Here is a 461,373-nt window from a genome sequence, read left to right as displayed (position 1 = left end):
AAGAGGTGTTGCCTGAGCCGTGTTGCCTGGCAGAACTGGCGATTGTTGATGCAGCTTATCATTAGCGCGGCTAAATATTTTTCGACAGTTGGCTTCTGATTTTCCTAATACATCGGCAAGTTCGCTATATTCGAAAGCGAAGGATTGGCGCAAGATGAAGACGGCTCTCTCGACAGCCGACAAATGTTCCAACATGACGAGCAGAGCGTAGGATACATTTTCATCGTGATCGAAAAGATCAGCAGGATTATCGCCGCCTCCATTCGTAAAGCTGACGAGCGGCTCCGGCAGCCATGTGCCGACATATTGCTCTCTCCTTATACGGGCGGATTGCATATAGTTGATGCAACGATTTGTTGTCATACGGATTAAGTAAGCTTTCGGATGGATGATATCTATTGTTTGTAGCTTGCTGTACTCAATGAATACATCTTGAACGAGGTCCTCTGCATCTGCTATAGAGCCGGTCATACGGTAAGCGATTGCTTTCAGCAGAGAGTGATAGTTGGTATATGCGACCTGAAAATCCATACGTGCTAGACTCCTTCCAAAGCTGTGCCTTTCATACCGTCACGGCTCACCGCGGCGTCTACATCGTTCAGCGGATGATCAACAATGTAGACGCTCTCCTAGTGCTTCATGTCTAGCCTATTTAGTGCACGCAGGAAAATATCCGGATGAGGCTTCTTAATGCCTTCTCAGCTTGAGATTAATATAGCATCAAAATACAACTAAATTCCAATTCCCTATGCTAGAATAACCTTGTTCAATATCCCTTGGTAGGCTGCTATCGGACGTAAGCCAACCAACTTTTCCATTGGCTGCCCATCTTTATATACAATGACTGTAGGCATCCCCATAACACCAGCTTCCCCAGCCAGATCCGGCAATTCGTCACAATTCACCTTCACAATAGAGACATCGTCTCCATATTCCTGATGAAGATCTTCCAAAAGAGGCAACAGCACCTTGCAAGGGGGACACCATGGCGCACCGTAATCTACCAAAACCGTTCCACCACCGCGAATCTCTGCTCGTACCCAATCAGCGCTATCTGCATTTGTAATAGCCATTTGTCATTCCTCCTCAAAGTTTTCAACTCCAGCAGTACCTACTCCAAACTCTCCGGTGTACATGCCTCTAAACTACTCTCGTTCTGCTCTTGCAAGATAGAGGCCATTCTTTCTTCCAAATTGCGTTTGATCTGATTCAGTTCTACAAGCTGACGTTCAATATCCTCAAGCTTGCTACGGTATAGTGGCATCACTTCTGCGCAGAAAGCTTCTTTGTTCTTCAAAACACAATGTAGAAAGCCCGCGATCTGCTCTGTGGACAGACCCAGGTTCAAATATAATTTTATCGTTTCTACCGTCTCCACAGCGAGCGGAGAGTACTCCCGATATCCGTTGGCCTGACGGATCGGCGAAATTAATCCCTGACTCTCATAATAACGAATTGAACGGACGCTTACGCCCGTCAGTTTAGCAAGCTCACCTATTTTCATAGCAATCTCCCCGGGGTTCATGAGAATTGTTCTACACCAGTATAAACCCTGACATCAATGTAAGAGTCAACAAAAAAATCCAACCGTGGTTATCCCACAGTTGGACTCATTTATAATCTTACAACAAGTATATCCGCCGCTTATATTCTACAATAATCCTGCTGCCCAAAGCCCACCTCTACGAATCATTTCGCGGAATGGTTCTACTGAGAATGATGGTAAATGATGCCCTGGCATTAAATAAACAACCCGGCCCAAGCCAAATTCGTGACACCAAGCCGCTTGGCGCATAGCTCCCTCATGAGAATATTCAGCGAGCACCGTTGTTTCGAAATAAGGATGCATCTCGAAATAATACGGCTCATCCTCAATTACAAATTCTTCAATTCCCTGCATAATGGGATGCTCTCGTGCGGGTATGGACATCTGCAGCGAAGTATACTCTGGATGATGGGTGAAATGTGCGCCCAGCATAGCACCAAGCTCCTGATTGCGCTGTAAGGAAATTCCGTTATGTACAACTAGTAGTCCGCCCCCGCCAGCCACATAAGATAGCAAAGCACCACTTTGTTCCGCGGGGATTTTGTCATCAGAAAATTCAGTGTAGGAGATTACCAGCTTGTAGTCAGACAACGTTTCTTTATTGAGAAGTGCATAATCCTCTGAAGAAAAAACCTGTAAGTCATTCGCAAGGATTTGTTCGATCTCCCGGTCCACGCCAGCAAAGGGGTGATATTTAACCTCCGAGTAGCTTCCGAGTGCGAGTGCTTTTAGTGTAGACATGTTATCAGCGCCTTTCTTCTTATCTATTTTGAAATATCCGTTCTACCACGGCCATGAGCTGCCATCCGTATCCAGATAGGCCGGTTCCTCGCCCATATATTTTTTATAATCCAGAACAAGGTCGATAATCTGCTCCGCGGACTGTTCAGGAGTCATTTCCGCTTGCTCATCCTTCTTACCATGCATATAAGTCTGCAGCCAGCCAGGATGGAACACCATTACTTGACCGCCAAGCGTTTTCAGATGATTATGCATCAAGGAGGACTGCATATTCAGTGCTGCCTTCGACATACAATAGCCATACATGTTGATACGCTTATTTCGGGTAATACTGCCTGCCTCCGATGAAATATTGACGATTAATTTATCCTCACTTTGTAGTAATAGTCCCATCAGTGCATTGCTGACTCTTAACGCGCCAAGTGTATTTACATTATATATTTCTGCCATGCCTTCATCATCCAGCTCCACCAGCACAGTAGCATTATCAGCAGAACGAATAATACCTGCATTATTAATAATCATATCGACATATCCAGTTTTACTGGCTATCACTCTCGCAGCCTGCTTTACACTATCTTTATTGCTGATATCTAGGGGGATAAGCTCCAACTGTTCAGGATATTGCTCTTTAAGCGCTTTCAAATCTTCTGATTCTTTCAAAAACTGTCCTGCAAATACTGAGAACTGGTTGGCCAGCAACGAACGTACAAGCGACAGTCCAAGCCCCCGATCAGCTCCAGTTACACATGCAACTCTCTTCATTCTTCTGAACACTCCTATCTCGTAGCGATATGGTTAGGCATGTTGCTTCTTTTCACCTTAGCATGCTGTACTCTTTTTTTCAACGCGATTGGTTTCAGGTATATCGCTTCTTGTGCAAGCCTTTCAGAATCCTTTTTGTTTTAATTTTGATATATGTTACAATCATGATTACAGGTTGTTAACAACACAATTGTTAGCAAAATAACGATCCCAGGAGGGTGATATCTATGTCTATTCAACAACTCCATACGCTGGAGGATCTTGAGCAATATGTAGCTAAGCCTGGCAAGAAGCTGCTGTTCAAACACAGCACGACCTGCCCGATTAGTGCTAAAGCTAATGAAGAGTTTCAGGCTTATCTGAAGGATGCGGATACTGCCGCTGCAGTGGTCTTAGTCATCGAGGATCGTTCCGTTTCCAATCAAATTGCTGAGGATTTTGGCATCAAACATGAATCTCCACAACTCTTCCTGCTTGAGGACAATGAGGTTCGCTGGAACACTTCCCACTGGAAAATTACAAGAGATGCTATCAAAGAGGCTGTGAACCAATGAGTGAGCCAGTGATTGTCTATTCAACCGCAGGGTGCAGTGACTGTAATTTGGTTAAAAATTATCTTACGGAGCAGGGTGTCCCTTTTGAAGTAAGAGATGTTATGACCAGCACAGTCTATCAAGAGGAAGTTGAGAAGCTTGGATTCATGGGTGTTCCTGTCACTGTAGCAGGGGATCAAGCGATCAAGGGATTTAATCTTCCTGCGCTCAAAGCACTCATCGAAGCTGCCCAATAATTAAGCCATTAAACTATTCAGTACATGATGTAATTCATAGCTGCAAAAAAAGGGTATCCTCATAGCCAATCGGCTTGAAGGTACCCTTTTTCAAAATATAAGAATCTATAATTTTCACGCTATACATTATTCTTATATTTCTCGCATAAACGCTTACCGTCCTTTAGGGACGCCGAAGGCGTTTTTACTTGTTAGTCATAGTCTATGCTTCCTCACGTATGAGATCTGCCACGACCAGCACATCCACGTTTCTGGCAGAACGCAGAATCTGCTTGGTAACATCGCCGCGGATACTTTTTCGCAGCCATGAGCGTTGTGATTGACCGATAATAATCTGAGTGCTCTGCAAAGCTTGAGATCTTTCAAGCAGCAAGGACGCCACTCGGGCGGGGAGCCCGCTCTCAATCATCTTAAACGTTCCACCCAGTCGTTCCGTCAATTCCTTTAAATCATTTATACGTTTATCATATACGGGTCCATTTTGTTTAAATTCCTGCACATACGTAACATACCAGCAAGCTTTTAGACGATATGCAATCCGAAAACCACGCCGAATTAAACGCTCCGCATGATCCCCCAAGGTGATACACACATATATAACTTCCTGACGCCGCCAAGGTCCCCGTAACGAACCAACACGTTCCCAAGATTCTAGCCTTTCATCAACATCATCAGCAATTTCCCGCAACGCCAGCTCCCGAAGGGCGATCAAATTCCCGATTTTGAAAAAAGCCCCCAGCGCCTGATCCACCTTGGCCATGGCATATATTTTTCCATCCTTCATTCGCTCTTGAAGTGTTTTGGGGGATACATCGATAAGTTCTACCTCATTTGCCCGCTGTAGAATGCTGTCCGGAAAAGTCTCCCTTACTCTAACTCCTGTAATTTGCTCTACGGCGTCATTCAGACTTTCTAAATGCTGCACATTCACGGTAGAAATCACAGATATTCCCGCATCCAGCAGCTCCATAACATCCATATACCGCTTCTTATGTTTGCTGCCTGGCATATTGGTATGAGCGAGTTCATCCACTAGCACGACTTCTGGATTACGCTTAATAATTGCTGCCGTATCCATCTCCTCAAGGATAGTCCCGCGGTACTCCATACGTAGACGTGGAAGGGTCTCCAAATCGCCGATTTGTTCAAGGGTTTCTTTGCGGCCATGTGTCTCCAGGAGCCCTATCACGACATCGATCCCTCTCTTCAAGAGATCGTTCCCTTCACGCAGCATCTTGTAAGTCTTGCCCACACCGGGAGCAGCCCCAATGTATACCTTAAAGGTTCCTCCGCGAATCGCGTCGATTTTATCCTTTACTTCCTGACTGCTTAACCTGTGATAGGCATCCGCTTTCCGTTCATTACGACTCTGCCGGGTTGGAAGTACACGTTCTCCTTCGCGGTCTGCGCGATCCGCCACGAAGAACACATCCACACCTCGGATTTGCTTCAGTAACGAATTGGCGATCGAGCCTTTCCATAATTCCTGCCAAGCGGTCTGCTTGGAGTGTCCCATAACGATTCGGGTAATATTATGCCGGGTTGCGTATTCTACCAACAGTCGAGGGATCTCCCGCTTCGTGCGAAAGGTAATCTCCTCCATAGAGGCACCAATCTTCTCGGTCAGCTTCCAGAGGGAACGCTTAAAGGTAGCTGCTTCCTTAGAGAGGGTGAGACCCTGCTTCCAGAATGAAACTACTGAGAGATCACCATTTAAACGTTTAGCGATCTGCTGTCCACGTCGGATATGAATCGAGCCATTCCAATAATACTGTGCGGACACCAGCACCTTCTCTGCAATCCCCGAAGCTCCCTGTAGCCCTTGTTCTTCCCGGTGTTTCTCCAGCGAGTCATTAACATCCTCAGCGACCATTCGAAGTGCCAGCTCCCGCAGCTTGCTTAAATTACCCTTATTAAAAAGCGATCTCTGCTGGCGCTTCCCTAAATGGCCATCGGACAAGCGCTGAAGTATTTTTTCAGGGGTCACATCAATTAGAACGATATCATCGGCAAGGGTAAGCACCTCAGCAGGAAGAGAATGCTCTACCTCAATCCCGGTCCATTTCCGTGCCAGATCCGCAGCACCTTCTAGTTCGTATACATTTACAGTTGTGATGACACTAATCCCACTGCTCAATAAGTATTTGATATCGTCCAGTCTTCCAGATCTCTCCGCACCCTCGCGATTCTGGTGGGCCAAGCCATCGGTTAACACAACTTCTGGATTACGTGCCACAATAGCTTCTACATCAAGATCCTTCTTCTCTATATCTTTCTGAAACCAATGAATACTTGGTATCCGTTCCAGATCGCCCAGCTGATCCTTAGTTTCTGGACTTTGATTCGTCGAAACCGCACAGATCACAACATCAATTCCCTGCGCTTTTAGTGCCTGGCCCTCACGCAGCATCTGATACGTTTTGCCCGACCCACTGACCGGACCGATATAGATCTTCAGACGTCCCCGATGCAGCTCATAGATAGAGAGCAGCAGCTCCTCCGGCGTCTTCCTCCGGTATGTTCCCATCAAGACCACTCCTTAATAACCCCGATCATGCATGTACCCTTCTGTTCCAAGAAGAAACGACGTTGTCGTCCTTCAAAGATGACAGCCGTTTCTCGTAGAAATATAAGGATGATGTATAATGTGAAACTTATACTTTCTTATATTTTAGAAAGCAAGATATCCCTGCCCGATTCTAGTAATCTGGCAGGGACATTTACTATATTTATTTGTTCGATAGTTTCAGTAGATCCATGTTCAGCTTCAACACATTGACCCGTTCTTCACCAAACAACCCTAAGTCACGACCCTTGGTATGCTTATTTACGAGCTCTTCCAGCTGCGATGCAGGAATACCGGTTAAATTGCTAATCCGAGGAATCTGCACCATAGCTGAAGCTGGTGTGATATGCGGATCAAGCCCCGAACCCGAGTTGGTGACCAAATCAACTGGCAATTTGTTCACAGACACATCCGGGTTATCGAGCTGCCACTGCGTAATGAAATCCTTTGTCCGCTGCAGCATATCCGGATTGGATGGAGCGTAGTTATTGGACCCTGAGGCTTCTGCTTTATACTCAATACTAGACACACGACCATGAAATAGTCCTGGGTTCGTAAAGTTCTGCCCGATGAGTTCCGAGCCTACAACTACTCCAGCATCATTCTTAAGCAAGCTGCCGTTCGCTTGCGACGGCATTAGAACCTGGGCAAGCGCTGTAGTTGTCAGAGGATAGATCATTCCGCAGAGAACAATAAATACTAAACTTAGTCGCACAATAATGAAGAAATAAGCACCTTTCGATGATGATAACTGCTCTTCAGTGTCCTCCATGGAGTTTCCGTTATTCACGATGCTCTCACCCTTTCAATGATTAGTCAATACGTCGTTAAATCCATACACTTACGATCATATCAATGAGCTTGATGCCAGCAAATGGAACAACCACTCCGCCTAGCCCATAGATAAATATATTGCGTCCAAGCAGCTTCGTAGAGCTCATAGCTTTATACGACACACCCTTCATAGCCAGTGGGATGAGCAGCGGAATAATAATCGCATTAAATATTAAGGCGGATATTATAGCCGAGCTTGGCGAGCCTAGTCCCATTACATTCAGGGCTTCCATTTCAGGAATGGCGAGCATGAACATCGCCGGAATAATAGCGAAATACTTCGCGATATCATTCGCGATACTAAAGGTTGTTAACGCACCCCGCGTCATCAGCAGCTGTTTCCCAATCGCTACGACTTCTATAATCTTCGAAGGGTCAGAGTCCAAATCGACCATATTTGCTGCTTCCTTAGCAGCTGTAGTGCCGCTATTCATGGCTAAGCCCACATCAGCTTGTGCAAGGGCAGGGGCATCATTTGTACCATCCCCGGTCATCGCAACCAGCTTGCCCTCGTTCTGTTCGCGGCGAATAACTGCTATTTTATCCTCAGGTGTACTTTCCGCGATGAAATCATCTACCCCCGCTTCACGGGCAATCGTAGCTGCGGTCAGCGGATTGTCACCCGTACACATGATGGTCTTGATCCCCATTTTCCGCAGCTCATCAAATCGCTCTTTCATGCCTGGCTTAACTGTATCCTTCAAGTAAATAAGTCCATAGATCCGATTGTCTACCGCAACCGCTAACGGGGTTCCCCCCATCCGAGCGATAGCATCAGAATTACTGTCGAGGTTATCGGGAATGACTCCGCCTTTCGACTGTACCCATTTCTTCACGGAGTCTACCGCACCTTTACGTACGCAGCGTCCATCTTGCAGGTCAATACCACTCATCCGAGTTTCGGCCTTAAACTCTACGAATTCGCCACCTTCAGCAAGCTTGCTGTCATAGCTGCATTCCAGCTTTTTGGCCAGCTCAATTACAGAACGTCCCTCAGGCGTCTCATCCTTTAGGGAACTGATGGCCGCCCATGCCGTAAGCTCCGCTTCGGATTCATTTCCCACTGGTACAAATTCACTCGCCATCCGGTTCCCAAAGGTAATCGTACCGGTCTTATCTAGGATCATCGTATTAATATCGCCAGCAGCCTCAACGGCCTTACCCGACATCGCGAGTACATTAAACTGGGTCACCCGGTCCATACCCGCTATTCCGATTGCGGATAGTAGTCCCCCGATTGTTGTCGGAATCAGACAGACCAACAAGGCGATCATGACGGGAATATCAAGATCAACACCTAGATAAGTTGCAATCGGCCGCAAGGTCACTACTACAATCAAGAAAATCAGCGTCAGACTGATCAAAAGCGTATTTAGCGCGATTTCATTAGGTGTCTTCTGACGTTTCGCCCCTTCAACGAGGGAAATCATCCGATCTAGAAACGACTCACCAGGATCACTAGTAATTCTGACTTTGATCTCATCACTGACGACCCGAGTGCCGCCTGTAACGGAACCAAAGTCCCCACCAGCTTCCTTGATTACAGGTGCAGATTCACCTGTAATCGCTGATTCATCTACGGAAGCCAGCCCTTCAATCACTTCACCGTCACCAGGGATGAGTTCACCCTGACTGACGATGACGATATCCCCTTTACGCAGTTCGGAGGAGGATACTGTTTTCACCGACCCTCCAACCAGTTTGTTGGCAGTGATATCTTGTTTCGTTTTTTTAAGCGAATCAGCTTGGGCTTTACCGCGGCCTTCCGCCAGTGCTTCAGCGAAGTTCGCAAACAGCACTGTAAATAGCAGAATGAACAACACTGTGATATTGAATCCTATCGATTGCTCAGCATTAAAATATCCAGGAGCCAACACCATGAGGAGTACAATGATCGTACCGACCTCTACCACGAACATGACTGGATTTTTGATTAGCGTTACTGGGTTAAGCTTTATAAAGCTATCCTTTACAGCGCTTAGGAGTATGGGTCCCGTCAGCAACTTTTTTCTTTTTACAGTACTCATCTTATTCTCCCTCTTCCTACCGTAAGGTTAGATATTCTGCAATGGGGCCGAGTACAATGACCGGCAGGAACGTCAACGCACCGATAATCACTACTGTACCAATCAGAATTCCCGTAAACAGTCCATTGTCTGTGCGGAACGTGCCAATCGTCTCAGGAACCGGCTTCTTCTGAAGCAGAGAACCTGCTACCGCCAACATTGCGATAATAGAAACATAACGACCTAGCAGCATGACAATCCCGGTTGTAACATTCCAGAAGGTTGTGTTGTCCGCAAGTCCTTCAAATCCTGAGCCATTGTTCGCGGCAGAAGAGACATATTCATATAACACTTGGCTGAGTCCATGGAATCCAGTGTTCGTAATCGCCCCTTGCCCCAAATCGGTCAGGAACGCAGCTGCAGTTGGTACAAGGATAATGAACGGATGCACAAGGATCGCAATGGCAATCAGCTTCATCTCCTTGGCCTCTATCTTCCGTCCGAGGAACTCCGGTGTCCTGCCGACCATCAGACCGCACAGGAAGACACCCAGAATCGCATACATCAGCATATTGATCAGTCCGACACCTTTACCACCGAAGACATTGTTGAGCATCATCAGTGCAAGAGGCGTAATGCCTCCCAGCGGCGTCAGCGTATCATGCATATTGTTAACACTACCTGTCGTAGCTGCGGTTGTTACTGAAGTAAACAAGGAAGACTGCGGTATGCCGAAGCGCACCTCTTTACCTTCCATGCTACCTTGTGAAGATTCGATTCCTAGTGCATTGATCGCCGGATTACCTTTTGATTCAGCATAGAAGTTTAGGCTTAATAGCAGAACAAACAAGGTCATCATTGCGGTAAAAATTACCCAGCCCTGACGTTTGTTCTTGGCAAACAATCCGTACATATAAGGGAGCGAAGCTGGCAGCATCCACATAGAGAGAATCTCCAGAACGTTCGTAAGTGGATTAGGGTTCTCAAAAGGATGGGATGAATTGGCCCCGAAGAAGCCGCCACCATTCGTGCCCAGATGTTTGATCGATTCCAAAGAAGCTACTGGACCGATAGCAATTTGTTGTGTTTGGCCCTCTAGTGTAGTGACTTCAAGTGATGGCTTGAGCGTTTGTGGCACATGCAGTCCTACCAACACCAATGAAACTAACAAAGCTAGCGGAATGAACACACGAATATGTGCTTTGACGAAATCCTCGAAGAAGTTCCCGACTGATTTCCGTCCCGTGATTCCTCTGACAAAGGCAACCGCAACAGAAAATCCGCTCGCTGCAGATGTGAACATCATCATCGTGATGACAGCCATTTGTGAAAAATACGAAAGCCCCGTCTCCCCGCTATAATGCTGCAGGTTCGTATTGGTCATAAAGCTGATCACTGTATTGAATGAAAGCGTCTGTTCCAAATCCGTAATTCCATTCGGGTTTAACGGCAATCCCCGCTGCAATCTAAGAACAATGTAACTGAAAGTAACCAATACGATATTTGTTAACACAAAGCTGAGCGCATACTTCTTCCAAGACATTCCGTCCCGTTTTTTCAGGCCAATCAGCTTATAAATTCCTTTTTCCATGCCTCCAAACCATCGATCCGTACGGTTCGGTTCATTAGAAAATACATAATATAAATACGTGCCCATCGGCTTAACCAGCAAGATAAGAATTACGATTACAGCAACTATTTGCAAAATGCCCATGAATGCCCCTCCTTAAAATTTCTCCGGATGAATCAATGCGTAAACCAGATATACAAACAACAGTAGGGTAACAGCGATTACTAGAATCACAACTTATCCCTCCCTGTATCCTCAACTACACCTGCGCACCAGCGCATAAATCCATAAAACAACCCGTAAATTACAGCTAACGAAGCCACCATATACAGATCCATCATATCTCCCGCACTCCTTCTTTTATCCTTGATGAGGTGATTTATCGATTAGAAAATCAGCATCACCACTGTGAGAATAGATTACATAACTTGCACCAAGCCTTTTATAGACCAATCTAGGATTTATTGAGCTTGTGATTACAAAAATCGGCTGTGTCGTCCAGGTGCGGCACATCTGAATGTAGCGGCAGCATAACGTAAAGCTGCTCTCGAACAGATATACCCGTCCTACCGGGAACGGCGGGCGAAACCAAGTATTCTGATGGCGGGTATCAACTAGAACGACTTGTTCAATCCCCATCTCTTCGAGTAGGGCCTTCTCAGGCAAGTTGTTGGTCAATCCGGCCATCTTAATGCCTCTGAATTTTAGAAGCTTAATAAAATGTTCGCCTGCCTTCGTTGGCGCACATACCAGTACATATTCATTCTGATCTGTCATCTCTTATTCTCCTCAAATGCTTTGCTTGTAAGATCAGAGCTTGATCACCCTGATCTTGAAAGAAAAGCTACCGCTAATGATGAATATAACGACCTCTTCGTGAGGTTTTCCATAAATGCTTTGCTTAAAAAAGCACAGCAAAAAGCCACAAAGGATTCTCCTCTGTGGCTCGCTAGCGGTCACATTGCACTCATCCTCTCTCCATACGCTTACGAGGTTAGCTGTCGGATTCGGGCGGTGAGAGTCGCCCTACCTGTATAGATGCGAGCTCACTCGCATCTTCTACAGGATTCACCCCATAACCGGCTTCCGACTCTCACATCGTCTGCCGATTGTTGGTTCCCCCGCTTTCCTTATCGGAAATTAAGCGGATCAAATATTCGATTGTTGTTGAAACAGGAGTAATCATACCCTTATGCAGGAAGAATTGTAAAACCTGATTGATGCCAAAATAATGCAAATTAAAAACTATTTTCGCGTTGGATAGCGCTTACTTGATATCCAATCTCTCTATATCTCTTGTTTACTCGAGTTTTAATCCATTAGCGAAAAGCGGGCATACCATGTGATTTTATTCACCACAAATGTAGATATCTCAAAAAATCGCCTTTATAGGTAAGAAAACAAGAAGTCGAGATTAAGCGAGGAAGAAGCCCGATAACTCGCAATAAATACCTATTTGGTTCCCTTTTCCGTCGTAGTAGGCAGGATTTGGTTTAAATCGCGCTCAAAAGAACACTTTCTGTTTTTACAGAAACACCTTGAAAAGAGTATGATTCGGGTTGAATCTATTTCACAAAATACATTCAACGCTGAGTTCCTGTATTTGCAGGGAACGGGGGAACCATCAGGCCACATGGCCTACTTGGGGTGAATCCGAAGGAGACTGTTCAAGTCTCACATAGGTAGGGCGACTCTCACCGTCCGAATCCGACAGCTAACCTCGTAAGCGTAAAGAGAGAGACCCTTGATCCGCCACGCTTTGGCACAGGTGTGTGTATACCTGTATTCCAAAACCGCAGCAGAGGTCCTCCTCTTGCTGCGGTTTTTGCGTTACCTGATTCTATAAGGTGATAGCATGCTGGACGGGGTGAAAGGAATGAAACACTATTATTGGGGAACTCAGCAAGGGCTACTTGAGCCGATAAGTCTAAATTATGTTTGCTTTGGAGCGTTGTGGTTCGAAGAGGATCATCACAGAACTATTGTCGGCTATGCTTTTGGTCAGAAGCAGATTGAATCACTTCGCCATTTCAGCAGCCCATCTACCTGTGAATACTGTATGGACCGAACAATTATATACGAAATATATAAAAGTATCCGAGAAAAGCAACAGCTGCAGGATTGGTCAGCACACCAACGTTTTCCGTGGCTCACCGCTTTTAAGGAACCGTGGAAAGATGTTGCAGCCGGTTGGTACGTAATGAGATCCCGCAACACCTTTCCCTTACATTTATCCGTTATACGCAAACAGAAATTCCGACTATGGCTAGAGCATGCCGCAGTCTGTGAGAATGAAGCTGAAATGCTCGCCTGTATAGAGAAGGTTAATGACATTCACCATGTAGATCTTAAGCTTTTGGAAACCTAAGGAGGAGAAAACTGTCATGGACCAGCGAAGACTATCTCGCATAGAAGTATTCGTCTTTGATTCACCTGAGCCTATTCATTATGGAATGGAGGCTGATCAAGGCAGCCGTTATGGCATCCTGAAACTTACCTGTAAAGGAGGTAGCAGCTGGGGGGCATGTCTTATCTCTGCCAATACCAAAACTTTCGACCTTATTAAATGGAGTTCTTTTCTCAGAATGATATACCATTGCCGGCTAGAGGAAGCGATAGATAAAGTACGTACCCATGGTTCAGAGTGGGATCAGACTCAGTTTGAGCTAGTGCAAGGTGCTTTACTGGATTTAAGAGCCAAGCTGCAGGGTAAATCCTTGGCAGGGCACATTGAGCAAGGTCGTCTCTATAGAGCTGTCGCTGGTGGGAGAGATTCCAAAGGAGGGCGGCTATATTATAAACCATCCAGTGTTGCGCTTCAAAAACATAGTTATCCAGAACCTGATACCGCCGAGCTTATCAACAAATCCATTTCTTACTTTTCTATATTATAGGTTTATCCCATAAACAATTCTGAAAGGATCGTGTTTATCATGCCTGACCCCTTACCTGCCGAATCCCCCCGTAGAACTATATTTGCAGAGTGTGTTCAAAAGTGTACGAATGATATCTATATGCTCAGTTACATGTTGTTACAACAATCAGCAGAAGCTGAGAAGGTTACTATCCGTACTTTTAAAGAGCTTCATAAAATATTCCGTCAAAAAAGCTTCGACAGCCAGCTATTCTCTATCGAAGCTTACCGCTCTTGTATCCGACAATGCGCCGATTATTACGCACGCCGGTCTCTTCTGTCTGCCAAGACATTGCCTTGGGAGGAACAGCTTATAAAAACGATGTGGTATGGCCTAAAGCTATCTTTACCTCAAATAAGCATCATTCTGCAAAAGAGTGTTCCTGTACTAAAAGCACAGCTTAGGCGTGTGCGGGAGCAACTGACTGCTCAAGAGGATTTGCTGCCTAGTGGTAATCTATCCGTTGTCTAATCCCTCAAAAGGAAAGACATTTGAGTGTACGGAGCATATATTGGACTCAGGAGTCCTGGAGTCCGCAACTATCTTCCAAATAACTTTTACGATACGTACACAAAAAATAAAAAAGCCACGGCATCTGCCGCGGCTTCCTTATTTCCTACTATTACGCTTTACTCTTACGCGCCTTACCGTACATCCACAATCCCGCAATCATCCCCACCATGGCAATCCCAGTCAATACACCCTGAGTGAAATCCATTAAAGCGGACCCATTGGTCGAGAGCATTCTACTAACCGTAGCCAGAGATACCGAACTCATTAAAAGCATCATATTGTATTGTTCACTTTTAGTCATGATTACCACTCCTTAAAAGTTTATATGAAGCCACTTAGATCTTGTAAGCCTTCATCGCTTTTCTGATCTCTTTAATACTTGGACGTTTGCCGTACATCAATACGCCTGTGCGATAGATCTTGGCAGCCAACCAGCCAAAGATGAACGTGGTAACAAGCAGGATGGCTAATGATACAATAACTTGCCAGATCGCTACTTCACCAACACCAATTCGGAGCAGCATGGTCAATGGAGAGGTGAAAGGCACATAACTCGCTACCTTAACCAGCAGAGTATCCGCATTAGAGATACTGAACAGTGGAACATAGAAGGCTACGAAGCCTAACATCATAATCGGCATAACCGCTTGGCCAAGATCCTCTGTACGGCTGACAATCGAACCTACAGCTGCATACATCAAGGCATAGAGGAAATAACCTAGTACATAAAGAACAATTCCATAAAGCAACAAGTTAATATTAAGCTGGCCTAAATCCAGGTCTAAATCTTTCAAAATCGTTGCATTATGCGGAAGCTTAAGATTGACAACTACCGCTGCGATAATGACGCCAATTTGTAATAATCCTACTAAGAAGACACCGATAACTTTACCGAACATTTGCGCTAAAGGTGAGGCACTTGTAATCAGAATCTCCATGATCCGTGAGCTCTTCTCTGAAGTAATCTCAGCCGCGATCATATTACCGGTCATCATGATAGACATGAAGAACAGCATAAGCATGGCGTATACAATGACGTAATTAATAGCTGGAGCGGATTCCTGCGACGCATCCTTATCTCCCGCAGTCCCATCAGGGTTGAGCTGCTGAGTAGCGATCTGTACCGGTGTTGACATAGCAGCAATCTGCTCCTGCGTCAGCTTGTCGCCAACGACGAACTGGGTGTTGGCCTGCTGAAGGGCATTTTGGAGATAGATTTGTACATCGCCCTTCAATTCACCATTCTCACTATAATAAGTAACGGGTGGAAGTCCTTCACCAGTCGGTTCTGCAAAAGTAACATACCCTTCTACAGTCCCTTCATCTAAAGCTTTCTTTAGCTCCGCATCATCGGCAGAAGTATACTGCACAACTTTTGCCTGCGGCATTCCCTCAGGTGAAGTATAGGCCTTCAACAACTCTGCCACCTGATTTCCTTCTTCCGCGATCACAGCAATTTGAGTCTCTGCGTTTGTTGTAGAATCACCCTTAAACTGATCGATGATGTACGGAAGATTCATCCCAATACTGAGCAGCAACACTAGAATTAACGTAGTAATCATGAATGATTTCGTTCTTACTTTATTTTTAAAGGTAAAGCCAATAATTGTCCCCATCTTATTCATGAGATTCACCCACCGCTCTGATAAAGATTTGATTTAACGTTGGTTCCTTAATTTCAAAATGCTCCACTTCACCCTGCGCCATCGCCTGCTGTAGGATACGTTGTGCTGCGCCGATCTCACTGATTGACAACAGATAACCTCGCTCCTGTCGCTGTAATGCTGTTACACCTGCAATTGATTCTAGACCGGTCACTTCGTTATCCGTACGCAACAATACTTGTTCACGAGGATACCCACTCTTAATCGTACGAATATCGCCCTGTACGACAGTATTGGAACGATCCAAAATCGTAATATTACGGCAAAGCTCTTCAACATGCTCCATCCGGTGCGTTGAGAATAAGATACTCGTTCCTTGATCACGCAATTCTTTTACCGTATCTTTCAGTAGTTCCACGTTAACAGGGTCCAAACCACTGAAGGCTTCATCAAGGATGAGAATTTGCGGCTTATGAACGACTGCGGCGATAAAGCCCATTTTCTGCTGATTCCCTTTGGAGAGCTCTTCAATCTTCTTATTGTAATAATCCGGAACCTCAAACCGATCGAGCCAGTAGCGAAGGCTCTTATCTGCATCACTAGCCGACATCCCGCGCAGACGTGCCAAGTAGACGATTTGATCGCTTACCTTTACCTTTGGATATAATCCTCTTTCTTCGGGCAGATAGCCCATGGTTTGCTGAAGTTCGCTGTTATACGGCTTTCCATTATACAAAATATTCCCGCCATCAGGGTAAATTAAGCCAAGCACCATGCGCATTGTGGTTGTTTTTCCTGCACCATTTGCCCCCAGTAATCCGTAAATTTCCCCCTTGCCTACCGTTAGGTTAATTCCGTTTACAGCGGTTTTTTCTCCATATTGCTTCATTACACTTTCCAGCTTTAAGGCTTCCATTTCTCTAGTCCCCTCTCTTGTGATCAATCAGGATAGGACGGTGTCCCTGTGTCCATAAACCCAATATTTCGTCCAATTCTAAACTGCGACTCTTGATAACCTTTACGCCCAAGTCCTGAATGCGTTTCTCGTTCTTAGAAAATTGTTCTATGATAAAAGAAGCTACACCCGGTGTATCCATGGTAAAGTTTATACCTCCCGGTAATTCCGCTGATAACTCAGCAAGCTCCTCTTCACCTGCAACCTGTACCCATACCTCGGTCCAAGTACCGAATAAACTGTCTTTCTCGGCCATACCCAGCAGTTCACCTCTATGCATAAGCACGATATAATCTGCCAACCGCCGTACCTCTTCCACAATGTGTGTGGAGATGATGATCGTAGCGTTGTTCTCATCCATATATTTAAGAAGCGTCTCGATCATAATCTTCCAGGCAAAGGGATCAAGACCTGATGAAGGTTCATCCAGTAGCAGCAGACTTGGGCGTGACGCAAGTGCTGCGGCAATTTCGAATTTCCGACGCTCACCCTTAGACATCTTAGAAAGCCTCATATGATATGGAACCTCAAAGCGATCCATTAGATCCTGAAAATACGGCTCATCCCAGTTCGGATACCAATGCTGTCGAAATTGAGCTGCCTCTTCTGCATTCCAGTGGTTCTCCTCAGTAATCGATGTCTCAGGAACATAGGCAATGGTCTGCCGCAGCTCCAGAGGCAACCCGCTATTATACCTGTTCTCAAACCAATATATCTCGCCTTCCTCTGGATTGGTCAGCTGCATCAGTAGATTCAGTAGCGTGCTTTTGCCAGATCCATTCTGACCTACCAAGGCTGTAATATATCCTTTAGGCAGATTCATGGTCAGCGGTCCTATCGTCTTGTTTCGCCGTTGTTTAAGTACATTCCGCAATTCTATAGCCATCTGTACCATATGAGTATGCGCCCCCCTTTCATTCCTGTGCTCTATACTTGCGTTCTACAATCTCCATAAAAATCTGCTCAAGTTCATCCTTGCTGCAATGTATCGATCGGCCGATATCCACAGCACTTTCAAGTGCTTTGCCTACCGTGTCCCGTTTGTATTCTTCCATTGCTCCGTCGCCTACATGGGATACAAAGGTACCTGTTCCTTGTCTCGTTCGCAGCAAACCTTCATTCTCCAGATCCTGATATACGCGCCGCACTGTAATTACACTGCATTTCAGATCTCCTGCGAACTCACGAATCGAGGGCAGTAGCGTACCTTCTGTAATGACTCCGCTAATGATTAAGGATCTAAGCTGAGTCTCTATCTGATGATAGAGGGGCTCTGCACTATTTTCGTTGATTTGTACCGGTATCCACATTATTTACACCTCGCCTTCCACTCTAGCGTGCTAGAGTGCAGTCCTTGCCATTCCGATTTTTTATACGAGATTGCGACTCTTCAGTCGATGTATAGTCCATTTAGAGAATAACTGCACAGATATTGTCCCCAGCAGAAGTGACCCCCACATGATCGGAGATAACAGCCCCCACTCCTTGGAATAGGAGATACTGTATAAAAACAAATTGCCTCCCCCAAGTGTAACTAGGAATGATATTCCCCACGATAACACTACGATAAGCAATGTTAGCCATAGATAAGCTTTGCCGCTAAAAAGATACTCAATAAAAATATATAGACCTGAGACCATGAATCCGAAGCCGAGCCATGTAATGGCAAAAGCTATATACGAGGGAACCGCCAGCTCTGTCCGGAAATTTTCTCCTAACAAGTAAACAATACCGAAGAATAACGTACCATTTAGAATAAAGGAGCCTACCCCCTGAAGTTTTCTCCGCGATAGTATTACTGCAGCTGGAATCGGTAAGGTTCTTAAGTAAACCAACATTTTTGTGTAAGAGTCTTCACTCCAATATTTCATGGAACGGCGAGAGAATGTTAATCCCAATAAGGGTATAAAGGAGAGAAATAAGAAATCTGTTATCATCGTCCGATCCTGCTCACCTAGTACGTCATTTGCTACCAGGCTAGTCATTCCACCAAGATAACACATAAAAATAACTGTTATTACGAGGGTCCCTAATATCTTTAATTTGTCTCCGCGAAAATCAGAGCGCAACATAAACCATGAATCTTTTAATGTTCTCATTAAAACTAACCTCGCTTTACAATGTCTTCAGCGTCTAGCAGAAGCAGGTGTTCATATCCTGTGCTTACTGTATATATCTATATACACAGTATATGTCCTTAATTTACCATTGTCAATCCTGTAAATGGAAAACATCCAAGAGGATTAGGAGGTATGCGCTCCCCCCCCTTTGGAGAAGGCTTTGCACGTATGGGAAACTGATCATTATCGGGATTAACTAATCAGAGGATTAAACATAACTTATGGAGAGGTTGAATGTGAGCGAAGGACGCGGAGTGAGGACAGCCTCATTGTTGCTTCGCCAATGGGTTGTAGGTGTAGGGCCAGATGTTGCGGCTCGGTGGGGTGATTGAAGGGCGGGAGCGACTCCTCGGTGGTTGTGACCACTAATGGATGCGACTCCTCGGTGGTGGTGTGACCGCTCGATCGATGAGAGGGCTCGGCGTGCGCTACCGCTGAGCGGATGTGACCGCTCGGTGGGTGTAACTGCTAGTAGAATAAACAATTAGGGAAAATCTCCCTCTAATTACTTGGATTTAGCCTGAAATCATCGTTTTTAGGGAATTCCTCCCTATAAATTCACCTATTTCTACGGTTTAGAGCTTAAACGGTTAAAATACAGGGAGAAATTCCCTAATTATCGATTTTTGAGCTCAAAACTCATCTATTTCAGGGAGGTTTTCCCTAAAAGTAAGCAAATAGATTGCTTTTGAGTACTTTCCTTCTCGCTTATCCTTCTCAACTCTTCTTCTCAGACTCCTTTCCACTCAGCCTTCTACCAGTTCTATCCCCTTCCAAGCTCCAATCCGCTCGGATCTCCTACCAAGTTCCATACTCCACTCCGCCGGCTCCTCTACCTAGTTTCATCCCCCAACTTTCCTCATCAGTCCACTTTTCGAAATTCCCCACTGTGCCTCTTCACGCCACTATTCAGACCACGAGTGATTTCACAGTACAATTTCACGATTTGAACACTCCCCAACTCCATAAACTAAAATAAGCCCGTCATCTATCATCCCTATTAAGGAACATACAGATGCACAGGCTTATTTCATTCCTATCATTACTATTCACACAAATTCACATACGATTCATACGCATACTCGCACGCCTTTTCACACGACATATTCTCATGCTCTATTCGCGCAGCTAATTCATATTGCTATCTTACGCGCCCAAAATAACTTCCCACACCGGCTTGGTGTGTCCACCTGGATAAAGAACATAAAGCAACACATACACCATAACGCCAGTAATCGCAGTAATGAACCAGATTATAGATGTCACTCTGCCCCACTTACGGTGCTTGGAGTACTTCGCCTTAAATCCAAGAGTTAAAGTAGTAAGTCCGAATACCGCAGCTACCGTTGCCAGCACGATATGGAAGATCAGAAACACTTGATAAATCGTCTGAAGTTCATCCGGTCCGCCCCATGAGGTGTTTCCCACGAACAACGTTCTAGATACATAAACAATAAAAAACAGGAGCGCAGCGATTGCGGCAGCAATCATCGTCTTCTTGTGCGCCTCGCGTTTGCCCTTAATGATGAGCCACCAGCCAATAGCTACGAGCACCGCACTGAGCACGATGAACGATGTGCTAATAGTTGGAAACACCGTAAAAATATCCATGATTCTCCTCCTTGGCAGTCTACCAGTTATGCACGGGTCAAGGTGCTCTCCTCGAGTGCTGAGGAAGGCGTCGATAATTCATCGCCCTCTTGTCCGTTCTCTTTTTTATACCAATGATAGAACACATAAGCAAGCATAGAGGCAAAAATAAATTCCTGAATGAACTTCATCGCGATACCTCCCACCTGCTGATCCACTTTTGGTGACAACAATGAAAAGAACGCAGGACCCCCAAAATTTTGAAGTAAGGCAGAAGGATCACCCGATATACAATAGCCCATGGCAAGTGCCCAAGTCTCCGGATCACTGTAAGTAGCATAGAGCGGTTGATCTGCAAAAATAATCAGTCCGCAGGCTGGTGTCAGCAATACCATGTTTAGAAAAATAAACCCAATCTTGCCCAGTCCACTCGCCATTCGACGCTCCGGTAGCGGATTGATCAATGTCCACCACATTAAGGCAGCTGTTAGGAATAAAACAATATAGTAGATTCGGTGAACGGTAAAATGCAGCATCACATAATCATGGATAACAGGAATATGGTACAAGGAAAATAGTCCATTAAACAGTAGCGCAGCTACCACCGGTCGAGCTAAAAAAGACAACCGGCGAAATGGATTTACTCTCAATATGCTGCGCCAGATAAAATCTGGAATCCCCAGCATAATCAGCGGCACCGCCACTAGGTATGACAAGGCCATACTAACCATGTGGAAGGAAAACATCATATGTCCTAATAGACTAACAGGACCGCCTTGTGCCAGATAAAGCGCAAGCATTCCGCACACAAATAGTGCTCTTCGCCAGATCGGAACCGGAACTGAATCGGCATGACGTCCAGCAATCGGACCAATCCAAACGAAATAACCCGCCGTCAGCAGCAGCATGACCGCCAGAAAAAGCGGGCTCCATAGTTCTGCAAAGCTAAAATATTGTAATCCGAGCATAACCCTAACCCCTCCTAGCGCAGGATCTAGTTAAACACCAAAAAGAGGGGGCATCTCAGCCCGCCTCTTTCTTTATAGACCGTTAATTCCACCAAACCCAATACAGCGACATAATAATACAGGTACCGGCGGTAAAAAAACCACCCAGCATGAAGATAATCGGTATTAGATGTCCTTTATCTTTCAGGTGCATCCAGAAGCCCATCTGTACAATGACCTGAATGACTGCCATCACCAGTAGTAGAATAACCGCAAAGGTGGCATTCACGCCTCCAGCAGCAACAGCGGCGAAAGCAATTAAGGTCAAGACAATGGACAGTATAAAGACAACAATATGCCTCTGTGGCCCTTCATGCCGATGACGATGCTTATACCCGTCATTCTCTGGCACATGCTGATCTGTCGTCATAGTGTCTAGCCCACCTTTCCAAGTAGGTATACAACCGTAAAGATGAAGACCCATACCACATCAATAAAATGCCAGTACATGGCTGACACATACACTTTTGGTGCAGTAACTACGGTTAATCCTTTACGCATGAGTTGCCCAATCAGGATGGCGATCCATGCAATCCCGAAAGCTACGTGCGCACCGTGGAATCCTACTAATGTATAGAATGCCGAACTAAATGCACTTGTAGTCATTCCGAAGTCTTCGTGTCTCACATATTGAGTAAACTCATAGATCTCCAGAATCAGGAAGCCAAGCCCTAAGACTACAGTTACCAAAAGCCAGTTACGAAGCACTGCCGGACGGTTTCTATGCATCGCTTGGATAGCAAACACACTCGTCAAACTGCTTACCAAAAGAATGAATGTCGCAGCAGCTACAAGCGGTAAGTGAAACAATTCATTCGCCGATGGCCCCTCATTCGTCTGATTCCGCAATGCGAGGAACGTAGCGAACAACGTACCGAACAATACCGCTTCCCCACCTAGAAACAACCAAAAGGCAAGAACCTTGTTTCGTCCTTCGAGCGTAGCTTTTTCCGGCTCGTGAGGAAATTCTTCCTTAGAAGCTTCTGCATGTGCCGTTGTCATGTCCGCTCACTTCCTTCCAGCTCTTCAGGTTCAATATGCCATCCATGATCATCATACAGCGAACGCAACAGCATAGATCCAAACGTGATGATAAGACCGATAGCTGTAACGATATAATTATTAAACATAAAGCTCATAAAGGCGTTGCCGAAGTCATCCCGACTGAACATGAAGCCAAGTCCAGCGATGAAAATCCCAACAGACATAGTAAACGGCAATATAGTTGCAGACGGCATATGGATCGAGCCGACCGGTTCCGCCGGAGTCATGCCTTTATTTCCTGCCATCTTTTCTTTCCAGAATGCATCAATACCACGGATAAGCGGGGTTTGCTTGAAGTTATATTCTGGCGGTGGCGAAGAAATCGTCCATTCTAGTGTACGTCCATCCTCCCACGGATCATCAGCTGCATCCATTGGCTTTCTTGAAGTTAGGAAGACATTGACTAAGAAAATAATCGTACCGACAGCCATCAGCCCAGCACCAATTGTACTGACTAAATTCAGCAAATCGAATTGCTGATTCGGCAAATACGTGAATACCCGGCGTTGCATCCCCATGAGTCCAAGGAAATGCTGTACAAAGAATGTCAGATGGAACCCGATGATAAACGTCCAGAAGGTCCATTTGCCCAGCTTCTCACTTAGCATCCGACCAAACATCTTCGGCCACCAGTAATGCAGACCTGCAAACAGGCCAAGCACCAAGCCGCCCACAATAACGTAGTGAAAATGCGCTACAACAAAATACGTATCATGGAACTGAAAGTCAGCGGGCGCAGAAGCCAGCATGACGCCAGTGACGCCACCCATCGTAAAGGTAGGAATGAATCCTGCCGCGAACAGGTTTGGTGTCGTGAAACGTACTTGCCCGCCCCACATCGTGAACAACCAGTTAAAAATCTTGATTCCTGTCGGAACCGCAATCAACATCGTTGATACAGAGAACAATGCGTTAGCTACCGGCCCAAGTCCGGTAGTGAACATATGGTGAGCCCAAACCATGAAGCCCAAGAAGGCAATCAGGATGGTAGCGAACACCATTGAGCTATATCCGAACAATCGCTTCCGTGAAAAAGTCGGGATAACCTCCGATATAATTCCGAAGGCAGGCAGAATGAGGATATATACTTCTGGATGACCAAATATCCAGAAGATATGTTGCCAGAGCACCGGATTACCCCCAGCCCCAACCTCGAAGAAATTGGCTCCAAGTATCCGGTCGAATGTCAGCAGTACTAAACCTACTGTAACTGCTGGAAATGCAAACAAAATAATTGCGGAAGTAATAAATGTAGTCCAAGCAAACATCGGCATCCGCATGTAGGTCATTCCCGGCGCGCGCATCGTAATGATCGTGGCTAGAAAGTTAATCCCCCCGATGAGGGTACCTAATCCGGCAATTTGAAGACCAATCGTATAAAAGTCTACACCGTGTGTAGTGCTGTATGTACTCGTAGATAGTGGGGTGTAGGAGGTCCATCCGGCATCAGGAGCGCCACCCATTATCCAGCTGAGATTCAGTAGAATTCCGCCGAACAGGAAGGTCCAGAAGCCAAGTGCATTTAGAAAAGGAAAGGCTACGTCACGTGCACCGATTTGTAGCGGTATGACGGCATTCATTAAGGCGAAGATGATTGGCATGACGCCGAGGAATATCATCGTCGTACCATGCATGGTAATAAGTTCATTAAACGTTTGGGCATCCAAAAAATTATTCATTGGCTTGATGAGTTGCCAGCGAATCAGAAGTGCTTCAATTCCGCCGATACCAAAAAATAATCCTCCGGCCCATAGGTACAAAATTGCGATTTTTTTATGATCGACGGTTGTTAGCCAATCCATAAGTCCTGTATGGCGCTTCACACTGTGGCCATGCCCCAGAGGCTTGGATGAATTCAAGGTATGCGCTGCTTGAGCCAAAGTTCGTACCCCCTTTTTCGAAAGTTCCGCCCGCCTTTAGGCTAAGGCATTAGTCCAGCTTATAGTTGGCCAGATACTCAGCAATGCCATCAATCTCCGCATCACTTAGGCCTAGATCTTTGGGGTTAGGCATCAGATTGCCCGGTTTTACGGATTGTGGATCATGCAGCCATGTTTTGAGATTCTCCTCAATTGGTGCACCATCCTCCCTCGTGTCGTCGTTGAGCAGGATCCCTGCAATCGACTCCCGAGAACCAATTCCGGTCAAGTTCGGCGCATTATTAATCCCTTGATCACCTACAGCGTGGCAAGTCAGACACGCCGCTTTGAACTTCTCAGCTAAAGCAGGATCCTCTGGCAGCACAGCTATGGGTGCTTTCATAGAATCTATCCACTTCTGAAAATCTTGTTCACTAACCGATTTCACCTTAAATTCCATGAATCCATGAGACGGCCCGCATAGTTCCGCACATTTCCCACGGTAAACGCCTTCATTAGGTGCACTGAAGCTGAAGCGGTTAATCGTCCCGGCTGGGTTGGTGTCGATTTTACCGGAAAGGGAAGGGACCCAGAAGGAGTGCAGCACGTCTTTAGTCTCCAGTTCAAAAGCAATATCTTTGCCCACTGGAATAATCAGATCCTGCGCTGTAGTCACCTTGTAATCGGTATACTCAAACTCCCACCAATATTGGTGGCCGGTTACTTTAACCTTAATCGCATCCTTGTCATTGGCATGATCATCTCCTGCGGCGAACACTGCTTTCACCGTTGGAACTGCCAGTACCACTACGAGGATAAGCGGAATGACCGTCCAGAGAATCTCAAGCTTGATGCTACCCTCAACCTGCTCAGGGATTTCATTCTGACCCGGCTTTCGACGGAAACGGATCAGTACATAAGCTGCAATCGTAAAGACAATCAGCAACACGACGATCATAATACTGATCGACAGCTCCATTAATCCATAAGACATTTCCGCCTGAGGTCCCTGTGGTCTGAGCACTGACAAGTCCTCACGACCGCACCCGGCAAGAAAGAGACCAAACATAGCGGTCATGGGAAGGAGTCGCTTTACAGCCTGCCACGTTTTCATCATTGATCTACCCCGCTTTTCCCGATTTCGTAGGTTCCTGTTTTTTTCTGTCAATTATAACAATCACTATTAATATAAGTTTAAGGGAAAGTTTTGTCAATCGTTCACAACTAGTTCACATTGTAATTTTCGACATAATAATTCCTTGTCCCACCTGCATTTATGCGCATTTTTTGAAAACGCAATCAAATAAAAAATGATCGGTAAAGCGCATTCATTGTGAAATGTGTCTATTAATTCATTTGACTATTTTATGAGAGACAATATTTCTTATTCATAAATGTACATACAAAAAAAACCGATTCCTGCAACAAACGTTGCTCGGGCACGGTTTATAAGAATCCTCGTGGATGTTATTACTCAAAATGATGTCAAAAGTAAGTGACACTCGTATCTGTTAGCTAGGAGACGGATGAATTAATCTTTACCAGCTCATGCTCCACGACCATGGTCAGTTCTTCTTCATAGCCTCCGGTAATCCGATATTTTCGGACGTACTCCTTTACGAATTTCTTGGGATCTTTGGGCCGGAAAATACGTGTCATTTCCCGTAAACTTTCCTTGACTTCGTTATGACCTTTACTTGCCATGATCAGTTCCCTCCCAAAACATTGAAAATGAATGCTCCGTTGTAGAGAATGCATGATGAAAAGTACGCCGTAACCTCGAATGCAAGTGAAGTAACCATTACACATACGTGGCTTGCATTATCCGCCAAAACGTAAAATTCAAAGCTTCAAAGCCTTGAGATACTGGTTCGCCGGTGAAGCAGGTTCGTCGTGATTTGGGCTGAGAGTAAGGACGCCTGTTGAACGAAAGCTCCTTGACACTTTTATTACCCGAAGAGCCACTTACTGAATCACCCCTTTCGGGCCTTATCGTTATATTGTATCATATTCCGGTCCAACTTCCACCTTTCCTTGTAAAATGTGCTAATTGGAAAATTTTTATTTTTTTACAATGTTCTTCGTAAGTCATATTGCTCGTGTCGGGTTAAAATACAATATGCTCTATAGCAGGCCTCACCTAGCACGTACCACAGCAAGAAAAGGAGATCATTATGGGCCAACCTACACCATTACTAACTTCATCTTATAACGTAGTTCCCGCGATGACTACCGCGCTACCCGAGGAAACTGCAACGCGCCGTGAGGGTCTTGAACAAGCTGATTATGCTATTCAGAAAGAATATCCAAAGATGCATAGTATGCTTATTGCTCGCCATGGCAAGCTCATCTTTGAACGTTATTACGGCAACCATCATGCCGGGGCATTAAATGATCTTCGATCTGCGACTAAAAGCTTTATCAGCGCAATTACCGGAATCGCTATCGATCGGGGAGATATCCCTGATATCGATGTCTCGGTTTCCAAGGTACTTCGTAAACATGTTCCATACCTGCACTCCCCTCATTTATCAAAAATCACTCTCCGTCATCTGCTTACCATGACTTCCGGATTTAGCTGGATCACGGGCAAGAAGCTGGGGGAGCCTTTCGTCCGGAATCTCCATCGTAGTCGCCGCTGGGGTTCCTTTGCTCTTAGTATGAACATAATTCCGGAACATATCGGTCAATTTCAATACCGTAGTATCGACACCCATCTGATTTCGATGATCCTTAGTGAATCTACAGGTCTCGATGCATTCACCTATGCTGCTGAGCATTTATTTAGCCCTCTCCGAATGACTCACACGGCTTGGTTACCGAGTCCCGAAGGACATAGTATGGGACATATTGGTCTGTACTTAAACTCAAGAGATATGGCTAAATTCGGTATGTGTCTGCTTAATAACGGCGTATTTGCGAAGCAGCAGATCATTCCGAAGCATTGGCTGCAAGAAGCACTAACTGCACAGACTACGGGATACCCGGCTTTTGGAGATTACGGATATCAGTTCTGGGTGGGTACGATGAGCGGCCAACCCTACAAGCTTGCCCACGGTCATGGCGGACAGCAAATCCTTATCCTACCCAATTTAGATGCGGTTGTGGTCTTTACAGCAGAGAGTAAGACAAACAATTGGAAGAGCCCCCGCAAGCTGTTGGAAAAGTATATTATACCCACAATGAGCTAAACATACTTTTTCCTGACAAGTCATAGGCTTTTAAGGAAGAAGGAGTAGCGAACTAACCCCCTTCTTCTCCAAGTAGAAGGAGAGTGAGCCCTTTGTCCCCTTTCAAATCATCCACCGGATTGCCCGATAATATTGCGGGCGCGCTGTGCTATTTTTTCCCTTTTATTGGCGGCGTTGTCTTTCTCGCTCTGGAGAAACGCAACCGCTTCGTGCTGTTCCACGCGTTGCAATCACTGCTTACGTTCGGCGTGCTGATGATTCTACATGTCTTAACCGGATTTATCCCTTTTCTCGGTTCCCTGTTGAGTGCAATCCTTTCTCTTTGCAGCTTTGCTATATGGCTGCTTATGATCTATCAAGCTTTAAGCAGCAGATGGTATAAGCTCCCTTGGGTTGGGGATATCGCAGAAAGTCAGATTCGGCATCTATAAACACCGCTGAACTTACACCTCTTATCGCTGAAAAGTATTCCCTTTTGCCCATCCACTCCTTACAATGGAAAGACGGGCATCAACGGAATTCTACAGGCTGGAGGAATTTAAATGTATCTATTCATCATAAACCCGCGTTCCGGCGGGGGCGCAGGCGGGCGGACCTGGCATACTGTAGAGGCGCTCATGAAAGAGCGGATGCTGCCATATATGACCTTGTTTACGCATAGCGCAGAGGGTGCAGAAGCCCTCGTTCTAAATACAATTAAGCACCGTGAGGACTGGAAAGCCACGATTGTAATCGGCGGCGATGGCACGCTGCACAGCATTTTGGGTGCCCTTCGAGGCAAAGATATTCCTATGGCAATCATCCCTGCCGGCTCCGGTAACGACTCCGCACGCAGCTTCGGCATTCCGCTTTCGACTGAAGCCGCGCTGGAAGCTGCACTTAGCGAACGGTATATCGAAGCCGATCTGATTTCAGGTGCAAACGGACTGACTTTAACAGCTGTTGCCAACGGCTTTGATGCTCAAGTGGCCGAGAATGTGAATGCCAGCCGTTACAAACGGCTGTGCAATGCCATTGGCGCAGGCCAACTGGCTTATATCATCGGCATATTGCATACGCTGATGACGTTTAAGCCATGTCGGGTGAGTGTTGCGTGCGACGGGACGGAGCACGTCTTTGAGAAGGCATGGCTGGTCTCGGTCTGCAACCTGCCCAGCTACGGCGGCGGGCTCTTGATCTGCCCGCAGGCGAAGGCCGATGACGGCCAGCTCGACGTCTGCGTCGTGCACGGGTGCAGCCGCGGGCAGCTGCTGCGGCTGTTCCCAACGGTACTGAAGGGCAAGCATGTAGCGTTGCCCTTCGTGTCGATGCTGCGTGGACGTAGCGTAGCCGTCAACTTCGCAGAGGCCCGGCCGGCGATCGGCGATGGCGAGAGCTTCGGCAAAGGGCCGCTTGCCGTGCGCTGCGAGCCTGGATCGCTGCGGGTGCTCTCGCCGCTGGCGGCGGTTAGCGTGCAGCGCCACGCCGATCCTGCAGCGGCATGCGGTAGCAACGGGTAATCCATACCAGTGCATCACAACAAAAAACAGCAAGAGACAGGCTTATAAACCTGTCTCTTGCTGTTTTTTGTTAACTTCATCCGAATCTACACCAAAGAGTCTTAGCTAAGTAGCCCTTCCTCTTCTTCCATGAAAGAGATTCTTCCGTCCTCCAGTGAAGCGATCCGTACGAGTGATTCTACCCGGTAACCAGCTTCCTGCAGTAACCGATTTCCTGGCTGGAACGCTTTTTCGATCACGATACCAATCCCAACCACACTTCCTCCTGCCTGCTCAACAATACGAGCAAGTCCGAAGGCGGCTTCGCCATTCGCCAAAAAATCATCGACAATCAGAACTCGCTCACCCGGAGCAATGAACTTCTTGGAAACGGTAATTTCATTCGTTTCTTTCTTCGTGAAGGAGTAAACCTTTTCTACATAAATATCCTCTGTCAGCGTCAACGATTTCTGCTTACGGGCAAAAATCAGCGGAACCTCCAGCTCTAATGCCGTCATAATCCCCGGAGCAATTCCCGAAGATTCAATCGTCAGTACCTTCGTAATCTCTTCGCCGGAAAAACGGCGGGTAAACTCACGGCCAACCTCACGCATTAGAAAGGGGTCCATCTGATGATTCAGAAAAGAATCTACCTTGAGCACGCCTTGCCCGAGTACAATACCTTCTTTTAACACCTTTTGTCTCAACAGCTCCATTGTGCTCCTCCTTCTCCCATCAATGAATCCTTTCTCCCCACCTTATAGACCTGTCGGTTTTTGTGGTAATAAATTTCCAACGATAGATTTTAAGTTATGATCATCTTTGCTCTTTTCTTGCCCATTATCATAACCCGTAATTCGGATCTCCAAGAAATCGCCCGGATTTACCGGCTTAAAGATCAATTTCTCGCGGTCTTCCAGTCTCACGTTAAATTTCATGTCCTTGAACATTTCAACTAGCTCTGCTTCTCCGGGACTTGCTCCTTTATCCAGAAACAGCAGTCCACGCAATTTTTTAGGACCATCCTCATGCACCACTTCAAAATGTACGATACATTCCATGCTTTTCACCTCCCTGTAATAGCTACTGCGCCTGTTCTTCCCCATCATCGCCTGGATCATGCATCACATATTTGCTGTGAATTTTGCTGTAACGCTCACCATAACGTTCTTCTAATTCTGCGCCCATATCCTGCTCCAGCTCGAACAGCACCATTTCCTGTGCAAAATGATTCAATAGCAGATCTACTAACACCGGGTGCTCGGTTACAACCGCTTGCGCCGATCCATCTTCATAGCGCATCCCGAGCATACACCAGCTCCGATCGATCACGAATGAGAACTTCCGTCCATCTGTTCGCTGAGAATCTCTTCCGAGAGGCGGCCATACCGGATAGGCGGCAGGAGCAGCATTGCCACCATCAAACGCCCACAAGAGTCTAACACCACGCAGCTCCGCCTGTTCAAGTTCACTCCGTAGAAGTGACGCTTCCTCACGCCACATATCCACTACGATCTCTTGCTCAGCCATATTAAGTTGGCGAATAAGAGCGCCCAATACATTGCGGTCACCTTCCACATTATAAAACGAAGGGCTAACAGGTCCACCGCGAGGCATCTCACTTTCCATATAAGCCAGTGAAGCTTGAACCCGTCCCGAGATCATGGTCGCAAGCTCCTCTGGATTGAGAACACTGTACCGCGCAGGTTCTCCTTCGCCACATCGTACATATCCCTGCTGCGTAAGGCGTTGTAACGCCGCATACACATTCGATCTTGAAACTCCGAGCTGTTTGGCAACCTCATAGCCAGAAGCCTGACCTTTTGTCGCAAGCTCTACCATAATTTTGGACTCCATCTCTGTGAAGCCCAGATTGCGCAGATGCAGCAGCAGCTGTTCCATCTTGTTGTCCCCCTAAGCTGACTGAAATCCGTTCTATATTTGCTCTGACCCACATCGCGGGCACCATAAGGAGCCCTTAGGTAATTCGTTCCGACAGATTTGGCACTGGATCATATCTCGTACACCATGGTCCTCAGTGACCGCAGATTCCTCCTGATGCTCATTCTTGTGCCATTCGCCGAAGCGACGGTCTAGTTCAAGTTGTCTTTTTCTTTCCCGTTCCAGCTGCTCGGCTTGTTTACGTTCCCGTTCAATCTCTTGCTCGCTCGCCTTATATTCTTCAAGTGGCAGCTCATCATCCGGATGCTGAACTTCAGCATATACGACACTCTGCGGGTGCAGCTTCATTGCAATTTCCTTCTCTTCATCCGTAAGCTCATCTGCACCATAATATTGATCTTCGTCATCTTCATTCACAGATTGAACAAATACCGGTGTAGAAGGCACCCTTCTCGAAGCGGACAATGGCTCCAGCTTACTTCCGCATTTCGGACAAAAGTTTGCATCAAGCGCCACAATATGACCACATGAACATAACCGCTCATTTTTCAGCTCAGCAATTCGTGTCCGCAGGACTTCGATTTTTTCCTGAAGTTTGGAACAGTTACGGGACAGCTCCACCATTTTACCTTCAGCTACCGACATATCCTTTGAACGATATCCTTCATAAAAAAGTCTGCCCATTTTCGTAAATTCAACTTCCATCTCTTGTTCAACATCGGAAATAAGTCCGTTCAGCTTGCCGATCTCTACTGAGTTTTGGGCTTTTTCGGTAACCCGGCTCGCGCTATCTTTAATTTTTTTGATAAAACTCATTACAGTTCCTCCCTCTCCAGCGATACGTGTTTCTATCATACCAAATGTATCGAGTAGATTCATTAATGTGCTTTAATACGCGATTTAGAGGAGAATGTTCCTATAAAATCCATACTAATTGATTTAAGCCACTTCCCCCTTACACTTATGGGTTATATTTCCTAATTTCGAATGTAATTTTGCGTCAGGGGATCTACTTCGGTTAATATAGAATTATCACAAATAACGAAATCGGGAGAGTTTCAGTGGAAGAACATGAGAGCACACAGCTTACGCTTAGTCAGCTACAGGTACACGTAAAGGATCTGCAACAGTGGCAAGGTAACAGCAACGAGGATTTCGCCAAACTGGTTAACGAATTCGAAGCCTTACCGGCACTCTATCGCCACGCGTTAAATGATCTTCAGAATAAAATTGATGTAATCAAGACGGAATGGCAATCCCGCGACGGCTTCAGTCCCATCGAACATGTCAAATGCCGGATCAAAGAACCAAAGAGCATTCTTCAAAAGATGGAGCGCAAAGGCTACGGTTTCAGCTTGGAAAATATGGAGCAATACATTCACGATATTGCAGGAATGCGGATTGTATGTGCCTTCGTTAAAGATATATACCGTTTAGTAGATCATCTTAGTACACGCGAAGACATCCGCGTGCTTGAGATTAAAGATTATATAGCTCATCCTAAACCAAACGGATATCAAAGCCTTCATCTTATAGTCGGTATCCCACTCGTCCTGCTGGAAGGAACACGCTGGGTCAAGGCTGAGATCCAGCTGCGCACCCTAGCTATGGACTTTTGGGCAAGCATGGAACATATTCTGTATTATAAATTCGATAAGCAGTTGCCTTCGCATGTCGCTGAGGAACTGAAAGAAGCCGCACGCGCCGCTGATGAACTAGATCAAAAAATGCTGCGTCTTCGCCGCGAAATTCTAGAGCTTTCAGAAGGAGAATTGCCTCCTGCTGGTCAGCATTAGAATAACTAACCAGATACTCTGTTAGATAATTAGGCAAAACAAGAGGCTGTTTCAAGAGTAGCATTCACTACTTTTGAGACAGCCTCTTTCGTATTTTCACTTACCGCTTAATCAGACCCTTATTCGCTCGACGTGCAGACGCTTCTGCAACCCGCTGCATAATCAAAGTTAATCCCTCAATGGCTTTCGGTGTCTGCGGTAGCAACGTTCCCCAGTCTTCTGTAACTTCAGCTACTACTACCGGCGAAGGAAACGGTCTAGCTGCAATCTCATGGAACTGTGGCCCAGGCTGATGTAGCGAACCTTCAGCAGCCGCTTCTGCCAGCCATTCGCCAGAGGAAATGGCCGGACCCTTGCGTTCAAGCCGAGCCAATTCTGTAGAAAGTTCACTAACCGAGGCCTCTTCTTCCTCTGTTTCAGCTTCTTCGCTAGAAATATCCCCTTCAGCCCAAAGGGCAAAAATTCCGTCCAAGAGCTCTCCTTTAGTAAATCCTCTCAGCGAAAGTGCCAGCAGTGGCTCTTCAGCAAGACGTTCTTTAATAAGCTTCAAAGTCTCCGCCTTATACTCCACACCTTCACCCTCAAAAAGGGCTTGCTCCAGCTCACTATCCGTAGGTAGAAGCTCAAGCTCTGCCAGCTCACCCGTCAAACGCCCTTGCAGCAGGGCAAATACTTCCCCGGGACTTAGTGCCAGACTTCGTAATATTTCTTTTCTTCGGGAAGCATGCCATACCGGAACCTTCAGAGAGAGAGGTCGATCCGCTTGTTGTTCCTGAGCAGGCGCGCTGGCGTTCAATTCACCCTTCGACCGAGACCCTCCCGTCACTTTCCCAGGTAGCACCGTCCATGCTGCTTTTACTAATCCAGGCACAACTTCCAGCCGCATCTCTAACCGTTCACTCATTGTTCGATCCCTCCGTAACACTCATATCTGTCTTACATCCAGTCCTGATCCTGCAGTTCAATAAGTTCCTTCAGCTCATGATTGGACATCTCAGTCAACCATGTTTCGCCAGAGCCAACAACCTGCTCGGAAAGATTTTTCTTACGCTCAATCAATTCATCAATACGTTCTTCCAACGTTCCTTGGCAAATCAACTTATGCACTTGAACATTTTTATCCTGACCAATTCGGAATGCCCGGTCTGTCGCCTGATTCTCAACTGCCGGATTCCACCAACGGTCGTAATGGATGACATGATTAGCTCTTGTAAGGTTCAACCCTACGCCACCCGCTTTTAAAGAAAGTACGAAGAAGGATGGGCCTTTTCCCTCTTGAAAATCATGAACCATCTCGTCGCGCTCTCGTTTTGGAATTCCGCCGTGCAAGAACAGCGGCGCTGTTCCATAACGCTTAGTCAGCTTGCTAACCAAGAGCTCACCCATCGCTACATATTGAGTAAAGATCAACACAGATTCTCCGACCTCCGCAATGCTATCCAGAATCTCGAACATGACTTCCATTTTACCGGAATGCTCACTTCGTGGACCCCTGCCTTCTTCTTTGCGGAATAGCTGAGGATGATTACAAATCTGCTTCAATTTCGTTAGAGAAGACAGCACGAGTCCTCTGCGAGCCATCCCGCTACTCTCTCCAATCACGCCAAGCATTTCATCCACGACACCCTGATATAGGACTGCCTGTGTTTCCGTCAGCGGACAATAAGACTTCAGCTCCAGCTTCTCCGGTAAATCTTTAGAGATATCCGGATCGCTTTTCAAGCGGCGCAACAAGAATGGAGATACCAAGCGATGCAATTCCCTTAGTCGCTCTCCACCCTCTCCAGATACATAACGCTGCCGGAAGGAATGGTAGGTCCCTAAATACCCCGGGTTTAAAAAGTGAAAAATAGACCATAACTCACCTAGTCTGTTCTCTACTGGCGTCCCCGTCATAGCTATGCGATGCGGCGCTGATAGCTTCATCACACTTTGCGCCTGTTTCGTCCGATGATTCTTAATATACTGAGCTTCATCCAGCACCACAGTGGACCACTGAACATTCGCTAAATCCTCGCTGTCACGACCTGCTAAATGATAGGTCGTCAATACAATATCATGACTGGCAGCCAGTTCTAAAAAGCTATCCCCCCGCACTCGGCGTCCACCATGATGAATGTGAACTTTAAGCGAAGGCGCAAAGCGCTGCAATTCCCGCTGCCAGTTCCCCAAAAGTGAGGTTGGGCATAGAATCAGTACAGGCTCCTGCTTCTCTTCAGGTGGAGCACTTAAAGCGCGGTCCAGCAGGCAGGTAATGACCTGCACCGTCTTACCGAGACCCATGTCATCGGCCAGACACACCCCAAATCCCAGACCACTGAGAACGGAGAGCCATTGATAGCCGCGCTCCTGATAAGGTCTCAGGGTACCGTGCAGACCTTCAGGTACGGCACGCACTGGAAGATTACGCAATATGTCGCCCCGCATCAGCGATGACAATAGTCCGGATGTTTCCATCCCCGTGACCGACATCCCTTTCCAGAGCCGCTCTTCACCATCCTCAGCCTCTAGACGCATCCAATCGGATGCGGTCATTTCCCCATTTTCATGGCGTTTCATATATCTAAGAACCTGGCGAATTTCTTTAGGATCTACCTCAATCCATTCTCCGCGGAAACGTACAAAGGGTACGCCTGCCTCCACTAGCGCGTTTAGTTCTTCTTCACTGATTGTACTCTCCCCAAGTGAGGCTTCAATGCGAAATGAAATCAGCTCTTCCATCCCAAGAGCCACTGGAGCAGGACTATCAATCCCACTCACTACCGGCTGCATTTTCATTTTCATGCCAATCCGGCGGCGTCCCTCACGGCTCCAGCGCGATGGCATCTGCACGGTTATTCCACGCTCACGCAGCTGCTGCACCGTCTCCTTCAAAAAGAAGTAAAGACGCTCTGGTTCCAAATCCGCTCCCGTAGGTGCAGGCATAGAAAGAGCGCGCTCTATGTCTGGAGAGATTCTTGCCGCTCGGCCCAGCGCTATAAGAAGCTGCTGCTGTATATTGCGATAGCGTTTCCCCCATAACGTAAACTCTCGTTCCTTACTGCTCCAAATCGATTTTGCCGGAATCCAGAATTCCCCTTCTTCCTTGTTCTCCGCCCAGAAGGTTAACCGCCAGATTTCATCATGATCTCCAGGTGGCTCAAGACGTAGCCCAAGACCCAGCTGTCCACTCCGCGCTTCTTCAGGTTCCGATTGCGGCACATCGCTACCAGCTGTCTCATTCACAGTAGCCAGAAGATCTGTCACCTCTGCTTGAGTTCCCTGCACGGGTATATCCCGGCTGCCTGTAAGAAGACTATTCCACCACAGCTCAGTTAAAGGGGAGTAACCCCGGCGATAATTGGCTTTGTAAGGGGTAAGTTCACTTTCAATACCCGCAATCACTTTCTTGATCTCTGCAGTCATTACCGCCTGCATAAAGGAGTAAAGCACATAGGCGCCAGCCTCTTCCCTCGAAGATAAATCCCCCGCTTCAGCAATATGCGTCCCTAAGGCCAATACCGGCATGGACGACGCCAGCTGCAGAAAGATCTCCTTATCCTCCTGCTTTCGAAAAGCTGGAGACCAGCAGACCGTTGCTGCCTGTTCGCCACCACGACGGCGTGAACCTACCGGACGTGGGGGCAAGGCTCCTGGCGTAACGCCGCCTGTACCCATCAATTCCAGCGCAAAGCGAGCTGCTGCCGCCCAATAGCGCAATTCGCCTCCAGGCTCTACTCCCTGATCTCGGCATAACGTCTCATCCCATGCCAGAAGCAGTTCAAATGCATCGCTAGGGACTAAGGCGAGCCCTTCGAATGTTCTTCCGGGCAATCCACGGCGTGCTGGCTTCCCCTCTACAGGAGGAGCCGGATATTTCACTTCTGCGAGCCGCAGAGCAGCACTCGCAAAAGGGCGAACTCCTCCCTGCAGCTCCAGCCGCTTCACCACTCGGGTCCAAGCGTCAACCTTCGGCTCCGAAGTTTCGCCAGAGAAGCAAAATAACACATCCCCCAACCATATTGCATAAAGATGCTTAGTCATCGGTGATCTCCTGTCTTTTAAGCAAGCAAAAAAAGAACCAGTCGCCACCATTAGGTGGTAACTGCAACCTTTTCCGCGAGAAATAAATTTTGAAGCTATACAAGTAGAAGTAGTTTCTCCATCCTTTTAGAGATGAGATACGCTCCTGTAAGAAATATAGGATAAAGAACTAGGATAAAACTAATCTGCTCTTGAATCTTCATCTCTTCATCTTATACGAAAAAGCGCTGATTTAAAAACGTTTCTGCATTTTTTCTGCAGATTTTTATGCAAATAAAGTTGAAGTACATAGAAACACCCATAAATTTGATTCATTTCAGCATATTTTCAATCAATGTTCTAGTCACTATCGTAAAATACCCTGCACCACTGCTATGCTATCCATGAATATTGTGACTCACAAGTCATTTATTTTCTCTTTATAGTCTTAATTGTGCTGAAAGCGGGTATATTTTAAGTAGGTATTACCCTATTAAAAAAAGCTAGGGAGTGAATTCTTTGAGACGTTATAATCCTTATAAATGGTGGAATCTTCTGTTCTTTCTAGGTGTGATCATTGTCAATGTACTCTCAGTGACCTTGCCATTAGGCGGAAACAGCACCGGTGAAATTTCCGACAAATATCATACCTACTTGACCCCTGCTGGTTACGCTTTCTCCATCTGGTCACTAATTTATCTACTCTTAGCCGGCTTCGTCATTTATCAATTCCGACCAAATACAAGCACTCGGGATTCTATACAAGCCATTGGTATATGGTTTGTTCTGAGCTGTATTTTTAATATGAGCTGGCTCTTCCTCTGGCAATATTTATACATTGAGCTCTCTCTGGTCGCTATGGTGCTCATGTTAATCACACTGATTGTCATTTATCGAAAAACACGCCTGATCGCAAATCCTACTTCAGGCGAGAATTGGCTGGTGAAGTTACCCTTCAGTATATACCTTGGCTGGATCTCTGTGGCCACTATCGTGAACGTCAGCGTTGTTCTGGAGAAGAATCATTGGGAAGGTTGGGGCCTTAGCGGTAGCACTTGGGCCGTTATCATGCTCTGCGTGGGGACTCTGCTTGCGGTTGTGGTCAGCTATCCTTACCGAGATAGCATCTATCCACTCGTATTCGTATGGGCTTTCATCGCGATTGCCTTGGAACAAAAAGAGGCCAGCAATGTCTATATCACTGGCCTGATTACAGCAGGGCTCCTGCTGCTTTACTGCATCTGGCTACTGCTTACACCGCGTCGTAATAGGTATAACAGATACAGAAGTTACTGATCCTAATATAACAATGGCAGGCTAAGGTTACCCACCTTAGCCTGCCATTGTTATAAATAATAAAAGTGCAAAAAGATAACGCCTTATTTCTTCCGAGCTACCGCTTCAATCTCAACAAGTCCGTCTTTAGGCAGACGCGCAACTTCAATGGCACTGCGGGCAGGATAAGGTTCTTTAAAGAAGGTGCTATACACCTCATTAACAGCCGTGAAATCATTCATATCCTTTAAGAAAACAGTTGTCTTTACTACATGGTCCAGCGTTGCACCAGCTTCTTCAAGAATGGCTTGTACATTACTAAGCGCTTGACGCGCTTGTTCTTGTACGCCCTCCGCCAAATTTCCCGTTTCCGGATTCAGACCAAGTTGTCCAGAAGTGTATACCCAGCTACCCGTGGTGATGGCCTGACTATAAGGACCAATTGCTCCGGGTGCTTTTGTTGTAGCTACTTGTTTTTTGCTCATTTTACTACCCCTTTCCATTATGCGCTGATCATTTATTGTTCATTGTAAGTCCTGTTCTCATCTTAATGCAAATTTATTAGAGCCCCTGAGAGCTTAGCGTTTCCCAATCACATGAATTACTTCATTCGTATAAATATGTAATCCATGGGTATCTGCAGACGCAATGTTCACCATAGCTCTTGCTACTGTAGTGCCAGGTATGGCACGATATTGAGCTGCTTTGCCCACCATTACGGGATCCAGCACTTTCATCAAACTGGCTCCGACTCTCTCCCCTAATCTGAATTCTTCACGTTGGCCTAGCAGCAAGGAGGGGCGAAATATATGCATACCTTGAAATCCAATAGCGGTTAAACCTTCTTCCGCTCTTCCCTTAGTCCGACTGTAGAAATTACGCGACTTCGCCTTTGCCCCTATTGAAGAGACGACCAAAAACTGTTTAACACCCTGTTCTTTCGCTATGGCTGCAGCATCAAGCGGATAGTGTAGATCGACTCGTTCAAACTTTTCTTGTGAACCCGCCTTTTTTATCGTAGTCCCTAAACAACAGAAGATGGAATGTACCCCTTCGAACGACTCCGTATAGTTTCTTAGGTTCTCCCAATCTACAACGATTTGTTTAAGCTTAGGATGCTCTATGGCTAACGGTGTCCGTACAAGCACCCTTACTTCTTCCCAGCTATCACGATTTAACAATTCCTCCGTAACCGCTTTGCCTACCAATCCGGTGGCCCCTAATACCATCGCTATTCTTAACAAGGAATAACCCCCTTTTACTTCTATTCGTCCTTTAGAATACGACGACCTAGCAGAAACGCAAGTGCAATCATCAGCGTGCCTACTACTAGCTGCATACCGTATACCTGAGTCCATTGCGGCCAGTGCGCAATTTTTTCATAGAGCTGACCGCCAATAAGCGGACCAAAAAAGGATGATAACCCGGTAAGCGCCGCATATGTGGCCATATACATCGGCCGTTCTTTTTTCGGCGTGTCTCCAATAATAAAGTTAAAGGCCAGCTGGTTGAAACCGCCTACACCAACACCAAAAACGATATGGGCCGCAAATAAGACCACCAGCATCGGCATCACAGACAAGAGTCCCCACATCAATGAGGACAACGCAATAATCGGCAAAGTAAAGAATAACAGTCGCTTATTGCTGTATTTCGCATTTAGATTGCCCCAAACGTAGAAGCTAGCCATCATAAACACGGTCTGGGACACATTAAGCAATGACAACGTTTCATAATTAATATGAAGTAACTGCAACATGACATAAGAGTATAGCGGAACCGTTAGGTTCTGCAACAACAGCCAAGCAGCCAGAAACAAGGTTGACTTCATAAATAATGTATCTTTAAGCGGTTTCTTAAACATGGGCAAAAATTTATGTTCTTCTGATTTCTCGAACGGTACATCCGGATAAAAAAAGAATACTACGACATTCGATATCGAGAAGATCCACACAACAATATATAGAATCAGAAAACCATGACCCCCGGGATAACGGTCCAGAATAATACCTCCGCCATACATAACCAAACTTCCAAGTGCATTCAGGACCGTGTTACGAATCCCAAAATAACGTCCACGTACCCGTGCGGGAACTAGATCACTAATCACAGAGCTCCACAGCACACCACCAGCAGTATTGGCAATAAAAGCAGTAGTATATAAAGCAATAAATGCGATGACCCAATATTCTTTAGGAAAAATAAACGGGATTAGTCCCGTAGAACCCCAAAGTATCCTATGCAGACCGATAAAAGTAACCATGGCCCATTTGCGACTTGGCAGCTTCTGAATCAGAAAAGCTACACCAATCTGTGCCACATTAACTAATGTAGTAAGCGCTAGCACAAATCCAATTTGACTAGAGGAAGCTCCTAAATATAGTAGGAACCCTGTTAGGAACTGCCCTTGCAGCAGTACCTGAAAAATAGTTGACGGCACACCTTCCAGCGTAGCTATACGCAAATTTCTGCGATGCACTGAAGGTTTACGAACACGTTTTGAAACCGTAACCTTATGCTTATTTTCCATGTTGTCCATAGAGGCGGTAACACTCCTTTGATGCGGCATTGGCTTCATTCTACTCCGCATCAATCTACTGTCAATACGCCAAATCACCAAATAATATTGGAGCTTTACTCACTATCCACTTCAAGGGGCAAATAAAGCGAAAATCGACTCCCCTTCTCTTCCTTACTCTCCATAGAAATGAACCCGCCGAGCAATCTGGCCAAGTCATTACTAATAGAAAGTCCTAGTCCTGTTCCACCATATTTCCGGCTAGTCGTTCTGTCTGCCTGTTGAAAGGCTTCAAAGATCATGGCATGCTTCTCCGGTGCGATTCCTATGCCACTATCCTCCACATCAAACACAAGCCAATGTTGCACGGCATCCCCTTCCCCGCCTTCCTGCTCGTGGATATGCAGCGATACGAAACCTGTCTTTGTAAATTTAAAAGCATTTGAGAGCAAATTACGCAAAATTTGCTGTACGCGATGTGGATCGGAATGAATCATTGGAGGGACATTCTCATCCATGGAGATATTAAAATCCAGTCCTTTTTGTTTGGCCGTCACAGCGAACTGCATTGCCAGCAAATCTGGGATCTCACTAACATTTAATTCTTCATTTATAATATCTAATCGACCTGCCTCCACCTTGGATAAATCCAGAATGTCGCTGATGATCATCAACAATTCATCACCCGAACGATGGATAATGGCTGCATACTCTCTTATTTCTGCTTCCGTAAGCAAATCATCATTTTCTTCAATTAATTGCGATAAATTAATGATGCTATTCAATGGAGTTCTAAGCTCATGTGACATATTGGCGAGAAATTCCGATTTGAATTGAGATGCCACCATTAACTGATTAGCACGCTCTTCAAGATCAAGCTTGTTCTTATGTAATTCTTCAGTCTGAGCAGACAACTGTTCGTTAGCATGCTGGATCTGCTCATTCCTTAGAAGACCGAGTTGAAAATCACGGATAATTAATGAGAACAAAATACTTAAAATTAGCCCCGCAGGGAACGTAATTGGCATGATCTCTCTTATGTACTCTTCCACAGGGATAACGCCTAAAGCCATAATGTTTATGGCATTCATAAGATTAACAATTAGAATAACGATCAGACCTTGATTCACAATACTGAGGGTTGAGCGTCTGACCCAGTAGCTAAGCGCCGCGCAAATAACTCCCAAAATAAAAAGATTTAGCATTCCTGCAACCGCTGCCTCTGTCACTCCAAAAGTTAACCTTGTAAGCCCCGTCCCTATACCGATCAATATAAGTGTGATGGGTCTAGGATACGCCAGCGTCGAGATGATTAGGGGTACAAACCGCAAATCAAAGATCACATGGTCGTCCAGATTATAACCAAAAAGAGTACTGATCCAACCAGCAAAGATCGCCAGGATCACCCAGCTCGCCTTCTTTATTCCTACACTTGCATTTGATATGGTATGTTTATAGATCAGATTAGCCAAATAGGCCACGGCAATAAGAATTGCGGTATTCCCGAAAAATATTTTAAGATACCCCATAGTTTTGCTCCTACCTGCACAAGATAAATTACAGATTTCATCTCACAATAATACCATAGCTTACCCTTCGCACACCTAATTGTTGCATAGGAAGAGCGCAAATCGTATACGATTTGCGCTCTTCCTATGCATTTTATATTTGGGTACTTAGCGTATAAGCTAATTTGAATTAATCGCGGTAGGAACGTCCCCAGCTTTGATACTCTTTTTCCGCGTCTTCTTTCGAATGGCCATAACGCTCTTGTAGTTTACCTACCAACTTATCCTTTTCACCATCAATCACATCAAGATCGTCATCTGTAAGCTTGCCCCATTGCTTTTTGGCCTCGCCTTTGAGCTGTTTCCATTTTCCTTTAAACACATTGTTGTCCATTATATGCTCATCTCCTTAGCTGAATTAAGTAGGGTAGAATACTATCCTGTGTTATCGTTATATTACCCTGTCCTATTCGCCATGAATCTTACCTTGTCTGTAGAAAGTCACAATTTGTCAAATAATAGTTTAAAAAAAGGTATTCAAATCCTTTAAAATTTGATACAATCAATGTATAAATTAAACATTTAATTTTTTAAGTGATTTTTTTCACATGAGTTATTTGCTCTATGTGCTAGAATGCCCTCGGAGATGAAACAACATCATTAAATTTTTTTCTATTGTATGCCGATATATGTCATGATACTGTTAGAGTTTGGCACTTCACCCTAAGATTAAAGTGACAAATATCATTTATAAAGTGATTTTTATCACTTCGCATTACTATTAAAATGTTTTACATTTTAATATATATATTTTAAACTATATTTTTGGAGGTCATAACAAATGAAAAAAACAACAGTAATCTTGTCGACTGCCCTTATCCTAGGTAGTTTGCTTGCAGGTTGTGGTAACAACACAGACAACACACCGGCGGCTACTAATGCTCCAACAGAAAACAGTACAGCAACTAATTCCACTAACACTGGAACTGAAGCGGCTAAGTACAAAGACGGAAATTACTACTCTGCTGCTGAAGTCGACGCTAAAACTGGCTGGCAGTATTATGCGCTTCTGACTGTAGAAGGCGGTAAGATTACTAAGGCTGACTGGGACGCTTTTAACGTAAATACTGCTGGTGACTCTAAGAAAAAACTTTCTGAAGATGGTAAATATGGCATGAAAGCTGGTGGTGCTTCTTCTGAATGGCACGAGCAAGCAGCAAAAGCTGAAGCTTTCCTGATTGAAAAACAAGATCCAGCAGCTATAACTTTAGACGCTGAGGGGAAAACTGATGCTATCTCCGGTGTATCTGTACACGTATCTGACTTTGTAAAAGCTGCTCAAGCTGCTCTGGCTGCTGGACCTGTTGAAGCTGGTCAATACAAAGACGGAGGTTACCATGCTGAAGGCGAAATGGATAAAGACTCCGGTTGGAAATCCACCGTTGACTTGACTGTTGCTAACGGTAATGTTGTTGCTGTTAAATTCAGTGGCGTAAATGCTGCTGGCGACGACAAGAAACAATTCTCCGTCGATGGTAAATACGGTATGAAAGCTGGCGGCGCTTCTGCTGAATGGCATGAAGAGATCGCAAAAGTTGAGCAATACTATCTTGAAAAAGGTACTGCTCCAGAACTTACAGCTGAAGGTAAAACTGATGCAATTTCCGGCGTGAGTATTCATGTTGGTGAATATTTTACACTTGCTGAAAAAGCACTCGAAGGCGCGAAATAATTTCGCATAACCTTTTGCAGTTAATCAGACGAATGAGGTGAATTTCTTTTGAAAAAAATAGTCATTTTGGGCGGCGGCTACGGCGGCGTACTCACGGCTAAGAAACTGGCAAAGAAATTTAAGAAAAACAAAGATGTTGAAATCACACTGATCGACCGGAATCCATATCACACTCTATTGACTGAGCTGCATGAGGTTGCCGCGAACCGTGCTCCAGAGGATTCAATCAAGATCGATCTAAAGAAAATCTTTGCTGGACTTAAAGTGAATGTTGTTCTTGACGAAATCAGCAATATTGATTTCAAGGGTAAGAAACTCAAATCCAATAAAACTACCTATGCGTACGATTACCTTGTAATCGGTACAGGTAGCAAACCAACCTTCTTCGGCATTCCAGGTGCAGAAGAGAATACCTTCTCCTTCTGGTCTTACGATGATGCGGTAGCATTGAAACGTCAAATCCGCGACATGTATACCAAAGCCGCTATGGAGAAAAATCCAACTGTACGCCGTGCAATGTTAACTTTCGTTATCATTGGTGCCGGCTTTACAGGTGTCGAGCTTGTTGGGGAAATGGCTGAGCAACGCGAGGAATTGTGCAAGGAGTTCTATATCGACCCATCCGAAGTAAGATTGATTGTGGCTGATATGGCTCCGAAGATTCTGCCTATCCTTCCAGATAAGCTGATTCAAAAAGCCGAAGCTCACCTTCGCAAGCTGAACGTGGAAATTGTTACAGGCGCCAAGATCACTGAAGTAGGCGAAGGTAGTGTTGCCCTTGGTGAGAAAAATGTTGTCGCTTCACAAACCATTGTTTGGACTGCAGGTGTTGAAGGTTCTGAAATCGTGGGTGGACTTGAAGTACAACAACAAGGACGCAAACGTATTGTTACGAATGAGAACCTTGAAAGTGTAGATCATAAGAACGTATATGTAGTAGGGGACAACATTTTCTTCATTCCTGAAGGTGAAACTCGTCCTGTACCACAAATGGTTGAGAATGCTGAACAAGCAGCTCCGATCGTTGCTGGTAACATTGCAGCTGACATTCAGAACACTGCTAAAAAAGCATACAAACCAGGTTTCCACGGTACCATGGTATCCATCGGTAGCCGCTACGGTGTAGCAAACGTTGGTTTGCCAGGCAAGTTCTTTATGCTTACTGGTTTTATGGCGATGTTATCCAAACACTTTATCAATATGTTCTACCTGTCTCAGGTTGTAGGCTTCAATAAGGTTTGGACTTACATGATGCATGAGTTCTTCCATGTTGAGAACCGTAAGAGCTTCTTGGGCGGACACTTCTCCAAGCGTTCACCTAACTTCTGGCTCGTTCCGCTTCGCATGCTGCTTGGTGGAATGTGGTTATATGAAGGTATAGATAAGCTACGGAAAATTTGGGTAGATCCTAACAAGATATTCCTAATTCCAGCCGCTCCTTTTGCAACGGATGCTTCATCAGCAGCCAGCGTAGCGGTGGATGCAGTTAAAACAACAGTAGATGCACAATCTGCAGCTTCAGCAGTATCCACTGCAAAAGAAGCGGTTGAAGCATTGCCAGTTCCTGGCTTCGTATATAATATTACAAACTGGTTCATGGATTTGATGTTCTACAACAACGACGGAAGTTATACTTTCCTCGCTAAATGGTTCCAAATCGGTATGGTATGTGCAGAAATCGTGTTCGGTATTATGCTCATCGTTGGTCTGTTCACAGCTATTGCTTCTATAGCGACAATAGCCATGTCCGTCATGATCTGGTCGACCAAAATGGCTTCTACAGAAATGTTATGGTATGTTGGTGCGGGTATCGCCTGCATCGGCGGATCGGGCAGCACATTTGGCCTAGATTACTATGTACTTCCTTGGCTTAAGAAACATTGGAAGAGAGTCCCGATCGTCAGACGATGGTATCTATACACCGACTGATTATAAAGCCCTGAATTCGTGTAATTTATTTTAAAGAAAATATGTAGATTGCATGTCAGTAAGCTAAATATGGATGTACTTCAGAGTAATGTGTCCCTAGGACACATTACTCTCCTTATTTACAAGAAGAAAATAATCTTCCTAATATCAGGAAATGGTCAATTTATTCTTTAATGAATGGTTTTGTAGGGATGATCAGGGGTATGGTTTCTTCCGGCAAAACCGACAAGAAGGAGAGAATCTTGTGAACAAACAACTCATAGAAGATACCCTCCGGTTGTTGCATACTGAAATGTCACCTATTGCCGGAATTGAGCTTAATCCCTCTCCGGCTGCATGTGAGCAGCTAATCTCGGTACTAGAACGCCATGATCTGGAATACAACCGCAAAGTCAATTTGCTGGGTATTTACACTATTCTCACTTTGGCAGCTGAGCGCCATATGGAATGTATCCCACATCATCCCGACCTTACACGCAACATTTTGGATGGAGATTATTTGTACAGCTTTTACCTTCAGTTTGCGGTGAAATGCCGTGAGCTCGACCTAGTTGCTTATCTAGCTCCTTCGATCAAAAAAATGCAAATTAGACGGTCAAATGGAGACTTCGCGGAACATGATCCAGCGGCTGGAATCGAACAGTTCTTGATTCAAGAGTGCAGACAGCGCAGTCGCACAAGCAAAGCCATTTGACAGGTGGGATCTATAAGATGAAGCTGCATAAGGCCTTAAACATAGACATAGATGAAATTAATCGTGAAATCGCAAATCTTGTGGCACGAGATAAGGATGTTCCTAAGAAATCACAACTCGGGCAGAGTGTTCTTGAGCTTATAAATTCTGGAGGTAAACGCCTCCGTCCTCTTATGGTCATTGTTGGCAGTCGTTTTGGCCGAAAGGATACAGGTCGAAGAGCGCTTCAATTAGCTGCTGCCGCTGAATTTATTCATGTTGCCTCATTAATTCATGATGATATCATCGACGATTCTGAGTTACGGCGGGGCAAACCCGCCCTACATACTAAGACGGGCACACTATCAGCTGTGCATATTGGCAATTATATGTCCGCTCGGGTTATCGAACTGTTAAGCAAATATACCGGAGACAAAAACAAATATGTTCATGACTTATCTTCTGTAGCTACTGCTCAGCTCTGTCTAGGTGAGTATCAGCAAATGGAACATGCTTTTGATTATGAGATTACAATGGAGCAGTATCTTGAGAAGTCCTTAAACAAAACAGCTCTTCTTATGGCTACCTGCTTACGTGTGGGTGCATTATCCACCGAAAGCTCAGAGGAAGTGGCCAACCTCCTATATACCTTTGGCGAAGCCTTAGGCATGTCTTTTCAAATACAGGATGACCTGCTGGATTTCACGCAGTCTGAGGCTGTGCTGGGTAAGCCCGCCGGCAGCGATCTGCGTCATGGTCAGGTTACCCTGCCAGTGCTTTATGCATTACAGGATCCAAAGCTTTCGCCTGTGATTCGTTCAATCGGCCCTGATTCTTCCGATGCTGAGGTAGCACATGTGCTTGCCCTTATTAAGAGAAGCGATGCCTTAGCTCGCGCAGAACAGTTCAGCCAGAACTATCTAGATAAGGCTGGAGCGATTGTGCAGCAGCTCTCCTCCTATCCGGCGCATGCCGATCTGGATACACTGCTGCAATATTTTGCCGACCGTGATCGCTAAGGTCAATCAAAAACGGATACCCCCATTTACTTGGGCAGGTATCCGTTTTTTTGTGTGGTTTAGCTAAACAAGCCGAACGTAGCGTAGCGCCCGTGAGCATGTTTAGCCTTTTAGCTTCCAGGCTCTACTATTCCGAACATATAGGGAAATCCTCCCTATAATTAGCTTAAAATCGCTTGTAATCCACGTTTATAGGGAATTCCTCCCTCTAAAAACCTGAATTTGTATGGTTTATAGACTAATCAGCCCAATTACAGGTAAATTTTCCCTATAACAAGATCTAAAGTCAATCAAGCTCGGAAATATAGGGAGGTTTTCCCTATAAGTCTGCCTTGAATAAGTTCAGCCCTCTTACACGGCTCTAGTCACCTTCGCAGATACCCACAAAAACAAAAAAAAGAAAGCCCGCTAAGCCAGCTTTCCGATCCCTTGTCTACCCTCTTTTGGGTAGGCTGTTGTCTTTTGTTGTTAGCTTAGAGGTTAGGACGGAACGGAGTGGAATTTTGGAACTGTAGAAGCGTAGCGCTCGCCTTTATTCTCGGATTTCTACCGCAGACAGCCGGTTCAAATCAAAGAAATCCGAGAATAACAGCGATCGAAAGTCCAACATTCCACGCAGTGCAGCTTCCTAACCTCCTAACCATCCATCGAACTAACTCTCCCTAGCTAACATAAAAAAAATCAATCAGCGTACACAATAAAATCACTATGCTGATCACCTGATTCAGATTATAAGAGGCCACCTTCATCAGCTTACGATTCGATGGTTTTATAATCTTATGCTCGGTCATCAGGAGCAGCGTCGCAATGCCAATTCCTACCAGATATATCCAGCCGAGATCACGCCATAAATATAGGAACAATAGCAGCATAATCATGATGAAATGTAGTCCTTTTGCAATGCGTAGCGCGTTCTCTAGTCCGAAAAAGCTAGGAATAGACCATAGACCATGCCGCCGGTCAAAATCGATATCCTGAGTGCCGTAAATAATATCAAATCCGGCAATCCACAGCATAACCACAGTACCGATAACAAACGGTGTAAATGCGATATTTCCGGTTACAGCGAACCATGCGCCAATCGGTGCAGAAGCAATAACAAATCCTAAATATAAATGGCTGAGAAAGGTAAACCGCTTCGTGTAGGAATAGGTTGATATCAATACGATAGCCACCGGTGACAAGATCAAGCAGAGCAAATTAAGCATGCCTGAAGCCACAATAAAAATGGCATAGTTGACAATAACAAAGACAACAACTTCTTTTTCCGCCAGTAAGCGTTGAGGCAGATGTCGATGTGCCGTACGAGGATTCTGTTCATCGAACGTACGGTCCGCCAGCCGATTGAATGCATTGGCGCCATTACGGGCGCCTATCAATGCAATCAATCCCCAGATCATCACATGTCCCGATGGCCAGCCCCCTGCGGCCCATACCATCGATATAATAGCAAATGGTAGCGAAAAAAGCGTATGAGAGAACATTACCAATTCGCTGAACATTTTAAGTTTTAGACCTGCAGTTTTACATATGTTTAGAATCGCCATTCGTGCATTCCTCTTTCTTCACTACTGTGTTTATGTCCATTAATGATTATGGTCTGCAAGAACTTCGTTCAGGACGTCAAGCATCCCGTCGATATCTTCTTCCGTAATAATCATCGGTGGCTGGAAGGCTAATACATTGCGCCCTATGCCATTTTTGCCGATTAGATAACCTCGGTCCTTCATCGCCTCCAGCACTTGATCTGTAAGTGCCGCTGCACCCTCAGCATCTACACCCGTTAGCTCCGCACCCAGCATTAGTCCAGTTCCCCGCACATCAACCATCAACGAAGGATAACGAGCTTGCAAAGCCTTCAGACCTGCCTTCAATCGTTCTCCTAGCTGTACCGAGCGTTCAGGAAGCCGTTCATCTCGAATATAATCAAGCACAGCCAGCGCTGTTGCAGCAGATACCGGATTCCCACCAAATGTGGAAGCTGAAGGACGGTTTAGAGCAAGGGCAATCTCATCGGTTGTAGCGAAGGCTGCAACTGGAATTCCGTTACCGAGTGCTTTGGCCATACTTATAATATCGGGTACAACGTCAAAATGCTCCATAGCAAACATCTTACCAGTACGTCCAAATCCAGTTTGGATTTCATCAGCGATTAGGAGTACACCGTATCTCTCTAACAATGCTTTTACATCACGGAAGTAGGTTCGGGTTGGCATAATCATTCCGCCGTTGCCTTGAATTGGCTCTACGATCATGGCAGCGATAGTATTCCCCTTCTCTTCAAGCACCCGCTCTAGCGATTCCAGGGATAACGATGCCGCTTCCTCCAGCGATAAATCCGGATGATAAGGGCGAGGAATAAACTCAACGTCATGATCCAAGTATTTATCGGTACGCCACATAGGCAGGCCTGTCACACTCATAGTTAGATTGGTACGGCCATGCAGGCCACTCTCCAGCGCTATAAACCCTTTACGTCCCGTATACATCCGAGCGAGCAGCAGAGCTCCCTCATTAGCTTCAGAGCCACTGTTAACAAAGAAGGTCCGTCGTAGCCCACCCGGCATAACCTCTTCCAAACGCTCTGCCAAATCTACACTCGGTTGAGTTAGATAGATGGTTGTCGTATGCTGCAGCTGCTGCAGTTGTTCAATCGTGCGTACTGTTATAGCCGGATTACAGTGACCACATGCGACTACGGATACGCCAGCGAAGAAATCCGTATAGGACTTTCCTTTTTCATCATAAACAAACTGCATTGAACCACGAACAAGCTGAGGTGCATCACGGTAAAAATGCTGTGTACAAGGATAGAAATATTGCTTACGTTTGGCTGCTACTGCTTCTCTTCCGATGAAGTCTTGTTGTTCCATGAAGGGTTCTCTCCTTTTTGTGAAAATAGTAACTTATTCATAGAATCCTGTGCACCGCCCTATCACTAGGCGATATTTATTTCCCATTAAAATACAATTAGTTGAACTGCAGCGAGCCCAAAGTATAACCAGCATAGACTGGCTTAAGGCCGCCCAGCATGTCATCCCCGCTATCAGATCCGTTGATTGCCTGTTGATAAGAAACAATAATTTCACGTAGCTGTTCGACGCTATAGGTTGCTCCTTCAATACGGAAGCTTGAAATCCCTAGTCCACTCATCTCACTCAACAAAGGTAAATAGCAAAGCTCTTTTGCGAATAAAAGATGGCAACGGCCGTGCTGATCACGATATACCGGATTCTCGCCTTGGTCTGTCTTTAGTACCAATACATTATTGTGTACATATTGATTATCCTCTTCAGCAATAGGCTCCATTAACTCCGTATTCTCATAAAGATCATGTTCCATATACATTAGTGCAGGTGTACCATGAACAACAACTTCCAAAGGCGTTTTGCAATGAGAGGCAAAGGTAGCAAAATGCTCTAGCGTCATTTCTGGCGATACCGAAAGCTGAGTTAAACCTAATTTAGCATATAATTGCGCTGAAAGATGATTGTATACATTTAAGTTACTGTCCCCAATTAGCGGATAACCTGTATTGTTATAACGACGAATGGCTCCTAAATTTGTAACGATAATACCGTCAATCGGCAAACGTTCTCCGCCAAGCAATTGATCATATTGGTCAAAATGCAGCTCGGTCATCATACGTGGTAAACCCAAGTAGATTTTGCTATCGCCCTTTAGCTCACCCAGTTCCTTGATGTCACGCTTTGTAAAAGGTTTATCTGGTTCAAAAACATCCCCTGGCAAGTACAGGCTATCTACACCAAGCTCTAAGACCATCCGTGCCTGTTCCATATTATTCACACGTACAGCTAACTTAGCTTTTGTCTTTTGCGGTTGCTCGACCTCAGCCAATCTTTCCCGCAACTGCTCAACTCGTTTCTCAGACAGCTCACGCTCTGCAGTTGGTGTACTGAATACTTTTCCAGTGCTATAGAATTTACCAGTTCCTTCATAACGACGGTTAATGTTAGTCAGTCCTGGTTTGCCGAAGGCATACGCCGTCGAAAAGTCACGTTTACGGTTGTTATAAAGCTCTTTCGTATCTACCGTACGATCAAAGCCAATCGGATCATCGATATACCGGTCAATGGCTTCGCCGTAGCTATTCGCCAGCATCACCATAAACTCCTTATCCCGCATGCGGCCCTCTATTTTGAAGGAGGTAATCCCTGATTCAATCAATTCCGGAAGATGTTCATACATGAACATATCTTTTACAGCTAGGGGGTATTCGGCCGGATATACATACCCGTCTTTTTTAACCCGATAATCCCAGCGGCAAGGTTTCATACATTTCCCACGGTTACTGCTCATACCGAATACATGGGAGCTGAAATAACAATTCGCACCGTGAACGGAGCACATATCCCCGTGAATAAAATACTCCAGTTCCATCCCACTCCGCTGACCTAGCAGCTTAGCTGTCTGCAAATCCATTTCCCGCGAAGTAACCACACGACTTACACCCAGATCACGCAATGCGTAGATCATTTCCAGATTGTGAACATTCATCATGACCGAAGAGTGAATAGGAAGATTAAGCTCCATCTCGCGAATTAGCTCCAGCACTGCCATATCCTGAACAATCAAGGCATCCGGACGAGCACCGTCAAGGAAACGCAAATATTCTCTAGCCTCTTCCACATCTTCTTCACTAAATAGGTTATTCACTGTGATATACACTTTTTTGTCTAGACGGTGAGCGATATCTAGCGCCTCTACGATCTCCTCATGAGACAGATTATATCCTTTACGCATCATTCTCATATTCAGTACTGGTCCACCAAAATAAACTGCATCACATCGTGCCTGGATCACTTCCTTGAAAATCTCAAACGTTCCTGCGGGTGCTAATAATTCAACTTCTCTACCGTTAAAATAACGTGCCATTCAAGTTCCCTCCCAAGTTGATACTCTTCATACAAGTTGAACTTCTACTTTACACCAAAGCTACTGCAATCCCCATTACAATAAACATAGTAATAAAAACAGTATCGAATATGCCCCACCTTAGGCGGTGATACTGACTACGCGGAGCATCCATACGAAAGCCACGAGCTTCCATGGAATATACCAGATCCTGCGCACGTCTAAACGCACTAGCGATAATCGGAACCAGCAAGGACACTAACATTCGCCCCTTTTCCTTTAATGGTAGCTCCTTCAGATCAGCACCCCGTGAGGCCTGCGCTTTCATGATAATCTGCGACTCGTCTAGAATCGTAGGAATGAAACGAAGGGAAATGCTGATCATCAGTGTGATACGGTCGGGCTTCAAGCCAAACTTTTTGAAAGGAGCCAAAATCCCCTCCAGCCCTTGATTCAGCTTACCCGGCGTTGTGGTGAATGTAAGTAACGCCGTGAAAGTGATCAGAAAGAACATGCGGATGACCGAAAATGCGCCTAATCTTAGCCCTCCCTCATAAATGGACCACGAACCAAGCGTCAGCACCGCCTCACCCGTCTTCACAGACAGCAGCTGTACGATAAAGATAAATAGCATTAAATACCGTAAAGGCTTAGCTGCTTTCAGGAAGTATTTAAGCTGAATCCGAGTGGAAGCCATAACCGCTATTGAGAAAATAGCCAGCAGCGCCATAGCCATCCACGAACGGGAGAACAGGATAACAGCTACGTATAATAGCATTCCGGTGATTTTGGCACGAGCATCTAGCTTATGTACCCATGAACCGGTCTCAATACTGCGCCCTATGATTAGCTTCTCATTCATGGCCATCCCTCTTTCCTTCGTGCTGCTCGCTAGAGTTGCCTGATCCAGATGGCAGCGAAGCGATTAGCTCTGCTAAGCTCTCTGCCGTTAAGCGAGGAGCTTCATCCGTAAGACCAAAGCGATCAGCTACTGCACGCCAGTAACGAAGGGACTGCGGAACCGTCAAGCCACACTGCTCCAGAATCGAAGGATCATCTGCCAGCGCCTTTACGCTGCCCTGAAACGCTGTGCTGCCCTCTTTAAGCACAAGCCAGCTATCCGCATAAGGCAATAGCTCATCCATCCGATGCGTGACGACGATGATCGTTCTCCCCTGCTCACGGCATAAACGCTCCAGCAAGTGGATTAGTTCTGCACGGCTGATGGGATCAAGCGTAGCCGTCGGTTCATCCAGAACGATGACTTCAGGGTCCATAGCTAGTACGGAGGCGATAGCTGCCTTACGCATTTGCCCACCGCTCAATTTAAAAGGATTCCGCTCTAGCAGCGCCAGATCCAGCCCCATATCCAACATGGCCTGTCTTGCGCGTGCCTTTGCCTCTTCGAGGCTCATGCCAAAGTTAAGAGGACCGAAGATAAGATCCTTTTCGACCGTATCTTCAAACATTTGCTGCTCTGGAAATTGAAATACCAATCCGACTCTACGGCGCAGCGGCATCAGCTTAGGTGATTTCTCCCCCGCCTGGATGGTTACATCGAGTACTTTTACCGTCCCCTCCGTTGGTTTCAGTATCCCGTTAAACAACTGCAGCAGTGTCGATTTACCAGAGCCTGTCGCTCCAGCAATACCAACCATAGAGCCTGTTGGAACACTGAGGTTAATGTCGCGGAGCGCTGTCAGCTTCCATAGGCTTCGGTCAGCATAGGAATAACTTACTTGCTGTAATTCTATGGCCATAACGTGTCTATAAGCTCCTTTTCACTGGCGGGAACATCCACATGGATGCCCTGATTCTGCAGCTCGCGTGCAAGACGCCAAGGATACGGCTCACACAGATGGCATTTTTGCAGAAGTTCCTCGTTCCGGAACAATTCCGCCGGTGTAACATCAGCAGCTAAACTACCTCCATGCAGCGCAAGCACCCGGTCCGATGCCAAAATCTCATCTGCATCATGCGTAATCATAAGGATCGTATACTTTCCTTCCGCTCGCATATCTTGCAAAATACCAAGAAGATCATTTCTGCTTCCTTCATCCAACATAGAAGAGGCCTCGTCAAAAATGACGATGCCTGGTTCCATAGCAAGAATGGAGGCGATAGCGACACGCTGCTTTTGGCCTCCAGACAGCTCACCTGGGTGTTTGGACAGCAGATGATTTATTCCCAGCCTCGTCGTATAAGAGTGTAATCGTTCAGCCATTTCTTCGTACGACAAACAAAGCCCTTCCAGGCCGAATAAGATATCTTCCTCTACAGTGGCTCCAATAAACTGATTATCTGGATTTTGGAACACCATACCAATGCATTGCCGAATGCTTCCGATCGTTTCCTCACTCAGTTGCATACCACTAACCACAATCTCGCCAGCACTCTTAGGCAGCAAAGCATTTAGTAGCTTAACTAGCGTAGACTTTCCGCAGCCATTAGGACCAACCAAGCTAACCCATTGTCCCTGAGAAATAGATAACGTTATATTTTGAAGAATCGGATGCTCAGGATCATAACCAAACGATACCCCATCCAGAGAGATGATAGCTTGTCCTTCTCCCTCTAATTCTTGACCTTCATATGATTCATTCATGTTAGTCATCCTTCCGCTGATGTGACTAATCAGTCCAAAAACTCTTCAAACAACGATATTTTTGACAATGAAGCCACCAAATAACGGACTGCATAGCCCACGGCAATTCCTGTTACTACCCCAGTGATCAGCAGCATGGGAAGATAATAAAAAATACTAAGTGATGCAAACACCATAGAAGCTGCCAGCAGCTGACCGATATTATGTGCAATCCCACCAGCTATACTAATGCCGATCAAGCTTATACTCTTGCCTTTGCCACTAATCAGCATTAACACGAACATTACAACAAAGCTAAACAGCGAACCGAATAAACTGAATAATAAGCTTGAAAAAGTACCTAGCAAAAATGCAGTAAGCAATGTTTTGAGGATGACAAGCAGGAATGCATCCCGTCCACGTAAAAAGTAAATACAAGTCAAAATCATAATGTTAGCTAATCCTAGTTTAGCACCGGGCACCAGTCCCATTCCTGACAACGGAATCTGCGCCTCTATTAAACTAAGCACTACTGCCACTGCGGCGAAAATCGCAATAATTACCGTTCTTTTTAAAGCTGTTGCAGATTCACTACTGGACATAGGCATCTATATCATCCTCCCCCGACGCACTTGTGATTTCCACTAATACTCTATGCGGTAGACAGACAATCGTCTGTTTGGGCAGGGTAATAAAACCAAAACCTAGGCATACTTGATCCGGGCAGTCGGCATCGTACATTTCAATCCCGTAATCATGCACCTTCAAGAGGTTATAGCCACGTTCGGTACGGACCTCAATGGTTTGTTCTTCTTTTGTAAGCTTTACCGTTTTAAATAACTCGCCGTCCACCGTTACATTGGCTACGAGATTTTTACCGGCCCCACCTTTATCATCATTGTCCGAAAACCATCTCGGTGCGAGAAAAGCGAGCGCAGCAATTAACACGATGGAAATCAACCACACATCTGCGCGTTTCATAAAAATCTCCCTTATTTTTTAATTAAAATCCAGACTTATTAATTATAACGGTCTACCCTCAATCCTTCAATCAATGTTGGAGTTTATTGTCAGTTTTAGAGAGCTGTTCACAAAATAGGCACGCAAAATAACCCCAGCAAACACAACCCATTCGTCTCTGACATTTTCAGTTGTAGTTTGTAGCGTTTGCAAAAATATCCAACTTACATTTTAGCCCATTTGCACCGAGATCCCCCATCTCCTCTGGTTTACTAGCTTTTCCGGAATAATTCACAATTAACCCAATTTAAGTTACTTTCAAAATCTAAGCGCTCCTTATCCAGGTTTGTTCCTCTCTAGAATCAAACAACCCTTATCTTGGAATTCATTATTATATTTGCCTTTTAAACAATACTGTGTTATATTTATATCGTATTTGTTTTCGATATATTGTATATCCCCATCAAGAAGATGTCAGGCCGACTATTTTACACTTCGGCAATTTGGACACAGAGGCTTCATGTTTTCTTGCAGAAACTTTCCTTTTTATGAGACTAAATTCGAAATATAGCATTCCGATTCACACTGGCGCGGTCAATGGAGCCGCAAGGGCAAAAGAGAGGTAGGGCTTTTGTCGTATTGGAAGGATTATTCTCGCCACACGGCTGCTGGAAATAACAAGGAATTAAGACACCCGTTACTCACGAACGGCGGGGGATGAATATAACGAAAAAGCATGGCTGTACGAACCTTACATAAGGACACATGCCATGTGTGGAAAAATATAGGCGCCCGATAACCGCTACCTAGCGGATATCGGGCGCTGTCTACGTTCAGGGCATCTAATTTACATACTGATTCACAAAAGCTGTTACTACGTTTATATACCCCGTCTTATCCATATCATAAGCTAACCCATGCCCTGCTTGCGGCACTACGAACTTCTCTTTGGGACTCTGACATGCCTCATACAATTCATTCATCATACTATATGGTACAAAATTATCGGCATCCCCATGAATAAAAAGAATCGGCACCTTCGCCTTCCTCACCTGTTTCAAGGCAGACGCTTCACTAAACCCATACCCTGCTTTCAAACGAGTAATTAGACTCGCACTTTGAATAAAAGGGAAACTTGGCAAGCGATACATACGCCGTAGTTGGTAGGCTAATTGTGCTTTAACTGAGCTGTAAGCGCAGTCCGAGACAATAGCTTTGACCTGCGGTGGGAGATTTTCACCTGAGGTCATTAGCACTGTAGCACCACCCATAGAGACCCCATGAAGCACAACTTGAGCACTGGGCCCAGTCTTTTCTATTATATATTCACTCCACTGCAAATAATCCTTGCGCTCATGCCATCCAAAACCAATATAATTCCCAGCGCTTTCCCCATGTCCCCTGGCATCGGGAATCAGAATATTAAAGCCCAGTCTCTCGTAATAGATTTTGGCGTACGCCCCCATATCCTTCCCTTTTCCAGAATAACCATGAGCTAGAATCGCTGTACGACCTTCAGCACGATCCGAAAGGAGCAAGTACCCTCTTAATTGTAGCCCGTCCTCAGATGTAATCTCCACATTCTCAAAGCTCTGACTGGAGATCCAATCCTTCCCCTCACCCCAAGAAGCCCCGGCAACCGGGGGATCAACCTTCAAATCACGATTATTACTCAGGAATTCCTTCGGTGCTCGTTTAATAGCAATTCCATAAAAGAAAAAGCCCGCATAGATCAGAGCTCCTATGACGATGACAGCGCTAATGAAGAACCATACCAATTCATCTTCCCCGTCCTTTCTTCATATCCGTTGTAAATCAGTATAACATCTACTTAGAAGCGCCAAAATATAACAATCATAACAAAAGAAAACCGCCATCGGAATATGTCCCGAAAGCGGCTTTACTATTCATGGTATAACTTGTGTTCAAGCTACAATCACCGTTTATTATTTCTTGCTCGAGAATCTATTTCTCATTAGCAATCCAATAAGTGCAAAACCTAGACCAGTTACATAATAAGGGACTGAACTTGATTCTCCCGTTTTTGGAAGTTCATCCACAGGTGGATTACCTAGCGGGATTGTATCATCCACTACAGCAATATCCTCTGGTGACGGCGTTGGTGTTACTGTCAATACTGGTCCTAATGGAATCTCATCATCATCAACAAGTACCTCTGTGTTGCTCGACGGTGTTGGTGTTGGTACTGGTGCTGGAGTCGACGAAGCTACAGGGCCCAGCGGCACAGGATCATCATTAACAATGATAGTACCAATTACAAATGATGGTGTTGGTGTCGGGAACACCGGAGGCTCCGGCGTTGGCGTCGGTGTTGGCGTCACTTCTGATGAAGGTGTCGGTGTCGGCGTTACTTCCGACGACGATGTCGGTGTTGGCGTCACTTCCGACGATGGTGTCGGTGTTGGCGTTACTTCCGGCGACGGAGTCGGCGTTGGTGTTGGCGTCACGGTCGGCGTTGGTGTTGGCGTCACGGTCGGCGTCGGTGTTGGCGTCACGGTCGGCGTTGGTGTTGGCGTCACGGTCGGCGTTGGTGTTGGCGTCACGATCGGCGTTGGTGTTGGCGTCACGGTCGGCGTTGGTGTTGGCGTCACGGTCGGCGTTGGTGTTGGCGTCACGGTCGGCGTTGGTGTTGGCGTCACGATCGGCGTTGGTGTTGGCGTCACGGTCGGCGTTGGTGTTGGCGTCACGGTCGGCGTTGGTGTTGGCGTCACGATCGGCGTTGGTGTTGGCGTCACGATCGGCGTTGGTGTTGGCGTCACGATCGGCGTTGGTGTTGGCGTCACGATCGGCGTTGGTGTTGGTTTTGGTGTGTGTGTTGGCTTTGGTGTGTGCGTTGGCTTCGGTGTCGGTGTTGGCTTTGGTGTGTGTGTCGGCTTCGGTGTCGGTGTTGGCTTTGGTGTGTGTGTTGGCTTCGGTGTCGGTGTCACGCACGGCGTAGGCGTCACGGTCGGCGTCGGTGTTGGTGTCACGGTCGGCGTCGGTGTTGGCGTCACGGTCGGCGTTGGTGTTGGCGTCACGGTCGGCGTTGGCGTTGGCGTCACGGTCGGCGTTGGTGTTGGCGTCACGGTTGGTGTCGGTGTTGGGGTCACGGTCGGCGTCGGTGTTGGCGTCACGGTCGGCGTTGGTGTTGGCGTCACGGTTGGTGTCAGTGTTGGGGTCACGGTCGGCGTCGGTGTTGGCGTCACGGTCGGCGTTGGTGTTGGCGTCACGGTCGGCGTTGGCGTTGGAGGTGGTTCTTCCCCTCCATATGGATACCAATGCATCTGCACCCCACCAGCAAATCCCTTTGCAATCAGCGTCCCATGCAGTTCACCGGAATTATAAGTTACTTTTGCAAGCGGAGCTAGGATAGTTCCTTCTATTGTTAAACTTCCAATGTCAACAGTGCTAGCTTCATAAAAATTAAATAATACCTTGTTAGGGCTACCTCCCCAGATTTGAAAGCTTGGAATGTTAACTGAACTTCCGCTAACGTTAATGATAACTGTGGCGCTATTTGCAATATTAAACTGTAAGCCATTAGCACCAGCGAAATCGGCAGCACTAAGATTAAGAACGTTAAATGGTTCCGGAGCATCAATCGTTATTTTCCCATATTCCTTTTTGAAAGTTCCTATTGTAGCAAGCGAAGAGAATTCATTAGAACGTCCAATAAGAAATTGCTCTTCAGCATCAAAATCAATAGGAGTCCCTTTTCTCGCTGGTTCTTTAAGATCTACACCGTTGCTGGAAAAAACACCACCATAAACGGATGCTCCATGAACAGTCCCATTAGTAAAACTGATGTCATTACCAGCAATAAGAACATCTCCACCTGGATTATCCTTGGATACGCCGTAATTCTGCAAAGTAATATTACCTTTGGCCGCAAGGCGCCCATGAACCTGATCATTAGATTGTTTGAAATCGCCAAAAATAAAAGTATTAAAATTCCCTGCAATACCTAACACAGGTGTAGGAGTATAGGGAAGCACCTCCCCAGCCGCATTTACCAAGTGACCTCCAGAAAGACCACTACCTACTGTCAAAATCCCCGCTAATATTAGTGCTAGCAGCGGTTTCATTCTTCTTTTCAAAAAGCACACCTCCTAAATCTATGATTTATATTCAATCAGAATAATTACCAGAAACTCTAAAGGACCTAACAACAAAAAAGACCGCCAAAAAAGAAGTGGAATTCCCTTCTCATGGCAGTCGGACGGTCATAGCGCATTTAAGACACTTTAGACTCCTGGACTTTGCGTCCCACCCTTTCAGGCGGTTTGCTATTATCATGATAATATATGTATTGACTTGCAGATTAGAACTAGCATTTTAAGCATCCTATTAAATAATCGTCTATGACTTTTAATACTTTTGAACTAATAATAGTTTAGCGCTCCATCCCCACAATTGTCAATCAATTCCTTTTGATATTCATACGCGTAAGCAAGCACAAAAAAAAGCGCCTAAAGGCGCTTCACACAAAGGTTTTCCTTTAATTTTAAAGTAACTTTATCCAACCTAATATCGATATCCATAATGGAATACTTAGAATCAAACCAAATACCATTCCACGGCGGAGACTTCCTTCCTCATTCATCCTAATTCTCCCTTTATATAAGTCTGAAACATTATTTTTTATTATTACAATTTTAATATATTTTATTCTTTCTAATTTAGTTGTGAATTAAATCACATTGGACTAGCTGTTTAGAAATACCATTGATTATTTTTGGAATATCGGGGTAGAATACGAATATACGTTCCTATTAGAGGTGATGAGATTCATGAATAGAGCTGAAAGCAGGGACAACATGCTGGTGAAATCTTATTTATTGCTTCCGATGATTTTATCAGCTTTCGAACGGGACTCCGCCATTCTATCTGCACATTTACGAACACCCACCCCCTATCTGGAGGTTCTTGAAACAGCCGCAGCAGTTGCTACAACAGATCTAAGAGATGTTCGTTCAGAGATGAGAAAACGGGGAATCAAGGTTTATGAGCAGAACAGACTTAACACGGGGATAGAAGCCAAATTTATATGTCGTGGCTACCATGAACGAATGCTGCTGTTAAACGACATTGTCGCTGCCCAAGCTGCCATTCATATGCGCAGATATCTCGGTCTGGATATTTCATCTTTTAAGAGCTATGAAGAGCAGTATCAGATTAAGTGAAGTAGCGAAGAAGCTGCCCCCCTCCCCCATTTAATTAGCGAACAAAAAAATAGGCCTTACCATGGGAGTTGGCAAGACCTGAGAGATTTATACCACAAAACACTGGGGGGTGTTTGGTGTCTTCAATATATACCTTGAACCTGAAAATAAGATGATGCTCACATGAAAATTACATTAAAAAACTTCAATTCGTAGCTTAGGCTATCCGATTGATAGTTAGCCACGAGTGCTTTGAACTAATCGTTTCAAAATGATATAGTGAGTTCGTTGCTCGCAGGATGACTTGATAGCAGGTTGAAAACATAATAAAGTCGGGACCTGAGTACGGAGCGACAACAGGCGTTTGCCTTTTCGTTGAATATTTTCTGAAGGAGGGTACTAGCCCATGAGTGATGAAATCTGTATACCACCTGGCATTCAGCAGAAGGACACTAGCTTTGGCTACACCTTGTCTATCATTAGTGGTAAATATAAAATGACTATTCTCTACTATCTCTCTGAAAACAAGATCGTGCGGTTCAATGAACTGCAACGGGGTATCGGCACAATACCTTTTAAGACGTTAAGCGTTATGTTGAAAGAACTGGAAGCCGACTGTCTCGTCAGGCGCGAGGAATTCCCCCAGATTCCCCCTAAAGTTGAGTATTCCTTGACCGAGAAGGGCCAATCGCTTATTCCGGTGCTGGATATGATGTGCACTTGGGGAGAGAAAAACTTCGTTCCAGCCGCGCAAGAGATAACCATACCTTTTACGATTTAACGACAACTTATGACAAAAGCAGCATTTCCATTAATGAAAATGCTGCTTTTTGTTTCAATTCTAATTACATATTTTCGATAAATTCAACATAGCCTTGCGAACTGATATCCAATTTCTTTAAGTAATCCGTACTTCCTACCGTCTCAGATTCCGTGCCATAAATGGCATAGAAGGAACGATAATCAGCGTTGCAGTACAAAAAAGTCGTGTCAAAGGGAGATAAAATACGGTCAAGCCCGTAGCCGAGTTTACCTTCTTCACTAAAGTCTTTTGCACTTCCTCCGGCAGTTACAGCTAATGCGATTTTTCGATTTCTTAATTTATCACTCTTCGAACCATATGCCCATCCGTAAGTAAATACTTCGTCCAGCCACTTTTTAAGCAGAGGTGGACTACTAAACCAGTAGACAGGGAATTGTAAGACGAGCTTATCATGCGCTTCAATCAGTTGTTGTTCCTTTTCCACGTTGATTTTTTCATCGGGATAGGCTTTGTACAGCTCGTGCACCGTATATTTGTCTGGATATTTACGGAGTTCTTCGATCCAGCGTTTATTAACGACGGATGTTTCGATGTTTGGGTGCGTGACGACAATAAGTGTTTTCAATGGTGTATCCTCCATGTTTGAATCAGATTTAGGACTTGAGTATACCTCCCACCATGCCATCGCGTAAGTATGCACTTTTAGTTCACGTACTTACCTAAAGGTAAGCACTGCAACCTGCCTGCACGTATGATTGATGTATAGTCTTCGGGGCGAATCTCGTCTTCGGTGTACACCAAATATCACACAAGAGAGACTGGGTCATTCCCCCATTTTAATTGAGTAAAGGTTAGACGAATGTTAGAAGATAGGTGATTTCAAGACAAATGGCACGGTCCCGAAATCCCGGAAACCGTGCCATTGCGCAATTCTTAGATATGCTGGTGAAGGGAATTGAACCCCCGGCCTACGCATTACGAGTGCGTTGCTCTACCCCTGAGCTACACCAGCTTAAGGCTGATTTTTCTGTCAAACAAAAAATATTATACAACTTTCAGCCAGAAACGCAAGCCTATTTCTCCCTATTTCCCTACTCTCCCAAACTGCTATTCCACCTGTAGTTTACGCTCCACAGACTCCAGCTTTCCACGGCTAGTGGAGGGTTTATCGCGGCGGTCGTCTATTTTAAGTGAGGTAGAGACACGCTCTGCACCTGCGGCAAAAGGAGACTCGTGCAGCGCTTCGACTGCAGCAAAAATACGCTGAAGAGGCCCTTCGATGATTGTACCCATGGATGTAAGCTCATAAGTAATCCCTTCTACCGTCTTCAGCACTCGCTGCATATCCGCAACATAGCTGCTAAGGCTCGTACTACCTGTTCCAATCGGAATAACGGTTACTTCAGCAATAGGCATGAGAATACCTCCTCGGAATTTTAAAGTATGTGTCTCCTTCTATTGTAACAACTCCACCGCTCTCCCACAAATGATCTCAGCTTTATTATGCCCCTTCTTCTTTCCCCAAAATTCTCCGAAATATGACTTTCGCCACAAGTATTTTTTCTAACATGAATTCTAGGGTCATCTGCACTACATTTATGGACTCTTTGTGGCATCTTTTCGGACAATTTATGAATCATTTTTTATATGCCTGTGGATCAATTGTGGATTACTTATGGACAGCCTGTGGATCATTTGTGGAGTACTTTTGAAGAACCCGCTCCCCGCGCGGGTTTTCTAAAAAACTGTTTACAAACACAACATCTTGGGTTATTTTTATCTAACGACAACAAAATATAGTGGAGACAGGCGCTTTGATCCTTTATCGGAATTAGAGCTTAATAGGGAAGTACGGTGAAAATCCGCTGCGGTCCCGCCACTGTAACCGGATGCCCCTTACAAGCTTTTAGAAGCTTAAGATGGGCAGATCTCCTGGCAGAAGTCACTGAGGGGTAAGAGCCCCCTTGGGAAGGCGCTGAGAGGTCCTACGGAAGCCAGGAGACCTGCCTGTTTCGACGACACCAACTATGAGTGCCTGCGAGGAACAGGAACGGTGTCCGCATGCGGTCATCTTCTTAGAGGCCACTACAAATATCTGTGTGGATATTTACATAACGCATCGGGCATTTTCTGCCATCCTCGCTAGAGGATGCTTTTTTTATGAGATCACAATGAATATACGGCCGCTCATGCGGCCCCACTTCTTAATGATAGGACGATAGACTGAGAGGAGAGCTATACAATGACGTTGTTGGAGAGACAATTTAACGGTACAACAAATGCACGAGAAGTTCTTTTAGAAGAGCTCATTGATTTAGGACGCGATATTATCGACAGCCGGGATTTGGACTTGCTGCGCGAGAATGCCAATTTGAACGGAGAGAGTTTCTCCGGTAAAATGAGCAAGTTCGGCAGTGAATATTCAAAATGGTACGCCCGCAACTTTACGATGCCGCCGCAGCTAGTGCAAGCCATTGATGACAATGTCGTCTATGTGCATGATCTGGATCAATACGCAATCGGAACGACTAACTGCATTTTTATCCCGTTTGATAAGCTTCTCCGCGAAGGCTTCAACACCGGCAACGGCAGTGTTCGTCCTCCGAACTCCATAATGACAGCTATGTCACTGGTAGCAATTATTTTTCAATCCCAGCAAAATGCTCAATATGGCGGCGTATCCGCCAATAAGCTCGACTATGATCTTGCACCTTATGTAACCAAATCCTTCGCTAAGCTGTTCCGCAAGGGTCTGGATTATTTTGATGAGGGACAAGCTAATGATTCTTTGGGCGAGATTACAATGAGTCGGACCGATCTGGCGGAGTTATATCCAAAAGCGTTTCGTTTTGCACTAAAGGAAACCGAAATCGAAACCCTGCAAGCGGCTGAAAGTATGGTACATAATCTCAACACCATGTCCAGCCGATCCGGTGGGCAAATTCCGTTTACCAGCATCAATTATGGTACTTGTACTTCACCAGAAGGTCAGCTTGTGATCAGCTCCCTGCTAACAGCAACGATGAACGGACTTGGCAGCGGAGAAACACCTGTGTTCCCGATTCAAATCTTCAAATGCAAGCAAGGAGTCAATCAACAGCAAGGCGATCCTAACTATGAATTGTTCCTAAAAGCGGCGGAATGTTCTGCACGCAGACTATATCCGAACTTCGCTAATCTGGACGCTCCGCTAAACTTGCAGTATTATGATCCAAGTGATCCTGATACGGAATTTGCTACAATGGGCTGCCGCACCCGAGTGCTCGGTGACCGTTTTGGGCGTAATCATTGCTCCGGGAAGGGCAACCTTTCCTTTAATACACTGAATCTGGTTCGGCTCGGTCTGGCACACGGCACAGTAACAGGCCGACGTACCGTCGCAGACGAAGCTGGCTTCTATGAGGATCTAAATCACTATATGGATATTGCGCTGGAAGGACTTCTTCATCGGTTCCACATCCAAAGCGCGCAAAAAGCTAAAGCATCCGATTTCATGATGCGAGAAGGCGTCTGGGAAGGCGGCGAAAATCTCGCTCCTGAAGACTCTGTAGGCGAACTGCTGAAACATGGTAGTCTGTCGCTTGGCTTCATCGGTATGGCGGAATGCATGAAAGCCATGTACGGCAAACACCATGGCGAGGATATTGAAGTCCATGCCAAGGCTGTGGCTATCGTGCGTCACATGCGGGAGTATTGCGACCTTAAAAGTGAGGAACTTAATCTCAACATTACCTTGTTCGCAACACCAGCAGAGGGCCTGTCCGGCAAATTCACCAAGATTGATCGCATGGTACTGGGTTCTATTCCGGGCGTAACTGACCGTGAGTATTATACGAACTCTTTCCACATCCCTGTATACTACGATCTAGGTGCTGCTCAGAAGATCAGCTTGGAAGCTCCTTTCCATGAATACTGCAATGCCGGGGCTATTTCTTATGTCGAATTAAATGGCAATGCCCGCAGCAATCCATCTGCTTTTATCAAAATCATTAAATATGCACTAGAACAACAGGTCAGCTACTTCAGCATTAACCATCCGATTGACCGCTGCTCCAGCTGCGGATACGAAGGCGTAATTGGGACAAACTGTCCTTCCTGCAACGCACATGAGAATGACGTGCACATCCGTCGTTTGCGCAGAGTTACAGGTTATTTAACTGGCGACTATCAGACCCGCTTCAATGCCGCCAAACAAGCCGAAGTACGGGATCGCGTTAAGCATCTATGAATATTTGCGGATACTATCCGGAGTCGATTAACGAGGGAGAGGGCATGCGGGCCGTCCTCTTCATCAGCGGCTGCCGTCATCGTTGCCCGGGATGCTTTAATCCCGAGACATGGAACTTTAAATATGGAGAAGTCTTCACCTTAGAACGTCAACATGAAATCATTGCAGAAATCGCCGCTAACCCTTTGCTGGATGGTCTAACACTGGCAGGCGGCGATCCTTTTTTCTCGGCAGAAGAGGTACTTGGGTTCATTCATGAGCTTCGCGCCGTGCTCCCTGGCTTCCCCATCTGGATTTACAGTGGTTATACGTATGAGGAACTAACCGCCCTTCCCGGTTCGCCGGAGTGGAATCTACTTACACAGTGTCAGGTATTAATAGATGGACGTTTTATAGAAGAATTGAAAGATACTACACTTCCTTACCGAGGAAGCTATAACCAACGCATAATCGACATTCCGGCCAGTACGAACGGCTCGGAGGTCTTTCTGTGGCAGCCTACTGCGCTATAATATATCAATTTTTGATATTCAAAATTAACCCAAAATAAGAAGGGATGAAATAACCATGCCACAATTCGTAGTAAAACCAGACAATCGCCAACTGGCTTTTGATGAGAAGCGCCTTTCCGTATACGCCGACCGTATCTTGGAAGGTCTTGATCAACTAAATAAAGAAACATTGCTACGGGGAGTAATTTCCAAACTGCGTCGTGACTCCGTAAGCGGAGAAGAAATTAGCAATGCCTTCACCATGAGCGCTCTAGAGCTTGTAACGAAAGAAGAGCCTACTTGGAAGTTTGCAGCTGCCCGTGCCCTTCTGACTACCCTTTATAAAAAAGCAGCCGTTCATCGCCGCTATAAAGCTTATCCAGAAGAGCCTTACGGTGAGCTGTACCCGCTAATTACGGATCTCGTAAAAAAAGGAATCTATCGTGAAGAGCTTCTAAGTCATTACACCAAAGAACAAATTATCGAACTAGGTGGGTGTATCGATTATACACGCGATCTTTTGTTTGACTATATCGGTCTGCTTACGCTATCCGACCGTTATTTGGCGCATGATTTTGACGGCCGTGTAATGGAGCTTCCGCAAGAACGTTATATGATTATCGCCATGTACCTCATGCACCGTGAGCCAGCCGAGAAACGTCTTGAGCTTGTAAAAGAAGCTTACTGGGCTATGAGCAACATCTACATGACAGCTGCTACCCCTACAATGTCCAATGCCGGCAAAAAGGTCGCTGGACAGCTCTCCAGCTGCTTCATCGATACGGTGGACGATTCCCTAGAGGGTATCTTTGATTCCAATACAGACGTAGCGCGCCTTAGCAAAATGGGCGGCGGTATCGGCGTCTACCTTGGTAAAGTACGGGCACGGGGTTCGGATATCCGTGGCCATAAGAACACTAGCTCCGGCGTAATCCCTTGGATTCGCCAATTGAACAATACAGCAGTCAGTGTAGACCAGCTCGGAACACGTAAAGGTGCAGTCGCTGTCTACCTTGATGTATTCCATAAAGATATTCTCGCTTTCCTCGATCTTAAACTAAATAATGGTGACGAGCGTATGCGTGCACATGACGTATTCCACGGTGTAACCCTGCCGGACTTGTTCATGGAAGCCGTTGAATCACGCAGCCACTGGAACCTCTTCTGCCCTCATGAAGTGAAGAAGGTTATGGGCTGGACGGATGAGAACGGTCGTCCGCTTGGTCTGGAAGACTTCTACGATGAAGAGCTTGGTAAAGGCACTTTCCGTGAAAAATATGCTGAAGCTACAGCCAATCTGGAATTGTCCCGTATTACTGTTCCTGCGATCGACATCATGAAACGGATTATGAAATCACAGCTTGAAACAGGTACTCCGTATATGTTCTACCGTGATACGGTTAACCGGACGAACCCGAACCGTCACCAAGGTATGGTCTTCTCTTCCAACCTGTGCACAGAAATTATGCAGAATCAATCCGCTACCGTTATTGAACAGGAAGAATTAGTAACCAAAGATGGCAAGACCCGGATTGTTATCTCCAAAATCCCTGGCGATTTCGTAGTCTGCAACCTGAATTCGATTCACTTGGCACGTGCGATTCCAGCTGGTGTGCTGGAAAGACTTGTACCTATCCAAGTACGTATGCTGGACAACGTAATCGACATTAATAATATTGAAGTTCTGCAAGCACAATACACGAACAGCCAATACCGCGCAGTGGGTCTCGGCACATTCGGCTTGCATCACCTATTGGCACTCAAGGGCATTCGTTGGGAATCTGATGAAGCCGTAGAATATAACAACCATTTGTATGAACACATCAACTACCTGTTGGTACGTTCGAGCATGGAGCTTGCCCGTGAAAAAGGCCGTTATCCGAAGTTCGCCGGTTCCGATTGGGAGACAGGTGCATACTTTACTTCACGTGGCTACGTTAGCGGTGAACAAGAAGGTAAATATGTAACGACTGAACAATGGCGCGAGCTGCAAGAAGAAGTGGCTAAAGACGGTGTTCGTAACGCATGGATGTTCGCGATTGCACCGAACGGCTCCACATCGATTATTGCCGGCTCCACAGCCAGCATTGATCCTTTGTATGAACTGCTTTCCTATGAAGAGAAAACAACTTACAAGATCGCTAACCCAGCACCCGATCTGTCCGACAAGACGATTTGGTACTATAAAACTGCGTTTACAATTGACCAAAACTGGTCGATCCGCATGGCGTCTGCTCGTCAGCGTCACGTCGATCAAGGTCAAAGCTTCAACCTGTATGTTCGTCCTGACATCAAGGCTACCGAGTTCCTTGAGCTGCATCTGAACGCCTGGAAGGGCGGATTGAAATCAACTTATTATGTGCGTAGCCGTGCTTTGACAATAGAAGAGTGTGATTCTTGCGCTAGCTAAGAGTCTTACTGCTTTAAAAAATTCGGTGATTTAATCGTAACTGCGAGCAATGTTTGGGCTTCCGGTCGCTGTTATCCTCAGATTTCTTGATCTATACCGTCTTCGCGGTAGAAATCCGAGGATAAAGGCGAACGCTATCGCTCCTACAGCTCCAAACTTTCTCTCCGTTACTTCATCAACCTAATTTAATTAAAGATCAGACAAGACGAATTACCCGCGCAAAAAAATGGAGGGAAAATAAATGCAACTACAAAAGATTTTTAACACTGAAGTACCCAACCAATCCACACGCATCATCGACGGTGAGTGCTCCGGTATTCTGAACTGGAACGATATTCGCATGCCGCATATGTACAAGCTGTACAAGGTGCTGCTGCTGAATCACTGGATCGCGGATGAAATCCCAATGTCCAAAGATGCGCAACAATTCCCTATGCTCGATGCTGAGGAACAACGCGTATTTAAGATTAATATCTCCCTACTCGCTGTGCTGGATTCGATGCAGACGATGTTCGTGAGCGACGTGAAGCGTTATTTTACTGACTCTTCTCTAGAAGCTATCTCTGCCATTATCGGACAACAAGAAGTGGTGCATAACCAATCCTATTCCTATGTTCTTTCCTCAATCGTGTCGGAAAGTGAGCAGAAAGAAATTTTTGAATATTGGAAAAAAGACCCTGTCCTGCTGGAACGCAATCAGTTTATCTCTGATATTTATCAAGAGTTCCGTGATAACCCTACGAGACAAACCTTTTTCCATGCGTTGGTAGCGGATCTCATCTTAGAAGGAATTTTCTTCTACAGCACCTTCGCCTTCTTCTACAATCTGGCCCGTGACCAGAAGATGATGGCGACCAGCCAAATGATCTCTTATATCCAACGTGACGAGAATCAGCACTGCTATTTCTTCGCAGAAGTATTTAAGCAGCTGCTTGTAGATTTCCCTGAGTTGAACACTAAAGAGAACATGGATTACGTGTATCGTACGATCGACCGCGCGGTAGAGCTTGAAACCAACTGGGCTTACTACACCCTTACTAATGTCCGCGGTATTGATCTTAACGAGCTTAGTGACTACATCAAATATACAGCGAACAAGCGCTTAACTTTGATGGGTATGGAAAAAGCCTACCAAGGCGTTGACGTTAACTGCATGCCTTGGATCAAACCTTTCTCCGATGATGCACTTAATGCCACCAAAACCGACTTCTTCGAAGCTAAATCCCGTAACTACGGTAAGGTTGGCGACGATAATGGATTCGACGATTTGTAAGACCGGATTATAACGAACCCTATATAAAAAAGAGGCCATTCTCTACTTTCACAGTGAGATGGCCTTTTTACTATAGCAAAAAGCGTCCCTTCACCCCTTGGATCAGGTATGAATGAGACGCTTATATAGTTGGTATGAATCCATCCGAAACAGAATGCTTGCTACTTAGTCTTAAGCCTTGCGTTCCACACGATGTGTAGTTTCTTCTGCCAGCTCAGCTAACGCATCATTCAGTCGCAGCTTCAGCTCCTCAGCAAGCTCTACCACTCCGTGATCATTACGAACCACCTGAGAATCCACGGCATACACTCCACCAAGAATGTAACGTGCACCGAGTACAGACAATACAGGTTTCAATGCATAATCAATCGTGAGAAGATGTGCAAGACTGCCACCCATGAAGAGCGGGAGTACGATTTTACCGGCCAATCCCTTTTGTGGAACTAGATCCAAGAAGGTCTTCAGCACGCCTGTATAAGAGGCTTTATAAACCGGGCTAACCACGATTACCGCATCCGCTTCGGCTACAAGGCCATTCGCTTTAACGATAGAATCACTCTCAAACTTGGTATGAATCAAATCTTCCGCTGGCAGCTCTGCTACGTTAATACGCTCAACCTCAAAGCCCTGATCCGTTAAGCTTGCCTCCGCATACTCTATAACTGCATTGATGCGCGATACCAAGGAAGGCGTTCCGTTAATCACAACAATTTTAGCCACTTCTCCACCTCTTTCATCCTATTAAGCAGCTCACACTGCAAGTATTTATCCCGACAGGAATACTTTAAATTAATATTAATCCTATCGCAGATTAGATATTATTGTCAAACCATAAACGCTTGCGCTCATCCCACTCTTGCGATATACTAAGCAACAATATTAAATCCAAGAATCAGGCCAATGATCGGCATCCAACCGTGAGGCGTCTGCGACCGGAGCCTATAATGACTCCCTAAGTTCACCGGGTTTCGCCCGTTACCGCGAAGACCAAAGAGGGTCGAATTCTTTCCTGCTGTTAAGGAGATTCGATCAACCTGGGTGGCACCGCGAGCTGACGCTCCTCGTCCCATGGATGAGGGCGTTTTTTGCGTTTTTTCAAGCATAAATACCTTCGTCGTCCTTATAAGGACGGTAAGTGTTTGTGCGAGAAATAGAAGGATAAAGTGAAGTGTGAAACTTACACTTTCTTATCTTTTAAACAAAAAGGAGCGAGCGATATGCTGGAAATGAACTGGATCAAGGATAATCAAGAACTTGTAAGAAACACTGCCACCTGGAAAAGAATCGACTTCCCACTGGATGAATTGCTGGATTGGGATGAGAAGCGCCGGGGCCTGCGACAAGAAACAGAACAAATGAGAGCCGAACGTAACGGGCTAACCAAAGAGGTTGAACGATTATTACGGCAGGGTGACCGCCCTGCTGGAGAGATCGTCAAAGCACAGGTACGGGAACTCAATCATCGGCTGAGCCTGCTGGAAGCAGATCTGAACGAGGCTGAACGCCGCTGTAGAGAGCTCATGCTGCTCGCACCGAATCCAGTGTCGCAGGATACACCCATCGGCCACGATGATAACGATAATGTAGAACTGCGGTTGAACGGAGCGGTGCCGGAATTCGGCTTTGCGCCTCGTGATCATGTGGAGCTAGGTGAACTCCACGATATTATTGATATTCCCCGTGGCGTCAAAGCAGGCGGTCCTCGCAGCTATGTGCTCAAAGGAGCCGGCCTGATGTTACATCTCGCTGTTCAAAGACTTGCCCTAGATGTGCTCACTACACGCGGATTCACCGTGATGGATGTTCCTGTGATTGTCCGCCCTGAAGCGTTGGAGCGAACCGGATTCTTCCCGGGTGGGATGGATCAGACGTACGAGCTCAGCGGAGATAATCGCTGGCTGGTAGGCACATCTGAAGTGTCGCTAGTTTCACTCTACAGCGACGAGATTGTAGAGCTCGACACACCCATGCGATTAGCCGGAATGTCGACTTGCTTCCGCCGTGAAGTTGGATCAGCGGGGCGAGATGTGCGCGGGCTGTACCGCGTACATCAGTTCTCGAAGATCGAGCAAGTCGTCTTATGCCGAAATGACGAGGGTGTCTCGGACCATATGCTTCACGAGATCCTCGCGAATGCCGAGCACATTCTCCAGCTCTTAGAGCTCCCCTATCGAGTTATGGCTGTCTGCACAGGGGATATGTCCCTAAAGACGCATAAGCAGTATGACATCGAGACATGGATGCCTAGCAGAAGCGCATACGGTGAGACCCATTCGGCTTCTAATCTACTCGATTTCCAAGCTCGTCGTTCGGGCATCCGTTATCGGGATGCGGACGGTCGCTTACAATACTGCCACACCTTAAATAACACCGCAGTGGCTACACCAAGAATTCTGATCCCGCTGCTGGAGAATCACCAGCAAGAGGATGGTTCTATCTACATCCCTCAGGCGCTGCGCAAATATATGGACGGATTAGAGCGGCTAGAGCTTCCACAACAGTAGTCTGTTTTATCCAAGTAAATTTGAAATAAATAATGCCTATTCACTTCTCAACAAGAAGCTGAATGGGCATTATTTTTTTCCAGAAACGTTATACCTGGGTCAATTGTTCATTCTCTATGGTTATTAAAATGTAAAGTTTAACATTAGACGACCTTTCATTTTACATATGAGTGCTAACATTTAGTAGGTTTCTAATAAAAGATTTGAGGGGAGAATACTTATCCAAATGATTATTTCTTCAAGAGTAAGGAAATGGTGGGCTAGTGGACTGGCAATGTTAATGCTTGTCGGCAGTGTGCTACCAGCTATTCAGACTGCCGAGGCAGCACCGGATAATAGCAATATTGTTATCTCACAAGTCTATGGTGGTGGTGGAAACAGCGGAGCAGAGTTTAAGAATGATTTTATTGAATTATACAATCCTACCAACAAACCAGTAGTTTTGACTGGATGGAAAGTTCGGTATACTTCCGCAACTGGAACCTTTAGCAGCGGAACAGAATTAACAGGAACTATTCCTGCAAATGGATACTACCTCGTCCAAGAGGCTGCAGGAACAGGAGGAACTGCTGCACTACCTACTCCTGATGCCGCAGGTATCCTAGCTATGAGTGGGACAAACGGTAAAGTCGACTTGGTTGACCCATCGAATAATACGATAGATTTAGTAGGCTATGGTACAGCTACAGGTGTTGAGGGAACTCCAACCCCTGCTCTCACCAACGCAACAGCCGCTATTCGTAAAGCCGCAGCTGGTGCACCAGCTGATAGCCGTGGTCTAGATACGGATAACAACGTTACGGATTTTGTTGTTCAAGCAGCAAGTCCACGCAATAGTAGTTATGGTAAAGCACCAGAGACAGCTAGCTCCGTAGTAGCTTCACCAGCCGCTAATGCGTGGCCGGTAGGCACAGAAATTTCTCTGAACTCTCCGACAGTTGGAGCATCCGTCTATTCAGCTGTTTATGGATCAGGTGGTTCAACTGATTTTCAACCTTATACAGGGCCTATTACCTTAACTGAGGACACTACGATTAAAGCGTATGCTTCAGAACCGAATATGCCAAACAGCGCAATAACGACTTTTGACTACACGATTCTTACCAAAACAGACGTCGCAACAGCACGCCTTGGTAATAAAGGTCAGAATATTTCAACAGAAGGTATCGTAACTCACATTAACGCAGCAAAAATGTATATTCAGGATGGAACCGGCGGGATCGTACTTTATGGATTCCCAGAGTTCGCAAACGTTGGAGATCGTGTTGCAGTTAGTGGCGAGATGGATATCTACAGCAACCTGCAAGAGCTTAAACTCCAAAGTGGACTTCAATACTCTGTCGTTGCGAGTGATGTAGGTGTACCCGCACCTAAATTGATTACAGCAACCGACTTGTCTGCAGCGAACGGCGAAAACCATGAAGCTCAGCTGGTAACTATGAATAATGTCACTATAGACAATGTAAATGGAAATACAGTGACTGCAAGTCAAGGCGGACAACAATTCACAATTTTCTCAACCCTGCCTAAACTAGTAAAGGATGCAGCCTTTGATAGTATCACTGGGGTTATCGAGCAATATAATACAACTTATCAATTCATTCCACTTAACGAAAACGCTTTGGTGGAAGAAACCTTTTCCGTAATGGCGAGCCCTGGTGCAGGTCGCATCATTAAAGGAAGTGCTGTGACCCTATCCAGCCCTACCCTTGGAGCACAAATTCACTACACGACCGATGGAACTGAACCGACAGCAGCAAGCAAGCTTTATTCAGATCCAATTACAGTTAATAAAGATCTTACCATCCGTGCAATTGTCGTAGCAGATGGCAAGACAAGTAAGGTATATACCTTTGCATATATAGCTTCTGATCTCCCTCGTATACATGATATTCAAGGAGAATCTCATGCCTCTGAGTATGTAGGTCAGAACGTTACTGACGTAGAAGGTATCGTTACCCAATACGGATACACATTCGCAACTGGCGCTTATAGAGGTTTCTTTATGCAGGACCCTCAGCCGGACAATAATGTGAACACATCGGAAGGGATTTTCGTTTACAGCACAAATGCATCCCTTAAACCTAAAGTTGGAGATTTAGTGCGCGTTAATGGAGCTGTTTCCGAGTATAACGAAGGAAGTGCGAGCAATCTAACCTCCACTCAAATTAATATGACATCACTAACAGTAGATTCCTCTTCTAGTTATACTGTGCCTGAACCTATCGTACTTGGCAAAGGTGGAAGAGCTATTCCTTCTTCCATCATTGATAATGACGGCATGGCTGATTTTGAACCTAGTGAAGATGCCATAGATTTTTATGAATCGTTAGAAGGTATGCTTGTAAAACTCCCTACCCCTACGATTATTAGTCCTTACTGGACAAGTGGTAGCGGAAATTCCATGCTTTATAACATCCCTACAAGAGTAGAAAATGATACTCCTGATGTCATCACACCAGCTGGTGGACTAGTTCTAAAAGAATATAACCAATTCAATCCTCAGCGCCTTATCATTGCTTATGGAAATCCGGGTCAAGAAGTAATCACCGGAGATAGGTTCGCTGGAGATGTTACAGGGGTCATCGGATACAACAATGGCAATTTCAAAGTAATTCCGGAGAACGGTAAGCTGCCAACCATTACCCCAAGTACTTTTAAACAAGAAACAACTACTCTTGAGGTTAATGAGGACAAGCTATTAATCGCTTCATACAACATTGAGAACTTCTACCCAGGCGTCGGAGCAACAAAAATCCAGAAACTTGCCGACTCCATCACGAATAATATGAAAAAGCCTGACATTATCGGCGTGGTCGAAATGCAGGATAGCAATGGTGAAACCAACAATGGAATCACTGAAGCAAGTGCTGACGAACTGATTAAGGCTATTGAAACTGCTGGCGGTCCTGTATATAAATACACAGACATCGCTCCAGTCAACAATCAGGATGGCGGAGCTCCAGGCGGAAACATTCGCGTAGGCTTCTTGTACAATCCAGCAAGAGTACAGCTTGCGGATAGTATAAACGGTCAAAAAGGCACTTCTACGCAATCCGTTGCTTATGATGCAGCGACAGACAAGCTGACCTACAATCCGGGACGAATTGATCCAACGAATGCTGCATTTGCTAGTTCACGTAAACCACTTGCTGCACAATTTATTTTCGGCGGCGAAAAAGTGATCGTGATCGCAAACCATTTCAATTCAAAAGGCGGCGATAATGGTCCTTTCGGGAACGTTCAGCCACCGGTATTGTCCAGTGAAACACAACGTCATAAAATTGCGGTGGTCGTAAACGGATTTGTCAAAGGGGTTCTGACTGCTAATCCTGAAGCCAACGTCGTAGCTCTTGGCGATTTGAATGATTTCCAATTCACTAAAACTGCAACTATTTTAAAAGGTACAGAGCTGGACAATTTGATTGACACATTGCCTTTAAATGAGCAGTATACGTACACCTATGACGGAAACTCTCAAGTACTGGATCATATTCTTGTCAGTAAAAATCTAACGACTTCTTCCAAAGTAGATGTCGTCCATCTAAATGCCGACTTCTCTCCATCGAAAGGTCGGGTATCCGATCATGATGCGGTTGTAGCACAGATTGATTTTAGTACTGCTGAAGATTTTCCATTAACAGTTCTACACACCAACGATACGCATGCAGGACTAGATACTGTAAGCTCACCAAACAACATCTTGCGCCGTGTAACAGCAATCAAAACTGCTAAGGCGACTACAGAAAACCCTATTCTTCTCGATGCTGGTGATGTGTTCTCCGGAACACTCTACTTCAACAAGTATCTGGGTCAAGCAGATCTGGCCTTTATGAATCTGGTCAAATATGACGCTATGACCTTCGGTAATCATGAATTTGATAAAGATTCTGATACGCTTTCCAAATTCATCGGCAACGCTAAGTTCCCTTTTGTCTCATCTAATGTAAATTTCTCTGCAGATGATATTCTAAGCAAAATGTTCACCAACGAAATTGGTCGATCGGGTAATGCGGCAACCATCTACCCTGCTCTAATCAAAGAAGTTGACGGCGAACAGGTTGGTATCATTGGTCTGACCACAGAAGATACTGCCAACATTGCTTCACCAGGTAAAGTGACTTTTGAGAATGCTGTAGTGAAGGCAAAAGAAACTGTCGCTATGCTGCAAAAAGAAAAGGTTAACAAGATTATTGTTCTCTCACACCTTGGCTACGAAGAAGATCTCAAGTTAGCCAAAGCGGTTAATGGCATTGATATTATTGTCGGTGGTCACAGCCACACGCAATTAGATCAAGCGGTTGTAGATAACAGCGATCCTAATGCACCGAAGCTTATTGTACAAACTGGTGAAAAGGGACTTTTCCTTGGACAGCTTGAAGTTAAATTTAACAAAGATGGCGTACTGACAAATTGGAAAGACCAATTAATCTCCATCGACGCTAAGAACGGCGCTAACTACGTTATCGCAGAGGATCCTGAAGCTAAAAAGATCCTGGATACCAAATATAAGCCAGGTATTCTAGAACTGAGCAATGAGGTAGTAGGAAACTCAGAGGTTATTCTGAACGGCGTTCGTAACGATGTTCGCACAAAGGAAACCAACCTTGGTAATCTGATTGCTGATGGTATGCTTTTTGCAGCTAAGAAAGCTGGCACTAATGCCGTAATCGCCCTGCAAAATGGTGGCGGTATTCGCGAATCCATCAATGTAGGACCAATTACACAAGGTGAAGTACTCGGAGTACTACCATTCAATAACGATCTGGTTACGATCACTTTGACCGGACAAGAAATTAAGGATGCAATGGAGAATGGGGTTTCCAAAACTCCAGCAGCAGACGGACGTTTCCCGCATGTTGCAGGGTTGAAATTCTATTATGACTCCACGAAGCCTGTGAACGAACGTGTATTACGTATCGAAGTGAAGAACGGAGACAAATACGTTCCTCTAGATCTAAAAGCATCTTATGAAGTAGCTACTAATGCTTTCACAGCTAAAGGTGGAGATTTCTATACTTCCCTTGAGAAGGCCTATAAAGAAGGCCGTGTGAATCTGCTGTATCTGCCGGACTTTGATGTATTTACGAAGTATCTTAAAGAAGTTGGAACTGTCACTGCGAACACTTCCGCTGTTGAGGGCCGGATTGTGGATCTGAAAGGTGCACCACTGCCGGAGACAACTGAAGACTTCCCATTAACAGTTCTACACACCAACGATACGCATGCAGGACTAGATACGGTAAGCTCACCAAACAACATCTTGCGCCGTGTAACGGCAATCAAAAATGCTAAGGCGACTACAGAAAACCCTATTCTTCTCGATGCGGGTGATGTGTTCTCCGGAACGCTCTACTTCAACAAGTATCTGGGTCAAGCAGATCTGGCCTTTATGAATCTGGTCAAATATGACGCTATGACCTTCGGTAATCATGAATTTGATAAAAATGGTGAAAGTTCTGAAGTGCTTTCCAAATTTATCGGCAACGCTAAATTCCCTTTTGTCTCATCCAATGTGAATTTCTCTGCAGATGATATTCTAAGCAAAATGTTCACCAACGAAATTGGTCGATCGGGTAATGCGGCAACCATCTACCCTGCTCTAATCAAAGAAGTTGACGGAGAACAGGTTGGTATCATTGGTTTGACGACAGAAGATACTGCCAACATTGCTTCACCAGGTAAAGTGACTTTTGAGAATGCTGTAGTGAAGGCAAAAGAAACTGTCGCTATGCTGCAAAAAGAAAAGGTTAACAAGATTATTGCTCTCTCACACCTTGGCTACGAAGAAGATCTCAAGTTAGCCAAAGCGGTTAACGGTATTGATATTATTGTCGGTGGTCACAGCCACACGCAACTGAATCAAGCCGTTGTAGATAACAGCGATCCAAAAGCACCGAAGCTTATTGTACAATCTGGTGAAAAAGGACTTTTCCTTGGACAACTTGAAGTTAAATTTAACAAAGATGGCGTACTGACAGATTGGAAAGACCAATTAATCTCCATCGACGCTAAGAACGGCGCTAACTATGTTATCGCAGAGGATCCTGAAGCTAAAAAGATCCTGGATACCGAATATAAGCCAGGCATTCAAGAGCTAACCAATGAGGTAGTAGGTAACTCAGAGGTTGTCCTCAACGGCGTTCGTGATAATGTTCGTACAAAGGAAACCAACCTCGGTAACCTGATTGCCGATGGTATGCTTTTTGCAGCCAAGAAAGCTGGCACTAATGCCGTAATCGCCCTGCAAAATGGTGGCGGTATTCGCGAGTCCATCAATGAAGGACCGATTACACAAGGTGAAGTACTCGGAGTACTTCCTTTCAACAACGATCTGGTTACGATCACTTTGACCGGACAAGAAATTAAGGATGCAATGGAGAATGGGGTTTCCAAAACTCCAGCAGCAGACGGACGTTTCCCGCATGTTGCAGGGTTGAAATTCTACTATGACTCTACGAAGCCTGTGAACGAACGCGTATTACGTATTGAAGTGAAGAACGGGGATAAATATGTTCCTCTAGATCTAAAAGCATCTTATGAAGTAGCTACTAATGCTTTCACAGCTAAGGGTGGAGATTTCTACACTTCACTTGAAAAGGCCTATAAAGAAGGTCGCGTGAATCTACTGTACCTGCCGGACTTTGATGTATTTACGAAGTATCTTCAGAAGATTGGAAATGTCACTGCTAACACTTCCGCTGTTGAGGGCCGGATTGTGGATCTGAAAGGTGCACCACTGCCGGAGATAACCCCAACTCCGACACCAGTGCCAACATCACCAACAGTTCCAACATCAACATCAACAGTAGCACCAACACCTACTGCAACAACAGCACCAACGGTTGCACCAACGGATGCACCGCAAGTAACAACAATTGATGCTGCTGATCTGACCAAACAACTTGCTGAACTGCCAACTGGTAAACATGAACTGGTTATTCCGGTTAAAGCGACTACTGGCGGCGCTCAAGTAGAACTCCCAGGCAGTGTGCTTGTAAAACAAGCTGCTGCACAGCCTAACACCATTCTTACCCTTACTACTGATGGCGCTTCGTATTCCTTGTCGCTCAGTGTTGTAAACAGTGTATCGCTTGCCGCTCAATTAGGCACCAGCGACTTTACAATTACAGTATCCATTCTATTAGCGGATTCGAAAACGCTAAGCAGCACAAACCAAGCTATCGCTTCACAGCTAGGTAATGCTACTTTAGCTGCTCCAGTAATCGAATTTAGTGTTTCAGCAGTAGCCGGATCTAAGCGTGTACCGCTGAACAACTTCGGCAGTACTTATGTTAATCGGACGATCAATGTACCTACTTCCTTAAATTCAAATAACGCAACGGCAGTCGTCTTCGATCCTGCTACAGGCAAGATTTCCTTCGTGCCTGCGATATTTGCCCCTAAGGCTAATGGAACAACAGATGTTACGATTAAACGGAATAGCAACAGCTATTACACCGTTGTTAAATCTTCCAAAACGTTCGGAGATATTAGCGGACACTGGGCTAAAGCGTCCATTGATCTGTTAGCTTCCAAACTGATCGTTAGTGGAACCAATAGCGAGACATTCTCTCCTTCACAGTCGATCACACGGGCTGAGTTCGCAGCATTAATTACGCGTTCTCTTGGACTTGTGACAACGGGTGGCGAGACAACATTTAAGGATGTAAATCCAAGCGCATGGTATGCTGATGCTATTCGCACTGCTGCAGAAGCCGAATTGATTTCCGGTTATACCGATGGCAGCTTTAAGCCAGGTAGCCCGATCACTCGGCAAGAAATGGCCTCTGTATTAGCTAAAGCCATCAAGTACACGGGCAAAACCTTAAATGCCGATCCTGCAGCACTAGCTAAATTCAGTGACGCAGCAAGCATTCCTGCTTGGTCCCAAGCAGCAGTAGCAGAAATCGCTGCTGAGGGCATCATTCAAGGAGCGAAAGACGGTTCCTTTGCTCCACAAAAGCTGGCAACTCGTGCTGAAGCCGTTACGATGCTGGAGAAGACCTTGAAATCTCTTCAGTTCATCAATTAATAAAGGCTCACAGCTCTGAGGACAAAAAGGCGGTTCCTAGGGTGCATAATGCACTCGAGGAACCGCCTCTTTTTCATATAACCTCTAGGATTCCATCCCAGCCTCATTCTCTTCATAATGACTTGTATCCCCGTGCAGCAGGATCTCCGGCACGCCATCCGTAAAATCAATCCTGGATAAGCAGGTTGGATATATGTAAGGCAGATCCCATAGTTTAGGCAACTCTCTGCCCTCAAAATAAGCCATCAAGAGCTTGATCACTACCGTATGCGTTACGATAAGAATCGTCTCACCCTGATGGGCAGTGAGAATTTCCTGAAGCTTCTCCAGTGCTCTTGTCTGCACCTCTGCGAAGGTCTCGCTGCCCTCCACTTTAAACCGGTCGGGTTCCTTCCAGAAATAACGATGCTGGTCTGAATACTGGGCTGCCAGTTCAGCAGAATCTCTACCTTCCCATACGCCCATGCCAATTTCTTTAAATGCATCGGAAATCTTCAGCGGAACATCCCGCTCTCCGCGTATAATTTCAGCTGTACGCAGCGCCCTTGGGCTAGAGCTTGCATAAATGACATCCAGATTTGTAGCCTGCATTCCCCGGCTCAACCATTCCGCCTGTTGTACGCCAAGCGTCGTCAGCGCAGAATCCATATGACCTTGCATACGATTCTGCACATTCCATTCTGTCTGTCCATGACGCGTTAGATATATCGTTGTAGTACTCATCCGTTGCTTCTCCTCCTAATCCCAAATTCAGAGATAGTCTACTTCCTGTTTTGCTCCATCCAGTTCACCGCATAGTCTACAATTTCACGCTGTGGAATCAATTGAGCTGCAGCTGAGGCGATATGACCATTTGTAATGAGCCCTGTCTCTTGCCCGAATTGCTCAGCAAGTTCAACGAAATCGTCAGAGTTCCAATCTAGCTCCTTGAATTCCACCCACTGTCTATGACCATCCACTAGTATAGGTGCCCCGCCAATAACTTCCTTCTTTCCTTCATAGAAGGCCCGGCATTCAGCAAGATGTAATGAAGTATTATTTAGATTCCCTACGCCTAGCAGCAGCACACTCCCCCCCAGATCATAAATACGAGCTAATGGAGAGTCATCCCCCAAACCGTATTCGAGGGAGTGACCATATATAATCTCATCCCTATGCTTGCCCCAAGCCGCAAATGAATGAATGGGGTGATCGCTGCGCTTTACCTCTTTTTGTCTACGGAAGCAATCCGGAATAACCCCCATTCCTCTCAGTGGGGTCAGGTCTGGATCATAAGCCGGCATCTGCTCACGGATACTCTGCCACCAAGATTCGGGCACCGGTGGGTTACTCCAGCCAGCAGGGTCCGTCAGATCACTAGAATGCGTGGGCATCACAAGTGTACCTGACTCTCCAAGGACCTCCTCAAGCGCCAAAATAACGGCAACCGGGCCACCTGCCACCCATTGGCCTAGTGATTTGAAGGACGAATGCAGTATAATCGTCATCCCCGCCTGTACACCCAGTCGCCGAAAGTCCTCTGCCAACGTCTGAACTGTAATCAAATTGCCTTGAATTTCTTCCACCCTTCATTCCTCCAAACTCTCTTGCTGCTAATCCTAGCAAAGCTTCTCACTGCCATTATATAGGAGGATCACTTCTAACGACACCCTTAACGCCCATCAAGGTACAGTACAGCAATGATATTTATACTAAAGCTACTTATCCTGCCTTTTACGACAGATCTTCAGACAGCATTTTGGCTCTATAATCCCCTGGAGAGATCCCTTCCAACTCTTTGAATACACGGGCAAATTGCTTACTGTTCTCAAAACCTACTTTCTCCGAAACCTCAGCAAGCTTGCCACAGTCTTTCGCTAGCAGTTCTTTAGCATGACGGATGCGTACCTTTTTTAAATAAATGACAAAATTCTCACCAGTATATGCTTTGAAGGCTTCGCTAAAATAAGAATAATTCAAAGAAACATGGTTACTAACCATAGCCATATTTAGTGGACGAGCATAGTTCGTTTCAATATAGTTCAGCGCTTCCTCCATGACAGCATGCTCCGTATGAGCAGAGCGCACCCCTACAATATAATCACTCACACTCAGGAGCAAATTCTCAAGCGCACGATAATAATCATGGAAATGGCGATAGTTATACATGTTACCAACCGTACGATATAGCTTTAACACCTCAACCGAGGCTTCCCCATGCACCCGAAATACTTCATCCAGCACTAATTCATTGATATTCTGTCCCACCGACTCCAAATAAGACAGGTCAAGCGCCTTCAAATGCTCGGTCTGAAAAATCTCAGCCAGAAGATGCTTCATCTCCTTCTCGCGTTCTGTTCCAAGCATATTGAGCAGCTTGCGAATTTCCTCCTTCGGTAAAGGGGAATTAGACCGTTCTTGACTCACATCCGCGTAATTCAACAAGTTCACTTGCGGATATACAAAAGTATACTGTAATGCCCGACATGCTTCCTTATAACAGGAACGAAGATCTGCAAGACTTCTTCCTTCGCTACTTATTCCAATCGACAATCCCATTATTTCTTTGGCTTCAGCTTGTCTGGACAGCTCTATAAAGTCCTGTTTTCTGGTTCCGAGCAATACTAGCTTACCGTCCCAGTCCGTTGTGATTTCCGAAAAAAATTTTTCAAGTGGTCCCATCAATCGTTCAACCAGCCCCTGAACATCCCCAGGCTTCATTCTTGTTCCGTCATTACAATAGTAATTTAACACACCTACTGTAAAAGGAACCTCCAAGTCATCTAGGCTCTCCTGCTGCTCTCGCTCCAACTGAACTTCCTGCTGCATAAGCAGCTCGCGTAAACGGCTAGAACGCAGCTCTCGGCGAAAACGTTCTGCTTCCTGTTCCTGCTGCCTTGCGCTGAGATTCTGCCCCTCCTGCTCCTTGTGTATGCACTTCAAGATTTCGAATAATTCATCTCTACGAATCGGTTTAAGTAAGTAATCCTTCACGCGATAACGGATCGCGCTTTTGGCATATTCGAAATCGTCATACCCGCTTAAAATTAGCACTGCCGGACTTTTCTCGCCCCCTGTCGCCGAAGACAACCGCTCCAACAACGTAATTCCATCCATTACTGGCATACGAATATCTGTAATAATAATATCTGCACCGTCGGTCTTAAAGATATCTAAACCCTCTGCGCCATTACTCGCCATTGTGATGGTATACACGGACGGAAATTCTCTTTCAATCATAGTTTTGAGACCGTAACGGATATTCTTCTCATCATCAATGATCAGTAGCTTCTTCATAGTTGTTTATCTCCCGTCAAAAGAACTTTCGGCAAGGTCAGACGTACCATCGTCCAACTTCCTGCTTCACTCTGTACTACAAGCCCATATTCATCGCCATAAAAAATTTGCAGACGCTGATGCACATTTCTCAGTCCGATGCCACCTGTTCGGCGGTCAGCCTCCCTCAGTTCAGCAGTGCTCTCACAGCGTTCATCTTTTGCATAAATCGCCTCGTTTAAAGCATGCAGACGCTCTGGTGTCAGCCCCATGCCATTATCACGAAGCTCTATGAAAATATCGCCTTCCGTTTCCGAAATATGAATATGAATGCTCGGGTCCTGTAAATTTTCTTTCTCACCACACCAAGCATGCTTAACACTGTTCTCCACAATAGGCTGCAGTGACATTTTAAGCACCTCCAGCTCCAAATATCGAGGCTCAATATGAAGCACCAGCTTAACCGGATATTCAAAACGAATATTCATCACTTCAATGTAGTTCTCAATATGACGAATTTCATCTCGCAGCTTCACATACTCTCCGGACCATTTGAAATTATAACGCATCATCCCTCCTAGTGAGGTTAATGCATCGGAGATCGTTCGTTGGTTCTCAATTTCAGCCAGCATTTTAATATTTTCCAGCGTATTATACAAAAAATGTGCGTCAATCTGGTTATGCAGCGTACGTAGCTCAGCCTCTTTTGACAATGCCTGCTTGCTCACTGCTTGAGCCACCAATGTATTGATCGTGTTCATCAGTTTGGAGAAATGATGGGCAAGCTCACCGACTTCCCCTCCACCACGAATCATAATTCCACTGTAGGCCTCACCTCTGCGTACTTTTTTCATTGTTTCGGTCAATCTACGTAGATTTTTTAGAATAAAGGCATTTGTCACATAAGCAATCAGCGTTAGCAAGGTAATAAACCCGACATTGGCTCCAATGATTAAGTTGCGCGTTCGGGAGATATCCTTCATAACTCCCTCCATGGACACTACATTTAACAAATAAGCATCAATACGTTCTAGCGGAGTGTTAATCAACAAAAACGATCGACCATTCTCCGAGTATTCACTGTCCCATGCTCCAGTTTCCCGAAAATGCTTATACCGTTCTGCAATCATATCGGACATCTTCAGATTATCCTGCAAAAAAGAATGGTCCGGTCTGGTGAAAACCTGCAGCTCACTATCCACAAGGAACATCTGGGTCTGATTATCCCGAACGTCTGTATACGTCTTGGGTGTAAAACGACTCAGCAGCATATCCACCTGTACCATACCGATATGATTGTCTGCTGGACGACTCTTCTCACGCAACAACGAAACCTTTGGCAGACTTTCCGCCGGTGCTTCCAAGTATCTCTGCATCAGATCAGGATCACTTTTCTGAAAAGACCAGTATTCCTGTCCCTTCAATTGAAGCGCTTTCTGAAACCATGGCTTGGAAGAAACCCGCTCTTCCCGAAAGATAATCGGCCAAATTTCATGCACTTTATTGCTTTTCGAATACAGCCTCAAATGCTCAATATTCGGATTATTAAATTGAATACGAGTCATATTCACATAGGCATTTGTATTGAAATTAATCAAATCTACTAGCTGGGGTTCAGTTTCATTCGCAAGGAATTCTTCTACATCGGTATCAGAATAAGCCATCTGCGCCGCACGTTCCATCGCCTCAATTTGATTATAGATATGTAATTTTTCCATTTGCAGCAAATAATCATTTTTCTCGACGGCATCTCTGAGATAGGTATTATTGATAGACTCATAGAAGTAGACGGATACCAGCAAGCACGGGCCTAAAATAATAAAAACATAGGCTGCAATTAAACGACTCTGGAGAGATCTTCTTCCCCACCAATAACTAAAAGAATGCCATAATGCTCTAGCTCGCTCACGCCTGTTCACACTATACACTTCTGTTCTGTCCACCTCGCTAAAATAGTGAATACTTAACCTATTTAATATCTATACCATATTTATAGATTGAAAATAACCCAATCGCCCGCATTAGCGGGCGATTGGGTCCTGTTTATTTTATTTTTTTGCGAGTTTTTGCTTATTCTCTTCATATTTTGTTTGTTGGAAGGCTTGCACTTTAGCCAGACCCAGATCCTCTTGCTTCTTGATGTAATCTGTCCAGATGGAATCAAATTCAGCATCGGATGGGGCCATCAAAAGCTTCGGTAGCGTTTTGCTGCGCAAATCTTTGATTTTAGATAAGATGACGCCCTCTGGGGAGCTTGCCAACGGATCGATTTGATCAAACTCGGAAATACTCTTTGTTTTTCCGCGAGTCCAGTCTTCAAGCTGTTTGAAAGGCTCTACAGCTTTTGGTGTCCATTGAGCTGTAATATTGGTATTCATCAGCATCCAGAACGTAAAGGAAGAACCATATTGCTTGTCGAATGCCGCACGGTCTTTATTCATCAGATCAAAGACTTCTGGTTTAAATTGGTCTTTGCCGTCAATGGTATCATAGCTGACGCCTTTTTCGCCAAGATAGAGGTCTTTATTACCTTCTTCACTGTTCAGGTAACTGAGGAATTTAATGGCGCGTGCTTTATCTTTAACATCTTTGGAGATCAGCGTTACTGTCCAGCCAGAAATAGCAGGGCCGTTCAGAGTAGGCGCATCCAGGTTGGTATTAGCCGGACCATCAACGGCGATATAAATTTTGTTCGGGTCTTGCTGGTACAGAGTTCCCAGTTGGGTTCCAAAGTCAGTACGTTGGTACAGCATCGCGAAGTAACGGCCTTGAGCGATTTTTTCTTCCATTTGAGGACGTTTGTCAATAAAGATATCTTTAGAAAGCAAGCCGTCTTGGTTCGCTTGACGCAAAGTTTTCATCCAGCGGATATATTCAGGGTCAGTCTCACGATTATATAACTTGCCGTCTTTTTCTCTTGGAATAGCTAAGAAGTTCTGAATGTATTGTTCCAGAGAATCGTTACCGGTTGCGGTAAATTCGTGCAGACCGAGCGGAATTATCGGTTGACCATCGATTGCAGGGAATTTCTCTTTAGCGGCCTTCAGCGCTGCCACGAATCCTTCCGGTGTGCGCATATCAGGACTGCCAATCGCTTCATAAATATCTTTGCGGACTACAAAGGTTTGGTTGGATACATAAGTGTCGCCATATTTCTCGTAATCTTTAGGGGAGGAAGAAGCATTCGGATAACCGTATACATTGCCGTCAGCTTGTGTGTACCAGCCCAGTTTGTCAGGGTCGGATACTTTGAAGAAGTAAGGATCATATTCTTCGGCCAGTTTGTTAAGAGGAAGCACGAGATTCCCTTCAATCATTTTCTTAACGGCATCTTCATACCATCCCAGTGTAATGAAGTCCGGCAGTTTACCGGAAGCAATCAATGTGTTCAGCTTTTCATTTTCATTACCGGCTGGAACGATAAAGTTAATGTCAACACCGGTTTTCTTAGTGATATATTGGGAAGTTGGATCCACACCCCATTTATTAGGGAACCAGGCAAAGTTCAGGTACCAGTCAAACGTAATTGGTGATGTGTCGGATTTCCAACCCGGCTCATCAGCGGACAGTGCTGTAGCTTCTGGCGCTGTTGTAGCTGTTGCCTCTGCTGTGTTACCTTCAGTCTTGGTTGCGGTATTACCTTTGTTTGCGGCGTTCCCATTGTTGCCGGAACAGCCCGCTACGGACAGAACCATGATTGTTGCCATAAGCAGCAGCATTATTTTCTTTGGCTTTCTTTTCATGTCCATGCTTGTTTACCCCTTTTCTGAGATTGATTAATGATTATAATTTGCAACTCCAAGACTGCGGGAGCAGTCTGGAGGAGATACCACTAGTTCGGGTGAAGTGCGACCGGCACTTAGCCCTTGATGGAGCCAATCATCATCCCTTTGACGAAATAACGTTGCAGGAACGGGTAAGCAAAGACAATCGGAAGTGTTGTAACCACCATGGTAGCCAGCTTGATAGACTGCGAGGTCACCGTCCTAGTCACGGCGCTTCCCTGTACGGCAGTCATCATCAAATTGGAACTAGACTGAGCAACAACCCGGTACAAGAATGTTTGAATCGGTTGCATGCTTTCATTGTTCATATAAATCATTCCGGTAAAATAATCATTCCATTGGTAAACGCCATGGAATAGCGCAATGGTAGCCAGTACGGGCAAGGATACCGGTAGGACAACCCGCAGGAAGATGGACCAGTCATTAGCTCCGTCAATACGCGCCGCTTCCTCCAGACCATCAGGAATATCCCGGAAGAAGGTCATGAAGATGATTAGATCGAAGAAGCTGAACATGACCGGAATAATATAGACCAGGAAATTTTCTAGCAGATGAAGATCTCTGATGAGTAGGTACGTCGGAATAAGTCCTCCTGCGAAGATCATGGTTATCGTGCCTAACAGGATGTAGAATTTGCCCCCAATCAGTTCCCTGCGGGAAAACGCATAAGCAACCATCGCCGTAAAGAACACATGCAGACCTACGCCGAGAAGTGTTTTGGCTACGGTAAGCCACATCGCCCTCATAATACCCGGGCTATTGAATACAGCACTAAAGTTCTCCAATGAAAACTTGCGCGGAAACCAGTAAATCCCACCCAACATAGCATCTTTTCCGTCATTAAAAGCATTAATCAGCACGTACCAGATCGGATACAGCGTAACGAAGCAAATACAAAGCATTCCAATATTGTTGACTATATCAAAGACGACTTCGCCCTTGGTTCTGCGATTCAGTGTAATCATATACAGGTCCTCCTTGGCCTAAAACAACGAGGTGTCGTTGAGTTTTTTGGATACTTGGTTGGCAATCAGCAACAGAATGAGCGAGATAACCGATTTGAACATCCCAATTGCAGTTGAATACGAGAAGCGGGCTGAAAGCAGACCGGTATAGTAAACATAATAGTCAATCACATTGCTCGCGCTGTCATTCAGCGAATTGCGCAGTACCAGAATCTGGTCAAAATTGGAGTTCAGTACACCGCTGACTGCCAGAATAAACAAGATGCTGATCGTTCCTTTAATGGTCGGTACGGTAACATACCACATTTTCTGGAATCTTCCGGCACCATCGATGGTGGCCGCTTCATACATTTCGGGAGATATGCTGGTAATGGCAGCCAGATAGATGATCGCTGACCAGCCCAGCTCCTTCCATAAATCCGAGGTAATAATAATAGTCCAAAAATATTTTGGTTCAGCCAGGAACGAAATTGGCTGGTCGATCACATGCAGCGCCATCAGAATATTGTTGATGATGCCTATATCTGCCAGCCAAGTGGCAAGAATCCCGCCAAGGACGACCCAGGACAGGAAGTGGGGCAGATACGATATCGTCTGAATACTCTTCTTAAAGCGAACGGATCGGATTTCATTCAGAAAGAGAGCGAATATGATTGGCAGCGGAAAGATCAATAGTTTGATTAAGCTGATGCCCAGCGTATTCTTCATTACATACACAAAATTATCGTCCGCCAGGAACTCTTTGAAATTCGCGAGACCGACCCAAGGAGCTTCTGAGATTGGCTTGACGATGTTGTACTCCTTGAAGGCGATAATAATGCCATACATCGGAATGTAGTTAAAAATAATCATCCATACTACACCGAGCAGTGCCATTGTCTGCAAATGACGTTGGGTAATGAACTTCTTCCAAAGCGGGGTACGATTTACTTTACCGGTTTCGAAATTGCCCGAAAATTGAGGCTTCATCGCTGGGCTTAATTCCCCATTTGTTTTTTTCTCCATCATATGGACCTCCAGAATCTCTATATCCGCTCTTGTATAAAGCGCTTACAAATATTATATATTCATTGTATTTGCTTTTGCCTGTCTCCGTAAGGTATTGAATTTCGGATTATAGGTTCCATTTTTCGGGTTCAAGCTAAAACGCCTTCGGTATCCTGTAAGGAATTTCTTATATTTGGAGAAAAAATAGGGGAGGGCCTAGGCCCTCCCTTATTTTCTATGCCATTATTGCTCGAATTTGCTTGATCTCTCCACGCCGCAGAGCCTCTGCCTCATCGCCACGAACGAGTGCTCCTGAAATTTCGGTCACTGTTCCATCGTGATAGACGAGCGTCATGCTCTGAATAACAACCTTCTTCTCCCCAAACGTATTCTCACATTGTGGGTTCGAATAAGTTACTTCCGTGCCACCTAGAAATGTGAAAGAGAGATTGCCTTGTTCATCAAATAGCCAGCCTGGTAGAACCGGATCCAAAGATAACGTAAGCTGTCCATCTTCTACTCTGAAAACATGGCTTCCGGCCATCATCGTTCTCCACATACTCAGGAATTCAGCGGTCGACCCACTTAATCTTGCAACGAACCCTCTACCGTGATTGTTCGGATCAGGATTACCTCCGGTAGCGATAAAGGATGAATTTTCAAGCGTGCTGCGTCCATAGACAGCCGGATCTAGGAACGGAACTAGCGAGGTCTTCAGTTCTCCGTAGAACTCCTCATAAAGCCCGCCCTTCAACAGCTCAAGCAAATATTTGTAGGACATATGCAGGAAGTTGGACTCCCGCTCTAGCCAGCCTGGCGTAAAGGCTCTCATTCGTCCGATCTCATGAGACTCACCCTCTAGACTAACCGAAGTTTGATACATAGACGTCGTCGGATCATATAGCTCTGTTTGCTTAATCAAATTATAGATTTCTTTGGCTTGCACCGGATCCTTCAGCGTCTTCAACAGGCGAGTAGGCCCCTCAAGGAAGTATGGCAATGCATAGACCTCAAACTCCTCTACCACAGCTTTTGGGAGGCCGTATCCGCTAAGTACTGGTTGACCTTCAGCATCTGTTACCTGCTGGAATTTCTTCGCCTCAAAGCGGAAATAGGTTGGGGTAAGTCCGTTACCAAGTTCTACTGCCTTGTTGATTCCCTCGTCGATTTTGACCAAGAACTTGGAGAGGGCCTCACGAATGTATTCTAAGGTTACTTCAGACTCAGTTCCAGTAATACCGAAACGGATACGTGCTCTATAAGCCTCACGCGCCGAAGCTACAGTATCCCAATAATTAAATTGTTCCAAATCTCCCGACAGAACCGCCGTGACCGCATGATATACCTCTTCAAGCAACTGTGCAATTTCTTCTGGCAGGTCTACAGCTCCTTGGACGCTTTCTTTGCTGTTCAGAGCATCTAACAAAAAGACTACGGTACGTTTCAGCTCAAAAGTCTCACTCATTCCGGAGCCGAACAATCCAGGCAGTCCATTCATAGCATCGTTCCAGCCCGGCTTATTGCCTTCCATTTCTACACCCATACCATAAGGATCAAGCGTAGCAAATTTATTCAAGGCAAGAGACAACATCTTCACGAACAGATTGGTGTGGTAAATGGCGCCGTGACCGCCTTCAGTACGCAGCCAATGGGTATCTCCAGCTTTCCATTTCAGCTTGTGCAGCTTCTCCTCATCCTCAAGGAGTGCACCATATTGCCGGGCCTTTCCGTCACTGATTACATATTTCTCACTACGTGGCAGCACATACGCTGGGCTGTCATAGAACGCATAGGTGTTATCCCCAAATAGAAGCTCCTGCTTTTTGTCAGGGAAGATATCCAAGTAACCTACTACCAGATCCATATTATATGTCCAGTGATCCGACCAGAAGCCTTCGCCAAAAGCTGCCTCAATGTTTTGCTTTGACAGGGCAAGTAATCCCGACAAAAATTGTTGTTCGCTTACCTTCAAGGCAACGTTATGATCCGCAATATAGTTCACTAAGCTACCTGGTGTGAACCGAGTGCTACACAGCTTTACAAGCTCAGCTTGATGATCTGCCGCAGCTTTTCCAATCCACTCCGCAGCTTGTGCCTTACTATCCGGTTTCACTTCAAAGGTTGTTCCTTGCACGCTCAGTGGATTGTAACCATCCGCCTGAATCAAGCTATAGAACATTTTGATGTTAAAGCTACCCACCTTCGGATTAAAAAACACATCATTCCGACGATTCTGATTCATATCACGGAAGTTTCCGTTCCCCTGTGAATAATATTCTGGGGCGAGTGAGAAGAAATTGTAGTCACGCTCCAAGTCACCGTGCTTACGCGAGTATAAGTGAACTACAAAGCCATCACCACCATTGTCAAAGACAAAAGGATAGCCTCCACGCAGGAAGTTATCGAGATAGGATTGACGGCAATACGCATCAAATACAGCCGATGAAGTGTGAGTAGCAATGTCTTCCGTTAATTCCTCCGTCAGACCTGCGGCCTCTTGAGATTTAGACAGGATATATTCATCGCGGCACAACTGCTCCGCCTTCTTATTGATTTTGTCGATGTCATTTACATGTCCAACCAGAGTGTTCAGGATCAGATTGCTACCTGGCGCTAAACGTCTTGCCACTCCGCTAAAACCGCACGGAACCTTGTTGACCGGGTATTGCGGAAGCTCGCCCAGTTCGGCAAGGGTTAATCCCGCAAAGCGGTCTGGGTACGTAAGCGAGGTATTGCCACCAAAGACTAGCTCGAAATCGACGATTGGCGAGACTTTTTCTCCTTCTCCAGTGAACGACAGGTAGAAATGGCCATTGGTAATTTCGCTAACCTGTGCATCATCATTGGTGCTGGAACGCAGCTTATAGAACGGAATACCATTCTCTAAGTTGTATACGTCCATCCAGCTGCGCAGCAGATTCCCTATTTCCTTGTATCCACTGTTCTCTACACCGTAAGGCAAAATTTCAGGCAGACCATCCATCAGCTCCAGCTCGATCTCTTTACCGCCGATGTTCTCAATCTCTACCCGACGTACTAATGCTGCATAATCGTCATTAGGCAAATTAAAATAGTGTACGGTCGTCTTCAGACCATGTCCGGCATGGCTTTCTTCAATAGTAAGCCCATTAGGCAAAATGGTCATGAGGCGCTTTGCAGCAGGATCTGGACGCGCAGATTGAAACGGTTCATAAATCTCTTGCTCGCCTTTAATTTTGATAAAGGTTCTGAAACCGGTCGTCCCTACGTTCTTATAAGAGATATTTGCAGGAGAGAATTCCATGATTGGCGAATTCTTATCGCGTACCCCGAAGCTGCAAATGGCCTGCCCCCGATTCACATAAAAAGTCCACATCGGAATTCCCTTCAGTCCGGCAAGACCCGGTAAGAAGCTGGAAAAAGGCTTTCCTTCATCAAATTGCTCCATTACAAATGTACCTGATTCGAAATAATAGTTGCTCATACTTATGTCCTCCTAGGTTGTAGATTATTTATGAAATCAAATGCGTTACGATGGAATGAGGCGATAGCTCGCAGTTTGCAATCTCTTCGCCTAGACCTAGCGTTACACTGTGCACTTCTTCACTTTCATTCATCAGTACGACAGCAATGCTACCGTCAGGATTGCGGAATGCTGTGGTTAAGATACCTTCCGCTTCAGAGGTAAATCCGATCCGTACCGCACCTGGCACAATGAATTTACTAAAATGCCCAATGTAATAATAGGAGCTGTTATAGTGCACTTCATCCGTTGTAGTATCTGCAATAATCGGCGCATCGCAGAGATTGCCTACATGGTTAGGACCTCCAGTCTCATCCAGTACCAGGTTCCAATCCAGGTATCCTTCTGTCCACGCATTGAGATCTCCAATCATGTTTCTGCCGTAACGTTCGCCTGTAAACCATTCTCCCAGCTTAACGCCGCCCTCTTGGCAGCCCTCTGTGAACAACAAATGCTTGTCAGGAAATAAATCATGTACCTTTTCTACTTTGTCGAACTCCTCGCCTCCGTACCAGTGAATACCTGTTCCCCACACATACTTTGCAGCTTCAGGATCAGATAATACTGCCGAAGCACGCTCGACCATAATATCGCGGTTATGATCCCAGATTACAATGTTCACATCTGAATGGCCGGTCTGATGCATCACCGGTCCAAGATAATTTTTAACAAAATCCCGTTCCTCTTCCGCACTATAAATACATGAATCCCAGATCTGAACGGCAGCCGGCTCATTTTGCACGGAAACTGCCCATATCGGTACTCCCTCTTTTCCATAAGCTTCAATGAATTTCGTATAGTAGCGTGCCCAAACTTCTGCGTATTCCGGCTTCAGTGATCCACCGTTATTCATTTCCCCATTTGTTTTCATCCATGCTGGAGGGCTCCAAGGAGAAGCCAGCATTGTGAATGCACCGCCTCTTACTTCCATGGCATCTTTTATCAGCGGAAGTACCCACTTATGGTCATGTGAGATATCAAAAGTAGCTAGCTCTGTGTCATGATCAGCAACATACGTATAATTTCCGAGGGCAAAATCACAGCTGTGAATATGAACACGACCCATGCTATAGCCTAATCCCTCTACTGGATGGAAGTAACGATGAATAACCTCTGCTCGTTTCTCGGAGCTCAGACGTGACAACGTATAAGCAGCAGCTTCAGTGAAAGCGCCGCCAAATCCAATCATCTTTTGAAACTCCTGCTCTGGCTTAATCTCCACATCGGCAGACCCAGATCCTGCTCTTGCGCTAAAAACAATTGCATCTTTTGGAGTTAAGCGTTCCCCTGTATCTTTTGCAGTTACCACAGTTTGAACTTTTGCCATTTCATCCATCTCCTCTGAATTGTTTTCTTACCAAAGCACTAGTCTTTACTGGATCATCTTCCGATGGTATAGATTCGGAGCAATAACCATCAAATCGAAACAATCGAAACCGGTTTCGATTGTTTCGAAAAAAAATGATCTTCCAAATCAATCGAAAGAGCATTTATAACAATGGGTCTATTATAGCTCCATCTCACTAAATAAGATGTGCCAAATACCACTATCTCATAAGAACAATTGAAAGCTATACTTTCTTTTACTTTAGCAGGACTCTTTTCAGTTCGTCAAGATTTATCAAACTACTTTCCGCTAATCGGAGGTGCACAGGATTCCCGTTCAACCACTTCCACCGGAACTAAAATCGCTTCCTTATCTAATACTTTACCTTCAATTGATGCTAAAAGAATGTCCGCCGCTTGGCTTCCAAGAAGCTCCGTATCCTGACGCACCGTTGTCAATGCAGGTGTAACGTACTCGGCAAGATCGATGTCATCGTAACCCATAACTGAAATATCCATTGGTACGGAAAGTCCACTATCTTTAGCGGCCATAATTGCCCCTAAGGCTAGTAAGTCACCCGAAGCAAAGACGGCGGTTGGACGTTCAGGGAGCTTAAGAAGCTCCAGCATCGCGTTATAGCCACTTTCCCGAGAATAAAAGGCTCCGTTTACAACATAGGACTTAGGCACTTTAAACCCTTGTTGCTTCATAGCGGTCTTGTAACCCAACTCCCGCATTTTACCTGGAAATGTGTTCATCCCTCCGGATATATGGGCAATTTTGCGATGCCCCATAGAGGCTAGATACTCCACCGCCAGCTGTGCCCCAGTTGTATTATCGGAGCATACCGTATGCGTCTCAGAAGTCTCAAAATCCATAATAACCGTAGGAATATCACTCTCAAGCAGTTCACGGAAATAAGGATCCTCATAATCGGACAAGAAGACAACTACACCGTCTACGCCACGAATCCTGCAATTCTCTAAATAACCGCTTTGCTTACCACCGACATCTTTGGAGATAAACATGAGGGCATACCCTTTTTCCACGGCAACCTTCTTAAAGCTCTCGATCACAGCGCTGAAAAAAGGATGGCGAATACCAAATCCCGTATTCTCTACGAACAGCACGCCGATGGTCCACGATTTCTTAGTGGTCAATGTACGGGCATGTGAATTTGGCAAATATCCCATTTCTTGGGCAACCCGGAATATTTCCTGACGAGTTTTCTCACGTACGTCGGAATAATTATTAAACGCCTTAGATACCGTTGTTGGAGAGTAACCGGTTCTTTTGGCAATATCGTATATCGTTGTCAAATCGGCTCGCTCCTTGCCCTGACAAATGAAATGCCTTTTGTTCACTGCAATTTTAACGTCTTTCCGTACCGCCGTCCAGCGAAAAGTAACTTTGTACAGAGGGGAGTAGTGTAACGGCCTGAATCAACAGCCCTAGACTCATATAGATCAGATGTATAATTGCAACACTATTCAGCATGTACGTCTGCACCGTTATCCAAATGATTTGCCCAAACCCGATATACAGAGACAAAGCCCAGAAGCTATATAATTTCTTGAACGGATTTAATCGTTCCACCAAGTGCCATTGAGGTCTCTTAATCAGACCATAAACAATGAGCAGAGGCAGTAAACCAAATACGATAAATAACAGAATACCCGGGAATAAAAAATCTGAGAATGGCGATCTTTCCAGCATAGAAGTCGGCATTTTCATTAGATCGCCGCTAGGATCTATTACAAGAGCACCGCCCCCTCCTAACGCTCCAACCCCCAAAAAAATAAGAAGAATATAAAGCCATGTTACTGTACCCGGCCTTCCCTTCGTTAATTCCATTTCACTACCCCATTTCAATATAAGAATTAGAGCAACCTTATTTTGATAACGATTTTACTCCCCTTCTATTTTACAAGTTTCCCCTGTTTACCGCCGAGATGCATATCACAAACTTAGCAGTGATTTCGCTTTTTTTACGTACGATGTGAACAGCAGCGCTTTACGGTATACTAAGTTTAGAAGCTAACCTTTCACCTGACGGATCTCATAAATAGAAACCATTGAATCACAAGTACAAACGCTTTCGTCGTCCCTATAAGGGCGGTAAGCGTTTAGCGAGAAATTTAAGACATAAAGTATGGTGTGAAACCTATAGTTTCTTATATTTAAAAAAACAAGGAGATAGGACATGCGTACACATGCGCTGCACCTAACATACTTATGAATGATACCGACCTTCTATCTACCAAACAGTGTGCTTATTGCCACAAACAGAAGCCGCTCTCTGAGTTTCGCAGACGTACAGGCAAACGTTCCAAGGGGCAGTCACGCCGTGGTGCCTGCCGTGAATGTAGGAAACAACGGGAAACACTAAATATAAACCTCACAGCAAACCCCTTACTGGTGAAACTTGATACGATCCAAACCCATCAGCACACTCTATTGGAGCGTCCCAAAGAGGGAAAGCCGTCTTCCGCTGCTGCTTCTTCAGGACAATCTAATCCGAACCGACGCGTACGAGGTTTGGAACAGCGAAGAAAACGGCAGCATTCTCAAGGCACAAAGCTAAATCCCGAAGATCCAACCCAATTGATTCCTTCTACCAAAGGGATGATTCTAATGCGCGGTCATAGCGACAAGGGACGGCGCTGGCATCAGGAGATTGATCTAGCGCTTGCAATTACCCTGGTCAGGGAACATGCCGCTATCGTTGTAAACCGTCGAACTATTCGACGATTGTATAGTAATAAGGATTTTCGCGCTTATATACTAGCCAGAGACAATTACACCTGCTACTTCTGCGGCGCTTATGGGGACACCATTGATCATTTACTACCTCGTGCTAAAGGTGGTCATACAACCCCAGATAATTGCGTCTGCGCTTGCACGTTATGTAATCAGACTAAAGCTGATAAATCTGTTGAAGATTTTATGGGCCGAATATAACAACTTAAACCAAAAAGCCCTAATTCGTAGGTTGTTCTGTTTCCGTGAACAGAACAGCCTACGAGATTAGGGTCGCTTTTTAATATGGAGAAGTGTAGTTTATTTAGTTGCCTGTAATATTCTTAACTCGTCCTACCTGTCCGCTAGTCAATCTGACCTTAATGCCATGCGGATGCCGAGGCGAGTTCGTGAGAATATCTTTCACCGTACCGTGTGTTAGCTTGCCTGTAGGCTGATCCTGCTTAAGTACAATATCCACTTCAAGCCCAGGACGAATATCCGCTCTTACTTGTCCGTTCATGATGGAATCCCCTTTCATGGGTTATAATGTTGTCAACTACAATAGATAAGGATGAGACGTTATGGCCTTCGGCATCAATAGAGAAGAATTATCCCGGTGGAAAAAAGCGGTCTCCGCAGGAGAGATCGCCTTCTTGACTCATTATTGGCTGGATCCACGCTTTCCCGGCATCACTACCGTCACCAAGGTGGGCTGTAGTGATCTTACCACACTGAAACACTGGTGCGAGGAGAATGGATTGCCTGCCCAATATATTCATAATCGTTCATCGTTTCCCCACTTTGACCTCATTGGACCTAGGCAGGCAGAAATCCTTCGACAAGAAGGTCAATGGGATCAGCTGGAACGTTTCAAACTGCTCTAAATACAATTTGTGATTTGAGACGTATTAATTACTTCTTTTTGCGTAAATCCTGCATGATTTTACGGCCGGTAGGTGTCTGTGCTAAACCGCCCCCTGCAGTCTCGCGGTGTTTCTCTGGCATAGCTGAGCCTACCTCGAGCATGACCTTGATAACTTCATCAGAAGGAATCACACTACGAACACCAGCCAGTGCCATATCTGCGGCAGCAAGTGCAGTAACTGCACCGAATCCGTTTCTAACAATACAAGGAATCTCAACAAGTCCGCCAACCGGATCACAAATCAGGCCTAAAGTGTTCTTAAGTGCTAACCCGACAGCATGCACTGCTTGTGCAGGCGTTCCGCCGCGTAGCTCGGTTAACGCGCCTGCTGCCATCCCAATGGCAGAACCTACCTCAGCTTGACAGCCGCCTTCCGCACCCGATACAAAGGAGTTATTGGCGATGACATAACCGATGGCCCCGGCTGCGAACAATCCGGATACCATGTAGTCATCATCCCAGCCAAACCGTTCCTGACAGCTGAGAAATACACCCGGAATAATCCCGCATGAACCAGCAGTAGGCGTCGCAATGATCCGGCCCATAGAAGCATTCACTTCGGATACAGCCAGCGCGTAAGCCATAGCTTGACCTGCAGGTCCACCTAGGCATGGCTCATTAGCCGCGTTGTATGCTCCTACCCGCTGGGCATCCATGCCTGTAAGGCCGCTGCGCGAAGTTGTATCTTCATGCATCCCGCGATGAACAGCCTCTTTCATCACGCCATAATATTCACGCATCGTGGAAAATTCATGATCACTGGAACGTCCAGATTCCGCGCTTTGCTCTTCGAGCATAAGTGCTCCAATCGTGAGACCACGTTCCTCACACAATACAGCCAGCTCGCTAAGTGTTTGAAAATTCATGTTAAACTTTCCTTCCCCTTCTCATCTTGCTTACCTTCGTTTAAATTAACCAACTTCACGGATTTCACAGCAGTGAGCGCTTTAAGCGCTTCAAGAAGCTCCGGTGTAGCCGCTTCATCCAGCTCCAGCACCGTTAAGGCTGCACCACTACGATTCTTACGATCCAGAGACATATGCCCTATATTAAACTGTCCGTTACGCATCACTTCCGTAACACTCGCCAGAACACCTAAATAATCCATATGATTAATCAGAACCGTCGGATAGATCCCCGTAAGCTTCACTCCAAAACCGTCGATATCAACAATCTCGATGTTTCCGCCACCAATAGATGTCCCTGTTAGTGTCAGTTCGCTTCCTGTTTCTTGTCCGATGAGATGCAGCTTAACGGTGTTCGGATGTGGGAACAGACCTGTTCCTTGCTTAAAAGAAACTTCCATCCCGGCTTCGACCGCCAGTTCTAGAGAATCTGGAAGCCGATGATCGTCAGTAGTGAAATCAAGTAACCCTCCAACAATCGCTCGATCTGTGCCATGTCCCTGATAAGTTGCTGCAAAAGAACCAAAAAACGTTACTTCAGCCACACGCGGTACTTCACCCAACACCTGCCTTGCAGCCCTCCCGATCCGTGCCGCCCCAGCGGTATGTGAGCTTGAAGGACCGACCATCGCCGGACCAATAATTGAAAATACATCCTTAAAACGCATAAAAGACCTCCTGCCTGCAAGAATAGGCAATTATCGTACTCCTATATAGTATACTGCACTAGCAGCCCTTAGTTCACCGTGACATTTGCTGTGATATCCAAATGCCTGACTTTGCGTATTCAAAGGCTAGTATTTCTATTTCATGTCCTGAGTATCACAAGATATCCTGGGAGCACAGCATAATTCCATCTCTATTCTGCCAGCCCATCCCTTCCCAGAACCCTCTTCCATGTTCATTGGATTCAATAACCATCAGGTGGCACTTAGCAATACCGGCTGCGCGGAGATTCTCAAGACAAGATCATACTTGTTCCCTCGCTTGAACAGAATGACATAAAGCATGAAGAGCGCTCCGAGGAAGCTTTTTCAGCTCCAGCAGCGCTTCGTAAGGATCGCCCTCTAATCCCATAGCTTTTGCAAAGGCAGGCTCTGTCTTCCATCCGCTTGATTTTAAAAGAATGATCCGTTCGCGAAAATCATCATCCATCTGAGCTAAAATTTCAGCTTCAACGATCATATGCAAATAACCATTCTGGAGCTCCGTTCGCCTCGGCTGTCCAAACAGTTCGATAGGCCAGCCCTTTACCATAAAGTTAATTTTCGTTCGAGGAATGCCTTGAACCACTCGTGATTCGCTAACAAACCCCTCCATGGCTCCAAAATATCGAACAACTAGCGCCTTAAACTTCATAGGATCATAAACCTCACAAATGATATCCAAATCGCTGCCCTCCACTTGAATTCCAAGCGGTATTGTCCCAACCAACAAAGGGTTATAGTCCTTTAGCAAATTCATAATATCGAGCTCTAAAAGAAGGTTATAGACCTCTTTCTGAACCGCGGTTCCATGAATCAAATCATCGATATTTCGCCAATCATTCATTTTGGACAAGTGCCTCCTCCGACTCGGGTTTATAAACGCATATGTATGTATTGATGACAGCGCACGCTTTTCTGGGCGCATGCATAGAAATATACGGAAGGTAGAACGCAAGGAGGTTACTTCAAAAAAATGAATCCCATCTACCCCCTATTATGGGGAGCGAACAGTATGTAAAGAGCAGCCTATTGCTTTTCCTCCACAGCATCAAGATCGTCAGCCAGGCCTGGAGAGTCTGATGAATCCTCGTCCCATCAGTGAAAACCCGGAAATTATCGGCAGTGGAAAACTGAAGGGAAAGGTTGCACTCATCACCGGAGGCGACAGCGGGATTGGTAAAGCCGCAGCCATTGCTTTTGCAAAAGAAGGTGCAGACATTGCTATAGCTTATTTATACGAAGCCTCAGATGCGGAAGTCACTCAAAAGCGGATCGAAGAATTAGGGCAACGCTGTCTAAGGATTGAAGTTGATTTACGCCATAAGGAGAATTGCTTCAGGGCTGTGGAGCATACGATCCGCACCTTCGGCAAGCTGGACATTCTGGTCAATAATCACGGGGTCCAATATCCACAAAAAAGTATTTTGGATATCACAGAAGGGCAATTGTACCAGACGTTCCAGACGAATATCTTTCCATTCTTTTACCTCACTCAGGCTGCACTTCCACATCTTAAAAAAAGTGCATCCATCATTAATACCGCTTCCATTACTGCCTATCAAGGAAATAAGGAGCTCATAGATTATTCCTCCACCAAAGGGGCGGTGGTCTCTTTTACCCGCTCTTTAGCCTTATCTCTCGTCGACGCTGGCGTCCGAGTCAACAGTGTAGCTCCCGGTCCGGTATGGACCCCACTGATTCCCTCAAGCTACTCTGCAGAGGAAGTTAGTATCTTTGGTACAGATACACCCTTTAAACGTGCTGCACAGCCTTATGAGCTAGCAGGAGCATATCTCTTTTTAGCGGGCCCTGATTCTTCATATGTTACCGGGACATGTATACATGTCAACGGTGGAGATATGGTCACCAGCTGATACACAACTCACCACGAGAGGAATGTATACCTATGAATAAGATGCCCGATTATGATATTCCTTCTGTCCGTTTAACAAGCGGCATGTATGCCTTAACAAAATTAGCCTGCGCAGGGCTAACGTACGTCCTTATCTCCTTACTTATGCTTGGGTTTCCACAACATAACGGCATACCAGAGGGTTGGCCACTTTCGATCCCCTATGCGATTTACGCTTATGGACTGCCAGCCGCACTAGTAGCCGATGTTCTGCTGCGCCTCCTGCGTACCACATCCCACATCGTTTCCCTTGTTGTATACGTAGCCGCAGGTTTCGGTGCAGGTCTATGGCTGGCAGCAGAACAAGGTGCAGAGCTACTGCTGTGGGGCCTGGCTGGAATTTTGGGACTGCTGCTGCTACGAGTGACGCAACTGGGTGTAGAGCGTTCCCCTCTGTTACTGCCTGTGTTTGCACTATTTCTACCGCTGCTCTGCTTGCTGCTGTTATAAGCTGCACTCAGAGTGCTTCTATGATATCACCGGCAATAATAGCCGCTGGATTATTCCGCTGACGGGCGGCTCTCTCACCTGCTAATCCGTGTAGATATACACCAAAAGCTGCTGCCTGCGCCTCATTCAGTCCCTGAGCCAGCAGGCTGGAAATGATGCCCGTTAGCACATCACCGGCTCCACCAGTACCCATGCCGGGATGGCCTGTGGTGTTTACATAAGCTTGCCCTTCAGGCGTTGCTATAACCGTATGTGCTCCTTTTAATACAAGCGTAACCTCATGCTCTTTCGCATATCCCATAGCCAGACTGATGCGGTCCCGTTGTACCTCAGCTGTTGTTATACTAGCAAGACGGGCCATCTCACCTGGATGAGGCGTCAGAATCACCGGATGGCGTCTACTTGCCCAGCTCTTGTAATCAGCGTCAGCTAATATATTTAAAGCATCCGCATCGATCACCAGAGGACAATCCGTCCCTTCCCAGAGATTGCGAAGCCATTCTGTATCAGCCTCGAATCGACCAAGACCGGGACCAATGGCAAGAACATCTCGTTCTTTACTTAGCTTCAGTAGCTCTGAAACGCTCCCTGCTTGCCAGGTTCCATCTTCATTGCCCCCAACATCGGCTAACATGAGTTCAGGGGCAGAACCGATGATACAGGGCAGGAGCTTTTGAGGAAGCGCCCATGTCACTAATCCGCAGCCTGCCCGGAGCGCAGCACGGGCAGAGAGCAGTCCGGCGCCGCTCATTCTTAAGGTGCCGGCAGCAAGAAGGACATGCCCATAAGTACCCTTATGGCCTTCAGGCGAACGCCGGCGGGCCAGATCTACGCCCAGATGGGCATGCAGCACTTCCGGTGTCAGCAGGTGAACCTGCACACCGCTTTCAGGGGCCAAAGAAGACGGAATGCCGATGGCCCGGACCTTCACATGCCCCGCTGCGCCTGCACCGGGGTATTGCAGGAGGCCTCGCTTGAGAAACGCGAGGCAAACCGTCACCGACGCATGAATGCAAGGCTCATGCGTCTCACCGGTGTCCGCGTTCAGACCACTCGGGATGTCCGCGGACACGATCACTTTGCCGCTGCTATTCGCTGCGGCAATCAGCTCCGCATAGGCGCCGCGCGGGGCTCCCGCGGCGCCGGTGCCGAGCAGCGCATCCAAGATGCCGCTGCACTCGGCAAAGTCCAGCCGATCCCTGCCGTATACCACGGCAGGAAGGCCCATAGCTGCAGCCGCATCGCGCTGCAGAGCTGCCTCGCCGGAGAGCGACTCCGGCGGCACCGCATAAACGAGCGTGACGGCGATGCCGGTCTCGCGAAGATACCGTGCGGCGGCGAGGCCATCGCCGCCGTTGTTGCCTTTGCCGACGAGGATGAACCATCGCTCGGTGGCGGCATTGTCCAAGGTCAGCGCATGATCTGCGCTGACCTGAAATGCATCCTTCCCGGCGTCTTCCCATCCGGCTGCATTTCTGCAGCCCTCTCCACCTCTCCGCCGGCACAGCGCAACGATCTCCTCTGCGATCACTCTTCCCGCATTCTCCATCAGCGCAATAGCTGGAATCCCCAGCCGCTGGATTATTTCTCCGTCCAGCCGCCGCATTTGCTCAGCAGTTACCAGATACATGGTTCGGCCCCTTTCCGCTACACTTCAATCCACAACTAGCTTGATATCAATAAGCTACAGTAAATCTCGTCCGGCTAAAATTCCCTTCCTCCAGCTCGTCCACCATAGCTACAGCAAAATCCTCTACACTGATTATACTTTCGCCATTCTCATCAAAAACGAGACGGTCGAGTCCAATGCGGAATTGGCCTGTACGTCGACCTGAATGAACTACCGCAGCAGGACTGGCATACGTATAGTCCAGTTCTGTGTTTTTGTAAATTTCATAAGCTTCCGCATGTGCCTCTGCCAGTGGTCTAATCTGAGCAGGGAAATCTGCCGTATCCATCAACAGCTCTCCAGATTCAGTCTTCAAACTCCCTGCACCACCCACAACTAGCAGTCGATTGAGCCCAGCTTCTTGCATCCCCTCTACAATTGCCTTAGCTGCTGTTAGCAAATCCTTCTCTTGGCCGAGTGCTGGACCGTATGCACTGATTACCTCTTCATGTCCACGGACCGCAGCTGCAACTGAAGCAGGATCTAGAACATCTACAGTCGTGATATGCAAACGTTCATGTTCAAGAGTTACTGATTCTGGATTCCGTACCGCAGCTGTTACCTCATGTTTTCTTTTTAAAGCCTCCTGTACAATCGCCTTTCCAATCGTTCCTGATGCACCCAATACTACAACATCCATCTGTTTTTTCCTCACTTTTTCCGGGTAAGGCCAGCGTGCGGCCTTCCTGCTTATTTATATTTTTCAATACTCGTCTCAATAGCCTTTCCCTTACAACCTTTAATCATTATTTATCCCCTGAGGTCCATTTGAAATCAAAACGCATCCGTTAACTTCCAAACGAAAAACCCCTTCACCAATACAAGGGGCACTCTCTACTAAGTAGCATGTCCTCACATTAAGGGCGCAAAAACATTCCCTGAGAACGTGGCATGACCGATTCAAAGCCATATTGTGCATATAATTTAGAGGCTTCCCCATCTGCAATCAAACTTACATAAGCCTTCTCCGGTACAGTATGAAGGAACTCTCTGATTTCTCGCATAATCAATTTCCCTAAACCCCGTCCTTGATGTGAAGGCTTAACCGCGATATCCGTAACCTGAAAAAAGCATCCCCCATCGCCAATCACCCTGCCCATCCCGACCAAGGAATCCTCCTCATACAAAGTTACCGCAAAAATAGAACGAGGTAGCCCTATTGCAGCACCTTCCGCGCTCATTGCACTCAATCCAGCCTCTTTTCTCAGCGCTAAATACTGTTCCACTGAAGGACATTCATGACGTATATCCAGCTTTCCTGTTGTCCCCATACCGTTCCCCTCCTAGCATCTTACAATAAAATAGAATTAGCGCCGTTCAGCATTGCTGTTCCAACTATATACGACTCAATGGTGCACAGGCAAGACTCGCCTCCGTCGAATATACAAAAGCCGCCTGGCACATAGGCTAGGCGGCTTTTTTTATCAACGATTTTCATTATTATGAAGTATTATCTTCTTATTAAATAGGCGATTACTCCCAATAATCTGGTTAACTGATCTGGTATATCGTTTACTACCACAAGAACAAGTCGTTCCCCTTTAACTTAAAAATAGCTTCCATAAAGTAATAATCGCCATAAATGATTGAAACATGAATGTCTTTATGATGATACGCTGCAGAACCGCCCATTAAAAGATGATCAAAATCTTTCGTCCAGTCGCAGCGAGTAGCGTCCACTGTTTTCAGGAGCTTCAGCGCAGCGTTCAGATAGACCTCCTTTTCGAGCTCGCCAACAACTTGGGCGATCTCGATCAGTCCGCAAGCTGCGATCACCGCTGCCGTGGAGTCTTCGTAAGCGGGCTCCTTCGGTTGCCGGAAATCGATTGGAATAACCCCGTTATCCGGAATATTAGCCATAAAATAATGCGCCACCCGTTTGGCCGCCTGCAAATACTCCGGCTTTCCCGTATGCGTATAACTGATCATAAAGCCGTATAAAGCCCAGGTCTGCCCACGTGTCCAGGACGAGCCATCCTCGTAGCCTTGGCCGCCGTAAGTTCGGACCACGCCTCCATGGAACGGATCGAACTCCACGATATGATTCACGGAACCGTCCGGCCTGATAAAAGCTTCTAGAGCAGTGTCCGCATGCCTCATTGCGATTTGCGCATATCGCGGATCTTTAGTCTCTTCGCTCGCCCAATAGAGAAGCGGGAGATTCATCATGCAGTCCACGATCGCCCACCCTCTTGTATCTTCGCTGGCCGTATCATCGTTCCAAGCCCGGATAAATCCGCCTGCCAGATTAAATCGTCCAGCAAGTAAGTTGGCGGCATGCATTGCCCTCTTACGAGATTCCGGATTTCCGGTAACTTTATAATTGGCCAAGCTCGTAGGCAACCACATAAATCCGACATCATGATGCAGACCGTAGAATTGATGGAAGCAGGCATCCAATGCATCCTCCGTGAAATTGGCGATTTCCTTGTACTTCTGAGCGCCGGTTTCATGGTGCATGAGCCACATCATACCGCCCCAAAATCCATTCGTCCACCAGTTGATATCTTTTTCGATCTGATTGTCGTGCGTGCCATTTCTTGTCGTGTATGGAATTTTGTTTCTTGATCGTTCACATACGACGTCCATTTTGTCCGTTAGTTTAGCTATGACATTATCTACCCAAATTTGATCATCAGCCTGAAGGTTCAACAATCTGCTCACTCCTATTTTTAACTTTCTAAGGGTCCCCCCTTTTCAAGCCCGTTTGCTTATGTGCATATCTCTTTCTTTTATCGAAACCAAGTACTGATCTCCAAGCTCGAAGCTAAATACACCTTCCTCTTCTTCAATAATCTGAACGGCAGGCTGTTGCCCCCCTTGAAAAGGAATAAGCACGGTCAAGAAAGTCATAGTACCGCTGTACCTATCCTGAAAGCGGACCCTTGTCGAAGGCCTTGAGAGATCGGTCTCATCGGATAATCTTCCCTCCAAGAGATTCAATTCTCCCGTATGGCTTGTCGCTATCGCCAGATTCGCAATATCACTTGTCGCGACCACACCGTTCTTGTTCTCCTCCACCTCGACAAAATCTAGATGGAAATAGCGCTGAACGCTATGGTCATTCAGCCCTTCTACCCGATCGGCAATAAGCACGAATCGATTATCCACTAGCGAAATATGCCGGTAATGAACAACCGGATCGTAGTTGGTATGACAAGCACTGGCGAGCCGGTAGAAGCCTCTATCTTCTACATTGTAGATTCCACCGGGCTTTTGCGGCCCGAATTTAAACGGAGAAATATACTCGAAATGATCTCGCTCATCGATCAGCAGTGTGGAGTGATAATTTGAGCTCTTAAACTGTTTGCGGTCTTCATCATCCCGATAACAAAAAAATCCGGGATCGCAAATCATGTCTTTTCCAAGCGCCGTAAAATCAAAGCTCATCAAATCGATATGGGCATGGGCATTCTGTATTGGGCTTTTACATGTAAATAAAAAGCTAAGAGCCTTCGAATCCCAGCCGCTGCGGATAATCGCTTGATCTAGCGTACGATTCCAGAATGTCGTCTGCTTATCTAATACAAATTGTCTGCCCTGCAGAGAATGCAGCTCTTCCACGAATTGGCGAACATCGAGTGCTCTCCATACATGCTTGCTTGCTTCCCGTACCACCTCAGTCACATCGATCAAGTTCGTTGCTAGCCCCAGCCAGGAAACATCATCCAACGCAAAATACCCATAAACACCGGACATTACAGCAAGCGGGTTCGCATAGGAATCACCTACAGGTACACATTTCCCGGTTGGTCTTAACGAGTAAATGGAGTAATCCAGATTTTTTCTAAACCGTTCCATGTACGCTGGGGAGAACTGAAACTGGAAACGCTTAGCCAGAACCACAGCCAGCCCAAACCAGAACATACAGCCATTATGATACGATGGGCAGCCCTCGATTTGACCGCCGTCCTCTGTCAGTTGCGCCATGCTGCACTTTTCGATGCCCTCGATCGCAAAAGCCTTCCATTCCTCAGCTTCTTTCAGCTCGGGAAAGTAAAGGGCAGTCGTCAGAAGGCCCAAACATTCCATTAAATAATGGTTATGATCTGCTTTAGGCCACAGCTGAGGCGACACGTTACGCAAAGCTTTTACTTGCTTGTAAATGACCGTTAAATACTGCTCTAATACTACCTCCGTAAACAGCTCCGAGCGGCCTAGATGCTCCAAGACAAGCGGCCAAATTTTGTAGCCCCGGATACCAATCTCCAAAACCCTCAGCGGATGGCATTCCGTAAAATAGCCAATCGGCTTATCCAGTAAGTCCTCAGGAATAGTGACCGTTTCGATCCAGTCCAGCATTTCGTCGATGACCTTTAGTCCGTATTTCGCGTCCTTGGTGAGCGAGTAGGCTTCCAGTAAATCCTGCCAATGCGTCATGCGGTTCAGCTGCCATAAATATTCATTGTCATTATGTCTGCGCTCTAGCCAGCTAGGCGGATTCCCGACAAACTCCCTGACTCCCCCTGTGCCAGGAAGCATGATCATTCCTTGATAGGCGAATTCAGCATTCGCGATCGTCTCACGCACGTGATCAGGCATATGTGCTGCGATATAGGCGGCCTTCTCATCCATCGGCTCCAGCCGCGAACGCAAGTTAGCTAATAGCTCCGTCGTAGTCATCTGCTCTTTCAGCAATGATTGCAGATTCATTTATCCATCTCCGTTATGTTATTTTCGATTATGAATGCTCCCTCCGAAATCATCTAGACTCCGGAAGGAGCGATGCCAACTATTTCATGTAACGGTCGTATGCAACTTGCTCTAACGCAAGCAAATCCTTGATGCCTAAGTCTTCCAATTCCTTGATATACTTACTGAATGTCTCATCGTTGACCGGTTCCACACCTAGCACCCATCTCTGCAGCTTTTCCTCAACATAAGTCAGTACGCCAGCATTTAACTCTTCAAATTCGCTCCGTTCCTCATCCGTATACGAAATCGGCGGATAAGCCTCCATAATATAGCCATTATCAATGTATTCCTTGATGCCTTTCAATGCAGTCGCGTTTGTCCATTGTTCTTCGTAAGCATAGTCTTGATGGAAGGCGAGCTCAATTTGTCCTCCCTCTTCCTGAAGCTGTTGAATCACTGTCTTTTCTTTATTTTCCAATATGGATTCTTTAAACTTCGGCTTGCCGTCCACGAGATCGTAGTGTTTTCCTTCGATACCAAAGTTCATCAATCTCCGGCCCTCCTCTGAGAACCAGAAATCCATATATTTGATCGCTTCGACGGGATGCTTAGTTGCCGCCGAGATTCCCCACCCGCTCGCATGCGTCTGCTTACGGGAGCTCTCTTCGACGACTTTGCCCTCGGTATTCGCTGGAGGCGTCATCGGACCAAAGGAGAAGCCAGGAATCTTAGTCGCAAGAATGTCATTGAAGTTAGCCGTGCTGGCGAACCAGTCGTGCGTTATGCCACCTATATTGTCTCCGAGCAAAATGTCACGCGCTTTCGCTCCGCGGGTGAAGATTTCTTTATCGATTAGGCCTTCCTTGTACCACTTCGCAATATTCTCGATTGCTGTCTTATAGCCCGGCTCATACATGCCGTACTTGACGACACCGTTGTCCGCGTAAAATCCGCGTTTTGCCGCATCGGCCCCGCCCCGCACGCCCCACTGGATCAACAAATCGTAAATCCCATCCAGCTTGGTTCGGCTAAAGTATGGAATTTCATCGTTTACTCCGTTACCGTTCGGATCTTTTTCTTTGAATGCTTTTAATAGTGCATGCAGCTCATCTACCGTTTTCGGCTGCTCAAGTCCCAACTTATCCAGCCAATCCTGGCGTACAAACCAGCCCTTGGCAGCCGGTCCATCTGGAGTAAAGTTTAGAAAATACGTCTTGCCGTTATAAGCCTTCATAAATTTGGCTGCATCTGGATGTTCGGACAAGAACTTTTTAATGTTCGGTGCATGTTCTTCGATCAATCCATCTAGCTCGAGAAAGGCTCCTTCAATCCCAAGGCTGTCGTACTGCTCTTTAATTTGATGATGAACCAGATCCGGAATTTTCCCTGAAGCCATCATTGTATTGAACAGTTCTTTACTATTCGTTGAGGCCTTAGATGCGGTTCCCTTCAGCTTAATATTGGTCATAGCTTCCGCTTCTTTAAAGATAGGCCAGTTATCATCGTATATAAACGTATCTGTGTAGTGCATGTGGATCGTCAGTTCAAGCGGGTCTTTGACGATCAGGTGCCCAGACAACTGGGTTGTGTCTGACTCTTTTGAATCATTCGCCGCACTTCCGCTATTTTGCGGAGCGTTATTATTACTACAGCCTGCCAGCAGCATACCGACTGTCATCATGATTATTGCAGATGATTTCATCCATTTTTTGTTACCCACATTCATGACCTCCCAATATTGGTTTCTTGCTTTCATAATAAAAAGTTGGAAACAGCCACTAGCCTTTGACGGAGCCGATCATGGTCCCTTTGACGAAATATTTCTGAATGAAGGGATAAGCTGCAACAATCGGAATAATGGAAATGATGATAGTCGCATAGATGATCGTTTCCTTTGAATATACCGCCATATTGCCCATCTCGTCATTCACGTTCATCTCAACAATCAGCTTCTTTAGCAGGACTTGTAGCGGCACCTTGCTCTCGTCGCTCAGTAGGATCATCGTCCAGAAATATCCATTCCAGCGGTGCACCGCATAGAACAATCCGATCGTCACAAGAGCGGCTTTGGACAGCGGCAGATACACCTTCCATAAGATCGTCAGATCATTTGCTCCGTCAACCTTCGCCGCTTCCTCGAGTTCCTCCGGAATGCCCTGGAAGAACGTTCTCATGAGGAACACATAGAAGGTCGTAATCGCGAATCCGATAACAATTGTGAACCTGCTATCGAGCATGTTCAAATCTCGGAAATTAAGATACATCGGAATCATGCCCGGTTGGAACCACATCGTCAGCGCGATAAAGAAGCTGATGGCCGTGCGCCCCATAATCCGTTTCTTAGACAAGGCATACGCACCGCAAATGGTGAGAATCAAGTTGGCCATTACGCCGAATATGGTGTAATAGAACGTGTTTAAGTAGGCAATCCAAATTCCCTTTTCCGATAATACCTTTGCATAGGAGTCAAAGTTAATATCTTTCGGCAACAAGATCACTTTGCCGGTAACGACCGCGTCGGAGGAGCTGATGGATGCGGATAAGACATACACAAAAGGGTACAACGCAAGCAAAGCAATAATCCCAAGAAATACGCAGTTAAAGATATAAAACAGCTTTTCGCCTCTGGTTTTTTTCATCTTCCATCACCTACCATAATCCAGTATCCGTTAACTTCTTGCTCATCTTATTGGCAAATACGACGAGAATAAATCCAACGACGGCATTAAACAGTCCCACCGCTGTAGCCAGATCGTAACGTGCATCCTGCAGACCAGCCCGATATACGTAGGTGTTAATAACGTCGGCCGCCTCATAGGTGGCTGGTTGATACAGAAGAATGATCGCCTCATAGCCAACTTCCAGCATGGAACCCACCTTCATGACAAGCATGATTGCAATCGTTGGAATGATGGCGGGAAGTGTGATATGCCACATTTGCTTCCATTTGTTAGCTCCATCGATAACCGCCGCTTCGTACAAGGCCGGATTGACGCCGGACAAAGCGGCTATATAGATGATGGTACCAAATCCCGCTTCCTTCCAAATATCCATGGACCCGATAAAAATAGTTCGGAAATAATCGGGATTGGTCAGAAAGTATTGCTTCTCGCCACCCATCATCTCAATCAGGATATTGATAATACCGTTACTAGGAGCCAAGAAGTTGGTAACAATCCCAGCTACGACAACGACCGAAATAAAATGCGGCAAATACGTAAAGGTCTGCACCGTTGTCTTGAAAATTCCATTCTTCAATTCGTTAAATAACAAAGCGAGGATAATCGGCACAGGAAACGCGAACAGCAATTGATACAAACTGAGCAATACTGTGTTTTTTAATAGCCGCCAGAAATATGGACTTTTAAAAAAGCTCTCGAAGTGTTCAAACCCCACCCAGGGACTCGCTTCAATTCCTTTATATACACTGAAATCCTTAAAGGCGATCTGCAGGCCGTACATCGGCTTATACGCAAAGATGATATACCAAGCCAGAAACGGTATCAGGAGCAGGTAAAGATAACGGTCCCTGATCAGGTTGGTTTTTATTTCTTTAAAGTTAAGCAGCACCCTCTTCTCCTCTCGCAACGATGTTTAGCTGATCCCTTCAGGAGCGCTCCTATTTGAAAGGTCAGCGTTGCAATTTAAACTATAGGAACGAATGTAAGCGCTGTCTATCGCCATTATTTCATCTAGCAGCAACTCTTTATGTCTGGGTTCATAATGTGCATTATTTTATGTATCAACAATTTCTCGTTATATAGAGAAATGCCCGTCGAACATACAATAGCCGCCTGGCAATTAAGCTAGGCGGCTTTGTTTTGAATCAACGGTTCTCATTACTTGAAGCCTCATTCCTTCTCGTTAAGCTTCTTTGCGTATTGGCCAGGAGCTAATCCTTCATACTTGCGGAACATGCGAATAAATGTATTCGCATTGTTGCACCCAACCATTAGTGCTAAATCTCCAATTTTGATATCTTTCTGCTGGCGCATAATTTCTTTAGCTTGCTGCACACGATAAAAATTCAAGTAATCTTTAAAGTTTTCTCCGGAATGATTTTTGAACGCGATGCTGACATAACCGGGAGAGAAGTTAAACTCCTCCGCTATCATGCTAAGCGATAAATCCCTATTGTAGTTGTCATGAATATATTCAATCATCCGCTTTACCGTACTGTTATCCATCATTTCATTCTGCTGATCAATCGTATCCATCATGGCGCCAAACAAGGAAGTAATGGCGGAAACCATTAGCTCCTTTGATTCGCCGTGCTGTACGATGTCCAGAGATTCCTTATGAGCTTGAACGAACTCTTCGAAAGGCATATTCAACTGCTGGATAATTCGACTCAGCGTAGCCAACACAAGCAGGCTGAACTGGTCGAGCTGCTGCCTGGTTAACTGCCTTTGCTCCAGATTTTCCGATAGCAGGCGATTTAGCGTATTTAAAGCATTCTCCCGCTTGCCGCGAATCACATAGCTGATCAGCTCTCGTTCCGTATCGATAGGATAATAATAGCTCACCATCTGAACTTGACTGAGTTGTTTATACGTAATGACGGAAGTCTTGTCCACTGCCGATCTCCTCTTCAGAATATCAAGGGCCTGGATAAAGGAGCGGTCAATTTCGCCAGCAGAGGCTACGGGCTGGCCTACTGCTGCAGTCAATCCGTATGCATGTGCGTCCTCGATTTGAGCCATCGCTTTCGTGAGCTTCTTCTGAATGGATTCCGTATCGGATTCACTGATTATGAAGACAAATTTGGTGAAATCGTGATCAAGCAACTCACAAGGAAAATGAACTTTCAACTGCTCATGAATAATCAAGGAAGTCTTTGATTTTATCGTAAGAATCGCATCTTTCGAATATTGCTCCTCCAATTCCTTAGCGTTCGAGAATGAAATCACACAAACGCTTAAGTTGCTAGAAAGGCTTTGCAGTTGATGTGCATTTAGCAGGTCATCCACCTTCTCAGGTGGAACGAGTCCATGGAGCAAATCCCGAAGGAACTTGTCTCTCATCGAAAGCTTGTGCTCATGTAGCGCGGATTTCATCTGTTCATTGGCTTTACTTATACTCGTCGCTGTCTCGTTCAAGAAAGCGAATTCGTCTGCTCCCACAGGCTCACCGTAGCTCTTGAACAATCCTACGAGATGACCCACAGGCCGGTACATGCGCCTGGAAACTGTATAGGCGAACGCAAGTCCCACAAAGATAAGAATGGCTAATAAAAGTACAGCCCCTTTTAAATTGGGGGAAAAGGAGTCCACCAAAGAGTAGTTCTGTGTAACATACATATACGACCATTGCGGCATTGTATTCGAGCGGATTAAATGGAAATCGAATTCATCATTGGATAGCTTCTTATAATCCACGGTTGCCTGTTCATCCAGTTGTGCCAGTGGATAGGCAAGCAATTGCTTTTCCCGTTTATCGTCAAAGCTTGATTTAAGCGTCACGTATCTACCATTCTCGATAATGGCAAAAGCTTCTTGCGTATCAGGGGATAGGGGCGGTAGCAGCAATTGTTCAAAGAAGGAGACCACAAAAAATAATGAATTCCCTATTCCTACCCGTTCCGGATTAACGATAATAATGGATGCGCTTTCATTATCTGTCGAAGTTGTCTTTTGGCGGCTCGATAGCGTTATGGTTGGACTCGTGCTGTCTGTGCCTAATTGTGCCAAATCCTCATTCGTCATTCCCATATCTTCCATATAGCGTCTTCTATCCGACGAAATTTGCGGAGTTATGACCAGATCGTCGTTAGTCTTCATTAAATCAATGCTATATCCGAATTCAGAGAATGCGTCTATATGATTTTGCAGTGCATAAGAGGTTTGTGTAATCTCATAGTAATTGCGTTCTTTTTCAGCGAATTTAACAACATGATCATTACGTCTCAATTGCGCAATTAAATTGAAAGAAACGCCGAGTTTCGTGTCAATTTTGTCGCGCGATTGCATGAGAAAATTCTGCTGGTTTTGACTCAATTCCGATCGCACTCTTTGACCGTCTTTAAAAAAAGAAAGGCAGACCGCAATCATCGTGTAAGCGAATACAATAATAAGATAAGCTATAAGTAGTTTTGTGAAAAAGGACTTTCTAAGCACTGTGATCTCCCCTTGATGATTCCTTTATAAATTGAAATTCACCCAATAGTAAAATTGGTATCCTTATTGGGTGAGCGTATATCTTTACACTCTTTTGGAAATATCTAACTCACACTATATATGAATATGAAAATGCCGTCCATTCCCAAAATTCATACACATCCACCAAAGTGGTAAGTATTATATTCTTGAATCCTATTACTCACTGTGTGGAATAGTATTTATAACAATATTCTAAAAAGGTTGGTGGCATAATGTCTCCTGTAGCAAAGCTGTTTAAATGGGGAACGTGTGTGTATGAGGCTTTTCTGGCTCTGCCTGTCCTCGGCGGTCTCTTTATTATAGCGAATGGTTGGGTCCCTCTTGCCGTTGCCTTTTTGCTCCACGCTGTAGCCATTGTAATCCTGCAAAGAGAGCGGAAACCCATCGTAGGGAATGTTCTAGGCATTATCACCTCGATTTTAGCGTTTATCCCACTCTTAGGTTGGATTATGCATGGCATCACTGCGCTCGTACTGCTCGTTGAAGGGATTTCCTCTTCACGTCAGGCAAATCGTTATTAATAAGAGCACCTAAATCGTCAGAAAAATAACCCGCCCCTATTCAGGAGTGGGTTATTAGCGTTTATTCTTAAATATGATCTATACCTTTATGATTGCCCGAGATTGTATCAACGTCCTGCCGATTGGGAATCGGCCCGCCGGGTTCCACTCTCATTAATGTAACGCCCGTTTGCGTTGCCATTGCCATTCTCAAAACGTTTGCGTTCCGTACGCTCCATCTGAACAATCTGACCTTCATGCACTACGATGTGCAAGGAGCCAAATTCCATATCATCCAGAAGCCCTGCAATCCGCGTAAGCCATAAATCATCCACTTTCAGCGGTTTAGCCATTCTCTAGCCTCCCTTTCCCCATCCAAAGGATTATATCCGCCTAATCTCCATAATTCCGTTATTACCAACCAGTATACTATGAATTAACTTAGCACGGAAGCAAAAGTACTGTCAATGGGCATTTTTTCGTGATAACCAGCTTTTAATAATCATCGTCACCAAAGCCAACAACAGGAGCAGAGATGCTACTGCAAAAGAGGCTGAAAATTGATATTCATTGTACAAAATCTCAACATGCAGCGGCAGTGTATTTGTCTCCCCACGTATATGCCCGGATACCACAGAAACTGCGCCGAACTCGCCCATGGCCCGCGCATTACACAAAATAATACCGTACAATAAGCCCCATTTAATATTAGGAAGCGTGACTCTGAAAAAGATTTGCCACCCATGTGCTCCGAGGGTAATCGCTGCCTCTTCCTCCTGTGTCCCTTGATCCTCCATCAGTGGAATCAACTCACGTGCCACAAAGGGAAAGGTCACAAACAGCGTGGCCAACACGATGCCTGGAAGCGCAAATACGATCTTGATATCATGGGCGCTCAGCCAAGGGCCAAACCAACCGTTAGCGCCGAAGACGAGCACAAAGATCAGACCGCCGATGACAGGCGATACTGCAAAGGGGAGATCAATCAAGGTAATGAGAAACCCTTTACCGCAAAAACGAAATTTGGTTACTGCCCATGCAGCCGCTACACCAAAAAAGGTATTCAGTGGTACAGTGATCGCTGCAACAAGCAACGTCAGCCGCAAAGCGGAACGGGCATCTGGATCGGTCAGAGCAGCTATATATACATCCCAGCCCTTTTTCAGCGCCTCGGTCAGCACAACAATCAAAGGCAAGGCAATCAGCCAAAAAAGGACTAGTCCAGCAGCTCCGATCAACACCCATTTTACAGCCTTGGTTTCCGTTGTCGCTGGCGAGGACGTATTCTTCTGTAGCCGGGGGGCTTGGAGTGGGATGGTGCCTGCCACAAGTTATTCCTCCTTTAAAGGGTTTTACGAAAGCATGATTAGCTTTTGAAAAATACTGAATCGACGGTAGATATGAAGTGTCTTCGAGTAAATTTGGGAGTTATCGGATGGTCTGCTATCTCCGAATTTGTTGACCCTAATTACTGGTAATGAGTCACTCCAAGGAATATTGGACTTCCGATCGCTGTTATCCTCAGATTTCCTGATTTGAACCGCTCCTCGCGGTAGAAATCCGAGGATAAAGGCGAACGCTGGCGCTTCTCCAGTTCCAAAATTCCTCTCCGCTCCTTTTTACCAGTCATCTGGTTTCAAAACTCGAGATCGCTATCGCTCCTCCAACTACAAAGCGAATTTACTCTGCAACTCCTCAATTCGCCTAAAGATTCTACATTTTACGGAAGCAAGTATGCTTCGTAAAATAAAGTCGTCATTTACCTGTTCGGTTATAGCTTCGCTAAGAATCGCGCAGCAAACAAAACTTCCAAATTAAATACTTGCAATATAGAGAGTCAAAACCTAAAACCTACCGAGAAGTCTTACGCACCCAACGCTGGAGCGTATTAATGACTAACAGCATTAAGAAGGAAATGAGCAGCAGGAGCAACGCAACGGCAGTAGCACCAGCGTAATCATACTGCTCCAGTTTGGACATAATAAGCAAAGGCGCAATCTCCGTTCTCATCGGCATATTACCGGAGATGAACACGACAGAGCCGAATTCACCGATACCACGGGCAAAGGCCAAAGCAAAGCCGGTTAACAACGGCGGGAACAGCTCAGGCAGTACTACTGAACGAAAGGTTCTCCAGCGGCCTGCACCGAGGGTTGCCGAGGCTTCCTCCATATCTCGGTCCAAATCCTCCAGCACCGGCTGTACCGTTCGCACGACGAACGGTATCCCGATGAACATTAAGGCAAGGGTAATGCCAAGCGGAGTAAATGCCACCTTTAATCCTAGTGGCTCAAGCCACGCCCCGATCCAGCCATTTGTGGCATAAAGAGCCGTCAAGGAGACACCAGCTACAGCTGTCGGTAAAGCAAACGGAAGATCGATCAGCGCATCAAATATTCTTTTGCCCGGAAATTCGTAACGCACTAGTACCCACGCCAGCAAGAGACCTAGAATAGCATCCACAAAAGCAGCAGCCGCTGCCGTAGACAGGCTGACACGATACGAAGCCAATACACGCGGATCGGTAGCTACATCCCAGAATTTCGCCCAGTTCAGCCCAGTAGAATTGAACAACAATGCTGAAAGTGGCAAGAGTACCACGAGACTCAGGTAAAGTACACTGTACCCCATCGTTATCCCAAAACCGGGTAGTATCTTTCGCCGCGTTGTCGCCGATACAGCTGTAGTCGTTGCGGTGACATTCATCCCCTATTCATCCTTTCTCGCCTTCGGCAGGTTAGCCGATCAGCCCCTTACTAAGGGACAAATCTCTTAAAGAAAAATATAATTTTCGTTTTATTAATCTGTTATTTAGCACCCGGCACATAGATCTTGTCAAAGATCCCGCCATCGTTAAAATGCTTCTCTTGCGTTTCTTTCCAGGTTCCGAATTTATCAGCCAATGTGAAGAGCTTTATTTCCGGAAACTTATCTTTATATTGTTCTTTCACGCTTTCTAGCGTTGGACGGTAGTAGTTCTCAGCCGCGATTTTTTGTCCTTCTTCCGTATAGAGATACTTCAAGTAAGCCTCGGACACTTCACGCGTATTTCTTTTATCCACAACCTTATCTACTATTGCTACCGGCGGTTCAGCCAGAATGCTCTCAGATGGATTTACGATATCGAATTTATCTGGACCAAGCTCTTCTACAGAAAGGTAAGCTTCATTCTCCCATGCAATCAGCACATCGCCAATTCCACGCTCTACAAAAGTGGTCGTAGAACCGCGCGCACCCGTATCTAGCACCGGAACATGTTTGAACAATTCTTTTACAAATTCCTCAGCCTTAGCTTCATCGTTATTGTTGTGGTCTAGCGCGTAACCCCACGCCGCCAAGTAGTTCCAACGTGCGCCACCTGATGTTTTCGGATTTGGTGTAATCACTTCTACGCCTTCCTTAAGCAAATCCGGCCAATCTTTGATTCCTTTTGGATTTCCTTTGCGTACTAAGAATACGATCGTCGAGGTGTACGGTGAACTGTTATGATCAAATTTACTTTGCCAGCCTTCATTAATAAGTCCCTTTTCCTGCAAGGCATCAATATCATAACCAAGTGCTAAGGTCACAACATCCGCTTCCAGACCATCAAGTACAGCACGGCTTTGTTTCCCCGATCCACCGTGGGATTGTTTAATGGTGACCTTCTGTCCTGTTTCTTTCTCCCAATAGGCAGCAAAAGCTTTATTATAATTCTCGTACAATTCGCGAGTAGGGTCATAAGATACGTTCAGTAGTTCTACTGGATCTTTAGATGGAGTTTTTGTTGCTTCAGCCGCATTTGTAGCCTCCGCTGAATTGGTTGTTGCTGGTGCGTCTGTTGCCGAACTAGCACTATTGCCGTTGTTGTTATTGCTGCCGCAAGCAGCAGTAAGCCCTGCCGTCAGCAACAAGCTAAATCCTACAAGAAGCCCTTTATTCATCTTTTTCTTCATCTTTTCCACTCCCCCATGTTTTTCTTGCCATCATTTCTTTCCTGTGGGTAACAAAAAGAACGGAGGAAAGCCCACGTATGGCAGGTCAAACCGGTCCTATGACACGTGTCTGCGAGCCTAATGCAGGCGTTCCTCCGTCTGTACGGTAAGAACTTTCTTCAATTATTCCTATCTACTTAGTTGGTTTATATGGATATAATACTGAAACCCTTTAACCGTGTCAAACCTTTTTTTCCAACCAATGACAAAGGAATCTTTCAAATCCCACGCTATACAGGCAATGGTGTGGGTTCCTGTAAGATCCACTTGTTATTGATGCTATAAAGTAATATTATTGCTACAGCTTATGGTCTAGAGAAATTACCGCTTAATGTCGGGAGTGAGAATCATGGGTATGGATTTAGAGTACGTCCCTGCGCCGATAAGACCACGGCTTCATAGGAGAATGACTCAAGAAATTAGTCGAAGAATTAGGGGAACTTACCGTTATGATACAACGGTCTGGAGGACAGCAATCGCTGGTCTTTGGATCGTTTGCTTTTTGGCCTTCACCACTGCCGTATTAGGTATACCCACTGGATTAGGGGTGCCAACAGATATTGCACTTGCTGCAGGTACGAGTACCATTCTGCTGGCCATTGCCAGCAATATCATTGCTGTACTGATCGCGTTGACCGGACTGCGCATCCCACGATTATTCGCAGGTTGTGTATTGAGCGATGTTGGAGCGATTCTACTAATCTTATATTACGCAGATTTTGAGATTGAAGCTGCGGTTCTCATTGCTGTTCTACTATCAGTATTAGGTGCATTGGGCGGATTAGCCATCGGTCTGCTGCGCAGCAAAAGAATAACCATGGGACTTCTGCTTACCATTACGGTGACTTTTTCCCAACTTGCTCTGGCAAACGGAGTGCAGGAAATACCTACTTTGGAACCCATTGATATCAGTGATTCCGATGTGATTCCATTGACAGCCGCAAGTCCATCACAACCTGGTAATCAAGCCTATCAGACCTTCACTTATGCCAGCGGTAAGGATCTGCATCGGACCGAATACGGCAAGGATACCAATGTGATCTCTTCTGCAGTAGATGCTTCTGCTTATATTAAGGATTGGTCAAAACTCCGCACTTTATTCTGGGGATTCGATTATAATGCACTTCCACTGAACGGCCGAGTATGGATGCCTGAGGGCGAAGGTCCCTATCCGGTAGTGCTGATGGTGCACGGAAATCATATGATGGAAGATTACTCTGAAGGAGGGTACGCTTATCTCGGTGAACTCTTGGCCAGCCGGGGGTTTATCGCAATTTCACTGGATGAGAATTTCCTGAACTATTCTGCTTGGTCCGGTATTCCGGACAATGATTTCAAAGTACGGACCTGGATCATTCTGAAACACCTGGAACAGCTAGCAGCTTTCTCGGATGAACCAGACAATCCTTTTTATCAAAAAATAGATTTCACAAAAACCGCCCTGCTCGGCCATAGCCGTGGAGGACAAGCTGTTGCTATGGCAGCAGACGCCGAACGTTGGTTCAAAAATGATCCCGTTATGAAGGCAGTAGATCGTTTTAATATAGCCTCTGTGGTCGCCCTTGCCCCTACGGACAAAACGATAGACGATCAGCAAGCCCGTCTCAAGGATGTCAACTATTTGACTCTGCAAGGGGCTCGTGATGGGGATGTACATGATTTCTATGGTGACCGGCAGTATATACGTACTTCCTATTCTCCAGGATCCTCCGCTTTCAAAAGCTCGCTGTATATTGCGGACGCCAATCACAGTCAATTCAACAGTGATTGGGGCGCGTATGATCAGACATTACCTGCTGGCCTCTTTTTAAATCGAGCGCAAATTATGGATGCAGACAAGCAGCGGCAAATCGCTAAAGTGTATGTATCAGCTTTTCTAGAGACCACTTTGCATGGAAAAGACGAATACCAGAGCTTGTTCCGGGATTACCGCAGCGGACTGAAATGGCTACCGGAGACCACTTACTACAATCGATTCCAGGATGGGGGATATCGGCCTGTAGCCACATTTGACGAGGACCGCAACAAGAATACCGTTAATCTCGGAACAGCAGAAGCATCCGGATTATCCTGGTCGGAAGAGCTCGCGAAGGATCGTGAATCGAAAAGCAAAGCCACATATGGTGTCGTTCTTAAACGCACAGCCAAAAAAGACGAGGAAGCTTATTACAACATTAAGCTTAAAGACAGTGTTGTTACTGAAATGGCCCTTTCAGACGCAGATGGCCTTACATTTTCCTTAGCAAACCTCAATGGTGATATCAAAGATGAACTAAGTATTCCGCTACCTCCCAATGTAGAGGTTGAGTTAACCGACAAAAATGATACCTCGGCACGCTTGCCGTTAAGTGAGGTAATGGATATTCTTCCACTTCCGCAAACTCAGTTCACGTTATTCCCATGGCTTGAAGAACGGATTAATGATGGGAAGTACGGTGATCTGTCCGAAGCTGTATTTCAGACCTATGAGATGCCGTTTGAACAGTTTCAGGAGGAAGAACCTGAGCTAGAGCCTGAGAACCTGACGGAAATCACCTTCTACCTTGAAGCCGAGGGAGATAAAATCATGCTAGATGACATAGGCTTTTACGATCTAGGAATTCGAAATATGTTTTAAGGTAACTTGCCATTATACCATTTAAGGCCTTCCCCTCAGCACATGTACAGCTGATTGGAAGGCCTTTTATTTTGATGAATTTCGGGGAATAGCCCCTAATATTGAAACATACAATAACCTATTCCCAGCCTACACGGCTTGAATACAGACCGGTGTCTTTATCTTCAGCTCGTTCCCTGTAGGAATTAATCTGCCACTGTCACTATCGATGGAGAACGAAGTAATAATATCACTATTTTGATTCGCAGCGAGCAGCTTGCCACCAATAATGGCGAAATTACGCGGAGTACGTCCGCCTGTAACCTGCCAATCTACCGCTTCAAGATGACCTGTTGAACCCTCAATATGGAACAAGGCGATACTATCTTGTCCCCGGTTTGAGACATACAAGAATTTACCACATGGCGATACATGAATATCGGAAGCTGTATCATCACTACCCGCATTATATTGCTCTGGAAGCGTGCTGACATGCTGTAAAATGCTGAGGTTTCCATTCTGCTCATCATTAGCAAATACCGTTACGGTACAGTTTAGTTCATTCGCCAGATAAATCCATTGTCCTGAAGGGTGTACCGCCAGATGGCGTGGGCCTGAACCTGGTGGAAGATTAATCTCCCGATGCTTAGACAACTTACCTTCTTCAAGGCGATAAATCAGGATTTGATCCAGTCCCAAGTCGCAAACCAGTATATGCTTGCCGCTTCCATCCGGAATGACGGAGTGTGGATGCGGAGCTTCCTGACGGTCTTCACGAATTCCTGAACCTACATGTTTCACTTGATCAGACATGACCTGAAGCGAACCATCCTCATTTACAGGAAATACGTTGGCATTGCCACCGGAATAATTAGAGACGAATATGTAATCTTGCTTAGGACTGATCGAGACATAACAAGGAGCGCCACCTTCCGTAGGACGACTTCCAAGTGGACTCAACGCTTTAGTAACAGGATCAATAGCAAAAGCATAGACCTCGCCCTCATCCTTCTCACTAACCGCATAGAGCACGCTGCCTGTGCTGTTTACTGCTAAAAACGATGGATTCTCAATGCCCTTAGTACCCTCAAGAATCTTCATTTCCCCTGATGAAGGACTAAGTGAGCAGAGTAGAATAGCTTCCTCACCTTCAGGGTTGTACGTTCCCACATAAAACAATACCTCATTAAGCCGTTCCATAGTAGCGACTCCTTTGTTTGTATAAATTGTATTCACTTCTTAATTACCCTTTACTGATAGCAACTCACTCAGTATTTTATAATATTTTTTCACTATAGCATGTTTATAGTTGTAATACATTATCGAGTTCAATTTTGAAGCCATTTCCTAACTCTCCCGGCAGTAGTAAGTTTTTACAAGTGGTTTAAACATGATTGGCAAGGTTAATAGTAGACATCGAAAACAACAAAACGAAGGAGTTGAAGTAACATGAGTTTTTTATGGATGTTAATTGTTGGTGGGATCATTGGTTGGTTAGCGGGTCTGATTATGGGCAGAGATATTCCAGGCGGGGTAATTGGTAACATTATCGCAGGTATTATCGGTTCATGGCTCGGTGGCGTGCTTCTGGGAAGCTGGGGACCTAAAGTAAGTGATTTCTATTTCTTCCCTTCTTTGATCGGGGCCGTTGTTCTGATCTTTATCGTCAGCCTTATTCTTCGCTCAACAAGTGGACGTAGCCGTTCATAAGCTTAGGCTGAACCAATAGTTATTGGACTACTTATATTATTAAAAAAATAGCAGGTCAAGGTTAACTACCTTGACCTGCTATTTGGTGTTTTTCTGTTATAATGAAGATACAAGTGACTCAAATCATAGAGAGGTCGTGAATCATGGGTAGCATTAACCCCTCACTCCTACATATCGGCTCCACTATAGGGACCTTGCTCATGGCGCTAATGGTTATTTTCATTCGTCTAAAAGCTAGCGCACGTCCGGTTACCATTCGAAAAATATGGATTCCACCTCTCGGGATGTCGACTGGCTTTGCCATGTTCGTTGTACCTGAAGTTAGGTTTCCTTTATGGTGGGCAGCACTCGCCTTTTTGATTGGCTGGTTCATCTTCGCGTATCCTCTAATGCGCAGCACAAACTTCGAACAACGGGATGGACAAATTTATGCTCAGCGTTCTAAGAGCTTTGCTTTCATTCTGCTCGGACTCCTTTTAGTTCGCACCTTACTTCATGAATTTATTAATAGTTATGTCAGTATCCCTCAGTCCGGTGGGTTATTCTTCATCTTAGCCTTCGGAATGATTCTTCACTGGAGATTCTTTATGTACAAACGTTATAAAGCTATGACCTCCTCGGAGGCACAGTCCTTACAGACATAAGTATATATTGTTATTCTAAGAAGCCATTTCAATTCATACGATTGAGATGGCTTCTTACGTGGATGAATACCTTGTAGGAAAAAACATTTTTCTGTGTCCGATGTTAGGTAACTTGTGGAGGGATACGTTAAAATATATGCATACCTAACAATAGAAAGCGAGGTCAAGGCAATTGAAAAGTAAATCAAGAAAAGTTGCCATCGTCGGTGCCGGGATGGTCGGTTCCAGCTGCGCCTACTCCATGGTCAATCAGGCAATTTGCGACGAGATCATGATGATCGACCGCACCTATGACCGCGCTATGGCACAAGCACTTGATCTCTCACACTGCATGGATTTCACAAACACACGCACCAAGGTGTACGCCGGAACCCATAGCGACTGCGCAGGAATGGATGTAGTTATCTTAACAGCCGGCGCTAATCCAAAGGCAGGGCAGACAAGACTTGACGTCCTGGAAGCTTCTGCAGTCATTACTAGAGAAATTATTACCAACATTATGGCTGGGGGATTCGATGGAATATTCGTAGTCGCCGCTAATCCAGTCGATATTGTCACTTATATGGTATGGAAAATATCAGGGCTGCCTCGCCACAGAATTATTGGTACAGGAACCTCCATTGACTCCTCGCGCCTAAAGACACTACTATCTGATGTTTTCTCCATCGATCCACGCAGCGTAAACGGCTACGCACTTGGAGAACATGGTGAATCCCAGTTTGTAGCTTGGTCACATGTGACGATTGGCGGCAAGCCCATCCTGCAAATTATGGATCAGCATCGTGAGCGGTTCCAGCATCTGGATCTGGAGGATATCTCCCGCAAGACCAAAGATGCGGGCTGGGAGATATTCACTAAAAAAGGCTCCACACATTTCGGTATTGGCAGCGCACTGGCTTACATTACTCGTTCCATTCTGAATGATGAGCATAAGATCATTGCCGTATCCGCAATTCTGGATGGAGAGTACGGGAAAAGTGGTATATGTACCGGCGTACCTGCCATTATTGGCAACACTGGAATTCAAGAACTACTGGAGCTTAACCTAAACACCGAAGAAGCGGAGAAATTCAACGCCTCCTGCAGCATTGTTCGCTCAGGCATTGAGAGCCTACACTTGGAAGACAGCATTTAATCTCCTGCAAACAGAAAAAATCGCTCTTTGGGGATCGGTAGATAACACCAATACCCTATAGAGCGATTTTTTTATCCTTGATCTTTAACCTTTAATGCTCGGATACTGTTCAGTACAGCCAGCACGGTTACCCCAACATCTGAGAATACAGCCTCCCACATCGTGGCAATCCCAAATGCGCCGAGAATAAGAAATACAGCTTTAACACCTAAAGCGAAAATAATATTTTGCCATACGATCATCCGTGTACGCTTGGCAATTCCGATAGCAACAGGAATCTTCGAAGGTTCATCGGTCATAATTACAATATCTGCCGCTTCAATCGCAGCATCGGAGCCCAGTCCGCCCATTGCGATCCCAACATCTGCTCTAGCTAGTACTGGGGTATCGTTAATTCCATCACCGACAAAAATAATTTTCTCGCGATGTGACTTTTCACGATCCAGCTTCTCGATGGCCTCTACCTTATGCTGCGGCAAAAGCTCCGCGTGAACCTCATCTACACCTAACTGCTTCCCAACATCTTCAGCTACAGAAGAAGCATCGCCAGTTAACATCACCGTTTTACGGATGCCAAGCTTCTTGAGGCTCTGAATAGCCTGCTGCGAGTCCTCCTTCACTTCATCAGCAATCACCAGATAACCCCCATACTGATGATCCACCGCGATGTGAACAACTGTACCGCTTTGCGCTGGCACCTCATAAGCTATGCCCTCTCGTTCCATCAGACGCGCGTTACCTGCAAGTACGGTCTTGCCTTCAATCGAAACCTCGATTCCATGACCGGAGATTTCGTTGTAATTCGAGATCGCTTCCTTAGAAATCTGTTCTCCATAAGCCGCCCTAATCGATTCGGCAATCGGATGGTTCGAATGGCTCTCCGCATAAGCAGCTGTCTGCAGCAATTCATCCTTAGACTTGCCACCTGACGGATAAATTCCTGTAACCTTAAATTGCCCCTTAGTCAACGTTCCGGTCTTATCAAAGACAACTACTTTCACATCATTCAACGCTTCAAGATAGTTGCTTCCTTTAATCAGAATACCACTGCGTGAAGCTGCTCCAATCCCTCCGAAGAAACCAAGTGGAATCGAGACCACAAGCGCACATGGACAGGAGATTACGAGGAATACAAGCGCCCGGTAAATCCAATCTGAGAAGGTTGCCCCGCTAATCACTAGCGGAGGAACGACAGCTAGCAGCACAGCTGTGATCACTACTATAGGTGTGTAAGCCCGTGCAAACTTAGTAATAAAGTTCTCTGTTTTGGCTTTGTTGCTTGAAGCATTCTGTACCAACTCCAGAATTTTGGATACGGCTGATTCACCAAAGGTCTGTGTAACTTGCATCGTAATAACGCCGTTCCGATTAATAAATCCACTTAATACTGTGCTTCCCGGTCCAGCCGAACGCGGTACAGACTCCCCGGTAAGTGCTGATGTATCCATCATGGCGCTTCCCTCAAGGATCGTTCCGTCCAGAGGTACCTTCTCACCCGGTTTCACAACAATCACATCACCGATCGACACTTCCTCAGGAGAGACTCGTTTTAGATCATTTCCAAGCTTAAGGTAAGCAAATTCGGGACGGATATCCATAAGTGCCGTGATAGATCGACGTGAACGGTTTACTGCTAGACCTTGGAACAACTCTCCGATTTGGTAAAAGAGCATAACTGCTACGCCCTCTGGATACTCACCAATCGCAAAAGCACCGATGGTTGCAAGAGCCATCAAGAAATTCTCATCAAATACCTGACCCCGGATAATGTTCTTAACCGCCTGCCAGACAACTTCACTACCCACGATGAGATAGGCTGCTAAGAAAATCAGCAGTTCTACTACACCCTCCACCGGTAAGAATATTCCGGCAAGCGCGAGTATCCCACCGCCACCTAACCGCAGTAGAATCTTACGGGTATCGCCTTCTCCATGCTCGTGGCTGTGGCCATGGCTGTGACCATCCGCATCATCATGCTTATGTCCGTCTGCAGCCTGATGATCGTGTTCATGGCCATGTTTGTGATCCTCTCCATGCTTATGACTACCGTTATTCTGCAGCTTGCGACTGCCCTGAGTCTTCTCTCTTACATTTACATGGGGCTCAAGCGCCTTCACCGTTTTCTTTGCTTCAACAATCGCCGATTCCTCATAACCTGCGGCGGTTTCCATCGTCATTGTCTTCGTAACAAAATTAACGGAACAAGACGATACGCCCTCGATTTTCTTCACTTTATCTTCGATTTTCCTTGCGCAATTGGCGCAATCTAAGCCTTCTAATTCCCACTGACGTTTTACTTTTCCTTGCATCGTATCCATACGGCACATCTCCTCAAATAAAAACCATATATGAGCACTTGTTCATATGTTTTCTTATTGCTATTATATTCTCTTTATTTTTGAAGGTCAATACGTCATATACACCATTTTTCTCCGCTCTCATAAAAATTAAATAAATTGATCTTTTCGTGAAAATATGGTAAATCATGTATGATCACACCCGAGATGAATTGGCAACTAAATTACACAGAAGGAAGGATGAATGTAGACCATGTCAAAGCTAGCCAAGACGTCTTCTTTTTCACAGAGACACCCTGTTTGGACCGTTGTTATTATTGAGGTGCTGTTACTTCTAGCTGTATCTGCCGCCGGGACTTACGCTACAATTAAAGAGCTTTCGTACACCGCCCCTGTACTGATCTCCTTTATTCCAATCGCGCTTGTACTGATCATCTACTTCACGATTAAGAACAAATGGAGTGATCTTGGCTTCCGTCCTCTGAATACCATTTCCTCTGGGAAGTGGATTTATTACGCACCTCTAGCTGTCGTCCTGATCACCATATCCTTTAAAGGTTTTCGTGAGATCAGTACGTCTGAGGTGTTGTTCTTTATCTTCTTCACCCTGCTTGTAGCCTTTGTGGAAGAAAGTATTTACCGCGGATTGATTTTCAAGACTTTACTCACTAAGGGCGCTAAAACGGCTGTGATTACTTCAAGCATACTCTTCTCTATTACCCACTTGCTTAATGCTTTATCCGGTACAGACATGACGCAAATCCTCCTACAGCTCGTATATTCTCTTCTGATCGGTTTTGTGCTTACCTTGTTGATGCTGAAAAATAATAATATTCTACCGCTGATATTGTTTCATTTTGTACATAATCTAATTCAGTTTGTTGGTAACGATAATACAAGCGAATATATGGGGATCGATCTATTCATCCTTCTCGTACTCGCTGTGCATTGTCTCTGGCTGGCTCTATCCTTTAGAAAACCAACCCTATCGAGCAGCCTAAATCAATCTAGTTAACGCAAAAGAGCGGTTCTCCAATAATCGGAGAACCGCTCTTTTTTGAAAAGTACAGCTATTCATGACGGACATGTTCATGCGTCTGCAGAAAAATCTGCTCTACATGCGCATCGTTGAGCGAATAGAATACCGTCTTTCCTTCTTTACGACGCTTCACAATTCGTAAATTCCGTAAATAACGGAGCTGATGGGATATCGCAGATTGTCCCATATCAAGGATCACGGACAAATCGTGTACACATAATTCTTTCTGGGACAAAGCGTAAATGAGCCGCACTCGTGTGGGATCACCCAACGCTTTGAACATCTCTGCCATTTTATCCGTTATTTCTCGGTCAGGCAGAATCAATGCAATGGATTCCGGTTCAAGCTCCGAACCCTTGCATGTGTTATCGCAATCTTCTAATGCCGTTGGCTCCATGCTATCGCCTCCTCCACCAGCTAGTCAGCTTTGCTGATTGTTTTCCTCAATTATATGAAAACCAGCTCTGGATGTCCATGGAGAAGGCGTTTATAAGAATCGCTGTAAATCAGACCGCTTTACGATAAAAGGAGAATAGTCCTGCCGCAAAAAACACAATAAAACTACCGCCCACTACCATCATCAGCGTTTCGAACGGTAAATTAAAAGCCCCAAACGTGTCATCACCATACGGCATCATAGCCAACATCGGTTGTACCCAAGGATAATAGGGGCCATAGGTTGAAGAATTGGCGATCAGCATATTAGGAATGGTCAGACTCACATTCAGCGCCAGCGGTGCGCCAAAACTGCTCCAGCCTTGAGAGATAGCCAGTTGCAGTGCAGCGAGTGGCAGACAGGCAATAAAGCCGCCAAATACCGAGCTAAGCAGCAGCGACCAAGGGATCGAATCCGGAATATTTCGGAAAAAACCCATTCCCAGCACCATCACCAGGAACGTTAGTTGAACCGCAGCCAGCAATCCGATAATCATCACATATTTTGAGAGGTACACTGATAACCGAGTCACAGGCAGAGACAGCAACATCTTCCAGCCTCCGTCATGATGCTCATAACGACAGATCAGCGCTGCGAAAATACCCGAAAGCACAGGTAGAAACAGCAAGGCATGCATCATGGACATCACATTTAACAACAGTTCCCAACTCATCTTCTCCCCTTGATTATCCGCCAATGCCCCGGGAAGTAATGCTAAAATCGGACTGCCTATAACTAAAAGCCAGACATATGATTTAGACATTTTTAATCGTTCTGCCGACAACACTCTCCAAAATGAATTCATCGTTAATCCACATCCTTTCGTGCGAAGTGCAGTGCACCCGGCAAAAGAATCAGCAGCCCCAGCAGCAACCCTGCACCGCTAAATAAGAGACGATGCGAAGATTCCCAAGCCATATATGGCCATGTTAAAGGAACCCACTCCGAAAGTAACATGGAGAAGATAGACACCAGAGATAAGGTTATTCCAAGAGCAACTGGCAATGTCTGATTACGGTTAGCCAGAGAAAGCCACAGCTGCAAAGCAATAACCGGCAATGCTGCAATATAGGACATTAAGCCAATTCGTAACACATCCAAATACGGAATCAGTTCGACCTTGAAGCCCAAAACAAGCCCTAAACCAACTGTACCCACCGAGAGCAACAAACAAGAAACCGCCACTAGCACCAAACATAACACCAGCTTAGCCATAAATACTGAAGTACGTGAGATAGGTAGTGCCAAGAGCTGCTTCCACGAGCTCATCTGATGTTCTACATTTGCAATCAACGAGCATACTAAGGTCCCTCCAAGAAAGAGAGCAATGGGCACAAATGCAGCCACATTGTTCAGAAGCCCACCCCATAAATCTGCACTATACTGCTCGCGAAGATAATCATAACGAAGGCCGAAGTTCAAGCCTTGCATGGCTACAAGTCCAAGCGGTCCAAGAAACACTAGAAACCAGAGTCCCTTGCCACGGATTTTGAGCCAATCCGCCGACAGTGCCCGCCACATCATGATTCCTCTCCTCCTACAACCTGCAGGAAGAAGTCCTCAAGTGATTGTCTCCGCTCCTCTACACGATAAATAGCATGCCCATTCTCTACCAAGGCTTTGACTAACAAGGCAACTCTTGCATCGATCATCCGGGAGAAGACTAGCTTTTGGTCTTGAAGTATCCCTGTGTACCCCCGTTCTTCAGCAAGACGCAGCGCGGCCTCCGGGTCCGAGACTGCTAACCGCATTTCTCCCCCGGCTTGCCGCTGCAGATTCGTTATACTATCTTGGTACACCATTTGCCCTTGACGAATGATCCCTACGGTATCCGCCATTTGCTCAATTTCACTAAGCAAGTGACTGGATACTACGACGGTAATCCCTTGCTCCTGCGGCAATCGTTTAATCAGTCCGCGAATTTCCTGAATCCCTGACGGGTCAAGTCCGTTCGTCGGCTCATCCAGAATAAGCAGCTCCGGTTCCCCGAGCAAGGCAGCAGCAATACCTAGTCTCTGCTTCATCCCAAGGGAGAACCCTTTAACTGGACGCTTCTCTTCCCCTGTTAAGGAAACAATATCTAGCACCTCAGCAATCCGTGACTTCGGAGCACCAAGGATACGCCGGATGGCTTCAAGATTATCCACAGCGCTTAAGTGCCCGTAATAGGATGGAGACTCGACAAGCGACCCTACCTTCCGCAAAATTTGCAGTTTATGCTTGCGAAGATCCTGGCCGAAGACTTCAATCCTTCCTGATGTTGGAGTGATCAGTCCAAGCAGCATACGAATTGTTGTTGTTTTCCCTGCCCCGTTCGGGCCAAGAAAGCCATAGATCTCTCCCTTGCGGATGTTCAAATTTAAATTTTCCACCGCAGCCCGGCCACGGTATTTTTTTAATAAATCCTTCGTTTCAATCACTGTTTCTTTCATGTTCCTCACCTCGGTAATTAGCATAACGTCCCAAGGTTAAGAACAAGGCGGCACGAAGTTTAAGTTTTGTTTAAATTTGACGATATGGATGTCCAATGAAAATAAAGTCCTAGACCGCCGCTGTTTAATCAGCAAGATTTCTTAGAACAACGGCATAAGGGTAAGGCTTGGACTTGGTAGCCACTCCGTCCTTCTGTAGTCTGCGGCTTCTCGCAAAGGCAACAGTATGGGCGGCGATCGACGAGCGCTGTGCGAATCAGGCATTCAACATTACGAACGGCGACCTGTTTCGTTGGAATGAGTTATAGCCGAAAATCGCTCAATACTTTGGCATGGAAACAGCGCCTCCGTTACAGATGTCTCTAGACGTTGTCATGGCGGACAAGGAGCAGCTTTGGAACAAAATGATTGAGAAGCATGGGCTTGCTCGGCATTCCTATAAAGACGTATCCTCTTGGCTATTCGGCGATTTCGTGTTTGCATGGGACTACGATTTTTTTGCCGACGGAACTACGGCTCGACGTTTAGGCTTTCACGAATTCGTCGATACCGAAGAAATGTTTATGAACATCTTTGACGACTTCCGCAAGCGTAAAGTCTCCCGTAAATTACCGTATAAATTAAGAATGCCTACCTTATACGTGCTCAACATTTGGTTTTGTTTTATGTGGTTTTAAGCTTTGCAGCGTTTCTAATTTTACGCCTAAGAATCTCCGTTCTGTCCATTCGTGCTTTTGATTAAACACAAATGACCCGCAGGAGGGGACACTTTTTAAAAGTGTTCCATCTTACGGGTCACCATTCAGAATCGAGGTTTTTGTACTCCTATTCTCCGACCAACCCAACACTGATTGTATTGCCTTGAACAAATACCTGGAAGAACAGTTTAGTTCAGTCCTTGTCCTTTTTAGTGTAATTCAACATGATCGTTTTTGGCTCTGGATTATCCATTGGGTTCTATACCTCATGCACCTTGACTTGTTATTTCTTCGATGGTGTTTCATTTTTGTGTTCAATAATTTGTAATACTTTTGGTTCAATTGCTTTTAACTGTTGTTCATTTGAACGATTACCTTTAGGAACTTCACCATTAATTTCACCTTGAATTTGTCCATCAACCTGTGTTTTTGCAATGACATCAATTACTTGTTGTTTAGAGACATTTTTAGATGCTGCAATCTCCACAACAGATTTACCTTTTGCTAATTCTTGTTTTAATTCTTCTGGGCTAATTTTTAGTAAAGAAAACAGTTTTGCATCATTTAGATAGGCATCAGCAGAATAATCAGGCTTACCATTTCTAGAGAAAAAACCTTCTACTTTAATGTTTGAAGGTGTAGTCTCACCTCCGATCAGAGAAACACTGATTGTATTGCTCTGAACAAATACCTGATAGAACGGTGTTTTTGATCCCTTTTTGGTGTAATTCAACATAAACGTTTTTTGATCCGGGTTCTCCATTTTCTCCATAGCAAATTCGTACTCTTCGATGTTGCCATACATTTTATCAATTAGATAATCAACCTTCGACTTGATTTCCTGATCGGATAAAGTAGTGAGTGGCTTCTCCTTAGGCTCCCAATTCTCTTGAATCACGTGTTCAATCGCACCCGTAATACCGTTTGTATGAAGGGTAATCTTTTTGCCGGTTCCTTCTTTTTCCTGCAGTATGATGCTTGTTTGGACACCTTGAACGCTGCTTGCATCGATTATCTCAAACGATTTTGTTTCGGGAAATGTGCTATACAGCTTCTCAAGTGTTGCTTTGCCAACCTCATCCACCTTGACTTGTTCAGCAGTCATTGGTGTTCTAGTAAACATTTCAATCAGGGTAGGGGCCGCATATGCTGCGGTTGGAATTAAAATCGCAGCAGCAACTATTCCACCAATTAATCGTTTTTTCATGGTTATTCCGCTCCTTTTTGGTTGTAAATATTGAAAATAAGACTGTTCTATACGTTTGGAAATAACCGGGGGGCACTCCATAGTTTCTGCCTCTTTGTGCAGATGTTCACGGATTTTGCGTTCAGTTAGCATTGATCTTTTCCATCCTTTCTGGGGGGAGATTCCATAAGTTTTTTCGAAGCGCCTGAAGGCCAGCATGATATCTGGACTTGACTGTACCCAGCGGAATATCAAGCAATGTCGCGATTTCCTCAAGAGTATAGTCGTGAAAAAAGCGGAGGATGATCACCATTCGTTGTTTGTCGGTCAGTTTTTGGATTGCCTTCGATATCATTTGGTTCGTCCCATCCATCAACACAGCAGGTTGATCCCAATGAGACTCTTCCCGAGAGAAGGCACGAATGCGTTCAAAAATTCGGAATCTCCGCCAGCTCTTGACCCGAAATCTCTGCACTTGACGGATTACCAAGCCGTGTAGCCAGAAGTGGAAAGGTCGGTTCGTATCGTAGTTAGCAAGTGATGTCCACATTTGCATATAGATCTCATTCATGACATCTTCCCGATCCTGCTGATGATCCACCAGAAAGGAGACTGTCCGGTAGACGTCCTGATAGGTGGCATCATACATCGTATGAAACGCCTGTTGATCACCGTCTTTCATTTTTATGAGTAACTGGTACATGTATTCACTTTGCATTCAGAGGGCCCTCCTAAGTAAGCTGCTTACACACTATATTGTCTCTCTATCAAAAAAAAGTTCGGTTTCCTTTGTTTTTTTTGCAAAAGGCTGATTGTCGGCGGCCATCGATCAGGAAGACTACCAGAAGTGCAACGCCCCATATGGCAGCCGTGGCCTGTCTAGTACTTTATTTTTCAGTCTAATCACACTGATCACTTGCTGTCGTAAAGGGATACTAAGTATTTGGATTGACTCATATACTTGCTTCCGATTTGCTGCATGTGGCAAATATACATTTAACGCAAAACAAACATTACGTCCACTACGAGAATAAAACAAAAGCCGGATTCCTTAGAGTAGGAAAACCCGGCTTTTTAACTATTGGATAGTCCTTCGAAATATTTCAACACAGGTCATTGATAACTCCTGAGAATTGGAACCATTAAATAGCCCTATTAAACATTATAACTACAACCAAATATATTACGCTATTCTGCTCGTTAGTTGTTAAAACAGATGCCGTTGAGCTCGTTTTTATTGACTATTTTTTCCCGTGAGAGCTTAATGACAATGGTAAGTCTAAGATTTTATTTTCTTTCTACAGTGGATTAAAGATTACTACGGAAGTTCCATCTCCTGTACTCTCCATATCCCACTCTAACTCCATATGCTTCATTAACAGATCCACGATGGACAGCCCTAATCCTGCTCCTTTGTAATCGGATGGACTCTGGATACCTCTGCCGTGATCCGTAATCAAAATAACACGTTGCCCATTACGGGACTCCGTAGAAATCCCTACATAAAGACCACTGCTGGCATGACGTACAATATTCTGAAACAGATTATCAAGAATACGGCGGAACCAGACCTCATCCACCATCCAGAACAGCGGATCAGCCTCCAAGTCAATATCGATCTCGAAGTTCTCTTTTTCCCATACGGGGTACCAAGCAGCAGCACTTTCCCGCAACAAGCGCAAGACATCTTTACGCTCCTTCTTCAAAGTGATCCGTCCGCTGTTGAGGAGATTGTAGGATAAAAGATTCTCGATCAAGACGCTAAGATCCGCTATACGCTTATCCATTAGCTCTAAGGACTGTTGTCCTTGCGGGGTTAAGCTCTCTTTAGTCATTACATGGATGTGGCTGCGAATAACCGTTAGTGGTGTACGCAAATCATGAGATAGGTTAGATACTAGACGCTTACGAAGCTCTTCCTCTTCGATTTCCCTCTTTCGACTTTCGTCAAGCTTCGCCACCATCGTGTTAAAAGCTTCCTCCAGTCTGCCAATCTCATCCAGCTTGCCCGTCATAATAGACTTAGGCATTCTATCCGGTCCCGTAATCGTCATCGCGGTTTGCAGCTGTAGTAGCCGTTTGCGTATTTTTCTAAAGAACAGCAAAGAAACCAGTGCAAACCCTCCAAAAAGTACAAAGAGCACAAAGTAATACAAAGCCCAAGCCCCGACTCCCCCATAAGCCCCTTTGTTGAGCAGCTTGTTTGGAATTTGCATTACCATAAACCCTTTACCCGCATCCACTCGGTCTCCCATGAAGGCGACGATGGCTAAAGGATCACGTTTTGTACTTTCTTTCATAAAAAAAATAGCCTCAGCCGCCGTCCACTGCTCCGGAACTCCGCTGCCATGATCCGGATTGCCTTCATCAGGTGTGAGAATCAACTGGGTCATTCCCTGCCCATCTACCCAAAACATAGTAGCCTCAGTGTATTTCCGGCTCATTTCATGTAGCCGCTCATTTATGCCTTCTGAAGAAGCATCTTCCAATTGAAGCGCCTCTTTATGCCACATGGTCTCCAGCGCTGCAACACTCGAATACAGAGAGGTGTCTACAGGTGGAGCCCCTTTAGTCACTTCATTAACCATATTGTAGAGAACAAAAGATAACGGCAGGACCACAGGGATAAAAAGCAGTGCAGAAACGATAATAAGCAAATATCCCGATAGCAAAGAGGAGTTACGCTGCTTGCGAATGCGCCCTAACCCCCTCATGCTCTTACCCGATATCCGATCCCCCGGACAGTTTCTATAATTTCGGGATTGCCCGGATCAAGTTCTAACTTTTCGCGCAAATATCGTATATGTACCATCAAAGTTTTATCCCCTTCGAGATAGGCTTCTCCCCAGACGGCTTCATAAATCTGCTCCTTCGTCATAATCTGGCCGAGATGACGCAGCAAATAAGAAAAAATCTGAAATTGCTTCCCCGTAAGCATGACTTCTTCCTGTGTCTGAGCATTTATTACTCGGTTATCCCCTTCATATACGACTAGGTGTTTAAGCGTGAGCGAATCCTGAACAGATGCCCCATTCCGCCTGAGCAGCACTTCAATTCTGGCAGCCAATTCATCCGGATGAAAAGGCTTCGTCAAATAATCATCGGCGAATTCAAGCCCCTGCAGTTTATCATCAATAGAGGTTCGCGCAGAGAGCATCAAGATCGGAAGCTTAGGGTACGCCCGCTTCAATCGTTGTCCGACAGTAAAGCCATCCAGGCCCGGAAGCATTACATCCAGAATGGCCAATTGACAAGGCGCCGCTTCCTCCGTCGCTCCCTCCCCGCTCCGCAGCCAACGCACACTATAACCACGCTCACTTAAATCCGCAGACACGACGCTGCCGATTTCATGATCATCTTCAATATATAACAGAGTAACGGTCATGTATTTTAAGTCCTCCCCTGAGAAATTACGTAAAAAGTTGAAGTCATTATAACATGTTTTAACAGGTCACTCAGGGACTTATCTTTTAAAAAAGCCCTCCTAAACCCGTGGGGGATAGGAAGGCTTTCGGAATCGATTTTAAATTGGTTTAGGGAGTCCACACGCCGTGCTCTTTATCACTGCCAACATACTCAATACGCGTTGGAGTAAGTTCAAGAATCACATAATTAGGGTCATCAGGCCCTGTAAACCATGGCTCCAGCTCTTTGTTCCACACCTTTGTGCGCAGCCCTTCATCCTTAGAAACGGTAGCGGTGGCTTCAATCTCCAGCACGTCTTTGCTTCCGCCTGACTCATATCCAAGCAGCAAAAAAGCATTCGGATTATTCGATAATTCCTCCACCTTATGAGTTTTGCGATTCGTAGCTAAATAAATCTTCAAATCCTCATGGAAAATGGCCATGTAACGTACTTTCGGCTTATTTCCTTCTTCGATCGTACCAAAGGAACCAAACTTGTTGTCATCCAATGCTCTAATAATGAGTTGCTCCAGTTGTTTGTTATCCATTACGTAAATCTCTCCCTTCAAGCATGTAAACAAAAGTTTATATATCCAAGCTCACCGTTTGGATTTATCATAACAATGGTGCTTATTATAATGTACCCTTCAGGTTCACATTGAATCCGACCTTACTCCATAAACTACTTTCAATATAAGGGGCTTACTTCGTGAAAAAACTGATCTGGATCGGCTGTCTTTCCTACTTTGTCATTGGCCTTGCTCATGTAGTGCTGGGATCTATTCTTCCCGTTCTGCTACAGCATTATGACCAAAATTATAGTGCCGGCGGGCAATTAATCTTTAGTCAATTTGCTGGTTTTCTGGCTGGTGTGCTTGTCTCTCCCCTACTCAATCGCCGTTTTGGGAAACGAGGAGGCATCATTATCGCCACCGCTCTTCTCCTGACTGCTGAGATTGCGTATGCTTTTCTACCCCCTTGGGAGTGGATGTATGTCATTGCTGTTGCGGCTGGCTTTGGTTTCGGTATGATCGAAGCCGTCATCGGCACCATCATTATCGGAGCTGTGACAGAAGGAACCGCGATTGCGATGAGCCGACTTGAAGTCCTATTTGGGATAGGAGCACTTGTAATGCCTCTTATCGCCAGTCCGCTCATTGCTAACGGAGCATGGAGATTGGCATTCCTAATTGTCGCTGGCTTCTCATTACTTTCCCTCATTCTCTGGGGAAGAGGCCATTTTGGGAATCTGCAGCTTATACTGGACGAGCGAGCACCTCGCAAAGTCTCAGCATCCGCACATTCCTCGCAGTCCAGCACACAGCTTCCGTATAAAGGGAAACAATGGATTCTGCTGGGCATCTTCATCCTTTTCTTCTTTCTCTATGTAGGTACGGAGATGAGTCTGGTCAACTTTATGCCCGCCATCTTTATCGCCAAGCTAGGGATGACAGAATCTGCGGCGGCGCTGACAGTCACTTTCTTTTGGCTAGCTATGTCTACGGGAAGATTGTTTGCTGGAGTGATTGCAGAGAAAATTTCTTACCGTTTATATATTTTAAGTAGCTGTTTACTGACCTTGTTACTGCTGGCTCTTTTTCCGTTCACAGATAATCGATTAGCTGCATTCATCGTAATTATGCTACTTGGGCTATTTATGTCCGGTATTTTCTCCATAGCTCTAGTCTTCTCCAGCAAAATGCTGCCAGGAGCGGAAGAATCAACACCCAGCATAATGATCGCTGCTGGAGGTGTCGGTGGAGCTCTGCTGCCCCTATTCATGGGCTGGTCTATGGACCATCTAAAAGTGGCACAAACTGCTGGATTACTTGCCGGTTTTTCCGCCTTCTTGTTCTTGCTGAGCATTGCCGCATGGAGGTTCCAATCCAGGCAAGCAGTGCAAAGAAAGAGTTCCAGTATTTAGAATGTTAGAATGGTATCAAACTAATCCTTTTAGGGTAAATGTCATCTATAAGCATATTCTGAGCACAAGGATGGACGATGAATGGATAAGCTTTCAACTGAGCCTTTATTACATACTGCGCTTATGCAGTTTATTTTTCCCTTTTCAATAAAAAAGGGCGATTCTAAGAAGCTTATCCAACAATTGCAGGATGATGGCTTCACACGTTTTTTTCTGGATAATAAAGAGTTAGAAAATGCCTATTACGGAGAAGGCCACTGTGTTTCCCATGAACGGATGGAGCGCACCTATTTACCGTTTGCTGCACACATTCTTTTTCCACGCAAGAAGGACGTAGACTCTTTCTGCCGCTTTTCCAGAGTCAATAATCTGGACTGTATTCTAGAGATTCCTCAGCAGTCTATATTTTTTAAAATTCTTTCGACGGATATATTCATATGTCCTTTTCAGCTTGGATTTGTGACGATACGTGTCCAGCTTGAGGGGGATTCGATTCCCTTTAGTATTGCACTGGAATTCGCGGACCGCTTCCGGACGCTTGAGAATACCTTCGTACAGGATGACTACACCTATATCCATTGCGGGGAACAGACCTATGAGATGGTAGAGGATTTTGTCTTCCGAAATCTGGTGGATGGACTGGAGCCTTTTCTGGATCACTCGGATATCAATGGGGCTTATTTCGAGACCCTTCCCTTTTTCGTAGATGAAAGAATGCAGGTGCAAGCCTTTTATGGCTTTCAGAATGAAGGAGATTCTGATGAGATTAGTATAAATCTGCGCTATCGCGCCTCTCAGCTTGATGGAATTGATCTGAACGGGAAGCCCTATGCCAGTGCCAGCGATCCAGCGTATATTGCGAACTACTGTCATGAGCATTCCTATAATCGATGGGGCCCAGACTCGTATTATATGATGAATGAGCAGACCTTTTGCTGTCTAACCCGAGCTGAACCAAAGATCGCCGTTAGCCTCGCCAACCAGATGTACGGGCAATATTATTACGGATTTCTACTCAATATTTTCCACAAAATCGTTCTGCTAAAGCTGGCAAATATGCATTCCCGACTACGCATAAACCACGATTATGATGAGATCGATAATTTAATCTACTCGATTAATAAATTCTCGGCAAAGTTCTATTTCTTGGAGCTGATTTCACAGTCGCAAGGACGGGAGATTTTTCTTCAGCTGCGTAAAGTATACGGGAACGATGCTCTGTTCGAGGAAGTAAAAGAAACCTTGACTGACCTGTTTCAGTATCAAGATAAGTTCCAATCGAAGCGCCGGGATAATCTGCTGATGATCCTCACTGTATTTACGGTGGTAAGTGGGATTTATGGCATGAATCAAGTCATTGACGATCTGGATGGAAAGATTCAATGGAGTAAGATGGTTAGCTATTCCCCCTTTGAGTTTCTTGCTCTTTTCGTGATTATGAGCGGGATAATGATCAGTGTTGTCCTTACGCTAGGTGCTCTGGTTACTGAGCTTAAGCGGCGTCATCGCAAGAAACATAAAGATCTGGATTAATGAAAACGGACGGAGAGATTCGAAAAATTTAGGAGCGTGCTACTAGACATTCCGAGAACAGCCGTCTATAATACACCGTATGCAAGCATAAACGCCTTCAGCGTCCTTATAAAGACGATTAGCGTTTAAGCGAGAAATACCCGTTAACTTCATAGAACCAGGGGTGCTGGAATTGGCCGGCTGAGATTGTATCCCACAAGATACTGACCCTTATACCTGATCTGGATAATGCCAGCGTAGGAATCGCCAATTGGTTTTGGTCCCTGTGACCTTTACTAACCTTGCGCCAAGCCAGCGTCCCGATCACTCGGGGCGCTTTTTTTGTGTAGATCACAAAAGATGTAGAAGAAATGTACATACTACACTTTATGGTTCATGTTGGATGACGGGATCTGGCAACCTTAAAGGAGAGAAGAAGACATGCAACTCAAAAAAGCACTTATGCTTAGCCTCACCTGTATGCTCATTCTTGCGATTGCCGGATGCGGCAGCAACAATGGGAATACAGCCGGAAACAAAGGAAATGCTGCGGATTCGAATGCTGCGACCGGATCAAATGCTCCGAAAGAGCTTACCAAAGTTAAGGTTGCACTGGATTGGACACCGAATACGAACCACACCGGTCTATACGTAGCCAAGGATCTTGGTTATTACGCGGAAGAAGGTCTGGATGTAGAAATCGTTCAACCTGGCGCAGCGGGTTCTGATACTATGGTTACCTCTGGCGAAGCCGCTTTTGGGATCAGCGCTCAGGAAGGATTGACTCTAGCCCGTCTACAAGGCGTTCCCCTTGTCTCGATTGCAGCCATTATTCAGCATAATACTTCGGGTTTCGCCGCTCCAGTAGACCGCAATATTAAATCACCAAAAGATTTTGAGGGTAAAACCTACGGCGGTTGGGGCTCTCCTGCTGAAGAAGCAGCCATGAAGGCGATCATGGACCCAGTTGGTGGCGATGTGAAAAAGGTGAAGCTAATCAGTATTGGTGAAGCTGACTATTTTACCGCAGTCAAACGTGACATTGATTTCGCTTGGATCTTCTACGCTTGGACAGGTATTGAAGCCGAACTGCGTGGTGAGCCTCTGGATATGCTCTACTTGAAGGATTATGCGCCTCAGCTCGATTATTACACCCCTGTGCTGACCACGAGTGAGAAGCAGATTTCTGAGAATCCAGATTTGGTGAAGGCTTTCCTGAAAGCCACATCGAAGGGTTATCAATATGCGATTGATCATCCAGAAGAGGCTGCCGCTACATTATCCAAGGCTGTGCCTGACCTTGATGCAGAGCTTGTCCTAGCTAGCCAAAAATGGCTTAGCCCGAAATATAAGGACGACGCCCCACGCTGGGGAGAGCAAAAAACCGAGGTCTGGCAGAATTACGGCGACTGGATGTATGATTTGAAGCTGCTGGACAAACCGCTGGATGCAGCTAGTGCATTCACGAATGATTTTTTACCGGCGGAGTAGACCGGACTTCCCAAGTTCGTTCAAGATTCGACGCTCAATCTGCTTCCTGAATTACTTCGTTATCAAAGTTGGCTTTTTGAACTTACCTATTTCAATGAGAGTTCAAAAAGTCGACTTTCAGAACCAAGAAGGTTGAACGTTACTTGAGGAAGGAGGAACGGAGCGTAGTGATGTGCTACGTGAGTACCGGACTTCCCAAGTTCGTTCAAGATTCGACGCCGAATCTGCTTCCTGAATTACATCGTTATCAAAGTTGGCTTTTTGAACTTACCTATACAATTTGAGAGGATTGATTATTGTGGCTAATACATTATTAAGCATTCAAGTAATTCCTAAGACTCCAAACAATGAGGACTCCATCCCATACGTAGATAAAGCGATTGAAGTTATTCAAAAATCCGGCGTTAAACATCAGGTGAATCCACTGGAAACTACTATGGAAGGTGAACTGAGCGAGCTCCTGGAGGTTGTACGTCAAATGCAGGAGGCGCTGATCGAAGCAGGTAGTCCAAGCGTGATCTCCCAAATCAAAATCGCTCATAATCCTAACGGAATCAGCATGGATAAATTGACGGAGAAATATCGGCCGTGAGATCGACCTGGAAGCTAATATGGCCGCCCCTTATGGCGGTCGTCTTCTTTTTAACCGTATGGCAGTTATCTGTTTCTCTATTCCATATCGAATCCTGGATTCTGCCGAGTCCTGCTGATATTGCTCGCGAATCCACCAGTAATGCCTCAGGTCTCTGGGCTCATACGATGGCTACGCTCCGACTCACATTAATCGGTTTTCCTATTGGTACAGGTGTAGGCTTGATCGTCGCTCTACTTTTGCATCTTTTACCTTGGGCTAGACGGGCTTTTTATCCACTCATTATTCTGAGTCAAAATGTTCCCTCTATCGCACTCGGACCACTGCTTATCATCTGGTTTGGCTTCGGTCTTTTGCCCAAAATCGTGCTGATTACACTGGTATGCTTCTTCCCGGTAGCTGTCGCTGCAATGGGCGGCTTGTCTCAAAGTGATCAGGTCATGATGAATTATATGAAAATGGCTGGCGCAAGCAAGTGGCAAATCTTCACCAAGCTGGAGCTTCCGTCTTCTATCCCGGCACTATTTTCCGGTGTGAAAATATCTGCTACTTATGCGGTTATGGGAGCCGTGGTCGCTGAGTGGATTGGCGCGGATAAAGGGATTGGCTATTATATGCTCCTGCAAAAATCGGCTTACCGTACGGATCGGATGTTTGTCGCTATTGTTATTATTGTGCTCCTTAGTCTTGTGCTTTTTGCGATTATCGCCTTGCTCGAAAAATGGTTAGTTCGCTGGAAACCGCGCCGTAACTCATAGAAAGGAAGATGCCTGTATGTCTCAAGTGACGCAAATAGAGCAAAGAACAACTGAAAACATAAGCTCTCCTGAAGCTCATACTGCACCACCTGCTCTTGAAGTAAGCGGCATCTCCAAGTCCTTCACCCATCGTCGCCGCGAGACGAACGTGCTTAACAACGTCTCTCTTAAGGTAGAGCAGCAAGAGTTCGTTTCGATCGTCGGTCCTTCCGGCTGCGGAAAAAGCACCTTATTCCATATGATCGGCGGACTAGTGAAGCCCGATGCAGGAACGATCCGCATGAACGGCAGAGCCGTTACGGGTCAACGTGGTGAAATCAGTTATATGCCGCAGCAGCCTGCGCTTTTTCCTTGGCGAACGATTGAAGATAATGTACTTCTAGCCGGGGAAATTAAAGGCGCTCTGCAGGATGGAGCTCGTGAAGAAGCGCGCCAGTGGCTCGCCAAGGTTGGTTTGAATGGATTCGAACAGGCTTATCCGCATATGCTGTCTGGTGGGATGCAGCAGCGTGCTGCTTTTCTCAGAGCATTGCTGGCTCCGCAGGAGTTGATGCTGCTCGATGAACCTTTCAGCGCATTGGATGCACTAACTCGCAGTGAAATGCAGCGCTGGCTGCTGGAGCTGTGGGAGGAGAATCGCCGCTCCGTGCTATTCATTACCCATAACATCGAAGAAGCGTTGCTGCTCTCGAATCGTATTTATGTATTCTCGGGTCGCCCCGGCTCCATCCTACATACTGTTGATGTGCCATTTCCACGGCCACGCCGCGATGAGATTACGGATTCCCCGGAATTCCTTAAACTCAAACGCCAGCTGTCACAGTGGATGCGAGAAGAACAAGCTAAAAGCGAGAAGTAGCTTTTTGAATAGAGGTCACTCCACTCACTTTAAACGAGAGATTAAACAAAGAACCGCCCGGGCTTCAATTAGCCCAAGCGGTTCTTTTGTTTTAACCAGAATAGCAGTTAAATCTTATTGTGCTTGTACAAACTCAGCAGATTTAATCCCTGCTTGACGGCCGAAAATAATGATTTCAGCTACAGAGTTACCACCAATCCGGTTTTGACCGTGCAATCCACCTGTAACTTCACCAGCCGCATACAGGCCAGGAATAGCAGCGCCGTCTTTATTTAATACTTCTGTGTTCGTATTGATCTTCACACCGCCCATGGTGTAATGAATCCCTGGGGCGATCTTAATAGCGTAGTAAGGACCCGCGGATAAATCGTTGTCCATCCCTGTTGTTCTGCCGAATTCAGCATCGTTCTTGTTCTTTACCGCGCTGTTCCAAGTATCAAGTGTCGCTTTTAGCTTATCGGCTGGAACACCGATTTCTTTCGCCAATGCTTCGATGGTATCCGCTTGGATCACGAAGCCCATTTTGTCATATTGTTCAATTGCTTTCACGCGTGATTTGACGCCGGAATCAAAGACAAGCGTTGCCGCTTTTTCAGGAAGTGCATTGATCGCTTCGGTAACTTTATCACGTGTAGTCAATTCGTTTACGAACCGTGTGCCTTCGCTATTCACGAGGATAGAACCTTCGCCGCGTACAGCTTCCCCGATCAGATAAGATTTTTCTTGTTGAACTGTTGGGTGAACCTGGATTTGATCCATATCAACGGTGGTTCCGCCAAGTGCCTCAATCATCTTGATGCCGTCGCCGGTACTGCCGATTTGGTTAGTCGTTACGTATCCTTCCAGATCAGGTCTAACTTTTGATATCATATCCATGTTGGATCCAAAACCACCTGTTGTTACAACAACTGCCTTCGCTGTAATGGTTTTTTCATCAGCTTGGTTAAAGAGTACTTTGACGCCGTTAGCCTTACCGTCTTTTTGAGTAATTTCTTTAACATCCGCGTTCACAAACAGTGGAATTTCTTTTTCTTGTACGTTTCTAACCAATCCTTTGACAAGGTATTGGCCTACCGCAGAGCCGTCTTCTGGACGGTGGGTGCGTTTTTCGCTCATGCCGCCTGTGATCGTAATATTGTTCAGCTTGATTCCGATCGAATCCAACCAATCGATTGCACTTGCGGAATTGTCAACGAAGAAACGAAGCATCTCTTTATCGTTCGTGTCATGGCCGCCCTTTAGTGTCTCTTCATAAAACTTATCATTGCTATCTTCAATGCTTTGCTCTTTTTGAAATTTCGTTTGGGAAGCGTTCATTCCTGAGGAGGATTTACTTGTATTCCCACCTGCAACCGGCATTTTTTCTAAAATAACAGGGTTCAAGCCTTTGGCCTTAGCTTCCAGTGCAGCAGACATTCCTGCACCACCAGCACCAACAATAACGATATCATAATTATCTTTTAATTGATCCAGTGGTGTGTAACTAGCTTCTGATGCACCTGATACGGCTTCAGCTTTATCATTTTTGGCCGTCTCATTTACCTTACTTTTGTTCTCGTTGCCATTACTATTACCTGCGCTGTTGCTATTACTGTTACCGCAGCCTGCGATTACGAGCATGACAGAGAGAATGAGAATGAGAGCAGTACTTGTTGTCTTCTTCATCTTTATAACGCCCCTTTGTGAATGTTTTCACATTTATGATAACGCAAAGATGCTGTTTTGGGAAGTTTTTTATGTAATTAGTTATGGTTACTGTTACATTTCCATGAATATTTTCATTTAAATTATCATAAAAATTCTTAATTTCAATATTTCCTCAGCTTACTACTCAAAAAAAGCCACCCTTTCCAGGGCGGCCATCTGCCTTATTTTCTAATCCTTTTTCCATACAGGGTGTGCAGGCTTAACTATCTGAAATTCTAAAGCAACCCGTAATTTGAGCGCTACTGGATCACTTATGGTATATAAGCTATAACTTCAATTTCTACGAGCCCATCCTTAGGCAGACGTGCTACTTCAACAGCGCTGCGAGCAGGGTATGGCTGAGCAAAAAACCTTCCATAAATCTCATTCACCTTAAGAAAATCATTCATATCCTTTAGGAAAACGGTCGTCTTTATTACCTGATCCATGCTTGTACCCGCCGCTTCCAGTATGGCTTTGACATTCAGCAGCGACCGTTCCGTCTGTTCCTCAACCGTAGCAGGAAAAGTCCCATTAACCGGGTCTAGTCCGAGTTGTCCTGAAGTATATAGGACGTTCCCAAGCTTTACAGCTTGAGAGTAAGGTCCAATTGCACCTGGTGCATCCGTTGTTATTACAGTTTCTTTATGCATATTTGTCATTTTAAAAGACTCCTTTATCCCGCTTGTTCATTAGTGTTACCGTCATATTCCTTTAGCATTTCTGCCTGTTGCTCTGGCGTTAACTTCGCGATACCGAATCCCGTGAAGCCCCATATCGTCGCAAAGATTATTCCTGTCCAACAGAGAACAGCCCAAGGTAAATAATCTAGCGTTGCAACACCCAGTGTACCTGCCATATAAGCACCTGCAGCTGTCCAAGGCAGAATAGGCTCGGTAATCGCCGCTGAATCCTCGATGGTACGTCCCAAGTTCTTCGGGTGCAAGCCCCGACGGATATATGCTTCACGCAGCATTTCACCTGGCATTAAGATGGATACCTGACCATTACTTGTAACTCCGATCATCGTAAGACCTGTAACAATTGTTGCTACGATCATTGAACCTGTGGAATGGACGAACTTCAAAAGCTTATTAACAATCAATTCCAAGGACTTCGTCAGAGATATGGTTCCAGCGAACGTGATTGCACAGAAGCAAATGAGAAGTGTACCCATCATGGAGTTCATTCCGCCACGATTTAGAAGACGGGGTACATCTTCAATAACGTTGGCAGAATCAAACCCAGCTACTTGAACCATAGAAATATTAAATCCATTAACAACAGAAGATACGACATCATTCAAAGTAAATCCCTGGAATACAAGTGCGTTAGCCATAGCGAACATAGAAGAGATCAGCATGACCGGTATTGTCGGTTTCTTCGTAATTGAACCATACAAGATGATTAATACGGGTACTATAAGCAGCAGATTAAAGTCATAAATTGTATTCAACGATCCCATGATTATTCCAACCTTCTCCGGAACAATAGCACCTGCGGCATCTGTGTTTAGGCCTGTAATAATAAAAACAACGCTTGCGACAATAAAGGAAGGAATTGTGGTATACAATAAATGTCCAATATGCTCATATAGATTGACACCTGTTGCTAACGCCGCAATATTGGTTGTGTCTGAAAGCGGTGACAATTTATCACCAAAATAAGCACCTGCAACTACAGCACCAGCCACTGCTGCTAGGTTTGAATCCATACCCGCGCCAACACCCATAAAAGCAACCCCGATCGTTCCCGCTGACCCCCAAGATGTGCCCGTACAAAGCGAAACGGCAGCTGTCGCAATAAATGCGGTAATAAGCAGAAATTGTGGACTAATAATTTTCAATCCATAATAAATCATCATCGGAATCGTTCCACCAACCATCCATGCCCCAATCATAAAACCAACCATGATCAGAATAAGAATGGCGGGCATCGTTTTCGCGATCTTACCAGCGATAGATTCTAGTATGTCGTTATAGCTATAACCAAGAATAATCGCGATAATACCAGCAACAACCGCTGAGGTAATAATAAGTGGTTCTGGTGGTAATTCAAACAACACATACCCTAAACTAAGTAGCACAATCATCGTAATAATCGGCAATAGCGCTAAGAACATCGTCGGCTGTTTCTTGACTCTTGGTGTTTCTGATTTGGACATGATTATTATCCCCCTTGATACGGATCTGAGAAAGGCTACTAACGAGGTCTTTCAAGGTCATTGATAAAAAGTTTTTTTATTATGAATTTTTTAATGGATAGGCTCGGTACAGCCGATGAAAAGCTTCTTGTAACATGGGCAGTGGCGTTGCAATATTTAAGCGAATAAAGCCTTCTCCTGATGCCCCAAAACCTGTTCCAAAGCTCACACTAACCTTCGCATCGGACTCAATCCACTGCTTTAGCTCTGCTTCGTTGGTGCTAATTGCCCTACAATCAACCCATAATAGATAGGTTCCTTCTGACTCGATCACGCGAAGCTCAGGCATATATTCAGCTATATAAGCTTTCACCCAATCGATATTGGCCGTGATATACCCTCGTAATTCTTCCAGCCATTCATCGCATTCCGTATAAGCCACTTCTAATGCAGGTACTGCAAAAAAGGTCGGGTTATGACAGCCTGCTTGCTGTAAGCAATGTCTGAATTTCTCACGCAGCTGATCATTCGGAATCACGATGTTAGCAATTTCAAGGCTTGCAAGATTGAAGGTCTTCCCTGGGGAGGTACAGATAAAGGATCGCTGCTCTGCCTCAGTCGATATCTTCCCGATTATCGTATGCTCATGGCCTTCATGGATAAAATCGGCATGAATATCATCCGATACAATATAAGCATCATACTTTGTACACAAGCTAACGATTCGTTCTAGTTCAGCTCGTGTCCATACTCGTCCAACCGGATTATGCGGTGAGATGAGCAGTACAATTTTAACCCCTGCTTGCATCCGCAACTCCATATCAGCAAAATCGATCTCATAACGCCCGTTTACTTCACGAAGTGGACTTTCCACTAATACGCGGTTATTTAGTTCTACCGATTTAGCAACCGGCTGATAGGCTGGAGTATGGATTAACACTTGATCACCTGGTTGAGTGAAGTTCTGAATGATCAGAGAAACCGCTTGCACAATACGAGGGCAAAACACGATCCATTCTTGCGGAACCTCCCAATCGTAAGCTTTTTTAATCCATCCCTGAACTGCCTCATAATAAGGTGGAAAAGGATCGGTATATCCATATATGCCATGCTTCGCCATCTCCGTTAATCGCTCTATCACCTGTGGAGGGGCTTGAAGATCCATATCCGCGACGGAAAGCGCTATCATTTCTCTGCCCAAAACTTGCGCCATACCATCCCATTTAGCGCAATTGGTCCCATATCGGCTAACAACCTTATCAAAGTCTAATGTCATCTAGCCCACTTCCTCTCTTGAGAGTTCTGTTTATTCTCACTTAATTTTTTGCAAATAACGATAAACTGTTGGCTCAGATATCATCAAGGTCTTAGCGACTTGAGAAACTCCGCCTTTAAGTAGAAACACGCCCTGCTCGTTAAGTACTTTCACAAGTTCAATCTTCTCTTTCGAGGACAATCGCTCTGCCGGGACATTAATTTTACCGAGCACCGAATCAATCATGTGCTGGAGTAGGTCATCTACGTTTCCTTGTAAATACTCTTCCGTCTGCTTCTCTACAACCTCTTGTTGTGGTATTAACGGTACTGGTGGAAGTGTTGATCCTCCTTGCAAAATGTTTTGTATCCACTCAGCTGCAACCTCCATATGCGTGACATCAATGTTAATACACATCATACCGACCAATTCGCTGCTGCTGTTTTTAATATAATAAGTAGCGGAGCGAAATACCTGACCTTGCGAACCACGCGCTTTATAGTTAGCAATAAACGGTTGCTCACGGTAGGACTCATCTTTCAACAGCTTAAGCACGAGATCTGTTGAACTATCGCCTACTTTACGCCCACTAATGTATCCGTTCTCAATAAAAATAATTGAACGCTCTGGATTGCTTATATCATGAATAACAACCTCACATTTTGAACCTATAATTGAAGCAATAAAAGAAGCGATTGGAAAATAGGACTCCAGGCAGCTGCGATCTTCTAACATGTGAGCATCTCACTCCTTTCGTTTTACGTCTTTTCTATTTTGATAATAATTTATTATCTTGATAAGATTTTATTACAACATTCTTAAAAAAGCAATCAGTAATATATTGGAATTGTTCCAGCCAATATTCTCTCTTAAATACTTAGGGCATATTTCCTGTAAAGCGATAACAAAAAAAGTCTTTCACTATTTCTACAAATTGCAGAAATAGTGAAAGACGATATTTACTGCTGTACCTTATTTCCTAATCATAGCTCGATACACGAATTTAGGAAGAACTGCTTGCCTGCGCCAGCGCGACTTTTGTCCTTTGGCCACAGGTGCGAATAAGAGTCGATGCAGCCACTCCAAATTGAGCTTCTTCCATATCGCAGGGGCTGGAGTCACTTTTCCCGCTATAACATCCAAGCTTCCCCCCACGCCAAACACAACCTTAACCTGAGAAAGCGCCTGTTTATGCTTATAAACCCACTTGTCAGAGTATGGAGCCCCCATCGCGACAATCAGGAAATCTGGCTGTGCGTGCTGAATCTCTGCCACAATGGCCGGTTCCTCTTCTTTAGCAAGAAAACCATTATGTCTTCCGGCAATTTTCACATTCGGATATAGCTCTGTAATCTTTTCGACCGCTTTACAGCTGGTATGCTCATCCGTGCCTAAGAAATAAAAGCTCCAGCCCAGCTTATTCCCTTGTGCGAGCAGCTCAAGAAGTAGTTCATACCCCGTAACTCGTTCAGCTATAGGGTCACCTTTTCTTCTCGATGCCAGCACAATGCCAATCCCATCAGGAGTAATCAAATCTGCCTCATGGAGTATGGTTCGAAGCAGCTCATCCGATTGGCTTGTTATCGTAATTTCCGGGTTCGCCGTAATCAAATGAAATAGCTTCGGATCTCCGGATTGAATATGTTTTGTTAGATGAAGTGTTGTCTCGTTTAGTGTTAGTTTTGAAAAAGGAACGCCTAATATAGAGACTGTCCCAGCCATTTAATCACCTCTTACTGAAAAGTTCATTCCAGTATACCTTACCGTAATCAAGAAGGATAGTCAGCGTCATTACTCCGTTTATTCATCCAAAAACTTCCACCACTCTATTAACCAAGGTTCATCGATCCCCCGCAGGCGGAATTCCTCCAAAAGTATCTTTCGAAATTGTTTTTCCATTTTGACAAAATTATTGTCCTCCTGGTACATGGGAGCAAAGGATTCATCCTCTCTAAGATAACTCCAAAAATCGCCTGCACACTCCAAAATCTTTCGACCTACGACCGTTTGCTGCGCTACGGGAACAAGCCATTTGTCATAGGGATACGGATAACCTTCAATAGTGATTGCACAGCGTAAAGCCTCTTTATAAAGGGAAACCGCTAAGAACAAGATTGGAAAGGCGTCGCCACGAACTACAGGATTATCTAGACTTCTGGCATAGCTTCTTAGCTGTATGTATGAATTCTTACGAATTTTCATTAGTACTTCAGGTTGGAGTGGAACATAGGAATGGAAAAGTGACTTCAGATCCAGCAGATCGTAGTAAATATAGGACACTGATGCATTCCACAGCCATTCCATATCCCCGCTCATTAAAGCTTCTTTGATATCAGATATTTTATGGAGTGTATAATGCCCTGTCTTCCCACTCGGAAGCCTTAAATCCATAAAAAAACTACTGTGCTCCGGAATCAGCCCTGCTTCCTCGAACCGATGATTAATACTGTTGTAAGACTCATCCTCACAAATAATGATTATATCTACATCCGACTGCCCATCTACCACCCCGAGTGCGGTCGATCCATCTAGGATAATGCTTACCCTCTGACGATCTTCTTGCAATAACGGATGATTCAGGATCTCTTGCGTAATGAACTTTCCAATCTCCTCTAGTAATTCGCGATGAAGTAGCAACTTATCAGGTGTTAGTAAAATATCCGACAATACTGATTTCATCATCATATCCATTAGCCTCCAATCGATCTCAACCCCACTATTAATATAGCGCTTACATTTAATCTCAAATGTAGATTCGGGAATATTATTCTACACTCCGAAGATACATCTTGCAACGATATATGTAGTACCCTTTTGCCTAAGCCTAAATATAATGAAGTATCTATTTACTTGAAAAGGGGTATAAGCATGGCGCAGCCAAAAGTGATTGCTACAGTCCGCTCTGCCGGACCGATCGGAGATATCGAAGTAAATGTCAGCACAAATAGGGTATACTTTGTTAACCCAGACACTGAGGCTGGAACTATCGGGGTACTCGATGGCATAACGAATCGAATTATCGCACGCATCAATGTTGGAAGACTGCCAACACAGCTTGGGATTAACCCCCAAACTAACCGAATCTATGTAACAAATTTTCGTGACGATACGGTTTCTGTTATTAACGGGCGGACAAACCAGGCGATAAAGACTGTGAAAGTGGGCCGCATGCCTGATAATATCGGAGTAAATGTTCGAAAAAATTTGATTTATGTAACTAGCATAGCAGGAATTATATTCGTCATCGATGGGAAAACAAACCAGATCAAAACGAAGATTGAAGTCGGCGGTCGCCCTTCCAGAATCGTTATTAATGAGCTTACAAATCGTATATATGTGACCAATACAATAAAAAATTCCGTCTCCGTCATTAATGGAAATACACAGGCTATCATTGCCACCATAAAAGTCGGTAATAACCCTGTGATACCACCCGCACTTAATGTAATCACAGGCCGCATTTATGTCGCTAATAACTTAAGTCGGTTTCTCTCGGTAATCAACGGCCGCAACAATAAATTGCTGCAAAATGTACAGCTGGGGCGTCTGCAAAGTGAGGTCGTTATCAATCCGCTGACAAACCGTATCTATGTCTCAAGTGCACAAGTTGAAGGTAAAGGAAAGCTATTCGTCATCAATGGAAGTAACAACAAAATCATCACTACAAAGGTTCTGCCTACCTCCTCCAACATAACCATTAATCCGAATACAAATCATTTGTTTGTTGGTAATTTCGATAAGAACCACATGTCCGTTTATAACGCCACCACGTTTAAAAGGCTCGTAAGATTCCCTTTAGTGTCAGGCAGTACTGTGCTAAACCCAGTCACCAATAGAGTTTATGTTGGAGGAAATGATTCCATCACAGTCATTCAGGATGTATCAGAACTTATATTTAAAAAAGGCGCCCACCATTAGGTGGGCGCCTTTCTATATAACAAATCTCGTAGAACTAATGCGTTGTAACTTGCTTAGCAGCTACTTTCTTTGCAGTCACTTTCTCTTCTGCCGTTTCCTTAGGCTGTACACCTCTTTTAATAAAGAAGGCTAGAATAAATGCAATAATCGCTACGCCTACAGATACCAAGAATGCATCGTTAATTCCTTCAATAGTAGCTTTCGCAATGACTTGATTTTGTATACCAAGCAATTGGTCTGCCGAAGGTTTAGCCGTTAATTTACTTACAGCATCAGCGACCATATCTTTCACATGTGAAGTGGTACTGTTAGACATAATGGTTACGAGCAGTGCCCCACCTATCGCCCCTGATACTTGCTGAATCGTACTGTTCATAGCTGTACCATGCGGCGTATATTTGGCTGGGATAGAATTCAAACCATTGGTCATAACTGGCATCATCACCATAGAGATCCCGAACATTCTCACCGAATATAGAATCATGAGTGTCGAATATTTAGTCGTTTCAGTCAGATCACTAAAGAAATACGTACTAATCACTACAATCGCTAGACCAATTAGCGCTAATACCTTACCGCCGAATTTATCGAACAATTTACCTGTGATTGGAGACATAACACCCATAATTAACGCACCAGGCAACATTAGAAGTCCCGAATCCAGTGGTGAAATCCCTCTAATATTTTGCAGGTAAATCGGCATTAGCATCATCGCTGAGAACATTGCCATATTCAGTGTAATCGAAATCGCTGAGGATAAAGCGAACATCGGATATTTGTACACTCTGAAGTTAAGCATAGGCTCCTTCATCTTCATTTGGCGCATAATGAAGATCACTAATCCAATCGCTCCGATAATAAGCGCGGAGTAGACCATTGGATCATCCCATCCTTTATTCCCAGCAGAACTGAAGCCATATAGGAGACCCCCGAAACCAATCGCTGATAGAACTACAGATAAGAAGTCAATCTTAATAGCCACATCTTTTTTAGGATCATGCAATTTGAAGAAGGCCAGAATGAACACCAATACGGCGATTGGGGCAATCATAAAGAATAGTACAGGCCATTCATAGTGCTGAATAATCCATCCAGATAATGTAGGTCCGATAGCTGGTGCAAAAATCATAACCAACCCGAACATCCCCATAGCTGAACCACGTTTCTCAGGTGGAAAGGTAGTGAACAATACATTCATTAATAATGGCATCATGATCGCAGCCCCTGAAGCCTGAACCATTCTGGCGATCAGCAACACAGGGAAGCTTGGTGCTAATCCGCCGATAAAGGTTCCTATCGCAAATAATCCAATCGCGATTAAGAACAACCGTCTCGCGGTATACTTTTGAATCAAAAAAGCTGTTGAAGGAATCATGATCCCGTTCACCAGCATATAGCCCGTTGATAGCCACTGTACCGTTGAGGCACTAACATTAAAATCCTTCATAATCGATGGTAAAGCTATATTGAGTAGGGTATTACTCAGTAAAGCAACAAATGCACCAATCATGAGGATTGCCAATATCCCGTAAGATGCTTTACTTTCTTTTGCTTTCATTTTGGAATCCTCCATTCTATAATCATACTAACGGTTCAATTTTGAACTCGTGTTATAATCCGGTGTAGAATATATTACTCCCTTATTTCTCGCTTGGCAAGACAAAAATCATTTAAAATTGAAATTGTATTAAGTGGAAATATACGCTAGTCTATATTGGAACAAAGAGTTCAGCTTAAAGGGGCAACTCAGATGATAAATAAACGAAAAGAGCAAGTGGTTCATAAAGCGCATGAATTATTTATTGAAAAAGGCTACCACGCCACATCCATTCAGGATATTTTGAATCATAGCCGGATCTCCAAAGGATCTTTTTATAACTATTTCCCTTCAAAAGGGGATCTCTTTAAGGCTGTATTTACGTCTATTCACGATCGACTTGAAGAAGGGCGAAATTCCCTGCTCATAGGTCAAGATCCTTCTGACATTAAGATATTTGCCGAGCAGATTCAGCTGGTCATGAAAATCAATAAGAAAAATAAATTGTTACAGCTCGTAGAAGATGCTTTGGTCTCCAATGACCCAGACTTAATAACATTTATCAAAAAAACAAAGTTCAACCTCCTTACCTGGGTACATGAACGTTTCCTTCATATTTTCCCTGAGGATAAGAAACCCTATTTACTGGACGGAGCCATCATTTTTACAGGAATTCTACAAAATATGCTACAAATCAACAGTGCTATGAATGAAGTCATCACCTCTAAGCAGATCATTGATTATTGCACTACGCTTATCCAAACCATTGTTGAAGAAGTAAGTCAAATGGGCATTCAACTCATCTCACCAGAGCATGTGGGCAAATTATTACCCGCAGCGGAATACAGTGATTTTTTCAATAATGATTTATCCTTTGCGACCATCAGCTTAAAAAAAGTAATAGAGAGATCATTTACAACTGGTGATGCGAACCTCACTAATTATCTAAAGCTGTTATACTTTATCCAGGAAGAAATCATGAACAACAAGGAACCGAGACAGTTCTTAATCGAAAGTGCTCTACTATCCTTAAGGACATGTCCTAATCTAAATGAAGCCAAAGAGTTTAAGCATTATCAGGATGTATTATCTAAAATGCTGTGAAGCTAACTAAAAGTGTGGTGAAGCATTTGTTCAAGCTATTATTAATCGAAGACGATTCAACGCTGTTTAATGAGATCAAAGAGCGACTTACCCAGTGGTCTTATGATGTATATGGCATTCAAGATTTCAGCAATGTCACACAGGAATTTATAGAGATCAAACCTGATTTAGTCATCATCGACATCCAATTACCTAAATTTGATGGGTTTCATTGGTGCCGAATGATTCGTTCCCACTCTAACCTTCCGATTATCTTCTTATCATCCCGGGATCATCCTACAGATATGGTAATGTCGATGCAGCTTGGAGCCGATGACTATATTCAAAAGCCCTTCCATTTCGATGTACTCATTGCCAAAGTACAAGCGATTCTTCGGCGCGTCTACAATTACAACACGGATAACCTTGAGCTCAAGACATGGTGTGGAGCAACCGTGGATTATGAGAGAAATGTATTGACGCATGATATGGGATCGATTGAGCTTACGAAAAACGAGATTTTTATATTGAAATTGCTTATTGAGAAAAAAAATAAAATCGTCACGCGCGAGGAATTAATCAATAGCTTGTGGGATGATAAACGTTTTATAAGTGACAACACCCTTACCGTCAACGTAAACCGGCTGCGAAAAAAGCTGGATGAGATAGGCTTGGGTAGTTTCATTGAAACGAAAGTAGGACAAGGGTATATGGCCATCGAAGAGGAAGCACTATGATTAAAAAGTATCTCTTGGAAAGAAGTAGCTGGATCCTACTAGTCCTCTTTACCAATCTTTTTATACTTTTTGTCACCTATATGGATTCATCAATCCCATTCTCTTCAGTTCTCTATCTGGTCTCCTTGTCGATGCTTTTTTTTGTGATGTTCTTAATCCTTCGCTATCCCAGAGAAACCAGGTTCTATAAAAGCTTGGTTGAGCGAGATGATGATCTGGATGTAACGAGTATCGCCACCCCCGAAAGCCCGTTTGAGCATATTATTGAGGAGAGTATTATCAATCAAGCTAAATGGTTAAAACAGGCTGCCTCGAACAATCAAATGACGTTAGAACAGGAAAAAGATGAACTATTATCGTGGATTCATGAAGTGAAGACCCCTCTGACAGCGATGCATCTAATGATGGAGCGAATCGAAGATGATGTAATGAGGAAACATCTGACCTATGAATGGCTGCGCATACATCTTCTGCTGGATCAACAGCTACATCAAAGACGAATTCCCTTTATCGAAAATGATCTATATATAGAACATATCGATTTAGAAACGCTTATTTTCGGGGAGATTAAGACGTTGCAATCCTGGTGTATTCAGAAGGGAATCGGCTTTGAGCTGAACTTGGAAGTAGCTGAAGTGCTTAGTGATGCCAAATGGCTGGCTTTTATTATCCGACAACTACTAACCAACGCCGTAAAATATAGTGAGGCTTCAGATATTACAGTGAGTAGCTATCAGCAAGCTGAGCATATCGTTCTTGAGGTGAAGGATGGTGGGCGCGGGATAGATCCAAAGGATCTGCCTCGGATATTTGATAGAGGATTTACTTCCACCACCGTGCATCGCGACAATGCCGCCACAGGTATGGGATTATATTTAGCCAAAAAAGCGGCGCAATCCTTGTTGATCGTCATCGGAGTTGAATCGAGGCCCGGATCAGGGACGACATTCACTTTAACCTTTCCGCTTAAAAATGAATTCGTGAAGCTCTCAAGCGTGTGACAACAATGTCACATGCTTTTTTATTTTGTTCGGGCAATCGAAGGATAAGAACGGCAAAGCCTTTTATAATAAAGCTATACAAAAAGAACGAGTATAAAAAGGGAGTGAATCATTTTGGCAATTCTTGAAGCCACTAAAATTCATAAAAGCTACGGAAATAAATTAAACAAACAATCCGTGTTGAGTGGATTGGATATTTCTATAGAAGAAGGCGAATTTGTTGGGATTATGGGCTCTTCCGGTTCAGGAAAGACCACCCTGCTTAACGTTCTCTCGTCAATTGATCAGATCAGCAACGGATCGATTACCATTGAGGGTACTGAAATTTCTAATATGAAAGAAAAGCAATTAGCTGAATTCCGGAAAAATCATTTAGGATTTATTTTTCAAGAATACAATCTCTTAGATACGCTGACGGTGAAGGAAAACATCCTGTTACCTCTATCCATTACCAACACCCCTAAGAAAATTGCCAATGAGAAATTCGAAAACGTCGCGAGGGAGCTGGGGATTTTAGAGTTGAAAAATAAGTACCCGAATGAAATCTCTGGGGGTCAAAAACAACGCACCTCTGCAGCTAGAGCCTTCATTCATGATCCAAGCATTATTTTTGCTGACGAACCTACAGGAGCCTTGGACTCTAAATCTGCTTCTGATTTGTTAAACAAGCTGAGTGAACTAAATCAAAGACGAAAAGCAACGATCGTTATGGTTACACATGATCCAGTGGCAGCTAGCTATTGCAGTAGAGTTATTTTTATAAAGGATGGTACGATCTATACGCAATTAAATAAAGGAGAACAATCAAGACAAGTCTTCTTCAACGACATCATAAAAACACAAGGTGTATTAGGTGGTGTGCAGAATGAGCATTAATGTACTGATGCTTCGAAATCTGCGAAAAAACATCAGAAATTACTATCTGTATGTATTTGCTCTCGTTTTTAGCGTGGCCTTATATTTCGCCTTTGTTACGTTGCAATACGATCCCTCGATGGATGCAGTAGAAGGCTCGATCAAAGGTGGCGCAGCAATCAAGGCTGCCTCGGTCTTACTGGTCGCGATTGTATCCATTTTCCTGTTATATGCAAACACTATCTTCATCAAACGCCGGGGAAAAGAAATTGGTCTGTTCCAGTTAATAGGGATGACCAAAAGTAAAATATTCCGAATCCTTTCGGCAGAGAATTTCATCCTATATTTTGGTTCTTTAATTCTAGGAATAGCCGTGGGCTTTTCTATTTCCAAATTAATTCTTATGATTCTTTTTAAAATAATGGGGATCGATGCGATAGCATCCCTTCGTTTTTCTACCCCAGCCCTGGTTCAAACGCTGATCGTATTCTTTGTAATCTATCTTTTGATCATGCTGATGAATTATGGATTTATTAAAAGACAAAGCATTCTATCCTTATTCCGGGTGACCTCAACCACAGAAGGCAACGTGAAAAAGCTGTCCTTCTTTGAAATGATTATAGGGATCGTTGGGATTGGATTGATTCTGCTTGGCTATTCGATTTCATCCCGATTATTTAGCGGAGACTTAACATCAATGACTGAGCTATCTATATCCATGATCACTATTCTGGCTTCAGTTATCATCGGGACTTATCTTTTTTATAAAGGCTCGGTAAGCTTTATCTTTCATCTCATTCGTAAAAAGAAAAACGGGTATCTGAATATTAAAGAGGTGTTGTCTCTCTCCTCCATTATGTTCCGAATGAAATCAAATGCCGTACTGTTAACCATCATTACAACGGTATCAGCTCTGGCGCTGGGTTTATTATCCTTGAGTTATATTTCGTTCTACTCTGCTGAGAAAAGTGCGAAGCTCTATGTTCCGTCAGATTTTATTCTTACGGATATCCAGGATGCTAAACAATTTAAAGAGGCATTAACGACTGAAAATTTGCTGTTTACGGAAAAAATAACCGAAGTCATTCAAGTGGATGTAAATATAGAGAATCTTCTGGCAGAAAATTCCAAGGCGCTCGGTATGATGTCGAATAATATGACTCTTCCCGTCATCAGTGAAAATTCGCTGGAGGGCATTGATCTATCCCCTGATGAGGCCTATTTTACGAAGACAAGTAGTGCAATGGAGAATCTGATTTCTATGAAGGACCAGGGTGGCATTGAATTCAAGGGACAACATGAAGTCATTCCGCAGTTTTATAAAAGAATTGATATGGAAGCCCCCGTTTTATACAATTTCACAGGTGGTGGCTTACCCCTTGCTATTGTAGACGACACGACCTTTGAACGCTTAAAGAAGGATCTAGATCCAGCCCTTCAAAGAAAGTCCTCTCTTAATATCGGCATCGATATGAAAGAACGGGCAAGCGTTGAGCAGGCTAATGAGCTTTTTCAGAACATGAAATTTGCAAAAGGCCACATAACCGACTCTCAACTGGAGACGATGAACAATCAAAAGCAAACTATGGGACTTATCATGTTTATCGTGGCCTTTCTGGGGTTAACGTTCCTGATTACCTCTGGATGCATTCTTTACTTTAAACAAATGGATGAAAGTGAGAATGAAAAGCCCAACTACACGATCCTCAGAAAGCTTGGTTTCACGCAAGGGGATCTGCTTAGAGGGATTCAGGCGAAACAATTATTTAATTTTGGGATTCCATTAGTCATTGGATTGCTTCACAGTTACTTCGCCGTAAAATCAGGATGGTTCTTCTTCGGTACAGAGCTTATGACACCAATGATTCTGGTGATGCTGCTATACACCGCTTTGTATTCTGTCTTTGCAGTGCTGTCCGTCTTCTATTACAAAAAGGTGATTAAAGATTCTCTTTAAAAAAAGAGGGGTTCCACAAGCCGGCATGGCTTAGGAACCCCTTGTTGTTATCATACCTCTATCTCCTATCTTCATATTCAATTCTAGTTAACCCGTAGAAGACTATATCCTCGAATTTATCCCATTTTAAAATATGCCGTTTAAATTCTCCTTCAAATCTCATTCCAGCTTTTTTCATAACGTTAGAGGAGGCAGGATTTCTAGTCATTGCCGCTGCCCATATTTTATTTAATGCGAGGTCTTCAAATCCAAAATCAATTAATCGCTTAGCTGCTTCAGTCGCATAGCCATCTCCCCAAAAAGGTCTTCCTACCCAATAAGCAAGCTCACCTCTTTTATGCGATTTGTCTATATTTAGACTCGTACAGCCTATTAAGGTATTACTCTCTTTACTAATTAAAGCAAAAGGAAATCCTTCCCCTTCGTCTGCGCTTTTCCTACAGGCACCAATCCAAGATTCAGCCGCTCCATCAGGGTATGGATGAGGAATAGACAGCGTTGTTCTAGCTACTTCTATATCCCCAGCAAGCTCTTGAACTTTACTTGCATCTGTGGATTGAAACGGTCTTAGTATTAACCTTTGTGTTTCAAATGTAGGTTGCATAGAAAGTACCTCTCACTATTGGATTTTCAATAGATTATATTACAATTGTTGGATATTGCAATACATATATCAGCTATTCACAATCCCCAATACGAAACCATCATACCCTTTACTTCCCACTGTCTGAATGGCAGTAGCCGAAATCTTAGGCTCTTCAGCCAACAGATCATAAAATTCCCGTACGCCTACTACACGAGGATCTTCGCTATTCTTGTTAATGATCTCGCCTTCACGAATCACATTATCGCCTATAATCACTGTACCGGGCCGGGAAAATTGAAGCGCCCACTGTAAATAGTTAGGGTTGTTGGGTTTATCGGCATCAATGAATATAAAGTCAAAGGGTTCCACACCCTCTTGTTTCATCTGAGACAATTGCCCCAAAGCATCGCCTATACGAAGTTCTATCAGATCATCTACTTGAGCAAGCGCGAAATTGGCCCCAGCCACCTGAGCATGCGATGGATCTAACTCCAAGGTAACGATATGTCCGTCAGACGGGAGCGCCCTTGCCATCCAAATTGTACTGTACCCACCCAAAGTGCCAATCTCCAGAATCCGGCGTGCACCTTTCATTTGAACCAATAGGTTAAGGAATTTTCCCTGACTAGGTGAGACATCAAAGGGCGGCAGCCCTGCCTGTTGATTCGCGGACAACACTTCCTCCAGCACGGAGTCCTGCGGAATTAAGCGCTCTGTAATGTACTGATCGACTTTATCCCATGTAGTCGGTTGATTCATATTTATCACTTCTCCTTTGAAATAAAATTTTCATTTCCACAATTAGGGATCGGTCGTAACTACGAGGAGTGTTTGGACTTCCGGCCGCTGTTGTCTCCAGATTTCTTCGATTAAAACCACTATTCTTGGTTGAAATCCGTAGACAAAGGCGGTCGCTGACGCTCCTACAGTTCCAAACCTCCTCTTCGGTACTCCTTTTCCCTAACTAAAGATTCAAGTTCAACTTCAACTTCAACTTCAACTTCATACCTGTATTGTAAATCAGTTATAATCATAAATATAATATATCTTTAAATCTAAACTATATATTAAATATATGAATTAAACGATAACAGATAGGAGCTTAACCATGAATCTACACGCCTTGCGCTTATTCCATGTAATCGCATCGACAGGAAGTGTGACACGCGCCTCCGAAACTTTAAATATCAGTCAGCCTGCGATTACGGCTCAGATCAAGAAATTCGAAAAGGAACTATCCTTCGCCCTATTCAAGCCTCAAGGTAGAGGAATTGCTTTAACGGATGCGGGTGAAGAGCTTGCCCTACTCGCGAAAAGACTGTTCGCTGTCGAACAGCAGATCGAACAATTCACTCAGGATTATGTTAACGGCACGAATGGAAGTATCCGCCTAGCCGCGACGTATTTACCTGCTCATTTCCTTATTCCTACCTGGATCGCAAAGTTCAAGCAACAATATGAGCAAGTGGAAATGGTGATTACTACCACCAATTCAAGCGATGCCCTGAAGCAGCTGTTAAATGTAGACGTGGATATGGCGATTTACGGAGGGATTACCGAAGCCTATCCAGATACGATCCGGACAGAAGAGTTATTTCAGGATGAGTTATGGTTTGTGGTCGCACCCCATCACCCCTATGCGAATCTGCAAATTTCTTTATCCGAAATGATGAAGGAGCCCTTTGTCATGCGTGAGGAAGGGAGTTCGACGAGAGAGAGATTATTATCGTTATGCCGTACATATAATACGCCAGCTCCCACGATCTCTTTGCAATTTAACGGACTTCATGAAGCGATTCAAGCCGTTATCGCCGGGTATGGCGCCAACTTCGTCTCTTCACTCGTTGTTCGCGAATATGTTGAACGTGGAGAGTTATGCCGAGTTTATGTTGAAGGCATACATCTGAAGAACAGCATTGCGATCTGTACGCGAAAAAATGAACCCTTATCCGCCTCAGCGGCAAACCTTATTCAAATGATTCGCCAAAATCCTTATACGATGTAGCATTAATGTTTAGGGAGGCTTATCGGAATCGAGGCAGGGAAGCATCCTGGAGCATACTTTTCGCTGCATACCTCTCGCTGGAATAGTGAAAACCTGCAATAGTGCAGCTTTTTGTACAGGCATCCTCATCATGCAGACCAAAAACTGCAAATGTGCAGGAAATATCCTCACAAATGGCTTGAAAGCTTCTTCTAGCGCAAAAATAACTGCAGATTCGCAGGAATAAGTGCTTCAGCTCTCCACGTATTATAAAAAGATGTACTTTTGCAGGTTTATCAACCGGTATAGTTACTAATTAGTCAATCATCACATTTTGAGCAACACTGTGCTGATTATGTCCTCGAGCCATCCTATATTTACGTAAAAAAGACTGCTCTTTAGGCTGACTATATCCAGCCCGGAGAGCAGTCCTTGTAAGTACAGGCTTTATTGGAACGCCTTACGCTTGCTTCTTCTCCGTTAAATAGTACAGAAAAGCCAAGATCGGCAGCGCCAGACCGATCAAGCTGGTCAGACTCCAGCCCCCGTACGCATATGCCCAGCCGCCTAGTGAAGAGCCAACGGCTCCGCCTACAAAAAATATCGCCATAAATAATCCGTTTAAACGTCCTCTCGCCTCGTTGCCAAGGGAATAAATTGCCCTTTGTCCAAGCACCAGATTACCCGATACCCCCATATCCAGCATAATAGCTGCTGCAACCAGCAATCCGAGCGTCACTCTTGAATCGTTCTGAAACAAGTAAGCAAGAAGAAAAGCCACAGCTGCCAGCACAAACGCAAGTCCGGTCAAAGGGCGGGTCCAGCCCCGGTCAGCCAATCTCCCAGCGATGGGAGAAGCGATAGCCCCAGCCACTCCGGCTAGCGCAAACAAGGCAATGCCTTGCTGACTTAAATGATACGTATCGGCCAGATGCAAAGAGACCGTCGTCCAGAACAGGCTGAAAGCTCCAAACAGGCTAGCCTGATAAATCGCCCGGCGGCGTAACACTGGCGTACTCTTCAGTAAAGTACCTAGAGAACGGATCAATCCGCCATAATTCATTGTAGGCACAGGTTGACGCTGCGGCAGCACACGGGACAATAGAAGTGTTAATAAGGCAATCACTACGGCGGATATGGCATAAATCGCATGCCAACCCCACAATCCAGAGACAAAGCTGGCCAGTGGCCGGGCGAACATAATACCGAGCAGCAGCCCACTCATTACATTACCGACCACCCGGCCGCGCTGCTCTTCAGCAGCCAGAAAAGACGCATACGGCACAAGAATCTGGGCAGCTACGGAACCGAGACCAATGAACAGGGATGCTCCCAAAAAGATCGCTGCATTCGGAGCTAGTGTGGCTGCTACCAGTGATACCACCACCACAGCCAGCGACACCACTGTCAGGCGGCGATTCTCAATAATATCGCTAAGCGGTACTACGAACAAAAGTCCAAGAACGTATCCTACCTGGGTCAAAGTTACAATCAGACCCGCTGCCCCAGAAGAAAGCTGCGTAGCTTGGGCGATCTGTCCGATCAGGGTTTGGGCGTAATACAGATTGGCCACAATTAGTCCGCAGGAGGCCGCTAATAGAAATGTAATCCATCCATGGATCGTCTTTCCTTCCGCATGCTCCATCGCTGAATTCACTGAACTTCCTGAACTTACAGGATTCATTCGTCTTCCTTGATTCATAAGATCTCCACCCTTCGATTATAAATACTGAACGTACCGTTCATTAATTAATTTAAATATATACTGAACGTTCAGTTTTGTAAATAGGCGATTGGCTACTTCACATAACCTTTTGTATAATGAACGTATAGTTTCTTTTTAGATCGCAAGTTAAATAAAGGATAGATTAATCGGGAGGGATCTCTGATGGATAAAAAAAGAGGACGGCCGCGCAATAGCGAAGCCGAGGCTTCTATTCTGGCAGCATCGTATGATTTACTACTAGAGACTGGATTTGGTGCGGTGACCGTAGAGAAAATCGCGGAACGGGCCAAGGTAAGTAAAGCGACCATTTATAAATGGTGGCCTAACAAAGCAGCTGTGGTCATGGACGGCTACCTCTCTGCAGCATCCGCAAGATTGCCAGTGCCGGACACCGGTTCGGTCATGGACGATATTATGATGCATGCCACAAACCTGGCTAATTTTCTTCGCAGCCGAGAAGGAAAGATCATTACCGAGTTGATCGGCGAAGGTCAATTTGATGCCGGCCTTGCTGAGGCCTATCGTGCGAGGTTTTTCGCTCCCCGTCGCCAAGAGGCACGACAGTTGTTGGAGCGTGGGGTGACCCGGGGCCAATTAAAAGCGGATCTGGATATTGGGATCACGATTGATCTGCTGTATGGACCGATATTTTATCGGCTTCTGATCACAGGGGATGAGCTAGACGAAGCTTTTGTGAAATATTTGATCACCTCTGCCTTTGAGGGCATCAAAGCATAACGAGCATAAATGCCTTTGGCGAAACTTATACTTTCTTATATTTTAAAAAGCCATCCTTTGCAGGATGGCCTATCACTTATATTTACACCGTTCGATCCAAATTAACTTCAAACGTGTCTCCAGTTACATAATCCATATACCTCGTATTCCCATCGTAATCCAAATAAGCTTGATAGCGGGTACGAATAGCCGGTTGTGTAATCCAATCAAGTACTTTCTCTTTTGCCACCCACATCACTTCAGAGGTTTCCTCCGAGGTACATAATTCCCCACCCACGGGCTTGCAGATAAAATCAAACATGACCTTAGTAGGAACATCGGTTACACCGTCATACCATTTATGAATGCCTGTATTGGAATACACACCAATCAATTGAGATACCGTGACATCTATTCCACTTTCCTCTTTAATCTCTCGAATTAATGCATCCACCAGGAAATACCCATCCACCATCATGCGTCTTTACTAAAAGGATATCTCCTTGTTCATTTTCTGCGAATCCACCTGCCGCTACAATATGTGTTGGCCAAGCCATAGACTGCACCTCTTTTTAGAAGAGGTTAACAATTTAATCAGCATTTGTAAACGATATTTTTCTATTCCATAACGCTTTAAAAGCTTCGCAATGCTCTATTAAATCATCAAACTTTCCTTCACCCACGACCGAGCCTTGGTCCACTACCAGTATCTTATCAACGTCTTTTATAAAATTTAGTCGGTGGGCAACAATAATGATGGTTTTGTCCTTAAATTCCTGCAAAATCGTCTCCATAAGGCTTTGCTCCGTAATATTATCAAGTGCAGAAACAGGTTCATCTAGAATTAGAATGTTTCTTTTCTGAGCAATGATTCTGGCAAAAGCTAATCGCTGTCTCTCCCCGCCTGATAATTTAACCCCTTTTTCACCTACCAAAGTATCTAAACGATCCGGTAATTGGCTTACCTTTTCCTGCAGATGAACCTTTTCCAAAATCTCATACAACTCTTCATCGGACAAAGAATGCTCATCAAATATAATATTGTCCCTAATCGTAGCGTCAAAAATTGGCGTGTCTTGTGATAAGTAAGAGATATGATCATAGTAGCTATCCAGATGGATCTCATCGATATCCTTACCGTCCAATAAGAGTTCACCTTTGTCCTTTTTTAATAAGCCTACGATTAACTTAATCAGAGTTGATTTCCCGCCCCCACTTAAACCGACAATAGCAACCGACGTTCCTCGCCCAACGGAAAAACTCAGGTTGTTCAGAATTCCCACATTACCATAGTTAAAAGATACATCCCTAAATTCAATATTACCGTGGATCTCAGTGATAACTTCTCCTCGTTCTAGATTCTTATCTTCTGGGGCATGAATAAACTCTTCAAATCTCTTGTAGGTCACTCTATTCAGTCTGTAATCTACAAAGAGGACATTGAAGATAGCAATCGGCGAATAAATCTTATCAATAAACATAAACAAAGCGACCACAACACCAAGTGACGTCTCACCTGCGACAATGCTTTTCACACCGTAAATTAAAACAACGACTTTAATAATCGTGACAAACAACTCGAATATCGCGAAAAAAGCTTCATGGATCATTTGTAACTGAGCATTTTTTTGAATAATAGTGCGTGCAGTCTGGCTTAATTTATCGATCTCTTTCTCATATCTTTTGTTCGTTCGGAAGACGACTAATTCCATAAATCCACGGATAGAGAATCTGGACATCTTTTCTTGTTCCTGTAGAATGGCCGCCTTCCTCGCATACAGAAATTTCAACAGCAGATTCGTTATCAAAAAGACGACCACGTAGCCTGCAGCAATCACTACCATGATCCTTAAATCATAGAAGCTGATAAAGATAAGACTGAACAGAAGAGTGGGCAATAACTCATGTAATGTTTTGAGGAAAAAGGAGAAAATCATGCTGTTTCCAGCTGCTGCTCCATTCTCGATCACTTTAATCATCTGACCTGTGCCCATATCCTGATAGGCTTGATAGTCGATTTTGGATATTTTAGATAGTGCAAGTATCTTTAACCTCTCCGTTATACTGTTCGATAAATACACACTAGGGTATTCATCCACATAATTTAGGATCACCACCCCAGCCAGCAAAACGCCGTACACCAAGATTAAATTAAATATCTCACCAAAGCTGTTGATCACCGTGACCTTGTCTAATATTTTTTGAAACACTACAATGCCTAAACTACTCAGCAGTTGAATAGTAAAACCCAATAAAATATAACCGCATATCCACCATTTCAGGTGAGCTAGACTCTTTTTCAACATATCGTTAATCCCCTATCTTTTAATTGAATGCAAAAAAGCCAGGCAACCCCACCATCCAACTATTAAAACCATCCACAATTAAACGGTTCTCAAAGTTAAATAGGTTAAGTGCCTGGCTCTATACAAAAAGCTGCCTATGGCACCGTTCAAAGCTCTAGTTAATGTAATCAAAAGGGTAGACTCCCCCCTTGATAGCTGGTACGCGTTTGACCCAGCCCGATAACTAGTTACTTCGAACGATACGGAAAGACATCCATTTCACCCCAATTAAAAGAATTGTTCCTATTATAATTCTCTAATCCATATTTTTCAAGAATTACGTTTGACGATACGTAGACCTGCCACTTGGCCCACCTTATGTCCTTCATGTGAAGCGAACTTGATCGTAACCGCTGATTTGCCGCTAGTGATGGTCTGCGGGAGTTCATAGCGAACCGTCTCCAGCTTATTCATCTCCTCAGACTCAAGAGTGCCTACACCAAGTTGCTCCCCATCCGCCAAAATATCGAATGCCAGCGAAGTATCGTTCGACTTCAGATACGTGACCACCAGATCCACTTGCTCCTCTGGCAAAACTTCCATCGTAAAGGAGAACCAGCCATTGATCCAGCTGTCCCGATACTTGCGATTGTGGATTTTGCCTAAGCCTACAAATTCGCCTTCAAAGTTATGATCGCGTTCAGGCTGCATTTCAGCAGGTTGTACCGAATCGACGGTTAGCTGCTCAAGCAGCAAATTCTTCTCTACGGCCTCACGATATTCAACCTCAACCAGCTTCCATTCCTCTGGCGTGAACAAATCCCAATACACCGAATAACGATGATCATGCATAGGGTAGAATGGACGAAGTTCATGGTCTCCTGCATATCCTAAACCTTTCATCCGGAACACATTTTTGCTAACGTTAGACTGAATGAGGTTATCTGTAAGTGTCTCGCGATCTCCGATTAATACGGAGGCAAGGGCGTGATCACTACCTAACTCTGCATCTATGGGTCCAAAATCGCCTGCCAGTACAAGCGGTCCGTAGAGGAAAGCAACTCGATTCAGATTATCCGGCATGGACTCGATTCTAACCGACATCGGAATATCATATTCGACAACGTCTCCATCCTGCCATACTCTATCCAAAGCTAGGTAGCTGGATTTGCCCACATTCACTTGAATGTCTTCACCATTTACTTTAACGCTCATGCCTTGCTCAGCCCAGTAGGGGTATCTTAGCTTCAATGTGAATTTAGTTGGTTTCTCCGTGCTGATACGCAGGATGCCTTGTCCCTCTTCAGGGAACTTGGTCTCTTGCTTCAAACTAATGCCATGCTCTTTCCAAGTCACTGTTGAAGGTACGTACTGATTCACATACAGCTCATCTTCACTATGGAAGTAAATCGCCGAGCCATACATAGAATGGCTTTCCATACCTGACCCCACGCAGCACGTAAAGCTCTCAAACTGGGAGTTGAACGACTTATGTCCACCCATTTCGAGGGATACAAAATAACATACACGTCCATCTACCGGCTCCTGAGAAGCTAGGATATGGTTATACATCGCACGTTCGTAGTAATCCGCATATGCGGCATAACCATCCCACTGGAACATATGCTTGGTCAGCTTCAGCATGTTGTAGGTATTACACGTCTCACATGACCCCTCTCCCAATCGGTCGTTCAGTTTATCCGGTTCACCGAAATGCTCATTATAGCTGTTGCCGCCAATCACGTATGAATGATGATTCACGACCCGATCCCAGAAGAAGCGAGAGATGCCTGCGTAATGCTCCTGTCCCGTTACCTCATACTGTCTTGCCGCTCCAATAATCTTCGGAATCTGAGTATTGGCATGTCTTCCTGCTAATGTGTCTTTTTCTTCAGCAAGATCATTAAGGACTTCTCCATGGTAAAAGCTTTCGGCTAAGGTGAGGAAACGGTCATCGCCAGAATCCTCTGCCAAATCTGTGAGGACTTCATTCATACCGCCGAATTCACAACGCAGCACCTCTTGGATCTGATCTTTATTCAGCCCTGAAAAAATATCTTCAAGCCACATTCCAAGCTTCGTTTCAATAACGAGCGCCTTCTGATTTCCGGCCAATCGATAAGCATCACGAAGACCCGCAAACAGCTTATGCATCGTGTACAGCGGTACCCAGCCACCGTTGAGGTCAAAGCCCTGTGAGCGAATGTCGCCTACCTTCACTTCCTCAAACAGCTCTTTGCCACGAGGAATCCCGGAAATGAAGCCATTACCATGCGCATCCTGACAATGCTCCAATTCGTCTACTACATAATTCACGCGGGTGAGCAGCTCTTCATTCCCTGTAGAGGCATACATTAACGCACATCCAGAGATATAATGGCCTAGCGTATGGCCGCTAATGCCTTGAGATTCCCAGCCTTCATAATGAGCAGCCTTAGGCTCTAAGCCAGCATATTGGCGAAAACGCGACAGTAGCCGATCTTCCTCAAGCTTGAGTAAATAATCCGTATTTAACTCCATCGCATGGAGAAGTGGACCTGAATCAATGCGTACATTCTGCAAATCAAAAACTTGCGTCTTCAATGAAATCGCTCCCTCGCAATCTTGTCAGGGTGATATGACAAGTGTATATTTGTATCCATAAGATAACATCGGAACGTTGATTTGTCGGTAGATCAGCCATACAAACGGTGGACAAATCCGACTTATTGATTGCTAGGAGGATCGCATGACCTATTTGAAAACAAATGCAGATATACCTGTTCATTTTACTGCGGCAGGTGAATTCATCTCAGAAACGCCATGGAAGCATGTAGAACGTGCAATGGGCAATTATGAGCTAATCATAGGCGTGAATGAAACGGTTTATTTAAATGAGGAGACCAAAAGCTTCGAAGTAGGCCCTGATGAAGCTCTTTTGCTTATGCCTAATCGCACGCATGTCGGCTATAGAGAATCACGACCCGGGGTTAAGTTTTATTGGTTTCATTTCGAGCTGAAAAGCGAGGGTTTATTGCTGAGTGAGGAGGAAATGAAGCCTGAGGCGGAAGAAATCTTTTCGCGCACACAGCGCTTATGGTCCGTACATGATCTATATCTACCACAGTTCATAAAGATCGAGCACAGTGACCGGATTCATATTCTGGCGAATCAAATCCTCCATGTAGCCAACTCGGGATATTTGACCTATTCCAGTGTTAATTATTTGTTGACCTCACTCTTAATTGAGCTATCTGAGCATGCACTTCAGCCGTTCGCCAGTAAGCTAATCCGTGCGCAGCAAAATGTCACCTTTGTAAAAATAGCCGAGTGGACAAGAATACATGCAAGCGAACCGCTTACGGTGGCAATCATCGCGGAGAAATTCAATTACAACAAGGATTATTTAGCTCGGCTATTTAAACAGCATACCTCGATGGGACCCTTGGAGTATATTCATTCAGTACGTGTGACTAAAGCGAAGGAGCTGCTAACCAGAACCGCCCTCAGCGTGAGGGAAATCGCGACAGAGACGGGGTTCACCGACGATAAATATTTCATGCGCCTCTTCCGAAAATACGAAAACATGACACCGACCCAATATCGTAACGCCTATCATAAGACGTTTATGAATAATGATTGAAGTAAAAAACTGCGGCAGGCTTCAACGTTTTGAAAAGAGTTTGAAACAACACTCCGTCCGCGGAGCCCCCTCGCCATGGGTTGAAGAAGGGGGAAGCGGAGCCTCCGATAGATAATCAGGGAATTTCTCCCTAAAAAATCTGATATTCTGTTCATTTGTCTAGTGATTAGGGAATATCTCCCTAAAACTCGACCGATTTGTTGAAAAGAATAGATATTACCCCGATTTTAGGGATAAATTACCTAATTCCATTCATTTAAAGCAAAAATCAGTATTTTTCAGGTTTTTTTCTCTAATTACTCTTAAAAAAGAAGCTGCCTCTAAGTAGCATTCACTACTCTTGAGACAGCCCCTTCTCTAACTTACAATCTTTAAATTATTGAATCGTTTGCGAAGACGAATTCCATCGCCAGCGTGGAGTCGATCCTTGCAGATGCACCCCTCCATACCATTCATCGATTCCTTTTTTCTGAACCCAGTCTTCATTTCCAGCCAATACACTTTTGCCTAGCTCGGTTAATGCAAGCTCGCAGTCTTTGAATGGCATTACTGGATCGTTATAACCAGGAAAATCATTGAACCCATGGGTTTGCAGCAAAGGGTACGGGCGTTGTGCCATCTGTCTTAGAATATGCCAATATTGCAAGTCGCCCATTCCCAAGATATGAAGCTTATCACCCACATTTTTGAACAGATCATATGGTGATTTTATTCCCTCATGGATCATCTCCAGCGTGAGTTGTTCTACGATGCCAAGTCCTTTAGAGGTCGATGGGAACCGAGATAAATGCGCTATGAAGGCGTCATGTGCAAATGGCAATGCGGACGTATCCTTAGTTAGTAGCTGTTGTAATGATTCTGGATTCGGTGATACATAGGCTTCCCAGAATTCTTGGCCTACTTTTAACTCCTTGTCGCCGATTAACTTCCAAGTTCCTGATAAAGTCCCCATTTGCTCTACAGATAGTTGTCCAAGTCCTCGAAACAGCTCAATGCCGGGATATTCTCCAATGCACAATAAACTCAGCTTCGTGGATCCCTTCTTCTGCTTCGAGAACCAATGGAGCAAATAGCACAGCATCGTCTGATCGAATAGATCATGCTCGAACCATAATACAACTTCATCATATTTATGAAAATCAGCTAAGATCTTTTCCTGTTCCTTACTGATCTGTATAAATTCCTTCTGCGGAATCCCCATCGTTTGTTCTAAATAATGCGCTCTTACTAAGCGGTTATTCTGTTCCCCAGGCTCTAAAAAGACCGGCCCATGAGAGTAGACCTCTCTCCATACTAATACATCACCTTGCACAATTCCCTGACGCAGCTTATCTCCCACTACATCTCCGTTTACAATATGAAGCACACCTTTTCCTCCTTCGTACAAATGATTGAACACGGAGAGGACATCCGCTACAGGTAGCGCACCCTTAAGCTTGCGGCGAGCATCAAAGAGTCGTTTCTTCAATACCGGGACTGAAGTCCCCAGAAAGTCAGCAATCTCTTGAAGGGAATATCCCTGAAAATAATATAATTGAACGGCGATCCGCATATTGGATGTCAATGCAGCTATAGACTCGTGAAGCAGTCGTCGCGCTTCTTTTTTCTCAATAATGTCCGCCACACTAAATGAAGATTCTGTCGATTCCACAGCTTCATCGTAGGGTAATGCAGGATGCTGCTTTCTTCGCAAGATGCGATAACATTGCCGCACCACAATAGCTTTAAACCAGCCCGGGAATGCCTCTACTGCTCGTAATTTATTCAAATGCAAAAAGGCTTCTGTGAAAGCTTCCTGCACAGCATCTTCCGCTAATTGATAGTCACGCAGCTTTTCGAACGCAACTGCATTGGCCATTGGTGTAAAATGCCTAACAATCTGTTCAAAAGCTTGTCGGTCTCCTTGTTTAGCCTCTTCGATATACTGAAGCATTTTCTCCCCCGCTCCCTTCTTCCGTATTATATACAAGTGCCAATGAAGTTCCCAAAGGTTACGGATGGGATTGAAAAGTCAGACGTTATTTATTTTTTCCTATTACATCCTTTGCAACCTCTAGAGCTGAAGAGGCTCGCGGCCAGCCTACATAAAAAGAAAGGTGGGTAATGGCCTCCACAATTTCTTCAAGTTGTAATCCGTTCTCTAAAGCCAAGCGCAAATGATAGGGGAGTTGTTCCGTCATGCCCCCCATCACCAAAGCAGAAATCGTAATCATGCTACGATCCCGAAGTGATAATTGCTCCCGTCTCCATAAGTCCCCAAATAACACATTTTCCGAGTAGTCGACGAATGCCGGAGCGAACTCCCCTAACGATTCCCGTACATTTGTGACGATTTTCCGATGCGCCATATTACACCTCCCTAACCGGAGGTTGTAGCATTTGAGCAACACCGTTACCAAACGACCAATCTTCGAATTCCGTGTCGACGAGCACAATGAATATATCTTCTTTTCTGATGTTTAGCGTCATCGATAATTCCTCGGCTAGCATCGCGTAAAAGCTTGTTTTCTGCTCCGTCGATCTTCCGGATTTTAGCGTAACTTGGATATATATCAGTCCGTCGCTTCGTTCAATATTTAAATAATCTTTACTATAAAAAAACTCCCCCGCTTTATGCGCATGAAAAACCTGAAACATATCATCCTCCGGTACATGGAAATGCTGAATTAATGCACTCATAATCGCTCTGCATATTCCTTCTAGCTGATGAATGTCGTATTGTTGCTCCAAATAACTGACTCTAATGAATGGCATTTTAATTCACTCCTTCTTTGGAATTCTTTTATTGTACTCTCAGTATTTTTATTTATATAATTGAATAAGATAATAATCTTAATCAATTATACCGATAGAGGTGACAATCGATGGATCTAAAAGAACTGATGGCTTTTAAGACCATCCTTCAAGAAGGCACTTTCTCACGTGCTGCCGAAAAGTTGAATTATGCGCAGTCTACCATTACCAACCAAATTCAACGACTTGAAAAAGAACTGGGCATACAACTCTTTCACAGAGGCTGGGAAGTAGAACTGACAAGTGCTGGGCAAGTTTTTGCAGCGGAAATCGATAACCTTATTCAACATTGGAACTATGTATCAGAACTCACCAAGGCTTTACAGCATGACGAAATTGGCACACTCCATATCGGAGGCATTGAATCCATGATGGAATCCGTCCTACCGAACGCCTTGGGAAAGTTTCATAAGCAAAAACCCAAAATGGAATGTAACTTCATTCAGGGTAACACTGATTCGCTCTCACAACTTGTTCTACAAAGTGAACTGGATTTCGCCATCTGCGGTGAGCCGTCCGACCTGTCTTTCTTTTATTTCGAACCGCTCTATCACGAGAAAATCGCTTTTATAGTAGATCACAATCATCCTTTAAGCGGACGAGACAATATTTCATTTCGAGAAATTCTTGAATATCCAATTATAGCTGGAGGACACACTTGCTTATATTATCTTCGGTTAGCTAAGCAATTTTCGAGATTCGAATCAAAGCCCACTCTATCCACCATAAGTCAAATTTCTGCTATTCCTCATTTTATAAGAAAGAACCCTGGGGTGGGGGTAGTGCTTGATTCGACATCTTTAATGACAGATATAATAAAAATCGATGTTGAACTAAGCGAGCCGTTCATTCAAGTGGGTATATTGCAGCGGCGCAACCGAGAATATCTAGCAACATCATCAAAAAAACTATTCATACAAATCATAAAAGAGGAAATTGAGAGGATTAGTAACGCTAATCCTACGCTCCATATTTGAACCTCAAGCTAGTTCCATATATGATAGCTATATCATTGTTCTCAGGGAGGATTCACCCAAGTGGCTGTATTAATTAACGAACAAATTAGAGCATCCGAAGTAGTACTTACTGGACTTAGAGGTGAGAAGCTGGGGATTGTGTCCAGAGAAGAGGCGCTGGCCATGGCTCGTTCAGCAGGTGCTGATCTGGTATGCACCTCACTAATGAGCAGCCCACCGCCCTGCAGCCTAACTGCAAAGGGCAAAGCAAAAGCGGCCGCGCAGAAAGAAGCAGCCTCAGCACGCAAGGCTAGTGGTGGCTCAGCAGCAAAGGGCGGCAGCAAGGAGAAGGTCAAAGAGCTCCGCTTCACGGCTCATATTGAAGAGCATGACTACGATACGAAGCTCCGTCAGGCTGAGAAGCATCTCCGCTCCGGCAAGCCGGTGCAATTAGTCGTGAAGGCATCCGGCGCCAAAGAAGCGGCTGCCTCCAAGGCCGTATTGGAGCGACTAGTGACTGACTTGAAGGAAGTTGGAACGAAGGACACTGGCATCCAGACAGGTGGTAAAGGGTCACAGGTGAAATTAAATCCACGTTGAAGAGTGGCCTATTCGTTCCGATCATATAGAGCTAGTAAAAAGGCCATCCTCTGTGGGATGGCCTTTCACTTCATAGGCAATGTTCTTACTCACTCTTAAGCATTCACTTTAAACATGATTTCCCATTAATCCCCTCGGGCGATAGTTCATGCCGCCAGCATAAAGGTGGGAAACATCTCCTAGTCCAATACATCTAGGAACCGCAAAGTTCTCGCTGCGCTCTTCAAACAAGATCGTCGTTACCGAGCTTGGCGCTAACCAAAATACGGACCAAGCCAAAGCTAAAGGAATCTGTAATAAATGAGCTAGCCATGCGAGGCCAAAGCCACCATGGCATACTACTCCAATCTTCTTGGTAGAAGGCTCAAGGATCCGATACAGGCCATCTTCTCTTTTATAATGGTGTCGAAGTAAGAATTGATCTGACGCCGCTTGTAATTCGCTGAACCGCAATCTGTATTCCTCTTGCTTCAACCAATGATCTGTTTCATCAGACCATACTCTCTTTCCACTCGATAGTTCGCTAATATGTTCTCCGGGGCTATCCCAAATAGACGACAATTGTCCATCTAACATAATCTCTGTCCAATCCAGTTCACAAGTCCAAGGTTCTGTCTGAATTACAAGTCCCGTCTCTTTGGCCACATAACTGGCTGTTGTCTGCGCTCTACCCAGTGGTGAAGCATATAGTTCATCCAGACCGATAGATGCCATGCGTTTTCCTAGTGCTGCTGCTTCCTGATGCCCGAATTCTGTTAGACCATCTATGGAATAGTCCGGATCACCATGACGAATCAGAAATATTTGCATAATAATGCCCTGCTCCCCTCAAATCCAACCTTTTTCCTCTGCCAGTCGTACCGCCTCAATTCGACTTTTCACTTCCAGCTTATTGAGTATTTCTGAAATATAATTGCGAACAGTTCCATAAGAAAGATGTAGCGAAAAAGCGATCTCCGCCGCCGTTTGCCCTTCACCAGCCAGCTTTAAAATCTCTCGTTCCCGTGCTGTTAGTGGATTCTCTTCCCGCAGGCTACCAAAAACTAACTCGGGGGATACCTCCCGATGTCCAGCCATGACACGGCGAATAGATTCAGCCAGCTTATCTACAGGCTCGTCCTTCAACAAATATCCTTGTATACCAGCCTTCACTCCACGCTCGAAATAGCCCGGACGGGCAAAGGTAGTCAAGATGATAATTCGAGTCGGACAACCTTTACTCCGCAATATTTCTGCAACCTCCAGCCCGCTCTTGAACGGCATTTCAATGTCCATGAGACATACATCCGGCTGAAGCCTGTCGATTAAAGCTAACGCCTCAGCTCCATCACAAGCCTCTCCGACGACTTCGATATCATCCTCAAGATCCAGCAGGGATGCCATCGCTCCCCGAAGCAGACGTTGATCCTCCGCTATAACGATGGTTATCATGCACTCTCACCTCCTGTTGCTTCCTTAACGATTAGAGGGATCATAACGATCAGCGTAGTTCCCTGACCTTCTTCTGAGCTTAACGACAGAGAGCCATCAATCAGGGATAGACGTTCCGCCATCCCCTTCATACCATTTCCATCACTAAGCTCACCATTACATCTCTCACCGTTCTGGAGGCCAATTCCGTTATCTTTAACGGTAACTCGAACTTCTCCGGCGGTCTTTGCCACCCCGATGAAGCATTTATCCGCTCTACTATGCTTCACAATGTTAGTCACTGCTTCTTTGATACAGAGGCTGAGAATATTTTGCGTCAGATCGGATACTCCCTCTAGCGAGATGTCCCCTTCCACTTCCAAGGCAATCTCCGCCGTGCGCAGCATCTCCCCGGTTTCTGCCAGTTCTTCTGCTACTGAGATCGCACGCATTTCCGACACTAGCTCGCGCACCTGACGGAGCGCAGCCCGCGAAGTACGCTGAATTTCCCGCGCCTCCTCTTGGGCTCGCTCCGTATTTTTGGTCACCAGCTTCTCTACGAGTTGGCTTTTTAATGTAATCAAGGACAGCGTATGCCCAAGGGTATCATGCAAATCACGAGCGATTCTCATGCGTTCCTCACGCTTCACCAACTCTTTAATCACCTCATTAGCTTGATCTAGCTCTTTCTCCAGCTTCTGATGTTGATGCATGGATCTTACGCCGAATGGCATAATCAGCATAATAACGATAAACGGGACTAAGAACATAATACTAACCCATTCCAACTCACGGCCTACTAAGACCAGCACCGAAAGTACCATGACCACAAAAGAAGTAAATGCAATTTTAAACCCTTTATTCTCCGTATAATAAGCTATAAAATTCACGGTGAAAAAGCCCATATACAGATTAAAGGGCGTATAGAACAAGCTAAGCACCACGATGATCACCATTTGAGTCGTTAACCAAAAATTAAACACGCCACCCCGAACCCAATACAGCTGGCGATAGCTGATGGCAAACACCGCTATCATAATCCCACCTAGAATGAGCTTCACTCCAGTCTCCCCGCGCAAATTCAGGATGGGCAAAATCAGATATACAGCCCATACATAAGGGAAAAATCCCTGACTTCTCGGAAATAACTGGAACTGTCCACGCTCGGTCATTACTTTACACCGCTTCCTGTTTTTTTCGAATATAAACCGATAGTAACATAAAAACTACCAAATATCCGAGCAAAATCAAGACATTACTCCAATGCGGGGCTGAGCCACGTACAATCTCCCACGCCCCATTTCCATAGTTATAAGAAGGTAACCAATGACCAATCTTCTGCATTAAACGTGGTAAAATCTCAATTGGCATCCACATGCCCCCCGCTACAGCAAGCGCCATATAAATCACGTTACTGACTCCACTAGCCGTATCTACCCGTTTCATAGCACCCACAAGCGTACCAATCGCCAAAAATGGAAGGGAACCGATCAGGATCCAAAGCCCACTAAGCACCCATTGACCCGCAGATAAGGAGACACCATTGATTAAATATCCTGCGGCAAAAATACAAATGACCGAAAACAGATGCATCATCGTTTGCCCGAACATTTTTCCGAAGAAATAGACGGAACCCGGTAGCGGGGTAATCCGAATAAAGGTAGTCCAGCCTTGTGTTCGTTCTTGCACTAAACGGATGCCAAGCGTCATGATCGCAGAGCCCATTACACTAAAGGTTGCCATCGACATTAAGTAGTGAGCGCGCCAAGTCGGGTCATCATTACCTGTATTAACCACGCGGGTGAAGATGAAGTAGAACATAATGGGCATGAGCAATGACCAGAATACGTAATAAGGATTACGGATGATCCTCAGCATCTCGGCTTTACACTGTACAGTAATTAATCTCATCTTTAGATAGCCTCCTCTTGGTTCATGGTCAATTGTTCAAAAGCGTCATCCAAACGTCCCTGATCTATACGAACATCCTTCACGGGAAGTCCAGTAACAAAAATCGCTCGCAGCGCTTCATCTGTATCGTCTGTCGTCACATGAATTCGGCCTTCTTTTTCATAACAACCCTCAATAGCGGTTAGTTCCAGCAGGCTCCTGCGTAATTTTGATCGATCACCTATTGGCAAAAAGGACAGCGAACGCTTCACAATCCGCGATTTAATCTCATCTGGACTTCCGTCTGCAACTAAATGGCCTTTGCTAAACAATAGAATACGATCCGCAATATCTTCAGCTTCCTGTAAGTAATGTGTCGTGAACACAATCGTCTTGCCCTGCTCCGCAAGTCCCCGAACCGTATCCCAGAACCGCCGCCGGGAAGTAATATCAAGTCCAACCGTAGGTTCATCGAAGAAGATCAGCTCTGGATCACCAGCCAGGGCCAGCGCGAAGCCTAGACTACGCTTTTGACCGCCCGAGAGCTTCTCGGCGTATCTATTCAGATCCGCTGGCGCAAGCCCTGTAGCTTTAATTAGAAACTCCATATCCATCGGCTGTGGATAATAGCTACGGATCAGAGCGATGATCTCCCGAACTTTGAGCCGATCCATCACACTTACCTCTTGCAGCATCGCGCCGGTCTTTTCACGTACGATTTTATCTTTTGGATGTTGTCCAAATATTTTCACTGTACCTTCAGTGGGCTCTAATAGCCCCAATAACATTCCCAATGCCGTTGTTTTGCCTGCTCCGTTTGGTCCAAGAATAGCTGTAATCGAACCTTTGGCAATGTTGAAGCTGATATTATCTACTGCTTTCTTATCCTTATATAATTTGCTAACTCCATTCATCTCAATAACACTGTCCATTTCGTAACCCCTCCGATTCCGAATGCGTTTGATCTATTTCAATCATATGGAAAAAGGAGACCTGACATTAGTATGGACTGTCATTTCTTTAAGATGACAACTGTCACCTTCATGCCTCAGGGTACGAAAAAGAGGTTGCCCTACCCGTAGTTTTAACTACGAATAGGGCAACCTCTTTAATCGAAAATACTAGATTACCTCTTAAAGAATCCTTTTCCGAGAAGGAATTCCTTCATATGCATTCGCGCTGGCTGTGCCAACCGTTCTGCCATAATCACAGACCAAGGTGTATCCTTGGCACCATGAGTCCGCTCACGCATATAGTCTGAAGAGACTTCATCGTAAGTCTTGGCCTGCTCCACTGTCGTTTCGGCATTGTAGCGATTACGATGTAGAACAGCCTCTAATGGCAGACGCGGACGCAGGCTTGTGGCTCCATCAGGGTAGCCCACACACATTCCAAATATCGGGTAAACCAGCTCGGGCAGTCCAAGCAGCTCAGAAACCTCCGCAATCCGGTTACGGATTCCGCCGATATAAACAATTCCGAGCCCAAGCGATTCCGCAGCTACAGCAGCATTCTGAGCAGCAAGCGCAACATCAACGGTAGCTACAATAAGGTTCTCAGCAGAATCTTCATACGATGTCTCTCCCTGCAAATGAGGTTTTGTCACCTCACGCAACCGATACAGATCCGCGCACCAGACCAAGAAGACTGGGCATTGTTCTATATAAGCCTGATTACCCGATAATCCGGCAAGCTCTGCTTTTATAGCCGGGTCAGTCACTGCAATAACACTATAGGCTTGTACACTGCTGGAAGTCGAAGCCATTTGGCCTGCTTCAATAATAGCTGCAAGCTGCTCTTCACTTACTGGCTTATCCTGATACTTGCGGACAGATGCATGGTTCATTAATAGAGATATTGTCTCGTTGTTTTCTTGCACAGCGGCCACTCCTTACATAGTTAGGTTTCTCTTAAAGCTTTACCCGCTGCAAACGAAGTGCATTCAAGACGACGGACACAGAACTGAATGCCATCGCAGCTCCAGCTAGCCATGGAGCTAGAAATCCGAGTGCAGCAATCGGTATACCTATTGTATTGTATGCAAGTGCCCAGAACAAATTCTGCTTAATATTACTCATCGTTTTACGGCTCATCATAATGGCATCGGGTATGCTCTTCAGATCTCCCCGCATCAGTGTAATATCTGCAGCCTCCATTGCTACATCCGTCCCTGTACCAATCGCCATGCCCGTATCTGCAGTAGCCAGTGCAGGAGCATCATTGATGCCATCCCCAACCATAGCTACCTTTGTCCCATTCCGCTGCAGCTTACGAACTTCCTCCGCTTTGCCTTCTGGTAGAACCTCTGCTAACACTTTTCGAATACCTGCTTGCTTCGCAATAGCTTCTGCGGTGATTTTATTGTCACCTGTAATCATAATGACCTCTATGCCCATCGCATGAAGCGCAGCTACAGCTGCTTTTGAGGTTGGCTTAATCGTATCCGCCACAGCGACAATCCCGGCAATCTCATCGTCCACCGCTACAAGCATAGCTGTCTTTCCTGCCTCTTCCAGTCTCTTCATGACTGGGGTCCACTCTGTGATGTCCAATTGATGATCTTCCATCATACGCCGTGTACCCACCCTAACTTGTTGATCGGAGACAACAGCCATAATTCCCCGTCCAGGTACATTATCAAACTGTTCAGCGGTGGGTAAGATCAAATCTCTGTCAGCGGCTCCTGCAACGATAGCTTCCGCAAGCGGATGTTCTGATAATTTCTCGGCTGCCGCAGTTAAAGCTAATAGACGATTCTCTGCACTTTCTTTACCATAAGCGGCAATTCCAGTGGTAGTCACGATATCAGTCAGCATGGGCTTACCATTTGTAACCGTACCTGTCTTATCCAAAACAACGATCTTAATCCCTTGTGCGCCTTCTAAATGCTCACCACCCTTGAACAGAATACCAAGCTCCGCAGCGCGGCCTGATCCCGCCATAATGGAGGTCGGCGTTGCAAGACCTAACGCACATGGACAGGCGATTACGAGCACCGCAATGGCTTTTTCAAGGGCATCGGCAAATTGACCAGGTGCTGCCCAGAAGTACCAGACCAAGAAAGTGATCATCGCAATGCCTACAACAATCGGTACAAAAATACCTGAGATGACATCCGCGATCCGCTGGATCGGCGCTTTGGAGCCTTGGGCCTCCTCCACTACTCTAATGATTTGAGCGAGCGCAGTGTCTCTTCCTACTTTGTTGGCTTTGATTCTTAAGATCCCATTCTTATTTAATGTAGCACCGATAACAGTATCTCCAGGTTTTTTCTCTACAGGAATACTTTCTCCGGTCAACATAGACTCGTCCACAGAAGAGGAACCCTCTACTACCTCGCCATCCACCGGCACCTTTGTTCCAGGCTTCACCAATACAATATCGCCGGGAATCACTTCATCTGTCGAAATATTCATTTCTTTGCCATCGCGGATCACGAGAGCCGTCTTTGCCTGAAGCCCCATTAAGCTCTTAATGGCGTCAGAGGAACGTCCTTTGGCTAGCGCCTCGAACCATTTACCGACGAGGATGAGTGTGATGAGTACAGCACTCGTCTCATAATACATTGGGGCGGTATGATTCATTCCCTTCATACTTAATGAATCAATCGTCAGATAAAGACTGTAGAAATACGCTGCTGATGTCCCCAGTACGACCAACACATCCATATTGGCACTTCCGTTACGAAGTGCTTTATACGCGCCTACGTAGAACTGCCAACCGATGATAAACTGTACGGGGGTCGCCAGAACAAGCTGAAACCAAGGATTCATAAATAACTCCGGTGTTGGAATCCAGCTTGTGAATGAGAAATGACCTGCCATCGCCCATAACAATGGGAAAGAAAGAATAGCAGAAATGATCCACTTCCACTTCTTATGCTGAATTTCCTGTACACGACGATCCACATGATCCTTGCGGTCTTCTTTAAGAGTAGCTTTATATCCGATATTGCTTATCTTCTCCATGATTTCTCTTGGACTAATATTACCGGGAGTATATTCTACATGTGCCGTTTCCAGCGCTAAATTCACATTCACTGCTGCGATCCCCGGCGTACGACTCAACACTTTTTCGATCCGCGCCGAGCATGCAGCGCAGGTCATGCCTGATATATCAAAATCCGCGGTCTCTTTGACGGTATCATAACCAAGAGCGCGGATTTTATCTTCAATTTGTGGTAACCCTGATACAGAAGGATCGAATCCGACAGTGGCTTGTTCCAAGGCTAAATTTACATTTGCGCGAGAAACACCCTCCATCCGGGACAAACCTTTCTCAATTCGAGCTGCACAAGCAGAACAGGTCATGCCTGTAATCTGTACGGTCGCTTGCTGTTCATTGGGTGAAGCTGTTGTTTTTAACTTATCCATGATTCCAAAGCCTCCTCATACCCCTATAGAGTATGATAATTTCTATAAAAAGAAAAGGCATTGGAGCTTATGGCATTCCCATACAGCTCCAAGCCTTATTACTTTGCTTCAAATTAAACTACATCATACCCTTGCTCTTCAATAGCTTCTTTAATAGCTCCAAGGCTCACCTTGTTCTCATCATACTCAACGGAAACTTTTTTAGCAGCAAGATCAACTTTAGCAGTAGCTCCAAGATTACCTACAGCCTTCTCTACAGAGTTGACACAGTGACCACAAGACATTCCTTCAACGTTTAATGTAGCGTTCGACATTATTATTACCTCCAGTAAATGTTATGAAGCCATGCTCAAGGAGCATTAGCTTATTATTTCATTAATTTGTTAACCGTAATTAGCAGCTCATCGATAACCTCATGTTCACCGGCTTCGATTCGTTCAATAATACAACTCTTCATATGCCCTTCCAGCAGCATCTTACCAACACCGTTTAGTGCCGCTTGAACCGCTGCGAGCTGATTGAGCACATCGTCACAATAAGTATCCCGCTCTATCATACCCTTTATCCCGCGGATCTGGCCTTCAATCCGGTTGAGGCGAGTATTCAAACCATTTTTGAAATCTGTCGAATGATGACTCATTCGTTCTCCAGATGCTGAAGAATGACAGTCAGCTTCGCAGGATTTCTCAGTTTGTTCTTGCTTACTAGTAGACATAAGAATCAGCCTCCTTACCAATAATATAATATACCCCCGTAGGGTATGTCAAGAGGCGTTCTTTATTTCCTATCCCCAAATCCCATTTTTTCAAGCATAAACGCCTTCGGTGTCCTTATAAGGACGGTAAGCGTTTAAGCGAGAAATATAAGACATATAGTATTGTGTGAAACTTATACTTCTTATATTTGAAAAAAACTATTGCTACCCTATTCAAATTTGAATATAATAAATTTTGCTTCTAACCTATGAACATTTTTTGAACGGATTTATCACTATTAAAAAAAGGAGCCTGCGAAGCATGCATACTAAAGAAAGTAATCTTAAACTCGTAGTTATCGGCCTGCTGCTCGGTATTCTGATGTCCGCGATGGACAATACCATTGTAGCTTCAGCTATGGGAACCATTGTTTCCGACCTTGGCGGTCTGGACAAAATCGTATGGGTCACTTCGGCCTATATGGTCATGGTAATGGCTGGGACCCCTATCTTCGGCAAGCTCTCGGATATGTATGGACGTAAACGTTTCTTCATGTTCGGACTGATTGTATTCCTGATTGGCTCAGCACTGTGCGGTACTGCAACCAGTATTACACAGCTCAGTATTTACCGGGCTATTCAAGGGATCGGCGGCGGTGCACTAATGCCTATCGCCTTCACCATCGTTTTCGACATTTACCCTCCTGAAAAAAGAGGAAAGCTGACCGGCCTTTTCGGTGCCGTCTTCGGAATCTCTAGTGTACTCGGACCCTTATTGGGTGCATATATTACCGACTATGTAGGATGGCAATGGGTATTCTACATTAACCTGCCGCTCGGAATTATTGCACTGTTTCTGATCGCAACTTCTTACAAAGAATCGATTTCTCACGCTAAACAGCGCATCGACTGGGGCGGAGCCTTCACTCTTGTCGGCGCCATTATCTGCCTAATGTTTGCGCTAGAACTGGGAGGCAATCAATACGCTTGGGATTCTAGTGTCATCCTTGGCTTATTCGCCGGCTTTGCTGTACTCTTGCTGGCATTCATCCTCATTGAGAGAGTGGCGGCTGAACCTGTTATCTCGTTCGCGATGTTCAGTAAACGGTTGTTTGCAACAAGTAGTGTGACAGCCTTGTTCTATGGCTCTGCCTTTATCGTAGCCACCATCTACATTCCTATCTTTGTACAGGGCGTATTTGGCGGCTCCGCTACGAACTCTGGACTGATCCTCATGCCGATGATGATCGGTACCGTCGTAGGCAGTCAGACCGGTGGGCTACTGACCACCAAAACCAGCTTCCGCAACATTATGATTCTATCCGCAGTCTGCTTTGTCGCAGGTATCTACAGTCTAAGCACTTTGTCGCCAGATACCTCCCGTCTCATGCTTAATGTATTCATGGCCTTAACTGGGTTCGGCGTGGGCTTTTCCTTCTCCGTGCTAAGCATGGCAGCTATCCATAACTTCGATATGCGCCAACGCGGTTCAGCAACTTCAACAAGTACCTTTATGCGCTCGCTTGGGATGACGCTGGGGATTACGATCTTCGGTATTATTCAGCGTAACAACTTCACTAGCAGCATTAGCGAAGCTTTTGGCGGAAGTGAGCAGTCAGCAGCCTTCGGCGATCCACGGGCAGCCCTGACACCTGAAGCAAGAGCCAAGATTCCACCTGAAATTTTAGAGAAAATATCTAGTGCACTGTCCTCTTCAATCGCACATACCTTTATGTGGGCCATGATTCCTGCCGTCCTTGGTTTAGTCTTTGTGCTGCTTATGCCAAAAGACCGCCTCACCATTCCGAGTAAAACTGCTCAGGCGTCCGAGGGTAAAAGGTAACGATTATGTCGATGAAATTGGCTATTCTCGGACTATTGCTTGAAAGAAACATGCATCCCTATGAAATTACACTAGTCATGAAAGAGCGCTCCATGGACCGGATTACAAAGCTCCAGCTTGGGTCTCTCTACTATGCTGTCGATAAACTTGCACAAGATGGTTATATCGAAGCTTTAGAAGTGATTAGCAGCAGTGATCGCCCAGACAAAACCATTTACGGTATTACTGAGCAAGGTAAAAATTTATTCGAGCAGTTAATTCTACAGCAAATTAAAAAGAACGAGCCCTTCTATCATCCGATGTATATGGCTCTAGCCATGTCCCGTCATGTTGATCAAAACAAGGTGGAGAAGCTGCTTGAAGAACGTATTCGGGAAACCGAACATCAGGTGAATCTGGCTTATCAGGTATATGAAGAACATATTCCTATTGTTCCTCGTTCCGCCCTTCATCTCATGTACGGCACCTATGAACACACCCTTATTGAACTAAAATGGCTACAACGTCTCTATGATGATGTTGTAGCACGCAAGTTGAATGACATTGGAACACCACTTAATACAGAGTAGAGTCCTTAGGACCTCTACTCTTTTTTTAACTTTTTCAGAGACAATAAATACCATACTAGAATCTAAGCGTGTACACTATGTACGTGTACGCAATCATATTTTCCTAGGAGGAATCACAATGTTGAGAACGCTGCCTTTAAACAAGCGCGGTATACCAGCCAGCCGTATTGCTCTAGGTTGTATGGGATTTGGTGGGGGCTGGGATCATGAACCGATTACCGCCGAGAATGTTAAGCAAGGACATGCAGCCGTCGACGCAGCACTATCTATTGGTATCAATATGTTTGATCACGCAGATATTTATACCCGTGGTAAAGCCGAGAAGGTATTCGGTCAAATCTTTAAAGAACGCCCAGGACTCCGCGAAGAAATCATTATTCAATCGAAGTGCGGTATTAAGCTAATGGAGCCCGGAGACAGCTCTAATGTCTTTGACTTCTCAAGCCAGCATATTCTAAGCAGTGTAGAAGGAATATTGTCGCGACTAGGAACAGAATATATTGATATTCTGCTGCTCCATCGGCCTGACCCCCTAATGGATCCGGATGAAGTAGCTTCTGCTTTGCATCAATTAAAGGCAACAGGTAAAGTTCGTCATTTCGGCGTCTCCAATATGAGCGCAGCGCAGATCAAAATGCTGCAAGCCTATTGCGAGGAACCCTTTATCGTAAACCAGCTACACATGAGCCTAGCCAAGCTCAGCTGGGTCGATGCTGGAATCAGTGTAAACCGTGAACCTTGGAAGGATATTACCTTTCCCGAAGGAACCCTTGAACATTGTCGAATGGAGAACATTCAGCTTCAAGCTTGGGGCCCACTCGCACAAGGCTTATTTAGCGGACGTTCATTAGAGGATCAACCAGAGAATATCGTCCAGACAGCTGCCATGGTTAAACAACTTGCAGATGAAAAAGGAACAACACCCGAAGCCATAGTGCTATCCTGGCTAATGACACATCCGGCAGCTATTCAGCCTGTGATTGGGACTGTGAATCCGCAGCGCATCGCTGCCTGCGCCGATGCGGACAAGCTGGAGCTTACTCGAAAAGAATGGTATGACCTATATGTTAGTTCACGTGGTACTCGTCTTCCCTAACTGAGCCCACAATTAAACTCGCAAGAATTCTTAATAGCCTAATCGTGCCTCTCGCATGATTAGGCTATTTTTAATACATTCCTCTCCTATGTATCGTTCTCTATTGCGAATAAAAATAGATATCAAGCGATAAAACGAGATAAATAGAGATAAATTAACGTTTTTGTTCTTTATAGAGCACAAACGAGACTTATTGACAGTTTTCTTTTCAATTTATTCCATGTATTATTCATTACAGAAGTTGTTCTCAATAAAGAACAACAATAACGAACCAAAGAAACTCAAGACATTGAGGGGAGGTATTCCTCTGAGACCCAGATCAGCAAAAAGAAGACCTAAACGAAAGAAGCAAATCGGATTACGTGTTCTGCAATCAGGAATGGCTGTCTCCGTCTTGTTTCTGACTACCTCGCAGCAAGTGGGTAGTACCTATGGTGGTTTTGGAGCTACTACGCAAACCACTAGCACAATTAGCTTTTGCGAAGTATTTCCAAACTCGATCAAGGGGCTTCTAACAGAACTCAAAGATCATATCGAAAGAGCTACTGCTTTAAAAGGATCGCTTCAAAGCTATACCCCTTCAGGCAGTCTCTCAGACGTTTCGGGAATAGAAGGCATGACGCTGGATGAGCTTGATGTCGCAGCGCAAGAGATTTCCTCGCAAATCTCCGCGCTTCAATCTCAAATCGATGGCGTGAATGAGCAACTGGCCACCAACAGCCAAATTTGGAACGAAATCAATGGAGAGCTGAACGCAGCAGCAGCCGTCCTATTCCAGATTGGAGGATATATGACCTCTCTAGATTCAAACTGTCTAGAAATCAAGGATGAACAATTCTTCAGAGAGCTGCAAAGCAGCCTGAATCAAAGCGGTGTAATCTCTGAATCCCTGAATGCTTCCTTAAAGGGAGTCATCCAATATCTAAACTCCATACACGACATCGGGCTTCCATTTGCTTCGGTAGTGACCAGTGATGTATATGGACAACCCGAGTTACGCAACGAGGCGTTTCAGCAGCCGTTACCTTTCCTGATTCCTTTTAGTCAGCCGGCCGGCAATATCTCTAGCGAACTTACCTCCACTTATGAAAATCTCAATACTGAAATGAATGATCTTAAAGAATCGGCTACTTCAGGAATCAGCAATCTTCAGAGTCAGCTCCAATTGATCAGTCAAACCCGTGAACAACAGTTGGAAGCACTTGAGAAAGCCCGACTAGAGGCGCTGGAACAAACGAAGAAAGAAGAAGAACGTTTGGCACTGGAGAAAAAAGAAAAGCAAGAAGCTGAGGACAAAGCGAAAGCTGAAGCTGAGGAGAAAGCAAAAACGGAAGTGACTCCACCGAAAGGTGAAGCTACTCCAGAGAACATAAATAAAGAACAGCCTGAAGCCCCAGCCACTAACCCGGTCGTTCCGGAAATTGGTGAAGAGCTAACGATTCCAAAAGATGTACCACAGCAAGCGGTTCCTCAGGAGGCGCCAAAAGCGGAAGATACAACCACTTCCCCACCGGTAGCAACACCAGCCCCTTCGGACCCTCAACAAGTTAAAGGTGGCGAATAATATGCGGATTAAAAAAATGATCAACAATACATTATCGAGCATCATGCTTGTGATATTCATTCTGCTGGTGGTAGCCGTAGTTTTATCAAAGGCCTCCGGCGGTGAACCTGCCTTCTTCGGATACCAGATCAAATCGGTACTCTCAGGTTCGATGGAACCAGGGATTCAAACCGGATCGATTGTCGCTTTAAAACCCGGAGGAGATATGAATCGCTTCAAAAAAGGCGATGTGATCACCTTTAGAAATGAAGAAAACCTGCTCATTACTCACCGTGTTGTAGAAGCAACAATGAATAACGCTACCGGTGAAGCCATGTATCGCACGAAAGGTGATAACAATGATGCACCTGATATGAACCCTACCAGTTCCACGAATGTTGTAGCTGAGTATACCGGGGTCACCGTACCTTACGTAGGTTACGCTATGAATTTCGCAGTTTCCAAAGCTGGAAGTGTTGTGCTCATGATTGTACCAGGCTTGATGCTCCTGCTCTATGCCCTGTATTCATCATGGAAGGCTGTAGCTGCACTCGAAAAGAAAAATGCTGCTATGCTTCCTACCTCTCCACCTCCAACTGAAATACAGTAATCCGTTGATTGTCCGCTTCCGCTTACGAACCGGAAGTTACAATATATAACTTTTATAAAAAAACCACAAAAACCGAGGAGGAATTTTAATTATGGGTATCAAGAAAACATTGGGTCTTGGCGTAGCATCAGCAGCACTGGGTTTATCATTGATTGGTGGCGGAACCTTCGCTTACTTTAGTGACACTGCACAAAGCACTGCTACATTTGCTGCAGGTACACTCGATTTGAACTCCGATCCATCGGTTATCGTTGATTTGAAGGATCTGAAGCCAGGTGATACTATCAAAAGAGACTTCAAACTGAAAAATGACGGTACACTTGATATCGGCTCTATCCTCCTTAAAACAACTACCTCCATTAATGATGTGGGCGGTAACAACGGCGCTAACGATTTAGCTAAATTCATTAAAGTTAAATTCCTGGTGAATAAAGATAAAAGCGGTGTTATTGTTCCGGAGGTTGTAGTATGGGAAACTACATTGGCTGATTTGAAATCTCAAACTCCGGATCTAGTAAAAAACACTGGACTTGACGCAATCTGGGGTGAAGCAAACGGTATCAAAGCCGGCACAAATGATGGCTTCACCGTTCAATTCGAATTTGTTGATAACGGTGAAGAGCAAAACTACTTCCAAAAAGATTCGTTGACACTGACTTGGGATTTCACAGCTAAGCAAACTGCTGGAGTCGCTAGATAATCTAATAAGTCTTCCATTCGAAGAGCAGCAGATTCTTATTCCGGAAAGCGGATAAGTAGATGCTGCTTTTCTCTTTACAATAAACTTTGTCGAATTTAATGATATTTGCTATACTAATAACAAAAATTACGGAGGGGCGTCAGCATAGTGCCACAAAATATGGGCCAACGTATCCAGCATCTCCGCCTAGAAAAGGGATTGTCCCTATCTGAGCTTGCGGACAGAGCGGATGTTGCTAAGTCGTATCTTAGCAATGTGGAGAGAAACATCCAGTCCAATCCTTCAATCCAGTTTATCGAAAAGATCGCCGACGCGCTTCAGGTATCCATCCATGCTTTGCTCTATGGAGAGCCTAATGATGCTGAGGAATCACCTTTAGATTCGGAATGGTTCCGATTGGTGCAGGAAGCTATGGCCTCAGGCATAAGCAAACGCGAATTCAAGGAGTTTCTGGACTACCAGAAATGGCGCCTGGATCAGAAGGATTAATCCTCCATCTGACCTGATAAGATCCTCTTCTACTCATACTATTAAACATAAGCGCCTTCGCTCTCCTAACACGGACGGCGAAGGCGTTTGTATTCTAGCAGAATACAATGATCATATACGGTGTGAAACTTATACTTTCATATACACCGAAAAAGAGCACAGCGAGTTATCGCTGTGCCCTTTTTTAAAATATTACGCACTGAATGTATTACTGCACGGCTTGCACTGTCTTCTCATGAAAGAAGCGACGAATTTCATCTGCCTTTATGCCAGCCTTCTTAGCTGCTAATAATAAATGGACCCACTCTACGTCTAGATCAATGACCTGCTGTTCTCTGTTGCTTCCCTGGTTGGACTTGTCCAAAAAATCTCCTCCTAAGATTTTAGTCCCCAGGCAATCCGGCTGTCATAGTATTTCTACCTTAGACCCGCGACTTTGTGCCCCTGCCTTTCGGCAGGTTTACCTTTTACTGGACCCTTTACACGAAAGGATCTACTTTGAATATATGAAAATCGCTAACTGCAATAACATTATACTATACTAAAGTGGAAAAGTGTGTCGATTTCTGATTAGTTTTTCCATTAAAAAACAAAAAATAGAAGCTCTTTTGTGCGATATCTTGTCCTTTTAACACGATACTCGTCCTATTCATAAAATTAATTAAGCCGATAGAATGATACTTCCTTCCCTATTAGTTAAAAATAAGGATATTAGAATCATTTTAGTGGGCCTTAGGAATGGGTAATGAGAAGAAACAGCGTTCTTTTCATTAGAACAAGCTAACCCATACCATTTTGCGAACGTATTGGACGAAAGAATGAATTGATTACACGTGTGGAAAGTAGCACAATAAGATGAGAAATGAAACCGCAATCATCACAGCTCCAGTAAGCGTTGACACAAAATGTCACGTATGGAGTTCATCCGTTAAGGAGGATGTATTCATGGCAGCCAAAGAGCCCTATAACGAATCCATTTGGAGTAAGTATTACGGACCCAATTTAGGCTACATTCAAGAAAGATATGAACAGTTTGTGAAAGATCCTTCCACCGTAGAGAATAATTATCGCGAGCTTTTTACAAATTCGGGTCCCCCACCCCTAACACCGGATAGCGAACCGGCTCCACAGCCTCGCATTTCGGGAGACACCGAATGGCTTAGAAAGGCAGTAAGAGCTTCCAAGCTAATCGCTAATATTCGTATATATGGCCATATAGCCGCTGATATTGATCCGCTTGAGCGCGATCACAATCCCATGGCTAAATATCTTGAACTCGAAACCTATGAGCTGACTCGTGAGGATCTGCTCGCACTACCTGCCACGCTCATTTGGGAGAATGCGCCGAATGATGTGCATACCGGATGGGATGCAGTTCAGCGTATGCGTCAGGCTTACACCAAGACAATCGCCTATGAATTCGGGCATGTGCATGAAGAACAAGAACTGAAATGGTTGAACAGACAGGCAGAATCCACAAGCTCACCAGCGCCTTTAAATAATGCAGAACGTAAAGAGCTGCTAAACCGCCTGATCCAAGTAGAGCAATTCGAAACCTTCCTCCACAAAACCTTTGTGGGTCAGAAGCGGTTCAGCTTGGAAGGCAATGACGCTCTCGTACCGATGCTGGATGAAATCGTACGCGCTGCTGCGCATGACGGCGCAGAGCATATTCTGATGGGCATGGCGCATCGTGGTCGCCTCAACGTTCTTGCACATATTTTGGGCAAACCTTATGACATTATATTTTCAGAGTTTCATCATTCTCCGAACAAGGAGCTTTTCCCTTCCGAAGGCTCTACAGGCATTAACTATGGCTGGACGGGTGATGTGAAATACCATCTGGGTGCAGATCGCGCTGTCCGTGAAGGAGAAACCGTACGCACAAGAATAACACTAGCGAATAACCCAAGTCACTTGGAATTCGTCAATCCTGTCGTGGAAGGCTTCACTCGTGCTGCTCAAGAAGATCGGAGCACAGCCGGATTGCCGAAGATTGATACCAGTAAAGCTATGGCGGTACTGATGCATGGCGATGCTGCTTTTCCAGGTGAAGGGATTGTTGCAGAAACACTTAATATTGGCAAACTTCAAGGTTATCAGAATGGCGGGACGATCCATATCATTGTTAATAACCGGATCGGCTTTACGACAGAAAGCGAAGACTCCCGTTCAACGCATTATGCGAGTGACATCGCCAAAGGATATGAAATTCCAATTATCCATGTCAATGCTGATGATCCTGAGGCCTGTATATCAGCCGTTCGTTTAGCTAGTGCATATCGCAATCAATTCAAAAAGGATTTCGTTATTGATCTCATCGGCTATCGTCGTCATGGACATAACGAAATGGATGATCCTGAAACTACACAACCTATCGTGTACGGTAAGGTACGCAATCATCCAACCGTTTACAAGGTGTATGCGGAGCGGCTACAGCGTGAAAAAATTCTTACAGCTGAAGATGTACAAAAGATGCACGTTGAAACAGAAGGCGTATTGCAACGTGCGTACGATAGTATGAAGGAAGGCAATCACAAGAAAAAAGAACCAAAGGCCTTCATTCCTCTTCATACAGATCGCTCAGCGGCAGGCACTACAGCCGTACCGATCTCCAGTCTGCAAGAGATTAATCGTGAGCTACTGAGCGTACCTGATGGATTCCAAGTCTATCCGAAACTGGAGCGAATTCTGCAGCGTCGCAAGGACGCACTGAATGAGGGTGAAAAGGTCGACTGGGCACTCGCTGAGTCCCTCGCCTTCGCAACCATCCTGAAGGATGGAACGCCAATTCGACTTAGCGGTCAGGATGCACAGCGTGGCACCTTCGCACACCGCCATCTGGTGCTGCACGACAGCAAGACAGGAGAATTATTCTCTCCGCTTCATCAGCTAAGTAATTCTCGCGCTTCCTTTGGCGTATATAACAGTCCGCTATCTGAAGCTTCTGTGCTAGGCTTTGAGTATGGTTATAATGTGTTCGCACCAGAAACCTTCGTCATCTGGGAAGCACAATATGGCGACTTCGCCAATGCAGGTCAGGTTATATTTGATCAGTTCATTGCCGCTGGACGTGCGAAATGGACGCAGCGCAGCAATCTCGTCGTCATGTTACCGCATGGCTACGAGGGACAGGGACCCGAGCATTCCAGTGGTAGATTGGAACGCTTCCTACAGTTATCCGCGGAAGAGAACTGGACCGTTGCTAACTTGACCACTGCTTCTCAATATTTCCATGTCTTGCGGCGCCAAGCTGCTTTATGTGGACAGGAAGACGCTAAACCACTGGTGATTATGACGCCGAAGAGTCTCATTCGTAATCCGCGCAGCACATCTGCCGGAACTGAGCTCGCTTCCGGACAATTCCAGCCTGTGTTAGCTGAGCCTCTGCTAGGCCAGAAGCCAGGTGAGGTCAAACGTCTAGTAGTCTGCAGCGGTAAAGTAGCTATCGACATCCAAACAGAGCTAGAAGCTGCTTCAGACAAAGATTGGTCATGGCTACATGTACTGCGCTTAGAGCAACTCTATCCGTTCCCAGAACATGAACTGAGTGCTCACTTAAGCTCCTTCACATCCCTTCAGGAAATTGTCTGGGTGCAAGAAGAGCCGAAGAATATGGGCGGATGGAGTTATACCGAACCTCGGTTACGGGCCATCGCACCGCAAAACACTAGCGTGAGATATATCGGACGTCCTGAACGTTCCAGTCCTGCGAGTGGTTATGCAGATGTTCATAGCTTTGAACAGCGTAGAATTGTTTCAGAGGCCCTAAAAGCAAATTCACAAGTACAAACAGCTGTACCGTCCTCTTAAGAGGACGGTATCACAATAGCGTAAACCATTATGTTTGGGGAGGTAACGGCCTGTGTCAGAAATCTTAGTACCCGATCTGGGAGAATCTATATCCGAAGGAACCATCTATAAATGGCTGGTTAAAGAAGGCGACACGGTAGGTCAAGGTGATGTGCTTGCTGAGTTAGAGACGGATAAAGTGAATTTGGAAATTAGTGCGGAGGTGGAGGGTGTCATCTCCTCCATCCTACGTCAAGCGGGCGAAAACGTAGCCGTTGGCGAAGCCATCGGCATCATTGGAGCCGCTAGCGGCAGTACGCCGCAGGCCGCTGAGAGCAAAGCGCCTGAAGCGGCACCGGCAAGCGGCAGCGCAGCAGCCGCACCTGTAGCAGCGCCCGAAGTCGCTGTAGCGGGTGGCGAAAGCCCCGCTGCATTGGCATCGCCGGGCGCACGCAAGCTGGCACGGGAGCGCGGCATCGACCTCGGCGATGTTAGCGCCCGTGATCCTATCGGCCGGATTGGTCAGGCCGATGTGTCCGGTCATGGTGCAGCAGCGCCACAGGCCGCTGTACCGGTAGCTCCGGCGGCACAAGCCAAGCCGGAGCCAGCGAAGCCGGCTGCGAGCAAAGCCGCGCCAGAGGATGGCAAGAACGTGGAGCGCAAGCGCATGTCGCGCAGACGGCTCACGATTGCCAGCCGCTTGGTAGAAGCGCAGCAGACCGCAGCCATGCTGACCACCTTCAACGAGGTGGACATGACAGCGATCCTCGACATCCGCAAGCGCCGCAAGGATGCTTTTAAAGAGAAGCATGAAGTAGGACTAGGCTTCATGTCCTTCTTCACCAAAGCCGTGATCGGTGCGCTGAAGACCTACCCTCTGCTGAACGCAGAGATTGACGGTGAAGATCTGGTTGTTAAGAAATTCTACGATATCGGTATTGCCGTTGCGGCTAAGGAAGGTCTAGTGGTTCCGGTTGTCCGTGACGCAGATCGCCTCAGCTTCCCGGAAATCGAACGTCAAATTGGCGAACTCGCTTCCAAGGCACGCGCTAATACACTTAGTCTCTCCGAGCTTCAAGGCGGTACGTTCACTATCACCAACGGCGGTGTATTCGGTTCCCTATTATCCACCCCGATTCTGAATACCCCTCAAGTTGGTATTCTAGGGATGCATAAGATTCAATTGCGTCCAATTGCGCTGGACGAAGAAAGAACCGTTAACCGTCCAATGATGTATATCGCCCTTTCCTACGATCACCGGATCGTTGACGGCTCTGAAGCGGTTAGCTTCCTCGTCAAAGTGAAGGAATTGCTGGAAGATCCAGAAGCCCTGCTGCTGGAAGGCTAACCCTGATCGATCTTTCGACTTAAGAATATAAAGAAGGTATCCCTAAAGCTTCGCATTAGGGATACCTTCTTTTATATCTGAATCAACTATTGAGATGAAGTATTTCATAAGTACAAGGTGAATCATGAATCCCTAGGTTAGAAAGTCCGGCGTTGTCGGGAATGCTTCCTACCTTGCATATGATCTAACTGTATTTTATACACTTATTTATTTCTGATCTCCCATATCCTCTTCCTTAATTGCATTCTCTACAACTAAAATCCGTAAAAACGTTTATTTCCACTAATCTAACCAGTAATAGCTGTATTAAATACAACTACAGGGCTTATATAAACGTGTTAGTTAACTTTAATTGTACATAGTACAACTAACTTAGCGCAAGCAACTACAAAACTACAAGAATCTACTTCAGCAGCTCACCAGCCACCTGCAGAAATTGCTCCTTGGTCAAAATCTTATCTCCGTAGCTGCCGAGTGTATAATACGCATCCTGCTTCTCGTTATACCAATTCAGATAATCGTAGCTGACCTCTTCCTTCACTACTTTGTTATAGATCACTTCTGTGCCAGCCACTATAATCTTATCCGCTTGATTCTCAGGTTCTTGCTCCACGAACACTTTCCCGCCATGCATGATCGTGGCAGAGATACCTATAAAAGCATTATTCTTCGAATAAATTGCACTGATCCAGCCTGGTTCCGACCAAGGTATAGCCTTCATAAATAAATTACTACTTCCCTTATCTTTGTTTGCTTGGGCAGTAAGATCTTGTAACGTCTCCTGATATAGAGAACTGTTCTTCTCCGCATCCGTAGTCGGATGATTAGGGTTTATAACCCCATATTCAAAAGCATACCCTGCTGCCAATGCAGGAAGCATCGGCGCCCCTGTCCGTTTGATTTCCTTCAAAAAATCAGAATATGCGCCTATCCGCTGCTCTTTATACTTAAAGGACAATTCTGTTGCCAAGGCTGCTGCACCTGCATTATTGTTCACAAGATAGGCGATCAATTCTCCCGGTTTAGCGAAAGCATCTACTTTCTGTGCATACTTATCATAGGAGGCTACTCCTGCAGATTCATTCGGCGCAACATGCTGAACCTTCACTACGCCTTCACTATTGCGGATCTGTATATATTCCGATGCAGCATAAGCTGTCACTGAGATCATCAGGAACAAGGCTAACATACTGGCAATTGCCGTTGTTCTATTCATCGTCTTCAGCGAGAGCGAGAACGATCGCTTTCGATCTGATATGCCACGGATATGTCCCATAACCTTCTCTTCTACATCGATCTCGCCCAGATGTTCATTGCCGGCTGAGGCATACATTACATCTGGGTATTCATCGCTGATTGTGGTTCGTTCCATCTGATCTCCTCCTCCAATTTCATAGCTTCCTGCACTCTCCGCTTGATCCGGTTCATTCTCTTCGTCAGTGCATTGGGACTGACCCCAAGAATTTCGCTTATCTCCGCATAAGTTTTTTCCTCGAACACCCGCAGAATAAGCATATTCCTCTCTTCCAGCGACAACTGCGCTAAAGCGGCTGACAATGAGGGATTAAACAACCGATCATCCAGCTCTTGTTCCGGACTTGCAGACATAAAATCAGGCTTGAAGATACTCATGACTCGCTTTTGCAAGCGCCGTCTGCGCAGCAGGTTTAAGCAATGATGATACGCGATTCGATAGAGCCATGCCGAGAAATGCATCTGCGACTTGTATTGATGGATAGATTGATAGCCTTTTACCAAAACATCCTGAACTGCGTCCTCCGCATCCTGCTTGTTTTCTAACAAACGATAGCAATAGCGGTAGATTGGCGTTTGGAAAGCTCTAACGATAAAAGCATACCGTTCGATATTGCCCTTTTGAATACAAATGATTAACTCTTCCAGCTCCTTTGGGTCTAGCGAATCCTGTGGCGTTGTAAGCACCTCCTTAACCTTTATATCTTCTATAACACTTGGGCAGCGAAAAAAGTGCCTATGTAAACCGAACTATTCTCCCAAATTCACTCCAATTATACACATGTAGAGGCTAATAAGGGCTATACAGTCCGTGACTCTAGCAAAATGAGCCAAAAATCAATAATAGCTGCAATACGGACCGTGTTTCTGTAATATTCTCCAATGAGTAATTCATTCTGAATTCAGATCACCTTAGTTTTTTTGTTTCACACGCTCCACGGACTACTGCCCGCCAATAGAAAAAAGACGTACAACTGTTGTCAGTTTGTACGTCTTTGTTTAATTTATTGTCTTTTTACCTTTAAGCCGTCCGTTCTGTAGCTTTGAGCCGAAGCGCTTTCTTCTCTTTCGCTTTCTCCACCGGCGGTTTTAGCGAAATCGCGATGATGCAGGCCAGAAGACACAAGAGACCAAAGATCACGAAGGTAGGTTTAAACCCGCCCAGGAAGACGGCGATGAACGAACCTGAAAGGGCTCCAATACCGAAACCTTGATATACGATTCCATAGTTCTTACTGTGATTCTTAAGACCAAAGAAGTCACTGACAATTGCCGGAAACACTGTAATGTTACCCCCGAAGCAGAATGCAATGGCAGCTACACAAGTGAAGAACAGTCCGAAATTCAGCGTCGCATAGCTAAGGGTCAACATAGCGGCTGCCGTTACTGCAAGAGAAGCGCCTACCAGCTTCAAACGGCTCATTTTGTCAGACAAGGCACCCAAGATCAAACGTCCTGCTGTATTAAAAATTGCGATCATCGCTACGGCATTAGCTGCCGTCTGTACATCAAGTCCAGCCAGCTGCACACCGATGTCTTTTACAATACCGATCAAATACAGACCACACATACAAGCGGTAAAGAAAATAATGAACAACAGATAAGCTTCTTTCGTGCGTAGCATTTCTTTTACCGTGTAGTCTTTTGGTTTAGCGATAGTCGATGTTGCTGTTGCACCCAGTGATGCCGCTTGTACTGGAGCTTCTCTGACGAGTAAGGAACCGATTACAATCATCACCATAACAATCATGCCCCAATACATAAACGTATTAGACACACCCACCGAGTCGATCAAACTACCATTGATATATTTAAAAATCAAGCTTCCCGTTCCGTAAGCACCCACGGACACACCGGAGATTAAGCCTTTATTATTCGGAAACCATTTAATTAAGTTAGATAATGAAGTGATATAAGCTGTTCCGTCTGCAAAACCAACGATTACACCAGCCAATACATAGAACATTAGAAGCGAATTCGCCTGAGAACTAAGAATCAATCCTAGACCAAGCACAATCCCTGCGGCGGCAGTTAACCGGCGAAGACCAAAACGATCCTGCAATTTCCCTGCGAACAAAGTCGCAAAAGCGAGTGCAAAGCTCGTGATCGAAAACGTAATCGAAACAGAATTAAGCTCCCACCCGAATTTTGTTACCAGATGTGCATTGAACAAGCTCCATGTATAAATGGTACCTAGACCCATCTGCATAATTACTGTTCCTAATACGATAAGCCACCGTTTGGCGTTTTTGTTGTCCATCGTCGAAGTCATGGTCTATTCCTTCTTTCCCTCTCGTGATCTGCTACAAGAGCTTCTATTGCCTCTTTATTGTAGCTAAACCAGCGGATGTTGAGAGAAATCTGGCATGAGATGACGAAAATGAAGAATGAACTGCATTTATAGGCGCATGATCTGCCTGAATTCCTTTACCTTGCTTCGACTTACCGGCACCTCAAACTCCAAATCATGCAGGCGCAACAAGTATGTATTGTTGAACCAAGGGATGATTTCCTTGATTTTGGACAGGTTAACGATATAGGAACGATGGCAGCGGAAAAAACGATCCTCCGGCAGTCGATTATAAAAATCGCTGATGCTGAGCGCCATACTATATTCCTCACCTTTAGTTATTACGCTCGTACTTTTCTCTTGTGCGGAGGCGTAATAAATATCATCAGCATTCACTACGATAATCTTCTCATTTTTCCACAGATTCACCTTATCACTTACTGGATTACGTTCCTCTTCCCCCTGTCTTCCGCGAGCAGCGAACGCCCCCTCTAGCTTGTGCAGCATAGCCTTAATGCGAACCTCGCTGTAGGGTTTAAGAATATAGTCAAACGCTTCAATCTCAAACGCCTCGGCGGCATGCTCCTTATACGCAGTAATAAACACTATATAAGGTTTTACCGAGAATCTGCTAATATTCTGAGCCAGCAGTACTCCGTCAATCGAGGGAATGTTAATGTCCAGAAAAATCACATCTACCGTCTCAACCTGTAAAAATTTGAGTGCATCCAGCCCATCTTCAAATTGTGCGGCAATATCAATTCCGCTGTGAGTCTCTATTAAATAAGCCAGTTCCTGTCTCGCTAGCTCTTCATCCTCCACGATAATTGCTCTCATAGGCCCTCCTTTTTGACATCAAAATAAATGTTCGTCCCTTTATCGAGCCTCTGAATTGTAAGACCAGTTCCATAGATGAGCTTGACCCGTTGATGTACATTAAACAGTCCGATCTTATTCTCCGGCATATCGCCAGCATAGACCTTCTCTATGGTTTCTTTGCTGATGCCCGCTCCGGTATCCCGAATGCCAACTCGCACATTATCGCCTTGATCTTTTACAGAAATCGTTACGGTTCCCGTCCCTCGTACCTTCAGTATGCCATGTATGATCGCATTCTCTACAAGCGGCTGAATGATTAGACTCGGAATCCGAACCTGAACCTCATCAATATCATAGAGGACATTAAGGCGACTTCCGAAGCGCGCTTTTTCAATCTCTACGTACTGTTGAACCTGTTGCAGCTCGCGCTTAATATCAATGAATTCATCCGTCAGCTCCAGATTGTATCTCATATAACCAGACAGATTCACGATCAGCTCGCGCGCCTTATCCGGGTTAATCCGAATCGAGGACGCAATCGCGTTCAGCGCATTGAACAGAAAGTGTGGGTTAATGCTTGTCTGCAGCGCCTTTAGCTCTGCTTTGTTCGCCATTTCTTTAATGCCCTCAACCCGCGATACTTCCATTAGCGTAGAGATCATTTGCGACAAACCTACAGCCATAGCTTGTAGAGAATAAGTGATCTTGTGGGCTCTGGTGTAATAGATTTTGAGCGCTCCCGTCACTTCGCCTTTTTCCTTCAATGGAATAATAATCAGCGATTTAATCTCCGGATTCACATAATCACTATCGTCGTTACGGATCGTAATTTCACCACTGGACAACGTCACCTTAGTTTCTTCACTTATAATTTCATTGGTCGTAGTATAGTCCTCTTCCCCAACACCAACGTAAGCGAGAATGAGTCTTGTATCCGAAATAGCTACAGCGTCTGCACCGATATCTTCTTTGATAATTTGGCAGATGGTACGAAGCGACTCGGGATTAATATTGCGAAAATAAGGCAAGGTCTTATTGGCAATATCCAGTGCCAGCTTGGACTGCTTCGCCGCAATCCGTTCCTTTTCACCTTCCACACTCTGCACTAGCATGACAATCAGACCGACACTAATCTGGCTCATAATCATCGGAAAAGCAATTTTGGACACGATATCCACACCCAGCGACGACGGTTCGGCCATCACTAGAATGAGCAGCATCGTCAGGGCTTCACAGGCCATCCCGGCCAAAATACCGGCCATCCAGCGACGTTCACCAGAAGTGCGGCGGTATATTACCCCTGACACAATCCCTGCGGTAATACTCGTAATCAGACAAGGAAGAGAGGTTACCCCTCCGATATCAATTAAAAAACGGTGAACCCCTGAGATGATGCCTGTTATGAGTCCTACCCATGGCCCGAACAAAATCCCACCAGACACGATGGCGATAATTCGCACATTCACAAGCGAGCCTTCCACATTAATGCCACTATAGGTACCGAAGATGGCGAATAAACTGAAGATCGTCGTCGCTATGGCAAGCTCCTGCGGGGCGTAGGTTCCTTTTTGAAAAATCTCTTTAAACCGCGGCAGACGAGTCAGCACGAACAGACACATCAGCAGTAGTGCTGCTCTTTCGAATAATTGCAGTAATATCGTAAACGTATATTGCACGGTCTCCGCCTCCAAAGGACTAGATGTCGACTTATTATAAAGATAGTTCATGCCTCTGTCCATTCAGCCTATCCTTTAATACCTCTATTGAAACTCTTGTTGTATGATATGAACAGAATAAAAGCATACATATACGGAGGTGGGCGGTTTGCAAAAATTAGAACACGAGGCAGATATCATACAGCTTGTACAAAATGATCCCTGGATGATGGATATATTAGAAAATGCTAGATCGCTGCAGTTACCTGACTGGTGGGTTTGCGCTGGCTTTGTGCGTGCAAAAATTTGGGATACCCTTCATGGCTTCGAAGAACGGACACCTTTGCCAGATGTTGATGTTATTTATTATGACGACAGCAATCTTCAAGAGGAAGTGGAGAAGGATTGGGAGGCGAAGCTAAGAGATTTAAACCCCAATGTTCCCTGGTCTGTTAAAAATGAAGCAAGAATGCATACCGTCAATCAACTTCCACCTTATACATCAGCTGTTGATGCGATATCCAAGTTTCCGGAAACCGCCACAGCGCTTGGGCTCTCCCTAGATCCATCGGGTAAAATCATCCTAGTCGCTCCACACGGAATTTCCGATGTTATTCATGTAGTATTACGACCTACCCCACATTTTACTGAAAACCCGAGCTTACTCCCTATTTATGAACAACGCGTTATTAAAAAGAACTGGCAGGCGACGTGGAAACAGTTGCAGATCAGCACTACCTAAAATAACAAAAAGCAAGCCCCCAATATAGCAGGGCTTGCTTTTCTGGTTTTATTACACCGCCAAATCGATACCTACTACACCAACGACATCTCCCTGAAGATTCTTAATCGCTCTGGATAATGTAATACAAGAACGCTTCGTAATCGCTGATACATAAGGCTTCGAGACATATTGACCTTCATTTATGGCCCCATTCCACCAATCACGTCGCTTGGCATTCAAGAGGCCAGCCGCTGGCTCGGAATAGATAAAGGTCCCATCCGTCCGATTGGACCAAATGGCTTGTACATCCGGAATTTTTTTAATGTAAGAGGTCAAAACACCTTGATGAACTTCAGTATCTGGGTCGTACAGTTCTTCCTTAGCTGAAATTGTCTCCAAGAGACTCTGCATTTCTTGAAGCCGGGCAGCATATTGGCTCATCTCGATTTCTTCTCGGGCTGCTATGCTGGTAACCGATTGCTGCAACGATTGCGACTCCGCTAACAGATTAGCGCTGACTTCGTTCAGCTGCCCGATCTGGCTCCGCTGCCGTGTCACCTGTTCCAGCGTAAGATCGACATTGGCAATCGTCTCATTCACGATAGCCACTGCCCCACTCAGCTCCGTCGTCACTTCAACAATCAGCTTGCTCTGCTTCGCGGCAGCATCGATGGTTTCTGTTACGGCGCTGCCTACCTCATCGACTCTCGACGCGATATCATCGAGTCGAAGCTTCACAGTGCCGACCTCGTTCACCCCACGTTCCACTGAAGCTTGCTCTTTCGTCACGGATTCCAGCACCTGCTGTACTCCGTTATTTATGTCGAGCAAGATGCCAGAGGAACGGTCTACCGAGCTCTTGCTTTGATCAGCCAGCTGCCGAATCCGGCTGGCCACCACCGCAAATCCGCGGCCCTGTTCCCCGGCCCGGGCCGCTTCTATGGAAGCATTAAGCGCTAGCAGTGAGGTCTCATCCACAATTCCGTTAATAAGCGTATTGATCTCTTCTACCATCGCAATATGATTACTCAAGATAGTAAACTTAGCTAACATGTCCCCGCTCTGCATCTGTAAATCCTTCATCACAGCATCTGCGATGCTCAAGGAATCAACCATGGTTGTCATTCCTTGACGAGCATATTTCATATTTGACCCCAGTCTCTCCGTCAACTCTTCGATATGTGCGGTAACGGATGCTACTCCGCCCATTGTCTGATAAGCACCTTCAATATTAGCTTTAGCTTCGTTACTGCGAATCCGCAAATCCATCTCATATTCATGTGAATAATCTGCTGTCCGTTGCAGCTCTTCTGTATGACGACTGATTTCTTCGAGTGCACCATGCAGTCGGTCCGACGTAACTACAATCTCATTGCCAAGCAGCTCCACTTTACTATTAGCTTCCTTCAGCAGCACTTCTTTCCGATAACCGTAGCGGGACAAATTTAGCAGGACCCAGCCTAGAGAAGCCATAAGCAGGATGATTACCAGCTTATGAATCCAGAACATGTCTATCAACAAACTGTAAACACTGACAAGGAGCAACAGGACGACTACAAAAATCTGGCTAGGGCGAATCTGCATCATTATTCCCACTCCACTCGATTGATGTTATGTATTCTAACATTATATCAGCAGAGTTAATTAAAGGAAATACTTTCTATACTATTCCTTTTCGATCAGTCTTTCCACACGCAAATCCATATCCCTGGAGGACCTACACCAACGTAACCGTAATATACGAATATATTTGGAGATAATTGGTCGAGAGGGAATCCGTAATTATTGTCGAATATATAAGCAAATTGCCACTGGAAAAGAGGAACACATTATGCATACTACATCTCAAACTCCTCGTCAGACCCATTGGAATCGTGTGCTCCTCAATGCATTCTGGATCATCCTGATTGTGGATTTAAGTATTCATATGTTTATTTCTCTATGCTCATGGGATCAACATTCGGATACCTTAACCATGGGAGAGTTTATTGTACAGTCGCTGATTCCTGATTCGATCATAGTGACTTTGATCATTATTCTGGAGTGTATCTATAGATGGAAACCCCTCTGGTCCGAGCTTGCTATTACAGTAGCGAGCCATTTATTTGCGTTTCTGTTGATCATCAATCTCAATGATGAACTGTATGTCACGTCATTAATTATGCTGCTGCCGCTGCTTGTATCCATGATCTATATGAAATCTAGTTATATGATAGTCTCTTCTGCTGTTTGTCTACTGTACACGATCATTTTATTCATCAACGCATCTAATCACGGGTACGTACCCATCACCCAAACTATCATTATTGTTCTTATTTTTGCTGCTACTGCTTTAGCAGGCTTTGCAGTCATCGGTCGTGGGCGTGATTTGATGCGATCGCTGGAGAACTCCGTAAAGTCAGAACAGGAATTACGCATTCAGAATATAATCATGGACCGGCTATCCAAGATCGATCCGCTGACGGATCTTTATAATCATAAGACGTTTTATGAATACTTAGGATGGCTGATCGATCATCAGCAGAGTAATCCATTTCCCATGCAGCTAGCCGTTATGGATATCGACAACTTCAAAAAAGTAAATGATTCCTATGGGCACTCCGTTGGAGATATCGTATTGCAAAAGGTTGCAGCGATCCTCCTCGAACATGTCGGACCTGATGATTTCGCGGCTCGCTATGGCGGAGAAGAATTTGTCGTCATTCTGACTTCTAAAACCCTTGATCATTCTCATGAGATTATGAAGCGTATTCTTACGTCCATCTCCGATACCCATTTTGCGGAAATGAACGGTACAAGCGTAACCGTCAGTATCGGTATGCATGATTTCGGAGGTTCAGATTCCAAGAATTCTACATTTCAGAAGGCAGATGTTGCACTTTACGAGGCTAAGAACACGGGGAAGAATAAAATCGTAATCAGCTAAAGACCGAACACAAGCAAAAACGCCTTCGACGTCCCTAATGGACGGTAAGCGTTTATGCGAGAAATATAAGGAAAAATATATAGCGTGAAACTTATAAATTCTTATATTTGAACAAATAAGCCCACGGATCTTTTCACGGGCTTGTTTGTGTTCATCTGTTTGAATCTGACTGCTAAATCCCATAGCGCCTCTGTGTTTCCAAAAGCTCTTCGACTGCCTGCTTTGGCACAGGTCTGCTAATCAGGTAGCCTTGAACCTTGTCGCAGCCTAATTGCTTGAGCAAATCCATTTGAATAACCTCTTCTACACCCTCTGCTACAACTTTTAGTCCCATATTATGCCCCAACTGTATAATGGACTGCACAAAAGACTGGCTGTTAGCTTTTTCTGAGAGTGAATCAATAAAGGTTTTATCCATCTTGAGCGTTGAAATCGGCAATTGCTGCAAATAGCTAAGTGATGAGTAACCCGTTCCGAAATCATCCAAGGCGATACTAATGCCCTTAGATTTAAGAAACTGCAGCTTACCCAGAATACTCTCAAATGATTTCATAAAAATAGACTCCGTGATTTCCAGCTCAAGACAGCTTGGATTTAGGCCACTTACTGCCAGACTATCCTGTACCATCTCGATAAAATCGTTCTGGAATAGCTGAATAATCGAAATGTTGACCGATATTTTATAAGGAACACCTGTACGATCTTGAATACCTTTCATAAAGATGCAAGATTCGCGAAGCACCCATTCACCAATATCGATGATCAGTCTGGAATCCTCAGCAATTTTTATAAACGAAAGTGGAGATACAGAACCAAGCGATGGGCTGTTCCAACGAATTAAAGCTTCAAAGCCTGAGATGAATCCGGATTCGATATCCATCTGGGGCTGATAGTTCAGTTCAAATTCATTATTGTTCATAGCACTGCGCAAATGTTTCTCTATATTCATTCGTTCATTAAACGCTGTATGCATCGATTTGTCATAGACTACATAAGTTCCCTTGCCATCCTCTTTAGCGCGGTACATCGCCACATCCGCATTACTCAAAATTTGCTCGGCCGTCTCCCCATCCTCTGGATAAAAGGAAATTCCGATGCTTAGCGAGACGTACAGATTACTCTCTCCTATTAAAAAGGACTGCCTGAACGCTCTCATTATACGCTCTGCCAGATTCAATACAGCCTCACGGTCCTCTGTATCCTTAATAAAAATAACAAATTCATCTCCACCTAGCCGTGAGAGCATATCTCCTTCCCGCATCAGTGACTGCAATCTCTCACTTGCCTTCCGGATGAGTACATCCCCGGATTTATGACCTAAGGTATCGTTGATGTATTTGAAATTATCTGAATCTAGAAACAATAGTGCAAATTTCCCTTCCGGATGCTTTAGATACTTCTCCATGGTCTCCAGCAGACATAAACGGTTAGGTAAATTACTGAGCGCATCCACATAAGCCAGACGATGCATATGTTTCTGATTGTCTAGAAGCATATTATATTGTACTAGAAGCTCCTGTTGAGTAGTCGCGAGCTGCTCATAGGTCGCCCCAAGTTCTTGGTAGCTGTTGCTCAAATTAAGCTCCGCTTGCTTCCGCTCGCTGATATCAATCAAGGAGCCCATGAATAACAGAACTTCATCCTTTGGATTAACGGTAGCCTTACCCCTAACTTCAAACCACACGATTTGATTGTCTTTGGTAATCATGCGGAACTCCGTTTCGAAAATAGGTGTAACACCCTCCAGGTGATCATGTTTAAGCTTACGGGTTGAGGCTAGGTCATCGGGATGAACAATACTAAAAGCTCCCTCTTCAAACGAGTTGATTTCATCCTTCGTGTAACCTATGAGGTCATACCATCGGTCTGATAAATGAAATCGTCTCGCCTCCAAATCAAACTCCCACATATATGCACCAGAACCTTCTGTGGTGAGCCGGAAACGTCGTTCACTGATTTGAAGCCTATTAAATTGTTCCTGTAGATCGACCTCTGTCGCTGAGAGCTCTTCGTATGTAGCTTCCAATTCCTTATAACTTAGCTGTAGCCTCAGCTCATTTTGTTTACGATTATCGATATCCACACCTACAAGTACAAAGATATCGGCTGCTTGCTTATCAAGTCCTTTTAATAAGGCTGTCCGGAATGAGAAATATCGCGCTTCAGATGACTGGTCTGGGAGCTTAATTTCTACGTTGTTAACATATTCATTCCGTATTGCCCGCATCAAAAGATCACGGATTGCAGCCGTACTACCTTTTAGACCATCGATATCCTCAATATTTACTCCCAGCACCTCTTTTTCGCTTAAACCCGTCATCCGCTCAGCAAACTTGTTAAACCGCACTACCTTTTTATCTGCCTGCACCGCCCAAACTACCATACCACTATGCTCTATAACATCCTCAAAAAATTGATGCTCTGAATAAACAGCACGCCGTAAACGATTAATATTCATTTTAAGCAGGACTCCACCCAGAATAAGAAGACAGAATAGAAGGATTGCTCCGTAAACCCATCTTTTGTGGATCATGCCTTTATAATAATCAGAATGAACGAAGAAATAGTTCTGGTACAATTCTTCAAAAGCACCCGAATGCTGTAATTCCACCAATCTCTCGTTAACATAAGAAACTAACTCCGGTGTAGACTTATTGATTGCAAAAGCCACATCCCTGGGATAAAGATCATTCATTTCCTTAATAATACTGTCCGTCTTCCCCTGTTCAACGAGCAGATAATCGACCACCTCCTGATTCTCAAATAGAAGGTCAATCTCCCCTTTTTCTAAAGCCTCCAAGGCTTCAGGAATCGTTGCATATTCTACGTAATCATTAATTCCCAGTTTCCCGTTCAGTACTGTTTCAGAATACTGCCCGTTTCCTAAACCTATCTTATAACCTCCAAGCTTATTTAAATCGATCTCACCCTTAAGCCCTCGCCTTGCGTAGATTGAAATATAGCTTTTGAAAACAGGTTCCGAAAATAACAACTCTTGTTTTCGTCCTTCCGTTACTGCCATTAGACCCGCTGTTTCGATATCTCCCTGAACGAGCCGATTATATACATCAGGCCACTTCCCTGTACTGTAGTGGACATCGTAATCCTGCTTCTCAAAGATCATATTACTCAATTCAATATCAAAACCGGTCATGTACCCATCTTTTATATATTTATAAGGTGGATATTCCAGCTCTACTTGATATTCGATCTCCTTTCTTTCGGCGTGAATGGCAGTAGGAGGTAAGAGCATAAATAGAATGCTAATCAGAAGCAACAGTCTGTACTGCTTCATCGCTCATTCCCCCTTTTTACTGAATTTACAGTAATATCCTAAATGTTATTCGACAAAATATGGCAATACCCCTGCTTTTTCTTTCCTCGTCACATAATATACGCAAATCCCAGCAATGAACCCTTCCCTTTTTTAAATTATATAAAATTACGGATGCTACATTTTTATATTGCTTTTTAGATGGAAAATGTGGATAATAGCAATAATGATACAAGTTGATAATGATTATCATTATTAAATAAGTTATTGATTTCACTTTACTATATTTAAGTTAAAAGGAGACTGATCACCCATGAACGTTACCTCTACCCGAACAACACTACAGGTTGACGATTATCTGGATCTGCTCAATCTTGCCGTTAAAGTTGGAGATTTAAAATGGCAAAAAGAAATTAAATCCAGATTGCAATACATTCTTTGTCTGCCGACAAGATAATCTTTCTGAATATTCGCCGCATTCCTTTAGGGAATGCGGCTTCTTTTGCTTGTATGATTGGCAGCCATGTAAGAATAGGAGTATCCCCGCGTCACGTGAAGGTTAATGATATAGTATAATTATCAGCATAATATATTGAATACAAAGTCCTTCAGATTGGAGCGTGTCAGCTTGAAAAAGTATTTAGCTTTATTCTTATTGATCAGCGTGTTATGGATACCCGTTGCATACGCCGCCGAAATCCCTGCTCAACAGGGATTAGTAACCGATAAAGCTGGAATGTTTAGTTCCGCAGAAGCGACGTCCATTTCTGCTGCTGCCACTGGAGATCTCGTTACTATGCATGTACTCACCGTAGATTCCTTAAACGGCACTCCGGCCAATAGATACGCCGAGGATACTTACGCCTCATGGGGACTGTCCACTCGCGATATTCTCTTGCTGATCTCTGCTGGCGATCAGTCCATTGAACTTAATTTTAACAATCCTGGCTTTCAAACCTCGTTAAATGCCTGGTCCCAAAATCAGGGAGGGAAATCAGGAAGTGCTGCCATTACAGCGCTGCTTGATACTTATTTCATCCCTTATGCCAGAGAAGGAGACTTCGCTGGAGGGACAAAGGCTTTAATTAAAGCGGTTCATTCCATCGGGGAGAGTACCGGAAATGCTGGAGGAAGTGCAGGAAGCGGTAGCGCAGTTGGCAGTACGAATAGCGGTTTAGGGAACGGAACCTCCGGTAAACCAGGGAACTCGGTCAGTACAGGAAGCCGCTCCAGTAGCTCCATGTTTACGATTGCCGCCATTCTAATCGGAATCGTACTAATACTACTTGTGCTATTTTTAGTGATCACAGGTCTACGTCGACGCAAACAGCTAAACGTACAACAAGAGCAGTTATCCGATTTGCTAGTACGGACGAATCGAGCATTGGAGTCATTAAAGCCATTTCAAGGGATCGTTCAGGGAAAAACCGAGGTACTGGTAGAAGGCATTTCAAAACGACTCTCTGCAAAGCTCGTTGAAATCTCTTCACTGCAAAATGATGGGCAAGGTGTACAGCCACCCTTTTATCGTTTGACTGCCCTTAAGGCAGCCGTGGAACAATTACAGCAGACAGAGGACTCCTTCCGCGCAGCGCTTGAGGAGGAAGAGAAGAACATTGCTGTCATCAGTGAAGCTGATCGCAATGTTAAACAGCGAATTACAGAGCTGAAAGAGGATGCACCAGAGCTTGAAGAGCAGCTACAAGGTGCGGTTAAAGAAACCGGCTATGCACTTCAAGAAATTGTAGAAGAGCTCAAGGAGCTTGCCGAGGAGACCTCTAAGGCAGATCAATTGGAGCTTTTTGACCCTATCGCCGCACAAGAAATTACCGAGGATGCACAAGATCGCCAAGAAAAGATTGAACAAGACCTGAAGGATGTCGATCTCTACGATGATAAGCTAAACCAGTTCCCTACGGTATTAGCTGCAGCCCGTACCAAAATCACAAACATCATCGAGCAGAATTCACTCCACAACATGAAGGTAAAACCATTTGACCGTCTGGAGCAGGCCCGCGCAGAATCGCTGACGCTTGAAGCGCCGCTGCGTGTTGGAGATATGGATGAGGTGCGCAAGATTGGCGCCACTCTTGACCTTCTCCTGGATGAGGCTGTTGCTATGACAGAACAACAAGCACTCCTTCGGCAGAACAACCGCAGAGATTTAGAGACATTCCGCACCGAATGGAGCCAATTAAAACAGCGGCGAGACGGACTGCAAAGCCGGATTACCGAAGCACGTATGTATTTTGAAGAACAACATGTGTCAACTGTGGAGAACATCCTTACAGAGTGGAGCACACGCCTTCGGGAAGGTGCTAGTGAAGTGGCGCAGATTGAGAATTGGACCAGTGATGAGCGCGGCGAATATGATAAGGCCCACAATGCGCTAGAACAGTTGCTGTCCCTCCTAGATGAAGCTGCAAGACAGTTCGATGGTGTCTCAGAAAGTCTAAATGCACTTCATGAAAGACTGGATAAGGTCACTCGCCTCTTTTCCGAAGGGCAAAGCCGGGTGGAAACGACCCAGCGAATGCTGCATAGCAGAGGATTATCTTCTAGAATTCACTTCGAGCTATCCTTACTGCCGGAATACAGTGCACTGGATCATCGCCTGGCATCCCGGCCTTATAATCTTGAGGAACTGGAGTCCCTTGGCCGTTCTTATGATTCACAGATCACTTCCTTTGTGAATGAAGCGAACCGACTCGTTCGTCAGAAGGAAGAAGAAGAACGACTAGCTCAATTAGCTATGATGAGAGAACAGCAACGTCGCGCGCAGGCTCGCAAACGAATGTCCTCTGGCCCTCCTTCATCAGGTGGATTCGGTGGAGGACGCTCCTCCGGTGGCTCCTCCTGGGGTGGAGGCGGCAGCGGTGGCAAATCCTCCGGCGGATCTTCTTGGGGCGGCGGAGGGAAGTCCGGCCGAAATTCATCAGGCGGATCCAAGTGGTAGACTATCTCCAAACAAAAGACTCTTCCAGCCTGCTTGGGCGGAAGAGTCTTTTATTATGAATTACTGCTTGCATGACGAAGAAATAGTCATGACAAGCCCTTTATTTTATTGGCAGATAAATCGTAACGGCCGTACCTACGCCCACTTCACTCGCTATGGCCACTCGCCCTCTATGTGCAGATACTATCTTTTTAACAATCATGATTCCCAGTCCATTACCATCACCTCTGGTCGTGTGAAAAGGCTGGCCTAATTTATCGAGTACTTCCCGGTTCATACCCTCTCCGTTGTCTGTGAAGGTAATCTTCTGGAATCCATTCTCCACATCTAGGGCAACTGTAATGCTTCCGCCAAAGGGCAAGGCTTCCATTGAGTTTCTTAGGATGTTTAGGAAGACCTGCTTGATATGATTGCGATCACACAAGATATTCGCATCAAAATGGAATTGCGTGTTCAATGATATATTATTCATCTCCACTTGAATCGCAAAGATGCTGAGCACTTCCTGCAGAATCGTGCTACATTGTTCTACCCTATAATGCGCGGCCTGCGGTTTACCTAGTATGAGGAACTCACTCACAATGAGGTTCATTCTTTCTACTTCTGACATAATAAGATCATAATGTAGCAGTTGCGAATCTTTATTGGCCAGTTGAAGCATTCCTTTGACTGTAGTTAGCGGATTGCGAATCTCATGTGCGATACTCATGGCTAGTTGTCCAGCAACCACTAGCTTCTCTGTATTGCGCAGCACTTCTTCCGTTTTTTTCATCTCTGTGATATTACGAAGACTCCCAATCACACGAGCTAAACATGCATTCGAATCATAAACCGGAAGCACATCCAGCATATAATGTTCAAACAAACCGTTGCTCTCCTGAATCACTTCCAGCCCAGCACATGCCTCTTGATGAAGAATGACATGCTGAAAATAAGAGCCCACATTTCGAATTTCGAAGACACTGGCACCGATAACAGATTCTTGATGTTCACCATCCAAATGAAGCATGTTTAAGCAGTTCTCATTTATATTGACGATCGTTCCGAGTTCATCCGTTATAATAACACCCAAATAATTGGTATCCAATAGGATTCGATTTAAAAGCTGAAGCTCAGCATTCCCTCTACGCAGCAAAATCTCGCGTTCGATGGAGTCAGCCATGGTACAGAGTAAAGGCAATAAGTGGGGATGCGCCACATCTATATCCGCCATAAATGATATCGTCCCCAATATTCCTCGTCCATCCTCTTTATAAAAAGGAGCCGTACAGCATACTAAACGATGAAGAATTTGATGATAATGGTCTTGTCCCTTCAACTGAAAAGGCCGCTGGTGTTCGAGACACAACGCAATTGAATTTGTACCCACTTCTTTATTTAGTTGCACACCTTCTTTGATGCCAACCTGCCCAACGAGATCAATAATTGTCGGATCCCCTTTGAACGCCAATAGATAACCTGCATCATCCGATATCGTAACAAGGATCGGATTACCTTTTACTGAAGAAAGAAACTTAGTCACAAAAAAATCAATAACCTCAATCACTTCACTATATACACGGAGTTGTGACCCCAGTTCATCTGCAGCATAACATTTTGGAAAAATAGGAGGCTGCTCAGGGTCTATTCCTTGATCCATGCAATGCTGATTGGAAGCCTTAATGATAGTCTCATCCGTCAGTACCCCTGTTGTCTTTTCCAAAGCCTTACCCCATTCTGTATGAATCTTCAATTTTGTAATACTAATATGTATTCTACTTCTTTCCCCCTAATCCTTTTGAACCCTAAAAAATCAAAATATCCCAATGCAAATAAATTTCTTGCAGCACAAAAAACTCCGCCCTTTTAAAGAGCGAAGTTGCGGATTCACATTATTTCTTCTTAATGTTTCGGATCATCCAGAAAAGGTTTGTTCACATAATAATACATAACCCCCATCAGAACTCCACCGCCAATTAGATTTCCGATTGTAACGGGCACAAGATTATGTACCACACCGCCCCACGAAACCGTTCCGGGATGGTCAAGGACTAATGCAATTGCAAAGGTGCACATATTGGCAATACTATGCTCATAACCGGAGATGAAAAAACAGAATACGAATAAAACCATTGCGAACATTTTGGCCCCATCGCCCTTTATATTCATCGGGATGAAAAAAGCCATACAAACGAGCCAGTTACAGAGGATAGCACGAAAAAAAAGCTGACCTGCCGGAGCCTCCATTTTATGCTCAACCACATATAGTAAAAAACTATTTACATCAGAACTGTAAAACAGGCCTGTTAAAAAAATCAACAGTGCAAATGCAGCAGCACCAAGAATGTTACCTATATAACTCATGATCCACATGCGTACAACCTCGGACCATTTCATTTTGCGTCTCAAAGCCGTGTACGTGTAGTAGAAAGTATCTCCGGTAAATAAGTCCCCTCCCCCGTATGAGATTAGGATGATTGCTGCTCCAAAAGTAATCGCAGCCATTGGATACGCAAATGGTGAATGCTCCATATAGAAGTAGTTGCCTGTCTTGAATGCTACAATTACGCCGAACCCGATAAACATACTGGCCAGCATGGCTCTGGCAATATAGCGCAATATACTTTGCCGATAGATCTTTTGTTTCTTAAGTGCTAATTGTTCAACCTGTAGCAGCGCCTCGTTCTCCATGTGACCTCCTTAGGAATTTGGGTTTTCCAGCTAGTTATGGGCTAATCGTGCAATCTTGCGTTATTATACCCAATAACCAGCTGGAAATTACTTGAACCAAATCATGGTAAAAATCCTAAGTGTCCTCATTCATTTTTGCAATCGCTTCTGCTCTTTCACTACTGGCTACGATGATAAGCACGAGTATCAAGCACCCTAAGATCATATGCCTATCCTCACTTCCTCCACATGTAGTCTTGTGACAACTTATGTGTGAAGATAGGGCTTTATGATTGAGTATTGGCGTTTAAAAAAGCCTGTTGAATGAATTCAACAGGCTTCTCAATCTATTCTCTGTATTTTTATTATTGTCAGAAACAATTTAGTTCAAGAAACTGCTCAGTTGACTCTCAGCCTCTCCTTGCTTCAGTGCCTGAGGCTTGTCCGCCTCATTTAGTCCTAAACGATTGCCTAGTTGAGTATTGATTGCCGTCATTTTAGACGTATAATCCTGGCAGCTCTCAATAATGCGACGGTTGGACTGTTCTGAAGTGTCTAATGCGCTAAGCAGATCACCGATCGCTTGATTCACAGCTTCCATAGACATAGAAGGCTTAGACAGCAACTCGGTTGTTTTCTCTGTAGTGGTACGCAGCAGACGTGCATTTTCTTTAAATTGATCTTCAATGGTCTTATTCGTCGCTTCTACAGCATTGATGACGTTCTCCTGATCCGCTAAAGACATCGCAATCATTGCCGACACCGTGATCAGATTAGAGGTCTTATCAATAGCGTTATTCACGGAATCAATCAGCTTGTCATTATTGTCATTAATAATATCTGTAGCAGCAATCGCTTGATTATACAGCAGAATCATTTCTGTCATCGACTGAATTCGAACCATCACTTTACGCAAACCGCGCTCCAGATAAGCTTTACGGTACTCATTCTCAGGCTTCGCGATCTCTACCTCGAACAACTCTTTCAACTTAGTGCCGAAAGCAATTTTGGTCTGTAGGTTATAGATCTCTTCCATGGAAGTACGTTTCAGCTGACGCATATTCACAATGCTCTCTTCGAGGGTATCTCTACCATCGCGAAGCCCTGTAACAATGGCATCAATGTTCGTGCGGACCGACTGATATTTGTACACATAGTTCTTCATCGGACTCTTGCGTAGCATCTTGCCAAAGAAGCTCACATTCTTACTTTGCTGCAGATTCTCACACTCATTCCGCAGCTTCATAATCATGTTAGGCACTTCAACGCGTTTACCAGACATCAGGTCATTCACCGGGCGATCCAGCAGCTTCAAGGTTTGTCCTGCTTTTTCCTGCGTCTTAACCCCAAGCTTACCGATATCATCCATCAAGGAATCCAGTGTAACAGTATCCGTTTGGGATACCTTCTCAATTAATTGTGCCGCTTCCTCGACTACCTTTTGTTCATCTTCTTTTTTTAATTGGATCAACTGCGTGGACATGGGATTCCCTCCTATAGTTCGGAACTGCTGTACCGCTGATGAATCAGTTCCGCCTTCGTCTGAAGTTCCATCAGGTCTTTATGTTCGATCGTGGACGCAATATCCGATATTTTGGAATCGACATCTCTTAGACCGTTCAGCAGCATTCTCCGATTCTTCGTCTTTGCTTCACCGCCTAGGCGTAAGAACGGGTTGATTACACCATTCAAATCCTTCAGAATCAATCTGCGGACCGTATGATTAATCTCGCCGTTATTCAGCTCCTGCAGCAGTGGAATTACACGTTGAAGCCTCGCGAAGAGCGCCAATGATTTCTCGACAATTTCATTGTCCAGCGTATCCTTCTGCCCTTCTGAGATAATCATATCTTCCAGAATGCTAAGATACTCCACAACTGGAGCGAACTCCGGTCCAATCTTCACCGCGCTCTCTGTTCTACCGTCATAGCTGTGATTACCTGATGTAGTATCATTTGTCGTGTTGCTTAATTGAGGAGCACTCGCAGCGGGTATCGGAGCAATAGTTGTCGTCACCGGGCCTGCTGGCAACACCTCCGCTGGGAGATTGGTTTTTGGACTTCTCGTTACCAGAGCACCTATCCCCGCACCCGCTAAAGGCAACAGCAGAGAGATGAATTCGGGAAGAAAAGAACTCGTTAATACAGCAACAACGTAGCCGATACCGGCGTAAAGCAATACTTTCGATTTAAACTGAATTGTTCTCACCTCTTGTGAGCGACTTTATGAACGCTCAATTCACGGCATCCGGAATGACAGATTGGCCGTTTATTTTCATAATCATCGGTTGCTCCAGATGGCTAGCCAATACATCACCTTCAAAATTCATAGGCTGAACCTCGCCACCGAGTGCGCTTTTAACGGCTAAATAAGGAAAGTTAATCCCTGACAGACATGACATATGCAGTCCACCGGACATTCGTGGGTTAATTTCCAACAGCTTTGGAGTATCTCCATTGTATTTCATTTGAATATTGAAATTGAAGGGGATCATGTAAACTTCTGCAACTCTAGCTGCAATCTCCTCCAGTTCAGGAATATGCTCCATCAATCGCAGACGACCGCCCACTTTTCGACGTGGCACAGCTACTAACAGCTTACCGTTCTCATCTGCCAGACAATCTATACTATACTCGTAACCCTCCAGTAATTCCATCACCATCAAATCAGGGAAGGTCTCTTTGCTTGCAAGAATACGGTAGGCATCATCAAACGTAATCAATGGAGTTACATACCCAAAAAGCTCTTGAAGAGGATCGCGGGTATTGTCGATAATACGGAAGCCTAACCCGCCTTCTGTTTCAGTAGGCTTAAAGCAAACACGATGTCCCTTGGCAACAAGGTCCTCGTAAGCCTCTTTAAACTGCTCCGCTGTACTAACTACATGATAATCTGGGATACTCATAATGCCCTGCTCACTAACATTCTCGTAAAATTTACCTTTGTCCATAATGGACTCCAGCAAATCAAGATCTCTACAGACCAGAACCTTTGTACCAATCGCATCAAACATTGCCGCATGGAGAGCAATATCAAGCATATGCAACCGTGGAATAAAAACATCGATCTCATTACGCCGACAGAAATCAACGCAAAACTGAACATATTCTATTCCCTTCAGCGCCGGCTCGGTTTCAGCAAAGTCAGCACCTTGTAGCGACATATGGCGGATATCCGGGTGTGTCGCAAAGATTTGAACCGGTATACCATCCTCGTTATTGCGGAGGAGATTCATATAATGGTAAGCCACGGAAAACCAACGATTGAAATAAATATTTACCTTTTTCATAGTGGCCCCACTCCCAATGCAGTTAGATTATTATAGATCATATTTACATACTGCAAAATCTCATCTCCAGCAAATACACCTGATTCTTTCGTGAATGGATATCTTGATTTTACAAGACCACTCTGTTGCTCTGCAAATATTTCACCATGGCAAGGGGCAATAGCATAGTCGGAACTCTCAAGCAGACTCTTATCTAGCAGTGAGTCCCCGGAGGCCACCATAGGTTCAGAGCGAACGGTGCGCCGCAAATGGAGTATAGCATCGCTTTTGTTCACGGCAGCCGGCACAGCGTACAGCTTGCGGCCTTGTAAAGAAACTCTCCAGCCGAGATTATAGAGCCGATCTGATAGATTAGTGATTTCATCTAAAGGCAACTGATCCCGATAAACCATGAAGGAATAGAATAGATCATCACAATAATTCTCACTAATGATCCAATCCTCACGTACAACCGCCTTGATATATGATCTAACCTCTTCAGCCCCAGCAGAGTGACGAGCTACCAATCTACCGATTGATTCTCTCCATTCCTTATCGACAACTCCACCGATTAGGATATTCCCCCCATTGCTTGTAACCGCATAGTCAGGTATGACCGTTTCTTGAAACAGATTAATACGCTTATATTGTTGTATCGTACGCGTAGTAACCGGGATGAAAATAATCCGTGTGTTCAGATCCATCAGCTGATTTAATGCTTGCTGCGAAATGTAGGATCTCGTCTTTCCCTCTATAATTTCCGCCGGAATTAGACCTGGAGTATTCTCTGGCACACCTATTGCACCTAAAGAATAGATCAAGGTACGATCTAGATCACTAGCATATATCATTCTGTCTCCCCCTTCAGCGGTTTAATTATTCCGCAGCAGGAGTACGTCATCCCAGGAAAGATCTCAACAGGAACGCCCCGGTCCTTCGCTAAGAGAAGAATATGCTGTAGATTCGGATTATCCATAGTATCGACAAGAATTTTCCAAGGTACTCTACGCAGTAATACGCGGGTTGTTTCGCCGACTCCCGGCTTTATCAGATTAATGTTATCTATACCGAAAGTCTCCTGAATACTCTGAATATCACGAAGACCCTGCCAAGTGATTTCTGGCGGATGCTCCAGCATCTGTCCAGCAATATTCTTCGCTTCTGCTACTACGGATGAAAAATACGGGCAAATCGTATCAATAAATACATTGGACTCGTCCGCATCCAGCCACTCCTTATAAAACTTTGAACCATGAAATTCCTCAGGACCAATGAGATCAGCGTGTAACACCGTTCGGCTCATCAGCCCTGAAACGGTAGAGTTTAAGCAGGCGCTAGGAATGAGATAGTCTTCTCTAGTCCCAAACATGCCTGCGCAGTTTCCCGGGTCAGCCAATACGGCAAGATCATCATTTAAGCGAATACCATACTTCTCATAGAGGGTGTTGCAAGAATCAATCAGCACCCCACGGATAGCCCCTTTTCCTGTCCACCCATCCACAAACTGCAAATCAGCATCAAGTCCATGCTTCTGCAGAATGTAGAGTATCGCATTCTCATCTATACCTTTTCCTCGAATAATAGAAATACTATAATGCGGCAAGTCTACCTTGTATCTCTCAGCTATATAACGCTTAATCAGTATACCAATGGGTGTTCCTGCTCTAGCTAAAGAGACAAGCACCGTACTTAGTCCTCTTCTTGAGACAATCATCTCAGAAACAATGGCAACAGCTAAAGCAACCTTCTTAGCTGATTGCTGCAGCGTCTCATGAAACAAGTCGATATACTGCTCGGTAGGCTGATATTCAACGGGCAACATCTCAGAATAATGGACACCCGATTGGATAGCTTCCTCCCTTTCCTCTGTCGCAAGCTCCAGCGAAACGTCACTAAGATCCTTGAGCAGAAACGTAACATCTGACGGTGGATAGCTACCTAGCGGAACCGGTTCTGCTATTTTTTTGTCCATGACTTTATGATTACTTGTTCCCTTCATACTGGAGGCCTCCACTTCTTCCTTCAGGAGTCAGTACAATAAGATGCACTTTATGGCGGGCAAGTGTCTTCAGTATATCAAGCATGGGTTTCATTCGTTCATGCGGTACATCACGCTCAATCAGCACGAATATATCATCATACTGATCAGAATCCACATTATAAATAAAGTTTGTAATTTCCGGATCGCTAGCTGAAGGATATGCGGCAGCACTATGCACTCCGTAATCTGGCCGACGTTCAGGGTGGATTGGACTGCGAGTAGAGGACTGATATGAAATGCCTTCCCCCATCTCAGCCGCTATCCGCATAGGAAGGTACATAAATTCCCCTACACCCATCACTAGAGTCTTAGAATCTCCCCCTCGTAGTTCTCTTAGCTGAGCGGCTATCCGGGTTACTCCTACATCAAGATCATCATTATTCAGCGACTCCAGTCCGAAACGTCCGCTGTACTTCAAATAAGGAGACGAGTTGGTGTCACCATATGAATCTACGGATGTTGCCTGCAGACGTTCTAAACCGTCCACCACATAAGTGGTCACCACTTCGGATTCCACTGAAGACGATAACAAATCTTTGTCATTCCTAGCATTTAGCAAAGGCGTGCCTTTTACTTCAATACTTCCTTGAAGCAAACACAAGGACTTAATCCGAATCCCCAGCTCCTGTTCTAATTCGCTATAGGTATGAAGATTATTACCGCTCCTCCAATCCAAAATAGAAACGACTACGTATTCCTCCCGAGGGAATTTGGACTGAATATCACGGATCGTATTAATTGCTGTATTCCCTGTTGTAATCTCATCATCCACCAAAATAATCGGCTCAGTCCCTGATAATAGCTTAGTATTCAAGGCGTAACATAGATGGTCAACCGCATGTGAATGCTCTTCTTCAAAGCTAACAATGGACTCCAAATCGATGATATGCTCACGGGTAGTATGAATATATGATGCTGCATCGGCAAACATGTTGTACACACTGTGACCCAGCGCAGTTGCAGTCTCAGCAAAACCAATAAAGACAACAGGCCTAGGAAGAACTAATCGTGCAGCTAATAAATGCTCATAGGCTTCCTTGGCAGACTCAGGGTGCATCAGACCGTGTACAGCTTTATCTAATAAATCTTCCATCCTATCATTATCCGCAGAATTACCGTTCATCTCCTGATATAACAGCAGCGCTAATGCAGCACCACTTAGCAGAGAGGTGTACGGATTAACAGGGATATGTTTACCAAGTACCTTGCTGACGAACAAAAAGGAACGTTTCTTATTAATCCGAGCTGCCATGGAGAATAGAGTATCCACAGGCAAATGAAAGGGATTAGATGTTTCGGTAACCGTAACCTGCAGGTTCTCGACTATGTTATACGTGTGTAAATTCGTTTTCGGGTAATAATCCGACAAAATGCTGTTGTTCATGTAACACCCCGTATATTTGTGATCGTAGTAAAATCCGTTTTGCCCAGTTCAAATGCGGCTTAATCTCGTTCATCTTATTAGAATATTGACTCTTGAAGACTCCTAGGCTACCATCGTTACTCTCTACGATACTGCAGGCGTCAACATATTCCTCGTGCATTACCGTGTACATGGCCTGAACAGGTCTGAGGTGTGAGGGATGTATAATCGTCTTGCCCAAGATCCCATTTTCTTTATCTAAAATCACTTCACGAATAAGCCCATCCATGCTGCTAGAAATGTAACTATTTCGCATGTCGCGGCCGTTTTTACCATAGGTGTCCTCAAACGGAGTCTGCCGTAGCTGTGGTCTGAGCACCCGATGCCCTTTATTCGCAAAATATTCCCAGACTGGTCCGGAAATTACATACCCTTCTTCCACTCTGCCAAAAATATTAATAATATCCGATATGCAGTCTCGAATAGGGGTAAGATCATAAATACTAATATCAGGACTACGGCGCAGTCCGAATAAACTTGAGAAGTCTGTTGCTCCAATTCTAACGTTCAACACATATTCGCGGTAATTGCCTAGCAAATTACGAATAGATAAAAGACTATCTACCCGGCTCTCCCGGTAAATAATAGGCGCACTTTCCAGAATTGGCATGCCATAAAGCACTGGGTCTGAGTAACTGCGCGTTCTATTGTAATCGGCTATCGCCTCGAAATATTGGATTCCGTTGTCGACCGAAAACTTAGGGAAAACAAACCCTGTTAACATCGTAACCAAAGACCCTAACCGAAAAATCAGCTGCCGTAGCTGCTCCGGGTTACGAACTCGGATGAAGAGGAGCGGAAGACTATCACTCCCGCTTGGCTCGTTCTCCTCATATGCGGCGAGAAAAATAAGATGCTGAATGAGAGACTCCTCTGCATGGTCAACCTCGTTATCTCCGATCGCATCCTCCAGATCAATAATAACGGTTACAAGTCCTGCACTTTTAAGCTTCAAAATGTCTTCGGGAACACTAGCACGAGTTGCTGGCATATAAAGAGCAGCTCCAACAGCATGAGCCAGCAAATCTTTACTCGTAGTATTATGGTTAAATGAAATCGGCGGATTATAAAATAAGGCTATTTCTTGTTCTTTCGTCAGGTAATCGAAGTATCTCAAGATGGTTCCCCCTTATAGTTTTGCGAAGCCAAGCAAAACAAGCGCAGGCCTCTCCTATAGAGAGTGGCAGAACCAGCTATACCCTATCCGGTTCTCTCATATATAAGTGAAGGCCTACGCTATAAACATATACGATTACCTGAAAGCAGCAGTGTTCAACTAGCTTTGAAATCAAGCATTTCTATGGGCTTCTTTTTTCTTACGCAGTACGCTGTAAAGGATCGTACCACCGAATACAAGAATAATGATTGAAAAGAATAATACATGTGGCATTTCGTACCCAAAAGCGCCCGCGAGCATTTTACCAGCAATAATGGCAATAAGCGCAAAAGCGGCACGCTCGAGTTCCGGAATTTTATCAATAAGCTTCAAGAATAATTGCGCTACTCCCCGCATCATCAGAACGCCTATGATTCCGCCCATAAAGAGCACCCAAACCTGGTTACTAACACCAAATGCAGCAATAACACTATCAATACTAAAAGCAATATCCATTAATTCAACAAGGAGAACCGTCTTCCAAAAAGAGAACCCCTTATTCTCGATCTTCTCATCGCCACCGCCCTTAAATAACCCGCCATAAGCGATATAAAAGAGATAGGCTGCACCAAGAACCTTAACCAACATGAATTTAATAAGAAATGTCCCTAGACCGATAGCCAAAAACCTGAATACATAAGCTCCTATAATACCGTAAAAGAGCGCCTTCTTCTGTTGTTCTTTAGGTAAATGCTTAACCATGACGGCGAGAACAAGCGCATTATCTGCAGAGAGCAGTCCCTCTAGCAGAACTAAGCTACCAATAATGCCCCAGCTAACCGGGTCTGAGAGCGTACCTACCACATCGCTCCATGAGAAAAAATGACCGTAGTTCTCACTAATATTCCTAAAAAAATCAGCGAACCAATCCATTACACTTGCGCCTCCGAAAAAATCGTCTATTTACTGCCAGCAACCCAGCGCAGTCCCCAACCATATGCCTCATCAATCTCCCGATGACCACTGTAATATTGGACCAGCCGTTCAACACTGAATGTCTCGTTATTCACATTCCGAAATAACGCGATGGCACACATGCCTTTGCGGTTGTTATGCTCGTCCAAATTGACAATAATATCGGGGCCATCACTCTGGGTAATCGTGACAACACCGTCAGCTTCTGACCAATTGGTAACACCTTTATAAATAAAAGAAAAAATTAGAATCCGTTCAATATCAGCAATTTTGCTGCCATTAATCCGCAGATTCTCACCTGTTGTTACAGAGCCTGTCCGGTCATCTCCATCAAGCATGACATAAGGAGGTTGGTTCAATGAGCCAAAAGCATTGCCCAGCGCCTGAACTACTCCCTTACTGCCATTCTTCAACTCATATAGACAAGCAAGATCTAAATCCACACCATTTTTACGATTAAAGAGCCCTCCACCCTGCTTCTGATTCCAGTTGAGGTTAATTAGCAATTCGCCCAAACCACCAGCTGATTTCTTCAGGTTGATTGAATCACCTTTTTTCTTCAGTTCGATCTTCTTCAGGTTGAGATTGACCGGAGGGGGTGTTACAGGTGAAGGCGCAGCTGCAGGAGGAGGTGGAATCTGAATCTTAGGCTCCGCTGCCGGCGCTGATTGACGTTTAAGCTCTGGCTGCGGCGGAGCAGCAGGCTTAGGCACTGGTATTGGTGTCGGTGCCGGTTCATCGTTCGCTTCTATCCCAAAGTTCCTACACAGTTCCTGTAGACCACCAGCAAAACCCGCGGCAATGGCGCTGAATTTCCATTCACCGTTATATCTATATAATTCTCCTACCACAACAGCCGTTTCCACGGAGAAATGATTTTCAAGATCACATCGGAGAAGCTCCGCACCTGTTACTTGATTCAGAATCCGAAAATAGGCCTGATTTACCTGCCTAAAACTTTGACCTCGCTTCTCGCCATCATAAATGGTAAGTGTAAACGCGAGTTTCATCACATCAGAAGGAACTTTGTTTAGTTCCACGTCAAATTGCTTGAGGCTGTTTGATGTAGGCATTTCCTTATATCTGATATAAGGTGTAGACGGATTATTATAAAATATCAAATCCTCATCTTTGCTTACTTTACCTTGCGCTCCAAGCAAAAAAGCAGAAGTATCAATCTCAAGTGAAGATGGCGATTGCCAGCCAATCTCTACGATAAGAGAATCAAGTCCAGGATTCCCTTTAGTTAAATCAACCTTTTGTCCTTTGACAACTGTAATACCCATTCTTACACCACCTTTATAAATGGAGCAAGCATAAACGCCTTCGGCGTCCTTATAAGACGGCAAGCGTTTAAGCGAGAAATATAAGACATAATGTATCGTGTGAAACTTATACTTTCTTATATTTTTAAATAACCCCACAAAGTGGAGTTTATACTTTGAGACCCATTCCATTTCCTTTGTAAGGCAATCCATAAAGAATTAAAAAAAGGGCAGGATCGGTGATGACCCCGCCCGGAAGATGCTATTGCGCGTCCAGCCCATAATTTTTACACAATGCGCTAAGGCCGCCGCCAAAACCACTACCTACTGCCTGGAATTTCCAATCCGCACCATTGCGGTAGAATTCGCAGAATACAACTGCCGTCTCTGTTGAGAAATCTTCACCCAGGTCGAAACGGAGTACTTCACGATCTGTGGAAGCATCCACAACACGTACGAAAGCATTGGAGACTTGTCCAAAATTCTGTGCACGAGTTTCGTAATCATAAATCGTTACGGTGATACCAATACGCTGAATGTGGGCAGGGACTTTGCTAAAATCAACGATAATTTGCTCGTCATCTCCGTCGCCTTCTCCTGTACGGTTATCTCCCGTGTAGACTACAGAGCCTGCGCCACCATTTGGGTTGTTATAGAATACAAAATCATCTGTACCTTTAGCTTTGCCGTCTTCATGAAGCAGAAACGCTGAAGCATCGAGGTCAAAATCTTGACCTCCACTATACTTATTAGTGTCCCAGCCCAATCCAACTACTACCTTTGTCAGACCTGGATTAGTCTTGGTAAGATCAATCCGCTGTCCTTTGGAAAGACTGATCGTCACTGACATAACCTTCTTTCATGAGTGGATTCAGTTCACTGTGTACTACAAGATTTATTGCAAGCCGTAATCGCGAGTCAAACCGCTCAAGCCGTCTTTGTAGCCGCTACCGATTGCATTGAACTTCCACTCTGCACCATGACGATACAATTCACCGACAACAACGCCAGTTTCAATAGAGAAGTCTTCACCCAAATCAAAACGGATTAGTTCTTCATTGTTCAAATCATTTACGATACGTACATAAGAACGAGAAACTTGACCGAAGTTTTGGCTTCTTGTTTCAGCTTCATAAATTGTAATAGTAAAAGCTACCTTCTCTACATCCGCTGGGATACTCAGAAGATCCACTTGAATCTGCTCATCATCACCATCGCCGTCACCCGTACGGTTATCACCTGTATGAACAACAGAAGCGTTCTCGTTCTGTTTATTATTGAAGTAAATGAAGTTGGTTTCTTTTTCAACTTTGCTGTTCGCATTAGTCAAGAATACGGAAACGTCCAAGTCGAAATCTTTACCGCCGTCATATTTATTAGTGTCCCAACCAAGACCTACTGTGATTTTGGATAGACCTGGATTTGTTTTTGTTAAATCGATCTTTTGACCTTTAGATAGATTAATTGCCATGATAACATTCCTCTTTTCTTTTATTTGGATTATACGTAGCGTTCTGCCAGTTGATTGATATGTGCCGCGTGACTACCCTCACCAATTGCGGCGAACTTCCACTCTCCACCTTGACGGTAAAGTTCCCCACAAATAAGCGCCGTATAGCCATTGTAATTATCAGATAGGTTGAAACGAATTAGCTCATTGTTGCCTACAGCGTTCATCACACGGATATAAGCTGATTTAATCAATCCGAAATCCTGTTTACGGTTCGTGGCATCATAAATATTCACAACTACCAGAACCTTGTGTACATCGGAAGGAATGGCATTCAGGTTAACCATGATTTGCTCATCGTCTCCGTCACCATCACCCGTGAGATTGTCTCCGGAGTGAATGACAGAGTTACAAGGACTTTGCTTGTTATGGAAGCACACCAGGTTACCCTTCTTAACTAGCTTACCATTCTCGTTCAGCATCAGTGCTGAAGCGTCACAGTCCACGTTGGCCTGTTTCTTCACACCGAAGAATCCTCGAGCTGGCTCAGCCGGATCCCAACCTAAACCTACAATTACGTTAGATAAGCCTGCATTACCTTTTGTGAGATCAATCTTCTGACCTTTTACCAGATTAATTCCAGCCAACTTTACGTACCTCCATTCCCTAAAAAGAATCACCATCTATTAGTCTAGCTTTTGGATGTTATATGAGTGATACGCTAAAGAACTAAATACGTTTCATCCGAACTCATGTATATGGTATTACATCATTTATAAACTGAATTCACCAGGGTTTAATCCCAAGACACCGCAAATATGCCGCACAACTGCTTTTTCATTGTCATCAAAATCACCATCAGCTGATCCAATAGCTGAACACACACCCACAATTACACGTCCCACATCTGGTTTACCGGTAAACTTACCGATTGCTTTCAATGCTTCCTGCTTACCGATTTCTGGTGAGAACTCAAAGTTACTTACATAAAAGTTGAACTGGGTAATGACATCTCTCATGTCAAACACCTTAAGCTCATTACTCATATTCATGTAACCAGCCATTTTATTCTTTTCAGCTTCTTCTATTTTACCGTCGGCAGCAGCAACCAAGGCGCAGCCCGCAACTACCGCATTCATGAAATCTTTATTTTTGAATTTCTTCACTTGATCTGTTAGTCCGTTTTTGGTGGTGTTCAACCAGCTTTTAAATGTGCTCATCGTATTCTCCTTCTATCACCGCAAGATTATGATAACAAAAGATATCCCAGAGCCTCCTCTCCACGTATCCGACAGAATTTTCATAGTAGATCCCTGAATCACGGTTTACTCTTCTAATATACCTGATAAAATAGCAATATTCTACTTTTCCAGACTTTTACAGTACTTTTGATAGAAAAGATTGTGTCCGATCTTGCACAGGAATTCCGAACAATTGCTCCTCTGTTCAAAGAACCCCCGTATTTCTCGTTGAAACACCAAAAAAAGCATTGCCAGAGATTCTATCCTCTCTAGCAATGCCTTTAGCACATTTAACTGTGAATTCTTTTAAAGAATGATGTCCCCATCATAAGAACCAATCATTTTGTACAGATCCGGCCGGCGATCACGGAAGACGCCCCACTCGATCCGTCCGACTTCCAAAGCATCCAGATCAAATTCGCTCACGATTACAGCTTGCTCGTCCCGGCCTGCTTCAACAATTTTATTGCCTTGCGGTCCCGCAATGAACGAAGAGCCGTAGAAATTAATACTAGAATCTTCATCAATTTCTTCACCGATACGGTTGGAGGCAACGACTGGAATAAGGTTAGCCGCTGCATGCCCAAGCATACAAGTCTGCCAATGATCCTTAGAGTCGATCGATCCATCCTGAGGTTCTGATCCGATAGCGGTTGGATAGAACAGAATTTCTGCTCCCATCAGGCTCATCACTCTAGCCGCTTCCGGGTACCACTGATCCCAGCAAATCCCTACACCAATCTTCGCATAGCGAGTGCTCCATACTTTAAAGCCAGTATCTCCCGGATTGAAGTAGAATTTCTCTTCATACCCTGGGCCATCTGGAATATGGCTCTTGCGGTATTTGCCCAGTATCGTTCCATCGGCATCGATTACAGCTAGTGAATTGTAACGTGCGTAGTTCTTTTTCTCATAAAAACTGATTGGCAGCACCACTTGCAGTTCCTTGGCTATTGCTGTGAAATGATTAATCGCTTTGTTATGCTCAAGCTCTGTTGCATATGCGTAATAATCAGCTTTCTCTTTCTGGCAGAAATACGGAGTCTCGAACAGCTCCTGCAGCAAAATAATTTGTGCTCCCTGTGCCGCCGCTTCCCTGACCAATGTTTCGGCTTTGCTGATATTCTCATCAATATTGCTGGAACAGCTCATTTGCGTCGCAGCTACTTTTACATTTCTCAAGAATCTGTCCTCCTTATATATAAATGTCCCTTTGGACGTTTAGTTTCCTTCAATTATTGCTGAGCAGGCATTTGTTGCGTAGTGCAGTGAACGTTCCCGCCCTCGGTGATGACCGCCATACCGTTAACTGTACGAATCTTACGTTCCGGGAACAAACCAGCCAGTACTTCCTCGGCAAGTTTATCTGTTTCCACCGCTGTACCGCCAAACACAGGTAAAATAATTCCACCATTTACGAAATAGAAGTTCAAATAACTGAGCGTCAGACGGCTACCGTCATGATCCACCCGTGGTGGTTGCTGAATCTTGATGATCTCCAGCTTACGCCCTTTGGCATCTTTGGCATTCTCCAAAATACGAAGATTCTCCTGTGTAATCTCAAAATTCTCGTCCTGCGGATCCTCACAGACCTGAATAATGACTTTACCTGGAGCAGCGAAGCAAGCGATATTATCCACATGACCATCGGTTTCATCACCACTTAGACCACGCTTAAGCCAGATAATAGTTTCTGTACCTGTATAATTGCGCACGTACTCTTCAATATTCTCGCGCTTCAAATCCGGGTTGCGGTTCGTATTGAGCAGACATTCTTCTGTAGTAATCAAGGTGCCTTCTCCATCCGTATGGATCGAGCCGCCTTCCATCACAAGCGGCGCATCAAAGCGTGTCACTTGTGTGTGTTCGAGAATCTGTGGAGCTACCTCATCATCCAGATCCCAAGGTGAATATTTACCGCCCCAGGCATTAAACTTCCAGTTCACGCCTGCTAGAACGCCGTCTTTATTAACAACAAAGGTAGGCCCGTTATCACGCAACCAAGCATCGCTATGCTTTATAGGTAGTAGCGTTACATTCGGTCCGCTGACCAGACGTTCTACCTTTTCCACGTCCTCCGGGTTAACGATAACCGTAATCGGTTCAAACTCGGCAATAGCTGTAATAATGTCAGCATAACCTTGGCATACCGACTCGTGGTTGTCCGGGAAACACATAGATTCCTGCACCGGCCAGGAGATAAAAGTACGTTCATGCTTGCCCCATTCCGGTGGCATTGTATAGTTCAAATCTTTAGGATTCATGTGTTAACTACCTTTACTATTATATTTGGAGCCAGCCCTGCCCTAAAACTCCTACCTCATCATACAATAATATGTTCTAGTGCTCAATTCCCTAGAACACTAATAATGTTGGAAGGAATTCGGGTCACAAGAGATCTGACTGAGCTTATAGTGTAATCCTTTTTACCACATCGCCCTCAAAATCCTTAACGATGAATTCTCCACCCTCAAGGATACCATAGGAATTCAGATTATTCTCTTTAGGCAGCGATATCGAACCGGGATTCAGCACGTATACGCCCTCTTTTACATCCGCAACCGGAAGATGGGTATGACCCTGAATAAAGATATCCTTCTCAGATAGTGCCGGTAAATTCTCAATACTAAAGCCATGACCGTGTGTAACATAGATTCGTCTGCCTTCATGCAGGAGCATCACATAATCGCCCATCATCGGAAACTGCAGCAGCATCTGGTCTACCTCAGCATCGCAGTTACCACGTACTGCCGTTATAGGCTTCTTTTTGTTATATTCATTCAGTTTATTAGCAACTCCCTGCGGGTCATAACCCTTCGGCAGTGGATTTCTGGGACCGTGATATAAAAAGTCTCCTACGATTACAAGACTGTCTGGCTGTTCTTCCTCTACCTTTTCCAAAGCCCGTTCTAACCAGAATAAAGAACCGTGAATATCGGAAATAAACATTAGCTTCATCATGTATTCTCCTTTTCGACTTAAATAGATCTTGTGCTTAGGTTTCAATTTTAACCTTGAATAGGCAAACAACGCAAAAGCGGACGTTCCTCCAAAAGGAACGCCCTGCCCTATATGCCTCTATTCTTACGGCAAATTCGATGATCCCATCAAGAATCGGTCCACTTCGCGGGCTGTCTGACGCCCCTCATTAATGGCCCAGACTACAAGGCTTTGTCCGCGGCGCATATCACCTGCTGTGAATACCGCCTCTACATTGGTCGCTTGTGCTCCGAACTCCGCCTTGGCATTTCCGCGCTCATCACGTGCCACCCCAAGCTCACCTAGCACAATCTCTTCGGGCCCTGTGAATCCTAATGCGAGTAGTACCAGCTGTGCCTTTAGAACTTCTTCACTGCCTGGTACTTCAACCGGAACTATCCGTCCCTGTTCATTGCGAGTCCACTCAATGCGCACAGTATGCAGCTCCTGCACATGTCCACCATCGTCACCAACAAAACGTTTCGTCGAAACGAGATAACGACGTGGATCTTCCTTATACAGTGAAGCCGCTTCTTTTTGGCCATAGTCCACCTTAAGAACCTTTGGCCATTCTGGCCACGGATTGCTAGGCTGACGGGTCAGTGGAGCTTGTGGCATAATCTCAAGCTGGATCACACTACGACAGCCATGGCGGATCGACGTAGCTACACAGTCTGTGCCAGTATCCCCGCCACCGATTACAACTACATCCTTATCTGCCGCAGACAAGTATTCGCTATCAGCAAGCTCTGAATCCAGTAAGCTCTTAGTATTCAGTGTCAGGAACTTCATCGCCTGATGAATGCCCCGCAGCTCACGACCCTCTATAGGAAGCTCTCGTGCCTGCGTAGACCCGCCACACAAGATAACAGCATCGTGCTCCGCCTTGAGTTGTGACGCCGAGATATCTCTCCCAATCTCTGTACGAGTTACGAATGTAATGCCTTCAGCCGCGAGCAGGTCTACTCGGCGCTGAACCGTCTTCTTATCCAGCTTCATGTTCGGAATACCATACATCAACAAACCACCAATCCGATCTGCCCGTTCATACACGGTCACCGTATGCCCCGCTTTGTTAAGCTGAGCTGCACAGGCAAGACCTGCTGGACCCGAGCCCACTACAGCTACCTTTTTACCTGTGCGAGTAAGCGGTGGCTCAGGAACAATCCAACCTTCTTCAAAACCTCTATCTACAATCGACTTTTCAATCGACTTTATCGTTACGGGCTTGCCGTTCATCCCTACTGTACAAGAACCTTCACAAGGTGCCGGACACACACGTCCAGTAAATTCAGGGAAGTTATTGGTCTTATGCAGACGTTTCAGTGCAACCTCCCAGTTCCCACGATAAACCATATCATTCCATTCAGGAATCAAGTTGTGCAGAGGGCAGCCGGAAGCCATACCAGACAACAGACGTCCTACATGACAAAATGGCGTACCACAGTCCATACAACGTGCGCCTTGCTCGCGCAGATTCTCTTCATCCATAGGAATCGTGAATTCATCCCAATTCTTAATCCGCTCCAGCGCCTCACACTCCGAAGGCGTCTGCCGTTCAAATTCCAAAAACCCGGTTGCTTTCCCCATCTCTCTCATCCTCTCTAAATATCCCCACAGATACATACTTCCTAAACCTTTAAAAAGAAAAGTACGCGCTATGTTTGTCTGCTGCCAAGCCTATGCCACTCTAAAGCGCCAAAGTAAATGCTTTCATATTAACATCCAATATCATCATCGAAAATGAGTAATGTCACCTTTTTATGTAAAATGAAACAATCAAATTAAGAAAATGGAAAAACAAAAAAAGCACACAGTGTACTGTACCTGATTAAAGTACGTTACTCCGCATGCTTTTCAATAATGATCTTGTAAAAGACTAATTATTTCGCCGTCAGGACTACTGTCCCAATCCCATTTACAGTTAGCTTATTTCCAGTCAGCTCCTGCGTAAGATCAGCCCCGAAGATGGTCTTCCATGCTCCAAGCTGCGGCAGAACCACAGTGGTCTGTTCAGCATTCGCATTAAAAAGAACATAAATATGCTTCGCTGCATCTCCTCCAGCATGGCCACGTAGCGTGTAAGCTACTGCACTTGCCGGTGCTTTTTCAAAAACCAAATGGTTCCGAATGTCAGCTGCTGTTCGCATACGGAAGGCCGGGTGAGCTTTACGCAATTCGATTAACTGTTTCATATACGCCACATCTTCCTGATGCGCGGCGCACAATTCCCAGTCCATACGATTGATCTCGACCGAAGATTTATAGCTGTTCTCCACCCCGTCCTTCGTACGCATAAACTCCTGCCCTGCATGGATAAAAGGAATCCCCTGACTCATGAACACTATCGCAGAAGCTAGTCTGTGCATGGAACGGCGCTGAGTAACCGTCTCACCCTCGGTGGATAATACGATTTTATCCCATAAGGTATGATTATCATGACACTCCACATAATTAACGTTTTGCTGAGGCTCCTCGGCAAATTGCTTAATTCCTGGGCTGAAGTCAATTCCTCCCGCAATCCCCGCCTTGATCGCAGGCTCCAGACCCATCATTCCACTGATGAAGCCCGGCTGATCGTACAAAAAGATATTTCCTTTAATAGCATCCCTGAAATCATCATTAAAATGTCCGATTCCCGGCATAAGGGAGGCATTCTTCTGATGAGCGAGCCGTTCCATCGGTAGCTCAGTCCCCATCATCCAGCCTTCACCGATCGTCATGATAGACGGATCTATTCCATCCAGACGCCGCCGGGTTTCCCGCATCGTATCGACATCCATCAAGCCCATCAAATCAAAGCGGAAGCCGTCGATATGGTATTCTTTAGCCCAATAGACCACGGACTCCACAATGAAGCGGGACATCATCAAGCGTTCTGTAGCCACGTCATTCCCACAGCCAGAGCCATTCGACAGGCTTCCGTCTTGTTTATAACGCAAATAATAGCCAGGAACCAGTTTAGTGAAATTCACGCGATATCCGTCGTACACATGGTTGTAAACAACATCCATAATGACGCGGAGTCCACGATCATGAAGCGCTTGAATCATTGTTTTTAGTTCTTGAATACGTAGTCCGGGCACATAAGGATCCGTAGCATAGGAGCCTTCAGGAGCATTGTAGTTCTTCGGATCATAACCCCAGTTAAAATGAGGCTCATCCAGCTTCGTCTCATCTACACTCTCTGTAGAATAATCATAAATAGGCAATAGCTGCACGTGGGTTACACCGAGATCTGCGATATGATCGAGTCCGGTGAGAATGCCCTCTGGTCCGCGGGTTCCTTCTTCCGCCAAAGCGAGATATTGACCCTTATGAGCCATACCGCTTGCTGGATGAATGGATAAGTCACGCAAATGAAGCTCATAAATAATAGCGTCTACAGGATCCTCAAACGACGGCTTATCTTCCGTCCACCGCTCAGGGTCCGTCTTGCGCAAATCTAGAATAGCACCTCTGTCCCCATTCACGCCGACAGCACGCGCGTAAGGATCAGCTGCTTCATTCCACTGTTCACCTAGACGCACTCGGTAGGTATAGAACTTGCCATCTAAATCACCGTCAACCGTAGCTCTCCACGTTCCCCGAATATCGCGAATCATAGCATATTTGGACCCCGCAGCTCCCTGCCATGAATCATAAATTACTAGCTCTGCCTCCTGAGCCGTAGGGGCCCACAAGCAAAATGATGAACAGGCCGATGAATATGTAAGTCCGAGATCATCCCCATCATAACTAAACAACTGATCAAACTCCTGAGCGAATACGGAAATCCCTCTAGTAGTCGCAGGATCACCATAATAAATCGGTTCCTTCATTTCCTTTTGTACGGACAAAGCACCTATCCCCTTTTCCAGTTATTAACTGGATTATAGTATGATCCTCGAATTTGTGCAAACGTTTGGACTCAAAATAACCAGATCATTTTTCCAGGGTAATTGCATAGCTAAATCACGATTAACTAGGCGTTTCTATGATATTCATTCCCACCATTGTAATGATGTCTTTATTTGCATAATATGGGATGCGGCGTTCTTTACAAAGTGCAATCCTTCCATCCTTATACCTCACACCATTATCCTGAACGATGAGGATTGGAAGATCCCCGTTATCAGGTACTTCATATCCTATTCCTAATACCCAATGGTAATCGTAAGCAAAATTCCCTCTCCACCGAAAATTAAACCATTTATCAAATTTAACAGCTACTGGCCGACCTGCATCAATCTCCACTTTATACACATCAAAATCGTTAAAAGTAGAGACAGAAAGCTTATGTCCCCCTTTTGGCGAGGTTGAAGAGTGGATATAAGCTGTGATCCCCTTTACAAAACTACGTGTACTCATCCCCAAAGGGGTACCTCCGTGATGACTGTATATGTAATTAATATGAGCTGCTTTAGAGTGAAAATGACCTTTGCCACGAATAAAGTCCATTCCTAGCTGGGTATTCCAATACTCGGTTAAAGCTGCCAGCGTAGCTGGTCCACATGCAGAAGACGGGGATGAAACCCCAGCCTCCCACTGTGTGTATGGATCTACCGATAGTTTGTTACTGAGACTGGAGTTTCTATGCCTCATCAGGATGGTTCTCCCTTTGAAGAGTTCGGCTTAGAAGCTGAAAGGGCAGGGCCTTCCGGAAGTAAAATCACATTTTCACCGACATCCATAGATCCCTCTGAATTAGATCGTGATTCCATTTCCTGTGCGGGCTTCTGCTCAGCCTGAGCAATATCTTCCTCATCGCCCTCATATTTACTTTCAGGATTAATCTGTAGCGTGAAATAGAAATTAGAGCCGTTTCCTTCGCTACTCTCCACCGCAATGGCTCCGCCCATCAGCTCGACAAGCTTCTTGCAAATGGCTAGTCCTAAACCCGTCCCGGCATACTTACGATTAAACGAGGAGTGCAGCTGGTAGAATGATTGAAACAACTGATGCTGCTTTTCAAAAGGAATACCTATCCCCGTGTCTCTGACATTAAACTTCAAAGTCGATTTCTTTGAAACCACGGACAATTTCTGCTCCACATAAATACAGACATTACCTTGGTCAGTAAATTTAATCGCATTGCTGACCAGATTAACCAATACCTGACGTAATCGTCCTGCATCTCCCATAATGAACGTAGGAACTCCTGGTGCCATGCTGTAAGACAGCTCAAGATTTTTTTCCAAAGCCTTAGCCATAAATAGATCCGTTACACTGTCCAGTACCTCTCGAAGATGCACGGGCTCATGTACGATCATCATTTTTCCGGCCTCAATTTTACTGTAATCGAGAATTTCATTAAGAATATATAGAAGAGAGCTACTGCTCTCCTTAATAATATTTGTGTACTCACGTTGTTCTTCATCTAGTTCCGTCTCTGCAAGCAGATCAGTCATCCCCACAATGCCGTTCATAGGCGTGCGTATTTCATGACTCATAATGGCTAGAAACTCTGATTTAGCCTGGTCTGCTTTTTCCGCAGATTCCTTCGCCCGAATGATCTCCTTCTCATCTGTAATATCCCTGAACACGACTACAACACCCTTAGGTTCACCTTTATCAAAAAGAGGGGTTACTTGGTACTCCGCAAGAAAGCTTGTACCATCTTTACGCCATAAGACTGCATCCTTGCTCTGGTAAGATCCCCCTGACCTAATGGCTTTGATAAGTGGCGACTCCTCTGGTCGGTAATGGATCCCATCAAGCGCTGTCTGCTGAATATGATCTAGATAGGTATGACCCATGATCTCATCATGTTCATAGCCGAGCATATGCAAACCTGCAGGGTTGATGAAGGTCACCTTCTCCTCCATATCGAGTCCAAAAATACCCTCAGATACTGCATTTAATATAAGGGTGTACTCATTGCTTAGCTTCTCAATTTGTTCTGTATATCTTATACGTTCCGTAATGTCACGGGAAATACCATATACACCAACCACTTGATCGTCTACAATGATCGGAATATTAGTGGTATTAATCTCTACAAGATGGCCTTCTTTATGAATAAGCGTCAGATCATAGCTTTGGGGATAGCCCTTAGCAGCTAAGTTAAAATGATACAGCGTCTTCTCCATATCCTTCTCATGCACAACGGGACCAAAGTACATTCCGATCAGTTCTTCCAGCGAATACCCGGTCAGCTTCTCCAGATTCGCATTGGCTGTTAAATAATCCCCTTGTAAATTCATTGAGTACACAGCAGAGGGATTATATTCAAATAAGGATTTATAGCGCTGTTCATTCTCCTGAAGCTTGAATTCGAACTGTTTGCGCTCTTCAACTGCATGACGCGAGATTAAATCCAGCGAATTCTCGGAAATCAATCTATAATTACGTTCACTTTGATAAATCTGTTCCTCTAGATCTCGTTGATCTGCCATTTGTTGGTCTGCAATCTTTCGGTCTGTAATATCTTCGGCGTACACAATAATACACGAAGGGGCTTGTCCTGCTGTTCCAAATCCTGAGAATGTCAGGGAAAGCCATACCGGTTGATCCCCTTTGTGAAAGCATTCTTCCTTCTTCCAGCTTCCTGCTGGAGAATTCTGAAGCTCATCCATCACCAATCTATAGGAAAGCTCTTTCGAAGACTTCTGTCTATTTTCCATTTCTACAAAAATAGCCCCAGCAAGAAACTCAGCTTCCGTAAAGCCAAGTAAATTGCAAAAAGCCGGATTGACCTTCAGCCAGTTGCCCTTACCATCATTTAAAGACAGTACGGCTATTCCCTCTGGGGACCTCATAAATGCATGTTCCAACACTGTGCTATATTCTACCGCGTTATCCATCTACGCCAGACCTCCTTTGTTGCGAACGTTGCATCCTTTATTCCATCCTAAGTTCAGTATACGATAAGAGAAGTGAGTATAGAAATGCCCTGCGTATTATTTTGAATAGGGAATAGTTTAATTTTAAATATTGACTGGATGGCCTGAGGCAAACTATTATTAAACATAATAATATCGTTCGTAACCTATTACGCTGGAAGCACCCGTAATAAAGGCTTTTGCCTTTGCTACGGGTGCTTTTTTTGTTGCCATTAGGTAACGACAATAGGAGGAGAATAAATGAAAATATTTAAGTCATTGCCCTTACTACTGCTTACGATCCTGCTACTGCTAAGCACATCATCAGGAGCTATTGCTGCATCTACAACAGAAATAACCCCCTCTGTTAAAGCGGCTTTTGATCTGACGGCCGCAACGGCAGATGGTCCTGCCAGGGTTAAGCTGACTTCTCTTTACAATGATTTATCCACCTTAAAGCTGCAGTATGATCAGCGCGAGGAGCAAATCCGAATCCTTCACTACAATAATGAGCAATCGCTAGTTGTGGTTCGTCAACAAATTAAAGGGATTGATCTTGAAGCAGTGACCCGATTGGAGGCCTCCGTTAAGAGTAGCAAGCAGCGCTATCAGCCCTTATTTGACCAGTATAGTGCACTTAACAAGCGAATTAGTATCGCCAAGTCACTTAAGGATAAGACCTTGAATACCGTACTGCGTGCCCAAGGTGATGCTATGAAGATCTTGGTTCAGTTGGCACGCCAAGAGATCAGTGACAAGCAGAATCAGCTGAACGCCGCGAAAAAGAAACGTTCCCAAAAGATAGCCGAAGCTCGTAAAACCTTGTCTGGCATTGAAAGTCCTCAAATCACGATCAAATCTAACAAGAGCGTGATCACCTCGTTAAACAAACGTGTCTCAGCAGATTGGACTGACTTTAAAGCAGCGATTCGCAAACAAAACCTTACCCTAACCACCCAGTCCTTAGCTGCCCTGGTCTCCGGCTACCGTCAGATCGCAACCCATAAGCAAAAAATAATTGAGCTCGAACAAAAGGTTTCCCTTGTTATTGCGAATACGAAGAAGCAAATCAGTTAGCGGACTTCTTCTTCTCATTTGCTCTGCGGTAAGCCATCACTTTGCGGTACATGCTTTTATTAGAAAGATGTTTGAAAATATATGGATCTGGACTCGTATTCACTTCAATAATCCAAGGCGTCATGTGGTTATCTAATCCTACATCTACACCAATCTGTTTAAAGCCAGGATATTTCTTATGGTAGAAACGTCCGGTATCCTCACCTAGCTTTCGCAATATCTTAAGCATCTGAGCTTGCTGAGCATCGTTCAAATAAGGCGACAGCAGCTTCTCCATAGACATTAGTGTGCCACCGTTATGATAATTGGTAACAATCTTGCCTTTCTCAGCTACTCGGCCAATCAATCCGGTAGTTTCCCATTTGCCACGCGGACTGAGCTGGACCATCACACGGATATCAAAACGATGCTTTCCGTGCTTTAGCAAAACAATCCCTCTCTGAATCAAGTAACTGCGTCCGCGTGTCGCTTTCTTAAGGGATGAATAAAAGGTGTCATAGGCTCCAAAGGTTTTTATCTTTGTTCCACTTTGGTATTTGTATTCTGTTCCATGAGAATCCTTACTCTGTTCAACCTTCATTACACCATTACCATAGGTGCCATGTTCCGGCTTAACGTAAATCATCCCATATTTCAAGAGCATCGTTCTTAAGTTTGCTTTACTAAACTTCACTGTTTCTGGAATGAGCGGTGAAATCTCGGAACTTTGCATGAGTACCTTGGTTTTAATCCATTTGCTGGTCAACGCAGACTTTAACTTTGTTCCCAATTGCCCTCTCCCCTGTCATTCAAATAATGATCACAGCCTTGCTTAACCTTAGTATTTTATGCTCCGACTATATGAATGGAATGGGTTGAACGCCCTCTCCGCTCTCAGATGTATCTCCAGATACTCAAGCTGCATATGGTGGGAAGAGGATAACCATTAGCGGATCAGAGGAGGCATGAACCATGCATATTTGTATTATTGCGCCGGAACGTCTCCCGTTTCCAGGAGACGGGTCAGTAGAAATCTGCATTTGGGCCATTGCCAGAAGGCTGGCTGAGAAACATAAGGTTACCATTGTGAGCCGCAAAGTGCCGGGACTGCCCGATGCTTCCATATTGGAGCGGGTCAGAATCATTCGGTTGCCCGCAAGTACTCCCGTTCATTATCGTACTTCGGTATTAGACTACATTCAGAATGAGTCATTTGATATCGTTCAGGTCGATAATCGCCCCCATCTTATGTCTGCTGTAAAGAAACGGCTCCCTCATCTTCCGGTATTTCTATTTCTGCATTCTCTTACATTCACACCGGACACAGTTAAGACTGCTAGAGCCTTGGCTAGAGCAGATCTGATTATTGCGAACAGCCACTCTCTACAGCGAAGACTAACCCGTCGCTTCCCTCAATTAAACAATGAAATCCGTATTGTCCTGCTCGGAGCAGATCTTGATCGATTCACTCCTGTAGCGCTACAGGAAAAATACCATCTTCGCAAACTTTACAGACTCCCGAGGGTCTTTACCGTCTTATTCGTCGGTCGAGTCATTCCCCGCAAAGGGGTGCCCGTATTGATACGTGCTATGTACCACTTAAATAAGCACCTTCCCGCTCATCTTGTAATTGCAGGCAAAGGGAAACCATCATATTTGCGACAGCTGAAGCTGCTTGCACGGCGACTAGGCGTATCCGTCTCCTTCCTTGGAAATGTAGCTCATGAGGATATCCATACCCTTTATCAAGCAGCCGACTGCTTCGTATGTCCTTCTCAGAATCATGAATCCTTTGGGCTTGTTAATGTAGAGGCCATGGCCTCAGGACTACCGGTAATCGCTTCTAGCAATGGCGGTATCCGTGAGATTATCGACTCCGGTCATAACGGATATCTGGTGGAACGATATCGCGAGGCCTTGCCCTTTGCTAGAGATTTGCTGCGACTAGGCCGGAATCCGGAGGTAGCAGCAACCATTGGGAAACAAGGACGAGCGGATGCGCTTGAAGCCTTCAATTGGCAACGTACAGCAACTGATTTGGAGCGACTTTATCAAGCTGCCTTACTACAGCGATAGACCCTACAAACATAAAAAAGTAGTCCGCCTCCATTCACTGGAGACGGACTACTTTGATTTAAATAAATTGAACAACCGTAAGTACAAGCCCTACAACAAAACCGCATAAGGCACCGTTCACACGAATCCACTGAAGATCTTTACCTACTTTATCCTCCAGCATATTCACTAGACTAGCATCGTCCATGCTATCCAGATTCTCCTTCACCAAAAGACCGATTCGGAAGTGGTTAGCCTCTACAAATGCAATCAATGAAGCGCGAATCCGCTCCTCCCAGCTACCGATCCACTCTTGTTCCTTACTAATACGGCGCATAAGAAGGGTGTATAGTGCAAATAGTTTTCGTCCGCCAGCTGCCCGGTCCTCTTCTAATAAGGAGAGTGCCTTACTACGTACGTTCTCCAATTGAGTATGCAGAAAAGTAGTTACTGCTTCTCCCTCAAGCTCTTGTAGTGCCCATTCTTTCACAGAAGTCATTCTAGCCTCATCATTAACAATCTGGAACAACGCCACCCGAATTTCCCGGATGATCTCTTCACGATATGGGCTATCCTCTTCACGAAAATCGCGAATACCGGACTGCAGCATGCCTTGCAGCATTTCACCAAGCATATCCGCATCCATGAATCCAACGAAAGCCTGAAAAGCCATCCCTTTCAGTCCACCAAGCTTTACTTCAGCCAGTTTCTCACTGGCGATCTTACCCAGCATAGCTTTCGTTTCAGGACGACCGCTCCAGTTAGATACCCCTTCCAGCGCATAATCCAGAGCCGCTACATCTTTTCCATCGTTCATTAATTTAGTGACAATCTTATCAGCCGCAACTCCAAGCTCCGCTTCACGAATATAGTCAGAGGCTGCCTTTTGAAGAAAAGGTACAGCTTTCTCTACCGGAAGACGTGACACGAATTCGCTAAGTTGCTCTAGGATCTGGGCTCTCGCCTTCTTCTTGCTAAAGAACTTCGTCAGCAGCTTGGAACTCATAGACATAATGCCAAACTTGCGCAGCTTGTTCTCAATACTCTCTTTGTTCAGCAGCTCAGTCTCCATAGCGGTAATTAACGACTGAATAATCTTATCCCGATTCTTGAGCAGCAGTGAGGTATGTGGAATACGCAGCCCGAGCGGATGGCGGAATAACGCGGTTACCGCGAACCAGTCGGCAATCCCCCCAACCAGCCCAGCCTCAAAGCCACCTCTTAGTAGAATTACAGCGAGATTTTCAGGTAGAAATAGTGTAATCAGAAACCCACATGCCATAAAAGCTAGTGACATGGTGGCCAAGTTTTTGGATCTCACGATTAGTCCCCCTTACATACACAGCTGCCGATGTCCTTACGCAGGAAAAATACCGACGGATCACGTCCCACGAACATGAACTGACGATAGACTCGGCTAGTCGATTAGTTTAACAACTATTGTACCACGACTGAACTATTTTCTGAAAATATACGATTAGACTAGGAATGAAAAGGTGTTTTTGGTTTTCAGAATATTAATGATAAGATACAAGTAACGTTCTCACTGGCCCGCGAAGGGGACAACTATGACTGGATAAGGAGATCATACACTATGCTGATTGCTTTAGATATGGATGGAACATTGCTGAACGAAGAAGGACAAATTAGCCCAAAGAACCGCGAGGCGATTATAAAGGCTCAAAATTTAGGTCATATCGTAATTATTGCTACGGGACGCTCTTTTATGGATGCGGAACGACAGCTGCGGCTGGCAGATCTGGAATGCCCTGTAGTCAGTCTGAATGGCGCAGTGGTTACATTGTCTGACCACACGCTCGCAGCAAGTAAACCGCTGAATAAAGAAGATATCATTCCTGCGTTACGCTGGATGAATGAAATTCCGGATTTGTATTACGAGGTATACACAGAGGACAACGTATATGTGGAACTCAATAAACGGGTAAGATTAGAGAAACTATCTGCACTAAGTGAAGAAGAAGTACCTGAGGAAGTCAGCTGGCTGCTAAAAGCAATGATCGATCAGCAGTTTCAACAAGCGGCTGTAACTTACGTCGAAAGCATGGAAGAGATCTGGAGTAAAGAAGAAAACGTCATTTATAAAACATTAGCCTTTTCTCTAGACCGGGAACTGCTCAAAGAAGCCTCCACCCGCTTCGCCGCGATCCCTGGCCTCATTATTACAGCCTCCCATGTCAATAATATCGAAATTAACCATGAGGACGCCAACAAAGGCTCCGGTGTAGCTATGCTCGCCGCCCACTATGGCATCCCGCTAACAGATGTAGCCGTAATGGGTGACAGCTATAATGATCAACCGATGTTCGAGAGGGCCGGCTACCGGATTGCCATGGCTAATGCAGCACCGGTTCTAAAGGAAATGGCTGAATTTGTTACCGTCAGTAATGGGGAAGATGGAGTGGCAGCAGGACTTGAGCATCTTATGGCTAAATTCTGAACCAACATGCCTGGCTTAAATCATAAACAGCCAAAATAACCTCTAACATCATCCTGAGGATGGGTTAGAGGTTTTTTTAAGATTGTCTTAACTAATTATAGCTACAGCTTTATATAAGGATGATTGTCCAAGCTCAATGGCTTGGCAAACTCAACGTCTTTTAATAACTCGTTATTCCGCTTATTGTGCATAACACGTGATTCGGATAGCCCTGACTGAATCTCCTTGAGCATTTGACGATTCTCATCATATAAGGTAACTGCCAGTGTATGATCATCTTGTCTTACAACCAGCTCCATATTGGGCTTAACTTCAAGCGATACCGTTTCGAAAGGAGACATATCGATGATAACTTCCAGTCCCACATTCTTGAATGTATAGGCGTAAGTGATTTCAAGTCCACGGTTATACGTGGCTTCGATCTGTCCCTTTCCTATGTTCACATTATAGGCCAAGGATTCAAGCTGTTGCGGAATTCTTGGAGCAATTGTCAGTGTATTGTTAATCAGGTCTGGACGGATACCTAAGAAATATTGGTACCACACACGCAGGTGCTCAGCATTGGACCAAGCTTGCAGGTATGCACCCGTCAACTTCGCCCAGCTCTCACCTTCCTCTGGATAAGCATCCATATTCTCACAAAGTCCACCAACAACACCTAAATTCAAGGCCTGCCAGTTCATATTCTTGAATAGCTGATAGGCCGTTTCTTCCTGCCCCGTTTCAATCATACGCTGCATCGCAATACCATTAAGCCAAATCCAAACTGCACCGTTATGGTAAGCCTCGTCTTTCGGATAATGAGATGTTAAATGAAACGGACGAAACAATGGATGATGTCTATCTAGCGAAGCAACACCCCATGGATAGACCAACTCTTCCCACGCGGTACGAATCGCTCTAGCCTTAAAATCATTATCATCAAACATTTCAAATGCAAATAACTGGTTTGGGCGCAGGGAGAATTCCGGCTTATCTTCTGCATCCAGTCTGTCTGCTAAATAAGGATGCGCTTGATCAATGAAATCGACCTCAAAATGGCGCTTCAAGGTTTCAGCAATGCCCTTCCATTTATCAGCATTCACCTTGTCATTCATATATTCAGCAAAGTAAACACCAGCAAGCAATTGGTTATACCAGAGTGCTTGAATATCGTTGGCACGGGTATCCCGAGGAGAATATGACTCCAAATTGCCATCCCGGGCATCCATCCAAGTTTCATTATCTGCGTGCTTCAAGTACCCTTTATCATCTACCCAATATTTTATGGAACCTTCAATACTATATTGTACATTGTGATACAGCTCTTTAATGATCGCTGTATCTCCTGAATACTTAACGTAATCCTGCAACTGGATAATGAATCGCGGCGTACCATCCGTTGTATGGTAATCCACTTTTCCAGGAGACAAGATATTTGGAATTCTACCAAAGTATTTAGAATCTTCGTCCATATTCTGAAACTCTGCGAATGATAGCAAGATATTTCTAGCCGTTTCGAATTGCCCTGTAACGAGCACAGCGCCTGGAAGAGCTATGAATTGATCCCGTCCCCAATATTCGTTAAACCATGGTAGTCCTGCATAGATACCATCACCCTGCTGTCTAGTAACCAACTGATCCATTGTGATGTTCAACCAATTCATGGCTAAAGTAAACGTATCATCACTGCTGGTTAGATGGGCATTATGGTGTAAGAAATCTTCCATCCGCTTAACACGTTCATCTTTCAAAGTACTAATATCTTGTCTAGCTTTAAGGATTAAGCTTGCTGCTTCTTCGGATGTCTTACCTGCAGCGATATAATAACCCCCAGCGTTTGCATCGGCAATTAGAACTTCATTATCCATATGCAAAGGTGAAAGGTTGATAGCACTAACTGCAATCACCCAATCTCCCTCGATAGCGCTAAAGAACGCGAGATGATCCTGTTGGTTTATATAGCTAACATTCTCTCCCCTTAAAACGATGCCTATGTCTTCCTTAGCATTAGCGAGACTAATTTCTAATAGATTATGATAATCCAACAACCACAGCTCTTCTGTAAGATCGGCGTGCTTACGCACCATTTTATAAGGATAGGCCCAAACTTCAGCTTGTCGATTGTCTAGCTTCTGTTCACCTACGAATAAGGTGTATCCACCGAAAATTCTATTCTTAGCAATATTAAGTCCCTCAAAAAATGCATGTTCCACATGATCCGTATGATGGGATTGCGTAAAATAAAATGCTGCCTCTTTATTCGTAAATGAAATACTCCGATTGGCTTCTTGAGAGACAAATGTCTTCATGTCATCCAGAATTGATGTATGAACTTGATTACTATTCATTGTAAGCCTCCTACTTGAAAATAGTAGGCCGCTATGAAGCTTCATAGCGGCTGTCTACTAATATTTATTCTTTAACCGAACCAACGACAATCCCTGATACGAAATACTTTTGCATAAACGGATAAATCAACAACAATGGTAGCGTAGAAACTACGATTTTAGCAGCGTTCAAAGTCTTATTCGAAACTTTTGCTAATTCCAATAATTTTTCAGGATCCGTAATGTTCTGAACCTCAACGCTAAGCTGTTGGATATAGGTTTGCAATGGATAATTCGCCGTCTTATTAATATAAACCAGGGCACCAAAGTAATCATTCCAATGGCCCACAATAGTAAAGAGCGTAACGGTGGCAAGCGTAGGCAATACTATTGGGAGATAAATTGTCCCTAATATTCTCCACTGTGAAGCTCCATCTATATTCGCTGCTTCCTCTAGAGATTTCGGTACAGCGCGGAAAGCATTCATCAGCAAGATAACATTCCCTATCGGTACTGCACCCGGCAAGATCAATGACCAGATGGAGTCTAAAAGATTAAGCTCTTTGACTACCATAAAGGTTGGAATCAATCCGCCTGAGAATAACATCGCGAAGATAACGAGATTCATATAAACCTTCTGACCCGTGAATACTCGTGAACTTTTAGACAATGGATAGGCTGTAAGAATCATCAGTACCATATTCACAAGCAGACCTAACACTACCCGTTCTACAGAGATCATGAATGAACGCCAAAACTGGCTGTCAGACAATAATTTTTCATAGGAGCTAAACGTCGGATTAACCGGGAATATACTTACTAGATTTGCGGAAGCCGCCGCATTATCACTGAAAGAGATGGCTACTAAATTGACTAACGGTATGAGACAGGACAAGGCGAACGCTAGAACAAATACCCAGATAATAACATCTGCAATACGACCCTTGATGTTAGATGCGTAAATGGGAGAACCCCCCTTTCTTTAGAAAATACGATAATCCGTAAGTTTTTGGGCCAATTTATTCGCAGAAAGAATCAGTACGATACCAACGACCGACCGTAATAGGCCAACTGCTGTACCTAAGCTGTATTGTCTTTCCACCAGACCCACCCGATAAACGTAGGTATCAATAATATCCGAAGATTCATACACCAAAGGATTATACAGATTGAAGATCTGATCAAAACCAGCATTCAATACATTCGGCAAGTTCAAGGTTGTAACCAGCAAAATAGTTGGCATTAAGCCTGGCAACGTGATGTGCCACAGTTTCTTAAACCGGTTGGCTCCATCAATGGAGCCCGCCTCATAAAGTCCGGGATCAATGGATGTCAGGGAAGCTAGGTAGATGATTGAACCGTACCCAAAACCCTTCCAGACATCTGTTAATACTAGCATCGGTCTAAACCAGGTATTGCTGGCCATAAACAAGACCGGGTCAATCCCAAACCAACTTAACATAGCATTAACAGGACCTTCATAAGAGAAGATATTCATGACTACAGTAGCTAAGATCGCCCATGACAAGAAGTTCGGTAGATAAACGACCGTCTGTATGAATCGCTTAGCAAACTTTACCCGAATTTCATTTAATAACAGGGCAAACACGATGGATGTAAAAGTACCCACGATAATTTTCCATAACGCGATAACGATCGTATTACTGAAAATCTGTTTGCTGTCAGGAATTTGGAGCATAAATTTGAAATTATCAAGACCTACCCAGGATGAACCACTCATTCCCTTAGCCGGAACATAATTTTGAAAAGCCATTATAATACCGAACATTGGAATAAACGAAAAGATAATTAGGAAAATCATGCCTGGCGCCATCATGAGATGGAATGCTGTCTGATCTTTTTTATTTTTCATTTACGGATCATCTCTTTCAACATCATTTGGTTGCTATCGCTTCGTTAACTTCCTTAGTAATTACTTCGCCGCCAGTTTTATTCCAGCTTTCTACAAACTTATCAAATGCGTCAGGTGTTTGCTCACCTGTAATGATCTTCAAGTACATTTCAAGTTCCATTTTAGTAAGTGTCGGCCATTTCAACGTCATGGATGATGTACTTCCAAAGAATAATGGATTCACTTCTTTAATATTAGAGGCTTTCACCAAACTAGCTGTCGTAATACTGGAAGTATATCCAGCCCATGCATTGGAGTCTGGTGTTTCTCCATTCTTCTTACTATCAAGAAATTTCTTATAGGAGTTATAAGCCGTTAAATCCTCATTGCTAGTTAATTTACTTGTATCGCCTGTTTCTAATGCTTCTTTCATGATGTCAACGTTACGATAGAAAGCGTCATAATAATCGATATTAATGGCGAGCGGAGATCCGCCAACATTCATGCTCTTATAATCTTCAAATTCTTTCAAAGCTTTTTCATCTTTTTCTTGGTAACGCTGATAGTCATATTGAGCACTCACAAGCTTGGCTGCAAGTTCAGGATGTTCAAAGCCTTTGCGAACAACCAAATAACTGCTGGAAGGATTTCCAGTGAACATTGTAAGCGAGCCATCCTCTGATTGTGGGGCAACATAAGATACCCATTCCGCTTCTGGATTCAGCTTAAGTGTGTCAGCCACAGTCCAGCTTCCCCACCAGTTATCCATGAACGACCCACTTTTTCCGCTTGTAAGTAGCGCCTTGCGGTCATCACCAGTACGTACTGCAAACTGACGATCAATCAAGTTATTCTTGTACATTTCAGACAACTTGGTCAGTGCTGGCTTCATCTCTGGTTGAACAGATCCGTATACAGCCTTTCCACTTCCATCATCAATCCACTGTTTTGGATACGCACCATATAGTGAAAAGATATTATTAAATGAGAATTGTCCACCAGAGACACCGGCAACGTTTTCATTATCGACAACAAGACCTAGCGTCTTACCCGCTCCGTTACCACCTGGATCTTTTTCTACAAATTGCTTAATAATGTTCTCGACATCAGCCATTGATTTCGGCTCAGCAAGTCCCAACTTGTCCATCCAGTCTTTGCGAAGCCAGAGGATACCAGGACCATGTGAGATTTCAGTAGTTGGTATGGCCATCAGCTTGCCATCGAACTTTGCGCTATCCAGAACACGACCACCGTAGGAATCATAAATTTCCTTAATTCGATCGCTGGCAGTATTTTCATAAACCTCGGTCAGATCTGCAATCAGATCGTTCTCATAAAGCTGTTGCAATGTCGCGTAGTCAGGAACCACCATTAGATCAGGGATTTCACCGCTTACAATCGCCATCGAAACTTTCTGACTGTAGTCTGTACCATCATTGGACTCAAACGAGGTCGTATTTTGAATGTTCAGCTTATCCTTGAAATATCTTGTCCACACATTGTTTGTGGCATTATCTTTCTCATAAGGCGTTCCTGCAAGTGCTGAATAGCTCGTTGCCACTTGTCCAACAGAATAAGTAACTGTTTCAGGATAGGCGCCAAATGGAGTCGTCTGTGCTTCTTTCCATGCAGGATCACTCGCATCTGTCTTTGGGGTAGATGCTGAAGAATTATTAGAACTTGAACAACCTACCATAGCAACAGCTAATAGTGATGCTAATACTATGGAGCTTGATTTTCTCAATTTATGTTTCATTATTAGAGCCTCCCTTTTTCTATAAAAAAACTCGTATTAGAAAACGATTTCAAAGCGCCGGCCAGCTTCAAAAAAAATTTATATTGTTACTTCCTTAAGTTTATAGATTATTGCTATCCATCGTAAACGCAAAAAAATTATGTTTTACACAAATAAATACTCATCATTAACGATAATATCGAGGAATAATTGCTACGGTCGAAGATGTTATACTACAATATCAATGTCACTACATGTCGAAAGGTGGTAAATAATGTTATCCATATTGGTGGTAGATGATCATAAGGAGGAGCGAGAGGGGATTGCTTTCCTCATTAAGGAGCTTGGCTTCCCCCTCCAATTGCATGTTGCAGAAAACGGTCGTAAAGCACTTGAATATGTAAGCGCACACTCTGTCGATATTCTATTTACCGATGTGCGGATGCCTATAATGGATGGATTACAGCTAACAAAGGAAGCATTAAAGTTGCACCCCAAATTAAAGGTGATTTTATTCAGTGGATTCGCTGAATTTGAGTATGCCAAAACAGCCCTCTCCCTGGGCGTATCCGAGTATCTTTTGAAACCGGTTAACATTGAAGCATTCCAAACTACTTTAGAAAAAGTTATTCAGGAATTAAAGAGCCAGCAACAAAAAGAAGAAGCGTCACAAAGAAAGCTAAGCTATGTGAGAAAACATCTACTCTTCTCTCTAGTCAATGGCATCGGAAGCCCGCCTCCTCTTCAAGAGCTGTCTATTGAATTACCCAGCCATTACAATAAAATGCTTTTGTTAGAATTCGATAAGCCATTTTTTGAATCTGTGGATTCGGAGTTCGAAGAGTTTGTTCTTGGTTTAGTAGACACATCTGCTGATTACTTAAATCTAAACGGATGTCAAAGTCTACTACTGTTTCCCGAGCAAGAGTCCCCTTCTTCCCAGTTTGATAATAATTCAGCGATGCACCTGCATCATTGTATCCTTGATAAATATAAAGTGAATTGTTATCTCGCTATGAAAGAGGAACTAACCTCAATACTAGATTTAGGTTCACTTTTGACTTCATTAGAAGAATTGATGGAATATCGTTTTTTTCTCCCAGATACCTTTGTGTTTAATACACAAAATGACTTACATTTCTCTGAGGCCTTGTATCCAGACCTTACAGATAGCCATCTACTAGATCAGATTCGAAATAATCTGAAGGATCAAGATATTTTTAGCTTACGAGCAAATACTGAGATTTTATATCAAAAATACGTACATCAAGTACAGTATTCACATTTATATGTAAAGTATATGTTCTCCACAATCTATCAAGAGATCATGACACAAGCTGCACCTATATCAGAAATGGAGCTGCAGACTGCCGTCGAGATCATATATGGATCTGAAGATTTGCGGGATATCAAAGATATCATATTTAAAGGTATCGCTCGGATTGATCAGAACTCGACTAACCATGAGCCTACTCAGAACCGTGATGTCGATGCCGTCAAACAATATATTGAACAATATTATGCAGATGATCTCAGTCTGGAAATGCTTGCTGCTAAAGTGTATTTGTCTCCACATTATCTTAGCTCCATATTCAAGAAGCAGACAGGCTGTGGGCTTAATAAATATATTAAGAATGTCCGCATGCAAAACGCAAAAGAGTTGTTAACAAATACGCATCAAAAAATATCAAATATTTGCACCGCAGTGGGCTATCGCAATATTTCATACTTCTGCCAAAATTTCAGGGATTTCTATGGGTACACACCAGAAAAATATAGACAGTATAATCAAAAGTCCTCTGTATATCGGGAGGAGCATCATGCAACTTTGGCGGACACTTAAGCAAAATATTCGCGACTTGAAGTTTCAAACCAAGATCATGCTTTCATTTATGTTAATCAGTATGATTCCTGTGATTGTATTGGGCAGCTTCTGCTATCAAGAAGCCAAATCATCCCTCATTAAGCAATCCAAATCTGATTTGAAAGCAGCCTTAAATCAAGGGGCTTTAGCTTTAAATAGTCATCTGGATGTCTACAATAAACTCATGAATTTCTTGAGTTTTAATCAGGAAATTATTAATTCAGCTAATCATACCTACACAAGTATGTATGAAATGTATGATCAGTTAACCCATGTGATTGACCAAAATTTCAATACGGCACGGTATCTAAATACAGGTGTAGAACAAATCACTCTGTATACAGGAACCAATCTTTTGGCACATGGCAATACCGTCCGAGCCCTAAATGATATTAAACAGGAACATTGGTACCCGCCGTTGATGAAGTCAGTCGATGTCCTGTGGTTTACAGATAATAAGGAGATTTTTGCTGTTCGACGCATTATTAATACGAAACAGAAAGATCCAAAAGAAAATGTGCTGTATGCACGTGTGAATTACGATTCGTTATTCACACCCTTTGACTCCCTACTCTCTCAAGGTTCAGAGATTCTCGTCAAAGATGCTTATGGAAAGTCGATCTATGCCTCGCCTGGTATAGAAGGATATATTCCTTCCAATAGCACAGACAACTTAGATACGCTGCAATGGAAAAATACAAAGTACACTGTATTGCAATCTGAAGTTCCTATATCAGGATGGACAGTGATGTTATGCAAACCTACGAAGATGATTACGAATTCTGCTTGGAAAATCCTTTCGACAGTTGGGCTTGTTATTGTTGCCTGTATTGCTGCCGTTGCTATAACCGCCAATCTATTCTCTCGAAAGTTCAATTCACAAATTAAGCGTCTGCGCAATAATATGCGCACCGTAGAAGAGGGATCCCTGGAAGTCACCGTCACCAGCACATCCAAAGATGAAATTGGGGATTTAATCAGAGGCTTTGGCAATATGGTTGACAAAACAAAAGTGTTAATCGATAAAGTCTACATTGAGGAAATTTCACGAAAAGAATATGAAATGAAAGCCCTACAGGCTCAGATCAATCCTCATTTTCTATATAATGCTCTTTCGCTCATCAATTGGAGAGCCATTCGAATCCGCGCAACAGATATAAGTGAAATGGCTCAGCTTCTATCCACGTTCTATCGGACTACGCTGAATAAAGGGAATAATATTATTTCGGTTTCAGATGAACTATTGAATGTACAATCTTATATACAGATTCAGCTTAACATGCATAGCAACAGCTTTGAGATAGAATATCAGATCGACGAGGCTATTCTCTCTTATTACATGCCTAACCTGATGCTTCAGCCTCTAATTGAGAATGCTATTATTCATGGTATTGAGAATAGAGAAGAAGAAGGAAGCAAAATTATTCTATCCGGAGAAATGGTGGAGGAGTGTATCATCTTCAAAGTAAAGGATAATGGCGTTGGCATCCCACAAGAACGACTCAATCTTCTGCTTAAATCCCAGTCTACAGGCTATGGGCTCAAAAATGTAAATGACCGGGCTATGCTAATGTACGGACCAGAGTACGGCCTGTCCATTACCAGTATTCTAGGACTGGGAACGGAGGTCACATTTCGATTTCCATCCAAAAGATACGAAGGTGGCTCAGATCTATAACTCTTTTAAATGCAGTGATGTTAATTAGCTACACTCTAAAATTAAATTCAACCGGGACATGTACGCTGGATTAAACCCGGTTGATTTTTTTCAATCTATTGAATTACAAATGATCAGGAGCGCTTTCCTCCCCCACCCATTCAGCAGAAACACGTACATAATCCCCCACATCAGAAGACGTCACCAGTTCAATAATGATCAATTCGAGCAGTGTAATCGCCCGTAAACCATGTCTCGCACCGGCAGGTACTGTGACTGTGTCTCCGGCTGCAACTGCATGAAGAACGCCGTTCATACGATACTCTCCATTGCCCGAAAGAAAAGACCATATTTCTTGGGTATGCCTGTGAAAATGATAGCTGGTGTGCTTCCCTGCCAACATCGTGATTTTGGAAGTCGTAACTTCAACTCCTGCTGCTGTTCGTGAGAAATCCAGAATGCGTGAGCTTCCCCACCGCTTTTCTTCAATCATCGGCTTCGCGGCATGACCCTCCAGCTTCTGCTTAATCCGTTTCGCCTGCTCGATCCCAGCAACTAAAATACCATCCGCACCCGCCGCCACAATCAAACCTGGAGCACCGATGACATGTACGGGACAAGAGAGTTCGTTCACTAAATAGGTTCCTTTTGAATCCTCAGAAATGCTCCCCCTGCCAATTACCTTTTCCTGCAAATGAGGGGTAAGCGCATCCCAACTACCAATATCCGCCCAAACTCCGGTGTAAGGAATAACTACCGCTCGCTGCGTATGCTCAAGCACTTCATAGTCAAAACTTCGTTCTGGCAATTCGTCATAACGCTCCACTAGCTCCATGTAATCTGCTGAAAGATTCCGTTCCACCATAGTTGAGAGCAAGTATCCTAATGTGCAGGAGAACACCCCACAGTTCCATAGTCCTCCACAGGTAATGAACTCGGCCGCCGCCAGTTCGTCTGGTTTCTCTGCAAATTGCTTCACATTTAGAAAAGACGTCCCTTCTGAACCTTCACTCGGCAATATATACCCGAACTGTGTGGATGGGAATTCAGGCGTAACACCGATCAGGGCAATATCCGCTTGTGATTCGGACAGCACGCTGGGAAACTGCCGAAGCTGACTGAAAAAAGAAGCCTCCACATAAGAATCCACCGGAATGACCACAACAATCTCTTCTAAGTCTATTTTCTTCACGGAATGCAAATAGCTCGCCGCCAATGCAACTGCAGTAAAAGTTCCCCGCTTCTGTGGCTCCGCCAGTAAAGCAACCTGATTGCCAACAGATTTGCGGGTAATTTCCACCTGACTGCGATGGGTTACAATGCAGCTTGAATCTAACAATCCTGCCTCATCCAGCCCTCTGCATACTCGCTCGATCATCGACTCCATGCCGCCATTTTCTGTTGGAAGAAGTCTTAAAAATGCCTTTGACCTGATCTCATTCGACAGCGGCCACAGCCTCTTCCCCGATCCCCCTGAAAGGAGCACGATCTGCAACGCTATCGCCCCCCTGCGCTGGACTTACTATTCGGTGTTCTCACATACCCCTTCCGTTTATGAAAAGACAATGATCTATACTTTTCCGCCAGCTCATTCAGCTTCTGCTTGGACAGCTGACCTGCATTCATATGGAGGCCTTTATTGCGTGCTTTTTGGATCTTCATGCCCCCACGATCCTTCGAATACAGGTAATTTCCATAAGTTTCGAATTCAGAAAAAGCAAATTGCTTAGTTCGGTTCATACTGTGTATAATCGCCGAATACCAAGGCTTCTGATGCTTTGCTTCAATCTCTCTTTTCATCTGAGTCAATTGGCTGCGTTCAAACAGCATATAATGCGTCACAAAAGAAGAAGCAGATGTCGCCTTCTTACCCATTAGCTTCCTATAGGTTGTAAAGTACTGAGGCTGACTCCAATTGCGGCTGTAAAAAATCGTCTTTCCCTTCTCACGGAATCGATGAGAAGCGATTAAGACCGTATCTGCATCGATGACTAAAAAATAGTCAGCCGTACACAGCTTGTCACCATTCAGTTTCAACAATTGCTGGAACAACCAACCGGATCTTTCCCATTTCCGTGAACGGTAATGGATATCTTTTTTTGTAATCGGGAGGACCGTATTCTCATCGACAAAGGTACAGCCTTTTTTTCGGCAGAAATCCAGTATACGTGTCTTTTTTGGAGCAACAATCAATATACGACCTATCGGATGCTTAACATGTGTTCGGACAGCGTCAATAACATAGGGGAGTGTAGCCAAATCTTTCTCGATAGCCGGAATCAGTACATCTATGGTAACGGCATGTCTTATGCGGACCTTATTGGCTGAGGGCATACGGTCATCTCCATATCATGATTTTGCTTTAGGATATGAGGATAATAAGGAAAGGGAATGGGCTTTACTGTAAACTTAAGAGAGGACAAGGGGGGATTTATACCCCTCTTTTCGCCCATAAAGCCCAATTCCGCTCACTTCTGGGGGATTTATACCCTTCTTTTCGCCCATAGAGCCCAATTCCAGCTTTTCTACGGGATTTATACCGTACATCTTGCCCACCAATCCCCATTCACACAACCAAGCTCCACACTCCCCCATACTATATCCAGCATTTTTTTCTGTGCAGTAAAAAGGCTGGGATGGTATATTGTAGATTGGCTAAATTTTCGGCGTATTTTAATCGGCACATTTTAAGATGAACTCAACCATTCTCCAACTAGTTTTGTTGAGCTCACTCTATACAGAAATATATGAAGGTGAATCTATTGAATAAGCTCTTATTTCATAATATCCCGCTGGGAGCAACCGGCGAACGCATCCCGCAAGCGGCAGTAGCTTCAGCACAGACCAGCAAGGAGCTAGTGAAGCGGGAGGAGGGGGACTCCGCTTATTTCCGCAGGCTGGAGGAAGGCGGCATCCTGCTCAACCGCCCGCAGATTGCTGCGGTGCGGCATCATAAAGGGCCGCTACTGACACTGGCCGGTGCAGGCTCCGGCAAAACCTCGGTTCTGATCTGCAGAACCGGTTATTTGTTGTCGGTGCGCGGCGTCTCGCCGAGTCAGCTGCTATTGCTGACTTTTTCGAGTAAAGCCGCGGCAGAAATGCGCGAACGAATCGCCCTGCTCCCGGGAGTTAGCACAGCGGACGTTGCAAGACTTCAGGCCCGTACGTTCCATTCTTTTTTCTTATTTTTCTTGCGCAGACAAGGATTGCAACAGGAAATTTTCAGTGAGACACGGCGCCAGCACATCCTATTGAAGCAGATCATGCGTGAGCTCGGACTGCCGAAGGATGCTTATCCACCGGAAACCGTACTCTCTCTGCTCTCTTCCTGCAAAATGAACATGGGCACCGTGGAAGATCTACCAGAAGGCACCACCGCCGAAAAAGAAATGAAATCCATTCTGGAAATATACGAACAATGGAAACAAGACAATTTCAAAATCGATTTCGATGATGTCCTCTTAATTGCCTATCGGATGCTGAAGGAGCGTCCGGAGCTTTTGCAAGAGTTGCAGATGAGATATCTGTACGTGATGGTGGATGAGTTCCAGGATACAAACGCCTTGCAGTACGAACTTGTCAAAATGGTCGCTCACCCACAGCATAATCTAATGGTGGTTGGTGATGATGACCAAACGATTTATTCCTTCAACGGAGCGCGCAGTGAGTTCATTCTAGAGTTCGAGAAGCTCTATCCGGGAGCAAGGGTTATTACGCTCGATATTAATTACCGCTCAGGCCCAGCTATCGTTGGACTTGGCAACGGCATTATCAAGCACAATACACGTCGGCGTTCCAAAACCCTGCAAGCCGCAAAAGGTAGTGGAAGTCAGCCACGATATATGCGTCCGCAAACTGCAGATGAAGAAGCCGAGCAGATGATCGAGCATATTTTAAACGAGGTCTCTAGCGGCAAAAGAGAATATAGCGACTTCGCCATGTTGTACCGGGCCTCGAGCAGCAATCGGGCCGTTCTCGAACTGCTCCTTTTACGCGATATTCCCTATATTGATTACGGAGAAGGGCAATTATTGTACGAGCACTGGCTGATCTCTCCGGTAGTGGATCATTTGCGACTCTCCTTGAATCGGCGAAATTTTGCAGCGATGGAGAATATCCTGCCGACGCTATATATGAACCGTGAAAAAGGCATGAATCACATCCGCCAGATGGAAGCTAGACAGCCCAAGCAAGGACCGTTAATCCACCTATTGTCTATGCCTGGCATGGAAGACTTCAAAGGGACTAAACTAAGAGATCGGCTCGATCTAATCCGAAATATACGCGAACTGACCCCAATACAAGCAATCCGGCAGATTCGTACCCAATTCTATGATTATTTCATCGAAGCGAATGAACGGCATCAAGCGACGCTGCATCGAGAGACGTTAAAAGAAATGCTAGATGAGCTAGAATCCTCCGCGGCGCGTTTCGATAGCATCCCTGCCTTTCTTGATTTCATAGATAATGTTACGGAGCGTAACGAGCATAATCGCCAACCTGGTACTAAAGAGCAGGGTAACCGGATTGCATTAATGACCATTCATAAATCTAAGGGGCTAGAGTTTCCTGTAGTCTTTTTAATTGGAGCGTCTGAGGGAATCCTTCCGCACAGCTCTGCACTGGAGGGTGATCGGCTAAAAGACCGCAAGCTTGCGGCTGGAAGCAGCGGAGCTTCAAGTCTAGCGGCGCTAGAGGAGGAACGGAGACTGGCGTATGTGGCCGTTACGAGAGCCCGAGAGGAGCTATTCATCAGCTCACCTGCACAGCATCGGGGTAAAAAAGCGGAGGTCTCCCGCTTCATGTTATCCGCCTTCCGTTCAGCGGTTTCTTCCACAGCAGCGACTACGGTGAGTAGAACCGTAACAACAAGATCCTTGCCGACCAGCCAAGCGACCACGACAAAAACAAAAACCCATGTCGTTCCGGTATGGAAATGCACGGGCAGCAGTTGTCCTGGTTGGACACGCATGAAAGCTGGCGGAGCGGAGGATCATCTAACCTCAAAGCCCTGCCCCTTATGTAGCTCACCTATGGCAAAGGATCAGCGAGAAGTTCCCGTATGATTTACACGCAAAAAAAGCAAGTTTCCTCTTCCCTGGAAACTTGCTTTTTTTAATATAAATATATATTTAAGCTGTAGTTACTACTGCTTCTTCAACTTCTTCATGTACAGTCTTAATCTGAATCATTACTGCATTCGGATCGGTCAGCACTTCGATTCCATCTTGGAAAATCAGATCAGAAACTAGCAGCTGATCGCCAATATCAAGTTTACTAATATCTACTTCCATAGAAGTAGGCAAAACGCCCGGCATACAACGAACTTCTACTTCATACAATTCCACTTGCAATACACCACCGGATTTCACACCGATTGCTTCACCCGCAAAATGAATCGTAACTTTACTATCCATATTTACAGACATGTTCACATGCTGGAAATCGATATGCAATATTTTGCCCGACAACGAATTCTTTTGAATATGCTGAACGATGATCGGCATTGCTACATCGTCAGATGTCTTTGCTTGCAGAATAGCCCGTGGATTTTTTTTCAAAGTACCCAACAGCTCTTTTTCATCCACTTCTACGTTCAGAGTATCTTTACCCACTCCATACAATACAGCCGGGATACGTCCCTGTTTTCTCGCTAATTTCTTTTGGGACTTTGTTTCGCCAGTACGCTTGTTTAATTGAATAAATTTACTCATTTTTTTATTTCCTGCTCTCTTTGACCATAAATTCTTGTCAATCTAAGTATAACATGACCATAGAATCTAGTCAATTTTAGCCAAAACCCCTCTTTTCCATACAAAAAAAGAAGACTTGAGTGAATTCGACTTCCCATTCCTCAACTCTTCCCAACTGCACTTTTTCAATTTATTTAACGCTTACTTAAACCATGTTCACCTATCACTTCTTCTATTGTACAATCACTTTCATTTAACTCTTCGATTCCGATGAGTTCCCCAGGCTGTACATTAAAATATAAACAAAGCTTTAAGAGCAAGTCTCTGGGATACTGTACCAGCTCATCCTTATACATACGGCGAACCGAATCAAAGTGATAATTAATATCTTTAGCAAGCTTTCGTATAGAGAGTTTGGGATCATGATTCTCCATGACCACACTTAATTTACTACGGATAACCGGCATATATTCACCTCCAGCTTAAGTCCACGCCCACAAAAATCCATCGCGATCCCACGCGATTTTGCCGCCGTGCAGCTTCCGGAAAGCTTTCTTTACTTCCTTGGACAGTGAGGCATTGCCATTCTCATTCACAAATACAAATTGTTCCCCAAAATTCTCTTTCACATATTCAATCGCCGCGGTCTGATACAAGGTACCCGTAAACCGAATTTCCTTAACCATCCATTCTGCTACCTCTTGTGCTGTTACTTCCATATGGATGTGCCTCCTTTCATGTACTTCATGCTAAAATGTGCCCTCATTATAACATGAATACAGCCCGACCGGACAAACGTCCGAATCGGGCTGTATTAGGATGTCTGAATTAATGTGGATATGTATGATTCGAAGAATGACGAGTCTTCTGCCCGCCACTTACCATCAACAAAATCCCTGTGATCAAGTGTAGTACCCATCCCACGAATGGAATCCAAGCGAGTAAAGAAGTTACAATTCCGAGTACTGAACCATAAATAGATTCTTGGTTCTTTGAAGATAAAATCAAAGTAACCAGGTGAAGAATAAACATCAATCCCAGTGCGGAGTACCCAGTGCCAATTACAATGGCAGCACCCAGAATTGGAATTGCCAAAATAATTTCAAATGAGCCTGTAATCCATTTCAAAGCTCTAGAAGCGCTCAAAAGACAACCTCCTAATTAGGTAAAATATACTATTTAGTATACAAAAATCCAGCGTTCCCGTATATGATTTTTATCGTGCTTTATTATTTTATTTTCATCTTAGTATCACAGGTTCATCCACTGCATGGTGTGGTTGCTTCAAAAGGAGGCAAGCCTTCCTTGCTCATTGCAGCTGAGGGAGCAAGCCCTAAGCAGTGGCACATTAACGGAGCCATACTTAATTGGGGAATTGCTTGATCTTCTTTTGCCAGAGGCAATGCATCTACTCCAAACGTATATAACGGCACATCCCGCTCGGAAGAGGTTACCCCTCCATGGTACCCATTTGCGTTCATCCCATGATCTGCCGTAATCAGAATCTTATACCCTTGCTCCATCCAAATAGGCAAAACAGTGGCTAGCAGTCCATCGGCGTTACGCACGGAAAGCTCATATTCCTTGCTCTCCCCGCCATAACGATGCCCGGCGTCGTCTATATTCATGGAGTGAATGTATAGAAAATGCGGATCATAAGCACTCCGTAAATACACGGCATCGGCAAACACATGACTGTCAGGATAGTGATCCTCGAAATAAAAGCTGCCATGCTGAATTGGCTTCATCACATTATGCTGATGGCGATCAGCCAGTGGATCAAAGGGTGCAGAATTATAAAGCTCACTGACCCAATGATAGGCGACAGCAGCTGTACACAAATTAGCGGCTACTGCCAAATGAAATACACTTTCTTCATGGCTAGGTCTCACAATATGGTTAGCCGTAATTCCATTTTTGGACACGGGTGTACCCGTTAAGAGCACTTCATAAAGCGGGCGTGATAGACTGGGTAACTCCGACTGTACTCGATAACAAGATAAGGATCCTTGCTCCACAAGATGCTCCAGATAGCCCATGTATTTGCGAGCAGCATCATATCTAAGTCCGTCCAAGACAACCACAATGAGTTTATTGGTCATATCCGTCATTCTACTCACGCTCCTTCTCGCTCTAAATGTAAAAGCTCGGAAGGGTTCAACGCCAATGTGACTTTGTCCCCTTCTCCAACCCGCAGCCAGCGTCCATCATTTAAAAGATCAACCGTTAAGCGGATTCCTTCAGCCTCAACCGTACATCGAATAATATTGCCTAGCACAGACACCGATTTAATCACTCCATTCACCAGTTGTGCTCCGGCAGCAGCCTCTTGCTGACCCGCCCCATCATGCAGTAACGTTACGGCTTCGGGGCGAATAGCAAAGCTGTCCATCCCACTATCTATTCCGTGGAACAGCGCCATCACCTCTGGCCGAGTCAATACGTTATAACTGCCCATGAACCGAGCAACGAACTCTGTGCGCGGCGCGGTGTACAGTCCTTCCGGTGTTCCATCTTGGACGATGCGCCCACCGTTCATAATGCAGATGCGGTCGGATAGAATCAGTGCTTCTTCCTGATCATGCGTAACGAATAAGGTCGTCATGTTAAAGCGCTTCTGAATATCACGAATTTCGGCACGTAGATTCTTACGAATCTTAGCATCAAGTGCACTCAGGGGCTCATCCAGCAGTAATACTTTGGGCTGCACGGCTAGAGAACGGGCCAGCGCTACCCGCTGCTGCTGTCCACCGGAGAGTGACTGCGGATAGACATCCCGCTTCTCCTCCAGATCGACCAATGCCAGCAGTTCCTCACAGCGGCTACGTCGGGCGGCTTTGGACAAACCACGCATCTTCATTCCATACTCAATATTTTGGCTCACCGTCAGATTAGGGAATAGAGCATAAGACTGGAACACCATTCCCACCTCGCGTTTACGGGGCGGCAGATTTGCCAGATCTTTATTCTCTAGAAGGATTCTGCCGCCATCCAGCTCCGAAAGGCCAGCTATGCAGCGAAGTAACGTACTTTTCCCGCAACCGGAGGGTCCTAGCAGCGTCACAAGCTCCCCTTCACGAATCTCCAAATCTATATTGTCTAGCACACAGGTCTCACCAAACATTTTGAGTATTCCCTGCAGCTTCAGATAATCGTTCATCCCTTAACGCCTCCTCCCATCTTTTTGCCAAGCTTCATTAGTACCATCGAAAGGACTAGAATAAACAGAAAATACGAGATGGCAATCGCACTGGCTAAATGTCCGCTTTCGCCCATTCTTTGATATAGATACACCTGAATCGTCTGAATATGCCCGCCAACTAGCATGTTTGTAAGGACAAATTCACCGAACAGAACGGAAAATGATAATAAGGTAGAGACGATAACGCCAGGCCAGATATTTGGCAAAATCACATTTATAAAAGCCGTTCTGCGGCGGGCTCCAAGCAATTCTGCGGCATGCAGCAGTTCTACGGCGTTAACGGTCAACAGACTATTGCGAATGCCCTGATACATATAGGGAAGAATGACCACAAAATACGCCCCCACCAATAAATAAGCTGTTCCAGCGATATCAAAGAGGCCAGAGGAATAGGTACGAATAAGTCCCACCGCAGCCACTACACCAGGTACCGCATAAGGCAGAACAACAATCACTTTCATAAAGCTCTCCCAGCGCGGAAAATAAATGGTGATGACAAAAACAGCTGGCAGCATCACGGCCAGACTCAGCACCACGCTAATCAGGCATAAATACAGCGAGTTCCAAAGCGCCTCCAAAAAACGAATATCCTTAAACATTTCTCCAAACCAATTCAATGTCCAAGCTTGAGGCAATAAGGTATTTTGCCAGTCCTGCGCGAAGGCATAAATACCGGTTGCTAACAGTGGAAGTAATAAATACACCATGAGCATTAGCATGAAAGTGCGCGGAGCGAAGCCTGCTTTACGTATATTCATTGCCCCACCTCCTCACTAGCTGCCGTCCACAAGCGCCGAGACGATTTGGTTTTCACATCCGGTTTACTGAGCCCTTTAGCTCCAAATCTCTCCGTTCGCCGAACCATCAGATGATTCAAATAGACGGCCAAAATCGTAGTCAGACCCAGCAGAACAGCAAGCGTACTCCCCATTTCTGGCTGAGTAACCACATCTCCAGCAACCAGTGAACCGATACGTACCGCCAGCAGATTATAATTCCCGCCAACCAAAGCATATGCCGTTGCATAAGCACCCATCGCATTGGCAAACAGTATTCCCAGTGTGCCGAAGATCGCCGGAGTTAGAATTGGCAGCCCAATCGTCTTCCAGAACTGCCACGGTCCTGCCCCCAGCAAGGACGCCGCTTCTCTCCACTGCTCACGAATTCCGTAAAAGGATGGATACAAGAGCAGTAAGGCTAATGGAACCTGAAAATATACATACACCAGAATCAAACCAGACCAGCTATATAAATCAAAATCGGTAAAAACACTCCAGCCCCACTGTTTGAATAAGAGCGTAAACACTCCATTGTTACCAAGCAAAATAATATACGCAAAAGCCAGCGGAACTCCTGCGAAGTTAGAGGTCATATTCGACAGCATTAAGAGTCTGTCTCTTACTCTCGGAGTGAACCGAGTAATACAATATGCACAAAAAAGTCCGACAATGATCCCTATCAGACTTGAGGTTAAAGAGATCAGCAAGCTGTTCTTGATTGCCTGCATATAATAGGCACTTTGCAGGGCATGCAGATAATTGCCTAGCGTAAACCCGGTCCCATCTGCCTTTTGGAAACTTCCCGTCAGCATGGACAATACAGGCACCAGCTGAAATGCAAACACCATCAGTGCAAACGGAATGAGTGCCAAGATCACACCGCGGCTTTTCTGTTTCAACTTCCTCACTCCTTGTCGCGGGAATAGAACAAGGGCACCTTACGGCATCGTAACGAAGGCGCCCTGTTTCTTTTTTTGGGGGAAGATCAATTCTAGTTCAAATGCACAAGCACACGTTCCTGCCATAACTGTGGAATGGTCTTCGCTGTTTCTTCCCATACCTTGTAATCGCCAACAGGCTTAGCGTTAACATACTCCTCTTTTGGCAGCAGTTTAGCCGCAACATCATCCGGCAGTGTTACACTGTCACGGATCGGACGAGCGTACCCTTTGGCAAGATTAATCTGTCCTTCATCACTAAGGATGTATTGACGTGTCAGCTTCGCAGCGTTAGGATGCGGCGCATATTTGTTGATGATCGTTGCATAACCGCTCACCACACTGCCTTCCTTCGGAATGGCTACCGCGAAGCCATCTTTGTTGATCTGATCTCTATAGTTCAAAGCGTTGAAATCCCACAGCAGGGTAACTTCTACTTCCCCTTTTTCAATGTTGGCAAGAGAAGCTTCTGCATTGGAGAGACGTCCTTTTTTAGCTAAATCTTCGAAAAAAGCAATCCCCGGTTCAATGTTCGACTCATCGCCACCAAAAGCAATCGCTGCGGCCAATACAGCCATCTGCGCTTGAGCAGCTTTAGTTACATCACCTACGATGATTTTGTAATTTCCGTTCTTCAGATCTTCCCAGCTCTTCGGTGGATTAGCCACGAGCTTGGTGTTTGTCAAAAACGAAATCGTCCCTTGATAGCCGACAATCCAATTTCCGTCCTTATCCTTAGCCCAATCAGGGATCTCATCCCAGTAGGTCGTTTTATAAGGTTGTGTTACTCCTTTTTCCACGGCAACCGATCCAAAAGCGATCCCTACATCTCCGATGTCAGACGTTGGTTTATCTTTTTCCGCATCAAACTTGGCAATTTCCTCCGCGCTCGACATATCCGTATCTGAATGTGTAAGACCATACTTACTACTCATATCACTCCATGTATCTTTCCAGTTCGCCCAGGAATCCGGCATTCCCACGCTGATAACACTGCCCTCTTCTTTAGCTTTACTCTCGATCTCGGTCAGACTTAATTCTTTGGTGCCAGCATTTCCATTCGTTGATTCGTCAGCCTTAGCCGAATTTCCACAAGCAGCAAGCAACAGGACGAGCAAGGATAACATTAGACCCATCGATAATTGACTTTTGATCCCTTTTTTCATGATTTCCCCTTCACTCCTATTTCTTATTTGCGGGCTTCTCTATGCTCCAACTGTTAGGCACCCAATTGCAGTATAGGCGTGTACTATTTTCGCGGCATTAAGGAGGATAGGAATATTTGTAAATAAATATTTACTATTATGCAAAGTGGAAAAGAGAACTCATATTAAAACAACATGCTTAGATAACTAACAATACGATACTATATGATGTTATTGATTCAATGCAGAATGTCTATAAAAGCTTTAAGACGCAACTAAACTAATATGGAAGACACGACAAAATATGCTAAAATAAAATTGATCGTTTTAATTGGATGAATTTATGGCATTCTAGTAGAAATAGAAGTTACAAATCTACCTAAAATTAATAACAATGTGTAAATGTTATATTGAAGCATTACTAGGAGGCGTAGCTCAATGGAAAAAGAAGTTTGGAAATGGCTATTTAGTGATTTTTCCGATAAATCCTTAATACTACTAATTTGCGGAATTAACGAGACGTTAAACAATTCTAAAACGAAGATAACTATAAAGGGTGTAAGTGACTTAAGTAAAATTAGAGCGGATCAGATTTATTTATTTAGAAATAGAATTGAAACAGAATTAAATAAAACTAAAAATATCAGTAAAGTAAAATTTTATTTGCGAAAATCCACAGAGTCTAATCAGAACAATAAAATAGTACTTCTGAGCGAAAAAGAACCCATTGTAATTTTAGATGAGATAAAAAAATCGGATGCAATTAGTATTCACGATATAATAATGCATTTAATGATACAAACTGATCTTTTAAAAATAAATAAAGGGATCGATATTTATCAAATAAATAAATCTACTCAAGGCGAGACTAAAAAAATAGTTGACCCCTTGGAGAAAACGACAGTTCTTCAAGATACAACAGAGCATAATTCAGACTTAGAGATTAAGCGATTAAAAGATGAAATTATTGACCTTCAGGCCGAGAGGAATGAATTATTAGTAGAAAAGAAAGAAGCTATCAAAGCAATTAAAGAATACAAAAAAGCTATTATTCAAGTGGAGAGCGAAAAGAATACAGCTCTTAAAAGTATTCAAAAGCTTGAGCGAGAAATTACAACACGAAAAGTTGATATTGGAACTAAAGATCGAAAAAACCAAGAACTTCAAGAAGCGCTCTTAAAATCAGAAGAAACCTGGAATAAACTTAAAATTGAACACTCGAAATTATTACAAAGAATAATAGAACTAGAAGAAGAAAAAACTTCTATGGAATTAATACAAGTAGAAGGAAATAAATCATCGAAAACAAAACGGATCGTTTCTATAATAGATCGAAACTTGCCGGATGGTTTAGACGGACTACCAAATATAAACTTCCATTTAATTAATCCGACTCAATTGGAAGAGGTAATACTAACAAATGAAATGAATAATTCAGATGAGATTTGGTTTATAAAATTCCGATTGCCAGCCAATAAACAAAATTTATTAAATGATAAATATGGAAAAAAGGTAACTGGATTTAAAACGATCATCGAGCTAAAAAATTACTGTAATATAATTTATTAAATTGGAGGAATTAAATTGTTACAAAGGAAAAAATGGGATATTGATTTTCTAGGTGCACTGCCCACAAACGATGAAATTTATGAAATATTAGGAAGACATAAGACAGTTTTTGTAAACTCACAGAATTATCTTCAATATTTCATTAAAGTAATCAATGAAACTCCTATAAGCTTTCCACGTAATCAGACTCTCTTTACTTGCTATTCAACAGAACTTGAGAAATACGGTTTTGAAGAAAATTTTCATGAAGGTGAATTTACCCGTGTAAATGAATTAGTTGAGTTTCTTATGGACAGTCTTATATTGTTCAAACCTAGTAAAAAAGTCCTTTCCAACCACGAAGAAGTATATAATGCGACTGAAATTCGTCTTATTCCTAAGTTGGAAAGTTACAGAGCTGATCAAAGATTCAAATCAATACCGATATTTAGCAAGTCAGTACATAAGATGACTCAAGAGGAATTTGTAGATTCTCTCATGCTTGGAAAATATGTAGGTACGGCTGAAGGTATCTCAATTGAACCAGATGATACACCATCTATCGTCCTTTGGAGAGAAGACAAAACATACATAGCATATGGATTATTTGATCATCACGAATATGCTCATGGTGGTTTTTCATTTACCTCAAATGTCGGAGTAAGAGAAATTCCTTTCTCTCATTGGATGAATAAAGTGTATCTAGAAGGTAACGATGACGAAATGCTATTATTCATCGATCTCGATTCTTATTCTGAGATAGAACGAAAGCTAGAAGACATTACTCCTATTGCTAATATTCTTAGAGAGCCACTTTTACCAGAAGGCACATACTATTCACGCATAGATGATGAAGAATCTCTAGAGAAAGACGAAAAGGATGCCGCGAATATAACAAACGAGGAAGATACATATGATAAGGAAGAAGAGTTCATGGAACATTTCATACATACCACTCGAGAGATGGGCCTTCAATATTACGAAAAAGATCTGTATAACTTTCATACAGCAATGAAATCTAGTGCTCTTACCATTCTAGCGGGCATGAGTGGAACAGGGAAATCAAGGTTAGTACAAGCTTATGGTAAAGCTCTTGGACTTGATCCAAGTCAGTTGGTATTCGTTGCAGTTCGTCCATCATGGGCTGATGATGCTGATTTACTTGGATATGTTGATACTAAAAACATGCTTTATCGTCCCAGTGATACTTCACTTGTTGACGCATTGTTTCATGCACAACAAGAACGAAATAATAAGATGTTTATTATTTGTTTCGATGAGATGAATCTTTCACGAGTGGAACATTATTTTTCGCAGTTTCTTTCTGTATTAGAAATGGAACCTAATCGTCGTATGCTCAGGCTTTATAGTGATCGTATCGCACAACAAATCCATAACTCAGCTCAGTATGGACCTGAAATTAATATAGGACCAAATGTAGTTTTTGTTGGTACGGTTAATTTGGATGAATCTACCTATCATTTCTCAGATAAAGTTCTCGACAGAGCCAACGTCATAACCCTCGATGTTCAGTCTTATGACATGCTTAAAATTCGAAATACACGTGATACAAAAGAAAAAACACGTAAGCAACCTTACACATTTGAGCAATATAACAAGTTTAAAGCGTTGGAAAGCCCTGTCTCTCTTATGGATAATGAATTAGATATGCTATGGAAGCTTCACTTGGTTATGCAAAAAGAAAATAAAAATTTAGGTATTGGACCTCGTGTAGTTAAACAGATCGATAATTATCTTAAAAATCTACCGCCATCAAATAAATTTCTAACCCGCAAAGAAGCTTTTGATATCCAAGTGGTACAGCGGATATTAACAAAATTGCGAGGACCTGAAGGGTTACTAAAGGGACTAATCGGAAAAATTAATAACGATCGTGTTGAAGGATCGCTATATGAATTATTTGAGCGATATGAAGATGTATCTGATTTCACAAGAACGAAAAGCGCTATAATCCAAAAAGCGAAAGAGTTGAAGGTCAATGGCTTTACAGTATAGTCCAACAACCTCAAAATCGACTGTATCACTTGATTCGGTAGATATTTCTATCTTATATAATAATAAATTTCAAAATAAAGTTGAACTATTCTATACTCATGAAGATGTACTTGATGAAGAAATGTCCTTTGAATTAACAGAGAATAAGTTTTTAAGCATTCAATTTCAAGCCACAGATAAAAATGCTCGTTTATATATGTATGGATTAGACTCCCTCTCCGACGAGAAGTTAGAAGTAGATGAAGAAGGCGAAGTATATCTCAGTCCATCGATGACTCCTGTAGAACTTTATGCAAAAGATTATTATCCCTTAATCCCTGGTAAGTACTTAGCTAAAATCATAACAATGGAATCTAGTTACTTTCTTCCATTTTGGGTTCGTTCTAAACAGGTTACAGAGGATCAGTTGGAAATAATGAAAACCGATTTGGAAGAGACTTTAACGGGCCTTGCAATTGATTTTGTTAAAAAGATATACTCAGCTGCGGACAACACAACGAAAGCACTTCCACCTCAGCTCCTGCGACAGTTTATGACAATAAAAAAACATTATCCATTAGTTATGGCAGCCTTAACGGATATTTATAAAACAGCTAACTATCGGATTCGAAAAGAATATCGATGGACTAGGGAAGACAGAGCACGCCAAATCGACCATGTTACTGTAAGAACACTACAGACGAGGTCATTTAATAAAGGGCAACTACGTACTCCTTTCAGCGCGATAGATTACGATTTACCAGAGAATCGCTGGGTAAAATTTATCATTCGTAATGTTCTTACATTGTTAGATCAATTTGTAGAATCTTTAGATTCTTACAATGAACGTTTAGCACAGGATTTAAAGCTATTGGAACCTTATAGAATAATTCAAGAAAGTACACGCAGAGAAATAATTGAAAAGGAGAAAGTATATACTTTTTTAGAAGAATATCGACAACTGGTGCACCGAATGAGAATTGGTTTCCAGATGATTGTGCACGCACCTTGGTATCGGGAAATTACTAACAAGACATTCACGCATATACCACATAATCTTCTGTCAGACTCTCGTTATAGGGCCTTATATCAGTTACATCGTGATCTTAAAGAAGAAGAGATCGAGATATTTATCGATCCTTCATTAATCTATCAATGGAAACGTACTGATAAGCTTTATGAAATATGGGGTTTTATTCACATTTTAAAGATTTTATTTGAGTTTGGTTTCCAGCCTAAGTCAGGTTGGTTTTATGACCGATTAGGACAGGATAGTGCGTTATTAATTCCTTATTTACCCAGTGGAGAACAAATCACTATTACCAGAGATGATATTCGTATTCACTACGTTTATGACGGAGTATTACCACTAGCAAGTAATCATACAAATATATGCAACTCCCCTTTATATATGGGTAAACATAATCGACCTGATGCCCGTATGGACTTTTACAAAAAAGATGTCTTCGTTGGTAGTTTAATTATAGATTTTAAATATCGTCCAATGAATAATTTTTGGAAAAATGCTCTTCATAATTCTATAATGAGACCGAGAGAGATGGAACAACTAATTGCATATAAGCGAGATAGCAACTCGAAGTACTTATATGGCGAAGAAGAAGGGAGAACTTTTCGTGAAATGCATAGTCCAAGACCAGTTCGTGAGGTATGGGCTATGCACGCTGAAGCAAGAGAGAATTGGCAAAACAATCTGTTTCTTAGTGATGATAAACTTAGGATTATTTCCATGAATCCAGGTGGTAATCATACAGATATAAAAAATAAATTGGGTGATATTGTTAATTTTATGGATAATATTTTAGATCTTTTATAATACAAATCAATACCCAGACTAAGGTCATTTCAAATATTACTTTCCGTGTAGATGAAACAATCTCTTACATAACTGTTCGTAATAAAATTGACACTAGTGTACGCCTACCCCGCCTAAGCTATCCAAATTCTTCTGGAGAACTCAGGCGGTTTTTGTTTTAGTTTAGAATATTCTAATCACTCTTTTAATTATAGTGTTTTCTAATCTTAGTCATATTATTTATTGCTTATTAATGCAAATAATCACAGAGAAATGTACAACTTAGAGGAAATACAGAAAATTGGTATTTTTAATTAAAAAGAGTTAGTCAATACAATATCTAGTCTATAAATAATTGAGGATAAATAACTAATTAGCAGAAAGCTTGAGCTGATCCATGACTTTTTCACAACGACATCCCCCTCAAATGTATTAGTTGGCTTTGCGGCTACTACCTTCATCAGTCGTCGCCACACAAGCAGCCCCCTCAACAAACGGCAGGGTTGTTGCCACGTTCACTACCGAATCCGATCCCTTAGGTGCAGCCCCTGGTACTCTGAACTGCGTGACATCTATCGGCTCAATCGCTTGTTCTTCCGGCTTCTCCAGCTGTGGTACCCACGCATAAGGCACACGATAGGAACGGTAAACCATGTTTGTATTTCTGGAATCGTTATACGGTGAGATATATTCCCAGACCAGTTCATGCTCTGGCGTAACCTCGAAAAGTCTACCGTTAGATCCTTCTGTAATTAAGGTGTTGCCATTCGGTAACCGCTGGGCGGAGCTAATATAAGGACTATAGAATTTATAAGAATCCGTCGGAACAGAGAAGCCTGCTTCTGCCGCGATATACTGCCATTCAATTTCGAGTGACACTGGATTAATCTTTAGAATTCGAGAGTAGTCGCGGAGTGCATTTTTTTGCCCAAAGGGTGAAGATGGATTGGGAAGACCATAACCGCCCCAACCTCCGTTATCAAATACGAGTAGGTTTCCTTCTCCCGGCAAGCCCTTCGGAATGATGTGCGCATGATGCTGGCCAATGATCCAATCGATATGCTTCAATTCTGGCAGTGAGTAGTCTGGACCGATTCTCCACACGATGGCCCCGGTACGCTTATCTGTAATTGCGATAATGTTCGCTTCCCGTGCATCCCAGATCACGTTATCTGGATGGAAACGCTCATCGCCTGCATCGTAAAACTTATTAGGTCCTACATACGAAGCTGAATTGATATGCAACCAGTCACCCACACCGCCCCCTAGATTCCCGAAGGAGCGTGAATTAGGATCACGGAATAAGACGTTTTTCGCCGCTTCATCAAAGCCTAGCTCTGCAAAATGTTCATTCGGAGCCCACTCCCAAACGATATTCCCTTCCCAATCCACTTCGATAATCGTGTCATCCAGCAGCTGCTTGTCGGAGATTTGGTGGTTGTAGATATTTTTGTGAGCGAGGATTAGGGTTTTGCCGCCGTCAACCTTAGGCTCTAGCCCTGGTGCAAAATAACCTACTGGATTGCCTTCTCGTTGATAGTCATGATGCTGGCGGGCATACCAGAGCGTTTCATAACCCGGATCTTCTATATGTTCATAGCTATTATATTTCCATACGATGTTACCGTCCCAATCGACCTGCACCAGATCTACATTATCCTGAATGCCAAATTTGGGATCTCTCCTTCCTGTACTGCCTAGCACATAACCACCAGGGAAAATTTATGCCGGAAACCCGAGCAGCCCCTTCCACAGATGCACTTCTTTACCGTTCATATCAATCAGTACAACACCTTCTTCACCCGCTTGAAATACGGTATAGCCATTCCACGCTTTGCTCGGATTATATACGGTTGCTCCAGTTGGAAATATGGTTGAATGTCCCATCGTTCATCTCTCCTACATTTAATTTATTTTAATAGCTAAGATAATTACTTTTCTTTGTGACTGCTCGTGGCTTCTGTTCAAGGTTTGGAGAAGCTTCAGCCTCAGCATTCTCCTTCACCAGCTTCAGCAAGATGTCTGAGAATCCTTCGAGATTACTAATGATCCGCTGATAAAAGTGACTTTGCTGCACCAATTCCTCTTCCGTGAACCCTTCAAACAGAAGCGAAATACATCGTTCCCCAATGTTGCTGTTAAGCTCTGCCATCTTCCGACCTTTGTCTGTGATGTCCAGCATCACCGTTCTGCGGTCCCCTTCCTTACGTCTGCGTACAGTAAATCCGCCTGCCTCAAGCTTATCGCTCAAAGCTGTGATCGCACCTGACGTAAAGTCCAGTTCATCTGCTAAATCCCCAAGCCGCTGTTCACCCTCGCGAATGATTTTATGTAGAATCAGCATGCCGGGTAAAGAGATGCCTGCTACTGTAACCTTATCCCGTTCCTTTACGAATCTGCGGACCACCTTGCGGAATACCCAGTCCGTCTCTTCCAGGTGTCTCCAATACGTATCGCTCATTCTTACCTCATCTCTCTCCATAGCCAACAAAAAAAGACTCCCAGCACAACTCCCTGGCAAGGGAAAAGTGCGGGAGCCTTTGGCGGTCCAATCGGCTCAGATAAATTATTTCACTGTTCATTTAATTAGTGTTTAAGTATTGATGATATCATATAACCCTTTATTCCTACCTGTCAAGTATGTATTTTTAATTCTAAAAAATTACCCCGATACCGGCGCAGATCGCATGCTTGTACTAATTCAAAATCAAATAAATTTTAAGCTTTTTCATTGACATTTTGCCCATTGTTAAATATATTGTACCTAAGAATAAATGTTTACCTAGGGAAACAAATTAGATAATCAAAATAATTGTTTCCAATAGGAAACAAATCAATAAATTTCAAGACGAGGAGCTTTTTAATGATTGAAATTAGAAACCTAAACGTGGATTATTTCGGTAATTCAGCGCTAGAAAATGTAAATATCGATATTCCCTTTGGGTACACCATCGGAATTATCGGGCCAAATGGTGCAGGAAAATCGACATTCATTAAGTCATTGTTAGAAGTAATCAAGAAAAGAAGCGGGACGGTGAGGGTAGAGGGAAAAGACATTTCTGAGTATAAACGGAAGATCGCATATGTACCGCAAAAAAATGATATTGACCTTACTTTTCCAATCACAGTGAACGATACAGTGCTAACTGGAACCTATCCAAACTTAAGAATTTTCCAGCGCCCCGGGAAAAAAGAGCGGCAACGCGTCGAGGAATGTATGGCCATGGTAGATATAAGTGATCTTGCAAATAAACAAATTAGTAATTTGTCTGGAGGACAACTTCAAAGGGTTTTTATTGCCAGAGCGCTTGCCCAAAAAGCAGATGTATTTTTTTTAGATGAACCTTTTGTCGGCATAGATCTAGTCAGTGAGAAAATTATTGTAAAACTGCTTAAACAGCTTCGTGAAGAAGGGAAAACCATATTGATCGTTCATCATGATTTACATGAAGTCGAAGAATATTTTGACAAAGTAATCATTCTCAATAAAAAGCTTATTGCTTTTGGCGATGTGAAAGACACCTTTACAGCTGACAATATCCTCAATGCTTACGGGGCATCCTTAGGTAATCTGGTAATCAAAGGAATGGGGGGCGCCGAAAATGATTGATTATTTCTCATCATTATTAAACATTCCGATCTATGCGCTTAACGCCGGATTGTCTGCTATCATTCTTGGTATTGTTTCAGGGGTTTTAGGAAGTTTTATTGTACTCAGAAAGATGTCATTAATGGGCGATGCTTTGTCTCATGCTGTATTACCAGGTGTGGCGTTATCTTATATTTTAGGGATTAACATTCTTGTGGGAGCTTCATTGTTTGGACTTTTAGCGGCCATCCTCATTCAATTCATAACAAGTCGCAGCAATATCAAAAGTGATACCTCGATCGGAATTATTCTCAGCTCATTTTTCGCTCTAGGAATTGTCTTAATCACTTTCGCCAAGAGCGGGCTTGATCTAACCCATATTTTATTTGGTAACATTTTGGCCGTCCCGCAGTCTGAGTTAACGCAATCATTTATTATCATGCTTGTTGTTATAGCCATCATTTCGTTGTTGTATAAAGAACTGTTAATTAGTTCGTTTGATCCTGTCGTCTCTAAGGCATTTGGTTTAAAAACGGGATTCTATCATTATTTATTGATGATGCTGTTATCCGTGGTTACTGTGTCCTCATTATCTCAAGTAGGCATTGTGCTTGTGATTGCAATGCTAGTTATTCCAGCAGCTACATCTTATCTTTGGACGAATAAGCTGATCCACATGATTGTCCTGGCTTCTACCATCGGCGCTGTATCTGGAATTATAGGTGTGATCATTAGCTTTAGATTCAATTTACCTACAAGTGCCAGCATTGTTCTGGTAGGCGTAAGTTTGTTTGCTATATCATTTATTATCTCGCCCAAAAATAATTTTCTAAGGAAAGGGTTGAAACAAGGATGAAAACAATAAAGATGCTCTCTTTGACAATGTTCATCTTACTATTTACCGCATGTTCAAATGTTAGTGAGGGAGAAGCAGACCATGACAAGTTGAAGATTGTTGCAACCTACTCCATTATCGCGGATATGACCGAAAACATTGTAGGGGAGAAAGCCGAGGTCTATAGCATGGTTCCCATCGGAACAGATCCGCATATGTACGATCCACTACCTAAGGACACAAGTAAAGTATCTAGCGCAGATTTAGTTTTTTATAACGGATTGAACCTGGAAACAGGTAAGGGGTGGTTCCAAGACCTTCTTGATGTCACTAATAAAAAGGATGTCGCTTTTGCCGTCTCAGATGAAGTAACTCCAATGTACCTAACAGAAAAAGGCAAAGAAACTCAAGAAGATCCTCATGCCTGGCTTGATGTTCAGAATGCTATTAAATATGTAGATATCATCACTAAACATGTAATCGAAAAAGATCCGGACAACAAAGAATTTTATCTGAATAACCAATCAGAATATGTTAAGAAGCTTAATGAATTGGATCAATATGCAAAAGAAGCGGTAGAAAAAGTCCCGCAGGAGAAACGTATTTTGGTTACAAGCGAAGGGGCATTTAAATATTTTTCAAAAGCCTACGGATTTGAATCCGCATTTATTTGGGAAATCAATACCGATAGTCAAGGAACGCCAGAACAAATGAAAAACATCATTAACATTATTGATGAAAATCAAGTGCCGGCTTTATTTCTGGAAACGAGCGTTAATCCGAAAACAATGGAGACCATCTCCAATGAAACGGGTGTACCGATACACTCCAAGATTTTCACCGATTCTTTAGCGAAGAAAGGCGAAGAAGGCGACACATACGTTAAGATGATTAAATGGAATATTGATAAAGTCGTTGAAGGATTATCGTCATAAAAATAGGCTGTCCGTATAACAACACTCAAGCCGAAAGTCATAGAAATTATTATGAAAACTGAATTTTCAAACTAGATGACCTTTCAAAGTCATCGTAATCGGGTATTGAATTATAGTTCCATTCCAATTGTTGCACAAGCATCGCATATATGGATCATTAGGTTACATGGCACATGCTCAGCACCAACATGAAGCACATAAAAAATTTATATATCAATGTTTTTCTCAAAGCCACTCGATCAGGGGAATGGTAATTCCCCTGACTGGTAAAATTTCAACCGATAATTTGTATTGTGCTTCACCTCTTAGCAAACCCGATGCCTAGAAAGAAAAAAGGCATCGGGTTTTGGTTTACTAATTTGAAATATTAAATGTTTTATTGAGCATGAATGGCCAGAGATAGCTAAATCCACCGGAATATCAGCGGTATATCCATAATCAATATCAGGTGATATTTCATAACCGAAAGGAATTGGTTCATGTGCAGAATCGAATATCCAATTTATATTCCTATTTCCCGCATTTTCGCCGTGACTCTTTCCATTCTGTCGTCAATATCTGTGCCGCTGAATTTCTGAAGTCGCATTTCGCTTACGATTTTTCCGTCACGCATAAACATAATACGCTCTGTCCGCGCCGCAATCTTTGCATCGTGGGTTACAAGCATAACCGCAGTGCCTTCCATATTGATTTCAGAAAAAATATCCATGATTTCCTGTGCAGATTTTGAGTTAAGCGCGCCAGTCGGCTCGTCTCCAAAAATAATTTTCGGATTGCTCATAAGTGCGCGGCATATTCCTGCACGCTGAAGCTGCCCTCCCGAAACCTGTGTAATATCACGGTTTCCCAGCTCCGCAATACCCACCTTTTTCATAAGCGTTCTTGCTTTCTCAATAATCTTCGCAGCGTTTTTTCTATTGTCGCGCATGGAGGGAAGAATGATGTTGTCGAGAATATTAAGATTTTTCATAAAAGTTGCTTGTTGAAATACAAATCCCATTTTTGTTCTGCGTATGTCGGCAAATTCATTTTCTTTGAGGGATGATAAATCCCTGCTGTCAAAAGCAACCTTGCCACCGTCGACACCGTCCATTCCGCTCAGCGCAAACATCAGCGTCGATTTTCCTGAGCCCGAAGGTCCCATAACCGCAACAAACTCTCCCTCGTTTATTTCAACGGACACTCCGTCAAGAACATTTCGCTTCTCATCGCCCTCACCGAAAGATTTTACTATGTTTTCACCGATAATAATCTTTTTCATTAGCTACTCCTTTATGTTTTCGGGTATTTTTATTTGTCCCGCGCCCAATGTGCCAATAATTGTCGCGATAAGTACGGAGCCTGCCATCATAAGCGGATACAACAAATATGCCGATAGCGGATTGACCACAAACTTAAATGACGATGCTCCAAACGAGGAGATCACCGCTCCTGTGAGAACCTCTCCGATAGTGTTTGCCAAAAGCGTGCCGAGAACAATTCCGACGAGCAGAACGAATACCGAACGCGTTACATACTGCACCATAATATCCGAATTTGTAAAACCTAACGCTTTCATCATGGCAATGGAATATCTGTCCTTTGTAACAAGCATTTTCATAAACAACAGTGTAACCAGTACCATTATTATCAGCGCAACGGCAATTGCGGCATAGGAGGCCTTTCCGACGGAGCTTATTGTCGAGCCGAATGTCTGTGTAATATATTCATCAATGCCTGAAATCTTTGCATAATCAAACCGGTCCGCATATTCCGAAGCTTTGCCGTCAACAAGAGATTTATCTGAAAGCTCTGCGTAGATAACGCTCCACATCATATCTAACGAGTTGTCGGTGAAAGCAGCCTTTGCGGTTTTACCACCGTTGGTGATGTCGGAGTAAATTCCGCTTACCGTGAGATTTTTCTCTTCCTCTTCAATCACCAACGTAATGACATCCCCGACCCTTTTGCCCAGTTCATCAGCGTTCAAAACCGAAAGCGCAATTTCATTTTCTGCTGCGGGTGCTCTGCCCGCGGAATATCCCAGAGGGAATATCGAATGGTCGCCAAGCTCAATTTTCAAGCTTTCCTCCAAGCCTTTTTCCGTCTTTGCTTTGAATGTTTTAGTTGTAAGCACGGCATATTGGGATATGGATCCGTCGCTCTCCATCGCCTTTGCAATTTCCGCTGCTTTTCCAGAAATATTATCAGTCTGCTGAATGTCAACGCGCATATCGGAGCTTCCTATCCCCATATATGTGATGAAGCTTTTTGAAGAAATAGTGTTGTACAGGTTCTGCGGAACAATAATGATAAAGGTCGAAATTACAAGCACCACAAGCATCGTGGCGTAAAGTCTTTTCCTTGCGAGTACATCTTTGATGCCGAGAAAAATATTTGTGTTAAACAGCCTATTTCTGTTCAGGCAAAACCGCTTTGCACCCGCGGATTTTTCTTGTGAAATACCAAAACGAATGGCTTCCGTGGGGGATATTTTCCGAAAGCGTTTCAGCACTATGCTTACATTAGCGATAATAGCAAGGAATACAAGCAGTACGCCGATTAATCCAAGAAACAAGGCAAAAGAAGCATTGCCGCTTTCCCCCATGTAAAGCCGTATATTTTCAAGAAGCATGCCTCTGAACACAAACGAGAATGCAAATCCAAGTGTACAGCCAGCCGCCGCAATCGCCGCGTATTTCGCAATATAAATCTTTTTTATGTCGGAAACGCGCAGCCCTATTGCTTTCAAAACGCCAATTTCACGGTAGTCGTCTTCGATTTTCGCAAGGAGCGTAAAGCGTATGCACATAAATGCGATTGCAACGACAAGCACGCTTATAAGAAGTATGACCGCTATCATCAACCCGTCGGAAATTGCGTTAAGCATTTTGAAAAGCGGATATGTAATCGTCGGTCCGTTTGCTTCAAGTCCAGCGGAGGTATAAGCTGTTTCAAACGCGCCAAGCTCGGACAAATCCTTTAATCTAAATTCAATCAGATACTCCGTGCTTCCAAAATCCTTTATTTCGGCAAAGTCATTTTCGCTCACAAGAAACCTCTTTGACGAGGCAAGCAATGAATTCATCTGTGAATCGCGAAGAAAACCCGCAACAGTAAGCTTCTTTCCGAATACGGTGGTCTGGTCACCGAGCTTTGCAATACCATCCTTCATATAGCTTATTGGAACATATAGCTCACCGTCTGCTACGTTTATGACTTTCCCGTCTAGATCAAGAAGATAATCAAATTTACTGCTTTGGGTGCTAAAGCCGTTGTCCTGAACACTGTTTGCAAGCGAATTTCCGTCCATTACTATCTGCGTACTGTCTACATTGAGAAACTCAAGCACCTGAAATTCATCGACATTGCTGCTTTGCTCCGCGAAAGCTGCAAGCCGCTCATTATCAATTGCGCCTGAATGCATCTGCATAAAATGCGGGGTTTTTGCCTGTGTCATTAACGTATCAATCGCACCTGATAAATGTACGACAAGAACTGCCGCGAGAGAAACTAGCATGGCCGCTGCAGCGACAAATATCATAGTTGTCAGTGTGATTAATTTGCTTTTTGAAATGTCATTGCGGATTATTCTGAAATACATAAGTCACCTCTGTTTCAAACTTTTAACCGACTTCAAAATCGATTTTCCCCATTATTCAGTGCTACCTACATGATCGCTGCCAAACATCTGCATAGCGGACATAAAGCTTCCACTTTCAGCACCAAGCAGCCTTTCTGCGTTGAAAACAAACGCCTGTATGCGTGAAGCGCTCTCCTCCTCGTTCGCCATAGTCACCATATCATCATCAAAAACAATATTCGCATATGTCACAATCATTTCCATGCATTCATAAGGGAATGGAGTGCTAAACAGTCCCTGTTCAATGCCCTCGCAAATTATTCCTGTCAGGATCGGCGTAACACCGTTGATTATGATCTTTTCTATCTTCTGATGCATTAGCGCGTTCTGCGGCTTGTTAATATGGTCAATAATTTCCTTGCCGTTTCCTCCACTAATGTTAAGTGACATTACAACACGGATAATGCGCTCGTTTACGGGTATACTCTTGTCTGCAGCATTTTCCTTCGCCGCTTCTAAAATGAGAACCGTATAGCGCTCAATTAGAGCGTCCATAATATCCTCTTTCGACTTGAAGTGATAATACAGCGTTCCCCGCGCAATCCCGACCTTTTCCAAAATATCGTTTGTACTTGTGCCATCAAAGCCCTTCTGACCAAAAAGCTCATCTGCCGCGTCAAGTATTTCGTTCTTGCGCTCCTCGGCTTTTTTTATAACTCTCATTTTTACAGCTCCCATCTATAGACCGACTGCCTGTCTATTTCAGGCTAGCATAATGTTGATTTAAAGTAAAGCTCGATTGAACATTTCCTTGAACCATAAACGAACGAAAAAAGCCGAGCGAAAATCCGGAATGCATACCTGGAATTCTTCGGCTTAGCAATAAATAATAACATCCCTCTCTCATGGGACACTTTTCCATATGAGTCTGTATATTCCCCCTATTATCCGCCAGTTCGACGTATGATCAAATGCCAGAACGTCATGTGAGCCGGCATCCCTCTCAAGTTGCTGTAAAAGGGCTCGTCCAGCTCGAAAAGCCGTTTCATTCTTCGAAACATCGGATAACGCGAAGCTTGCTCCGCCAAATAGTTTGTCATGACAATCGTGAACATATCCGTATCCCGAACCGCTTGTCCCCGATACTCGCACGTCTGAAGACGTGCGCCAATCGGACGCGAAACATCAATTGTATACTGAATGCCTTCGAACATAATGAACTGATAAAGCTGAAGATGCGGCTTAAGCCATTCCTCTTGCGGCTCCATGGTATGCGCGTCATACCATGAAGCACTGGCTTCCAGAGCAGCAAGCAGCACCGCCCATCTGGAAAACTATTCGGACGCCTTAAGAGGTTGAGTAGCACTATTTAACTTCACCTGTGCTCCGTCCAACCACACTTGCATGTTATTACCCGCTGGCAGCAGTGGAACTGATTCAAGCAGATCAGCCTCGCTACGCAGTGGCTTAAGAGCTTGCAAATCAAGATTCAATACCTTTAGCTTGTTATTCAGTGTATCGGTCACATACAGCTTCCCGGAGGCAAGCGCAACACCGGAAGGCTGATCAAACATCACTTTATCCAATACTCCAACCTGATCTCCCGAGGTCCCCTGCCCTGCGACTGTTATGACTTTTCCATCCTTCTGAATGGCCCGAACCCTATGGTTCAGACTATCAGCAATCAGCAATACCCCATCGGCGTAGGCCAGTCCACGAGGACGATTGAACAGCGCCGACAGACGATCTCCATTCTGGAATCCTCCAGCCATATATCCAGTCACTGGATCAACCGTCGTTGCTTTGCCCGCAAAGGCCTCAACCTTATTGCCTGTAATCAAACGAATCATCTGATTCCCACTGTCAGCCACATAGAGATTACCGGTTTCATCGAACACAAGACCCACCGGCTCATTAAATTTGGCCGAAGCTACCGAACCATCTAAATAAGCACCATTATTACCCTGCTGACCCGCAAAAGTTGTCACAATACCTTGGGGTGTAACTTTGCGAATCACATGATTCAGCGTATCGGCAACATATACGTTGTCATTGCTGTCTACTGCCAATCCACCCGGCGCGTTAAACTGCGCGGTATTGGGTTGTCCATCTTTATAGCCGGCCACTCCTGTTCCTGCGAGGGTATATACTTCTCCATTCTTTATTTTACGGATAACATGATTGTCGGTATCACTGATATAGATAATGCCTTTACTGTCAGCAGCGGTATACGTTGGATGATTGAACAAGGCCTTCGCACTCTTAGCATCGATATATCCTTCAGCACCTTGTCCAGCCACTGTCTGCAGCTCTCCATTGCTCCACTTGCTGATAACACCGCTTCCGGACTGAACGATAATGAGGTCATTGCTACCAGGTACGGCAGTCAGTCCCCACGGCTGTTTAAGAGAGAGCACAGCATTAGAAGAGACATTCTGATCTATACTCCCTTGAACATTGCTGCTTATGGGTTGCACTGCCTCTGCGCCGACGATACTGGATAGTGATCCGCTTATGAGTATAAATCCACAAATGATGGAGGTAAATTCCTTTTTCATTACATTATTTTCTCCTCTCGAAGGTTGCTGCACCACTGGAATTACATATTAACATAGAGCCTAAGATAATCTATTACTACCTGCATATAACCTTCCTCTGTTTCTTCAAACCTCACAAGAGGAATGATCACGATATAGGATTCTGTACCTTTAGCGTTCAAAAATTCAGGTGAAAGTTTTAGGACCGCAGTATTCTCATCGTTCCGATCCAGCGTGTATTCAAAGCCTTCAAGGGGAATTGGGGCTCCCTCATAAAATTCTAGCCAATATCCAATCTCCCCTACATCATAACCCAGTGAATGGATGATAAATTCCGGTGCTTCATCTTCACCTATAGGGCCAGTATGGTTAAAATAACTCGGAGTGATCTGTCCTTCAAAGTAAAACCCGCCGTCTGCTATCTGTTGATCCTCTTTCTGTACCTCCCCCTCGGGAAGGGCATTCTTTAATAACCCGCCGTTAACCTTAATTTGAACGAAAGACCTATAAGGAAGTGATTCACGAGACTGAATGTAAAGCTTATTCTCTCGAATGTAGACCTCGCCTAAGTCGAGCTTGTCCTCACTCTGATTCAAAGTAACACTCACTCCATCCCTTGCTGCATTTGGATTAGAGTCGTCTGCGATATTAAAAGCTAGCGGTGCTGTAAACGGTAATACAATTTCTCTGTCACTGACGAGAAAGTCATAGATATGTTCTCTAAATTCCTGCTGATCTATCTCAGGTGCACCAAGTGGATTTGGTGTTTCCGTTGGTATTGGTGTTGGTTCTGGCGTTGGCGCTGTTGTTGGTTCCAGTGTCGGTGTCGGCGTTGGTTCTGGTGTCGGTGCTGCTGTTGGTTCCGGTGTCGGTGTCGGTGTTGGTTCCGGTGTCGGTGTCGGTGTTGGATCTGGTGTTGGTGCTGCTGTTGGTTCCGGTCTAGTTGGTGGTGTTGGCTTCGTTATATCTAAAGGAGACCAACTAGATAGATCATAGTTAATCTGAGGTGGAATTGATGGTATAGGTGAGCTTGAGTGAACAGGCATAGTAGCTTTTATTTGCTGGATTAGTTGTTCGATTCTTTTCTTAGCCGATTCCAATTCCAATGTATATTTTTCTTCGTTCAGATATTTCAAATGCTGCTCTAGAGCAAATTGCGGTAATGCATTCAGGGACAGCTGCTCCTGTGTCCATTGTTCATTCTCCATAATAAGCTGTTGGGAAGCTGTTATCATACGCTCAATCAACGTGGGATTAGTAGGCGAAACTACGTGAACCGTTCCTTCCAGAACTCCCAGATAATCGCCGTTAATTCCTACCCCACCATTAAGGACTACATTATCTTGGCTATTAACGCTAACAAAAAACTCTGTGCCCATCACGCCCATGATAGCCGTCGGGGTCTCAATCTCAAACCGGGAGTCGCCTTCCAGCTTCTTTTTCACCTTGATCAGGACTTGCCCATTTTGCAGCTTCAGACTTGTCTTACCGCCCAGCGCTTTTGCACTTTCGACTAATTGGCTAATAGTAAGCGTAGTGCTGGCTCCGATCGTAACTTCTTTGTTAGCATCGAGGTCGAGGCTGATTTTCCCGTCAGTCCCAGTTATAATCGTATCGCCTTGCGTAATCGCCATTCCTTTAAAAGCGTTGAATTTCTTCGTTCCACCGCTCTTTTTCACCTCAGACTTGCCTGAGACTGCAGTTATTTTCCCCACTTTAACGCTATCCTTCGCCTCTGTGACAACCGCTGGCCAAAGAATACTGAACAACAGCATAAACGACAGTGTAAGCTTTAACGACCTCATCTCAATCCCTCCAGTTCATAGACAATGATTCCTTGTTCCTTGCCCTTTACCTTGATCTCCCCTAATGAAACAGCCGATACTCTATCTTTTACAAAAGCGTAGGTAGCCTCACTGATGAGGATTTGTCCAGGCTTCGCATTGCTTTCCAGACGGGCCGCCGTGTTGACGGTGTCTCCAATCGCTGTATAATCCATTCGTGTCTTGGAGCCAATATTCCCGAATACTGCTGGACCAGTGTGTACCCCAATGCCGAATTTCACTATAAGCCCAAACCGTTCGAACAGCTTTTGTTCCACCGCAGCCGAGCCTTCCTTCATCGCCCACGCCGCCTTCACCGCTTGCATTGGATGATCCTCCAGCAGCAATGGAGCATTAAAGATCGCCATCGTGGCATCCCCGATAAACTTGTCCAGCGTGCCATCATACTTAAAAATACAACCCGCAGTCAGATCCAGATACTCATTCAGAATCTCAACAATCTCCTCTGGTTCAGCAGCCTCCGACAGCGGAGTGAACCCGCGAATATCAACGAATAACAAGGTTAGTTCTCTGCGGCTTCCTCCCAGCTTCAGCCCTTCTTGACCGTTCTTGAGGATTTGATCGACAACCTGCGGGGCTACATATCGACCAAAAATATCCGTAACTCTACGTTTCTCCATCAGTTCTTCTAAATATTGAAAAGCTATTACGATAATACAACTAACGATTAAAAAGGGAATCACATAACCCAGTGAAATTACTATCCCTTGGTTATAGAAAAAACGACCTGCAAAGATAAGAAGTGCAATGATGACCACAATGACCGCATAGGAATATAGCATCTTCACTTTACGGAATAGTAGATAGGCTAGGAGCGCAACAAAAAGCAACATTACCTCGTTCCACTTCCAATCCAGTACCCGCTTATAATTATCGTCCAGTAGAGATTGAATGATATTTGCATGAATTTCCACACCATATAACGTATTTTTTCCGCTAATGGGTGTTAGGAAGTCATCCTTAAACCCTGTAGCATAGGGCCCTATAAGCACAATTCTATTCTCAAAATAAGATGGTGGAACCTCTCCGCTAAGAACCGCCGAATAAGGAATCTCCTCAAAGTCGCCATTGCCACCTGAATAAGGGATATAAAAGCGCCCAAAGTCATCCAGTGGCAGTTTCTGCGGATCAGCAGTGCCCCCCATCGCCTCTCTATATTTCTGGTAGACCGTCCATGACAAGCTGTGAATAGACTCCCCTTCATAGTCAAAAGAATAAAGAGCCTTACGCACCACTCGATCAGTATCGGTAATAGTATTGATATGGGCGGTTGCAGCCGCAGCCTTCCGCAAAGCCTCAAACGGCTGGGATAGCTCCAGCGCTTCGATCTTTCCCTGCTCGGTATTTGGCGCAAATGTTCCATATACCGGCAAAACTACATTCCCCGCACGGGCCACAGCCGCAGCGAATTCTGTATCCGCCTCCGGGTCCTCCGAGCCTACAGGGAACGTAAGGTCAAAACCGATCACTGCTGGATGCCCCTCGGAGAGCTTATCTAACAGCTGTGCATGAACATTTCTGCTCCACGGCCAGCTGCCAAAGTCCCCCAAGCTCTGATCGTCTATCCCGATGATAGCAATCGTAGTATCCACAGACCGCTCGTGCTGCATCACGCGGTCTTGTAACAGATGATCAATGGAGTCGAGACTCCCTCTATACAGTAGAACCGCAAAAATCACAGTAAGCAGAAGTAAAATATGTGCTAACTTTACTCTCAAAGTTCGTTTCTCCAATCTATGTATTATGGAATGAGTCCAAACCAGCGCCAATAAGGGATGCATAGAATCGCTAGTAATATAACGGCAAGTCCATAACCTAAAGCAATCTTTTGGGCCTGCTTGTGGGTAAAGGCTTTACCTTCTGCGCTATAATAAGCGGTCAGATATGTTGGTGATTGATAAGCAAAGAAGAAGGGGTCAGTGGATAACAGAATAAGGAATACAAGCACCCATGGATGAATACCCATTCCTGCGCCAATTGGAAGAAGTGCCGTAACAAGGAGAATGACTGCCGGATCATCACGAATGACAAGCGTAACTACGAAACAAATCATTATGACTGCCAATAGAAACAATACCGGTGAAGAGACAAACAAGCTCATATGCTCATATAAAAAGGAAGAAAGCACCTCGGCAATGCCAAGCTGATCAGATACACCTGCAAAACTGAATGCTACGCCAAGAAACAATAGGAAGGTCCAGTCGATACCGCTGGATAAAGTTCCTTTATCAAGTACCCCTGAGATCGTCAGTACCGCGAAGCCTATCAGCATTACCCATGTATTATCCAGCCCATGAAGCGGCTGAAGCACCATGAACACAATGCAGCCGATAATCGTCCATAAGGAGATGCGCTCGTCTTTGGTGAGTCGACCGAGCAACGCCAACTGTTCGTTAAGCACATCGCCAGACACCACCTTGGAGCCTGAAACATTTCGGAACATAAAGGATAGGACGGATAATAATACACCGCCGAAGATGATGAGCGCAGGCAGGGAATACAGTAGCCATTGCAGCCACGAAACCGATTCTCCCCCCGTCACCAAACCATAAGCCATAACATTGGTGTAAGAGCCTGTCATTACAAAAGGAGCGGTAAAGCCGTAGAATATCATAGCAGCGAGCCCTAGCCCTGCTGCTCCTTGGCTTCTTTCCCCATAACCCATAGATTCAGAGAGGGTGTGTGCAACAGGTACGCCAAGTGATACCTTAGCTGAAGAGGAGGGAATGAGCGGATTCATCATCATACCGCCAGCAACAATGCCCCATAGCTGTCCGCGATAGCTTGAGGGGAATCTTTTTAAGGCGTGCAAGGCGAATCGGTAGGAAATTCCGGACTTTGTAATCACAGCGCTAAAGCCCATAATACAAATCATAAAAATCCACGTTCCTGAAGCAAACCCAGATAAAGCCGTCTCCGTATCGGTGATGCCACCAACGACCCAGAGCATAACCATTCCTAACGCCACGACATAATCGGGGATGATATTGACGATCCACAGAATAACAGCAGCGATAGCAATCCCTATAAAAGCTGTCGCATTCGCAGACAAGTCACCTATAGGACCGATCACGAAGGCCAACACTACACATAGAAGAGCTGTAACCACAGAGACTAAGCCTAACCATCGATTCCCCTTACCCAAACGGGCCGCACCACGGGCAAGTTGCTCACTTCTTTTTCTAGCCAGCTTCTGCTTAGCCAGTCCATAGGCACGTTCACTATTTACGACCTCAGCTTTAGGGTCAGCCAGAGTATCCGTGACAATGTCTGCTAGTTGTAAGTATTCGAGCGCCTGATGATCTCTCCCCAATCGCCGACACAACTCGGTTCCCCACTCATATAACGTTAGCAGTTCACGAGAAGAGAAGGACTCCATACCGTTTAGAGCTGACTCAACAAGCGCTAGACCTTGTTCCAAATGATGAAGCTGACAATAAGGAATATAATCCTGCAAGAAACCATAATTGGATGCCAGCACCTCTATTGGAGCCTTCCTCATCAGATCAAGCAGATCTTCTTTTTCTTCCTTCAGCAGCTCACTCTTTACACGGACGTAAGTGTTCAGCGCAGTGCCCCAATTCTCCTGAGTGCCCTGCATTTCGATTACTGCAGCCCAGTTACCCTCCGCTTCATACCACTTCAGCGCCCGGTTAAACCATAATGCCATTTCTTCATAACCAAATTTATTTTTGCAAATATCATGTAGTGTAGGCTTTAAACTTGGAAGCAGCTCCAGCCGTTCTTCCTCCAACAATCCCCCTCTAAAAAAAGAGCACAGCGAAGGATATTTCTTCACCTGTTCTCGCAGAGAAAACCCGAAAGTATAGCACGAGAGCTCCCTGTTTACTACAGGAATATGTGAGCACCAAAGAATAAAATGTCTAATCTCCTCTGGCAGCTCCTCCAGCTTCTGCTCCACACGCTTATGTTCACTTTCTTTTACCGCCTGCAAGCGGCCATTGGTCGCTGTTAGTCGCTGAGATAACAACCGGATAAAATAAGCTGACAAGGTTGCATTCTCAGCAATCAGGCGGTCGAACATTTTTCGGTCGATCACGTAAAGTGTGGTTTCCACCACTGCCTGCGCCCCTGCCGAACGAGCTTCACCAGTTAGCAGCGCCATCTCTCCAAGCACTTCCCATTGTCCAAGCAGCGCTAAAGAGCGGCGGCCACCTTCTTCCATGTTCAGGAACAGCTCCATTGTGCCTCGTTCAACGATAAACATCCGATCCCCAGGATCACCCTGTTCAAATAGTAGAGTCCCCGCAGGAAGCTCCAGCTTCGTAAGCATTCCCAGCAGTTTAGCCTGCTCCATGTTTGAAAGATCTTTGAACATCTCTATTCCTGTCAGCTTCACTTACCATCTACCTCTATTTTGAAAGATTATGTCTATTAAAAATTTATTCAAAAATATTATATATGAAAAATCCTATGAATAGTAAGAATTTCCTTCTTTGCTAGAAGAAAAGGAATATAGAGTGCACAAAATGACAAAAAGCAGGCCAGAGTTACCTCTGCCTGCCTTTGCCATACTATTCTTATAAATTGATTATTCCATATAACAGTTTTGCAATTTCAGCACGGGTTACTTTGCCACGAGGATCGAAATTATTGTCGCCCTTACCGTCAAGAATTCCCTTAGCTTTCAATTCACTTACCGCTTGCTTCGCCCACTCTGATACGCTGTTCATATCCTTAAAGCTTGCAGTAGCAGCAATGGAAGACTGCACTCCAGCTTTGTATTGTATCAATTTCTGCAGGACAACAGCCGCTTCTTCACGTGTAATTGCATCTTTAGGACGGAACTTGCCATCACTGCCTTGGATAAGTCCAAGCTGGACAGCTTTGTCTATCGATGATGCATAATAAGCATCTTTTGATACATCTGCAAAAGCACCATTCCCCGTAGTTTCACTTGTCTCATTCAATCCGAGTGAACGAATGGCTAGTGTAACAAAATCTGCACGGGTTACATTCGCTTGTGGACCATAGTGCGTATCGTCGATACCCTTAATCACATGCTTAGTCGTCAGCTTGGAAATGTACGGCTCTGCCCAGTGACCAGCGGTATCACTAAACTGCTTATGGTATTCCAGCACTGCGAAGGAGGAAAAGTGATTTGTTGTGAAGGTAACGGTATTATCCTTAAACACTCCACCCAAATATTCCAACGTACTGCCATTTACATAATAGACACCCGCAAAATCTGTATCGAGCTTAGCAAGCTGTTCCTTCGTCAGCGTCAGGGTAATCGTAACAGCACCTTTAAACTGATGAATAGCCGTTTCTTTGCCTCCTGCTAATGTACTGAGGTTCAACGTAACGTTAGCTCTGGATGGACTCATTCCAGAGACATTGGCCTGTACAGAAATCATACTCGTATCAATGCTAAGTAGCAGCATATCACTGCCTGCCGGGATAGCTGGTAAGGAGCTTGATGGAACGCTCAATGTAACGTTAGATGAAACAATATTCAAATTCAACTTCTTATCGACAGCCTGTTGAACGGCCGCTGCATCAAGAGCAATTCTAATCTGATCTTGAGCCGAGGTTGCTCCGCCTACGCTAATCTTTAGGCTTCCCCCTGTAGCAGCTTCCTCTATCAGCTTCTTCAAGGCTAACGGATCAGCTGTATACGTTCCATTACTTCCTAATGCCAGTTCAATGTTTCCTTTTCCCGCTCCAGGTGTGGCTGTAGGCGTTGGAGTCACTGTTGGCACTGGTAAAACTACTGGAGGTGCCGATGTCACCTCTGGTGCTGGTGTGGGCGTCACTTCTGGCGATGGCGATACCTCTGGTGTTGGTGTTGGTGTTGGTGTTGGTGTTGGTGTTGGTGTTACATCCTCTTTTCCAGTGTAGAAGCCCCAAATGTCTGAAAGCACACTGCCAGAGTTATCATCCACGACTTTTGTATACCACTGGTAGTAGCTTTCTGGATTAAGCTTACTCCAAGTGACCTGAGTCTCCGCACCGCTCTCTACTTGCTGCTGGGTCGCGATTGTCTGATCACTGTAAACCTTAACTCCAATGTAATCGGTAGCTACACGTTTTGTTACAGGCTGCAGATCGAGATCTAGTACGAACTCATCTTTGCCCGGGAACTCATTTTCATCATAATAATTATAATCATCCAAGTAAGGCGAATAAGTCTTCACACGAAGCTTGTTGTTAGCTACATCGAACTGAAGCAGACGAATATAACCAAGTCCACCCTCTTCGGCACCTTGATAATCTGCCAGCATTTGATATACACTGCGGTCCGCAATGCCATCTCCATTATCATCCAGCTCATCTACCTTAAGCTCTGCATCATGATAATGACCGGACAGTGCTGCGATTACGTTCTTGTTAGGTTTTACAACCTTTTCAAAGATCGTATCGGCGATTGGTGCACGGTTATTCGATACAAGCAGGTACTCATGAAGACAAAGGATCGCTTTACGCTCTGGATAACGAGCAACAACCTCATTCATCCATTCAATTTCTTCTTCAGCCAGTCCCCAGCCCATATATACGATAATAAAGTCATTTCCGTTCGCAGATACCAAATCATAATGGCCCCGGTTGTTGTCATAGGAACCACCAAAGGTCGGCATATTCTTGAATCTCCACTCTCCAAAATACTCCCAGAACTTCGTATAGTCACCGGTTTGATGACCTACGTCATGGTTACCTGCAAGAACACCATAAGGGATGTTAGCATCCTCCAGAACCTTCATGTTCTGGTCCGCTTCCTTCCACTCGTACTCTTGATAGGATTTATCCACTATATCCCCTGTATGAATTACATATTTCAGGTTCAAATTATCCTTGTTGTCGGCTATCCACTTCACGTTCTTACGATAAATGTAAGGGTAGCTCTGTGAATAATATTGCGTATCAGACATCCAAACAAAGGAAAAGTCATAGGTGTCTTGCGTTACCGTTGTAGCTGATTTAGCCACAGACGCAATTTCATCCTGAACCATTACGGCAATGCTATTTCCATTCATAAATTGCCCAACGGTCACCGTAGATCTCAGTTCAAAATCCTCTGTTCCTGCGATTAAATGATCCAGCTGTATCCATTTCTCTTCAGCAGGACTCCAAGCGTAAAGACTTACTTTACGTCCCGGCAATGAATTTCCTTTCCACTCAATATCTACACGATCTGTCGCCTTAACGGACTCATCAAGCTTAATTTCATATCGCTGATAAGGAAATTGCTCAACAGCATCGTTGATTAAATACTGTCCGTCCACTGCACTTATTTTGCTGTACTCGTCACTACTAAGTGCTTGCTCACCCGCAGGAACGGATTGTTTCGGTGGCTCTGTATCGGATGCGTTCTTAAATCCAGTAAAACCTTGCTCTGGATGATTACCATCGTACTTGAATCCTCTATAAAAGGTAACATTCATCTTGTCTTGGTTAGGATCTTCAACCTTAACCTTCAAAGTTGGATTCGTACCAACACCACTCGCCCAGTTTGCAGGTGAGATCAGGAGTGGGGCAAACGGATTCTCATTCGGCACATGAAACGTAATTATCTTTTCTACCTGATTACCTATCTTATCCAATGCGGTAATAGAAAGCGTATGGTCTCCACCGGACAGCTTTCCGGATGAAGTAGCATACGGCAGTTCAATAACATTGCCGTCCAGCTTCACGCTAACTTTATCTACACCTGCGTAAGTATCCTTGATCTCAGCAGTAATTACGAAATTACCACGATAAGTTTTTCCATCTTCAATCGATGCTTTAATAGATGGTGGCGTGTTGTCTACAACTACGTTTGACGATACCTTGGATCCACCTTCGGTCACTGTTACTTTATGTTCTCCGTCCGCTACTTCTGTAGTATTCCAGTTATAAGCCTTCGAACGGAACATATCAGATTTCAGATCGAACCGGAAGCCGATGGATTCATGCTTACCTGCGCTGTCCCCCATCTTAATTTCTTTATCACGTTCTGCATAAGCAGGGTCCCAAACTTCAGTACCGTCTGCAAGTAATAGACGCACATTCTTTACTTCAAAATCATCTTTATTCTCCTCGGGACGAGGGTCAAAAGGCGATGATTTAGAGCCCGCCCGAATGTAGATCACATTATCCTTGCCCACTTGTAAAGCGGCAGAGGAGATCGGGAAGGTCAAGGTCGTATACGTAGTAATCGGGTCCATAAAGGTGTATAGAATACTCGCATCCCCTAATTCTTCTGGTCCCATGGTGATACCGTTTTTGAAATAATAATCTACATTCTTCGCATCAAATACAAAGTAAGCATCATTCTCAAGCGTGGCATATACCTCGTTATTGCCAAGCACCTTATTGTCGATGCTCAGGCCCACTTCATCAGCCTTTGCGGTAGCAGAGGTTCCTTTTACCGTCATAGAGCCATTAATGAATTGCCCATCCTTCACATTCAAACGAAGCGCTGATTGATCTGGGCCACCTGTAATTTTCACTTTCATTACCGGAGATTCGGTCTCATTCGTGCCATCAGAAACGACGAAATAATACTGTATTTCATTTCTGCCGATCAAATCAGCAGACGACAATTTATAATGATACAAGCTATCGTTAAAGTCTTGAGATAGATTATGGCTGACAAAATCAGGCTGCTTATCCGAAGCTACCCTTACTTCTACAGACGTAACGGCTTTATTGTCATCCGCGAAAGCCTTCAAATCCAGACTCATCGACTGATCAATCTCCGTTACAGCAGTCAGATCATTTACCGTCGGATTTTCGGTATCCGGATCCACATGGATCGGTGTGTTAGGAAGCAGTGCAACATCTACCTGCCCTGGTGACGGAACCGCTGATCCTGTGCTAATCTTGAGCATTTTACTTTGCCCATTCACAGGATACTTGTATAGAAGGGCTTTATTTTCTTTGGTGTCGTCACCTTTAGCCCCACCATCATAGGTAAGATCAGCATCATAATACGCAGAGGAAATTTCTTTCTCGGTATTACTTTTGATTACGACGGCCCGGCGGCCAGAGTTCGCCATCCCATCGCTTTTGATTTGAAAGAGATTTGTGCCATCCATCAGATTAGTGTTGAATTCTGCATTAAAATCACTAGCGGTGTATGTACTGTTAGCACTATTAATAACCCAGAACACTACGGACTGCTGTGCAGGAATTACAAAACTCTCTTTCGTAGAGGGCCACTTCACATCGGAAGCATTGCCTTTATCAGGATAGCGATAATAGATCTTGTAGTTTTTAAAATCAATCGGTGCATCAGTATTGTTATATACCTCAATGAATTCAAAAGCATCGCTGCTCGTTCCTTTTACATTCGTCGAATTGGGCAGCAGCTCTGTAATTAACAGCGGTGGCACATTATTCGAATCAAATGCAGGCAGGTTCACTTGAACAGAATAGCTCTCTGTTACATTGTTTACACGAATGCTGTAGTGCAGTTCTGGTTCTTCCAGTGCAGCCGCAGGAATCACGGCCGTGTATTCCCCCTCACCTTTTGAGGTCATGGTGATTACCGTATCTTTCACCTGAGAAGGAGAGCCGTATTGCAACTTCACTACCGGTAGCGTTCCGTCTGGTCCAATCTCTAGGTTCGTAATCTTCGCAGTGATGGGAAGATCCGCTGGATCCACACTGCTCTGCGAGTGGTGTTCAATTACCGGTTGCTTGTCTCCAGGTACTAGCTCAGGTAGTTGTTCTGGATCTACGGTTCCTGGTGTAGCCGCAACCGTTCCCGAAATCGCCATGAGACTCATCATAGAGCTGTCGGATTGCGAATACTTATAGAAAATCCCGTTATTTTCCTTCACCTGTTCTTTTCCATAAGAAGCAGAGACAATAAGAGCATCTCCTGCTTTACTTTTAATTTGTAAGTTGCGCGGAGAAGCGTTGGCCATACCACCGCCACCGTTAATACGGAACAGATTTACACCTTCCTGCAGAGATGCTGAAGGATTAAAGTTTTTGATGAAATCCTCGGCAGGAACACTCAGATTATTGCCGTTCATAATCCAGAAGACGATATTTCCATGCGCCGGTATGACCGCATCGCCATTTGGTGTCCAAGTATCTTTGTCATTATAAAAGAAATAATAATCCTTAAAGTTAACCGGCTCGTCCGTATTATTGTAGACCTCGACAAATTCATAGCCATCTACTGAGGTCCCGTCCGTGCCTTTTACATTTTTAGTATCTGGAACAACCTCTGTAATAAGTAAAGAGCCTGGATTGGTTGGTGTCGCGTATACATCTGTCATTACAGTCGGTTGACTTAAAAGCGTGTTGAGCTCAACCTGTTCATCAAAATGTGCTCCTAATTCGGAAGATGTCTGCTCTGTATCCGGCTGCTGTTCTTCCGCATATCCTGCTGGAACCATGATCCCCAACATCAAACTACTTGCAATTACGCTGGATAGAAAACGTTTAGCTTTTGCTGTTATTCTCAAAACTCCGAACACTCCCCGTAAGTTTGATTGTGACCCTTCTGCATAAATATGCAATTTAGATCATCTGGAAATTATACTAGGGGTATATTATCGCTATATCATTTCAATGTTAAATCTTTAGGTTATCTTAAATATTGTTTAAGCTTCAGCTCAGCTTTCCGGGTTATAATAGAAATAAGTTAAACCACAACCATCACAGACACTTTCAACAGAAACCATAGAACGTTATTCGTAAAATAAGAAAAGAGGACTCTAATGGATATAAAAAGAGTGATTATAGTAGGAACCGTAGTTATAGTAATGTCTTTCGGAAATGCTTGGAGTAGCCTTACTGCTAACGCAAGCTCGTCAACTCAATGGTCCACCACAAGTGTTGCGGATAAAGACGAATTATTATTGAAAGCCCTTAACCAACCCACAGATGATGATCTGTACGACGCCTTATATGACGGCAAATCACTTCAAGATATTGCAATAGAACAAAACACAGATATTGAAGATGTGATCGATCTACAGGTAACCCAGCTAACGGAACAGCTAGATTCACGACTAGCCTCTGGAAGCATTACAGCCGAGCAGTATGCAGCACACAAAGCGGAGCTGAGGGACATCGTTACGGAGAGTGTTCTCACTTCTTTCGGCTAAGAAAGATACATACATTGGCCGTACAACATTTCTCCGCGCCCAAGCTATAACGCCTTGGGCGTCCCTAATGGACGGTAAGCGTTTATGCGAGAAATATAAGGATAATATATAGCTTGGAGATTATAAATTCTTATATTTAAATAAAGAGGGTGATCCGAAAGCCATTGAATGGCTATCGGATCACCCTCTTCGTATATTCAACGCTATTTAACTGAATTCCTAAGTCTCTATCTTGTTATCTCTATTGATCTCCAGTATATCCAGGAAGAATACAAAAATTGGAATGCCGAGAATTAGACCCCATACACCCATATAGTGCTCAGAGAAGAGAAGTACGATAAAGGTGTAGAACATAGGCAGGTTCATTTTGGATGACATCAGTTTTGGATTTAAGAAGTAACCCTCGACAAAATGTAGTATGGCGATCATAACCAATACATATATCGTCATTGCTATGCCACCAATGTTGTAACCAATAATACAAAGTGGTATTAAGGAGATCACAAAACCTACAACTGGAATCAAACTAAGCAGGAAGATCATAATCGATAAGGCGAATAAATACGGAAAACCTAAGATCCAGAGTCCGATCACCGTAAAGCATGTATTAAACAGCGCGATCAGAATTTGCGCTTCGATCACTTTACCAAACGATGAGATGAATTTTCTACCGAAATACTCAAGCTCAACATAGAACCAAGAAATCTTGCTCTCTTTAAGACGGGCAGTGAAACTGACAATTCTGTTCTTCTCAAGGATAAAGACAAAGCTCAGAATGGTGGATAATACGAAGCTTGTGCCCCAATTACTTATTTTCAGGACGTATTCAAGACCATCTTTCACATAAGACTGGTAGTTCAAATCCTTAAGCTGGGCAAATAAATACTGCACGATTTCGTTCTGCGGAATGTTTGCAGGGGTTAAACTGGTCAGAAAATTAGTTAACTGCTTTATCTGTGTGAAGACCTTCGGTAAATAATTCACTAAGGTCACTACGATCAGAGCAATCAGAGCTAAATACAAAATAACAATAATGACTTTACTGTTGACCGCAACATATTTATTGATTCGCTTCGTGAGCAGCACCTGAAAGCTGTTCATTACATAAGCAATCAGAAATGTTAACAGTACTAAATTGAGCATATCTCTAATACTGAATAGCAGCAGGGCAACCAGCCCCAAAATAAAAAAACGCCGGACCGTTAAATTCGCGTAATAACGCTTAAATACTTCCATCTGTTCTCTCCATTCGCCTACCAATTAGTACTCTAATTATAGTCTACAGTAAGGAATTCACTTATAGCAACTAGTGATTCGCCCAAATTGGCGAAATTTCTCACTTTTTGTAAACTCCTAATGAACATAGGGAAAGCTGATATCCATTCCATACATTTCCTTAGCCGTTTATGAGCCTCCCGTTGTGTTCATTAACTTAACGATTCGACTCTTCTGATCGTAGTTGAGATCAATATGTAGATCCTTGCATAATTGTATAAACGGAACCATCAGGGTCCCTTTCCTCATTTCGGGCGCACTTCCTATCAGAGCTACTCTTTGGTTATTCAAGGTTAATTCCATAGGTGAATCTATATGTTTAACCTGCTCAAGAGTTTGGACTGCAGTTAGACTCTGACTTCCCCCGTTGATCCGAGAGGCATTCCGGTCCGTTCTCGCATTGATCCCATCCTGGATTTTAAATGTTAGCGAAATTCCGAGTGAATCACATGCCGATAGCAATCGGTCATTGTATGATCCATAAGGAAAGGCAATCGCTGAATCGGTATTCCCCAGCTCTTCCTTCAGTCTTTGCTCCGCCTTGGCTAAATCACGAGTAACTCTGCTGTAGTACTCCGTATTCATTTCGTTTCTGTTCTCATCATCGATATATAACAAAGCACTGGCGGCTGGCCGCTCCCCACCCTCAGCATCCACGATACCATAATGGTGTAAATCGTACGTGTGACTATAGAATCCCATCCCGTCCCGCTTCATTTCCCGCATCTGCTCCCAATTGAGCTTCGGCACACTATTCGGATCTGGGTGATCAATCGTAGATACGATAACAAAATTCACTGCCGTATAGCCATATTTTTTGAGAATAGGAAAAGCCAACTCATAAAAGCTCTCATATCCATCATCAAAAGTCAGCAGCACCGCATTATCTGGAACCGTGCCGCCATTCAGCATAAATTCACGGTATTGTTCCATCGTAATCACGTGAAACCCTTCTTGCTTCAGCAGGTTCATTTGATCATCAAACCGATCGGCAGATAAGATCCAAGGAAACTGCGGCATTGGCTTCTCTGAAAGATGATGGTACATCAGCACAGCTACATGGTCTCTATAGTAAATACCTTTCGGAAGTGCCCCCTGCTTCTGCCAGCCGATATGCATATTAAGGGCCTGTTCTGCTGCAGCCTTGGGAATCATTAGCTCATCAGGCGAGCCCGGATATGCAGCTACTGTCTTAATGATTTGACCGTTCACATCTATAGTAACTGCAGAAGACTCGTGTTGATTGTTGAAAATAGCAGCAAGACTTATTAGCAGAACAATGACTAAAAGTATCATATATTTTTTCGTATGCAATCTCTGAATCTCCTTAAAAAGATCTTTTATTCACTATGTAACTACATATTTGGTGACAGTTCCACCTACTTTTGGTTACATTTTCTTTTTTATTTTGTTTCTTATCATAAAAATAGGAGGCGAACCCTAAGCCTGAACTGACTTAAGGAACACCTCCCTCACATGGAGATCTATATATAATTATGTACATCTATTTGTAATTGTAGACGGTCTAGGACCTTCTCTTGTCTACAAAGTAATTATCTTCCCCTAGCTCGTCCACAAACTGCTGCAGCCAATCATAATATTGAATGGCATGCTCCAGCTTCTCCAGATCCTTCAGGCAGAATTGCCGCTCCTCCTCAGGCGTATCCACGGCATGAACCAATCCCTCCAGCTCAGGAATAACAACATCCAAGGCTTGCCTCATGACATCAATCTCCCGCTGCAGCTTCATTCCAAAAAAGTTCTTAAAGGTCTGAAAAAAATCTGTTTCCACTGCATACAGATCTTTTCGCTCCCGCTTCTCCTCCAACTTGGTCACCATTTTGGAAGCCATCAAAGATCGGACTCCATAGCTCATATTACTCTTACTCATATTCATTACATTCTTCATCTCTTCAAGCGTCATCGGCCGGTCTTCAAAGAACATAATTCCATACAGCTGCCCGAATGAATAATTGGCGCCATATAAGTCCATCGTCTGAGCAATTGCATCAATCATCGGACGCAGCAGCTGCTCGCGTGGAGATAAGTCTCTATTCTCTTCACCAAAGGCTACCTGTTTCATAGCTGCACCCTCATTCCACTTAGAATCTACCTTCTATTTTACACAAAATAGCAACTACTTTCGCTAATCTCTTAAATTTTTACATAATCTCGCATCGATCTTTACGCCCGCTTGACCACGCAGCTGCTCGATGAGTGTACAATTTTTTTTGAACGGAGGAGCTTTCCTCAGAATTATACCGTAAAAAATAGAAGATGGAATGGGGTATCGACAAAATAATGAAACGCACAAGATTTATAGGTGAGTTGAAACCGGTGCTCTTCACCTTGCCGGCAATGATTCCATTCGTGGTATTTTGGCTCGCGCCATTACTTTATGTATTTTATCTCAGCTTTACTGAATGGGACTTCATGAGCCCCGAGAAAACCTTTGTCGGACTAACCAACTATCTGGATCTGTTCAGCAATCCCGCCTTCTATAAAGCGCTAAGAGTAACCTTGTTATTCTGTGCGGGAAGTGTACTGCCCGTTATTCTGATCGGACTTGGACTTGCACTCCTGATGAATGGGAAGCTGAAAGGCTCCACCCTCTATCAGGTATTGCTTTTCTCCCCTTGGGTCACGCCGACCGTGGCGGTATCCATTGTCTGGTCCTGGATCTATGAACCTGAAATTGGCCTTGCTAATACTGTACTTGACCTCTTAGGTCTAGAAAAAATCGGTTGGCTTCAAGATCCTAAATGGGCACTGCTCGGCGTTCTGCTCGTGACGATATGGAAATCGGTAGGCTGGGCGATGATTTTTTACTTGGTGGCACTACGCAATGTCCCTACCGATCTGTTGGAAGCCGCTGAACTGGATGGAGCAAATGCTGTGCAAAAATTCAACCGTATTACTTTACCGCTAATCTCGCCAACGACACTGTTTCTGTTCATCGTACAGATCATTGGTGCCTTACAGGCATACGACCAGATTAACGTACTGACACAAGGTGGACCTTCGGGATCAACACGTACCTTGCTCTATATGTATTATCAGTCTGCCTTTGAAGCCTTTCAGATTGGAGAAGCCTCTAGTGTCGCAATGATTCTGGTATTTATATGTATGCTGCTCTCCGTAATCTCACTAGAGGTTAGTAAACGGACAACCCATTATCAATAACTACTGCTGTAAAGGAGAACGACTGATGAATGCAACGACCGTACGAGTGGGCAAACTGGCCCGCCATCTATTTTTTGCAGCTATTGCACTGATCATGGCCTTCCCCTTCTATTGGATGGTCACCAGCGCCTTAAAAACCAATGATGAAATCTGGCAGTCTCCGCCGACGATCTGGCCGAAAGAGCCGCTGTGGGGTAACTTTTCAGCCGCCTGGCACGAAGCCCCTTTCTTTAGATATATGGGCAATAGCGTATTTGTCGCCGTGTCGATTGTTATTTTGCAGGTGATAAATTCCGGGATGATGGCCTATGCGCTTACGCATATGAAATTCCGCTTCAGAGGGCTGTTCGCAGGTGTCATTCTTTTCGGCTATATGGTCCCTGCCACCGCCGTTTATCTTCCCGGATATCTGGTATTGTCCCAGCTTCATCTACTGGATTCATATGCCGGGTTGATTCTATCTAACTGTGTAAGTGTCTTCTCTATCTTTCTAATTCGGCAAGCCTTCCTTCAGGTTCCCCATGAGCTGGTAGAGGCTGGAGAAGTGGATGGTTCCTCGCATATGCGGATTCTCTGGACCATTCTTGTCCCCATTACACGGTCTTCCTTTGCTGTGCTAGCCCTGATCACCTTCATTGATCAGTACAATAACTATTTCTGGCCAATGCTCATCACCAAAGATCCTAATCTACAGCTGGTCTCGGCCGGTCTGCGTAGTTTCTTCACTCAAGGAGGTGCTTACGGATTGAAATGGCCGCTGATCATGGCCGCTAGCGCATTCACCATCGCCCCGTTGCTGCTAGTATTTCTACTAGCTCAGAAAACGATCATGCAAAGCGTCAACATGACCGCTGGTTCCAGCAAAGGATAAGCTAACTATTCTATTTAATAAGAGGAGAATGATGATGAACGTATTGAAGAGACTGTCCGCCCTATCTTTGGTTGCCGGATTTACAATGTTAACAGCTTGTGGAGGAAATGCGAGTACAGGTAATGTTACAGCGGCAAATGGAGCTTCTTCCTCCCCCTCCGCAGAGGCTGCGCCTACACAAAATGCACCGATAACGATTGAGTTCTGGTATGGTCTCGGCGGTAAGCTTGGTGAGAATATGGAGGCACTGATTCAGAAATTTAATGCCTCTCAGCAAGAGGTCATTGTCAAAGGTATCGCGCAGGCAGACTACACTGAAACCGAGCAGAAGCTGCAAGCGGCGATTGCTACAGGAAAAGTGCCTGCTGCTGCTCTCTCCTCAAACGTAGATTGGGCCCGCAAAGGATATTTCGCACCGATAGATGAGCTTATGGCATTGCAGCCAGATTTTAATAAAGAGGATTTTGTCCAAACCTTTCTAAATCAGGGCCAGGTTGATGGCAAGCAATACTTCCTGCCGATGTATGGAACAACACAGGTTATGTACTATCGCAAAGATGCTTTTGAGAAGAACGGAATTGATGCGAGCACATTGAAGACTTGGGAAGACCTAGCTGCCGCAGCTGCGAAAATGACCGTGAAAGACGGCGGCAAAACCACCTTCTTCGGTTGGGAGCCTATGTGGGGTTCAGGGAACATGATTGATGCCGTGCTCAGCAAAGGAGGCACTATTCTTAGCGAGGATGGGAAACAAGTCATGATCGACTCTAAAGAGTGGATCGAAACCTGGGATTTGTTCCGCAAATGGATCCACGAGGATAAGATCATGCGGATTCATTCAGGGGGTCAAGGCTGGGAATATTGGTACAAAACAATTGATGATGTAATGAAGAATCAATCCGCAGGCTACACCGGCTCCAGTGGCGATCAAGGTGACCTCGACTTTAGCATTGTTTCTGCTATGGAGCAGCCAGGCTGGGCAGGGATTGGCGAGGGCAAACCCGTAGCCCAAGCACTGATGGCCGGCATTCTATCTAAAGCTAGCGACAGTGAGAAACAAGCGGCTATGAAATGGCTAACCTACTTCACAAATGCCGAGAATACTGCCTCTTGGTCCATTAATACTGGATATATTTCGGTGCGCCAATCCGCATTGCAAGACTCGGCGTTTGTGTCATTCAGTGAAAGCAATCCACAGATTAAGATTCCGTTGATGCAAGCTTCTCATGGCTCTGCACCATTCCAAGATCCAACTGGCGGCAAAATCAACGATGCGCTGAAAATCGCCGCTGATAAGGTGCAGATTGAGAATATTCCTGCAGCACAGGCACTTAAGGAAGCACAGGAAACAGCGCAAGCAGCGCTTGATAAACTAAAATAAAGGCGGTGGAGTTCATGTCTGAGCTCATCACGCTACAAGGCAGATACGCTGTAGCAGCTATTCTATTCGACAAGGATGGTACGCTGCTCCAGTTCGTATCCCTCTGGGGCAGCTGGGGCGAGTGTTTTTTAGAGCGATTCACGAAGGATATGAAGCAAAGAGGACTACAGATTCCAGAAGAACAGCTCCCTGCATTAATGGGAACTATACACAATGCCCAAGGAAGCATTACCGATTATGATCGGAACGGCCCCCTGGCTATGGGGACTATGAGTGACCTCTATGCCATCCTGTCATGGCAGGGTTATCTGCAAGGTTTATCGTGGGCGGAGTCCATGGAGCTTGTTCATCAGTGCCGTCTGGAAGCGGATGTTATGTTGGAAGAGAAACGCCCCGTTCACTCGCTGCCGGGTATTCATCGTTTTCTCGATGAGTGTGCGAGTGCTGGCATCCCTCTCGCCGTGGTGACCGCAGATGAAACAGATGCTGCAGAGAAACATCTCCAATGGCTCGGCATACGGCACTATTTCTCCGAGGTAATTGGAACAGACCTTGTGGATCAGGGTAAACCTTTCCCCGACATGGTGCAGCTTGCCTGCGAAAGGTTGGCCGTTGAACCCGCGCACACAGCAGTTATCGGTGATACTAATGGGGATATGCGAATGGCTAAAGCAGCGGGTGTACAGGTAGCTATAGGAATCACTGAAAATGAAGATATTAGTGCTTCGTCGCATATTCTCCCGGATGCAGATCTCATTGTGCGATCTTACGCTGAACTCAGCATCGAGGTTACTTCCCTGTGAAAATAGAAGGAATATGGGCATGGATGTTTCTGATGCTAGCTATTGTGTTCGAACTGTCAGGGACCATCTCAATGAAAATATCTCAGGGGTTCACTCAGCTCTGGCCTTCCGTGCTCATGTTCCTGTTCTATGGAGCCAGCTTCACCTCCCTGAATTTTGCCCTCACCTCTATTAAGGTAGGCGTTGCTTATGCGATATGGTCAGGGGCGGGAATCATCCTTATTTCTTTCATAGGAGCCCTATTTTTCGAAGAAAAGCTAACCCTGTCCTCCCTACTATGGATAGCCGTTATCCTAACCGGGATCATAGGACTGAACATTAGCGGGAAGACGCATTAGTGAACAGCCACAGTATTTCATAGATTCATAAGATGAAGGGGGATGCCTAAACATGAGCGTGAACACATTACCTGAAGAGAAGCCTGTTATTACCTTTCAGATCATCACGGATACGCATGTCACCGCTGACCGAAATCATGAGTACAATCTTAACTTTGAGCTGGCGCTCCGTGATATAGCCGCACATGGAAAAGGCAGCAGTGGGATTATGCATATCGGTGATGTCACAAACCATGGTTTTTCTGCTGAATATAAAGAAATGCTTCGTATCATTAATCAACATAAGGTTGACTTGCCCGACATTACTTTCACTTTAGGTAATCATGATGTAGGCCTCGGGATTTGGAAGTCTCGCTTAGGGATGTATACGTCACAGACTGGAATGTCTGGACCCTATCATGATCACTGGATTAATGGCTATCATTTTATCTTTCTAGGTACAGAAAAAGGATTACCTAAATTCTGTCATCTTTCCTCTAAGCAGCTTGATTGGCTGGAGCATAAGCTTGGGGAGCAAGCTTCACCGGATCAGCCTATCTTTCTTTTCCTGCATCAACCGCTTAAAGATACAGTAGCTGGATCGTTAGAATCACAAGATTGGTATGGTGTCACTCAAGATAAGGAATTAAAAGAGATTCTTTCGAGACACCCCCAGACCTTGTTATTCACTGGTCACACCCATTGGGAGTTAGAGGTAGACAACACTATGTACCCTGGCCATGGAGAGATGGCAACAATGTTTAATGCTGCTTCTGTCGCCTACCTTTGGACAAACGAAGATAAGCATAAGACAGGCAGCCAAGGCTTCTATGTGGAAGTATATAGAGATAAAGTGCTTGTCCGGGGCAGAGACTTTAAGACAGGAACCTGGATTGAAGCTGCACAATATGAGGTTGCTTATACAGCAGTAAACGTATAATGAAACTCCCCGCAGCAAGCTGCGGGGAGTTTCATTCTGTGAATTACACGCACAAGGATTAGCCGTACCGCCACGCTCTGCGTTATTCATCCCATGCTTCTAACAGCTTCGGAATGCCTTCTACAAGAAGCTTGTGGTATACCTCGGAAATATCTTCAATATCATCCGTATTCGCCACACCCAGCAGCGTCTGCATAACGATCCCGTCAATAGCTCCAATCAGCAATGAGGCAATGGCTTTATTGTATTTCCCGGGTTGTTTTTCGTACAAGCGTTGCAACAGCTCCTCGGTATGACCAATCCATTTCTTATACTTAACTTTCAATTGATTGGAGATTTCCTCATTCCCTAGTATCGCTTCCTGGGCAAGATAGAACTGCATTCGATTGTCATCTATTTTGTTAAAACGATCTTTCACATTCTCGCTGATTTGCTCAATAACTTCCCCGCGGCTATACTTCCCTTGCTGTACCTCCTCGGCAATTCTCGTAGATACGGATAGACTGCGATCCATCGCATCATAAAGAATCTCTTCTTTACTATTGTAATGATGATACAACGCCCCTGTGCTAAGCCCGGCTTCATCGGCAATTCTCCGCATTGTCGTACCCGCAATACCCATTCGATAGATAACACGATTCGTCGCCTCAATAATATGTAATTTTCTATCCTCAGACATAAACTCCCCGCCCAACTTAATCGCTTATTGCGATTTATTTTTATATGAAAAGAGTACTGAATCTAATTTGTTTTTTGTGTGTTAATTAGCACAGACAGAACCAATTAATTCCTAATACAATAAAACCGAACAGTTGTTATGTTTATGAATTAACCAAGCATTGTAGGGTTGAAGCTCAGTATCGGCAACAATTGATTACGCTTTCACAAAAAAAGGAGGTTTATCATGGATATTCCTGCATGGCAGTACGGCGTTAGTATGATCGGCTACATAGTTCTGCTTCTTATTGTTGTCAGTATCATGCGCAAGCATTATAAGTTTGCCCACTGGTTCTGGATTGCTTCTTTACTAACCTTTCCCTTATGGCTTATGGGCGGTGTCGAAGGCTGGTTTCGGTGGGCCAAGATTTTAAGTGTAATTCTTCCTACGATATTTGTTGGATTCATTCGTATTGCTAACTACGAGAAACGAAAAGGACCGTTCTGGAATGGGTTACAGAAGGATTGGGTATTGTGGTTCGTATATGGCGTTCTATTCCTTAATATCATGGAAGCGACCATTAAAGACTTTACGATGGGGAATACATTCAATGCGCTTACCGGCCTCCTATTATGTATAACCATCCCTTTTGCGCCAAAATATTGGAAGATTTCTACTGAATCGCACGGCGATCTCATTGCATATACGACAATCGGCTGGAACTTCCTCTATACAACTTGGAATGCAGCCTTCGTCTATGCAGAGAGTCCGAAGTTCTTTGCAAGCTCGCTATGCATTCTTCTCGCAGCCGAGCTCTATCCCATCATCAAACGCCGCCCAGAACTCTACATCATTGCGCGGGTCTATACATTAGCGGCACATTTACTTCTACGCGCCTGCTTCGTTAGCCTGTTCCCGACACTAATGGATGCTTCATCGTGGTACAATGCAGACGTCATGAACTATTGGGGAATCATCAACTTTATTATGATTGTTCCGTTTGTATTCTGGCATATGTGGCAGCTGCACACCGGCAAAGCAGAAATCAGCTTCCGGCGTGGCCGGATTGAAGTGAACTAACCAAGAACGCCCTTATCCTTTCCATGAGGAAAAGGTAAGGGCGTTCTTTCTTTATTTCTTCTCTGCTCGGAGAGGCTATCGTTGAATCGGCTCGATCCGGTAGCTTGCGTTAGCGCTGGCATCGTCTTCCACGCCGGCTCCACCGTGAATCTGCCAGCCGAATGACAGCACAGATTCCAGCCGGTTCTTCTCGGCTGTCGTCAATACTATTTCTATGGCTTCTTTACCCTCTTCAAGCTCCAACTCTGCCTCTTTACCAAGAACAACCCATATCCAGCTACGAATGCCACGAATCGTGTTGTACTTGATCTGATAGCCTGTCTTCACCGCTTGCTCGAACAATTCTGGCTGCTCCGCTTGTAAAGTGGTCAACTGCTTATAATCAAATTCGTATTCACTCTCGTCAACGGGCAAATCGCCCTCCGCCACTTTACGAAGAATATCCTCATTAGACCAGCCCAAAGCGCGAAGTGATTCTACCAGTAAAGCATCCCACTGGGATAACTTTACCCGGTTCAAATTGTCTGACATCCTGATTCCCCCCATACCTGTATATAGATTCTACTTATTCTGTGAAATCATAAGCAACATAATGACCCGGACTAACTTCCTGCAATGTAGAAGTCTCAGCCCTGCCGTACTCTGCCGAATATCCATCTAAAATAATTCTCTGATTAGCCCGCTTAGGGTCTGTCTCCAAAATCGAAGATAGCAGCGCCTTCGTATAAGGATGAATAGGGTTCTCGTATAGTTCGTCACTTTCAGCTACCTCTACGAGACGACCGCCATACATCACGCCAATCCGGTCCGAAATATGCCGTACCATCGACAGATCGTGTGCAACAAAGAGGTAGGTCAACCCAAATTCCGACTGCAAATCCTCCAGCATATTCACTACCTGAGCCTGAACAGATACATCCAGCGCTGAGATTGGTTCATCGCACACTACGAATTCAGGTTTCACAGATAATGCTCGAGCAATCGAAATCCGTTGGCGTTGCCCACCACTGAATTCATGAGGAAAGCGATAAAGATGCTCTCTTTTTAAACCCACCTTATCCAGCAGTGCCGCAACAGCCTCTATACGCTCGTCGCCTTCGTGGATCCCGTGGATTTTCATAGGCTCACTGATCAGATCAAGTACATTCAGGCTTGGATTCAACGAGGAATATGGATCTTGAAAGATCGATTGAATCCGTCTGCGAAAAGGCTTAAGCTGCTTCTCTCCAAGCTTGCTCAGCGGCTGCCCGTCAAAAGACACTTCACCATCTGTATAGTCATACAATCGCAGCAAGCAGCGTCCAACCGTGGACTTGCCGCTCCCCGACTCTCCGACCAGTCCAAAGGTCTCCCCCTGACGAATCTGAAAGCTTACGCCATCTACCGCCTTAAGCACTGATGTATTACGTCCCCATATATCCTTGCCTTTGGAGAAATGTTTCTTCAGATTATTTACGTCCACTAGAATCTTATTATCACTCAACAGAACCGCTCCCTTCAACACCAGCTACGGCTGGAGTCTCCTGCACACCGTCTGCCAGCCAGCACATCGAACGATGGCCAGGCGATAATTCGATGACTGGAGGACGTTCGCTGCAACGGGCAAAAGCATTAGGGCAACGTTCCATAAAGGGACAGCCCGAAGGAGGATTCAGCAAATCCGGAGGTGTGCCTTCGATAGGGACAAGGCGTTCCCTCGACTTGCCGTCACGTTTTGGAATCGAGCGAAGCAGACCTTTCGTGTAAGGGTGCTGTGGGCGATAAAAAATATCCTCTACCGTGCCCTCCTCCATCACAAGTCCACCATACATTACGATAACCCGTGTACATACCTGTGCTACCACACCCAAGTCATGGGTAATGAGCGCTACAGCTGTACTGGTATTATTTTTCAACTCTTTAAAAAGATCGAGAATTTGCGCCTGTATTGTTACATCGAGCGCAGTTGTCGGCTCATCCGCAATCAATAGCTCTGGCTTACAGGAAAGAGCCATGGCGATCATGACCCGCTGGCGCATCCCGCCGCTGAATTCATGCGGATATTGCTGCAGCCGCTGTTCAGGATTATTAATACCTACCTGACGCAAGATGCTTGCTGCCTCTTTAAGCGCTTCTTGTTTATTTAAACCTCGATGCCGACGGATGACTTCCGTAAGCTGCTGGCCGATTTTTTTTACAGGATTAAGAGAGGTCATGGGGTCCTGAAACACCATTGCTATACGATTGCCGCGTAGCTTTCTCCACTCTTTTTCCGAAAGGTTCGATAAATTCTCACCCCGAAAATTAATATTTCCACCGATAATTTTACCCGGAGGTGTAATTAACGACATAATCGCCTTGGCAGTTACACTCTTCCCACTACCAGATTCTCCGACGATTCCTACCGTCTCACCAGCATCTATATGAAAGCTAACGCCGCGAACTGCTTGATTCTCTCCGTCCCTTGTATGGAACGAAACCTTCAAATCCTCGACAGACAATAGCCGTTCCGTCATGATGTCTTCACACTCCTATCTTCGGATCAGCTTCGGTTCAAAGCCTACCCGCAAAATATCACCCAAAACATTAAAGCTCAGTACCGTTAATAGTATCAATAATCCAGGGAATAAAGCCAGATATGGCGCTTGAGCGATATATCCCTGCGCATTGTTAAGCATACTGCCCCAAGTCGCATTCGGAGGCTGTACCCCGAACCCGAGGAAACTTAGGGACGACTCCATCATTATCGCCGAAGCGATATTATTCGTCGCACCTACAATGACAACAGGCACTAGCCCCGGAAGAATATGACGCCAAATAATTCCAAAATTGCTCTGTCCGGAGGCTTTTGCATAGAGTACATATTCGCGTTCCTTAATCGTCATCGTCTCTGCCCGAATGACACGGGCGATATTCATCCACATTAATAGAGCAATAATAATGATGATATTCCCAACACTCGGCTTCAGAAATACGCTAAGCAGCAGCAGAACTAAGAAAGAAGGAATGGACAGCACTACATCAAGCATCCGCATGAGAAGATTATCAACCCATCCGCCAAAGAATCCACTGATTACGCCCACCGTCACACCTATGCCTGTAGCAATGATCATTGAAGCAAAGCCAACTAGCAGTGATACCCGGCCACCATATAATGCGCGGGCAAAATAATCCCGGCCATAGTCATCCGTCCCGAACCAGTGATCGGCTCCCGGCGATTTCAGACGTGCCAGAACATCCATCGCATTCGGATCATGTCCAGATAAAAAAGCAAATATAGAGCCCAGTGAGAAGATGATTAAAGTAATGAGGGCAAGGGCGCCTAATTTATTCGTAAATAGCTCATCTCCAACACTTTTCCATTTACTGCGATTCATGAGGTCACCTCGTTAATTTAATTCGTGGGTCCACGAAGCTATATAGAATATCCGCGACCAGATTACCGATGATCAGCATTAAAGAGGAGAATAGAGTAATTCCCATAATCACGGGGTAATCCATCCCTTTAACTGCAGTCATCCCCAAAGAGCCAATACCTGGCCATGAAAATACTGTTTCTGTAACAATTGCGCCTGCCACCAGATCACCCATAGACATCCCGAGCAATGTAATTACAGGAAGCAACACATGCTTCATTACATGACGGAACAGAATCGTTGTCTTGTTAGATCCAAAAGCATATTGAATCTGCACGTACTCTTCTTTTAGCTGTCCAATGGTACTAGAGCGAATGTATCGCACATAACCAGCCAAGAATCCAAAAGCAAGCACGGTGCAAGGCAGGATACCATGCTTGAATACATCAAACGCCGATTCCACACCAATCGTTCGCATCCCCATAATAGGAAGCAGATGCAGCTTAATCGCGAATAAGTACATTAGTAAGATGGCAAGCCAAAACAAAGGCACGGATATTCCGACATAGGATAAGAAATTAATCAGCTTATCTACCCAGCGGTTCCGGTTTGCTCCAGCAATAAGACCGAGTGGAATCGCCAGCAAAACAGCGAGACCGATCGCAGAACCCATCAAACCTGCCGTTGCAGGCAGGCGTTCTAGAATTTGATCCAATACTGGCTGATGATTCACTAGGGAATAACCGAAATTCCCCTGCAATATTTCTTTAATCCAGATTAAATATTGAATGTAGGCTGGCTTATCCAGCCCAAGGTTATGCCGGATACGCTCAATATCATCTGCGTGCATATTCGGCGTAACGAAGGATAATACCGGATCCCCCGGAGCCAGCTTAATCATCGCAAAGCACACAACCGAAACAAAAAACAACATCGGCAGGGTTTGCAGTAATCTTCGGACGATAAGTTGTCTCATACGTTTATTCTCCCAGTTCTGTATCGGTAAAAAAGTAAGCTGGATAACCCAGCTTACTTTTTCCCGTTTTTATTTAAGGTAGATTTTCGATAAATCTTCAAAAATAACGACAGGCTTCAAGACTGCTTCTTCCAGACCGCCGTAGTTCTTGGAGACAGCTACAATAGTCTTAGTATTAGCAATTGGATAAATCGGTGCATCGTCAGCAATGATCTCTTGGATCTTCTTATAGATCTCACCACGTTTAGTCACATCTGCTTCTCCTGCACCTTCATTGAACAACTTATCGACTTCAGCATTATTATAATGCGAGTAGTTAGAGTCAGCAGTAGAAGTATACAAAATTCTGTAAGCATCAGGATCGTAACCCATAATATAACCTGCAATCGCAAGTTCAAAATCTGTTGAATTCATATCACTGAACTTCTGGCCATATGCCGAGGCATCCATATTTTGCAGTTCAACTTCAGCGCCAATGGCCTTTAGCTTTTGCTGCACGTATAGTGAAATAGCTTCCTGAGCTTTATTACCGCTCGATACAATCAATCTCAATTTCAGATCGCTAACCCCTGCCGATTGCAGAAGCTCTTTCGCTTTTTCCACATCATTATCGAAAGAAGGTACGTCATTAGTATAGAACAATGCATCCGGAGTCAAGAATGACTTCGCCGGGTCAGCATACTCGCTAGAGGAATAAGCAGCCTGAATGATTTCATCACGGCTTAGTGCTAGAGACAAGGCTTGACGAACTTCTTTTTTAGCAAGAGCACCTCTATCGCTGTTCGCGTTGAACAACAGGTACGACAATCGGCCTTCACTATAAGGAAGAATTTCGAAATTGTTCGAAGCTTCAATCGTTCCAACATCCTGTGGATCTAGATATTTAATGTTGATCTCACCACTCTGAAGTGCGAGGTTCGCAGCATTCGTATCTTTAGCAATCCGGTACGTAACAGAATCAAGATGTGGCTTGCCGCCAAAGTAGTTATCAAATCTTTCTAATGTAACAAATTCGCCCGCTTTATATTCTTTAAATTTAAATGGTCCAGATCCAACAGGATTAGCATTCTTGGTGCTTTTCTCTAGATCCGTCTCATTTTCAAAAATATGCTTTGGAATCGGAAATACTTGCACTAGTGTAGCTTCAAAAGCTGGGCTGACCTGTGGAAGCTTGAACTCTACGGTCAGATCATCCACCTTAACGGCCTTAACGGGTTTATCACCGATGAATAAGTTCGCTCTCAACATGCTGTTTTGCTTCTCATCGAGGATGCTATCAATCGTGAACACGACATCGTCAGCAGTAAGCTTTTCTCCGTCATGCCATGTCAGTCCGCTTTTCAGCTTCAACGTATAAGTCAGGTTATCTTCTGAAAGGGTCAGGCTGTCTGCCAAGTAGAAGGTCTTCTTACCATCATTTACTTGGAACAGTGGAGCATAGAGCGCTTGGTCAATCGTAAGACTGACACGATCACCCGCGTAGTTCGGATTTAGAATAACAGGATCAGCAGCGACTCCAATAATCAAGTTGCCTCCATCTTTTATCTCAGTGCTTGCTGTCGTTCCATCATTAGTAGCAGGTGTCTGATTTGTATTTGTAGAAGTGGCGGTGTTCCCTCCGGAGCACGCACTAATCAAAAATGTTAACAAAATCAAAGTAATAACTCCAGATAATCCTTTACGCATAAGTTTCTCCCCCGTATTCTATGTTCTGCGTTGCTTGTGTTTTTTATATTGTATATCGGAATACTAGGAATTACAATGGATAGCATTTCACATTAATGTAATATTGAGGGAATCGATTGGTGATTTATCCATAGCGCTCATCCTTTGCTGTTCATGTTGTCATCTGTATCTAATTATTCGGTTATTGTACAGCAGATTGTTACGAATTAATACATCTAACATTCATTTACTTTACAGAACTTTGAAAAATAAGGATTATTGCCGCTCTCCTGTAAATATATTGAGAACATAAGGATCATCCAAGGAAAGAGGGGCGTTCCCCAAGGAGGCGGCAATGACGGAAAACAAGGTTCGCGTATTGATTGGCAGTCCAATCCACCAGAAGCCTATGGTTTTAAAAGAATTTCTGAATTCCCTGCTTCGTCTGAATATTGCCGATATTGAGCTGGATTTCCATCTAGTTGATGATAATGATGATGAGGAGTCAAGTCGGCTGCTCCTGGAATTCCAAAGCATGGGTGATCATATTTATCTTCAGAGCTCCGGCTTTCACGATGCGTATATTCGCAATGATACTACCCACTTTTGGAACACCAACTTAGTCTGGAAAGTAGCCAATTTTAAGAACCTCATGATCAACCGCGCCCAAACCTTGAACTATGATTATTTATTCCTTATTGACTCTGATCTCATTCTCCATCCTGATACCCTCAGACATCTAATAGGTACGAACAAGGATATTATTTCAGAGGTATTCTGGACGCAGTGGCAGCCAGAGACTATGTTTCAGCCGCAGGTATGGATGCACGACGAATACAATCAGTGGGAGCTACTGCCCGGTGAAAAACTGCAACCAGAGGAGATTAATCGCAGATTTCATGAATTCATAGCAAAGATGCGGATTCCCGGAATCTATGAGGTGGGCGGACTCGGGGCTTGTACATTGATTAGTCAGCATGCGATAAAAGCTGGAGTCAGCTATAATCAAATTCGCAACATTTCATACTGGGGAGAAGACCGTCATTTCTGCATTCGTGCCGCAGCCCTTGGCATCCCCTTGTTCGTCGATACCCATTATCCGGCGCTACACTTGTATAGAGACAGTGATTTGAGTAAAGTAGAGGATTTCATCAAAGAAACTACGGAGACCAAAGCTGAAGCCACTGATACTGAGAACAGTTCATCTACGGACGAAGTACCTGCATCAGTAATGCCGACACCCACAACAGACAATCCAGACAACGAAAGCTCCAAGGAGGCAGTCCCCCCAGCCAGAAAGCGGCCCAAGCTAACCCTCACCATGGTTGTGAAAAATGAAAGTGGACGCTTTCTGCGACAGGTTCTGGAAGAGCATCGCAAATACATCGACGAGGCCGTCATTATCGATGATGGCAGCACCGATAATTCAGCAGCTATCTGCCTGGAGGTGCTTGAAGGCATTCCCGTCCATCTCGTGCACAATACCATATCCAAATTCAGCAATGAAATTGAGCTGCGAAAGCAGCAATGGGAAGAGGTTCTGAAGACGAAGCCCGAGTGGATTCTAAGTCTGGACGCAGACGAAATCTTTGAAGCGAGCTTCGCGGCAAATATCGAACCCCTGCTGTACGCTGACGAGGTCGATTTATTCTGTTTCCGTCTCTATGATTTATGGAACGCCACCCATTACAGAGAAGATATTTACTGGCGCTCTCATTTGAATTACCGTCCTTTTTTGCTTCGTTATAAAGAAGACTTCAACTATGTATGGAATGAATCTCCACAGCATTGTGGGCGATTCCCGGAGAATGTCTTCGAGCTTCCCCACCAGCTAAGCAACTTGCGACTCAAGCATCTAGGCTGGTCGAAGGCAGAATTCCGCTTAGAAAAATATCTGCGTTACATGCTCCTTGATCCCGATGGCCAATACGGCTGGAAGGAGCAATACCTGTCCATTCTGGATGAACACCCTCATTTAATACCTTGGGTGGAATGAGGGTAATCATAAAAAGGACGTCCACAAAACCTTAGTAGCTTTGTGGACGCCTTTTATTTTTACATAGTATCAACATCTGGCTTTATAATGCTCACCGTCAGGCCGCCGCCGGATTCGTCTACTTGAATCACCGTACCTTCTGCGGCTTCACCAGCAATGATCGCACGTGCCACACGGGTCTCCAGACTTCGCTGGATGAAGCGTTTCAGCGGTCTCGCCCCATACACTGGATCAAAACCTTCCTTAGCGATAAAACGTACCGCGGGCTCAGTTAACTCAAGACCAATCTCCCGGTCAGCAAGACGTAAACGTAATCCGTCCACCAGTTTGTCCACGATTTTCTCGATCTCGCCCAGGGTCAACGGCTTGAACATCACAATATCGTCAACCCGGTTCAGGAACTCTGGACGGAAATGACCAGTTAGTTCCTTCATTACGCTATCCTTGGCAGCCTCCGTAAGCTGACCCTTCTCATCGGTGCCTTGAATCAGATGTGGTGAACCGATATTTGAGGTCATGATAATGATCGTGTTCTTGAAGTCGACCATCCGGCCCTGCGAATCGGTCAGACGTCCATCATCAAGCAGCTGCAGTAGAATATTAAATACATCGGGATGCGCCTTCTCCACTTCATCGAGCAGCACTACTGTGTAAGGCTGACGCCGTACAGCTTCTGTAAGTTGGCCGCCCTCCTCATATCCAACGTATCCCGGAGGTGCACCGACTAGGCGAGAAACACTGTGCTTCTCCATATACTCCGACATATCGATACGGATCATGCCATCTTCGCGATCAAAGAGAGAGACCGCGAGCGATTTAGCCAACTCCGTCTTCCCTACCCCAGTCGGACCGAGGAACAGGAAGGAACCGATCGGCCGATTTGGATCTTTGATCCCGGCTCTTGCCCGAAGCACGGCATCGGCCACCAAGCTGACAGCTTCATCTTGGCCCACAACTCGTTCATGCAGCGTTTCTTCCAGACGCAGCAGCTTATCCCGTTCGCCTTCAACCAGTCTGCTAACTGGAACGCCCGTCCAACGCGACACAATATCTGCGATTTCCTCCTCGGTTACAGCTTCACGCAATAATCTTGTATCCTGATCCTGCTGTGCCGCTTCTTCCGCTGCTTTCAATTGCCGCTCTAGATCAGGAATGATGCCATAGCTCAATTCGGCTGATTTATTAAGATCGTATTCCTCCTGTGCATCGACCAAATCCTTACGGGCTTGCTCCAGCCGCTTTTTGAGGTCGCGGATGCCTTGAATCGCTGACTTTTCCTTCTCCCAACGCGCCGTCATCCCAAGCTGCTTCTCCTTGAGATCGGCTAGTTCACGTTGTAAGATTTCCAGACGGCGTTTGCTGGCGTCATCCGTTTCTTTTTTGAGCGCTGCTTCCTCAATCTCCATCTGCATCAGACGGCGGGTCACTTCATCCATCTCACCCGGCATGGAATCAATCTCTGTACGGATCATGGCACAAGCTTCATCCACTAAGTCGATCGCTTTATCCGGCAAAAAACGATCCGTAATGTAGCGGTTAGACAGAACACCTGCAGCGACGAGGGCGCTGTCATGGATTTTGACTCCATGATGGACTTCGAACCGTTCCTTCAGACCGCGTAGAATGGAGATCGTATCCTCTACATCCGGTTCACTGACCAGCACCTGTTGGAAACGGCGCTCCAGCGCAGGGTCCTTCTCTATATACTTGCGGTATTCATCGAGCGTTGTGGCACCGATACAGTGCAGTTCGCCGCGAGCCAGCATCGGCTTCAGCATATTGCCCGCATCCATCGAACCTTCGGTTTTACCTGCGCCTACAATCGTGTGCAGCTCATCAATAAAAAGAATAATACGGCCGTTACTTTCACGAACTTCCCTCAGTACCGCCTGCAGGCGTTCCTCGAATTCACCTCGGAACTTCGCGCCTGCTACAAGGGAACTCATATCCAGCGAGAAAACCGTCTTGTCCTTCAGCCCCTCCGGTACGTCTTTGCGTACAATCCGGTGAGCCAAGCCTTCCACAATCGCTGTTTTACCTACACCTGGCTCACCGATCAGCACAGGGTTATTCTTCGTTTTACGGGACAGAATTCGGATCACACGACGTATCTCAGCGTCACGTCCGATGACTGGATCGATCTTGCCCGCGCGAACCTCTGCTACAAGATCACGTCCGTATTTCTCCAGCACCTCATAAGTAGCCTCCGGCTCCCGACTCGTTACACGCTGATGCCCACGAATCTCAGCAAGTATAGACATCAGCTTCTCGCGTGTTAATCCACGACTGACAAAAAGATCACGTAGCTCACGATTATCCCTGCTCGAATCCGACACCATGGCCAGCACGGCATGCTCTACCGAAACAAACTCGTCTTGCATCTTCGCTGCTTCTTTCTCCGCCTGTTCCAGCAGATGAATCAGCGATTGCGAGGCATAACGCCGTACTGTGCTTGCTCCTGATCCGCTTATGCTCGGCTTGCGCCCAAGCAGTTCATCCGTGCTGCGCAGCAGCTCAGCTACGGGGACGTTCATCTTTTGCAGCAATCTTGGCAGCAAGCCTTCTTGCTGCTGGAGTAACGCTTTTAAAAGATGGAGATTATCGATCTCCTGATGTCCGCTTTCTGAAGCCAGCGACTGCGCCGCAGCTACTGCTTCCTGCAGCTTTTGAGTAAGTTTATTGAAATCCATAGCTCTCTCACCTTTCTATTTAGGACTGATATATAGGATCGGCCGTTTTGGCCGGGATAGATTGATTTAGCGGGATTAATACCGCTGAATTGAGGCGGATGGGCCGCATTTGGTGCTATCTGCGGGATTAATACCGTTCATTTGGACGGATGAGCCGCATTTGGCGCTATCTGCGGGATTAATACCGTACATTTCGAGTGATCAGCCAAATTCGGCCCATTCTGGGGTATTTTTACCCCTCTTTTCGCTCATCGAGCCGAAATCCACGCATTCTAGGGCATTTTCATTCCTCTTTTCACTCATCGAGCCCAATACGACTCATTCTGGGGTACTTTTACCCCTCTTTTCGCTCATCGAGCCGAAATCGGCACCTTTAGAACACTTTTACCCTTCCTTTTCCCGACACTTCTCACAGGTCTCTACTATTAGTTAGTTTCTAATTAAGTTACTTTTCTACTACTAGCACTCTATTCACCATATTCACCAGCCACATTCGATCACGAACATACAAAGTTACCTCTACCTACCTATTAATTACCCACTTTTGCCTTCGGGCGCTGCGCACTAGCGCTTTGACGTTTAGCTCTAGCCTCGAAATGGCTGGATTCAGCCAGTTTACGGTACAAATTCTTCTCCGCTTCGCTGGTTGGCTCAGGGACAACAATCTCAATACCAAATAAAATATCACCGTTCGCACCATTCTCACGCTTCAAACCTTTGCCTGGGATGCGCAGCGTTTTACCACTTTGAATTCCTGCAGGAATCTTCAATTTCACGGCACCGCCACCCGGTAATGGAACCTTCACCTCACCACCCAATACCGCTTGCCATGGAGCAACTTCAACTACACCGTATAAATCGCCACCTCGAAGCTCGTATATATCATGAGGAAGAATATGAAGTGCCAGCAGTACATCGCCACCTGGAGCTATGCCACTCTGAGTGGTTCCTGCGATTTTTAAAATCGTGCCTTCACTAGATCCCGGCGGAACTTGAACGTCCACAGTTTTATCACCGATCTGCACTCTTACAGTTGCTCCCTTATAGGCCTGCTCCAACGTAATATCCAGCTGCACCTGCGTCGTACTGCGCGCCTCACCCCATGGATTGCCGTTCGCACGCCCACTACTACTACTAGAAAAGAAATCAAAGCCAGCGCGATCCGCCGATCCCCGATTCCCAAAAAACATTCCGAACAAATCTTCCTCCGAAATGCCAGAACCTCCTGCAGAATAAGTCCCACCGTTCCAGTTTCCACCAAAGTTTGAATCCCACGAAGAGGCCCCGCTCGACGCACCTCCACCAGCTCTACCACGCTGAGCCCCATAAAGCAGCTCCTCATCGTAAAGCTTGCGTTTCTCCTCATTGCCCAGCACTTCATAGGCTTCAGCCGCTTCTTTGAATTTCGCCTCTGCCTCAGAGGCTTTATTCACATCGGGATGCCACTTCTTGGCCAGCTTTTGATAAGCCTTTTTAATTTCCTGTTTAGTTGCTGTTTTGTTCACGCCCAAAGCATCATAATAGCTTTTGTTAGCCACTCGGATTCCTCCTTTCAACGCTTGATTAAATACAACTCATCGTACGATTCCGAGAAAAGACGCACCATAGCCGGAATCCTCCACTACAATGCGCCTTTTATTCATAACACTATATTAAAAGCTCGCTGCCTATCTCTAAGATGCTGAGCGGAAACTATTACCGCCTAAATTATGCTTATTCAGACTGCGATGCGCTAGAATCTCCGTCTTGAATCTCAATGCGTTTCCCTTGTGGTTTTTGCTGTTTTGGAACTTCCAGCTTCAGTAATCCGTCTTTCAAAGACGCGCGAATCTCTTCCACTGCAATATCCTGAACATAGAATCTGCGAACATATTCACCATATCGACGTTCTCTACGTACAATTTGATGATCCTTGTTCTCCTCCGCATTCTCTTCCTTCCGCACCGCTTTAATCGTCAAGTAAGGGCTGGCATAATCAATGTCGATTTCTTCTTTTTTAAAGCCAGGAAGTTCAGCTTCAATCAGGTAAGCCTGCTCACTCTCGCGAATATCCGTTCTGAAGGACATCGTCGAGCTCTTGATCGGTGCAAAAAAATCATCATTAAAAACATCATTCAAAGACTTAGCCAGCATACCAAAAGCATCATCTCTACGTTTACCAAAAGGAACCAAATCAAACATTATCCATTCTCCTCTCATTGACTTTGACTTTATTTGACCTATGACCTTATTATAGTCCCCTATCAGAGGAATAACAAAATCGATTTAAGCCAATTTTCAGTCAAATTCAGGCAAATCAGCTGATTTAATGCTACAAATTTTAATGTTTTTAATGTTTTGACCTTTTTTGACCTTTATTTGATCTATACTTCAATTTTCAGCACGATTAGTATATGTTTAGGCCCCACGTTCCATACAAGCCAGCATTTTCGCTTTCATTACAACGCCAAAACATCCTACTCAAAAAGAAATGATATAATGAAGGTCAAATAACGACCATTTTTCTTACGGGAGACCAATTGTATGCAACCAACCTATACTATGGATGATACGCAGTGGAGTAAGCTCATCCAGAATGTCGCCTATTATTTCGATGACCTCACCCTCAAACGAGGGTTCCAATATTATAAGCAAAGCCGTATTCGTTCGTTCACTATGACGGAGCCATCTAAGATCAATGCCCTTGTTGAAGGTAGAGAGGATTACCGCGTTACTATTGATCTGGACAGCTTCACGCGGTGCCATTGCAACTGCCCAGTTTCAGGACATTGCAAGCATATGGCCGCCGTGCTGCTCAGTTTTGCTGAACAACAGAATAGGTCTGTACAAGTTCTAGCTAACGCCAAAGCCGCATCTTTTCTCCCAAAAACATCTAGTAGTTCACCTGTCGGAACCGATGGAAAGCACCAGCAGCAGCTAAAAGAACATGCCAGCCGGATCGCTGACGGAGGCATCACGGAGTGGCGCGAGTATTTTGCGTTCTGCATCACGCCTCTGGCACATACCACTCGGAATCCTGAATATGTGGATCGGGCATTATCTTCCATTACTAAATTTAAGCCGAAGTTATCACCGGAAATGGACAAGCTATTTACCCTGCATGCCCATCTTTTTCTCCTAGAAAAGCTGGCTAAGCCTTCCGCCAATCTACCCGGTCAGGTCGCCTTTACCTCATCACTCGGCTATTACACGCAAGTAGCGGTCTCTGAACTACAGGAAGCAATCACACGTCTGTTAAAAAGCACACTCCCGCTGTCTCCCGAGCAAGAGCAGGAATACGATCTGTGGCCGCATATCGTCGAGACCCTCTCCTACTTGCGGCGTGAGATGTTGACGGAGTCGCGCGATCGCTTGCGGGATCAACCCTCTTTTTCACTGTGCTATGACCTGCTGTGGAGAAACTGGATTTATCCGAATACAGGCGGAACTAAGCTTTATCTGGATGAAATCAAACAGCTTCAGCAGGCAGAAAGTGAATTAGGCGCTTCCCTGTCACGCCATGCGTGGCTATTAGCCCAGAGCCGCATGTATTTTTATCTGAAGGATGACCCAAAGGCTTGGGAATTACTGAATAAGGCTGCCGAGCGCCCAGGTCTCCATCCTGATGAGCTTATGAGCTTCACCTCCCCGCTTCTGGATGCAGGTGAATGGTCACGCTTGGTGGGCTGGCTTGCTCAGATCGGTCCACTGCTGAGTAGCAGACTCTATAATCTGAATAACTATTCGAACAGATGGGAAGAGGCCGTTCGCCACCTTCCTGAAGCTGAGCCGCAGATGTGGAATACATTAGCCACCATGTTACCTATCTCTGGAGAAGTATACGAAGAGAAATTAATTACCTATGAAAAATGGCAGACATGGATGGATTATCAACTGTCCATCGGTAAGCTGCCTTCCGAATTTCGTGTTACAGACCTCCAGCCTATGGAGAAAAACGCACCCGAAGTTCTACTCCCTTTCTACCATCAGGCCGTCGAAAGATTTGTGCTGGATAAGAATAGACATAGCTACAAGGCGGCTGTGAAACTATTGAAGCGATTATCCAAGCTGTATAAAAAAATGAAACAAGAAGAACGGTGGGAAGAGTTCCTCATTGCCTTCACCACAAAGCACAGCAGACTCCGTGCGCTGCAAGAGGAGCTTCGGAAAGGAAAGCTAATACCATGAACATGCATTTACGCACGCTGACCATCCGGCTTGCATTAAGCCAGTATGGCGACGCTTTAATATATGGAATAAATGAAAGAGAAGATCTCGTGCCCGGTTTGCAGCTTAAACAGCGGTTATTCGCCTGGCATGAGGCGTCTTTTTATGGAACGGAGTTAACGGTTCAACCAGCTGGAGAAGGTGTAGAGCTAGTGATTCTACCTGCGGAGCAGGTCATCCATTTCTTTGCAGAGCAGAAGCTGCTGGCGCATATCGAATGGAACTGGGAGGGCGATGCGGCTCACCTGACTGAACTGGCGCCACTTCTGGCTATATGTCTGGAGCACAAACAGTATATTCCCGATATCTCCGCTTATCGTGCTGGGAGGTTGCAATGGACCTGGGATGAGGGTGCTTTGGCGCAGGTGGCAGTGGAGAATGACACTGCCAAAGGGGCTCTTGAGGCGCTAAATGGCGGCAGCGAATTTAGCCGTGGGCTATGCGCGGCGTTCTCCGCCGCCGTATCGCAGAGGTATTACAGCACGGAGGCCGAGGCAGGTGACCTCCGGAGCGAATTCCCGCTTCTATTCGATAGAAGCGGGGCCCTTGCAGCGGGCATGGATACCGCTGCATGGCTTATCGCCATTGGCTGGAAGGCGGATACCGCGCCTTTCCGGCCTGCACTTCAGCTGCTGGAGCCGGAAGGGGATGAATCCCCTTGGCGGCTGCAGCTGATCCTTCAGGACAAGCGCGATGAATCCGCGCTTGTTCCCATCAGGCTCGCCGATGATGGCGAGCCGCACGGCTTGTGGCCAACAGCATGGTCGGCCCACGTGCACGAACGGGCCGCGGGATGGCTGGAGCGCCTCCGCGGCAGTCTGCCGCCCGAGCGCTTCGCGGCGGGCGGCGACGTGCTGACCGAACCGCTCAGCGATGCCATCGCTTGGCGGTTCTTAACCGCCGAGAGCCAGCGGCTGCTGGAAGCAGGCTGGCAAGTGCTGCTGCCGGCGTGGTGGGAAGCCGCCAGCCGGAAAAAACCGCGCCTGCGCGCCAAGATCAGCTCCGGCGAGGACAAACGTAGCGGCGGCGAGTCGCTGTTCGGCCTCGATTCGATCATCGATTTCGATTGGCGAATCTCCATCGGCGACGTCGACCTCACCGAAGCTGAATTTGCCGAGCTGGTCGCAAGAGGAGAACGACTCGTCCGCTTCAAAGGCAAATGGGTCTCGCTCGATCCCGCGCTGCTGGCGCAAATCCAAAGAGCCATGGCTGGTATGGACAAGTCGCAAGGCTTGTCTTTCCAAGATGTGCTTCAGCTTCATTTGCTGCAAGCGAGTGAGGAAGCTGATGCTGAGGCTACAGAAGAGCAGCTTCAAGAGGATGCGGCGCGCCTGCGGCTCGAGGTAGAGCTAAACGAGCATTTGATCAGCCTCATTGGTCAGCTCGGCCAGCGCTCACAGTGGCCGAAGCCTCCAGTGCCCGCAGGTCTCCAGGCAGAGCTACGCACCTATCAGCATGAAGGATATGCTTGGCTGACTTTCCTGCGTCAATTCGGTTTGGGGGCTTGTCTAGCCGATGATATGGGGCTTGGCAAGACCGTCCAACTCATCGCATATTTACTTCATATCAAAGAAAATACCGATCCTAGCTCATCCCGTCGCCAGACCGACCCTCCGGGGTGGCCTGCTCTGATCATCTGCCCTACCTCCGTGCTGGGCAACTGGCAGAAGGAATTGCAGCGCTTTGCGCCTTCTTTGAATGTGATGCTGCACTACGGAAGTCGCCGTTTGGACGCAGGATTCTTCTATGGCGCTGCGTCGCAAGCTGACGTGGTTCTCACCTCTTATGCGACTGCAGCGCTTGATCAGGAGTTGCTGAAGGAATTCACTTGGGCGGCGATTTGTCTGGACGAAGCACAGAACATCAAGAATGCTCAAACGAAGCAGTCGGTAGCTGTGCGCAGCTTCCCGGCTTTACACCGGATTGCGCTGACAGGAACACCTATAGAGAACAGATTATCCGAGCTGTGGTCCATTTATGATTTTATAACCCCAGGTTATCTGGGTAGTGCCAAAGCCTTTAACGACCGATTCAGTAATGCCATTGAGAAGGAACGTGACGAGAAACGTACAGCGGACCTACAGAATCTCGTGAAGCCGTTCATGCTACGCCGTAAGAAAAAGGATCCTAACATTCAGCTCGATCTTCCAGATAAAAACGAGATGAAGACCTATGTCCATCTGACAGCTGAACAAGCTGCGCTCTATGACCAGACCGTAAACGGACTGCTCGACCGTATGCAGAAGTTGGAAGGTATTGAGCGTAAGGGCGCCATTCTTGGGGCTTTGACCGGACTTAAGCAGCTATGTGATCACCCGATGCTTGTGACTAAGGAGGCCCTCCCTGAAACGGATTCGGACAACAAACTGGATACCAGTCTACTCATTAACCGTTCCTCTAAACTTGAAAGACTGCTGGATATGGTTAAGGAACTGCGTACAGAGGATGAGCGCTGTCTCATCTTTACGCAATATGTCGGGATGGGAAAAATGCTTCAGGCTGTTCTACAGCAGGAGCTTGGGGAGCCTGTCCTTTATTTGAACGGAAGCACCTCCAAACAGGCGCGTGACCGAATGATTGAGCGATTCCAGACGCCTGCACCTTCCGCGGACGAAGGGTCCAGACGTCCAGATGCACCACCGTCTGATCAGCCGAATGTATTCATCCTTTCTCTCAAAGCCGGAGGTGTCGGTCTGAACTTAACCGCAGCCAATCACGTATTCCACTTCGATCGCTGGTGGAATCCGGCCGTTGAGAATCAGGCGACGGACCGCGCCTATCGGATGGGCCAGACGCGTGATGTACAGGTGCATAAGTTCATCGCTCTCGGGACGCTCGAAGAAAAGATTGATGAGATGCTGGAGAGTAAGCAGCAGCTAAGCGATAATGTCATCTCCAGCTCCGAAGGCTGGATTACCGAGCTGTCTACTGAGGCTTTGAAAGACCTATTTACATTACGGAGAGGCTTAACAGACTAAACTTAACGCTTGCAACGACCATCAAAAGGAACATTCGCATCTACGCGGATGTTCCTTTTTTGAATCACTAGAATTTATCTTTAGTACTGGATTAAAGAACGCTCACCATTGCTCGGACATCTTAAAGGTGACTGCGAGATCATCATCACCTGAAAGTGAGTTAACCACCAAAGTAACCGGCTCATTCTGAAGCTCGTAAGAGAGTCGCTCGTTAAGCAAATTAACAGCCAAATTCGCATAAGCACCGGAGATTCCCGATCCTGTACCTTGCATAATCACCTTTCCACCCGTGACCGTAGTGCAGGTGTAATTCACCAGCAGTGCCGTGTCCGTGACAGGAATATCCGTAGTTGGCGTTGGGAAATTTTCGAATGTCCCATCCAGAGTGCCACCTGCGACGACCATATATCGCACAGGTCTTTTGGATAGAATATCTAAAGCCGCCGGTCTAATCTCAGCCGCAAGACCTTGTGGAATAGTAAAGGCAGAACTCCTCATAAAGCTAATCGCCGCGAAGTCAGTCGATGTAACCGATACGTTATCACGGATTTCCGAGGTTATACGGCTTACTTGAAACACTTCCAGATTAACAGCCGTCCAGACACCGTTCACATCCACAAGAAAAACCTGAATCTTCAATTGTTCCTGTGAATACACAAAATTAAATTGGAATAAATCCTCTACAATAGTGTAGGTCTTGCTTGACGTTTCCTGATATTGCAGCTCAAATAATTCTTCAATAAAGACTGTCTGAGGACTTGCACTATTGGCTAAACCCGTTAAATAACAAGCCGCGCCAGCTAATCCATTGTTAACCACTTTGATCACAACTTGATCTATTGGACGAGTACCGTCGACAGGTAAATTAATGATGGTGTTTGTAGAGAGGACAGGCAATGTCTTCACACCTCCTATTCATATCAAATTATATATATATGGTATGCAATCATTTTTTAGAATTCTTGGATTGATATTAAAATAGAGATGTGCTCCACCGAGCATAAAATACAGATTTGCCACCAAATAAAGGATGTGGTAAACTCGACTTAACTTTTTATGAACGGAGGGTTACGTGTGATAGACTTTATCCGAGTTAGAACTTTGCGCGGCTAATTGAATAGCGCTAAAGCTCTGCCCATGTGCAGAGGACTCAGGATAGGTCTACCCATTTAACTCCATAGAAGCCAACAAACTAAAACGCCTTCGGCGTCCTTATAAGGACGGTAGCGTTTATGTGAGAATTATAAGGATAAAGTATATCGTGAAACTTATACTTTCTTATAATTTAAACCAACTGCTGCTCGTAAGGGATTAGGTTATCATTTCCCTACGCCCCAGCCGTTGTTTAATTCGATATATCTATGGAAGACCCTAATGTCGTAATGGAGATTTCTCCTTACACATTTGTTCTGACGTCCTCTAACGAACCGTAAGCACAGGCAGATGTCCTGTGTTTTTTTGCGTTTACTATTTACTATTGGAGGATGAATAAATATATGGAACAACTACGAGAAAAAGCTATTATAGTCGGTGTTCAGCTACAAAACGAAACAAACTTCGATTATTCTATGGAAGAACTCAGTAATCTGGCAGCTGCCTGTGACCTAGAAGTTGTCGGAGAACTTAGTCAGAAGGCAAGCCGGATCAACCCTTCCCACTATATCGGCACAGGCAAAATCCAAGAAGTATCTGCGCTCTTAGAAGCGCATGATGCTCCTATTGTTATTTTTAATGATGAGCTGTCTCCTTCACAGATTCGCAATTTGGAGTCTTCTCTAGGCCGTCAGGTCATTGACCGAACGATTCTGATCTTGAATATTTTCGCAGAACGAGCAAAGACCAAAGAAGCACAGCTGCAAGTAGAAGTAGCCAAGCTGCAGTATATGCTGCCCCGCCTGACAGGTCTCCGAGAATCCCTCGGAAGACAAGGCGGTGGTGCTGGGCTGAAGAACAGAGGCGCTGGTGAAACGAAGCTGGAGCTGGATCGCAGAAGAATAGAAGAACGTATTTCAGCGTTACAAGTTGAGCTTCAACAGCAAGTAGCAAGGCGCCAAATTCAGCGAAAGCAGCGGCATAAGAATGAGGTTCCTGTCGTCTGTCTCGTCGGCTATACAAATACCGGCAAGTCCAGCTTAATGAATGTGATCGTGGAGACGTATCATCCCGGCTCTAATAAGCAAGTGTTCGCCAAGGATATGTTATTCGCTACGCTGGAGACATCCGTTCGGAGCATTGAGCTACCGGATCACAAAACCTTTTTATTAACAGATACCGTCGGATTCGTCAGCCAGCTTCCCCATCATCTGGTCAAAGCCTTCCGCTCCACGCTCGAAGAGGTGACCGAAGCTGACTTATTGATTCACGTAGTCGATATTTCCGATCCACAGCATGAGCAGCATATGGCTGTCACTGATGAGACTTTGAAAGCGCTCGGCGCGGACCAAATTCCAACGGTTTATGCCTACAACAAAGCTGACCTAACTGACTTGCCTTACCCTCACCTTGAGGGTGACAATGTCTACCTCTCTGCCAAACAAAATAGTGGGGTAGCTGAACTTACAGATCTGATTCGCAGCCATGTGTTTACGGATTATGTACAGTGTGAAATTCTGATTCCATTTGATCGCGGCAATGTAGTCTCCTATTTCAACGAGCATGCCCATGTTCAATCCACTAGCTATGAAGAAACAGGCACACGGCTTGCGCTAGAATGTAGAAAATCTGATTTCGAGAAATTCCGCAACGACTTTGTTGAGCTTTAGGCTATTAGTCACAGCAAAGGGGCTGTCCCATAAGTCATAATGACTCAGGGACAGCCCCTTCTTTTTCTTATTGGTGGAGCTGAATCCGGTTAACTACCCGAAACATTTCACTTAGTGTGCAAGTAATTTATCCAACAAACGAATGATCATCGCAACCGACTCCGCACGGGATGCAGCATCATTTGGTTTGAACAATTCGTTGCCTTTACCAGTTACTATGCCAGCAGTTGCAAAAGCATTGATTTGTTCTGAAGCCCAGTTCGTAGCTACATCCAAAAATAGATTGGATGCGTTAGGAACATAGTTTGTCAGACGAGCAAGCATTGCAACGATCTCAGCGCGGGAAATTTCTTGATTCGGATGGAAAGAACCATCACTGTAACCCGTAATTACCCCTTTAGCTTGTAATGCTGCAATCGATTCTGAAGCCCAATGCCCTTGCGTGTCAGAGAAAGATGAACCGCTTGAATTCGGTAGACCAAAAGCTTTTGCTAGCATTGTGGCGAACTCGGCGCGAGTTACCTTTTGATTCGGATGGTAAGAACCATCACTATAACCCGTTACAATCCCCATCTTAGCTGCACGCTCCACTACAGAGGCACTCCACGATGATGCCGGAACATCCGTAAAGTTTATAGTGGGAGCAGACTTCTCTTTTTCCACGATAGCTTTAACTGCATCTACATTTACCTTGTCGTTGAATACCGGCTTCGACGCTGTTGGCTTCGATGTCGATGTTGGCGGTGTTGGCATCGCTGTTGGCTTCGGTGTTGATGTTGGTGGTGTTAGCGTTGCTGTTGGCTTTTGTGTAGATGTTGGTGGCGTTGATGTTGAATTCGGTGTTGGTGGCGTTGATGTTGGTGTCGGTGTCGGTGTCGGTGTTGGTGTTGGTGTTGGTGTTGGTGTTGGTGTTGGTGTCTCAGTTTCCGTTGTTTTCTTGACAGAAAACTCATCGATTAATGTACCCGCACTTGTACGTGCCTCCACATGAATCGCATCCTCAGTAATTTTAATAGCGGAGTATACAGGAACGTCTTCATCAAAAATATAATTCAAATAATTATATTGGGTGCCATCATAGAATTTCCAGCCTGAAGCACCACCATCAAGGTATACAGTACCCTCATTGGTAGCTTTATTTGGCTTTCCATCCATCATTGGATAGGTGCGCGCATATACATGATCATGACCAACCAGAACCAAATCGACTTTTTTCTTTTCTAATATGGGTGCAAAATAGGTTTGGGTGTACTCAACAAGGGATTCTCGGCCATTCTCTGTATGATAAGCTGGACGGTGGAACATAACGACAGTCCATTTTTTATCATTCTGATCCAAATCGTCCTTTAACCATGCTGCTTGATCAACCATCTGTTCCTCTGTGCCTTCTGAGTTCAATACGACAAAATGAGTATCATCGACTTCATAGGAGTAAGCATATTGCAGTTGGGATTCTGGTCCGTTTTCCGGGAAATTCCCACCTTTGGTGAACACATCCTTCCCTTCACTCTTCACATCATGGTTGCCCAGTGTTAGTGCAGTCGGGAGTTTTGTTGCATAAACAGAAGATGCTAGCCAGAACTTTTGCCATTCTTCGAATGCGCCGCCCACATCAACCATATCTCCACCATGCATAATAAACTGTGTTGATGGATATTGTGTCAAAGCGTTAGTCATTAGCTCTTGATAGATTTGTAACCCTGGTAGTTGATTCGTATGGGAATCCGTAATAAACAAGAATGAGGTCGGTGTTGATTTATCCTGATCGACAGTAGAATATTCATGCCACTCCGACCATTGGTCTTCATAGCCTACACGATATTTGTAAGTGGTATCTGCTTTCAAGCCCTTAACCAGGACATTATGAAACCGGATTTCACCCTTCGTTCCATTTTCCTTCATACTAAGCACCTGCAGCTCACTCTCAGCTTGCTGCTGCTTTACATTATTGATGTCTGGGCTTGCACCTGCTCCCCATTCACCAGTTTCGATGTATTGAATATACGTAGAGGTTTGATCTGGTTTTGTTTGCCAGGCAGCACTCAGTTGTGAAGACATATCCTCTGCGACATAGGTTTGAATATATTGCGGTTCATTCATACCATACTGCTCTACAACTTCATAATTGACAACCTTACTGTTCTGATCACCGATGACTGCTTGTACCTGATAGGTTCCAAGTGCCAATGTAGTGAGGTCTGTTATTAACTGTCCTTTGGCATCTGTTTTACCAAGGCTGCCGCTCAATAACTGACTACTAACATCAGCTTCAGGGATATAACCTGTTGTTTGTCCGTCTGCGAGAATAACCTCGTAAAATCCATTCTTAGCTGCTGTTGAAGCATAGTAACGTTCACCATCATTTGCAACCATGATTACATTAGAAGATGTATCATCATCCTCATATACACTAGACGTAACAGTGTTAACTGTAACGACTGAGCTTTGCTTTAATAATCCAGTGAAAACAATATCCGCACCTTCATACGGATTGCCTCCATGGTCTAACACTGTAAAGGTAGAAGGTGTACCCAAACCAACTCCCGTCATTTTTAGCTGATAAGGGAAACCGATTGTATAATGAATAGGCGCAGCTAATGGTGTACTCGTCTGAACGCCGCCAGCAGTAAGACTCGCATTACTCATTGTTATGGTTTTGTGCGCTTCACCACGCTCTAAGACGGCATGAGAGCTCACTCTGAAGTTAACAGTAACGACATTTTGAGCTGCTGCTATTACGTTATCAAGTGCTACTTGAACCATGCCGTGCTCATTATCAATATCTGAGGTTAGGGAAACTCCAGCCGCCTGAGTAATGCTTTCAACTTGAAGGGTGCTTGCATCATAATTCAAGGTGAATTTTGCCTGCTCTGCTTTCAAGTAATCTTTGATATTAATATGAACAGGATAGATTTCATTACTTATGGCTTCTTCGTCTGCAGTCATGAACAAACGCTCTCCTGCATTTATTGTGAAGGTGAGTTTTTTTGCTGCCGGGTTACCATTCTTGTCCTTCACTTCAATCACAAGCTCATGATAACCGCCATCTACATATTCTCCTGGGTAAGTTAATACATTTGTATCTGGAGAATAGTGCACTTCATCCGTGATATCCGTTCCATCTAACTGAACAGATAAGGTACCCAAATCCAGACCTGATCCGTTATCTGTCAGCTCAACCTTCAATTCATCAAGTGGAGTGTTTAAGACTTCATTTTCAACAGGGGCTTTAGGTTTAATGGCAGGAACGTCCTTATCCTCATCAACTTCATCATAGATAAAGGTAATATCATCTACCCAAATAGAGCCCTTGTTTTTCTTGCTCATATTCGATTGCTTCAATTGGAAAAACAATTCAAGAACAATCGGACCCGGTTTACCCTGCGGAATATCTGCCTCGATATATTTCCAGCCGGACCAGTTGATACCCACTTGATTTACATCATAAAATTCTGCCTGGAAAGAAGATCCGCCTATATCTCTAAATTTTGTCGTCAGCAAATGTCCTTCGTTGTTTGCATAAACCCACATGCCTACTTTAGTAGGGTAACCTGTAACTGGGATATTCCCCGTTTTATACCCGACTTCAATTTGAGAGGGGTTATCTACTATGCCGATCATATCGTAATCAATTCTAGCCGAATATTGCCCATTTCTTACAAGCTTCTTGTTATCTTCCAAATGCAGCGTAGCATTATACATACGTTTAGGATTAAATTTCACATCATTGATTCCATCTTCAAAATCTTCGACCAGGATGGATGGCGTAGTATCATCTGCTGCGTAGACATAATTATTTTGACTAAAGCCTGTATTAAACCCTCCTCCTAGCAACGTTATCGCTGATGCAATCACAATTGTCTTACGTAATGTATTCATGCGCTTATCCTTCCCCCCTGTTAGTAAAGCATTGATCAATGAGTACTATAACAGTTCAATGTAAAATTAAACCTTTGCTATTATTAAAGATTTAAATTTTATGCATGACGTAATATGCAAGAGTCACAAAGAGGTGCAATACAGCTACTCAAGCTTTAATGACTACGAACTAGAATTGTTGAATCCACGAAAAAAAGACACCCTAAATGGTGTCTTTACTGAAACTACGTATGACGGACAAACGGATGGTGAAGTGATTTTTCAGGAAGATTACTCTTCTTGGTACCCTCTTAGCGTTAGATCTTATTAATGTAGCTTCTAGTCCCTATTCTTGAAAACACAGTGCACTCAGAGCCTCTATTTTCCGCTCCGGGTAAGACAGAACCTGTAAATAGTCGCTGTAAATAATTAAAATCAGGATGTATCGACTCATTCGTAAGAAAAGCTGAGGTATTGCTTCCGGGCGATCTTTCCTCATTAAGAGAGGCTATGATGACTTCTGCAGTGGTTATCCCAATGCCGTGCCCATAATACAGGTCTTCTTCAAGCTTAACAGCATTCTCACCCTGCCACTCTGGCTTGCTAGGCGCATGATCTGGATTCCTGAAATACACAATATCTCCCCGCAGCATCTGATCCTTATTATAGTTCGTAACTAAGCGCAGATTCTCGTCGTAGTTCCAATCCCATAAGAATAAATCCTTAAAATACCTATTAAAGGCTTCTTCACCTATAGCTTCAATTGTCGCCCTGTACATAACAATGACCATCGCTGTCGCGCATTCGAAGGCATATAAATGTCCGTTCTGAAAAATGTCTTTAATCCCCACCGAAGGCGCCACACCAGCGTTCAGCTGTAGTCCTCCAATATCTGTACGCGTCCAAAACTGCGGGTTGCAGCGCGACTCATCAAATGTTGCAAAATCCGCTCCACTGTTATTTAAAGCTTCCGCCGATTCCACGATGCTGTCTCTCATTTTCCGTTCAAAGTCAAGGGCATCGGGTGAACGAACTTCCTTCACCATGCTTAGTCCCTCCAATATTATAGGTTCTAAATATAGGTTATTGTACGTGTTCGCTGCCCAGTTGGTGCTTAATTCATTTTATTCCCCTGACTCAACAAACCACTGATTGAGCTGCCTGGTCTCTTCCGTCAAAATATCCAAATATAAAGAAGTGCGGTATCCCGTATCCTTTAAGCTTTTTCCCGTAATCTCTGCTATGCGATTTAATCTGTACAGCAATGTGTTGGTATGAATATGTAAAAAAGCGGCAGATTCCTTCAAGTTTCCACTGAGTGATAAATAAACGGCAATGGTTTTTAGAAAATCACTTTTATGCTCGCGATCATGCTCTTTTAGCGGATACAGTAAAGGACTTTTACGGGTCCGACTACGTTTTTGCTCTATAATAGCCGGAACATACGCCCAAAATCCAATATCCTCATACAATAGTAACTCTCGGCCATGAAAAGGCAGCAGCTTCTTGATTTCCAGAATGGAACCCGCTTCCCAGTACGCAATGGCTGCCGACATATATTCAGTGTAATCCAGGCTACAGCCTGCAGCCAGCATACAGTTCTCACTCTTACGCATATCCTCGATAATTTTGTGCATGAACGAATACAGACCACCCGTCCCTTCCATGCGAAAGCTGAATGAAAACAATATAATTAACCGATTGTGCTCAGCAGTCAGAAACAATAATTTCAGCCCCGGATAGGAGGTCATAGTTTGCCGAAACCGAAGTACGAAGTGGTCATTGATGACCTTGTCACTCTCAAACACGCTAATATAATATTTGTCCGGCAAAAGAATCGACCAAACTTCCGCATCCTGCTTGATATTCGCTTCATTGTGATAATGGGAGGTGAGCAGCTTCCAGAAAAAATCCTCCTGCGTTTTCTCCTGCTTCGTCTTCCAACCCCGTTGCTTCAATATATAACGACCAACGATGGCCGCCGCTTTCTCTACAATATTCTCTGCGTGACCTTCAACTAGATTGCCTGCATCCACTACCCATATGTACCCGAGTATTTCCTTCTGATGTTTGATGCAAATAGCGAGTCGGGGGCCAAGACCTACCTCCATGACCGCAGGAATCCGAATCGGACGTGTAGCGCTCTCAAGCTGCTGCATAATCCCCTTCTTGCGTAAGCCAATAATGACAGCGTTAGGTACACGCTTTCCAATAATGGTCGAAATTCTCGCGGAATCACTCTCAAATTGATGGGAGCTGTATCCGATCACATGATGATTGCTGTCCTCAATCGTAACTTGGGATTGAAGAGATTCACTAATCGCATCCGCCAACGATTCCATACTATCGAAGAAACGATCAAACAATGGATCCTTTTCCGTCACTAGCCCCACCCCTGCCTGAAAAAATAGCCGAACCTTGTACTCTAGAGTGATTTTATTATAGTATGCGTGCTCCCAGCTGACTATAAGATAATGGGATGGGGCGAGATGACGGGACCTTGAGATCGCCGGGTGGAGGAGTTACGAGGTTATAGAGTTGCGTGGGGGCGGAGTTGCTGAGTTACGGGTTACGTTGGTTACAGGGTTGCGGGTTTGCATGGGACGGAGTTGCCGGCTACGTTGATACGGGTTACGGCGTGACGGAGTGGCGCGACAGTACATAAACCGCTACTTCATAGAGCCCCTTTAGAGTTTTTAGGGAATTCCTCCCTAAAATTCTGTATTTTAGGCTTGGTTTACTACTAATCAGGGAAAAACTCCCTAATATTCAACCGATCAGGTTATTATTGGGCATATTCTTCGTATTTTTAGGGAGAAATTCCCTAATTATAGCGTTTCAAGCTATTTTCGCGTAATTTTTAGGGAGGATTTCCCTAAAAATCATCTTCAACAAATCTCTCACCGTAACAAAAAACCAAATACTAACTAATCAAGCTGTAACTAGCCAAATCAGGCTACACATAGTTGAAACTTGCTAGTTTTGATCGAATTCAAACCAACTTCTACGTTGTCTATCCACCTTTAGCGTCGCGCTGGCAACATCAACAGTACCTAACCATACCAAATACAACTTAGCTACTTTTAACAATACACCAACAAACATCCACCCGATCCAACGATCTTCATAACGCAGTCCTACAACCTTTAACACCGAACTGAGCCGAAATTATTACTCCCAGAAACAACAAACAGCAAACTCCCATAGCGGGAATTCGCTGTCTATTGGTTTTCAAATATTATAAATCATTTGGAACGCATCTATTTAGCTCTATTTAGCTCATCGTGAACGTCTGCTCCATAGCTTGTTCTACCGTAAAATGTTTCTCGCCAAGTGCTTCAGCCACGGCTTGGCAGGTGATTTTACCGTTGGCGACATTTACGCCGCTTCTTAGGCCGGCATTCTCCTGAATCGCCTTGATCACGCCTTTATTGGCAATTTGCAGGGCATATGGAACGGTGACATTGGTTAAAGCGATCGTCGAAGTTTTGGCCACAGCGCCCGGCATATTAGCAACAGAATAATGCAGCACGCCGTGCTTGATAAATACAGGATTATCATGTGTTGTCACTCTGTCGATCGTCTCTACGATACCACCTTGGTCAATGGCCACATCGACAATCACCGATCCCGGCTTCATGGTCTTGACCATTTCTTCTGTAACCAGCTTCGGTGCTTTCGCACCCGGAATCAACACCGCACCTACCAGCAGATCTGCCTCAGCTACCACTTTGGCAATATTGTAAGGGTTAGAGATCAGCGTATTGATCTGTGCCCCAAAAATATCATCTAATTGACGCAATCTTTCTGCACTGAGGTCAACAATTGTAACATCAGCACCCAAACCGATAGCCATTTTTGCAGCGTTTGTACCTACTACTCCACCGCCGATGATGCTAACTTTGCCACGACTAACCCCAGGAACACCGGAGAGAAGAATCCCTTGTCCGCCATAGTTTTTTTGCAAGAACTGAGCGCCAAGCTGAACAGACATCCGGCCCGCCACTTCACTCATCGGTGTTAATAACGGCAAGGTACGTTCATGAACAACCGTCTCATACCCGATGGCAAAAACACCCTTGTCTTTGAGCGCAGCGGCCAGAGAAGGTTCAGGCGCAAGATGCAGATACGTGAACAAAATAAGGCCTGGACGGAAATAAGGGTACTCGCTTTCCAGCGGTTCTTTCACTTTCATCACCATTTCGGCAGAGCTCCAGACCGTAGCTGCGTCCTGAATCAGCTTCGCTCCGGCAGAAGCATACTCTTCGTTCAGAAATCCACTTCCCACACCAGCCCCAGCTTCCACCAGCACTTGATGTCCTTCTTTAATAAGGCTAACTACACCCGCAGGCGTTATGGCTACACGATTCTCATTATTTTTAATTTCTTTAGGCACTCCGATAATCATCATTCATCTCTCCCGTCTAATGTAGATCCCTTATGTAAAGAATGATAACATACGTTTAGTATTCCCAATTTGGTAAAAAATTAAAATATTATCTATCATCATTGTGTTTTTACACAAAGGATTCGACTTAAACCGCCCAGTAACTTTATGTCATTTGGTACCCAACACAACCCTAATCATTATCTCATAAAAAAAGACACTGCTTAAAGTGTCTTTTTGACGATTTTGTATGAAATTAAAGCACTACTTCCATAATAGAATGTTAAGTTTAGTGACGCGTATTACTTTGACAGTAATAACAACACCGTTTCTAGGATTACATTTACCCCTTTTTCACAGTCTTCATAGGAGGTAAACTCCTCCTCACAATGACTTTTTCCCTTCACACTAGGTACAAACACCATCGCGGATGGCAGAAAGCTGGCTACGAACTGAGCATCATGCCCTGCGCCACTTGCGATCTTCCGTTTAGAATAACCCAAGGCTTGTGCCGCTTGCTCTACTAAATCACATATCCCCCGGTCAAACCAAACAGTCTCTCTACCCCAAAGCTTGGTCTTACTTACTCCGCAGTCCAGTAGCATCTCCGGCAAGCTATGAATAATAGCTTCCACCTCACGAACAATCTCCATATCTTTATGTCTAGCCTCAATGGTGAAGATCACTTTATTGGGAATGACGGTATGAATATTAGGAAACACATTCATTCTGCCCATGGTATACACCAGTTCAGAATCGAGTCCACTAAGCTTGTTTCTAAGCTCCGTGATCAAATCCGTGGCAGCGAACAAGGCATCCTTGCGCATTGCCATAGGCGTGGTGCCCGCATGATCCGATTCCCCCGCCACCTCAATCTCATAACAGGCCATGCCAACTACACAGTCCACCAGACCAATCGACAGTTCTTCTTGTTCTAGCACGGGACCTTGCTCGATGTGAAGCTCCAAATAAGCAGTGGCTTCGGTAATACGATTGCTCGCTTCTCCCTTATAGCCGCTCTCCTCCAGCGCTTCGCCAAAGGTAATGCCCTCCGGATCTTTTTTATTCAACATTTCTGCCTTATCGAACTTACCGGCCAGCACACCAGAAGCCATCATCGAAGGCTCAAAGCGAGCCCCTTCTTCATTTGTGAAATTCATAATGGTCACCGGTAGCTTCGGTTTTATCCCGTGATCCACGAGTGTGCGGACTACCTCTAGTCCAGCGATTACCCCAAGGACGCCATCAAATCTGCCACCTTTTTTCACAGTATCCATATGCGAACCAATCACAATAGGAGGCCCAGACTCTACACCCGCAAGCCTAGCGTACATCGTGCCCATATCGTCCACCTTCACAGACATCCCCAATTCTTCACAACAGGATCGAAAATAATCCCGAACCTTAAGATCCTCTTCCGTCAGCGATAACCGGGTCACGCCGTTGTTATCTGTACGCCCATAATCCGCAAATGCCTCAATCGTATTCTTTAATCTCTCACCGTTCACGAATATTTTTTGCAGCTGCATCATAGGTCCCTCCGCTTCGAGCGTTCATGATTTTATAGACTTTCTATATATGTTATACCAATCGATATGATTGTCATTTTACATACTGTAATAATTATTATTCACGTGATGTTACAACGAATTAGAGGTAGCAATAAGTAAACTAAAGTAGTATATACAATCTTTTGATACGAAGGGTAAGCTTAAGATAGCTATTTATTCAGTTCTACCAAGGAAAGGAGCCAGCACATGAATCTAAGCATTGTGGTCCCTGTATACAATATTGAACATTATATAACCCCTATGTTTGATTCACTCCTTACCCAAAGTGGACCGCATTTCGAGGTCATTATCGTGGACGACGGATCTACAGATAACACCTACAACGTGATAGCAAATATTCTCGCACTTCACCCCGATCTTTCTTGCAAAGTCATTCGAACAGAGAATCAGGGAGTTAGTGCGGCTAGAAATAGAGGCTTAACAGAAGCTACAGGGAAATATGTGCTGTTTCTGGATGGTGATGATTATATCTCTACAGACTTAGTACGAACCATTCATACCTATACTCAACCATCTGACCCCGAGATTATTTGCTGGGGATATAGCCATGTCACAGAGGATGGAGTCACTACTTTGAGCTACACCTCCGCTTATAGCCACATAACAGGCAGTGAAGCGCTGACTCATATTTTTGTGAACAAAAGCTTGCGAATATGGACAGGGAGCATAGCGTATAACCGGGAATTATTGCTCCTTCATGGGCTCCAATATACGGAACGCTGTGTGAATGGAGAAGATCAGGAATTTATCTACAAAGCCTTATCCAGAGCCGCTACAGTCATCACATTGCCGGATATATTATCGTTTTATTTACAAAGAAACACGTCGATTTCCAACAGCTATAATGTGAAAAAATTTGATGTCGTTGGTGTATTCAAACGGGTAGATGCTTATTTCGAGGCCCATCCCTTTGAGAAGCTGGATATGATATCTCCTTATATAAGAAATCGCGAATTGATCGAGAATTACTTTTTCAACCTAAAAACCTGTCTAAATGGGACAGAAGGCGTAAGCATTCATAAGTTACTTCGCGACATCGATCATACCTATCCGGAACTAAACCAAGAAATGTATGAACTCATAAGACGTTATAGAGGGAATGATCGAAGATTAGCCCTTTATATCCGAGCATTCTTAATCTCCCCGCTTCTATATCACAGATTCATTTCTGTGGAGAGAAGCTTATCCAGGTTCAAGCGAAAGGAATCTAGAATATGAAGAAGATGCTGATCTATGCCTATACCGAATTTAATTTGGGCGATGATTTATTCATAAAGGTGCTATGTGAAAGGTATCCGGATACCGAATTCAGAATCTGTGCTCCACGCCTATACAAGCTATGCTTCAAAGAGATCAGGAACCTCAAAGTGTATCCTTCCGATTCCATTTTCTTAAGAGGCATTGCCTTTATTTGCAGAAGGTTAAAGATACATAATCTGGCGCAAAAATTCATGGCAAATCGTTCCGATGGTGTTGTTCATATCGGCGGCTCGATTTTTATGCAGGCAGAGCATTGGGAGGAGCATTTTAAGAACGCAGAAGCCATCCGGAATAAGAACAAGCCCTACTATTTATTAGGATCGAATTTCGGCCCTTACACAGATAAAGAATATTATGAGGAACACAGGCGGGTTTTTAAGGACTATACAGATATCTGCTTTAGAGAAAAGTACTCTTATGATTTATTTGAGGATCTGGATCATGTCCGTTTAGCACCCGATATTATTTTTCAGCTTAACCCGTCAGATCTTCAAACCGAACCAGAGGATTATATCGTCTTATCCGTCATTAAGCCTTCTGCTAAAGGTCTGAACGGTTTTGACAACCTCTATTATGAAAAAATGAAAGAACTCGCAATTTATTTCATTGAAAAAGGCTACGCTGTTCATTTTATGTCATTTTGTGAACACGAAGGCGATCAGCTGGCGATTGAGGAAATCCGGAATCTTATGGGCCACTCCTATGAGGATGCCACCCAAGTGCATTTATATAAAACGAATATGGAAGAGGTCTTGGCCGTTCTAGCCCATTCCAGCTTTATCGTAGCTTCAAGATTCCATGCGATGATCCTCGGCTGGGTTTTGGGTAAACCAGTGTTTCCCGTCGCTTACAGCAAAAAAATGATCAATGTAATGGAAGATGCCCAGTTCAAAGGGCTATATACCGATTTCACTACACTGGAGCAGCTCCAGCCTGCGCAGGTTTTTGAAAGTATGACCACTCACTATATGGATGTCACGCCGCAAGTCAAACATGCCGAAAGGCATTTCGAGCATCTGGATACGTATTTATCGCTTTACGAAAGGAGGATACGTTATGAGAGCCAAGCGGAGCATTCTTAACTTATCTTTTGGACTCGGGAGTCAGCTCATTACGATCATCCTCGGTTTTTTTATCCCCCGGCTGATTATGGTCAACTATGGCTCAGAGGCCAATGGTTTAATCGCTTCTATTGTACAAATTATTAGTTATTTGGCACTGCTGGAAGCCGGCGTAGGCGCCGCTTCGATCCAAGCCCTATATAAGCCAGTAGCTTCGGATGATAAGAACCACATCAACTCTATTTTGGCCGCCACCTCTAGCTATTATAAAAAAACAGGCATTTATTATTTCTTCGCCGTTCTTCTAATCGCCACCGTGTATCCATTAGTGATCACTTCTGACATCGATCGATTATCGGTTATGCTCATTATTTTACTTACAGGGATGGGCGGAGCGATCAATTATTATTTCCAAGGGAAATTCAAAGTGCTTCTCGCTGCAGAGGGAAAAAGCTATGTAGAGACTTCTATAGTCACCGTAGCTAATATTCTGAACAATGTAATTCGGATTCTGTTATTACTTCAAGGCGTTAACATCATTGCTGTGCAAGCTTCCTATTTCATATTGACCATACTTCAAATCGTCGTCTTCTATATTTACATCAATAAGCATTACAAATGGATCAACCTAAATCTTAAACCAGACTATGAAGCCATTGGTCAAAAAAATTCTGTCTTAGTCCATGAGATCTCCTACTTAGTGTTTAGAAATACTGACGTGCTAATCCTGACTATATTTACGAACTTAAAGATCGTCAGCATTTATGTCATGTACAACATGATTTTTACGATTGTAGATAACATCGTCCAAACCATAAACGGAAGCGTGAAGGCTGCTCTCGGTCAGAGCTTTCATGAGAGTAAAGAAGCCTTTATTAAATTTTATGATGCTTACGAAGTGTATTTTATGGGGCTCATTTTCTCGATTCTAACGGTAGCTTACATTCTAATTCTACCTTTTATGAAACTGTATACCGCTGGGGTAAATGACGTGAATTATATCGATATGTGGCTGCCGATCCTGTTCGTAGTCATCAAATTATTAACCAATGCCAGAGCTTCTTCTAATAATGTGATTACGATCGCCGGACACTTTAAGAACACACAGAACCGTTCCATACTAGAATCCGCTATCAATCTAGTCGCTTCTATTGTCTTCGTTATCTTTATGGGGATTTACGGTGTATTGATGGGGACGATAGCCGCTCTCTTATACCGCTCCATAGATATCGTGATCTACGCTAGCAGACATCTGCTGAATCGGAGTCCTTGGGTCACCTTTAAAAGATGGCTAACGAATGCAGTGGTTTTTGTGGGTATTATTCTGATCTCTAGCGCTATCAATATCCCCATCCATTCCTATGCGGGAATTATGTTGTGGGGTGCACTGCTAGGACTTGTGATCTTGCCTGTCTATTTCGTAATCGCCTCCTTGATGGAACGGGAAGTATTCCTGTATACGTGGGGGCATCTCAAAATATACCGAACTAAGCTCAAAAATAAGGTTATTGCTAGACCTGAGGTAAGTAGTTTATCCAAATAACACATCAGGAGGACCCCAAATGGATCATAGCGAGGTTTTGCAGCAAGCCTGTTACGTCTTTCTAAATGACCTTAATGATGAAATCAACCATTCATCTGCACTTCAATTGGATGATCAAGAGATATTCCAACGATGCCGCCTGATCATAGCTAAAGAACAAAATCCGCAAGTTAAAACCTATCTAGAAATCTTATCTGAGGTGATCCGTGCTTATCTCACAGGGAGAGCTTCAGAAGATGCATTAAGGTTCTATCTGTCAGAGCAATTCAGTATTGTGAACGAAGAAATTGACGGGTTAATCCATGGGATCGTTGCAATCAAACATCAGTCCTCCCATACGGATACTTCACACTCAGCGCTCCTTTCCTTTGCCGATTATCCCAAGGTTAGTGTCATTATCACTACTTACAATAGAAAGGCATTTCTATATCAAGCGATCCAAAGCATCTTAAAGCAAGACTATCCTTATATAGAGATCACAGTTATTGATGATTGCTCTACAGATGGCACGGAAGAGTTAATGCATCAAAGCTTCGGAAGCGAGTCACGGGTAATATATATGCGGAACGAAAAAAATAGCGGCCCGGGTAATAATCGCCGTAAGGCTTTTGCTGCTCATGGTGATGGGGAGTACGTTCTTTTTCTCGATGATGATGACTATCTGATTGATATGAATTATTTAAGTAAGGCTGTGGACTTTCACAATCACCATCCCGAAATATCATTTGTGGCTGCTAATGTGTTTCTTGAATTTTCAAAGGCCAAGCAACTGAAGATCAGTAGCCTACAGCTAAGCAGGATTATTAAGAAGCAGGATTATTTCATGAATTTCGAGAAAAAAGGATATCCGAAGCCCTCCTCCACCTTAACAACTGTCTTTAAGCGTGAGGCTTTAATGGCTATGGATATCCTGAATATGAACATGGTTAACGATGCTTCTATTTATCTGCGTTCTTTGTTGGTCGGTGATGCTGGCTTCATAGATACCCTTGCCGGTGTGTACAGATTACACGGGGACAACATTACTTTTAATTTGAGTCAGCGATTCTTAATTGAGAATCTGGAGGAGAAGCTGTTAATTAAGAATATGGCCGTTCAGAAATATGGCTATCACGAGCAGGAAATGACGGAATGGTTTAACCATAATGCATATGATACGATCTCATACTATTTATTAAATTCTGCGAAAGACGCCACAGACTTTAAATTCATGTATCATTGGGCCCTTAACCATTGCCCGCCGATCTACAATCAATTAAGAAATCAATTCCGTACAAAGCTTATTAAAAAACAATTATTACGGATCTCGTTACTTCGAACGCTGCTCGGAAGATGATTCACGCATTAGCTTATCGAGCAGCAGTAAGAATCCTTTTACCTCTTCTTTAGGAATGTCGGCGTACTTGTCTCCAATACTGATCTCACAATAAGAACTATGTTCTCCCGTTGGTCTTATCGCTGCGCTTAAACCGATTCCTGTTGCCTCATATGCAGAAGACAGGATCGGTTCAATGCTCTCCCTAGACATTTGAAAATGCATATGAAACATGTTGGAGACAGGCTCAGCAGGTAACGTAGTCACCGCATGACATTGATTAACTAAAGCAGCAAGCTCTTTAGCCCCTTCATAATACTGCTGCATCTTTTCTACTCTTTGCTGGTAGTAATAATCAGAGGAAATAATGTATGGATACAGACTGATTAGGTCGCCACCATGCCGCCGTTTCCATATCTTCGATTGCTTCGTAAACTCCTCACCGCCTGCAAGAATCGCGCCAGCAATTCCTCCGATTCCTTTATACAGTGAGATATAGACACTATCAAAGAGGGCGCAGATCTCAGCAGCTGTCTTTCCATAATAGGGAAGCGTCTCAAGCAGTCTTGCCCCATCCAAATGCAGCTTAATTCCCCGAGCACGGCAATGTTTAGAAATCGCTTCAAGCTCCTGATACTTTGGTAACTGTCCGCCAATCTCACGCTGCGGCAATTCAAGCAGCAGACAAGCAATATCATCTTTCATTTGTAATACATCATCCAAGGTAATTAGTCGATTCTTATCCGCAAGTAGGACAGGCTCGATATGATGCAATTCCTTCAACCCATCCTGCTCATGGATCTCTAAATGACATAAAGGGTGATAGGCGACGCTCTTGAGTCCTTTTTCATCACACCATATTCTTAAAGCGATTTGCTGTGCCATCGTTCCACTCGGAAAGAAGACTGCTGTTTCTTTTCCCAAAAGCTTCGCCATTTCCGACTGGAAATCCTCAATCACCTTTCCCGATCCATAAATATCAGATGGTGTACTATTCTCTACAGCTTCAAAGGCTTCCTTCAAGACTTGAACATCTCGATCCCCATGTCCTACGATTCGATAAGTCGTTTCATTAAACGCCTCTTGCACTGATTTTTTTCCGTTCATTGGTAGAATTACCCCTTCCGTGTTTGCCTTGTCCCTAATATAGACGAATTTCAAAAAATCCCATCTTAATTTTACCCGATCTAAGGTGAAAAAACATGAGCGCTGTGCTACAATATTGGAATTGCAACGGCAATCTTAGGGAGGGTTATTGAATCACATGCTCATCATTGGTATCGCCGGCGGCACCGGCTCGGGAAAAACAACCGTAGCCCGCTCCGTCATTGACCGTCTTGGAACGGGAAAGGTAACTTTCATATCTCAAGATAACTACTATAAAGATCATTCACACCTCAGCTTCGCTGAACGTGAATCCATCAATTACGATCATCCTTTCGCTTTCGATAACGAGCTGCTTATTGAGCATCTTAAATGTCTGCGAGAAGATCAGACTGCATATGCACCGGTGTATGACTTCACAGTTCATGCCCGCTCCACTACGGAGACTGTAGAACTGAAACCAAACAATATTGTAATCATCGAGGGACTCCATGTTCTATCCGACGAGAACCTCCGCGATATGCTTGATATCAAAGTCTTTGTTGATGCTGATCCTGATGTACGCATCCTCCGCCGGGTACTCCGCGATATCGAGGAACGCGGTCGGAGCATTCAATCGATCCATCACCAATATTTGAGCACGGTTAAACCAATGCACGAAGCTTTTATTGAGCCATCCAAAAAATACGCCGATTTGATCATCCCTGAAGGTGGCCATAATGAGGTCGGTATCCAGTTGTTGTCCATCCTAACTGAGAAACATTTATATAACGACTGGACGTCCTAAAGTTCTTAAATACCTAGTTCTAGCCCTAGCTGTCGAGATTCTCTCGACGGCTTTTTTTTGCATGCTCATCCCCAAATCTGCAGTTGATTATTCAAAGAATAATCCCACCGCATTTTGGTAATAGCTAATTTCACAGCAGCTTGCGGAAGAGGGATAACAACTATGGGATTTCTAAACAGAACCATAACAAAAATATTCAAAAACCCTACATTAGGGCACCCCAGCCCCACTAAAGAATTACCTAAAGAACCTCTCAAGGAAAACCTTCAAGATAATATTGAACATATAAAAACAGCACTTGGCAATAGCACAGACCTTGTGATCAGAGATTTCTTCATTGGCTCCAAGCAACAAATGAAAGCCGCTATTTTCTATACGGATGGACTTGCTGACAGTAAAGCTATTCAAGATTTCATTCTGGAGTCCCTTGTCTTAGAAATTCCAGATTTGAGCTTAGAACCTGAGAAAGACAACTATTCCTTATTAAAAAATCACATGCTTACCGTAGGTGATATCAAAGATGCGACGGAGTTCCATTCTTTGTTAACCTCCTTATTATCCGGAGATGTGATCCTCTTACTAGATGGATACGCTAAGGGTTTCACGATTGGCATGCGTGGTTGGAAAGACCGTGGTGTCACGGAAAGTGCTACAGAAACGGTGATCCGTGGACCTAAGGAAGCCTTCACAGAAAGCTTGCGTACCAACACTGCATTAATCCGGCGGAAAATAAAAGATCCAAATCTGTGGTTAGAAACACAACAAATCGGACGTATGACCCAAACCGATGTATCCATTATGTATATCAAAGGAATTGTAGATGATGGGATTGTACAAGAAGTACATACACGTTTAGATCGAATCGACATCGATGGCATCTTGGAGAGTGGTTATATCGAGGAATTAATCGAGGATGAAACCTATACTCCATTTCCAACGATCCATCATACCGAACGACCTGATGTTATTGCAGCTGCGCTAATGGAAGGAAAAGTAGCTATTTTAGTAGATGGAACGCCTATAGTCATGACGGTTCCTACTACATTCGTTTCCTTCATGCAGACCGCTGAGGATTACTACCAACGTGCAGATGTTGGTACCTTAGTTCGGATGCTCCGTTATTTCTGTATATTCATTTCATTATTAGCCCCATCTTTATATGTAGCTATTACTACCTTCCATCAAGAGATGTTGCCCACAACGCTACTCATTAGTTTAGCTGCTCAACGGGAAGGCGTGCCGCTTCCAGCGTTTATTGAAGCCCTCTTAATGGAGCTTGCTTTTGAGATTCTAAGAGAAGCCAGTGTGCGTATGCCTCAAACCATAGCCCAATCTGTCTCTATAGTAGGAACGCTAGTCATTGGAACGGCTGCAGTAGATGCTGGCATTGTTTCTGCCGCCATGCTCATTGTCGTTGCTGTTACGGCGATCTCCAGCTTTGTTCTGCCGGCCTTTGATCTCGCCTTGACGGTCAGAATGCTTCGTTTCCCAATGATGTTTCTAGCGGCTTCCTTCGGATTGTTCGGGATCATTATCGGAATTATTGCGATTGTTCTGCACATGTGCAGTTTACGCTCCTTTGGAGTTCCTTATATGAGCCCGCTAGCTCCGTTTAATCTTGTTGATCAAAAGGATACCTTTTTTCGAATGCCTCGTTGGGCTATGTTTACCCGTCCTAAGCTAATCAATCAAAAAAATCTCGTTCGGGAAAAGAGTACACCACCGGAAAAACCGGGAGATCTGACGGAGGAATAAATCTTGAAACGAAAATCTTTGTAAAATTCGCTTGTTGGGGAAAGTAACTAACTCTTTCTTGGAAGAAATGAAGTAATCATTAGGAGTGAACGAAACCATGTTAGAAAAGGGAAAAATAAGTGCCCGTCAGCTAACCATTCTTGTCATGCTCCTTACTATTGGCGATTCTATCCTTATAATTCCCTCTTCCACTACAGAATACGCCAGACAAAATGCCTGGATTTCCACTTTAATTGGGATGGTAGCAGGTTTATTAGCAGTCTATATGTACAGCAAGTTCGCAAAGTCATATCCCAATTTAACGCTTATTCAAGTGATTCAAAAGGCTTTTGGAAAATGGATAGGAACTATTATATCCCTTACATTTTTAATCTATTTTCTTATGGTTTCCGTTGGAAGTATGCGAGAAATCGGTGATTTTGTGACCTCGGAAATGTTACCTGGAACCCCTATTCCGGCCACTCTAATCTTGTTTATACTGATTATGATTATGGCAATACGACTCGGTATTGAGGTTATAGGGCGAGCTAGCGAGCTCTTCATTCCTATGTTCATTGTCTTATTCCTAATCCAGACGATTGCTATTATTCCCCAGATGGAAATTGTCAGAATACTGCCCGTATTGGAGGACGGAATAAAGCCTGTTCTAAGAGGGGCTATCTCCATCACTACTTACACCTTTTTAGAAACAGTTGTCTTTCTCATGATACTTCCTTATGTAAATCAACAAAAAATGATAACAAAGAGTTTCTTACTGGGTACGCTTCTAGGGGGTATTGTAATTTTTATTACGCTCACCGTCTCCATCCTGGTGTTAGGTCCGGATCTGACGACTAGAGATATCTATCCCAGTTATAACATCGCAAGGCGTATATCAGTTGGCGGATTCTTCGAACGGGTTGAAGCCATGATAGCTCTACAATGGATGTTAACTTTGTTTATAAAAGTAACTTTGTACTTCTATGCTTTCGTTCTGGGGTTGTCCCAATTATTAAAATTAAAAGATTATCGCGTGTTATCCTTACCCACAGGGATGATTTTAGTGGCACTCGCTCCAATCATTGCTCCGAATTTCACTTATTATAACGCTATTTTTGATAATTATTGGGTGTACTATGTTATAACCTTCGGTATTTTTGTACCGTTTGTGTTATTAAGTATGGGCATATTTCGTAGAGCACTCAGCAAAGACTTAACATCTCGGAACTAAAGATTGTTTGGGAGGTTGTGAACATTGGGTATAGTAGTGATCCTCATCATTGTAGCCGTTATTATAGCCATCGAAGTGCCTCTTATGCTGAGGAAAAATTTAATCAAGGAATTTTGGGTTTTTTTATTTCTTCTGTTGCTGGGAACTTTTTTTAGTCTGATTTACGTCATGAATATCTCGATCTCAGACCCGTTAGCCTGGATGGTGTTCATCTATAAACCTGTAGCCGACATGGTAAATGCCTGGTTATCTTAAAAATAATGGGACTAAACCCGAGAGATCTAACGGAGGAATACACCATGAAACGAAGATCACTTCTACTTTGTCTTCTTGTTCTCATACAAATTGGGTTAACTGGTTGCTGGAGTCGACAGGAAATGAATGATCTCGCGATTGCCGTAGGGATCGGCATCGATAAGATCGGAGATCAATATCAAGTTTCTGCACAAGTGGTTTTACCCAGTCAAATCGCTGGCTCAAAAGGGGGAAGTCCTCAATCACCCGTTAACCTTTACAAAGAGACAGGAAATACTGTATATGAAGCGCTTAGGAAGATCACAACCATTAGTCCACGTAAAATTTACATCTCTCATCTGCGGATCTTAGTCCTTAGCGAGGCTCTGGCTAAAGAGGGAATCAATGACGTTCTTGATTTCATGTCAAGAGATACCGAAGCGCGAAATGATTACTTTATTGTGGTGGCAAAGGATGCACGGGCAGAAGATACTTTGAAAATATTAACTAGCCTCGAAAAGATTCCTGCTGTGCGATTGTTTTCCAGCCTAGAAACATCGGAGAAAAAATGGGCACCTACATCTACTGTGACATTAGGAACACTGATTACAGAACTTGTAAGTAGGGGTAAGAATCCAGTCTTAACAGGGGTTGTCATCAATGGAAATGTAGATGCAGGAGAAACTCCGAAGAATGTAGAAACCGTAGATTCTCCAACAGAATTGAAATACTCTGGATTGGCCGTATTCAAAGAGGACAAATTGATCGGTTGGCTAAACCAAGAGGAATCAAAAGTGTATAACTATTTAACGAATAAGGTAAAGAGTACGATTTCCTTCATTAATTGTCCCCAAGATAAAGATAAAAAGATATCTCTTGATATATTTAAGGCCGAATCAAAAGTAAAAGGCAGCATGAATGGCAACAACCCAGAAATCAGTATCGAGCAACATATAGAAACAGATTTAGGAGAAGTTCAATGTAGAAATTTAGACCTCACCAATCCAAAGACCATCACCGAATTAGAACAAATCGCTAACGTGAAAGTAGAGCATTTATTCCTGACTACGATTAAAAAAGTACAACAAGAATACAAATCCGATATTTTTGGATTTGGCGAGGTCATCCATCGCTCTAACCCACAGGCGTGGAAAAAACTGAAGGATAATTGGGATCAAACCTTTGTTAACTTACCAGTAAACGTAAAGATGAACATAGAGATTCGCCAGTTAGGGAAAGTAACTAACTCTTTCTTGGAAGAGACGAAGTGATAAATTGGAGGGAACAAAGCCATGCTCGAAAAGGGTAAAATAAGTATTCGTCAACTTACCATTCTTGTTATGCTTCTTACCATTGGGGATTCCATTCTTGTAATCCCCCCTTCCACTACACACTACGCCAAACAAAATGCCTGGATTTCCTCCTTAATTGGAATGATCGTAGGTTTACTAGCCATTTTTTTGTACAGCAAATTCGCAAAGTTATACCCCAACCTAACGCTTATCCAAGTGATTCAAAAGGTTTTTGGAAAATGGATAGGGACTATTCTATCTCTTTTGACCTTAATGTATTTTCTCATCGTTACCGTAGGAAGTATGCGGGAAGTCGCTGATTTCGTGACCTCGGAAATGTTGCCCGGAACCCCTATTCCGGCCATTCTAATCTTATTTATACTGATTGTCATTATGGCAACACGACTCGGTATTGAGGTTATCGGACGAACGGGTGAGATCTTTACTCCCATGGTTATAATCCTATTTCTAATCCTAACGGTCGCCATTATTCCTCAGATGGAAATAGTCAGAATGCTGCCCATATTGGAGGACGGAATAAAGCCAGTGCTAAGAGGGTCCATCTCCATTTCGGCTTACACCTTCTTAGAACCCGTTGTCTTTCTAATGTTCCTCCCTTATGTAAATCAACAAAAAAAAATAACAAAAGCCTTATTACAGGGCTGTTTCCTAGGTGGGATTATCATCTTCCTGACAGTCACTGTTTCCGTATTAGTACTAGGTCCGGATTTAACGACCAGAGATATATATCCCAGTTATAACATAGCAAGACGCATATCGGTTGGTGGGATCTTTGAGCGGGTTGAAGCCATGATAGCTCTAATGTGGATGTTAACCTTGTTTATAGAAGTAACATTATACTTCTATGCTTTCGTCCTAGGGTTATCCCAATTATTAAACTTAAAAGAGTTTCGGGTGCTAACTCTGCCTACTGGGATGATCCTAATCGCACTAGCACCTCTCATTGCTCCGAATTACACCTATTACAACGCGGTGTTTGATAATTATTGGGTGTACTACATTATAACCTTCGGGTTATTTCTACCCTTGGTATTGTTAAGTGTGGGGATGTTTCGAAGTGCACTGAGCAAAGACTTGAAATTTCGGAATTAAATAGGAGCGGCCTTTTTTACCTAATAACAATCCGAATCCGAGTAGGGTCACCGAATGTGGTGAGAAACCGTGTGATGCTGCTGATATCATTAAGTTTAACCTCTTGCGGTTCTATCTCCCCACCCCGATTCGTAAATAAACTTAAACATATGAACCTTTTGAAACTACAATATAGATCTCGTAGATTCTCTAACGATTAATTCTGCAGGGAAAATCTGATGCGCATGATTGACCTTCTTATTAATGAGATCAAATAAAATCTTAATCGACGCTTCCGCAATTTCTACTACTGGCTGTTTGATGGTAGTGATAGAAGGATTATAATAGAAGGAAATATCCAGTCCGTCATAACCTGCCACAGAGTAATCTTCAGGAACTCGCTTGCCTGCTTCAAATATGGCTTTACAAGCGCCGATGGCCATACTATCTGATAAGGTGAAAATAGCGGTAAATTCTTCCCCTGACTCCAGCAGTTCTTTTGTAACCGCATACCCATTTTCCATACTATAGCTATCAATATCTTCTTTCATCCGCCGTACTAGCCGTTCATTATAAGCTATTCCATGATCAGAAAGAGCCTTTTTATATCCTTCATATCTTAATTTACCGATACTCACATCATCTTCAGGCGCGGTAATAACTGCGATTTTCTCATGTCCTAGATTACATAAATAGTCTACAATTTTGTAGCTCTCATTAAAGTCATCTACAGATACAGAAGAATAGTTACTTAGATCAAACTCTTCCGTCATCCCAATCGTGCTGAGGACAAATGGAACCGTCAATTGCTGTAATTTTTCTTGAGAGTGTGAGAATAACCCCCCCAGGAACACAATTCCCTTCAGGCGCTTTTCTTTCTCCAGCTCAATTGCCACTTCAATCTCATCTTGATTCTCATCAACTCGTTGTAGGATAAAGGAATACTTCTTTCGCTGGATCTCTTTTTCAAATACTTTAATCATCGGGCTGAAAAATGGATTTGATATCCCTTTGATCAATACTGCAATCGTTTTCGAATCGGAACGTTTTAAATTTCTGGCACTGTTATTCGGTACATAATGGTTTTCTTTGATGACTTTCATAACCATCGCTTTTGTTTCTTCATTAATATCCGGATGATTATTTATAGCTCTAGATACTGTAGTCACGCCAACCCCACATAATTTGGCGATATCTATGATAGTCAATCTCTCCATTTCTACCTTTCCTTTACACGTTAAATAAGAAAGTAGGGTATTCTTGAAGAGAAGACTCAACAAGAAAAGCACCCTACTCGCTTCTACATACATATTCTATTTAACCCTTAACGGCTCCTGCAACGACACCTTCGATAATATATTTTTGGCAGGTGAGGTAGAAAATGATGATGGGTACAATAGCTAGAACTAGCATCGCCATCATAGCTCCCATATCAATCGATCCGTATCCACCTTTTAGGTACTGTATCGCAATAGGAATGGTTTTGTATTCAGTACCGATCAGTAGGTCAGGCAACAGGAAGTCATTCCATACCCACATTACATTAAGAATCGCTACGGTTACAGCTATAGGCTTAAGGATGGGCAATACCACTTTAAAGAACGCCTGCGGTGGATTACATCCATCAATCATAACCGCCTCTTCAACCTCCAGTGGGATGGACTTCACAAATCCACTAAACATAAATACCGATAGTCCTGATCCAAATCCCAGATAGATCAAGATAATCCCAATCGGATTGTCGAGATGCAGTACATTGGCTGTCTTAGTCATTGTGAACATAACCATTTGGAACGGTACGATCATCGAGAACACAAATGCGTAATACATCAAGTTCGTGAATTTTGATTTCACCCGAGTAATATACCATGCAGTCATGGAAGTGAATAACACGATTACAGCAACCGAACACACCGTGATAAACAAGGACATTCCAAAAGCACTGAAGAAATCAATCTTCGCTATACCGCTAGTATAGTTCTTCAAACCAACAAAAGTAGTTCCATTAGGGAATAAGAAAGGTGTATCACTAATGTAGAACTTACCTTTAAAGGAGTTCATCAGAACAATAAAGATCGGAGATAAGAACGCAATGGCCAAGACCAACAAAATGGTGAATATGGAATAGTCTTTTGCTCTAGTCTGTTGCATTAGTTCTCAACCTCCTTTCTTCTAGTAATGACAAGTTGTACTAAGGCGATTAAGGCTACCAGTGCAAAGAATACGACGGCTTTCGCTTGACCCACACCTTCCCATCCTGTTTTTCCGTAGAAGGTATTGTAGATATCCAGTGCTAACATCGAGGTCTGCTTGGAAGGAGCACCAGCGGTCAACGCTAGGTTTTGGTCAAACAATTTGAATGAATTCGATAACGTTAAGAATAAACAAATGGTAATGGATGGCATTACGAGTGGAATCGTCACATTACGTAAAATCTTTGAACGTGAAGCTCCATCAATTCTTGCGGCTTCTACTATATCCTTAGGCACATTTTGAATACCTGCAACATAGATAATCATCATGTAACCTATCAATTGCCAATTCATAAGGATAATTAATCCCCAAAATCCATAAGTTGCGTCAGAGGTCAAAGTAACTCCAAACTTATACAGAATTCCATTAAAGATCAGCTGCCAGATGTATCCTAATACGATACCGCCTATCAAGTTAGGCATGAAAAAAATAGTTCTAAATACGTTAGTCCCTTTTAGCTTTCTAGTTAACAACATCGCCAGTATGAAGGCGAATACATTAATCGTAAGAACAGATAGAACTGTAAACTTAACAGTAAAGCCTAGTGCATTTAGAAATTCTTGATTTGAAAATGCTTTAATGTAATTGCCAAACCCTATCCATTTTGCATCATTGACGGTAGTAAACTCTGTAAAGGATAAATATATACCTAGAAGAAAAGGTACAACAAATGCGATCCCAAAGGCTATTATGGTTGGTAATGCAAAAAGAGCAAAATATTTTCTTATCGATTTTTCCATGGAGTCTTCTCCTATCTCAGTATGGAAAATGATGAAACAGATGAATTCACTCGAATTGTTGCTTAGTGCCACTGAAATTCCAAAGGGAATCCAGTGGCACTAAGCTTTTATCTTTATAACAACTGAGAGTTATTCAATCATTTTTCCATGCATTTATTATTTTGCCTTTTCAGCCTTCCAAGTGTCCTTAAAGATGGTTACAACTTCATCCCAGGTTTTATTGCCTTGAGCGTATTGCAAGAGCGCATCACCAAAGACATTTTTGAACTCTTCACTTGGGAATGCCGCAAATGTCCAAGCTACGGAAGTTAGATCTTTTTCCATCCAAGCGGATACTTCTTTAGCAAGTGGATCTGCTGGTTTTTCGCTGTCTTCAAACGTGTTGAATGGAGCGATAAAACCTAAGTCGTTCGTTACATAAGCTTTACCTTTTTCACTGGAGAACAACCATTCCAAAAATGCGATAGAAGCTTGTTGGTTCTCAGCAGAGGCTTTGCTGTTGATTGCCAAATAGTTTTCTGTACCTACAGCCAGACCTTGTTTTTCTTCGCCTTCCATACCTGTGTAGATAGGCAAGAATTTGATGTCCTCAGCTTTAACTACGTTACCATCTACATCATTGATTTGTGACCAAGCCCAGTTACCGTTTTGAACCATCGCTGCGTTACCCAGTGCGAATTCAGCCATGGAGTCCGCTACAGATTTACTACCCAGAAGGGATTCTTTAGTCACAGAGTTTTTGATGTAAAGATCAAAGATGTTTTTGAATTTATCGTTATATTTGAATTCAACTTCCTTAGAAGCCAGACCGGCAAGAACTGTGTTATCAAACTCAGTGTTGTCTTTGAATTCATAGTACAGTGGCAAGTTAGCCAAGTGAGTCTGCCATCTCCATTGTTCACCAGCAGCGAGGGAAGTCGAGGCGAATACACCTTTGATACCCAGTTGATCTTTTTTAGCGGTCATATCTTCTACTACTGCTTTCAAAGTCTCGAAATTATTGATTTCAGTTGTGGAAGAGATCGAAACAGCTTTGTCAGCTAAAGCAAAGTATTTCTTCATAATGGCGTCGTTGTAGATAATACCGTATCCTTCAACTACGTAAGGGATACCATACACGCCTTCGCCTTCAGTTACAGCCAAGCTTTTGTCGGACAAGTAGCTGTATAGCTTAGTATCTTTCAAATCCAAGGTGTAATCTTTCCAAGCTTGGAAACCAACAGGTCCATTAATTTGGAAGATCGTAGGTGCATCGGACTTAGAAATTTCGGATTTCAATTTGGTTTCGTACGTACCTGCTGCAGCTGTTACGACTTTTACTTTAACGCCTGTCTCCGCTTCGTAATCCTTAGCGATTTTTTCATATATCTCTGCAATTTCAGGCTTGAAGTTTAAAAAGTAAACCGATCCATTTTTACCAGATAAAGCGTTTCCACCATTGGTTGCTGTATTGTTCTCTTTATTCCCACACCCTGCTGCCAAGACTACAACCATAGACATTACCAACATGAGCCCTAGATATTTTTTAATATTCTTCATTTTTCTTCCCCCTCGAACTTTTTATTAAATTACCTCTCTTAAAGACGTCTCACCGAGAATAATGTCAGCGTTTTCATTTCACTTAAGTATTCTCCGCTTTTTTTCCGGTATCCTTATCGGTAACGTTTTCAATTGAAATATTAGCACACCGTTTGGAACATTTCAATAACCATTTTATTGCAGAAACTCGCCATTACAAATCTTCAAACGTTATAATAGACAAGTATAAACGCCTTCGACTTTCTTATATTTTTAAAATAACTATGAATAGGTGATTGCATATCTTATCTCTGATCGAAAAGTATGAGTTACAATTCTCTAATAATAATTATTTTGGCGATATCGGGGTAGAGCCCTCTTACTCCATTGTAAAAGGTACTCTTCCTGTCCTTGTGTCCGCTCCACATACCATTAACCACTATAGAGAGCATGCAGTAAAACCTGCGGACATGTATACAGGTTCTCTTGCGCTGCTGTTACAAAAGCTCACCAATTGTCACTGTATCTATTCCAATAGCTTCTCCAAAGAAGACCCCAATTACATCATTGCCGGAGAATATAAGACTGCACTTGGAACAATTGTCAAAGAACATCAAATTAACTTTGTTATAGACTTGCATGGTGCCTCTAAGGATAGGGAATTTGATATTGATTTAGGTACATTACACGGAACTTCCATACAAGAAAATAATATAAATGAAGTCGTACGTATTTTTTTCAATAATGGTATTACCAATGTTTATCAAAACCATACATTTTCTGCATCTCATCCGGGAACGGTCACTTCGTATTCCGCCAAAGAGCTGTTAGTTCAAAGTATTCAAATTGAAATTAATCGAAATTATCGTAACCCGAAATCATTTGATTTATTCCAAAAAACCATTCATTCCCTCGAACAAATCATCAATCAATTGGGAGGTGCCTAACATAAATATCGAGCAGACCTTCACCCTATCGGACAAACAAAGCTATACTGCCCGGGAAGAACTCACGATGAACCCCGACGAGCTGGCTGAATTAGGCTTAGTCCACCATATCTTTGTCGAGCTTAAAGCAGAGAATGATGCTCAGGTTAGCTGTTTGCTTTTATCTAAAAGTGATATCCCTAGAGGCAGTATTCAATTATCTAAAAGAGCAAAGGACAAGCTAGGAGATTGCCCCATAACAGGATTAACCATTACTAAACCTGAGTACAACACGATCCTTCGGGGAATTCCTAAAGTGGACGAGATTGCCAAACCTTATGTCAAAGCTTGTCCAACGCTCGTCCGCAAGTATTCGAACCATGTAGAGCTGATTAATCCTAAGAATGGCTTTCGGGTAAACTTAACGTTAAAAGAGGATGACACTGCCAAGCCGAACGCACTATATTTCAACAGATATATCATGTTGTTACTTGAGACTCATGCCACTGAGGAGGATCAACTAATTATTACCCGTACAAGAACAAGTCCTCAGTCCAAGCCAGGCATACATAAACTTATACATCTGGGAATCAAACGGCCCTTAACCGCATTAGGAAATCTTTTTATTGGCAAAAGAGAGCTTACACTAAGAGTAGGACATCCCTACCCTTTTGATGAGCACCAAAATCTATGCCGAATTCACCCCAATGTTAGAAAGCTGCTGGGTATGGAAGAGACCGACAAAATCGTCATCACCTATAACAACAAAGAAATCACCGTCCCCATCTTAGATATAGACACTGAGCATATTGCCCAGTTGATCAAGCTAAATGAGGAGGATGATCAGCTCAAATTTATCGACAGCCACTTATTTATCGGAATCACCGCTTTGTCACGAAATGAACTAGAAATCCCCAGTATCGGCACATCGGTTACCGTAAAGAGAAGCATGAACTCCCTATTCTTAAAACACTTAAATAAGCTGGTCTTGCCTGTAATTGCTCTATTGTTTACAGTAGTACAGCTGTATAAGGATTTGAGCTGGAGCATCGCTCTGACCGTTGCTATTTCTCTGATACTACTTCCGATAATCATCTACACGACGCTATCTGAAGAACGAGCAAAAATTAACTAAATGGAGCGATGATCGTGGAATTCACTTCACAAGCCCAGGTAGAAGATATGATCTACAGCTCTTATCTAAGAGCCATTAACAACATCACAGAAACTTTGGATGGACAAGTTAGACGACCGGAATTAACCAGAGCATTGCTGGAACTAGTCGGAAATCCGGATCGAGATCAACAATACATACTAGTCACAGGCAGTAAAGGTAAGGGCTCCACCTCAAGGTTTATCTCTTCTTTGTTAAGTCACCTAGGCTATAAAGTGGGCTTGTTCACCTCCCCTCATCTGGTGGATTTCAACGAAAGAATACGGATTGACGGGCGGGCCATATCCACAGAGGATTTTGTACGATTAGGAAATGTAGTTCGCGAGGGATTTCAAACGATTGAAGATCAGCTTGCCGCTGATGAGTATCAAGGTCCTGTTGGGGTGGGTCTGGCGATTGCGACGTTGTACTTCAAGGAGAATCATACCGATTTCAATGTAATTGAATGTGGAAGAGGCGGAAGGTTTGATGACACGAATGTCCTGAAGAATGATTGGGCTGTCATTACTCCGATTATGGAGGAACATGTAGCTAATTTAGGACCTGACCTGAACAGCATTACACTACATAAACTGGGCATCGTCAAAAACAAAGCTACTAACGTCTATATCAGCAAACAGAAATCGAGCGTACTTGCGACTATAAAAGCGAACCTCACTTCCAACGCTGTGCAGTATTATGAGGAGCAGTTCTGGGCTGACTCTATTGCAATAACACCCGTTGGAACTACTTTTAATGTTCAGACAAATCAAGCGGTTTACCCGTTCTTAACGATTCCGTTATTGGGGCAATTTCAAGCTCTAAATGCAGCCACTGCAGTCGCACTATGTGAGGATATTACAAGCGGTCCTCTGAATAGGGAACTCGTTCTCAAATGCTTTGCGCAATTGCAATGGCCGGGTCGCTGTGAAGTGATCTGCCATGATCCATTAACGATAATTGACGGAGCAATTCATAAAGAATCGGCACGCTATTTGGCTGAGCTTATTCAACTGGTGAATCCTGACCGCAGCCGAGCTGTAGCTTCAATTATCGGGGTCCCTAAAGATAAAGATTACCCCGGGGTTATCGAAGTGATGAGTTCGGTCTCGGATCAATTAATCATCACAAAGCCCGATATTAGTCATCTTTCTTTTCCTACAGATGCACTCCATGTTGCCAAACGTTTTATCGAACAAAGTTACGAGTTCCCCTATTTAGAGGACGCTCTAACGCACATACAAACTCGCTCGTCTTCCGAGATTATTGTAATTGTTGGCACGCAAACCTTCATCGGAAATACCAAAAGATTATTCGGGCAATCGCTGCTCGATATCGGCTTATAGCTTCTCAAAGCGCTGGAGAATGACTTCCTGATAAAGATCAGATAGAGCTGGCACTTCACTTGGATTCTGCTTACAATACTCATCTAGCATAACCTTATGATTCACTTCGATCACCCTGAGGCCTTGATCTGTCTCCAAGATATCCACGGAGCAGAAATCAAGGCCCATCGCTTTAGAGGTCTCGGAAGCAAGCGCCGCAAGCGCCGCTCGTTTGGCCTGATCGCTAACCTCAATAGCAACAGCCCCGTTAATCAAATTGTGCTTCCAAGAGCGAACTCTTTTTTTTCCAAGGAATACACGCGCCTGGTGATTAAAACTTACGATTCTATACTCAATCTCCGCTTCATAATAGGGACCTATTGCCCCATTAAGCTGTAAAGAAAATAATAAATCCAGCTTTTCGTGCAGATCGGCAATCTCATTAATTTTGTACACATGATTTCCCTGTGCCCCGTTATCCTGCTTCATAACTACCACCCCATTGAGCGTTTGGAAATAACGTTCAGCCAATGAATAAGGATTCAAGTTGTTAAATTTGGAGTCAGGATGTGGCAAATAGATATGTTCTACCGCGGGGATATTCGCCTTATGCAAAACGTCATAAGTTAGAGATTTACTCATAGCAATGATCGTAGAAGCACTGTTGTTTAGTCCGATCTCAGCGTCTACCATCACAAATGATTTCAATCCATCCGTAGCTCTATATACGAAATTCGGTGTAACTTCCTCAAAGGTAATCCCTGAGGTTGTAACAGAATGCTGGATCATTTTTAAGTAAGGTCTAGTCGTCATTCAGTTTCCTCATTTCTAACAAAATATGACCAAACCTAATCATAGCATGAGAAATATCAATCGAAAATAACATTCACATGTTATAATTACTATCACAAAAACATTAGAAATCTTGTTCGAGGGACTTTCTCAAAAAAATAACAGGGTTAATGTTATGTTTAATGACTGATAGCGCTCTTATAGTTAAAAATAAGTATTGATTATTTAGTGATCATCCTCTATGATAAGCTTATCAAGCGAACCAAAAAGTTAAAGCGGTTAAACTTTAATACCAAGGTATCTATTATTATTGCTACTTAATAGTATTAGCACGACCAAAAGTTAAAGCGCTTATACTTTAAAATGAGAGGTTGGTGTGTCATGATCAATCGCGAGAACAGGCGGCAGACTTTCTACATGTATCTGTTCATTTCTCCTTGGATTATCGGCTTCCTAGTATTCGCCCTTTATCCTATCTTATCATCGCTTTACTTCAGCTTTACTGATTATGACATCATACACCCGCCTAAGTTTATCGGGCTCGCTAACTACACAGAGATGTTTCACAATGACCTATTCTGGAAATCGGTGGTTGTCACGCTGAGATATACCTTCATCGGTGTACCTATCCAGCTTGTTCTCGGTCTTGGATTTGCGCTATTGCTTCACCAGACCATTCCTCTGCGCGGCTTTTTCCGAACGGCCATGTATTTTCCAAGCATGGTATCCGGCGTGGCCATGTCCCTCCTATGGTACTGGATCTTCAACCCGCAGATCGGGCTCTTCAATTACATCCTTTCCTGGTTCGGTATTCATGGACCGGCTTGGCTGATGAACCCGGACACTGCACTATATGCCTTGATCATCATGACCTTCTGGACAGCAGGCTCAGGAATGATTTTATTCCTCGCAGGTCTGCAAGGCGTACCGGCTAGCTTGATCGAAGCCGCTAACCTTGACGGTGCCGGACGCTTCAGAATTTTCTTGAACATTACCTTGCCGATGATCTCTCCCGTGCTGCTTTTTCAACTAATTATGGGACTGATTGATTCCTTCCAAGTCTTTACCCAAGCTTTTGTTATGACTCAAGGAGGTCCGAATTACTCTACCTGGTTCTATGTCTATAATCTCTACACCAGTGCTTTCAAAGAATATCGTGCCGGTTATTCCTCAGCCTTGGCATGGGTGCTCCTCATCGTAGTTATGCTGTGCACCGCACTAATTATGAAATTGTCTAACCGTTATGTTCACTACGAAGGAGGCGGACGCAAATGAGTACAGTCAGAGCGCTAAGCCCCCAGACTAAAGGAACCAAACGCCGCCGGAAAGTGGAGCCTGTTAAGATTTTTAGCTTTATTACTTTAGTAGTTACAACATTTCTGATGCTGCTTCCTTTGTTCTTCATGGTCTCCACTTCACTTAAGTCCAAACGTGAGATGCTGAAGTTCCCACCCACCTTTCTTCCAGAGAGCTGGCAGTGGAGCAATTACACAGAAATATTTGATACCCTGCAGTTCGGTACGCTTTACAAAAATAGTTTAATTATCGCCGGTCTCAGCGTTGTAGGCACCTTGATTTCTTCAGCGCTGGTCGCCTATGGATTCGCCAGGTTCAGAGGTAGAGGGAATCAGATATGGTTCATCCTATTGTTGAGCACAATGATGTTGCCTTATCCAGCCATTATGATTCCACAGTTCGTACTCTTTTCGCAAATGAATTGGATCGACACCTTCCTACCCTTGATTGTGCCTGCTTTTTTCGGCTCAGCTTATAACATTTTCCTGCTGCGCCAATTCTTCTCCACGTTGCCTGAAGAGCTGTTTGATGCCGGACGCATTGATGGATGCGGCGAAATACGGATGTGGGCTACTATAGCACTCCCACTCTCCAAACCCGCACTTGCAACTGTAGCTATCTTTGCTTTTATCTACAACTGGAACGATCTGCTTACACCGGTGCTTTACCTAAGCTCGTCAGAGAAGTTCACGCTACCCGTCGGGATGGCTTCTCTCACCTCATCCAGATTCCGCATTCCACCTTGGCATTTGCTGATGGTCGCTTCGGTTCTAGCTATGGTTCCTATCGTAACGCTGTTTGCTGTAGCACAGAAACAGTTCGTCGAAGGGATTGTACTTACAGGGATTAAGTAATAATCCGCCACCCGGGCGGCCAAATATACTTGAAATCATGGAGGGTTTAGCTAATGAACAAAAACAGGAAAAGTAGTGCGCTTTTACTTGCAACAACCATGCTTGTTGTTCTGGCATTGTCAGGCTGTAGCGGCGGCAAATCGGCGGGTAACACTCTATCTGAAGGAAATGGTGGCTCGACTAATTCAGGAGGCAAAGCAGAAACGGTAACCATCACCCATTACACAATAGATTCAGAAGACCGGACTTTTGTTGAGAAATTAATTCCTGATTTCGAAAAGCAGCACCCGAACATTAAAGTAAAAGTGGAAAAAGCACCTTATGAGCAGTTCGACAGCAAGCTGCAAACACTAATTGCCGGTGGCAAATCACCCGATGTGACAAGTCACTGGGGTTATGGAGGTTTCGCAGAATACTACAACAAGGATATGCTGCTCGATTTGACCGACCTTTTAAAAGAGGATGGCTTCAAGGCAGCCGATTACAACATCCCAGAGAACCTGATGAACATTTATAAGGTTAAAGATCACACATATGGTATCCCAGTTAATATGTATGTCACCTTGATGCTCTATAACAAAGACATGTTTGATGCTGCCAAACTGACTTACCCAACAAGCGATTATGAAGATAAGAGCTGGACGTTTGAAAAGATGGTCGACCAGGCTAAACAAATGACTCTCGTCTCCGATGATATTGCGAAAACACAATATGGCGTAGACTTCACCTGGTCTGAACGCGATATGCGGCCATTATATTTTGGAGCGCAGCCTTATTCAGAGGATACATGGACGAATGGCGGCGTGCCTTCCGAGACTTATTTTGATTCCCCTGAAGTGATTGCTGCCTACAACAAACTCTTTGATCTCGTCTTCAAAGATAAAGTCTCTCCTTCCTCCGAGTGGAGCAAAAGCGTAGCCGGACAGAACGGTGATCCCTTTGTTGCAGGCAAAATCGGGATGTCTATCGGTGGCTCATGGAACCTTGCAGGTGCGAATGACTTTCCCTTCAAAATCGGCGTAGCCGCTGTACCATGGGGAGGCAACGATAAGGTCCGCAGCACACTTTACGTCGATCCGCTGCTGATCTTGAAGGACTCCAAACATCCGAAGGAAGCTTTGGAATGGATCAAATATTTGATCACTACCGAAGTGCAGGAGAAATCCATTGAGCTTAGTGGCGGTAACCCGCCAGTCAACACCGAAGCTGCTGAAGCTTACTATAAACATTTTGACGGCATCGATCCACAAGATATCAAAAATGTCTACGAGGGTGCTGTGAACTATGGCTTCGAATCCTACAACCATTTGATCACCAACTACTCGCAAATTAATGACATGTTCATTAATGAATTGCAGCCAGTAGAAACTGGACATAAGACGGTGGAAGAGGTGATGACGACGATTCAGAAAAAAGTTACGGAGATCATTCATCGTTAATATTTGGCAGATATGCCGTCCCTTTAGGGACGGTATACCTGTTTGAAATCATACGTTTAGCGGACAGTCTGCCAACCCTGTATACTAAAGGTAGAAAACAGGATCGGAAAATCTGCCGCGAGGAGAACTAGAGATGAAAGTGAGTATTTTTGATGTAGCCAAAAAATCAGGATTATCGGTTGTAACCGTATCCCGGGTCTTAAATGGGGCCGAATCGGTACGCGAGAATAATCGCCAGAAGGTGCTGGAGGCCATTAAAGAGCTGGATTATCGCCCTAATGCAGCGGCACGCAGTCTGGCAAGCGGTAAGACGGGAATTATCGGGATTATTGTCACGACCCTGCAGGATTCTTTTTTTGACGCAGTGGTCAAAGAGCTGAATGAAGTCTTAGCGATGCATGGTTATTTTTTGGCCATCTCCATCTCAGCAGGCATCGAATCGGATGATAGCCATTATTTAATCCAGGAGGATCGTGTAGACGGTTTGTTTCTACTCTCTCCGATGGAAGAGGATAATTATATTGTGGAATTAAAACGGCGCGGCATCCCCTATGTGCTGATTGATAACCAAAAGCCCGAGAATGACACCTACTCTATCACGATTGACAACTTCAAAGGTGGCTACATGGCTACCAGTCATCTGTTAGCACTCGGTCATACGTCAATTGCTCATCTATGTGGACAGGAGATGTTCCGTAGTACGCGGGAGCGGCGTGCCGGATTCCTACAAGCGCTTGAGGAAAAAGGTCTTACTCCATTTGAGATTGTACATGGTGATTTCGAAATTGGAATGGGATACGAAACCTGCAAGCGTTGGCTGAACGAAGGACAATTACCTACTGCGGTATTCGCTGGCGATGACAATATCGCCCTTGGCGTCATTAACGCGTTAATGGAAGCTGGCATTCGGGTACCCGAACAAGTAGCTGTGATTGGTTATGATGATCATTATATTGCTTCACAGCTTCATCCATATTTAACAACGATCCGTCAGCCTTCGGACAAAATTGGATTAGCAGCTGCCGAAATGCTCTTAAAACGTATCTCTGGAAAGATGAAGCGCGGAGCTGGAGTAAAGATTGACCCAGAGTTAATTGTACGGGAATCTACTACTTCCAATTAATTAAATCATATAAACAAGGAGTGACAACCATTGACTTACTACTTGGGGATCGATGGTGGAGGCACCAAAACCTATGCACTACTATGCGATGAACATGGCAATGTTCTCGGTAAGGGCAGGAGCGGTAACGGCAACCACCAGACAGGCGCACTTGAGGCAGCCAACAGCATTCGAGAGGCCACATTCGGGGCACTAGATGAGGCTGGACTCCGATTGGAGGACATCCAACATACCTATCTTGGGCTTGCCGGTGCTGACCGAGAGGCCGATTATCTCATTCTCCATCCAATGATTCGCGAGATCGGATTTATCAATTACACCATTAACTGTGACACCATGATCGGATTACGTGCAGGGACGACTCGCCCTTATGGAGTTGCACTAATCTGCGGCACAGGCACCAATTCGGCAGGCAGAAACACGCGAGGAGAGCACTATCAGTGTGGTGGCTTTGACTACATGTACGGTGACTTCGGTGGTGGCGGTGCTCTCAACATTGAAGTCTTTCGTTCTGTCATAAGAGCTTGGGATGGACGGGAGCAACCTACCCTCTTGACCGGACTTCTACTCAACTTGCTAGGTTATGAGGAAGTTGCAGATATGTTTAATGATTTCCTAAACCATTGGAAAAGGGTCCCTGTTCATGCTGCTCGTTTGCTTTTCGAAGCAGCAGCTGAAGGAGATGCTGTAGCCTTAGAGATTCTAAATCGGCAAGGCGTTGAGTTAGGGAAGTCCGCTGCTGCAGTCATCCACAAGCTTGGGATGGAGCAGGACACCTTCGATGTGGTTCTGGCGGGAAGTCTGCTAACCCGTGGGGATCGCGGCTGGATTCGCGGACCTATTGAGAAAGCTGTACAAGCCGCAGCTCCACAAGCAACTGTGGTGACTCTTGCCACAGAGCCTGTAGTAGGTGCCGTATGGTCCGCGATGGATCAAGATGGTTTGACCCTTAGTAATGAAGCGTATGAGACCATGCGGCAATTTCAAGATTATGAATCGATCCAACAAACAAAAAAGACAGGAGTGGTTGATCTTGGCAACTAATCAAGGATTAAAGATCGCAGTTATCGGTGGGGGTTCTTCGTATACACCCGAATTGGTAGAGGGATTTATTCTTCATTACAAGGAGCTTCCTGTTCGTGAACTATGGCTCGTAGACATCGAACCTGGACTTCGCAAGCTGAATATCGTTGGAAATCTCGCTAAACGCATGGTTGAGAAATCCGGGCTTCCGATTGAAGTTCATCTTACAACAGACCGCCGGAAGGCTATCGAAGGTGCAGACTTCGTCAGCACTCAGATGCGTGTCGGTATGCTTGATGCCCGCGCACGTGATGAATCGATTCCTCTTAAATATGGTGTCATTGGTCAAGAAACGACAGGTCCTGGCGGAATGATGAAAGCACTGCGTACGATCCCTGTCATTCTGGATGTATGCCGGGATATCGAAGAGCTGGCTCCTAACGCATGGCTGCTCAATTTCACCAATCCTGCAGGAATGGTCACTGAGGCTGTTCTGAAATACTCCAAAGTAAAGAGTATCGGTCTATGTAATGCACCAATCGGCCTGATCAAACAAGTATCCGCCAAATATAACGTAGCTGCCGACCGTGTTTATGCCGAATTTGTTGGTCTGAATCACTTACACTGGATTACTCGAATCGACGTTGAAGGTGAAGATAAGCTGGATGAAATGCTCACAGAGGGCTACAGTGCCAAGAACGTGCCAGCCCGAGAGTGGAATCCAGAATTCCTAAAATCTCTTCGCGCCGTACCTTCCTACTATTTAAAATATTTCTATATGACGGATGCCATGCTCGAAGAGCAGATGGAATCGTTTAAGCAAGGTATCAACCGTGCTGAAGTCGTCAAACGCGTAGAAGAAGAGCTATTTGAGCTATACGCCAACTTAGAGCTGAGCGAGAAACCGAAACAGCTAGAACAACGCGGTGGTGCTTTCTATTCAGAAGCAGCAGTTAATCTCATGAGATCGCTCCATAACGGTTCAAACGACATCCAGACCTTGAATGTCGCTAACCGTGGCATACTGGACTTCTTACCAGATGATGCAAGCATTGAAGTGAACTGTGTTGTCACCAAGAACGGACCACTACCTCTACCACTGACTAAGATTCCACCGATGGCCAAAGGGCTTATTCATGCTGTCAAAACCTACGAGCAGCTAGCCATTGATGCCGCTGTGACCGGTGACCGTGCGCTTGCCCTTCAGGCAATGGTGCATCATCCACTCGTTCCATCTGTAGATGTGGCGGTTCGTATGCTGGATGAAATGCTGGAAGCCAATAAAGAGTTCTTGCCGAACTTTTTTACTAAATAACCATAGAGATGAGGCGTCAATATGTCAGCTAAAGCGGTTTGGAAAGGCGATGTGAACCAAGCCATCTGCGCGTTTACATTTGATGATGGGCCTTCCCAGCTTCCCGTTGAATTATGGCTTGATGTTTTGGAGGAGGAAGGTGCTGTCGGCACCTTTTTCTTCACTGGGGAATGGATGGATCGCTATCCAGAGAAGGCGAGATTGATCCTGTCCCGTGGTCATGTGCTTGCTCCGCATACGTACCATCATCGGCGAATGGCCCAAGTGCCAAAGGCGGTATTCTTAGAGCAGTTGAAGCTGACTGAGCTGGCCTATCAGGACGCAACGGGTCTCCCTTCTCCCAATTTCATGCGTTTTCCATATTGCTCATTCCGGGAAGAAAATCTCGAGTGGCTGACAGAATGGGGCGATTATCTGGATATTGAAGGCGTTGACTGCGGAGATTGGTCTGGTATTTCTGCTGAAGAGATCATTGCCAGAGTTGAACCTACGCTTGAGAATGGAACCATTGTAGTCATGCATAGTAATGATGTTGCAAAAGGTTCACCGGATGCACTGAGAGCACTTATTCGGATCGCCAAGCAAAGAGGCTTGGAAAGTGTCGGCGTACCTGAGATCCTTGGGTCCATTGGCGTAGAAGTAAACCACAGACCCTGGAAAATAGTCGTAGACGTTCCCGCAGAGTTAGATCATCCCTTGGAAAATTGGATCCCTTTAGAAAATAGTAAGCAGCTTGCCGACCTCGCGACACAGACAACTGAGTGGAACATTCAGCAATATACACTACATTTCACTTCTGAAAAGGAGTGGCTGGAGCATCTGGAGAGTCCACTAGAAGAGGTTGGAGTGACAGAGGATCGCGAGTTGTTTACCATACGGCAATTTGATGGCAGCTATTGGGGATATGTACGCGCCGGTGTCGTAGACAATACCCTTGTATTATTAGATTATGCGGCTAAAGAAGCGCAGGCTGATACCTTGGTATACTTGCTTCGCTGGGCTGCGGATACTTCAATCAGACTGGGCTTAACCCGGATCGAGGCTAGGCTGAATATTCGCAAAATGAGCGAGATGTGTAGACAGTTAGGCTGGCAGTCAGAGATAGTAGAAGATTAATAAGATATAATGTATTTCCTTAAGTCTGCTAAATTAAGCAGGCTTTTTTTATTCACCTCAAGTTTGCTGTAGCTTCTATTGCACCTATTTTAGCGTATTTCTCGAATCACCTGTGCAATGCCAGAAGAAATATCAGGCTCTTTTACACTAGATACGTTGAGCTTTAGAATGCTCTCCTTGGCGAAATACGGAAGGTAACCACTATCCGCCATCTCCACTCGAATGAACTTTTTATGCAGCCGTTTGATCATCTGCTCTGCTCTAAGGTTATCCTCCAATTTCAGATACGTATGCACACCTAGCTGACTGGCAGGAACATAGGAATAATGCTGTTCAGACGCTGCATTTGCTTCCCTCATAATCGAATCATGGAGAAGCATGGATCTTTTTCCGTAGCAGGAACACATCTTTTTTCGGTGGCGCTCGAACATTCCACTTTTCAAATACAACTCCAAGGCAGCTTGTGACAGCATAGAACTATCTATATCCATCAGTCTTTTGAATCGGTTAAAGGACTCACAGAGCACCTCAGGAAGTACAGCCACACCAACGCGCAGACCTGGGAATATAATCTTGGAGAAGCTTTTTAAATAGATAACATGTGATGTATTGTCATAGGCATAAATCGGATCTTGCTTCGTATCCTGCTCCAGATCTGCCATGTAGTCATCCTCAACGATATACACATCGTATTTAGCTGCAAGCTGGGCAATCGCCTTCTTCTGGTTGCGGGTATAGGAAACGCCAAGCGGATTATGAAACCGTGGTACGGTATAGAAGAACTTGAACTGGCCCGTCTTAAATAACCGCTCTAATTCATTCAAGTCCACCCCGTCATCCGAACGCTGTATCCCCTCTGTCTCGATGTCGTACGTCTTCAAATACTCCATAAACAGTGGATAACTCGGCTGTTCAATCAACACACGCTCCCTGCCATTCGGAAAAGGAATACGGGTTAAGAGTCCAAGTGCTTGCTGCACACCAGAGGTGATGAAAATCTGTTTGGAATCAGCAAATACCTGATATGAGGCCAGTTGCCGCTGCATTTCACGGATCAGAGACGGCAGCCCTTGCGGCGTTCCATAGATAAACAAATCCTTACGGTACATATCGATCGCCTTATTAATACAATGTTGAAAATCTAGATACGGAAAAATATCCGGGTCCGGTGCAGATGCTGTAAAATCAATCCAGTGCGCCCCCTCTTCTTTTCGCTCCCCACTGCGTTTCATGACATAATATCCACTCTTTGACGCGGCATAGATTAGATGTTTGTCCTGAAGGTCTTGGAGTGCTCGAATAACCGTGCTCTTATTGCAGTCATAACGTAGCGCTAGCTCTCGAATAGAAGGTAACTTGTCGCCCTCACGATATGTATCTTCAGCGATTTGTAATTCCAGATCGTTGATTAACTCCGAATACTTATATATGCCCTTCACCTACCTCCGAGTCTATTTTGTACCGGTACAGATCAAGAATAATTACATTGTAGCACAGCTGTTCTAGCCTTAGAATAAAGAGCATAACAGGACCGGTCCTAAATGCGCGCAACACTTTGGAGGTCTTATAGATGAATACATCTTCTACTCAAAAAGCGATAGTAGCTGCTGTCTTGAATGCTATTATTGTCGGGTTTTCTTTTATATTTGTAAAAATGGCTTTAACCGTCTCGGACCCATTCGATACGTTAGCTCACCGCTTCACGTTATCTTTCCTTGCCGCTTCATTATTTACTTTTCCAGGATGGGGGCGGGTGAAGTTTGGTATTTCCAAGGCAGCAGTGGTAATCCCACTTGCTCTACTATACCCATCGTTGTACTTTACACTTCAAGCCTTCGGACTTCTGCATACAACATCTGCTGTAGCGGGCATAATTCAGGCGACCATGCCCATCTTCACCATCATTTTAGCAGCGATGTTCTTGAAAGAAACTACGAGCGGTTTCCAGAAGATCTCCACCTTAATCTCGGTTGCAGGCATCATTCTTATCTTTGCCATTCCGGGCGTGAGTATTTCTTCCTCTAGTCTGTGGGGCGTCTTACTCATCCTAATCTCAGCGCTATCCCTTGCCGGCTATAATGTTGCGGCCCGAAAGCTGACACGAACTTGGAGTCCTAAAGAGCTCACTTATATGATTACTTTATTTGGATTTATATTTTTTAATGGATTGTCGATCATTAAACATGGTTCGGCAGGAACCTTGAATCAATATTTCACACCTTTTCAGGAGCCAAAATTCATATTCTCCATGATTTATCTCGGTGTGCTATCTTCCCTCGTGACCTCCTTCCTCTCCAACTATGCTTTATCCCGAATGGAGGCTTCACGCGTGAGTATCTTCGGCAGTCTTTCGACAGTTGTCTCTATTCTTGGTGGTGTACTCCTGCTGAATGAACAGCTGGAATGGTATCATTGGACCGGCACGGTGATGATCATTGCCGGGGTGATCGGAGTGAATTGGCGGAAAAGAGCAAGGGTTCAAGCAAAAAGCGAGATTGGGTTGGACTAGATACATTTACGTAACAAAAAGACACCCTCGAGGTGTCTTTTTGCTTTTACCTTTTCATTCTCTCTATTCTGTATCAAGCTGCGGTTATCACTGTTACTTCGACGTTTCTAACGCCTTGATTTTCTCTTTATATTGATCCAATAGTTTAGTTAAAGCTTCCTTAATCACAGTGGAATCTTTGGTTTTAGCCGCGCTATTCAGATCCTCTTGGGTTTTGAAGAAGGCTTTATCAGCCTCACTAAGTTCTTGAATTGAAATCGTAGCTTCAGTTGATTCTACTGCCGCAATTGCAGCTACACCTTTAATTGAAGTAGAGGCAAAACTCTCCATCTTCTTATCATTAGGTAATACCTCAACATTGCGACCCGCTTCAATGTAACTCACGGGCAGAGCTTCAGCTGATCCAATCTCTTTCGATAATAGAACTCCCTCCGCCTGCTCAGAAGGTACAAGCTCAGAAACTGCGGTAATGCTAAATCCAGCAGCCTTATAATATTGATCCAAGGTCTTCTTCCAGTCTTCCAGGGTATTAGGTGCGTATGTTTTAGCCAGTTCCAGGGGATCTACCCAATCAAAGCTTATTAAGCTTGCAGAAAGTGATCCACTATTTGCTGGAGTAACCACGGCTGCTGTTGTTGTCTTCGCACTTTGATCGTTAGCTCCACTAGCTGCGTTCACTGCAGTCGGTGCGGCAACTGCGGACACTAGTAAGGCGGACAACGCTAACTTTTTAAATATCATCTGTTGATTCATAAATACAACACTCCTCGTCGATTTGAATGATCTTACAAGTCCAAGCTTACAAAATGGGTGTGGCATAACATTGGTTAATTTGTGGAAAAACGATGGCAGACCCCTATACCCACCTATGGATTGATATAATTGTAGAAGAATACTCTGGAGGTAACGAAATGAATACCAACTATCTCATTGCCGTAGTAGACGATGATCAGCATATACGTAATCTTGTAGAAGCCTATTTACAAAAAGAAAATTACCGCACGATCGGCCTTGGCAGCGCTGAGGAAGCATGGACCTTATGGCAGACAAGCCCACCCGATATGTGGGTGCTCGACGTAATGTTGCCTGGCATGGACGGGTACGAGTTTTGTCGGCGGATTCGCAATGAAGCCGAGGTACCGATTATTATGATCTCTGCAAGAGATAATGAAGTGGATAAAATATTAGGCTTAGAGCTTGGCAGTGATGATTATCTGGTCAAGCCATTTAGCCCCCGGGAGCTAGTTGCTCGCATTAAACGCCAGTTACAACGCTGGTATAAAATGAGTAATCCCGTGGAACCCGCAATTAGTACCCCACACCCATCGACGCAAATTGAAGTTAGCCACCTACAGTTATTATTGGAGGAAAGACGTGTGTTCTGGCACGGAAATGAGATTGAACTCACCAGCAAAGAATTCACCCTTCTAAAAGTTTTTGCAGCTTCTCCAAACCGCGCATTTACAAGAGATGAGCTGTTAACCTATGTTTGGGGAGATGACTATTTCGGGAGCGACCGCGCCGTGGACCATTTAATTAAACGAATGCGGAAAAAACTAGACCTGCTGCCGATTGAAGCCGTTTGGGGACATGGTTATCGTATGCGTATTGAGGAGGGAATGGAGATCAATGAAGCTAGCACATCAGATTAATATAGCCTTTAGCATCGTATTGGTACTGCTCCTGTCTATTACCGCTGTCGTGATCCACTTTGTACTGCTCAATCATTTTGTCGGTACACAAAAGGCAGAATTGCGAACCATTAGCTCTGCCATGTCAGCCACTATGATTGAGGGGAGCACGTACAAGGGCGACATGGGGACTGAACTCCATGCGTTACCCGTGATCATGCCTTCTACTGTTGGTACTGCAGGCGTCGAGGCCATTCTTAGCGATGAGACAGGAAAAGTATTGTCCACCTCATCGAATATGAGTTCAATCGCGGTAAACTCCAATACGCAGTTTGTCGCAGGTCAAACCTCGGATCTCCAGAACATATGGAATGGAACAGATGCAAGATATATAACGGAAGTGAAGTCCACCCCGATAGGCACGCTAACTCTGCTTACACCTATGAGCGCAGTTACAACAATTGAACAAGCTCTGCTCAAAAGACTTCTAATCGTTTTCGGTGCAGCAGGGGCATTCATGCTCCTATTTGGCCTGTTTATCACGAAAAAGCTAATCCAACCTCTAATGAAGCTGCAGCAAGAGCTGAAAAAGGTAAAGGAACGCCACTTTTCAGCCGTTAAGCTAATCAAAGCTGGCGGAGAGATTGGTGCTGTCGCTAAGTCGGTATATGACATGGCTGGCGAATTGAATCGTTTTAACCACGTACAGAAGCAATTTTTCCAGAATGCCTCACACGAATTAAAGACCCCACTAATGTCTATCTCTGGGTATGCTGAAGGGATTAAGGATGGTATCTTCGAGGGGGAAGGGATCGATAAAGGTCTGGATATTATTATGAGTGAGAGTAGTCGTCTGAAGAAACTCGTTACTGAAATGACCCTGCTTGCGAAGCTGGATAGTGAGGAGGATATATTTAGAACTAGCGAGCTTTCTCTGGACGATTTAGTCGTAGAAACAATTGAACGCATGAACCCCCTTTTGATGAAAAAGGGACTGACCCTACATGTATCCTACGATGACTGTGAGCCACTTACGATCCGGGCCGATAGAGATAAGCTATTGCAGGCGCTGCTTAATGTAGTTTCCAATGCAACTCGTTATGCCAACCAGCATATCTACATTCATGCTTCGGTTAAAGATGGTCAGGTTCTGCTTTCCGTTAGTGATGATGGCCCTGGCATATCAGAAGATCTGCTTCCATACCTGTTCCACCGATTTGTAAAAGGAAAAGATGGCGAATCAGGGCTAGGACTAGCCATATCCCGTGCGATCGTTGAGCGCTCTGGAGGTCTGATTTCAGCAGGGAACCGTAAGGATGGCGGTGCAGTGATCACCATGGGATTCCCTACACTCTCCCCAACCTAGACAGTTTTATGTCGAGCGAACACCAAAAAGCGATCCTCCTAAGCACCTCGAACTCAGTTCTTTCATTGTTAAAGAAGGCAACAAGGTAGCTATATTGACCATCAAGAGATTCCCTTTAGAGGAGATCTCTTTTTCGTCTTCAAATCTCTTTATCGTTCGTTTAATGGCCTTCGGATTTAGGGTAATAATAAAGAAACATGCTATTTAATGCATAATTTAAAACATCCTGTGTGACCCGGAGGTATTAAAATGAACAAGTTCGACGCTATTATTATTGGTTTCGGTAAAGGCGGAAAGACCCTTGCCACAGAACTAGCTAATCGAAAATGGAAAGTAGCCGTGATTGAACGCTCTAAGAAAATGTACGGTGGAACTTGTATTAACATCGCCTGTATCCCTACGAAATCCTTAGCTTATCAAGCCCATCAAGGGGAAGATTATATAGAAGCGGTCCATAATAAGGATCAGCTTATTTCAAGTCTACGCCAAAAAAATTACGATAATCTAAATCAGAACGAGAATATAGAAGTTATCAATGGTGAAGCTTCCTTCTTATCGGATCACGAAGTCCAAGTAAAGGATGCCGGTGAGACGAAAATCTTAACCTCCGATAAAATCTTCATTAATACGGGCGCTGAAACCGTCATTCCTACTATTGATGGGATACAAGATAGTAAGTTCGTATATACCAGTACATCCATTATGGATCTTAAGGAGCTCCCAACTAAACTAGCCATCATTGGTGGTGGTTATATTGGATTGGAATTCGCTTCGATTTACAGTCAATTCGGCTCACAGGTTACGGTGCTGGAGGGTTCCTCGAAATTCATTCCTAAAGAAGACCGCGATGTCGCGGACGCCGTCCTCCAAACCTTTACCAAGAAGAACATTGAGGTCAAACTGAATGCAAAGGTTATAGGACTGAAGGATGTTAAAGATGGAGCAGTTATCTCCTTTTCGATAGATGGTGCTATTCAAGAATTGAAAGTCGATGCTGTTCTGGTTGCGACAGGTAGAAAACCAAACATTGAGGGATTAAATTTAGAAGCAGCCGGTGTAGAAGTTACAGATCGGGGTGCTATTAAGGTGGACCCTTCCCTAAAAACCACCGTTTCCCATATATGGGCCCTCGGAGATGTCAAAGGCGGATTACAGTTTACCTACATCTCATTAGATGATTATAGAATTGTACGAAATGATCTCTTCGGCGATCATTCCCATACCACAAATGACCGTGACGTTGTTCCATACAGTGTATTTATTGATCCCCCACTATCCAGAGTAGGAATAAGTGAAGAAGCAGCCGTCGAACAAGGACTTGAAATTAAAGTCGCTAAGTTGCCTGCAGCAGCTATTCCACGTGCTCGCTTAATTAACGAAACCGAGGGCTTCCTAAAAGCAATTGTGGATGCAAAAACCAATAAAATCCTAGGAGCTACATTGTTCTGTGCGGAATCTAGCGAAGTGATTAATATCGTGAGCATGGCAATACAAACAGGGCAAGATTTTACCTTTTTGAGAGATCATATCTTTACTCACCCTACAATGAGTGAAGCTTTGAATGATTTGTTCTCACAGATCAAAGAATAATACTACATGCATGGCAAACAAAAAGACACCCACATGGGGTGTCTTTTACTATATAACACGATGCTGAACCCACTTCTTACCCATGAAGCGCCGTAGAAATATGAATCCTCTAATTCCCCACTCACAGTTCATAGCTAACCAAACCCCAAGTAGACCGAAATCGAAAACAATACCTAAGATGTATCCGAGTACTACACGGAACAACCACATACTTAACATAGACACCATGGATGTGAACTTGGAATCACCCGCCGCTCTAAGCGCTGACGGTGTTATGAAGCTAACAGACCACAGCGGTATTTGTACGATTGTATTGATAAGTACAATTATGAAAATATCCCTCACAATCTCTGCAGGTGGATGAAACATCGACACTAGCGGATGGAAGAAAGGCATAACTAACAATCCCATCACCACAAAGGAAAGGGAAGATGCTACGAGAAACGATTTAATAAATTTCCGAGCATCCTTAACATTATTGCTTCCCATACATTGTCCGACCACTGTAATAATCGTCAAAGACAGCGCATTGCCCGGAATTTGCATAATCCCCGCAAAGGAAGAGGCGATAGCGTTTGTAGCAAGCGCGTAAGTACCGAGACTGACGATAAAGACTTGCGTCAGAATCTTACCACCATTAAAGAACATCTGCTCCGCCGCAAACGGCATACCGATGAACATTATTTTTTTGAGCATGGAGAATTGAACCACCAGTAAGTCACGAATTCGAATATGCAGTTCATTGTCCATCCGGAACAGATAATACAGAGCGCATATCGCGCCCAAATATCGAGCTATATTTATAGAAATGGTCATTCCTAGAACGCCCATATGCAAAAGGTTAATAAATACGAGATTCAAGAGGACGTAAACTAAGTTCATAATGAGCGATAACGCAAGCGAGGCTCTCGTCCTTCCGATTCCCCGAAGAGCACCACACACTGCCTCTACCACAGCTATACCAAGATAGGAGATACAGCTCCCAATCAAATAGATTCGGGCGTTGTGCATTACCTCGGGTGAAGCTGCTCCAAATAGTAAGTTCAACAGCGGATTATGAAAAAGAATACCAAACATACCAATAACAAAAGCCATAAGGGAAACCGATGAAGTGGCGCCTGCGGTAGCTTTTGATACCATAAGACTATTACCGCTTCCTTTATACTGCGCTACGACAACCGTACCACCTGTTGATACCGCGATAAACACACTAATGAGAAAAAGATTAAGGGAATCAATCATGTTCACCGCACTGATAGCCGCCACACCAGACGAACTGATCATAGCCGTATTCACTAGATTTAGCCCCACTATAAAGGCTTGATCTACCAGAATAGGGATAAATAAAGCAATCATATGGCGATAATCTAACGATTCTCCTGAAAAATATTTTTCAAGAAACCGCACACTTCGCTTCGTATTGACATTTACATTAGGTTCCATCTTCGCTTCACTTCTTTTACATTAGAGTTATCCAAATCTGAAATATCCTTATAAATAGAAAAAGGCTCTTCAGGTCGAAGAGCAATTCAAAAGTACAGCTAATTTATAAGCACTTAGGTATGCGGTCGAGAGGACTCGAACCTCCACGGGGATTAACCCACACGGACCTGAACCGTGCGCGTCTGCCAATTCCGCCACGACCGCACAAAATATAAAAGAATCATGCAGTGCAGAACTAAATTATCATATATTAGCGCAAAGGGCAATACCTAATGTAAAAAGAAAAAGTGTACCGAGTCCCTATTAGGGATCATCGATACACTTTTTAGAAGAACTATCGGATTATGAAGCTTGTTCAAGCATACGGTAGATAATGACTGCCGCTTGAGCGCGGTTAGCTATGCCCTTAGGTGCAAATTTACCACCCTCAACACCGTTAACAATTCCCAATTGGGTCAGTTGTGCTATAGCGTCCTGTGCGTAAGGAGCAATACTGGACTTGTCTGCAAACTTGCCCAGCGCTGCATTCTTATCAATCGGCTGTAGTTTATCTTTCAATGCATTAGCAATCATAATAGCCATTTCTTCACGAGTCACTTCACGACCCGGTTCAAATTTACCATTTCCAGAGCCTTGTACAAGTCCGGCCTTCACCGCAAGGGCAATAGAATCCGTGTACCAAACTCCTTGCTTAACATCGCTGAATGAACTGGTAGTTGCCGAACCCGTCAGATTCAGTGCGCGTACCAGCATTGTAATAAATTCTGCTCTAGTCACTGTTTTGGTTGGCGCAAAAGTATTAGCATCCAATCCTTTTATAATACCCTTAGCAGCCAATGCTTGAACAGCTTCTTGCGCCCAAGCTACCTTACCCAGATCTTTGAAGTTTGCTGCTGGGGTAGTAGTTGGTGCTGGTGTAGCCGATGGAGCTGGCGTTGCTGATGGTTTTACAGTTGGAGTAGGTGTTGGAGTTACAACATTAGAACTTCCATCGCCATTGCCTGATCCCGTATCATCAGCCTTCTCTTTGTTAGTAATACGACCTTCAATTGCCGCCTTGATCTCTTTGCGATCAAACGTCTTCACAATGTAATCGTAGAATACGTCCAAATCAATCGGACCAGCCAGAGAATCACTCGCTTCAGTCAGAACCTTGTAGTTATCTCCACCCGCAGCCATAAAGTTATTCACTACTGCCGTATATTTCTGCATAGGATCAATTGGTGTTCCATTAGTCAAAGTAAGATTCGCAACACGATCCTTTACTGGAAGATACATATTCGCTGTATATTTCAGTCCGGAAATTTGTAGCGTTTTGATATCTGGTGTTCCATCAGCTTTCACATTCCATTGCTGTTGCAGTAACGTTTTAATTTGTGCTCCAGTCAGAGTCAGCTTCACAAGCGTGTTGCCGAACGGCTGAATTTTAGCAAGGTCTCCGAAGGTTACAGGACCCTTCGGAAGATCCGCACGGATACCACCTGGATTCATAAAAGCAAAATCAGCAGCCTTTGCGCCATCGCCGAAATCAGCAGTACGCATAGCGTCAGCAATCAAGTTGCCAAGCGCAGCTTCTTTGGTGTAAGCATCTGTACGAGTAACAGTTCCGTCTGTTGTACCCACTGGTTGGGTCAGTTCTGGATGCTTCTCAAGGTAAGTATTAACCAGTGCCACACTTTCTGGATCCGGTGTTACACCCTCATGGAGGGTGGAGGTTACTACAGCAGACTTACTCTTCACATCTCCTGTTTTATGGTCAATGACCAATTTGATATCTTCAAATGCTGTACCGTAAGAGTACGCCTGTACAATCAACTTGCCGTTTACCGTTCCGTTTGCCAGTGCATGGTTATCACCAGCAACGATAACGTCAACAGGGGAGTTCGCAGGGAGCGCATTGGCCAGATCAGCCGCTTCGCCTGTAGTTACTCCATCTTTAGTAGAGGCTGGATCATGTGCAAGCACGATGATTGTTTCTACACCTTTAGATTGTAGCTCCTTCGCATATTTTTCAACAGCCACTACTTCCTCCTCTGGAGAGAGGAAGTGTACGCCCACTGTTCCTGAAGGTGCAACCTTGCTTGGTGTGGATTTGGTTACAAGACCTATAAAGCCGATCTTCACACCACCGACTTCTTTGATTACATAAGGATTGATAATGGGTTCGCCGTTTTTGGCATACACTGCATTAGCATTCACATAATCAAAATCAGAACCAGCATGGATAATTTTTTTGTTCTTTGGATCAGCACCACCATAAAGCTGTGTCATTAGCGCATCAACACCTTGGTCGAACTCATGGTTACCCAAGGAGCCTACATCAAATTTCATCATATTCATCCAAGCATGAGTCGGCTCGTCGCGCTCAAGCGAGGATACAGGTGCCGATGCTCCTACGGAGTCACCGTTATGGAAGAGCAAGGAGTTCTCGTACTTTGCACGAGCCTGTTTCAAGTAAGTCGCGAGGTAAGCTGCTGTGCCTACAGATTTATTGCTCACTGTAGAAACTGTGTCTAGTTGACCATGGAAGTCATTGATTCCAATAAGGTGAACTTCAACATCTGCAGTTGGCGCAGGAGTTTTCACACTTAGATCCAGTTCGAAAATTCCGAAGCCTTTATCATTTTGCTGACCCGTATCGGATATGTTCGTCGGCAGTACACTTGCTGCTTTAGGCGTTGTAGTGAACGTTACTTTCACACTACCCTTAATAGGTGCCAAGGACCAGTTGCCATCAGCAGTAGGATCAATCGTTCCAGCTTCACTGATATAGTCCATCAAGACCTGACGATTCTCATCTTGAGAGTCCACTACCAACTCTGAGCCTTTAACGCCCGGGAAGTTACCGCCACCGCTTGCACGGTAATTGTTAGTGACAACAATGAAATCCTGATCAAGATCTAAAGGTTGATCATTGTAAGTCACTTCCGTCACACGACTCGATGAAGCATCATTAATGGAGCCATCCGGGTTGTACTTCGCGTTTTTCGTTACATCAATTTTATATTGGACCCCATCAATCACATCAAAATTAAAGACTTGGAATTCCGGATTCAACAGAGACTGCGGAGTCGAGATTCCAAGTTTGATGCGGTTAAATGCACCCGCGCTCATTTCCAACCACTCTTTAACAACAGAACCCTTAACCTTGATCGCTTTGAGCGTGTTATCGTATAGATAGAGGTCACTTGCGCTACGGATAGTCAAGTTGCCTTCATCAATACTAGTGTATTCTTCTGGGCCGTTACGTCCTGCTTTAAAAGGAGCGCCGACACTCAGAATCGGTAGGTCCTTATATTGAGGAACATTGACATCAATATACTTCTGAACATACCACTTCTGTGCATACGTTACGAGCTGAACCGTAGGATCATCCTGAACCATTGCAAAATAACTGTTCATTGGAGCCGTTGTAACACCCAGCTTCTGTTCAGTATAAGCAATAGTAGCTTTATGCGCTGCCGCAACAGCATCATCTACAGCTGGATCAGGTTCGACCTTTGGATAATTCACTTTATTCTCTGTCTTATAGATAGAACGAGTTGAAGCTTTTGAGCTCTTCTTATCTACTTCCCAGCCTTTATCACCGTATACAATATCCAGATCAATTAGACCTAAATAAGCACCGCCGTAGCCAGCTTGTACAGCAGGCGTACCATTAATGTGACCATTCACATTATCGATCACAGCCTTATCGTTATCGTAAGGATTTTTAGTGTCCGGATCTTTGAACAAAGCATCCAGTGTGCTGTCATTTCCCGTTGGGAATACTTTATGGGTATGTGAGAATGTGATCGCATCAATACCCGGAACCTTACTCAACGCATTAATGTCATTCTCGGAACCATCACCTATAACAGCATTAATATCAAAGCCAGTATGAGCCATAGCGACAATGACATCTGCTCCTTCAGCTTTCATTTCTGGAACAAACTCCGCAGCCGTTGCGGCAATATCTTTAACGGTGACTTCGTTCTCCAGATTAACCTTATCCCACTCCATGATTTGAGGGGTAACAAGGCCAATTAGGCCTACTTGAATCGTTTGTTCTTGACCATTACTGTCTTTTATTGTTTTAGGTATGATAACAAAAGGTTCAAAGGCATTCGTGCCATCTGTTTTATATATGTTCGCATTCACATAATCAAAATTTGCACCGGTAGTTGACTCATTACCATCGCTACCATTTATAGTACGATCTAAAAATTGCAACCCATAATTGAATTCATGATTGCCAAAAGTCGCAGCATCATATTCCATAACATTCATAGCCGCAATCATCGGATGAATCTCATTCGGATCTTTCAGTTCCGATTTCTTCGCCACGTAAGTACCCAGCGGAGTTCCTTGAATCAAGTCACCATTATCAAGCAGGAGGTTGTCGGGTTCTTCAGCTCTCGCTTGTTTCACCAGACTTGACGTGCGGTCAAGACCGACGGTTACAGATGGTGCACCCTTAAAATAATCCCAACCATACACATTAGTGTGCACATCCGTTGTGCTCATCAAACGGAGCTCAACCTTGGCTCCAGAAGCAGGTGTAGCAGGTGCAGCAGCTACTTTGTCTGGACTCCAAACCGTACCCAAAACGACTCCACCTAGGACCTGTGCTGAAAGCACTGCAGTTGCTAGTACAGAAGCGAGAGGCTTGTTCCATCGTGTCTTCCATCCCATAAAGATTTATTCCCCCTAGTAGTTTTTACATAATTTCGGTGATATTATATCACACAAACATGACGAAAAAGTATATAATTGTAAAATTAATATAAATTCGTGTCAAATATATTAACGTGTGAAGAAAGACCTAGGTCACATTGTTATTTTATTAGATCAAGAGTCTCTAGACATACAAAAAAACACACCTTATACAGATGCGTCCCAAGAAAGCGCATACACAAGATCAAAACACGTCGAATCTTTATCTGATAATAACTCTCTCAAGACCCACTCATGATGGCAGTAAACCCAAAACAAATTGCCGTGATTAAAGACAAAGGTGTCATCACAAGTCTTTCTTTTTTACTCTTCGATAATATATTCATTACGGTATTGAGAATTAGATAGACTGTAAAAAAGTAACATATACCTCTATCAAAAGGTAATCCAATAGAAATCACGTTGCCTGCCTGCAACAAGTACAAGATTGCAATCAGTTGTATAACAACTGAGATCGCACACGCAATCCTCATCTGCGAGGGCATGATTCTATGTTTGCCACCCATTGCAAATTCACCATAAGGTAATCCTAAAGACAGTAATATGTAAAGAATCGCCGCTCCCGCAAAAGTAATACTCCCAATCCATGCAGATAACATCCTTCCACCCCCTTCACTAATTGGTATTCGAATCTTATAAGCGGAAGAACAGCTTTATAAATGCAATGGACTTTCACGTGAGATACTTGGGGCTGTAGCTCAGTTCATTCATTCGATCTATCAGCATCTGATGCTTTGACTTTTAAAGAGTCCTCTTTCCAGCCATTCTCATAAATATAAGATCCCTCATAGGTGTCATAGGTGTTAAACCCTACATCAAAAACTTGTATGGTTGCTTCCGCACTTTTATCTTCCACGTGAAAAGCGATGACCTTAGCATTGTCCCAGTCTAGCGTATCCGTTCCTTCCCAAGGCACAATTGACATTTCCCCGTCTATTTCAGCCAAAAGCCCACTATCAATTCTTGATGTAATCTCATCTTTCGCATTTTTCATCGTAAGTGCTGTAGTTAAATAACTCATGATTTTTTCTCTTGTATCAAAATTTTGGCACATATAATAGAACTCAAACCCTGTTTCTGTTTCTTCTGATGGGATGGCTACAGTCCCCTCATCATTTTCACTACATCTCCAACTGTAAGATGAAACAAAAATATTCGACTCTACTTGTTCAACCTTTTTCCGGATTAACAGCACATCTGCTTCCGTTATCCCGAGACTCGATTCTTCTGAATATTGAGGTTCTCCCGAGGTAATTTGTAGATATTCTGAAGCTGCTTCCTTGGAGCCAATATTCTCTTTACATCCCGTAATCATTAAGCAAACTATACATATTAACACTAAAATTTTATTCATTATTTTTCACCCTACCCCGATATGTACAAGCGTCTCTCTACCCCATTTACTATTCGGTAGTAGATGAAATAAAACCTCTGAGATGGATATTTACGTATAACGTTTTCTCATCCATTTTTTGGACTTTCTTTTCATATTAATGATGAACCCGCACAAGCAACACCAGAATATCTGAGTAATATAGAATTAAATAGACCAATGAGGTGATCCACAAATGTCAAACAGAGCAAAAATTCGCAAGCGAGCTGAACAGCTCAAGGGTAGACCTGTGTGCGTTACGCTTCATGATGGACGTACGTATGTAGGATGGATAACTGGCCTCGATAAGGATGGATTGACTCTCTCCAAACCACGTAAAAATAAAAATAAAAACAAAAAATCAAAAAAACACTCTTCTTCCCGCTCCCGGAAAGCGAACGTATCAGGACTCATGCCATTATTCGGCTCACTTTTCGGAATGGGAGGAGGGGCTGCTGGCGCTACCGAGGCTGTAAGTTCAGGCGCTTCAGGATTCGGTAGAATTATGGGCTTCGTAGGGATGATCCAAAGAACAATGCCGGTTGTGAAAATGGGCTACAATATGATTAAATCTATTTCCCCATTCTTGAATGGACTAAAGGGTTTAATGGGATAGTCAAAAGACACCCCTCAAGGTGTCTTTTATTTTCTCTCATGAACTTATCAGTTTCTTCAACAGTCTCCCCGCAGATTTTACCCGTGGGCGCTTTAAATGCTCCTGTACATAGCGATAGTCTGTTAATTCAACACTAGCATCACGAATCGCATAGGTAAAATCATCATCAAAGGGTAGACGGTATTCCCAGACTCGCTTCTCCCAATGTGGTATATTTGCAAGCATCCACGGATCGTCGATTCCGGGATGAATATAGGTTTCACTAACACCATCAGGTAGCGAATACATCTTGGCGATAATGGATTGTTTGAAACGATCGTACGTCTCACCCTCTTCCACACCAAAAGGATGCGACAACAAGTAATCAGGAATCGGGACTCCAAGTGTATCGGCCAGCCCGGATCCAAGTGCAACAGGACGTTCAATATTTTTCAGCGATCCTAGAAGAGGATCCTCTGGATGGATGTATCGAAAGAACCGTGATGGCAATCCCCAGCGCGAAATTCTCCACAACGTCTGCGGGAGCAAGCTGCGTCCCGTTTCCATGCCATATAAACTTCCCATATGGTTGTCTACATGACTAATCACTATTCCGGATTGTTTCACTCTCTCATACTGCGCAACAATCTCCTTCAGCACAGCTTTTGTCTGTGCCCCCTGCTCAAACTCTTTTACCGTCTTATATTGATGCCCGCCATCGTCATGTAGTGAAGAGTTCCCCGTCAGGCTGCTCCAGCGTAAAGCCTCAAACTCACTAGTCATCGTCAAATGAAGGCCCACATTTCGTTGTTGCCTACGGCTACACCATCTAGCCGCCTCCTCGAATCCAGGGGCCACCGCCATTATCGTCGCTGAAGATACTTTTCCCTCTTCTAATAGATGCATAATCGCCTGATTCATGGCAGGGCTTTGCCCAAAATCATCACAATTGATGATTAATCTTTTGCTCATAGTCAGCATCACCTCTCAATTGCCCCGTAAATGTAAATTTAATAGTAAAAGATATGACAACAGATATCGCTAGCAGACATAACGGTACCACGCTTATTAAATACCGGAACGTTGCTTCTGGATCAGACCCTGGGTCATCGCCACCCTTGTAACCAAAGATCATCCCTACAATGAAAAAAGCCAGCGCCGAGATTAATCCGCTCGAGCGAGTGATGAATCCACTTACCGCGGTATAGATGCCTTCTCTTCTCAGACCTGTCTTCTCCGCATCCTCATCAATAATTTTGCCACCTACGATTGCCGGGGTTACTAGAAATCCTGCTAGTCCGAAACCAACAACAATGCCAGCGGCCACACCACTTACAAGATCATACCCAAACCATAGCGGAATGACAGATAAAGCATATAGGATAAGCGATAGCCGCCATGCCTTGACCCCATCCATCTTACGAATAATCCAATACCACACGAACACTAATGGAATGACCGAGACAAAGACAGCCGCGAGCATAATAGACACTTGTGCTTCTGAAATATGTAGAACATATTTTGCATAAAAGGGAATCATCGAGCTTACAAGTCCATTAACCGTTTGAGCAAAAGAATTCGAAATATTAAACACCCAGAACTTCTTATTTCGAACCGTCTCCCGAAAAGCCGGGATGAGCTTCAACGGTTCAGTCTTAGTGGTCTCTTTCTTCTCTTGGACATTCATCATACATAAAAACATAAATACGCCGAAGACACAGGCATACACAATAGCCATATTAGAGAAGTTAATTGCTGCAAATAGGATGGGCGTTAGAGCCGTACCGATTAACAGAGCAACCACTTGATACCCTTGCTGAATCGCCGATGCTTTTGCCCGAATACGATCTCCACGGAAGAGCTCCGGGAGCAGTGCGCCATAGTTCACCCACAAGACCGTAGCGACAGCCTCATAGAAAATAAGCGTCACTAAAAACCAAGTGAAGAGTCCATTCTCGGATAAACCGCCAGGGGGAGAGAACACCAGCACAAACGCCAGCATAAATAACGGAATCGAGCCGAACACCCAAGGTCTACGCCGACCATAGCGGGTATTTGTGCGGTCTGACCAGTATCCAAACAGCGGATTATTCACCGCATCCCAGATCAGAAAGATTGTTCTGGCCAGTGTAGCAAGTCCAATGCCCAAGCCCAATTTCTCCACATAAAAATAACTGTAAAAAGAACTAAAAGCCTGACTGGGAACCATCATCGCAAACATCCCTAAAGCAAAGGTGTACGGCGAGTTCATCCATTTATGCTTCACTCACATACCTCCCATATAGTAATCATCTAGTTGTAATATATTACCACAATCTCTGGGAGTGTAGGGATAAAAAGTCTAAGAAATAGCGAAAGGGGATGTCCTAATAGCCATGAACATTGGCTATGGAACATCCCCTTCTGAATACTTAATGGAGCCAGAACAGCAGCTATGCTACGCCGGATATCCTAGTTATAAAAATACGATCATGGACAGGATGAACATAAAGACTACACCCACAAGCATTGGCACAGATGTGCGTTTTACAATCTCAATCGGATTCTTCTTAACGGAGCCAGCTACAATAAGAACAACGGCCGCGACTGGAGAAACTGCTCTAAACAGGTTACCTGCAAGACCCATTGGCACTGTAACTGCAATTGGGTTAATACCCGCAGCGTTAGCAAGAGGAACCAATAAAGGAATCATCGAATAGAAGAGCGCCGTACCGCTACCGCTCAAAATAACGATTAGAGCAGTCAAGGCAACGAGAATGAGTGGAAGAATAAATCCAAGGCTGGAACCGTGAATACCAGTCATCGCTGTTTCCAAGGATTCAATAAGTCCAATTGATTTCAATCCAGTAACGAATACAGAAGCCGCAACCAGCAGAACAACAATTGGAACCGCGCTGCCCATGCCTTTAAAGAAATGCTCTGTACCATCTAACACTTGCTTTGCATTCCTTTTACGGATTAATTCACAAACAATCGCAATAGCGAAAGATAATAAGGCAACTACCTCAACGCTTATATTAATAGTCATACTAGATGCAGATTGAAGTATAAATACTACGATCAAGAACAGGATAGGAAGCACTGGCAACAAAGCGTAGACCGTTGTAAACAGCTTTCCACCTTCCACTAGCTTAACATCCTTTAGTTCAACTTCTGCGTGTTCTGTGTCGACGCCCATCTTTTTATCCATACGTTTTTGCCAGAAATAATGTACAACAGCCATTACTAATAATGTAGGGATGGAGACTAACGCGTGGTAACGGAATACATAATCTGTTACGGTCAAACCTGCATACTCAGCATATTGTGCTAATTCAGTTGCAATTGCCACGTTATCCCCACCCATTGGCGTTGGTACGATGGTCGCAGATGTAGCAATAATCGCAGCTGCGGATAACGTTGACATTCCAGCTTTTTTCAACACAGGGAATAATGTTGCAAGTAAGATTATAGCCAGGTTTGAGGCACTAGGTATTACAAGAGACAACAAATTTCCTAGCAAAAAGACTACTGGCACAAGAATATATACCGATTTAATTTTACCTAGTGGTTTCGTTAATACATTGACGGTCACATCATTCGCATTAATATAGGACATGTATGCTGTATATCCACCAAGAATAAGAATGATAAAACCAGCAGATGTGAGTGACGATTTAAACTGGTCCGCTATGGCTACCAATGGATCTAACCATACAGCACCCGAAGATTCAAACCCTTTAGCACTTATTCCATTACCCATTAGTATTCCAATGAACATTAGAACAATACCAATGAAGAATAGTGTAATCTTAATATCCATCTGCTTTATTAACATATATACAATAATAACAATCGCCAGAATCGCAGAGCCGTACATGATTATGTCCATCGCGCTGTCCCCCATTTAGTTGGTGTTAGTTCGTTAGTTGCACTTTCTCAAGCTATCTAATAGCCATTCTCGAAATAATTGCTGATCGATATCAAGACACACTTTGGCATTATTAGGTCTACCTAAATATCCTTTCAAATCAACGATTGTAGTTCCTGCTGTCATACTGCCGTTCAGTTCGATATCCACGTGAGTCTCAACCGTTTCAAACATTTCTGGTTTTAACAAATAGGCAATGGCACAGCTATCATACATTTTTAACCCGGTCTTCATGCTGCCGCCACGGTACCGCTGAAAGAGGCTGTGAATCATTTTCCCAACATCGTTCATGTTTTCTAATTGGGCAGAGTCTTCTGGTAATACAAGCGCTTTCCATCCAACGTCTAAACCAGCCATAACAATCGGAAGTCCACTATCAAACACAATTTTTGCAGCTTCCGGATCCACATGAATATTAAATTCAGACATTACCCCCATATTTCCTCTGGAGGCTGATCCCCCCATTAGAACGATATCTTGAATGTTATTTTTTACCTCGGGATAAATTTTCAACAATAATGCAATATTCGTAAGCGGTCCAATCGGAACAAGCGTAATCGGGGTTGTACTTTCTTTAATCACCTTATACATGGCATTAACTGCATTCTCTTCAAGCAAAAGATCATTTGTAGGTTCTTCAAAATCAAAACCTTCCATTCCGCTAACACCATGCACATTACTCGCATCTTGAGGTGTTCTAATCAGCGGGGCAGCCGCACCCATGGCAACGGGAACTTCCTTTTTAAAATATTTCAGCAGCTTTAATGCATTGTTTGTTACTTTGTCTACGCCCACATTCCCTGCTACAGTTGTGATTAGCTTGACATCAAGTTCTTCACTATACAAAGCAATAGCTATAGCTACTGCGTCATCAATCCCAGGATCTGTATCAATTATAATTGGTCTTTTTAACATATTATTTATCCTCCATCGGGTTATCAATTTTATATGATTTATCTACAAATTTAACCATTCCGTGGCCAAAATCCTGATTAGGACGTTGAATAAATCCGAATTTCTCGTAGAATTTCTCTGTATTCGGCGTAGCCATTAAACCTATATATGCGTTCTCGCACGCTTTTTCCTGAATGTAATTCATTAAGGAATGCATAATAGTATATCCAATTGATTGCTTCTGGTATTCAGGATCAACTACTACATCCTTAATGAAGAACACAATTCTATCGTCACCGACAATTCGACCAATACCAATTGGTTTATGATCATCGAATATAACAACTGAAAATAGCGTCTTCTCTAAGGCCTGTGCGACATCTTCTAATGAATATTCTTGAAAATCCACTTTTCGGCGAAGCTCAGCATACATCTGTGGTGTTAATGCGTTTGGTTCTTTTCTTAGCATTAAAGAATCGCCTCCTAGTATACCCTCAGCCCATGAATTGTTTCAGCTCTTTTAATAAAGGCATCCCTCCTTGAGCACCGACCCTGCACCCATGGTATCTACTGTTTGAACCTCTGGCGCTTTGATGAAAATATTTTCTCCATTTTTGTAATAAATAATTCCATCTTTTCCGTTTGTGACAATTAGCTTTTCTTTGTACTTTTCGCGAAAACCAAGGGACTTCATAAGCATTTCTGCTTCTTGCTCGTTTGGAGAAATAATGACGGATGAGACTCCTGTTGAGGTATGTGGAACCGGTTCCACATTCTTAAAAAAAATATGATTCCTCTTTAAGATGCGACAAGTATATGTGATTTTATGATTGTCCAAATCTAGGTAACCGGTTACATATATCATATGAAATCGCATTCATTCTGTCAAAGGTAAAAATTATCATAAAAAGTAAAAGACACCCTAAGATGTCTTTTACTTCACTACACCCGTTACACCATGTTTTTATTTCAGTGGCTTCCACACCCAGTTCTCTATTTCTGGTAAATCATTTCCCTCTTCACGAATGTATTGATGATGTTTCTTAAGGATCGCATCCATTTCATCCAAGATGGTCTTATGTTCATCCGCATCAGGCAAGCTGAGAATAGTCTCCTTCGTCAGGTCAAAGCGATCCATCTGATTCAATACACGCATATCGAATGGAGTTGTAATGTCCCCATTCTCACGGTATCCATGTACATGCAGGTTATGGTTATGACGCTCAAAGAAAAAGTCTCTAATCAGACCTTCATAACCGTGGAAAGCGAAGATAACAGGTTTGTCTTTTGTAAAAAACTGATCAAACTCTTCGTCAGATAAGCCACGAGGATCCTGTTTTCGACTTCTTAGTTTTAATAAGTCCACCACGTTGATATATCGAATCTTAAGTTCAGGCAGTTTCTCATGCAGTATGGAGATTGCTGCCAAGCTTTCAATTGTTGGTTCTGTACCTGCAGAAGCAATGACAACATCCGGCTCTCCACCTTGATCGGTGCTTGCCCAATCAATAATCTTCAGGCCTTTTCCAACCAATTCTTGTGCTTCGTCAGCACTAAACCACTGTAGTCGCGGTTGTTTGGACGTAACGATTAGGTTTATTTTTTGACGGTCGTTTAAGACAGTATCAAAGACAGCCAGCAAGGAGTTCGCATCCGCAGGTAAATACTCACGGATAAATTCAGACTTCTTGTCAGCTAAGTGACCTAATATCCCTGGATCTTGGTGAGTGTAACCATTGTGGTCTTGTTGGAATACGGTTGAAGTTGCCACCACATTTAAGGATGGGATATCTGCACGCCAGCTTTGATCCTTTGCCTTACGCAGCCATTTGAAATGTTGAGTAATCATAGAATCGACTACACGCAAGAAAGCTTCATAACTTGCAAAGAAACCATGACGGCCAGTCAACACATACCCTTCAAGAAAACCCTCTGCCTGATGCTCGGACAATTGAGAATCGATAACACGTCCATAAGATGAGAGAAATTCATCATTTGGTTCCTTAATTTGATCCAACCATTGCCGTTTGGTTACTTCAAAGATAGGTCCCAGACGATTAGACATCGTTTCATCCGGTCCGAAAATTCTGAAATTGCGATTTCCTTCGTTAAGAGAAATAACTTCCTTCAGGTATTTACCCAGAACGGACATATCTTGTGCAATAACTTGACCTGGTACGGAATTGTCAAGCGTAAAGTTGCGGTAATCTGGCAAATGCAGGTCTTTAATCAGGTTGCCGGCGTTAGTTACAGGATTCATAGCCATACGGCTGTCTCCTGAAGGCAGGATCTCGGCAATTTCAGCTTTCAAACGGCCATTGTCGTCGAATAACTCTTCCGGTCTATAGCTGTTCAGCCACTCCAGCAACGCTGGCGCGTATTTCATATTTTTTTGGTCAACCGGAATTGGCACCTGATGGGCACGGAACGAATTTTTAATGGGCACACCTTCCCATTGCTCTGGACCTGTCCAACCCTTAGGAGAGCGGAAGACCAGCATTGGCCAGACCGGACGAGTAAGATTATTGTTCTCACGCGCATTTTTTTGAATCTCTTCAATTCTTTCGACGATAGTATCGAGCACCTTGGCCATTTCTGGATGCATTAGATCAGGATCTTCACCTTCAATAAAGAATGGTTGCCACCCCATACCTTTAAAGTAGGCGGTAATTTCTTCTTTCGATTGACGAGATAAGATCGTTGGGTTACTGATTTTGAATCCATTCAAGTGCAAGATCGGCAGGACCGCACCATCGGTAACTGGGTTGATGAATCTGTTGGAGAACCATGAAGTAGCTAGTGGTCCAGTTTCAGCCTCGCCATCGCCAATCACAACAGCCGATATCAAATCGGGATTATCCAGTATGGCACCGACACCATGAGAAAGAGAATAACCTAATTCACCGCCCTCATGAATAGAACCAGGTGTTTCAGGAGCGGCATGTGAAGCAATCCCACCTGGGAATGAGAATTGTTTGAACAATTTCTTCATACCTGTGATATCTTGCGTAATCTCAGGATAAATTTCCGTGTAACTACCATCCAGATAGGAATTTGAAACCATAACCTGACCACCGTGACCAGGACCTTCAATATAGAACATGTTCAAATCATATTTAGTAATTACACGGTTCAAATGGGCATAAATAAAATTTTGGCCTGGAATAGTGCCCCAGTGTCCGATGGGCTTAATCTTTAAATCTGCATCCTTCATCGGCTCCTTTAACAACGGGTTATCTTTCAAATACAGTTGACCTACGGAAACATAGTTAGTAGCACGCCAATAGGCATTGAGTTTTTCTAAATAACCTTTTGATGAGTAATCACATTCCATGGATAATACCATTTTTCCACTCCCAATTTTTTTTTTTTGCTTTTACTTTGCCATATTTTAAATATCTTTAAAAATATAGAGACACTTTTTTCGATAAGGTTATGCTTGATCGCTTAACTCTATTTTGTACAAAACAAAAAAAATAAGACCGAGAAAAATTCCCAAGTCTTACTCTTAGTGACCGATATCTATAATGGAATTAGGGCATAATTTCAACCGGATGGATCGGATTCTAGAAATCTGTTCGTTATTTTCGACGGCGAATGTTCATGCGATTATACATCACTAAACCGGCTATGACCATGCCCAGCGTACCTATACTACTCGCTACTTCAGTCTGCATACCAAACAAAATACATACGTTAGTCACCAGGCTTCTCGTAAGCAACGCGACAATAATTAGCATGATCGGACGCCAAAAGTTATATCTTCTCATTTCAGTAACACTCCTAATCCATTTTTCTTAAGCGCTTAACCTAATTTATCTATATGTATTATAGCATAAGTAAGTAACCGCATACATTTTACGAAATGCTAACAATTATGATCTAATCAGAGCATAATTCAGCGCCCAACCCTTTCATTCGTTCGACTTTAGGTATAGACTTATCATTTTTTACGGATTATAATAACAAACGAACACCAAAAGACGAACATTAAGGCGGAAATCATGACTGAATATATGCAAATATTCCTAGGCACTTCATTTTCAAGCAAATCACCAAAGGAAATTCAAATTTTAAAAGACCATCTCTACTGCATTAATACAGATGGAATGATAGAAAAGATCGTTTCACCAGAAGAACCCGACTATCAAACTTTACTAGCTACTTATCAAGGCCAAGACAACTTCCATCGATTAGCTGAAGGTCAGTATTTTTTGCCTGGCTTTATCGACTTGCATGTTCACGCCCCGCAGTGGGCTCAATCTGGAACTGCATTAGATATTCCACTCTATGATTGGTTAAATACGTACACCTTCCCACTGGAGTCTAAGTTTTCGGACCTGGATTTTGCTAAAAAGGTCTACGATGATGTGGTTGATACTTTACTTGCGAACGGAACTACTACAGCCCTTTATTTTGCAACGATGCATAAAGAAGCCAGTTTACTATTAGCCCAAATATGTGCGGATAAAGGGCAACGCGGACTCGTTGGAAAAGTGGTAATGGACGACCCTCAAGGAAATCCAGAATACTATCGCGACACTGACACCGACAACGCACTTAAAGATACAGAAGAATTTATACTAGCGGTAAAAGAACTAGCCAAATCTACTAAGCAAGGCGTTTATCCAGTAGTGACACCTAGGTTCATTCCTAGCTGTACGAATGAGGCTTTGCAAGGTTTAGGAGACTTAGCCGCCAAATATGATACTCATATTCAATCGCACTGTAGTGAAAGTGATTGGGCACATGGTTATGTACAAGAACGATTCCAGAAGAACGATGCTTTTGCCTTGCATGATTTCGGTCTACTCCGTGATAAATCTGTAATGGCACATTGTAATTTTTTAGAAGAAGACGATGTAGAGTTATTTGCGGAGACAGGAACGGCTATTGCGCATTGTCCGATATCAAACGCTTATTTTGCCAATAGTGTCATCCCTATCGCTCATTTCCACTCCAAAGGTGTAGAGATTGGTTTAGGGTCTGATATTTCTGGAGGTTTTTCACCTAGTCTCTTCGATAACATAAGACAAGCTGTAATGTCTTCAAGAATGCTAGAGGATGGCGTTAATCCTTCCCTTCCTGCACAAGAGCGTGGATTACTAGGATCACGGATTAAGATTGATGAAGCTTTCTATCTTGCTACTGCTGGCGGTGGTAAAAGTTTAAGCTTACCTATCGGTCGGATACTAGAAGGCTATACATGGGATGTTCAAATTATTGATACGAAATTACCTTCGGCTAGATTGCCTATTTTTGATGGGAATGAAGATTTAGAGGACGTGTTTCAAAAGATGATGTATTTAGCTCGACCTGAGAATATCCGTGAAGTCTGGGTACAGGGTGAAAAGGTTCATTCACGTTAAGGATCGATAAAACTAGAAAATATAAGGTGGGCATCTGAGTGGAAACACAAGCAAACGTACAAGATCAAGCGCCATTGAAGTCACAACTATTAACCGTTCTACCCGATGAAAAAGTTTCCTTCGGTAAATCCATCATCCTAGGCTTTCAACATGTATTGGCAATGGACGTTTATGTAGTTCCTTTCCTGATTGCAATGTTAATCGGCTTACAACCGAATCAGTCAAGCGCGTTGATTCAATCTACCTTTATTGCTGCTGGACTTGCAACGATTGTGCAGACTTATTTCTGTATGAAGCTTCCTATCGCGCAAGGTCCATCTTATGTTCCGCTTGGTGCGATTGTCAGTATTTATGCCGCTAGTGGCGGCGGGGAGCTGGGTTGGAGTTCCGTGTTAGGTGCCAGCTTAATCGGTGCGGTTCTAGTTATTATTTTGGGCTATGTCGGGATCTTTAATAAAATCGTTAAGAACTTTATCCCGCCCATTGTAGGTGGTACGATCATATTCATAGTTGGTCTTTCTTTATTACCTGTTGCTATAAGAGACAATATCTATGGAGCTTCAGGCGCTTCAATCAATCAGAACGTTTTGTTAGCCCTTATTTCAGCAGGTACACTCCTTTTATTCGTGATTCTCGGTTCTATGTTCCGTAATAAAGGATCGATCTTCCGAATTATTTCCGTCATGATGGCATTAGTAGTTGGATGTATCTCTGCTAACTTGATGGGTGTGTTAGATTTCTCAGCGATTAGCAAAGCGAACTGGTTTAGCATGCCGCGTATCGCTTTTGTAGATTTCGGATTCTCGTTCAACTTTTCGGCTATTATCACCATGGTTATTATTTATCTCGTACTGCTAGCTGAAACAACAGGTACCTGGTTTGCTGTCAGCAACGTAATCAATAAACCTTTAACAGACGAACATATTAATAAAGGGGTTATCGGTGAGGGGATTGGCTGTCTTATTGCTTCTGCACTCGGTTCAACACCTGTTACAGGCTATTCTACCAATGCGGGCATTATCTCCATCACAGGTGTTGCCTCCCGCCGGGTTTTCCTCGCAGTAGGAGGATGGTTTGTCCTCTTCGGTTGTTCTGGTAAATTAGCTGCTCTGATCTCTTCCATTCCATCCGCTGTAATCGGCGGCGTCTTCGCTATCGTCTGCGGGATCATTGCAATTAATGGTGTGCAGGTGATGAAGAACGTAACGATTGGCGAGAAAGAAATGTATATTATCGCAATACCGATGATTATCACGTTAGCTTTAGTACTCATTCCTGGCGACTACTTGCATTCCTTACCTTCATTCGTGCAATATTTATTGGGCTCACCTATCCTAGCGGCTTCATTGGCAGCGATCTTATTGAATAAACTACTGCCAAGTGGAAAATAGAACGAAAAATGCTAGATCTTAAAACGGGCATCAATTGATGTCCGTTTTTTACTTATTTCCTCAGCTTATTGGGTAATGGAATATGCCTAATTGACTCAATGGGATGATACAGTAACATCCATGGACCTGAAAAACGCATAACCCCTTTTATTTTTTGACGATACTCCGGTTTATAACAATGAATAGGGCATTTAGCACAAGCCGTTTTCACTTCCCCGAACTTACAATAAGCTAACCTCTTCAGAGCATAATCGTTTAAATCCTGACATTCGTTGCAAAGCCCCTTATGGTGATGTTTTTTCTTACAATATATACGAATCATTTTCGTGACAATATCTTGTTCTTTTTGAATTTTAGGACCTTCATTTAACTGTCGGTTCACCTTTATTGTCATTTATGAGCCCCCTTGTAACTTATACAATAAGATCTCATCTAATTATAGAGGAAAAGCAGTCCTTCTTTTTTTACATTTTTAAGGATTTTTATCATACTACACACCCAAGGCGTTATTTCGTTATACTCATAATTATTTTAGAAAGGCTGTAACGTTTATAGCTTTTTACGGATATATAAAGTGAGGAGGTGAACGGATGCAGGACAAAGAGGAATTATACAGGGAATATTCAACCCAAGTATATAAATTCGTATTTAGCTTTTGTCATAATCACTTACTGGCAGAAGAAATCACCCAAGAAACCTTTTATAGAGCTATAAAGTCCATACACAAATACGATGGAACCTGCAAAGTATATGTATGGCTTTGTCAGATTGCTAAGCATGTGTGGTATCAGGAACTGGACAAGCAGAACAAAAGGAAGACTTGTGAATTAGAAGACCCTCCTTTTTCTAACGCAAATTCAACAGAAACTGAGTTCATTTTAGCTCAAGACAAAATGGAGTTATTTAAACAGCTTCATTTACTTGATCCAAATACCAAGGAAGTATTGTATCTGCGTTTGACCGGAGAATTCAGCTTTCGGGAAATTGGCGAAATTCTCGGAAGGGATGAAACCTGGGCAAGAGTTACCTTTTACCGTGGAAAACAAAAATTAATGAAAGGAAGATCTTCATGAAATGCGAGATCATTCAGGATTTATTGCCCTCCTATATCGAAAAGCTAACCTCTTTACATAGCAACGAAGAGATTGAAAAACATCTGCAAACCTGCGAAAGCTGCCTTCAGTCATATAACGAAATGACTGCAACAGCAAATCTAAACGTGCCTATTGTTGATAAAGAAGAGGTTAACAAACTTAATTATTTTAAAAAGGTGAAATCAAAAAACATAAAGGTAATCGTCCTTTCCATCTTATCGGTAATCATACTGGCTGCAGCTCTTATTGGACTTTTTGTAATTGGCTTCCCTGTGTCCTCTAAAGATGTGACCATCGATTATCAGAAGACAAAGACTCATTTGGAGGTTCATCTGACTTTGGAAAACGGCAAGGACTTGGTGTTCTCAGGAAAAACCAAATTTATCCGCGATGAAAATAATAATGTGATCGGTTCCGAAACTAGGTATACCCCTAGAGGCTTGATTCACAATCCCTTTGATGATGTAGGAAAAAAAGTTATGTTGGGGACGGAGATTCAAACCGATCTGGATTTTCCAAACAAATTCATCCTTGAATTCAAAGATAAAACTATGACGTTCATTAATGGCGTTTTGGTGGAGTAGACATTGCCGTTAAAATGAAAAAAGACACCTTTTAAGGTGTCTTTTCTGATACTCCATGTGGAACTTAGTATCTGTTCATACCTCTATGATGAGCGAAGGACTTGTCTTCTCATCCACATCGTTGCAACCCACTTTTCGCCTTTGATCACTGGCGTACCTGCATGCAAGGTGGACTCGTTTAATTCATGATTATCGTAAAAATATTCGAAGTAGACCGCCATACCTTTGTTAGGACTCACTGTTAAATTAAGCATAGGGAAAGCTGTTTCTCCACCTTCCTCTACATCATTCAAATACATCACGAGCGTACTAATTCGATTATTGCTACTTGCTCGACTCGTTTGTGTGAAGAAATCATGATGGGGTAGATACTCTTGGCCAGGGATATACAGCAGAACTTGCAAGCCATCACCATGCTCGATAGGAATATTCATAATTTGAGAGAATCGTTTCTCGATTCTTGTAACCGTCTCATTCTCCTCACAGAACACACCACTGCTCGTTCTAATTGGATTGACAGCATGGTCTTCACCAATTCTTGAACGTTGCAATCGTTGCCTAGAATATTCAATTAACTCATTACACTCCTCATCGCTAAGCACATTTCCTAGCAAGACAACCAGCGGTTCCTCATACTTGGCAAGAATTCGAATCTCTCGATCTTCTGTCTTAATCGTATTTCCAGCATGATCAAATATCGTCCGTTCTTTGTCTGTCGCATTCCCTGTCGTATTCCCTATCATCCTTATGCAGCTCCCAAGTTATAACATCCATCGCAAAAAATATACCATAAAATGGTTTTATTTGCTTGATTAACTTCAGAACATCAAAAGGCTTAGAAAATCAGCCCATTGTTTGCTTATATCGCATTTTTCATTGATACGTAGATAGCATAAAAAGCTCCGTTCCTCTAGGAATGGAGCTTTTGGATCTACGTCAGAGTTAATTATTATTTAACCCTTAATGCTTGGCCACAGCGTGCACAGTAGCGGGTACCCTGAGGAGACAATGACCCGCAGCCTTCACAGTAAAGCTCCTGCGTCATGGGCTTCACTTGATCGTCATGCCTTATCGCCTCATGCGTGGTTGGATTCAACATATTCAATGCATGGAACTCCTCTTTTCTTCCCCTACGAATAAGTGAGAATAATAAATAGAGCCCTATAAACCCGACTACAGCCATAGCTCCCGCCTTCATCAGACCCGATTCAAAGTGATAATTCCATAGTGCATGCATCACGACTGCTGCCAAAAACATCTCCATTGCACGTAGCCCTCTCGTCCACGGCTTACCGTCCCCCAAATTCGAGTGCTTATGCATGCTGCTTGCATACCAGATACCCACAGTTGCAATCGCAGTCCATGTTCCATGACCGAATGGCGATAATAATGCTCTCATCCATAGGACGGCGAGCATCCCAAGTGAAGAGGCTTCATCTATATGCACCCATCCATAAATAATGCTTTCCACTGCAGCGAATCCCATTCCTGCTGCGGCACCAAACACCACTGCATCCATCAGAAAATGGATTTTTCGCGTTCGAATGAGCATCACACAGACTAATAATTTTGCAGTTTCTTCTATTAGAGCTACAGACAAAGGTACGTAAAACTGCGAAAAGTCAAAAGAACTTGCTTTTACTTCAAAAAGCCAAATCCGCTCTAAATACCAAGCCAGAGGGATAGCAACAATTGCGGTAGACACAAAAACTAGACCAAGCCTCCTCTGACGAAAGCCTATTAACTGCTGATTTCTCACAAAAGCTACGAATGCTAGGGGACCCACCACACCTCCAACAATTAAAGCGGCAATCTTCCACCATTGGCTATGAAGGAACAGTGCCAAGAAGGATAAGACAAGGAATCCACCAACCAGCCACAGCAACTGGTTAATCCAATTGTCTTTGGCTTTAGGTAGCGATTCATTATCCTCGATAATAGACTCCTCGCCAAAAGCAATTGTAACTCTCTCCATCAGATGGGGTGTTCGTATATTTAGAACCTCTATGAGTTGTTGACGAACCGGAGCATAATAGTCAAGTATAGTTAAGAATTCTAACTTACCCATGATCAGTAATTCACTATCTTCTACCGCGATCAACGTGTGCGAGGAAACCGTGTCTGTTAGTAACTCTGTCTCTCCATAAAAATCCCCTTCACGAAGTACAGTCTTGCGTCGCTTTTGGCCATGAAGTTCGATACTCCCGCTACTAATCATGAGAAATTGATCCATTACCGCACCTTCTACGATAATCTCTTCGCCCTTCGTTACTTTCTTGATCGTTGTAATCTCTGCAAGACCCCGAAGTTCAGCATCAGGGATGACCGACCAAATTGTCGCTTTGCGAAGCATACTATGGATCATTCGGATCCGTGTATTCACAAGTACACTCTCATAAAATAGCGGACTCAGCTTCGCCAAATATTCGAACGAGGAACGGTCTAGACGCAACGCTTGTACTGGCCCGATTGCCGTAACACTAGCTGATCTTTGTACGTTCCGAATCAGTCCGATCTCTCCGACTAACTCTCCCGGTCCAAGTTCAGCTAAGAGCAGCGCCTTTCCAACTAAGTTCACCGAGGTGACTTGCACTTTCCCTTGCCATATAATGAAACAGTCCTTAGAGGTGGACTCTTCCATAAGAAGTCGTTGTCCATCCTCTAAAGACATAAGTTTTATAGCGTTAATTACATTTCGTAGCTCATCATCAGGAATACCTCGTAATAACGGATGGTCACGTAGAAAATCGACTGCAGCACTTGGTATCATAGGTTTAACTCATCACCGCATATTTCCAATAACACTACTTCTGGAATCTTGCATTTTTTTAATAAAATTTGTCATTGTATCAAAAGCTTCGTTACGTTTATTCGTTAGACTTTGCAGGCGCAGCATGTCCATTTGCTGACTATTACTTGCACTATCAATCTGTGATTTGATTTGTCCCAACAGATTCTCAAGTTGCCCTTTTGTTTGCGGTATAGCCATACTCATAGCAGTAAACATGGCCCCCTGGTCATCTGCCAGCTTTACAGCAGCGTTGACCTCGGCACCTGAAGGAAGCTTCGCTAGCTCTTCATTGATCACTCCTAGCAATTGATTCAGTTTTGAGATTGTTTCATTCTTGGCTTGTACGGATGCGATTTGATCTTTCAACTGATCCTCTAACATACTTGCACGATTCGACTGTACAGCCATCATTGCTGCTTCAAGATCCATGCCCTGAATGTTAACCTGTGTCATACCACTCATATCAACGCTACCTACCGAATTTTGCGTGGCATTTCCATTCAGGGCATCCTTAACAGAGTTATACACCGAATTGTTATATAACAAAGCCCCTCCTACGATAATCCCCAGTACAAAAGTACCTGACATAGATAAAACTAATTTTTTCACGCTCATTTCATTTCCTCTTTTCATTTATGGATGATCATTGCGTCATTGCGATTAACAAATCCAAATATGCGCTTTCTTTGTTAATATTGTTATATCATTTTGGGTAATTAATGGTCTGTAACCCCAATTACAATTTCCAAATACTCGAACTCAAATTACATCAAGTATATTTCTAAGTCTATCTATGTTGCACACGAGTATTTTCCTCTGATCAATACGTATTAACTGCTCATCCTGTAATCCAAGCAATGATTTTGTCACGGTCTCGCGCGCCGTTCCTGTCATATCCGCCAGGTGTTGATGCGTCAGCTTCAAATCGATTAGAACACCCTCATCAGAGGGCACTCCATGCTGTTCTGTTAGACGCAACAACACGCGAGCAATGCGCGTACGCACGTCAATAACGGTCAAGTCTGTTATTAATTTATTGGCATCACGTAGACGATCTAACGCTGTTTCCAAAATGCCGATTAGTATTTCCGGATTACTTTTTAATAAGGGTATGAAATCGCGTTTTTTCAGAATACATAAGGTGGATTTCTCAATGGTTCTTGCAGACGCAGAACGTGCTCTTTCATTTTGCAATAAAGCCATCTCTCCAAAGAAATCACCTTCTCTAAAAATAGAAAGGATTACATCCCTAGAGTGGTTATCTTGATAGATTTGAACAACTCCAGATATAACCAGATAGAGTTCCTCTCCCTCTTCACCTTCAAAAAAGATGGACTCTCCCTTTATATAAGTACGCTCGCTACATAACTTGGCAATTTCAGCTAAATATTCATCATCAAGATGTTCGAAGAATGGGAAATCTCGTAACAGTTGTGGGTTCATCTTCAAGAGCAGCCTCCAGTGCATCATTTTATAATTTCTATTAGGCTTCAACTCTAGCAAAAGTTTTGATCTTTAGGACCATTCTTTATTGTAATACTTTTAAATTAAGATAAATAGTGACTGTAGTCATCAAATTATCATGTGACATTTTTACATTTTCTGGATTAATAATCCTGGCAGGATATGCTTTTCTACAAGTCTTTAGACAGGTCATAGAAAGCAAAAAACCACATCCTCATGCGGATGTGGTTTTGGGTAGAGGCGAGGGGATTTGTTGTTGATGATAAGCTTAGGACTTAGGAGGTGAAGGATTCATTATTTCAAGCCTACTTCACCTTATATAGTTTCCAATAACCATTAAACTCTTGATACAATGTAGTCCACTCTGCTCCATTTTCATAGAGATCCGGATACTTTTGGTTCACTCCATCTATGGACAAAACGGCTTTCGGGTTTGGAAGCAGGATAAAATCAATGTTATGCTCTGCAGGATTTTCAAGCGATTCTACAAAATCATCATCACTTGTTATAACGAAGTTTTTAGGATTGCTGCTGCCCATAATAATTCTAAAGCTGCTGAATGAGTCTGTAAGAATCATCTGGTTAGGCACGTTTTTATTAATGAATGCTGTTACCGCTGCGCCAGCTTGTTGTTCTTCAAACAGCTTATTTTGACGGAAAGCCTCATATTCATCGGATGCGATTTTCGGATTATTCATCATCATACCCATGACTACTCCGCTTATAAGCATCCCAATAATGAGCAGGGTTGATCCTACTTTACGAAATCTCATTTTGCTAATCTCGTAAGGAATCCACGCAACAACGATCGGAAATACATACATGTAGTATCGAATCCACGCTGCAGTCCCTCCCCTTAGCAAAAGAATAACTTGCATCGAAGGTATTGAGAGTGCAAGTATAAGCAGCATGAGAAAATCCCATCTGAATATTCGCCGCTCTATGATACGCATCACAAATATGATAATGAGCGGTATACTGAAATACCATAAACGCTCCGCAACGAAAATTAAAGTAGAAATAGGGTTATTAACCAGCGAAGTAAATTTCTCATCTTCCATTAATAAGGTAGCTTGTCCTAAATTCCCGTAGCTGGATGTCAGAAAGTAAAATCCATCCCCCATAATTGTATAGTTGAAGAAAATCCATAACAATCCTGAGAAAACAACCGGCGTTAATAGAAGAATCCACGTTCCCTCGACTTGCTGCAACCGCTCCTTCATTAATTCTTTTTTGGTCTGCATTATCCAGATAAGGACCGCTACTGCTAGTGCTGCCCCAAAAAATACAGTTTCGTAACGTGTCCAAAAAGCAAATGCAATTGCAATGGCTGCTATGACCAAAGGTCTTGCACCATCTTTATGCATCCAGAGCAGCATTTGGATCACAGCTATGTTAATGAAATAAATGAAGATAACCTCTGTTAGTCCATTAGCTCCATAATAAAAAATATACGGATTAAAAGCGTAAAGCAGTGCAAAGATGATGCTTAACCATTTGTTCAAACCGAATTGCTTTCCAGCCTTTACTAATAACGCTACAGTTAGAGCAGCAAATAAGCTGGAAACGATAACGGCAGCTAATCCTTCTGATGCAAGTGCTGGGAATAGGGGATAAAAAACAAGTAAAATCATCTCCATAAAACTCGGGAGAGGATTCCAGACAAACCCAATATTTGCAAGGCTCGGCTCACGACTATAAAGGACATAGAAAGCATTAGCTACACGGCTTGAAGCGTCTCCCGACATAAATCCATAAATGGATGTTAGGTAATATCCTACCCCCAACTCTAGTAACAAAACCAAAAAAAAGATAATATATTTTGATCGTTTCCATGTAACTGACATTCAATTCACCTATCCATTTATTTGTTGGCCTACATCGATGTATCCATTTTTGAATTTGCATGATGTGTATCCATTGTAGCGTGTCCGTGAGTCGTTTTTTCCCAATAAAATGGCTTGGTGACGAGTTGGATTGCCGCCTTAATTGCTGCGATACTCATCAACACCCAATAAATCGGCGTCAACAATGTGTATTTGATAAGTGAAAATGAAAATACTTTATTTCCTTTATTATGTAAATCTCTAGTTACCCAGTAAATACCAACAGTAAGACTATATACAAAAATAAAATTGCCAATAAACAATTCAAATGCGGCAAAATAATAAATTGGACCTGGGAAAAATAGAGGTATGATTTCCACTTTCGCCAAATACCATAACAACAGCATTGTCCAAAATATAGGGTTTAATAAAGGAAGCATGGGAGTTGCAAGCACCATCGCTTGAAAGCCAAAAAAGCCTTTTGCTCCGAGATCACGCCAAAGCTGAACCGGATTACGCATATGGACAAGCCATGTTTGCATATAGCCCTTAATCCACCTCGACCGCTGTCTAATCCAGTTGCCTGCTCGACTTGTTGCTTCTTCCCATGTTCTGGAATCAACAATAGCCGTCTTGTATCCTTCTTTATATAGTCGAACTCCAAGATCCGCGTCTTCCGTCACGTTGTACGGATCCCACGCATTAATTTTCTTCAATACATCCGTCTTAAAATGATTTGAAGTGCCTCCCAAAGGTATTGGAATATCCAGTTGCATTACTCCTGGCAGAAGCAATTCAAACCACATGCTATATTCATGAGTGAACCAGCGGGTTAGCAGATTTTGATTGCTGTTGTAATAATTAAGCTTTGCCTGTATGCAGCAAACATTTTCTTGACTCGCCTGAAAGGCAAGGTATACCTTTTTCAGTTGATCCGGATCCGGACGATCTTCCGCATCATAGATAACTACATATTCTCCTCTTGCCCGTATAAGACCGTAGTTGCAAGCTTTTGGTTTAGTCTTGGGCAGACTGTGCGGCACAACAAGCACCGTAAAGTAAGATGGAGGCTTGAACGTTCTCAGCAATTCCTGGGCTTCGACATCGTCCTCTTCAATTAGCAGCCTGACATCCAATTTCGATCTAGGATAATCTAAGTTTTCAATATTTCGAATAAGCTGTGGAATGATATTGCTTTCCTTATAGATAGGAACCAGTATGCTATATACCGGCAAGGCTCTCTCATCTATAGCTGCAATTTCTTCCTCCGTGTACCTAAGCTGAGCTGATTCCTTTGCCCCGTAGATTAAAATGGAATATTTAAAGACCGACATCAATAAATATCCGATTTGAACAACGATGTTAAATATGATTAATGTCCATAGCCAATCCCATATCAAACCGCCCACAAATAATACACCGGATATAAGTAATCCAATGGTTTGTCTTTTCGTAAACGTAATATGTGCGGAATCTTCTGGTTTTTCGGCTATAAGCTTATCCGTACTTTCCAACATGAGCTCCTCGACGTAAACTTCTTTCCAGAATAATTCCATCTCGTCTCTAGTTGCCATTACTTGTTCAATCGGGCTGTCCAGGTATCTTTCTAGTTCCCTCACCTGTTCCTGAGATAGAATGCTACTCACCGCTACCAAGTACCGGTTGAAATGTCTATTTAAAATAATCGCATTATAAGCACGGGCCATCGTTTCTGGCAATTTATGCTCCTGCTCAAATGAAAACTCCACGCCGATACGACCCATATTATTCTGAGTGGCAATGGCCCGATATAGCTGATCAGGTTCAATAAAACGGAACGATAACAAAATATCTCCCAGAATACCTCCACTTTTCTGTTGAAACAAAAGAGCTTGATCCAGCTGTTCTTGCGTAATCTGCCCTGTATTCACCAGCATTTCGCCTAGTCGTCCTTTGCTTGGAAGCTGCTGAGTGAATAATTGAATCGCTTCGCGATCCACACCTTCTAGTTTCATAATAATATCGCCTAGACGACCGCCAAATCTTGTCTGGTAATCGATAGCTTCTTGCAGCTGTTCGTTCGTAATTAAGCCTTCTCTCAACAGTGCATCCCCAATACGTACAGGCTTCATACGAATATTCTTCCTTTCCTTAGTAGCCTGTGCTCTTCCCAATCGTAGTCATATCTTGTTATGTCTTCTTCACTAACTTCAACACCAATTTGAACCTCAATCAGATCAAGGCTATCTATTGCTCTAATTGCATGTTTCGATCCACACTTAATATGAATCACATCCCCTGAACTCACAGTAAACCGTTGCTCATCAACAACGACATCCCCATTTCCGCTAATAATCGTCCATATTTCATCACGCTTCTTATGAATTTGGTAGCTAATATGTTTTCTAGCCCACACATGCACTCGCTTCGTAACTACTTGCTGGTCCATCTCATTTTTCTCTATATCAATCACACGGTACCATCCATAAAGGGTTTCTTCGTACATAGGCCTTGCAGAAATGGGCTTTATTAGCTCCTTAAGCTTGGGACTGAGTTTTTTATCCGCGAACAATATCCCGTCTGGACTGGCAGCGATAATTGCATTGGAAATCCCCATCACAACAATTGGAATCTGCAATTCATTGACGATATGTGTATTCACACTATCCTCACTTAGAATACCTTTCCCATTCAAGTAACTCGGCATCGTGGTTGTCCATTCATCCCAAGTTCCCAGATCACTCCATTTTCCTTCATACGGTTTCACGACAACGTTTCTTTCCTTCTCAACCACTTCATAATCAAAACTGATGGCAGGCATCTTATGATATTGAGTAAGAAGCTCCTCGTATTGCGTAGGCCATTGTGCCGCATCCAATAATTGAAGTAAATAGCCTAAGCGGAAAACAAATACCCCGCAATTCCAGAGTGCACCCATAGCAATCAATTGTGATGCTTCGTCTGAAGCAGGCTTTTCAACAAATCGGTCAATTGTTAACAAAGCTGCAGCTTCATCTGATGAATCGGGAAGTATATAACCGAACTTCTCTGAAGGATGCGTCGGTTTCAAGCCAATAAGCCCTATATTAGCTGTCGATGATTCAAATTCAAGCGCAAGCTGCCTAATAGCAGCAAAAAAGCCTTCATCTGCTTCAACATCGACAGGCATGACTACAACTACCTCATCTTCGTTCACATACCATTTCGTATGCAAAAAACTCGATGCCAGACATATTGCTGGGAAAGTGTCCCTCTTAACGGGCTCGAGCACCAGAGTAACATCATCGCCAAGTTGAGATTCGATAACCTCTTGCTGCACCCTGCTTGCTGCAATTACCGCCGAAGAAGCAAGATCATACTTTTTTAAGTTGTTCCATACTCGTTGAATCATTGAAGTTTGACTTTCATTAATGCCATTATCACTATTCATTACCTTTATAAACTGTTTCGAACGATAGTCGTTTGACAACGGCCATAATCGCTTTCCAGATCCGCCAGATAAAAGTATTATTTTCATAGTATTCTCCTTCTAGCTATTAATGAAAGATCAAATATCTCAATGAAAGGAACCTAAAGGCAGCACTATTAATCTAGTTTATTTGACGATACTCATCCAAAATGGCAAATAGCCGTAATCACATCTAGATAATTCATACATAATCTAACATATTAACCTTCCAAATACTAGAATTCTACATTTTCCTTAAAAAAAGGATCCTATTATACAAAAAAATATGGTCAAATTGTTACAAGGACTCTAGAGATTGTAAATAAAGCAAAAACCACATCCTCTTGCTGATGTGGTTTTGCATGGCGGACCCGAATCGTAGCTATGCGATATCACAATTCACCTGAGCTCAGAACCTGGGCAGCCTATTTACGTGTAACAGTTTGTAAAAATGTCTTATCTGCTAGCTTCAACAAAAAATGCAGCATCTATTTTCACGTCAGATTCGCACTTGACAAGAGCTCGTTATAAGTTGTAATCCGCGGCTCCTTAGAACCATAATAAAATGGGTTCGTAAAGGCGAGCAGCGTCCCCGCTTCATCACGAATGTCAAAGCGATACCAGTTATACGTTCCCTCTTCTAAAGCTATATTCCATTCCAGCACCTCAGGTACTTCTCCTGTGGCCGTTATAGATACATCCCTTACCGATTCAGCAATTCCGTTGTGGATCAGTGTCACTCGAGCGTTGACATCACTTGCTACGCTTAATGTGCAAGTCACCTCATGAGATGCTATTTCTCCTTGTTCCTGACTGAATGCAGCAGACAGGTCACAACCGAAGCGATAAGTATTACCACCAGCTTGAATCGATGCATCAATCACTGGACCGCGCGATACATAAACATGCCCATTTCGCACACCTTCTAATACTGCGCCTCACGATATAAATCATGCAACTCCTCCACATGCGATGTGGTTCGACTCAAACCGATCGTCGCCGGAGATTTCAAAAAATAAGTAATCTGCTCACGTATCCTATCAATCACAGGCTTCAGCTTATCTTACCAAACGTCTACCTCTTCAAGCTCTGTCCATAGCCGAACCACAACTGGATCATTAAAAGAGTTGATGACCAAACCCTCCAGTTGCTGATACTCCAATAATTATGTCCCAAATTGTTCGGTAATCATCTTTAAGCTTCATATTGTAATCTCCCAAGTTGATAAACTATGTCCTCAGCGTACAAATCATTTGATATGAAGTCAATAACTACGAAAAAAATTTTGGGAAATATTATAATATTAAACAAAACAAACAATCTACAATGATTCGAGTCTTAAGATCATAGAAAAAAAGCGACCCTGACCAAAAAAGCTGCCAACGATATTGCAATATCGTTAGCAGCTTTTATTTTATAAAACTATCTATTCCAACTTCATATAATACAGATTCGCCGTACTATCCTTCGTAATGGTATGTGCGCCCGCCGTAAGGGAGACAGTGGCAATGCCATTCGTTATAGGATAATTTGTTCCATCCACTTTTATTTTGGTTCCTTCTGTATTGAACACTAGGGTTAGGGTTGAAGCTTTAGCAGCTGTGAACTGAATACTGGTTGCACTCTCGATTTTTAGACATTGAGTTAGGGTTAACCCCTGATATGTCACAGTTCCCTTACTTGTTGAGAGATTCCCTTGGATATTGAAGAAGCTGCTCGTTGTTCCATCAGTGGTAAAGTTATGAACGGTTGCTGCCGCTGTCGGCACTGGCGTTGCCGTAGGTGTCGTTGTCGGTACAGGTGTTGCTGTTGGTGCTATTGTTGGAGATGGAGTCGCTGTTGGCACAGGAGTAGCTGTTGGAGTTGGTGTCGGACTTGTTGTGTTTGAATTGCCCCCTACAGAGACAAGCCCCGTTGTGTAGCTTCTGATTGCAGACATCAGTGCAGTATTCAGCGCATACGATGCGTCATCCACGGAATCATTAAATGCCCATGTGAAGTCTCCACCATTCAGACGTCCGGCTTTTGCCGTAACAACCTGTACTACATTGCTTACGTTGTCAATATTCGATACGTTCACTCCGGTTTGGACGTTTGTATCGAAGTTATTGTAGGCTATTCCACCTTTTAATGCTTTGTATGAGCTTGGGACGGTTTCATTTCTCGACGAGGCTAAGTAGGCATCAAATGAGGTTGCATTAGCAGGAGCTGTCCCTGTATTGGAGTTAGCGTAGATAAGACTTGAAGCATCAACAATTAGATTGTTATAAGCTTTAATCATACCTCCATTTTCACCCGAGAACGTCCCCTCACCTAAAGCATCTGTACCCTGTAAGGAACTAAGCATTGGGTCTTTAGTATTTCTAAAAACATTGGATTCCACAAAGGCCGAAGCTCCGGTTGTAACGCCGACACCATATTTCGAGACTCCATCATAGAAGTTATTATAGACATGAACAGAGGCCACTCTGATCCGCGGATGACGGGAGTCCGAATGATCGAACCAGTTATGGTGGAAGGTAACAAAGAATTCTGCAGACTCACTAAGTCCGACTAGAGCAGCCTTTCCGGAATCAAAGTAGTGGTTGTACGAGATGGTAATGTACGTTGATCCTTTTTTGAGGTCCGTAGATCCGTCCCCTTTGGCTTGGTCCGCATCGCCCCCTGCGGATCCATAGAAAATATCATTATTATGCACCCATACATTCGCATTGCCTGTATCCATTGAAATACCATCGTCAGGAAATAACATTACACCCAGATTTCTTACTTCCAAATTACCAACATATCTAAGAAGCAATCCCCAGCCGTATGCATAAGCATCTTTTCCGATACCTTCGATTGTAATATTCATTTCCGAATAATTATTTTTACCTTTGACTTCAAGATATCCACTGCTGTTAAGCTGTCCACTCAGGTCAGCGGCTGTAACTTTACCGATAATTCGGATGGCAAGCGGGGTTGTATCATAACCCTTTTGTCTCAGAGCCAAGATGCTACCAAGACCAACGCCTGTTTGTACAGCGCCCGAGCTGTTGATTTTCACATCAAGTGTTACGGTATTCGCATTCTGAGATGTTATATACAGCACTTGAGCACCATTCTTGAGGGTTCCATTCTCATTATAAGCGCCAGAACCCGAACCAAATGGCGAGCTTGCCGAAAAAGCAAACCCAGATCGATCATATGACGTTACGGATAACGTATTTGATACCGAACTTGCCGTTCCTCCCCCTGATAGGGTAGCTTCAACCTTCATTACATAACTTCCAGCTGCAAGCCCTACAGCATCCGCTCTCCAATAGGAAGAATATTTGCGGATCAATTCATTATCAATCTGTTGGTACCCCGAATCTGATGCGCTTGCCTGTTTAACATATACGTTATATCCTGTCGCATTACTTACAGGTGACCATTCCACATATGCCGCTTCATTCCAGCCTCCACTACCTGTTATCGAAAGACCAGCAGCATGCACTACTGTATTTGTCCATCCACCTGCTATCAAAGAAAGTGCAAGAGAAAACAACACACCAATACTGATTACCTTGGCAATACTTTTTTTCATTTTATTCCCTCCTGATTCTAATTTGTTGCAGATAGAATTGTAACCGTTTGCAAGAAGATATAAAGTTTCCTTTTCACCTCCTGAAATATTACATTTTATGGGACTAAAACATCCTCAACATATCAGAACAGAAATCAGTTCCGATACAATCATTTCCTCATATTTTTCACATCTAACAGTATTCTGAGTTAATGATTATAGGACAGAGCATTGATACACCCGTACTTTCAGCAATGTATCCTGTGCTCTTGTGAAAATACAACACGAATAACCACACAGTAGCCAGCACATAATAAAATTCACAACCATTAGATAATCAAGGGAGGAGCTTTCAATTGAGTGCAAATCAACCAGATAAGAATCTAATCAACACAGTAAAAGAACTGGAAGCCACGCCCGTAAACAGCCTGGAGGCCCAACAGCAGCAGCAAGCCCGTAATGATCGCCGCAAACAAGCTCTGCATGACAGCGATGGCAAATTCTCAGAAAATGAATCTGGGAACTTCCATTAGAGTCTTCAGCTATGTCCGCACCCCAATAAATCGCACGTTTTATGATCCTTTCCAAAATGAAAAAAACGTAAAAAAGCGACCACGATGGTCGCTTTTTTACTGATATTAAGAAATGCCTTCTCCTGCAAATCATTCTTATCTTCAGTATCCAGACGAATACTCTTTGCTTTCTTTTAAGCGAGCAATATCATGGCCCGTCGGGTTTTGGAAGACACGAAGCCCAAATATCGGTACAACTGCAAAAATGTGATCAAAGATATCAGCTTGAACCGATTCATACACCACCCAGTTAGTATCATTGCTAAACGCGTAGATTTCTAAGGGCAGTCCATTATCCTCTGGCGCGAGCTGTCTGACGATCAGCGTCATATCCTTATGAATTTTAGGATGATTCCTCAGATATTCATGGATATATTCTCTGAATACACCAACATTCGTGAGATGTCTTCCATTTACTTTACTCTCCGTATTGATTTGATGTTCGATATTATAAATGCTAATTTCATTTAATCTTGCCCTTATAAAATCGGAAAGGTAGTGAATCTTCTGGAATTCCTCCATCATTTCTTTTGTACAAAAGCATATGCTGCTTGTATCGATATGAACGCTTCGTTTAATCCTTCTGCCGCCAGAAACTTGCATGCCCCTCCAGTTTTTGAACGAATCTGAAATAAGGGCGTAGCTAGGAATCATGGTGATTGTTTTATCGAAATTCATAACCTTTACCGTATTCAATGTAATGTCAATTACATCACCATCCGCATTATATTTAGGCATTTCGATCCAGTCACCTACACGAACCATATCATTAGATGATAATTGAACACCTGCCACCAAACCCAATATAGAATCTTTGAAAATCAGCATAAAAACAGCGGATAATGCACCTAACCCACTAAGTATAATCAGTGGATTCTGACCAATGAGGTTAGAGATCACCACAATAACACCAATGATAAATAGAATAATCTTTGCAACCTGAATGTACCCCTTGATCGGCCTAATCTTGGAGACCTCGAATGAGCGATAAATAGCATCGATGGCATTAAGTAGTGCATTAAACACCGTGATAGTGACGATAATCATATAAGTTAAGGCGGATTTTTCAATAAAAGCCTGATATAGCGGAAAGATAGACGCAGAATAATAGATGATGAAGGCTGGCGCCAGATGCGACAGCTTGTGAAACACTTTTTTCTCCAAAACGATATTATCCCATGCATACCGATCCTTACTAATGAAATGAATAATTATCTTCAGCACGATTTTTTTGGCTATTAAATTGGCCAGTACAGAGAGTAGTGCTATAAATAAGACCATGATTATATTCGAAAGATAACCTGTCATTTGTTCGCTTACACCGTATCCTGCTAGTTGATCTTTTATAAAATTCATCATTTCCTCCTGCTGCGTGTTACTTAAATTGTTTGATGAAATGGTCTAGCACTAACATTCGACGTATCGATCGTTGCGGGTGAACTATTATGGCCTAGTTTCAACTAATTGTATTAACCTGGTTAACGCGCTTGAGTAAATTGTGTCATGTCTATGCACAAACCATACCTGCAAATCTCGATACTCTTCAGGCAAACGGTGGGAAGTGATTATGCCCTGTTCTTCCGCCTTGGCAATCGATGACTGTGGCAGCATAGACACACCAAGTCCAGAGGAAACGCCATCTAGAATAACTGCTAATGTGCCAAATTCCATAATCTGATAAGTGGTCAGGCCAGTGCCTCTCAGAAAACTCTCTGCTTTTGCCCGATGCGTACATCCAACGTCAAAGAACAACATCGGTTTCATAAGTAGCTCATACATTCCGTTTTGTCCCGGCTCAGAGATCAACACCAACTCCTCTTCAAAGGCCGCGATATGTTCTATATCTGGATCATCAACAGGACCATAGACGAACGCTCCATCAAGCTCGTAATCCAACACCTTTTGTAAGAGCGCATGTGTCACACCCGTAGTGAGCGATAAATTAACATCCGGATATCGTGATTGATACTCGGCCAATAGAGGAGTCAGATGAATGACTGCTGTCGCTTCAATGGAGCCTATCCGAAGAGGCCCTGCAGGATGGTCCGAGTATTGTGTAGTTTTCACAGCCTCGTCCATCAGAGTCAGTATTTTATCCGCATATCCCAGTAAATTCTCGCCAGCCAAAGTTAGCGTCATTCCTCGATTGGATCTCCGAAAAAGGGGTGTTTTCAACTGAGCCTCAAGATACTGAATTCGAGTCGTCACATTAGACTGTACATAGTTCAACATTTGCGCAGCCTTGGTTATGCTACCCTCTCGAGCCACAGCCTGAAATATTCTTAAATCTCCGCTTTCCATTTCTATATCACCTGCTTGGTATGATCATTTATGATACTCACAATCGGTTTTGTTCATTTTACTGTATGATTCCCACTCTGTACAATTCAATATAGATTCATTGAAATACGAATGACTGGAGGATTAGGATGAAAGCAATCGTACATGCTGGGATGAACGGCTTGAAGAGCCTGACATATGAAGACGTTGTTGATAAACAGCCAAGCTTCGGTGAAGTAAAAGTAAGGCTGAAAACCGCAGGGTTAAATCATCGAGACTTATTTCTCATAGCGGATCGAACAAATGAGGATGCCCCCCTGATTATGGGCTCTGATGGGGCGGGTATAATTGAAGCGGTAGGTGAAGGCGTAACATCACTTACAGTAGGTACCGATGTAATCATTAATCCGTGTATCGGATGGGAAATCACCCACGATGTCCCAAACGTTCCTGCCATAGTGGGCGGCCCTTCAGATGGTACATTTGCCGAGTCTATCATCATCCCTGCGCAAAATGCCATCAGCAAGCCAGCTTATTTGTCTTGGGAAGAAGCGGGCGTGTTGCCCTTATCTGCCTTGACAGCCTATCGGGCTTTGTTTACGAGAGGCCGCTTACAGCAAGGTGAACATATCCTTATTCCGGGTATTGGTGGCGGTGTGGCTACTTATGCGATGCTTATGGCTTCAGCAGCGGGTGCAAGAGTCAGTGTCACATCACGAAGTGAAACAAAAAGGCAAGTTGCTCTTGCACATGGGGCAGATCATGCCTTTGACAGTCATAGTGATTGGAAGGAAAGTATGAAAGGAGAAACAGTGGATCTCATCCTGGATAGTATCGGGCCAGCGACGTTCCAACAGTACTTTGATATCATTCAGCCAAATGGCCGGATCGTTACGTTTGGAGCAAGCTCAGGAGATCGAATGGAAATAGCAGCACGATCCATATTTTACCCCCAAATCAGTATCATCGGCACCTCAATGGGAAGCAGTGAGGAGTTTGTTGCGATGCTTCAATTTATGGAACTCCACTCGATACGCCCTATCATTGATAGTATGTATCCTTTACAAGACACCCTTCAAGCCTTTCAGCGAATGCAACAAGGGCAGCAGTCTGGCAATATTGGAATAAGAATTAATTGAAAAAAGACACCTCTCAAGGTGTCTTTTATTTACTCCATATGGACCCCGGCGTGGCATGGCAAATCCATTAGCCGCCGTGTGTTCTAGGGCATGCAAGTATTTCCACTGCAACATGCCAAGAGTCAGCAACCATCTATCCTATTACGTGGCGCTAACACGTCGTTTAGCAAGCGCCATCGCGGCAGCATAGCCGGAGCTCCAGGCCCATTGCAGGTTATAGCCGCCGCAATCTCCATCGACATCCATCACTTCACCTGCCAAATACAGCCCAGGGACTAACTTAGATTCTAACGTTCCTTCGATTAGCTCCGTCGTATCGATGCCACCGGCTGTTGTTTGTGCATTCGTGAAGCTATTGGTATCGGTCACTTTAAATTCCCAACGTTTCAAGATTCGATAAAATATTTTCTTGGTTTTCCATGATAAATCCATACAAAGCAAGTGCGGCTGTTGATCAATTCCAGCCTCCTTCAGCAGAACTGGAATCAGTTTCTTGCTGACGATGCCCACAAAAGAATCGGCAACCGTCCGGTGTCCGAAGATCCCCCAGTGGATCTCCAGAAAATCAATTAACTCTTCCTCCGTGCGCTCCGGCATTAAATCAACCGACAATGTCACCGATTCTCCTATTCCGAGATTATACGCAGCCTTTCTGCTGAGCTGAAGTATGGGCGGGCCCGAGATACCATAGTCCGTAAAAAGAATCTCACCAGACTCAGTGCGGATGACTTCATTGTTTACGATAACATGGGCCTCTCCCTCAAATTTGATGCCCGATAGTTCCTTCAAATACGGATAATCCAGCTTCAATTGTACAATGCCTGGCACCGGGTTGATCAGGGTGTGCCCCAGACGTTGGACAAGCGTATAACCGGAGCCGTCCGTTCCCGTTTTGGGAGCGGTAAGGCCGCCTGCACATAGAAAAAGATAGTCGCTGGTATACACAACCTGTTCCTCTGTCTCCGTCTGGCAGGTTATCGCGAACCGCGGATGTCCCGCCGAAACGGTAACATCCAACACTTTATGTTTATAATATACGGGAACATTCCGATCCTCCAGCGCCAGCTTAAATACACCCGGCACCGAAGCCGCCTGCAGCGACATCGGATACATCCGGCCATTCTCCAAGCTTACAAAAGGAAGCCCGAGCGAGGAGAAAAATTCGATCGTTTGGCGGACACCGAATTGCCGCAATACATGTATTGGGAATCCTTCCTGATTACTGTGATACTTGCGTGATAAAGCGGCCGCTTCATCCGTACCGGTGGCGGTGGATTGGTTCGTAATGTTGCAACGCCCGTTACCCGTCGTTATTATTTTCTTCCCAAGCCGGTCATTGCTTTCAATAATTGCTGTATCAATACCTTGATCCCTCGCTGTAACTGCAGCCATTAGACCTGCAGCACCCCCACCGATAATGAACAGCTCGTGGTGCTTAGAAGTCTGATCCTTATACATGTTAATTGATGCATCCCTTTTCCTAATAAATTTATTGAATTGACTTAGCTAGCGCCATGGCGGCCACATATCCGGAACTCCAGGCCCATTGCAGGTTATAGCCGCCGAAATCTCCGTCCACATCCATCACTTCGCCAGCCAAATACAGCCCAGGCACCAGCTTGGATTCCAGCGTTCCTTCGATGAGTTCCGACGTATCAATGCCGCCGGCTGTCACTTGCGCATTCGTAAAGCCATTGGTATCCGTCACTTTAAATTCCCAACGCTTCAAGATTCGATAAAATTTCCCCTTGGTTTTCATCGATAGATCCTGGCAAAGCAGCTCTGGCTGTTGATCTAAGCCAGTCTCTTTTAGTAGGACAGAAACAAGCTTCTTATTGAAGATGCCAACAAGGCAATCCGCCACAGTCCGGTGTCCAAAGGTCTCCCAGAGCCTTTCTAAAAACTCAACCAACTCTTCCTCCGTGCGACCCGGCATCAGATCAACCGACAATGTTACCTGTTCTCCTCTTGCAAGATGATACGCAGCCTTCCTGCTTAGCTGAAGAATTGGCGGGCCGGTAATACCATAATCCGTGAAGGCAATTTCACCCTGTTCACTGCAGATGATTTTACCGTTCACAATGATATGAGCTTGTCCCTGAGATTTGATAGTGGACAGTGCCCTCATATTCGGATATTGCAGCTTCAATTGCACAATGGCCGGCAAAGGCTCAATCAGGGTGTGTCCCAGACGTTCAGCAAGTGTATACCCAGGAGGTTCTTTTCCCGCATTTGGACCGGCAAGGCCACCCGCAGATAGAAGTAGATAGTCGCTAGTATAAACAACCTCCTCCTCTGTCTCCGTTTGGCATTTTATTTTGAAGCGCGGATGATTCTTCGAAACAGTAACATCCAACACTTTATTATTGAGGTATACCGGAACATTCCGATCCTCCAACGCAAGCTGGAAAATATCCAGCACCGCTGCTGCCTGCAGCGACATTGGATACATCAAGCCCTCCTTCAATCTTGTAAGCGGAAGCCCGAGAAAGGAGAAAAAATCTATGGTCTGACGGATGCCAAATTGCTGCAATACCGCAAGTGGAAATCCGGCCTGATTACTGTGATACTTACGCGATAAAGCGATTGCTTCATCCGTACCCGTTGCAGTGGATTCATTCGTAATGTTGCAGCGGCCATCACCTGTCATTAATATCTTCTTTCCAATCCGGTCGTTACCTTCCAGAATGGCAGTATCGATACCCATATCACGCGCTGTAACGGCGGCCATTAGTCCGGCAGCACCTGCGCCGATAATAAACAGCTTGTGGTGCATAGAAGTCTGATTCTCATACATGGTTGGTCAATGCATCCTTTATCCAATTTTTCTAAAAGCACAGAGTCACTTTATTAAATTATAGCATAAGTATACTGGTTTTCATTTATATCTCCCTATTAACTCTTCCTATCCTATGTTTGCCTTTTTTATCCCTATATAGAACCTTAAATTTTTTTGGCCTTCACGCCTTCTTCACTGCAATCTTTAATTCCACATACGAAAGATACTGGATCTAGCAAGATACTCATTTTTTTGAACCGCCACGTATAGTCCAGATCATACTCTGAAAACATGAAAAAGACACCCTTCATGGTGTCTTCAATAATACTCCATATGGAGCCGAGGGGAGTCGAACCCCTGTTCGAAGATAACGGCACATAAGCTTTTACGAGTGTAGTTACAGTTTTGATGTCACATAATTATAATTTTTATACTTATGAAACATAGTAAAGACAGATTGGATGTCGAACAGCCCTTATCTCAACTTGAGCCCCCTAATTATCGACTTGCCGTCGGCAGTTCCATTCCCTTCTTCCAAATCAGAATCGGATGATCAGGTGAACCGTAGTAGATGGACGTAATCTCCACATCTTTACCATACTTCTTCTGATAGGCCCTTACACTCACAGGATTGACGAACATCTCGCCACTGACTGGATTGGAGGCATTATATTTCTTTGATATGATAAGAGGATGAACGGGGGTCATATAGAAACTCCCATCATCCTTAACGGTATTCTTCACATGAGCGAAACTATACCCGTCCCTGATTTGAACACGAAAAGCAATTTCACCGCTTGATGTGGTTCTTATATCAGAAATAATAATATGGTCGGATGATACCGGTAGGATATTCCAGCGAAACAAACCGAAGTAGCCAAGAATCACCATTCCACATACGGAAGCAGCCACAAACAATCCTTTCATAAAAGCCATCGATCGGGTACGGCTCCACATTCTTTTAATGTTTTGCAGCCCTTTTCCCTCCAATTTATTTACTTCAATATCTTGAATGGGCAAGCTCAGGCTGGATTTCAATTGTTCCAGAGAAGAACGGCAGTCAGGGCAATCAACAAGGTGTTCCTCCACCAGTCCCTTACTAGTTTCACTGCATATGTCATCATAATACAAGGGGAGAAGATCTTGAACTACGTCACATGAGATTCGGTTCATCATTTATCCTCCATTAGAAGATTTTGTATTCTTAGCCGAGCACGGTGATAGGTCACTCTTGCCCAGCTTTCCGTTCGGCCAAAGATTTGACTAATATGATCGAAAGACAGTTCTCCAAATAACCTGAGCATAAAAACCTCCTTATACGGCTCGTTCAAAACGTGCAAAACCTTATGAATACGCATAGCTTCAGTCTGATCAATGAGTTTTTGCTCCAGATTAATGCTGCCCTCTTCTTCCTGTACAGCCAACGAAGCGAACCTCCGCTGCCCGTTCATATAGGAGAAATAAGTATTTTTCGCAATCTGACACAGCCAGACGCTCATTTTGCAGTCCCCCCTGAACTGGTCAATTCGCTTCAGCGCTTTAAAAAAGGTTTCCTGTGTAATTTCCTCGGCAATCTTCTCGTCCCTGCTTAACGACAGCACAAATATGTATACATCATGGAAGTATTGATCATAGACTCCTTCTAATTCATCTGATTTGTCCAAGGGTTCACCACCTTACATATATAAGACTAACTAAACATAAAAACGTTACAATGAATTCAGTTTATTTTATTGTACTTGTAATAGAAAAAAAGAAATAAAAAAGACACCCCTAAAGGTGTCATCACTTACACTCCATATGGAGCCGAGGGGAGGCGAACCCCTGTCCGAAGATAACGGCACATAAGCTTCTACGAGTGTAGTTACAGTTTTGATGTCACCCTAGAAGCATTCTAACCAGCATTTGATGAGTCTGTCTGATTTTACTTAGATAAAAATTGGCTATATTACTGCTCTTCCTTGTTATATATTTAACAAATTATAGAATCGTATAGAAATTACTTATCTATGGTTAAAAAAGGAGACTGATCATAGGAATAACTCCTTAGTATAGTGATGCAATTATATAAGTTAATACGCAGAAGTACCTTTGCCGCTACAGATGATGGCTGGATTCTTTTAATTTTTAGAAGTTGCTAATTCCCTGCAGAATCAAGATACGTTTCAGCTTCTTCTATCGATTCGTACAAGTTTGCAATATCTTTAAACATACGATGCATTTGCGTTTTGTAGAAAGAAGTAGGCGCAACATACACCCATTTGTGTTTTGTAGAGATTCCAGCTTTCACAGCATCTTCACTAGTTGGAGCAAGAATTGCCAACACTTCTTGCTTAAATACCATGCCACCAGTAATTACAGTCATACCTGTAAACCCTCGCTTAGTTTTCTTCAGTACTTTCGGAAATTGTTCCGCGTACGCAAGGGCATCCTCAACATCCATACCGTCCGATGTTACAATAATTCTGTTTTTGTTTTTAACATAATCAATAGTAAAACTCATGATAGTAATTCCTCCGAATGTTTTTGTTTTGGATGCTTAATACTATAATTTTATATCAGTTCGGGCTCTTATAGATATTAATAACTTCAAAGTGAATGATCTAATTTTAGATGTAGACAACATGTCTACAATAATGAACACATTTAGTTCCCACAACTTCTTGTCTACATTGGTCTACAATCCAACCACTAAACAGCAAAAAACCCGCTATTTTAGCGGGTTTTTCTTATGGAGCCGAGGGGAGTCGAACCCCTGTCCGAAGATAACGGCACATAAGCTTCTACGAGTGTAGTCACAGTTTTGATGTCACCCGAGTATCGCCCCGTAACCGGCTATACGTTGGGTCAGCCTGATTATCTTCTTCCGTTGACCCCAGGCGGAGACCAGACGGCGTATCCCACTACTTGTTAGCCCCTATCCCTGTCACATGGGCGATGCAGGGTAGAAGCACGCGCGCAGTTTCTTAGGCTGCGAAAGCGTAGTTGTTTTGTTGTTTGCCGTTTAATAGGCTTTAGCGTTGATGAAGCGGACGCGTCCCCACTACTCGCTACTCATGCTCGAACTACCCCCGTCGAATCCAAGAACGGCCCCTCATTAAAAAGGGCGCTTCGGATCAAGCGGATCTTCCAAGCAAGAGAGATCCTAACCACAGCTTCTTCTTCAAGAAGTCTGTAACGAAGCAATAATCTTACTTACTCAGTATATCACATTTATCAATACTTTAACACGTAGGTTAAAGGAATTGAAGGTGGAAACTGGTACTCATTTGAATCGTACATTCTTCTTAGATTATCTGGCGATCTTTTGCTTCTCACGCAATACACGCTGAATATCACGCTGAGCATCACGCTTAGCAGCAGAGTCACGTTTATCGTACTCTTTCTTACCTTTACCAAGACCAATTAACAGCTTCGCATAGCCATTTCGCACATAAATCTTGAGTGGCACAATCGTAAATCCATCTCGCTTGGACAAGCCCAGCAGTTTATGAATTTGCTCCTTATGCATCAGCAATTTACGAGTACGCGTCGGGTCCGTAGGGTTAGCACGATTACCTTGTTCAAAAGGGCTGATATGCATGTTGTGAATGTGAATCTCACCGTTACGGATCGTAGCAAAAGCATCTCCAATATTAGCGCGGCCATTACGCAGCGACTTGATCTCTGTACCTGTCAGCACCAAGCCAGCTTCATAAGTATCCTCGATAAAATAATCATGGGAAGCTTTTTTGTTCTGGGCAAGTACTTTCCCGTCTGCTTTTTTACCCATGAGAATCACTCCTTGAATCATATTCATAAGTTAAAGTAACCATGTCTCTCTAATCTTAAACGATATAGTCATCGAACGTCTGATCTATATTGTAACAAATGGAATCGATTGTGCGCAAGGAAGGATCAGGTAATCCTTTCCCAGCCATTTTGACAACTAGTTGTCAGTAAGTTTACCCAATGGTTAACTTTAATTACATTTATTTATAAAAAGTTGTTTATGTTTCTATATTCACACATCTCAGTTAACTCATACCCTTTTCTATTCACTCTCTCCCTCCGACGCTACCCTAAAGCTACATAAATGCACCTTATACATCTATTTAATATATTTAGATGCTCGATGGTTATTTAGTTGTACTTTCTACAGTTAATAACTCGAAATCATGCGGTTTTGAAGATACTGATCAGATTTAGATGTACAAAGTGCAATTAACCTCAATCTCCACTGAAACGCAGGAATTTAACTGCACATTATGCAATTAAAAAATAAGCATCGTGATAGCACGGGTTACTTTGCTCCAACCCAAGTGTCATAGTTACAAAATGATGCTGTAACCTAGCTTCTTCTGATTATTACTCAACAAACTTGTGGCAACCAATAGTCTCGGTCATAAATGAGAATTTCACACTTGAGCAGCGAAAAAGAATTAAAAAAGCACCGCCCCCAATCAAAGGGAGCGGTGCTTAATCTTTCGTCATAGAGCTACGAAACGTAGCCCAATAACGTTATTTATTTCTTCTTTCTCTTACGAGGAGCACCGTCTGGAGCGCTGCCTGTAGTGTCACTACGTTTAGAAGCGGCTTGTTCCGACGTCTGAACGTTGCCCGGTGTCACGGATTGACCGATGAATACACCGCTTTTGTTCTTCTTTTTCCGGCGACCTTTACCTGTTGGAGCGCCGCTACGGCCTTCTCCACCGCCAAAGTTACCGCCGCGGTCCTCTCGGCTACGGAACTTCGTGCTGCCGTCCAGGCCGCGGACTTCGCCGCTGGAAGAGTCAGACGCAGGAGCGCCGTATCCGCCTTTGCCGGAGCCAAAGCCGAAGCTGATGCCGCGTCCACCACCGGCACCGCCGTTGTCACCGCCGCGGCCTCGCCCGCCGCTGCGCTCACGTGGCGCGCCTGCGTTGCCGGCTTCGCCCCCGCGCTCTGCGCCGGTGCTTCCGCCCGGCGCCGCAACTACCCGGCTCGCATCCTCGCCGGAATCACGCCCGCGCTTCCGCTTTCCGCGTCCGCCCGGTGCACCAACACCGGCCGCTTCGCGCGGCCCTTCGCCGGCGCGCACACCAGCGCCCGGCTTGCCCTTGCCCGCGCCTACAGCAGCGCCGGGCTTGCCTTTACCGCCGCGGCCCTTACTGCCCGCGCCGCCTTTACCCCCGGCTGGCGCCTTGAAGCCGCCGCTACCTGGACGGCCGCCTTTGCCACCGCGGCCGCCTCCAAAACCACCGCCGCGATGCTCACCTGGCGCGCGTGGTTTCATGTCGACCAACTCGAAATCGATCGTGTGGTCATCCATGTTTACCTTGGCGACTCGAATTTTCACCTCGTCGCCAATACGGAACACCCGTGATGTGCGCTCACCGATGAGCGCCATATGGGCCTCGTCGAAGTGATAATAATCGTCGCTCATAGCGCTGAGACGAATAAGACCTTCGACAGTATTGTCCAGCTCGATGAACATTCCGAAGCTGGTCACACTGCTGACCATTGCCTCGAATTCCTCGCCTACTTTATCCTGCATGTATTCAGCTTTCTTCAGCTGCTCTGTATCGCGTTCTGCTTCTACCGCTACACGCTCACGTTCCGAGGACTGCTGAGCAATGTCAGGCATCCGGCCGGCCAAATAATCATGTCGTTTCTGGCTCAGCGCCCCTCCATTCTCAATCACTTCACGCATTACACGGTGAATGACCAGATCGGGGTAACGACGAATCGGCGAAGTGAAGTGGGAATAGTATTCCGCAGCCAGTCCGAAATGGCCTGTGCTCTCCGCATCATATTTCGCCTGCTTCATGGAACGCAACATCATTGTGCTAATAACAGTCTGTTCTTTAGTCCCTTGGATTTGCTCCAACAGATCCTGCAAAGCACGTGGATGAACTGAATTGCCACGTCCCTTCACGTGATATCCGAAATTAGCCGCAAAAGCCATAAAATTCTGTAGCTTCTCTGGATCTGGATCTTCGTGAATCCGGTAAAGGAACGGAACCTTCAACCAGTGAAAATGCTCCGCGACTGTTTCATTCGCCGCGAGCATAAATTCCTCAATAATCTGCTCAGCTACAGAACGCTCACGCTTCACGATATCTACAGCCTTGCCGTTCTCATCTACGATGATTTTGCTCTCTTCAAAGTCAAAATCAACCGCGCCCCGCCGCATCCGCGCATCACGCAGCTTCATCGCCAATTCTTTCATGAGACGGAAATCATCAATTAATGGACTATAGCGCTCCAGCAATTCTGGATCTTCATCCTCCAAAATTTTGCGAACATTGGAATAAGTCATTCTTTCTTTGGTGCGAATCACACTTGTAAAGACATCGTGCTTCACGACCTTCATGTGTTCGTTAAATTCCATCTCGCAGGACATCGTTAAGCGGTCGACCTGTGGATTCAAACTACAAATCCCGTTAGACAAACGGTGAGGCAGCATCGGAATCACCCGATCCACCAAGTACACACTACAGCCCCGATCATAGGCTTCTTTATCGAGCTCAGAGCTCTCACGTACGTAATAACCTACATCCGCAATATGCACGCCTAGCTTGTAATGTCCATTCTCCAGTCGCTGAACATTAACCGCATCATCCAGGTCCTTAGCATCCTCACCATCAATCGTGACAATGTTTAGTCCGCGCAAATCGCGACGTCCCTGCTCAGCAATTTCCTCTTCTGTGATTGAATCCGGAGCGTTGTCCGCTTCGTTCATCACTTCAGCCGGAAAGGCCTCTGGCAGCTGATGCTTACGGATAATAGATAGAATATCGACTCCTGGATCATCCTTATGTCCGAGGATCTCAATAATTTCACCCTCTGCCGCTGATCGGCCTTCTGGATAATTCACGATACGTACAACGACCTTTTGACCGTCTACCGCCCCCATGAAGGATTGCTTCGGAATAAAAATATCGCGATTAATCCGTTTATCATCAGGCAGCACAAAGCCATAGGTCTCCAGATTTTGAAATACGCCAACCGTCTGCAATACTCCCCGTTTTACAATGCGCTCAACTTCGCCTTCCATACGTCCGCCGGACGGACTTTTAGAGGTAATACGGATAAGGACAATGTCACCATTCATAGCTCCCTTAAGATCATTCGCATGGACATATACGTCAGGATGATCACGATCATCCGGGATAAGAAAAGCGAAGCCTTTCGCATGAGCCTGTAACCGGCCTCGCAGTAAATCCATTCGTTCCGGCACGCCATAACGTGCATTACGAGTTAATACAATTCTTCCGTCCTGCTCTAATTCAATTAGTAGTTCCTCGAACTTTTTAAACCCTGTGCTATCTTCTAGAGCAAAATGGCTCACCAGCTCTTCATAAGTCATTGGTTTATATGCAGTTTCCCGCATGAAATCGAGTAATATTTCTTGTGTTATCATGTTCGTCACCCCAGCCCTCCGCGGCTCCAAGCCGCTGGCAAATATGTATGTCTTGTCCTGCTCTGTAGTAATGCCAAGTAAAATTTACCTTTACCTACTTCATACCCTAGTATACACGAAATCAATCCTGCGCATCCCTGTTACTGTCATCCAAAGGTAAACGCAGTACGAAATTTCATTCACATCGAAGGAGAAAGTTTATTTATTAAGGCTTTACCGTATCGAATCTTATTCTTTCTGCTATGCAAAGAAAAGCACCTGCAGGTGCTTTATCCCCTTTTTATTATAACAAAAAAGCCTTCGCTCCATTCCATTCAGAACAGAGCGAGGGCTTACTGTAGGTACTTTAGTCAATGAAAACAGCAGCTAGAATCGCCATAATGAAGAATCCTGCAGCAAGTCCAACTGTTACACGTTGTAGTACGAGTTCCATACCACGAGCTTTTGTTTTACCAAAGAGATGCTCAGCACCACCGGAGATGGCACCGGAAAGACCCGCGCTTTTCCCCTTTTGCAGAAGAACGACCGCAATAAGACCGACGGAAAAAATCAGGAGCACAACTTTCAAAAAGATATCCATTCACTTCCACCTCCTACGCCTAAGCATCACTATCTATGGTAATTGAGGTTATCACGATACATAAACAGTATTCTTATTTTATCATAGCGTTCAATGGAATACAACCGCCTCCGTTGTATATCTTCCCTAGATTCTTGTAATCTCTTGCTTCTATTCTACTTGATTTTTTTCCAATTTATACCGTCATCCGAAATAGCGACTCCCTCATCGGAATATCCAAGGAACTTCGTTCCAGATTGGAAAACATACATATTGTTTAGAACTTTTATTTTTGTTGTCTTCCAGTTGATTTTATCCTTAGATGTCAATACTTTCGTATTCACAACCCCTGAAGAAACCCAATAATGCATAAATACATAATATTGTTTGTTTTTCTCATAAATAGGTGAGCGCCAATCATTGGTCTGCAACGAATTATTGGTATTTTTGATCTTAAAGTTAATGCCATCTATTGATGTTAGCACATGCGAATAATCATCATATAGTAGAATCTGGCCATTTATAACAGGCTGTTCCTCATAAACGCCATACCCTTTATAAGGACCGTCCGCATTTGACCAAGTATAGTTCAACTTCTTTACGGCCCCTGAATGTTGCGTCCATTTCTTCAGGTCAGTTGAGGTAAATATAATCAGTTCACCGGAAACCCCATCCTTCGGTTTCACCAAAAACTGATTTTTTGTGCTCGGCTTGCCGTAATACAGATAACCTCCACCTAGAGCTGTATACTGTTTACCATTCCATATTAATTTTGCACCCTTAGTTGCAATTGTACTTTCATAATCCCAAGATATTCCGTTCATTGAAGTGAAAATATAAGTACTTTTTAAATACTCATTTGTGGCAAGTAAAACTTGCTTCCCGTGGACTGATTGAATCTGAAGGATAGAAAGTTTACTTCCGTTCGGTGCGTAAAGAAAAAAAGAAGTCCATTCTTTACCGTCCTTTGAATAATAGGATTCCGTTCCTTTATAATCGCTGATGGATAGGTAAAATAAATTGTTATGATATTGAAAATAATAATTGGCATTTCTCGGGAGACTTCTGGATACCCAGGTCTTTCCGTAATCATATGTAATGTTTAAGTAATTCCACGATGTAGTCATGATTGTACCCTTATTATTTGTTGCAATATAATTAATTCCATCTTTGGTCGCTCGGTTAAAAGCAATAGGGAAGGTATATTTGGTCGGTGTCTCCACTACTTGTGGTGCTGGTTCTGTGGAAACTACTGCTGTTACCCTCTGATCCATCGTTTCACCATAAAACTTCACACCCTTATTTTTGAGTGTCTGAAGCGCAATCTTATTTGCTTCCTCATTGAAGTTAATTTCATTATTGGACATATTCAGAGACTCTAGGTTCTGAAGTCCAACTAAAGGTGAGATAACCTTTACTGGATTATTGTAAAAGACGATTGAGGTTAGTGAATCCATTTCAGAAATGGCATCCAGATTCTCTACCTTATTATCAGAAATACCTAGATAGTTTAGTTTCTTTAGGTTTTTCAACGCATCAATTGAAGAGATTTTATTCTCGTTAATCGCAAGAGATGTTAATTGGCTCAGATGCTGTAAGGGGGTCAGGTCCGAAATTAAGTTTTTATCGATATACAACGTATCTAACTGTATCAGCGAGGCAATTGGCTTAATATCTATAATACGGTTGTCGTCCAAATAAAGATTTTCCAGCTTCGTCAATTGGGATAATGGCTGAATATCTTGAATCTCATTAAATTTCAAAGATAACGATGTCATATTAGTTGCATATTCTAAGCCTTTTAATGATTTTATTTTCTTATCCTGCGCCACTAGGAATGTTAGCTTTTCCATGTCCTCTTGTGTAATGGGGCCGGATGCTTTATTGATATCTCTACGAATCTCCTGTTCAAGGTTAGGATCCTCGACCCTAATCTCAGATGCCTCAACCGGCTGAGGAATTAATAGGTGAATTAATACAATACTCATTAATAACACGAAGACACGTGAACAACGAATATACTTTTTCATCAAAAGCGCTCCTATCATTTATTGAGAAACCAGTAGCCAAAAGAAGAAAAAAGGGCCTGCCGAAAGCGGCAGGCCCTTTATAGGCTTTTTAGAGACGTGAATTATCTTTTAAGGTTGTAGAAGGATTTCAGGCCGTTGTATTGAGCCAATTCACCCAACTCGTCTTCGATGCGAAGCAATTGGTTGTATTTAGCCACACGGTCTGTACGGGAAGGAGCACCTGTTTTGATTTGACCAGCGTTAGTCGCAACAGCGATGTCAGCGATTGTGCTATCTTCGGATTCACCGGAACGGTGAGAGATAACTGCTGTGTAACCAGCACGTTTAGCCATTTCGATAGCATCGAAAGTTTCAGTCAATGTACCAATTTGGTTAACTTTAACCAAGATGGAGTTACCGATACCTTTTTCGATACCTGTTGCAAGACGCTCAGTGTTTGTAACGAACAAGTCGTCACCAACCAATTGAACTTTGTCTCCCAATTTTTCAGTAAGCAATTTCCAACCATCCCAGTCGTCTTCGGACATACCGTCTTCGATTGTGATGATAGGATATTTTTCAACCCATGAAGCAAGAAGGTCAACATACTCAGCGGAAGTGTAAGATTTACCTTCGCCAGCAAGGGTGTATTTACCGTCTTTGTAGAACTCAGTGGAAGCAACGTCCATACCCAAGAATACGTCAACACCTGGTTTGTAACCAGCTTTTTCAATAGCTTCGATGATTGTAGTGATTGCTTCTTCATTCGAACCAAGGTTTGGTGCGAAACCACCTTCGTCACCAACAGCTGTGTTCAGGCCTTTGGATTGAAGTACGGATTTCAAGTTGTGGAAGATTTCAGCACCTGTACGAAGAGCTTCTTTGAAGCTTGGAGCTCCTACAGGAAGAACCATAAACTCTTGAACGTCGATGTTGTTGTCCGCATGCTCACCACCATTGATGATGTTCATCATTGGTACTGGAAGAGTTTTAGCGTTGAATCCGCCCAGGTATACGTACAAAGGAATATCCAATGCTGCTGCTGCTGCACGAGCTACGGCCATGGATACAGCTAGGATTGCGTTAGCGCCCAATTTACCTTTGTTATGAGTTCCGTCCAAAGTGATCATCAATTTGTCGATGCCCACTTGGTCAAGAGCGTCCATACCGATAACTTCTGGAGCGATGATTTCATTTACGTTCTCAACAGCTTTCAGAACGCCTTTACCCATGTAACGGGATTTGTCACCATCACGAAGCTCTACAGCTTCATGAGCACCAGTGGAAGCGCCGGAAGGAACGATAGCGCGGCCTTTAGCACCGGATTCAAGATAAACGTCAACCTCTACAGTAGGGTTACCACGGGAGTCAAGGACTTCGCGAGCATATACATCAGAAATAATAGTCATTTTAGTTAATCTCCTTTAAACAATGTTTTGGTTTTTGATTGTTGAAGCTTAATCTTAGGTATTGTTTCCTTATTTGCGACTAGCGATCATGGATTGACCAGTCATTTCCGCAGGTTGCGGAATTCCCATCAGATCCAGAATGGTTGGTGCTACATCAGCAAGGATACCGCGATCGCGCAATACAACATTTTCATCCGTAAGGATGAACGGAACCGGGTTAGTGGTATGAGCTGTGAACGGACGACCGTTCTCATCAAATACCATGTCTGCATTACCGTGATCGGCGATAATGATCGCAACGCCACCCTTGGCAACTACTGCGTCCACTACTTTACCTACACACTCATCTGTTACCTCTACAGCCTTGATTGTTGGCTCCAACATACCGGAGTGTCCAACCATATCAGGGTTTGCAAAGTTAAGAATAATAGCATCCTGTCTTTCCGCTTCGATTTCTGCTACGCAGGCTGCAGCCACTTCGTAAGCACTCATCTCAGGTTGAAGATCATAGGTTGCCACTTTAGGAGAATTGATCAAGATACGAGTTTCTCCTGGAAGTTCCTCATCACGTCCACCACTGAAGAAGAACGTTACGTGCGGATATTTCTCAGTTTCCGCGATGCGCAGTTGCTTCTTGTTGTGTTGCACAAGTACTTCACCCAATGTGTTATCCAGGTTCTTCGGTGAATAGGCTACATAACCTTGTACCGTTTCACTGAAAGTAGTCAGGCATACGAAGTGCAAGTCTTGCGGGAACAAAGGACCCCGGTCGAAACCGCGGAAATCTTGATTCGTGAACACTTGTGACAACTGAATAGCACGGTCAGGGCGGAAGTTGAGGAACACGACGGAATCGCCGCTCTCTACTGCCGTTACCGGTTTGCCTTCACTGTCTACAATCACGCTAGGTTCAACGAATTCGTCGAACACGGAATTTGAATAAGATGCAGTGATAGCTTGCAGAGCATCTGTGTATTTCGGTCCTTCGCCATAAACCATAGCACGATAGGCTTTTTCTACACGATCCCAACGTTTGTCACGGTCCATTGCGTAATAACGCCCGGATACCGTTGCAATTGTACCTACTCCAACTTCTTCAATCTTAGCAACCAGATCTTGAACAAACTTCTTACCACTATCTGGAGGTACGTCCCGGCCATCCATGAAAGCATGGATATACACTTCGTGCATATCTTCTTTCTTAGCCAGGTCAAGCATAGCAAACAGGTGATTAATATGGCTATGTACCCCTCCGTCGGATACAAGCGCGTAAAGATGAAGCTTTTTACCTGTGTTCTTAGCATTTCTAACTGCGGCTACCAGTGTTTCATTATCGAAGAATTCGCCCTCACGGATCGATTTATCGATACGAGTCAAATCCTGGTATACAATCCGTCCTGCACCAATATTTAAGTGCCCTACTTCAGAGTTGCCCATTTGGCCTTCTGGAAGACCAACAGCTTCACCACAAGCAGTAAGGGTAGTATTAGGATATTGTTTCAAGTAACGGTCATAGTTAGGTTTGTTAGCTTGAGCAACGGCGTTACCTTCAGATGTTCCACGCAAACCGAAACCATCCATGATGATCAAAGCTACAGGTCTTGGAGCTGACATCTTACTTCGCCCCCTCAACCAATTGAACGAAGGAAGCAGGCTGCAAGCTGGCACCGCCAACAAGCGCACCATCGATGTCGCTTTGGCCCATGTACTCAGTTACATTCTCAGGCTTCACGCTGCCGCCGTATTGAATACGAACAGCTTCAGCTGTTGCAACATCATACAAATCTTTTACAAGACTGCGGATGTAAGCAATAACTTCGTTAGCATCTTGGGAAGTGGAAGATTTACCTGTGCCAATAGCCCAGATAGGTTCGTATGCAATGACAACTTTTGCTGCTTGCTCGGCACTAAGTCCTTGGAATGCAGCTTCAGTTTGTACTTTACATACTGCTTTAGTTTGATCAGCTTCACGCTCTTCGAGCTTTTCGCCAACACATACGATTGGAGTGATACCGTGACGGAATGCAGCATGCATTTTCTTATTCACGATTTCATCTGTTTCGCCAAAATAAGCACGACGCTCTGAGTGACCAATGATTACATAGTCTACGCCAAGATCGCTAAGCATTACACCACTGATTTCTCCTGTGTAAGCACCGTTATCTTCAAAGTGCAGGTTCTGTGCGCCAATCTTGATGTCTGTACCTTTTGCAGCTGCTACAAGTGCAGGCAGGTTAGTAAATGGGGCGCAGATAACAGTCTCAACGCCTTCTACTTCTGCTTTGCCTTTGATGTCAGCAATAAAGCTTTCTGCTTCAGGAACTGTTTTGAACATCTTCCAGTTACCCGCAATAATTGGTGTTCTCATGAATTTAATTGCCTCCTTCTATACGTCTTACTTGTCGTTCAGTGCTTCTACGCCAGGAAGCGCCTTGCCTTCCATGAACTCAAGGGATGCACCGCCACCAGTGGAGATGTGATCCATTTGGTCAGCCAGGTGGAATTTTTCTGCTGCTGCTGCGGAATCTCCGCCGCCAATAACAGTGTAACCTTCAGTTGTTGCACAAGCTTTTGCTACTGCAAGTGTACCTTCAGCGAATTTATCGATTTCGAATACGCCCATAGGTCCATTCCAGACAACCAGCTTGGAGTTCTTGATAATATCGGCATAAAGTTCACGAGTCTTAGGTCCGATATCAAGTCCTTCCCAACCTTCTGGGATTTCATTGTAATTAACGATCTTAGTGTTAGCATCAGCACCGAATTTATCAGCAACAACAACATCAACAGGAAGCATGAAGTTTTTGCCAAGTGCTTTAGCTTTTTCGATGAATCCAAGAGCAACGTCAAGTTTGTCGTTGTCTACAAGTGACTTACCGATTTCAAAGCCTTGTGCTTTAGTGAATGTATAAGACAATCCACCGCCGATCAGGACGTTATCAGCCAAAGACAACAAGTTATCAATAACATCAATCTTGTCTTTAACTTTCGAACCGCCGATGATCGCAGTGAAAGGACGTTCTGGGTTAGTAAGAGCTTTACCAAGAACGGTCAATTCTTTCTCCATCAAAAGACCGGATACAGCTGGTAGGAAATGAGCGATACCTTCTGTCGATGCATGTGCACGGTGAGCCGCGCCAAACGCATCATTGACGAACAAATCAGCCAGTTCAGCGAATTGTTTAGCCAATTCAGGATCGTTCTTTTCTTCACCTGGGTAGAAACGAACATTCTCAAGTACAAGTACGTCGCCTTCGCCTAGCTCAGCAATTTTTGCTTTGACAGCTTCGCCAACAGCTTCGTCAGCTTTAGCTACTGGTTTGCCGAGAAGCTCGGACAGACGTTCAGCAGCAGTAGTCAAACGCATGGAATCTACGAATTGACCTTTAGGACGACCCATGTGACTCGCAAGAATGATCTTTGCACCGTTCTCAATCAAATATTTAATGGTTGGAAGGGTTTCGCGAATACGAGTATCATCAGTAATCTTACCGTCTTCTACAGGTACGTTGAAATCCACGCGTACAAATACGCGTTTACCCTTTACTTCTACATCACGGACGCTCTTTTTGTTCATGATTAATTCCTCCACACCCAAAGTTGTTTCTAGCAGGAAACAAGAAATACATTTAGAAAGAGCGGAAACAAGGAACTTCTGTTTCCGCTCTATAGATGTTACTTATATCAAGTCAATTACTTAGCGATTTTAGCGAATTTCTCCAAAGTACGAACCAATTGTGCAGTGTAGGACATTTCATTGTCATACCAAGCAACAGTCTTAACGAGTTGTTTGTCGCCAACAGTCAATACTTTAGTTTGTGTAGCATCGAACAGGGATCCGAAAGTCATACCTTTGATATCGGAAGATACGATTTCATCTTCAGTGTAACCATAAGTGTCTGGATCGGAAGCTGCTTTCATTGCTGCGTTGATTTCTTCAACAGTAACGCTCTTATCAAGAACAGTTACAAGCTCAGTCAGGGAACCAGTTGCAACTGGAACACGTTGAGCCGCACCATCCAATTTACCTTTAAGTTCTGGAATAACAAGACCGATTGCTTTAGCAGCACCAGTAGTGTTAGGAATGATGTTTTCAGCTGCTGCACGAGCGCGTCTGAAGTCACCTTTAGCGTGTGGAGCATCCAAAGTGTTTTGGTCACCAGTGTAAGCGTGAATTGTAGTCATCAAGCCTTCAACGATACCGAACTTGTCGTTCAATACTTTTGCCATTGGAGCTAGGCAGTTCGTTGTGCAAGATGCGCCGGAAATAACAGTCTCAGTACCATCAAGAATGTCATCGTTAACGTTGTAAACGACAGTTTTCATGTCGCCAGTAGCTGGAGCGGAGATAACTACTTTCTTAGCTCCACCTTTCAAGTGTTTTTCAGCAGCTTCTTTAGTTGTGAAGAAACCTGTGCACTCAAGTACGATATCAACGCCTAGGTCGCCCCATGGCAATTCTTCAGGGTTGCGGTTAGCAAGAACCTTAACTTCTTTGCCATTGACTTTGAAGAAGCCATCATGCACTTCAACATCACCTTGGAATTTACCTTGAGTTGTATCATATTTAAGCAAATGAGCAAGCATCTTAGCGTCAGTCAAGTCGTTGATTGCTACCACTTCGATACCTTCTACATTTTGAATACGGCGGAAAGCAAGGCGTCCAATACGTCCAAATCCGTTAATTCCAACTTTTACACTCATTGAATAGTTCCTCCTAGAATTCGTTTTATTTATTCAAAACAGACCGTGAAGCCTGTCATGACAACAATGTTAAGTATGATGCAAGATATATGTTCTAGTGAGTTACGAGGATATCTGTAACTGATTATCAATTTCCTTGCCGATTTCCACAGCAGCAGCCTCGTCGGTGACGAGTATATTCTCCTGCCCGAAACGCAGCATGGCATGAATGGCTTTGGCCTTTGGTTTGCCTCCAGCAATACCGATGACTGTCTCCGTCCGAACAATATCTTCTAGACGTAGTCCCATCGTAAGCATCGTATGGACAACCTGACCATCTTCGTTAAAGTAATACCCAAAGGATTCAGCCACGGCTCCCTCACCCTGGATTTCTGAGACAGTTGCCTCATCCAGCTTGCGGCGACGAGTCATTTCAATGGCATCCCCAATCCCATGTACAATAATACGCGAACTGCGGATGATTTGTACAATCTCTCCAATATTAGAGTCAAGTGCTAGTGACTGGTAGGCATCCCCACTAAGTAAATCAGGTACATGCAGCAACCGGTAATTCGCTCCTACCCGTTTTGCCATTGTTGAAGCAATCGTATTGGCTTGAATCTCCATACTCTCTCCTAATCCACCACGCGCCGGAACAAACCAAGCGTTCTTATAGGAAAGGGATAACGGCGGTGTCAGTTGATCAGCCATGTCGGCAAGCGTTGATCCACCTGTGACAGCAACTATATCATCTGTACGAAGTACACTGAGCAGCGCTTTTGCACCCGCTCGGCCAAGCTCACGTTTGGTGAACGGCGATGACTCACAATCACCCGGCACCACAATAACTTTATCCAGACCGTACGTTGCCCGAATTTTCTCTTCCAGCTCATCCAGACCAAACAGGCTCTTAACGACCGGCTCTAGCAAATCAAGCAGTCTACGTCCAGCAGCGCTAATGCGCATGCCAACGCTCTCGATCTCAATGAGCCCTTGCGATTTCAGAAGATCCGTCTCGGCACGCAGTACCCGCTCAGTCATATCAAGCGAAGCGGCAAGCGTTCTGCGCCCAATTATATCGGACAGCATGATCTGATGAAGAATCGTGTACCGTCTCTTAAGGGTTTCCATGAGATCAGGCAGAAGCTGCTTTTGGATATCTAATAAATTACGCATACTTTCACTCCTGCAACTTCGTCTTCCTCTATTCCCTTGTTCATGGTCTCAAAATGTCCCGGGTAAACTTTTTAAGTCCCACTCATATTCTAACCAAATATTGCTCGAAGTGCAAGTCTTCCGAGAGTAGAATTCTCAAGCGCTTGTCTTCTTATACATTTATAAGATTGGGAAAGAGGTTCAGCTCCAAAAAACCTGTCATTAACAATCCGGATTCTTTCGCTGATTGAAACACAATGTCCGCTTGTCCACCTTGAAGACTAGGGATAGAGCCTGTGTACAGTAATATTAATTCATTGCAATTGCACAGAAATTGTATTATAATCATTTTTGTTGCGCCCGTGGTCCAATGGATATGACGTAGGCCTCCGAAGCCTGAGATCCAAGTTCGATTCTTGGCGGGCGCGCCATTAATTTCACTTTTGTACATAATTTAGTAGTGCCTATACTACTACTTAACCAAAGAGCCGCGTGTCGGCTCTTTTTTTTGAATATAAGTTTGACTTTCTTTGACTTTTTGTTTGAATTTGTTTATCATGTGGGTAATACGGCAAGAGTAAAAATGAATACATTTGAAGAACCAATATCAAGGAGGTTTTCCACGTGAGTTATATTCCTATGGTAGTAGAACAGAGCAACCGCGGTGAGCGCGCTTATGACATCTATTCCCGCCTGCTGAAGGACCGCATCATTTTCCTTGGAACGGAGGTTAATGACGTGGTAGCCAATTCTATCATCGCACAAATGCTGTTCTTGGCTGCCGAAGATCCGGAGAAGGACATTCACCTTTACGTGAATAGCCCCGGCGGTTCCATTACTGCAGGTATGGCTATTTTTGATACAATGCAGTACATTAAACCGGACGTTTCCACCATCTGTGTGGGTATGGCAGCTTCTATGGGAGCTTTCCTACTTAACGCTGGCGCTAAAGGCAAACGCTTCGCACTGCCTAACAGTGAGATCATGATTCACCAACCTCTGGGTGGTGCTCAAGGTCAAGCAACGGATATCGAAATCCGTGCCCGCCGTATCCTCAAATTGCGTGATAAGTTGAATCGTATTCTTGCAGAACGTACGGGTCAACCGCTAGAACGTATTGAGAAGGATACAGATCGTGATTACTTCATGACTGCTGCAGATGCGGCAACTTACGGTATCGTTGATAAAGTCATCGAGAAAACACTGCCTAGCGGTGTGTAAGCTATAAAACAACACAAAGAGGCTGTGCCCTATCCACTTGATGGTTAGCGCACAGCCTCTTTACTTTTCAGACCACCACTTCATACGAATCTCAATTAAATCAAACCGCCATATCCAAGCGCATCGAGTTTCTCAGCAATCACACGGTAGCCTCGGCCATTCGGATGTAAGTGGTCAATCGATAATAGCCCTCTCTCATTTCCTGCAAACTCACTATAGATAGAAGCAAACCCACATACTCGGCTACTGTACTGTGAGGCATAGCGGTTAAACTGCCGCACCCACTCTGTAGCACCCACTACCTGAGGATAAGGATTATACAGTCCCACAATCCGAATGATAAAAGGTCTACGCGTTCCCGTCTTCAATTGGAAGAGGATACTCATAATTGCAGCAAAATTTTGTTTGCATTCTTGCAATGATCTTCGCAGCTCTTTAGATAAATTTTCAGGTTGTCTAGCTGCAGCCTTCGCAGCATGGATTAAATCGTTGCCACCGATGGATAGAGTGATGATGTCGGCTGCTCGAATGGCTTCGCGAGTCATTGCACTCCCCCGTAGCCGCTGTTCCAGTTCAGAAGTAGTCAATCCATTCACGCCCAAATTCGTAGAGGCTACATTAGAACGCAGTCTCCCTTCCGCCATTCTACGGTACACCGGTACAAAACCGTTACCTGGCAGAGCGCCAAATCCAGTCGTCAAGGAATCGCCAATTGCAGTGTATTCATAGCTCATAGCTCTCCCCCGTTCATAAACTAGTTACTCCATTTAGCATATGAATTCGAGGTGATTCTGGTAAGGGGGAGATGTCCAGTGGTGACACTAGCGGTTACAACTTCTCTATTTATTTTACAGCAGCAAATGGGCTACCGCCTTCCGGCAACAGTTCTTTGAAAGTAAAGGGATATTCCGGGAATCCCGCAGCATAAGCTGTGTATTCATACAATTGGAAGAACAGCACGACCTGATCATCCTTCAGATAAAAATACTTTTCCGTATTCAATCCGTTGAACCCTCCCAAATAACTTTCCTCCGCTTTTACTAGCTTGTTCAACTTAGCATTCAACTCTTTTTTGTAGTTTGGGTTAGCTCCGAACAGGTCGCCCAACAGCAGACGTTTGCCATCCTTGAGCGAAAAGGTAAACGCCTCCCGATTGGTCATACCATGAGCGCCGCCCGTATCGCTATACTGTGACATCACTAAGCTGATCACACCATTCTGATTGTAGGTCACCACATAATCTATATCATAGGTATACTTAGGCTCTGACCCGGATCGATTCGAGATATCCTTCTCTGCGCCTGCAGCGAATTTCATGGCACTTTCTTTTAAAATATCATTCATGGCCTGCTGTGCATTGGAATTGCTTAATCCACTAAACTTCGGATAATCAAGCTGGATCAAAGCCTCTTTTCGATCCTTAGCATAGATCTCCGTGGTTACTATCAACGCATTCTGTGATCTATTCACCACATTCAACCTACTAGAGCCCCGACTCCAATCCACTTTATAGCCCAAATAATCATTTAACAGACCTGATGGAACATAGAGCCGGTTGTTTATTAGCTTTCCTTCATACTCTCGAATGTAATAATTGTTCACCCAAATTGAAGTACCATAGCTAGATAACAGCAACTTGGCCTTAGACGTTCCCTTTCCGATCGTGTATGCATTTTCTTTTTTATCATATGTTAGAGGTAATTGCAGCACATCACGCATAAAGGTAATCGGAATCCAGACCTTCCCTTCCTGCAAAATACCTGTCTGCTGAGAAATTAACCCGTTCGCCTTTAAAAAAATACTTGCAGCAATAGCCTTGCTCTTCGTCTGATCAGACGCTGCATAACCCTTATCACTAGGCAGTAATCCTCCACCAAGCAATAATCCCGCCGACATCAAACCTATGCCCCATTTGCGTACTGTTTCTTTTGAAATATTCATCATCTTGTTTTCCCACTCCTTTCCAGTTTATTAAACCTAATCTTGGGGAATTTACACAAAAAAAGAGGCGCCCCCCACTATTACTAGTGGAAGATCACCTCTCCTCTCTGCAATCATCTTGTTCTGCTACTATTTCAATTCATACATTACGCTCAGCTGTGTTGTAACTTTAACTACTCCCGGTTGAACGGATGTGCTTGCACCAGCATCTGCTGCAGCCATTTCCATTTTTAGATTTTGTTCAAAATAAACCGGAGTGACATTGCCATCATTTTGGCTGACCGTGATTACTTGACCCAAGCTACGTTTAGCTGCCTTAGCAATAGCACCTGCTTTAACATCTGCGTTCGCCATCGCCTTTTCAATCACCTGAGCTTCAAAGGCAGAAGTATCTTCCACGGAAAAACGTGCATTTCCGATATTATTTGCCCCCGCCGCAGATGCAGCGTCTAGCAATTCACCAACCTTGGTCAGATCTCTATAGGACACTAACAGTGTATGATTCGCGTTGTATCCTTTCACTTGCTGTCCTTCTTTTTCACTATAACTGTAGTTGGGTTGCACATAGAACTGGGTACTTTGAATATCCTTATCTGCGATTTTCCAAGTCCCCTTCAGTAGTGTAGTGATCTTTTGGATTTTAGCAGCATTTGTCTTTTGCGCTTCTTGCGCAGTTGTAGCCGTAGTATCCACACCGATGGACAAGTATACAATATCCGGCTTGATGGACAATTCACCTTTACCTACTACACTAACGACATTTTTCTGCACTTCATCTGCGTAAGCCTTTGCAGGGCCTTGGAAGACACCACTCATGCTAATCCCTCCAATTAACAAACTCCCTACAATCAACACTGAACCAATCTTCTTTACCAAACCTTTCATATTGCCAGCCCCTTTCATCCTTTGTGATTTGTTATTATCCTCTAGACGAGTCTTTTTGGTAAATGTTGCACAACTAAATCTATTTTTTGGTATAAAAAAAAGCCCCCATGGGCTTTTTAGTCATGCGATAGAAAGTCATTTCAAAAGATTATTGGTTCTCAAGCTCTTCTTTGCTAACGAGACTCGTCAAAGCGTTTACAGCTTGATCCGCGTCTGCACCATCCGCGCTGATATAGATCTCCGTGCCGGAACTGATCGCTAGGCTCATAATACCCATAATACTTTTGGCGTTTACTTTTTTATCGTCTTTTTCCACGAAAATCTCCGACGAAAACTTGTTAGCTTCTTGCACAAACAATGCTGCCGGTCGAGCGTGTAGCCCTGTCTTCAACCGAACAACTACCGGGTGCTTTGTCATGAAACGCTTACCCCCTAATTGAGTTCTCCCCAAAAATTTCACATTAATTTTATATTATTATATCATTATAACGTAAACCACACTAGAAAAAAAGTGACTAGCCGCCTCGAACCTTGTCCGCCAGTTCATCAATCTTACGAAGACGATGATTTACTCCGGACTTACTAACCGTACCTTTCAGCATTTCACCAACCTCTTTAAGGTTGATATCTGGATGTGCCATTCGAATTTCTGCAACTTCCCGCAGTTTATCCGGTAGGCTCTCCAGCCCCACTTCTCGCTGCAGCAGTTTGATATTCTCAATCTGCCGCACCGCGGCACTTATCGTTTTATTGAGATTCGCGGTCTCGCAGTTCACGATCCGATTCACGGAATTACGCATATCACGCATAATTCTTACATCCTCAAATTTGAACAACGCTTGATGCGCCCCGATCAGACTTAAGAATTCGATAATCTTCTCGCCTTCTTTAATGTATAGAATGAACCCTTTTTTACGTTCAATGCAGCGTGCGTTTAGGTGAAATTCACCAGCCAGATCGACCAGCGCCTTACAATGCTCCTCATACATCGAGGAAATCTCCAAATGGTAAGAGGAACCCTCCGGATTATTAACGGATCCGCCCGCCAAAAAGGCACCCCGCAAATAAGCACGCTTACAGCAGTTATTCCCAACAATCTCTTTATCAATACCGTCGGTAAAAATAAATCCTTCGGACACAATTCTGAGATCATTTAAGATTTCCTGTACGCGACTAGGGATTCTAACGATATAAACGTTATTTTTCTTCAAACGCATTTTTTTACGCACGAGTAGCTCAATATGGACCTGGTAATATTTCTTAAGTAAAGAATATACCCGCCTTGCAATCGCGGCGTTCTCCGTCGAAATGTCGAGAATCACCTTTTTGCTTGAAAGCTGCACAGATCCATTCATACGGATAAGCGCTGACATTTCCGCCTTCTCACAACAGGGCTCACTCTCCACCATCGTCAGCTCTTTTTTGGTAAGGGCCGCAAAAGACAAGGGTCTCACCTCTTTCTGAAAATAAGTACGTCATTCATATATACAAGCATAAACGCCTTCGGCGTCCTTTTGAGGACGGTAAGCGTTTAAGCGAGAAATATAAGAAAGTATAGGTGTAAAACTTATACTTTCTTATATTTTAAGTTATACCCTAGGGTTTCTGTTTATCCAATCTTGCACAAGCTGATAGATATGATGACTAAGCTTATCGGTATCATGCCTTAAATAAGTTCGGAATAACACTAGCTTATCCGCTATAACTTTATATGCACTGCCTTCTAGTACATCCTTATCGAGCTGTACCGGACGCGCACCCTTCTCAGCGTACTTCGACTGCACCTGCTCAGGAATTTCACCGTCATTCACAATAATATAATCAAATAAATGAATCCCAATATGATCATAAACGGCTTGTAGATGGTCATTTACAGTATAATTATCCGTTTCACCAGGCTGAGTCATTACATTGCAGACAAAAATTTTGATTGCATCAGAAGATACAACTGCTTCTGCTAGCTTCGGAACAAGTAGGTTCGGAAGAATGCTCGTATATAGACTCCCTGGACCCAAAAGAATTGCATCAGCATTTCGAATCGCTTCAAGTGCTTCAGGCAACGGTTCCACATCAGCAGGCTCCAAAGAAACCCGTTTAATGATCCCGCCTGCTTCCGGTATCTTAGATTCACCCGTGATAATCGTGCCGTCCGACATTTCTGCACGCAATACTACGGCATCCCCCGCAGCGGGTAATACCCGTCCGCGAACAGCAAATAATCGGCTAAGCTCACGAACAGCTGTGACAAAATCGCCAGATATATCTGTAAGCGCAGCAAGAATTAAATTGCCAAGACTATGACCCGCCAAGCCTTCGCCCGTGTTGAAACGATATCTCATAATATCCGCCATGAGCGGCTCTACATCAGCCATAGCTGTTAATACGTTACGGATGTCCCCAGGAGGCGGCATTTGCAGTTCACTGCGCAAAATACCCGAGCTTCCTCCATCATCTGCTACGGTAACTATAGCTGTAATATCAAGCGGCTTTTCTTTTAAGCCGCGAAGCATGACAGATAGCCCCGTGCCACCGCCCATAACGACGATACGTGGACGCTGTCTTTGTTCTTCAGCCACTATGGACCCCTTCTCTCATTAGTGCCGATCACGCTCGGAATCCCGATGACTAACGGCTACGGATTCCGTTTCGCTGACGCCCAGCATTTTGCCCAAATATTCAGAAATGGCTACTGAACGGTGTTTCCCGCCTGTACAGCCAATGCCGATAATAATCTGGGATTTACCTTCCCTACGATATTGCGGAATTAAGAAATGAAGCATATCGAGCAGTTTGGTCAGGAACACCTGTGTTTCAGGCCACTTCATTACATAGTCATATACATCGCTGTCCTGACCTGTTTTTGGCCGCAGGTGATCCACATAATGTGGGTTAGGCAAAAAGCGAACATCGAAGACGAGGTCTGCATCAATAGGAATACCATACTTAAATCCGAACGATGTAATGTTGACGGAGAGTGTACTTTTTCCTAAATGCGAGAACCGAGAAACGATCTTCTCCTTGAGCTGCACTGGTTTCATACTGCTAGTATCCAGACATAATGTAGCTGAATTCTTTAATTCCTCAAGCATTTTACGTTCCAGCTTGATACCATCAAGCGGAAGTCCCTTAGGCGCTAGAGGATGATGACGCCGGCTTTCCTTGTAACGCTGCACAAGCACCGAATCCGTAGCATCCAAGAACAAGATTTCACAGCCAATGGTTGACTCATCTTTGATATAGGCTAGAGACTCGGACAAAGCAGTGAAGAACTCCCTACCGCGCAGGTCAATCACAAGCGCTACCTTGGCGATCTTACCCTTCGACTGCTCAATCAGTTCTGCAAACTTAGGGATCAGCACCGGCGGCAAATTATCGACACAGAAGAACCCTAGGTCTTCCAGACTCTGCACAGCAATTGTCTTACCCGCACCTGACATTCCGGTAATAATGATCAGGGTGGCTCCAGCCGTTGGAGTATTGTCCAATTCGGTCATTAAAGCGTCCCCTCCCTAAATTAGTATATGAATACTCCCTATCTTTTAAGAACGAAGCAGAAGACCTGCTGCACCCACAATACCTGCATCATTACCAAGCTCTGCAGGAATAATCGAAACACCAGTCTGAAGCGGAGCCGGTGCGAGCTTAGCAAACACACGACGAACTTCATCAAATAGAATATCTCCAGCCTTAGACACACCACCACCAATGATGAAGACCTCAGGGTTAAGCACGGCTGCAACAGAAGCCATAGATTTACCCAGGTAGTATGCTGCACGGTTTACTATGCGAATCGCTACTTCATCGCCAGCCTTAGCCGCATCAAAGACTTCCTTCGCAGCAATCTTCTCTACCATTGAGAGGGAAGTACGATCACCACGAGCTACTGCATCGTTAGCCATACGAATAATTCCTGTAGCGGAGGAAACGGTTTCCAGACATCCCATATTACCGCAACCACATTGAATGGCTTCCAAATCCGGCACTACAGTGATATGGCCAAGCTCACCTGCTAGACCTGCAAAACCTTGATAAATCTTTCCGTTGATAATGATTCCGCCACCAACACCTGTTCCTAGCGTATAGCAGACACAATTTTCAATCCCGCGTCCTGCACCACTCCAGGCTTCACCCAGTGCAGCCACGTTCGCATCATTGTCTATTTTGACAGGCTTGTTCCAGCGATCTTCCAAAATGGAGCGAATCGGCACATCTTTAAATCCTATGTTGGGCGCAAGGATAATGATTCCTTCACGAATATTTGTGAACCCTGCTACGCCCGCGCCTACACCTGCAAGCTGATCCCAAGAGTACGGGGAATCCTCCACAATTTGGCGTACATACTTCTCGATATTATCGATAACAGTATCGACACCTTCTGCAGTTCCTGTGGGTCCCTCATAAGTATGCAGTAGCGTTCCCTCAGCATTGCAGATTCCAACCTTAATTGCAGTTCCACCCAAATCCACGCCAACGTAGATATTCTCAGACATGTAACAAGCCACCTTTTTTTATACTAAAATAGTTAATCCTAAGTACCAACTATAATAGAAGCCCCCTCTGTGGTCAAGGAAAGACAACACACCCGGGAATTCCTTATTTTAATACTATACTCTATTATATTCTAAAAAGACCCCCTTACGACTAAGTAAGAGAGTCTTCTGAATATATTATTATCTGGAAAATAACCTAAATCACCCATTTATTCTGACAAAATACGCTTTTGCCCCTCCAGTGCACGGATAGGTGCGATATTCTGTGTAAACTCCAGCGTACCCATATACCGACCAGTCTCGTCGCGGACAGCGAAATAACGGATATAGATAAATTTATCCTTGATGTTGATCCAGAAGTCCTCAGCATCCTTACGACCTGCCTTAAAATCTTCCAGAAGCTTCTCCACCACATGAACACTTTGAGGCGGATGACAGTTCTGGACCGTGCGGCCGATAACTGCCTTAGTTCGGGCAAAGATACGTTCCTTCCCGTGTGAAAAATATCGAACAACATCATTCTCATCAATGAATGTCAGATCTACTGGCAGGTGATTGAGTACTGTTTCGAGCTGATGCAGTGACAATAGCCCTGTCTCAAAACGGATAAACCCTTCTTGCGGAGCGGCTCCCACTGCTTCACCCTGCAATGCTGCACCTTCCGGCTCTGCGGCACGTTCGGGTATCCACTCCTGCTCCGGCGCCGTTAGGCAGAATCCAATCTCATCGCTCTCCCGAGCGATTTTCACCCATTCGTCTTCCGTCAATTTATCCAGCGACATAGGCAATAAAATATTTTCTTCCTTAAAAATCATTTCATTAACTTCCTTGATGATCTCCGTAAGTTGAACACCAATATCTGCTGCATTTCCGCTGTAGCTGCTGAGCGCTGCTTTTGCATCTTTAATCATACGACGGATATGATCATCCACGCCCCACATTACCTTGGTTGGTCCATAAATGCCGTATTTTTCAAGGTAAGGGAACAACAGATTTTCTTTTCGACTATAGTGTTTATCTAGATCCAGCAGTAAGCTAAGATCCTCCAGCAGCTTAAAGATCAGCTCCTCGCTGTCATTCTTCTGGAATTTGGTAGCATGCAAATCTAAACGGAAGTTCACAAGTCTTTCAATCTCACGGTTTTCTAGCTTGAAGGTGTGGACTGGGTGGCCGGGTTGTTCTTCAGGCTTTGAGGAGCGGTGAATTTGCTCAATAGAGCCTTTGAATATTGCTGTATGCACCGAACAAAGCCGCTGTACCTCGGATACCGGAATTCCCTCTTCAGTCATTAACGAATGCTCCATTGCTGAGATTTCCGCAACAGTTACATCACCTACAGCTTCCTCGAAGCGTGCCTTAACCTCTTCAACGCTTTTGCCTGCATGCAGTTCTTTAATAATCTCCTTGAGCATGGCTTGGCGACGAGTTTGCTCCGGTACATCAACCTCGCGGTTATTTATCAGTTCACTCATTATTGATCTCTCCTTAATGAAATTTTGATGATAGATTCCTTTATTTCATAATCTCGAAGCCATGTCGTTCAAATGCTAACTTCACGGTATCGAGATCCATTTTCTTCAGCTTGATTCCTTTGGATAAGGTCATGAAACGGCCAGCGGTCTGCAGCATACCTGGCTTAGCAATGTCCTTAAAGCCCAGCTCTACCATAATCTCAACGACCTCTGGATGCCGGGATACCATCTCGAAGATAGACTCATCCATTCGCAGCATTTTTTCCATTGGACTTTTCTCCTTTATATGAGAACTATTCTCAACAACAGATTAGCACAGGCCGTATAAGGCAATAGTGATTGCAATCACTAAATTAGAAGAAAGCAATGACCGTTCTTTTAAAGATGGATTATGTATAATGTGAAATTAAAAAAACTGCCCCCTACGCTAAATAGCATAAGGGACAGTCTAATTCGTAATAAATTATTTATTATAGCGTTACTCCTGTTTTGAATATGGATATCTCGCGGAAGTTATTCTTCTCGTTATTTACCCATTCCCCACTAGCCACGCTGATAATGTAGTTAATGAAGTCACGCAGAACCTCATCTGGAGAACCATCTTCAACCAACACACCCGCATTAAAATCGATCCAGTGACGTTTGCCTTCATACAATGGGGTATTGGTAGACACCTTCATTGTTGGCACGAATGTACCAAAAGGTGTCCCCCGTCCGGTCGTAAAGATCACCAATTGGCAGCCAGCAGCAGCCAGAGCCGACGAAGCCACTAGGTCATTGCCCGGCGCGTTAAGAAGATTTAAGCCTTTGTTAGTGATAAGCTCTCCATACTTGAGTACATCCATTACTGTAGAATTACCGGATTTTTGAGTGCAACCCAGCGATTTATCCTCAAGCGTAGTAATCCCTCCGGCTTTATTGCCTGGTGAAGGGTTTTCATATACCGGCTGTTTATAGTCCATGAAATACTGCTTAAAGTCATTGATGAGATCAACAATTTTGTGGAAAATAGCTTCGTCTGCAGCACGTTCCATCAGAATCTTTTCGGCGCCAAACATTTCAGGTACTTCAGTGAGTACAGTTGTGCCGCCTTGGGCAGCCATATAGTCAGACAGACGTCCAAGAAGCGGATTCGCTGTAATCCCGGACAGGCCATCCGAGCCTCCACACTTCAGACCAATCTTCAGCTCAGAGAGTGAGACTTCTTCCCGATGATCGCCCTGTACGTTATTGTAGAGTTCCTTCAGCAGCTTTACGCCTTCTTCAATCTCGTTTCCAACCTCTTGGGAGACAAGAAAACGCACTCGATCCTCATCGTAACTACCCAGCATGTCTTTAAAAATATGCAAATTGTTATTCTCACAACCTAGTCCGAGCACAAGTACGGCGCCTGCATTTGGATGCTTAACCGCGTTAGCAAGTATTGTACGAGTATTGTCATGATCATCACCCAGCTGGGAGCAACCATAGTTATGCTTCAGTACGAGCACGTTATCGAACGGCGCAATATCCCCAACCTCTGCCTTAAAAATATTGATGATCTGCTCCGCCACTCCATTCACACAACCAACCGTAGGGACGATCCACAGCTCATTACGAATACCTACAGATCCGTCAAAGCGACGATACCCCTTAAAGGTCAAATTCTCTACTTTAAAAGGATTGGGGGTCAGCTTCTGCTCAAAAGTATATTCCTCAACCCCTGTTAGGTTTGTCTTCGTATTATGGGTATGCACCCACTGGCCCGGCACGATAGGCGCTTTAGCATGACCGATGGGATAACCATACTTCAATACATTCTCGCCTTCGCTAATGCTGGTTAGTGCAATTTTATGACCTCTAGCAATAGCTTCCGTAATTTTAATCTCTTTTGAACCAATCACAATGGTGTCGCCTGCTTGATAGTCTTTAAGTGCAACTGCCACGTTATCAGCCTCGTTGATCTGCAGTACCTCTTTCATAGTCTTAATCATGTCGTTATCCACCTCCTGTGTATTAGTTGTGTGAAGGTCTCTTCACGTACGCTTGCAGCGCTTGCTTCATACCTGTTCTCTCAATCGCAATGAGCCCTTCTGTCACCTTGTTAGTAAGACCAGCCACTTCATTCAGGTCACAGCCCCAGCGATTTGTCGCTGCTAATACCTCGACAGCCAGTGCCCGTAACCCAGTGTCTGTGCCATCCCATCCTCCCCACAAGGAGGCGAACCATTCCAAAATATCCGCATCATCCGCCAGCTGAATCTCTTCTTCCCCTCTACGTCCTTTATAGAAGGCAATTAATGCACTCATTGAGAAAACAAGCTTCTCGGGCAATTGTCCTTTGGACTCTACATATTGCAGTAAAGAAGGCAGATCTCTTGTCTTAAATTTCGAGATAGAATTAAGGGAGATGCTCATCAAGTAATGCTGCACATAAGGGTTCAGGAACCTTTCCAATACCGCGTCTGCAAAAGAATTCAATTCCTCTGCCGGCAGATCCAGCGTTGGAAGAATCTCATCATAGATTAAGGACTTCACGTACGCCCCAACCTCTTCGTGCTCAATGGCTTCAGCAACCGTATCAATACCGTACAAATACGCTACTGGTGTCATAGCTGTATGAGCTCCGTTTAAAATCCTCACTTTACGAGTGCGATAAGGGGCCATATCATCCACCACCAGCACATTAAGACCTGCTAGTTCAGCCGGGAACTCCTTTTTAATCCACTGCGGTCCTTCAATCACCCAAAGATGGAATTGCTCGCCGACAACGACCAGCTTATCCTCATAGCCCAATTCTTCCGTAATCTCAGCGATGGTGTCTCTTGGATATCCAGGAACGATGCGATCTACCAAACTACAGCAGAAGGTGTTGGCTTCATTCATCCAGTTTACAAAGCCCTCTCCCAGATTCCACAGGTCAGCATATTTCAAAATAACCTTCTTAAGCTCATCCCCATTTCGGTCAATCAGCTCGCACGGAATGATGATAAAACCTTTAGAAGCATCACCGTTAAAAAATTCAAAACGCTTATACAATAAGGCCGTCAGTTTACCTGGAAAACTGCTCTGCGGAGCATCGGTTAACTTGTCGCACGCTTCAAAAGCAATTCCCGCCTCAGTGGTGTTGGACACGATAAAGCGCAGCTCTGGATTCTCGGCAAGCTTCATATACTCCTCATGCTGGGCAAAAGGATTAAGCGTTCGTGTAATACAGTTGATGACCTCATGTTCTTTTACCGCTGCTCCATCTTTGATTCCTTGGAGATACAACGTGTATAAACCGTTCTGAGCATTTAGCATTTCTGCAAGTCCGTTACCCAGCGGTTGTACAACCACCACGCCACCATTGAAATCCGTTTTTTGATTCATGGTATGAATCTGCCAATCTACAAAAGCGCGCATGAAATTGCCTTCACCAAATTGCAGAACCTTCTCAGGATATTGCTTGTAAGCTTTCCAACTATCACTATTTAATCTGTTCATATAAACGCCTCCTGATTATTAATGCACACGATAAAATAATTAAATATACTTTATAATTCAATATATTTATTATTATTTTCTTAATTTATGCACACGTAAAAATTTTAATTCAAAATCCTTTACGAGTGAAAGGATCAAGCTGCTATGCGCAGCTTTTGCTTCTACAGTTTCCTAACCGATTCTCTCGCAATAAACTCCGTATCAATCGAGGTTAGCCCGTCATTCTCCAAAGGTTCTTTAATTAAGCTTAGCAGCTTGCGGGCTCCTTGCTCGCTGATCTTCTCAATAGGACGTTTAACTGTGGTAAGCGAAGGATTCGCAAAGAGCGAAAATCCAATATCATCAAAACCAACAATAGAAACATCGTTCGGCACCTGCAGCCCGCGCTCAAACACAGCTTTCATAGCCCCGATCGCCATATCGTCATTGGAACAGAATACTGCCGTCGGCGGTTTTTCCAAATCTAGCAGCTTGCCCATCGCCTCATATCCACTTTGCATATCGTAATTACCATTTCTCATATAATCGTTACGAACAGGGATATTATGGTCAATCAAAGCTTTTATAAAACCGTCTCTGCGTTCCTGCGTGGATTTAAAGCCCTCAACACCTTCAATGATCGCAATGTCTTGATGCCCGGACTCAATCAGGTGTTTGCCTGCATGATAAGCGCCTTCCCGGTCATTCGAGATGATATTAATAATGGAGCGATCATCTATCTGCCGATTCAGCACAACGATTGGAATGCCTTGCTGGACAACATGGTAAATGAATTTATTATCTGCTTCACTCTGGCTCATTAGAATAATTCCATCAAAGCGTTTGCGATGAATAGAGGAATATTCCGCATAATCGTCGATCCCACGGATGAACAGATTATACTCTACATCTATGACACTATTTACACCACGAATCGTATCAGAGAAGAAACCAGACGTGGTGCCGTTGGCGATACTCGTGAAGAACAAGCCAATGGTGTATGACCGCTGCATCACAAGGCTTTTGGCATTGTAATTGGGGACATAACCCACTTGCGCAGCGATCTCGGCAATTTTTTTACGTGTAACTTCTTTAATTAGGGGACTGTTGTTAAGTGCTCTTGATACAGTTGTATGTGAAACATTCGCCAGTTTGGCGATATCCTTGATTGTAGGTGCCATGGGTCAACCTTCCTTATCAAACGGGTTTGGCTCTTCCATGTAAGGATATCATAACGATTACCTAGTCACCAATGCCTGTTTCGAGAAATTGAAATAATGATCAGCGTTATTGTAACAGATATTCTCAATCATACCGCCTAACAGTTCCATATCATCCGGGGCTTCTCCATCCTCTACCCAAGAACCTACAAGATCACATAGAATTCTTCTAAAATACTCATGTCTGGTATATGATAAAAAGCTTCTGGAGTCTGTTAACATTCCGACAAACTGGCTAAGCACACCTAGATTAGCAAGCGTCTTCATCTGTTCCAGCATGCCATCCTTGTTATCGTTGAACCACCATGCCGTCCCGAATTGAATTTTCCCTGGAATTCCGCCGCCTTGGAAGCAGCCCATTAAACCAGCAATGACATGGTTATCATTTGGATTCAGCGAGTACAAAATCGTCTTAGGCAGCGCATTCTCACGATCCAGCGCATCTAACAGACCTGCCAGCGGTTTAGCAATCACGCCATCATTAATCGAATCATAGCCGGTATCAGGGCCGAGTCGTCCGAACATTACGCTGTTATTATTGCGTAGCGCATGGATATGGAATTGCATCGCCCAATCCAGCTCGTTGTACAATTTGCCAAGGAATACTAATGTGAACCCTTTATATTTCTTTTCTTCTCTCTCACTTACAGCGCCTTCACGAAGAGCTTTGTTGAATATAGCCGTAGCTTCCTCCAAGGTAGCAGGCTCAAACATTACTGCATCCAAAGCATGATCGGATACACGGCCCGCTCTGGCATGGAAGAATCTCACTCTGCTCTCCAATGCTTCTAGAAACTGACTATAATTCTCAACATCCATTCCTGAGACTTCGCTTAGCTGAGCTACCCAAGGCTTGAAGGTAGGACGATTAATCTCAAGGGCTTTATCTGGACGAAACCCCGGAACTACGCTGGCATCGAATCCACTCAAGCTGCTGATTTTTTCATGATATTCCAGAGAATCTACTGGGTCATCAGTGGTGCATACAACAGTTACTTTCGATTTAACAATTAGATCTCTTGCTCCATATCCTTCACCTTGCAACTGTCTGTTCACTTCATCCCAAATCTTCGGAGCATTAGCCTCATTTAGCAAATCATATACTCCAAAGAAACGCTGCAACTCAAGATGTGTCCAATGATAGAGCGGATTCCCGATAATCTTAGGAACGGTTCTAGACCATGCCAAGAACTTTTCATAGTCACTAACATCACCAGTAATGAACTTCTCCTCTACACCATTTGCCCGCATCACTCTCCATTTGTAATGGTCGCCATACAGCCAAGCTTCGGTAATATTGTTGAACGTCTTGTTCTCATAGATCTCTTGAGGACTGAGGTGGCAATGATAGTCGATAATAGGCATATCTTTCGCATGATTATGAAACAGCTTAATGGCGGTCTCACTCGACAACAGGAAGTTCTCATCCATGAATTTTTTGCTCATGAGGTTTGCTGCTCTCCTTTATAATCATAATGGGAGTTACGATTAGTTTAACGTGAACATTTTTCAGATTATGATATTTTAACTTATTTATTTCTTTAAATTATAATAATTTGGTTGCTAAATATGTCCGAATTGTTCACGTTAACATTATCTCTTATTGTAAACGTATTTTTTAAATGCGCAAGCCCTTTTCGAAAGACATTGTTACAGTTATTTTAACAGTACCCAGCTTCCTGCTACAAAAAAAGCAGGCGCCCCTTTAAGATAAGGATCACCTGCCTTGAATTCATTCCGATTAAATTTAGTTATATTAACTACCCAAGTTTTCGCTCCAGTCATGTACCATTGTGCCTTCAAGGTATTTCTCAGCGTCCATTGCTGCCATACAGCCAGTCCCTGCTGCGGAAATCGCTTGACGGTAACGGGTATCCTGTACGTCGCCGCAAGCGAATACACCCGGAATGTTCGTCTCGGTAGTACCTGGATTTACTACAATATAACCATTGGTATCGGTCGTAATCTGACCGCCCAAGAATCCGGTATTCGGCGTATGACCGATAGCGACAAACACGCCGTCCGCTTCGATGAGTTCTTCAAGCCCTGTATCATTGTTGCGAACCGTCAGTCCCTTAACTCCAGACTCGCCGGTTGTTACTTCAAGCGGTGTACGGTTAAGTGCCCACGCAACCTTACTGTTATCGCGTGCGCGGTCCTGCATAATCTTTGAAGCTCTGAGCTCATCACGACGATGAACCACGGTTACGCTAGAAGCAAATCTTGTTAAGAAGCTGGCTTCCTCCATCGCAGAGTCACCACCACCGACCACGATAATCTTCTTGTTCCGGAAAAAGAAGCCATCACAAGTAGCGCAAGTGCTGACCCCACGGCCCACATTCTCCTGCTCCCCTGGTATTCCTAAATATCTGGCAGAAGCACCGGTAGAGATAATTACCGACTCTGCCTCTAATACACCCAAACCATCTACTGTCACTTTAAATGGACGCTGTGAAAAATCCACTGAATCCACCCAACCATTCTTGAATTCAGCACCAAAACGTTCAGCCTGCTTCCGCATGTTGTCCATTAAATCCGGGCCGAGAATCCCTTCGGGAAAACCTGGAAAGTTCTCCACTTCCGTTGTCGTTGTCAGTTGTCCACCTGGCTGCATCCCTTCAATTACAAGTGGGTTAAGGTTGGCACGTGCCAGATAAATAGCAGCAGTAAGCCCGGCCGGGCCTGTTCCGATTACAATCGTTTTGTACATAACAGTGGCCTCCTCACAATAGGGTTTATGCATCAAGAATTTAGATATTTTCAGTAAACGGGGGAAGACTGTCGCTCACACTTCCCTGAAAACTACATTCATCATCGATACGCCGAGCATAACGACTGACCATCGACACGGATACGTCATAACGCTGAGCTACCTCGCGGTAGGTGACTGGAAGGTTATGCATTTTTGCGATCAGATATTCTAAAGCAGCACACCAGCCTTCCGTTTGACGGATAAAAGGAACATCTGGATATATGCTACTCACGAATTGCTTCCAAAGTAATTCAGCATCTTTTTTCTGGACGGCATCAAATCTCCGGTCCATCATACTTACCGTCTGGTCGATGACTTTTTGCCAATCTTCTCTCCATTCTGGCAATCCCTTCAGACGCGCATTAGAAGTTTCTTTGGCTTCCTGAAGTACATTTTCCTCCGGAACACTACCAATCAGTCGCTGCAGGCTCAGAAGCGCAGCTTCCTGCAGCTTTTCTTCCTGCAATGGCTGTTGTTTCAGAAGTCCTTGTAGAATCTCGGACATTTCTTCATCCTCAATCCAGCGCAGAGCTTCCGTAACCTGAAGCTTCGTATTGGCATCACCGTAGCGAAGTGCCCAGAAGAAGGAAGACCGAAGCAGTGGATTATTCCGCACCTCTTCAGCAAAACTGCCTTTGTTGTCTTTCCACAGCTTCAGCTGCTCTTGAAAGGGGAGCTGATAGTTGTAACTGATTGGAGACAACGCCTTGCCTTCCCCCTGCGCTTGCTGCAGTTGGGCCAGAAAAAATCTCGGCACAGCCGATTCCGGATCCAGCTTAGCAGCTTTTTGCCAGCAACGCTGAGCCTCTGCATAGAGACCGCTATTACTTGCTGCTGCCGCACAGTAATGGTACAAACTGGCGTCACCGCCGACTTCCTCATCTTTCAGCAGGCGCCGAAAATGACCATAGGCAGTTCTATGCCGTCCCAGAATCCCCATGGTTGTGGCCATTTTGAACAAATGCTCCTGGTGAAAAGGAATAGTCGTCTCTAGCAGACGTAATAATCCAGCCAGTTGCCCGCGGTCACCTTCATACTGCAAAAAGATCGCCAAGTTACAAAGTGCGTGCAAATTCCCAGAGTCCTGTTCGAGCACCCGCATAATGCATTCTTTGGCTTTGGTAAAACGACCCATATAGAAATACGCAAGGGCTAGGTTGTTATGCGCCGCCAAGAAGTCTGGCGTATTGCTCACAATCTCTTCAAGCAAAGTTACGGCTTGTGTAAACTTGCCTTCCTCCAACAGCGCTCGGGCCCGCTCATGCTCTATTACCCCTTCCCGGCTTCTAATCCGGATAAGTGGTGCAGGACGATCAAGCTCATATTGCAGAAGTTCCATCAACTCTTCCGATTCGGCCAGAAATTCACCGTTCACATCTTCTTCGAGATAAGTAACAAGTGAGCGTTCTGCCTCCTCATAGCTTTCCATATTGGCGAAGTTGTTAGCCATATAGAAATAACATTCCGTCATTCCAGGATCAATATTCTCCAGCACATGGGTCAAAATGTCGTTAGACGCCTCATAATTACCCATCTCTGATAATACGCCTGCTACGTTACAATGATTTACCGGGTTCTCCGGTTCGTACTCTACAGCTTTGCGAAAATTCTTTAATGCCTTATCATATTGAAAGCGATCCAAGGACCGAACGGCTCTTTCAAAGAAAAAATTGGCATTCAGAGTGACAGGAATAACATTACCATTCTCCTCATACTCTGAAGTTCTCTCCATCATGGAAGCAAGGCACCCCCTTATAAGAAGCTTCCTTTTATACTAACGAAAAAATAGGAGGACGGCGCCCAATGGGGTATACCGGAGCTCCAAACTTAATCGCTATTCCGTTCCCTTTATGGGTGCGGCTATCTTCACACAGTATACCACATGTGACCGCGAGATTCTCAAGTTGAGAAAGACTCTACCACTCCACAAACAGCAACTTTTTCACATAAAAATAAAAAAGACGGGGAATTAAATTCCCGCGTCTCTGAAAAGCTTATCGATCGAACCGCCCTCAAGAATAATACGTGTAGCTTGTGCAAGCATCGGTGCCACCGATAAGACCGTAAACCGACTTGAATGATCATCTGGCAGCGCAATAGAGTCCGTAATGACCACTTCCTGAACAGAGGGATGGTCAAGCCGCTGCAGCGCAGGTCCTGAGAACAATCCATGCGTTGCACAGACGATACTGTCCTTCGCACCTCTCTCTTTCAGACCCTCAACCACATTCACGATGGTAGTCCCTGTATCAATAAGGTCCTCGATAATGATCGGTGTACGTCCCTCGACATCACCAATGACATGAGTGATTACAGATTCATTATGGGCTGGACGCTTCTTGATCATAATGGCAAAAGGTGAATCCAGCTTATTTGCCAGCTTCTCAGCCATAGATGCACGTCCGGCATCCGGAGAAACAATGACCAAATCAGACATAGCCTTGGCCTTCAAATGGCTGCTGATCAAATCGAGAGCAGTCAAATGATCGACCGGAATGTTGAAAAAGCCTTGAATTGCCGCTGCATGCAAATCGATAGTAATTACACGGGTTGCGCCCGCGGTCGTAAGTACATCCGCTACCATCTTAGCCGAGATCGGTTCACGAGGTGCAGACTTACGTTCCTGTCGAGCGTATCCATAATACGGCACAATAATGTTAACTGTACGTGCTGATGCCCGTTTAGCAGCATCTATCATCACGAGCAGTTCCACGAACATCTCATTAATGGGATGGGATAGGGATTGCACCAAAAATACGTCGCAGTTCCGGATGCTCTCTTCGTAATGCACGTAAATCTCGCCGCTCATGAAACGGGTCAGCTTAATCTGCCCCAATTCAACACCAAGTCGCTCTGCAATATCTGCCGCCAGCTTTGGATTCGACGAACCGGAAAAAATACGTAATTGTTGATGATGCATAATACCCTCCTGCGGATTATAAATTATAGTTTGAACGGAACAGTGGTACGACGGCGTCCCTCAAATACAGCCAGCTCACGGAAGCCTGTGTGCCAAAGCATGCTACGTGCCTCTTGCAAGCCGTCACCAAGCTTGGCAGGGTCATGTGCATCCGAGCCGAGCGTAAGCGGTATACCGAGCTTTAAAGCCTCCTGTAGCAGATGTTCCGCCGGGAACATCTCAGCACATGGCTTGGTAAGTCCTGAAGCATTCAGCTCCATGGCGATTCCGCTATCCGCTATAACCTTTAAGGTTTCCAGCTCCAGCGTTCTCACCTCTGCTTTACCTTCTGGTGTCTGAGGACCATAGCCGAACCGTTTAATAACATCCATATGTCCTATAATATCATATAATCCTGATAACGCCGACTTCTTTACAGCATCATAATAAAGGCGATATACCTCTAGTTCATCCTTGCCTTCCCAGCCATCAACCTGTCGATAATCCGTGATATCCCACTCCCCGAGAAAATGCACAGAGCCTATCAGATAATCCCATGGGTAAGGAGATAAAATCTCACGAATTTGATCCTCGTAGCCTTCAATATAATCTGCTTCCAGCCCTACCCGCAGGTCTATGACTCCGCGGTAGCGTTCCTTCAGCGTCAGGCATTCCTCCACATAACGAGGCAGTTCAGCCATTGGCATGGCCATTTCAGGGTAATAGCTAGCAGGATCAACATGGATGAGCGGCAAGTGGTCGGATAACCCTAGCTGCTGAAGACCAAGCTGTATCCCACGCTGCACATACTCCTCAAGCTTGCCCACGGCGTGACCGCAGCGCTCATGATGCGTGTGGTAATCGATATGCATCCGTCAGTTCCCTCCCTAGTACTGGTCCCGGCGTGGGCGCTCGTGGCGGGTACTCAACTCTTCCATGATTTCATCCAGCGGAAGCTTGCGCTCCTGTAGCAGTACTAGTAAGTGATAGATCAGATCACTAACTTCAAGACGCAGCTCGGCATTATCTTTATTTTTGGCGGCAATAATCGTTTCAGAGGCTTCTTCGCCTACCTTCTTAAGGATCTTATCGACACCTTTATCGAACAAATAAGTTGTATACGCGCCTTCCGGACGCTCTACTTCCCGCTCAGCAATCACGCGCTCCAGCTCACCAAGAACAGCAAAACGCTCACCATCCGTAAGGCTAGTAGCTAACGATTTCTGAGATTCCTCGGCTTGGTTATTCAAAGGAATGTCACGGAAAAAGCATGACGTAGCTCCAGTATGGCAAGCTGGTCCTTCAGGGACAACCTTCACGAGCAGTGTATCACTATCGCAATCATAGGATATGGAAGTAATCGCTTGTGTATTGCCTGAGGTTCCACCTTTGTGCCAAAGCTCGCTGCGTGAGCGGCTCCAGAACCAGGTCTGGCCACTTTCCAATGAGAGCTGCAACGATTCCGAATTCATATAAGCAACCATCAAAACTTCTAGTGTGTTAGCATCCTGCACAACGGTAGGCACCAACCCCGTTTCATTCCAGCGAATGCCGGCCAGCGCTTCTTTTTGGCTAATGGATGTATTCTTTTCTGTTTCGCTCATCGGATCTCTACCCCTTTTTGCTTCAAGTCAGCCTTTAAGTCGTTAATGGCAATCTCTTTATAGTGAAAAATGGTCGCCGCCAGTCCCGCATCGGCTTTCCCTTCCGTAAATACATCGTAAAAATGCTCCTTCTTTCCAGCGCCGCCAGAAGCAATCACAGGAATACTAAGTAAATCGCTTACTGCTGAGGTCAGCTTCAGGTCGAAGCCATCTTTCGTCCCATCTGCATCCATACTTGTGAGCAAAATCTCGCCTGCACCCAGCTTTTCAGCTTCCTTGGCCCAGGTCAGAGCACGGATGCCAGTGGGCTTGCGACCACCATGTGTATACACTTCCCATTCACCAAATGCCTCGTTATATTTAGCATCTATTGCTACCACAATACATTGAGAGCCAAAACGGCGTGCACCTTCCAGAATTAACTGTGGATTAGTGATAGCAGCCGTATTAATGCCGATTTTGTCTGCACCTGCACGAAGAATCCGCTTCATATCATCAGGTGTAGAGATCCCGCCGCCCACTGTAAACGGAATGGCGATTTCACCTGCGGTCTGCCGCACAACCTCAATCATGGTCGCCCGGCCTTCTACGGAAGCCGATATATCGAGAAACACAAGCTCATCTGCACCCTCACGGTCATACAGCGCTGCCAGCTCTACCGGATCTCCGGCATCACGCAGATTCACAAAGTTAACGCCTTTGACTACCCGTCCGTCCTTAACGTCAAGACAGGGGATGATACGTTTTGCTAACATTATTAATCCCCCTTTCCATGTGTTTGCCTAAAACATTTTGATCCCCCTAAATCCCGCTCCACTCACTCTATAATCACTATGTTCCCACGATTCTTGCTCTAGCAGGACGACGGGCTCGCGACAACCGCAAGACCACATTCATTTAGGCGATCTGTGGGCTCGCGCTCATGAAATAATAAGCATAATTAGTTGCACAATATGCAGTTATTTCACCCTCCGTCCAGCAAACTAGGTGTTTAACTGCATTTTGTACAATTAAATCTAGGAATGAGCTTAATATAAGCTCAACTCTCATATATAGCTGCACGAAATACAATTAAATTAGCAAACACGCTCTTAATTAGAATAATAGTTGTATGAAGTACACTTATATCATCCATCTGAGGTGTAATGTCCGGTTCTACTAACTTAGTCGCTCGGTAGCTGGTGGCTTATAAGCCTATTTCAGCTTTCTATTGCACAAAATGCAACCAGCACCCCTAAATATGACTTTTCACAGAGTAAGAACGAGTTAATTAGTCAGGTTCGTCAACTAACGCACATACTCAGCACTACTTCTGCCCGAGCGCCTGCAAAGCTTTGGAAAGATCAATATTGCCTGTGTACAACGCCTTGCCAACAATAGCTCCACCCACACCGCTGCCGCTATGCACGTTTAGACGTAACAGATCATCAAGACTGGTGACTCCGCCGGAGGCGATCACTGTTTTACCGCTGACCTTCGCCATGGACACAATGCCCTCCACGTTCGGACCCTGCATCATCCCGTCGCGGGAGATGTCGGTGTAAATGAACGTCTCAGCTCCTTTTGCAGCCAATTCCTTAGCCAGATCCTCAGCACGTACTTCAGAGGTGTTCAACCAGCCATGTGTCGCAACATAACCGTTGCGCGCATCAATGCCGATAGCTACTTTATCACCGTATTTAGCCAATACCGCTTCGGTAAAAGCATGATCGTTAATCGCAGCAGTTCCGATAATAACCCGACTAACACCAAGCCCAAGCAATTTTTCCACGTCCGCAAGATTACGAAGGCCACCGCCCACCTGAACAGGCACATTAGCATTAGCAGCAATAGCGCCGATAATCGCATCATTCACAGGATGACCTGCTTTCGCGCCATCTAAGTCCACCAAATGAATGAACTTTCCGCCCTGCTCTTCCCATGATTTTGCCACCTCCAGTGGGCTATCATTGTATATCGTTTCCTGACTGTAATCCCCCTGCTGCAGCCTGACACATTTTCCATCCCGGATATCAATCGCCGGATATACAATAAAAGAAGACATTTGGCGCTCCCCACTTTCGTTACATTATATTTATAGCGCAGCTTACGCCCGCTCTCCCTTTAATTTCAAAAAATTTCCCAGCAGCTTGATGCCTAGCTCCCCGCTCTTCTCCGGGTGGAACTGCATGCCGAACACATTATCTTGCCCCACAATAGCTGTGACTGGGTAACCATAATCGGTGACAGCCAGCAGATCACTCTCATTCGCTACAAGCGCATGATAAGAGTGCACAAAGTACACATGACCCTCATCAAGATCTGCAAAAAGCGGACTTTGCGGCTGCCTAAAGCTCAGCTTGTTCCAACCCATATGCGGCACTTTATAGCCATCTCTAGGAGCGAAACGCACCACCGAGCCTGAGAGAATATCAAGGCCCTCATGGCTGCCATGCTCTTCACTACTGCTAAACAGTAGTTGCATACCAAGACAGATTCCTAGCAGCGGCTGGGTTCCGGCAGCTACCTGTTTGACCACACGATCCAAACCACTTTCCCGCAGCTGCTCCATCGCATCGCCAAATGCACCGACACCAGGCAGAATGACACTATCAGCAGCGAGAATTTGCTCGGCTTCCCCCGTCACTACACACTCATAACCGAGACGTTCTACCGCCTTGCTCACACTGTGCAGGTTGCCCATGCCATAATCGACGATTGCAACAGTCATGCTACAGCACTCCCTTCGTAGAAGGCACACCCTTCACACGTGGATCAATCAGTGTCGCTTCATCGAGTGCCCGTCCGAGCGCCTTGAATACAGCCTCAATCATGTGATGTGTGTTAGAACCGTAGTGTACGATCACATGCAGCGTAATCCGAGCTTCCAGCGCGAACTTCCATAAGAATTCCTGAACAAGCTCCGTCGAAAAGCTGCCCACCTGCTGTGAAGGATACGTTGCGCGATATTCAAAGTGTGGGCGATTGCTGATATCGATCACAACCTGCGCCAACGCCTCATCCATCGGTACAAAAACACTCGCATAACGTTTGATTCCCTTTTTATCACCAAGTGCTTCGTGCAGCGCTTGACCTAGGCAGATCCCGATGTCTTCAACCGTGTGGTGATCATCAATTTCGATATCTCCTCGCGCCTGTACTGACAAGTCAAACTGGCCGTGCTTCGTAAATAGGTCCAGCATATGATTCAGAAAAGGAACATCCGTCTCCAGCTCGGAAACTCCACTTCCATCTACGTTAAGAGACAGCTTGATATCCGTCTCGTTTGTTTTACGGCTTAATCCTGCTTGGCGCAAGGCCTGTTCATTATTGTTCTCCATATCCGTCTCCACCTTTTCCTTCGTTCTTGAGTCGAATCTCAATGGCTCGTGCGTGGCCTTCTAACCCTTCGCGACGCGCCAGCTCTATAATGGTCTTTCCATCCCGCAGGAGGGCTTCTTTACTGTAATAGATCAGACTTGATTTCTTTATAAAATCATCCACATCCACTGGCGATGAGAAGCGTGCCGTACCATTGGTCGGGATAATATGATTCGGTCCGGCAAAATAGTCGCCCACAGGCTCCGAGCTATACGCTCCCAGGAAGATCGCTCCAGCATTCTCGATGCTGCCCACAAGGCCCATTGGATCCTCGACAACGATCTCTAGATGCTCTGGTGCCAAACGATTCACTACGGAGATTCCCTCCTCCATAGATTCCACAACAATGATCGCCCCGTAATTTTCTACGGATGAACGGGCGATCGCCTGTCGCGGCAGCTCCTGTAGCTGACGCTCCACTTCGGCAGCCACGCTATCCGCCAAGCTCTGCGATGGCGTGACTAGAATCGCTGAGGCCATCTCGTCATGCTCGGCCTGCGAGAGCAGATCCGCTGCGACATAGGCCGGCTCAGCGGTCTCATCTGCGAGCACGACAATTTCGCTTGGTCCCGCGATACTGTCGATGTCCACGGCACCATATACCTCGCGTTTCGCTAGCGCAACGTATATATTGCCGGGCCCACATATCTTATCTACCGGCGCTATGCTCTCCGTCCCAAAAGCCAAAGCAGCTACCGCCTGCGCTCCGCCCACACGGTAGATTTCATTCACCCCTGCTTCTGCAGCAGCAACCAGGATGTAAGGATCAATCCCTTCTTTGCCGCCGGTGGATGGCGGGGTTACCATAACGATCTCCGGCACGCCTGCGATCTGTGCAGGGATCACGTTCATCAGCACCGAGGAAGGATAAGCTGCCTTACCACCAGGAACATATACCCCTACCCGCTTCAGCGGACGAATAATCTGTCCCAGAATCGTGCCATCGGGCTGAAGATCCATCCACGAATTCCGTTTCTGTCTAGCATGAAAAGCCCGGATATTTGCTGCAGCCGCTTGAATAGCGGATACGAAAGATTCTTCTACCCGGCCATACGCCGCCTGAAGCTCTTCCGGCGTTACCCGTAGCTGATTCGGCGTGAGCGTGACCCGATCAAATTGCTCCGTGTAGCGAAGAAGCGCCGTGTCTCCTTCTTTTTTAATCGCGAATACAATTTCCTTTACCGCCTGATTTTGCTCTGGCGTTCCATACTCGACTTCTCGCTCTAGCTTAAAATCCTTGCTCGATACAACCTTCATCGCTGGTTCCTCCCTTTACCCCTTAACATCTGTCACCTACCGTAAATTTGGTTCCCCTATAACCGCCTGTAGTCGGTCACACAGCTGCTGTATCTCTTCATTTTTCATCCGATAGCTCACACGATTGGCCACAAGACGGCTCGTAATTTCGAATATGCTCTTCATTTCAATTAATCCGTTATCCCGCAGCGTTTGGCCCGTCTCTACCATATCCACGATACGATCAGCGAGACCAATCAGCGGCGCAAGCTCAATTGAACCATTCAGCTTCACGACCTCAACCTGCTGTCCCTGCTCCCGGAAATACTTTGATGCCACATTCGGATATTTCGTCGCTACACGCTGCTGAATCCCCGGCTGCCAGTTCGGTAATCCAATGATCGACATCCGGCATCGAGCGATGCCAAGATCAAGCAGCTCATATACATCACGATCTTCCTCCAGCAATACGTCCTTGCCCACGATTCCAATGTCGGCCACACCATATTCTACATATGTAGGTACATCTACTGGTTTAGCTAATATAAACTCCATGCCTGCCTCAGGCAGCGGAATAACAAGCTTGCGGGATGCCTCACCATCCGGTGGAATCGGGAGACCTGCCTGGCGGAACAGCTCAGCAGCCTTTTCATAAATCCGACCTTTTGGCATAGCGACCTTCAAAATCTGTGCCATCGTTAAGTTGCCTCCTTTTCCATTTCCATACAAAATTTATCTTAACCGCTCATTCTTGCTAGCGATATCTCAGCCATGTTCACTTACAAAAGATACAAAGGTATAGATTTCGCCGTACCGCATACCATCTGCTTCGATCGTATCCGTATCTAGACGCTTCACCGTTTCAAGCTCTTCTGGACCTGCTGCTAGTCTAGTCACTACTGCGTGCCCTTCCGACCGTAAGCGTGTTGCCTCTTCCAGACCTTCTTTTCTGCGAGTAGCATCATATTGGATCAAGATAGGCAGCTCTTCCTCTTCGTTAGATCCAGCCACACCATCGAGAATACGATTCGTTTTTAAAGAAAAACCTGTAGAAGGGATCGGACGTCCAAACTGCTGAAGGAGATTATCATATCTACCTCCACTACATACCGGAAACCCTAATTCCGCTGCATAGCCTTCGAAAGTCATCCCTGTATAATAAGAGAAGTCCCCGATCATCGTCAGATCGATCAGCACATGCTGTGATACGCCGTAAGAGACCAGTACCTCCCACACCTTGCATAAATGATCTATCGAATGACGGGCAAGCGGATGATCGCTAAGCTCCAGCGCCTGTCCACAAATCTCCTTACCTCCACGCAGACGCAAGAGTCCATCCAGTTCGTTCTTCTGAGCTTCCGTCAGATCCAGTCGACGTAAGGTCTCACGAAAAGAGACGTAGTCACGGCCCAGCAAATGACTTTTCAGCTCCTCCTGAGCCTCAGGCAATTGTGGAAGTGCCTCTTGAAATAAACCATTCAGAAAGCCTACATGCCCCATCGCGATTTTAAAAGACTTCACACCCGCAGCCTGCAAAGATGAAATTGCGAGCGCCACTACTTCAGCATCAGCCTCAGGTGAATCGTCACCTACCAGCTCGACCCCTGTCTGGAAAAACTCCGCTTCCCGCCCTGCTTCTTCCTCAATGGCACGGAAAACATTAGCGTGATAGGACAACCGCAATGGCAATGGCTCATCCTTTAATAAAGATGCCACAACACGGGCAACCGGAGCTGTCATTTCAGAACGAAGCACTAGCGCCTGACCACGATTGTTGAGCAATTTATAAAGCTTTTGGTCGGACGTAGAGCTAGCCACGCCAACTGTATCGTAATATTCTAGCGTCGGAGTCATCATTTGCTGATAACCCCAGCGACTCATGCAATGCAGTACATCATTCTCAATTTTGCGTAATTTCGTTACGGCCCGGGGCAGATAGTCCCGAACGCCAGACGGCTTCTCAAATCCCTTTGGTTTGGACATCTTCATTGTTCACCTCGTCAGTTATCATTAGATACTGTTTATATTTACTTTACTATGGTAAAGTGGTAGCAAATTAAAGTATTTTCAATATCGTATCATGGTCACTGCTTTTTCGTCAATCTAACGGGGTAAAGCTATGACTTCAATTCTAATGCTTGTATGCTTAAAGCTTGTCTACCTAGGTTGAATTGTTCACAAAGAAAATCTAAATCAAACACTTATGTACTTCGAACCAATACTTGGGAATCCCTTTATTTTGCCTCCACGTTTATCCAATACTATAATGAGCTAATATGATTGTACTTCATAATTCTGTAATTAGTGTTCTAAAAATCTACTTACAACTAGAAAGAAGGGCTAATGCGTGACTAAATCCTATATGATTGGCGTTGATATTGGAACTACAAGTACCAAAGCAGTTCTCTTCGAGGAAAAAGGAGCCATAGCTGCACAAGCTAATGTAGGATATCCCTTACATCAGCCCTCACCCTCAATAGCGGAGCAGGACCCAGAACAAATCCTGAGTGCAGTCTTCCATACTATCTCTAAAGTTATGCGGCAAAGCGGTGTATCTGCGGATGAAATCCTATTCGTCTCCTTCAGTTCAGCCATGCACAGTGTCATTGCAGTTGATAAACTGGGTAAGGCCCTAACTGCCTGCATCACATGGGCTGATAATCGCAGTGCCGGATGCGCACTTCGTTTGAAGGATGAGCTAAACGGTCATGAATTGTATCTACGCACAGGTACACCTATACACCCAATGTCTCCAATCACCAAGCTAATGTGGCTTCGTGAAGAGCAGCCTGACGTATTCCAACAAACCTATAAATTTATTTCCATTAAAGAATACATATTCGCAAGATTGTTTGGCGAATACGTCATCGATCATTCCATTGCCTCTTCCACAGGCATGCTCAATCTAGAGAATCTAGAGTGGGATAAAGAAGCTTTAGAGATTGCTCATATTACAGCGGATCAACTCTCGCGGCTTGTTCCCACCACGCAGATCATGCAAGGGCTGCTCCCTGGACTAGCTGAGGAACTTCTGCTGCTCCCTACAACCCCATTTGTTATTGGCGCCAGTGACGGCGTCCTGTCCAATCTCGGCGTAGGTGCAATTGAACCCGGTGTAGTGGCCGCTACGATTGGTACGAGTGGAGCAATTCGTACCGTAGTGGATCAGCCTCTCACCGATCCCAAAGGACGGACCTTCTGTTATAACTTAACCCCAAAACATTGGGTGATCGGAGGACCCGTCAATAATGGCGGCATGCTGTTCCGCTGGGTACGAGACGAGTTCGCGGCCTCTGAAGTTGAAACCGCCAAACGACTAGGCATTGATCCTTACGAGGTTCTGACTCGCATTGCAGAGCAAGTTCCTGCGGGAAGCGGTGGACTTTTATTCCATCCTTACTTGACTGGAGAACGGGCGCCGCTGTGGAATCCGGATGCCCGCGGCTCCTTCTTTGGTCTTACTATGAACCACCATAAGGAGCATATGATTCGATCAGTACTAGAGGGCGTAATCTTCAATATGTATATGGTTCTCCTTGCTATGGAAGAGCAAATCGGACGCCCAAGCAGAATCCTTGCCACTGGCGGCTTCGCCCGCTCCTCAGTGTGGCGGCAGATGATGGCTGATATCTTTGATCAGGAGGTTGTCATTCCGGAGAGTATCGAGAGCTCCTGCCTCGGTGCGGTTGTACTTGGCCTTTATGCTACGGGTCGTGTAGATTCCTTTGATGTGGTGTTTGACATGATTGGTTCAACCTATAAGCATGATCCATTGGATGAACATACCAAAATATACAAGCAGCTGCTGCCGATCTATATTTCTGTCTACCGTAGTCTCGAAAGCCAGTATCAAGCCATTGCAGAATTTCAGCGAGAACAAGCTGGAGAATAGGGCAAAAATAAAAAGCGTCGGTCTGCCCACATATGTGGGAAAACCGACGCTTTTATATTTCCTTGCAATAGACTATGCACTTTTGGATTCTGCTTTTGCTTTCTGTGGACCCGAGCCGAAGATGATCCAAGCCGATTTAATATATCGGAAGGCAAAGGCCACTACCACCCATGAACCTAACAACGCAAAGAGCCAACCCCCAGCAATCGCTGCGGTATATGCAAGAGAACCCCCGTGAAACGGTAATTTTCTATAGAAAAATAGCAGTAACGGATGCAGTAAATAGATTCCAAAAGAGCAAGCTCCGGCAGATAACAACAGTCTTGTGAGCAAGCTTCGGCCCGCTCCGTACAATAAGAAGGAGACTTGTAGCAACACCACACAAGAGAGTAGCGCATGAAGGTTAGAGAATCCCTCATACCATAAACTATTGATGACTGTTTTCTTCGTATAGTTGTTAAACCATAGCTCAACATGAACAACCCCAGCTACGATCCACAACAACCACAACGTAATCCATACCGGACCTTTACCGGCGCGCCAGCCTTCACGTGAAGGTACCAGCCATTTTTTCAAAGAAGGATAATATACTGCAATCCCAGCACCCAGCAAGAAATACGAGAAATAAGTGATTGCCAGACTGCCCTTGGACAACTGCCAATACCCGTTATTAGTCATGTATTTATTCAGCAACACAAAACCCCATTGTAGAACCAATCCGATTAGCGGTGCCCAAGCCGCCAGACGACGAACCTTTTGCAGACACCACAGAATGAGCGGAAACAATACGTAGAACTGAATAATGATAATAATATAATACAAATGCGTGTATGCTGTTCCTGTCCACAAATACTTCCAAAGCTTAGAAGCCATCTCCCCTGGAGGTAAACTCCATGTATGTCCCGCCGTCATTTTTAATGCAAAATACAACAGTGAAAATAGTACATAAGGCACGATAATATAAAGCAGCCTTCTACTGTAGAACTTCCCCAGCGTCTTTCCGCCCAGAGGACGATCAATATAGTTATAGAACAGCACGAACCCACTCAAAAATATGAATGAAGGTACAGCAAACTGGCTGAATTTATTAATAAATAAGAACGGATGAAACATGTTTGTACCTAGTGTCTCCGCCAACGTTCGCGAAGTAGCATGAATAGCTAGCACTGCAAAAATAGCAATCGCTCGAAAAATATCCAGCTGCGGAATTCTTTCTTTTTGTCTCATTATCTTTCCTCCTGTTAAGCTCCGCATCAAAATGATGCCTAATCAAGTATTAACCTTCCTCATCTCCTCCGAGGCATGTCCTGACTTTACCTTGGAACTAGACTCTAGAGACCGAGGAACACTTCCCAAGAAGATCCATGACTTAGAAATTCGGCGAAAAGCAAACTGCACCATGAACCAGCTTCCTCCCAGTGCAACTACAAGTCCTCCATAGATGAAGAACACATAAGTTAGCGATTCCAAGGGAATATGATATCGGAACCTGCGATATATCGCCAGCAATAGCGGATGAATCAAATAAATTGCAAATGACAACTCACCTAAACGAGTCAAGAAAGCAACGATCACACGAGGGGCCTTACGATAAAGCAAAAATGCAGCGTATATCAGAACCAATGCCGATAACATCGTATGAACATTCCATAACAGCTCGTACCACAGCGAATCCGTCCACACCCCAAAATGGCGGGCTACATACCATAGCTGCACATGGATAAAGGCTGCAATTAACCACAAGCTCACTAATAAGGCAGTCCATCTCTTTTGCTTGGCAGCCAGCTCACTCCATGGCTTTATCAACCACAGC

386 protein-coding genes, 3 tRNA genes, 1 other RNA gene, 2 pseudogenes and 6 riboswitches (2 of these 398 running past the window's edge) are annotated in these 461,373 nt (G+C 44.4%); of the genes and pseudogenes, 121 read left to right on the top strand and 271 right to left on the bottom strand.

The genetic code is table 11. The annotated features are described in order from the left end of the window. The 5 genes from sigJ to NYE25_RS23720 form a co-directional block, all read right to left on the bottom strand. A protein-coding gene (sigJ, locus tag NYE25_RS23740) for an RNA polymerase sigma factor SigJ (protein ID WP_341146974.1) crosses the window boundary here: on the bottom strand, positions 1-531 show its 5' portion. 345 nt of this gene lie to the left of the window's left edge; only the first 531 of its 876 coding nucleotides appear in the window; it begins with the start codon at positions 529-531; its stop codon lies beyond the left edge, outside the window. A 215-nt stretch (positions 532-746) separates the two neighbouring features. Further along, complete coding sequence (locus NYE25_RS23735; RefSeq protein WP_042184566.1) at positions 747-1,073, bottom strand: thioredoxin family protein; 327 nt, start codon at positions 1,071-1,073, stop codon at positions 747-749. A gap of 38 nt (positions 1,074-1,111) precedes the next feature. Then, the gene (locus NYE25_RS23730; RefSeq protein ID WP_341146973.1) at positions 1,112-1,504 is read right to left on the bottom strand and encodes a MerR family transcriptional regulator; all 393 of its coding nucleotides are present in this window, start codon (positions 1,502-1,504) and stop codon (positions 1,112-1,114) included. Between the two features lie 147 nt (positions 1,505-1,651). Then, positions 1,652-2,287 carry a ThuA domain-containing protein gene (locus NYE25_RS23725; protein WP_076285913.1) on the bottom strand — a complete coding sequence of 212 codons (636 nt, stop codon included), beginning with the start codon at positions 2,285-2,287 and terminating at the stop codon, positions 1,652-1,654. A gap of 42 nt (positions 2,288-2,329) precedes the next feature. After that, positions 2,330-3,052: an SDR family NAD(P)-dependent oxidoreductase gene (locus tag NYE25_RS23720; RefSeq protein WP_341146972.1), complete on the bottom strand. Its 723-nt coding sequence runs from the start codon at positions 3,050-3,052 to the stop codon at positions 2,330-2,332. Positions 3,053-3,279: 227 nt separating this feature from the next. Here NYE25_RS23720 and ytxJ point away from each other — a divergent pair, with 227 nt between their 5' ends. Together ytxJ and NYE25_RS23710 are read left to right on the top strand one after the other, a co-directional pair. After that, a complete protein-coding gene (ytxJ, locus tag NYE25_RS23715; RefSeq protein WP_341127078.1) occupies positions 3,280-3,606 on the top strand; it encodes a bacillithiol system redox-active protein YtxJ in 327 nt (108 codons plus the stop codon). Next, positions 3,603-3,842, top strand: a complete 240-nt coding sequence (locus tag NYE25_RS23710; protein ID WP_042184561.1) for a glutaredoxin family protein — start codon at positions 3,603-3,605, stop codon at positions 3,840-3,842. The genes ytxJ and NYE25_RS23710 overlap by 4 nt, the downstream gene beginning before the upstream one ends. 202 nt (positions 3,843-4,044) lie before the next feature. Here NYE25_RS23710 and NYE25_RS23705 read toward each other — a convergent pair whose 3' ends face one another. The 6 genes from NYE25_RS23705 to NYE25_RS23685 form a co-directional block, all read right to left on the bottom strand. After that, positions 4,045-6,369 carry a histidine kinase gene (locus NYE25_RS23705; protein ID WP_341146971.1) on the bottom strand — a complete coding sequence of 775 codons (2,325 nt, stop codon included), beginning with the start codon at positions 6,367-6,369 and terminating at the stop codon, positions 4,045-4,047. A 202-nt stretch (positions 6,370-6,571) separates the two neighbouring features. After that, positions 6,572-7,180 (bottom strand): potassium-transporting ATPase subunit KdpC, encoded by a 609-nt coding sequence (gene kdpC / locus NYE25_RS23700; RefSeq protein ID WP_341147778.1) that lies wholly within the window; start codon positions 7,178-7,180, stop codon positions 6,572-6,574. A 55-nt stretch (positions 7,181-7,235) separates the two neighbouring features. Beyond that, a complete protein-coding gene (kdpB, locus tag NYE25_RS23695) occupies positions 7,236-9,269 on the bottom strand; it encodes a potassium-transporting ATPase subunit KdpB (RefSeq protein ID WP_341146970.1) in 2,034 nt (677 codons plus the stop codon). A 16-nt stretch (positions 9,270-9,285) separates the two neighbouring features. Beyond that, positions 9,286-10,962: a potassium-transporting ATPase subunit KdpA gene (gene kdpA, locus NYE25_RS23690; RefSeq protein ID WP_341146969.1), complete on the bottom strand. Its 1,677-nt coding sequence runs from the start codon at positions 10,960-10,962 to the stop codon at positions 9,286-9,288. A gap of 12 nt (positions 10,963-10,974) precedes the next feature. Then, a complete protein-coding gene (gene kdpF / locus NYE25_RS31335) occupies positions 10,975-11,052 on the bottom strand; it encodes a K(+)-transporting ATPase subunit F (protein WP_076285959.1) in 78 nt (25 codons plus the stop codon). A gap of 126 nt (positions 11,053-11,178) precedes the next feature. Next, positions 11,179-11,595 (bottom strand): hypothetical protein, encoded by a 417-nt coding sequence (locus NYE25_RS23685; RefSeq protein ID WP_076285918.1) that lies wholly within the window; start codon positions 11,593-11,595, stop codon positions 11,179-11,181. Between the two features lie 190 nt (positions 11,596-11,785). After that, positions 11,786-11,975, bottom strand: a riboswitch (cyclic di-AMP (ydaO/yuaA leader). 420 nt (positions 11,976-12,395) lie between these two features. After that, a riboswitch (cyclic di-AMP (ydaO/yuaA leader) is annotated at positions 12,396-12,561 on the top strand. A 133-nt stretch (positions 12,562-12,694) separates the two neighbouring features. Here NYE25_RS23685 and NYE25_RS23680 point away from each other — a divergent pair. From NYE25_RS23680 to NYE25_RS23670, 3 genes are read left to right on the top strand one after another with little or no spacing between them, the layout of a single operon-like run. Then, entirely contained in the window at positions 12,695-13,186 is a 492-nt protein-coding gene (locus NYE25_RS23680) for a hypothetical protein (RefSeq protein ID WP_341146968.1), read from the top strand. Between the two features lie 16 nt (positions 13,187-13,202). After that, positions 13,203-13,712, top strand: coding sequence for a hypothetical protein (locus NYE25_RS23675; RefSeq protein WP_341146967.1), 510 nt, complete (start codon positions 13,203-13,205; stop codon positions 13,710-13,712). 39 nt (positions 13,713-13,751) lie between these two features. After that, a complete protein-coding gene (locus tag NYE25_RS23670) occupies positions 13,752-14,204 on the top strand; it encodes a hypothetical protein (protein ID WP_341146966.1) in 453 nt (150 codons plus the stop codon). A 151-nt stretch (positions 14,205-14,355) separates the two neighbouring features. Here the strand turns inward: NYE25_RS23670 and NYE25_RS23665 are convergent, their stop codons facing one another. The 13 genes from NYE25_RS23665 to NYE25_RS23605 form a co-directional block, all read right to left on the bottom strand. Beyond that, entirely contained in the window at positions 14,356-14,547 is a 192-nt protein-coding gene (locus NYE25_RS23665; protein ID WP_042123819.1) for a hypothetical protein, read from the bottom strand. Positions 14,548-14,581: 34 nt separating this feature from the next. Beyond that, positions 14,582-15,871 (bottom strand): ABC transporter permease, encoded by a 1,290-nt coding sequence (locus NYE25_RS23660; RefSeq protein ID WP_341146965.1) that lies wholly within the window; start codon positions 15,869-15,871, stop codon positions 14,582-14,584. Continuing rightward, positions 15,864-16,766 (bottom strand): ABC transporter ATP-binding protein, encoded by a 903-nt coding sequence (locus NYE25_RS23655; protein WP_341146964.1) that lies wholly within the window; start codon positions 16,764-16,766, stop codon positions 15,864-15,866. The genes NYE25_RS23660 and NYE25_RS23655 overlap by 8 nt, the downstream gene beginning before the upstream one ends. Before the next feature lie 4 nt (positions 16,767-16,770). After that, positions 16,771-17,628, bottom strand: a complete 858-nt coding sequence (locus tag NYE25_RS23650; RefSeq protein WP_445667182.1) for an ATP-binding cassette domain-containing protein — start codon at positions 17,626-17,628, stop codon at positions 16,771-16,773. A 91-nt stretch (positions 17,629-17,719) separates the two neighbouring features. Beyond that, positions 17,720-18,115, bottom strand: a complete 396-nt coding sequence (locus NYE25_RS23645; protein ID WP_341050498.1) for a GntR family transcriptional regulator — start codon at positions 18,113-18,115, stop codon at positions 17,720-17,722. Between the two features lie 60 nt (positions 18,116-18,175). Next, positions 18,176-18,904 (bottom strand): hypothetical protein, encoded by a 729-nt coding sequence (locus NYE25_RS23640; RefSeq protein WP_076285927.1) that lies wholly within the window; start codon positions 18,902-18,904, stop codon positions 18,176-18,178. A 1,167-nt stretch (positions 18,905-20,071) separates the two neighbouring features. Continuing rightward, a complete protein-coding gene (locus NYE25_RS23635; RefSeq protein WP_042123812.1) occupies positions 20,072-20,536 on the bottom strand; it encodes a DUF420 domain-containing protein in 465 nt (154 codons plus the stop codon). A gap of 26 nt (positions 20,537-20,562) precedes the next feature. Further along, positions 20,563-21,483 (bottom strand): cytochrome c oxidase assembly factor CtaG, encoded by a 921-nt coding sequence (ctaG, locus tag NYE25_RS23630; RefSeq protein WP_076285928.1) that lies wholly within the window; start codon positions 21,481-21,483, stop codon positions 20,563-20,565. A gap of 82 nt (positions 21,484-21,565) precedes the next feature. Then, entirely contained in the window at positions 21,566-21,892 is a 327-nt protein-coding gene (locus tag NYE25_RS23625; RefSeq protein ID WP_042184535.1) for a cytochrome C oxidase subunit IV family protein, read from the bottom strand. A 5-nt stretch (positions 21,893-21,897) separates the two neighbouring features. Beyond that, on the bottom strand, positions 21,898-22,524 hold the full coding sequence (locus tag NYE25_RS23620) for a cytochrome (ubi)quinol oxidase subunit III (RefSeq protein WP_076300135.1): 627 nt from the start codon (positions 22,522-22,524) through the stop codon (positions 21,898-21,900). Next, positions 22,521-24,368, bottom strand: coding sequence for a cytochrome c oxidase subunit I (gene ctaD / locus NYE25_RS23615; RefSeq protein WP_076285960.1), 1,848 nt, complete (start codon positions 24,366-24,368; stop codon positions 22,521-22,523). Before ctaD ends, NYE25_RS23620 begins: the two co-directional genes overlap by 4 nt. 127 nt (positions 24,369-24,495) lie before the next feature. Next, positions 24,496-25,542: a cytochrome c oxidase subunit II gene (gene coxB / locus NYE25_RS23610; RefSeq protein WP_341146962.1), complete on the bottom strand. Its 1,047-nt coding sequence runs from the start codon at positions 25,540-25,542 to the stop codon at positions 24,496-24,498. 398 nt (positions 25,543-25,940) lie between these two features. Further along, positions 25,941-26,129, bottom strand: coding sequence for a hypothetical protein (locus tag NYE25_RS23605; protein WP_339268495.1), 189 nt, complete (start codon positions 26,127-26,129; stop codon positions 25,941-25,943). Positions 26,130-26,599: 470 nt separating this feature from the next. On the opposite strand from NYE25_RS23605, the gene NYE25_RS23600 reads away from it, so the two are divergent. The 3 genes from NYE25_RS23600 to NYE25_RS23590 all read left to right on the top strand — a co-directional run bounded on the left by NYE25_RS23600 (position 26,600) and on the right by NYE25_RS23590 (position 29,115). After that, entirely contained in the window at positions 26,600-27,616 is a 1,017-nt protein-coding gene (locus NYE25_RS23600; RefSeq protein ID WP_339268493.1) for a serine hydrolase domain-containing protein, read from the top strand. A gap of 92 nt (positions 27,617-27,708) precedes the next feature. After that, positions 27,709-28,047 carry a DUF4870 domain-containing protein gene (locus NYE25_RS23595; protein ID WP_060626766.1) on the top strand — a complete coding sequence of 113 codons (339 nt, stop codon included), beginning with the start codon at positions 27,709-27,711 and terminating at the stop codon, positions 28,045-28,047. Positions 28,048-28,158: 111 nt separating this feature from the next. After that, the gene (locus tag NYE25_RS23590; protein ID WP_341146961.1) at positions 28,159-29,115 is read left to right on the top strand and encodes a diacylglycerol/lipid kinase family protein; all 957 of its coding nucleotides are present in this window, start codon (positions 28,159-28,161) and stop codon (positions 29,113-29,115) included. A 101-nt stretch (positions 29,116-29,216) separates the two neighbouring features. On the opposite strand, the gene NYE25_RS23585 is transcribed toward NYE25_RS23590, so the two are convergent. The 4 genes from NYE25_RS23585 to NYE25_RS23570 are packed head-to-tail and all read right to left on the bottom strand — an operon-like array spanning position 29,217 to position 31,812. Continuing rightward, on the bottom strand, positions 29,217-29,810 hold the full coding sequence (locus NYE25_RS23585) for a xanthine phosphoribosyltransferase (RefSeq protein ID WP_341146960.1): 594 nt from the start codon (positions 29,808-29,810) through the stop codon (positions 29,217-29,219). A 42-nt stretch (positions 29,811-29,852) separates the two neighbouring features. Beyond that, complete coding sequence (locus NYE25_RS23580; RefSeq protein WP_076285933.1) at positions 29,853-30,155, bottom strand: hypothetical protein; 303 nt, start codon at positions 30,153-30,155, stop codon at positions 29,853-29,855. 22 nt (positions 30,156-30,177) lie between these two features. After that, the gene (locus NYE25_RS23575) at positions 30,178-30,996 is read right to left on the bottom strand and encodes a TrmB family transcriptional regulator (RefSeq protein ID WP_042184525.1); all 819 of its coding nucleotides are present in this window, start codon (positions 30,994-30,996) and stop codon (positions 30,178-30,180) included. Between the two features lie 33 nt (positions 30,997-31,029). Continuing rightward, positions 31,030-31,812, bottom strand: coding sequence for a zinc ribbon domain-containing protein (locus tag NYE25_RS23570; RefSeq protein ID WP_076285934.1), 783 nt, complete (start codon positions 31,810-31,812; stop codon positions 31,030-31,032). Positions 31,813-32,117: 305 nt separating this feature from the next. On the opposite strand from NYE25_RS23570, the gene NYE25_RS23565 reads away from it, so the two are divergent. Further along, positions 32,118-32,792, top strand: a complete 675-nt coding sequence (locus NYE25_RS23565; RefSeq protein ID WP_042193221.1) for a GTP pyrophosphokinase — start codon at positions 32,118-32,120, stop codon at positions 32,790-32,792. A 100-nt stretch (positions 32,793-32,892) separates the two neighbouring features. Here the strand turns inward: NYE25_RS23565 and NYE25_RS23560 are convergent, their stop codons facing one another. Both NYE25_RS23560 and NYE25_RS23555 read right to left on the bottom strand, forming a co-directional pair. After that, positions 32,893-33,696: a hypothetical protein gene (locus NYE25_RS23560; protein WP_341050513.1), complete on the bottom strand. Its 804-nt coding sequence runs from the start codon at positions 33,694-33,696 to the stop codon at positions 32,893-32,895. A gap of 32 nt (positions 33,697-33,728) precedes the next feature. Further along, the gene (locus tag NYE25_RS23555; RefSeq protein WP_341146959.1) at positions 33,729-36,815 is read right to left on the bottom strand and encodes a DEAD/DEAH box helicase; all 3,087 of its coding nucleotides are present in this window, start codon (positions 36,813-36,815) and stop codon (positions 33,729-33,731) included. A 498-nt stretch (positions 36,816-37,313) separates the two neighbouring features. On the opposite strand from NYE25_RS23555, the gene NYE25_RS23550 reads away from it, so the two are divergent. Continuing rightward, positions 37,314-38,090: a TspO/MBR family protein gene (locus NYE25_RS23550; protein WP_341146958.1), complete on the top strand. Its 777-nt coding sequence runs from the start codon at positions 37,314-37,316 to the stop codon at positions 38,088-38,090. Positions 38,091-38,173: 83 nt separating this feature from the next. On the opposite strand, the gene NYE25_RS23545 is transcribed toward NYE25_RS23550, so the two are convergent. The 5 genes from NYE25_RS23545 to NYE25_RS23525 form a co-directional block, all read right to left on the bottom strand. Further along, a complete protein-coding gene (locus NYE25_RS23545) occupies positions 38,174-38,554 on the bottom strand; it encodes a RidA family protein (protein ID WP_341146957.1) in 381 nt (126 codons plus the stop codon). A gap of 93 nt (positions 38,555-38,647) precedes the next feature. Continuing rightward, a complete protein-coding gene (locus tag NYE25_RS23540; protein WP_341146956.1) occupies positions 38,648-39,313 on the bottom strand; it encodes an oxidoreductase in 666 nt (221 codons plus the stop codon). A 20-nt stretch (positions 39,314-39,333) separates the two neighbouring features. After that, positions 39,334-40,608 (bottom strand): MFS transporter, encoded by a 1,275-nt coding sequence (locus NYE25_RS23535; protein ID WP_081382976.1) that lies wholly within the window; start codon positions 40,606-40,608, stop codon positions 39,334-39,336. 95 nt (positions 40,609-40,703) lie between these two features. Continuing rightward, complete coding sequence (locus NYE25_RS23530; protein WP_341146955.1) at positions 40,704-42,116, bottom strand: ATP-binding protein; 1,413 nt, start codon at positions 42,114-42,116, stop codon at positions 40,704-40,706. A 169-nt stretch (positions 42,117-42,285) separates the two neighbouring features. Continuing rightward, a complete protein-coding gene (locus tag NYE25_RS23525) occupies positions 42,286-42,489 on the bottom strand; it encodes a CsbD family protein (protein ID WP_042184513.1) in 204 nt (67 codons plus the stop codon). Between the two features lie 447 nt (positions 42,490-42,936). Between NYE25_RS23525 and NYE25_RS23520 the strand changes: the two genes are divergently transcribed. From NYE25_RS23520 to NYE25_RS23505, 4 genes are all read left to right on the top strand, one after another. After that, complete coding sequence (locus tag NYE25_RS23520) at positions 42,937-43,827, top strand: FMN-binding protein (protein ID WP_076285940.1); 891 nt, start codon at positions 42,937-42,939, stop codon at positions 43,825-43,827. Between the two features lie 48 nt (positions 43,828-43,875). After that, the gene (locus NYE25_RS23515) at positions 43,876-45,756 is read left to right on the top strand and encodes an FAD-dependent oxidoreductase (RefSeq protein ID WP_042184509.1); all 1,881 of its coding nucleotides are present in this window, start codon (positions 43,876-43,878) and stop codon (positions 45,754-45,756) included. A gap of 244 nt (positions 45,757-46,000) precedes the next feature. Continuing rightward, positions 46,001-46,450, top strand: coding sequence for a hypothetical protein (locus NYE25_RS23510; protein WP_042184507.1), 450 nt, complete (start codon positions 46,001-46,003; stop codon positions 46,448-46,450). Positions 46,451-46,467: 17 nt separating this feature from the next. Beyond that, complete coding sequence (locus NYE25_RS23505; RefSeq protein WP_341146954.1) at positions 46,468-47,448, top strand: polyprenyl synthetase family protein; 981 nt, start codon at positions 46,468-46,470, stop codon at positions 47,446-47,448. Between the two features lie 662 nt (positions 47,449-48,110). Here NYE25_RS23505 and NYE25_RS23500 read toward each other — a convergent pair. From NYE25_RS23500 to NYE25_RS23455, 10 genes are all read right to left on the bottom strand, one after another. Beyond that, the gene (locus NYE25_RS23500) at positions 48,111-48,995 is read right to left on the bottom strand and encodes a UbiA-like polyprenyltransferase (protein ID WP_341146953.1); all 885 of its coding nucleotides are present in this window, start codon (positions 48,993-48,995) and stop codon (positions 48,111-48,113) included. A 39-nt stretch (positions 48,996-49,034) separates the two neighbouring features. After that, positions 49,035-50,321, bottom strand: coding sequence for an aspartate aminotransferase family protein (locus NYE25_RS23495; RefSeq protein ID WP_341126356.1), 1,287 nt, complete (start codon positions 50,319-50,321; stop codon positions 49,035-49,037). 97 nt (positions 50,322-50,418) lie between these two features. Beyond that, the gene (locus tag NYE25_RS23490; RefSeq protein WP_341146952.1) at positions 50,419-52,344 is read right to left on the bottom strand and encodes a peptidase U32 family protein; all 1,926 of its coding nucleotides are present in this window, start codon (positions 52,342-52,344) and stop codon (positions 50,419-50,421) included. 49 nt (positions 52,345-52,393) lie between these two features. Further along, positions 52,394-53,185 carry an energy-coupling factor transporter transmembrane component T family protein gene (locus NYE25_RS23485; protein WP_341146951.1) on the bottom strand — a complete coding sequence of 264 codons (792 nt, stop codon included), beginning with the start codon at positions 53,183-53,185 and terminating at the stop codon, positions 52,394-52,396. Further along, positions 53,178-54,083: an ATP-binding cassette domain-containing protein gene (locus NYE25_RS23480; protein WP_341146950.1), complete on the bottom strand. Its 906-nt coding sequence runs from the start codon at positions 54,081-54,083 to the stop codon at positions 53,178-53,180. Before NYE25_RS23480 ends, NYE25_RS23485 begins: the two co-directional genes overlap by 8 nt. After that, complete coding sequence (locus tag NYE25_RS23475; protein ID WP_076300127.1) at positions 54,074-54,928, bottom strand: ATP-binding cassette domain-containing protein; 855 nt, start codon at positions 54,926-54,928, stop codon at positions 54,074-54,076. Before NYE25_RS23475 ends, NYE25_RS23480 begins: the two co-directional genes overlap by 10 nt. A 29-nt stretch (positions 54,929-54,957) precedes the next feature. Beyond that, complete coding sequence (locus NYE25_RS23470; RefSeq protein WP_036681020.1) at positions 54,958-55,515, bottom strand: Gx transporter family protein; 558 nt, start codon at positions 55,513-55,515, stop codon at positions 54,958-54,960. Further along, positions 55,499-55,888, bottom strand: a complete 390-nt coding sequence (locus NYE25_RS23465) for a NusG domain II-containing protein (RefSeq protein WP_042184493.1) — start codon at positions 55,886-55,888, stop codon at positions 55,499-55,501. The genes NYE25_RS23470 and NYE25_RS23465 overlap by 17 nt, the downstream gene beginning before the upstream one ends. Before the next feature lie 821 nt (positions 55,889-56,709). Next, the gene (locus tag NYE25_RS23460) at positions 56,710-57,645 is read right to left on the bottom strand and encodes an alpha/beta hydrolase (RefSeq protein ID WP_149644606.1); all 936 of its coding nucleotides are present in this window, start codon (positions 57,643-57,645) and stop codon (positions 56,710-56,712) included. A gap of 168 nt (positions 57,646-57,813) precedes the next feature. Next, a complete protein-coding gene (locus tag NYE25_RS23455) occupies positions 57,814-59,964 on the bottom strand; it encodes a choice-of-anchor A family protein (protein WP_341146949.1) in 2,151 nt (716 codons plus the stop codon). Positions 59,965-60,074: 110 nt separating this feature from the next. Then, positions 60,075-60,165: riboswitch (cyclic di-GMP riboswitch) on the bottom strand. 492 nt (positions 60,166-60,657) lie between these two features. Here NYE25_RS23455 and NYE25_RS23450 point away from each other — a divergent pair. Together NYE25_RS23450 and NYE25_RS23445 are read left to right on the top strand one after the other, a co-directional pair. Next, the gene (locus NYE25_RS23450; RefSeq protein WP_042184484.1) at positions 60,658-61,050 is read left to right on the top strand and encodes a hypothetical protein; all 393 of its coding nucleotides are present in this window, start codon (positions 60,658-60,660) and stop codon (positions 61,048-61,050) included. Between the two features lie 385 nt (positions 61,051-61,435). Next, a complete protein-coding gene (locus tag NYE25_RS23445; protein ID WP_042184482.1) occupies positions 61,436-61,810 on the top strand; it encodes a winged helix-turn-helix transcriptional regulator in 375 nt (124 codons plus the stop codon). A 64-nt stretch (positions 61,811-61,874) separates the two neighbouring features. Here the strand turns inward: NYE25_RS23445 and NYE25_RS23440 are convergent, their stop codons facing one another. The 3 genes from NYE25_RS23440 to NYE25_RS23430 form a co-directional block, all read right to left on the bottom strand. Further along, positions 61,875-62,417, bottom strand: a complete 543-nt coding sequence (locus tag NYE25_RS23440; protein WP_339268460.1) for an NAD(P)H-dependent oxidoreductase — start codon at positions 62,415-62,417, stop codon at positions 61,875-61,877. Positions 62,418-62,732: 315 nt separating this feature from the next. Further along, positions 62,733-62,804: transfer RNA gene (locus tag NYE25_RS23435), tRNA-Thr, on the bottom strand. Positions 62,805-62,899: 95 nt separating this feature from the next. Beyond that, positions 62,900-63,208, bottom strand: a complete 309-nt coding sequence (locus NYE25_RS23430) for an MTH1187 family thiamine-binding protein (RefSeq protein WP_076285946.1) — start codon at positions 63,206-63,208, stop codon at positions 62,900-62,902. 374 nt (positions 63,209-63,582) lie between these two features. Continuing rightward, a riboswitch (cobalamin riboswitch) is annotated at positions 63,583-63,817 on the top strand. A 217-nt stretch (positions 63,818-64,034) separates the two neighbouring features. On the opposite strand from NYE25_RS23430, the gene NYE25_RS23425 reads away from it, so the two are divergent. The 4 genes from NYE25_RS23425 to NYE25_RS23410 all read left to right on the top strand — a co-directional run bounded on the left by NYE25_RS23425 (position 64,035) and on the right by NYE25_RS23410 (position 70,194). Continuing rightward, the gene (locus tag NYE25_RS23425) at positions 64,035-66,020 is read left to right on the top strand and encodes an anaerobic ribonucleoside triphosphate reductase (RefSeq protein ID WP_341146948.1); all 1,986 of its coding nucleotides are present in this window, start codon (positions 64,035-64,037) and stop codon (positions 66,018-66,020) included. Beyond that, complete coding sequence (gene nrdG / locus NYE25_RS23420) at positions 66,017-66,532, top strand: anaerobic ribonucleoside-triphosphate reductase activating protein (RefSeq protein WP_341146947.1); 516 nt, start codon at positions 66,017-66,019, stop codon at positions 66,530-66,532. Before NYE25_RS23425 ends, nrdG begins: the two co-directional genes overlap by 4 nt. A 55-nt stretch (positions 66,533-66,587) precedes the next feature. Beyond that, the gene (locus tag NYE25_RS23415; protein ID WP_042184468.1) at positions 66,588-68,921 is read left to right on the top strand and encodes a ribonucleoside-diphosphate reductase subunit alpha; all 2,334 of its coding nucleotides are present in this window, start codon (positions 66,588-66,590) and stop codon (positions 68,919-68,921) included. Positions 68,922-69,162: 241 nt separating this feature from the next. Then, positions 69,163-70,194, top strand: a complete 1,032-nt coding sequence (locus tag NYE25_RS23410) for a ribonucleotide-diphosphate reductase subunit beta (RefSeq protein WP_341146946.1) — start codon at positions 69,163-69,165, stop codon at positions 70,192-70,194. A gap of 171 nt (positions 70,195-70,365) precedes the next feature. Here NYE25_RS23410 and ssuE read toward each other — a convergent pair whose 3' ends face one another. Beyond that, positions 70,366-70,914 carry an NADPH-dependent FMN reductase gene (ssuE, locus tag NYE25_RS23405; protein WP_042184465.1) on the bottom strand — a complete coding sequence of 183 codons (549 nt, stop codon included), beginning with the start codon at positions 70,912-70,914 and terminating at the stop codon, positions 70,366-70,368. Between the two features lie 497 nt (positions 70,915-71,411). Here ssuE and serS point away from each other — a divergent pair, with 497 nt between their 5' ends. Next, complete coding sequence (gene serS / locus NYE25_RS23400; protein WP_341146945.1) at positions 71,412-72,698, top strand: serine--tRNA ligase; 1,287 nt, start codon at positions 71,412-71,414, stop codon at positions 72,696-72,698. Between the two features lie 226 nt (positions 72,699-72,924). Continuing rightward, positions 72,925-80,733, top strand: coding sequence for a 5'-nucleotidase C-terminal domain-containing protein (locus tag NYE25_RS23395; protein WP_341146944.1), 7,809 nt, complete (start codon positions 72,925-72,927; stop codon positions 80,731-80,733). Positions 80,734-80,817: 84 nt separating this feature from the next. On the opposite strand, the gene NYE25_RS23390 is transcribed toward NYE25_RS23395, so the two are convergent. The 11 genes from NYE25_RS23390 to NYE25_RS23340 all read right to left on the bottom strand — a co-directional run bounded on the left by NYE25_RS23390 (position 80,818) and on the right by NYE25_RS23340 (position 96,408). Beyond that, the gene (locus NYE25_RS23390) at positions 80,818-81,456 is read right to left on the bottom strand and encodes a histidine phosphatase family protein (RefSeq protein ID WP_149646192.1); all 639 of its coding nucleotides are present in this window, start codon (positions 81,454-81,456) and stop codon (positions 80,818-80,820) included. Positions 81,457-81,494: 38 nt separating this feature from the next. Continuing rightward, positions 81,495-82,298 (bottom strand): aminoglycoside N(3)-acetyltransferase, encoded by an 804-nt coding sequence (locus tag NYE25_RS23385; RefSeq protein ID WP_149646193.1) that lies wholly within the window; start codon positions 82,296-82,298, stop codon positions 81,495-81,497. Positions 82,299-82,446: 148 nt separating this feature from the next. Next, positions 82,447-84,009, bottom strand: coding sequence for a response regulator (locus NYE25_RS23380; protein WP_341146943.1), 1,563 nt, complete (start codon positions 84,007-84,009; stop codon positions 82,447-82,449). Continuing rightward, positions 84,006-85,907: a cache domain-containing sensor histidine kinase gene (locus NYE25_RS23375; RefSeq protein WP_341050569.1), complete on the bottom strand. Its 1,902-nt coding sequence runs from the start codon at positions 85,905-85,907 to the stop codon at positions 84,006-84,008. The genes NYE25_RS23380 and NYE25_RS23375 overlap by 4 nt, the downstream gene beginning before the upstream one ends. A gap of 129 nt (positions 85,908-86,036) precedes the next feature. Further along, a complete protein-coding gene (locus tag NYE25_RS23370; protein ID WP_076285203.1) occupies positions 86,037-87,737 on the bottom strand; it encodes an extracellular solute-binding protein in 1,701 nt (566 codons plus the stop codon). Between the two features lie 110 nt (positions 87,738-87,847). Then, positions 87,848-88,738, bottom strand: coding sequence for a carbohydrate ABC transporter permease (locus NYE25_RS23365; protein ID WP_076285202.1), 891 nt, complete (start codon positions 88,736-88,738; stop codon positions 87,848-87,850). Positions 88,739-88,756: 18 nt separating this feature from the next. Further along, positions 88,757-89,743, bottom strand: coding sequence for an ABC transporter permease (locus NYE25_RS23360; protein ID WP_081382970.1), 987 nt, complete (start codon positions 89,741-89,743; stop codon positions 88,757-88,759). Between the two features lie 217 nt (positions 89,744-89,960). Next, the gene (locus NYE25_RS23355) at positions 89,961-93,188 is read right to left on the bottom strand and encodes a cellobiose phosphorylase (protein ID WP_341146942.1); all 3,228 of its coding nucleotides are present in this window, start codon (positions 93,186-93,188) and stop codon (positions 89,961-89,963) included. Between the two features lie 28 nt (positions 93,189-93,216). Next, positions 93,217-94,554 carry a glycoside hydrolase family 30 protein gene (locus tag NYE25_RS23350; protein WP_341146941.1) on the bottom strand — a complete coding sequence of 446 codons (1,338 nt, stop codon included), beginning with the start codon at positions 94,552-94,554 and terminating at the stop codon, positions 93,217-93,219. A gap of 299 nt (positions 94,555-94,853) precedes the next feature. Next, positions 94,854-95,873, bottom strand: a complete 1,020-nt coding sequence (locus tag NYE25_RS23345) for a LacI family DNA-binding transcriptional regulator (protein WP_341146940.1) — start codon at positions 95,871-95,873, stop codon at positions 94,854-94,856. Between the two features lie 52 nt (positions 95,874-95,925). After that, the gene (locus tag NYE25_RS23340; protein ID WP_341146939.1) at positions 95,926-96,408 is read right to left on the bottom strand and encodes a hypothetical protein; all 483 of its coding nucleotides are present in this window, start codon (positions 96,406-96,408) and stop codon (positions 95,926-95,928) included. Positions 96,409-96,789: 381 nt separating this feature from the next. On the opposite strand from NYE25_RS23340, the gene NYE25_RS23335 reads away from it, so the two are divergent. Further along, a complete protein-coding gene (locus NYE25_RS23335; protein WP_341050580.1) occupies positions 96,790-97,515 on the top strand; it encodes an HNH endonuclease in 726 nt (241 codons plus the stop codon). A gap of 103 nt (positions 97,516-97,618) precedes the next feature. Here NYE25_RS23335 and NYE25_RS23330 read toward each other — a convergent pair whose 3' ends face one another. Beyond that, positions 97,619-97,816 carry a YwbE family protein gene (locus NYE25_RS23330; protein ID WP_042184438.1) on the bottom strand — a complete coding sequence of 66 codons (198 nt, stop codon included), beginning with the start codon at positions 97,814-97,816 and terminating at the stop codon, positions 97,619-97,621. Positions 97,817-97,877: 61 nt separating this feature from the next. Between NYE25_RS23330 and NYE25_RS23325 the strand changes: the two genes are divergently transcribed. Continuing rightward, positions 97,878-98,180, top strand: a complete 303-nt coding sequence (locus tag NYE25_RS23325) for a hypothetical protein (RefSeq protein ID WP_042184436.1) — start codon at positions 97,878-97,880, stop codon at positions 98,178-98,180. Between the two features lie 28 nt (positions 98,181-98,208). Here NYE25_RS23325 and sdaAA read toward each other — a convergent pair whose 3' ends face one another. From sdaAA to NYE25_RS23310, 3 genes are all read right to left on the bottom strand, one after another. Continuing rightward, positions 98,209-99,087, bottom strand: coding sequence for an L-serine ammonia-lyase, iron-sulfur-dependent, subunit alpha (sdaAA, locus tag NYE25_RS23320; RefSeq protein ID WP_341050586.1), 879 nt, complete (start codon positions 99,085-99,087; stop codon positions 98,209-98,211). Next, on the bottom strand, positions 99,084-99,794 hold the full coding sequence (sdaAB, locus tag NYE25_RS23315; RefSeq protein WP_042184432.1) for an L-serine ammonia-lyase, iron-sulfur-dependent subunit beta: 711 nt from the start codon (positions 99,792-99,794) through the stop codon (positions 99,084-99,086). Before sdaAB ends, sdaAA begins: the two co-directional genes overlap by 4 nt. Positions 99,795-100,095: 301 nt before the next feature. Then, positions 100,096-100,677 (bottom strand): DUF4269 domain-containing protein, encoded by a 582-nt coding sequence (locus tag NYE25_RS23310; RefSeq protein WP_341146938.1) that lies wholly within the window; start codon positions 100,675-100,677, stop codon positions 100,096-100,098. 133 nt (positions 100,678-100,810) lie between these two features. Here NYE25_RS23310 and NYE25_RS23305 point away from each other — a divergent pair, with 133 nt between their 5' ends. After that, positions 100,811-101,707: an SDR family oxidoreductase gene (locus tag NYE25_RS23305; RefSeq protein ID WP_341147777.1), complete on the top strand. Its 897-nt coding sequence runs from the start codon at positions 100,811-100,813 to the stop codon at positions 101,705-101,707. A gap of 32 nt (positions 101,708-101,739) precedes the next feature. Next, positions 101,740-102,195, top strand: a complete 456-nt coding sequence (locus NYE25_RS23300; RefSeq protein WP_076300113.1) for a hypothetical protein — start codon at positions 101,740-101,742, stop codon at positions 102,193-102,195. Positions 102,196-102,202: 7 nt separating this feature from the next. On the opposite strand, the gene NYE25_RS23295 is transcribed toward NYE25_RS23300, so the two are convergent. The 9 genes from NYE25_RS23295 to NYE25_RS23255 form a co-directional block, all read right to left on the bottom strand. Next, complete coding sequence (locus NYE25_RS23295) at positions 102,203-103,825, bottom strand: NAD(P)H-hydrate dehydratase (protein WP_341146937.1); 1,623 nt, start codon at positions 103,823-103,825, stop codon at positions 102,203-102,205. 46 nt (positions 103,826-103,871) lie between these two features. Then, on the bottom strand, positions 103,872-104,504 hold the full coding sequence (locus NYE25_RS23290) for an NAD(P)-dependent oxidoreductase (RefSeq protein WP_340973890.1): 633 nt from the start codon (positions 104,502-104,504) through the stop codon (positions 103,872-103,874). A 217-nt stretch (positions 104,505-104,721) separates the two neighbouring features. Then, positions 104,722-105,135, bottom strand: coding sequence for a GNAT family N-acetyltransferase (locus tag NYE25_RS23285; RefSeq protein ID WP_341058954.1), 414 nt, complete (start codon positions 105,133-105,135; stop codon positions 104,722-104,724). Positions 105,136-105,379: 244 nt separating this feature from the next. Beyond that, a complete protein-coding gene (locus NYE25_RS23280; RefSeq protein WP_445667146.1) occupies positions 105,380-106,519 on the bottom strand; it encodes a glycoside hydrolase family 88 protein in 1,140 nt (379 codons plus the stop codon). A gap of 42 nt (positions 106,520-106,561) precedes the next feature. Then, the gene (locus NYE25_RS23275) at positions 106,562-108,517 is read right to left on the bottom strand and encodes an alginate lyase family protein (RefSeq protein ID WP_341146936.1); all 1,956 of its coding nucleotides are present in this window, start codon (positions 108,515-108,517) and stop codon (positions 106,562-106,564) included. A gap of 79 nt (positions 108,518-108,596) precedes the next feature. Next, positions 108,597-110,219, bottom strand: coding sequence for an extracellular solute-binding protein (locus NYE25_RS23270; RefSeq protein ID WP_179085801.1), 1,623 nt, complete (start codon positions 110,217-110,219; stop codon positions 108,597-108,599). Between the two features lie 58 nt (positions 110,220-110,277). Further along, entirely contained in the window at positions 110,278-111,138 is an 861-nt protein-coding gene (locus NYE25_RS23265) for a carbohydrate ABC transporter permease (RefSeq protein ID WP_076285188.1), read from the bottom strand. Positions 111,139-111,148: 10 nt separating this feature from the next. Beyond that, positions 111,149-112,069, bottom strand: a complete 921-nt coding sequence (locus tag NYE25_RS23260; RefSeq protein WP_256716358.1) for an ABC transporter permease — start codon at positions 112,067-112,069, stop codon at positions 111,149-111,151. A 281-nt stretch (positions 112,070-112,350) separates the two neighbouring features. Then, entirely contained in the window at positions 112,351-114,615 is a 2,265-nt protein-coding gene (locus tag NYE25_RS23255; protein WP_341146935.1) for a helix-turn-helix domain-containing protein, read from the bottom strand. A gap of 254 nt (positions 114,616-114,869) precedes the next feature. Here NYE25_RS23255 and NYE25_RS23250 point away from each other — a divergent pair, with 254 nt between their 5' ends. Beyond that, positions 114,870-115,178 carry a hypothetical protein gene (locus tag NYE25_RS23250; RefSeq protein ID WP_076285185.1) on the top strand — a complete coding sequence of 103 codons (309 nt, stop codon included), beginning with the start codon at positions 114,870-114,872 and terminating at the stop codon, positions 115,176-115,178. Positions 115,179-115,285: 107 nt separating this feature from the next. Here NYE25_RS23250 and NYE25_RS23245 read toward each other — a convergent pair whose 3' ends face one another. The 4 genes from NYE25_RS23245 to NYE25_RS23230 form a co-directional block, all read right to left on the bottom strand. Continuing rightward, complete coding sequence (locus NYE25_RS23245) at positions 115,286-115,510, bottom strand: YezD family protein (protein WP_042184406.1); 225 nt, start codon at positions 115,508-115,510, stop codon at positions 115,286-115,288. A gap of 111 nt (positions 115,511-115,621) precedes the next feature. Further along, positions 115,622-116,485 (bottom strand): sulfate ABC transporter permease subunit CysW, encoded by an 864-nt coding sequence (cysW, locus tag NYE25_RS23240; protein ID WP_341146934.1) that lies wholly within the window; start codon positions 116,483-116,485, stop codon positions 115,622-115,624. Between the two features lie 523 nt (positions 116,486-117,008). Next, positions 117,009-117,863: a sulfate ABC transporter permease subunit CysT gene (cysT, locus tag NYE25_RS23235; RefSeq protein WP_341146933.1), complete on the bottom strand. Its 855-nt coding sequence runs from the start codon at positions 117,861-117,863 to the stop codon at positions 117,009-117,011. 101 nt (positions 117,864-117,964) lie between these two features. Continuing rightward, positions 117,965-119,092 carry a sulfate ABC transporter substrate-binding protein gene (locus tag NYE25_RS23230; protein WP_042184400.1) on the bottom strand — a complete coding sequence of 376 codons (1,128 nt, stop codon included), beginning with the start codon at positions 119,090-119,092 and terminating at the stop codon, positions 117,965-117,967. A gap of 388 nt (positions 119,093-119,480) precedes the next feature. On the opposite strand from NYE25_RS23230, the gene NYE25_RS23225 reads away from it, so the two are divergent. Continuing rightward, entirely contained in the window at positions 119,481-121,748 is a 2,268-nt protein-coding gene (locus tag NYE25_RS23225; protein ID WP_341146932.1) for a poly(ethylene terephthalate) hydrolase family protein, read from the top strand. Between the two features lie 129 nt (positions 121,749-121,877). On the opposite strand, the gene NYE25_RS23220 is transcribed toward NYE25_RS23225, so the two are convergent. Further along, positions 121,878-122,927 carry a lactonase family protein gene (locus NYE25_RS23220; RefSeq protein ID WP_076300104.1) on the bottom strand — a complete coding sequence of 350 codons (1,050 nt, stop codon included), beginning with the start codon at positions 122,925-122,927 and terminating at the stop codon, positions 121,878-121,880. A 249-nt stretch (positions 122,928-123,176) separates the two neighbouring features. On the opposite strand from NYE25_RS23220, the gene NYE25_RS23215 reads away from it, so the two are divergent. The 3 genes from NYE25_RS23215 to NYE25_RS23205 all read left to right on the top strand — a co-directional run bounded on the left by NYE25_RS23215 (position 123,177) and on the right by NYE25_RS23205 (position 125,216). Beyond that, positions 123,177-123,437: a GlsB/YeaQ/YmgE family stress response membrane protein gene (locus NYE25_RS23215; protein WP_042123669.1), complete on the top strand. Its 261-nt coding sequence runs from the start codon at positions 123,177-123,179 to the stop codon at positions 123,435-123,437. Between the two features lie 143 nt (positions 123,438-123,580). Further along, positions 123,581-124,081: a CcdC family protein gene (locus NYE25_RS23210; RefSeq protein ID WP_076285181.1), complete on the top strand. Its 501-nt coding sequence runs from the start codon at positions 123,581-123,583 to the stop codon at positions 124,079-124,081. A gap of 172 nt (positions 124,082-124,253) precedes the next feature. Beyond that, positions 124,254-125,216 carry an L-lactate dehydrogenase gene (locus tag NYE25_RS23205; protein ID WP_341058959.1) on the top strand — a complete coding sequence of 321 codons (963 nt, stop codon included), beginning with the start codon at positions 124,254-124,256 and terminating at the stop codon, positions 125,214-125,216. 71 nt (positions 125,217-125,287) lie between these two features. Here NYE25_RS23205 and NYE25_RS23200 read toward each other — a convergent pair whose 3' ends face one another. Beyond that, complete coding sequence (locus tag NYE25_RS23200) at positions 125,288-127,534, bottom strand: heavy metal translocating P-type ATPase (protein WP_341146931.1); 2,247 nt, start codon at positions 127,532-127,534, stop codon at positions 125,288-125,290. Positions 127,535-127,766: 232 nt separating this feature from the next. Here NYE25_RS23200 and NYE25_RS23195 point away from each other — a divergent pair, with 232 nt between their 5' ends. Beyond that, the gene (locus NYE25_RS23195) at positions 127,767-128,528 is read left to right on the top strand and encodes a CPBP family intramembrane glutamic endopeptidase (RefSeq protein WP_341146930.1); all 762 of its coding nucleotides are present in this window, start codon (positions 127,767-127,769) and stop codon (positions 128,526-128,528) included. A 55-nt stretch (positions 128,529-128,583) separates the two neighbouring features. On the opposite strand, the gene NYE25_RS23190 is transcribed toward NYE25_RS23195, so the two are convergent. The 4 genes from NYE25_RS23190 to NYE25_RS23175 form a co-directional block, all read right to left on the bottom strand. Next, the gene (locus tag NYE25_RS23190) at positions 128,584-128,949 is read right to left on the bottom strand and encodes an ArsR/SmtB family transcription factor (RefSeq protein ID WP_042184384.1); all 366 of its coding nucleotides are present in this window, start codon (positions 128,947-128,949) and stop codon (positions 128,584-128,586) included. Between the two features lie 109 nt (positions 128,950-129,058). After that, positions 129,059-129,793, bottom strand: coding sequence for an ABC transporter permease (locus tag NYE25_RS23185; protein WP_076285177.1), 735 nt, complete (start codon positions 129,791-129,793; stop codon positions 129,059-129,061). A 2-nt stretch (positions 129,794-129,795) separates the two neighbouring features. Next, positions 129,796-130,512: an ABC transporter permease gene (locus tag NYE25_RS23180; RefSeq protein WP_341146929.1), complete on the bottom strand. Its 717-nt coding sequence runs from the start codon at positions 130,510-130,512 to the stop codon at positions 129,796-129,798. Then, a complete protein-coding gene (locus NYE25_RS23175) occupies positions 130,509-131,420 on the bottom strand; it encodes an ABC transporter ATP-binding protein (protein ID WP_042184378.1) in 912 nt (303 codons plus the stop codon). Before NYE25_RS23175 ends, NYE25_RS23180 begins: the two co-directional genes overlap by 4 nt. Before the next feature lie 114 nt (positions 131,421-131,534). Between NYE25_RS23175 and NYE25_RS23170 the strand changes: the two are divergent. Further along, positions 131,535-132,019: pseudogene (locus NYE25_RS23170) on the top strand (NAD-dependent dehydratase); the annotation flags it as partial. A gap of 382 nt (positions 132,020-132,401) precedes the next feature. Here the strand turns inward: NYE25_RS23170 and NYE25_RS23165 are convergent. From NYE25_RS23165 to NYE25_RS23145, 5 genes are all read right to left on the bottom strand, one after another. After that, positions 132,402-133,457 (bottom strand): hypothetical protein, encoded by a 1,056-nt coding sequence (locus NYE25_RS23165; RefSeq protein ID WP_341146928.1) that lies wholly within the window; start codon positions 133,455-133,457, stop codon positions 132,402-132,404. After that, positions 133,447-134,022: a sigma-70 family RNA polymerase sigma factor gene (locus NYE25_RS23160; RefSeq protein ID WP_341146927.1), complete on the bottom strand. Its 576-nt coding sequence runs from the start codon at positions 134,020-134,022 to the stop codon at positions 133,447-133,449. Before NYE25_RS23160 ends, NYE25_RS23165 begins: the two co-directional genes overlap by 11 nt. A gap of 580 nt (positions 134,023-134,602) precedes the next feature. After that, on the bottom strand, positions 134,603-136,018 hold the full coding sequence (locus tag NYE25_RS23155; RefSeq protein WP_339799953.1) for a HAMP domain-containing sensor histidine kinase: 1,416 nt from the start codon (positions 136,016-136,018) through the stop codon (positions 134,603-134,605). After that, positions 136,015-136,689 (bottom strand): response regulator transcription factor, encoded by a 675-nt coding sequence (locus tag NYE25_RS23150; protein ID WP_076285173.1) that lies wholly within the window; start codon positions 136,687-136,689, stop codon positions 136,015-136,017. The genes NYE25_RS23155 and NYE25_RS23150 overlap by 4 nt, the downstream gene beginning before the upstream one ends. Positions 136,690-136,837: 148 nt before the next feature. Continuing rightward, positions 136,838-137,257 carry a pyridoxamine 5'-phosphate oxidase family protein gene (locus NYE25_RS23145; RefSeq protein ID WP_076300096.1) on the bottom strand — a complete coding sequence of 140 codons (420 nt, stop codon included), beginning with the start codon at positions 137,255-137,257 and terminating at the stop codon, positions 136,838-136,840. Positions 137,258-137,418: 161 nt separating this feature from the next. Between NYE25_RS23145 and NYE25_RS23140 the strand changes: the two genes are divergently transcribed. The 6 genes from NYE25_RS23140 to NYE25_RS23115 all read left to right on the top strand — a co-directional run bounded on the left by NYE25_RS23140 (position 137,419) and on the right by NYE25_RS23115 (position 143,845). Continuing rightward, positions 137,419-138,633: an MFS transporter gene (locus NYE25_RS23140; protein WP_341146926.1), complete on the top strand. Its 1,215-nt coding sequence runs from the start codon at positions 137,419-137,421 to the stop codon at positions 138,631-138,633. Between the two features lie 81 nt (positions 138,634-138,714). Beyond that, entirely contained in the window at positions 138,715-140,166 is a 1,452-nt protein-coding gene (locus tag NYE25_RS23135) for a hypothetical protein (protein WP_341146925.1), read from the top strand. 149 nt (positions 140,167-140,315) lie between these two features. Further along, a riboswitch (TPP riboswitch) is annotated at positions 140,316-140,426 on the top strand. Between the two features lie 160 nt (positions 140,427-140,586). Beyond that, positions 140,587-141,636, top strand: coding sequence for an ABC transporter substrate-binding protein (locus tag NYE25_RS23130; protein WP_042123640.1), 1,050 nt, complete (start codon positions 140,587-140,589; stop codon positions 141,634-141,636). Between the two features lie 298 nt (positions 141,637-141,934). Beyond that, complete coding sequence (locus NYE25_RS23125; protein WP_036682688.1) at positions 141,935-142,228, top strand: thiamine-binding protein; 294 nt, start codon at positions 141,935-141,937, stop codon at positions 142,226-142,228. Continuing rightward, the gene (locus tag NYE25_RS23120) at positions 142,225-142,986 is read left to right on the top strand and encodes an ABC transporter permease (RefSeq protein WP_445667145.1); all 762 of its coding nucleotides are present in this window, start codon (positions 142,225-142,227) and stop codon (positions 142,984-142,986) included. Before NYE25_RS23125 ends, NYE25_RS23120 begins: the two co-directional genes overlap by 4 nt. A gap of 16 nt (positions 142,987-143,002) precedes the next feature. Continuing rightward, complete coding sequence (locus NYE25_RS23115; protein ID WP_081393129.1) at positions 143,003-143,845, top strand: ABC transporter ATP-binding protein; 843 nt, start codon at positions 143,003-143,005, stop codon at positions 143,843-143,845. A 114-nt stretch (positions 143,846-143,959) separates the two neighbouring features. Here the strand turns inward: NYE25_RS23115 and NYE25_RS23110 are convergent, their stop codons facing one another. The 7 genes from NYE25_RS23110 to NYE25_RS23080 all read right to left on the bottom strand — a co-directional run bounded on the left by NYE25_RS23110 (position 143,960) and on the right by NYE25_RS23080 (position 151,614). Further along, entirely contained in the window at positions 143,960-145,510 is a 1,551-nt protein-coding gene (locus tag NYE25_RS23110) for a flavocytochrome c (protein WP_076285167.1), read from the bottom strand. Positions 145,511-145,803: 293 nt separating this feature from the next. Further along, positions 145,804-146,193 (bottom strand): RidA family protein, encoded by a 390-nt coding sequence (locus NYE25_RS23105; RefSeq protein WP_445667144.1) that lies wholly within the window; start codon positions 146,191-146,193, stop codon positions 145,804-145,806. 14 nt (positions 146,194-146,207) lie between these two features. Continuing rightward, complete coding sequence (gene nhaC, locus NYE25_RS23100; protein WP_341146924.1) at positions 146,208-147,695, bottom strand: Na+/H+ antiporter NhaC; 1,488 nt, start codon at positions 147,693-147,695, stop codon at positions 146,208-146,210. A gap of 79 nt (positions 147,696-147,774) precedes the next feature. Beyond that, positions 147,775-148,950, bottom strand: coding sequence for a MalY/PatB family protein (locus NYE25_RS23095; protein WP_341146923.1), 1,176 nt, complete (start codon positions 148,948-148,950; stop codon positions 147,775-147,777). A gap of 36 nt (positions 148,951-148,986) precedes the next feature. Continuing rightward, a complete protein-coding gene (locus NYE25_RS23090; RefSeq protein ID WP_042184354.1) occupies positions 148,987-149,664 on the bottom strand; it encodes a helix-turn-helix transcriptional regulator in 678 nt (225 codons plus the stop codon). Positions 149,665-149,901: 237 nt separating this feature from the next. After that, positions 149,902-150,651 (bottom strand): WecB/TagA/CpsF family glycosyltransferase, encoded by a 750-nt coding sequence (locus NYE25_RS23085; RefSeq protein WP_341146922.1) that lies wholly within the window; start codon positions 150,649-150,651, stop codon positions 149,902-149,904. Positions 150,652-150,729: 78 nt separating this feature from the next. Then, complete coding sequence (locus NYE25_RS23080; RefSeq protein WP_341146921.1) at positions 150,730-151,614, bottom strand: nucleotidyltransferase domain-containing protein; 885 nt, start codon at positions 151,612-151,614, stop codon at positions 150,730-150,732. A 183-nt stretch (positions 151,615-151,797) separates the two neighbouring features. On the opposite strand from NYE25_RS23080, the gene NYE25_RS23075 reads away from it, so the two are divergent. Further along, positions 151,798-152,847, top strand: a complete 1,050-nt coding sequence (locus NYE25_RS23075; RefSeq protein WP_341058968.1) for a YncE family protein — start codon at positions 151,798-151,800, stop codon at positions 152,845-152,847. 34 nt (positions 152,848-152,881) lie between these two features. Here the strand turns inward: NYE25_RS23075 and NYE25_RS23070 are convergent, their stop codons facing one another. Continuing rightward, a complete protein-coding gene (locus NYE25_RS23070) occupies positions 152,882-154,405 on the bottom strand; it encodes a DHA2 family efflux MFS transporter permease subunit (protein ID WP_076285163.1) in 1,524 nt (507 codons plus the stop codon). A 192-nt stretch (positions 154,406-154,597) separates the two neighbouring features. Between NYE25_RS23070 and NYE25_RS23065 the strand changes: the two genes are divergently transcribed. From NYE25_RS23065 to NYE25_RS23045, 5 genes are all read left to right on the top strand, one after another. Further along, positions 154,598-155,488: a TetR/AcrR family transcriptional regulator gene (locus NYE25_RS23065; protein ID WP_256716355.1), complete on the top strand. Its 891-nt coding sequence runs from the start codon at positions 154,598-154,600 to the stop codon at positions 155,486-155,488. Positions 155,489-155,514: 26 nt separating this feature from the next. Continuing rightward, positions 155,515-156,204 carry a response regulator transcription factor gene (locus NYE25_RS23060; RefSeq protein WP_042193184.1) on the top strand — a complete coding sequence of 230 codons (690 nt, stop codon included), beginning with the start codon at positions 155,515-155,517 and terminating at the stop codon, positions 156,202-156,204. Then, a complete protein-coding gene (locus tag NYE25_RS23055) occupies positions 156,201-157,205 on the top strand; it encodes a sensor histidine kinase (protein ID WP_076285162.1) in 1,005 nt (334 codons plus the stop codon). The genes NYE25_RS23060 and NYE25_RS23055 overlap by 4 nt, the downstream gene beginning before the upstream one ends. Positions 157,206-157,319: 114 nt before the next feature. Beyond that, on the top strand, positions 157,320-158,081 hold the full coding sequence (locus tag NYE25_RS23050) for an ABC transporter ATP-binding protein (protein ID WP_076285161.1): 762 nt from the start codon (positions 157,320-157,322) through the stop codon (positions 158,079-158,081). Next, positions 158,071-160,017 (top strand): ABC transporter permease, encoded by a 1,947-nt coding sequence (locus NYE25_RS23045; RefSeq protein ID WP_341146920.1) that lies wholly within the window; start codon positions 158,071-158,073, stop codon positions 160,015-160,017. Before NYE25_RS23050 ends, NYE25_RS23045 begins: the two co-directional genes overlap by 11 nt. 58 nt (positions 160,018-160,075) lie before the next feature. Here the strand turns inward: NYE25_RS23045 and NYE25_RS23040 are convergent, their stop codons facing one another. Then, entirely contained in the window at positions 160,076-160,621 is a 546-nt protein-coding gene (locus NYE25_RS23040; RefSeq protein ID WP_341146919.1) for a GNAT family N-acetyltransferase, read from the bottom strand. A 69-nt stretch (positions 160,622-160,690) separates the two neighbouring features. Next, positions 160,691-161,362 carry an O-methyltransferase gene (locus NYE25_RS23035; RefSeq protein ID WP_341146918.1) on the bottom strand — a complete coding sequence of 224 codons (672 nt, stop codon included), beginning with the start codon at positions 161,360-161,362 and terminating at the stop codon, positions 160,691-160,693. Between the two features lie 349 nt (positions 161,363-161,711). Between NYE25_RS23035 and NYE25_RS23030 the strand changes: the two genes are divergently transcribed. Next, entirely contained in the window at positions 161,712-162,608 is an 897-nt protein-coding gene (locus NYE25_RS23030) for a LysR family transcriptional regulator (RefSeq protein WP_076285157.1), read from the top strand. Between the two features lie 439 nt (positions 162,609-163,047). Here the strand turns inward: NYE25_RS23030 and NYE25_RS23025 are convergent, their stop codons facing one another. Further along, positions 163,048-164,232: an MFS transporter gene (locus NYE25_RS23025; RefSeq protein WP_341147773.1), complete on the bottom strand. Its 1,185-nt coding sequence runs from the start codon at positions 164,230-164,232 to the stop codon at positions 163,048-163,050. A gap of 243 nt (positions 164,233-164,475) precedes the next feature. On the opposite strand from NYE25_RS23025, the gene NYE25_RS23020 reads away from it, so the two are divergent. Beyond that, positions 164,476-165,051: a TetR/AcrR family transcriptional regulator gene (locus tag NYE25_RS23020; protein WP_042184333.1), complete on the top strand. Its 576-nt coding sequence runs from the start codon at positions 164,476-164,478 to the stop codon at positions 165,049-165,051. Between the two features lie 82 nt (positions 165,052-165,133). Here NYE25_RS23020 and NYE25_RS23015 read toward each other — a convergent pair whose 3' ends face one another. The 4 genes from NYE25_RS23015 to NYE25_RS23000 form a co-directional block, all read right to left on the bottom strand. Then, a complete protein-coding gene (locus NYE25_RS23015) occupies positions 165,134-165,484 on the bottom strand; it encodes an NUDIX hydrolase (protein WP_341146917.1) in 351 nt (116 codons plus the stop codon). Next, positions 165,459-165,587, bottom strand: a complete 129-nt coding sequence (locus NYE25_RS23010) for a hypothetical protein (protein ID WP_341146916.1) — start codon at positions 165,585-165,587, stop codon at positions 165,459-165,461. The genes NYE25_RS23015 and NYE25_RS23010 overlap by 26 nt, the downstream gene beginning before the upstream one ends. Before the next feature lie 33 nt (positions 165,588-165,620). Next, positions 165,621-167,336 (bottom strand): ABC transporter ATP-binding protein, encoded by a 1,716-nt coding sequence (locus NYE25_RS23005; RefSeq protein WP_341146915.1) that lies wholly within the window; start codon positions 167,334-167,336, stop codon positions 165,621-165,623. A gap of 309 nt (positions 167,337-167,645) precedes the next feature. After that, positions 167,646-169,898, bottom strand: coding sequence for a beta-L-arabinofuranosidase domain-containing protein (locus tag NYE25_RS23000; RefSeq protein ID WP_341146914.1), 2,253 nt, complete (start codon positions 169,896-169,898; stop codon positions 167,646-167,648). A 145-nt stretch (positions 169,899-170,043) separates the two neighbouring features. Here NYE25_RS23000 and NYE25_RS22995 point away from each other — a divergent pair, with 145 nt between their 5' ends. Continuing rightward, the gene (locus NYE25_RS22995; RefSeq protein WP_341146913.1) at positions 170,044-170,937 is read left to right on the top strand and encodes a helix-turn-helix transcriptional regulator; all 894 of its coding nucleotides are present in this window, start codon (positions 170,044-170,046) and stop codon (positions 170,935-170,937) included. Positions 170,938-171,313: 376 nt separating this feature from the next. On the opposite strand, the gene NYE25_RS22990 is transcribed toward NYE25_RS22995, so the two are convergent. From NYE25_RS22990 to NYE25_RS22980, 3 genes are all read right to left on the bottom strand, one after another. Beyond that, a complete protein-coding gene (locus NYE25_RS22990) occupies positions 171,314-172,870 on the bottom strand; it encodes a sigma-70 family RNA polymerase sigma factor (protein WP_341146912.1) in 1,557 nt (518 codons plus the stop codon). A gap of 85 nt (positions 172,871-172,955) precedes the next feature. Beyond that, positions 172,956-173,285 carry a carboxymuconolactone decarboxylase family protein gene (locus NYE25_RS22985; protein WP_076300081.1) on the bottom strand — a complete coding sequence of 110 codons (330 nt, stop codon included), beginning with the start codon at positions 173,283-173,285 and terminating at the stop codon, positions 172,956-172,958. Between the two features lies 1 nt (position 173,286). Continuing rightward, positions 173,287-173,691, bottom strand: a complete 405-nt coding sequence (locus NYE25_RS22980; RefSeq protein WP_076300080.1) for a tautomerase family protein — start codon at positions 173,689-173,691, stop codon at positions 173,287-173,289. A gap of 110 nt (positions 173,692-173,801) precedes the next feature. Here NYE25_RS22980 and NYE25_RS22975 point away from each other — a divergent pair, with 110 nt between their 5' ends. Both NYE25_RS22975 and infC read left to right on the top strand, forming a co-directional pair. After that, positions 173,802-174,707 (top strand): LysR family transcriptional regulator, encoded by a 906-nt coding sequence (locus NYE25_RS22975; RefSeq protein WP_341146911.1) that lies wholly within the window; start codon positions 173,802-173,804, stop codon positions 174,705-174,707. Between the two features lie 60 nt (positions 174,708-174,767). Next, complete coding sequence (gene infC, locus NYE25_RS22970; RefSeq protein WP_042184315.1) at positions 174,768-175,286, top strand: translation initiation factor IF-3; 519 nt, start codon at positions 174,768-174,770, stop codon at positions 175,284-175,286. 108 nt (positions 175,287-175,394) lie between these two features. On the opposite strand, the gene NYE25_RS22965 is transcribed toward infC, so the two are convergent. From NYE25_RS22965 to NYE25_RS22925, 9 genes are all read right to left on the bottom strand, one after another. Next, complete coding sequence (locus tag NYE25_RS22965) at positions 175,395-176,096, bottom strand: histidine phosphatase family protein (protein ID WP_042184312.1); 702 nt, start codon at positions 176,094-176,096, stop codon at positions 175,395-175,397. Positions 176,097-176,114: 18 nt separating this feature from the next. Further along, entirely contained in the window at positions 176,115-176,717 is a 603-nt protein-coding gene (locus NYE25_RS22960; RefSeq protein ID WP_042184310.1) for a response regulator transcription factor, read from the bottom strand. After that, on the bottom strand, positions 176,714-177,868 hold the full coding sequence (locus tag NYE25_RS22955; protein WP_341146910.1) for a sensor histidine kinase: 1,155 nt from the start codon (positions 177,866-177,868) through the stop codon (positions 176,714-176,716). Before NYE25_RS22955 ends, NYE25_RS22960 begins: the two co-directional genes overlap by 4 nt. 4 nt (positions 177,869-177,872) lie before the next feature. Next, complete coding sequence (locus NYE25_RS22950; RefSeq protein WP_042184306.1) at positions 177,873-178,607, bottom strand: ABC transporter permease; 735 nt, start codon at positions 178,605-178,607, stop codon at positions 177,873-177,875. A gap of 2 nt (positions 178,608-178,609) precedes the next feature. Continuing rightward, positions 178,610-179,518, bottom strand: a complete 909-nt coding sequence (locus tag NYE25_RS22945; RefSeq protein ID WP_076285144.1) for an ABC transporter ATP-binding protein — start codon at positions 179,516-179,518, stop codon at positions 178,610-178,612. Positions 179,519-179,712: 194 nt separating this feature from the next. Beyond that, positions 179,713-180,465, bottom strand: a complete 753-nt coding sequence (gene nfsA / locus NYE25_RS22940; RefSeq protein ID WP_341146909.1) for an oxygen-insensitive NADPH nitroreductase — start codon at positions 180,463-180,465, stop codon at positions 179,713-179,715. Between the two features lie 31 nt (positions 180,466-180,496). After that, entirely contained in the window at positions 180,497-182,959 is a 2,463-nt protein-coding gene (locus tag NYE25_RS22935; protein ID WP_341146908.1) for a heavy metal translocating P-type ATPase, read from the bottom strand. Positions 182,960-183,072: 113 nt separating this feature from the next. After that, on the bottom strand, positions 183,073-183,273 hold the full coding sequence (gene copZ / locus NYE25_RS22930; protein ID WP_042184300.1) for a copper chaperone CopZ: 201 nt from the start codon (positions 183,271-183,273) through the stop codon (positions 183,073-183,075). 53 nt (positions 183,274-183,326) lie between these two features. Continuing rightward, entirely contained in the window at positions 183,327-183,599 is a 273-nt protein-coding gene (locus tag NYE25_RS22925; protein ID WP_231573462.1) for a metal-sensitive transcriptional regulator, read from the bottom strand. Between the two features lie 376 nt (positions 183,600-183,975). Between NYE25_RS22925 and NYE25_RS22920 the strand changes: the two genes are divergently transcribed. The 7 genes from NYE25_RS22920 (at position 183,976) to NYE25_RS22890 (ending at position 190,503) form a co-directional block, all read left to right on the top strand. Continuing rightward, the gene (locus NYE25_RS22920) at positions 183,976-185,496 is read left to right on the top strand and encodes an MDR family MFS transporter (RefSeq protein WP_341050680.1); all 1,521 of its coding nucleotides are present in this window, start codon (positions 183,976-183,978) and stop codon (positions 185,494-185,496) included. A 5-nt stretch (positions 185,497-185,501) separates the two neighbouring features. Continuing rightward, positions 185,502-186,065 (top strand): PadR family transcriptional regulator, encoded by a 564-nt coding sequence (locus NYE25_RS22915; protein ID WP_042184294.1) that lies wholly within the window; start codon positions 185,502-185,504, stop codon positions 186,063-186,065. A gap of 118 nt (positions 186,066-186,183) precedes the next feature. After that, positions 186,184-187,161 (top strand): aldo/keto reductase, encoded by a 978-nt coding sequence (locus NYE25_RS22910; RefSeq protein ID WP_341146907.1) that lies wholly within the window; start codon positions 186,184-186,186, stop codon positions 187,159-187,161. A gap of 289 nt (positions 187,162-187,450) precedes the next feature. Continuing rightward, on the top strand, positions 187,451-188,725 hold the full coding sequence (locus tag NYE25_RS22905) for a hypothetical protein (RefSeq protein ID WP_341146906.1): 1,275 nt from the start codon (positions 187,451-187,453) through the stop codon (positions 188,723-188,725). A gap of 1 nt (position 188,726) precedes the next feature. Further along, positions 188,727-189,314 (top strand): signal peptidase I SipW, encoded by a 588-nt coding sequence (gene sipW / locus NYE25_RS22900; RefSeq protein WP_341146905.1) that lies wholly within the window; start codon positions 188,727-188,729, stop codon positions 189,312-189,314. A 91-nt stretch (positions 189,315-189,405) separates the two neighbouring features. Beyond that, positions 189,406-190,014, top strand: a complete 609-nt coding sequence (locus tag NYE25_RS22895) for a TasA family protein (protein ID WP_341146904.1) — start codon at positions 189,406-189,408, stop codon at positions 190,012-190,014. 159 nt (positions 190,015-190,173) lie between these two features. Beyond that, on the top strand, positions 190,174-190,503 hold the full coding sequence (locus NYE25_RS22890) for a helix-turn-helix domain-containing protein (RefSeq protein WP_042131791.1): 330 nt from the start codon (positions 190,174-190,176) through the stop codon (positions 190,501-190,503). A gap of 208 nt (positions 190,504-190,711) precedes the next feature. Here NYE25_RS22890 and NYE25_RS22885 read toward each other — a convergent pair whose 3' ends face one another. Beyond that, a complete protein-coding gene (locus NYE25_RS22885; protein WP_231573373.1) occupies positions 190,712-190,867 on the bottom strand; it encodes an anti-repressor SinI family protein in 156 nt (51 codons plus the stop codon). Between the two features lie 26 nt (positions 190,868-190,893). Beyond that, positions 190,894-190,978: riboswitch (cyclic di-GMP riboswitch) on the bottom strand. 470 nt (positions 190,979-191,448) lie between these two features. Here NYE25_RS22885 and NYE25_RS22880 point away from each other — a divergent pair. Continuing rightward, positions 191,449-194,316 (top strand): 2-oxoglutarate dehydrogenase E1 component, encoded by a 2,868-nt coding sequence (locus tag NYE25_RS22880; RefSeq protein WP_341146903.1) that lies wholly within the window; start codon positions 191,449-191,451, stop codon positions 194,314-194,316. Positions 194,317-194,368: 52 nt separating this feature from the next. Next, positions 194,369-195,643 carry a 2-oxoglutarate dehydrogenase complex dihydrolipoyllysine-residue succinyltransferase gene (odhB, locus tag NYE25_RS22875; RefSeq protein WP_341146902.1) on the top strand — a complete coding sequence of 425 codons (1,275 nt, stop codon included), beginning with the start codon at positions 194,369-194,371 and terminating at the stop codon, positions 195,641-195,643. 403 nt (positions 195,644-196,046) lie between these two features. On the opposite strand, the gene NYE25_RS22870 is transcribed toward odhB, so the two are convergent. The 5 genes from NYE25_RS22870 to NYE25_RS22850 all read right to left on the bottom strand — a co-directional run bounded on the left by NYE25_RS22870 (position 196,047) and on the right by NYE25_RS22850 (position 201,625). Further along, on the bottom strand, positions 196,047-197,015 hold the full coding sequence (locus tag NYE25_RS22870) for a hypothetical protein (RefSeq protein WP_341146901.1): 969 nt from the start codon (positions 197,013-197,015) through the stop codon (positions 196,047-196,049). Then, positions 196,976-197,584 (bottom strand): RNA polymerase sigma factor, encoded by a 609-nt coding sequence (locus NYE25_RS22865; RefSeq protein ID WP_341146900.1) that lies wholly within the window; start codon positions 197,582-197,584, stop codon positions 196,976-196,978. Before NYE25_RS22865 ends, NYE25_RS22870 begins: the two co-directional genes overlap by 40 nt. A 334-nt stretch (positions 197,585-197,918) precedes the next feature. Next, positions 197,919-199,169 carry an L-lactate MFS transporter gene (locus NYE25_RS22860; protein ID WP_339244437.1) on the bottom strand — a complete coding sequence of 417 codons (1,251 nt, stop codon included), beginning with the start codon at positions 199,167-199,169 and terminating at the stop codon, positions 197,919-197,921. 126 nt (positions 199,170-199,295) lie between these two features. Then, complete coding sequence (locus NYE25_RS22855) at positions 199,296-200,024, bottom strand: LytR/AlgR family response regulator transcription factor (protein WP_042184277.1); 729 nt, start codon at positions 200,022-200,024, stop codon at positions 199,296-199,298. Next, positions 200,021-201,625, bottom strand: a complete 1,605-nt coding sequence (locus NYE25_RS22850) for a sensor histidine kinase (RefSeq protein ID WP_340975098.1) — start codon at positions 201,623-201,625, stop codon at positions 200,021-200,023. The genes NYE25_RS22855 and NYE25_RS22850 overlap by 4 nt, the downstream gene beginning before the upstream one ends. A 262-nt stretch (positions 201,626-201,887) precedes the next feature. Between NYE25_RS22850 and NYE25_RS22845 the strand changes: the two genes are divergently transcribed. Beyond that, positions 201,888-202,403: a nucleotidyltransferase family protein gene (locus NYE25_RS22845; RefSeq protein WP_149646368.1), complete on the top strand. Its 516-nt coding sequence runs from the start codon at positions 201,888-201,890 to the stop codon at positions 202,401-202,403. A gap of 51 nt (positions 202,404-202,454) precedes the next feature. On the opposite strand, the gene NYE25_RS22840 is transcribed toward NYE25_RS22845, so the two are convergent. Beyond that, the gene (locus tag NYE25_RS22840; RefSeq protein WP_341146899.1) at positions 202,455-203,972 is read right to left on the bottom strand and encodes a methyl-accepting chemotaxis protein; all 1,518 of its coding nucleotides are present in this window, start codon (positions 203,970-203,972) and stop codon (positions 202,455-202,457) included. A 244-nt stretch (positions 203,973-204,216) separates the two neighbouring features. Here NYE25_RS22840 and NYE25_RS22835 point away from each other — a divergent pair, with 244 nt between their 5' ends. Continuing rightward, positions 204,217-205,311 (top strand): GGDEF domain-containing protein, encoded by a 1,095-nt coding sequence (locus tag NYE25_RS22835; RefSeq protein WP_341146898.1) that lies wholly within the window; start codon positions 204,217-204,219, stop codon positions 205,309-205,311. A gap of 172 nt (positions 205,312-205,483) precedes the next feature. Here the strand turns inward: NYE25_RS22835 and NYE25_RS22830 are convergent, their stop codons facing one another. Beyond that, positions 205,484-208,606, bottom strand: a complete 3,123-nt coding sequence (locus NYE25_RS22830; RefSeq protein ID WP_341146897.1) for an EAL domain-containing protein — start codon at positions 208,604-208,606, stop codon at positions 205,484-205,486. A gap of 292 nt (positions 208,607-208,898) precedes the next feature. Between NYE25_RS22830 and NYE25_RS22825 the strand changes: the two genes are divergently transcribed. Together NYE25_RS22825 and NYE25_RS22820 are read left to right on the top strand one after the other, a co-directional pair. After that, entirely contained in the window at positions 208,899-209,042 is a 144-nt protein-coding gene (locus NYE25_RS22825) for a hypothetical protein (RefSeq protein WP_167348483.1), read from the top strand. A 171-nt stretch (positions 209,043-209,213) separates the two neighbouring features. Beyond that, positions 209,214-211,541 carry a septation ring formation regulator EzrA gene (locus NYE25_RS22820; RefSeq protein WP_341146896.1) on the top strand — a complete coding sequence of 776 codons (2,328 nt, stop codon included), beginning with the start codon at positions 209,214-209,216 and terminating at the stop codon, positions 211,539-211,541. A 100-nt stretch (positions 211,542-211,641) separates the two neighbouring features. Here NYE25_RS22820 and NYE25_RS22815 read toward each other — a convergent pair whose 3' ends face one another. The 22 genes from NYE25_RS22815 to NYE25_RS22710 all read right to left on the bottom strand — a co-directional run bounded on the left by NYE25_RS22815 (position 211,642) and on the right by NYE25_RS22710 (position 236,713). Next, complete coding sequence (locus NYE25_RS22815; RefSeq protein ID WP_341146895.1) at positions 211,642-213,243, bottom strand: ATP-binding protein; 1,602 nt, start codon at positions 213,241-213,243, stop codon at positions 211,642-211,644. 179 nt (positions 213,244-213,422) lie between these two features. Next, positions 213,423-214,211: a formate/nitrite transporter family protein gene (locus NYE25_RS22810; protein ID WP_341146894.1), complete on the bottom strand. Its 789-nt coding sequence runs from the start codon at positions 214,209-214,211 to the stop codon at positions 213,423-213,425. Between the two features lie 361 nt (positions 214,212-214,572). Continuing rightward, positions 214,573-215,673 (bottom strand): toxic anion resistance protein, encoded by a 1,101-nt coding sequence (locus NYE25_RS22805; RefSeq protein WP_042184271.1) that lies wholly within the window; start codon positions 215,671-215,673, stop codon positions 214,573-214,575. Positions 215,674-215,684: 11 nt separating this feature from the next. Then, entirely contained in the window at positions 215,685-216,389 is a 705-nt protein-coding gene (locus NYE25_RS22800) for a hypothetical protein (protein ID WP_341053355.1), read from the bottom strand. 34 nt (positions 216,390-216,423) lie between these two features. Further along, on the bottom strand, positions 216,424-217,479 hold the full coding sequence (locus NYE25_RS22795; protein ID WP_341146893.1) for an ATP-grasp domain-containing protein: 1,056 nt from the start codon (positions 217,477-217,479) through the stop codon (positions 216,424-216,426). Then, positions 217,476-218,309, bottom strand: a complete 834-nt coding sequence (locus NYE25_RS22790) for an HAD family hydrolase (RefSeq protein WP_341146892.1) — start codon at positions 218,307-218,309, stop codon at positions 217,476-217,478. Before NYE25_RS22790 ends, NYE25_RS22795 begins: the two co-directional genes overlap by 4 nt. Further along, a complete protein-coding gene (locus tag NYE25_RS22785; protein WP_341146891.1) occupies positions 218,306-219,457 on the bottom strand; it encodes a cysteine protease StiP family protein in 1,152 nt (383 codons plus the stop codon). The genes NYE25_RS22790 and NYE25_RS22785 overlap by 4 nt, the downstream gene beginning before the upstream one ends. Continuing rightward, positions 219,441-220,883 (bottom strand): phosphoribosyltransferase family protein, encoded by a 1,443-nt coding sequence (locus NYE25_RS22780; protein WP_445667143.1) that lies wholly within the window; start codon positions 220,881-220,883, stop codon positions 219,441-219,443. The genes NYE25_RS22785 and NYE25_RS22780 overlap by 17 nt, the downstream gene beginning before the upstream one ends. After that, positions 220,828-222,039, bottom strand: coding sequence for an HpcH/HpaI aldolase/citrate lyase family protein (locus tag NYE25_RS22775; RefSeq protein ID WP_231573371.1), 1,212 nt, complete (start codon positions 222,037-222,039; stop codon positions 220,828-220,830). Before NYE25_RS22775 ends, NYE25_RS22780 begins: the two co-directional genes overlap by 56 nt. Before the next feature lie 171 nt (positions 222,040-222,210). Next, entirely contained in the window at positions 222,211-222,951 is a 741-nt protein-coding gene (locus NYE25_RS22770) for a TerC family protein (protein ID WP_042123539.1), read from the bottom strand. Positions 222,952-222,977: 26 nt separating this feature from the next. Further along, on the bottom strand, positions 222,978-224,279 hold the full coding sequence (locus NYE25_RS22765; RefSeq protein ID WP_341146890.1) for a TerD family protein: 1,302 nt from the start codon (positions 224,277-224,279) through the stop codon (positions 222,978-222,980). A 241-nt stretch (positions 224,280-224,520) separates the two neighbouring features. Continuing rightward, a complete protein-coding gene (locus tag NYE25_RS22760; RefSeq protein ID WP_076299900.1) occupies positions 224,521-225,102 on the bottom strand; it encodes a TerD family protein in 582 nt (193 codons plus the stop codon). A gap of 51 nt (positions 225,103-225,153) precedes the next feature. Beyond that, positions 225,154-225,729, bottom strand: coding sequence for a TerD family protein (locus NYE25_RS22755; RefSeq protein ID WP_042184261.1), 576 nt, complete (start codon positions 225,727-225,729; stop codon positions 225,154-225,156). A 29-nt stretch (positions 225,730-225,758) separates the two neighbouring features. Further along, on the bottom strand, positions 225,759-226,355 hold the full coding sequence (locus NYE25_RS22750; protein ID WP_076285126.1) for a TerD family protein: 597 nt from the start codon (positions 226,353-226,355) through the stop codon (positions 225,759-225,761). Positions 226,356-226,481: 126 nt separating this feature from the next. After that, the gene (locus NYE25_RS22745; RefSeq protein WP_234532780.1) at positions 226,482-226,928 is read right to left on the bottom strand and encodes a tellurite resistance TerB family protein; all 447 of its coding nucleotides are present in this window, start codon (positions 226,926-226,928) and stop codon (positions 226,482-226,484) included. 327 nt (positions 226,929-227,255) lie between these two features. Further along, positions 227,256-228,131 (bottom strand): N-carbamoylputrescine amidase, encoded by an 876-nt coding sequence (gene aguB / locus NYE25_RS22740; RefSeq protein ID WP_341146889.1) that lies wholly within the window; start codon positions 228,129-228,131, stop codon positions 227,256-227,258. A gap of 53 nt (positions 228,132-228,184) precedes the next feature. Next, positions 228,185-229,213, bottom strand: coding sequence for an agmatine deiminase family protein (locus NYE25_RS22735; protein ID WP_341126412.1), 1,029 nt, complete (start codon positions 229,211-229,213; stop codon positions 228,185-228,187). Positions 229,214-229,358: 145 nt separating this feature from the next. Further along, on the bottom strand, positions 229,359-229,907 hold the full coding sequence (gene yfcE / locus NYE25_RS22730) for a phosphodiesterase (RefSeq protein WP_341147771.1): 549 nt from the start codon (positions 229,905-229,907) through the stop codon (positions 229,359-229,361). Positions 229,908-230,033: 126 nt separating this feature from the next. Further along, positions 230,034-231,518 carry a glutamate synthase subunit beta gene (locus tag NYE25_RS22725; protein ID WP_341146888.1) on the bottom strand — a complete coding sequence of 495 codons (1,485 nt, stop codon included), beginning with the start codon at positions 231,516-231,518 and terminating at the stop codon, positions 230,034-230,036. A 293-nt stretch (positions 231,519-231,811) separates the two neighbouring features. After that, positions 231,812-233,767, bottom strand: coding sequence for a type I pullulanase (gene pulA / locus NYE25_RS22720; protein ID WP_341146887.1), 1,956 nt, complete (start codon positions 233,765-233,767; stop codon positions 231,812-231,814). Between the two features lie 121 nt (positions 233,768-233,888). Beyond that, positions 233,889-234,512 (bottom strand): C39 family peptidase, encoded by a 624-nt coding sequence (locus tag NYE25_RS22715; RefSeq protein ID WP_341146886.1) that lies wholly within the window; start codon positions 234,510-234,512, stop codon positions 233,889-233,891. Beyond that, positions 234,512-236,713, bottom strand: a complete 2,202-nt coding sequence (locus NYE25_RS22710) for a PAS domain S-box protein (RefSeq protein WP_341146885.1) — start codon at positions 236,711-236,713, stop codon at positions 234,512-234,514. The genes NYE25_RS22715 and NYE25_RS22710 overlap by 1 nt, the downstream gene beginning before the upstream one ends. A gap of 279 nt (positions 236,714-236,992) precedes the next feature. On the opposite strand from NYE25_RS22710, the gene NYE25_RS22705 reads away from it, so the two are divergent. Beyond that, positions 236,993-237,808, top strand: coding sequence for a hypothetical protein (locus tag NYE25_RS22705; protein WP_341146884.1), 816 nt, complete (start codon positions 236,993-236,995; stop codon positions 237,806-237,808). Here NYE25_RS22705 and NYE25_RS22700 read toward each other — a convergent pair. After that, positions 237,801-238,577 (bottom strand): YheC/YheD family protein, encoded by a 777-nt coding sequence (locus NYE25_RS22700; protein WP_256716337.1) that lies wholly within the window; start codon positions 238,575-238,577, stop codon positions 237,801-237,803. The two genes, NYE25_RS22705 and NYE25_RS22700, sit on opposite strands and share 8 nt — an antisense overlap. 182 nt (positions 238,578-238,759) lie before the next feature. On the opposite strand from NYE25_RS22700, the gene NYE25_RS22695 reads away from it, so the two are divergent. Further along, complete coding sequence (locus NYE25_RS22695; RefSeq protein WP_341146883.1) at positions 238,760-239,863, top strand: glycosyltransferase family 4 protein; 1,104 nt, start codon at positions 238,760-238,762, stop codon at positions 239,861-239,863. Positions 239,864-239,921: 58 nt separating this feature from the next. Here the strand turns inward: NYE25_RS22695 and NYE25_RS22690 are convergent, their stop codons facing one another. Then, positions 239,922-241,163 carry a DUF445 domain-containing protein gene (locus NYE25_RS22690; protein ID WP_341146882.1) on the bottom strand — a complete coding sequence of 414 codons (1,242 nt, stop codon included), beginning with the start codon at positions 241,161-241,163 and terminating at the stop codon, positions 239,922-239,924. A 273-nt stretch (positions 241,164-241,436) separates the two neighbouring features. Between NYE25_RS22690 and NYE25_RS22685 the strand changes: the two genes are divergently transcribed. After that, entirely contained in the window at positions 241,437-242,300 is an 864-nt protein-coding gene (locus tag NYE25_RS22685; protein WP_341050727.1) for a Cof-type HAD-IIB family hydrolase, read from the top strand. A gap of 101 nt (positions 242,301-242,401) precedes the next feature. Here the strand turns inward: NYE25_RS22685 and NYE25_RS22680 are convergent, their stop codons facing one another. From NYE25_RS22680 to NYE25_RS22665, 4 genes are all read right to left on the bottom strand, one after another. Next, positions 242,402-244,630 (bottom strand): amylo-alpha-1,6-glucosidase, encoded by a 2,229-nt coding sequence (locus NYE25_RS22680; RefSeq protein ID WP_341146881.1) that lies wholly within the window; start codon positions 244,628-244,630, stop codon positions 242,402-242,404. A 64-nt stretch (positions 244,631-244,694) separates the two neighbouring features. Further along, positions 244,695-245,573, bottom strand: coding sequence for a carbohydrate ABC transporter permease (locus NYE25_RS22675; protein WP_042184238.1), 879 nt, complete (start codon positions 245,571-245,573; stop codon positions 244,695-244,697). A gap of 18 nt (positions 245,574-245,591) precedes the next feature. Continuing rightward, the gene (locus NYE25_RS22670) at positions 245,592-246,482 is read right to left on the bottom strand and encodes an ABC transporter permease (RefSeq protein WP_042184236.1); all 891 of its coding nucleotides are present in this window, start codon (positions 246,480-246,482) and stop codon (positions 245,592-245,594) included. A 22-nt stretch (positions 246,483-246,504) separates the two neighbouring features. Then, positions 246,505-248,217 (bottom strand): ABC transporter substrate-binding protein, encoded by a 1,713-nt coding sequence (locus NYE25_RS22665; protein WP_341146880.1) that lies wholly within the window; start codon positions 248,215-248,217, stop codon positions 246,505-246,507. Positions 248,218-248,470: 253 nt separating this feature from the next. On the opposite strand from NYE25_RS22665, the gene NYE25_RS22660 reads away from it, so the two are divergent. Then, positions 248,471-250,039, top strand: a complete 1,569-nt coding sequence (locus NYE25_RS22660; RefSeq protein WP_341146879.1) for a response regulator — start codon at positions 248,471-248,473, stop codon at positions 250,037-250,039. Beyond that, complete coding sequence (locus tag NYE25_RS22655) at positions 250,017-251,738, top strand: sensor histidine kinase (RefSeq protein WP_341146878.1); 1,722 nt, start codon at positions 250,017-250,019, stop codon at positions 251,736-251,738. The genes NYE25_RS22660 and NYE25_RS22655 overlap by 23 nt, the downstream gene beginning before the upstream one ends. A 103-nt stretch (positions 251,739-251,841) precedes the next feature. Here NYE25_RS22655 and NYE25_RS22650 read toward each other — a convergent pair whose 3' ends face one another. Continuing rightward, the gene (locus NYE25_RS22650) at positions 251,842-253,203 is read right to left on the bottom strand and encodes a sugar phosphate nucleotidyltransferase (protein WP_341147770.1); all 1,362 of its coding nucleotides are present in this window, start codon (positions 253,201-253,203) and stop codon (positions 251,842-251,844) included. A gap of 11 nt (positions 253,204-253,214) precedes the next feature. Further along, positions 253,215-254,051, bottom strand: coding sequence for a DUF6492 family protein (locus NYE25_RS22645; protein ID WP_341146877.1), 837 nt, complete (start codon positions 254,049-254,051; stop codon positions 253,215-253,217). Positions 254,052-254,479: 428 nt separating this feature from the next. Between NYE25_RS22645 and NYE25_RS22640 the strand changes: the two genes are divergently transcribed. Next, positions 254,480-256,783: a UvrD-helicase domain-containing protein gene (locus NYE25_RS22640; protein WP_341146876.1), complete on the top strand. Its 2,304-nt coding sequence runs from the start codon at positions 254,480-254,482 to the stop codon at positions 256,781-256,783. 66 nt (positions 256,784-256,849) lie between these two features. On the opposite strand, the gene NYE25_RS22635 is transcribed toward NYE25_RS22640, so the two are convergent. The 9 genes from NYE25_RS22635 to NYE25_RS22595 all read right to left on the bottom strand — a co-directional run bounded on the left by NYE25_RS22635 (position 256,850) and on the right by NYE25_RS22595 (position 263,495). After that, complete coding sequence (locus tag NYE25_RS22635) at positions 256,850-257,431, bottom strand: 50S ribosomal protein L25 (protein ID WP_341146875.1); 582 nt, start codon at positions 257,429-257,431, stop codon at positions 256,850-256,852. Between the two features lie 173 nt (positions 257,432-257,604). Further along, entirely contained in the window at positions 257,605-257,877 is a 273-nt protein-coding gene (locus NYE25_RS22630) for a helix-turn-helix domain-containing protein (RefSeq protein WP_341146874.1), read from the bottom strand. Between the two features lie 15 nt (positions 257,878-257,892). Continuing rightward, entirely contained in the window at positions 257,893-258,129 is a 237-nt protein-coding gene (locus NYE25_RS22625) for a DUF6953 family protein (RefSeq protein WP_339799838.1), read from the bottom strand. A gap of 109 nt (positions 258,130-258,238) precedes the next feature. After that, entirely contained in the window at positions 258,239-258,556 is a 318-nt protein-coding gene (locus NYE25_RS22620) for a hypothetical protein (RefSeq protein WP_042184217.1), read from the bottom strand. A 113-nt stretch (positions 258,557-258,669) separates the two neighbouring features. Next, positions 258,670-259,521, bottom strand: a complete 852-nt coding sequence (locus NYE25_RS22615; RefSeq protein WP_341146873.1) for an alkaline phosphatase family protein — start codon at positions 259,519-259,521, stop codon at positions 258,670-258,672. A gap of 5 nt (positions 259,522-259,526) precedes the next feature. Then, entirely contained in the window at positions 259,527-260,570 is a 1,044-nt protein-coding gene (locus tag NYE25_RS22610) for an ABC transporter ATP-binding protein (RefSeq protein ID WP_341146872.1), read from the bottom strand. Beyond that, entirely contained in the window at positions 260,567-261,370 is an 804-nt protein-coding gene (locus NYE25_RS22605; RefSeq protein WP_341146871.1) for an ABC transporter permease, read from the bottom strand. The genes NYE25_RS22610 and NYE25_RS22605 overlap by 4 nt, the downstream gene beginning before the upstream one ends. Next, positions 261,367-262,290, bottom strand: a complete 924-nt coding sequence (locus NYE25_RS22600; RefSeq protein WP_341146870.1) for an ABC transporter permease — start codon at positions 262,288-262,290, stop codon at positions 261,367-261,369. The genes NYE25_RS22605 and NYE25_RS22600 overlap by 4 nt, the downstream gene beginning before the upstream one ends. 92 nt (positions 262,291-262,382) lie before the next feature. Then, positions 262,383-263,495 carry an ABC transporter substrate-binding protein gene (locus NYE25_RS22595; RefSeq protein ID WP_341146869.1) on the bottom strand — a complete coding sequence of 371 codons (1,113 nt, stop codon included), beginning with the start codon at positions 263,493-263,495 and terminating at the stop codon, positions 262,383-262,385. A 417-nt stretch (positions 263,496-263,912) separates the two neighbouring features. On the opposite strand from NYE25_RS22595, the gene NYE25_RS22590 reads away from it, so the two are divergent. Genes NYE25_RS22590 through NYE25_RS22580 form a run of 3 tightly spaced genes read left to right on the top strand, consistent with a single transcriptional unit; the run spans position 263,913 to position 268,851 of the window. Then, positions 263,913-265,043 (top strand): hypothetical protein, encoded by a 1,131-nt coding sequence (locus NYE25_RS22590; protein ID WP_341146868.1) that lies wholly within the window; start codon positions 263,913-263,915, stop codon positions 265,041-265,043. 15 nt (positions 265,044-265,058) lie between these two features. Next, positions 265,059-267,038, top strand: a complete 1,980-nt coding sequence (locus NYE25_RS22585) for an McrB family protein (protein ID WP_341146867.1) — start codon at positions 265,059-265,061, stop codon at positions 267,036-267,038. After that, positions 267,022-268,851 carry a DUF2357 domain-containing protein gene (locus NYE25_RS22580; RefSeq protein WP_341146866.1) on the top strand — a complete coding sequence of 610 codons (1,830 nt, stop codon included), beginning with the start codon at positions 267,022-267,024 and terminating at the stop codon, positions 268,849-268,851. Before NYE25_RS22585 ends, NYE25_RS22580 begins: the two co-directional genes overlap by 17 nt. Positions 268,852-269,262: 411 nt before the next feature. On the opposite strand, the pseudogene NYE25_RS22575 reads toward NYE25_RS22580, so the two are convergent. Together NYE25_RS22575 and NYE25_RS22570 are read right to left on the bottom strand one after the other, a co-directional pair. Then, positions 269,263-270,717: pseudogene (locus NYE25_RS22575) on the bottom strand (aryl-sulfate sulfotransferase). Between the two features lie 28 nt (positions 270,718-270,745). Then, on the bottom strand, positions 270,746-271,291 hold the full coding sequence (locus NYE25_RS22570; protein ID WP_445667181.1) for a MarR family winged helix-turn-helix transcriptional regulator: 546 nt from the start codon (positions 271,289-271,291) through the stop codon (positions 270,746-270,748). A gap of 405 nt (positions 271,292-271,696) precedes the next feature. Between NYE25_RS22570 and NYE25_RS22565 the strand changes: the two genes are divergently transcribed. Genes NYE25_RS22565 through NYE25_RS22555 form a run of 3 tightly spaced genes read left to right on the top strand, consistent with a single transcriptional unit; the run spans position 271,697 to position 274,189 of the window. Beyond that, positions 271,697-272,440 (top strand): metal ABC transporter ATP-binding protein, encoded by a 744-nt coding sequence (locus NYE25_RS22565; protein WP_197071295.1) that lies wholly within the window; start codon positions 271,697-271,699, stop codon positions 272,438-272,440. Further along, on the top strand, positions 272,433-273,275 hold the full coding sequence (locus NYE25_RS22560) for a metal ABC transporter permease (protein WP_341146865.1): 843 nt from the start codon (positions 272,433-272,435) through the stop codon (positions 273,273-273,275). Before NYE25_RS22565 ends, NYE25_RS22560 begins: the two co-directional genes overlap by 8 nt. Beyond that, positions 273,272-274,189: a metal ABC transporter substrate-binding protein gene (locus NYE25_RS22555; protein WP_341146864.1), complete on the top strand. Its 918-nt coding sequence runs from the start codon at positions 273,272-273,274 to the stop codon at positions 274,187-274,189. The genes NYE25_RS22560 and NYE25_RS22555 overlap by 4 nt, the downstream gene beginning before the upstream one ends. A 502-nt stretch (positions 274,190-274,691) precedes the next feature. Here the strand turns inward: NYE25_RS22555 and NYE25_RS22550 are convergent. From NYE25_RS22550 to NYE25_RS22510, 9 genes are all read right to left on the bottom strand, one after another. Beyond that, on the bottom strand, positions 274,692-275,450 hold the full coding sequence (locus tag NYE25_RS22550; protein ID WP_341050755.1) for an ABC transporter ATP-binding protein: 759 nt from the start codon (positions 275,448-275,450) through the stop codon (positions 274,692-274,694). 3 nt (positions 275,451-275,453) lie between these two features. Continuing rightward, positions 275,454-277,772, bottom strand: a complete 2,319-nt coding sequence (locus NYE25_RS22545) for an ABC transporter permease (protein WP_341146863.1) — start codon at positions 277,770-277,772, stop codon at positions 275,454-275,456. 51 nt (positions 277,773-277,823) lie between these two features. After that, the gene (locus NYE25_RS22540) at positions 277,824-278,474 is read right to left on the bottom strand and encodes a TetR/AcrR family transcriptional regulator (protein WP_341050759.1); all 651 of its coding nucleotides are present in this window, start codon (positions 278,472-278,474) and stop codon (positions 277,824-277,826) included. 221 nt (positions 278,475-278,695) lie between these two features. Beyond that, positions 278,696-279,070, bottom strand: a complete 375-nt coding sequence (locus NYE25_RS22535; protein ID WP_341050760.1) for a 5'-nucleotidase C-terminal domain-containing protein — start codon at positions 279,068-279,070, stop codon at positions 278,696-278,698. Between the two features lie 15 nt (positions 279,071-279,085). Next, on the bottom strand, positions 279,086-280,309 hold the full coding sequence (locus NYE25_RS22530) for a hypothetical protein (RefSeq protein WP_341050761.1): 1,224 nt from the start codon (positions 280,307-280,309) through the stop codon (positions 279,086-279,088). A 41-nt stretch (positions 280,310-280,350) separates the two neighbouring features. Further along, on the bottom strand, positions 280,351-282,093 hold the full coding sequence (locus NYE25_RS22525) for a FecR family protein (RefSeq protein WP_341146862.1): 1,743 nt from the start codon (positions 282,091-282,093) through the stop codon (positions 280,351-280,353). After that, positions 282,090-283,850, bottom strand: a complete 1,761-nt coding sequence (locus tag NYE25_RS22520) for a CHASE2 domain-containing protein (RefSeq protein ID WP_341146861.1) — start codon at positions 283,848-283,850, stop codon at positions 282,090-282,092. Before NYE25_RS22520 ends, NYE25_RS22525 begins: the two co-directional genes overlap by 4 nt. Before the next feature lie 23 nt (positions 283,851-283,873). After that, positions 283,874-286,492, bottom strand: a complete 2,619-nt coding sequence (locus tag NYE25_RS22515) for an SLC13 family permease (RefSeq protein WP_341146860.1) — start codon at positions 286,490-286,492, stop codon at positions 283,874-283,876. 181 nt (positions 286,493-286,673) lie between these two features. Continuing rightward, positions 286,674-292,553 carry an S-layer homology domain-containing protein gene (locus NYE25_RS22510; RefSeq protein ID WP_341146859.1) on the bottom strand — a complete coding sequence of 1,960 codons (5,880 nt, stop codon included), beginning with the start codon at positions 292,551-292,553 and terminating at the stop codon, positions 286,674-286,676. A 255-nt stretch (positions 292,554-292,808) separates the two neighbouring features. On the opposite strand from NYE25_RS22510, the gene NYE25_RS22505 reads away from it, so the two are divergent. Further along, complete coding sequence (locus NYE25_RS22505; protein WP_076299921.1) at positions 292,809-293,198, top strand: hypothetical protein; 390 nt, start codon at positions 292,809-292,811, stop codon at positions 293,196-293,198. A 219-nt stretch (positions 293,199-293,417) separates the two neighbouring features. Here the strand turns inward: NYE25_RS22505 and NYE25_RS22500 are convergent, their stop codons facing one another. The 3 genes from NYE25_RS22500 to NYE25_RS22490 form a co-directional block, all read right to left on the bottom strand. Continuing rightward, positions 293,418-294,434, bottom strand: a complete 1,017-nt coding sequence (locus tag NYE25_RS22500; protein ID WP_042184192.1) for an AI-2E family transporter — start codon at positions 294,432-294,434, stop codon at positions 293,418-293,420. Between the two features lie 168 nt (positions 294,435-294,602). Beyond that, positions 294,603-295,787 (bottom strand): polysaccharide deacetylase family protein, encoded by a 1,185-nt coding sequence (locus NYE25_RS22495; protein ID WP_076299922.1) that lies wholly within the window; start codon positions 295,785-295,787, stop codon positions 294,603-294,605. 211 nt (positions 295,788-295,998) lie between these two features. Continuing rightward, positions 295,999-296,556: a GbsR/MarR family transcriptional regulator gene (locus NYE25_RS22490; RefSeq protein ID WP_076299923.1), complete on the bottom strand. Its 558-nt coding sequence runs from the start codon at positions 296,554-296,556 to the stop codon at positions 295,999-296,001. A gap of 218 nt (positions 296,557-296,774) precedes the next feature. On the opposite strand from NYE25_RS22490, the gene NYE25_RS22485 reads away from it, so the two are divergent. The 6 genes from NYE25_RS22485 to NYE25_RS22460 are packed head-to-tail and all read left to right on the top strand — an operon-like array spanning position 296,775 to position 301,968. Then, positions 296,775-297,656 carry a carbohydrate ABC transporter permease gene (locus NYE25_RS22485; RefSeq protein ID WP_076285209.1) on the top strand — a complete coding sequence of 294 codons (882 nt, stop codon included), beginning with the start codon at positions 296,775-296,777 and terminating at the stop codon, positions 297,654-297,656. Positions 297,657-297,681: 25 nt separating this feature from the next. Continuing rightward, entirely contained in the window at positions 297,682-298,527 is an 846-nt protein-coding gene (locus NYE25_RS22480; protein WP_042184188.1) for a carbohydrate ABC transporter permease, read from the top strand. Positions 298,528-298,561: 34 nt separating this feature from the next. Further along, positions 298,562-299,908, top strand: a complete 1,347-nt coding sequence (locus NYE25_RS22475) for an ABC transporter substrate-binding protein (RefSeq protein ID WP_081382943.1) — start codon at positions 298,562-298,564, stop codon at positions 299,906-299,908. Between the two features lie 14 nt (positions 299,909-299,922). Further along, entirely contained in the window at positions 299,923-300,711 is a 789-nt protein-coding gene (locus NYE25_RS22470; protein WP_341146858.1) for an HAD family hydrolase, read from the top strand. Positions 300,712-300,734: 23 nt separating this feature from the next. Then, complete coding sequence (locus tag NYE25_RS22465; RefSeq protein WP_076285208.1) at positions 300,735-301,049, top strand: DMT family transporter; 315 nt, start codon at positions 300,735-300,737, stop codon at positions 301,047-301,049. A gap of 52 nt (positions 301,050-301,101) precedes the next feature. After that, on the top strand, positions 301,102-301,968 hold the full coding sequence (locus NYE25_RS22460; protein WP_341059014.1) for a metallophosphoesterase family protein: 867 nt from the start codon (positions 301,102-301,104) through the stop codon (positions 301,966-301,968). Positions 301,969-302,050: 82 nt separating this feature from the next. Here the strand turns inward: NYE25_RS22460 and NYE25_RS22455 are convergent, their stop codons facing one another. Next, on the bottom strand, positions 302,051-302,647 hold the full coding sequence (locus NYE25_RS22455) for a TetR/AcrR family transcriptional regulator (protein ID WP_076285089.1): 597 nt from the start codon (positions 302,645-302,647) through the stop codon (positions 302,051-302,053). Between the two features lie 225 nt (positions 302,648-302,872). Between NYE25_RS22455 and NYE25_RS22450 the strand changes: the two genes are divergently transcribed. Then, complete coding sequence (locus NYE25_RS22450) at positions 302,873-303,706, top strand: hypothetical protein (protein ID WP_042184178.1); 834 nt, start codon at positions 302,873-302,875, stop codon at positions 303,704-303,706. 75 nt (positions 303,707-303,781) lie between these two features. Here NYE25_RS22450 and NYE25_RS22445 read toward each other — a convergent pair whose 3' ends face one another. The 6 genes from NYE25_RS22445 to NYE25_RS22420 all read right to left on the bottom strand — a co-directional run bounded on the left by NYE25_RS22445 (position 303,782) and on the right by NYE25_RS22420 (position 309,703). Next, positions 303,782-304,237, bottom strand: a complete 456-nt coding sequence (locus NYE25_RS22445; protein ID WP_076285088.1) for a hypothetical protein — start codon at positions 304,235-304,237, stop codon at positions 303,782-303,784. A gap of 34 nt (positions 304,238-304,271) precedes the next feature. Then, the gene (locus tag NYE25_RS22440; protein WP_143759515.1) at positions 304,272-305,192 is read right to left on the bottom strand and encodes an ABC transporter ATP-binding protein; all 921 of its coding nucleotides are present in this window, start codon (positions 305,190-305,192) and stop codon (positions 304,272-304,274) included. Beyond that, positions 305,182-306,201: an ABC transporter ATP-binding protein gene (locus NYE25_RS22435; RefSeq protein ID WP_076299926.1), complete on the bottom strand. Its 1,020-nt coding sequence runs from the start codon at positions 306,199-306,201 to the stop codon at positions 305,182-305,184. Before NYE25_RS22435 ends, NYE25_RS22440 begins: the two co-directional genes overlap by 11 nt. Before the next feature lie 15 nt (positions 306,202-306,216). Beyond that, positions 306,217-307,062: an ABC transporter permease gene (locus NYE25_RS22430; RefSeq protein WP_341146857.1), complete on the bottom strand. Its 846-nt coding sequence runs from the start codon at positions 307,060-307,062 to the stop codon at positions 306,217-306,219. Positions 307,063-307,066: 4 nt separating this feature from the next. After that, a complete protein-coding gene (locus NYE25_RS22425; protein ID WP_042123467.1) occupies positions 307,067-308,017 on the bottom strand; it encodes an ABC transporter permease in 951 nt (316 codons plus the stop codon). Between the two features lie 69 nt (positions 308,018-308,086). Next, complete coding sequence (locus tag NYE25_RS22420) at positions 308,087-309,703, bottom strand: ABC transporter substrate-binding protein (RefSeq protein ID WP_341146856.1); 1,617 nt, start codon at positions 309,701-309,703, stop codon at positions 308,087-308,089. Between the two features lie 334 nt (positions 309,704-310,037). On the opposite strand from NYE25_RS22420, the gene NYE25_RS22415 reads away from it, so the two are divergent. Further along, complete coding sequence (locus NYE25_RS22415) at positions 310,038-311,678, top strand: glycosyltransferase family 2 protein (RefSeq protein ID WP_341146855.1); 1,641 nt, start codon at positions 310,038-310,040, stop codon at positions 311,676-311,678. Positions 311,679-311,737: 59 nt separating this feature from the next. Here NYE25_RS22415 and clpB read toward each other — a convergent pair whose 3' ends face one another. The 3 genes from clpB to NYE25_RS22400 form a co-directional block, all read right to left on the bottom strand. Beyond that, positions 311,738-314,368 carry an ATP-dependent chaperone ClpB gene (clpB, locus tag NYE25_RS22410; RefSeq protein WP_042184167.1) on the bottom strand — a complete coding sequence of 877 codons (2,631 nt, stop codon included), beginning with the start codon at positions 314,366-314,368 and terminating at the stop codon, positions 311,738-311,740. Between the two features lie 530 nt (positions 314,369-314,898). Beyond that, the gene (locus tag NYE25_RS22405; RefSeq protein WP_341146854.1) at positions 314,899-315,906 is read right to left on the bottom strand and encodes a J domain-containing protein; all 1,008 of its coding nucleotides are present in this window, start codon (positions 315,904-315,906) and stop codon (positions 314,899-314,901) included. Between the two features lie 175 nt (positions 315,907-316,081). Beyond that, positions 316,082-316,549, bottom strand: a complete 468-nt coding sequence (locus NYE25_RS22400) for an Hsp20/alpha crystallin family protein (RefSeq protein ID WP_076299931.1) — start codon at positions 316,547-316,549, stop codon at positions 316,082-316,084. Positions 316,550-316,891: 342 nt separating this feature from the next. Here NYE25_RS22400 and NYE25_RS22395 point away from each other — a divergent pair, with 342 nt between their 5' ends. Continuing rightward, positions 316,892-318,535 (top strand): SWIM zinc finger family protein, encoded by a 1,644-nt coding sequence (locus NYE25_RS22395; protein WP_339268259.1) that lies wholly within the window; start codon positions 316,892-316,894, stop codon positions 318,533-318,535. Beyond that, complete coding sequence (locus tag NYE25_RS22390) at positions 318,532-321,552, top strand: DEAD/DEAH box helicase (protein WP_341146853.1); 3,021 nt, start codon at positions 318,532-318,534, stop codon at positions 321,550-321,552. The genes NYE25_RS22395 and NYE25_RS22390 overlap by 4 nt, the downstream gene beginning before the upstream one ends. A gap of 102 nt (positions 321,553-321,654) precedes the next feature. Here the strand turns inward: NYE25_RS22390 and NYE25_RS22385 are convergent, their stop codons facing one another. Continuing rightward, complete coding sequence (locus NYE25_RS22385; protein WP_341146852.1) at positions 321,655-322,458, bottom strand: hypothetical protein; 804 nt, start codon at positions 322,456-322,458, stop codon at positions 321,655-321,657. A gap of 590 nt (positions 322,459-323,048) precedes the next feature. Between NYE25_RS22385 and hflX the strand changes: the two genes are divergently transcribed. Further along, positions 323,049-324,314, top strand: a complete 1,266-nt coding sequence (gene hflX / locus NYE25_RS22380) for a GTPase HflX (protein ID WP_076286644.1) — start codon at positions 323,049-323,051, stop codon at positions 324,312-324,314. Between the two features lie 111 nt (positions 324,315-324,425). On the opposite strand, the gene NYE25_RS22375 is transcribed toward hflX, so the two are convergent. The 6 genes from NYE25_RS22375 to NYE25_RS22350 form a co-directional block, all read right to left on the bottom strand. After that, positions 324,426-328,193 carry an S-layer homology domain-containing protein gene (locus NYE25_RS22375; RefSeq protein WP_341146851.1) on the bottom strand — a complete coding sequence of 1,256 codons (3,768 nt, stop codon included), beginning with the start codon at positions 328,191-328,193 and terminating at the stop codon, positions 324,426-324,428. A 296-nt stretch (positions 328,194-328,489) separates the two neighbouring features. Beyond that, positions 328,490-329,218, bottom strand: coding sequence for a protein-glutamine gamma-glutamyltransferase (locus NYE25_RS22370; protein ID WP_341146850.1), 729 nt, complete (start codon positions 329,216-329,218; stop codon positions 328,490-328,492). 78 nt (positions 329,219-329,296) lie between these two features. Beyond that, positions 329,297-330,556 carry a PucR family transcriptional regulator gene (locus tag NYE25_RS22365; protein ID WP_341146849.1) on the bottom strand — a complete coding sequence of 420 codons (1,260 nt, stop codon included), beginning with the start codon at positions 330,554-330,556 and terminating at the stop codon, positions 329,297-329,299. A gap of 592 nt (positions 330,557-331,148) precedes the next feature. Further along, a complete protein-coding gene (locus NYE25_RS22360) occupies positions 331,149-331,325 on the bottom strand; it encodes a hypothetical protein (RefSeq protein WP_341050810.1) in 177 nt (58 codons plus the stop codon). A gap of 121 nt (positions 331,326-331,446) precedes the next feature. Next, positions 331,447-332,580 carry an alanine dehydrogenase gene (gene ald / locus NYE25_RS22355; RefSeq protein WP_341147768.1) on the bottom strand — a complete coding sequence of 378 codons (1,134 nt, stop codon included), beginning with the start codon at positions 332,578-332,580 and terminating at the stop codon, positions 331,447-331,449. A gap of 281 nt (positions 332,581-332,861) precedes the next feature. After that, positions 332,862-334,088 carry a Zn-dependent hydrolase gene (locus tag NYE25_RS22350; protein ID WP_341147767.1) on the bottom strand — a complete coding sequence of 409 codons (1,227 nt, stop codon included), beginning with the start codon at positions 334,086-334,088 and terminating at the stop codon, positions 332,862-332,864. Between the two features lie 228 nt (positions 334,089-334,316). On the opposite strand from NYE25_RS22350, the gene NYE25_RS22345 reads away from it, so the two are divergent. The 4 genes from NYE25_RS22345 to NYE25_RS22330 are packed head-to-tail and all read left to right on the top strand — an operon-like array spanning position 334,317 to position 339,330. Beyond that, positions 334,317-335,348: a glycosyltransferase family 2 protein gene (locus NYE25_RS22345; protein ID WP_341146848.1), complete on the top strand. Its 1,032-nt coding sequence runs from the start codon at positions 334,317-334,319 to the stop codon at positions 335,346-335,348. Next, the gene (locus NYE25_RS22340) at positions 335,345-336,472 is read left to right on the top strand and encodes a polysaccharide pyruvyl transferase family protein (RefSeq protein ID WP_076286648.1); all 1,128 of its coding nucleotides are present in this window, start codon (positions 335,345-335,347) and stop codon (positions 336,470-336,472) included. Before NYE25_RS22345 ends, NYE25_RS22340 begins: the two co-directional genes overlap by 4 nt. Then, the gene (locus NYE25_RS22335; RefSeq protein WP_076286649.1) at positions 336,447-337,994 is read left to right on the top strand and encodes a sugar isomerase; all 1,548 of its coding nucleotides are present in this window, start codon (positions 336,447-336,449) and stop codon (positions 337,992-337,994) included. Before NYE25_RS22340 ends, NYE25_RS22335 begins: the two co-directional genes overlap by 26 nt. Before the next feature lie 19 nt (positions 337,995-338,013). Continuing rightward, the gene (locus NYE25_RS22330; protein WP_076286650.1) at positions 338,014-339,330 is read left to right on the top strand and encodes a glycosyltransferase family A protein; all 1,317 of its coding nucleotides are present in this window, start codon (positions 338,014-338,016) and stop codon (positions 339,328-339,330) included. Here the strand turns inward: NYE25_RS22330 and NYE25_RS22325 are convergent. Continuing rightward, a complete protein-coding gene (locus tag NYE25_RS22325) occupies positions 339,304-340,416 on the bottom strand; it encodes a threonine aldolase family protein (protein WP_341126974.1) in 1,113 nt (370 codons plus the stop codon). The two genes, NYE25_RS22330 and NYE25_RS22325, sit on opposite strands and share 27 nt — an antisense overlap. Before the next feature lie 157 nt (positions 340,417-340,573). On the opposite strand from NYE25_RS22325, the gene udk reads away from it, so the two are divergent. From udk to NYE25_RS22295, 6 genes are all read left to right on the top strand, one after another. After that, positions 340,574-341,200: a uridine kinase gene (udk, locus tag NYE25_RS22320; RefSeq protein ID WP_042184138.1), complete on the top strand. Its 627-nt coding sequence runs from the start codon at positions 340,574-340,576 to the stop codon at positions 341,198-341,200. Positions 341,201-341,362: 162 nt separating this feature from the next. After that, positions 341,363-342,955 carry a spore germination protein gene (locus tag NYE25_RS22315; RefSeq protein ID WP_341146847.1) on the top strand — a complete coding sequence of 531 codons (1,593 nt, stop codon included), beginning with the start codon at positions 341,363-341,365 and terminating at the stop codon, positions 342,953-342,955. Between the two features lie 97 nt (positions 342,956-343,052). Continuing rightward, positions 343,053-344,165 (top strand): GerAB/ArcD/ProY family transporter, encoded by a 1,113-nt coding sequence (locus NYE25_RS22310; protein ID WP_076286653.1) that lies wholly within the window; start codon positions 343,053-343,055, stop codon positions 344,163-344,165. Between the two features lie 24 nt (positions 344,166-344,189). Beyond that, positions 344,190-344,420 (top strand): hypothetical protein, encoded by a 231-nt coding sequence (locus NYE25_RS22305; RefSeq protein WP_076286654.1) that lies wholly within the window; start codon positions 344,190-344,192, stop codon positions 344,418-344,420. Positions 344,421-344,464: 44 nt separating this feature from the next. Beyond that, the gene (locus tag NYE25_RS22300; RefSeq protein WP_341146846.1) at positions 344,465-345,670 is read left to right on the top strand and encodes a Ger(x)C family spore germination protein; all 1,206 of its coding nucleotides are present in this window, start codon (positions 344,465-344,467) and stop codon (positions 345,668-345,670) included. A gap of 21 nt (positions 345,671-345,691) precedes the next feature. Continuing rightward, on the top strand, positions 345,692-346,804 hold the full coding sequence (locus NYE25_RS22295; RefSeq protein WP_341146845.1) for a GerAB/ArcD/ProY family transporter: 1,113 nt from the start codon (positions 345,692-345,694) through the stop codon (positions 346,802-346,804). A 164-nt stretch (positions 346,805-346,968) separates the two neighbouring features. Here NYE25_RS22295 and NYE25_RS22290 read toward each other — a convergent pair whose 3' ends face one another. The 4 genes from NYE25_RS22290 to NYE25_RS22275 all read right to left on the bottom strand — a co-directional run bounded on the left by NYE25_RS22290 (position 346,969) and on the right by NYE25_RS22275 (position 351,315). Beyond that, positions 346,969-348,000: a LacI family DNA-binding transcriptional regulator gene (locus tag NYE25_RS22290; protein WP_076286657.1), complete on the bottom strand. Its 1,032-nt coding sequence runs from the start codon at positions 347,998-348,000 to the stop codon at positions 346,969-346,971. Positions 348,001-348,100: 100 nt separating this feature from the next. Continuing rightward, positions 348,101-348,934 (bottom strand): carbohydrate ABC transporter permease, encoded by an 834-nt coding sequence (locus NYE25_RS22285; protein WP_042184128.1) that lies wholly within the window; start codon positions 348,932-348,934, stop codon positions 348,101-348,103. Beyond that, positions 348,934-349,776 carry a carbohydrate ABC transporter permease gene (locus NYE25_RS22280; protein WP_042184126.1) on the bottom strand — a complete coding sequence of 281 codons (843 nt, stop codon included), beginning with the start codon at positions 349,774-349,776 and terminating at the stop codon, positions 348,934-348,936. The genes NYE25_RS22285 and NYE25_RS22280 overlap by 1 nt, the downstream gene beginning before the upstream one ends. 156 nt (positions 349,777-349,932) lie before the next feature. Next, positions 349,933-351,315, bottom strand: a complete 1,383-nt coding sequence (locus NYE25_RS22275) for an ABC transporter substrate-binding protein (RefSeq protein WP_341146844.1) — start codon at positions 351,313-351,315, stop codon at positions 349,933-349,935. Positions 351,316-351,590: 275 nt separating this feature from the next. On the opposite strand from NYE25_RS22275, the gene NYE25_RS22270 reads away from it, so the two are divergent. From NYE25_RS22270 to NYE25_RS22260, 3 genes are read left to right on the top strand one after another with little or no spacing between them, the layout of a single operon-like run. Continuing rightward, entirely contained in the window at positions 351,591-352,241 is a 651-nt protein-coding gene (locus tag NYE25_RS22270; protein WP_341146843.1) for a hypothetical protein, read from the top strand. Next, positions 352,234-353,355: a hypothetical protein gene (locus NYE25_RS22265; RefSeq protein WP_341146842.1), complete on the top strand. Its 1,122-nt coding sequence runs from the start codon at positions 352,234-352,236 to the stop codon at positions 353,353-353,355. Before NYE25_RS22270 ends, NYE25_RS22265 begins: the two co-directional genes overlap by 8 nt. Before the next feature lie 14 nt (positions 353,356-353,369). Then, positions 353,370-354,719, top strand: a complete 1,350-nt coding sequence (locus NYE25_RS22260; protein ID WP_341146841.1) for a bifunctional folylpolyglutamate synthase/dihydrofolate synthase — start codon at positions 353,370-353,372, stop codon at positions 354,717-354,719. Here NYE25_RS22260 and NYE25_RS22255 read toward each other — a convergent pair. Beyond that, complete coding sequence (locus NYE25_RS22255) at positions 354,714-355,511, bottom strand: ATP-grasp domain-containing protein (protein WP_341146840.1); 798 nt, start codon at positions 355,509-355,511, stop codon at positions 354,714-354,716. The two genes, NYE25_RS22260 and NYE25_RS22255, sit on opposite strands and share 6 nt — an antisense overlap. Positions 355,512-355,871: 360 nt before the next feature. Between NYE25_RS22255 and NYE25_RS22250 the strand changes: the two genes are divergently transcribed. From NYE25_RS22250 to NYE25_RS22220, 7 genes are all read left to right on the top strand, one after another. Continuing rightward, complete coding sequence (locus NYE25_RS22250; protein ID WP_042184117.1) at positions 355,872-356,765, top strand: carbohydrate ABC transporter permease; 894 nt, start codon at positions 355,872-355,874, stop codon at positions 356,763-356,765. Next, complete coding sequence (locus NYE25_RS22245; RefSeq protein WP_042184115.1) at positions 356,762-357,640, top strand: carbohydrate ABC transporter permease; 879 nt, start codon at positions 356,762-356,764, stop codon at positions 357,638-357,640. The genes NYE25_RS22250 and NYE25_RS22245 overlap by 4 nt, the downstream gene beginning before the upstream one ends. 53 nt (positions 357,641-357,693) lie before the next feature. Then, positions 357,694-359,079, top strand: coding sequence for an ABC transporter substrate-binding protein (locus NYE25_RS22240; protein ID WP_339244322.1), 1,386 nt, complete (start codon positions 357,694-357,696; stop codon positions 359,077-359,079). Between the two features lie 133 nt (positions 359,080-359,212). Further along, the gene (locus NYE25_RS22235; RefSeq protein WP_042184112.1) at positions 359,213-360,202 is read left to right on the top strand and encodes a LacI family DNA-binding transcriptional regulator; all 990 of its coding nucleotides are present in this window, start codon (positions 359,213-359,215) and stop codon (positions 360,200-360,202) included. 30 nt (positions 360,203-360,232) lie between these two features. Further along, complete coding sequence (locus tag NYE25_RS22230; RefSeq protein ID WP_076299944.1) at positions 360,233-361,246, top strand: N-acetylglucosamine kinase; 1,014 nt, start codon at positions 360,233-360,235, stop codon at positions 361,244-361,246. Further along, entirely contained in the window at positions 361,194-362,540 is a 1,347-nt protein-coding gene (locus tag NYE25_RS22225) for a 6-phospho-beta-glucosidase (protein WP_341050851.1), read from the top strand. Before NYE25_RS22230 ends, NYE25_RS22225 begins: the two co-directional genes overlap by 53 nt. A 21-nt stretch (positions 362,541-362,561) precedes the next feature. Beyond that, entirely contained in the window at positions 362,562-363,656 is a 1,095-nt protein-coding gene (locus NYE25_RS22220) for a polysaccharide deacetylase family protein (protein WP_341146839.1), read from the top strand. Between the two features lie 89 nt (positions 363,657-363,745). On the opposite strand, the gene NYE25_RS22215 is transcribed toward NYE25_RS22220, so the two are convergent. Next, on the bottom strand, positions 363,746-365,086 hold the full coding sequence (locus tag NYE25_RS22215) for an aminotransferase-like domain-containing protein (RefSeq protein ID WP_341147766.1): 1,341 nt from the start codon (positions 365,084-365,086) through the stop codon (positions 363,746-363,748). Positions 365,087-365,226: 140 nt separating this feature from the next. Between NYE25_RS22215 and NYE25_RS22210 the strand changes: the two genes are divergently transcribed. Beyond that, positions 365,227-366,165 (top strand): DMT family transporter, encoded by a 939-nt coding sequence (locus tag NYE25_RS22210; protein ID WP_042184104.1) that lies wholly within the window; start codon positions 365,227-365,229, stop codon positions 366,163-366,165. A gap of 93 nt (positions 366,166-366,258) precedes the next feature. Here NYE25_RS22210 and NYE25_RS22205 read toward each other — a convergent pair whose 3' ends face one another. Beyond that, on the bottom strand, positions 366,259-366,918 hold the full coding sequence (locus tag NYE25_RS22205; protein WP_341146838.1) for a hypothetical protein: 660 nt from the start codon (positions 366,916-366,918) through the stop codon (positions 366,259-366,261). A gap of 158 nt (positions 366,919-367,076) precedes the next feature. Between NYE25_RS22205 and NYE25_RS22200 the strand changes: the two genes are divergently transcribed. The 3 genes from NYE25_RS22200 to NYE25_RS22190 all read left to right on the top strand — a co-directional run bounded on the left by NYE25_RS22200 (position 367,077) and on the right by NYE25_RS22190 (position 370,752). After that, complete coding sequence (locus NYE25_RS22200; protein WP_339244313.1) at positions 367,077-367,817, top strand: response regulator transcription factor; 741 nt, start codon at positions 367,077-367,079, stop codon at positions 367,815-367,817. After that, complete coding sequence (locus NYE25_RS22195; protein ID WP_341146837.1) at positions 367,795-369,162, top strand: sensor histidine kinase; 1,368 nt, start codon at positions 367,795-367,797, stop codon at positions 369,160-369,162. The genes NYE25_RS22200 and NYE25_RS22195 overlap by 23 nt, the downstream gene beginning before the upstream one ends. Positions 369,163-369,411: 249 nt before the next feature. Further along, complete coding sequence (locus NYE25_RS22190; protein WP_341146836.1) at positions 369,412-370,752, top strand: FAD-dependent oxidoreductase; 1,341 nt, start codon at positions 369,412-369,414, stop codon at positions 370,750-370,752. Between the two features lie 48 nt (positions 370,753-370,800). Here NYE25_RS22190 and NYE25_RS22185 read toward each other — a convergent pair whose 3' ends face one another. From NYE25_RS22185 to NYE25_RS22165, 5 genes are all read right to left on the bottom strand, one after another. Next, positions 370,801-372,195 carry an MATE family efflux transporter gene (locus NYE25_RS22185; protein ID WP_149646340.1) on the bottom strand — a complete coding sequence of 465 codons (1,395 nt, stop codon included), beginning with the start codon at positions 372,193-372,195 and terminating at the stop codon, positions 370,801-370,803. Between the two features lie 120 nt (positions 372,196-372,315). Continuing rightward, positions 372,316-372,399, bottom strand: a tRNA-Leu gene (locus NYE25_RS22180). A 138-nt stretch (positions 372,400-372,537) separates the two neighbouring features. Next, positions 372,538-376,869: a bifunctional 2',3'-cyclic-nucleotide 2'-phosphodiesterase/3'-nucleotidase gene (locus NYE25_RS22175; RefSeq protein WP_341146835.1), complete on the bottom strand. Its 4,332-nt coding sequence runs from the start codon at positions 376,867-376,869 to the stop codon at positions 372,538-372,540. A 263-nt stretch (positions 376,870-377,132) separates the two neighbouring features. Next, positions 377,133-377,510 carry a hypothetical protein gene (locus NYE25_RS22170; protein WP_341146834.1) on the bottom strand — a complete coding sequence of 126 codons (378 nt, stop codon included), beginning with the start codon at positions 377,508-377,510 and terminating at the stop codon, positions 377,133-377,135. 104 nt (positions 377,511-377,614) lie between these two features. Beyond that, positions 377,615-378,265 carry a DL-endopeptidase inhibitor IseA family protein gene (locus NYE25_RS22165; protein WP_341146833.1) on the bottom strand — a complete coding sequence of 217 codons (651 nt, stop codon included), beginning with the start codon at positions 378,263-378,265 and terminating at the stop codon, positions 377,615-377,617. Between the two features lie 214 nt (positions 378,266-378,479). Between NYE25_RS22165 and NYE25_RS22160 the strand changes: the two genes are divergently transcribed. Beyond that, entirely contained in the window at positions 378,480-378,899 is a 420-nt protein-coding gene (locus NYE25_RS22160; protein ID WP_341146832.1) for a hypothetical protein, read from the top strand. A gap of 36 nt (positions 378,900-378,935) precedes the next feature. Here the strand turns inward: NYE25_RS22160 and NYE25_RS22155 are convergent, their stop codons facing one another. From NYE25_RS22155 to NYE25_RS22125, 8 genes are all read right to left on the bottom strand, one after another. Continuing rightward, positions 378,936-379,850: a polysaccharide deacetylase family protein gene (locus NYE25_RS22155; RefSeq protein WP_341146831.1), complete on the bottom strand. Its 915-nt coding sequence runs from the start codon at positions 379,848-379,850 to the stop codon at positions 378,936-378,938. Continuing rightward, a complete protein-coding gene (locus tag NYE25_RS22150) occupies positions 379,822-381,144 on the bottom strand; it encodes an MFS transporter (protein WP_341146830.1) in 1,323 nt (440 codons plus the stop codon). The genes NYE25_RS22155 and NYE25_RS22150 overlap by 29 nt, the downstream gene beginning before the upstream one ends. A gap of 189 nt (positions 381,145-381,333) precedes the next feature. After that, positions 381,334-382,749, bottom strand: coding sequence for a C4-dicarboxylate transporter DcuC (gene dcuC, locus NYE25_RS22145; protein ID WP_076286678.1), 1,416 nt, complete (start codon positions 382,747-382,749; stop codon positions 381,334-381,336). A gap of 33 nt (positions 382,750-382,782) precedes the next feature. After that, positions 382,783-383,703, bottom strand: coding sequence for a ribonucleoside hydrolase RihC (rihC, locus tag NYE25_RS22140; protein ID WP_076299953.1), 921 nt, complete (start codon positions 383,701-383,703; stop codon positions 382,783-382,785). 1 nt (position 383,704) lies between these two features. Then, entirely contained in the window at positions 383,705-384,151 is a 447-nt protein-coding gene (locus tag NYE25_RS22135; RefSeq protein ID WP_076286680.1) for a GNAT family N-acetyltransferase, read from the bottom strand. Positions 384,152-384,202: 51 nt separating this feature from the next. Continuing rightward, entirely contained in the window at positions 384,203-384,547 is a 345-nt protein-coding gene (locus NYE25_RS31330) for a PfkB family carbohydrate kinase (protein ID WP_340973710.1), read from the bottom strand. Positions 384,548-384,646: 99 nt separating this feature from the next. Continuing rightward, the gene (locus NYE25_RS22130; protein ID WP_341146829.1) at positions 384,647-387,028 is read right to left on the bottom strand and encodes a phosphoketolase family protein; all 2,382 of its coding nucleotides are present in this window, start codon (positions 387,026-387,028) and stop codon (positions 384,647-384,649) included. 235 nt (positions 387,029-387,263) lie between these two features. After that, complete coding sequence (locus NYE25_RS22125) at positions 387,264-387,452, bottom strand: hypothetical protein (protein ID WP_042184077.1); 189 nt, start codon at positions 387,450-387,452, stop codon at positions 387,264-387,266. A 234-nt stretch (positions 387,453-387,686) separates the two neighbouring features. Here NYE25_RS22125 and guaD point away from each other — a divergent pair, with 234 nt between their 5' ends. Both guaD and NYE25_RS22115 read left to right on the top strand, forming a co-directional pair. Beyond that, complete coding sequence (gene guaD, locus NYE25_RS22120; RefSeq protein ID WP_341146828.1) at positions 387,687-389,051, top strand: guanine deaminase; 1,365 nt, start codon at positions 387,687-387,689, stop codon at positions 389,049-389,051. A gap of 38 nt (positions 389,052-389,089) precedes the next feature. After that, the gene (locus tag NYE25_RS22115; protein WP_042184073.1) at positions 389,090-390,442 is read left to right on the top strand and encodes a uracil-xanthine permease family protein; all 1,353 of its coding nucleotides are present in this window, start codon (positions 389,090-389,092) and stop codon (positions 390,440-390,442) included. 52 nt (positions 390,443-390,494) lie between these two features. Here the strand turns inward: NYE25_RS22115 and NYE25_RS22110 are convergent, their stop codons facing one another. Next, on the bottom strand, positions 390,495-390,836 hold the full coding sequence (locus NYE25_RS22110; protein WP_341146827.1) for a nitrous oxide-stimulated promoter family protein: 342 nt from the start codon (positions 390,834-390,836) through the stop codon (positions 390,495-390,497). A 196-nt stretch (positions 390,837-391,032) separates the two neighbouring features. Between NYE25_RS22110 and NYE25_RS22105 the strand changes: the two genes are divergently transcribed. Both NYE25_RS22105 and NYE25_RS22100 read left to right on the top strand, forming a co-directional pair. Beyond that, a complete protein-coding gene (locus NYE25_RS22105) occupies positions 391,033-391,515 on the top strand; it encodes an RNA polymerase sigma factor (protein WP_076299957.1) in 483 nt (160 codons plus the stop codon). Further along, entirely contained in the window at positions 391,512-392,120 is a 609-nt protein-coding gene (locus NYE25_RS22100) for a zf-HC2 domain-containing protein (protein ID WP_076286684.1), read from the top strand. The genes NYE25_RS22105 and NYE25_RS22100 overlap by 4 nt, the downstream gene beginning before the upstream one ends. A gap of 83 nt (positions 392,121-392,203) precedes the next feature. Here NYE25_RS22100 and NYE25_RS22095 read toward each other — a convergent pair whose 3' ends face one another. The 9 genes from NYE25_RS22095 to NYE25_RS22055 form a co-directional block, all read right to left on the bottom strand. Beyond that, positions 392,204-392,860, bottom strand: a complete 657-nt coding sequence (locus NYE25_RS22095) for a 2OG-Fe(II) oxygenase (RefSeq protein WP_371915751.1) — start codon at positions 392,858-392,860, stop codon at positions 392,204-392,206. A gap of 209 nt (positions 392,861-393,069) precedes the next feature. Beyond that, the gene (locus tag NYE25_RS22090; RefSeq protein ID WP_341146826.1) at positions 393,070-394,890 is read right to left on the bottom strand and encodes a cyclic nucleotide-binding domain-containing protein; all 1,821 of its coding nucleotides are present in this window, start codon (positions 394,888-394,890) and stop codon (positions 393,070-393,072) included. A gap of 12 nt (positions 394,891-394,902) precedes the next feature. Next, entirely contained in the window at positions 394,903-395,526 is a 624-nt protein-coding gene (locus tag NYE25_RS22085) for a hypothetical protein (RefSeq protein ID WP_341050887.1), read from the bottom strand. Positions 395,527-395,670: 144 nt separating this feature from the next. Beyond that, positions 395,671-396,354 (bottom strand): Crp/Fnr family transcriptional regulator, encoded by a 684-nt coding sequence (locus tag NYE25_RS22080; RefSeq protein WP_042184055.1) that lies wholly within the window; start codon positions 396,352-396,354, stop codon positions 395,671-395,673. Between the two features lie 326 nt (positions 396,355-396,680). Then, entirely contained in the window at positions 396,681-398,222 is a 1,542-nt protein-coding gene (locus tag NYE25_RS22075) for a glycosyltransferase family 39 protein (RefSeq protein ID WP_339244288.1), read from the bottom strand. Positions 398,223-398,251: 29 nt separating this feature from the next. Beyond that, positions 398,252-400,312 carry a glycosyltransferase family 2 protein gene (locus NYE25_RS22070; protein WP_341146825.1) on the bottom strand — a complete coding sequence of 687 codons (2,061 nt, stop codon included), beginning with the start codon at positions 400,310-400,312 and terminating at the stop codon, positions 398,252-398,254. After that, on the bottom strand, positions 400,309-401,697 hold the full coding sequence (locus tag NYE25_RS22065; RefSeq protein ID WP_341146824.1) for a sugar phosphate nucleotidyltransferase: 1,389 nt from the start codon (positions 401,695-401,697) through the stop codon (positions 400,309-400,311). Before NYE25_RS22065 ends, NYE25_RS22070 begins: the two co-directional genes overlap by 4 nt. Before the next feature lie 425 nt (positions 401,698-402,122). Then, complete coding sequence (locus NYE25_RS22060; protein ID WP_341146823.1) at positions 402,123-402,548, bottom strand: hypothetical protein; 426 nt, start codon at positions 402,546-402,548, stop codon at positions 402,123-402,125. A gap of 506 nt (positions 402,549-403,054) precedes the next feature. Next, a complete protein-coding gene (locus tag NYE25_RS22055; protein WP_341146822.1) occupies positions 403,055-405,196 on the bottom strand; it encodes a pectate lyase family protein in 2,142 nt (713 codons plus the stop codon). A gap of 335 nt (positions 405,197-405,531) precedes the next feature. On the opposite strand from NYE25_RS22055, the gene NYE25_RS22050 reads away from it, so the two are divergent. Further along, positions 405,532-405,708: a hypothetical protein gene (locus tag NYE25_RS22050; RefSeq protein WP_179085866.1), complete on the top strand. Its 177-nt coding sequence runs from the start codon at positions 405,532-405,534 to the stop codon at positions 405,706-405,708. Between the two features lie 141 nt (positions 405,709-405,849). Here the strand turns inward: NYE25_RS22050 and NYE25_RS22045 are convergent, their stop codons facing one another. After that, positions 405,850-407,103, bottom strand: coding sequence for a mechanosensitive ion channel family protein (locus NYE25_RS22045; RefSeq protein WP_076286813.1), 1,254 nt, complete (start codon positions 407,101-407,103; stop codon positions 405,850-405,852). An 87-nt stretch (positions 407,104-407,190) separates the two neighbouring features. After that, a complete protein-coding gene (locus NYE25_RS22040) occupies positions 407,191-408,048 on the bottom strand; it encodes a LysR family transcriptional regulator (RefSeq protein ID WP_341146821.1) in 858 nt (285 codons plus the stop codon). A 128-nt stretch (positions 408,049-408,176) separates the two neighbouring features. Here NYE25_RS22040 and NYE25_RS22035 point away from each other — a divergent pair, with 128 nt between their 5' ends. Next, positions 408,177-409,166, top strand: coding sequence for a zinc-binding dehydrogenase (locus NYE25_RS22035; RefSeq protein WP_341146820.1), 990 nt, complete (start codon positions 408,177-408,179; stop codon positions 409,164-409,166). Positions 409,167-409,307: 141 nt separating this feature from the next. On the opposite strand, the gene NYE25_RS22030 is transcribed toward NYE25_RS22035, so the two are convergent. The 17 genes from NYE25_RS22030 to NYE25_RS21950 form a co-directional block, all read right to left on the bottom strand. Further along, positions 409,308-410,624, bottom strand: a complete 1,317-nt coding sequence (locus tag NYE25_RS22030; protein ID WP_042184042.1) for a BaiN/RdsA family NAD(P)/FAD-dependent oxidoreductase — start codon at positions 410,622-410,624, stop codon at positions 409,308-409,310. Between the two features lie 31 nt (positions 410,625-410,655). Next, a complete protein-coding gene (locus tag NYE25_RS22025; protein WP_341146819.1) occupies positions 410,656-411,963 on the bottom strand; it encodes an aminoacetone oxidase family FAD-binding enzyme in 1,308 nt (435 codons plus the stop codon). Between the two features lie 146 nt (positions 411,964-412,109). Beyond that, positions 412,110-412,238: a hypothetical protein gene (locus NYE25_RS22020; RefSeq protein ID WP_256721775.1), complete on the bottom strand. Its 129-nt coding sequence runs from the start codon at positions 412,236-412,238 to the stop codon at positions 412,110-412,112. Positions 412,239-412,443: 205 nt separating this feature from the next. Next, on the bottom strand, positions 412,444-413,121 hold the full coding sequence (locus NYE25_RS22015) for a zf-HC2 domain-containing protein (RefSeq protein WP_339799698.1): 678 nt from the start codon (positions 413,119-413,121) through the stop codon (positions 412,444-412,446). After that, complete coding sequence (locus NYE25_RS22010) at positions 413,118-413,609, bottom strand: RNA polymerase sigma factor (RefSeq protein WP_341146818.1); 492 nt, start codon at positions 413,607-413,609, stop codon at positions 413,118-413,120. Before NYE25_RS22010 ends, NYE25_RS22015 begins: the two co-directional genes overlap by 4 nt. 473 nt (positions 413,610-414,082) lie before the next feature. Then, entirely contained in the window at positions 414,083-414,448 is a 366-nt protein-coding gene (locus NYE25_RS22005) for a hypothetical protein (protein WP_341146817.1), read from the bottom strand. Positions 414,449-414,674: 226 nt separating this feature from the next. After that, positions 414,675-415,039: a transfer-messenger RNA gene (gene ssrA, locus NYE25_RS22000) on the bottom strand. A gap of 198 nt (positions 415,040-415,237) precedes the next feature. After that, positions 415,238-415,717 (bottom strand): SsrA-binding protein SmpB, encoded by a 480-nt coding sequence (gene smpB, locus NYE25_RS21995; protein ID WP_339244261.1) that lies wholly within the window; start codon positions 415,715-415,717, stop codon positions 415,238-415,240. Positions 415,718-416,449: 732 nt separating this feature from the next. Further along, positions 416,450-419,329 carry a ribonuclease R gene (rnr, locus tag NYE25_RS21990; RefSeq protein WP_341147765.1) on the bottom strand — a complete coding sequence of 960 codons (2,880 nt, stop codon included), beginning with the start codon at positions 419,327-419,329 and terminating at the stop codon, positions 416,450-416,452. 346 nt (positions 419,330-419,675) lie between these two features. Next, positions 419,676-419,909 carry a preprotein translocase subunit SecG gene (secG, locus tag NYE25_RS21985; protein ID WP_042123332.1) on the bottom strand — a complete coding sequence of 78 codons (234 nt, stop codon included), beginning with the start codon at positions 419,907-419,909 and terminating at the stop codon, positions 419,676-419,678. A gap of 155 nt (positions 419,910-420,064) precedes the next feature. Further along, positions 420,065-421,918, bottom strand: coding sequence for a leucine-rich repeat domain-containing protein (locus NYE25_RS21980; protein ID WP_341146816.1), 1,854 nt, complete (start codon positions 421,916-421,918; stop codon positions 420,065-420,067). Positions 421,919-422,019: 101 nt separating this feature from the next. Then, entirely contained in the window at positions 422,020-423,306 is a 1,287-nt protein-coding gene (gene eno, locus NYE25_RS21975) for a phosphopyruvate hydratase (protein WP_042123330.1), read from the bottom strand. 69 nt (positions 423,307-423,375) lie between these two features. Next, positions 423,376-424,920, bottom strand: a complete 1,545-nt coding sequence (gene gpmI, locus NYE25_RS21970) for a 2,3-bisphosphoglycerate-independent phosphoglycerate mutase (RefSeq protein WP_042123328.1) — start codon at positions 424,918-424,920, stop codon at positions 423,376-423,378. 1 nt (position 424,921) lies between these two features. After that, on the bottom strand, positions 424,922-425,674 hold the full coding sequence (gene tpiA, locus NYE25_RS21965) for a triose-phosphate isomerase (RefSeq protein WP_042123325.1): 753 nt from the start codon (positions 425,672-425,674) through the stop codon (positions 424,922-424,924). Positions 425,675-425,701: 27 nt separating this feature from the next. Then, positions 425,702-426,883 (bottom strand): phosphoglycerate kinase, encoded by a 1,182-nt coding sequence (locus tag NYE25_RS21960; protein WP_042184036.1) that lies wholly within the window; start codon positions 426,881-426,883, stop codon positions 425,702-425,704. 116 nt (positions 426,884-426,999) lie between these two features. After that, complete coding sequence (gap, locus tag NYE25_RS21955) at positions 427,000-428,010, bottom strand: type I glyceraldehyde-3-phosphate dehydrogenase (protein ID WP_036687120.1); 1,011 nt, start codon at positions 428,008-428,010, stop codon at positions 427,000-427,002. A 102-nt stretch (positions 428,011-428,112) separates the two neighbouring features. Further along, complete coding sequence (locus tag NYE25_RS21950) at positions 428,113-429,165, bottom strand: sugar-binding transcriptional regulator (protein ID WP_042123320.1); 1,053 nt, start codon at positions 429,163-429,165, stop codon at positions 428,113-428,115. A gap of 335 nt (positions 429,166-429,500) precedes the next feature. Here NYE25_RS21950 and NYE25_RS21945 point away from each other — a divergent pair. Both NYE25_RS21945 and clpP read left to right on the top strand, forming a co-directional pair. Further along, positions 429,501-429,575 (top strand) — tRNA-Arg (locus tag NYE25_RS21945). Positions 429,576-429,768: 193 nt separating this feature from the next. After that, the gene (gene clpP, locus NYE25_RS21940) at positions 429,769-430,365 is read left to right on the top strand and encodes an ATP-dependent Clp endopeptidase proteolytic subunit ClpP (RefSeq protein WP_060626469.1); all 597 of its coding nucleotides are present in this window, start codon (positions 429,769-429,771) and stop codon (positions 430,363-430,365) included. A gap of 95 nt (positions 430,366-430,460) precedes the next feature. Here clpP and NYE25_RS21935 read toward each other — a convergent pair whose 3' ends face one another. The 26 genes from NYE25_RS21935 to NYE25_RS21810 form a co-directional block, all read right to left on the bottom strand. Further along, on the bottom strand, positions 430,461-431,099 hold the full coding sequence (locus tag NYE25_RS21935) for a GDSL-type esterase/lipase family protein (protein WP_341146815.1): 639 nt from the start codon (positions 431,097-431,099) through the stop codon (positions 430,461-430,463). A 109-nt stretch (positions 431,100-431,208) separates the two neighbouring features. Then, on the bottom strand, positions 431,209-432,309 hold the full coding sequence (locus NYE25_RS21930; RefSeq protein WP_341146814.1) for a PdaC/SigV domain-containing protein: 1,101 nt from the start codon (positions 432,307-432,309) through the stop codon (positions 431,209-431,211). 126 nt (positions 432,310-432,435) lie between these two features. Further along, positions 432,436-433,191 carry an SIMPL domain-containing protein gene (locus NYE25_RS21925; protein WP_042184030.1) on the bottom strand — a complete coding sequence of 252 codons (756 nt, stop codon included), beginning with the start codon at positions 433,189-433,191 and terminating at the stop codon, positions 432,436-432,438. A gap of 148 nt (positions 433,192-433,339) precedes the next feature. Continuing rightward, positions 433,340-433,609 (bottom strand): HPr family phosphocarrier protein, encoded by a 270-nt coding sequence (locus NYE25_RS21920; protein ID WP_036687106.1) that lies wholly within the window; start codon positions 433,607-433,609, stop codon positions 433,340-433,342. A 97-nt stretch (positions 433,610-433,706) separates the two neighbouring features. After that, a complete protein-coding gene (whiA, locus tag NYE25_RS21915) occupies positions 433,707-434,636 on the bottom strand; it encodes a DNA-binding protein WhiA (RefSeq protein ID WP_042123310.1) in 930 nt (309 codons plus the stop codon). 144 nt (positions 434,637-434,780) lie between these two features. Then, the gene (locus tag NYE25_RS21910) at positions 434,781-435,728 is read right to left on the bottom strand and encodes a gluconeogenesis factor YvcK family protein (protein WP_179085868.1); all 948 of its coding nucleotides are present in this window, start codon (positions 435,726-435,728) and stop codon (positions 434,781-434,783) included. A 57-nt stretch (positions 435,729-435,785) separates the two neighbouring features. Then, positions 435,786-436,685 (bottom strand): RNase adapter RapZ, encoded by a 900-nt coding sequence (gene rapZ, locus NYE25_RS21905; protein ID WP_042123306.1) that lies wholly within the window; start codon positions 436,683-436,685, stop codon positions 435,786-435,788. A gap of 45 nt (positions 436,686-436,730) precedes the next feature. Then, complete coding sequence (locus NYE25_RS21900; RefSeq protein ID WP_042184026.1) at positions 436,731-437,681, bottom strand: ROK family glucokinase; 951 nt, start codon at positions 437,679-437,681, stop codon at positions 436,731-436,733. A gap of 209 nt (positions 437,682-437,890) precedes the next feature. Then, positions 437,891-439,153, bottom strand: coding sequence for a DUF438 domain-containing protein (locus NYE25_RS21895; protein ID WP_341059063.1), 1,263 nt, complete (start codon positions 439,151-439,153; stop codon positions 437,891-437,893). Positions 439,154-439,193: 40 nt separating this feature from the next. Continuing rightward, complete coding sequence (locus tag NYE25_RS21890; RefSeq protein WP_076299971.1) at positions 439,194-439,421, bottom strand: DUF1858 domain-containing protein; 228 nt, start codon at positions 439,419-439,421, stop codon at positions 439,194-439,196. Between the two features lie 202 nt (positions 439,422-439,623). Beyond that, on the bottom strand, positions 439,624-441,114 hold the full coding sequence (locus NYE25_RS21885; protein WP_341147764.1) for a UxaA family hydrolase: 1,491 nt from the start codon (positions 441,112-441,114) through the stop codon (positions 439,624-439,626). A 34-nt stretch (positions 441,115-441,148) separates the two neighbouring features. After that, the gene (locus NYE25_RS21880; protein WP_341146813.1) at positions 441,149-442,618 is read right to left on the bottom strand and encodes a tagaturonate reductase; all 1,470 of its coding nucleotides are present in this window, start codon (positions 442,616-442,618) and stop codon (positions 441,149-441,151) included. A gap of 161 nt (positions 442,619-442,779) precedes the next feature. Further along, positions 442,780-443,778, bottom strand: a complete 999-nt coding sequence (locus NYE25_RS21875) for a LacI family DNA-binding transcriptional regulator (RefSeq protein WP_042184018.1) — start codon at positions 443,776-443,778, stop codon at positions 442,780-442,782. 57 nt (positions 443,779-443,835) lie between these two features. Next, complete coding sequence (gene uxaC / locus NYE25_RS21870) at positions 443,836-445,263, bottom strand: glucuronate isomerase (RefSeq protein WP_341146812.1); 1,428 nt, start codon at positions 445,261-445,263, stop codon at positions 443,836-443,838. A gap of 310 nt (positions 445,264-445,573) precedes the next feature. Then, positions 445,574-446,527 (bottom strand): thioredoxin-disulfide reductase, encoded by a 954-nt coding sequence (gene trxB, locus NYE25_RS21865; protein WP_341146811.1) that lies wholly within the window; start codon positions 446,525-446,527, stop codon positions 445,574-445,576. 40 nt (positions 446,528-446,567) lie between these two features. Next, positions 446,568-448,304: a tetratricopeptide repeat protein gene (locus tag NYE25_RS21860; protein WP_076286824.1), complete on the bottom strand. Its 1,737-nt coding sequence runs from the start codon at positions 448,302-448,304 to the stop codon at positions 446,568-446,570. A gap of 234 nt (positions 448,305-448,538) precedes the next feature. Continuing rightward, positions 448,539-449,489: a ribose-phosphate diphosphokinase gene (locus tag NYE25_RS21855; protein ID WP_042123288.1), complete on the bottom strand. Its 951-nt coding sequence runs from the start codon at positions 449,487-449,489 to the stop codon at positions 448,539-448,541. A gap of 23 nt (positions 449,490-449,512) precedes the next feature. Further along, the gene (gene hisJ, locus NYE25_RS21850) at positions 449,513-450,340 is read right to left on the bottom strand and encodes a histidinol-phosphatase HisJ (protein ID WP_341146810.1); all 828 of its coding nucleotides are present in this window, start codon (positions 450,338-450,340) and stop codon (positions 449,513-449,515) included. A gap of 15 nt (positions 450,341-450,355) precedes the next feature. Beyond that, positions 450,356-451,072 carry a bifunctional phosphoribosyl-AMP cyclohydrolase/phosphoribosyl-ATP diphosphatase HisIE gene (gene hisIE, locus NYE25_RS21845; protein WP_341146809.1) on the bottom strand — a complete coding sequence of 239 codons (717 nt, stop codon included), beginning with the start codon at positions 451,070-451,072 and terminating at the stop codon, positions 450,356-450,358. Then, complete coding sequence (gene hisF / locus NYE25_RS21840; RefSeq protein WP_042123282.1) at positions 451,069-451,827, bottom strand: imidazole glycerol phosphate synthase subunit HisF; 759 nt, start codon at positions 451,825-451,827, stop codon at positions 451,069-451,071. The genes hisIE and hisF overlap by 4 nt, the downstream gene beginning before the upstream one ends. 551 nt (positions 451,828-452,378) lie before the next feature. Next, positions 452,379-453,116 carry a 1-(5-phosphoribosyl)-5-[(5-phosphoribosylamino)methylideneamino]imidazole-4-carboxamide isomerase gene (hisA, locus tag NYE25_RS21835; protein WP_076286827.1) on the bottom strand — a complete coding sequence of 246 codons (738 nt, stop codon included), beginning with the start codon at positions 453,114-453,116 and terminating at the stop codon, positions 452,379-452,381. Between the two features lie 42 nt (positions 453,117-453,158). Further along, positions 453,159-453,782 (bottom strand): imidazole glycerol phosphate synthase subunit HisH, encoded by a 624-nt coding sequence (hisH, locus tag NYE25_RS21830; protein ID WP_339268140.1) that lies wholly within the window; start codon positions 453,780-453,782, stop codon positions 453,159-453,161. A 1-nt stretch (position 453,783) separates the two neighbouring features. After that, on the bottom strand, positions 453,784-454,392 hold the full coding sequence (gene hisB, locus NYE25_RS21825) for an imidazoleglycerol-phosphate dehydratase HisB (RefSeq protein ID WP_036687073.1): 609 nt from the start codon (positions 454,390-454,392) through the stop codon (positions 453,784-453,786). After that, positions 454,379-455,689: a histidinol dehydrogenase gene (gene hisD / locus NYE25_RS21820; RefSeq protein ID WP_076286830.1), complete on the bottom strand. Its 1,311-nt coding sequence runs from the start codon at positions 455,687-455,689 to the stop codon at positions 454,379-454,381. Before hisD ends, hisB begins: the two co-directional genes overlap by 14 nt. Before the next feature lie 36 nt (positions 455,690-455,725). After that, positions 455,726-456,364 (bottom strand): ATP phosphoribosyltransferase, encoded by a 639-nt coding sequence (hisG, locus tag NYE25_RS21815; RefSeq protein WP_042123270.1) that lies wholly within the window; start codon positions 456,362-456,364, stop codon positions 455,726-455,728. Positions 456,365-456,433: 69 nt separating this feature from the next. Then, on the bottom strand, positions 456,434-457,651 hold the full coding sequence (locus tag NYE25_RS21810; RefSeq protein WP_339799667.1) for an ATP phosphoribosyltransferase regulatory subunit: 1,218 nt from the start codon (positions 457,649-457,651) through the stop codon (positions 456,434-456,436). 379 nt (positions 457,652-458,030) lie between these two features. Here NYE25_RS21810 and gntK point away from each other — a divergent pair, with 379 nt between their 5' ends. Beyond that, positions 458,031-459,560: a gluconokinase gene (gene gntK / locus NYE25_RS21805; protein WP_341053375.1), complete on the top strand. Its 1,530-nt coding sequence runs from the start codon at positions 458,031-458,033 to the stop codon at positions 459,558-459,560. 72 nt (positions 459,561-459,632) lie between these two features. Here gntK and NYE25_RS21800 read toward each other — a convergent pair whose 3' ends face one another. Beyond that, positions 459,633-460,787, bottom strand: coding sequence for an acyltransferase (locus tag NYE25_RS21800; protein ID WP_341146808.1), 1,155 nt, complete (start codon positions 460,785-460,787; stop codon positions 459,633-459,635). Between the two features lie 42 nt (positions 460,788-460,829). After that, positions 460,830-461,373, bottom strand: partial view of an acyltransferase gene (locus tag NYE25_RS21795; protein WP_341146807.1) — the 3' end only. Its footprint extends 653 nt past the window's final position; 544 of the gene's 1,197 nt are visible here — the last part of the coding sequence; its start codon lies off the right edge, out of view; its stop codon occupies positions 460,830-460,832.

Origin of the sequence: Paenibacillus sp. FSL E2-8871 (genome assembly GCF_038000345.1) — a bacterium.
Lineage (GTDB): Bacteria > Bacillota > Bacilli > Paenibacillales > Paenibacillaceae > Paenibacillus_AQ.
Note: the sequence above shows the minus strand (reverse complement) of the source record. Positions and strands in the feature narration are given on the sequence as shown.

Excerpts from the sequence above, each read along its gene's own strand:
- NYE25_RS23450 (WP_042184484.1), top strand. The coding sequence starts at position 60,658 with ATGAATAGAGCTGAAAGCAGGGACAACATGCTGGTGAAATCTTATTTA.
- NYE25_RS22735 (WP_341126412.1), bottom strand. The coding sequence starts at position 229,213 with ATGAATCCTAAAGATTTGAACTATACAATGCCACCGGAATGGGGCAAG.
- NYE25_RS22785 (WP_341146891.1), bottom strand. The coding sequence starts at position 219,457 with ATGAAGGGAACAAGTAATCATAAAGTCATGGACAAAAAAATAGCAGAA.
- NYE25_RS23620 (WP_076300135.1), bottom strand. The coding sequence starts at position 22,524 with ATGACAACGGCACATGCAGAAGCTTCTAAGGAAGAATTTCCTCACGAG.
- NYE25_RS23730 (WP_341146973.1), bottom strand. The coding sequence starts at position 1,504 with ATGAAAATAGGTGAGCTTGCTAAACTGACGGGCGTAAGCGTCCGTTCA.
- NYE25_RS23735 (WP_042184566.1), bottom strand. The coding sequence starts at position 1,073 with ATGGCTATTACAAATGCAGATAGCGCTGATTGGGTACGAGCAGAGATT.
- NYE25_RS23535 (WP_081382976.1), bottom strand. The coding sequence starts at position 40,608 with ATGGACAACATGGAAAATAAGCATAAGGTTACGGTTTCAAAACGTGTT.
- hisH (WP_339268140.1), bottom strand. The coding sequence starts at position 453,782 with ATGACTGTTGCAATCGTCGATTATGGCATGGGCAACCTGCACAGTGTG.
- NYE25_RS22345 (WP_341146848.1), top strand. The coding sequence starts at position 334,317 with ATGAATCTAAGCATTGTGGTCCCTGTATACAATATTGAACATTATATA.
- cysT (WP_341146933.1), bottom strand. The coding sequence starts at position 117,863 with ATGAATGTCACCGCAACGACTACAGCTGTATCGGCGACAACGCGGCGA.
- NYE25_RS23585 (WP_341146960.1), bottom strand. The coding sequence starts at position 29,810 with ATGGAGCTGTTGAGACAAAAGGTGTTAAAAGAAGGTATTGTACTCGGG.
- NYE25_RS23350 (WP_341146941.1), bottom strand. The coding sequence starts at position 94,554 with ATGGCAAAAGTTCAAACTGTGGTAACTGCAAAAGATACAGGGGAACGC.
- NYE25_RS22530 (WP_341050761.1), bottom strand. The coding sequence starts at position 280,309 with ATGAAAAAGGAATTTACCTCCATCATTTGTGGATTTATACTCATAAGC.
- NYE25_RS23495 (WP_341126356.1), bottom strand. The coding sequence starts at position 50,321 with ATGGAACAACAAGACTTCATCGGAAGAGAAGCAGTAGCAGCCAAACGT.
- NYE25_RS23545 (WP_341146957.1), bottom strand. The coding sequence starts at position 38,554 with ATGAGCAAAAAACAAGTAGCTACAACAAAAGCACCCGGAGCAATTGGT.
- NYE25_RS23300 (WP_076300113.1), top strand. The coding sequence starts at position 101,740 with ATGAATAAGATGCCCGATTATGATATTCCTTCTGTCCGTTTAACAAGC.
- NYE25_RS22910 (WP_341146907.1), top strand. The coding sequence starts at position 186,184 with ATGTTGAGAACGCTGCCTTTAAACAAGCGCGGTATACCAGCCAGCCGT.
- NYE25_RS23650 (WP_445667182.1), bottom strand. The coding sequence starts at position 17,628 with ATGAATCTGCCTAAAGGATATATTACAGCCTTGGTAGGTCAGAATGGA.
- NYE25_RS22755 (WP_042184261.1), bottom strand. The coding sequence starts at position 225,729 with ATGGCAATTAATCTATCTAAAGGTCAAAAGATCGATTTAACAAAAACA.
- NYE25_RS22330 (WP_076286650.1), top strand. The coding sequence starts at position 338,014 with ATGGATCATAGCGAGGTTTTGCAGCAAGCCTGTTACGTCTTTCTAAAT.
- NYE25_RS22110 (WP_341146827.1), bottom strand. The coding sequence starts at position 390,836 with ATGACAATAAAGGTGAACCGACAGTTAAATGAAGGTCCTAAAATTCAA.
- NYE25_RS23390 (WP_149646192.1), bottom strand. The coding sequence starts at position 81,456 with ATGAGTACTACAACGATATATCTAACGCGTCATGGACAGACAGAATGG.
- NYE25_RS22745 (WP_234532780.1), bottom strand. The coding sequence starts at position 226,928 with ATGAGCACATTTAAAAGCTGGTTGAACACCACCAAAAACGGACTAACA.
- NYE25_RS21875 (WP_042184018.1), bottom strand. The coding sequence starts at position 443,778 with ATGGCACCTACAATCAAGGATATCGCCAAACTGGCGAATGTTTCACAT.
- sdaAA (WP_341050586.1), bottom strand. The coding sequence starts at position 99,087 with ATGAATTTTCAAACACTTAGCGAGCTGGCTGTATTGTGTGAGGAACGT.
- NYE25_RS23590 (WP_341146961.1), top strand. The coding sequence starts at position 28,159 with ATGTATCTATTCATCATAAACCCGCGTTCCGGCGGGGGCGCAGGCGGG.
- NYE25_RS22170 (WP_341146834.1), bottom strand. The coding sequence starts at position 377,510 with ATGTTATCTGCATGGATTGGGAGTATTACTTTTGCGGGAGCGGCGATT.
- NYE25_RS22715 (WP_341146886.1), bottom strand. The coding sequence starts at position 234,512 with ATGAGGCATAGAAACTCCAGTCTCAGTAACAAACTATCGGTAGATCCA.
- coxB (WP_341146962.1), bottom strand. The coding sequence starts at position 25,542 with ATGATGAAAACGTGGCAGGCTGTAAAGCGACTCCTTCCCATGACCGCT.
- NYE25_RS22245 (WP_042184115.1), top strand. The coding sequence starts at position 356,762 with ATGAGTACAGTCAGAGCGCTAAGCCCCCAGACTAAAGGAACCAAACGC.
- serS (WP_341146945.1), top strand. The coding sequence starts at position 71,412 with ATGCTGGAAATGAACTGGATCAAGGATAATCAAGAACTTGTAAGAAAC.
- NYE25_RS23020 (WP_042184333.1), top strand. The coding sequence starts at position 164,476 with ATGGATAAAAAAAGAGGACGGCCGCGCAATAGCGAAGCCGAGGCTTCT.
- NYE25_RS22920 (WP_341050680.1), top strand. The coding sequence starts at position 183,976 with ATGCATACTAAAGAAAGTAATCTTAAACTCGTAGTTATCGGCCTGCTG.
- NYE25_RS22710 (WP_341146885.1), bottom strand. The coding sequence starts at position 236,713 with ATGGATAACGCGGTAGAATATAGCACAGTGTTGGAACATGCATTTATG.
- NYE25_RS23640 (WP_076285927.1), bottom strand. The coding sequence starts at position 18,904 with ATGAGAACATTAAAAGATTCATGGTTTATGTTGCGCTCTGATTTTCGC.
- NYE25_RS22990 (WP_341146912.1), bottom strand. The coding sequence starts at position 172,870 with ATGCTTCAGTATATCGAAGAGGCTAAACAAGGAGACCGACAAGCTTTT.
- NYE25_RS31330 (WP_340973710.1), bottom strand. The coding sequence starts at position 384,547 with ATGATATATGTAACCGGTTACCTAGATTTGGACAATCATAAAATCACA.
- NYE25_RS22660 (WP_341146879.1), top strand. The coding sequence starts at position 248,471 with ATGTTATCCATATTGGTGGTAGATGATCATAAGGAGGAGCGAGAGGGG.
- NYE25_RS23505 (WP_341146954.1), top strand. The coding sequence starts at position 46,468 with ATGAAGCTGCATAAGGCCTTAAACATAGACATAGATGAAATTAATCGT.
- hisJ (WP_341146810.1), bottom strand. The coding sequence starts at position 450,340 with ATGCATATCGATTACCACACGCATCATGAGCGCTGCGGTCACGCCGTG.
- NYE25_RS22035 (WP_341146820.1), top strand. The coding sequence starts at position 408,177 with ATGAAAGCAATCGTACATGCTGGGATGAACGGCTTGAAGAGCCTGACA.
- NYE25_RS23575 (WP_042184525.1), bottom strand. The coding sequence starts at position 30,996 with ATGGAACAGCTGCTGCTGCATCTGCGCAATCTGGGCTTCACAGAGATG.
- NYE25_RS22570 (WP_445667181.1), bottom strand. The coding sequence starts at position 271,291 with ATGAGCGATACGTATTGGAGACACCTGGAAGAGACGGACTGGGTATTC.
- NYE25_RS23465 (WP_042184493.1), bottom strand. The coding sequence starts at position 55,888 with ATGAAACGCGCAGATGTGTGGTTGATTTCCATCGTGTTAATTGCTGCG.
- NYE25_RS22835 (WP_341146898.1), top strand. The coding sequence starts at position 204,217 with ATGCATACTACATCTCAAACTCCTCGTCAGACCCATTGGAATCGTGTG.
- NYE25_RS22080 (WP_042184055.1), bottom strand. The coding sequence starts at position 396,354 with ATGAACCCACAACTGTTACGAGATTTCCCATTCTTCGAACATCTTGAT.
- NYE25_RS23045 (WP_341146920.1), top strand. The coding sequence starts at position 158,071 with ATGAGCATTAATGTACTGATGCTTCGAAATCTGCGAAAAAACATCAGA.
- NYE25_RS22635 (WP_341146875.1), bottom strand. The coding sequence starts at position 257,431 with ATGAGTAAATTTATTCAATTAAACAAGCGTACTGGCGAAACAAAGTCC.
- NYE25_RS23230 (WP_042184400.1), bottom strand. The coding sequence starts at position 119,092 with ATGAAGAAAAAGATGAATAAAGGGCTTCTTGTAGGATTTAGCTTGTTG.
- rihC (WP_076299953.1), bottom strand. The coding sequence starts at position 383,703 with ATGTTAAAAAGACCAATTATAATTGATACAGATCCTGGGATTGATGAC.
- nrdG (WP_341146947.1), top strand. The coding sequence starts at position 66,017 with ATGAATATTTGCGGATACTATCCGGAGTCGATTAACGAGGGAGAGGGC.
- NYE25_RS23635 (WP_042123812.1), bottom strand. The coding sequence starts at position 20,536 with ATGGATATTTTTACGGTGTTTCCAACTATTAGCACATCGTTCATCGTG.
- NYE25_RS22605 (WP_341146871.1), bottom strand. The coding sequence starts at position 261,370 with ATGAATATACGTAAAGCAGGCTTCGCTCCGCGCACTTTCATGCTAATG.
- secG (WP_042123332.1), bottom strand. The coding sequence starts at position 419,909 with ATGGATATCTTTTTGAAAGTTGTGCTCCTGATTTTTTCCGTCGGTCTT.
- trxB (WP_341146811.1), bottom strand. The coding sequence starts at position 446,527 with ATGTACAAAACGATTGTAATCGGAACAGGCCCGGCCGGGCTTACTGCT.
- NYE25_RS22125 (WP_042184077.1), bottom strand. The coding sequence starts at position 387,452 with ATGAGAAGATATAACTTTTGGCGTCCGATCATGCTAATTATTGTCGCG.
- hisB (WP_036687073.1), bottom strand. The coding sequence starts at position 454,392 with ATGGAGAACAATAATGAACAGGCCTTGCGCCAAGCAGGATTAAGCCGT.
- NYE25_RS22015 (WP_339799698.1), bottom strand. The coding sequence starts at position 413,121 with ATGATGAACCGAATCTCATGTGACGTAGTTCAAGATCTTCTCCCCTTG.
- NYE25_RS22315 (WP_341146847.1), top strand. The coding sequence starts at position 341,363 with ATGGGATTTCTAAACAGAACCATAACAAAAATATTCAAAAACCCTACA.
- NYE25_RS22190 (WP_341146836.1), top strand. The coding sequence starts at position 369,412 with ATGAACAAGTTCGACGCTATTATTATTGGTTTCGGTAAAGGCGGAAAG.
- NYE25_RS21800 (WP_341146808.1), bottom strand. The coding sequence starts at position 460,787 with ATGAGACAAAAAGAAAGAATTCCGCAGCTGGATATTTTTCGAGCGATT.
- NYE25_RS22950 (WP_042184306.1), bottom strand. The coding sequence starts at position 178,607 with ATGAGATTAATTACTGTACAGTGTAAAGCCGAGATGCTGAGGATCATC.
- NYE25_RS23665 (WP_042123819.1), bottom strand. The coding sequence starts at position 14,547 with ATGACTAAAAGTGAACAATACAATATGATGCTTTTAATGAGTTCGGTA.
- NYE25_RS22810 (WP_341146894.1), bottom strand. The coding sequence starts at position 214,211 with ATGGAGAACGAGGCGCTGCTACAGGTTGAACAATTAGCACTTAAGAAA.
- NYE25_RS23680 (WP_341146968.1), top strand. The coding sequence starts at position 12,695 with ATGAAACACTATTATTGGGGAACTCAGCAAGGGCTACTTGAGCCGATA.
- NYE25_RS22475 (WP_081382943.1), top strand. The coding sequence starts at position 298,562 with ATGAACGTATTGAAGAGACTGTCCGCCCTATCTTTGGTTGCCGGATTT.
- NYE25_RS23555 (WP_341146959.1), bottom strand. The coding sequence starts at position 36,815 with ATGACTAAGCATCTTTATGCAATATGGTTGGGGGATGTGTTATTTTGC.
- NYE25_RS22765 (WP_341146890.1), bottom strand. The coding sequence starts at position 224,279 with ATGGGTATTACAGTTGTCAAAGGACAAAAGGTTGATTTAACTAAAGGG.
- smpB (WP_339244261.1), bottom strand. The coding sequence starts at position 415,717 with ATGGGTAAAAAAGCAGACGGGAAAGTACTTGCCCAGAACAAAAAAGCT.
- NYE25_RS21960 (WP_042184036.1), bottom strand. The coding sequence starts at position 426,883 with ATGAACAAAAAGAGCGTCCGTGATGTAGAAGTAAAGGGTAAACGCGTA.
- NYE25_RS21925 (WP_042184030.1), bottom strand. The coding sequence starts at position 433,191 with ATGAAAGGTTTGGTAAAGAAGATTGGTTCAGTGTTGATTGTAGGGAGT.
- NYE25_RS22250 (WP_042184117.1), top strand. The coding sequence starts at position 355,872 with ATGATCAATCGCGAGAACAGGCGGCAGACTTTCTACATGTATCTGTTC.
- NYE25_RS23200 (WP_341146931.1), bottom strand. The coding sequence starts at position 127,534 with ATGGATACGATGCAAGGAAAAGTAAAACGTCAGTGGGAATTAGAAGGC.
- dcuC (WP_076286678.1), bottom strand. The coding sequence starts at position 382,749 with ATGGACATAATCATGTACGGCTCTGCGATTCTGGCGATTGTTATTATT.
- NYE25_RS22065 (WP_341146824.1), bottom strand. The coding sequence starts at position 401,697 with ATGAAAATAATACTTTTATCTGGCGGATCTGGAAAGCGATTATGGCCG.
- NYE25_RS22525 (WP_341146862.1), bottom strand. The coding sequence starts at position 282,093 with ATGAGGTCGTTAAAGCTTACACTGTCGTTTATGCTGTTGTTCAGTATT.
- NYE25_RS23085 (WP_341146922.1), bottom strand. The coding sequence starts at position 150,651 with ATGGCTGGGACAGTCTCTATATTAGGCGTTCCTTTTTCAAAACTAACA.
- NYE25_RS22590 (WP_341146868.1), top strand. The coding sequence starts at position 263,913 with ATGGAAAAAGAAGTTTGGAAATGGCTATTTAGTGATTTTTCCGATAAA.
- NYE25_RS22890 (WP_042131791.1), top strand. The coding sequence starts at position 190,174 with ATGGGCCAACGTATCCAGCATCTCCGCCTAGAAAAGGGATTGTCCCTA.
- NYE25_RS23160 (WP_341146927.1), bottom strand. The coding sequence starts at position 134,022 with ATGCAAAGTGAATACATGTACCAGTTACTCATAAAAATGAAAGACGGT.
- NYE25_RS21890 (WP_076299971.1), bottom strand. The coding sequence starts at position 439,421 with ATGGAAAAAATGCTGCGAATGGATGAGTCTATCTTCGAGATGGTATCC.
- NYE25_RS22995 (WP_341146913.1), top strand. The coding sequence starts at position 170,044 with ATGACCTATTTGAAAACAAATGCAGATATACCTGTTCATTTTACTGCG.
- NYE25_RS22445 (WP_076285088.1), bottom strand. The coding sequence starts at position 304,237 with ATGTCAGACAATTTGAACCGGGTAAAGTTATCCCAGTGGGATGCTTTA.
- NYE25_RS22030 (WP_042184042.1), bottom strand. The coding sequence starts at position 410,624 with ATGTATAAGGATCAGACTTCTAAGCACCACGAGCTGTTCATTATCGGT.
- hisD (WP_076286830.1), bottom strand. The coding sequence starts at position 455,689 with ATGAAGGTTGTATCGAGCAAGGATTTTAAGCTAGAGCGAGAAGTCGAG.
- NYE25_RS23130 (WP_042123640.1), top strand. The coding sequence starts at position 140,587 with ATGCAACTCAAAAAAGCACTTATGCTTAGCCTCACCTGTATGCTCATT.
- NYE25_RS22550 (WP_341050755.1), bottom strand. The coding sequence starts at position 275,450 with ATGAAAAAGATTATTATCGGTGAAAACATAGTAAAATCTTTCGGTGAG.
- kdpB (WP_341146970.1), bottom strand. The coding sequence starts at position 9,269 with ATGAGTACTGTAAAAAGAAAAAAGTTGCTGACGGGACCCATACTCCTA.
- NYE25_RS22825 (WP_167348483.1), top strand. The coding sequence starts at position 208,899 with ATGAACGTTACCTCTACCCGAACAACACTACAGGTTGACGATTATCTG.
- guaD (WP_341146828.1), top strand. The coding sequence starts at position 387,687 with ATGACTGAATATATGCAAATATTCCTAGGCACTTCATTTTCAAGCAAA.
- NYE25_RS22805 (WP_042184271.1), bottom strand. The coding sequence starts at position 215,673 with ATGTCCACGCAGTTGATCCAATTAAAAAAAGAAGATGAACAAAAGGTA.
- NYE25_RS22480 (WP_042184188.1), top strand. The coding sequence starts at position 297,682 with ATGAATGCAACGACCGTACGAGTGGGCAAACTGGCCCGCCATCTATTT.
- NYE25_RS23180 (WP_341146929.1), bottom strand. The coding sequence starts at position 130,512 with ATGATGTGGCGGGCACTGTCGGCGGATTGGCTCAAAATCCGTGGCAAG.
- sipW (WP_341146905.1), top strand. The coding sequence starts at position 188,727 with ATGCGGATTAAAAAAATGATCAACAATACATTATCGAGCATCATGCTT.
- NYE25_RS23560 (WP_341050513.1), bottom strand. The coding sequence starts at position 33,696 with ATGAGTGAACGGTTAGAGATGCGGCTGGAAGTTGTGCCTGGATTAGTA.
- NYE25_RS23190 (WP_042184384.1), bottom strand. The coding sequence starts at position 128,949 with ATGGAGCCAACGGCATTAGAAGATTGCGATAACACATGCAAGGGTTCG.
- NYE25_RS23570 (WP_076285934.1), bottom strand. The coding sequence starts at position 31,812 with ATGAGTTTTATCAAAAAAATTAAAGATAGCGCGAGCCGGGTTACCGAA.
- NYE25_RS23290 (WP_340973890.1), bottom strand. The coding sequence starts at position 104,504 with ATGGATGTTGTAGTATTGGGTGCATCAGGAACGATTGGAAAGGCGATT.
- NYE25_RS22195 (WP_341146837.1), top strand. The coding sequence starts at position 367,795 with ATGAAGCTAGCACATCAGATTAATATAGCCTTTAGCATCGTATTGGTA.
- NYE25_RS22090 (WP_341146826.1), bottom strand. The coding sequence starts at position 394,890 with ATGATACCAAGTGCTGCAGTCGATTTTCTACGTGACCATCCGTTATTA.
- NYE25_RS22665 (WP_341146880.1), bottom strand. The coding sequence starts at position 248,217 with ATGAAACATAAATTGAGAAAATCAAGCTCCATAGTATTAGCATCACTA.
- NYE25_RS22625 (WP_339799838.1), bottom strand. The coding sequence starts at position 258,129 with ATGGAAGTAACAGCACAAGAGGTAGCAGAATGGATGGTTAAGGAAATT.
- NYE25_RS23395 (WP_341146944.1), top strand. The coding sequence starts at position 72,925 with ATGATTATTTCTTCAAGAGTAAGGAAATGGTGGGCTAGTGGACTGGCA.
- NYE25_RS22490 (WP_076299923.1), bottom strand. The coding sequence starts at position 296,556 with ATGAAACAGGTAGCCTTTGGTGAAGAGAATAGAGACTTATCTCCACGC.
- NYE25_RS23625 (WP_042184535.1), bottom strand. The coding sequence starts at position 21,892 with ATGACGACAGATCAGCATGTGCCAGAGAATGACGGGTATAAGCATCGT.
- NYE25_RS22275 (WP_341146844.1), bottom strand. The coding sequence starts at position 351,315 with ATGAAGAATATTAAAAAATATCTAGGGCTCATGTTGGTAATGTCTATG.
- NYE25_RS23070 (WP_076285163.1), bottom strand. The coding sequence starts at position 154,405 with ATGAAAGCAAAAGAAAGTAAAGCATCTTACGGGATATTGGCAATCCTC.
- NYE25_RS22830 (WP_341146897.1), bottom strand. The coding sequence starts at position 208,606 with ATGAAGCAGTACAGACTGTTGCTTCTGATTAGCATTCTATTTATGCTC.
- NYE25_RS22105 (WP_076299957.1), top strand. The coding sequence starts at position 391,033 with ATGCAGGACAAAGAGGAATTATACAGGGAATATTCAACCCAAGTATAT.
- NYE25_RS23275 (WP_341146936.1), bottom strand. The coding sequence starts at position 108,517 with ATGAATCTGCAATCATTGCTGAAAGAGCAGATGACTACGACGGAGCTA.
- kdpC (WP_341147778.1), bottom strand. The coding sequence starts at position 7,180 with ATGGAGGACACTGAAGAGCAGTTATCATCATCGAAAGGTGCTTATTTC.
- NYE25_RS22420 (WP_341146856.1), bottom strand. The coding sequence starts at position 309,703 with ATGCGTAAAGGATTATCTGGAGTTATTACTTTGATTTTGTTAACATTT.
- NYE25_RS23725 (WP_076285913.1), bottom strand. The coding sequence starts at position 2,287 with ATGTCTACACTAAAAGCACTCGCACTCGGAAGCTACTCGGAGGTTAAA.
- NYE25_RS21950 (WP_042123320.1), bottom strand. The coding sequence starts at position 429,165 with ATGCGTAATTTATTAGATATCCAAAAGCAGCTTCTGCCTGATCTCATG.
- ctaG (WP_076285928.1), bottom strand. The coding sequence starts at position 21,483 with ATGCTCGGATTACAATATTTTAGCTTTGCAGAACTATGGAGCCCGCTT.
- NYE25_RS22075 (WP_339244288.1), bottom strand. The coding sequence starts at position 398,222 with ATGTCAGTTACATGGAAACGATCAAAATATATTATCTTTTTTTTGGTT.
- NYE25_RS23655 (WP_341146964.1), bottom strand. The coding sequence starts at position 16,766 with ATGGAAGCCTTAAAGCTGGAAAGTGTAATGAAGCAATATGGAGAAAAA.
- NYE25_RS23360 (WP_081382970.1), bottom strand. The coding sequence starts at position 89,743 with ATGGAGAAAAAAACAAATGGGGAATTAAGCCCAGCGATGAAGCCTCAA.
- NYE25_RS22630 (WP_341146874.1), bottom strand. The coding sequence starts at position 257,877 with ATGCCGGTTATCCGTAGTAAATTAAGTGTGGTCATGGAGAATCATGAT.
- NYE25_RS23250 (WP_076285185.1), top strand. The coding sequence starts at position 114,870 with ATGTCTCCTGTAGCAAAGCTGTTTAAATGGGGAACGTGTGTGTATGAG.
- NYE25_RS23470 (WP_036681020.1), bottom strand. The coding sequence starts at position 55,515 with ATGCCTATGTCCAGTAGTGAATCTGCAACAGCTTTAAAAAGAACGGTA.
- NYE25_RS23065 (WP_256716355.1), top strand. The coding sequence starts at position 154,598 with ATGATAAATAAACGAAAAGAGCAAGTGGTTCATAAAGCGCATGAATTA.
- NYE25_RS23600 (WP_339268493.1), top strand. The coding sequence starts at position 26,600 with ATGGGCCAACCTACACCATTACTAACTTCATCTTATAACGTAGTTCCC.
- hisIE (WP_341146809.1), bottom strand. The coding sequence starts at position 451,072 with ATGAGCGAAACAGAAAAGAATACATCCATTAGCCAAAAAGAAGCGCTG.
- NYE25_RS22285 (WP_042184128.1), bottom strand. The coding sequence starts at position 348,934 with ATGCAACAGACTAGAGCAAAAGACTATTCCATATTCACCATTTTGTTG.
- NYE25_RS23040 (WP_341146919.1), bottom strand. The coding sequence starts at position 160,621 with ATGCAACCTACATTTGAAACACAAAGGTTAATACTAAGACCGTTTCAA.
- NYE25_RS23095 (WP_341146923.1), bottom strand. The coding sequence starts at position 148,950 with ATGACATTAGACTTTGATAAGGTTGTTAGCCGATATGGGACCAATTGC.
- NYE25_RS22085 (WP_341050887.1), bottom strand. The coding sequence starts at position 395,526 with ATGAGCGTGAAAAAATTAGTTTTATCTATGTCAGGTACTTTTGTACTG.
- NYE25_RS23670 (WP_341146966.1), top strand. The coding sequence starts at position 13,752 with ATGCCTGACCCCTTACCTGCCGAATCCCCCCGTAGAACTATATTTGCA.
- gpmI (WP_042123328.1), bottom strand. The coding sequence starts at position 424,920 with ATGTCAGCTCCAAGACCTGTAGCTTTGATCATCATGGATGGTTTCGGT.
- NYE25_RS21885 (WP_341147764.1), bottom strand. The coding sequence starts at position 441,114 with ATGAAAGAGGTACTGCAGATCAACGAGGCTGATAACGTGGCAGTTGCA.
- NYE25_RS22430 (WP_341146857.1), bottom strand. The coding sequence starts at position 307,062 with ATGAATCGCAGTAAATGGAAAAGTGTTGGAGATGAGCTATTTACGAAT.
- NYE25_RS22500 (WP_042184192.1), bottom strand. The coding sequence starts at position 294,434 with ATGGAAGTATTTAAGCGTTATTACGCGAATTTAACGGTCCGGCGTTTT.
- NYE25_RS21860 (WP_076286824.1), bottom strand. The coding sequence starts at position 448,304 with ATGATGGAGAGAACTTCAGAGTATGAGGAGAATGGTAATGTTATTCCT.
- NYE25_RS21900 (WP_042184026.1), bottom strand. The coding sequence starts at position 437,681 with ATGTCTGAGAATATCTACGTTGGCGTGGATTTGGGTGGAACTGCAATT.
- NYE25_RS21880 (WP_341146813.1), bottom strand. The coding sequence starts at position 442,618 with ATGAACAGATTAAATAGTGATAGTTGGAAAGCTTACAAGCAATATCCT.
- NYE25_RS22455 (WP_076285089.1), bottom strand. The coding sequence starts at position 302,647 with ATGTCTGAGGATAGAAAATTACATATTATTGAGGCGACGAATCGTGTT.
- NYE25_RS22130 (WP_341146829.1), bottom strand. The coding sequence starts at position 387,028 with ATGGTATTATCCATGGAATGTGATTACTCATCAAAAGGTTATTTAGAA.
- NYE25_RS23005 (WP_341146915.1), bottom strand. The coding sequence starts at position 167,336 with ATGTTGAAAAAGAGTCTAGCTCACCTGAAATGGTGGATATGCGGTTAT.
- sdaAB (WP_042184432.1), bottom strand. The coding sequence starts at position 99,794 with ATGCGTTTTAAGGATGTATTTTCAATTATTGGTCCGGCGATGGTCGGT.
- NYE25_RS22045 (WP_076286813.1), bottom strand. The coding sequence starts at position 407,103 with ATGAATTTTATAAAAGATCAACTAGCAGGATACGGTGTAAGCGAACAA.
- NYE25_RS22555 (WP_341146864.1), top strand. The coding sequence starts at position 273,272 with ATGAAAACAATAAAGATGCTCTCTTTGACAATGTTCATCTTACTATTT.
- NYE25_RS23105 (WP_445667144.1), bottom strand. The coding sequence starts at position 146,193 with ATGACAAATATGCATAAAGAAACTGTAATAACAACGGATGCACCAGGT.
- gntK (WP_341053375.1), top strand. The coding sequence starts at position 458,031 with ATGATTGGCGTTGATATTGGAACTACAAGTACCAAAGCAGTTCTCTTC.
- NYE25_RS23490 (WP_341146952.1), bottom strand. The coding sequence starts at position 52,344 with ATGGCACGTTATTTTAACGGTAGAGAAGTTGAATTATTAGCACCCGCA.
- rnr (WP_341147765.1), bottom strand. The coding sequence starts at position 419,329 with ATGATAACACAAGAAATATTACTCGATTTCATGCGGGAAACTGCATAT.
- NYE25_RS22960 (WP_042184310.1), bottom strand. The coding sequence starts at position 176,717 with ATGATAACCATCGTTATAGCGGAGGATCAACGTCTGCTTCGGGGAGCG.
- udk (WP_042184138.1), top strand. The coding sequence starts at position 340,574 with ATGCTCATCATTGGTATCGCCGGCGGCACCGGCTCGGGAAAAACAACC.
- NYE25_RS22855 (WP_042184277.1), bottom strand. The coding sequence starts at position 200,024 with ATGAGAGCAATTATCGTGGAGGATGAAGAGCTAGCGAGACAGGAACTG.
- NYE25_RS22705 (WP_341146884.1), top strand. The coding sequence starts at position 236,993 with ATGAAAATATTTAAGTCATTGCCCTTACTACTGCTTACGATCCTGCTA.
- NYE25_RS21895 (WP_341059063.1), bottom strand. The coding sequence starts at position 439,153 with ATGAGTGAACTGATAAATAACCGCGAGGTTGATGTACCGGAGCAAACT.
- NYE25_RS21810 (WP_339799667.1), bottom strand. The coding sequence starts at position 457,651 with ATGTCCAAACCAAAGGGATTTGAGAAGCCGTCTGGCGTTCGGGACTAT.
- gap (WP_036687120.1), bottom strand. The coding sequence starts at position 428,010 with ATGAGTGTAAAAGTTGGAATTAACGGATTTGGACGTATTGGACGCCTT.
- NYE25_RS23210 (WP_076285181.1), top strand. The coding sequence starts at position 123,581 with ATGGGTAGCATTAACCCCTCACTCCTACATATCGGCTCCACTATAGGG.
- NYE25_RS22370 (WP_341146850.1), bottom strand. The coding sequence starts at position 329,218 with ATGGTGAAGGAAGTTCGTTCACCCGATGCCCTTGACTTTGAACGGAAA.
- NYE25_RS22505 (WP_076299921.1), top strand. The coding sequence starts at position 292,809 with ATGGATATAAAAAGAGTGATTATAGTAGGAACCGTAGTTATAGTAATG.
- NYE25_RS23175 (WP_042184378.1), bottom strand. The coding sequence starts at position 131,420 with ATGAAAGAAACAGTGATTGAAACGAAGGATTTATTAAAAAAATACCGT.
- yfcE (WP_341147771.1), bottom strand. The coding sequence starts at position 229,907 with ATGAAGCTAATGTTTATTTCCGATATTCACGGTTCTTTATTCTGGTTA.
- NYE25_RS21935 (WP_341146815.1), bottom strand. The coding sequence starts at position 431,099 with ATGAGCTATGAATACACTGCAATTGGCGATTCCTTGACGACTGGATTT.
- NYE25_RS22400 (WP_076299931.1), bottom strand. The coding sequence starts at position 316,549 with ATGTTTGATTTGGTTCCTTTTGGTAAACGTAGAGATGATGCTTTTGGT.
- NYE25_RS22155 (WP_341146831.1), bottom strand. The coding sequence starts at position 379,850 with ATGAGCAAAAGATTAATCATCAATTGTGATGATTTTGGGCAAAGCCCT.
- NYE25_RS22485 (WP_076285209.1), top strand. The coding sequence starts at position 296,775 with ATGAAACGCACAAGATTTATAGGTGAGTTGAAACCGGTGCTCTTCACC.
- NYE25_RS23265 (WP_076285188.1), bottom strand. The coding sequence starts at position 111,138 with ATGAAAAAAACCAGAGGCGAAAAGCTGTTTTATATCTTTAACTGCGTA.
- NYE25_RS22615 (WP_341146873.1), bottom strand. The coding sequence starts at position 259,521 with ATGACGGATATGACCAATAAACTCATTGTGGTTGTCTTGGACGGACTT.
- NYE25_RS22595 (WP_341146869.1), bottom strand. The coding sequence starts at position 263,495 with ATGAAAAAAGGGATCAAAAGTCAATTATCGATGGGTCTAATGTTATCC.
- NYE25_RS23090 (WP_042184354.1), bottom strand. The coding sequence starts at position 149,664 with ATGTTAGAAGATCGCAGCTGCCTGGAGTCCTATTTTCCAATCGCTTCT.
- NYE25_RS22860 (WP_339244437.1), bottom strand. The coding sequence starts at position 199,169 with ATGACTTCGACGATGGACAACAAAAACGCCAAACGGTGGCTTATCGTA.
- NYE25_RS22255 (WP_341146840.1), bottom strand. The coding sequence starts at position 355,511 with ATGACGACTAGACCTTACTTAAAAATGATCCAGCATTCTGTTACAACC.
- NYE25_RS23325 (WP_042184436.1), top strand. The coding sequence starts at position 97,878 with ATGGCCTTCGGCATCAATAGAGAAGAATTATCCCGGTGGAAAAAAGCG.
- NYE25_RS23580 (WP_076285933.1), bottom strand. The coding sequence starts at position 30,155 with ATGGAATGTATCGTACATTTTGAAGTGGTGCATGAGGATGGTCCTAAA.
- NYE25_RS22240 (WP_339244322.1), top strand. The coding sequence starts at position 357,694 with ATGAACAAAAACAGGAAAAGTAGTGCGCTTTTACTTGCAACAACCATG.
- NYE25_RS21920 (WP_036687106.1), bottom strand. The coding sequence starts at position 433,609 with ATGACAAAGCACCCGGTAGTTGTTCGGTTGAAGACAGGGCTACACGCT.
- NYE25_RS22290 (WP_076286657.1), bottom strand. The coding sequence starts at position 348,000 with ATGGAGAGATTGACTATCATAGATATCGCCAAATTATGTGGGGTTGGC.
- NYE25_RS22610 (WP_341146872.1), bottom strand. The coding sequence starts at position 260,570 with ATGAACGATTATCTGAAGCTGCAGGGAATACTCAAAATGTTTGGTGAG.
- NYE25_RS23335 (WP_341050580.1), top strand. The coding sequence starts at position 96,790 with ATGAATGATACCGACCTTCTATCTACCAAACAGTGTGCTTATTGCCAC.
- NYE25_RS23520 (WP_076285940.1), top strand. The coding sequence starts at position 42,937 with ATGAAAAAAACAACAGTAATCTTGTCGACTGCCCTTATCCTAGGTAGT.
- NYE25_RS22770 (WP_042123539.1), bottom strand. The coding sequence starts at position 222,951 with ATGGATTGGTTCGCTGATTTTTTTAGGAATATTAGTGAGAACTACGGT.
- NYE25_RS22470 (WP_341146858.1), top strand. The coding sequence starts at position 299,923 with ATGTCTGAGCTCATCACGCTACAAGGCAGATACGCTGTAGCAGCTATT.
- NYE25_RS22210 (WP_042184104.1), top strand. The coding sequence starts at position 365,227 with ATGAATACATCTTCTACTCAAAAAGCGATAGTAGCTGCTGTCTTGAAT.
- NYE25_RS22975 (WP_341146911.1), top strand. The coding sequence starts at position 173,802 with ATGGATCTAAAAGAACTGATGGCTTTTAAGACCATCCTTCAAGAAGGC.
- NYE25_RS22220 (WP_341146839.1), top strand. The coding sequence starts at position 362,562 with ATGTCAGCTAAAGCGGTTTGGAAAGGCGATGTGAACCAAGCCATCTGC.
- NYE25_RS23430 (WP_076285946.1), bottom strand. The coding sequence starts at position 63,208 with ATGCCTATTGCTGAAGTAACCGTTATTCCGATTGGAACAGGTAGTACG.
- NYE25_RS23475 (WP_076300127.1), bottom strand. The coding sequence starts at position 54,928 with ATGAATGAATCATATGAAGGTCAAGAATTAGAGGGAGAAGGACAAGCT.
- NYE25_RS22205 (WP_341146838.1), bottom strand. The coding sequence starts at position 366,918 with ATGAATCAACAGATGATATTTAAAAAGTTAGCGTTGTCCGCCTTACTA.
- NYE25_RS22040 (WP_341146821.1), bottom strand. The coding sequence starts at position 408,048 with ATGGAAAGCGGAGATTTAAGAATATTTCAGGCTGTGGCTCGAGAGGGT.
- NYE25_RS22375 (WP_341146851.1), bottom strand. The coding sequence starts at position 328,193 with ATGAATACATTACGTAAGACAATTGTGATTGCATCAGCGATAACGTTG.
- NYE25_RS23220 (WP_076300104.1), bottom strand. The coding sequence starts at position 122,927 with ATGGAACGGCTTAATGAGGTATTGTTTTATGTGGGAACGTACAACCCT.
- NYE25_RS23370 (WP_076285203.1), bottom strand. The coding sequence starts at position 87,737 with ATGGACATGAAAAGAAAGCCAAAGAAAATAATGCTGCTGCTTATGGCA.
- NYE25_RS22280 (WP_042184126.1), bottom strand. The coding sequence starts at position 349,776 with ATGGAAAAATCGATAAGAAAATATTTTGCTCTTTTTGCATTACCAACC.
- NYE25_RS23195 (WP_341146930.1), top strand. The coding sequence starts at position 127,767 with ATGTCAAAGCTAGCCAAGACGTCTTCTTTTTCACAGAGACACCCTGTT.
- NYE25_RS22795 (WP_341146893.1), bottom strand. The coding sequence starts at position 217,479 with ATGAAAAAGGTAAATATTTATTTCAATCGTTGGTTTTCCGTGGCTTAC.
- NYE25_RS23115 (WP_081393129.1), top strand. The coding sequence starts at position 143,003 with ATGTCTCAAGTGACGCAAATAGAGCAAAGAACAACTGAAAACATAAGC.
- uxaC (WP_341146812.1), bottom strand. The coding sequence starts at position 445,263 with ATGAGCAAAAAATTCATGGATGAGAACTTCCTGTTGTCGAGTGAGACC.
- NYE25_RS23425 (WP_341146948.1), top strand. The coding sequence starts at position 64,035 with ATGACGTTGTTGGAGAGACAATTTAACGGTACAACAAATGCACGAGAA.
- tpiA (WP_042123325.1), bottom strand. The coding sequence starts at position 425,674 with ATGAGAACACCAATTATTGCGGGTAACTGGAAGATGTTCAAAACAGTT.
- NYE25_RS23675 (WP_341146967.1), top strand. The coding sequence starts at position 13,203 with ATGGACCAGCGAAGACTATCTCGCATAGAAGTATTCGTCTTTGATTCA.
- NYE25_RS23645 (WP_341050498.1), bottom strand. The coding sequence starts at position 18,115 with ATGTGGATACCGGTACAAATCAACGAAAATAGTGCAGAGCCCCTCTAT.
- NYE25_RS22135 (WP_076286680.1), bottom strand. The coding sequence starts at position 384,151 with ATGCTAAGAAAAGAACCAAACGCATTAACACCACAGATGTATGCTGAG.
- NYE25_RS22425 (WP_042123467.1), bottom strand. The coding sequence starts at position 308,017 with ATGAGACAACTTATCGTCCGAAGATTACTGCAAACCCTGCCGATGTTG.
- NYE25_RS22845 (WP_149646368.1), top strand. The coding sequence starts at position 201,888 with ATGATGGATATATTAGAAAATGCTAGATCGCTGCAGTTACCTGACTGG.
- NYE25_RS23135 (WP_341146925.1), top strand. The coding sequence starts at position 138,715 with ATGGATAAGCTTTCAACTGAGCCTTTATTACATACTGCGCTTATGCAG.
- NYE25_RS23285 (WP_341058954.1), bottom strand. The coding sequence starts at position 105,135 with ATGGGGACAACAGGAAAGCTGGATATACGTCATGAATGTCCTTCAGTG.
- NYE25_RS23025 (WP_341147773.1), bottom strand. The coding sequence starts at position 164,232 with ATGGAGCATGCGGAAGGAAAGACGATCCATGGATGGATTACATTTCTA.
- NYE25_RS23010 (WP_341146916.1), bottom strand. The coding sequence starts at position 165,587 with ATGGCTTGGCCAACACATATTGTAGCGGCAGGTGGATTCGCAGAAAAT.
- NYE25_RS23035 (WP_341146918.1), bottom strand. The coding sequence starts at position 161,362 with ATGAATCAACCGACTACATGGGATAAAGTCGATCAGTACATTACAGAG.
- NYE25_RS22335 (WP_076286649.1), top strand. The coding sequence starts at position 336,447 with ATGAGAGCCAAGCGGAGCATTCTTAACTTATCTTTTGGACTCGGGAGT.
- NYE25_RS22870 (WP_341146901.1), bottom strand. The coding sequence starts at position 197,015 with ATGGAACGAACCACAATCAGCGATGAATACCCAGATGTAATGTATGCC.
- NYE25_RS23480 (WP_341146950.1), bottom strand. The coding sequence starts at position 54,083 with ATGGCCATAGAATTACAGCAAGTAAGTTATTCCTATGCTGACCGAAGC.
- NYE25_RS23155 (WP_339799953.1), bottom strand. The coding sequence starts at position 136,018 with ATGAGGGGGTTAGGGCGCATTCGCAAGCAGCGTAACTCCTCTTTGCTA.
- ald (WP_341147768.1), bottom strand. The coding sequence starts at position 332,580 with ATGATTATCGGAGTGCCTAAAGAAATTAAAAATAATGAGAATCGTGTA.
- NYE25_RS23410 (WP_341146946.1), top strand. The coding sequence starts at position 69,163 with ATGCAACTACAAAAGATTTTTAACACTGAAGTACCCAACCAATCCACA.
- NYE25_RS22790 (WP_341146892.1), bottom strand. The coding sequence starts at position 218,309 with ATGATATATGCTAGTGATCTAGATCGTACCTTGATCTATTCTTTAGGT.
- NYE25_RS22560 (WP_341146865.1), top strand. The coding sequence starts at position 272,433 with ATGATTGATTATTTCTCATCATTATTAAACATTCCGATCTATGCGCTT.
- NYE25_RS22685 (WP_341050727.1), top strand. The coding sequence starts at position 241,437 with ATGCTGATTGCTTTAGATATGGATGGAACATTGCTGAACGAAGAAGGA.
- NYE25_RS22840 (WP_341146899.1), bottom strand. The coding sequence starts at position 203,972 with ATGATGCAGATTCGCCCTAGCCAGATTTTTGTAGTCGTCCTGTTGCTC.
- NYE25_RS22390 (WP_341146853.1), top strand. The coding sequence starts at position 318,532 with ATGAACATGCATTTACGCACGCTGACCATCCGGCTTGCATTAAGCCAG.
- NYE25_RS23365 (WP_076285202.1), bottom strand. The coding sequence starts at position 88,738 with ATGATTACACTGAATCGCAGAACCAAGGGCGAAGTCGTCTTTGATATA.
- NYE25_RS22175 (WP_341146835.1), bottom strand. The coding sequence starts at position 376,869 with ATGGGATGGAAGACACGATGGAACAAGCCTCTCGCTTCTGTACTAGCA.
- NYE25_RS22925 (WP_231573462.1), bottom strand. The coding sequence starts at position 183,599 with ATGAGTCATCATTCGACAGATTTCAAAAATGGTTTGAATACTCGCCTC.
- NYE25_RS23295 (WP_341146937.1), bottom strand. The coding sequence starts at position 103,825 with ATGTATCTGGTAACTGCTGAGCAAATGCGGCGGCTGGACGGAGAAATA.
- NYE25_RS22435 (WP_076299926.1), bottom strand. The coding sequence starts at position 306,201 with ATGACGGAACGGCTATTGTCTGTCGAGGATTTGAAGGTTTCGTTCCAT.
- NYE25_RS22070 (WP_341146825.1), bottom strand. The coding sequence starts at position 400,312 with ATGAAGCCTGTACGTATTGGGGATGCACTGTTGAGAGAAGGCTTAATT.
- ytxJ (WP_341127078.1), top strand. The coding sequence starts at position 3,280 with ATGTCTATTCAACAACTCCATACGCTGGAGGATCTTGAGCAATATGTA.
- NYE25_RS22200 (WP_339244313.1), top strand. The coding sequence starts at position 367,077 with ATGAATACCAACTATCTCATTGCCGTAGTAGACGATGATCAGCATATA.
- NYE25_RS23340 (WP_341146939.1), bottom strand. The coding sequence starts at position 96,408 with ATGGAATTAACGAAGGGAAGGCCGGGTACAGTAACATGGCTTTATATT.
- NYE25_RS22340 (WP_076286648.1), top strand. The coding sequence starts at position 335,345 with ATGAAGAAGATGCTGATCTATGCCTATACCGAATTTAATTTGGGCGAT.
- NYE25_RS22670 (WP_042184236.1), bottom strand. The coding sequence starts at position 246,482 with ATGAAAAATAAAAAAGATCAGACAGCATTCCATCTCATGATGGCGCCA.
- NYE25_RS22415 (WP_341146855.1), top strand. The coding sequence starts at position 310,038 with ATGACGGAAAACAAGGTTCGCGTATTGATTGGCAGTCCAATCCACCAG.
- rapZ (WP_042123306.1), bottom strand. The coding sequence starts at position 436,685 with ATGACCGAATTGGACAATACTCCAACGGCTGGAGCCACCCTGATCATT.
- NYE25_RS23380 (WP_341146943.1), bottom strand. The coding sequence starts at position 84,009 with ATGAAGAAGCTACTGATCATTGATGATGAGAAGAATATCCGTTACGGT.
- hisA (WP_076286827.1), bottom strand. The coding sequence starts at position 453,116 with ATGTCTTCTTTTATTGTATATCCGGCGATTGATATCCGGGATGGAAAA.
- NYE25_RS22580 (WP_341146866.1), top strand. The coding sequence starts at position 267,022 with ATGGCTTTACAGTATAGTCCAACAACCTCAAAATCGACTGTATCACTT.
- NYE25_RS23485 (WP_341146951.1), bottom strand. The coding sequence starts at position 53,185 with ATGAATGAGAAGCTAATCATAGGGCGCAGTATTGAGACCGGTTCATGG.
- NYE25_RS22465 (WP_076285208.1), top strand. The coding sequence starts at position 300,735 with ATGTTTCTGATGCTAGCTATTGTGTTCGAACTGTCAGGGACCATCTCA.
- NYE25_RS22895 (WP_341146904.1), top strand. The coding sequence starts at position 189,406 with ATGGGTATCAAGAAAACATTGGGTCTTGGCGTAGCATCAGCAGCACTG.
- NYE25_RS23705 (WP_341146971.1), bottom strand. The coding sequence starts at position 6,369 with ATGGGAACATACCGGAGGAAGACGCCGGAGGAGCTGCTGCTCTCTATC.
- NYE25_RS22325 (WP_341126974.1), bottom strand. The coding sequence starts at position 340,416 with ATGAACGGAAAAAAATCAGTGCAAGAGGCGTTTAATGAAACGACTTAT.
- NYE25_RS22310 (WP_076286653.1), top strand. The coding sequence starts at position 343,053 with ATGTTAGAAAAGGGAAAAATAAGTGCCCGTCAGCTAACCATTCTTGTC.
- NYE25_RS22915 (WP_042184294.1), top strand. The coding sequence starts at position 185,502 with ATGTCGATGAAATTGGCTATTCTCGGACTATTGCTTGAAAGAAACATG.
- NYE25_RS23500 (WP_341146953.1), bottom strand. The coding sequence starts at position 48,995 with ATGGCGATTCTAAACATATGTAAAACTGCAGGTCTAAAACTTAAAATG.
- kdpA (WP_341146969.1), bottom strand. The coding sequence starts at position 10,962 with ATGGGCATTTTGCAAATAGTTGCTGTAATCGTAATTCTTATCTTGCTG.
- clpB (WP_042184167.1), bottom strand. The coding sequence starts at position 314,368 with ATGGATTTCAATAAACTTACTCAAAAGCTGCAGGAAGCAGTAGCTGCG.
- NYE25_RS22880 (WP_341146903.1), top strand. The coding sequence starts at position 191,449 with ATGGCAGCCAAAGAGCCCTATAACGAATCCATTTGGAGTAAGTATTAC.
- NYE25_RS22545 (WP_341146863.1), bottom strand. The coding sequence starts at position 277,772 with ATGTATTTCAGAATAATCCGCAATGACATTTCAAAAAGCAAATTAATC.
- NYE25_RS22945 (WP_076285144.1), bottom strand. The coding sequence starts at position 179,518 with ATGGACAGTGTTATTGAGATGAATGGAGTTAGCAAATTATATAAGGAT.
- nhaC (WP_341146924.1), bottom strand. The coding sequence starts at position 147,695 with ATGTCCAAATCAGAAACACCAAGAGTCAAGAAACAGCCGACGATGTTC.
- NYE25_RS23165 (WP_341146928.1), bottom strand. The coding sequence starts at position 133,457 with ATGCTAACTGAACGCAAAATCCGTGAACATCTGCACAAAGAGGCAGAA.
- NYE25_RS22225 (WP_341050851.1), top strand. The coding sequence starts at position 361,194 with ATGAATCGATCCAACAAACAAAAAAGACAGGAGTGGTTGATCTTGGCA.
- NYE25_RS22645 (WP_341146877.1), bottom strand. The coding sequence starts at position 254,051 with ATGCCCTCAGCCAATAAGGTCCGCATAAGACATGCCGTTACCATAGAT.
- NYE25_RS23215 (WP_042123669.1), top strand. The coding sequence starts at position 123,177 with ATGAGTTTTTTATGGATGTTAATTGTTGGTGGGATCATTGGTTGGTTA.
- NYE25_RS22540 (WP_341050759.1), bottom strand. The coding sequence starts at position 278,474 with ATGAGAGTTATAAAAAAAGCCGAGGAGCGCAAGAACGAAATACTTGAC.
- NYE25_RS22460 (WP_341059014.1), top strand. The coding sequence starts at position 301,102 with ATGAGCGTGAACACATTACCTGAAGAGAAGCCTGTTATTACCTTTCAG.
- ctaD (WP_076285960.1), bottom strand. The coding sequence starts at position 24,368 with ATGGATTGGCTAACAACCGTCGATCATAAAAAAATCGCAATTTTGTAC.
- NYE25_RS23415 (WP_042184468.1), top strand. The coding sequence starts at position 66,588 with ATGCCACAATTCGTAGTAAAACCAGACAATCGCCAACTGGCTTTTGAT.
- NYE25_RS22165 (WP_341146833.1), bottom strand. The coding sequence starts at position 378,265 with ATGAATAAAATTTTAGTGTTAATATGTATAGTTTGCTTAATGATTACG.
- NYE25_RS21930 (WP_341146814.1), bottom strand. The coding sequence starts at position 432,309 with ATGATGAATATTTCAAAAGAAACAGTACGCAAATGGGGCATAGGTTTG.
- NYE25_RS23310 (WP_341146938.1), bottom strand. The coding sequence starts at position 100,677 with ATGAATGATTGGCGAAATATCGATGATTTGATTCATGGAACCGCGGTT.
- NYE25_RS23710 (WP_042184561.1), top strand. The coding sequence starts at position 3,603 with ATGAGTGAGCCAGTGATTGTCTATTCAACCGCAGGGTGCAGTGACTGT.
- NYE25_RS22680 (WP_341146881.1), bottom strand. The coding sequence starts at position 244,630 with ATGAATAGTAATCAAGTTCATACATCAATTCTGGATGACATGAAGACA.
- NYE25_RS23245 (WP_042184406.1), bottom strand. The coding sequence starts at position 115,510 with ATGGCTAAACCGCTGAAAGTGGATGATTTATGGCTTACGCGGATTGCA.
- eno (WP_042123330.1), bottom strand. The coding sequence starts at position 423,306 with ATGACTATTATTTCTGATGTATATGCTCGCGAAGTCCTTGACTCCCGT.
- NYE25_RS22295 (WP_341146845.1), top strand. The coding sequence starts at position 345,692 with ATGCTCGAAAAGGGTAAAATAAGTATTCGTCAACTTACCATTCTTGTT.
- NYE25_RS22450 (WP_042184178.1), top strand. The coding sequence starts at position 302,873 with ATGGATATTCCTGCATGGCAGTACGGCGTTAGTATGATCGGCTACATA.
- NYE25_RS22395 (WP_339268259.1), top strand. The coding sequence starts at position 316,892 with ATGCAACCAACCTATACTATGGATGATACGCAGTGGAGTAAGCTCATC.
- hisF (WP_042123282.1), bottom strand. The coding sequence starts at position 451,827 with ATGTTAGCAAAACGTATCATCCCCTGTCTTGACGTTAAGGACGGACGG.
- NYE25_RS22020 (WP_256721775.1), bottom strand. The coding sequence starts at position 412,238 with ATGTTTTCAGAGTATGATCTGGACTATACGTGGCGGTTCAAAAAAATG.
- NYE25_RS23660 (WP_341146965.1), bottom strand. The coding sequence starts at position 15,871 with ATGAATAAGATGGGGACAATTATTGGCTTTACCTTTAAAAATAAAGTA.
- NYE25_RS23330 (WP_042184438.1), bottom strand. The coding sequence starts at position 97,816 with ATGAACGGACAAGTAAGAGCGGATATTCGTCCTGGGCTTGAAGTGGAT.
- NYE25_RS23030 (WP_076285157.1), top strand. The coding sequence starts at position 161,712 with ATGAATCTACACGCCTTGCGCTTATTCCATGTAATCGCATCGACAGGA.
- NYE25_RS22980 (WP_076300080.1), bottom strand. The coding sequence starts at position 173,691 with ATGCCATTCATTAGAGTCAGTTATTTGGAGCAACAATACGACATTCAT.
- NYE25_RS23355 (WP_341146942.1), bottom strand. The coding sequence starts at position 93,188 with ATGAGCAACTATTATTTCGAATCAGGTACATTTGTAATGGAGCAATTT.
- NYE25_RS23145 (WP_076300096.1), bottom strand. The coding sequence starts at position 137,257 with ATGGATAACAAACAACTGGAGCAACTCATTATTAGAGCATTGGATGAC.
- NYE25_RS22955 (WP_341146910.1), bottom strand. The coding sequence starts at position 177,868 with ATGACCGAGCGTGGACAGTTCCAGTTATTTCCGAGAAGTCAGGGATTT.
- NYE25_RS22935 (WP_341146908.1), bottom strand. The coding sequence starts at position 182,959 with ATGGATAAGTTAAAAACAACAGCTTCACCCAATGAACAGCAAGCGACC.
- NYE25_RS23080 (WP_341146921.1), bottom strand. The coding sequence starts at position 151,614 with ATGATGATGAAATCAGTATTGTCGGATATTTTACTAACACCTGATAAG.
- NYE25_RS23150 (WP_076285173.1), bottom strand. The coding sequence starts at position 136,689 with ATGACCGTTACTCTGTTATATATTGAAGATGATCATGAAATCGGCAGC.
- NYE25_RS22965 (WP_042184312.1), bottom strand. The coding sequence starts at position 176,096 with ATGCAAATATTTCTGATTCGTCATGGTGATCCGGACTATTCCATAGAT.
- NYE25_RS22850 (WP_340975098.1), bottom strand. The coding sequence starts at position 201,625 with ATGTGTCTGTTCGTGCTGACTCGTCTGCCGCGGTTTAAAGAGATTTTT.
- NYE25_RS23605 (WP_339268495.1), bottom strand. The coding sequence starts at position 26,129 with ATGGCAAGTAAAGGTCATAACGAAGTCAAGGAAAGTTTACGGGAAATG.
- NYE25_RS22350 (WP_341147767.1), bottom strand. The coding sequence starts at position 334,088 with ATGCAGCTGCAAAAAATATTCGTGAACGGTGAGAGATTAAAGAATACG.
- NYE25_RS21855 (WP_042123288.1), bottom strand. The coding sequence starts at position 449,489 with ATGCATCATCAACAATTACGTATTTTTTCCGGTTCGTCGAATCCAAAG.
- NYE25_RS23055 (WP_076285162.1), top strand. The coding sequence starts at position 156,201 with ATGATTAAAAAGTATCTCTTGGAAAGAAGTAGCTGGATCCTACTAGTC.
- NYE25_RS21910 (WP_179085868.1), bottom strand. The coding sequence starts at position 435,728 with ATGGGCGGTGGCACGGGGCTATCTGTCATGCTTCGCGGCTTAAAAGAA.
- NYE25_RS22300 (WP_341146846.1), top strand. The coding sequence starts at position 344,465 with ATGAAACGAAGATCACTTCTACTTTGTCTTCTTGTTCTCATACAAATT.
- NYE25_RS22655 (WP_341146878.1), top strand. The coding sequence starts at position 250,017 with ATGCAACTTTGGCGGACACTTAAGCAAAATATTCGCGACTTGAAGTTT.
- NYE25_RS23075 (WP_341058968.1), top strand. The coding sequence starts at position 151,798 with ATGGCGCAGCCAAAAGTGATTGCTACAGTCCGCTCTGCCGGACCGATC.
- NYE25_RS23445 (WP_042184482.1), top strand. The coding sequence starts at position 61,436 with ATGAGTGATGAAATCTGTATACCACCTGGCATTCAGCAGAAGGACACT.
- NYE25_RS22235 (WP_042184112.1), top strand. The coding sequence starts at position 359,213 with ATGAAAGTGAGTATTTTTGATGTAGCCAAAAAATCAGGATTATCGGTT.
- hflX (WP_076286644.1), top strand. The coding sequence starts at position 323,049 with ATGGAACAACTACGAGAAAAAGCTATTATAGTCGGTGTTCAGCTACAA.
- NYE25_RS21980 (WP_341146816.1), bottom strand. The coding sequence starts at position 421,918 with ATGAAAAAGTATATTCGTTGTTCACGTGTCTTCGTGTTATTAATGAGT.
- NYE25_RS23110 (WP_076285167.1), bottom strand. The coding sequence starts at position 145,510 with ATGAAGAAGACAACAAGTACTGCTCTCATTCTCATTCTCTCTGTCATG.
- NYE25_RS23525 (WP_042184513.1), bottom strand. The coding sequence starts at position 42,489 with ATGGACAACAATGTGTTTAAAGGAAAATGGAAACAGCTCAAAGGCGAG.
- NYE25_RS22160 (WP_341146832.1), top strand. The coding sequence starts at position 378,480 with ATGTCAAACAGAGCAAAAATTCGCAAGCGAGCTGAACAGCTCAAGGGT.
- NYE25_RS22780 (WP_445667143.1), bottom strand. The coding sequence starts at position 220,883 with ATGAACAACAGCATTTTGTCGGATTATTACCCGAAAACGAATTTACAC.
- NYE25_RS23185 (WP_076285177.1), bottom strand. The coding sequence starts at position 129,793 with ATGAATTCATTTTGGAGAGTGTTGTCGGCAGAACGATTAAAAATGTCT.
- NYE25_RS22185 (WP_149646340.1), bottom strand. The coding sequence starts at position 372,195 with ATGGAACCTAATGTAAATGTCAATACGAAGCGAAGTGTGCGGTTTCTT.
- NYE25_RS23225 (WP_341146932.1), top strand. The coding sequence starts at position 119,481 with ATGGGTATGGATTTAGAGTACGTCCCTGCGCCGATAAGACCACGGCTT.
- NYE25_RS22695 (WP_341146883.1), top strand. The coding sequence starts at position 238,760 with ATGCATATTTGTATTATTGCGCCGGAACGTCTCCCGTTTCCAGGAGAC.
- NYE25_RS22005 (WP_341146817.1), bottom strand. The coding sequence starts at position 414,448 with ATGAGTTTTACTATTGATTATGTTAAAAACAAAAACAGAATTATTGTA.
- copZ (WP_042184300.1), bottom strand. The coding sequence starts at position 183,273 with ATGTCGAACGCTACATTAAACGTTGAAGGAATGTCTTGTGGTCACTGT.
- hisG (WP_042123270.1), bottom strand. The coding sequence starts at position 456,364 with ATGGCACAGATTTTGAAGGTCGCTATGCCAAAAGGTCGGATTTATGAA.
- NYE25_RS22985 (WP_076300081.1), bottom strand. The coding sequence starts at position 173,285 with ATGGCGCATCGGAAAATCGTCACAAATGTACGGGAATCGTTAGGGGAG.
- NYE25_RS22100 (WP_076286684.1), top strand. The coding sequence starts at position 391,512 with ATGAAATGCGAGATCATTCAGGATTTATTGCCCTCCTATATCGAAAAG.
- NYE25_RS22725 (WP_341146888.1), bottom strand. The coding sequence starts at position 231,518 with ATGGGGAAAGCAACCGGGTTTTTGGAATTTGAACGGCAGACGCCTTCG.
- NYE25_RS22055 (WP_341146822.1), bottom strand. The coding sequence starts at position 405,196 with ATGAAAAAAAGTATTGCCAAGGTAATCAGTATTGGTGTGTTGTTTTCT.
- NYE25_RS22025 (WP_341146819.1), bottom strand. The coding sequence starts at position 411,963 with ATGTATGAGAATCAGACTTCTATGCACCACAAGCTGTTTATTATCGGC.
- NYE25_RS23685 (WP_076285918.1), bottom strand. The coding sequence starts at position 11,595 with ATGACAGATCAGAATGAATATGTACTGGTATGTGCGCCAACGAAGGCA.
- NYE25_RS23530 (WP_341146955.1), bottom strand. The coding sequence starts at position 42,116 with ATGGGGTATCTTAAAATATTTTTCGGGAATACCGCAATTCTTATTGCC.
- NYE25_RS23720 (WP_341146972.1), bottom strand. The coding sequence starts at position 3,052 with ATGAAGAGAGTTGCATGTGTAACTGGAGCTGATCGGGGGCTTGGACTG.